Annotated in this window: 427 protein-coding genes, 4 tRNA genes and 4 pseudogenes (2 of these 435 only partly in view); 268 read left to right on the top strand and 167 right to left on the bottom strand. The window is 68.0% G+C overall.

Annotated features, from left to right (window positions below; all coding sequences use genetic code 11):
- Positions 1–1150, top strand: the 3' portion of a protein-coding gene (locus ASD42_RS06545) for a tetratricopeptide repeat protein (protein WP_056811485.1). It extends 368 nt beyond the left edge of the window; only the last 1150 of its 1518 coding nucleotides appear in the window; the start codon falls outside the window, past its left edge; the stop codon is at positions 1148–1150.
- Between the two features lies 1 nt (position 1151).
- On the opposite strand, the gene ASD42_RS06540 is transcribed toward ASD42_RS06545, so the two are convergent.
- Positions 1152–1490, bottom strand: coding sequence for an ArsR/SmtB family transcription factor (locus ASD42_RS06540; protein WP_056811481.1), 339 nt, complete (start codon positions 1488–1490; stop codon positions 1152–1154).
- Positions 1491–1570: 80 nt separating this feature from the next.
- Here ASD42_RS06540 and ASD42_RS06535 point away from each other — a divergent pair, with 80 nt between their 5' ends.
- Positions 1571–2791: an MFS transporter gene (locus ASD42_RS06535; RefSeq protein WP_235569327.1), complete on the top strand. Its 1221-nt coding sequence runs from the start codon at positions 1571–1573 to the stop codon at positions 2789–2791.
- Positions 2792–2833: 42 nt separating this feature from the next.
- Here the strand turns inward: ASD42_RS06535 and ASD42_RS06530 are convergent, their stop codons facing one another.
- On the bottom strand, positions 2834–3229 hold the full coding sequence (locus ASD42_RS06530) for a VOC family protein (protein WP_056815614.1): 396 nt from the start codon (positions 3227–3229) through the stop codon (positions 2834–2836).
- Between the two features lie 134 nt (positions 3230–3363).
- Between ASD42_RS06530 and ASD42_RS06525 the strand changes: the two genes are divergently transcribed.
- The 8 genes from ASD42_RS06525 (at position 3364) to ASD42_RS06490 (ending at position 10548) form a co-directional block, all read left to right on the top strand.
- Complete coding sequence (locus tag ASD42_RS06525) at positions 3364–4470, top strand: alcohol dehydrogenase catalytic domain-containing protein (protein WP_056811479.1); 1107 nt, start codon at positions 3364–3366, stop codon at positions 4468–4470.
- 98 nt (positions 4471–4568) lie between these two features.
- Complete coding sequence (dapB, locus tag ASD42_RS06520; RefSeq protein ID WP_056811475.1) at positions 4569–5315, top strand: 4-hydroxy-tetrahydrodipicolinate reductase; 747 nt, start codon at positions 4569–4571, stop codon at positions 5313–5315.
- Positions 5316–5368: 53 nt separating this feature from the next.
- Entirely contained in the window at positions 5369–5809 is a 441-nt protein-coding gene (locus ASD42_RS06515) for a hypothetical protein (protein ID WP_370585111.1), read from the top strand.
- A 7-nt stretch (positions 5810–5816) separates the two neighbouring features.
- A complete protein-coding gene (locus ASD42_RS06510; protein WP_056811471.1) occupies positions 5817–6269 on the top strand; it encodes a flavodoxin family protein in 453 nt (150 codons plus the stop codon).
- Positions 6270–6397: 128 nt separating this feature from the next.
- A complete protein-coding gene (locus ASD42_RS06505) occupies positions 6398–7072 on the top strand; it encodes a response regulator transcription factor (protein WP_062991071.1) in 675 nt (224 codons plus the stop codon).
- Positions 7069–8283, top strand: coding sequence for a sensor histidine kinase (locus ASD42_RS06500; protein ID WP_235569326.1), 1215 nt, complete (start codon positions 7069–7071; stop codon positions 8281–8283). Before ASD42_RS06505 ends, ASD42_RS06500 begins: the two co-directional genes overlap by 4 nt.
- Complete coding sequence (locus ASD42_RS06495) at positions 8283–9308, top strand: hypothetical protein (RefSeq protein ID WP_056815612.1); 1026 nt, start codon at positions 8283–8285, stop codon at positions 9306–9308. Before ASD42_RS06500 ends, ASD42_RS06495 begins: the two co-directional genes overlap by 1 nt.
- Positions 9309–9348: 40 nt before the next feature.
- Positions 9349–10548: a winged helix-turn-helix domain-containing protein gene (locus tag ASD42_RS06490; protein WP_056811461.1), complete on the top strand. Its 1200-nt coding sequence runs from the start codon at positions 9349–9351 to the stop codon at positions 10546–10548.
- Between the two features lie 12 nt (positions 10549–10560).
- Here ASD42_RS06490 and ASD42_RS06485 read toward each other — a convergent pair whose 3' ends face one another.
- On the bottom strand, positions 10561–11007 hold the full coding sequence (locus ASD42_RS06485; protein WP_056811459.1) for a hypothetical protein: 447 nt from the start codon (positions 11005–11007) through the stop codon (positions 10561–10563).
- Positions 11008–11121: 114 nt separating this feature from the next.
- Between ASD42_RS06485 and dapA the strand changes: the two genes are divergently transcribed.
- Entirely contained in the window at positions 11122–12030 is a 909-nt protein-coding gene (gene dapA / locus ASD42_RS06480; protein ID WP_056811455.1) for a 4-hydroxy-tetrahydrodipicolinate synthase, read from the top strand.
- Positions 12027–14093 carry an RNase J family beta-CASP ribonuclease gene (locus ASD42_RS06475; protein WP_056811452.1) on the top strand — a complete coding sequence of 689 codons (2067 nt, stop codon included), beginning with the start codon at positions 12027–12029 and terminating at the stop codon, positions 14091–14093. Before dapA ends, ASD42_RS06475 begins: the two co-directional genes overlap by 4 nt.
- A 108-nt stretch (positions 14094–14201) precedes the next feature.
- On the opposite strand, the gene ASD42_RS06470 is transcribed toward ASD42_RS06475, so the two are convergent.
- Both ASD42_RS06470 and ASD42_RS06465 read right to left on the bottom strand, forming a co-directional pair.
- Positions 14202–14756, bottom strand: coding sequence for a hypothetical protein (locus tag ASD42_RS06470; protein WP_056811450.1), 555 nt, complete (start codon positions 14754–14756; stop codon positions 14202–14204).
- Between the two features lie 36 nt (positions 14757–14792).
- Positions 14793–15176 (bottom strand): DUF4189 domain-containing protein, encoded by a 384-nt coding sequence (locus ASD42_RS06465; RefSeq protein ID WP_235569439.1) that lies wholly within the window; start codon positions 15174–15176, stop codon positions 14793–14795.
- A 296-nt stretch (positions 15177–15472) separates the two neighbouring features.
- Here ASD42_RS06465 and ASD42_RS06460 point away from each other — a divergent pair, with 296 nt between their 5' ends.
- Positions 15473–18019 (top strand): FtsK/SpoIIIE family DNA translocase, encoded by a 2547-nt coding sequence (locus tag ASD42_RS06460; protein ID WP_056811444.1) that lies wholly within the window; start codon positions 15473–15475, stop codon positions 18017–18019.
- 434 nt (positions 18020–18453) lie between these two features.
- Positions 18454–19431: a TerC family protein gene (locus ASD42_RS06455; protein ID WP_056811441.1), complete on the top strand. Its 978-nt coding sequence runs from the start codon at positions 18454–18456 to the stop codon at positions 19429–19431.
- Between the two features lie 65 nt (positions 19432–19496).
- Here the strand turns inward: ASD42_RS06455 and ASD42_RS06450 are convergent, their stop codons facing one another.
- Positions 19497–19781 (bottom strand): YciI family protein, encoded by a 285-nt coding sequence (locus tag ASD42_RS06450; protein WP_056811438.1) that lies wholly within the window; start codon positions 19779–19781, stop codon positions 19497–19499.
- Positions 19782–19809: 28 nt separating this feature from the next.
- Positions 19810–20376 (bottom strand): amino-acid N-acetyltransferase, encoded by a 567-nt coding sequence (locus tag ASD42_RS06445; RefSeq protein ID WP_131816631.1) that lies wholly within the window; start codon positions 20374–20376, stop codon positions 19810–19812.
- 232 nt (positions 20377–20608) lie between these two features.
- Between ASD42_RS06445 and pgsA (ASD42_RS06440) the strand changes: the two genes are divergently transcribed.
- The 5 genes from pgsA (ASD42_RS06440) to pspM all read left to right on the top strand — a co-directional run bounded on the left by pgsA (ASD42_RS06440) (position 20609) and on the right by pspM (position 24225).
- Complete coding sequence (gene pgsA, locus ASD42_RS06440) at positions 20609–21193, top strand: CDP-diacylglycerol--glycerol-3-phosphate 3-phosphatidyltransferase (protein ID WP_235569437.1); 585 nt, start codon at positions 20609–20611, stop codon at positions 21191–21193.
- Positions 21190–21681 (top strand): CinA family protein, encoded by a 492-nt coding sequence (locus tag ASD42_RS06435; protein ID WP_056815606.1) that lies wholly within the window; start codon positions 21190–21192, stop codon positions 21679–21681. Before pgsA (ASD42_RS06440) ends, ASD42_RS06435 begins: the two co-directional genes overlap by 4 nt.
- 91 nt (positions 21682–21772) lie before the next feature.
- Positions 21773–22225: a helix-turn-helix domain-containing protein gene (locus tag ASD42_RS06430; RefSeq protein ID WP_056815602.1), complete on the top strand. Its 453-nt coding sequence runs from the start codon at positions 21773–21775 to the stop codon at positions 22223–22225.
- Positions 22226–22420: 195 nt separating this feature from the next.
- On the top strand, positions 22421–23245 hold the full coding sequence (pspA, locus tag ASD42_RS06425) for a phage shock protein PspA (protein WP_056811431.1): 825 nt from the start codon (positions 22421–22423) through the stop codon (positions 23243–23245).
- A 104-nt stretch (positions 23246–23349) separates the two neighbouring features.
- The gene (gene pspM / locus ASD42_RS06420; protein ID WP_056811427.1) at positions 23350–24225 is read left to right on the top strand and encodes a phage shock envelope stress response protein PspM; all 876 of its coding nucleotides are present in this window, start codon (positions 23350–23352) and stop codon (positions 24223–24225) included.
- Between the two features lie 63 nt (positions 24226–24288).
- Here pspM and ASD42_RS06415 read toward each other — a convergent pair whose 3' ends face one another.
- Together ASD42_RS06415 and ASD42_RS06410 are read right to left on the bottom strand one after the other, a co-directional pair.
- Complete coding sequence (locus ASD42_RS06415) at positions 24289–25782, bottom strand: carboxylesterase/lipase family protein (protein ID WP_056811424.1); 1494 nt, start codon at positions 25780–25782, stop codon at positions 24289–24291.
- A gap of 67 nt (positions 25783–25849) precedes the next feature.
- Entirely contained in the window at positions 25850–26545 is a 696-nt protein-coding gene (locus ASD42_RS06410; RefSeq protein WP_056811421.1) for a maleylpyruvate isomerase family mycothiol-dependent enzyme, read from the bottom strand.
- Between the two features lie 165 nt (positions 26546–26710).
- Between ASD42_RS06410 and ASD42_RS34865 the strand changes: the two genes are divergently transcribed.
- Together ASD42_RS34865 and ASD42_RS06405 are read left to right on the top strand one after the other, a co-directional pair.
- The gene (locus ASD42_RS34865) at positions 26711–26878 is read left to right on the top strand and encodes a hypothetical protein (RefSeq protein ID WP_165610229.1); all 168 of its coding nucleotides are present in this window, start codon (positions 26711–26713) and stop codon (positions 26876–26878) included.
- Positions 26879–26901: 23 nt separating this feature from the next.
- Positions 26902–27612, top strand: a complete 711-nt coding sequence (locus ASD42_RS06405) for a PIG-L deacetylase family protein (protein ID WP_056811417.1) — start codon at positions 26902–26904, stop codon at positions 27610–27612.
- Here ASD42_RS06405 and ASD42_RS06400 read toward each other — a convergent pair whose 3' ends face one another.
- The gene (locus ASD42_RS06400) at positions 27613–28299 is read right to left on the bottom strand and encodes an HD domain-containing protein (protein WP_235569325.1); all 687 of its coding nucleotides are present in this window, start codon (positions 28297–28299) and stop codon (positions 27613–27615) included.
- A gap of 111 nt (positions 28300–28410) precedes the next feature.
- Here ASD42_RS06400 and ASD42_RS06395 point away from each other — a divergent pair, with 111 nt between their 5' ends.
- From ASD42_RS06395 to ASD42_RS06385, 3 genes are all read left to right on the top strand, one after another.
- On the top strand, positions 28411–29562 hold the full coding sequence (locus ASD42_RS06395; protein WP_056811415.1) for a glycosyltransferase: 1152 nt from the start codon (positions 28411–28413) through the stop codon (positions 29560–29562).
- A gap of 90 nt (positions 29563–29652) precedes the next feature.
- Positions 29653–29844: a DUF3046 domain-containing protein gene (locus tag ASD42_RS06390; protein WP_056815597.1), complete on the top strand. Its 192-nt coding sequence runs from the start codon at positions 29653–29655 to the stop codon at positions 29842–29844.
- A 7-nt stretch (positions 29845–29851) separates the two neighbouring features.
- Positions 29852–31084, top strand: coding sequence for a phosphotransferase (locus ASD42_RS06385; protein ID WP_056811412.1), 1233 nt, complete (start codon positions 29852–29854; stop codon positions 31082–31084).
- Between the two features lie 10 nt (positions 31085–31094).
- Here ASD42_RS06385 and ASD42_RS06380 read toward each other — a convergent pair whose 3' ends face one another.
- Positions 31095–31610, bottom strand: a complete 516-nt coding sequence (locus ASD42_RS06380; RefSeq protein WP_056811409.1) for a CGNR zinc finger domain-containing protein — start codon at positions 31608–31610, stop codon at positions 31095–31097.
- 129 nt (positions 31611–31739) lie between these two features.
- On the opposite strand from ASD42_RS06380, the gene ASD42_RS06375 reads away from it, so the two are divergent.
- From ASD42_RS06375 to ASD42_RS06330, 11 genes and pseudogenes are all read left to right on the top strand, one after another.
- Positions 31740–32201 (top strand): VOC family protein, encoded by a 462-nt coding sequence (locus ASD42_RS06375; RefSeq protein WP_056811406.1) that lies wholly within the window; start codon positions 31740–31742, stop codon positions 32199–32201.
- 5 nt (positions 32202–32206) lie between these two features.
- Positions 32207–33088: a pyridoxamine 5'-phosphate oxidase family protein gene (locus ASD42_RS06370; RefSeq protein WP_056811403.1), complete on the top strand. Its 882-nt coding sequence runs from the start codon at positions 32207–32209 to the stop codon at positions 33086–33088.
- Positions 33089–33111: 23 nt separating this feature from the next.
- Entirely contained in the window at positions 33112–33561 is a 450-nt protein-coding gene (locus tag ASD42_RS06365; protein WP_056811400.1) for a nuclear transport factor 2 family protein, read from the top strand.
- A gap of 172 nt (positions 33562–33733) precedes the next feature.
- Positions 33734–34771, top strand: coding sequence for a recombinase RecA (gene recA / locus ASD42_RS06360; RefSeq protein ID WP_056811397.1), 1038 nt, complete (start codon positions 33734–33736; stop codon positions 34769–34771).
- 505 nt (positions 34772–35276) lie between these two features.
- Positions 35277–35723, top strand: a pseudogene (locus ASD42_RS35150) (regulatory protein RecX); the annotation flags it as partial.
- A complete protein-coding gene (locus ASD42_RS35810; protein WP_268793521.1) occupies positions 35721–36065 on the top strand; it encodes a RecX family transcriptional regulator in 345 nt (114 codons plus the stop codon). The pseudogene ASD42_RS35150 and the gene ASD42_RS35810, both read left to right, overlap by 3 nt.
- 259 nt (positions 36066–36324) lie before the next feature.
- On the top strand, positions 36325–36975 hold the full coding sequence (locus ASD42_RS06350; protein WP_056815593.1) for an ABC transporter permease: 651 nt from the start codon (positions 36325–36327) through the stop codon (positions 36973–36975).
- Complete coding sequence (locus tag ASD42_RS06345; protein WP_056811393.1) at positions 36968–38137, top strand: ABC transporter ATP-binding protein; 1170 nt, start codon at positions 36968–36970, stop codon at positions 38135–38137. Before ASD42_RS06350 ends, ASD42_RS06345 begins: the two co-directional genes overlap by 8 nt.
- Before the next feature lie 145 nt (positions 38138–38282).
- Positions 38283–39056 carry an ABC transporter permease gene (locus ASD42_RS06340; protein WP_056815590.1) on the top strand — a complete coding sequence of 258 codons (774 nt, stop codon included), beginning with the start codon at positions 38283–38285 and terminating at the stop codon, positions 39054–39056.
- Positions 39053–40033, top strand: coding sequence for a glycine betaine ABC transporter substrate-binding protein (locus ASD42_RS06335; protein WP_082843865.1), 981 nt, complete (start codon positions 39053–39055; stop codon positions 40031–40033). Before ASD42_RS06340 ends, ASD42_RS06335 begins: the two co-directional genes overlap by 4 nt.
- Positions 40034–40208: 175 nt before the next feature.
- A complete protein-coding gene (locus ASD42_RS06330; protein ID WP_056811390.1) occupies positions 40209–41069 on the top strand; it encodes a 3-hydroxyacyl-CoA dehydrogenase in 861 nt (286 codons plus the stop codon).
- Between the two features lie 103 nt (positions 41070–41172).
- On the opposite strand, the gene ASD42_RS06325 is transcribed toward ASD42_RS06330, so the two are convergent.
- From ASD42_RS06325 to ASD42_RS06310, 4 genes and pseudogenes are all read right to left on the bottom strand, one after another.
- Entirely contained in the window at positions 41173–42063 is an 891-nt protein-coding gene (locus tag ASD42_RS06325) for an amino acid ABC transporter permease (RefSeq protein ID WP_056811388.1), read from the bottom strand.
- Complete coding sequence (locus tag ASD42_RS06320) at positions 42060–42731, bottom strand: amino acid ABC transporter permease (protein ID WP_056815584.1); 672 nt, start codon at positions 42729–42731, stop codon at positions 42060–42062. Before ASD42_RS06320 ends, ASD42_RS06325 begins: the two co-directional genes overlap by 4 nt.
- Before the next feature lie 92 nt (positions 42732–42823).
- Positions 42824–43584, bottom strand: a pseudogene (locus tag ASD42_RS06315) (glutamate ABC transporter substrate-binding protein).
- A 35-nt stretch (positions 43585–43619) separates the two neighbouring features.
- Positions 43620–44348: an amino acid ABC transporter ATP-binding protein gene (locus tag ASD42_RS06310; RefSeq protein WP_131816630.1), complete on the bottom strand. Its 729-nt coding sequence runs from the start codon at positions 44346–44348 to the stop codon at positions 43620–43622.
- Between the two features lie 241 nt (positions 44349–44589).
- Between ASD42_RS06310 and miaB the strand changes: the two genes are divergently transcribed.
- Complete coding sequence (gene miaB, locus ASD42_RS06305) at positions 44590–46128, top strand: tRNA (N6-isopentenyl adenosine(37)-C2)-methylthiotransferase MiaB (RefSeq protein WP_056811385.1); 1539 nt, start codon at positions 44590–44592, stop codon at positions 46126–46128.
- A gap of 110 nt (positions 46129–46238) precedes the next feature.
- Positions 46239–46817, top strand: a complete 579-nt coding sequence (locus ASD42_RS06300) for an Rv2732c family membrane protein (protein WP_056811382.1) — start codon at positions 46239–46241, stop codon at positions 46815–46817.
- Between the two features lie 57 nt (positions 46818–46874).
- Here the strand turns inward: ASD42_RS06300 and ASD42_RS06295 are convergent, their stop codons facing one another.
- Entirely contained in the window at positions 46875–48254 is a 1380-nt protein-coding gene (locus ASD42_RS06295) for a DUF349 domain-containing protein (protein ID WP_056811380.1), read from the bottom strand.
- A 263-nt stretch (positions 48255–48517) separates the two neighbouring features.
- Here ASD42_RS06295 and ASD42_RS06290 point away from each other — a divergent pair, with 263 nt between their 5' ends.
- The 7 genes from ASD42_RS06290 to ASD42_RS06260 all read left to right on the top strand — a co-directional run bounded on the left by ASD42_RS06290 (position 48518) and on the right by ASD42_RS06260 (position 55458).
- Positions 48518–49291: a hypothetical protein gene (locus ASD42_RS06290; protein ID WP_056811377.1), complete on the top strand. Its 774-nt coding sequence runs from the start codon at positions 48518–48520 to the stop codon at positions 49289–49291.
- Positions 49288–50187 carry a tRNA (adenosine(37)-N6)-dimethylallyltransferase MiaA gene (gene miaA, locus ASD42_RS06285; RefSeq protein WP_056811375.1) on the top strand — a complete coding sequence of 300 codons (900 nt, stop codon included), beginning with the start codon at positions 49288–49290 and terminating at the stop codon, positions 50185–50187. Before ASD42_RS06290 ends, miaA begins: the two co-directional genes overlap by 4 nt.
- Before the next feature lie 38 nt (positions 50188–50225).
- Positions 50226–51062: a TrmH family RNA methyltransferase gene (locus tag ASD42_RS06280; RefSeq protein WP_084465499.1), complete on the top strand. Its 837-nt coding sequence runs from the start codon at positions 50226–50228 to the stop codon at positions 51060–51062.
- Between the two features lie 44 nt (positions 51063–51106).
- Positions 51107–51988: a diaminopimelate epimerase gene (gene dapF / locus ASD42_RS06275; protein ID WP_056815576.1), complete on the top strand. Its 882-nt coding sequence runs from the start codon at positions 51107–51109 to the stop codon at positions 51986–51988.
- 172 nt (positions 51989–52160) lie between these two features.
- A complete protein-coding gene (hflX, locus tag ASD42_RS06270) occupies positions 52161–53594 on the top strand; it encodes a GTPase HflX (protein ID WP_056815573.1) in 1434 nt (477 codons plus the stop codon).
- Between the two features lie 118 nt (positions 53595–53712).
- Positions 53713–54585 (top strand): lysophospholipid acyltransferase family protein, encoded by an 873-nt coding sequence (locus ASD42_RS06265; protein WP_063893569.1) that lies wholly within the window; start codon positions 53713–53715, stop codon positions 54583–54585.
- 126 nt (positions 54586–54711) lie between these two features.
- Complete coding sequence (locus tag ASD42_RS06260; protein WP_056815571.1) at positions 54712–55458, top strand: pirin family protein; 747 nt, start codon at positions 54712–54714, stop codon at positions 55456–55458.
- On the opposite strand, the gene lexA is transcribed toward ASD42_RS06260, so the two are convergent.
- On the bottom strand, positions 55455–56093 hold the full coding sequence (gene lexA, locus ASD42_RS06255; protein ID WP_235569435.1) for a transcriptional repressor LexA: 639 nt from the start codon (positions 56091–56093) through the stop codon (positions 55455–55457). The genes ASD42_RS06260 and lexA overlap by 4 nt on opposite strands.
- Positions 56094–56400: 307 nt before the next feature.
- Here lexA and ASD42_RS06250 point away from each other — a divergent pair, with 307 nt between their 5' ends.
- The 3 genes from ASD42_RS06250 (at position 56401) to nrdR (ending at position 59019) form a co-directional block, all read left to right on the top strand.
- Positions 56401–57102: a hypothetical protein gene (locus tag ASD42_RS06250; RefSeq protein ID WP_131816629.1), complete on the top strand. Its 702-nt coding sequence runs from the start codon at positions 56401–56403 to the stop codon at positions 57100–57102.
- Between the two features lie 159 nt (positions 57103–57261).
- A complete protein-coding gene (locus ASD42_RS06245; RefSeq protein WP_084787021.1) occupies positions 57262–58488 on the top strand; it encodes a hypothetical protein in 1227 nt (408 codons plus the stop codon).
- 57 nt (positions 58489–58545) lie between these two features.
- Entirely contained in the window at positions 58546–59019 is a 474-nt protein-coding gene (gene nrdR, locus ASD42_RS06240) for a transcriptional regulator NrdR (protein ID WP_056811361.1), read from the top strand.
- A gap of 54 nt (positions 59020–59073) precedes the next feature.
- Here the strand turns inward: nrdR and hrpA are convergent, their stop codons facing one another.
- A complete protein-coding gene (hrpA, locus tag ASD42_RS06235; protein ID WP_056811359.1) occupies positions 59074–63201 on the bottom strand; it encodes an ATP-dependent RNA helicase HrpA in 4128 nt (1375 codons plus the stop codon).
- A gap of 245 nt (positions 63202–63446) precedes the next feature.
- Between hrpA and ASD42_RS06230 the strand changes: the two genes are divergently transcribed.
- Positions 63447–64088 carry a Pr6Pr family membrane protein gene (locus tag ASD42_RS06230; RefSeq protein ID WP_056811356.1) on the top strand — a complete coding sequence of 214 codons (642 nt, stop codon included), beginning with the start codon at positions 63447–63449 and terminating at the stop codon, positions 64086–64088.
- A 53-nt stretch (positions 64089–64141) separates the two neighbouring features.
- The gene (locus ASD42_RS06225; protein ID WP_056811353.1) at positions 64142–65365 is read left to right on the top strand and encodes an aminotransferase family protein; all 1224 of its coding nucleotides are present in this window, start codon (positions 64142–64144) and stop codon (positions 65363–65365) included.
- A gap of 33 nt (positions 65366–65398) precedes the next feature.
- Here ASD42_RS06225 and ASD42_RS06220 read toward each other — a convergent pair whose 3' ends face one another.
- The 3 genes from ASD42_RS06220 to ASD42_RS06210 all read right to left on the bottom strand — a co-directional run bounded on the left by ASD42_RS06220 (position 65399) and on the right by ASD42_RS06210 (position 67617).
- Positions 65399–66640 (bottom strand): RNA polymerase sigma factor, encoded by a 1242-nt coding sequence (locus ASD42_RS06220; protein ID WP_056811350.1) that lies wholly within the window; start codon positions 66638–66640, stop codon positions 65399–65401.
- Between the two features lie 8 nt (positions 66641–66648).
- Positions 66649–67023 (bottom strand): YciI family protein, encoded by a 375-nt coding sequence (locus ASD42_RS06215; RefSeq protein ID WP_056811347.1) that lies wholly within the window; start codon positions 67021–67023, stop codon positions 66649–66651.
- A 96-nt stretch (positions 67024–67119) separates the two neighbouring features.
- Entirely contained in the window at positions 67120–67617 is a 498-nt protein-coding gene (locus tag ASD42_RS06210; protein ID WP_056811344.1) for a GNAT family N-acetyltransferase, read from the bottom strand.
- Between the two features lie 150 nt (positions 67618–67767).
- Between ASD42_RS06210 and ASD42_RS06205 the strand changes: the two genes are divergently transcribed.
- Together ASD42_RS06205 and ASD42_RS06200 are read left to right on the top strand one after the other, a co-directional pair.
- Positions 67768–68379, top strand: a complete 612-nt coding sequence (locus ASD42_RS06205; RefSeq protein WP_162256194.1) for a DUF5134 domain-containing protein — start codon at positions 67768–67770, stop codon at positions 68377–68379.
- 58 nt (positions 68380–68437) lie between these two features.
- Complete coding sequence (locus ASD42_RS06200; RefSeq protein WP_056811338.1) at positions 68438–69814, top strand: RskA family anti-sigma factor; 1377 nt, start codon at positions 68438–68440, stop codon at positions 69812–69814.
- 28 nt (positions 69815–69842) lie between these two features.
- Here ASD42_RS06200 and ASD42_RS06195 read toward each other — a convergent pair whose 3' ends face one another.
- The 3 genes from ASD42_RS06195 to ASD42_RS06185 all read right to left on the bottom strand — a co-directional run bounded on the left by ASD42_RS06195 (position 69843) and on the right by ASD42_RS06185 (position 71853).
- Complete coding sequence (locus tag ASD42_RS06195; protein ID WP_056811336.1) at positions 69843–70544, bottom strand: PhzF family phenazine biosynthesis protein; 702 nt, start codon at positions 70542–70544, stop codon at positions 69843–69845.
- Between the two features lie 140 nt (positions 70545–70684).
- Positions 70685–71224, bottom strand: coding sequence for a carboxymuconolactone decarboxylase family protein (locus tag ASD42_RS06190; RefSeq protein ID WP_056811333.1), 540 nt, complete (start codon positions 71222–71224; stop codon positions 70685–70687).
- A 41-nt stretch (positions 71225–71265) separates the two neighbouring features.
- On the bottom strand, positions 71266–71853 hold the full coding sequence (locus ASD42_RS06185) for a peroxiredoxin (protein WP_056811330.1): 588 nt from the start codon (positions 71851–71853) through the stop codon (positions 71266–71268).
- Positions 71854–71934: 81 nt separating this feature from the next.
- Between ASD42_RS06185 and ASD42_RS06180 the strand changes: the two genes are divergently transcribed.
- From ASD42_RS06180 to ASD42_RS06145, 8 genes are all read left to right on the top strand, one after another.
- On the top strand, positions 71935–72843 hold the full coding sequence (locus tag ASD42_RS06180; RefSeq protein ID WP_056811327.1) for a hydrogen peroxide-inducible genes activator: 909 nt from the start codon (positions 71935–71937) through the stop codon (positions 72841–72843).
- Between the two features lie 734 nt (positions 72844–73577).
- Positions 73578–91919, top strand: a complete 18342-nt coding sequence (locus ASD42_RS06175; protein ID WP_235569323.1) for an amino acid adenylation domain-containing protein — start codon at positions 73578–73580, stop codon at positions 91917–91919.
- Positions 91920–92032: 113 nt separating this feature from the next.
- Positions 92033–92626: a biotin transporter BioY gene (locus tag ASD42_RS06170; RefSeq protein ID WP_235569322.1), complete on the top strand. Its 594-nt coding sequence runs from the start codon at positions 92033–92035 to the stop codon at positions 92624–92626.
- Positions 92627–92638: 12 nt separating this feature from the next.
- Positions 92639–93319: an energy-coupling factor ABC transporter ATP-binding protein gene (locus ASD42_RS06165; protein WP_056811322.1), complete on the top strand. Its 681-nt coding sequence runs from the start codon at positions 92639–92641 to the stop codon at positions 93317–93319.
- The gene (locus ASD42_RS06160) at positions 93316–93918 is read left to right on the top strand and encodes an energy-coupling factor transporter transmembrane component T family protein (protein WP_056811319.1); all 603 of its coding nucleotides are present in this window, start codon (positions 93316–93318) and stop codon (positions 93916–93918) included. Before ASD42_RS06165 ends, ASD42_RS06160 begins: the two co-directional genes overlap by 4 nt.
- A 60-nt stretch (positions 93919–93978) precedes the next feature.
- The gene (locus tag ASD42_RS06155) at positions 93979–94569 is read left to right on the top strand and encodes a TetR/AcrR family transcriptional regulator (protein ID WP_056811317.1); all 591 of its coding nucleotides are present in this window, start codon (positions 93979–93981) and stop codon (positions 94567–94569) included.
- 78 nt (positions 94570–94647) lie between these two features.
- Complete coding sequence (locus ASD42_RS06150; protein ID WP_056811314.1) at positions 94648–95388, top strand: SDR family NAD(P)-dependent oxidoreductase; 741 nt, start codon at positions 94648–94650, stop codon at positions 95386–95388.
- Positions 95389–95412: 24 nt separating this feature from the next.
- A complete protein-coding gene (locus ASD42_RS06145) occupies positions 95413–95625 on the top strand; it encodes a tautomerase family protein (protein WP_056811311.1) in 213 nt (70 codons plus the stop codon).
- A gap of 38 nt (positions 95626–95663) precedes the next feature.
- Here ASD42_RS06145 and ASD42_RS06140 read toward each other — a convergent pair whose 3' ends face one another.
- From ASD42_RS06140 to ASD42_RS06120, 5 genes are all read right to left on the bottom strand, one after another.
- Positions 95664–96221, bottom strand: a complete 558-nt coding sequence (locus ASD42_RS06140) for a hypothetical protein (RefSeq protein ID WP_056811308.1) — start codon at positions 96219–96221, stop codon at positions 95664–95666.
- 135 nt (positions 96222–96356) lie between these two features.
- A complete protein-coding gene (gene speD / locus ASD42_RS06135; protein ID WP_056811305.1) occupies positions 96357–97562 on the bottom strand; it encodes an adenosylmethionine decarboxylase in 1206 nt (401 codons plus the stop codon).
- A gap of 8 nt (positions 97563–97570) precedes the next feature.
- Complete coding sequence (locus ASD42_RS06130) at positions 97571–98674, bottom strand: type III PLP-dependent enzyme (RefSeq protein WP_056811302.1); 1104 nt, start codon at positions 98672–98674, stop codon at positions 97571–97573.
- Between the two features lie 103 nt (positions 98675–98777).
- Complete coding sequence (locus ASD42_RS06125; protein WP_056811299.1) at positions 98778–101276, bottom strand: DEAD/DEAH box helicase; 2499 nt, start codon at positions 101274–101276, stop codon at positions 98778–98780.
- Positions 101277–101368: 92 nt separating this feature from the next.
- Complete coding sequence (locus ASD42_RS06120) at positions 101369–102313, bottom strand: proteasome assembly chaperone family protein (protein ID WP_056811295.1); 945 nt, start codon at positions 102311–102313, stop codon at positions 101369–101371.
- Positions 102314–102568: 255 nt separating this feature from the next.
- On the opposite strand from ASD42_RS06120, the gene ASD42_RS06115 reads away from it, so the two are divergent.
- Positions 102569–103291 carry a sensor domain-containing protein gene (locus ASD42_RS06115; RefSeq protein ID WP_235569321.1) on the top strand — a complete coding sequence of 241 codons (723 nt, stop codon included), beginning with the start codon at positions 102569–102571 and terminating at the stop codon, positions 103289–103291.
- Positions 103292–103437: 146 nt separating this feature from the next.
- Entirely contained in the window at positions 103438–104604 is a 1167-nt protein-coding gene (locus ASD42_RS06110; RefSeq protein WP_056811291.1) for a DUF4192 domain-containing protein, read from the top strand.
- A gap of 10 nt (positions 104605–104614) precedes the next feature.
- Here the strand turns inward: ASD42_RS06110 and galE are convergent, their stop codons facing one another.
- Positions 104615–105595 carry a UDP-glucose 4-epimerase GalE gene (gene galE / locus ASD42_RS06105; RefSeq protein WP_056811289.1) on the bottom strand — a complete coding sequence of 327 codons (981 nt, stop codon included), beginning with the start codon at positions 105593–105595 and terminating at the stop codon, positions 104615–104617.
- A 3-nt stretch (positions 105596–105598) separates the two neighbouring features.
- Positions 105599–106285: a metal-dependent transcriptional regulator gene (locus ASD42_RS06100; RefSeq protein WP_056815561.1), complete on the bottom strand. Its 687-nt coding sequence runs from the start codon at positions 106283–106285 to the stop codon at positions 105599–105601.
- A 129-nt stretch (positions 106286–106414) separates the two neighbouring features.
- Here ASD42_RS06100 and ASD42_RS06095 point away from each other — a divergent pair, with 129 nt between their 5' ends.
- Together ASD42_RS06095 and ASD42_RS35140 are read left to right on the top strand one after the other, a co-directional pair.
- A complete protein-coding gene (locus tag ASD42_RS06095) occupies positions 106415–107656 on the top strand; it encodes an acetoin utilization protein AcuC (protein ID WP_056811286.1) in 1242 nt (413 codons plus the stop codon).
- Positions 107649–110726 (top strand): bifunctional acetate--CoA ligase family protein/GNAT family N-acetyltransferase, encoded by a 3078-nt coding sequence (locus tag ASD42_RS35140; RefSeq protein WP_235569320.1) that lies wholly within the window; start codon positions 107649–107651, stop codon positions 110724–110726. Before ASD42_RS06095 ends, ASD42_RS35140 begins: the two co-directional genes overlap by 8 nt.
- 156 nt (positions 110727–110882) lie before the next feature.
- On the opposite strand, the gene ASD42_RS06080 is transcribed toward ASD42_RS35140, so the two are convergent.
- From ASD42_RS06080 to ASD42_RS06070, 3 genes are all read right to left on the bottom strand, one after another.
- Positions 110883–111851, bottom strand: coding sequence for a sigma-70 family RNA polymerase sigma factor (locus tag ASD42_RS06080; RefSeq protein ID WP_056811283.1), 969 nt, complete (start codon positions 111849–111851; stop codon positions 110883–110885).
- A 169-nt stretch (positions 111852–112020) separates the two neighbouring features.
- Positions 112021–113520, bottom strand: coding sequence for a DUF7782 domain-containing protein (locus ASD42_RS06075; protein ID WP_056811280.1), 1500 nt, complete (start codon positions 113518–113520; stop codon positions 112021–112023).
- A 117-nt stretch (positions 113521–113637) separates the two neighbouring features.
- Positions 113638–114375: a VOC family protein gene (locus ASD42_RS06070; protein ID WP_056811277.1), complete on the bottom strand. Its 738-nt coding sequence runs from the start codon at positions 114373–114375 to the stop codon at positions 113638–113640.
- A 250-nt stretch (positions 114376–114625) separates the two neighbouring features.
- Between ASD42_RS06070 and ASD42_RS06065 the strand changes: the two genes are divergently transcribed.
- On the top strand, positions 114626–115957 hold the full coding sequence (locus tag ASD42_RS06065) for an MFS transporter (RefSeq protein WP_156677393.1): 1332 nt from the start codon (positions 114626–114628) through the stop codon (positions 115955–115957).
- An 18-nt stretch (positions 115958–115975) separates the two neighbouring features.
- Here the strand turns inward: ASD42_RS06065 and ASD42_RS06060 are convergent, their stop codons facing one another.
- Positions 115976–116332, bottom strand: coding sequence for a DUF3099 domain-containing protein (locus tag ASD42_RS06060; RefSeq protein ID WP_056815558.1), 357 nt, complete (start codon positions 116330–116332; stop codon positions 115976–115978).
- Between the two features lie 143 nt (positions 116333–116475).
- Here ASD42_RS06060 and ASD42_RS06055 point away from each other — a divergent pair, with 143 nt between their 5' ends.
- Positions 116476–116715: a DUF3039 domain-containing protein gene (locus tag ASD42_RS06055; RefSeq protein ID WP_056815556.1), complete on the top strand. Its 240-nt coding sequence runs from the start codon at positions 116476–116478 to the stop codon at positions 116713–116715.
- Here the strand turns inward: ASD42_RS06055 and ASD42_RS06050 are convergent.
- Positions 116685–117848, bottom strand: coding sequence for a YihY/virulence factor BrkB family protein (locus tag ASD42_RS06050; protein ID WP_235569319.1), 1164 nt, complete (start codon positions 117846–117848; stop codon positions 116685–116687). The two genes, ASD42_RS06055 and ASD42_RS06050, sit on opposite strands and share 31 nt — an antisense overlap.
- Before the next feature lie 188 nt (positions 117849–118036).
- Between ASD42_RS06050 and ASD42_RS06045 the strand changes: the two genes are divergently transcribed.
- Positions 118037–119761, top strand: a complete 1725-nt coding sequence (locus tag ASD42_RS06045) for a DEAD/DEAH box helicase (RefSeq protein ID WP_056811272.1) — start codon at positions 118037–118039, stop codon at positions 119759–119761.
- 62 nt (positions 119762–119823) lie between these two features.
- Here the strand turns inward: ASD42_RS06045 and ASD42_RS06040 are convergent, their stop codons facing one another.
- On the bottom strand, positions 119824–120426 hold the full coding sequence (locus ASD42_RS06040; RefSeq protein WP_056811268.1) for a TetR/AcrR family transcriptional regulator: 603 nt from the start codon (positions 120424–120426) through the stop codon (positions 119824–119826).
- Positions 120427–120587: 161 nt separating this feature from the next.
- On the opposite strand from ASD42_RS06040, the gene ASD42_RS06035 reads away from it, so the two are divergent.
- On the top strand, positions 120588–121325 hold the full coding sequence (locus ASD42_RS06035) for an SDR family NAD(P)-dependent oxidoreductase (protein WP_056811267.1): 738 nt from the start codon (positions 120588–120590) through the stop codon (positions 121323–121325).
- 9 nt (positions 121326–121334) lie between these two features.
- On the opposite strand, the gene ASD42_RS06030 is transcribed toward ASD42_RS06035, so the two are convergent.
- Both ASD42_RS06030 and ASD42_RS06025 read right to left on the bottom strand, forming a co-directional pair.
- Entirely contained in the window at positions 121335–121883 is a 549-nt protein-coding gene (locus ASD42_RS06030; RefSeq protein WP_056811264.1) for a hypothetical protein, read from the bottom strand.
- Entirely contained in the window at positions 121883–123613 is a 1731-nt protein-coding gene (locus ASD42_RS06025) for a DEAD/DEAH box helicase (protein WP_056815549.1), read from the bottom strand. Before ASD42_RS06025 ends, ASD42_RS06030 begins: the two co-directional genes overlap by 1 nt.
- 137 nt (positions 123614–123750) lie before the next feature.
- On the opposite strand from ASD42_RS06025, the gene ASD42_RS06020 reads away from it, so the two are divergent.
- Positions 123751–124506 (top strand): TetR/AcrR family transcriptional regulator, encoded by a 756-nt coding sequence (locus tag ASD42_RS06020; protein WP_056815546.1) that lies wholly within the window; start codon positions 123751–123753, stop codon positions 124504–124506.
- 87 nt (positions 124507–124593) lie between these two features.
- Here ASD42_RS06020 and ASD42_RS06015 read toward each other — a convergent pair whose 3' ends face one another.
- Positions 124594–124788 carry a DUF7455 domain-containing protein gene (locus ASD42_RS06015; protein WP_056811260.1) on the bottom strand — a complete coding sequence of 65 codons (195 nt, stop codon included), beginning with the start codon at positions 124786–124788 and terminating at the stop codon, positions 124594–124596.
- 402 nt (positions 124789–125190) lie between these two features.
- On the opposite strand from ASD42_RS06015, the gene ASD42_RS06010 reads away from it, so the two are divergent.
- The 3 genes from ASD42_RS06010 to ASD42_RS06000 are packed head-to-tail and all read left to right on the top strand — an operon-like array spanning position 125191 to position 127267.
- Positions 125191–125562, top strand: coding sequence for a DUF952 domain-containing protein (locus tag ASD42_RS06010; protein WP_200950384.1), 372 nt, complete (start codon positions 125191–125193; stop codon positions 125560–125562).
- Positions 125563–125599: 37 nt separating this feature from the next.
- Positions 125600–126082 carry a cation:proton antiporter regulatory subunit gene (locus ASD42_RS06005; RefSeq protein WP_056811253.1) on the top strand — a complete coding sequence of 161 codons (483 nt, stop codon included), beginning with the start codon at positions 125600–125602 and terminating at the stop codon, positions 126080–126082.
- A 6-nt stretch (positions 126083–126088) separates the two neighbouring features.
- Positions 126089–127267 carry a cation:proton antiporter gene (locus tag ASD42_RS06000; protein ID WP_056811250.1) on the top strand — a complete coding sequence of 393 codons (1179 nt, stop codon included), beginning with the start codon at positions 126089–126091 and terminating at the stop codon, positions 127265–127267.
- On the opposite strand, the gene ASD42_RS05995 is transcribed toward ASD42_RS06000, so the two are convergent.
- The 3 genes from ASD42_RS05995 to ppgK form a co-directional block, all read right to left on the bottom strand.
- Positions 127268–128374 (bottom strand): MHYT domain-containing protein, encoded by a 1107-nt coding sequence (locus ASD42_RS05995; RefSeq protein WP_235569318.1) that lies wholly within the window; start codon positions 128372–128374, stop codon positions 127268–127270.
- A 38-nt stretch (positions 128375–128412) separates the two neighbouring features.
- A complete protein-coding gene (locus ASD42_RS05990; RefSeq protein ID WP_056811247.1) occupies positions 128413–129786 on the bottom strand; it encodes an RNA polymerase sigma factor in 1374 nt (457 codons plus the stop codon).
- A 246-nt stretch (positions 129787–130032) separates the two neighbouring features.
- Complete coding sequence (ppgK, locus tag ASD42_RS05985) at positions 130033–130791, bottom strand: polyphosphate--glucose phosphotransferase (RefSeq protein WP_056811245.1); 759 nt, start codon at positions 130789–130791, stop codon at positions 130033–130035.
- Between the two features lie 108 nt (positions 130792–130899).
- On the opposite strand from ppgK, the gene ASD42_RS05980 reads away from it, so the two are divergent.
- Positions 130900–131799: an inositol monophosphatase family protein gene (locus tag ASD42_RS05980; RefSeq protein ID WP_056811243.1), complete on the top strand. Its 900-nt coding sequence runs from the start codon at positions 130900–130902 to the stop codon at positions 131797–131799.
- 30 nt (positions 131800–131829) lie between these two features.
- Here the strand turns inward: ASD42_RS05980 and cei are convergent, their stop codons facing one another.
- A complete protein-coding gene (cei, locus tag ASD42_RS05975; RefSeq protein ID WP_056811240.1) occupies positions 131830–132513 on the bottom strand; it encodes an envelope integrity protein Cei in 684 nt (227 codons plus the stop codon).
- Positions 132514–132888: 375 nt separating this feature from the next.
- On the opposite strand from cei, the gene ASD42_RS05970 reads away from it, so the two are divergent.
- On the top strand, positions 132889–133191 hold the full coding sequence (locus tag ASD42_RS05970) for a DUF4193 domain-containing protein (RefSeq protein ID WP_056811237.1): 303 nt from the start codon (positions 132889–132891) through the stop codon (positions 133189–133191).
- Between the two features lie 84 nt (positions 133192–133275).
- Here the strand turns inward: ASD42_RS05970 and ASD42_RS05965 are convergent, their stop codons facing one another.
- The gene (locus ASD42_RS05965) at positions 133276–133812 is read right to left on the bottom strand and encodes a DUF3093 domain-containing protein (protein WP_082843848.1); all 537 of its coding nucleotides are present in this window, start codon (positions 133810–133812) and stop codon (positions 133276–133278) included.
- Positions 133813–133884: 72 nt separating this feature from the next.
- Here ASD42_RS05965 and dut point away from each other — a divergent pair, with 72 nt between their 5' ends.
- Together dut and ASD42_RS05955 are read left to right on the top strand one after the other, a co-directional pair.
- On the top strand, positions 133885–134355 hold the full coding sequence (gene dut, locus ASD42_RS05960) for a dUTP diphosphatase (protein WP_056811235.1): 471 nt from the start codon (positions 133885–133887) through the stop codon (positions 134353–134355).
- A gap of 5 nt (positions 134356–134360) precedes the next feature.
- Entirely contained in the window at positions 134361–135260 is a 900-nt protein-coding gene (locus tag ASD42_RS05955) for a DUF3710 domain-containing protein (protein ID WP_056815540.1), read from the top strand.
- Positions 135261–135386: 126 nt separating this feature from the next.
- On the opposite strand, the gene ASD42_RS05950 is transcribed toward ASD42_RS05955, so the two are convergent.
- Positions 135387–136130, bottom strand: a complete 744-nt coding sequence (locus ASD42_RS05950) for an alpha/beta fold hydrolase (RefSeq protein WP_056811233.1) — start codon at positions 136128–136130, stop codon at positions 135387–135389.
- A gap of 74 nt (positions 136131–136204) precedes the next feature.
- Here ASD42_RS05950 and ASD42_RS05945 point away from each other — a divergent pair, with 74 nt between their 5' ends.
- From ASD42_RS05945 to ASD42_RS05935, 3 genes are all read left to right on the top strand, one after another.
- Positions 136205–136612 (top strand): OB-fold nucleic acid binding domain-containing protein, encoded by a 408-nt coding sequence (locus tag ASD42_RS05945; RefSeq protein ID WP_056811231.1) that lies wholly within the window; start codon positions 136205–136207, stop codon positions 136610–136612.
- 3 nt (positions 136613–136615) lie between these two features.
- Positions 136616–137362 carry a DUF3159 domain-containing protein gene (locus ASD42_RS05940; protein WP_056811227.1) on the top strand — a complete coding sequence of 249 codons (747 nt, stop codon included), beginning with the start codon at positions 136616–136618 and terminating at the stop codon, positions 137360–137362.
- A gap of 128 nt (positions 137363–137490) precedes the next feature.
- Positions 137491–138135, top strand: a complete 645-nt coding sequence (locus tag ASD42_RS05935) for a sigma-70 family RNA polymerase sigma factor (protein ID WP_255284662.1) — start codon at positions 137491–137493, stop codon at positions 138133–138135.
- 4 nt (positions 138136–138139) lie between these two features.
- On the opposite strand, the gene ASD42_RS05930 is transcribed toward ASD42_RS05935, so the two are convergent.
- Positions 138140–138811 carry a potassium channel family protein gene (locus ASD42_RS05930; RefSeq protein WP_056811225.1) on the bottom strand — a complete coding sequence of 224 codons (672 nt, stop codon included), beginning with the start codon at positions 138809–138811 and terminating at the stop codon, positions 138140–138142.
- A gap of 4 nt (positions 138812–138815) precedes the next feature.
- Positions 138816–139481 carry a potassium channel family protein gene (locus tag ASD42_RS05925; protein ID WP_056811222.1) on the bottom strand — a complete coding sequence of 222 codons (666 nt, stop codon included), beginning with the start codon at positions 139479–139481 and terminating at the stop codon, positions 138816–138818.
- A 171-nt stretch (positions 139482–139652) separates the two neighbouring features.
- Between ASD42_RS05925 and ASD42_RS05920 the strand changes: the two genes are divergently transcribed.
- Positions 139653–141650, top strand: a complete 1998-nt coding sequence (locus ASD42_RS05920) for an APC family permease (RefSeq protein WP_056815535.1) — start codon at positions 139653–139655, stop codon at positions 141648–141650.
- 36 nt (positions 141651–141686) lie between these two features.
- Positions 141687–143045, top strand: coding sequence for a class I SAM-dependent RNA methyltransferase (locus ASD42_RS05915; RefSeq protein WP_056815532.1), 1359 nt, complete (start codon positions 141687–141689; stop codon positions 143043–143045).
- Between the two features lie 39 nt (positions 143046–143084).
- Here the strand turns inward: ASD42_RS05915 and ASD42_RS05910 are convergent, their stop codons facing one another.
- Positions 143085–143756 carry an SIMPL domain-containing protein gene (locus ASD42_RS05910; RefSeq protein WP_056811218.1) on the bottom strand — a complete coding sequence of 224 codons (672 nt, stop codon included), beginning with the start codon at positions 143754–143756 and terminating at the stop codon, positions 143085–143087.
- A 182-nt stretch (positions 143757–143938) separates the two neighbouring features.
- On the bottom strand, positions 143939–145747 hold the full coding sequence (glsA, locus tag ASD42_RS05905; protein ID WP_056811215.1) for a glutaminase A: 1809 nt from the start codon (positions 145745–145747) through the stop codon (positions 143939–143941).
- Between the two features lie 316 nt (positions 145748–146063).
- On the opposite strand from glsA, the gene dxs reads away from it, so the two are divergent.
- A complete protein-coding gene (dxs, locus tag ASD42_RS05900; protein WP_056811212.1) occupies positions 146064–147962 on the top strand; it encodes a 1-deoxy-D-xylulose-5-phosphate synthase in 1899 nt (632 codons plus the stop codon).
- A 153-nt stretch (positions 147963–148115) separates the two neighbouring features.
- On the opposite strand, the gene ASD42_RS05895 is transcribed toward dxs, so the two are convergent.
- The 6 genes from ASD42_RS05895 to ASD42_RS05870 form a co-directional block, all read right to left on the bottom strand.
- A complete protein-coding gene (locus ASD42_RS05895) occupies positions 148116–148955 on the bottom strand; it encodes a class I SAM-dependent methyltransferase (protein ID WP_056815529.1) in 840 nt (279 codons plus the stop codon).
- A 152-nt stretch (positions 148956–149107) separates the two neighbouring features.
- Positions 149108–149872 (bottom strand): ESX secretion-associated protein EspG, encoded by a 765-nt coding sequence (locus tag ASD42_RS05890; protein WP_056811209.1) that lies wholly within the window; start codon positions 149870–149872, stop codon positions 149108–149110.
- Positions 149869–150912, bottom strand: coding sequence for a hypothetical protein (locus ASD42_RS05885; protein ID WP_156677392.1), 1044 nt, complete (start codon positions 150910–150912; stop codon positions 149869–149871). Before ASD42_RS05885 ends, ASD42_RS05890 begins: the two co-directional genes overlap by 4 nt.
- A 251-nt stretch (positions 150913–151163) precedes the next feature.
- Entirely contained in the window at positions 151164–151559 is a 396-nt protein-coding gene (locus ASD42_RS05880) for a hypothetical protein (RefSeq protein ID WP_056811203.1), read from the bottom strand.
- A gap of 24 nt (positions 151560–151583) precedes the next feature.
- On the bottom strand, positions 151584–152138 hold the full coding sequence (locus ASD42_RS05875) for a DUF3558 domain-containing protein (protein ID WP_084787016.1): 555 nt from the start codon (positions 152136–152138) through the stop codon (positions 151584–151586).
- Between the two features lie 429 nt (positions 152139–152567).
- A protein-coding gene (locus ASD42_RS05870; RefSeq protein ID WP_156677391.1) for an IS3 family transposase occupies positions 152568–153745 on the bottom strand; the annotation gives its coding sequence in 2 pieces (ribosomal slippage) (positions 152568–153458 and positions 153461–153745; 1176 coding nt in all).
- Between ASD42_RS05870 and ASD42_RS35685 the strand changes: the two genes are divergently transcribed.
- The 3 genes from ASD42_RS35685 to ASD42_RS34265 all read left to right on the top strand — a co-directional run bounded on the left by ASD42_RS35685 (position 153674) and on the right by ASD42_RS34265 (position 155940).
- On the top strand, positions 153674–154897 hold the full coding sequence (locus ASD42_RS35685; protein WP_327152860.1) for an RHS repeat-associated core domain-containing protein: 1224 nt from the start codon (positions 153674–153676) through the stop codon (positions 154895–154897). The genes ASD42_RS05870 and ASD42_RS35685 overlap by 72 nt on opposite strands.
- A 4-nt stretch (positions 154898–154901) precedes the next feature.
- Positions 154902–155384, top strand: a complete 483-nt coding sequence (locus tag ASD42_RS34270) for a hypothetical protein (RefSeq protein WP_156677390.1) — start codon at positions 154902–154904, stop codon at positions 155382–155384.
- Positions 155385–155709: 325 nt separating this feature from the next.
- On the top strand, positions 155710–155940 hold the full coding sequence (locus ASD42_RS34265; RefSeq protein ID WP_156677389.1) for a hypothetical protein: 231 nt from the start codon (positions 155710–155712) through the stop codon (positions 155938–155940).
- A gap of 48 nt (positions 155941–155988) precedes the next feature.
- Here the strand turns inward: ASD42_RS34265 and ASD42_RS05860 are convergent, their stop codons facing one another.
- Together ASD42_RS05860 and ASD42_RS05855 are read right to left on the bottom strand one after the other, a co-directional pair.
- Positions 155989–157239, bottom strand: coding sequence for an HRDC domain-containing protein (locus tag ASD42_RS05860; protein ID WP_056811194.1), 1251 nt, complete (start codon positions 157237–157239; stop codon positions 155989–155991).
- A gap of 22 nt (positions 157240–157261) precedes the next feature.
- Positions 157262–157813: a DUF3000 domain-containing protein gene (locus tag ASD42_RS05855; RefSeq protein ID WP_056811191.1), complete on the bottom strand. Its 552-nt coding sequence runs from the start codon at positions 157811–157813 to the stop codon at positions 157262–157264.
- Positions 157814–158131: 318 nt separating this feature from the next.
- Here ASD42_RS05855 and hemE point away from each other — a divergent pair, with 318 nt between their 5' ends.
- Together hemE and ASD42_RS05845 are read left to right on the top strand one after the other, a co-directional pair.
- Positions 158132–159187, top strand: coding sequence for a uroporphyrinogen decarboxylase (hemE, locus tag ASD42_RS05850; RefSeq protein ID WP_056811190.1), 1056 nt, complete (start codon positions 158132–158134; stop codon positions 159185–159187).
- 71 nt (positions 159188–159258) lie between these two features.
- Positions 159259–160620 (top strand): protoporphyrinogen oxidase, encoded by a 1362-nt coding sequence (locus ASD42_RS05845; protein ID WP_056815523.1) that lies wholly within the window; start codon positions 159259–159261, stop codon positions 160618–160620.
- Here ASD42_RS05845 and ASD42_RS33650 read toward each other — a convergent pair.
- Complete coding sequence (locus ASD42_RS33650) at positions 160617–160871, bottom strand: VOC family protein (RefSeq protein WP_442938629.1); 255 nt, start codon at positions 160869–160871, stop codon at positions 160617–160619. The two genes, ASD42_RS05845 and ASD42_RS33650, sit on opposite strands and share 4 nt — an antisense overlap.
- Before the next feature lie 138 nt (positions 160872–161009).
- Here ASD42_RS33650 and ASD42_RS05835 point away from each other — a divergent pair, with 138 nt between their 5' ends.
- The 7 genes from ASD42_RS05835 (at position 161010) to ASD42_RS05810 (ending at position 166923) form a co-directional block, all read left to right on the top strand.
- Positions 161010–161225 carry an HAD-IA family hydrolase gene (locus ASD42_RS05835; RefSeq protein ID WP_056811184.1) on the top strand — a complete coding sequence of 72 codons (216 nt, stop codon included), beginning with the start codon at positions 161010–161012 and terminating at the stop codon, positions 161223–161225.
- Between the two features lie 83 nt (positions 161226–161308).
- A complete protein-coding gene (locus ASD42_RS34260; protein WP_156677388.1) occupies positions 161309–161467 on the top strand; it encodes a hypothetical protein in 159 nt (52 codons plus the stop codon).
- 43 nt (positions 161468–161510) lie between these two features.
- The gene (gene hemQ, locus ASD42_RS05830) at positions 161511–162206 is read left to right on the top strand and encodes a hydrogen peroxide-dependent heme synthase (protein WP_056811181.1); all 696 of its coding nucleotides are present in this window, start codon (positions 161511–161513) and stop codon (positions 162204–162206) included.
- Between the two features lie 125 nt (positions 162207–162331).
- Positions 162332–164203: a hypothetical protein gene (locus ASD42_RS05825; protein WP_056811179.1), complete on the top strand. Its 1872-nt coding sequence runs from the start codon at positions 162332–162334 to the stop codon at positions 164201–164203.
- 62 nt (positions 164204–164265) lie between these two features.
- The gene (locus tag ASD42_RS05820; RefSeq protein ID WP_056811177.1) at positions 164266–164844 is read left to right on the top strand and encodes a TetR/AcrR family transcriptional regulator; all 579 of its coding nucleotides are present in this window, start codon (positions 164266–164268) and stop codon (positions 164842–164844) included.
- The gene (locus tag ASD42_RS05815; RefSeq protein ID WP_056811172.1) at positions 164841–166037 is read left to right on the top strand and encodes an NADH:flavin oxidoreductase; all 1197 of its coding nucleotides are present in this window, start codon (positions 164841–164843) and stop codon (positions 166035–166037) included. Before ASD42_RS05820 ends, ASD42_RS05815 begins: the two co-directional genes overlap by 4 nt.
- A 61-nt stretch (positions 166038–166098) precedes the next feature.
- Positions 166099–166923, top strand: a complete 825-nt coding sequence (locus ASD42_RS05810; protein ID WP_056811169.1) for an SDR family NAD(P)-dependent oxidoreductase — start codon at positions 166099–166101, stop codon at positions 166921–166923.
- 19 nt (positions 166924–166942) lie between these two features.
- Here the strand turns inward: ASD42_RS05810 and msrB are convergent, their stop codons facing one another.
- The 4 genes from msrB to ASD42_RS05790 all read right to left on the bottom strand — a co-directional run bounded on the left by msrB (position 166943) and on the right by ASD42_RS05790 (position 171204).
- The gene (gene msrB, locus ASD42_RS05805; protein WP_056811167.1) at positions 166943–167380 is read right to left on the bottom strand and encodes a peptide-methionine (R)-S-oxide reductase MsrB; all 438 of its coding nucleotides are present in this window, start codon (positions 167378–167380) and stop codon (positions 166943–166945) included.
- 60 nt (positions 167381–167440) lie between these two features.
- Positions 167441–168772, bottom strand: coding sequence for a glycosyltransferase family 87 protein (locus ASD42_RS05800; RefSeq protein ID WP_200950383.1), 1332 nt, complete (start codon positions 168770–168772; stop codon positions 167441–167443).
- A gap of 84 nt (positions 168773–168856) precedes the next feature.
- Positions 168857–170410 carry an alpha/beta hydrolase gene (locus ASD42_RS05795; protein ID WP_056811161.1) on the bottom strand — a complete coding sequence of 518 codons (1554 nt, stop codon included), beginning with the start codon at positions 170408–170410 and terminating at the stop codon, positions 168857–168859.
- A 32-nt stretch (positions 170411–170442) separates the two neighbouring features.
- The gene (locus ASD42_RS05790) at positions 170443–171204 is read right to left on the bottom strand and encodes a pyrimidine reductase family protein (protein ID WP_056811158.1); all 762 of its coding nucleotides are present in this window, start codon (positions 171202–171204) and stop codon (positions 170443–170445) included.
- 35 nt (positions 171205–171239) lie between these two features.
- Here ASD42_RS05790 and zapE point away from each other — a divergent pair, with 35 nt between their 5' ends.
- The gene (gene zapE / locus ASD42_RS05785; protein WP_056811156.1) at positions 171240–172259 is read left to right on the top strand and encodes a cell division protein ZapE; all 1020 of its coding nucleotides are present in this window, start codon (positions 171240–171242) and stop codon (positions 172257–172259) included.
- Between the two features lie 60 nt (positions 172260–172319).
- Here zapE and ASD42_RS05780 read toward each other — a convergent pair whose 3' ends face one another.
- On the bottom strand, positions 172320–172859 hold the full coding sequence (locus ASD42_RS05780; RefSeq protein WP_056811153.1) for a GNAT family N-acetyltransferase: 540 nt from the start codon (positions 172857–172859) through the stop codon (positions 172320–172322).
- Positions 172860–172956: 97 nt separating this feature from the next.
- Between ASD42_RS05780 and ASD42_RS05775 the strand changes: the two genes are divergently transcribed.
- Entirely contained in the window at positions 172957–174465 is a 1509-nt protein-coding gene (locus ASD42_RS05775) for a flavin-containing monooxygenase (RefSeq protein WP_063893568.1), read from the top strand.
- Between the two features lie 63 nt (positions 174466–174528).
- Positions 174529–175473: a LysR family transcriptional regulator gene (locus ASD42_RS05770; RefSeq protein ID WP_056811150.1), complete on the top strand. Its 945-nt coding sequence runs from the start codon at positions 174529–174531 to the stop codon at positions 175471–175473.
- 87 nt (positions 175474–175560) lie between these two features.
- Here the strand turns inward: ASD42_RS05770 and ASD42_RS05765 are convergent, their stop codons facing one another.
- Entirely contained in the window at positions 175561–177522 is a 1962-nt protein-coding gene (locus ASD42_RS05765; RefSeq protein ID WP_056811146.1) for a hypothetical protein, read from the bottom strand.
- 373 nt (positions 177523–177895) lie between these two features.
- Here ASD42_RS05765 and ASD42_RS05760 point away from each other — a divergent pair, with 373 nt between their 5' ends.
- Positions 177896–178849 (top strand): hypothetical protein, encoded by a 954-nt coding sequence (locus ASD42_RS05760; protein ID WP_235569316.1) that lies wholly within the window; start codon positions 177896–177898, stop codon positions 178847–178849.
- Here ASD42_RS05760 and ASD42_RS05755 read toward each other — a convergent pair.
- The 6 genes from ASD42_RS05755 to ASD42_RS05730 all read right to left on the bottom strand — a co-directional run bounded on the left by ASD42_RS05755 (position 178815) and on the right by ASD42_RS05730 (position 185592).
- Positions 178815–180008, bottom strand: a complete 1194-nt coding sequence (locus ASD42_RS05755; protein WP_235569315.1) for a hypothetical protein — start codon at positions 180006–180008, stop codon at positions 178815–178817. The two genes, ASD42_RS05760 and ASD42_RS05755, sit on opposite strands and share 35 nt — an antisense overlap.
- A gap of 52 nt (positions 180009–180060) precedes the next feature.
- A complete protein-coding gene (mraY, locus tag ASD42_RS05750; protein ID WP_056811143.1) occupies positions 180061–181134 on the bottom strand; it encodes a phospho-N-acetylmuramoyl-pentapeptide-transferase in 1074 nt (357 codons plus the stop codon).
- Between the two features lie 105 nt (positions 181135–181239).
- Entirely contained in the window at positions 181240–182262 is a 1023-nt protein-coding gene (locus ASD42_RS05745; RefSeq protein ID WP_056811140.1) for a zinc-binding dehydrogenase, read from the bottom strand.
- Complete coding sequence (phnE, locus tag ASD42_RS05740; RefSeq protein ID WP_056811137.1) at positions 182238–183806, bottom strand: phosphonate ABC transporter, permease protein PhnE; 1569 nt, start codon at positions 183804–183806, stop codon at positions 182238–182240. Before phnE ends, ASD42_RS05745 begins: the two co-directional genes overlap by 25 nt.
- Positions 183803–184615, bottom strand: a complete 813-nt coding sequence (gene phnC / locus ASD42_RS05735) for a phosphonate ABC transporter ATP-binding protein (protein ID WP_056811134.1) — start codon at positions 184613–184615, stop codon at positions 183803–183805. The genes phnE and phnC overlap by 4 nt, the downstream gene beginning before the upstream one ends.
- Positions 184616–184620: 5 nt before the next feature.
- Positions 184621–185592, bottom strand: coding sequence for a phosphate/phosphite/phosphonate ABC transporter substrate-binding protein (locus ASD42_RS05730; protein ID WP_056811131.1), 972 nt, complete (start codon positions 185590–185592; stop codon positions 184621–184623).
- Between the two features lie 108 nt (positions 185593–185700).
- On the opposite strand from ASD42_RS05730, the gene ASD42_RS05725 reads away from it, so the two are divergent.
- Positions 185701–186432 (top strand): GntR family transcriptional regulator, encoded by a 732-nt coding sequence (locus ASD42_RS05725; protein ID WP_056811127.1) that lies wholly within the window; start codon positions 185701–185703, stop codon positions 186430–186432.
- Positions 186433–186484: 52 nt separating this feature from the next.
- On the opposite strand, the gene ASD42_RS05720 is transcribed toward ASD42_RS05725, so the two are convergent.
- From ASD42_RS05720 to ASD42_RS05710, 3 genes are all read right to left on the bottom strand, one after another.
- Positions 186485–186559 (bottom strand) — tRNA-Val (locus ASD42_RS05720).
- A 1-nt stretch (position 186560) separates the two neighbouring features.
- Positions 186561–186631: transfer RNA gene (locus tag ASD42_RS05715), tRNA-Cys, on the bottom strand.
- Between the two features lie 40 nt (positions 186632–186671).
- Positions 186672–186743: transfer RNA gene (locus ASD42_RS05710), tRNA-Gly, on the bottom strand.
- A gap of 418 nt (positions 186744–187161) precedes the next feature.
- Between ASD42_RS05710 and ASD42_RS05705 the strand changes: the two genes are divergently transcribed.
- A tRNA-Val gene (locus ASD42_RS05705) sits at positions 187162–187233 on the top strand.
- A gap of 585 nt (positions 187234–187818) precedes the next feature.
- Here the strand turns inward: ASD42_RS05705 and ASD42_RS05700 are convergent.
- Positions 187819–188901 carry an acyl-CoA dehydrogenase family protein gene (locus ASD42_RS05700; RefSeq protein WP_056811124.1) on the bottom strand — a complete coding sequence of 361 codons (1083 nt, stop codon included), beginning with the start codon at positions 188899–188901 and terminating at the stop codon, positions 187819–187821.
- A gap of 23 nt (positions 188902–188924) precedes the next feature.
- Positions 188925–190106 (bottom strand): acyl-CoA dehydrogenase family protein, encoded by a 1182-nt coding sequence (locus tag ASD42_RS05695; RefSeq protein WP_056811120.1) that lies wholly within the window; start codon positions 190104–190106, stop codon positions 188925–188927.
- A gap of 410 nt (positions 190107–190516) precedes the next feature.
- Here ASD42_RS05695 and ASD42_RS05690 point away from each other — a divergent pair, with 410 nt between their 5' ends.
- Positions 190517–191371, top strand: coding sequence for a response regulator transcription factor (locus ASD42_RS05690; protein ID WP_131816619.1), 855 nt, complete (start codon positions 190517–190519; stop codon positions 191369–191371).
- A 168-nt stretch (positions 191372–191539) separates the two neighbouring features.
- Here the strand turns inward: ASD42_RS05690 and ASD42_RS05685 are convergent, their stop codons facing one another.
- From ASD42_RS05685 to ASD42_RS05650, 9 genes and pseudogenes are all read right to left on the bottom strand, one after another.
- On the bottom strand, positions 191540–192088 hold the full coding sequence (locus tag ASD42_RS05685) for an acyltransferase domain-containing protein (protein ID WP_056811114.1): 549 nt from the start codon (positions 192086–192088) through the stop codon (positions 191540–191542).
- Positions 192089–192379: 291 nt separating this feature from the next.
- Positions 192380–193534: an acyl-CoA dehydrogenase family protein gene (locus ASD42_RS35680; protein WP_327152885.1), complete on the bottom strand. Its 1155-nt coding sequence runs from the start codon at positions 193532–193534 to the stop codon at positions 192380–192382.
- An 87-nt stretch (positions 193535–193621) separates the two neighbouring features.
- Positions 193622–194716: pseudogene (locus tag ASD42_RS35675) on the bottom strand (acyl-CoA dehydrogenase family protein); the annotation flags it as partial.
- A gap of 593 nt (positions 194717–195309) precedes the next feature.
- A complete protein-coding gene (locus tag ASD42_RS05675) occupies positions 195310–195777 on the bottom strand; it encodes a hypothetical protein (protein WP_063893609.1) in 468 nt (155 codons plus the stop codon).
- A 426-nt stretch (positions 195778–196203) separates the two neighbouring features.
- Positions 196204–196752: a TerD family protein gene (locus tag ASD42_RS05670; protein ID WP_056811104.1), complete on the bottom strand. Its 549-nt coding sequence runs from the start codon at positions 196750–196752 to the stop codon at positions 196204–196206.
- 49 nt (positions 196753–196801) lie between these two features.
- Positions 196802–198103 (bottom strand): Na+/H+ antiporter NhaA, encoded by a 1302-nt coding sequence (gene nhaA / locus ASD42_RS05665; protein ID WP_056811100.1) that lies wholly within the window; start codon positions 198101–198103, stop codon positions 196802–196804.
- Positions 198104–198335: 232 nt separating this feature from the next.
- On the bottom strand, positions 198336–198563 hold the full coding sequence (locus ASD42_RS05660; RefSeq protein WP_056811097.1) for a hypothetical protein: 228 nt from the start codon (positions 198561–198563) through the stop codon (positions 198336–198338).
- Positions 198564–198857: 294 nt separating this feature from the next.
- Positions 198858–199694 carry an ABC transporter permease subunit gene (locus ASD42_RS05655; protein ID WP_084787014.1) on the bottom strand — a complete coding sequence of 279 codons (837 nt, stop codon included), beginning with the start codon at positions 199692–199694 and terminating at the stop codon, positions 198858–198860.
- Between the two features lie 44 nt (positions 199695–199738).
- Positions 199739–200656, bottom strand: coding sequence for an ABC transporter ATP-binding protein (locus ASD42_RS05650; RefSeq protein ID WP_056811094.1), 918 nt, complete (start codon positions 200654–200656; stop codon positions 199739–199741).
- 73 nt (positions 200657–200729) lie between these two features.
- Between ASD42_RS05650 and ASD42_RS05645 the strand changes: the two genes are divergently transcribed.
- The 3 genes from ASD42_RS05645 (at position 200730) to ASD42_RS05635 (ending at position 202135) form a co-directional block, all read left to right on the top strand.
- A complete protein-coding gene (locus tag ASD42_RS05645) occupies positions 200730–201191 on the top strand; it encodes a GbsR/MarR family transcriptional regulator (protein ID WP_056811091.1) in 462 nt (153 codons plus the stop codon).
- Positions 201192–201255: 64 nt separating this feature from the next.
- Positions 201256–201687, top strand: coding sequence for a nitroreductase family deazaflavin-dependent oxidoreductase (locus tag ASD42_RS05640; protein WP_056815511.1), 432 nt, complete (start codon positions 201256–201258; stop codon positions 201685–201687).
- Between the two features lie 19 nt (positions 201688–201706).
- Positions 201707–202135: a DUF6653 family protein gene (locus ASD42_RS05635; protein ID WP_056815506.1), complete on the top strand. Its 429-nt coding sequence runs from the start codon at positions 201707–201709 to the stop codon at positions 202133–202135.
- 44 nt (positions 202136–202179) lie between these two features.
- On the opposite strand, the gene ASD42_RS05630 is transcribed toward ASD42_RS05635, so the two are convergent.
- Entirely contained in the window at positions 202180–205068 is a 2889-nt protein-coding gene (locus ASD42_RS05630; protein ID WP_056811088.1) for a UPF0182 family protein, read from the bottom strand.
- A 207-nt stretch (positions 205069–205275) separates the two neighbouring features.
- Complete coding sequence (locus ASD42_RS05625) at positions 205276–206259, bottom strand: alpha/beta hydrolase (protein WP_056811084.1); 984 nt, start codon at positions 206257–206259, stop codon at positions 205276–205278.
- A gap of 213 nt (positions 206260–206472) precedes the next feature.
- On the opposite strand from ASD42_RS05625, the gene ASD42_RS05620 reads away from it, so the two are divergent.
- Together ASD42_RS05620 and ASD42_RS05615 are read left to right on the top strand one after the other, a co-directional pair.
- A complete protein-coding gene (locus tag ASD42_RS05620) occupies positions 206473–207291 on the top strand; it encodes an HpcH/HpaI aldolase/citrate lyase family protein (RefSeq protein ID WP_056811082.1) in 819 nt (272 codons plus the stop codon).
- Positions 207292–207323: 32 nt separating this feature from the next.
- On the top strand, positions 207324–208016 hold the full coding sequence (locus ASD42_RS05615; protein ID WP_056811079.1) for a hypothetical protein: 693 nt from the start codon (positions 207324–207326) through the stop codon (positions 208014–208016).
- Here the strand turns inward: ASD42_RS05615 and ASD42_RS05610 are convergent.
- The 9 genes from ASD42_RS05610 to ASD42_RS05570 are packed head-to-tail and all read right to left on the bottom strand — an operon-like array spanning position 207970 to position 216306.
- The gene (locus ASD42_RS05610) at positions 207970–208713 is read right to left on the bottom strand and encodes a maleate cis-trans isomerase family protein (RefSeq protein WP_056811076.1); all 744 of its coding nucleotides are present in this window, start codon (positions 208711–208713) and stop codon (positions 207970–207972) included. The genes ASD42_RS05615 and ASD42_RS05610 overlap by 47 nt on opposite strands.
- A gap of 3 nt (positions 208714–208716) precedes the next feature.
- Positions 208717–209358, bottom strand: a complete 642-nt coding sequence (locus ASD42_RS05605; RefSeq protein WP_056811072.1) for a hypothetical protein — start codon at positions 209356–209358, stop codon at positions 208717–208719.
- A complete protein-coding gene (locus tag ASD42_RS05600) occupies positions 209355–210143 on the bottom strand; it encodes an SDR family oxidoreductase (RefSeq protein WP_056811068.1) in 789 nt (262 codons plus the stop codon). Before ASD42_RS05600 ends, ASD42_RS05605 begins: the two co-directional genes overlap by 4 nt.
- Entirely contained in the window at positions 210140–211057 is a 918-nt protein-coding gene (locus ASD42_RS05595) for a hypothetical protein (protein ID WP_056811066.1), read from the bottom strand. The genes ASD42_RS05600 and ASD42_RS05595 overlap by 4 nt, the downstream gene beginning before the upstream one ends.
- The gene (locus ASD42_RS05590; protein WP_056811063.1) at positions 211054–211743 is read right to left on the bottom strand and encodes a hypothetical protein; all 690 of its coding nucleotides are present in this window, start codon (positions 211741–211743) and stop codon (positions 211054–211056) included. The genes ASD42_RS05595 and ASD42_RS05590 overlap by 4 nt, the downstream gene beginning before the upstream one ends.
- Positions 211740–212861 carry an aromatic ring-hydroxylating dioxygenase subunit alpha gene (locus ASD42_RS05585; protein WP_056811060.1) on the bottom strand — a complete coding sequence of 374 codons (1122 nt, stop codon included), beginning with the start codon at positions 212859–212861 and terminating at the stop codon, positions 211740–211742. Before ASD42_RS05585 ends, ASD42_RS05590 begins: the two co-directional genes overlap by 4 nt.
- Positions 212855–213820, bottom strand: coding sequence for an alpha/beta hydrolase family protein (locus ASD42_RS05580; protein ID WP_056811057.1), 966 nt, complete (start codon positions 213818–213820; stop codon positions 212855–212857). Before ASD42_RS05580 ends, ASD42_RS05585 begins: the two co-directional genes overlap by 7 nt.
- Before the next feature lie 43 nt (positions 213821–213863).
- Positions 213864–214673: an oxidoreductase gene (locus tag ASD42_RS05575; protein WP_056811054.1), complete on the bottom strand. Its 810-nt coding sequence runs from the start codon at positions 214671–214673 to the stop codon at positions 213864–213866.
- 19 nt (positions 214674–214692) lie between these two features.
- Positions 214693–216306 carry a carbon-nitrogen hydrolase family protein gene (locus ASD42_RS05570; protein ID WP_056811052.1) on the bottom strand — a complete coding sequence of 538 codons (1614 nt, stop codon included), beginning with the start codon at positions 216304–216306 and terminating at the stop codon, positions 214693–214695.
- A 237-nt stretch (positions 216307–216543) separates the two neighbouring features.
- On the opposite strand from ASD42_RS05570, the gene ASD42_RS05565 reads away from it, so the two are divergent.
- The 4 genes from ASD42_RS05565 to ASD42_RS05550 all read left to right on the top strand — a co-directional run bounded on the left by ASD42_RS05565 (position 216544) and on the right by ASD42_RS05550 (position 219208).
- The gene (locus ASD42_RS05565) at positions 216544–217662 is read left to right on the top strand and encodes a hypothetical protein (protein ID WP_156677387.1); all 1119 of its coding nucleotides are present in this window, start codon (positions 216544–216546) and stop codon (positions 217660–217662) included.
- On the top strand, positions 217659–218249 hold the full coding sequence (locus tag ASD42_RS05560) for a neocarzinostatin apoprotein domain-containing protein (RefSeq protein ID WP_056811047.1): 591 nt from the start codon (positions 217659–217661) through the stop codon (positions 218247–218249). The genes ASD42_RS05565 and ASD42_RS05560 overlap by 4 nt, the downstream gene beginning before the upstream one ends.
- Before the next feature lie 19 nt (positions 218250–218268).
- Positions 218269–218841 (top strand): neocarzinostatin apoprotein domain-containing protein, encoded by a 573-nt coding sequence (locus tag ASD42_RS05555; protein WP_156677386.1) that lies wholly within the window; start codon positions 218269–218271, stop codon positions 218839–218841.
- A 67-nt stretch (positions 218842–218908) separates the two neighbouring features.
- The gene (locus ASD42_RS05550; RefSeq protein WP_056811042.1) at positions 218909–219208 is read left to right on the top strand and encodes a Dabb family protein; all 300 of its coding nucleotides are present in this window, start codon (positions 218909–218911) and stop codon (positions 219206–219208) included.
- A gap of 43 nt (positions 219209–219251) precedes the next feature.
- Here ASD42_RS05550 and ASD42_RS05545 read toward each other — a convergent pair whose 3' ends face one another.
- From ASD42_RS05545 to ASD42_RS05525, 5 genes are read right to left on the bottom strand one after another with little or no spacing between them, the layout of a single operon-like run.
- On the bottom strand, positions 219252–220673 hold the full coding sequence (locus tag ASD42_RS05545) for an aldehyde dehydrogenase family protein (RefSeq protein ID WP_056811039.1): 1422 nt from the start codon (positions 220671–220673) through the stop codon (positions 219252–219254).
- Complete coding sequence (locus tag ASD42_RS05540; RefSeq protein WP_056811033.1) at positions 220670–221818, bottom strand: FAD-dependent oxidoreductase; 1149 nt, start codon at positions 221816–221818, stop codon at positions 220670–220672. Before ASD42_RS05540 ends, ASD42_RS05545 begins: the two co-directional genes overlap by 4 nt.
- Positions 221815–223203 (bottom strand): aldehyde dehydrogenase family protein, encoded by a 1389-nt coding sequence (locus tag ASD42_RS05535; protein ID WP_056811030.1) that lies wholly within the window; start codon positions 223201–223203, stop codon positions 221815–221817. Before ASD42_RS05535 ends, ASD42_RS05540 begins: the two co-directional genes overlap by 4 nt.
- On the bottom strand, positions 223200–224474 hold the full coding sequence (locus ASD42_RS05530) for an acyl-CoA dehydrogenase family protein (RefSeq protein ID WP_235569314.1): 1275 nt from the start codon (positions 224472–224474) through the stop codon (positions 223200–223202). Before ASD42_RS05530 ends, ASD42_RS05535 begins: the two co-directional genes overlap by 4 nt.
- A complete protein-coding gene (locus ASD42_RS05525) occupies positions 224471–224959 on the bottom strand; it encodes a flavin reductase family protein (RefSeq protein WP_056811027.1) in 489 nt (162 codons plus the stop codon). Before ASD42_RS05525 ends, ASD42_RS05530 begins: the two co-directional genes overlap by 4 nt.
- 128 nt (positions 224960–225087) lie before the next feature.
- Between ASD42_RS05525 and ASD42_RS05520 the strand changes: the two genes are divergently transcribed.
- Positions 225088–225873, top strand: coding sequence for an IclR family transcriptional regulator (locus ASD42_RS05520; RefSeq protein WP_056811024.1), 786 nt, complete (start codon positions 225088–225090; stop codon positions 225871–225873).
- A 7-nt stretch (positions 225874–225880) separates the two neighbouring features.
- Here the strand turns inward: ASD42_RS05520 and ASD42_RS05515 are convergent, their stop codons facing one another.
- A complete protein-coding gene (locus tag ASD42_RS05515; protein ID WP_056811021.1) occupies positions 225881–226588 on the bottom strand; it encodes a hypothetical protein in 708 nt (235 codons plus the stop codon).
- 102 nt (positions 226589–226690) lie between these two features.
- Between ASD42_RS05515 and ASD42_RS05510 the strand changes: the two genes are divergently transcribed.
- Positions 226691–227587, top strand: a complete 897-nt coding sequence (locus ASD42_RS05510; RefSeq protein ID WP_056811018.1) for a poly(ethylene terephthalate) hydrolase family protein — start codon at positions 226691–226693, stop codon at positions 227585–227587.
- A 73-nt stretch (positions 227588–227660) separates the two neighbouring features.
- On the opposite strand, the gene ASD42_RS05505 is transcribed toward ASD42_RS05510, so the two are convergent.
- Together ASD42_RS05505 and ASD42_RS05500 are read right to left on the bottom strand one after the other, a co-directional pair.
- A complete protein-coding gene (locus ASD42_RS05505; protein ID WP_056811015.1) occupies positions 227661–228278 on the bottom strand; it encodes an isochorismatase family protein in 618 nt (205 codons plus the stop codon).
- Between the two features lie 13 nt (positions 228279–228291).
- Complete coding sequence (locus tag ASD42_RS05500) at positions 228292–229506, bottom strand: CaiB/BaiF CoA transferase family protein (RefSeq protein WP_056811013.1); 1215 nt, start codon at positions 229504–229506, stop codon at positions 228292–228294.
- 158 nt (positions 229507–229664) lie between these two features.
- On the opposite strand from ASD42_RS05500, the gene ASD42_RS05495 reads away from it, so the two are divergent.
- Positions 229665–230582, top strand: a complete 918-nt coding sequence (locus ASD42_RS05495) for a hydroxymethylglutaryl-CoA lyase (RefSeq protein ID WP_056811010.1) — start codon at positions 229665–229667, stop codon at positions 230580–230582.
- A gap of 22 nt (positions 230583–230604) precedes the next feature.
- On the opposite strand, the gene ASD42_RS05490 is transcribed toward ASD42_RS05495, so the two are convergent.
- From ASD42_RS05490 to ASD42_RS05480, 3 genes are read right to left on the bottom strand one after another with little or no spacing between them, the layout of a single operon-like run.
- Positions 230605–232017, bottom strand: coding sequence for an MmgE/PrpD family protein (locus ASD42_RS05490; protein ID WP_056811007.1), 1413 nt, complete (start codon positions 232015–232017; stop codon positions 230605–230607).
- Positions 232014–232874, bottom strand: a complete 861-nt coding sequence (locus ASD42_RS05485; protein ID WP_056811004.1) for a cyclase family protein — start codon at positions 232872–232874, stop codon at positions 232014–232016. The genes ASD42_RS05490 and ASD42_RS05485 overlap by 4 nt, the downstream gene beginning before the upstream one ends.
- Positions 232871–234058 (bottom strand): CaiB/BaiF CoA transferase family protein, encoded by a 1188-nt coding sequence (locus ASD42_RS05480; RefSeq protein ID WP_056811001.1) that lies wholly within the window; start codon positions 234056–234058, stop codon positions 232871–232873. Before ASD42_RS05480 ends, ASD42_RS05485 begins: the two co-directional genes overlap by 4 nt.
- 138 nt (positions 234059–234196) lie before the next feature.
- On the opposite strand from ASD42_RS05480, the gene ASD42_RS05475 reads away from it, so the two are divergent.
- A complete protein-coding gene (locus ASD42_RS05475) occupies positions 234197–235666 on the top strand; it encodes a dihydroorotase (protein WP_056810998.1) in 1470 nt (489 codons plus the stop codon).
- Positions 235667–235710: 44 nt separating this feature from the next.
- On the opposite strand, the gene ASD42_RS05470 is transcribed toward ASD42_RS05475, so the two are convergent.
- Entirely contained in the window at positions 235711–236604 is an 894-nt protein-coding gene (locus ASD42_RS05470) for a DUF4437 domain-containing protein (protein ID WP_056810996.1), read from the bottom strand.
- 83 nt (positions 236605–236687) lie between these two features.
- On the opposite strand from ASD42_RS05470, the gene ASD42_RS05465 reads away from it, so the two are divergent.
- The 4 genes from ASD42_RS05465 to ASD42_RS05450 all read left to right on the top strand — a co-directional run bounded on the left by ASD42_RS05465 (position 236688) and on the right by ASD42_RS05450 (position 239696).
- Positions 236688–237284, top strand: a complete 597-nt coding sequence (locus ASD42_RS05465; protein WP_056810993.1) for a TetR/AcrR family transcriptional regulator — start codon at positions 236688–236690, stop codon at positions 237282–237284.
- On the top strand, positions 237281–238024 hold the full coding sequence (locus ASD42_RS05460) for a maleate cis-trans isomerase family protein (protein ID WP_056810990.1): 744 nt from the start codon (positions 237281–237283) through the stop codon (positions 238022–238024). The genes ASD42_RS05465 and ASD42_RS05460 overlap by 4 nt, the downstream gene beginning before the upstream one ends.
- 89 nt (positions 238025–238113) lie before the next feature.
- Positions 238114–238803: a hypothetical protein gene (locus tag ASD42_RS05455; RefSeq protein ID WP_131817094.1), complete on the top strand. Its 690-nt coding sequence runs from the start codon at positions 238114–238116 to the stop codon at positions 238801–238803.
- Positions 238804–238874: 71 nt separating this feature from the next.
- The gene (locus ASD42_RS05450) at positions 238875–239696 is read left to right on the top strand and encodes a class II glutamine amidotransferase (protein WP_056810984.1); all 822 of its coding nucleotides are present in this window, start codon (positions 238875–238877) and stop codon (positions 239694–239696) included.
- Positions 239697–239730: 34 nt separating this feature from the next.
- Here ASD42_RS05450 and ASD42_RS05445 read toward each other — a convergent pair whose 3' ends face one another.
- The 5 genes from ASD42_RS05445 to ASD42_RS05425 form a co-directional block, all read right to left on the bottom strand.
- On the bottom strand, positions 239731–241437 hold the full coding sequence (locus tag ASD42_RS05445; RefSeq protein WP_056810981.1) for a SulP family inorganic anion transporter: 1707 nt from the start codon (positions 241435–241437) through the stop codon (positions 239731–239733).
- A gap of 132 nt (positions 241438–241569) precedes the next feature.
- The gene (locus ASD42_RS05440) at positions 241570–241797 is read right to left on the bottom strand and encodes a three-helix bundle dimerization domain-containing protein (protein ID WP_307591946.1); all 228 of its coding nucleotides are present in this window, start codon (positions 241795–241797) and stop codon (positions 241570–241572) included.
- 58 nt (positions 241798–241855) lie between these two features.
- Positions 241856–242983: a glutamate--cysteine ligase gene (locus ASD42_RS05435; RefSeq protein WP_056810979.1), complete on the bottom strand. Its 1128-nt coding sequence runs from the start codon at positions 242981–242983 to the stop codon at positions 241856–241858.
- A gap of 65 nt (positions 242984–243048) precedes the next feature.
- Positions 243049–243480 carry a DUF7144 family membrane protein gene (locus tag ASD42_RS05430; RefSeq protein ID WP_056810977.1) on the bottom strand — a complete coding sequence of 144 codons (432 nt, stop codon included), beginning with the start codon at positions 243478–243480 and terminating at the stop codon, positions 243049–243051.
- Between the two features lie 542 nt (positions 243481–244022).
- The gene (locus ASD42_RS05425; RefSeq protein WP_056810973.1) at positions 244023–244538 is read right to left on the bottom strand and encodes a MarR family winged helix-turn-helix transcriptional regulator; all 516 of its coding nucleotides are present in this window, start codon (positions 244536–244538) and stop codon (positions 244023–244025) included.
- Between the two features lie 92 nt (positions 244539–244630).
- Here ASD42_RS05425 and ASD42_RS05420 point away from each other — a divergent pair, with 92 nt between their 5' ends.
- From ASD42_RS05420 to ASD42_RS05390, 7 genes are all read left to right on the top strand, one after another.
- Positions 244631–246736: an MMPL family transporter gene (locus ASD42_RS05420; RefSeq protein WP_056810970.1), complete on the top strand. Its 2106-nt coding sequence runs from the start codon at positions 244631–244633 to the stop codon at positions 246734–246736.
- A gap of 90 nt (positions 246737–246826) precedes the next feature.
- Positions 246827–247270, top strand: a complete 444-nt coding sequence (locus ASD42_RS05415) for a DUF5990 family protein (protein ID WP_056815501.1) — start codon at positions 246827–246829, stop codon at positions 247268–247270.
- 74 nt (positions 247271–247344) lie between these two features.
- Entirely contained in the window at positions 247345–247938 is a 594-nt protein-coding gene (locus ASD42_RS05410; protein WP_056815497.1) for a hypothetical protein, read from the top strand.
- 378 nt (positions 247939–248316) lie between these two features.
- On the top strand, positions 248317–249735 hold the full coding sequence (locus ASD42_RS05405; RefSeq protein WP_371852068.1) for a glyceraldehyde-3-phosphate dehydrogenase: 1419 nt from the start codon (positions 248317–248319) through the stop codon (positions 249733–249735).
- A gap of 285 nt (positions 249736–250020) precedes the next feature.
- Positions 250021–251382 carry a hypothetical protein gene (locus ASD42_RS05400; RefSeq protein ID WP_084787109.1) on the top strand — a complete coding sequence of 454 codons (1362 nt, stop codon included), beginning with the start codon at positions 250021–250023 and terminating at the stop codon, positions 251380–251382.
- A 131-nt stretch (positions 251383–251513) separates the two neighbouring features.
- The gene (locus tag ASD42_RS05395) at positions 251514–252761 is read left to right on the top strand and encodes an AAA family ATPase (protein ID WP_056810967.1); all 1248 of its coding nucleotides are present in this window, start codon (positions 251514–251516) and stop codon (positions 252759–252761) included.
- The gene (locus ASD42_RS05390; RefSeq protein WP_056810965.1) at positions 252758–253981 is read left to right on the top strand and encodes a vWA domain-containing protein; all 1224 of its coding nucleotides are present in this window, start codon (positions 252758–252760) and stop codon (positions 253979–253981) included. The genes ASD42_RS05395 and ASD42_RS05390 overlap by 4 nt, the downstream gene beginning before the upstream one ends.
- 12 nt (positions 253982–253993) lie before the next feature.
- Here ASD42_RS05390 and ASD42_RS34860 read toward each other — a convergent pair whose 3' ends face one another.
- On the bottom strand, positions 253994–254404 hold the full coding sequence (locus tag ASD42_RS34860; protein ID WP_200950381.1) for a hypothetical protein: 411 nt from the start codon (positions 254402–254404) through the stop codon (positions 253994–253996).
- Between the two features lie 180 nt (positions 254405–254584).
- Here ASD42_RS34860 and ASD42_RS05380 point away from each other — a divergent pair, with 180 nt between their 5' ends.
- From ASD42_RS05380 to ASD42_RS05370, 3 genes are read left to right on the top strand one after another with little or no spacing between them, the layout of a single operon-like run.
- A complete protein-coding gene (locus tag ASD42_RS05380; RefSeq protein WP_056810962.1) occupies positions 254585–255517 on the top strand; it encodes a PDR/VanB family oxidoreductase in 933 nt (310 codons plus the stop codon).
- Between the two features lie 13 nt (positions 255518–255530).
- The gene (locus ASD42_RS05375; protein WP_056810957.1) at positions 255531–256733 is read left to right on the top strand and encodes an NAD(P)/FAD-dependent oxidoreductase; all 1203 of its coding nucleotides are present in this window, start codon (positions 255531–255533) and stop codon (positions 256731–256733) included.
- Positions 256730–258241: a class I adenylate-forming enzyme family protein gene (locus tag ASD42_RS05370; RefSeq protein ID WP_056810954.1), complete on the top strand. Its 1512-nt coding sequence runs from the start codon at positions 256730–256732 to the stop codon at positions 258239–258241. The genes ASD42_RS05375 and ASD42_RS05370 overlap by 4 nt, the downstream gene beginning before the upstream one ends.
- Here the strand turns inward: ASD42_RS05370 and surE are convergent.
- From surE to ASD42_RS05335, 7 genes are read right to left on the bottom strand one after another with little or no spacing between them, the layout of a single operon-like run.
- The gene (gene surE, locus ASD42_RS05365) at positions 258219–258929 is read right to left on the bottom strand and encodes a 5'/3'-nucleotidase SurE (RefSeq protein ID WP_084465494.1); all 711 of its coding nucleotides are present in this window, start codon (positions 258927–258929) and stop codon (positions 258219–258221) included. The two genes, ASD42_RS05370 and surE, sit on opposite strands and share 23 nt — an antisense overlap.
- On the bottom strand, positions 258904–260085 hold the full coding sequence (locus ASD42_RS05360) for an ABC transporter ATP-binding protein (RefSeq protein ID WP_056810949.1): 1182 nt from the start codon (positions 260083–260085) through the stop codon (positions 258904–258906). The genes surE and ASD42_RS05360 overlap by 26 nt, the downstream gene beginning before the upstream one ends.
- Positions 260086–260089: 4 nt before the next feature.
- Positions 260090–260905, bottom strand: coding sequence for a carbohydrate ABC transporter permease (locus ASD42_RS05355; RefSeq protein ID WP_056810946.1), 816 nt, complete (start codon positions 260903–260905; stop codon positions 260090–260092).
- Positions 260892–261833 (bottom strand): carbohydrate ABC transporter permease, encoded by a 942-nt coding sequence (locus tag ASD42_RS05350; RefSeq protein ID WP_056810943.1) that lies wholly within the window; start codon positions 261831–261833, stop codon positions 260892–260894. The genes ASD42_RS05355 and ASD42_RS05350 overlap by 14 nt, the downstream gene beginning before the upstream one ends.
- Positions 261830–262816, bottom strand: a complete 987-nt coding sequence (locus ASD42_RS05345; protein ID WP_056810940.1) for a sugar phosphate isomerase/epimerase family protein — start codon at positions 262814–262816, stop codon at positions 261830–261832. The genes ASD42_RS05350 and ASD42_RS05345 overlap by 4 nt, the downstream gene beginning before the upstream one ends.
- A gap of 47 nt (positions 262817–262863) precedes the next feature.
- Positions 262864–264156 carry an ABC transporter substrate-binding protein gene (locus tag ASD42_RS05340; protein ID WP_131816616.1) on the bottom strand — a complete coding sequence of 431 codons (1293 nt, stop codon included), beginning with the start codon at positions 264154–264156 and terminating at the stop codon, positions 262864–262866.
- A gap of 37 nt (positions 264157–264193) precedes the next feature.
- A complete protein-coding gene (locus ASD42_RS05335; RefSeq protein ID WP_056810938.1) occupies positions 264194–265417 on the bottom strand; it encodes a cytochrome P450 in 1224 nt (407 codons plus the stop codon).
- 371 nt (positions 265418–265788) lie between these two features.
- Here ASD42_RS05335 and ASD42_RS05325 point away from each other — a divergent pair, with 371 nt between their 5' ends.
- The 5 genes from ASD42_RS05325 to ASD42_RS05305 all read left to right on the top strand — a co-directional run bounded on the left by ASD42_RS05325 (position 265789) and on the right by ASD42_RS05305 (position 271688).
- Positions 265789–266727, top strand: a complete 939-nt coding sequence (locus ASD42_RS05325; protein ID WP_056810931.1) for a LysR family transcriptional regulator — start codon at positions 265789–265791, stop codon at positions 266725–266727.
- Positions 266728–266796: 69 nt separating this feature from the next.
- Positions 266797–267318 carry a DUF4442 domain-containing protein gene (locus ASD42_RS05320; protein WP_063893567.1) on the top strand — a complete coding sequence of 174 codons (522 nt, stop codon included), beginning with the start codon at positions 266797–266799 and terminating at the stop codon, positions 267316–267318.
- On the top strand, positions 267318–268196 hold the full coding sequence (locus ASD42_RS05315; protein WP_056810928.1) for an alpha/beta hydrolase family protein: 879 nt from the start codon (positions 267318–267320) through the stop codon (positions 268194–268196). The genes ASD42_RS05320 and ASD42_RS05315 overlap by 1 nt, the downstream gene beginning before the upstream one ends.
- Before the next feature lie 130 nt (positions 268197–268326).
- Entirely contained in the window at positions 268327–269907 is a 1581-nt protein-coding gene (locus tag ASD42_RS05310; protein ID WP_056810924.1) for a PfaD family polyunsaturated fatty acid/polyketide biosynthesis protein, read from the top strand.
- Entirely contained in the window at positions 269904–271688 is a 1785-nt protein-coding gene (locus ASD42_RS05305) for an AMP-dependent synthetase/ligase (protein ID WP_084787011.1), read from the top strand. The genes ASD42_RS05310 and ASD42_RS05305 overlap by 4 nt, the downstream gene beginning before the upstream one ends.
- Here the strand turns inward: ASD42_RS05305 and ASD42_RS05300 are convergent.
- The gene (locus ASD42_RS05300) at positions 271685–272215 is read right to left on the bottom strand and encodes a PaaI family thioesterase (RefSeq protein WP_084787010.1); all 531 of its coding nucleotides are present in this window, start codon (positions 272213–272215) and stop codon (positions 271685–271687) included. The genes ASD42_RS05305 and ASD42_RS05300 overlap by 4 nt on opposite strands.
- Positions 272216–272429: 214 nt before the next feature.
- Between ASD42_RS05300 and ASD42_RS05295 the strand changes: the two genes are divergently transcribed.
- The 12 genes from ASD42_RS05295 to ASD42_RS05240 are packed head-to-tail and all read left to right on the top strand — an operon-like array spanning position 272430 to position 291699.
- Positions 272430–273632 (top strand): NAD(P)/FAD-dependent oxidoreductase, encoded by a 1203-nt coding sequence (locus tag ASD42_RS05295; protein ID WP_056810918.1) that lies wholly within the window; start codon positions 272430–272432, stop codon positions 273630–273632.
- Entirely contained in the window at positions 273619–274230 is a 612-nt protein-coding gene (locus tag ASD42_RS05290) for a GDSL-type esterase/lipase family protein (protein WP_200950380.1), read from the top strand. The genes ASD42_RS05295 and ASD42_RS05290 overlap by 14 nt, the downstream gene beginning before the upstream one ends.
- 23 nt (positions 274231–274253) lie before the next feature.
- Positions 274254–281204 carry a type I polyketide synthase gene (locus ASD42_RS05285; RefSeq protein WP_063893566.1) on the top strand — a complete coding sequence of 2317 codons (6951 nt, stop codon included), beginning with the start codon at positions 274254–274256 and terminating at the stop codon, positions 281202–281204.
- 29 nt (positions 281205–281233) lie between these two features.
- Complete coding sequence (locus ASD42_RS05280; RefSeq protein WP_056815474.1) at positions 281234–283462, top strand: hypothetical protein; 2229 nt, start codon at positions 281234–281236, stop codon at positions 283460–283462.
- Positions 283440–284693, top strand: a complete 1254-nt coding sequence (locus ASD42_RS05275) for an MFS transporter (protein ID WP_056810912.1) — start codon at positions 283440–283442, stop codon at positions 284691–284693. The genes ASD42_RS05280 and ASD42_RS05275 overlap by 23 nt, the downstream gene beginning before the upstream one ends.
- A gap of 60 nt (positions 284694–284753) precedes the next feature.
- A complete protein-coding gene (locus tag ASD42_RS05270) occupies positions 284754–285671 on the top strand; it encodes an acyl-CoA desaturase (RefSeq protein WP_056810909.1) in 918 nt (305 codons plus the stop codon).
- A 12-nt stretch (positions 285672–285683) separates the two neighbouring features.
- Positions 285684–285941, top strand: coding sequence for an acyl carrier protein (locus ASD42_RS05265; RefSeq protein WP_056810906.1), 258 nt, complete (start codon positions 285684–285686; stop codon positions 285939–285941).
- A gap of 2 nt (positions 285942–285943) precedes the next feature.
- The gene (locus ASD42_RS05260) at positions 285944–286837 is read left to right on the top strand and encodes an SAM-dependent methyltransferase (RefSeq protein WP_056810902.1); all 894 of its coding nucleotides are present in this window, start codon (positions 285944–285946) and stop codon (positions 286835–286837) included.
- Entirely contained in the window at positions 286834–288093 is a 1260-nt protein-coding gene (locus ASD42_RS05255; protein WP_056810900.1) for a cytochrome P450, read from the top strand. Before ASD42_RS05260 ends, ASD42_RS05255 begins: the two co-directional genes overlap by 4 nt.
- Complete coding sequence (locus ASD42_RS05250) at positions 288090–288827, top strand: thioesterase II family protein (RefSeq protein WP_200950379.1); 738 nt, start codon at positions 288090–288092, stop codon at positions 288825–288827. The genes ASD42_RS05255 and ASD42_RS05250 overlap by 4 nt, the downstream gene beginning before the upstream one ends.
- An 8-nt stretch (positions 288828–288835) precedes the next feature.
- Positions 288836–290494 carry a fatty acyl-AMP ligase gene (locus ASD42_RS05245; RefSeq protein ID WP_235569312.1) on the top strand — a complete coding sequence of 553 codons (1659 nt, stop codon included), beginning with the start codon at positions 288836–288838 and terminating at the stop codon, positions 290492–290494.
- Entirely contained in the window at positions 290491–291699 is a 1209-nt protein-coding gene (locus tag ASD42_RS05240; RefSeq protein WP_056810894.1) for a cytochrome P450, read from the top strand. Before ASD42_RS05245 ends, ASD42_RS05240 begins: the two co-directional genes overlap by 4 nt.
- 3 nt (positions 291700–291702) lie before the next feature.
- Here ASD42_RS05240 and ASD42_RS05235 read toward each other — a convergent pair whose 3' ends face one another.
- Positions 291703–292497, bottom strand: a complete 795-nt coding sequence (locus tag ASD42_RS05235; RefSeq protein ID WP_056810891.1) for an MBL fold metallo-hydrolase — start codon at positions 292495–292497, stop codon at positions 291703–291705.
- Between the two features lie 234 nt (positions 292498–292731).
- Here ASD42_RS05235 and ASD42_RS05230 point away from each other — a divergent pair, with 234 nt between their 5' ends.
- The 14 genes from ASD42_RS05230 (at position 292732) to pdxS (ending at position 310071) form a co-directional block, all read left to right on the top strand.
- Positions 292732–293517 carry a tyrosine-protein phosphatase gene (locus ASD42_RS05230; protein ID WP_082843839.1) on the top strand — a complete coding sequence of 262 codons (786 nt, stop codon included), beginning with the start codon at positions 292732–292734 and terminating at the stop codon, positions 293515–293517.
- Positions 293518–293725: 208 nt separating this feature from the next.
- A complete protein-coding gene (locus ASD42_RS05225; protein WP_056810885.1) occupies positions 293726–295951 on the top strand; it encodes a SulP family inorganic anion transporter in 2226 nt (741 codons plus the stop codon).
- 219 nt (positions 295952–296170) lie between these two features.
- A complete protein-coding gene (locus ASD42_RS05220) occupies positions 296171–298381 on the top strand; it encodes a SulP family inorganic anion transporter (RefSeq protein ID WP_056810882.1) in 2211 nt (736 codons plus the stop codon).
- Between the two features lie 48 nt (positions 298382–298429).
- The gene (locus tag ASD42_RS05215; RefSeq protein WP_056810880.1) at positions 298430–298921 is read left to right on the top strand and encodes a TIGR02611 family protein; all 492 of its coding nucleotides are present in this window, start codon (positions 298430–298432) and stop codon (positions 298919–298921) included.
- A complete protein-coding gene (locus ASD42_RS05210) occupies positions 298918–299589 on the top strand; it encodes a (2Fe-2S)-binding protein (protein WP_056810877.1) in 672 nt (223 codons plus the stop codon). Before ASD42_RS05215 ends, ASD42_RS05210 begins: the two co-directional genes overlap by 4 nt.
- Before the next feature lie 118 nt (positions 299590–299707).
- Positions 299708–301771, top strand: a complete 2064-nt coding sequence (gene thrS / locus ASD42_RS05205) for a threonine--tRNA ligase (RefSeq protein WP_056810874.1) — start codon at positions 299708–299710, stop codon at positions 301769–301771.
- Positions 301768–302322 carry an HIT family protein gene (locus tag ASD42_RS05200; protein ID WP_056810869.1) on the top strand — a complete coding sequence of 185 codons (555 nt, stop codon included), beginning with the start codon at positions 301768–301770 and terminating at the stop codon, positions 302320–302322. Before thrS ends, ASD42_RS05200 begins: the two co-directional genes overlap by 4 nt.
- A 5-nt stretch (positions 302323–302327) precedes the next feature.
- Positions 302328–303005 (top strand): phosphatidylinositol phosphate synthase, encoded by a 678-nt coding sequence (gene pgsA, locus ASD42_RS05195; protein WP_056810866.1) that lies wholly within the window; start codon positions 302328–302330, stop codon positions 303003–303005.
- Positions 303002–303925, top strand: coding sequence for a phosphatidylinositol mannoside acyltransferase (locus ASD42_RS05190; protein WP_056810863.1), 924 nt, complete (start codon positions 303002–303004; stop codon positions 303923–303925). The genes pgsA (ASD42_RS05195) and ASD42_RS05190 overlap by 4 nt, the downstream gene beginning before the upstream one ends.
- Entirely contained in the window at positions 303922–305046 is a 1125-nt protein-coding gene (locus ASD42_RS05185) for a glycosyltransferase family 4 protein (RefSeq protein WP_056810861.1), read from the top strand. Before ASD42_RS05190 ends, ASD42_RS05185 begins: the two co-directional genes overlap by 4 nt.
- Positions 305046–306092 carry an NUDIX hydrolase gene (locus ASD42_RS05180; RefSeq protein ID WP_056815468.1) on the top strand — a complete coding sequence of 349 codons (1047 nt, stop codon included), beginning with the start codon at positions 305046–305048 and terminating at the stop codon, positions 306090–306092. Before ASD42_RS05185 ends, ASD42_RS05180 begins: the two co-directional genes overlap by 1 nt.
- A gap of 202 nt (positions 306093–306294) precedes the next feature.
- Entirely contained in the window at positions 306295–307509 is a 1215-nt protein-coding gene (locus ASD42_RS05175; RefSeq protein ID WP_056810858.1) for a winged helix DNA-binding domain-containing protein, read from the top strand.
- A 304-nt stretch (positions 307510–307813) separates the two neighbouring features.
- Complete coding sequence (locus tag ASD42_RS05170; RefSeq protein ID WP_056810855.1) at positions 307814–308998, top strand: Cmx/CmrA family chloramphenicol efflux MFS transporter; 1185 nt, start codon at positions 307814–307816, stop codon at positions 308996–308998.
- A gap of 152 nt (positions 308999–309150) precedes the next feature.
- Positions 309151–310071 (top strand): pyridoxal 5'-phosphate synthase lyase subunit PdxS, encoded by a 921-nt coding sequence (pdxS, locus tag ASD42_RS05165; RefSeq protein ID WP_056810852.1) that lies wholly within the window; start codon positions 309151–309153, stop codon positions 310069–310071.
- A 93-nt stretch (positions 310072–310164) separates the two neighbouring features.
- Here pdxS and ASD42_RS05160 read toward each other — a convergent pair whose 3' ends face one another.
- Positions 310165–310992, bottom strand: coding sequence for an SDR family NAD(P)-dependent oxidoreductase (locus tag ASD42_RS05160; RefSeq protein ID WP_056810848.1), 828 nt, complete (start codon positions 310990–310992; stop codon positions 310165–310167).
- Between the two features lie 107 nt (positions 310993–311099).
- Between ASD42_RS05160 and ASD42_RS05155 the strand changes: the two genes are divergently transcribed.
- On the top strand, positions 311100–311672 hold the full coding sequence (locus ASD42_RS05155; protein WP_056810846.1) for a TetR/AcrR family transcriptional regulator: 573 nt from the start codon (positions 311100–311102) through the stop codon (positions 311670–311672).
- Between the two features lie 4 nt (positions 311673–311676).
- On the opposite strand, the gene ASD42_RS05150 is transcribed toward ASD42_RS05155, so the two are convergent.
- Positions 311677–312333, bottom strand: a complete 657-nt coding sequence (locus tag ASD42_RS05150; RefSeq protein WP_056810840.1) for a response regulator — start codon at positions 312331–312333, stop codon at positions 311677–311679.
- Entirely contained in the window at positions 312330–313493 is a 1164-nt protein-coding gene (locus tag ASD42_RS05145; RefSeq protein ID WP_063893604.1) for a sensor histidine kinase, read from the bottom strand. The genes ASD42_RS05150 and ASD42_RS05145 overlap by 4 nt, the downstream gene beginning before the upstream one ends.
- A gap of 139 nt (positions 313494–313632) precedes the next feature.
- On the opposite strand from ASD42_RS05145, the gene ASD42_RS05140 reads away from it, so the two are divergent.
- The gene (locus ASD42_RS05140) at positions 313633–314247 is read left to right on the top strand and encodes a hypothetical protein (RefSeq protein WP_056810835.1); all 615 of its coding nucleotides are present in this window, start codon (positions 313633–313635) and stop codon (positions 314245–314247) included.
- An 18-nt stretch (positions 314248–314265) separates the two neighbouring features.
- Here ASD42_RS05140 and ASD42_RS05135 read toward each other — a convergent pair whose 3' ends face one another.
- The gene (locus ASD42_RS05135; protein ID WP_056810833.1) at positions 314266–315060 is read right to left on the bottom strand and encodes a hypothetical protein; all 795 of its coding nucleotides are present in this window, start codon (positions 315058–315060) and stop codon (positions 314266–314268) included.
- 175 nt (positions 315061–315235) lie between these two features.
- Between ASD42_RS05135 and ASD42_RS05130 the strand changes: the two genes are divergently transcribed.
- From ASD42_RS05130 to ASD42_RS05120, 3 genes are all read left to right on the top strand, one after another.
- Positions 315236–315970 carry a sulfite exporter TauE/SafE family protein gene (locus ASD42_RS05130; protein ID WP_056810830.1) on the top strand — a complete coding sequence of 245 codons (735 nt, stop codon included), beginning with the start codon at positions 315236–315238 and terminating at the stop codon, positions 315968–315970.
- 96 nt (positions 315971–316066) lie between these two features.
- Positions 316067–316855, top strand: a complete 789-nt coding sequence (locus ASD42_RS05125) for an inositol monophosphatase family protein (protein ID WP_156677384.1) — start codon at positions 316067–316069, stop codon at positions 316853–316855.
- 176 nt (positions 316856–317031) lie between these two features.
- A complete protein-coding gene (locus ASD42_RS05120; RefSeq protein ID WP_056810826.1) occupies positions 317032–317529 on the top strand; it encodes a hypothetical protein in 498 nt (165 codons plus the stop codon).
- Between the two features lie 81 nt (positions 317530–317610).
- Here ASD42_RS05120 and ASD42_RS05115 read toward each other — a convergent pair whose 3' ends face one another.
- Positions 317611–318219 (bottom strand): hypothetical protein, encoded by a 609-nt coding sequence (locus tag ASD42_RS05115; RefSeq protein ID WP_056810823.1) that lies wholly within the window; start codon positions 318217–318219, stop codon positions 317611–317613.
- 79 nt (positions 318220–318298) lie between these two features.
- Here ASD42_RS05115 and ASD42_RS05110 point away from each other — a divergent pair, with 79 nt between their 5' ends.
- The gene (locus tag ASD42_RS05110) at positions 318299–319120 is read left to right on the top strand and encodes an acyl-CoA thioesterase (protein WP_056810821.1); all 822 of its coding nucleotides are present in this window, start codon (positions 318299–318301) and stop codon (positions 319118–319120) included.
- A 45-nt stretch (positions 319121–319165) separates the two neighbouring features.
- Here the strand turns inward: ASD42_RS05110 and ASD42_RS05105 are convergent, their stop codons facing one another.
- On the bottom strand, positions 319166–320962 hold the full coding sequence (locus ASD42_RS05105; RefSeq protein ID WP_056810815.1) for an APC family permease: 1797 nt from the start codon (positions 320960–320962) through the stop codon (positions 319166–319168).
- Between the two features lie 107 nt (positions 320963–321069).
- On the opposite strand from ASD42_RS05105, the gene pdxT reads away from it, so the two are divergent.
- Positions 321070–321690 carry a pyridoxal 5'-phosphate synthase glutaminase subunit PdxT gene (pdxT, locus tag ASD42_RS05100; RefSeq protein ID WP_056810812.1) on the top strand — a complete coding sequence of 207 codons (621 nt, stop codon included), beginning with the start codon at positions 321070–321072 and terminating at the stop codon, positions 321688–321690.
- Between the two features lie 92 nt (positions 321691–321782).
- Complete coding sequence (locus tag ASD42_RS05095; protein ID WP_056810810.1) at positions 321783–322538, top strand: YebC/PmpR family DNA-binding transcriptional regulator; 756 nt, start codon at positions 321783–321785, stop codon at positions 322536–322538.
- Positions 322539–322598: 60 nt separating this feature from the next.
- Here ASD42_RS05095 and ASD42_RS05090 read toward each other — a convergent pair whose 3' ends face one another.
- On the bottom strand, positions 322599–323099 hold the full coding sequence (locus ASD42_RS05090; protein WP_056810807.1) for an SRPBCC domain-containing protein: 501 nt from the start codon (positions 323097–323099) through the stop codon (positions 322599–322601).
- Positions 323100–323191: 92 nt separating this feature from the next.
- Here ASD42_RS05090 and ASD42_RS05085 point away from each other — a divergent pair, with 92 nt between their 5' ends.
- Positions 323192–323701 (top strand): O-acetyl-ADP-ribose deacetylase, encoded by a 510-nt coding sequence (locus ASD42_RS05085; protein WP_056815463.1) that lies wholly within the window; start codon positions 323192–323194, stop codon positions 323699–323701.
- A 21-nt stretch (positions 323702–323722) separates the two neighbouring features.
- Here the strand turns inward: ASD42_RS05085 and ASD42_RS05080 are convergent, their stop codons facing one another.
- Positions 323723–324415: a FadR/GntR family transcriptional regulator gene (locus ASD42_RS05080; protein WP_056810804.1), complete on the bottom strand. Its 693-nt coding sequence runs from the start codon at positions 324413–324415 to the stop codon at positions 323723–323725.
- 199 nt (positions 324416–324614) lie between these two features.
- Here ASD42_RS05080 and ASD42_RS05075 point away from each other — a divergent pair, with 199 nt between their 5' ends.
- From ASD42_RS05075 to ASD42_RS05055, 5 genes are read left to right on the top strand one after another with little or no spacing between them, the layout of a single operon-like run.
- A complete protein-coding gene (locus ASD42_RS05075) occupies positions 324615–325757 on the top strand; it encodes an acetamidase/formamidase family protein (protein ID WP_200950378.1) in 1143 nt (380 codons plus the stop codon).
- Positions 325754–327100, top strand: a complete 1347-nt coding sequence (locus ASD42_RS05070; protein ID WP_056810801.1) for an amidase family protein — start codon at positions 325754–325756, stop codon at positions 327098–327100. Before ASD42_RS05075 ends, ASD42_RS05070 begins: the two co-directional genes overlap by 4 nt.
- Before the next feature lie 14 nt (positions 327101–327114).
- Positions 327115–328128: an ABC transporter substrate-binding protein gene (locus tag ASD42_RS05065; RefSeq protein ID WP_200950377.1), complete on the top strand. Its 1014-nt coding sequence runs from the start codon at positions 327115–327117 to the stop codon at positions 328126–328128.
- On the top strand, positions 328125–328994 hold the full coding sequence (locus ASD42_RS05060; protein ID WP_082843834.1) for an ABC transporter permease: 870 nt from the start codon (positions 328125–328127) through the stop codon (positions 328992–328994). Before ASD42_RS05065 ends, ASD42_RS05060 begins: the two co-directional genes overlap by 4 nt.
- 19 nt (positions 328995–329013) lie before the next feature.
- Positions 329014–329820 (top strand): ABC transporter ATP-binding protein, encoded by an 807-nt coding sequence (locus ASD42_RS05055; RefSeq protein WP_056810798.1) that lies wholly within the window; start codon positions 329014–329016, stop codon positions 329818–329820.
- Between the two features lie 64 nt (positions 329821–329884).
- Here the strand turns inward: ASD42_RS05055 and ASD42_RS05050 are convergent, their stop codons facing one another.
- Entirely contained in the window at positions 329885–331150 is a 1266-nt protein-coding gene (locus ASD42_RS05050) for an amidohydrolase family protein (RefSeq protein WP_056810795.1), read from the bottom strand.
- Between the two features lie 89 nt (positions 331151–331239).
- Positions 331240–331899 carry a GntR family transcriptional regulator gene (locus ASD42_RS05045; RefSeq protein WP_056810792.1) on the bottom strand — a complete coding sequence of 220 codons (660 nt, stop codon included), beginning with the start codon at positions 331897–331899 and terminating at the stop codon, positions 331240–331242.
- A 164-nt stretch (positions 331900–332063) separates the two neighbouring features.
- Here ASD42_RS05045 and ASD42_RS05040 point away from each other — a divergent pair, with 164 nt between their 5' ends.
- The 10 genes from ASD42_RS05040 (at position 332064) to ASD42_RS04995 (ending at position 340383) form a co-directional block, all read left to right on the top strand.
- The gene (locus tag ASD42_RS05040; RefSeq protein WP_056810790.1) at positions 332064–332810 is read left to right on the top strand and encodes a sulfite exporter TauE/SafE family protein; all 747 of its coding nucleotides are present in this window, start codon (positions 332064–332066) and stop codon (positions 332808–332810) included.
- 46 nt (positions 332811–332856) lie between these two features.
- Positions 332857–334053 (top strand): amidohydrolase, encoded by a 1197-nt coding sequence (locus ASD42_RS05035; protein WP_056810787.1) that lies wholly within the window; start codon positions 332857–332859, stop codon positions 334051–334053.
- Positions 334054–334126: 73 nt separating this feature from the next.
- The gene (locus ASD42_RS05030) at positions 334127–334939 is read left to right on the top strand and encodes an ABC transporter ATP-binding protein (protein ID WP_084787007.1); all 813 of its coding nucleotides are present in this window, start codon (positions 334127–334129) and stop codon (positions 334937–334939) included.
- A complete protein-coding gene (locus tag ASD42_RS05025) occupies positions 334936–335790 on the top strand; it encodes an ABC transporter permease (RefSeq protein ID WP_082843832.1) in 855 nt (284 codons plus the stop codon). Before ASD42_RS05030 ends, ASD42_RS05025 begins: the two co-directional genes overlap by 4 nt.
- Positions 335791–335841: 51 nt before the next feature.
- A complete protein-coding gene (locus tag ASD42_RS05020; protein WP_056810784.1) occupies positions 335842–336975 on the top strand; it encodes a hypothetical protein in 1134 nt (377 codons plus the stop codon).
- Positions 336976–337002: 27 nt separating this feature from the next.
- A complete protein-coding gene (locus tag ASD42_RS05015; RefSeq protein WP_235569311.1) occupies positions 337003–337479 on the top strand; it encodes an acyl-CoA thioesterase in 477 nt (158 codons plus the stop codon).
- A gap of 79 nt (positions 337480–337558) precedes the next feature.
- On the top strand, positions 337559–338128 hold the full coding sequence (gene ruvC / locus ASD42_RS05010; protein WP_056810781.1) for a crossover junction endodeoxyribonuclease RuvC: 570 nt from the start codon (positions 337559–337561) through the stop codon (positions 338126–338128).
- Positions 338125–338724: a Holliday junction branch migration protein RuvA gene (gene ruvA, locus ASD42_RS05005; RefSeq protein ID WP_056810779.1), complete on the top strand. Its 600-nt coding sequence runs from the start codon at positions 338125–338127 to the stop codon at positions 338722–338724. Before ruvC ends, ruvA begins: the two co-directional genes overlap by 4 nt.
- A 3-nt stretch (positions 338725–338727) precedes the next feature.
- On the top strand, positions 338728–339816 hold the full coding sequence (ruvB, locus tag ASD42_RS05000) for a Holliday junction branch migration DNA helicase RuvB (protein WP_056810776.1): 1089 nt from the start codon (positions 338728–338730) through the stop codon (positions 339814–339816).
- Between the two features lie 54 nt (positions 339817–339870).
- Entirely contained in the window at positions 339871–340383 is a 513-nt protein-coding gene (locus ASD42_RS04995; RefSeq protein WP_235569310.1) for a GtrA family protein, read from the top strand.
- A gap of 93 nt (positions 340384–340476) precedes the next feature.
- On the opposite strand, the gene ASD42_RS35670 is transcribed toward ASD42_RS04995, so the two are convergent.
- Positions 340477–341055 (bottom strand): DivIVA domain-containing protein, encoded by a 579-nt coding sequence (locus ASD42_RS35670; protein ID WP_056810771.1) that lies wholly within the window; start codon positions 341053–341055, stop codon positions 340477–340479.
- A gap of 36 nt (positions 341056–341091) precedes the next feature.
- A complete protein-coding gene (locus ASD42_RS04985; protein ID WP_235569309.1) occupies positions 341092–341721 on the bottom strand; it encodes a TetR/AcrR family transcriptional regulator in 630 nt (209 codons plus the stop codon).
- A 70-nt stretch (positions 341722–341791) separates the two neighbouring features.
- Between ASD42_RS04985 and ASD42_RS04980 the strand changes: the two genes are divergently transcribed.
- The 6 genes from ASD42_RS04980 to ASD42_RS04955 all read left to right on the top strand — a co-directional run bounded on the left by ASD42_RS04980 (position 341792) and on the right by ASD42_RS04955 (position 349044).
- Positions 341792–343282, top strand: a complete 1491-nt coding sequence (locus ASD42_RS04980; protein WP_056810766.1) for a flavin-containing monooxygenase — start codon at positions 341792–341794, stop codon at positions 343280–343282.
- 106 nt (positions 343283–343388) lie between these two features.
- A complete protein-coding gene (gene yajC, locus ASD42_RS04975) occupies positions 343389–343730 on the top strand; it encodes a preprotein translocase subunit YajC (protein WP_056810762.1) in 342 nt (113 codons plus the stop codon).
- A gap of 98 nt (positions 343731–343828) precedes the next feature.
- Positions 343829–345526, top strand: a complete 1698-nt coding sequence (gene secD, locus ASD42_RS04970) for a protein translocase subunit SecD (RefSeq protein WP_056810760.1) — start codon at positions 343829–343831, stop codon at positions 345524–345526.
- Complete coding sequence (gene secF / locus ASD42_RS04965) at positions 345523–346707, top strand: protein translocase subunit SecF (RefSeq protein WP_056810757.1); 1185 nt, start codon at positions 345523–345525, stop codon at positions 346705–346707. Before secD ends, secF begins: the two co-directional genes overlap by 4 nt.
- Positions 346708–346732: 25 nt before the next feature.
- The gene (locus ASD42_RS04960) at positions 346733–348448 is read left to right on the top strand and encodes an ABC transporter substrate-binding protein (protein WP_056810755.1); all 1716 of its coding nucleotides are present in this window, start codon (positions 346733–346735) and stop codon (positions 348446–348448) included.
- A gap of 23 nt (positions 348449–348471) precedes the next feature.
- Positions 348472–349044: an adenine phosphoribosyltransferase gene (locus ASD42_RS04955; protein WP_056810752.1), complete on the top strand. Its 573-nt coding sequence runs from the start codon at positions 348472–348474 to the stop codon at positions 349042–349044.
- 7 nt (positions 349045–349051) lie between these two features.
- Here the strand turns inward: ASD42_RS04955 and ASD42_RS04950 are convergent, their stop codons facing one another.
- The gene (locus ASD42_RS04950; RefSeq protein WP_056810749.1) at positions 349052–349660 is read right to left on the bottom strand and encodes a GNAT family N-acetyltransferase; all 609 of its coding nucleotides are present in this window, start codon (positions 349658–349660) and stop codon (positions 349052–349054) included.
- Positions 349661–349884: 224 nt separating this feature from the next.
- Between ASD42_RS04950 and ASD42_RS04945 the strand changes: the two genes are divergently transcribed.
- On the top strand, positions 349885–351555 hold the full coding sequence (locus ASD42_RS04945) for an ABC-F family ATP-binding cassette domain-containing protein (RefSeq protein ID WP_084787006.1): 1671 nt from the start codon (positions 349885–349887) through the stop codon (positions 351553–351555).
- On the opposite strand, the gene ASD42_RS04940 is transcribed toward ASD42_RS04945, so the two are convergent.
- Positions 351473–351916, bottom strand: coding sequence for a nuclear transport factor 2 family protein (locus tag ASD42_RS04940; protein WP_056810746.1), 444 nt, complete (start codon positions 351914–351916; stop codon positions 351473–351475). The two genes, ASD42_RS04945 and ASD42_RS04940, sit on opposite strands and share 83 nt — an antisense overlap.
- 92 nt (positions 351917–352008) lie before the next feature.
- On the opposite strand from ASD42_RS04940, the gene ASD42_RS04935 reads away from it, so the two are divergent.
- From ASD42_RS04935 to ASD42_RS04830, 22 genes are all read left to right on the top strand, one after another.
- Positions 352009–352524: a winged helix-turn-helix transcriptional regulator gene (locus ASD42_RS04935; RefSeq protein ID WP_056810743.1), complete on the top strand. Its 516-nt coding sequence runs from the start codon at positions 352009–352011 to the stop codon at positions 352522–352524.
- A 96-nt stretch (positions 352525–352620) separates the two neighbouring features.
- The gene (locus ASD42_RS04930) at positions 352621–353568 is read left to right on the top strand and encodes a hypothetical protein (protein WP_056810740.1); all 948 of its coding nucleotides are present in this window, start codon (positions 352621–352623) and stop codon (positions 353566–353568) included.
- The gene (locus ASD42_RS04925) at positions 353565–354971 is read left to right on the top strand and encodes an adenylosuccinate synthetase (RefSeq protein WP_084787005.1); all 1407 of its coding nucleotides are present in this window, start codon (positions 353565–353567) and stop codon (positions 354969–354971) included. Before ASD42_RS04930 ends, ASD42_RS04925 begins: the two co-directional genes overlap by 4 nt.
- The gene (locus ASD42_RS04920; protein WP_056810737.1) at positions 354938–355567 is read left to right on the top strand and encodes an NUDIX hydrolase; all 630 of its coding nucleotides are present in this window, start codon (positions 354938–354940) and stop codon (positions 355565–355567) included. Before ASD42_RS04925 ends, ASD42_RS04920 begins: the two co-directional genes overlap by 34 nt.
- 222 nt (positions 355568–355789) lie before the next feature.
- Entirely contained in the window at positions 355790–356806 is a 1017-nt protein-coding gene (locus ASD42_RS04915; protein WP_056810734.1) for an alkaline phosphatase family protein, read from the top strand.
- 277 nt (positions 356807–357083) lie between these two features.
- On the top strand, positions 357084–359456 hold the full coding sequence (locus ASD42_RS04910; RefSeq protein WP_056810731.1) for a RelA/SpoT family protein: 2373 nt from the start codon (positions 357084–357086) through the stop codon (positions 359454–359456).
- Positions 359457–359656: 200 nt separating this feature from the next.
- Positions 359657–361306, top strand: a complete 1650-nt coding sequence (locus ASD42_RS04905) for a cutinase family protein (protein WP_235569308.1) — start codon at positions 359657–359659, stop codon at positions 361304–361306.
- A gap of 55 nt (positions 361307–361361) precedes the next feature.
- Complete coding sequence (locus tag ASD42_RS04900) at positions 361362–362654, top strand: hypothetical protein (RefSeq protein ID WP_156677383.1); 1293 nt, start codon at positions 361362–361364, stop codon at positions 362652–362654.
- 9 nt (positions 362655–362663) lie between these two features.
- Positions 362664–363518 (top strand): MinD/ParA family ATP-binding protein, encoded by an 855-nt coding sequence (locus ASD42_RS04895; protein ID WP_056810726.1) that lies wholly within the window; start codon positions 362664–362666, stop codon positions 363516–363518.
- Positions 363515–364156, top strand: coding sequence for a hypothetical protein (locus tag ASD42_RS04890; RefSeq protein ID WP_056810723.1), 642 nt, complete (start codon positions 363515–363517; stop codon positions 364154–364156). Before ASD42_RS04895 ends, ASD42_RS04890 begins: the two co-directional genes overlap by 4 nt.
- A gap of 94 nt (positions 364157–364250) precedes the next feature.
- Positions 364251–364544 (top strand): hypothetical protein, encoded by a 294-nt coding sequence (locus tag ASD42_RS04885; RefSeq protein WP_056815437.1) that lies wholly within the window; start codon positions 364251–364253, stop codon positions 364542–364544.
- Positions 364544–364798 carry a hypothetical protein gene (locus tag ASD42_RS04880; protein WP_056810720.1) on the top strand — a complete coding sequence of 85 codons (255 nt, stop codon included), beginning with the start codon at positions 364544–364546 and terminating at the stop codon, positions 364796–364798. The genes ASD42_RS04885 and ASD42_RS04880 overlap by 1 nt, the downstream gene beginning before the upstream one ends.
- Before the next feature lie 8 nt (positions 364799–364806).
- Positions 364807–365403: a hypothetical protein gene (locus ASD42_RS04875; protein ID WP_082843851.1), complete on the top strand. Its 597-nt coding sequence runs from the start codon at positions 364807–364809 to the stop codon at positions 365401–365403.
- Positions 365400–366215, top strand: coding sequence for a hypothetical protein (locus tag ASD42_RS04870; RefSeq protein WP_056810714.1), 816 nt, complete (start codon positions 365400–365402; stop codon positions 366213–366215). The genes ASD42_RS04875 and ASD42_RS04870 overlap by 4 nt, the downstream gene beginning before the upstream one ends.
- A 56-nt stretch (positions 366216–366271) precedes the next feature.
- Positions 366272–367723 carry a hypothetical protein gene (locus tag ASD42_RS04865; RefSeq protein WP_056810711.1) on the top strand — a complete coding sequence of 484 codons (1452 nt, stop codon included), beginning with the start codon at positions 366272–366274 and terminating at the stop codon, positions 367721–367723.
- Complete coding sequence (locus ASD42_RS04860) at positions 367720–369216, top strand: SCO6880 family protein (RefSeq protein WP_056810708.1); 1497 nt, start codon at positions 367720–367722, stop codon at positions 369214–369216. The genes ASD42_RS04865 and ASD42_RS04860 overlap by 4 nt, the downstream gene beginning before the upstream one ends.
- A 7-nt stretch (positions 369217–369223) precedes the next feature.
- Positions 369224–371581: a hypothetical protein gene (locus tag ASD42_RS04855; RefSeq protein ID WP_084466190.1), complete on the top strand. Its 2358-nt coding sequence runs from the start codon at positions 369224–369226 to the stop codon at positions 371579–371581.
- Positions 371578–371886: a transposase gene (locus ASD42_RS04850; RefSeq protein ID WP_056810706.1), complete on the top strand. Its 309-nt coding sequence runs from the start codon at positions 371578–371580 to the stop codon at positions 371884–371886. The genes ASD42_RS04855 and ASD42_RS04850 overlap by 4 nt, the downstream gene beginning before the upstream one ends.
- Positions 371887–371947: 61 nt before the next feature.
- On the top strand, positions 371948–373603 hold the full coding sequence (locus ASD42_RS04845; RefSeq protein WP_056810703.1) for a peptidoglycan DD-metalloendopeptidase family protein: 1656 nt from the start codon (positions 371948–371950) through the stop codon (positions 373601–373603).
- Positions 373604–373662: 59 nt separating this feature from the next.
- Complete coding sequence (locus tag ASD42_RS04840) at positions 373663–374166, top strand: hypothetical protein (RefSeq protein ID WP_084466192.1); 504 nt, start codon at positions 373663–373665, stop codon at positions 374164–374166.
- 31 nt (positions 374167–374197) lie between these two features.
- On the top strand, positions 374198–376024 hold the full coding sequence (locus ASD42_RS04835; protein WP_056810701.1) for a type IV secretory system conjugative DNA transfer family protein: 1827 nt from the start codon (positions 374198–374200) through the stop codon (positions 376022–376024).
- The gene (locus ASD42_RS04830; protein WP_056810698.1) at positions 376021–376437 is read left to right on the top strand and encodes a DUF4913 domain-containing protein; all 417 of its coding nucleotides are present in this window, start codon (positions 376021–376023) and stop codon (positions 376435–376437) included. Before ASD42_RS04835 ends, ASD42_RS04830 begins: the two co-directional genes overlap by 4 nt.
- 44 nt (positions 376438–376481) lie before the next feature.
- Here ASD42_RS04830 and ASD42_RS04825 read toward each other — a convergent pair whose 3' ends face one another.
- Together ASD42_RS04825 and ASD42_RS04820 are read right to left on the bottom strand one after the other, a co-directional pair.
- On the bottom strand, positions 376482–377054 hold the full coding sequence (locus tag ASD42_RS04825; protein WP_056810695.1) for a hypothetical protein: 573 nt from the start codon (positions 377052–377054) through the stop codon (positions 376482–376484).
- A gap of 240 nt (positions 377055–377294) precedes the next feature.
- Positions 377295–378191: a peptidylprolyl isomerase gene (locus ASD42_RS04820; RefSeq protein WP_056810692.1), complete on the bottom strand. Its 897-nt coding sequence runs from the start codon at positions 378189–378191 to the stop codon at positions 377295–377297.
- A gap of 85 nt (positions 378192–378276) precedes the next feature.
- On the opposite strand from ASD42_RS04820, the gene hisS reads away from it, so the two are divergent.
- Both hisS and ASD42_RS04810 read left to right on the top strand, forming a co-directional pair.
- On the top strand, positions 378277–379548 hold the full coding sequence (gene hisS / locus ASD42_RS04815; protein ID WP_056815429.1) for a histidine--tRNA ligase: 1272 nt from the start codon (positions 378277–378279) through the stop codon (positions 379546–379548).
- A gap of 79 nt (positions 379549–379627) precedes the next feature.
- A complete protein-coding gene (locus ASD42_RS04810; protein WP_056810689.1) occupies positions 379628–380275 on the top strand; it encodes a hypothetical protein in 648 nt (215 codons plus the stop codon).
- A gap of 41 nt (positions 380276–380316) precedes the next feature.
- Here ASD42_RS04810 and ASD42_RS04805 read toward each other — a convergent pair whose 3' ends face one another.
- The gene (locus tag ASD42_RS04805) at positions 380317–381330 is read right to left on the bottom strand and encodes an Rv2578c family radical SAM protein (RefSeq protein WP_056810686.1); all 1014 of its coding nucleotides are present in this window, start codon (positions 381328–381330) and stop codon (positions 380317–380319) included.
- Positions 381331–381361: 31 nt separating this feature from the next.
- Positions 381362–382336, bottom strand: coding sequence for an NAD-dependent epimerase/dehydratase family protein (locus ASD42_RS04800; RefSeq protein ID WP_056815427.1), 975 nt, complete (start codon positions 382334–382336; stop codon positions 381362–381364).
- Positions 382337–382528: 192 nt separating this feature from the next.
- Between ASD42_RS04800 and ASD42_RS04795 the strand changes: the two genes are divergently transcribed.
- Both ASD42_RS04795 and ASD42_RS04790 read left to right on the top strand, forming a co-directional pair.
- Positions 382529–382858 (top strand): type VII secretion target, encoded by a 330-nt coding sequence (locus ASD42_RS04795; protein WP_056810684.1) that lies wholly within the window; start codon positions 382529–382531, stop codon positions 382856–382858.
- Positions 382855–384489, top strand: coding sequence for a hypothetical protein (locus tag ASD42_RS04790; RefSeq protein WP_056810681.1), 1635 nt, complete (start codon positions 382855–382857; stop codon positions 384487–384489). Before ASD42_RS04795 ends, ASD42_RS04790 begins: the two co-directional genes overlap by 4 nt.
- 57 nt (positions 384490–384546) lie before the next feature.
- Here the strand turns inward: ASD42_RS04790 and ASD42_RS04785 are convergent, their stop codons facing one another.
- Entirely contained in the window at positions 384547–385041 is a 495-nt protein-coding gene (locus tag ASD42_RS04785; protein WP_056810676.1) for a hypothetical protein, read from the bottom strand.
- A 48-nt stretch (positions 385042–385089) separates the two neighbouring features.
- Positions 385090–386016, bottom strand: a complete 927-nt coding sequence (gene ypfJ, locus ASD42_RS04780; protein WP_056815424.1) for a KPN_02809 family neutral zinc metallopeptidase — start codon at positions 386014–386016, stop codon at positions 385090–385092.
- Between the two features lie 209 nt (positions 386017–386225).
- Between ypfJ and aspS the strand changes: the two genes are divergently transcribed.
- Both aspS and ASD42_RS04770 read left to right on the top strand, forming a co-directional pair.
- Positions 386226–388034 (top strand): aspartate--tRNA ligase, encoded by a 1809-nt coding sequence (gene aspS / locus ASD42_RS04775; RefSeq protein ID WP_056810674.1) that lies wholly within the window; start codon positions 386226–386228, stop codon positions 388032–388034.
- Between the two features lie 75 nt (positions 388035–388109).
- Positions 388110–389078, top strand: a complete 969-nt coding sequence (locus ASD42_RS04770; protein WP_056810671.1) for a DUF389 domain-containing protein — start codon at positions 388110–388112, stop codon at positions 389076–389078.
- Between the two features lie 2 nt (positions 389079–389080).
- Here ASD42_RS04770 and ASD42_RS04765 read toward each other — a convergent pair whose 3' ends face one another.
- The gene (locus ASD42_RS04765) at positions 389081–390100 is read right to left on the bottom strand and encodes a hypothetical protein (RefSeq protein ID WP_056810668.1); all 1020 of its coding nucleotides are present in this window, start codon (positions 390098–390100) and stop codon (positions 389081–389083) included.
- 193 nt (positions 390101–390293) lie between these two features.
- Between ASD42_RS04765 and ASD42_RS04760 the strand changes: the two genes are divergently transcribed.
- A complete protein-coding gene (locus tag ASD42_RS04760) occupies positions 390294–391463 on the top strand; it encodes a hypothetical protein (protein WP_056810664.1) in 1170 nt (389 codons plus the stop codon).
- A gap of 76 nt (positions 391464–391539) precedes the next feature.
- Positions 391540–392361, top strand: a complete 822-nt coding sequence (locus tag ASD42_RS04755; protein ID WP_056810660.1) for a siderophore-interacting protein — start codon at positions 391540–391542, stop codon at positions 392359–392361.
- Positions 392362–392375: 14 nt separating this feature from the next.
- Here the strand turns inward: ASD42_RS04755 and ASD42_RS04750 are convergent, their stop codons facing one another.
- From ASD42_RS04750 to ASD42_RS04740, 3 genes are all read right to left on the bottom strand, one after another.
- The gene (locus tag ASD42_RS04750; RefSeq protein ID WP_056810656.1) at positions 392376–393623 is read right to left on the bottom strand and encodes an RNA polymerase sigma factor; all 1248 of its coding nucleotides are present in this window, start codon (positions 393621–393623) and stop codon (positions 392376–392378) included.
- Positions 393620–393973: a YciI family protein gene (locus ASD42_RS04745; RefSeq protein ID WP_056810653.1), complete on the bottom strand. Its 354-nt coding sequence runs from the start codon at positions 393971–393973 to the stop codon at positions 393620–393622. The genes ASD42_RS04750 and ASD42_RS04745 overlap by 4 nt, the downstream gene beginning before the upstream one ends.
- 133 nt (positions 393974–394106) lie before the next feature.
- Positions 394107–395771: an alkaline phosphatase D family protein gene (locus ASD42_RS04740; protein WP_056810650.1), complete on the bottom strand. Its 1665-nt coding sequence runs from the start codon at positions 395769–395771 to the stop codon at positions 394107–394109.
- Between the two features lie 164 nt (positions 395772–395935).
- Here ASD42_RS04740 and ASD42_RS04735 point away from each other — a divergent pair, with 164 nt between their 5' ends.
- From ASD42_RS04735 to ASD42_RS04710, 6 genes are all read left to right on the top strand, one after another.
- Positions 395936–397282: a replication-associated recombination protein A gene (locus tag ASD42_RS04735; RefSeq protein ID WP_056815422.1), complete on the top strand. Its 1347-nt coding sequence runs from the start codon at positions 395936–395938 to the stop codon at positions 397280–397282.
- Between the two features lie 72 nt (positions 397283–397354).
- Positions 397355–400018, top strand: a complete 2664-nt coding sequence (gene alaS / locus ASD42_RS04730) for an alanine--tRNA ligase (protein ID WP_056810646.1) — start codon at positions 397355–397357, stop codon at positions 400016–400018.
- Positions 400018–400569: a Holliday junction resolvase RuvX gene (gene ruvX, locus ASD42_RS04725; RefSeq protein WP_056810643.1), complete on the top strand. Its 552-nt coding sequence runs from the start codon at positions 400018–400020 to the stop codon at positions 400567–400569. Before alaS ends, ruvX begins: the two co-directional genes overlap by 1 nt.
- On the top strand, positions 400566–402071 hold the full coding sequence (mltG, locus tag ASD42_RS04720) for an endolytic transglycosylase MltG (protein ID WP_056810641.1): 1506 nt from the start codon (positions 400566–400568) through the stop codon (positions 402069–402071). Before ruvX ends, mltG begins: the two co-directional genes overlap by 4 nt.
- A complete protein-coding gene (locus ASD42_RS04715) occupies positions 402064–402870 on the top strand; it encodes a shikimate dehydrogenase (protein WP_056810638.1) in 807 nt (268 codons plus the stop codon). The genes mltG and ASD42_RS04715 overlap by 8 nt, the downstream gene beginning before the upstream one ends.
- A gap of 80 nt (positions 402871–402950) precedes the next feature.
- On the top strand, positions 402951–403394 hold the full coding sequence (locus tag ASD42_RS04710) for a B-4DMT family transporter (RefSeq protein WP_063893564.1): 444 nt from the start codon (positions 402951–402953) through the stop codon (positions 403392–403394).
- A gap of 79 nt (positions 403395–403473) precedes the next feature.
- Here ASD42_RS04710 and aroB read toward each other — a convergent pair whose 3' ends face one another.
- From aroB to ASD42_RS04690, 4 genes and pseudogenes are all read right to left on the bottom strand, one after another.
- Positions 403474–404592 carry a 3-dehydroquinate synthase gene (gene aroB, locus ASD42_RS04705; protein WP_056810633.1) on the bottom strand — a complete coding sequence of 373 codons (1119 nt, stop codon included), beginning with the start codon at positions 404590–404592 and terminating at the stop codon, positions 403474–403476.
- A gap of 842 nt (positions 404593–405434) precedes the next feature.
- Positions 405435–405944, bottom strand: a pseudogene (locus ASD42_RS35115) (shikimate kinase); the annotation flags it as partial.
- A gap of 98 nt (positions 405945–406042) precedes the next feature.
- Positions 406043–407251 carry a chorismate synthase gene (aroC, locus tag ASD42_RS04695; RefSeq protein ID WP_056815419.1) on the bottom strand — a complete coding sequence of 403 codons (1209 nt, stop codon included), beginning with the start codon at positions 407249–407251 and terminating at the stop codon, positions 406043–406045.
- A gap of 182 nt (positions 407252–407433) precedes the next feature.
- The gene (locus ASD42_RS04690; protein ID WP_056810627.1) at positions 407434–407907 is read right to left on the bottom strand and encodes a prepilin peptidase; all 474 of its coding nucleotides are present in this window, start codon (positions 407905–407907) and stop codon (positions 407434–407436) included.
- A 159-nt stretch (positions 407908–408066) separates the two neighbouring features.
- On the opposite strand from ASD42_RS04690, the gene ASD42_RS04685 reads away from it, so the two are divergent.
- The 4 genes from ASD42_RS04685 (at position 408067) to ASD42_RS04670 (ending at position 410606) form a co-directional block, all read left to right on the top strand.
- Complete coding sequence (locus ASD42_RS04685) at positions 408067–409188, top strand: M24 family metallopeptidase (protein ID WP_056810624.1); 1122 nt, start codon at positions 408067–408069, stop codon at positions 409186–409188.
- A 64-nt stretch (positions 409189–409252) separates the two neighbouring features.
- Positions 409253–409816, top strand: coding sequence for an elongation factor P (efp, locus tag ASD42_RS04680; RefSeq protein ID WP_056810621.1), 564 nt, complete (start codon positions 409253–409255; stop codon positions 409814–409816).
- Positions 409817–409818: 2 nt separating this feature from the next.
- Positions 409819–410337, top strand: coding sequence for a transcription antitermination factor NusB (gene nusB / locus ASD42_RS04675; RefSeq protein WP_056810618.1), 519 nt, complete (start codon positions 409819–409821; stop codon positions 410335–410337).
- A 2-nt stretch (positions 410338–410339) separates the two neighbouring features.
- Positions 410340–410606: a YciI family protein gene (locus tag ASD42_RS04670; RefSeq protein WP_056810614.1), complete on the top strand. Its 267-nt coding sequence runs from the start codon at positions 410340–410342 to the stop codon at positions 410604–410606.
- A gap of 79 nt (positions 410607–410685) precedes the next feature.
- Here the strand turns inward: ASD42_RS04670 and ASD42_RS04665 are convergent, their stop codons facing one another.
- Both ASD42_RS04665 and ASD42_RS04660 read right to left on the bottom strand, forming a co-directional pair.
- Complete coding sequence (locus ASD42_RS04665) at positions 410686–411345, bottom strand: hypothetical protein (RefSeq protein WP_056810611.1); 660 nt, start codon at positions 411343–411345, stop codon at positions 410686–410688.
- 180 nt (positions 411346–411525) lie between these two features.
- Positions 411526–413784: a nuclease-related domain-containing protein gene (locus ASD42_RS04660; RefSeq protein ID WP_084787004.1), complete on the bottom strand. Its 2259-nt coding sequence runs from the start codon at positions 413782–413784 to the stop codon at positions 411526–411528.
- A gap of 651 nt (positions 413785–414435) precedes the next feature.
- Here ASD42_RS04660 and ASD42_RS04655 point away from each other — a divergent pair.
- On the top strand, positions 414436–415668 hold the full coding sequence (locus tag ASD42_RS04655) for an alpha/beta fold hydrolase (protein WP_056810606.1): 1233 nt from the start codon (positions 414436–414438) through the stop codon (positions 415666–415668).
- Positions 415669–415689: 21 nt separating this feature from the next.
- Here the strand turns inward: ASD42_RS04655 and ASD42_RS04650 are convergent, their stop codons facing one another.
- On the bottom strand, positions 415690–416313 hold the full coding sequence (locus ASD42_RS04650) for an alpha-ketoglutarate-dependent dioxygenase AlkB (RefSeq protein ID WP_056810603.1): 624 nt from the start codon (positions 416311–416313) through the stop codon (positions 415690–415692).
- 51 nt (positions 416314–416364) lie between these two features.
- Positions 416365–416745 carry a winged helix-turn-helix transcriptional regulator gene (locus tag ASD42_RS04645; RefSeq protein WP_235569307.1) on the bottom strand — a complete coding sequence of 127 codons (381 nt, stop codon included), beginning with the start codon at positions 416743–416745 and terminating at the stop codon, positions 416365–416367.
- A gap of 39 nt (positions 416746–416784) precedes the next feature.
- Between ASD42_RS04645 and ASD42_RS04640 the strand changes: the two genes are divergently transcribed.
- Entirely contained in the window at positions 416785–417192 is a 408-nt protein-coding gene (locus tag ASD42_RS04640; protein WP_056810597.1) for a YybH family protein, read from the top strand.
- Positions 417193–417237: 45 nt separating this feature from the next.
- Here the strand turns inward: ASD42_RS04640 and ASD42_RS04635 are convergent, their stop codons facing one another.
- Complete coding sequence (locus tag ASD42_RS04635; protein ID WP_056810594.1) at positions 417238–417438, bottom strand: hypothetical protein; 201 nt, start codon at positions 417436–417438, stop codon at positions 417238–417240.
- A gap of 48 nt (positions 417439–417486) precedes the next feature.
- Positions 417487–418452, bottom strand: a complete 966-nt coding sequence (locus ASD42_RS04630) for a quinone oxidoreductase family protein (protein ID WP_056810592.1) — start codon at positions 418450–418452, stop codon at positions 417487–417489.
- A gap of 98 nt (positions 418453–418550) precedes the next feature.
- Here ASD42_RS04630 and ASD42_RS04625 point away from each other — a divergent pair, with 98 nt between their 5' ends.
- From ASD42_RS04625 to ASD42_RS04605, 5 genes are all read left to right on the top strand, one after another.
- Positions 418551–419126, top strand: coding sequence for a TetR/AcrR family transcriptional regulator (locus tag ASD42_RS04625; protein WP_056810589.1), 576 nt, complete (start codon positions 418551–418553; stop codon positions 419124–419126).
- Positions 419127–419199: 73 nt separating this feature from the next.
- The gene (locus ASD42_RS04620) at positions 419200–419835 is read left to right on the top strand and encodes a LysE family translocator (protein WP_056810586.1); all 636 of its coding nucleotides are present in this window, start codon (positions 419200–419202) and stop codon (positions 419833–419835) included.
- Between the two features lie 151 nt (positions 419836–419986).
- Positions 419987–421507, top strand: coding sequence for an FAD-dependent monooxygenase (locus ASD42_RS04615; RefSeq protein ID WP_056815417.1), 1521 nt, complete (start codon positions 419987–419989; stop codon positions 421505–421507).
- A 168-nt stretch (positions 421508–421675) separates the two neighbouring features.
- Positions 421676–422587 (top strand): EamA family transporter, encoded by a 912-nt coding sequence (locus tag ASD42_RS04610; RefSeq protein ID WP_056810581.1) that lies wholly within the window; start codon positions 421676–421678, stop codon positions 422585–422587.
- Between the two features lie 169 nt (positions 422588–422756).
- A complete protein-coding gene (locus ASD42_RS04605) occupies positions 422757–423206 on the top strand; it encodes an HIT family protein (protein WP_200950376.1) in 450 nt (149 codons plus the stop codon).
- A 16-nt stretch (positions 423207–423222) separates the two neighbouring features.
- On the opposite strand, the gene ASD42_RS04600 is transcribed toward ASD42_RS04605, so the two are convergent.
- Together ASD42_RS04600 and ASD42_RS04595 are read right to left on the bottom strand one after the other, a co-directional pair.
- Entirely contained in the window at positions 423223–423513 is a 291-nt protein-coding gene (locus tag ASD42_RS04600) for a hypothetical protein (RefSeq protein ID WP_056815412.1), read from the bottom strand.
- Positions 423514–423670: 157 nt separating this feature from the next.
- On the bottom strand, positions 423671–424306 hold the full coding sequence (locus ASD42_RS04595) for a GNAT family N-acetyltransferase (protein WP_084466200.1): 636 nt from the start codon (positions 424304–424306) through the stop codon (positions 423671–423673).
- Positions 424307–424363: 57 nt separating this feature from the next.
- On the opposite strand from ASD42_RS04595, the gene ASD42_RS04590 reads away from it, so the two are divergent.
- The 8 genes from ASD42_RS04590 to pyrF all read left to right on the top strand — a co-directional run bounded on the left by ASD42_RS04590 (position 424364) and on the right by pyrF (position 433721).
- Positions 424364–424645: a hypothetical protein gene (locus ASD42_RS04590; RefSeq protein WP_056810579.1), complete on the top strand. Its 282-nt coding sequence runs from the start codon at positions 424364–424366 to the stop codon at positions 424643–424645.
- 418 nt (positions 424646–425063) lie between these two features.
- Entirely contained in the window at positions 425064–425663 is a 600-nt protein-coding gene (gene pyrR, locus ASD42_RS04585; protein WP_056810577.1) for a bifunctional pyr operon transcriptional regulator/uracil phosphoribosyltransferase PyrR, read from the top strand.
- The gene (locus ASD42_RS04580; protein ID WP_056810576.1) at positions 425660–426613 is read left to right on the top strand and encodes an aspartate carbamoyltransferase catalytic subunit; all 954 of its coding nucleotides are present in this window, start codon (positions 425660–425662) and stop codon (positions 426611–426613) included. Before pyrR ends, ASD42_RS04580 begins: the two co-directional genes overlap by 4 nt.
- A complete protein-coding gene (locus ASD42_RS04575) occupies positions 426610–427908 on the top strand; it encodes a dihydroorotase (RefSeq protein WP_056810574.1) in 1299 nt (432 codons plus the stop codon). Before ASD42_RS04580 ends, ASD42_RS04575 begins: the two co-directional genes overlap by 4 nt.
- Positions 427909–427920: 12 nt before the next feature.
- The gene (locus tag ASD42_RS04570; RefSeq protein ID WP_056810572.1) at positions 427921–428424 is read left to right on the top strand and encodes a PH-like domain-containing protein; all 504 of its coding nucleotides are present in this window, start codon (positions 427921–427923) and stop codon (positions 428422–428424) included.
- Positions 428421–429536 (top strand): glutamine-hydrolyzing carbamoyl-phosphate synthase small subunit, encoded by a 1116-nt coding sequence (carA, locus tag ASD42_RS04565; RefSeq protein ID WP_056810570.1) that lies wholly within the window; start codon positions 428421–428423, stop codon positions 429534–429536. The genes ASD42_RS04570 and carA overlap by 4 nt, the downstream gene beginning before the upstream one ends.
- Complete coding sequence (gene carB / locus ASD42_RS04560) at positions 429536–432898, top strand: carbamoyl-phosphate synthase large subunit (RefSeq protein WP_056810569.1); 3363 nt, start codon at positions 429536–429538, stop codon at positions 432896–432898. Before carA ends, carB begins: the two co-directional genes overlap by 1 nt.
- Position 432899: 1 nt before the next feature.
- Complete coding sequence (pyrF, locus tag ASD42_RS04555; protein ID WP_056810566.1) at positions 432900–433721, top strand: orotidine-5'-phosphate decarboxylase; 822 nt, start codon at positions 432900–432902, stop codon at positions 433719–433721.
- Between the two features lie 73 nt (positions 433722–433794).
- Here pyrF and ASD42_RS04550 read toward each other — a convergent pair whose 3' ends face one another.
- The gene (locus tag ASD42_RS04550) at positions 433795–434898 is read right to left on the bottom strand and encodes a serine hydrolase domain-containing protein (RefSeq protein WP_056810565.1); all 1104 of its coding nucleotides are present in this window, start codon (positions 434896–434898) and stop codon (positions 433795–433797) included.
- Between the two features lie 155 nt (positions 434899–435053).
- On the opposite strand from ASD42_RS04550, the gene ASD42_RS04545 reads away from it, so the two are divergent.
- From ASD42_RS04545 to ASD42_RS04535, 3 genes are read left to right on the top strand one after another with little or no spacing between them, the layout of a single operon-like run.
- Complete coding sequence (locus ASD42_RS04545; protein ID WP_056810563.1) at positions 435054–435704, top strand: DedA family protein; 651 nt, start codon at positions 435054–435056, stop codon at positions 435702–435704.
- A complete protein-coding gene (locus ASD42_RS04540; RefSeq protein WP_056810561.1) occupies positions 435701–436825 on the top strand; it encodes a sensor histidine kinase in 1125 nt (374 codons plus the stop codon). Before ASD42_RS04545 ends, ASD42_RS04540 begins: the two co-directional genes overlap by 4 nt.
- The gene (locus tag ASD42_RS04535; protein WP_056810557.1) at positions 436816–437472 is read left to right on the top strand and encodes a response regulator transcription factor; all 657 of its coding nucleotides are present in this window, start codon (positions 436816–436818) and stop codon (positions 437470–437472) included. Before ASD42_RS04540 ends, ASD42_RS04535 begins: the two co-directional genes overlap by 10 nt.
- A gap of 4 nt (positions 437473–437476) precedes the next feature.
- Here ASD42_RS04535 and ASD42_RS04530 read toward each other — a convergent pair whose 3' ends face one another.
- Complete coding sequence (locus tag ASD42_RS04530) at positions 437477–437821, bottom strand: DUF6463 family protein (RefSeq protein WP_084787002.1); 345 nt, start codon at positions 437819–437821, stop codon at positions 437477–437479.
- 30 nt (positions 437822–437851) lie between these two features.
- Between ASD42_RS04530 and ASD42_RS04525 the strand changes: the two genes are divergently transcribed.
- From ASD42_RS04525 to ASD42_RS04495, 7 genes are all read left to right on the top strand, one after another.
- Positions 437852–438442 (top strand): TetR family transcriptional regulator, encoded by a 591-nt coding sequence (locus tag ASD42_RS04525; protein WP_056810549.1) that lies wholly within the window; start codon positions 437852–437854, stop codon positions 438440–438442.
- 348 nt (positions 438443–438790) lie between these two features.
- Positions 438791–439111, top strand: coding sequence for an integration host factor, actinobacterial type (mihF, locus tag ASD42_RS04520; protein WP_056815410.1), 321 nt, complete (start codon positions 438791–438793; stop codon positions 439109–439111).
- Positions 439112–439117: 6 nt separating this feature from the next.
- On the top strand, positions 439118–439702 hold the full coding sequence (gene gmk, locus ASD42_RS04515; protein ID WP_056810544.1) for a guanylate kinase: 585 nt from the start codon (positions 439118–439120) through the stop codon (positions 439700–439702).
- A gap of 27 nt (positions 439703–439729) precedes the next feature.
- Positions 439730–440008: a DNA-directed RNA polymerase subunit omega gene (rpoZ, locus tag ASD42_RS04510; RefSeq protein WP_056810542.1), complete on the top strand. Its 279-nt coding sequence runs from the start codon at positions 439730–439732 to the stop codon at positions 440006–440008.
- A 29-nt stretch (positions 440009–440037) separates the two neighbouring features.
- The gene (gene coaBC, locus ASD42_RS04505; RefSeq protein ID WP_056810539.1) at positions 440038–441255 is read left to right on the top strand and encodes a bifunctional phosphopantothenoylcysteine decarboxylase/phosphopantothenate--cysteine ligase CoaBC; all 1218 of its coding nucleotides are present in this window, start codon (positions 440038–440040) and stop codon (positions 441253–441255) included.
- A 215-nt stretch (positions 441256–441470) separates the two neighbouring features.
- Positions 441471–442682, top strand: a complete 1212-nt coding sequence (gene metK, locus ASD42_RS04500) for a methionine adenosyltransferase (RefSeq protein ID WP_082844160.1) — start codon at positions 441471–441473, stop codon at positions 442680–442682.
- A 14-nt stretch (positions 442683–442696) separates the two neighbouring features.
- Positions 442697–444880: a primosomal protein N' gene (locus ASD42_RS04495; protein ID WP_056810533.1), complete on the top strand. Its 2184-nt coding sequence runs from the start codon at positions 442697–442699 to the stop codon at positions 444878–444880.
- 21 nt (positions 444881–444901) lie between these two features.
- On the opposite strand, the gene ASD42_RS04490 is transcribed toward ASD42_RS04495, so the two are convergent.
- Positions 444902–445747 (bottom strand): NAD(P)H-binding protein, encoded by an 846-nt coding sequence (locus tag ASD42_RS04490; protein ID WP_056810530.1) that lies wholly within the window; start codon positions 445745–445747, stop codon positions 444902–444904.
- Positions 445748–445827: 80 nt separating this feature from the next.
- Between ASD42_RS04490 and ASD42_RS04485 the strand changes: the two genes are divergently transcribed.
- Positions 445828–446415: a TetR/AcrR family transcriptional regulator gene (locus ASD42_RS04485; RefSeq protein ID WP_056810527.1), complete on the top strand. Its 588-nt coding sequence runs from the start codon at positions 445828–445830 to the stop codon at positions 446413–446415.
- 24 nt (positions 446416–446439) lie between these two features.
- Here ASD42_RS04485 and ASD42_RS35595 read toward each other — a convergent pair whose 3' ends face one another.
- The gene (locus ASD42_RS35595) at positions 446440–446571 is read right to left on the bottom strand and encodes a hypothetical protein (RefSeq protein ID WP_268793499.1); all 132 of its coding nucleotides are present in this window, start codon (positions 446569–446571) and stop codon (positions 446440–446442) included.
- A gap of 178 nt (positions 446572–446749) precedes the next feature.
- Here ASD42_RS35595 and ASD42_RS34255 point away from each other — a divergent pair, with 178 nt between their 5' ends.
- From ASD42_RS34255 to ASD42_RS04450, 7 genes are all read left to right on the top strand, one after another.
- Complete coding sequence (locus tag ASD42_RS34255; protein WP_156677382.1) at positions 446750–447028, top strand: hypothetical protein; 279 nt, start codon at positions 446750–446752, stop codon at positions 447026–447028.
- 84 nt (positions 447029–447112) lie between these two features.
- Complete coding sequence (locus ASD42_RS04475; protein ID WP_056810522.1) at positions 447113–447790, top strand: PadR family transcriptional regulator; 678 nt, start codon at positions 447113–447115, stop codon at positions 447788–447790.
- A 62-nt stretch (positions 447791–447852) separates the two neighbouring features.
- Positions 447853–448872 (top strand): alpha/beta fold hydrolase, encoded by a 1020-nt coding sequence (locus ASD42_RS04470; RefSeq protein WP_084787001.1) that lies wholly within the window; start codon positions 447853–447855, stop codon positions 448870–448872.
- A gap of 75 nt (positions 448873–448947) precedes the next feature.
- Complete coding sequence (def, locus tag ASD42_RS04465) at positions 448948–449487, top strand: peptide deformylase (protein WP_056810519.1); 540 nt, start codon at positions 448948–448950, stop codon at positions 449485–449487.
- Positions 449487–450410 (top strand): methionyl-tRNA formyltransferase, encoded by a 924-nt coding sequence (gene fmt, locus ASD42_RS04460; protein ID WP_056810516.1) that lies wholly within the window; start codon positions 449487–449489, stop codon positions 450408–450410. Before def ends, fmt begins: the two co-directional genes overlap by 1 nt.
- 749 nt (positions 450411–451159) lie before the next feature.
- Positions 451160–452485 carry an RsmB/NOP family class I SAM-dependent RNA methyltransferase gene (locus ASD42_RS04455; protein WP_056815405.1) on the top strand — a complete coding sequence of 442 codons (1326 nt, stop codon included), beginning with the start codon at positions 451160–451162 and terminating at the stop codon, positions 452483–452485.
- Between the two features lie 92 nt (positions 452486–452577).
- On the top strand, positions 452578–452922 hold the full coding sequence (locus tag ASD42_RS04450; RefSeq protein WP_056815402.1) for an MmcQ/YjbR family DNA-binding protein: 345 nt from the start codon (positions 452578–452580) through the stop codon (positions 452920–452922).
- Positions 452923–452946: 24 nt separating this feature from the next.
- On the opposite strand, the gene ASD42_RS04445 is transcribed toward ASD42_RS04450, so the two are convergent.
- Positions 452947–453732 (bottom strand): RNA polymerase sigma factor SigF, encoded by a 786-nt coding sequence (locus ASD42_RS04445; protein WP_056815400.1) that lies wholly within the window; start codon positions 453730–453732, stop codon positions 452947–452949.
- Between the two features lie 119 nt (positions 453733–453851).
- Positions 453852–454274, bottom strand: coding sequence for an ATP-binding protein (locus ASD42_RS04440; RefSeq protein WP_056810513.1), 423 nt, complete (start codon positions 454272–454274; stop codon positions 453852–453854).
- 99 nt (positions 454275–454373) lie between these two features.
- Between ASD42_RS04440 and rpe the strand changes: the two genes are divergently transcribed.
- Entirely contained in the window at positions 454374–455030 is a 657-nt protein-coding gene (rpe, locus tag ASD42_RS04435; RefSeq protein WP_056810509.1) for a ribulose-phosphate 3-epimerase, read from the top strand.
- Here rpe and ASD42_RS04430 read toward each other — a convergent pair whose 3' ends face one another.
- On the bottom strand, positions 455031–455501 hold the full coding sequence (locus ASD42_RS04430) for a hypothetical protein (protein ID WP_056810506.1): 471 nt from the start codon (positions 455499–455501) through the stop codon (positions 455031–455033).
- A gap of 552 nt (positions 455502–456053) precedes the next feature.
- Here ASD42_RS04430 and ASD42_RS04425 point away from each other — a divergent pair.
- The 4 genes from ASD42_RS04425 (at position 456054) to ASD42_RS04410 (ending at position 459119) form a co-directional block, all read left to right on the top strand.
- Positions 456054–456677 carry a riboflavin synthase gene (locus ASD42_RS04425; RefSeq protein WP_056810504.1) on the top strand — a complete coding sequence of 208 codons (624 nt, stop codon included), beginning with the start codon at positions 456054–456056 and terminating at the stop codon, positions 456675–456677.
- Between the two features lie 207 nt (positions 456678–456884).
- The gene (locus ASD42_RS04420) at positions 456885–458129 is read left to right on the top strand and encodes a bifunctional 3,4-dihydroxy-2-butanone-4-phosphate synthase/GTP cyclohydrolase II (RefSeq protein WP_056810501.1); all 1245 of its coding nucleotides are present in this window, start codon (positions 456885–456887) and stop codon (positions 458127–458129) included.
- 25 nt (positions 458130–458154) lie between these two features.
- On the top strand, positions 458155–458631 hold the full coding sequence (gene ribH / locus ASD42_RS04415) for a 6,7-dimethyl-8-ribityllumazine synthase (RefSeq protein ID WP_056810498.1): 477 nt from the start codon (positions 458155–458157) through the stop codon (positions 458629–458631).
- 2 nt (positions 458632–458633) lie between these two features.
- Positions 458634–459119 (top strand): PH domain-containing protein, encoded by a 486-nt coding sequence (locus ASD42_RS04410; protein ID WP_371852118.1) that lies wholly within the window; start codon positions 458634–458636, stop codon positions 459117–459119.
- 76 nt (positions 459120–459195) lie between these two features.
- Here the strand turns inward: ASD42_RS04410 and ggt are convergent, their stop codons facing one another.
- The gene (gene ggt, locus ASD42_RS04405) at positions 459196–461148 is read right to left on the bottom strand and encodes a gamma-glutamyltransferase (RefSeq protein WP_056810495.1); all 1953 of its coding nucleotides are present in this window, start codon (positions 461146–461148) and stop codon (positions 459196–459198) included.
- 168 nt (positions 461149–461316) lie between these two features.
- On the opposite strand from ggt, the gene ASD42_RS04400 reads away from it, so the two are divergent.
- A protein-coding gene (locus ASD42_RS04400) for an HAD family hydrolase (RefSeq protein WP_056810492.1) crosses the window boundary here: on the top strand, positions 461317–461373 show its start. The gene runs 636 nt beyond the window's last position; the window shows 57 of its 693 coding nt (coding positions 1–57); the start codon lies at positions 461317–461319; its stop codon lies beyond the right edge, outside the window.

Raw genomic sequence — 461373 nt, 5'->3', positions numbered from 1 at the left:
GGACCGGGCGCGCGCGGCGGTGGTCGACGCGGTCGCGCTGGCCCCCGACGACGCCTTCGTCCACTGTTCGGCGGCCGAGACCTACCAGCGGCTCGTCGACCTCGACGGGGTTCGGCGCCACATCACGGCCGGGCTGGCGATCGACCCGCTGCACGTCGACCTGCTGCGGATGCAGGCGCGAGCCGAATTCGAGATCGGTGGTTTCGACGGTGGTCGCGAGGCCGCCATCGCGACCCTGCGCGGGCTCCTGGCCGACGCGCCGACCGATACCGCGGCGCGGCGGCTCCTCGCCGAAATGCACTGGCGGGCACTGCTCCGACTGGCGGCATGGGTCTGGGCTTTCGCGGGTTGCTGTGCGGCCGTGGCGATGTGGGCGCCGCCGATCGTGTTGCGAGTGGTCTCCCCGGTGATGTTCGCGGCTCTGCCGCTCGCCTGGTACGGGGTGTTTCGCAAGGTGCGCAAGCAACTACCACCGGGTTATCTGCGGGCCAGGGTGGCGCGACGACCACGGGTGCTGCTGGCGCTCGCCGCGGTGGCGGTATCGGGCTTGATCGTGGATCTGGGTGCGATCGCGACGCGGTCGGAATTCGCCGGGCTGGTCCGGGTGGGGTGCGTACTGCTGGTGCTCGGCGCCTTCGGTGCCGCTTTCGGGCATCTGCTGCTGTTCACGGCATGGATGCGGCGTGGTCTCGATGATCCCGATCCCGACGACGGTCTGGACTTCACCCTGACCCAGATCGTCGTACTCGGCATGTTCGTGGTCCCGTTGGTTGTCGTCGCGGCGTTCGTGCGGGGGTGGGCGCGGCAGCCCGCGGTGGTCGGTGCGCTGGTCGCGGTGCTCGGCGTCGTGCTGGTCACCCTGCTGATCGAGGCCGGGATCACGGTCTGGCTCGACCGGCGCGCGTTCCGCCACACCTGGGGGATCGGGGTGCTCGCGCTGTGCGTCCTGGTGCTGATGGCCGGGGCCGGCCTGGCGGTGCGGTGGGGTGGCGGCGAGATCGTCGACGGAGAGGTGCGCGGGCGGGAATTGGTGGTGCCGCCGACGCCGACGCCGACGCCGACGACTACGCGTCGCCCGCTCCCCACGATCCCGAGCCGATTGCTGCAGACGCCGATCAGGCCGCTACCGAGTAGCGGGGAGCCGCGCTAGCTCACGCCGAGTGTGTGTCGGCGCGGTTCGCGGCGTCGACGATCGAGCCGAGCAGGCCGGGGACGGCGTGCTCGACAGCCTCGGTGCGCAGGTTCTGGTAGGTCTGGCCGTCGATGGTCAGGCGCTCGATCAGGCCCGCCTCGCGCAGGATCTTGAAGTGGTGGGTCGCGGTGGATTTGTTGATCGCGTCGTAGAGGGCCGCGCAGCGAATCGGGGCGGCCGCATTGCTCAGACGACGGACCATTTCCAGGCGGACGGGGTCGTGCAGGGCGCCGAGGACGGTGGGGAGCGCGGCGACGGGTATGGTCGGCGCCGGGGAAAGATCATTAGCCTGTGTCATGATTTACCTCACTCGGGGGTTTGATACTCATCATACTCGGCGTAGCGTGAGGCTCGTTCGATGATGATCAAACTCTGCTGATGGGGACTGCTGTGGCAGCGACAACGATGGCGCCGGTCGAGGCCGGGCAGCGCTGGGCGTACGGGCTCGTCCTGGCCGCGAGCGCGGTAGCGCTCGGGGTTTCCGGGGCGCCCGCTCCGCTCTACGGGATCTATGAGACCGAGTGGCATCTGTCGCCGCTGACCACGACTCTGGTCTTCGCCGTGTACGCCTTCGCGGCGCTGGGCGCGGTGCTGGTCTCCGGCCGGATCTCCGACGTGGTCGGTCGCAAGCCGGTGATGATCGGCGCCTTCGCCACCATGATTCTCGGGCTGGTCGCGTTCCTGCTCGCCGATTCGGTGCCGATGCTGTTGCTGGCCAGGGCATTACACGGGGCGGCCGTCGGGGCCACCGTCGTCGCGGGCGCCGCGGCCCTGCTGGATCTGCGGCCCGAGCGTGGAGCGCGTTCCGGGCAACTCAGTGGCGTCGCGTTCAATGTCGGCATCGCGGTCGCGGTCCTGGGCACCGCGGTCCTCGCGCAGTACGCGCCGTCGCCGCTGCGCACCCCGTATGTGGTGATCGCGGTGGTGTGTCTGGCCGCGGGAGCGGGCATCCTCGCCCTGCGTGAACCGCACACCACCCGCGTGAAGGCGCGCATCACCATCGCGAAACCCTCGGTGCCGCACGAGATCAAGGCCGACTTCTGGTTCTCCGCGATCGGCGTGATGGCCGCCTGGTCGGTGCTCGGCGTGCTGCTGTCGCTGTATCCGTCGCTGGCCGCGGCCGAGACCGGCATGCACAACCTGGTCTTCGGCGGCGTCGTCGTCGCGGGCACCGCGCTGGTCGCCGCAGTGGTCCAGCTGTTCGCCACCCGTGTTCCGGCCCGCCGCGCCGCGGTGATCGGCGACCTCGGCATGGCGGCGGCGCTGCTCGCCACCATCCCGGCGCTGGCCACGAAACAGCCCGCGGTGGTGGTGCTCGCGGGACTGGTGCTCGGCGCCACCTTCGGGCTCGGGTTCGGTGGATCGCTGCGCCATCTGTCCGAAGTCGTTCCGCCGCATCGCCGTGGCGAGACGATGTCGGCCTTCTACCTGCTGGCCTACTCGGCGATGGCGTTGCCGACGTTGGCGGCGGGCTGGGCGGCGACGACCTGGGGGATCGCGACGGTGTTCCCGTGGTTCATCGTGATCGTTTCGGTGGCCTGTGTCGGTGCCGCGCTGTTGGGTCTGCGCGGGATCCGGGCCGGCGCGAAATCGGCGTAGAACACAGGCCGGTCCCGAGGGAATCGGGACCGGCCTGTGTGGTCACTCGGGCCAGCCGCCGTACGGAACGGTGATCAGTTCCAGGAAGTGGCCGTTGGGGTCGAGGAAGTAGACGCCACGACCCCCGTCGTTGTGATTGATCTCGTTGACCCCGTGTTGCTGGGGGTCGGCCCAATGGTCCAGTTTGTAGCGCTGGATCTTGGCGTAGGCCGCATCGAACTCGGCCTCCGAGACCAGGAACGCGTAGTGCTGTGGCTGGATTTCGGTAATGAAAGGCGGAACCTTCGCGAAATCGAAGGCCGCTCCGTGATCGAGGGCGATCGGAATGAACGGCCCCCACTCTTTTCCTATGTCCAACCCGAGGATGTCCGCCCAGAACTCGGCGGTTTCCCGATTATCGCGACATCCGACAATGGTGTGATTGAACTGCACTGACAGGGGATTTCTCCTTGTTCGTGATGGCGCCGACCCTGGGCACGGTACGAGGCGGCCGACAGGAGCACCATCACCGAGATCGAGGTTAGCGACAGATCCCGGAACCTGTAAAGAGCTCTCGCGGTAGCGTCGCGAGCATGAAGATTCGTGGAGCCGTTCTGGAACGGATCGCCGACCCGGCGCCGTTCGCCGATTCACAACCGATCACCGTGTGCGACCTGGAATTGGCCGAACCGGGACCGGGTGAATTGCTGGTGCGGATCGAAGCGGCCGGACTGTGCCACTCGGATCTGTCGGTGGTGGACGGCAATCGGGTGCGCCCGGTGCCGATGCTGCTCGGCCACGAAGCCGCGGGCATCGTCGAATCGGTGGGCGCCGGTGTCGTCGATGTGACGCCCGGGCAGCGGGTCGTGATGACGTTCCTGCCGCGCTGTGGTGACTGCGCGGGCTGCGCGAGCAACGGGCGCACGCCGTGTGGGCCGGGCAGTGTGGCCAACAACGCGGGCGAACTGCTCGGCGGCGGGCGACGGCTCACCCGCGACGGCGAGCAGGTGCAGCACCACCTCGGCGTCTCCGGCTTCGCCACGCACGCGGTGGTGGACCGGCGTTCGGTGGTGCCCGTCGACGACGACGTGCCGCCCGAGGTGGCCGCGGTGCTGGGCTGCGCGGTGCTCACCGGCGGCGGCGCGCTGCTCAATGCGGCGAAACCCGGTGCGGGAGATCGGATCATGGTGGTCGGGCTCGGTGGCGTGGGGATGGCGGCCGTGCTCGTCGCGGTCTCGCTCGGTCTCGGTGAGGTGATCGCCGTCGATACCGTTCCCGAAAAGCTGGCGCTGGCACGCGAATTCGGTGCGACGGTGGCCTGCACGCCGGGCGAAGTCGCCGAGCAGGGGGTGCTGGCCGAGGTTGTGGTCGAAGCGGCGGGCAACGTTCGCGCGTTCGAAACCGCCGTCGCCGCAACGGCACCCGGTGGCGTCACCGTGACGGTCGGCCTGCCCGCCCCGACGGCCACCGCCACGATCTCGCCGCTGGCGCTGGTCGCGCAGGGCCGCACCATCATCGGCAGCTACCTCGGCTCCGCGGTTCCCGACCGCGACATTCCCGAATATGTGCGGATGTGGCGCGCGGGCAAGCTGCCGCTGGAGCGGCTCGTCTCGGCCCGCATCGGACTCGACCAGGTGAACAAGGCGATGGACGATCTCGCGGCGGGCGCGGCGCTGCGGCAGGTCATCGTCTTCGACTGACGCTTCGCCCGGCTCGACGGCGTGAGGTCGGCGCCGCGGCCCCGTCGGCTGCTCGATAGGCTTGCCCGAGCAAGCTGAGTCGAGGACGAGGAGATGCGGTGACCATTCGGGTCGGAGTGCTCGGAGCACGCGGCAAGGTCGGGCAGGCGATCTGCGCGGCGGTGGAGGCGGCGCCCGATCTGGAGCTGGTGGCGCAGGTCGACAAGGGCGACGCGCTCGAGGCGTTCACCGAGAGCGGCACCCAGGTGGTCGTCGATTTCACCCACCCCGATGTGGTGATGGGCAACCTGAGGTTCCTGATCGCGAACGGCATCCACTCGGTCGTCGGTACCACCGGCTTCGACGAGGCCCGCCTCGCCGAGGTGCGCGGGCAGCTGGCACAGCGGCCCGAGGTGGGCGTGCTGATCGCGCCGAACTTCGCCATCGGCGCGGTGCTGTCGATGCGCTTCGCCGAGCAGGCGGCACGGTTCTTCGACTCGGTCGAGGTCATCGAGCTACACCACCCGAACAAGGCCGATGCCCCCTCCGGCACCGCCTACCGCACCGCCGCGGTGATCGCCGCGGCCCGCGCCGCGGCCGGGGTCGGGATCAGCCCCGACGCCACCACCACCGAACTCGAGGGTGCTCGCGGCGCCGACGTGGACGGTGTGCGGGTGCATTCGGTGCGGCTGGCCGGGCTCGTCGCCCATCAGGAGGTGCTGTTCGGCACCCAGGGCGAGACCCTGACCATCCGCCACGACTCCATCGACCGGTCCTCGTTCGCGCCGGGCGTGCTGCTCGGGGTGCGCGAGATCGCCGGGCGACCGGGACTGACCGTCGGGCTCGACCCGTTCCTGGATCTGTGAGCGACTCCGCCGACCAGCGACCTGATCGGCAGGTCCTGAAAACCGTTGCGGTCGTGGCATTTCTGGTCGTCGCGCTGCTGTTCTACTTCGTCCGGCTCGGCGGTCTCGCCATCGCCTACATCGCCGACGGCGGGTTCGCGGGTATCGCGATCGGCATCGGCATGCTGCTGCTGCCTGTTGTCGGTATCTGGATCCTGTGGGCGACCTTGAGCGCGGCCTTCGCGCATCAACGACTGGCCCGGCGTATCCACGAGGAGGGTCTCGAGGTCGACACCTCGGAACTGCCGCGCCGACCCTCCGGCCGGATCGAACGCGACGCGGCCGACGCCCTGTTCGCGCAGATCAAGACCGAATGGGAAGCCGACCCGGACAACTGGCGCTCCTCCTACCGACTGGCCCGCGCCTACGACTACGCCGGCGACCGCGGCCGCGCCCGCGACACCATGCGTCGCGCGGTGGCGCTGGAAAAACTGGAACGCGACCCAGGAGAGTAGCGAGCCTATGGCCCGGTTGCTGATCATCCACCACACCCCGTCCCCGCACACCCAGGCGATGTTCGAAGCGGTCCTCGCCGGAGCGAGCGACCCGGAGATCGAGGGGGTCGAGGTGGTGCGCCGGGCCGCGCTTGCGGTGACCGCCGTCGACGTGCTCGAAGCCGACGGCTACCTGCTCGGCACTCCGGCCAACCTCGGGTACATGAGCGGTGCGCTCAAACACGCCTTCGACACGATCTACTACCCCTGCCTGGACTCCACCCGCGGGCGGCCCTACGGGCTCTACCTGCACGGCAACGAGGGCACCGAAGGGGCAGAGAGCAGCGTGGAGCGGATCACCACGGGTCTGGGCTGGCAGCGCGCCGCCGACGCGGTGGTCGTCTCGGGACCGCCGAGCAAGGCCGATCTGGAGAAATGCTGGGAACTCGGCGCGACCATCGCCGCCGGTCTGATGGAGTAACTGGTCCGCCGGAGCGGGCCCGCCCCGAATATTGGTGGGCTGACACGCGGGGTAGGGATGCGGTAGAACTCGAGACCGACGTGTTGCGGGTTGGCCGCGGTGGGTGTTCTTCAGATGGGGAGTGGTCGGTGAGCGAGTTGGAGCAGACGCGCACGGTGCGACGGGTCGGGCTGGTGGAGGACCACGAGTCCGTGGCGATCGGATTGGCGGCCATGCTCGGCCCCGAACCCGATCTGGAACTGGTGGCGGTGGCCGAATCCGTCGCCGGGCTGCTCGCCGAGACCGCCGATCTCGATCTCGTCGTCCTCGACCTGCGCCTGCCCGACGGGTCGACGCCCGAGGACAATGTCACCGCGCTGCGTGAACGCGGTATCGAGGTGCTGGTGTTCACCGGCGCCGACAACGCCTTTCTGGTCCGCTCCGCAGCCAAGGCCGGTGTGCTCGGCGTGCTGCGCAAGTCGGAGAGTGTGGCGACGGTGGTCGAGGCGGTGCGCCGGGCCGCCTCGGGCGAGCAGGTGGTGACCACCGACTGGGCCGCCGCCATCGACGGCGATCCCCAGCTCTCCGACGTCGGGCTCAGCCCGCGTCAGGAGGAAGTACTGATGCTGTACGCCTCGGGGGAGAAGGCCTCGCGGGTGGCGCGGCTGACCGGCCTGTCGGAACAGACCGTCAACGACTACCTCGGCCGCATCCGGCAGAAATACGCCGACGCGGGCCGGCCCGCCCCGACCAAGACCGATCTGTACAAACGGGCCGTCGAAGACGGGTGGTTGCCCGTGCCGGAAAGGCAGCAGCGCACGTGAGTGACCTCGCGGTCGCGACGGCGCCCGCACCGGTCGGCGATGTCGAATTCTCGCGGGCGGCGACCGAACAGATCCTGCGCAGACTCGGGTTGGTGATCGGAACCGGCGCCACGATCGTGATGGTGCTGGAACTGCCCGCGGTGCTGGTTCAGCCGATCAACCAGTCGATCTGGCCGGAACTGCATCTGGTGGCCGCGTATGTGATGTTCGCGGTGCTGGCGCTGGTGTCCACGCGCGGCCCCGCCGAGGCGATCCGGCGCACCGCCGCCGTGGCCGCGGTGTGTTATCTCGCGGCGACCTTGGCGACGCCGCTGGTGTATTCGGTCGTGCACATCGGCTCGTTCGCGTCATGGCCCTACCGCGGGTTGGCGGTGGGCGTGATGGCCGCGGGGCTGGCGTGGCCCCGGCGCGGTGCGGCCGGATTCGGCGCCCTGCTCGTGGTGGCGACCAGTGTGTCCAATGCCCTTGTCGTGCCCGGTAGTTCGATGTGGGCGCTGTTCGGCGACATCACCAGGGGACTCGGCGTGGCGGCGCTGTTCCTGTGGTGCGTGGTGTACGCGCGCGCCGCCGCCGAACGGGTCGACCGGGAAGCGGTCCGTCAGCGCAGCCGAGCGGCGGCGGTCGCGGCGACGTCGGCCAGGGAACGCGAGGGCGCGCGCTTCGCGGCGCTCATCCACGACGCGGTGCTCTCGACGCTGCTGGAAGCCTCGCGGGCGCAGGAGTCCTCGTCGGTGCTGCGCAATCAGGCCGCGCGCACCCTCGAACAGCTCGAGCTGTCGCGGACCGCGCCCGAGATCGACCACCTCGACGCCGCCGCGACGATCGAATTCCTGCGCGAGGCGGTGCGCGAGGCGGAGTCCGAGATTCCGGTGCAGGTGTCCTCGCGCCGCGCGGCGGATCTGTGCCTGCCGATCGAGGCCGCCCAGGTGCTCGGGGCCGCGCTCTCGGAGGCGGTGCGCAACAGCGTGCGCCATGCCGACGTCGCCGGTCGGACGGTGCGGCGCGGGGTGTCGGTGACCATCGCGACCGGGGGCATCCGGGTGGTGCTCTCCGATGACGGCGCCGGGTTCGACCCGGCGCGGGTGTCGGCCGACCGGATGGGGATCGCGGGCAGCATTCTGGGCCGGATGCGCGCGCTCGCCGGCGGCGCGGCCTTCGTGGAATCGGCGCCCGGCGCGGGAACCGTGGTGACTCTGGTGTGGGGGAGTTGATGGTCGAGCGTGATCTGCCGTTCGCGATGCGCGACCTGTTCGGCCTCAGCGACGGCACGGCATGGCTGTTCGTGGTGATCTTCGAAGCCACCATCGTGATGTATCTGCGGGTGAATTTCGATATCGCGCCGCCCGCGGCCGCGTTCGCCGCGCTGGCGCTGATGACCGTGGCGGCGCTGGTGGTGCTGGTGTTCCCGGTGGATCCGCTGCCGTGGCCCGTCACGATCTTCGTGGCGTCCGCGGGGCCCGCGGCGATGGCGCTGACCGTGCCATGGCTCGAGAGCTCCTCGGGGTTCGCCCACCAGATGTGGACCGCCTATCCGACGTCGTATCTGCTGGCGATGCTGGTGCTGCGCGGGCGGATCCTGTCGGCCTGGGTGGGGGTGGCGGCCGCCGCGACGGTGCTGGTGACGATGGGCGTGTTCACCAGTTGGCATCCCGAAACCGTAGTGCGCGCGCTCACGCCGGTGGCCACGGTCGGCGCGGTGACGGTGTTCATGTCGATCGTGCGGCCCACCCAGCGTTCGCTGCGGGAACTGCGCAGCGAGGCCAATCGCCGGGCCGCGACCGAGGCGGCGCTGGCCGCGGCCAACGCCGAGCGTGATCGTCAGCTGGGGGCGCTCGACCGGGTGGCCGGGCCGCTGCTGGCCCGCATCGCGGCGGGGATCGAGCTGACCGAGACCGAACGCGAACAGTGCAGGCTGCTCGAAGCCGAACTGCGCGACGGTCTTCGGGCGCCGCAACTGGTCACCGACCGGCTCAGCGCCGCGGCGCGTGCGGCCCGATCGCGGGGCGTCGAGGTCACCCTGCTCGACGACGGCGGCTTCCTCGGCGTACCGGAGTGGGTGCGCCACAACGTGATCGAGGCCGCGGTCGACGAACTCGACATGGCGGGAGCGGGCTCGGTGACCGTGCGAGTCCTCCCGGTCGGTCGACGCTGGGTGGCGACCGTGCTGGCTGCCGCGCCGGGCGGGGATCGACGGACCGAGATCGACACCGCGGGCGAGGTTCGGGTCTCCACCTGAGCGTCGAAAACCTGTCGGACCCCTGTGCCAGGCTGAGGGGATGCAGCGGATGAATGCGGCGCAGGCCCGTCGAACGGCGCTGGCCGCGCAGGGCTTCGGCAAGCGAAAGCCGACCAACCCGAAGCGGCGGGCGATTCTCGATGTGGTCGCCAGAACCCGTCTGCTGCAAATAGATTCGGTATCGGCGGTGGTGCGCGCGCATTACGCGCCGGTGTTCAGCCGGATCGGCCCCTACGATCGCAGCCTGCTCGACGGCGCCGCCTGGAGCGACAGCGCGAAGGCTCGGCGGGGGCTGGTGGAGTACTGGGCGCACGAGGCCGCGCTGATCCCGGTCGCCGACTGGCCGTTGATGCGCTGGCGGATGGCGGAGTACCGGCACGGACGCTGGTCGGGGATGCGCAAGGTGGTCGAACGCAATCCGACACTGGGCAAGGACATTCTCGATGTCGTGACCGAGGTGGGCGCGGCGAGCGCGGGGGAGATCGAACGTCATCTGGAACTGGACAAGCCGCGCCCGAAGGGGACGTGGTGGAACCTGAGCGACACCAAGATGATCTGCGAGCAACTCTTCGCCGCGGGGGAGCTGTCCACCGCGCGTCGCGTCGGCTTCACCCGGCACTACGACCTCACCGAACGAGTCGTCCCGGCCGACGTGCTCGGCCGCGAGATCGGCGAGGAAGACGCTGTGCGCGAGCTGATCCGCCGCTCCAGCCGCGCCCTCGGTATCGGCACCGAGGCCGACCTGCGCGACTACTACCGACTGGCCCGTCGACAGAGCGCCCCGGCGATCGCCGACCTGGTCGACGCGGGCGAACTGCTGCCGGTCGACGTCGACGGCTGGGACGCGCCCGCCTACCTGCACCCGGAGGCCGCCACCCCACGCCGGATCACCGGCACCGCGCTGCTGTGCCCGTTCGATCCGCTGATCTTCTTCCGCCCGCGCACCCAGCGGGTCTTCGACTTCCACTACCGGATCGAGATCTACACCCCCGAACCCAAACGGGTGCACGGCTATTACGTCTTCCCGCTGCTCGTCGACGGCAAGCTCGTCGGCCGGGTGGATCTGCGCGCCGAACGCGCCACCGGCCGACTGCTCGCCCCCGCCGCGTTCGCCGAGCCCGGCTACGCCACCGCCGAGACCGCTCAGGCGTTACGCGGGGCGCTGCGGGAAATGGCCGACTGGCTCGAACTCGACGAAGTCGTTATCGGCGACCGCGGCGATCTCGCCCCGCTACTGTGATCGCGACCGCGTCTACCAGCCCTTGCCGCCGTAGCCGCGCATCTGATCCTTCAGCGCGCCGCTGACGGCGCCGGAGAGCCAGGAGTTCAGCGACTGGCCGTTCTGCTGTGCCGCCTCCTCCGCGCGCGACTTGAGCTGTTCGACCAATCGCAGGGTCACCCGGCTGATGTCGCCGGTCATCTCCTCGAAAGTCTGGGGTTCCTCCGCCCCGGGCGGGGTGTTCTTGCGCACGTCGGCCTTCGCCTCGGTGCCCTCCAGCCGGACGTGCACGGTGCGGTCACCGAGCTCGGTGCTGATCTCGGCGGCCAGTTCCGACAGCGCCGAGAGCAGAACCAGCCGACTCGAGCTCTCCACCGCGGCGGCGAGGGCGGCGGCGGTGGCCTGCGTTTTCTCGTCGCCGAGCGCGGCGGCGGCGATCAGTTCCTCGCGCAACCGCGCGGTATGAGCATTCAGATCCATGACATCAGTGTGACGTCATCTATGACATCACGCAAGGTGGAAAGCGCCCACCGGCCGCCGCTTCGGCCGCTAGGGTGTCGAGACACATCCGGCGACCGGGTAGCCTTTCTGACCATGACGAACGGTGAATCGACGCCAACGGAGCTGCGCGCGTCCGGCACGGTAGGTGTCGCGATGGTGACCCCCTTCAGCGCTGCGGGCAAGCTCGACGTCGATGCCGGTGTCGCACTGGCGGCACACCTGGTCGACCGTGGGGTCGACCTGCTGATCATCTCGGGTACCACCGGCGAGTCGCCGACCACCACCGAAACCGAGAAGGCGGACCTGCTGCGGGCCGTCGTCGACGGCGTCGGCGACCGGGCCACCGTGGTCGCCGGGGCGGGTACCTACGACACCGCGCATTCGATCGAACTGGCGCGTGCCGCCGAGAACGCGGGCGCGCACGGTCTGCTCGTCGTGACGCCGTATTACTCGCGGCCCACGCAGGAGGGCCTGATCGCGCATTTCACCGCGGTCGCCGACTCCACCGCGCTGCCGATCACCCTCTACGACATTCCACCGAGGTCGGTGGTGCCTATCGCCATCGACACGATCCGGCGCCTTGCCGAGCATCCCAACATCGTCGCGGTGAAGGATGCCAAGGGCGATCTCGTCTCCGGAGCCGATCTCATCGCGACCACCGATCTGGATTTCTACTCCGGTGACGACGGCCTGAATCTGCCCTGGCTCTCGGTCGGTGCGATCGGATTCATCAGCGTCATCGGCCATCTCGTGCCGGAACGACTGCGCGAGATCCACCAGGCCTACACCACCGGTGACGTGGCCAGGGCGCGAGAGATCAACGCGACACTACTGCCGCTGTACGCGGCCATGACCCGCCTGGGAGGTGTGGCGATGTGTAAGGGAGGACTCCGATTGCTCGGCATCGATGTAGGTGAGCCCCGTTTGCCCCAGCTGATGCCGACGCAGGCACAACTGGAGGAACTGATGCTCGATCTGCAGGCAGCGGGGGTATCGGCATGACCGAACCCGTAGCCCGTAAGGCCCGTCGCCGTTCGGCATCGCGCGCCGCCGGTGCGCCCGAGCCGACACCCGTGGAGAGTGTGCAGGCCGCGGTGAAAGCTCCGGCTATCGCCGAACCGATCGCCGAGGTCGCCGCCGAGGCGAACCTGGCGGGTTCCGCCGAAGCGGGCACCGAACTGCGCGGTGTCGCCGAGGAAGGCGTCACCGCGAAGAAGACCGCCCCGCGCCGTGCCAGGACGAAGCCGGCCACCGAAGCCAAGGGCAAGCAGGCCGAAGCCAAGAGCAAGCCCGCCGCCGAGCAGTCCCGTGGCGGCGGTCGTGGCAGGCAGGGCGGGGGTCGTGGTCGCGGTGCGGCACCGGTAGCCGAGCCGCGCGAGAAGGCCGCCCACGACAAGCTGGGCCCGCCGCCGAAGCTGGCGAAGAACGGACTTCGCCTGTTCGCACTGGGCGGTATCGGCGAAATCGGCCGCAACATGACCGTGTTCGAATACGGCGGCAAGCTGCTGATCGTCGACTGCGGTGTGCTGTTCCCCGAGGACCAGCAGCCCGGCGTGGACCTGATCCTGCCGGACTTCGGGCCCATCGAGGACCGGATGGCCGACGTCGAGGCAATCGTGCTCACGCACGGCCACGAGGACCACATCGGCGCCGTGCCGTTCCTGCTGCGTCTGCGCCAGGACATCCCGGTGATCGGCGCCAGGTTCACCCTCGCCCTGGTGGCGGCGAAGGCTCGCGAGCACCGCTTGCAGCCCAAGCTGCGCGAGGTCGCCGAGGGCGAGACCACCGTGCACGGCCCGTTCGAGATCGAGTACTTCGCGGTCAACCACTCGATCCCCGACGCACTGGCGGTCGCGATCCGCACCGGCGCGGGCGTGGTGCTGCACACCGGTGACATCAAGCTCGACCAGCTGCCGCTCGACGGCCGCCTCACCGACCTGGCCGGCTTCTCGCGCCTGGGCGACGAGGGCGTCGACCTGTTCCTGGTCGACTCCACCAACGCCGAGGTCCCCGGCTTCGTGACTCCCGAGCGCGAGATCGGCGGCGTGCTCGACAATGTCATCGGCAAGGCCACCAATCGCGTCATCGTGGCCTCGTTCGCCAGCCACGTGCACCGCATCCAGCAGGTCGTCGACGTCGCGCAGAAGTACAACCGCAAGGTCTGCTTCGTCGGCCGTTCGATGGTGCGCAACATGGAGATCGCGCAGGACCTGGGCTACCTGACGGTGCCCGACAATGTCGTGGTCACCCTCGACCAGGCCGCGAACCTGCCCGGCAACCGCCTGGTGCTGATCTCCACCGGTTCGCAGGGCGAGCCGCTGTCGGCGCTGTCGCGGATGGCGCGCGGCGAGCACCGCCAGATCAACATCCGTGCCGACGACCTGGTGGTACTGGCGTCCTCGCTGATCCCCGGTAACGAGAACTCGGTGTTCGCTGTGGTCAACGGCCTGGCCCGGCTCGGCGCGACCGTGATCACCCAGCAGAACGCGAAGGTGCACGTCTCCGGGCACGCCTCCGCCGGTGAGCTGCTGTACCTGTACAACGCGGTGCGCCCCACCAACGCCATGCCCGTGCACGGCGAATGGCGCCACCTGCGCGCCAACGCCGCACTGGCCGTGGCGACCGGTGTGCCCGAGGAGCGGGTCATGTTGGCCGAGGACGGCGTGGTGGTCGACCTGGTCGACGGCATCGCCTCCATCGTCGGTCGTGTGCCGGTCGGGCACGTCTACGTCGACGGCCTCTCGGTCGGTGACGTCGGCGAGTCCACCCTGTCGGACCGCCTGGTCCTCGGCGAAGGTGGTTTCATCTCGATCACCATCGTCATCGACTCGACCACCGGCAAGGCCGTCAGTACGCCCGAGCTCAACGGGCGCGGCTTCTCCGATGACCGGACCGCGCTCGACGGCGCGAACGAACTGGTCGAGGCGGAACTGCTGCGCCTGGCCGGTGAAGGCATCACCGACACCCATCGCATCGCCCAGGGCGTGCGCCGGGTGGTGGGCCGCTGGGTCGCCGACGTCTACCGTCGTCGTCCGATGATCGTGCCGACGGTCGTCGCCGTCTGATCGATTGATCGAGAGATCAACAGATCAACTGAAAACCGCTGGGCGACTATGTCGCCCAGCGGTTTTCTTGATATTCGGACCGATATTCGGACGGATTCGGACCGGTTCTCAGGCCTGGCAGGCCGCGGAGTCGAGCTTGGCCGACTTCACGATATTGCACGCGAACACGTGCGAGACCTTCCAGGAATCGTCCTCGGCGACGAAGTCGACGAAGGCATCCTTCACCGGGGTCCCGTCGATGGTGACATCGGCGTTCGCCTCGAGCTTCCCATCGACGGGGTCGCCGACGGTGGTGATGGCGACCTTGACGTTGTTCTGCTTCGCCGCCTCGACGAACTTGTCGACCAGCATCGGATCCTGGTCGGCGTCCTCGATGTAGGTCTTCTTCTCCTCGCCGGTCAGCTGGCCCGCGAGCGCCTTGGTCAACCGGCTGTTCAGCTCGGCGGCGGTCGGCTTGGGCAGATTGGGCACCGTGGTGGCCGCGGGCTCGCCGCCCTCTTCCTTGCCCGATGTGGCGTCGCCCGTTTCGAAGGCGCCGCCCTTGCTCGTCGTGGTTCCCGCGCTCGTGCTGGTCGAGCCCGCGTCGGAACCGCACGCGCCGAGGCCGAGCGCCGCGACGATCGCGACGAGGACAGCGGCGGTTTTCACTGGACGGATATTCACTACAACTCCCATGATCATGGTCGGAACGGGTCGGGGCTAGAGCTGGTAGCCGCTGGTGCAGTTCCAGTGCTTGATAGAGGCGTTGCCCGGATTGTTGTTCAGCGCTTCGCGTTTGGCGCCGCCGATCGTCGACGCGGAGCCGTAGCTCCACCAACCGCGCGAGATCGCGATGGCGCCGCAGCCGTTGCGGTAGGACACCTTCACGTCGCACCCGCCGCCACCCCCGCCCCGTAGGCAGGCCGCCATGGCGCCCGCCTCGGCATCGGCGTAGCTGCTGTAATCAGTGGCGTACCCGTAGACCCCCGGTCTGACCGACACCGCGATGGCGCCGTAATTGCCCGACTGCGCCTGGGCCGGTGCGATGTGTCCCGCGAACATTGCTGCCACGGTGGCACCGAGCACGGCCGCGCTGGTGAGCATTCTCTTCACTTGTAGCGTCCCCTTCATCTGCACGGGTCGACGACCCGATAGAGCGCCGTCAACGTATCGAGGGTTACGGCGCCCGCGCTAGACCCGCGAGCCCGCGCTCGCCCGAATCCATGGCGATCGACAAGGATTCTGCAAGTTCGGGCCCGCGAAACGCGGTTCGCGGCGAGATTTCCCCGCGCTGACCGGGGCGCTGCGACCTGCGCATCCACCCTGGATCACCCCGGCGAGCGGGGTGGGACCAGTGTTGCGGATGGTCTCGGAGGTGCTCGAGCGGCTAGCCTGAGGTCATGGCAGGTAAGTCCCGCAGCACCACGACCTCTCGTGCGCGGGCGGGATCGACCAGGGGGCGGACGCCGGCGGCGCGGTCTCGTTCGGCGACCCCGCGAGCGACGGCGGCTCCACGTGGGCGCACCACACCCGTGCGCAGGCCGGTCAAACGTGCCTCCGACACCGCTCCGCTGGCTGTGATCAGCCGCGGCATCGGCAGTGGCTGGACCATGCTGGCGCGCGGGGTCGGCGCCACCACGCGCACGCTGAGCCGGGCAGGCGAACTCGACCACGGGCACCGTCGCGACGGTATCGGCCTGGCGCTCATCGCGTTGAGCGCGATCATCGCCGCCGCGATGTGGCTCTCGGCGGGCGGACCGGTCGGCCGTTTCCTCGAAGACGTCGTGCGGGCGATCGCCGGTTCGGCGGCCGTGCTCGCGCCGATTCTGCTGGTCGCGCTCGCGGTGGTGCTGATGCGCACCGAACCGCACCCGGAGATCCGGCCGCGGCTCGTCCTCGGTGGGCTGCTCGTGGTGCTGCCCGCGCTGGGTGTGTGGCACCTGGCGGCCGGGTCTCCGACCGACGCGGACGGTCGCTCCACGGCGGCGGGCGCGGTGGGATACGCGATCGGTGGACCGCTCGGCCAGGGCCTCACGCCCTGGCTCGCGCTGCCGATCCTGTTGCTGGCCATGATGTTCGGCGTGTTGCTGCTCACCGGAACCACGGTGCGCGAGGTGCCGACCAGGCTGCGCGAATACTTCGGTCTCGGCGAATACGCCGACGACAGCGACCCCTACGATCCGGCCAACTACGACGCCGACGGATTCCCGGTGCACCGCAACCGAACCCGTCGCCGTGGCGCCGACCCCGACGACAACTACCCGCCCGACGAGTTCGGCGGCTCCGACGCGGTCACCGAGTCGCTGGGCGAACCGCCGCTGCGCGATGCCAAGCCGATCGAGGAACCGCCCGCGCCCGCGCCGAAACCGGCGCGCAAGCGTCCGGTGGCCAAGCCGGTCGACCAGACCCCGCCGCCGCCACCGGCACCGGAGTTCGTCACCGATCGCGTCGTCGACGGCGACTACACGCTGCCCCCGCTGACCCTGCTGCTCGACGGCGATCCGCCCAAGAAGCGCTCGGCAGCCAACGAATCGATGATCGAGGCGATCACCGAGGTGCTGGTGCAGTTCAAGATCGACGCCGCGGTCACCGGCTTCGTGCGCGGCCCGACGGTCACCCGCTACGAGGTGGAACTCGGACCCGGCGTCAAGGTCGAGAAGATCACCGCGCTGGCTCGCAACCTGGCCTACGCCGTCGCCACCGAGAACGTGCGCCTGCTCGCGCCCATCCCCGGCAAATCGGCCGTCGGCATCGAGGTGCCCAACGCCGACCGCGAATTGGTGCGCCTGGCCGACGTACTGAAGTCGCCGCACACCCGCAACGACCACCATCCGCTGGTGATCGGCCTCGGCAAGAACATCGAGGGCGAGTTCGTCTCGGCGAACCTGGCCAAGATGCCGCACCTGTTGGTGGCCGGTTCCACCGGCTCGGGTAAGTCGAGCTTCGTGAACTCGATGCTGGTCTCGCTGCTGCACCGGGCCACCCCCGAAGAGGTCAGGATGATCCTGATCGACCCGAAGATGGTGGAACTCACGCCCTACGAGGGCATTCCGCACCTGATCACGCCCATCATCACGCAGCCGAAGAAGGCCGCCGCCGCGCTGGCCTGGCTGGTCGAGGAGATGGAACAGCGCTACCAGGACATGCAGGCCAACAAGGTCCGCCACATCGACGACTTCAACAAGAACGTGCGATCGGGCAAGATCACGGCCCCGCTGGGCAGTGAACGCGTCTACCGGCCCTACCCGTACATCCTGGCCATCGTCGACGAGCTCGCCGACCTGATGATGACCGCCCCGCGCGATGTCGAGGACGCGATCGTGCGGATCACCCAGAAGGCGCGCGCCGCCGGTATCCACCTGGTGCTGGCCACCCAGCGCCCCTCGGTGGACGTGGTGACCGGTCTGATCAAGACCAATGTGCCCTCGCGGCTGGCGTTCGCCACCTCCTCGCTCACCGACTCGCGCGTCATCCTGGACCAGCCGGGTGCCGAGAAACTCATCGGCATGGGCGACGGGCTGTTCCTGCCGATGGGTCAGGGCAAGCCGACCCGTCTACAGGGCGCGTTCATCTCCGACGAGGAGATCCAGGCCGTTGTCGAGTTCAGCAAGACCCAGGCCGAACCCGAATACCAGGAGGGCGTCACCGCGGCCAAGGCCGGCGAGGTCAAGGACGTCGACCCCGATATCGGCGACGACATGGACGTGTTGCTGCAGGCCGTGGAGCTGGTGGTCACCTCGCAGTTCGGGTCCACCTCGATGCTGCAACGCAAGCTGCGGGTCGGCTTCGCCAAGGCGGGCCGGTTGATGGACCTGATGGAGACCCGCGGTGTGGTCGGTCCCAGCGAGGGCTCCAAGGCGCGCGACGTGTTGATCAAGCCCGACGAGCTGGACGGTTTGCTGTGGTCGATTCGTGGCGGCGATCCGGGCGCGTCCGACGACGAGTGACGCCGTTCCCGGTTTGCTCTGACCGTGCCGGAAGCAGGCGGCGACGAACGAGGAGGGACCTGGCACGGCTCGTGGTCATCGAAATGCCCGGAGGTGGATCGGGCGGCGATCGCCTTGTCAGGCGGTGAAGCGGGCGCGCGCGAGGCGGGTACCCGACATCAGGACACCGGGGCAGAGCCGGTGCATCGCGGTTCGGCGCTTGATCTGCGCGGTGGATTCGGTCACGGCTCGCTCCTCTCGGGTCTGTGTTGTCGGGGTGATGCGGTGACGGTAGCAGCGAGCGCGGACGGGGCGATAGGGCTTTTCTCGTGTGCGCGGCATGTGCGCGGCCGCCGATGTGTGTGAAATCATGGCGGGCAATCGTTCTGCAAGCCAACTGAAACGGACAATTCGGGCATGATGGACGGCATGAACTTCATCGATCGGACCACCACATGCAGGTGACCACGCTCGAGTGGGTGATCACCGGGCTGGTGATCCTCGGCCTGTTCGTCTTCGACTTCTACGCCCACGTGCGCACCCCGCACGAGCCCACCTTCAAGGAATCGGGCATCTGGTCAGCCGTCTACATCACTTTGGCGCTGCTGTTCGGCCTCTTCGTCGCCTGGAAGTGGGGCGGCACATTCTCGGGGGAGTACTACGCGGGCTTCGTCACCGAGAAAGCGCTCTCGGTCGACAACCTGTTCATCTTCCTCATCATCATGAGCACCTTCGCCGTGCCGCGGATCTACCAGCAGAAGGTGCTGCTGATCGGCATCGTGCTGGCGCTGGCGATGCGCGGTGTGTTCATCGCGGTCGGCGCGGCCGCGATCAGCGCCTACAGCTGGGTGTTCTACCTGTTCGGCGCGTTCTTGATCTACACCGCGATCAACCTGCTGCGCGAGAGCGGGCACGAGGCCGAGCACGAGCAGAAACGCGACAGCTACATCGTCTCGCTGGCCAAACGGGTCCTGCCCACCACCGACGAGTACGACGGCGACAAGCTCATCACCCGGATCGACGGCAAACGTGTAGTGACCCCGCTGTTGCTCGCGCTGCTGGCGATCGGTTTCGCCGACCTGCTGTTCGCGCTGGACTCGATTCCGGCGATCTACGGTCTCACCGAAGAGCCGTACCTGGTGTTCACCGCCAACGCCTTCGCGTTGATGGGTCTGCGTCAGCTGTACTTCCTCATCGGTGGGCTGCTCGACCGCCTGGTGTACCTGTCCTACGGCCTGGCCGCGATCCTGGCGTTCATCGGCGTGAAGCTGGTGCTGCACGCGCTGCACGAGAACACGCTGTCGTTCATCAACGGCGGCGAGCACGTGAGCGTCCCGGAGATCTCCACGGCGGTCTCGCTGAGCGTGATCATCGGCATTCTGGTCATCGCGACGGTGGCGAGCTTGCTGCGCACCCGTCACACCAACGCCTGACACGACTCACAACGACACTGCCCGGAACCGCTGGGGTTCCGGGCAGTGTTGTGTGCGCGCATCGACTATTCGGCGAAGGCGCCCATCACCGGCAGCCACTCGACCACGCGGACGGCATCGATCAGGCCGAGCTTCGCGAACGGGTCGTTGCTCAGCAGATCGGTCAGCGAGGGCTCGTCCTCGGCGCGGAACAGCAGCAGCGCGCCCGTACCGTCGGGGTAGGGGCCGCTACTGAGCACTGTGCCCGCGTCGACCAGAGCGTTCAACCAGCCCCGGTGCTCGGGTCGGTTGGTCGCGCGGTCGGCCGCGGTGGACTCGGAGTAGGTGTAGTGGACAGCGAAGATCGGCACAGTCGATCACTTTCTCGCGATGGATTCTCTAGAGGGTGAGCAGCATGCGGGTGTTGCCGAGGGTGTTGGGCTTGACGAAGCTGAGGTCGAGGAATTCGGCGACACCGGTGTCGTAGGAGCGGCACATCTCGGCGTACACCTCGGCGGTGACGGGCGTGCCATCGATCTCGACGAACCCGTGCCTGCCGAAGAAGTCCACCTCGAAAGTGAGCACGAACACACGCTGCAACTGCAGTTCGCGGGCGACGGTCACCAAGTGCTCGACCACCGCGCCGCCGACGCCGCGGCCCTTGACGACGGGATCCACTGCGACAGTGCGAACTTCGCCCAGATCGGCCCACAGCACGTGCAACGCGCCACAGCCGACGACCTGTCCGTCGAGCTCGGCGACCCAGAATTCCTGCACCGATTCGTACAGCGTGACCAGGTTCTTCTCCAGCAGGATGCGGCCTGCGTACTCGTCGACCAGGCGCTTGATCTCGGGGACATCGGAGGTTCGCGCTCGTCGCACGACCACGCCGGAAACAGGCGCCACAGTGGGCGCGACAGCATGCGCTTCGCTGGTCGGACTGCTCGAGGGTCCCCGTGAGGTCATGGGTGCAGAGTAGTCGGACCGGTTACCGATAGTCTGAACATGTGCCGCACATCCTGTCGTTCCGCTCCTCGCATCGCGCCGGGCTCGACGACCGGATCGCGTGGCGCCGATCGTGCGAGCAAACAGCTCGCGAAACCGTTGGATTTCGGCGCAGTGCCGGTGAATGCCGAGAGGGCGGGGCATGAGCGTGCGACCCGAAGAGATCGATCGTGGGTCGAGTGCGGCGACACCGATGCACTCGGTGCCGGAGACCCAGGTTCCGCTGCTCAATATCGCCAACGTGTTGACCATCGCGCGCATCGTGCTGGTGCCGCTGTTCGTGCTGGCGCTGTTCGCCGAGGGCGGGCACGACACCCGCTGGCGAGTCATCGCCGCGGCGGTTTTCGGCCTGGCCGCGATCACCGACCGCTTCGACGGGCAACTGGCGCGCAAATACGGGCTGGTCACCGATTTCGGCAAGCTCGCCGACCCCATCGCGGACAAGGCGCTGATCGGATCGGCGCTGATCGGGCTCTCGGTACTCGGCGATCTACCGTGGTGGATCACCGTGGTCGTCGTCGGCCGCGAAATCGGCATCACGCTGCTGCGACTGGTGGTGGTGCGGCGCGGGGTGATCCCGGCCGGGCGTGGCGGCAAGCTGAAGACGCTGGTGCAGTCCGTGGCGATCGCGCTGCTGGTGCTGCCGCTGTCGGGTGTGTTCGCCACCGCGGGCATGTGGCTGATGTACCTGGCCGTGGCGCTCACGGTGATCACCGGCCTGGATTACGTGGGGCAGGCGACCAGAGTGTGGCTGGCGGGTGGACGGTCGCGCTCGTGAGTGATCCGCTCGTCGACGGTGCGCCGGTCGCCGAACTGGTCAGGGCCCTGAACGCGGCGGGTCAGACCGTCGCCACGGCCGAATCGCTCACCGCGGGTCTGCTGGCTGCCACGGTGGCGGGAGTTCCCGGTGCGAGCTCCGTGCTGCGGGGCGGGTTGATCGTCTACGCCACCGACCTCAAGAGTCGCCTGGCCCGCGTCGACGACGACCTCCTTCGGACCGATGGTCCGGTCGCCGCCTCGACCGCCGAACAGCTGGCCGTGGGGGCGCGGGAGCAGTGCGGCGCGGACTGGGGTGTCGGATTGACCGGGGTCGCCGGACCCGATTCCCAGGACGGGCATCCCGTCGGCACGGTATACCTCGGGTTGGCCGGTCCACGTCACAGCGAAGTGGTCCGGTTGAAACTGCACGGTGACCGGTGGACGATCAGACTCGGTGCGGTGCACAGTGCGGTGCGTGAGTTGCTTCGCTGTGTCAGTGTGAAGTAGGTCGGTTCGGGAACCACCGGTCCATGCTCGACGTTGTGCCAGAAAGAGGTGAGCACCGCTACGGCGGTGACACGAGGTGGAGGAGAACGAGATGACGCTGCTGCGGGAGGCAATCGGGGACAGTCTGCGGCGTGCGCGTCTCGCCCAGCATCGAACGCTGCGCGAGGTGTCGACCTCGGCGCGCGTGAGCCTCGGCTATCTGTCGGAAGTGGAGCGCGGCCGCAAGGAAGCCTCCAGTGAACTGCTCGCCAGCATCTGCGAGGCACTCGACGTGCCGCTCTCGCGCGTGCTGTGGGACGTGAGCACCCTGATGGCGGGCGCCGACGGCTCCGCGCCGCGCGAACCCGCGCTGACCGGCCCCGCCGCCGAGCGCGAGCCGACCGAAGCCGAGCCCGCCACCCTGCCCGAACCCGCCGCGGGCGAGGCATCCGCCTCCGCGAACGCGGCGGCCGAGCAGGGCGCGCGCATCGGCATCGCCGAAGACACCCGCATCGTCATCCCGGCCCCCAGGGCCGAGATGCTGGTACTGGTGAAGGGAATGTGACGCGGCGAACCCTGCGCCCGGCGCGCGAGACGCTGCACACCGCTGATGAGAACGGATAGATTCTCATCAGGCGTCGATCGGTCCGGTCATTCCGGTTCGGGTGCCGCATGGTGAAGGATAAGCACGTATCTGGTGCGTGACGGTCGCGTACCACCAGTCGCACGAGCGACGCACAGATGGAGGCGGGATCAATCGATGGCTAATCCGTTCGTGAAGGCCTGGAAGTACATGATGGCCCTCTTCGACTCCAAGATCGAAGAGCATGCGGATCCGAAGGTCCAGATTCAGCAGGCTATCGAGGAGGCGCAGCGTCAGCATCAGGCGCTGTCGCAGCAGGCGGCATCGGTGATCGGTAACCAGCGTCAGCTGGAGATGAAGCTGAACCGTCAGCTCGACGAGGTCGAGAAGCTCAACGCCAACGCCCGTCAGGCCGTCACCCTGGCCGATCAGGCGCAGGCGGCGGGCGACACCGAGAAGGCGATCCAGTACACCAACGCCGCCGAGGCGTTCGCCGCCCAGCTGGTCACCGCCGAGCAGTCGGTGGAAGACCTCAAGGTGTTGCACGATCAGTCCCTGCAGGCCGCCGCACAGGCCAAGAAGGCGGTCGAGCAGAACGCGATGATGTTGCAGCAGAAGGTCGCCGAGCGCACCAAGCTGCTCAGCCAGCTCGAGCAGGCCAAGATGCAGGAGCAGGTCTCGGCCTCGCTGCAGCAGATGGACTCCACCCTGTCCGCGCCGGGCTCCACGCCCAGCCTGGACGCCGTGCGCGACAAGATCGAGCGTCGCTACGCCAACGCGCTCGGTTCGGCCGAGCTGGCGCAGAACACGGTGCAGGGTCGCATGATGGAGGTGCAGCAGGCCAGCGTCCAGATGGCCGGGCACAGCAAGCTCGAGCAGATCCGCGCCTCCATGCGTGGTGACGCGTTGCCCACCGGCAACAACAACGCGGCGATCGACCCGGCGCAGCCCCAGGCCGCACCGGCGCCGAACATCAACAAGGGCCAAGCGGCTCAGCAGTAAGCAGTACGTGGAGTCCGGCGAGGGCGCGGAAACCCGGCGGTGACGCCCGGTGGCCGCGCCATCAACGGTTTCCGCGACGACCGGCACCCGGGGGAAGGACACCGATGAGCGGGAAACTACGGCGCCAACGTGCCGAGATCGTGGAGCCGGCGGCGATCACGCAGGCCGCCATGGCGGGCTCGGTGCCCGCGACCCTGCGTGGGGTCGGTGAGCAGGCCCTGGTCGCGGTGCGGCGCTGGGCCGACCCGCGTGAACGTGAGTTACGCCGTCGGCGCCGGGTGCGCAGGCGCAGTTTCCAGCTGGGAACTGTTTCCGGCATCACCACGGTCGGCGCGGTCGGACTGGCCGTGATCTCGGCGCCTGCCTGGGCGGTCGTGGTGATCGGCGGTGGCGCCGTCGCCTTCGTCACCGGAACCGCGCTCACCGCGCGCCGGTATCTGGAATTGCGCGGCAAACCCCTGCCGCAGGCGGCGTTCGTCGCCCGCAAGTCGCCCGGCCTGCGCTCGGCCGCGCGCGCTCCCATCCAGCGCCTGATCCGCGCCGAACGGGCGCTCTACGACCTCGGCGCCCAGATCGCGCGCACCCGCCGACTCCCCGAGGACGAACTGCGCGACCTGCTCGAGACAGCCCGCTCCGGCGCGGGCGCCCTGCACGCGCTCGCCGCCGACGTGGTCGCGATGGAACAGGCCGCCGACACCGTCGGCCGCGCGAACCCCGACACCGTCGCGGCACTGAAATCCACCGTCGTCGGCGTGCTCACCCGCCTGGAAACCGGCGTGGTCGAATACGAACAACTGGTCGCCGCCGCGGCCCGCATTCTCGCGGTCCCCGAAGACTCGGTTCTCGCCTATCAGTTCAACGGCATCGTCGCCGACCTTCGCGAAGCCGCCGACCGCCTCGACGGGTGGGCCCAGGCTCTCACCGAAATGGCGGACCAGGGCACCGACTTGTTCACCGGCGGACAGGATTCCTCCCGCTAGGACCCCACGGACACCCCTATCGATCGGCACGCCGGTCGATGACCCGGCGTGCCGATCGATAGGTCAGGCTGGGGCGACGGCCTGACGCAAGGCTGCGAGCTCCGCGGCGCGGGGGTCGGTGACAGTAGCGGATTCGGGGATATCGAAGATGCGGACGTTCTTCTCGTCGGCGGTGAACGGGGCCCAGTCGGCGGTGCCGTCGGTGGCGAAAGCGACCCACGCGGCGTGCATTTCGTCGGCCAGGGACTGTGGCGGGGTGGGGCCGGTGAGGGAGTGGGCGCCGTCGATGGTGTCGAAGACGAACGGGATCTCCAGCACGTGGCAGGCGCCGAGGCCGGGCAGGCTTGTGGGCCAGGCGAATTCGTAGACGTGGGTGGGGACGGTGGCCGCGCCGGCTTCGGCGAAGTCGTAGGTGCCCGCGCGGAAGCTCATGTCGGTGAGGATGGCGTTGAAGATCTCGGCGGGGGTGGCATCGGGACGCTCGGTCGAATACGTCTGGGCGACCGCGGGATCGATGCCGTAGCGGGTGAGGACGAAGGGCAGGGTGTCGGCGGTGATGGCGGCGGCGAGTCCTGCGGGGACGGTGAAGAAGCGGAACTCGTCGGCGGTGGTGCCCGCGATGAGGGGGACCGCGCGATCCGGGTGTGCGAGAATAACCTCGGTCGGTGGGCCTTCCACGATGTCGTTGTCGATCACCGGGAACAGGCTCATGATGCCGCCGCCCAGTTGGATCACCGATCGGCCCCAACGCTGCGGATCGGGATCGGTCATCAGGGCCAGCCCGACGGCGTTCTGGGCGGTACGCAGCTCATCGGGGCCGAGTGCGCCGAAGTCCTGTGCGGTCGGCGAGATTCCCAGTTCGGCGGCCAGCGCGGCGGACACCTTGCGCGCGTCCTCGGCGTCGGCGGCGACCGCACCGTTGCCGCTCTGCATGATCGCGCGGCGGAACAGTCCGGTCGTCTGCCGTGCGGCGATCAACGCCGCCACACTCATCGCGCCCGCGGACTCACCGAAGATCGTCACATTGTCGGGATCGCCACCGAACGCGGCGATGTTCTCGCGCACCCAGCGCAAGGCGAAGATCTGGTCGTGCAGTCCACGATTCGACGGCGCGCCCTCGATCTCGGCGAATCCCGACACCCCGAGGCGATAGTTGATCCCCACCATCACCACACCGTCGCGGGCGAACGCGGTCCCGTCGTAGATCACGCGCGCGTTGGATCCACGGACGAACGCGCCGCCGTGAATCCACACCAGTACCGGAAGACCCGAAGCGGCGGGGTCGGGCGTCCAGACATTCGCGTTGAGGTACTCGTCGCCGGGGATGTAGTCGCTGCCGAGCAGGGCGTGGATCGGTGCGGGGTACGGCGTCTGCGCGCAGGTGGCGCCCATCTCGGTCGCCTCTCGCACGCCTTCCCAGGCCGGTGCGGCCTCGGGCAGCTGGAATCGTTTCGGCCCGACCGGCGCCGCCGCGAACGGCACGCCGAGAAAGCGGGTGACGCCTGCCTCGGTGTGGCCGCGTATCGCGCCGCTCGTGATCGTGACGATGGGTTCCATGAAAGTCCTCCTACGCGCAGTGATCCCCGATTATGGACGCTTGTCCGGGTCGTCGTCAGTCGTTTGCTTACGGAACGAGTGGCCCGGCCAGCACCCGCTCGCCCGCCGCACGGTCGCCGTCCCAGATGAACTCGGGGTGGTCGGCGGACTTGCGGGCCCACAGGGCCAGGAGCAGGTCCGATGCGGTGCCCGCGAGTTCGGCGACCGGCTCGCCGGGGCCGTAGGTCCAGCTCCTGGCGGTGTCGGTGGCCCGGACCCGCAGCGCCACCTCCGGTTCGACCGCGAGGCCGCGGTGGATCATCCGGGGCGCGAACAGCTCGAAGACCTCGGCGATGCCGTCGACAGCGAGATCGGGGTCGAACGGGTCGGCCTCGCCGAGGGCATCCTGACCGTCCCACAGGTGCATGAGCGTCTCGTGGGCACGGCGCCGACGCCAGAAACCGACGGTGCGCGGCATGGACCGGGTGAAGGTCCAGGCCTCCTGGTCCTCGTCCGCGGACAGTGAGGTGACCAGGGCGTCGGCGGTCGACTCGTACCACTCCCGCAGGGCCGCGGGATCCTTCGGTGCAGGCTCGCCCTCGAAATCGCCGCGCAGCTCGGCCACCGCGGTGACCACCCACAGATTGCCGCGCCCGACGTGATCGACGAGGTCGTAGACCGTCCAGTCGCCGCAGGACGGCACCGGCGTGGCGAGATCGGTCTCGACAGTGATGAGCTCGCCGAAGGCGGTGAGCTTCGCACAGAGCAACGCCAAGTAATCCATGCCGAACACGGTAGCCGGGGAACCGCTGCGGCGCCGGTCTCGGGGTGAACCCTGATCTACACCCGGATATCGGTGCTGACCTGGTGATCTATCGGCCACGGAGTGGCAGCATCGAAGATATCGGATCGCGCGAGTGCGGTCTCGGAGCTGGCGAGGAGTCACATCATGGTTCTGAAAGTCATCGGCATCGTCGCGGTCGCGGTGATCGCGTTCTGGATTCTGGGTGCGCTGATCGAGGCGCTGATGCCCATCCTGGTGATCGGAGCGATCGGTACCGGTGTGTACCTGCTGTACAAGGCGGTGTCGGGAAGCGACAAGACCCCGATCAGCTAGTCGCCTGTGGATAGCATGGCGGGGTGGAACAGGTACCCGAGGACTGGCAGCGCGGACTGGTGATCGTCGCGCATCCCGACGACATCGAATACGGCGCCGCCGCGGCGGTCGCGCGATGGACCGGGCAGGGCAAGGACATTCGCTATCTGCTCGTCACGCGGGGCGAAGCGGGGATCGCCGGGATGCCGCCCGCGCAGGCCGCGCCGTTGCGGGAGATCGAGGAGATCTCCGGAGCGCGCGAAGTCGGCGTGCACACCGTCGAATTCCTCGACCATCCCGACGGCCGCGTCGAGGAAGGTCTCACCCTGCGCCGGGAACTGGCCGCCGCGCTGCGCAGGCATCGCCCGGAGATGGTGGTGCTGTTCAACTTCGGCGACACCTGGGCGCCGGGCGTGGTCAACAGTGCCGATCACCGTGCTGTCGGCCGATCGGCGATGGACGCGATCTCCGACGCGGGCAACGAATGGATCTTCCCCGAACTCGCCGATCTGCCACCGTGGTCGGCGCGCTGGGCCGCCGTGGTCGGCCCGGTCGCCACGCACGCGGTGGATGTGAGCGCTCATCTGGAGCAGGCGCGCGCGTCGTTGTCGGCGCATCGGCGGTATCTGCAGGTTCTGAGCCAGGTGCCGGTGGAGGAGCAGGTGCGCGAAATCGTCACCTTCGCAACGGGTCCCAAGCAGGGATTCCCCGCCGAGCACGCCGTCGGCTTCGAACTGTTCACCTTCGGCGGCTGATCAGCGGGCGGCGACGCGATCGACGACCGGGCGCCAATCCCGCAGGGGCGCAACGCGTAACCCGACTACTTTGCCCGCGTCGTCAGCCCTGCGCAGTGCCAGCGCGGCGGTGAAATCGGGGTCGGTGCGGAAGGCTTCGACCTCGGCGGGCGTCATCGGGCCGCCCTGCGCGATGAGTGTGCGCCGACTCGACGCCGACAATGCGCGGGCGTGGGTCGAATCCGTCGCCGCCAGAAAGCGTTTCGCGACCACGTGGAGTTCCACCAGTCGTGCCACGCGTGCACCGAGCAGACCGCGGACCGCTTCGGCTCCGTGCCTGCCGTGGCCGGCGTCGTCGCCGGGGACCAGGACGTGGCCGATGTCGTGGAGCAGGCCCGCGACCTGGAGTTCTTCGTCGGCGGGGTGATCGCGGCGCAACAATTCCGCGCACTGCCGATCGTGATCGAGGATGTCGACCGGATCGCCGGTGCGGTCCGCGGTGTCCCAGGCGTCGGCGCACCGCTCGAGGAGTTCGAACAGGGCGTCGACGGTGTCGATCGGGGCGACGGGGGAGCCACCGGCTTCCTTGATCCCGCTGGGCTCGACCGGAAAGGAACCGGACCGCACACGATCCCCGCTGCCGGATTCGCTGAGGTAGTGCCGGTGCGACCGGTCGGGCGCGGTGGAGTCGGGACTGTCGGGTAGCACGTGATCGCTCCTGCCGGTTTCGACGCTGTGGTGCGGCGGTCAAGGTAGCGCAGAAACCGGAGTTCGGTTGTCCGAGGTGGGCGCGGCCTGGGGATATGGCAGGGTGGGCGGATGCGAATAGCTGTGGTGGCCGGGCCCGATCCAGGGCATGCGTTTCCCGCGATCGCGTTGTGTCTGCGATTGCTGGCCGCGGGGGACGAGCCCGTGTTGTTCACCGGGCCGAGATGGCTCGATCAGGCCCGCTCCGCGGGGATCAGCGTGCGCAAGCTCAAGGGCCTCGCGCCGCGCCCGACGGACGACGACACCGACGCGGGTGCCCGGATCCACGATCGTGCCGCCCATATCGCCACCGAGAACCTGCCCGAACTCAGCGCGATGCTGCCGGACCTGGTCGTCTCCGATGTCCTCACCGCGGGTGGTGGGATGGCGGCCGAGCGACTGGGACTGCCGTGGGTCGAATTGTCACCGCATCCGCTCTACCTACCGTCGAAAGCCTTGCCGCCGATCGGCAGTGGCCTGGCGCCGGGGGAGGGCGTGCGTGGTCGCGTGCGCGACGGTGTCCTGCGCACGATGACCGCGCGTGCGGTCCGCACCGGCCACCGTCAGCGCTCCGCGGCTCGCGAAACCATCGGCCTGCCCGCCGAGGATCCCGGTCCCGCCGCGCGCCTGGTCGCCACCCTGCCCGCCCTGGAGATGGACCGCCCCGACTGGCCCGCCGACACCCACGTCGTCGGACCGCTGCTGTGGGAACCCACCGACGCCGTACTTCCACTGCCCCCGGGTGACGCCCCGCTGGTGATGGTGGCGCCCTCGACCGCGCACACCGGCGTCGCCGACATGGCCGACATCGTCCTGACCGGCCTGGCCGGACTCGGCGTGCGCGCGGCCATCTCGACCCTCGACACCCCACCCGCCGAACTCCCCGACTGGGCTACCGCGGGTCTCGGCCGCCAAGACGAATTGCTCACCCACGCCGCGGTCGTCGTCGGCGGCGGCGGACACGGCCTGCTCGCCAAATCCCTGGCCGCAGGGGTGCCGGTGGTGACCGTACCCGGCGGCGGTGACCAGTGGGAGCTCGCCAATCGTGCGGTACGACAGGGCAGTTCGGTGCTCGTGCGACCGCTCACGCCCGAGGCGGTCGGCGCCGCGGTGCGGCAGGTGCTCGACGACCCGGCCTACGCCGCAGCGGCTCGGCACGCCGCCGCCGGTCTGGCTGAGGTCGAGGACCCGGTTCAGGTCTGTCACGACGCGGCGAAGCGGTAGTCGGTCGCCGACAGTCACCGGTCGTCGCAAACATCGCTGGGCTGAGCGGGGACCTGTCGGCGCTCGCCCAGCGCGAGTATCTTGGGCAACGTGCGATTGACCGAATTCCAGGAGCTGATGCACACCGAGTTCGGCGTGGCGCGCGCCGACGCCATGCTGACCGATCACGTGATACCCCAACTGGGGCACACGGGGGCGGTAGCGATCGACAACGGTGTCGACCCGCGCGACGTGTGGCGAGCGTTGTGTGCCGACTTCGACGTCCCCCCGAACCGGTGGTGATCAGGCAATGGCCGTGACAACGCAGAACTCGGACACGCGACCGTATCGGTTCGACGAGCGGTTGCGGATGATCCCGGTCGACGCCGAGAACCTCGCGGCCCGGGTGGCCCTCGCCGACCCCCATGACTTCCCCGGCCTGCGCAGGCTCGGCATCGCGTTGATGCTGCTCGGTCGCTACGACGAGGCCCTCGACCGGCTCGATCAGGCCCTCGAACTGGCCGATACCGAGCAGCGCCGGATCACCGTCTGGATCAATCTGGCCGATGTCTACCGGTACCAGGGTGAACCGTCGCACGCCGAGATCCTGTACCGCCGTGCGCTGCACGCCAGTCGCGCGCTCGATCCCGATCTCGTCTCCTTCGCCGCCCACCACCTGGGCAAATCGCTGGCCGAACAGCACCGGCCGCGGGAGGCGCGTGAGCTGCTCAAGGAGGCCATGCGGCTGCGGGTGGTCGACGGTGATTCCGAGCTCATCGAATCCACCCGCGCGGCCCTCGACCACCTCGACGAGCTGGCACTGCCGCTCCCGCCGGTCATCGAGACCCTGCTCGGGCCCGTACCCGCGTGGTCGCCGGAGCACGAGGGGCGTGGCGGCAATCTGGTCCGGTCCGGCGAGTACTGGATCAAGCGTGGTCCGCGGGCGGTGGCCGAGTACGAGCGGCTGACCTGGTTGCGCGACAACGGGATCGCCGTGCCGGAGGTATCCGCGTTCGCCGAGGACGTCCTCGTGCTCGCCGATGCCGAGGTCGGATCGCTTGCCGCAGAATCTGATTCGGTCGAAGCCGCCGCGATCGGCACGCAGATGGGTCAGGCCCTGCGTGCGTTGCACGACCTTCCGGTGGCACAGTGCCCCTTCGACGGTGGTCTCGACGTCAGCCTGGCGCGGGCCCACCGCAATGTGGTCGAAGGCTTTGTCGACGCAGCGGATTTCGACGACGATCACCGTCATCTCTCGCCCGCGTTCATCCTCGCGCGACTGCGGGAACAACGCCCGGCCACCGATGATCTCGTCGTGACACACGGCGACTTCACGCCGGGCAATGTGCTCACCGGCGGCCTGCTGATCGATGTCGGTGCACTCGGTCGCGGCGATCGCTATCGCGACCTGGCCCTGGCCGAGCGCGACCTGGCCGAGGATTTCGGCGCGGAGGCGGTCACGGCGTTCTACACCGCCTATGGCCTGACCGAACCCGATCGCACCAAGCTCGACTACTACCGGCTGCTCGACGAACTGTTCTGAGAACCGCTGCTCAACTGCTCTTGGCGTAGTGGCGCGCGGCCTTGGTGCGATTGCCGCAGGTCGCCATAGAATGCCAGCGTCGGGTGCCGTTCTTGGACGTGTCGTAGAAGAACAGCACGCAATCGGGGTGCGCGCACTGGCGGATCCGCTGCGGCGCCTCGGTGATCAGGTGCAGCAGATTGTCGGCGGCGAGCCAGCCGGGTAACCACACCGGGTCGTCGACCTCGGGGATGTCGCGGGGGCCCTCGTCGGTGAGTTCGCGGCGGATCCGCCCGTGGTCGAGAACCCGGTTCAGCGCGGTGTGATCGGCGCGGGTCACGGCGTCGTGCACGGCTGCGCGCGCGGTGTGCAGCGCGGTGAGGGCATGGTCGTCGACGGGTACGCGATCGGCGAGCCCGATGAGCTCCAGCCACGTGCGCAGCCCGTCGAGATCGGCGAGCAGATCGCCCGGCTCGGCGCCCGCCCACCGAGTGTTGAGTAGGTCGAGAGCAGGGGGTTCGCCGGTGTGCGGACGGGGATCGCGCATGCCCGAGGTTATCAACACGACCCTCCTAACTGTCTAAAAGTATTTCAAGGGTTGACGGAGTAGGTGAGCTCGTCCTATGTTCTAACTGTTCAACAATCAATAGACGGTTAAACATTCCGGGAGGAAACCATGACCACCGTTGCCGCGCCTGTACTCACCACCGGCCATATCGGACTCAACGTCGCCGACCTCGACCGTTCCGTCGACTTCTACCGCCGCGGACTCGGCTTCGAAGAGCTCGGCAGCGGCGCCGACGGCGAGCGGCGCTGGGCCTTCCTCGGCCGGGACGGCGCGCTGGTGCTTACGCTGTGGCAGCAGAGCAGCGGCGAATTCTCTACCAGCACACCGGGTCTGCATCACCTGTCGTTCCAGGTCGACGATGTCGATACGGTGCGCGTCGTCGAGTCGGCGCTGCGTGCGCTCGATGCCGAGTTCTTCCACGACGGTGTGGTCGCCCACGGTGAGGGGGCGTCCTCCGGCGGCATCTTCTTCGCTGATCCCGATGGCATTCGGCTCGAGGTCTTCGCCCCGCTGGGCACCGACGCCGCACCCGCACCGGCCGGTCCTGCCCCGACCTGCGGATTCTTCTGACGAGGATGTTTCACCCCGGAGAGCTGGCAGTGCAGCACCGCATGGGGCAGGCCGAGGCGGCTGCCAGGGTCGGCCGCTCGATTCGTGCCGGGATCCCGGCGGTTGCGGCGTCCTTCCTGGCCGAACAGTCGATGGTGGTGCTGGGCGCCGCGGATCCGGCGGGGCGGCTGTGGGCGAGTCCACTCACCGGTCCCGCCGGGTTCGTGCACGCGGTCGGCGACTCGACCATCGACATCGACACGCTGCCCGAGGGCGCTGATCCGCTGGCGGTGGCACTGTCGAGTGAGGTCGAGGTCGGGTTGATCGCGCTGCAACCGCAGCGTCGGCGGCGGATGCGTGTCAACGGCACGTCGGCGGTGCGCGCGGGTGGGATACGGATCACCACCGAGCAGGTCTACGCGAACTGCCCGAAGTACATCTCGCGCAGACAGATTCGGGAGGCCTCCGCAGTCGGAACGGCAGGCCCGGTGCGGCGCGGTGCGACGCTGACCACCGCCGCGGTCGAGATGATCGGTGTCGCCGATACCTTCTTCGTCGCCACCGCCGACGGTGCCGGGCATGCCGACGCCTCGCACCGCGGCGGCAATCCCGGTTTCCTGCAGGTTCTTTCGCCGACTCGGCTGCGCTGGCCGGACTACCGCGGCAACTCGATGTTCATGACCTTGGGCAACCTCGCGGTGCAACCGCGGTGCGGGCTGCTCGTCGCCGACTGGTCGACCGGTGCGCTGCTCCAGCTCACCGGCCGGGCCGAATTAGTCTGGGACGCGGTGGCATTCACCGCCGGTGCGCAGTGCGCCGTCGATTTCACCGTCGACGAGGTGATCGAACGCCCCGGTGCGCTCGCTGTGCGCTGGGGACCACCCGAACTCTCCCCGAACAACCCTTGATCACACCGAAAAGGACTCTCCCCATGCGACCACCCCTGCCGCCCTTCGACCTCGATTCCGCCCGCGCGAAGGTGCTCGCCGCCGAAAACGCCTGGAATACCCGAGATCCCGAACGGGTCGCCGCCGCGTACACCGAGGATTCGGTATGGCGCAACCGCGACGAATTCTTCACCGGCCATGCCGCGATCGTGGAGTTCCTGACCCGCAAATGGTCGGCCGAGAACGGCTACGCGCTGCGCAAGGATCTGTGGGCTTTCCACGACAACCGCATCGCCGTGCGCTTCCAGTACGAATGGCACGACGAGTCGGGGCAGTGGTGGCGCAGCTACGGCAACGAGCAGTGGGAGTTCGCGGCGGACGGGCGGATGGCTCGGCGCGAGGCCAGTATCGACGACGTGCGCATCGACCAGTCGCAGCGGCGGATCTTCGGGCCACGCGCCGAGGGCGACGACTCGGTGCTGCCACAGCGCTGACGGCTGGTTTCGCTCCCGGATTGCTGGTCGGAGCGGCTGCTTCGCGTGTTGGTGGGCGCGCCGCTTGACTCGAATGGGTGTTCGACTAACCTGGGCGCCAGAACTTGTCGGTGCCGGCCTCTACTGTGGGCGCCAACCAGAGAGACACTCACCTCGAGAAGGGGCACACATCATGGCACCGCAGGCCTACGATCGCGACAAAGCGCTGGAACTGGCACTGGCGCAGGTGGAGAAGAGCTTCGGCAAGGGCGCGGTCATGCGTCTCGGTGAGGAGACGCGTCAGCCGATCGCTGTCATCCCCACCGGCTCCATCGCGCTCGATGTCGCGCTCGGTATCGGCGGGTTGCCGCGCGGACGCGTCGTGGAGATCTACGGCCCGGAATCCTCGGGTAAGACCACCGTCGCGCTGCACGCCGTCGCCAACGCCCAGGCCGCGGGCGGTGTCGCCGCCTTCATCGACGCCGAGCACGCTCTCGACCCCGATTACGCCCGCAAGCTGGGCGTCGACACCGACGCGCTGCTGGTCTCCCAGCCCGATACCGGTGAGCAGGCCCTGGAGATCGCCGACATGCTGGTGCGCTCCGGCGCCATCGACATCCTCGTCATCGACTCCGTCGCCGCCCTGGTGCCGCGCGCGGAAATCGAAGGCGAGATGGGCGACAGCCACGTCGGCCTGCAGGCCCGCCTCATGAGCCAGGCGCTGCGCAAGATGACCGGTGCGCTCAGCAACTCCGGCACCACCGCCATCTTCATCAACCAGTTGCGCGAGAAGATCGGTGTCATGTTCGGCTCGCCCGAGACCACCACCGGTGGTAAGGCGCTGAAGTTCTACGCCTCCGTGCGCCTGGACGTGCGCCGCATCGAGACCCTCAAGGACGGCACCGACGCGGTCGGTAACCGCACCCGCGTGAAGGTCGTCAAGAACAAGGTCGCGCCGCCGTTCAAGCAGGCCGAGTTCGACATCCTCTACGGCCACGGCATCTCCAAGGAGGGCTCGCTCATCGACATGGGCGTCGAGCACGGCTTCGTCCGCAAGTCCGGCTCCTGGTACACCTACGAGGGCGACCAGCTGGGCCAGGGCAAGGAGAACGCCCGCAAGTTCCTGCTGGAGAACAAGGACGTGTGCAACGAGATCGAGAAGAAGATCAAGGAGAAGCTGGGCATCGGCGCCGTCCTGACCGCCGAGGCCGACGCGCCCGCCGACTTCTGAGCCGATGACCACGCCGAGCCCCGGCGGCCACCGCGATTCGGTCGACCCGGTCGAACAGATGCGCAGGCAGCTGGCTCGCCTCGGAATCGAGGTCGAGCCGGAGCCGGTGATGCCCGTGGCGGGCCGCGGCGGGGGTGCGGCCGATGAACTCGTCCGGTCGGCTCGCGACAAGCGAGCCGATTCGGATGCGAAGAGGATTCGGTCGGGTGCGGGCGATCCGCAGCGCGCGCACCCGACCGGATTCATCGATGGTGACAAACCACCGCATTTCGCTGCGCGGGTTGGTGATGATCATGAAGAGTGGGGGAGTGAGGGTCGGCGACGGCCCCGCGGCGCCCGACGCGAACGTAGGTCCGCGCGGCGCGACGAAGTCTCCCTGTCGACCGTCGTCGGTGGTGACGACGGACGGCAGGCGGATCCGGTGGCGGCCGGATCCCAGCCGGGAGAGCCCGACAGGCGGGCCGGCGCACGCCGGCTCGCCCCGGGCGACCGTCCCGACGCAACTCTGGAACAGGCCAAAGACGTGTGCCTGCGATTGCTCTCGGTGCGTGCTCGCAGCCGCGCCGAGCTGGAGAAACGCCTCGGCGAGAAGGGGTTCCGCCCCGAGGTGACAGCGGCCGCCCTCGAACGGTTCGCCGAAGTGGGTCTGATCAACGACGCCTCCTTCGCCGAACAGTGGGTGCACGAACGCCACACCTACTCCGGCCGGGGTAGAAAGGCCCTCCAGCGTGAGCTGCGCGAGAAGGGCGTCGCCCCCGGCGATGCCGAACAGGCGCTGTCGATGGTCACCGATGACGCCGAACACGCCCGCGCCGCCGACCTGGTCCGTCGCAAGCTCCGCACCCTGCCCGCGGATCTGGACCGCGACAAGGCGGTGCGCCGCCTCGTCGGCATGCTCGCTCGCCGCGGCTACGACCAGTCCACCGCCTTCGCCGTCGTCACCGCCGAACTGGACGAAGCAGGCTTCGATCGCACGTCCGCCGAGGTCAGGGCGGCCCGCGCGAAGACTTCGGAGCGCGATGCCGGGAACACGGACCGAGCGGAGATCGTCGGCGAAACCTCCAGCGACACAACGGAGCCGGACTCGGCTGCCGGCTACACCTCACGCCGACCGACGCCCGGCGACGAACAAGCCGCTATCGACCTGGTCCGTCGCAAACTCCGCGCCATGCCCGCCGATCTCGACCGCACCAAGGCCACCCGGCGCCTGGTCGACATGCTCGCCCGCCGCGGCTACAGCGCGGCAACGGCGTTCGCGGTGGTGAAAGCCGAACTGGCGGCGGCAGACAGCTGAACACTCGGGCCGCACACGCCGATTGATGCCGAGGAGTCGGCACGGCGGCAGCTGCTCGAGCAGGCGGGAGTTCGAAATTCCCGCAGGGGTCGTTGGTGACGCGTAGGATGATCGCGCTGGTGAAAGATGTTTTCGCGCAGGCTGATTCGTCGTATCGTGACGCGGTGGCGTGCGGGAACGTCGATGTTTCACCCTGATTCGGGTGGGAAATCCGGGGAGCAGGGCCGTAGGCGGCCGCCGAACGACGGGGAGGTGGACCCTGGACGCGTTGTGGTCGTTCGTGGTGAACCGGCGGGAGCAGTTGCTGGTCGATTCTTACCTTCATGTGTCGGCCGTGGTGCAGTCGCTGGTGCTGGCGACCGCGATCGCGGTGGCGCTCGGGATACTCGTGTATCGAAGTCCGCTCGGGTCCGCTGCCGCGACCGCGATGGCGGGGGCGATTCTCACGGTGCCCTCGTTCGCGTTGCTCGGGTTGCTGATTCCGTTCCTCGGGCTCGGTGTGGGGCCGACGATCGTGGCCCTGGTGCTCTACGCGCTGTTGCCGATCCTGCGTAATACGGTGCTCGGGTTGTCGTCGGTGGATCCGGCGGTGACCGATGCGGCGCGAGGTGTCGGAATGAACCGGTTGCGCCTGCTGACCAAGATCGAACTGCCCCTTGCCTGGCCCTCCATTCTCACCGGCATGCGGGTCAGTACTCAGATGATCATGGGCATCCTGGCCCTGGCGGCCTATGCCAAAGGCCCCGGCCTCGGCAACGTGATCTTCTCGGGACTCTCCCGCCTGGGCAGCCCGAACGCGGTGCCGCAGGCGCTCACCGGCACCGTCCTCATCGTCGTGCTCGCACTCGCACTCGACGGCGTCCTGGTTCTGCTCGGACGGCTCACTATTCCGAGGGGAATTCGTGACTGATATCGAAACCACCGAGGCGGCCGCGGATTCCGGGGTCTCCGGGGTCGAGATCGTGCTCGACCGGGTCACCAAACGCTATCCCGAACAGCCCGAACCAGCGGTCGACGAGGTCTCCATGACCATCCCGGCCGGGGAGATCGTGGTGTTGGTCGGCCCGTCGGGTTGCGGCAAGACCACCACCATGCGGATGATCAACCGCCTGATCGAACCCACCTCGGGCACCGTCACCATCGGTGGCCGCGACGCGGGCGCGATCGACGCCGACGAATTGCGCCGCGGCATCGGCTATTCCATCCAGCAGGCCGGACTGTTTCCGCACATGACCGTCGCGAAGAACATCGCCACGGTGCCGGGCCTGCTCGGCTGGGACCGCCGCCGCGTCGCCGAACGCACCGACGAGATGCTCACCCTCGTCGGCCTCGACCCCGACACCTACCGCAACCGCTACCCCCGCCAGCTCTCCGGCGGACAGCAGCAGCGCGTCGGCGTCGCGAGGGCTCTGGCCGCCGACCCGCCGGTCCTGCTGATGGACGAGCCCTTCGGCGCGGTCGACCCGATCACCCGCGCGCTGTTGCAGGACGAATTGCTCCGTCTGCAAAGCGAACTCGGCAAAACTATCGTCTTCGTCACTCACGACTTCGGTGAGGCGGTGAAGCTGGGCGACCGTATCGCTGTTCTCGGCGACCGCTCCCGCATCCTGCAGTACGACACCCCCGCCGCGATCCTGGCGGCCCCCGCCGACGAGACGGTCGCCGGTTTCGTCGGCGCCACCGCCACCATCGACCGACTCGGTCTCACCGTGCTCGCCGAGATGGACCTCGACCAGGGCGTCACCGCCACCGAGGACACCAGCGTCGCGGCACTCACCACCGCACTGCGCGACGCGGGCCGCACCTGGGGCCTTGTTCTCGACCAGCAGCGTCGCCCACTCCGGCGGCTGACGACAGCCGAACTCGCCCACGCGGATTCGCTGCGCGACGTCGGGACCCCGGTCGGCGCCACCCTGCCCGCGGACGCGACCCTCCAAGACGCGCTCGCCGGGCTGCTCACCGAACGCACCGCCTCCGCCGTCGTCGTAGACAACACCGGCGCCTATGTCGGAACAGTCACCGTCGACACCCTCATCGACCACCTCGCCGCGACCGATTCGGCACCGGCATGATGACCGAGCCGCCTCGCGGCGCGACCACGCTCGAACCCGCGGTGTCGCGGGGCGAAGCCGCTCGAGATCCTGAATCGATACCGGGCCATCACCAGGCGCGGAGGGCCCCACAGTGACGAATACTGTGTCGGTTCCCTCACGTTCGATCGTCGACGTTCCCGCCGCGACCGCTGCTCCCGCCACCCACCGGCGCGCCGAATACCTCCGCCTGCTCGCTCAGCCGGTGATCGTGCTGATCCTCACCGTCGGGGTGCTCGTCTGGGCGTTCCGGCGCGATCTCACCGTCACCCAGCAGGCCAGTATCAGCGTGAGCAATGTCGCCCAGGTGACCTGGCAGCACGTGCTGATCACGGCGGCGGTGGTGCTCATCGTGGTAGCGGTGGCCGTGCCGCTGGGGACAGTGCTCACCAGGCACCGATTCCGCCGTCTCGCCCCGTTTTTCGTCGGCATCGCCAATATCGGAGCCTCCGCGCCGGCGATCGGGCTGATCGTGCTGTGCTACCTGGTCACCCGCACCACCGGGTTCTGGGTGGGTGTCGCGCCGATCGCGTTCTGTTCGCTGCTGCCGGTCCTGCGCAATACGATCCTGGGCTACCAGCAGGTCGATCCCGCACTGATCGACGCGGGCAGGGGACAGGGCATGTCGGCCGCACTGGTGTTGCGCCGCATCGAATTCCCGCTCGCGGTGCCCTACATCCTCGCGGGCCTGAGAACGTCGTTGGTGCTGGCCGTCGGTACCGCCACCCTGTCGTTCATGGTGAGCGCCGGCGGGCTCGGCATCCTCATCGACACCGGCTACAAACTGCGCGACACCGTGACATTGACGCTCGGCGCCGTACTCGCTGTCGCGCTGGCGCTGTTCGTCGACTGGCTCGGTGCGTTGGCCGAACAGTTCCTCGGGCCGAGGGGGTTGCGGTGAGGATCGCCGGATGGTTGCGCGTGCTCGCCCCGGTCCTCGGCGTGCTGGTGCTCGCGAGTTGCGGACTGCAGTCGGGTGGCTCGGTGCCCCTGTCTGTGGGACCGGCCGGCATCACGCCGGTACCCGAACTCGACGGTGTCGCCGTCACGGTGGGCTCCAAGGACTTCACCGAGGCCAACATCCTGGGTTACATGATCGAATTCGCGCTGACGGCCGCGGGCGCGAACGTGCGCGACCTGACCAATATCCAAGGCTCCAACAGCCTGCGCGACGCGCAACTGAACGGTCAGATCGACATCGCCTACGACTACACCGGCACCGGCTGGATCAACTATCTCGGCAAGGAGAAGCCGATCCCGACCGAGGCGGCCCAGTTCGAGGCGGTCCGCGACGCCGATCTCGCCGAACACGACATGGTCTGGGCGGCGATGGCGCCGATGAACAACACCTACGCCCTCGTCACCAGCAAGGGCTACGCCGAGGAGACCGGGGTTCGCACGCTGTCGGACTACGCGAACCTCGTCGCGAAAGATCCCGGCGCCGCGACCACCTGCGTCGGCACCGAGTTCAATGTCCGCCCGGACGGCTATCCCGGTCTGGCAGGCGCCTACGGGATCGATCTCGGCAAGGCCCAACGCCAGATCGTCCAGGACGCGCTGGTCTACCAGGCCACCGCCGACGCGAAACAGTGCCGATTCGGCTCGGTCGCCGCCACCGACGGCCGCATTCCCGCCCTGGAACTGGTGCTGCTCGAAGACGACAAGGCCTTCTTCCCGAAGTACAACGCCTCGCTGGTCATGCACCGCGACTTCGCCGACGCGCACCCCCAGGTGGTCACGGTCATGGCCCCGATCTCCGCGCGACTCACCAACGAGGTGATCACCGAACTCAACCGTCAGGTCGACATCGACGGCCGCGAGCCCGCCGACGTCGCCCGTGACTGGATGGTTGCCGAGGGTCTCGTCACCGCGGGCTGATCCACCGCGTCGGTTAGCCGAACTGTTACCGGAGTCCGCCCGAGATGTCCGGAACGTGTGCGTCGCTCACACCGCTGGCTCAGCTTCGCGGGCCATGATGGACGGCGATAGAGACAACCGGATACCGAGACGCGCAGCGGTGGGGGTGCTCGCGTCCAGACTGGGAGGCTGACGTATGACCATCGAATTCCGCAAGGTGACCGTCCTCGGGACAGGGGTGCTCGGATCCCAGATCGCCTTCCAGACCGCCTTCCACGGGTTCGACGTCACCGCCTACGACATCGACGACGCGGCGCTCACCGCCGCACGCACCCGATTCGACGGTCTCGCCGCTGTGTATCAGCAGGACGTGGCAGGCGCCGATGCGAGCAACACCACAGCGACCGCCGCAGCCATCACCCTCACCACCGACTTGGCCGCCGCGGCGGCCGAGGCGGACCTGATCATCGAGGCGGTGCCCGAGGTACTCGAGATCAAGCGCGAGCTCTACGGCAAGCTCGGCGCGCTCGCGCCCGAACGCGCCGTGTTCGCGACGAACTCCTCGACGCTGCTGCCCAGCGACATCGTCGCCTACACCGGGCGCCCCGATCGTTTCCTGGCGTTGCACTTCGCCAACCATGTCTGGAAGTTCAACACCGCCGAGGTGATGGGCACCGAGCAGACCGACCCCGCTGTGTTCGCCGCGGTGGCCGAGTTCGCGAAGGCGATCGGCATGGTGCCGATCGAATTGCACAAAGAGAAGGCGGGTTACGTCCTCAACTCGCTGCTGGTGCCGTTCCTGAACTCCGGAATCGAGCTCGCCGCGGGCGGATACGCCGAACCCGCCGCGGTCGACGAGACCTGGCGCATCGCCACCGGCGCCCCCATGGGCCCGTTCCAGATCCTCGACATCGTCGGCCTGACCACCCCGTACAACATCCTGATCAACGGCGACGACGACCACAAGAAGCTCGCGGCTTGGCTGAAGGAGAACTACATCGACAAGGGCAAGCTCGGCGCCGCCACGGGGGAGGGGTTCTACCGCTACAGCGCATAGTCCCACTCGACCGTTCCGGATCCGACAGAGGCGTCGGATGTACCAGGAAACAACAAGCGGGGCCCGATCCGGACGGATCGGGCCCCGCTTGTCGTGTGTGCGACTACTTCTTGGTGATATCCACGCCGGGCGCGGCGTCGGCGAGGATCGAGTCGGCGGCCAGCACCGTACCCCCGCTCTTCTTCCGCGACCGCAACCGCTTCTCCAGCGTGGTGGCCAGGAAGCTGAGCGCCATGTTGAGCGAGATCATGATCAGCGCGACGACGATCAGCGCGGGGATCGTGTTCTGCATCGACGCGCCTTCTTGCTGACCGGACCGCACCAGCTCGACGTAGGTGATCTGGTAGCCCAGTGCGGTGTCCTTGAGGACGACGACCATCTGTGACACCAACGCGGGCAGCATCACGGTGATGGCCTGGGGTAGCAGGATCAGCCGCATGAGTTGGTTCTTGCGCAGACCCAGCGCTACGGCGGCTTCGGTTTGTCCCTTGGGCAGGGACTTGATGCCGGCGCGCACGATCTCGGCGATGACCGCGGAGTTGTAGATGGTCAGCGCGATGACGACCGCGGCCAAGGCGAGTTGCTCGGACGGGAACAGGTTGTAGTCGCCGAACACCGCGAACAGGAAGATCATCAGGATCAGTACGGGGATGGCTCGGGCGAGCTCGACGATCGTGCCCGCGACCCAGCGCACCCATGCATGGTCGGACAGGCGCAGGATCCCGAAGATCATGCCGAAGAACACCGAGCCGACGATCGAGATCGCCGCGGCGGTGAGGGTGCCTTCCAGGCCGGGAAGGAGGTAGGTCTCCCAGATCTCGGACTCGAGGAACGGTTTCCACTTGGCCGCGGTGAACTGGCCCTTGTCGGCGAAGGCGTCGTAGAGCCACCAGCCCGCGCCGACCAGCACGACGACGACCAGGACCGAGTACAGGTTGTGACGCAGCCGCGCGCGGGGCCCGGGAGCGTCGAACAGAACCGAAGCGCCGCTCATCGTGCCACCTCGTATCGCTTGGCCAGCCAGCCGAAGAACAGCCCGGTCGGCAGGGTGAGGACGACGAAGCCGAGGGCGAAGATCATGCCGATAGTGAGAATGGCGGCTTCGTTCTCGATCATTTCGCCCATCAGGTACGCGGCTTCGGCGACGCCGATGACGGAGGCGACCGTCGAGTTCTTGGTCAGCGCGATCAGCACGCTGCCCAGGGGTGCGATGACGGCCCGGAAGGCTTGGGGCAGCACGATCAAACGGAGGTTCTGGGCGAATCCGAAGCCCAGCGACCGGCCCGCTTCGGACTGGCCGAGCGCGACGGTGTTGATGCCGGAGCGCAGCGATTCGCAGACGAAGGCGGCGGTGTAGACGCTCAGCCCGATGATCGCCCAGCGATAGTTGATGATCTTGATCTCGTCACTGCCGAGTGTCCACCCGAGGGTGCTGTACAGGCCGAGCGAGGTGAATACCAGGATCAGGGTGAGCGGGGTGTTGCGGAAGACCGCTACATACGCCGCGCCGATCCCGCGCGCGACCGGAATCGGGGACACGCGCATGCCGGCGACGACGGTACCGATGACGAGCGCACCGATCGCGGAGAAGAAGGTGAGTTTGATGGTTACCCAGAACGCATCGAGGATTTGGTTGTCATACCTCGAGATCAGGTCGAACACGGACGCGCGTCCTCCGATCGGTGTGAAGGCCTGCAGGACAACACCGCATCGGTGACCCGGGAGATCCCGGGTCACCGATGATCAGTGGTTGATCAGTAGCGGTCGACGGTCGGCGGTGCGGGCACCGCGATACCGGTACCCGCGAAGTTCTTCTCCTGCGCGGCCTTCCACGTACCGTCATCGATCATCGCCTGGATGGCGTCGTTGACCTTGCCGCGCAGCTCGGTGTCGCCCTTCTTCAGGCCGATGCCGTACTTCTCGGTGGTGAAGGGCTTGTTCACCAGCTTGAAGGTGCCCGGCGACTGCGCGGCGTAACCGGCGAGGATCACGTTGTCGGTGGTGACCGCGTCGATCGCACCGCTACGCATCGCCTCGATGCACAGCGAGTAGGTGTCGTAGGTCTGCAACTGCGCCTGCGGGTAGTTCTTCTCGATGTTCTGGGCCGGGGTGGAACCCTTCACCGAGCAGACCTTCTTGCCCGCGAGGGAGTCGGGGCCGGTGATGTCGGTGTTGGCGGCGGGCACCAGCAGGTCCTGGCCCGCGATGTAGTACGGGCCACCGAAATCGACCTTCTCCTTGCGCTTGTCGTTGATCGAGTAGGTGGCCACGACGAAGTCGACCTGGCCGTTCTCGATCAGGGTCTCGCGCTGGGCCGAAAGCCGCTGTAGGTGCCGTCGGTATTGCGCAGGCCCAGACCCGGCTGGTCGAACTTGATGCCGATGGTCAGCTTGCCGTCCTTGGCGTTGTCCAGGGCGGACTTGTCGTCACCGCCACCACAGGCCGCGGTGACGGTGGCTGCCAATGCCAGTGCCGCTGCGCCGATTCCGACGCGCGTCGCACGATTGATCCTCATGGGTTTCCTTCTCCTTGTGACAATGGTGCTGCGAGTCAGTGACTGAGAATTTTGCCGAGGAAGTCCCTGGCGCGTTCGGATTTCGGTGCGGTGAAGAACGCTTCGGGCGCGGTGTCTTCGACGATCTCACCGTCGGCCATGAACAACACGCGGTCGCCCGCCCTGCGCGCGAACCCCATCTCGTGGGTGACCACGAGCATGGTCATGCCTTCCTTGGCGAGGGAGACCATCACGTCGAGCACCTCGTTGACCATCTCCGGGTCCAGTGCCGAGGTCGGTTCGTCGAAGAGCATGACCTTGGGGTCCATCGCGAGCGAGCGGGCGATGGCGACGCGTTGCTGCTGACCGCCGGAGAGCTGGGCCGGGTACTTGTCGGCCTGGTTGGCGATGCCGACCCGCTCTAGCAGGGCCATCGCGTGCTTGCGGGCTTCGTCTTTCTTCTTTCCGCGGACCTTCGTCGGCGCCAGCATGACGTTCTCGACGATGGTCTTGTGCGCGAACAGGTTGAACGACTGGAACACCATGCCCACCTCGGCACGCAGCGCGGCGAGGGCTTTGCCCTCGTCGGGCAGTGCGACGCCGTCGATGGCGATGTCGCCGGAGTCGATCGGTTCGAGGCGATTGATGGTGCGGCACAGGGTCGATTTCCCCGAACCCGACGGGCCCAGGACGATCACGACCTGCCCACGGGGCACGTCGAGGTGGATATCGCGCAGGACGTGGAGCTCACCGAAGTGTTTGTCCACGTTGCGCATCGAGATCATCGGCGGAGCAGCGGTGGTGGCTGCGGCGTCGGCGTTCCCGGTCGCGGGTGCGGCGTCGTCGGTCATGGTCAGAAACCTTATGTCCATTCTGGAGAATTGCCCGGCTTTCGAAGACATGCCGTGACGGCACGCCGAGACGACACCTGCTGGTAACCCGCTGGCTGCCCGTTACCTTTGCGTATGATCCCGCGATTGCCGACGTGATGTGCGTCACAGTACGGTCTGCCCGTACCCTGGGCAGGTGGATTCGACGGTTCAGAACGCGACTGAGAGCGCGCCTACACGCAGCTATGAGGTTCGTACATTCGGCTGCCAGATGAACGTGCACGATTCCGAACGCTTGTCCGGGCTGCTCGAGGACGCGGGCTACACGAAAGCCGCCAGCGGGGAGACGCCCGATCTGATGGTGTTCAACACCTGCGCGGTACGCGAGAACGCCGACAACAAGCTCTACGGCACGCTCGGTCAGCTGGTTCCCGTCAAGCAGGGGCGCCCCGGCATGCAGATCGCCGTGGGCGGCTGCCTGGCGCAGAAGGACCGCGAGACCGTGGTGCGCAAGGCGCCGTGGGTCGACGTGGTGTTCGGCACCCACAACATCGGCTCGCTGCCGGTGCTGCTCGAGCGGGCCCGCCACAACGAGCAGGCCCAGGTGGAGATCCTCGAATCGCTCGAGGCGTTCCCGTCGACGCTGCCCGCCAAGCGGGAGTCGGCCTACGCGGGCTGGGTGTCGATCTCGGTGGGCTGCAACAACACCTGCACGTTCTGCATCGTGCCTGCCCTGCGCGGTAAGGAAGTGGACCGGCGTCCCGGTGACGTGCTCGCCGAGGTCCAGGCGCTGGTCGACCAGGGCGTGCTCGAAGTGACGCTGCTCGGTCAGAACGTGAACTCCTACGGCGTGAACTTCGTCGATCCCGATCAGCCGCGCGACCGGGGCGCGTTCGCGCAGCTGCTGCGCGCGACCGGACAGATCGAGGGCCTGGAACGCGTGCGGTTCACCTCCCCGCACCCCGCGGAGTTCACCGACGACGTCATCGAGGCGATGGCGGCCACCCCCAACGTCTGCCCGCAGCTGCACATGCCGCTGCAATCGGGCTCTGACCGGGTGCTCAAGGCGATGCGCCGTTCCTATCGCAAGGAACGCTTCCTCGGCATCATCGACAAGGTGCGCGCCGCGATGCCGCACGCGTCGATCACCACCGACATCATCGTCGGCTTCCCCGGCGAGACCGAGGAGGACTTCCTCGAGACCCTCGACGTGGTCCGTCGCGCCCGCTTCACCAGCGCTTACACCTTCCAGTACTCCAAGCGTCCCGGCACCCCGGCCGCCGAACTGCCCGATCAGCTGCCCAAGCAGGTCGTGCAGGAGCGGTTCGAACGGCTGATCGCGTTGCAGGACCAGATCTCCTGGGAGAACAACCAGGCACTGATCGGCACCGAGGTGGAACTGCTCGTCGCCGACGGCGCGGGCAAGAAGAACGCGGTGACCGCGCGGATGAGCGGACGCGCGCGCGACGGCAGGCTGGTGCACTTCCGTCCCGGTGACGTGACGGGGATCCGACCGGGCGACATCGTCACCGTCGACATCACCGAGGCCGCCCCGCACCACCTCATCGCCGACAGCGCGGTGAAGTCGCATCGGCGGACCACCGCCGGTGACGCGCACGAACGCGGCATCACCCCGAAGACCGCCCCGATCGGCGTCGGGCTCGGGTTGCCCCGCATCGGCGCACCGGTGGTGGAGACGGTCGAGAGCGGCTGTTCGACGGGCTGCTCGTCGTGAGCGACGAGGAATCTACTACCGGCGGTAGTGGGTCGGATGCGAACGGTGCGTCCAGTGATGGCACAGTGGGACCCGCCAACGATCAGCCTCTGGACAGGAGCGGACACGCGGTGAACCCGGCGCGCAACGACGAGGACTTCGAACAATTCCGTGGTGAGCTCGACGCGGTCGAGCGCCGCGTCGCCGGTGAGATCGACCCCGGTGCGCGGGCGCTGGTGGTGGCGGGTGCGGTCTTCGCGCTGCTGATCTCTCTGCTGTTGCCGACAGCGGGCACCGCGCGCGGCTTCGACGTGCTGCTGAACACCGACGCCGCGGGCGTCGAGCACATCGGCCTGCCGTCACGAATCTTCGTCTGGCTGGTCATCGTCTTCGGTGTGGGCTTCTCGCTGCTGGCGTTGACCACCCGCCGCTGGGTGCTGGCCTGGATAGCCTGCGCGGGCTCGGCGGTGGGCAGCGTGTTCGGTGTGCTCTCGATCTGGCACCGCCAGACCCCTGGCCTCGGCAACTACGAGGGAGCGGGCCCCGGTATCGGCCTGATCCTCGGCACCATCGCGATCATGGTGCTCACCTTCCACTGGATCCGCGTGGTCTGGAGTCGCACGGCCGTGCAACTCGCCGCGGAAGAGCAGCGGCGCAACGCGGCTCGCGAAGCCGAGGATCGCGACCGCAAGCGCCTCACCGGCGAATAGTCCTGTGAGACAAGAAAACCCCCGACCGAATCGGTCGGGGGTTTCTTTCTGTCTCACTCACAGATTGCTGACGGCGCCTTCTGCGGCTTCGGCCCATTCGCGCCACTGCTTGGCCTGCTCGAGTGCCTTCTCCGCGTCGCGCTTCTTGCCCGCCGCGGTGGCCTTGGCGGCCTGCTCCTCGAACTGCGCGACCCGCTCCCGGAACTGCGCGGCACGCGCGACAGCCTCGGGGTCGGAGCGGCGCCACTGCTGATCGGCGGCGTCGCGGACCCGCTTCTCGATGGCGCGCAGCTTGGCTTCCAGCTCCTGCATGCGCTCGCGGGGAACCTTGCCGATGGCGTCCCACTTGTCCTGCAGTTCGCGCAGCGAATTGCGGGCGGCGTCCACGCCGTTGGCCGGGTCGATGTGCTCGTAGGCGGCCAGCAGTTCCAGCTTGGCGGTGGCGTTGTGGTCGAATTCGGCGTCGCGCTCGGAGACCGCCGCGTTGCGGGCGGCGAAGAACACATCCTGGGCGCTCTTGAACCGCCGCCACAGCGACTCGTCGGCTTCGCGCGGCGCCCGGCCCGCGGCCTTCCATTCGGAGAGCAGGTCGCGGAACACCGCGGCGGTGCCGGTCCAGTCGGTGGAGTCGGCCAGTTCCTCGGCGCGCACGCACAGCTCTTCCTTGCGCGTCTTGGCGGTGGCGCGTTCGCGATCGAGATCGGCGAAGTGAGCGCCGCGTCGGCGGTTGAACGCCTCGCGGGCCTTGGAGTAGCGCTTCCACAGTGCGTCGTCGACCTTGCGGTCGACACCGCGGATCGACTTCCACTCGTCGAGGATCTCGCGCAGCCGGTCGCCGGCGGCCTTCCACTGGGTGGACTCGGCGGCGATCTGCTCGGCCTCGGCGGCGAGGGCTTCCTTGCGCTCGGTGTGCTCGTGGCGGGCGCGGTCCTTCTCCTCCTTGGCGTGCGCGGCGGCTTCCTCGGAGTGTTCGGTGATGACCTGCAGTCGGCCCGCGAGGCCGTCGATGTCGCCGATGACGGCCGCGGTCGGCAGCGTCTCGGCCAGCGCCAGCGCGGCTGCTTTGGTCTTGCGAGCGTCCGCGCCCGCGGCCAGCCTGGCCTCGAGCAGCGCGACCTCGGTGGCGAGATCGTCGAAGCGGCGGCCGAAGTGGGCGAGGCCCTCGGTGACATCGCCCGCCTGCCAGGAGCCGACGATCCGTTCGCCCTCGGCGGTCTGCACCCAGGCGGTGCCGTCTTCGTCGACGCGACCCCACTTGCTCGGGTCGGTGGCGCTCGGCACGATCACGGCGTGCGGGTGCGGTTGATCGGGGCCCGGCGCCGGTTTCACGGCATGCGGTTTCGGCGGACGCGGAGCAGTCCCGCCGGGCTTGGGGGTACCGGACGGTCGCGGGGCCGGACCTGGGGTGGGCTTCGCGGTTCCGTTGCTGTCGGTCATTGCTCTCCGTCCCTGCCGCGCGTCACGGCTGCCTGGTTACGCCCTAGCACATCCCATTGAACCCGGTTCGAGCCGCGGAAACCATCGATCCGGAGGATCGGATAGCGGATTTCCTGGGATTTCGTCCCGGACGACGTGGGTAGTCGCACCTGAAAACACTAGCAATCTCGGCGGGCATCCCTACGCCGGACACTCGCAGACCGTCGCGCGTCCGCACCGCGCCGGATGCGGGCCCCCGTGCGCGCTGCGGCTACGGTTACCGCGTGTTCTCGATAGCGGCCCTGGTCCCGTCGCCGCCGATGCTGGTGCCCGAACTGTGTGGGCGAGTCCCGGTGTCCGGCAGCGATCCCGACGATCCGATCGTGGTGCTGCGCGCGGCCGCGCTGGACGCCGCGGCCGCCCTCGCCGCGGCCGCCGACCGGTGGGTCGTGATCGGGGTCGACAGCCATGATCGGATCTACGGTTCGTCGACCCGGGGAACGTTTCGTGGGTTCGGCGCCGATGTCGTCGTCGGACTCGGTCCGGCGAGCGAGGAGCCCGGTCCAGCAGACTCCCAGCTTCCCCTTCCGGTACTGGTCGCCGGATGGTTGCGGGAGCGGGCCGCGCCGCGGATTTCGGTGCGAGCCCGGCTCTTCGCCGCCGACGCCTCGCCCGCGCGGTGTGCCGAGGCGGGCGCCGCGATTCGCGCCGAGCTCGACAGCGAGCCGGACCCGTACGCGGTGCTCGTGGTCGCCGACGGCGCCGCGACGTTGACGGTCGAGTCACCCGGCTATCTCGACGAGCGAGCCCACGCGGTGCAGCACGACCTCGACACCGCCTTGCGCACGGGTTCGCGCGCCGGGTTGGCCGCGCTCGAGCCGGAACTGTGCGCGGCGCTGCTCGTCGACGGACGCGCCGCCTACCAGGTACTCGGCGGTCTTTTCGCCGTCGATTCGGCCGATCCGCGGGTGCGTACGCTCTATCAGGGCGCGCCCTATGGCGTCGGCTACGACGTGAGCGTGTGGCAACCGAGTGGGCAGAAAGGGACCGACGAGTGACGAGCAGACCGATCGCGGTCGTCGGCCCCACCGCTACCGGGAAATCCGACCTCGCCCTCGATCTCGCCACCGAACTCGGCGGCGAGATCGTCAACATCGACGCCATGCAGCTCTATCGCGGAATGGACGTCGGCACCGCGAAACTGCCGCTCGACCAGCGACGCGGGATCCCGCACCATCTGCTCGACGTTCTCGACGTCACCGAGACCGCGACCGTCGCCGCCTACCAGAGCGCGGCCCGCGCCGTCGTCGAGGACATCATGGCGCGCGGAAGGACCCCGGTCATCGTGGGCGGGTCGATGATGTACGTGCAAGCCCTGCTCGACGAGTGGGATTTCCCGGCCACCGATCCCGAGGTCCGCGCCCGCTGGGAAGCGCTCCTGGACGAGAGCGGGGTACAGGCCCTGCACGCGGCGCTGCTGCAGGCCGACCCGGTCGCCGCGGCCACCATCCTGCCCACCGACGGCCGACGCATGGTGCGCGCGCTCGAGGTCGTGGAACTGACCGGTCGCCCGTTCGCCGCCTCGGCCCCGACCATCGGCACCCCGCGCTGGAACACCGCGATTCTCGGCGTCGACCGGGAGACCGCCGCCCTCGACGCCCGCATCGAGACCCGCACCGCGCTGATGTTCGATTCGGGTCTGGTCGACGAGGTCCGCGGACTGGTCGACGCGGGCCTGCGCGAGGGTCAGACCGCCCGCCGTGCCATCGGCTACGCCCAGGTGCTGGCCTACCTCGACGGCGAATACGATCTCGACCACGCTCGCGAGCGCACGCTGATCGGCACCCGTCGATACGTGCGCAGGCAGCGGTCGTGGTTCCGGCGCGACCCCAGGGTCTCCTGGGTGGACGGCGCGGATCCCGAGCTCGCCGCGAGCGCGCTGGCCCTGCTCTGACGACATTCGAACACCGACCCGATAGGACGGACAGCGCAGTGACGCGACGAGTGAGTACCCGCAACGCCTCGGTGCAGGTGTGGCAGGCATACCTCAACAACCGGACCAAACGTCATCGTGACGGCCGGTTCCTCGTGCAAGGCGTGCGCCCGATCACCCAGGCACTCGACAACGACTGGCCGCTGGAAACGTTGCTCTACCGGCTCGGCGGCCCCGAGCTGTCGAGTTGGGCGCGCGAGATCCTCGACACCGCCGACGTGCCGCAGGTGGGCCTGGTCCCCGAACTCATGGCCGAGCTGGGGGAGAAGGCGGCGAGCGCGCCCGAGATCGTCGCGGTCGCGGTGTCGCGGCATCCGGACCTGGCCGACTACGCACCCGGTGAACCGGGGGAGGACGCCCCGGTCGTGGTCGTGTTCGATCGCCCGAACTCGCCCGGTAACCTCGGCACGCTGATCCGCTCGGCGGACGCCTTCGGCGCGTCCGGGGTGATCGTCACCGGCCACGGCGCCGACCAGTTCGACCCGCAAGCCGTGCGCGCCTCGACCGGTTCGCTGTTCGCGATGCCGGTGCTGCGCGCGGCGGGCCCCGGCCAGGTGCTCGAATTCCGTGACCGCCAACAGGCTCGCGGCATCCCCACCCGCGTCGTCGGCACCGATGAGGCCGCGCCGAGCACGATCTACGACTACGACTTCACCGGGGCGACGATCCTGGTCGTCGGCAACGAGACCACCGGTATGAGCTCGGCGTGGGCCGACGCCTGCGACGACCTGGTCACCATTCCGATGGGCGGCACCGCCAGCTCGCTCGGCGCGCCGTCGGCGGGGGCGATCAGCCTCTACGAGATCGCCCGGCAGCGACGCACGTTCGCCCGGTAATAGACCCCACCGCGGCACAGAGGAGAATGAGGGACGTGTCCGACATCGAATTCAGCAAGGGCCACGGCACCCAGAACGACTTCGTGGTGCTGCCCGACCTCGAGGTGCGCCTCGACCTGACCGCCGACCGCGTCGCCGCACTGTGCGACCGGCAGCGCGGCCTCGGCGCCGACGGTGTGCTGCGCGTGGCCGAGGCCGGTGCGCTGCTCGCCGCCGGTGTCCTGGAAGCCCTGCCGGAGGGCGTCGGCGCGGACGACTGGTTCATGGACTACCGCAACGGCGACGGTTCGATCGCCGAGATGTGCGGCAACGGGGTGCGGGTCTTCGCGCACTACCTCAACGCCACCGGGCTGGAGCAGCGCACCGAGTACGTCGTCGGCAGTCGTGCGGGCGCTCGCCCGGTCGTCGTGCACGAGGCAGGCCCGACCGACGGTGAGGTCACCGTGGACATGGGCGTTGTCCGTGAGCTCGGCCCCTCCACCGCCACGCTGGCCGGCTGGGCGCTGGCCGGAATCGGCATCGATGTCGGCAATCCGCACCTGGCCTGCGTCGACGACAGTATGACCGTCGACGCGCTGGCCAAACTCGACCTGAGCGTGTCGCCGGGCTTCGACCCCGACCTGTTCCCGCACGGTGTGAACGTCGAAATCCTCACCGCGCTCGACGCCGACAACGCCGTGGACATGCGCGTCTACGAACGCGGAGTCGGCGAAACCCGTTCCTGTGGAACCGGGACAGTGGCCGCGGCCGCCGCCGCGTTGACCGCCGCCGGGGTGTCGATCGGCACCGAATCCGGCGAGGTCACGGTGCGGGTTCCCGGCGGACAGGTACGCGTCGGCATCGCCGAAGCACGCGCCTGGCTGCGCGGTCCCTCGGTCCTGCTGGCCTCGGGAACGCTGTCGCAGTCCTGGTGGGACGCGCAGTAGCACCGATAACCGCGTGCACGCTGTCACCCGGACGTGGCAGCATGGAGAACGTATGACGAAACCAGTAGAACCCACAGAATCCACATCGGCCGAGCACACCACCGCGGCCGATCCCGACGTCGCCGCCGACCGCGGAGACGTCGATGATGCGTTGGCCCGCCACGCGGCCCGCATGAAACAGCCCGGTTGGGCGAGCGATCCGACGGTCGGCGAGATGCAGCTCGACGAGCGCAGCTCGTTGCGCCGCGTCGCGGGGCTGTCCACCGAACTCACCGATATCACCGAGGTCGAATACCGCCAGCTGCGCCTCGAGCGCGTCGTGCTGGTCGGTGTCTGGACCACCGGCAGCGTCGCCCAGGCCGACGCGAGCATGGTCGAGTTGGCCGCGCTCGCCGAGACAGCGGGCTCGGAGGTCCTCGAGGCCCTGATCCAGCGTCGCGACAAGCCCGATCCGGCCACCTACATCGGCTCCGGTAAGGCCGAGGAGTTGCGCACCGTCGTCCTCGACACCGGCGCCGACACGGTGATCTGCGACGGTGAACTCACGCCCGCCCAGCTCACCGCGCTGGAGAAGGTCGTCAAGGTGAAGGTCATCGACCGCACCGCGCTGATCCTCGACATCTTCGCCCAGCACGCCACCTCTCGCGAGGGCAAGGCCCAGGTCGCGTTGGCGCAGATGGAGTACATGCTGCCCCGCCTGCGCGGCTGGGGTGAGTCGATGTCGCGTCAGGCCGGTGGCCGGGCGGGCGGCGCCAGCGGTGGCGTCGGTACCCGTGGTCCCGGTGAGACCAAGATCGAAACCGATCGTCGTCGGATCCGGGAGCGGATGGCCAAACTCCGCCGCGAGATCCGGGAGATGAAGACCGCACGCGACACCATGCGCGCGCGCCGCAGCGAGAGCGGCGTTCCTTCGATCGCGATCGTCGGCTACACCAACGCGGGCAAGTCCAGCCTGATGAACTCGCTCACCGGCGCGGGCCTGCTCGTGCAGGACGCGCTGTTCGCCACCCTGGACCCGACCACTCGCCGGGCGGCGCTCGACGACGGTCGCGAGATGGTGTTCACCGATACCGTCGGCTTCGTTCGCCACCTGCCGACCCAGCTGGTCGAGGCTTTCCGCTCGACGCTGGAAGAGGTCACCGGCGCCGATCTGCTGCTGCACGTCGTCGACGGCGCCGACCCGCTGCCGCTCGAGCAGATCAGGGCGGTGCGTGAGGTGATCACCGATGTGATCAGGGAGCAGGGCACACCGGCACCGCCGGAACTGCTGGTGGTCAACAAGATCGACGCCGCCGACCCGAACGAACTCACCCGGTTGCGCGGCATGTTGCCGCAGGCGGCCTTCGTCTCGGCGCAGACCGGCGCGGGTGTGGAGGAGTTGCGGGAGCGGCTCTCCGAGGTGCTCGGCGGACTCGATGTCGACATCAGTGTGCTGCTGCCCTACAGCCGAGGGGACCTGCTCGCCCGCATCCACGCCGACGGTAGAATCGTCACCGCCGACCACGAAGAGGGCGGTACTCGGGTACGCGCGCGTGTGCCGCACGCCTTGGCCGCGGCCCTGTCCGAGTACGCCCATGCGGGTCCTGCCGAGCCGGCTCTCAGCTGATCTTTTTCGCTGATTTGCCTGCTGGTTGCGGACAAATGCCGATGCGACACAGGCATTTTCGGACGCTATGGTCGAATATCGACAGCAGGAGGGTGTTATGTCGAACGACCATCAAAGTATGGGAAATGTGACGCAGGACAGGGTCGCGGTGGGCGACCCTGTCCTCTCGGACGGGGCGCCGCTCGCCCCGACACCGAGTGAATGGGATATCCGGGCCTTCGAAGCGGTGCTCGCGCCGCTGCGGGCGTGGACCAGCCCCAAGTTCTACGGTCTGGAGAACATTCCGGCCGAAGGGCCGGTGCTGATCGTGGCCAACCACAACCTGCTCGGCTTGATCGACGCGCCGCTGATCCTGCCGGAGATCCTGCGGGAGCGCGGCAGGCTGGTGCGTGGCCTGGCCGAACACGTGTTGATGGTGCCCGGGGTGCGGGATTTCCTGCACCATTTCGGCACCGTCCGAGGGACCCGCTCGAACTGCCTGGCGCTGCTCGAGCGCGGGGAAGCGGTGGTGGTGTTCCCCGGTGGCGGCCGCGAGGCGATCCGCCGCAAGGGCGAGAAGTACGCGCTCAAGTGGGAGGGCCGCACCGGATTCGCGCGGATGGCGATTCAGGCGGGGGTGCCGATCGTGCCGCTGGCGATGATCGGCGCCGACGACGCCTACGACATCGTCTTCGACGGTCAGCATGCGGCGATGGCTCCGCTGCGCTGGACCTGCCGACTACTCGGCATCAATACCGAACTGAATCCGCCCCTGGTCAAGGGTGTCGGCCCGACGCCGCTGCCCCGACCGGAGCGGTTCTACTTCTCCGCGGGCGCCCCCATCGACCCGGCGCCGTGGTTGGAAGCCGACGACCTCGACGGTGCGGCCGCCGATCTGCGCGATGTGGTGCGCAAGGGACTCGAAGAAGAGTTGCAGTTCCTGTTCAACGAGCGCGAACGCGATACCGGCCGGACCCTGGTCGGTCGCCTGCGCAACGCGTTGCCCTGGTGACCGGAACCGCCTGATTCACCGGATCGGCGCCGCGAGGCAGACGCACGCGGACGGCGTGGAATGCCCGCGGCGCCGATCTCGTTACCCAGTTATACGGACCAGGGTCCGGATGTCGAAAGGGTGACGATGATCGTGACGGAGCAGGTCGAGGTCGTGCTCGGCGCGGACCGCAGGCGCTGGCGCAACGAATGGCTCGACTCACGGCAGTCGTTCCCGGTCACCGGCAATTTCGTCCTCGAGGACTACGCCCACGGTCTACTTCTCGTGCACAACGAGGACATCGTCGACCCGGGCGAGGGGTTCGATACCCATCAGCACCGCGATACCGAGATCCTCACCTGGGTCCTGGAAGGCACCGTGGTGCACCAGGATTCCACCGGGCATTCGGGCATGATCCGTCCCGGGCTCGCGCAGCGGATGAGCGCGGGTGCGGGCATCCTGCATTCGGAGCGCAACGGGGCGGGCTACCGCGAGAAGCAGCGCCTGCACGTCGTGCAGATGTGGATTCCGCCGGAGGAGACCGGCGTCGCGCCGAGCTACCAGGAACTCGACATCGAGGGCGAGCTCGCCCGCAACACGCTGGTGCCGGTGGCGTCCGGGATGCCGCGCCATCGCGGCGAGGCGGCGATCGGCATCGGCAACCGTCATGCCGCATTCCACGTCGCGCGTCTCGACCCCGGTCAGGCGATCACGGTCCCCGACGCGCCCTACGGGCACGTCTTCCTCGCCCGTGGCGCCGTCGACTACGAGGGCTACGGCGCGCTGCACCAGGGCGACGCCGTACGCCTGACAGCGACAGGCGGCCACCGCGTGACCGCGGTGACCGCCGCCGAGCTGCTGATCTGGGAGATGACCGCGACCGCGCGCCGCTAGACCTTGCGGATGACGGTGACGACCTTGCCCAGAATTTGCGCGTCGTTGCCGGGGATCGGTTCGAAGTGCGGGTTGTGTGGCATCAGCCACACGTCCTTGCCGCTGCGCTTGAAGGTCTTCACGGTAGCCTCGCCGTCGATCATCGCGGCGACGATGTCGCCACCCTCGGCGACATTCTGCTGACGCACCACGACGAAGTCGCCGTCGCAGATCGCCGCGTCGATCATCGACTGGCCGACCACCTTGAGTAGGAACAGCGAACCCTCGCCGACGAGTTCGCGCGGCAAGGGAAAAACGTCTTCCACTGCCTGCTCGGCCAGGATCGGGCCACCGGCGGCGATCCGGCCGAGGACGGGGACGAACGTCGGAGTCGGGCGACTCGGATCGACCTCGTCGGTCTGCTGGGGCAGCGTGGTGACCGAGCGGACCGCCTCGTCGAGTCCACGAACGTTCACCGCGCGCGGCCGATTCGGGTCTCGGCGTAGGTAGCCCTTGCGTTCGAGGGCGCGCAGCTGATGGGCCACCGAAGAGGTGGAGGTGAGGCCGACCGCGTCACCGATCTCGCGGATGCTGGGCGGATAGCCCCGTTCGGTCACCGAGGAGCGGATGACATCGAGGACCGTGCGTTGACGCACGGTGAGATCCGTTCCGGATCCCGATGTGACGGTGCCGGTGCCGCTTTCGTCACCCGTGTCGTCTGTGTGGGTCACCGTGTCCCGCCCTTCTGAGTTGTCGAATTGGCCATCTCGAGGCTAGTCGGGCCACGCCGAACAATCAAACATCTGTTCGAGCATGTCGGGCGTTTCGTGCTGACAGGGACGCGGGGATCTGGTAGAAATCGAACATCAGTTCGTCGCACAGGTGTTCGAACAGCGGGAGGCATTGCCGCCTCACCAGTACTTTCTCGCAGCAGCGGAGCACACCACCCCGGAGGTTCTTCCGATGAGCACAGCAACCAGCGCCCTGCGTTCCTCAGACCCCACCGCCGCCCCGGAGCCGATGCTCCGCCGACGCCGGACCGCCCGCACCCCACGACCTTTCGCCTTGGTCCGGCCGACGATGCCGCAGCCGGTCGGCGCCGAACCGCACGTGGTCGAAGCGTCGTCGACCACGGTGCTCGCCGACTCTGTCTCGACTCGTCGAGCCGCCGCCGCGCCCACGAATGTCGCGCGCAGTATCGTCCGATCCGGCGTGTTGAGCATGCCCGCGAACAACCTGCCTGCCGCCGAACCGGCCGATATCGTCCGTCCCGCTCGGCGCATCGCACTCACCGACGCCGAACTCGACCTCGCCTTCGCCACCGTGCCTCGCACTGCACCGCAACGTCGTGCGGTTGTTCGCCCGTCGGTCGAGCGCGGCCCACAGCTCCGCGCGCCGCGCAGTGAACTGTCGCTCTACTCCCGCGGTCCCGTGCGGACCGGCCGTGCCCGAGGTATGCATCCACTGCATCGGGTCGAGCAGGCCAAGGTGGGCTTCGCCGCACTGGCTGTCACGGCGTTGGTGACCGCGCTGATCGTCGTGGGTTTCCTCGGGCTGGCACACGTGCGGGCCGGCAGTTTCGTCGACCACGTCGACTCGACGATTCCCGGAACCTCGGAGCAGGCGGGCTTCGGGTCCGGCGCACGGTTCGAGCCGGGCCGATGAGTGGAAACAGCTGCGCGGAAACGTTTTCGGGGAGGTTTCGGCAGCCCGCGAGATCATCGGTATCGACGAATCGCATCCTGAAACTAGAACACGTTGCTACGGTGACGGGCATCCTGCATCGAGGCCGGGGCCTCGATCGAACCCGGATGCGAGGTCTCGGTGCGCCGCTGCTCGGTCGCTCTACTGCTCACTGTGGTGCTCGGCGCGCTGCTGGCACCCGCCGCGCACGCGGTTCCCGCCTACGCCGCCTACCTCGATCTGCCTGCTCTCAACGGTGACGGCGAATACGGTGGCGGCCTGCACCCCGAGCTCCCGCTGTCGCAGCCACCGCTGCGGGAAGCACTGACCCAGGCGCGGGCCGACGGCATCGACCCGGCGCGGTATGCGACGTTGCTGCACCAGTTTTGGCTCGTCGTAGCCACCGACAACGCCGCGATCGACCTCGAAGCCTGGGCGCCCGAGCACGGTGTCGCGGCCAATTCCGCCACCTTCAGCCAGGTGTACGTGAACTACTTCCGCCTCGCCGCCGCCCGCTCCGATCTCTACTGGGCGGGCATGGCCGGCATCGCGGGCGCGTCCTTCGCCGCGGGCTTCTTCGACGTCGGCGTCGTCGCCGGCGTCGTCTCCGTCGGCGGGATCCACGACCTCGGTAACACGGTGGCAGGCCTGCTCCGTGCCACTCCGCCGGAACTGCTCACCGGGGTACCGGCCGACATCACCGCCCTGGCCGTCCTCGGTCCGCGGCTGACCTTCGCCGACCTCGCCTGGTATCAGACCCGACTGACGATCATGCAGAAGCACATCTTCATCGACCTGGTCCCGATGCACGAGGCCTACCTGGCCGACGGAATGGCGGGTATCGACGAGATGTTCGCGGCCGGCCTGCTCGACGACGGCATGCGGGTGGCCTGGACTGGGATCGACGGCGGCACCGAAGCGGGTCGCGCCGACGCGCTGGTCGCCATGGCCGACCGGGAACAGAACCAGATCGTCGCCGACCAGTGGGATGTGACCGCGCGTGGCCGCGACGGCATGGGGCGGGTACTCACCTATGTCACCACCGTCGCGGGTAAGCCCGCCGTTCCCGGCACCCGTGCTCCCGGCGTGTACGCCCCGGTCACGGTGTGGTCGCCGATCGCCGCGGGGCAGCCGCTGGGTCTGCGGACGCCGCTGCCCGCGTTCAACTGGGCCGACCGCGAGACCCGCTGGGACTACATCGCCGCCGACCTGCTGCCACGTCATCTCGCCCTCGCGACCGACGCGGCAGCCGCGGCGACGGTGTATCGCGAACCGTTCGCGGTCAAGCTCGACCGGGGCCGGATGCTGGCTCGGTTACCCGACATCATCGCGGACCTGACCACGCAGTGGCAGGTTGTGCCATCCTGACCGGTATCCTGTCAAGAGCCATGGAATAGAAATGCGCATCGACGAAGGAACCCTCGGATGCATTGCCCGTATTGCCGACACCCCGACTCGCGCGTCGTCGACTCGCGGGAAGCCGAGGAAGGTACTGCGATCCGTCGCCGTCGATCCTGCCCGAGCTGTGGGCGCCGATTCACCACGGTCGAGACTGCGATCCTGTCGGTGGTCAAGCGCAGTGGCGTCACCGAGCCGTTCAGCCGCGAGAAGGTGATCGTCGGTGTGCGCCGCGCGTGCCAGGGTCGCGAAGTCGATGACGACGCCCTGAACCTGCTGGCCCAGCAGGTCGAAGACGCGGTGCGCGCCAAGGGTTCTCCCGAGGTGCCGAGCCACGAGGTCGGTCTGGCCATCCTCGGCCCGCTGCGCGACCTCGACGAAGTGGCGTATCTGCGCTTCGCCTCGGTGTACCGATCCTTCACCAGCGCGGCCGATTTCGAACGCGAGATCACCGAGATGCGCGCGGCCCGCGAGGCTGCCGCTGTCGCCGCGACCGACTGATCCGCGCCGCGACCTCGGTGGCGCCGTGGCGAAACCGCAACGGCCGCACCGATTTCAGCGACGGATCGTGCTGATCGCCTTCTCGATGCGCTTGGCCGATACCGGGTACGGCGTACCCAACTTCTGAGCGAAGAGACTTACTCGCAGTTCCTCGATCATCCACCAGATCTCGGTGACCTCACGGGCATTCTTGCGCCCGGGCGCCAGCGCGCTGACGAGCTTGTCGTAGGCGACGAGCATCCGATCCACCTCGACCATCCCCTGACGGTCGCGCACCGCCGAGCCCGGCAGCGATTCCAGGCGCTGGGCCGCGGCCAGCAGGTAGCGCGGGAGTTCACGCAGCCGCACCCGCCCCCATTCGGCGACGAAACCGGGGAAGAGCAGGTCGTCGAGTTGCTGGCGCACATCATCGGCGATATCGGTTTCGAGGGTGTCGGCCAGCGCAGCTCGCGCCTGCTGGGCGGCCGCCAGGACCGGAACGACGGTGCGGATCAGGGCGACGACCGCCGTGGACAGTTGCGGGCGGACGGCCGCCACGAGCTTGTCGAACTCCGCGGGCGTGCGAACCGGGCCGCCCGCCTTGGCGATGAGTTCGTCGGCGGCGGCGATCCGGCAGTCCTCGACCAGTTTGTCCAGCGACCCGTCAGGGTTCTGACTCAGCGCCAGCCGATCGCGGGCGGGCAGTCCGGCGGTGACCGCGCGCGTCGAGGTCGGGATCGCGGCGAGCAGCAGGGTGCGCACACCCGCTCGCATCGCGGCCGCCTGCTCGCCGGGCGAGCTCAGGACTCGCACCGCGACGCCCTCACCCTCGGGGACGAGGGCCGGGTACCCCGTCACGGTCTGGCCCGCGACCTCGCGGCTCACGGTCGGCGCGACCGAACCGAGCGACTCCGATGTCCACACCGTGGCGGGCGCACGCTCGGCACCGGCGGTGGCACGGGCCACCGACGCCGAAACCTGATCGGCCAGTTGCGCTTTGAGCTGTGGAAGACTCTTGTTCTTGGCCAGCACCGTGCCGCTCTGATCGACCGCGGCGAAGGTCATCCTCAGGTGATCCGGCAGCGCGGTGGGGGAGAGATCGTCGGTGGTGATGGTGACCGAACCCAGCCGCGACAATTCCCGGGAGAGCCCGGTGCGCAGCGGTTCGGCGCGCGGGGTCAGCGCGCGCAAGGCCGCCGACGCGAAGTCGGGCGCGGGAACGACCGCGCGCCGCAACGTCTTCGGGAGGGTTTTGATGAACGCGGCGGCCAGCTCTTCGCGCATGCCGGGGACCAGCCAGTCGAAGCCGACCGCCCGCACGTGCGCGAGCTGTTCCACCGGGATCCGCGCGGTGACGCCGTCGTCGTCGCGCCCCGGCTCGAACTGGTAGGTCAGTGGGAAGCTGAGCTCACCCTGGCGCCAGGCGTCGGGGAAGTCGGTCGGGTCGAGCGTGGCGATACCGGCATTGACCACGGTGTCGGTCGAGAAGTCCAGCAGCGCGGGATCTTTACGCTCGGTTTTGCGCCACCAGCTGTCGAAATGGCGCACCGACACGATGTCGGCGGGGACGCGCTTGTCGTAGAACTCGAACAGCACCTCGTCGTCGACGAGGATGTCGCGTCGCCGGGCCCGATGTTCGAGGTCGGCGACATCATCGATCAGGGCCCGATTGCGGGCGAAGAACCCGTGCCGCGTCTGCCATTCGCCCTGTACCAGGGCATGGCGCAAGAACAGCTCGCGCGAGAGCTCCGGGTCGATGCGCCCGAAGTCCACCGGCCGCCCGGTCACCAACGGCACGCCGTACAGCGTCGCCCGCTCGTAGGCGCGCGCCGAACCACGCTTGGACGACCAATGTGGTTCGGAGTAGGTACGTTTCACCAGATCACCGGCGAGCCGTTCGGCCCACTCCGGCTCCACTTTCGCCGCGATCCGCCCCCACAGCCGCGAGGTCTCCACCAGCTCGGCCGCCATCACCCAGCGCGGCGCCTTCTTGGCCAGCGACGACCCGGGGAAGATCATGAACTTCGCATTGCGCGCCCCGAGGAACTCCCGCGACTCCGCCTCGCGCACACCGATATGCGAGAGCATGCCCGCCAGCAGCGACTGGTGGATCTGCGTACTCGGCCATGGCATCGCGTCGTCATCGGACGAATCCGCCGACCCGGCAACGGCTTTCACGGGCGCGGCGTGCTGCCCACGTGGGGCTCCGCCGCCGCGGCGTCGTGACCGCCCGCCCGCTTGGCGCGAGCCGTCGGCCTTGGTGCTCACACGGTCGGCGGTAGCGTTCGAACCGGCGTTCGTCTGTTCTCGGCCGGCGCCCGCGTCGTTCCAGCCCATCCCGCGGGCGATCGTGCGCAGCTGGCCGTGCAGGTCCTGCCACTCCCTGATGCGCAGGTAGTGCAGGAACTCCTCGCGGCACATCCGGCGGAACTGGTTGGACGACAGCGATTTCCGCTGCTCGGTGAGGTAATCCCACAGCCGCAGGTAGGCCAGGAAATCCGAGCCCTCGACAACGAAGCGCGCGTGCTGGGTGTCGGCCGCCTGCTGATGCTCGACAGGACGTTCGCGCACATCCTGAATCGACAGCGCCGCGACAATGATCAGTACCTCGTCGAGGCACCCGTTGCGCTGCGCTTCGACGAGCATGCGCGCCATCCGCGGGTCCACCGGCAGCTGGGCCATCTCCCGCCCGATCGGCGTGAGGGTGAGATGTCCGCCCGAATCAGCTTCGCCGTCAACAGATTTCGTGCTCCCGTGCGCCAACGCGCCCAGCTCTTCGAGCAGCGCGATGCCGTCGCGAATGGCGCGCCGATCGGGGGCCTCCACGAACGGGAAACTCTCGATGTCGCCGAGCCCCAGCGCCGTCATCTGCAGGATGACCGCCGCGAGGTTGGTGCGCAGGATCTCCGGCTCGGTGAACGCGGGCCGCGCCTCGAAATCGTCCTCGGAATACAGCCGGATACAGATACCGTCCGCCACGCGACCACAGCGACCCGATCGCTGCCGCGCCGAGGCCTGCGAGACCTCTTCGATCGGCAGCCGCTGCACCTTGGTGCGCATCGAATAGCGCGAAATGCGGGCTGTACCGGGGTCGATGACGTAGCGGATGCCCGGCACCGTCAGCGAGGTCTCGGCGACATTGGTGGCCAGCACCACCCGGCGCCCGGTATGTGGGGCGAAGACCTTGTGCTGTTCGGCGGCCGAGAGCCGCGCGTACAGCGGCACGATCTCGGTGCGGGGCAGTTTCAGGTCGCGCAGGGCGTCGGCGGTGTCACGGATCTCGCGTTCGCCCGACAGGAACACCAGCACGTCACCGTCGCCCTCGGCGAACAGTTCGACGACCCCGTCGGCGATGGCGTCGGTGGGGTCGCGGTCGACGACGCGGGTGTCCTCGTCCTCGTCGGTGCCGGGGAGTTCCAACGACAGTGGCCGGTACCGCAACTCCACCGGATACGACCGACCCGACACTTCGACGATCGGCGCGGGAACGCCTTGCGCATCGGCGAAATGGCGGGCGAACAGTTCGGGATCGATCGTCGCCGAGGTGATGATCACCTTGAGATCGGGCCGCTGCGGCAGTAACTGCTTCAGATATCCGAGCAGGAAGTCGATATTGAGGCTGCGCTCATGGGCCTCGTCGATGATGATCGTGTCGTAGCGGCGCAGCATCCGGTCGCGCTGGATCTCGGCGAGCAGGATGCCGTCGGTCATGAGTTTGACCAGCGTGCGATCCGACGCCTGATCGGTGAACCGGACCGTGTAGCCGACCACGTCACCCAGTTCGGTGCGCAGTTCCTCGGCGATGCGTTCGGCCACGGTGCGCGCGGCGAGCCTGCGCGGCTGGGTGTGCCCGATGGTGCCGCGGATTCCGCGACCGAGTTCGAGACAGATCTTCGGGATCTGGGTGGTCTTGCCGGAACCGGTCTCACCGGCCACGATCACGACCTGATGGGCGGCGATCGCCGCGGCGATGTCGTCGCGGCGCGCGGAAACGGGGAGTTGTTCGGGGTAGGTGATCTGCGGAAGCGCCGCGCGGCGATTGGCCACGCGGGTTTCGGCCGTGGCGACCTCGGCCTCGATGGCGGGTAGGTCGTCGAGGCGCGCACGGTCGAGCTTGCGCCGGAGCCGATGTTCATCGCGCAGCGAGACCTCCGCCAGGCGGGTGCGCAGCGCGCGGGTTCCGGTGCTAGCTGTCCTGGTCATTGCGCCTACCAGCCTAGCGAAGCCCGCCACCGGTTTTCCCCCGCGTTGCCCGCTCGCGCCCTCGCGGAGACCAACGACACACCGCGACGTCTGCCCGTCGCGGTCCGCGCGTCCCGCGATCACGCGCGACGCGACGGGCGCGCGAGCTCGAGCTCCCGGTCAGCGAGGCTGCGTCATGCGAAGATCCCGGCACGAGCGGTCGATGGGCGCAGCAGGACCGCCACAGCATTCGGAGAGGGCGCGGCATGAGTGCATCGGTGCGGACGGCGTGGTGGATCAGGGCCTACCGGATCGCCTTCGGGTTGCTCGGGATCCTCGCCCTGGTGTGGATTCCGCTGCGGAACATGGACTCGGCGAGCTTCTCACTCACGAACTACCTGAGCTACTTCACCATCGAGTCCAACATCTTGACCGTGATCGTGCTGCTCGTCGGGGGCACTCTCGCCCCGCAGAGCCCGCGCTGGCAGACGTTTCGCGGAGCTGTCACCCTGTACATGCTCATCACGATGGTCGTCTACGCGGTCCTGCTGGCCGACGTCGACGTGATGCTCACCGACAAGTGGATCAACGATGTCCTGCACCGCATCGTGCCGCTGGTCCTGCTGCTGGACTGGTTGTTCGTCGCGATGGCCGCGCGACTTCGCCCCAGCCCCGAACTGATCGGCCTGTGGCTGATCTTCCCGGTGGCCTACGGCGTCTACAGCCTGATCCGCGGCCCGATCGTCGACTGGTACCCCTACCCGTTCATCGACCCGCGCACCCAGGGATATGTGTCGCTGACGATCGGGCTCGCGGTATTGCTGGTGGTGTTCGTCGTGCTCGCGGTTGCCATGGCGTCGCTGGGAGACCTGCCCGCTCGGTGGCGTGAACGCAAGTCCGAAGTCTGACCCACGGCGGGCCCGGTGCGCGGGTTCGCGCCGGGTGGGGTAAATGTGGACCCATGAATGCGCTCTGGCATGGATTCGCCGATATGGGTGCCGTCAATCGTGACGGTGCGTTCGTTGTCGCTCGCGGCGAGGGCGCCTACGTCTTCGACACCGCGGGCAAGCGCTACCTCGATGCCACCGCCGGGCTGTGGTTCGCCAACGTGGGGCACGGTCGCGGGGAGATCGCCGACGCCGTCGCCGATCAGTTGCGCACCATCGCGCACTACTCCAACTTCGGCGACCTCACCGAAGCTCCCACCCAGGAACTCGCCGAGAAACTCGCGTCGATCGCGCCCGTTCCCGGCAGCAAGATCTTCTTCACCTCCGGCGGCTCCGATTCGGTGGAGACCGCGGCCAAGCTGGCCCGCCGCTACTGGCACGAACAGGGCCGCGCCGACAAGAAGATCCTGGTCGGTCGTCGGTTGGCCTACCACGGCATGCATTACGCGAGCACCGCGCTCGGCGGCCTGACGCCGAACAAGGAGGGCTACGGCGTGCTGGTCGCCGACACCCGCACGGTCGAATGGGACGACGCGAAGTCGCTGCTCGCCCTGATCGAAGAGGTCGGCGCCGAGCAGATCGCCGCGTTCTTCTGCGAACCGATCATCGGTGCAGGCGGGGTGTACCTGCCGCCCGAGGGCTACCTGGCCGAGGTCCGCCAGATCTGCCGCGACCACGACATCCTGTTCGTCGCCGATGAGGTCGTCACCGGGTTCGGCCGCATCGGTGGCTCCTGGTTCGCCTCCACCCGCTTCGACCTGCAGCCCGATCTGATGACCACCGCCAAGGGCCTCACCTCCGGCTACCTTCCGATGGGCGCGGTCTTCATCGCCCCCCACGTGGCCGAGCCCTTCTACGCCGGTGGCACCTGGTTCCGCCACGGCTACACCTACGGCGGCCACGCCGGTGCGGCCGCCGCGGCCCTGGCCAACCTCGCCATCGTCGAACGCGAAGGTCTGCTCGAAGAGGCCGCCCGCCTCGAATCCACCCTGCACACCGCGTTGGCTCCCTTGGCCGATCACCCTCGCGTCGCCGAAGTCCGTAGCGGTCTCGGCGCCGTGGCCGCGGTCCAACTCGCCGACCCCTCCGAAGGCCCCGCCCTGGTGAAAACGCTGCGCGAACACGGCATCTCGGGCCGCGCCGCCGGAGCGGGCGCGATGCAGATCTCGCCCTCGTTCGTCATGACCGACGCGCAGGTCGCCGATCTCGCTGCCGGATTCGCCCGCGCCCTCGGCTGATTCGTCCGCCGGTTCAGTGATACCCCGGGGAACTCAGTCGTCGTCGGTGAGATGGCGGAGGCGGGTGTTGAGATAGCGCTGCTCGGGAATGCTGGCGGTGAGTTGTGCCGCGCGGCGGTAGCTTTCGAGGGCCGCGGGCCGGTCGCCGATCAATTCGAGCAGGTGGGCGCGCACCGCGTGGGTGCGGTGATGGCGGACCATCAGTGGGTCGTCGAGTAGCGGATCCACCAGGGCCAGCCCGTCTCTCGGGTCGAAGGCCGTGCCGACGGCGACCGCGCGATTGAGCGTGACGATCGGGCCGGGCGCGATGCGGTCGAGCATGGCGTAGAGGATGCTGATCTGGCGCCAGTCGGTGCTCGCCCACGTTGGAGATTCGGCGTGGACCGCCGCGATCGCCGCTTGGAGCTGGAACCGGCCGACGTGACCGTGGGGCAGTACCCGCTCGAGGATCGCCACTCCCTCGGCGATCATCGGTTGATCCCAGCGCGTGCGGTCCTGCTCGGCCAGCGGCACCAGTTCGCCGTCCCGCGTGCGGGCAGCGGAGCGGGCGTGGGTGAGCAGCATCAGGGCCAGCGCACCGGTGATCTCGTCGTGGTCGGGGATCACCGCGTGGAGTTGGCGGGTCAGGCGAATGGCCTCGTCGGCCATGGTCCGGTCGACCAGCGTGCCACCGGCCGAGCGGGTGTGTCCTTCGGCGAACAGCAGGTGGCACACATCGAGCACGGCGGCGATGCGGGCGGGCAGGTCGGCCTGCGCGGGCAGCTCGAATACCGCACCGGCCGCACGCAGCGTCGCCCTGGCCCTGGTCAGCCGCTGGGTCATCGTCCGTTCCGGGACGAGGTAGGCGGCGGCGATCTGTGCGGTACTCAGCCCGGCCACGGCGTGCAGGGTGAGAGCGACCTGGGAGGGGCGGCTCAGGCTCGGGTGGCAGCACAGCAGCAGCAGTCGCAGGGTGTCGTCGGCGTCGTCGGCAGACGCGTCGGCGGGTGGTGCGAGGAAGGTATCGGCCGGTCGGGCGCGTGCGACGGCCTGCTCGCGTCCGCACCGTGCCTGGTCGGCTCGGACGCGGTCGATCAGTCGCCGCGAAGCCACCGTGACGAGCCAGCCGCGCGGGTTGGCCGGCAGTCCGTCCCGGGGCCACTGGGTCGCTGCCGCAGCGGCCGCTTCCTGGGCGGCGTCTTCGCACTCGCCCAGGTCGCTGTGTCGGCGCAGCAGGGCGGCCAGAACGTGCGGCGCCTCCTGCCGCCACACGTCCTCGACCGCGCTCGCGTTCATCGGTCGGTTCAGCCCATGATCGATCGCAGTTCGACGGTCTCGCCAGCGCCTGCGAACTGCGCGGCGATCTCCTCGGCCCGTGCCCGGTCCTCGACATCGATCAGGAAGAACCCGGCCAGATGTTCCTTGGCTTCGGAGTAGGGACCGTCGGTGGCCAGCGGCTTGCCGTCGTCCCAGCGATACAGCCGCGAGGACTCGGGCGCACCGAGCGCCGCGCCGCTCACCAGTTCGCCCCGCTCGCTCATCTCGCCGAGCAACGCCTCGAAATCCGCGGTGATCCGGTCGCGTTCCGCGGCGGGCAGCGCCTGGAATTCGGGCAGGTAGTCGCCGGTCGGGTGGCCCCACGGCTGGGGGTTGGAGTGGATCAAGATCACGTACTTCATCGTGGCTCCTTCGCGATCGCGGATGCGTCCCGATGACCCATCCTCACCTGGAACGTCGGAGTCGGCCACGCTGTGTCTACATCACCTCGCGCGGAATCAGGAAGGTTCGAGCGCCACGGTGAAGAATCGGCTCAGCGGGTCGGGGGAGTAGCTGCCGAACGGACCGCACTCGGTGAACCCGTGGCGCAGGTAGAGGCGGCGGGCCGGGGCGAAGAAGTCCTCGGCGCCGGTTTCCAGGCTCAGTCTGCGGTACCCGCGTTCTCGGGCTACCGCGACCAGGTGGGCGAGCACGGCGGCGGCCACACCTCGGCCGGTGTGTCCGTCAGCGGTGCGCATCGACTTGATCTCGGCGTGCCCGGCATCGAGTTCCTTCAGGGCGCCGCACCCGACGAGATCGTCGCCGGACCACGCGCTCCACACGGTGACCGCGGGATCGCGCAGGGCGGTGAGGTCGAGGGCGTGCATGCTGCACGCGGGGGTGGTGTCGGCCATTTCCCGGTGGTGAGCGGCCAGCAGGGCACGGACGTCGGCGCCGGAGAGATCGTCGGCCACCACCCGGAGTCGGTCGACCGCGGCAGTCGGGTTATCGGTCATCAGTCCAGTTTGCGGGTCGATGGAGCCGGCCGACCATCCGGGTCAGCTACCCAGTGTGTGCTCGGCGAACGTGGTGGCGTCCTGGGCCGTGCGTCCTGACCGTGGAAACAACCCCGGGACCGTGACCGGGGTGCGAGCATGGTGGAGCGGGTGTCGACTCGAAAGTGGTGGGGTGTGGCCGATTTCGTGGAGCAGTATGCGTTCGTGCGGTGGCCGGTGGTCGCCGCGTTCGTGCTGGCGTCGCTGATCGTGGCGACCCGATTGGCCAGGCGAACACCGCCGGCTCACCGTGTCGATACCGCATCCGACAGCGCGCACCTGCTCATGTGCTTGGTGATGCTGACCATGCTGGTGTTCCCCGCCGCCAGCGATCCGCACGCGATGCGCGGGCTGCTCACCGCCCTCACCGTCGCGTTCGCGATCCTGCTCGCCGAACGTGTCATGGGGTGGCGCACCGGATCGCCACCCGACGGCGTGCTGGCACTCGGGTATCACACGATCGCCGCCGCGGCGATGCTCTACGCGATGGCCGGGCACGGGGCTGTGCACGGCGGCACCGATGGGGCTGGCTGGCCCGCCGTGGTGCTGGCGGTGCTGTTCGGCCTCGACGCGCTGCTCGCCCTCGGTACCGTCGGTCACCGGTCACGCTGGCACCGCTTCGTCCATCCCGCCGGTTCCCACCCGTTGACCTCGGCCCTGGTGCCCCATGTGGTGATGGATATCGGGACCGCGTTCATGCTGATCGCCGCGATCGGCCGGTGAATACCGATCCACAACCGCTCGCGCTGCGAATTGCCTTAGTGTGGGCAGGAATTCGACGATGAGCGGGCAGCGCGGTCCCCAACCGCCGTCGGGGGTCCGCGGTGACGGTACGCGCGTCCCCGCGATCGTCCGCGGCGCCGACGATCGCGAGGAGATGCGCGCGCTCTACCGCGCCACCGGCCCCGCCGCGTTCGGATTGGCGCTTCGGGTGCTGCACCGTCGCGGTGCGGCCGAAGATGTCGTCCGTGAGGGATATCGGCGTGCGCGAGCGGCGCAATGGATCGTCGACGAGGACGACATCGACCGGGAACCTGTTTCCCGGTCCGCCGAATCCGCCGACGACACGATGGTCGGCCCGCCGTCGCGGCCGGGCCCGGACCTCGGCACGCCATGGGGCCGTTCGGCATTCGCCGCCACCGAACAGCGATCCGATCTGGGCCCCGACCTCTCGGGTTCGATGGACGTCGCCTTCGGTCGCGGCGTCGTCTACACCCATGACAGTTCCCGTCTGCCCGATGGAGGCGTCGACCACGTCGACTCCGGCGCTCGTTTCGAGGGGCCGGATCACCTCGGCGCCGACTATCCGGAGGCTCACCACGGCGGCGCCGATGACGGAGGCGGGCCCCGCCGTCCCGACGCGGACCACACCGGTGTTGCCTCTCCCGGCCCTGGGCGGTCCGGCCCCGGCAACACCGAGGGGGACCATCTCGACATGGCCCACTGGGATTTCGGTCACCTCGGCGCGTATTGGCCCGATGCCCGACAGTTCGGCATCGACACAGAACGTCCGGGCCCCGACGCGGCCACTGCCCACGACCGTCCGGCGTTCACCCCCGACCAGTCCTGGCTACTGGCCCAGATCCATCGCCTCGCGGTCCAGCGGCTGCGACTGGACCGTCGCGGCGGCGACGACATGCCGTGGCTCGCGGCCGCGGCCAGACTCGGCTTCGACGACCCACTCGACAGCCGCTGCGAAATCTTCGTTCTCGCCTACTACGGCGGCCGCACCTACCGTGCCATCGGCCGCGAACTCGGCCTGCGCGTGCCGATGGTCACGAGACTGCTGGCGGAGAGCATCGAACGGCTCGCCGAGCAGCGGATCGACCGGTGGACGGCCAAACAGTCGTGGTGTCCGCCGGGCTCGGTCCTGTCACTGGCCGACGCCTACGCGCTCGACGCGGTCGCCGAACTCGAGCACCACCACATCGAGAACAAGCTCACCGCCACCACCGCGAACAGTCTGTCGCAGTTCGCCACCCGCGTCCGTGGCGTGCACGAAGTGCTCGCGCTGCTGGCCGCCGACGACCAGCACACCCCGCCCCGGAATCTCGAAACCCGCATCCTCGCCGACCTGGGCACCGCACCGCAACGGCGCGGTCACTGGACGGCCAAACCGCCCTGGCTGCGTCGCTTCGGCGGTCAACCGGAGGGCTAGACGTACCCGCGCCTTCGCTGCGGCCGGTTCAGAGCACCACTACGTGATCTTCGGCGACGCGCCCACCCAGGCGCACCCAGCCGTCGGAGTCCCATTCGGTGTAGAGCTGTGAGCCCTGCCCCTGCGTGATGATCAGCCCGCGACGCAACTGCCCGGTGAGCGCGACCGCCGCCGCTCCGGTCGCCTCGTCCTCGGCGATGCCCATCGCCGGGGCGAACATCCTGGCCCGCAGCGCGCCACGCGACTCGTCGGTCCACGCCCAGAAGAAGTGCTGGCCTGCGGTGAAGTCGCCGGGCGACAATGCCGCCAGCTCCTCGCCCGAATCCAGTTGCCGGAAAACGAATTTCGGCGCCCACTCGGCGCGCGCGGTGATCCAGGTCAGGCCGTCTGTCCGGGTGACGGCCACCGGGCCCGCGGGCACCCGCAAGGTGTGCACCGGCGTGCGCTGGACATCGAGCCACCACGCGGTGCCGACGGTGGGATGCCCGGCGAAGGGCAACTCGACGGCGGGTGTGTAGATGCGGACGTCGGCGACGCCGTCGACAGGATCGGAGACCACCGTGGTCTCGCTGAACCCCAGCCTCGCCGCCAGCTCCTGCTTGTCGAGGGCGACGACATCGCCGGCGCGGGCGATGCCGAGCGCGTTGCCGAGATTTCCGGCCGGATCGGTGAACACTCGGACGACCTCGACCTGGATATCCGGGGCATCGGGCACATCATGTGCGTTCATGATCGCGAGCCTACCGGCCCGCTCAGCGGCGCCGATCGACCCGCGAGCGCCCCGCCGTGTCCGCTCCACACGGCAGCGGCCCCGACCCGGAAACCGGATCGGGGCCGCTCGACACCTGCGGGAACAGGCGCGAAACCGACTCAGACGGCGGCCGAGGCCAGCGCCTCGGTGGACGCCACGGCCTGACCGACGCCGGCGACGATCGCCGCCGCACGCAGCGACTCGAAGATCACCTCGCGCGACACACCAGCCTCGCGCAGCGTCTTCTCGTGCGCTTCGAGGCAGTGCGCGCAGCCGTTGATCGAGGAGACCGCGAACGACCACAGCTCGAAATCGGCCTTGTCGACGCCGGGGTTGCCGATGATGTTCATCCGCAGACCCGCGCGCAGGTCGTCGTAACGACCGTCCAGGAATGCCTTACCCCGGTAGAACACGTTGTTCATGCCCATGATCGACGCGGCGCCGAGCGCGGCCTCGTAGGCCTCGGCCGAGAGCACGTCGGCGGCCTCCTCGGCGACCTCACGCAGGGTGGTGGCCGAGCGTGTGGCGGCGGCCGAAGCCAGCAGGGTGCCCCACAGCTGCTGCTCGTTGAGCACCGTGGTGCGGGCCAGCGAGGACAGATTGAGCTTGAGGTCCTTGGCGTACTCGGGAAGAGAGTTCTTCAGGTTCTCGATGCTCATGACAGTGGGGCTCCTTCAAGGTGGTTCGGTGGGGAAGTGGTTCAGACGCTGGCGGTGAGCAACTCGCCCGCGTTGATGGTCGGGTCGCCCTTCTTCCAGTTGCAGGCGCACAGCTCGTCGGACTGCAGTGCGTCGAGCACGCGCAGCACCTCGTCGACATTGCGACCGACCGAACCGGCGGTCACCGAGACGAACTGCACCTCGTTGTTCGGGTCGACGATGAAGGTGGCGCGGTCGGCGACACCGTCGGCGTTGAGAACACCGGCGGCGGTGGCCAGTTCACGCTTGAGGTCGGACAGGATCGGGAAGGGCAGGGTCTTGAGATCCTCGTGCTGGGCGCGCCACTGGAAGTGCACGAACTCGTTGTCGACCGAGGCGCCGAGGACCTGCGCGTCACGATCGGCGAACTCCTCGTTCAGCTTGCCGAACGCGGCGATCTCGGTCGGGCACACGAAGGTGAAGTCCTTGGGCCAGAAGAACACGATGCGCCACTTGCCCGCGTGGTCGTCGCTGGTGATCTGGGTGAAGTAATCGTCGGGCTGCTGTGCGTCGACCTTGGAGAGATCGCCTCCGATGACGGCCTTGAGGTTGTATGCCGGGAATTGGTCGCCGATGGTCAGCAGAGCCATGCTTCGTCTCCTCAGTGGTGGTGTGGTTGATGGTCAGCCTACTGAAAGGTAAAGCCGATTGCTGGTCGTACACTGATAGGTGTGAGTGATCAGACTTATCAGCCAACCCTGTCGCAGCTGCGTGCGTTCGTGGCCGTCGCCGAATACCGGCATTTCGGCACCGCCGCAGCGCGTTTGACTGTGAGTCAACCCACGTTATCGCAGGCACTGGCATCACTGGAAAACGGACTCGGGCTCCAATTGATCGAGCGCAGCACCCGCCGCGTGCTGGTCACCGCCGCGGGGATGCGGCTGCTGCCGCAGGCCATGGCCACCCTGGAAGCCGCCGACCGATTCGTGGCCTCGGCGACCGGCGACACCCTCGGCGGCACGCTGCGCGTGGGCATCATTCCGACCGTCGCCCCCTACGTGCTGCCCGAACTGTTGCCCGAGTTACGCCGCAAACTGCCCGGGGTGCTGCCCCAGGTGGTCGAGGACCAGACCGCGCGGCTACTGGAGGGCCTGCGCACCGGTGTGCTCGACGTGGCGGTGCTCGCGTTGCCGAGCGAAGCGAACGGCTTGGTCGAGATTCCGCTCTACAGTGAGGAATTCGTGCTGGTCACGCCGCGCGGCCACGAGCTCGCCGGCCGTACCGACCTGGCCGCGCCCGCCCTCGCCGACCTACCGCTGTTGCTGCTCGACGAGGGCCATTGCCTGCGTGATCAGACCCTTGACCTGTGTCGCTCGGCCGACGTGCAACCCGGGACGGTCGGCGATACCCGCGCCGCCTCGCTGACCACGGTCGTGCAGTGCGTGGCCGGCGGGCTCGGCGTGACGCTCATCCCGGAGATGGCCGTGGCCGCCGAGACCGCGCGCGCGAGCCTGGACATCGCGCGGTTCGCGACTCCCGCTCCTGGCCGCACGATCGGGCTCGCCTATCGGGGGTCCTCCGCGCGGGCCTCGGATTACGAATACCTCGCCGCGATCATTCGAGCCAAGCGCCCTTTCTGATCTCCTCTGTTCGGAGCTGTCGGGCAGGCTCGAATTCGGGATCGCGGTGCACCGCGACACCGCGCCGCTGAGGGATCGGCGGTGGCCACGCTCGCCACCGGAGCCGATGCGCATGTGCGCGGTGACCCCACCCGGCGATGGTGTGGCCGCCACGCTCGATGAGAGCGCCGGGGTCGAAAGTCGTTGTGCCGCTGAGGGCGCGCCTTTCGGTGCGCATGGTCGCGCGCACGATCCGCGGCAGGGTGAGTGTTCACAGGCGGGAACTGTGCGACGCATTCGAATTCGAGGAACGCTGTAACGCTTGCTGGAGCTTCGAAGAAATTTTTAGCGGATCTCTATACGCTGATAATAGTGGTATGCAGCGAGTCGGCTGATCAACGTCGTTGCAGATGAATTTTCGCAGGGTGTACGTCCCCCATGCGCCGGCACGCGCGAGAATTTCGCGGCGTAAATTATTGTCCCATAATAACTCGGCAATACAGCGATATATCGACTGCTGCTTACCGGCGTAATATTTGCTTCAGCTAACTATCGGCATTCTTTAGTTCGAGGAATGTGTATCCCAATCTCGAACGCCCACGACACCTTATAGCTATCTCTGTGGCGAGGCAAGAGGATGTGACATATTTGCGAATAGAGTCCGAATCGTGCCGAATTCGGTACCTGGGCCCCTCCAGGTGGTGATCCGGCGATGAACGAATGACGGGGACGATCCACCGGCGAGAACGTTGAGTATGCGTCGGCGAGGTCGAGGGGCGATCGGCCCGGCTGCGCCTCCATTATTGTCCGATGCTGTTTTCGTGACCATGTTGCAAGCTTTCTTCCAGGGAATGGGGCAACTTCCCGGCTATATAATCGACCTCTTGAAGATAGCGGTATCAACGGAGGTCGGAATGGGCCGAAAGAGTCGCGTAGATGGCAGTCCGGACCGGTCTGATAGGCCGGAAATCAGCTCATTCCGTTCTTCCCGAAGCGTGGATTCGGGTAACGGTTCCGGCACTGGCTCCGATACTAACGGAGGCCCCTCATTCGATATCTTTCCCCTGACGGCGGCGCAGCGGGGGATCTGGTTTGCCCAGCATCTCGCGGAGTCGTCACCGATTTCCGTGGCCCAATATGTCGAGATCGTGGGCGAGTTGGACACCGAACTGCTTGCCGAGGCCTGCCGAACCGCCAGCCGCGAGTTCGAATCCGGGCATATGCGACTGATAGAGGTCGACGGAGAGCCGTGTCAGTTCGTCGACGCTGAGCATGGAGCTCTGGCGTCGATCCTGGACCTGCGCCACCACGCCGATCCGGTCGCGACTGCGCACAGCATGATGGTGCAGGACTATTCCGCTCCGCTGGACGTGCTGAACGACCACCTCGTGACAGCCATTGTGTTCCAGGTCGGCGACGACCATTTCCTGTGGTACCAGCGAGCGCACCATATCGCGCTCGACGGATTCGCCGCGGTAACGATGTTGCACCGGATGACCGAGTTGTACAACGCTTGGGTGAAGGGCGAGGAACCGCCATCGTGCGCGGCGCAGGACCTGGGGGTCATCGTCGAGCAGGATCTGGCGTACCGGGGTTCGACGCGTTTCGACAACGACCGCAGATATTGGCTGGAGCATCTGGAAGGCGCGCCGCCCGCCGTCAGTCTGGCCGGTCGCGTCGGCAAGCCCACCATTCATCCGGCGCTGGTCAGCACAGAGTTGCCCGACGCCACCGCGAGTCTGATGGAAAGCGTCGCGCTCGAACATGGTCAGAGCGTGGCTCCGACCATCGTCGCGGCGTTCGCCGCGTACCTCGCGCGGATGACCGGAAGCGATGAAGTGATGCTGAGCCTGCCGGTGTCGGGTCGGCACTCTGCCGTGCTGCGCCGTTCCGGGGGGATGGTGGCGAACGTGGTCCCGCTGCGGGTGCGGGTCGCGGGCCGCAGCGTCGGCGAACTGATCGCCGCTGTGCAAAGCGAGTTGACGAGCGCACTTCGGCGCCAGCGCTACCGCCAGGAAGACATATTCCACGATATGGGGATCGCGCGCGACGAGGCAGTATCCTTCGGGCCGGCCGTGAACCTCATGATGATCGAGAACGAGGTTGTGCTCGGTAACACGACAGGCCGCCTGAACGTCCTCACCTCAGGCCCGACCGCCGACCTCTTCGTCAATATCTACCCGGGTGCGGGCAAAGACAGTACACATATCGACTTCCAGGGAAATCCGAGTGTCTACAGCCAGGACGAGCTCGCTGGTCACCACCGGCGCTTCCGTATGTTCCTGCACGAATTCCTCGCCGGGGGAGCGGGATGTCCGGTCAGCAGATTGTCGCTGCTCGACGCACAGGAGCGGTCCGCGCTGCCGCGGGTGCGGGGGCCGAGTGGGGTCGAAACCCGGCTGCTTCCGGAGATTCTGACCGAGAGCGCGCGCCGCGATCCTGGTGCGTGCGCGATCATCTCGGCCGGGCAGACAATGACGTACGGCGAGCTGGATACCAGATCCTCGCAGCTGGCCCGCCATCTGAGAGCTCTGGGGTGTGGGCCGGACACGGCGGTCGCGATCATGCTGCGACGCTCGGTCGAATCCGTCGTGGCGACGTGGGCGGTCGCGAAATGTGGGGCCGCGTTCGTCATGGTGGACCCCGAGTACCCGCGCAAGCGGGTGGAACATATGGTCGCCGACAGCGGTGCGGCCGTGGCGATCACGGTCGACGCTTTGCGCGGGCGGCTCCCGTCGGCGATGCGTTCTGTGGTTCTCGATGACCCCGCGACCCTGGGGGAAGGCAGCGCCGCGAGCGCACCGATGTCCGACGGCGACATGATCCGCCCACTACGGCCGTCCAATATCGCTTATGTCACCTATACCTCGGGATCCACCGGAGCGCCGAAAGGCGTCCAGGTCACGCACACCGGCCTCGCGAATCTGGTCGCCGATCGCGCCGCCACGTACGGAATCGACACGACCTCTCGGGTGTCCTATGCCCTCTCGCCCAGCTTCGACGCCGCCATGGAACAGTTTCTGACCTGCTTCGCGAGCGGATCCACGCTGGTGATCGTGCCGCCCGAGGTCACCGGCGGCGAGCCGCTCACGCGACTGCTGGCAGACGAGCACGTGACCCACTTGACGCTGACGCCCACGATGCTGGCAACAGTGGACCCGCACGAGGCGACCGACTTGCGAGTGGTCGTGGTCGGCGGCGACGTCTGTCCACCGCACGTCATCGAGCGGTGGGCGCCGTCGGTGTCCATGTACAACGAATACGGTCCCACCGAGGCCACCGTGACCGCCGTCGGCGCCATGCTGACACCCGACCACGCACACCTGGTCGGTGGCCCCATTCGTGGTGTCTCGGCGATGGTGCTGGACAGAACGCTGCAACCGGTGCCGAAGGGCACCGCGGGCGAACTGTATCTCGCCGGGCCGGGACTGGCCCGCGGATACAGTCATCTGTTCGCCGCCACCGCCGCCCGGTTCGTCGCGGATCCGTACGGCGGCCCCGGCGAGCGGATGTACCGCACCGGCGACATCGCGCGCTGGACCGGCGACAACGCCGAAATGACGCTGGAATTGGCGGGGCGCAGCGACTTCCAGGTCAAGATCCGTGGCTACCGGATCGAACCGGGTGAAATCGACGCCGTGCTCACCACACACGAGGACGTGGACCTTTCCGTGACGGTGCCGGTGCACAACAACGCGGGCACGACGGTGCTGGCGTCGTATGTGGTCCCGGTCAGCGGCCGTCGGATCGAACCTCTCGAACTCGAGCGCTTCGCCCGGGATTCGCTGGCGCCGCATATGGTCCCGGCGGTGATCCTCCCGTTGGACAGCCTCCCGGTGAACGCCTTCGGCAAGCTCGATCGCGGCGCTCTGCCGAAGCCGGAATTCGGGACCGCGCCTGTCGGCCGTACGCCGGCCACCGCCAGGGAGAAGGCGGTCGCGAAGCTGTTCGCCGAGGTGCTCGGCGTGCCGCTCATCGGGGCGGACGACAGCTTCTTCGCCCTGGGCGGCGACAGCATTCTGTCGATCCGGCTGGTGGCGCGGGCAAAGGGCGACGGCCTGAGTTTCTCCACCCAGGATGTGTTCGTGCACAAGACCGTCGCGGCCTTGGCGGCCGCTGCCACGGCCACGCAAGCACGCGATACCCCCGAGTTGGACGAGTTGCCCGGAGGCGCCGTCGGACCGATGCCGTTGTCGCCGATCATGTGCGCGATGCTCGATCGGGGTCATTACGACCGATTCGCGCAGGCCGCGCTCGTGCAGCTGCCCGAAGGGGTCGATCGGGCGGGCCTCGTGCGCGCACTGGGAGCCCTGCTGGACCGCCACGACCTGCTGCGCGCGGTATTGCGCGGCGATTCGGGTGATCGGTACGTAGAGGTACTCGAGCGCGAAGCGATCGACCCGGACGCCGTGCTCATCGATGTTCGGCTCGATCGGCGAGACGCCGCCGAGGTCGACCGGCACCTACAGCAGGCCGCGGATCGATTGGACCCGGCCGAGGGTGTGCTCGTTCGAGCCGTCTGGATGCAGGATCGCAACGGCTCGGGACCCGACCTGATGTGGCTGGTGGTTCACCATCTCGCCGTCGACGTGGTGTCGTGGCGCATCATCCTCGCCGACCTCGCGCAGGCCTGGTCGCAGGTATCCGACGGCGGCGAACCGGATTTCGGCCCGATCACCACCTCGTTCCGGCGATGGGCGCACGGCCTGGTCGAGCGGGCGCCGAGCAGACGGTCGGCGGAGCTCGACGGGTGGAAAGACGTACTCGCGCGAGGTGATCAGCTACTCGGATCGCGCCGTCTCGTTCCGGATCGTGACGTCGGGGCCACGGCGGGCCGGGTACATCAGCGCATTCCGGCCGCGGTCACCGAGGCGGTCCTCACCACGATTCCGGACCGCTTCCACTGCAGCGCCAACGATCCGCTGCTCGCGGCCCTGGTACTGGCACTCGGAGAGTGGCGGCGCAGGCGCGGTACGGCGGCGACCGCCGGAGAGTTGATCTCGCTGGAGGGACACGGCCGCGAGGAGCAAGCCGTACCCGGCGCCGATCTCAGCGGCACCGTGGGCTGGTTCACCACACGCTTCCCGGTTCGGATCGAGTGCGACGATGTCGACCTCGATGACGCGCTGGCCGGCGGCACGGGCGCTGGAACGGCGATAAAACAGGTGAAGGAGCAGTTGCGCGCGGTGCCGGGCAACGGCATCGGCTACCAGATGCTGCGTCATCTCGATTCCCAGGGCAGGGCCGAGCTCGCGGACCTGCCCGAACCGCAGATCAGTTTCAACTACCTCGGGCGGGTGGGTGTCGGCGAACGCTCGGTGCCCTGGGCGCCCACCACCGAGTTCACCGCACTGACCGCGACGAGCGATCCGGAGATGGCGCTGCCGGCCCTGCTCGATATCAATGCGATCGCCGAGGAAGGTCGCGACGGGCTCGAACTCGACGTGACCTGGGAGTTCGCCTCGCAGGTACTGGACCGCGAGGACGTCGACGAGCTCGCCGGGCTGTGGGCTCGCGCCCTGGGGGCGCTTGCCGAGCACGTCCGATCCGACACCGGATACGGCTTCACCCCCTCCGACTTCCCGCTCACCGCGGTAGCGCAGGACGATGTCGACCGCTGGCTGGGCGAATACCCGTCGATGATCGATGTGTGGCCGCTCACCGCCTTGCAGTCCGGGCTGCTGTTCCACACGGTCTACGACCGCGACGGCGACGACGGCTACATCGTGCAGGTGGCGCTGACGTTCGCCGGGCAGGTGGACGGGCCCCGGATGCGGCGGGCCGCGCAGGTGCTCATCGACCGGCACGACAGCCTGCGGACCGCCTTCGTCGAGAGTGCCGATGGGCCACGCCAGATCGTTCTGCGCGACACCGAGGTCGATTGGGGCGAGTCGAGTATCGCCGACATCATCGATGCCGACCGGCAGGCGCGGGCACTTCGGCGACTCGCGACGGCGGCCGCGGCTCCGTTCGATCCGGCCCACCCACCGCTGGTGCGGTTCCACCTCGTGCGCACCGGCGTGGATACCTTCCAGTTGCTGGTCACCAACCACCATCTCGTGCTGGACGGCTGGTCGATGCCGCTGCTGATCCACGAGTTGCTCTCGTTGTATATCTCGGACGGCGATACCGTCGCGCTCGCGCCCCCTCGTTCGTACCGGGAGTATCTGCAGTGGCTGCAGGCTCAGGATCGCGACGCCGCCATCGCCGCGTGGCGGGAGACGCTCGCCGGAATCGACAGTCCGACGCGGGTCACGGACAGGCCGGATCGGTCCGTCACCGCGCAGGTCGGTGAGGTCGACCTGGAACTGGACGCCGCGACCACCGCCGCGCTTCTCGATCTGGGCCGCTCACACGGCGTCACGGCCAACACGGCCTTGCAGGTGGCGTGGGCATTGCTGGTGGCCGCGCTGACCGGACGGTCGGACGTGGTGTTCGGCAATACGATCGCGCACCGCCCGCCGCAGATTCCGGATGTCGAGCGCATGGTCGGGCTTCTGGTCAACACGCTGCCCGTCCGAGTCCGCCTCGAACCCGGCGAAACCGTCGGCGAGCTGCTCGTCCGCGTGCAATCCGAGCAGGCGGCCATGCTGGATCACCAGTACGTCGGCTTGGCGGAGCTGCAACGGGCCACCGGCATCACCGATATGTTCGACACCGCGACGGTGCTCGAGTCCTATCCGCTCGACCGGGAACTGTTGGCGCGCAATCTCTCCGACGCCGGCTTGCGGTTCGTCGACATCGACGCCCACGATGCCACGCCGTATCCGCTGAGTTTGCAAGTGTCCCCGCCTCGGTCGAGTGGCGACCGACGATCGAGCGCGGCCGACCAGCCCGGCACCTATACGGTAGCACTGAAATTCGCCGCCGACCGATTCGATGCGGACGAGGTCCGCACGCTGCTCGAACGCTTCGAGCTCCTGCTCACGCAGATCGTCGGGTATCCCACCCGGAAGGTCGCCGCGATCTCGTCCTGCTGGGATTCCGAACGGGCGGAACTACTTTCGGTCGGCAGCGAGGAGCCCGCCGCGGAGCTCGTGCTGCGCGACATCCTGTGGGGGACCGCACGGAAGTATCCGGATGCCGTTGCTGTCCGCAGCGGTGATGCCACGTGGACCTATCAGGAGCTGGAGCGTCGCGCCGACGGGTTCGCTCGCCTGCTGGCCGACCACGGTGCTCGCGCGGAGTCGATCGTCGCGTTGGCCGTTCCCCGGTCGACCGAACTGGTGGTGGCGATCTGGGCGGTGGCGAAAACAGGTGCCGCCTTCCTGCCGTTGGATCCCGGCAATCCCGCCGCGCGGATCGAGGAGTTGTTATCGGACTCCCGGACCCGTCTGGGCGTGACGACCAGCGCTGTCGCGCCACAGCTTCCGAATAGTGTCGACTGGTTGACTCTGGACGCTTCGGCTTCGGACGCGCAGGAGGGGCGACGTCCGTCCGGTTCCCCGGCCGGGGCCGACCGGCTGTCGGCCGACAACGCGGCATACGTGATCTATACGTCCGGATCGACCGGCAAACCAAAGGCAGTCCAGCTCAGCCATCGAGGACTGGCCGATCTCGTCGCGGCGCAAGTCGACGCCTTCGGCGTCGGTACGGATTCGGTGGTGTTGCAGGTCGCGTCGCCCGGATTCGACGCCTGCTTGTCGGAGTTGCTGTTGGCGCACGGCAGTGGCGCCGCTCTCGTGGTGGCGCCGCCGGAGGTCTACGCCGGGACCGACCTCGAGGATTTGATTCGCGCACAGCGGGTTTCGCACGCGATCATCACCCCGTCGGTGCTGAAGACCATGGATCCGTCCCGGACGCCGTCGTTGACATCGCTCGCGGTCGTCGGCGAAGCGACCGAGCCGGACACCGTGAACCGGTGGGGCCATGGGCGACGCCTGATGAATCATTACGGACCTACCGAGTGCACGATCTGGGCGACGGGGTCGGACGTCGTCCCCGGCGAGCCGGTGACGATCGGCGGCCCGATCCCAGGCGCGTCCGCGATGGTTCTCGACACGTGGCTGCGGCCGGTGCCGGTCGGTGTCGTGGGCGAGCTCTATATCGGGGGGCCCGGACTCGCCCGCGGGTACGTCGATCGACGGGGCATCACCGCGTCACGCTTCGTCGCGGATCCGCGATCCACCCGCGGCGAGCGGATCTACCGCACCGGTGATTCCGTGCGCTGGGTCCGCGGACGCGCCGGATTGGCACTGGAATATCTGGGCCGGGGCGATCAGCAGGTCAAGATTCACGGCCTGCGGATCGAGCCGGGGGAAATCGATGCCCACCTGGCTCAGCACCCGGAGGTGGCGAGCGTGGCCACCGTCGTGGTGAAGGGGCCTGCCGACGAACCGATCCTGGTGTCCTATTTCGTCTCCGCCTCGGATGCCACGGTAGATGTGGCGGCACTCGGCGACGATCTCTCGGGCACGCTACCGCGCTATATGAATCCCGCGGCGATTGTGCAGCTCGAGGAGATGCCGCGCACGCCTACCGGGAAACTCGATCGGAAAGCATTGCGGCAGCGGGCCTTCGAGTCCGACGCCGCAGGCGGCAGAGCGCCGTCGACGCACACCGAGCAGGTCGTGGCGAAACTCTTCGCCGAGGTGCTCCATCTCGACACCGTGTCCGCCGACAGCAACTTCTTCGCGCTCGGCGGGGACAGTATCGTCTCGATGCGGCTGGTGGCGCTGGCGAGATCGGCCGGGCTCACGTTCACGCCGCGAGATGTGTTCGAAGGCAAGACCGTTGCCGCCCTTGCCGCGATGGCCGGCGGCGATCCGGTGCCGGTGACAGATCGCGCTTCGGACTCTCCACTCGTCGCGCTCACAGAACCCGACCTCGCTCGGCTCGAGCAGCAATACCACGGCCTGTCCGACGTATGGCCGTTGTCGCCCATGCAATCCGGCGTGCACTTCCACTCGACGTTCGACCCGGATGCCGGGGACAACTACACCGTCCAGACGATGATCGGATTCTCCGGCGCGGTCGACGGTGAGCGCCTGCGCCGTGCCGCTCAGGCCGTGGTCGACCGGCACGACATCCTGCGGGCCGCCTTCGTGGAGACCTCGGCCGGACCGTGCCAGATCGTGCTCGACCATGCCGAGATCGGTTTCCGAGAGATCGATCTCGGCGATGCGGAATCCCCGGCCGACCCGGAATCGATCGCCGCCGCGGACGCGGCGGCGGGCTTCGATCTGTCGGCTGCTCCGCTCCTGCGCTTGACGCTGATCCGCCTCGACGAGGGGTCCTTCCGGCTGCTCGTCACCAATCACCATGTGATCCTGGACGGCTGGTCGATGCCGCTGCTGATGCGAGAACTGCTCGACTACTACGGGTCTCCCGACCATATCGACTCCGCCGGACCTGCTCCCTCCTACCGCGACTATCTGTCCTGGCTGGGACGGCAGGACAGTTCCGCATCCAAAGCGGCATGGAAGCAAGCCTTTTCGGATGTCGACGCACCCACCCGGGTGTCCCGCGACGTGGGCGCGGCGGGTTCGGTATCCACCGCTGAGGTCGGGGCCGAGCTGACGGCAGATCTTTTCGGAGACCTCCGTCGAGTGGCGGCGGAAGCGGCCGTCACCCTCAATACGGCGGTCACCGCGGCCTGGGCTCTGAATCTGCGCGTGCTGACCGGGGAGACCGATGTGATCTTCGGCTCCGCGGTGTCGGGACGGCCCCCGGAGTTGCCGCTGGTCGATCAGACGCTCGGCATGTTCCTGACTACGATTCCCGTGCGAGTCCCGCTCGAACCCACCATGACGGTGCGCGCGTTGCTGACCAGCATTCAGGCGCGGCACGCCGGCATGCTGGATCATCACCACATCGGGCTACCCGAGATCCACCGCAGCGTCGGCCTGCCCGAACTCTTCGATACCGCCATCACTTTCCAGTCGTTCCCCGTCGACCGGACGGCACTGCAGCGACTCATCGATTCGGCGGGCCTGCGGGTGGACGAACTCAGCGGTGTCGACGCGACGCCGTACCCGCTGAGCCTGGTCGTGGAACCGAAACAATCCGAGCACGGCGAAGCACAGGGACTGCGGATCACCCTCCGATTCCACGACCGCGCATTCGACACCGCGGCCGCCCGCCGGATCCTCGACCGCTTCGTCGAGTTGCTCGGCCGGATCGCGGTCAACCCCGACGTCCGGCTGGGCGAGCTGCCGCTCGGCGAGGAACCGGGGCCGTCGTGGCCGGATTCGGTTGCGGAACAGGCGATCCCGGACACGCTGGACCGGATACTCGCCGCTCGCGCTGCCGCCGAACCCGACGCGATCGCCGTGCGATGCGGTGACACCGCCATGACCTACCGGCAACTCGACGAGCGATCCGCACAGCTGGCGCGGGTCCTGCTGCGGCACGGTGTCCGGCGGGGACAGGTCGTCGCCGCTGTGCTTCCGCGATCCCTGGCGGCGACCCTCGCCCTGTGGGCCGTGGCGAAGACCGGTGCCGCGTTCCTGCCGATAGATCCGACTCTGCCATCGGAGCGGATCGAATATCTGCTGTCGGACTCGGGAACCGCGCTCGGGCTGACCGACACGTTTGCCAGGGAACATCTTCCTGACAGCGTCGAGTATCTGATCCTCGACCAGGAACAGATACTCGGCGCCGAGGACTCGGTTCCCGCTGGGCCGATCACCGACGCCGAACGCGACGGACCGATTCGACGGGAGCAGACCGCGTACGTGAGCTATACCTCCGGGTCGACCGGTATGCCCAAGGGCGTACTCGTCAGCCATCGCGGTCTGGCCGATATCGTCGCGGCGCAGCGGCGGATACTCGGCGTCGACCCGATGTCGGTGGTCCTGCAGGTGGCCTCGCCCAGCTTCGATGCCTCGGTGTTCGAGTTGTTGATGGCGCACGGCTCGGGCGGTCGACTGGTCGTCTCGCCTGCCGATGTCTACGCCGGCCCAGAGCTGGCGGATCTCATCGGGCGCGAACATATTTCGCACGCGGTGATCACTCCCTCGGCGCTGGCGACCATCTCGTGCGACGGTCTCGACGGGCTACGTGTACTGGCAACCGCCGGTGAGCCGGTCGGGCCGGAGCTGGTCGATCGGTGGGCGCCGCATCGCACCATGGTCAATCTCTATGGGCCGAGCGAAAGCACTATCTGGGCTACCGCCAGCGACGCACTGACGCCCGGTGCCCCGATCACGATCGGCAAGCCGGTCGGCCCCGTGGCGGTCGTCGTCCTCGATACCTGGTTGCGGCCCGTGCCACACGGTGTCGAGGGCGAGCTGTACCTGTTCGGCGCCGGCTTGGCCGACGGGTACGCCGCCAGAAGGGGGTTGACCGCGGCGCGATTCGTCGCATGCCCGTTCGCGGAGCCGGGGCAGCGCATGTACCGCACCGGTGACGTGGTGCGCCGCGGCGCCGATGGCGATCTGGAGTTCTTGGGGCGCAACGATTTTCAGGTGAAGGTGCACGGCACCAGGGTCGAGCTGGGCGAGATCGACGCGGTGCTCGACGCACGTGCCGATGTGGCGTACGCGGTCACGGTGCCGCGCCGCGACGGCGGCCGCCCGGTGGTGCTGGTGTCCTATGTCGTGCCCGCGCCGGGGGCGGAGGTCTCGGGCGAGGAGTTGCGTGCGGCACTGGCTGAGGTGTTACCCCGGTACACGGTGCCGTCCGCGGTGATGGTGCTGGACGAGGTGCCGCTGACCGTCAACGGGAAGCTGGATCGCGAGCGGTTGCCCGAGCCGGTTGCCGTCACGCGAGAATTCCGGGCGCCGTCGCCAGGATTGGAAGAGTTGGTCGCGCGGACCTTCGAGCAGGTGCTCGACGTGGACCAGGTGGGCGTCGACGACGACTTCTTCGCACTGGGCGGCGATTCGCTGAGCGCCTCGATGGTGGTGGCGCGCATCGGCGCGGCCCTGGACGCGCGAGTGCCGGTGCGATCGGTTTTCGAGGCGCCGACCGTCGGCGGACTGGCCGGGCTGGCCGCGGCGGTCAGCGGTGGGGGCCGGTTGCCCCTGCTGCCGGGCGTGCACCCCGACTCCGTGCCGCTGTCGCTGGCACAGCAGCGGATGTGGTTCCTGAACCGGTTCGAGCCGGACTCCGCGGTGCACAACATTCCGGTGATGCTGCGGCTGTCCGGACGGCTGGACACCGAAGCGCTGGGTGCCGCGCTCGCCGATGTGGTCGCGCGCCACGAAGTATTGCGGACGATCTATCCGGAAGCCGCCGGTGAGCCGCGGCAGGTCGTTCTCGACGAGCCCGCGGTGCCGGTGCGGCCGGTGCGAGTGCACGCGGATTCGGTCCCGGAGGTGGTGGGCGAATTCGTGCGGGGTGGATTCGATGTGACTGCCCGAGTGCCGATGCGAGTGGGATTGTTCGAGCTGGGCGCCGAGCACGACAGTGACACCGGCGAATTCCTGCTGGTGCTCGTGGTCCATCACATCGCAGGCGACGGTCAGTCGATGGGGCCACTGGCCCGTGACGTGATGGTGGCCTACGTCGCGCGACTGGCCGGGCAGGCGCCGGAGTGGGAACCGCTCGCTGTGCAGTACGCGGATTACGCGTGGTGGCAACGGCAGATGCTGGGGGCCGCGGACGATCCGGCGTCGTTGATGTCGCAGCAGGTGGAGTTCTGGCGCTCGACCCTCGCGGGTGCACCGGACCGGCTGGAACTACCGGCGGACCGCCCACGCCCGGCCGTCGCGTCGCTGTCGGGAGACCGGGTACCGGTGGAGATCGGTGCGAGGCTGCACGAGCGGCTGGTCGCGCTGGCCCGATCGCGGGGGTCGTCGCTGTTCATGGTGATGCACGCCGCGCTGGCAACGGTATTGGGGCGGCTCAGCGGCAGCGACGACGTCGTGATCGGCACCCCGGTCGCGGGGCGGGGCGAGCCCGGTCTGGACGATCTGGTGGGGATGTTCGTGAACACGCTGGCATTGCGGACCCGGGTGGATACGGGCGAGCCGTTCACCGAGTTGCTGATGCACACGCGGGAGACGGACCTGCTGGCGTTCGAGCACGCGGACGTGCCGTTCGAGCGGGTCGTGGAGGAGTTGAACCCGGAGCGATCGGCGGCCCGACATCCGTTGTTCCAGGTGGCCTTGGCATTTCAGAACGTGTCGACGGTCGATGTGGTGCTGCCCGACGTCCGGGTGACGCGGGCGAATGTGGATACCGGGGCGATCCAGTTCGACCTGCAACTGGTGCTGGCCGATTCCTCCGGCAATGCCGGTGCGGCGCAGGGTATGTCGGGAATGCTGACCTATGCGCGGGATCTGTTCGACGAGGCGACCGCGGCGGCGATCGTCCGGCGGCTGGTGCGGGTATTGGAAGCCGTCGCCGACGATCCGGCCGTCGTAGTCGGGGATATCGACTGGCTGGAAGCCGACGAGCGCTCGGCGCTCACATCCCGGGTCGGGGCGCGCACCGTGGAGGCGCTGGAGCCGCCCGCATTGCTGCCGGAGGTGTTGACCTCGGCCGTCCGGGACAACGGCGACGGTATCGCCGTCGTCGCGGGGGATGCCACGCTGTCGTACAAGCAGCTGGACGAACGATCGAACCGACTGGCGAGGTTGCTGATCCGCCGTGGCGTCGGACCGGAGAATCCGGTGCTGGTGGCGGCGGCGCGGTCGACGGAGTCCGTCGTCGCGTGGTGGGCGGTGGTCCGGTCGGGTGCGGCGTACGTGCCGGTGGACCCACGCTATCCCGAAGGCCGGATCGAGCAGATGGTGTCGGATTCTCGTGCGACGCTGGGGATTACGGTGTCGTCGGTACGTGCCCAACTGCCCGATTCGGTGGACTGGATCGTGCTCGACGACCCGGCCGTCGCCGCGCGGATCGATGCGGCGGCGAGCGGCCCGATCGGCGACGACGAGCGGACGCGGCCGCTGCGGGTCTCGGATGTCGCCTACGTGGTCTTCACCTCCGGATCCACCGGAGTGCCGAAAGGCGTGGCCGTCACCCATTCCGGCATCGCCGACTTCGTCTCGGGGCGGCGTGCCGATCGCGGGCTCCAGCACGCGTCCAGGGTGTTGCATTTCGCGTCGCCGTCGTTCGACGCCGCACTGATGGAGATCCTGATGGCGGTCAGCCGGGCCGGTGCGTTGATCGTGGTGCCGACGGGGATCTACGGCGGCGGTGAGCTGGCCGAGTTCTTGCGCGTGCGGCGGATCACCCACGCTTTCATGACCCCGGCCGCGCTCGCGTCGGTCGATCCGGCCGGGCTCGACGACTTGCGGCTCGTGATGTCCGGTGGCGAGGAGGTCCCGACGGATCTGGTGAGCCGATGGGCGGGTACCGACGTCGCGGGCGCCCGGGAGTTCCAGGTGCTGTACGGGCCGACCGAGGCCACGATGCTCGCCACGGCGACGCGCGCGCTGCAACCCGATGATCGGCCGACGATCGGTGCCCCGCTGCCGGGGATGCAAGCGCTGGTCCTGGATGTCCGCCTGCAGCCGGTGCCGGTGGGGGTGGCGGGAGAGTTGTATCTGGCGGGTCCGGCGCTGGCGCGCGGGTACCTGAACAAGCCGGCTACCGATGCGGCGCGGTTCGTGGCGCATCCGTTCGGGGAACCGGGACGCCGCATGTACCGAACCGGTGATGTGGTGCGCTGGAATACCGACGGTGATCTGGAGTTCCTGGGGCGCAACGATTTCCAGGTGAAGATCCGTGGCTACCGGGTGGAGCTGGGCGAGATCGACGCGGTGCTGAGCGCGCGGGCGGAGGTGGCGTACGCGGTCACGGTGCCGTGGCGTGCGGGCACCGGTCCGGCGCAGTTGGTGTCCTACGCGGTGCCCGAAACCGGGGCGAGCCTTTCGGGCGAACAGTTGCGCGCGGTATTGGTCGAGGCGCTGCCGTCGTACCTGGTGCCCGCCGCGGTGATGATCCTCGACGCGATTCCCCTGTTGCCGAACGGAAAGCTCGACCGCACGGCCCTGCCCGCACCCGTTGTCCAGGCCAAGCGATTCCGGGCCCTGGTGTCACCGGCGGAGGAGATAGTGGCGGGCGTCTTCGCCGACGTCCTCGGTATCGACAGTCCCGTCGGCGCCGACGACGACTTCTTCGACCTCGGCGGCAACAGCCTGGTGGCCACCCGGGTAGCCGCCCGGATCGGTGCCGCGCTCGACGTGACCATCCCGGTGTCGGTGATCTTCGAAGCGCCGACGGTCGAGAGGTTGGCCGCGCGCGCCGAATCGCAGGCCGCCACCGGTCGGGTAGCGCTGACCGCGCAACCGCGGCCGGAGCGGATTCCCCTGTCGTCGGCCCAGCAGCGGATGTGGTTCCTGAACCGGCTGGAGCCCGGTTCGGCCGCCTACAGCATTCCGATCGTGCTACGGCTGTCCGGACGGCTGGATCTCGACGCGCTACGCGCGGCGATCGAGGATGTGGTGAACCGGCACGAAGTACTGCGGACCGTATACCCGTATGCCGAGGGCGCGCCGTCGCAGGTTGTCCTTCCCACCGCGCAGGCGTGTGCGCCGATCACCGTGACCTCGGTCGCGGAACCGGAACTGGAAGAGTCGTTGTCGGCGTTCGTCTCGACGGTGTTCGATGTGACGGTCGAGGCCCCGTTGCGGGTGCGGGTGTTCGAGCTCGGGCCGAACGAGTGGGTCCTGGCCGTGGTGGTGCACCACATCGCCTGCGACGGGTCGTCGCTCGGCCCACTGGCACGGGACATGATGACCGCGTACACGGCTCACCTGCTCGGGGAGACGCCGAGTTGGCTGCCGCTGCCGGTGCAGTACGCCGACTACGCGATCTGGCAGCGGACGGTACTGGGTGCCGAAGACGATCCGGAGTCGCTGCTCCGTGCCCAGATCGACTACTGGACACTCGAATTGGCGGAGCTCCCGGTGGTGCTGGGACTGCCGACCGACCGACCGCGTCCGCCCGTACAGACCCATGCGGGCGCGAGCGTACCGTTGACCGTCGGCGCCGATCTGCATGCGGGACTCCAGCAGGTCGCACGAGCACACAACACGACGCTGTTCATGGTCTTCCACGCTGCGCTGGCGGCCACGCTGGCCCGGCTGGCCGATACGGACGACATCGCGATCGGCACTCCGTTCGCGGGCCGCGGCGAGCCCGAACTCGACGATCTGGTCGGGATGTTCGTCAACACCCTGGTGCTGCGGACCCGGTTGACGCCGGGGATGACGTTCACCCAGCTACTCGAACACCAGCGGGGGACCGATCTGGCCGCGTTCGGGCACGCCGATGTTCCGTTCGAGCGGCTGGTGCAGGAGTTGAACCCGGTGCGGTCGCACGCCCACCATCCGCTGTTCCAGGTGATGCTGGCATTCCAGAACGTCGCCGGAGCCCAGTTCGAACTTCCGGGGCTCTCGGCGTCCGCGATGACGGCCGACGCCGACATCGCATTGTTCGATCTGCTGATCACGATGTCGGATTCCTCTGACTCCGCCGGTGACCCGGCCGGCCTCAGCGGCGCGGTGATCTACGCCAGCGACCTCTTCGACGCGACGACAGCGACAGCGATCGTCGATCGCCTGCTGCGCGTGCTCGACGCGCTGGTGACCGATTCGGCACAGCCGGTGCGCGAGGTGGATCTGCTCGGCCCCGACGAACGCGAAACCATTCTGACGCAGTGGAATTCGACCGATCACAATCTGGATCCGGGCGAGACGCTCGCCTCCGTCTTCGCCTACGCCGCGCGGGCGCACGCGGACCGGCCCGCGGTGACAGCCGGCGAACAGACGTTGACCTATGCGGAATTCGCGTCCCGCGTCCATCGGTTGGCGCGGTGGTTGATCTCCAGCGGAGTGGGTCCGGAGTCGTTGGTGGCGCTGCGGATGCGACGTTCACTGGACCAGGTCGTCGCCATCTACGCGGTGCACGCCGCAGGCGGCGGGTACGTGCCGGTCGATCCGGACCTGCCGGCGGATCGCATCGCCTACATGCTGTCCATCGCCGCACCGGTGCTGGAGCTGTCGTCCCTCGAGGGGCTCGAGCTGTCCGGATTCGATGACGGGCCGGTCACCGACGCCGATCGGCTCGCACCGCTGCGATCCCACAATGTCGCCTACGTGATCTTCACCTCCGGGTCGACCGGTCGACCGAAAGGCGTGGCGGTATCGCACTGTTCGGTGGTCAACCAGATGCGGTGGGTCGATGAGACCTACGGGCTGACGCCGAATGACGTCGTGCTGCAGAAGTCCCCGGCCACGTTCGACATGTCGGTGTGGGAGCTGTTCGCGGCACCGGTGGTGGGCGCGCGGCTGGTGATCGCGCGAGCCTACGGGCATACCGACCCGGCTTATCTCGCCGAAACCATTGCCGCCCAGCGGGTCACGTTCGCCGCCCTGGTGCCGTCGATGCTGGCGGTACTCGCGGACACGGCGCCCGCGGAGTCACTCGAGTCGTTGCGGACGCTGCTGGTGGGCGGTGAGGCATTCGGCCCCGAGACGGTGGCCGCGGCACGGCGAATAGTGCCCGGGGTCCAGTTGCACAATCTGTACGGGCCGACCGAGTGCACCGTGTGCTCGACCGCGCATCGGGTGACCGAAACCGAGAGCGGGAACATGCCGATCGGCTCACCGGTGTGGAACACGCGGGCATACGTACTCGACGACCGGTTACATCCGGTACCGGCCGGCGTCGCCGGGGAGCTGTACTTGGCGGGCACCCAGCTCGCCCGCGGCTACCAGTCACGTCCTGGCCTCACCGCGGAACGGTTCGTGCCCGACCCGTACGGTGACGGCTTGCGCCTGTACCGCACCGGCGACCTGGTGCGCTGGCGCCGGACAGGCGAATTGGAGTACCTGGGCCGCACCGATTTCCAGGTGAAGCTGCGCGGCCTGCGTATCGAACTCGGCGAAATCGAGGCAGTACTCGCCGAGCACCCCAGCATCGCGCGGGCGATCGCGGTGGTGCGCCCCATCGGTGTGATGGAGCACCTCGTCGCCTACGTCGTGCCCGCCGCGGGCGCCACGGTCGATACCGTGGCGGTCTCGGCGCACGCGGCGACCAAACTGCCCGACTACATGGTGCCCGCCACGCTGATGGTGCTCGACACGGTGCCCCTGCACACGTCGGGCAAGCTGGACCCGTTGCGGCTACCGGAGCCGGTGCTCGCGGTAGCGGAGTTCAGGGAGCCCTCGTCCTGGCTGGAAGGCGAGGTCGCACGGGCCTTCGGAACGGTGCTCGGCGTGGATCGGGTAGGCGCGGACGACGACTTCTACGCATTGGGTGGCAACTCGCTGAAGTCGGTGCAGGTGGTGAGCGAGTTGCGCAAGGAACTCGACTACGAGGTTCCGATCAGCTGGATGCTGTCCGATCCCTGCCCCGCCGACCTGGCGAAGCGGATCGAATCCAGAATCGACGCCGATCCCGCCGCCGACGGGACCGATGTCGGCTTCGACACGCTGCTGCCGATCCGGACCAGCGGTGAGCGAGCCCCACTGTTCTGTATCCACCCGGCCTTGGGCCTGTCGTGGTGTTACCGCACACTCGACCGCTACCTCTCCGACGATCGACCGATCTACGGCATCCAGGCGCCACAGATCAGCGGCGAGACCCCCGGTCCGACAACGATCGAAGAAATGGCCGCACGCTACTTCGCCGAGATTCGCGCAGTTGCGCCACACGGCCCCTATCACCTCCTCGGCTGGTCACTGGGTGGTGCGATCGCCCACGCCATCGCTGTCGAGATGCGTGCCGCCGGTGAAGAGGTCGCGCTGCTGGCACTGCTGGACGCCGAGGTGGGCGGGGTCGACGAGTCGACGCTGCGCGCCGTCACGGCCGGCGAACTGATCAGCAATCTCGGCCCGGTCATGGGCGTCGATTTCGTCAGCCCCGACGCGAGTGCCGAGGAGGCCGCCGACCTGATCGAACGGCACTTGGGGAGCAGCCTCGGTATCGACGCCGCACGGATCCAGCGTCTGACCGATGCCTACAACCTGGCGGTCAGGGCGGCCGGCGCGTGGCATCCCGCGGTCTTGGACAGCGACGCGCTCTATTTCACCGCGACGCGCGAACGGCGATCCGACGCCACGGGTCATGAGGGATGGGCGCGGGTGATCCGCGGGCAGCTGTCGAATTTCGACATCGATGTGGCCCACCTCGATATGACCCAACCGGGTGCGATCGCCGAGATCGCCCGGATTCTCAACGCGCGATTGGACAGCTGACCGCGTTTCCGCTCGACCAGGTGGCCTATCTGACGGTCCGGTTCGGTGCCTGCGCGTGCGACACCGACCTGGTCGCCTGCTATTTTGAACGTCGTTCAATGATGTAGCGAAGGATGTCTGCCGTGCCCGAAGTCGAGAAATCCCCGAAGCGGGCAACCGGATTCACCGCACGGGACATGGCCCAGATCGCGGTGTTCGCGGCCCTGATCGCCGCCCTCGGCCTGCCCGGGGCGATCACCGTCGGGTTCAGCGGGGTGCCGATCACGCTGCAGACGCTCGGAGTGATCCTCACCGGTGCGATCCTCGGCGCCCGCAAGGGCACGGCCGCGGTGGCGGTGTTCATCGCGCTGACCATGATCGGGCTGCCCCTGCTCTCCGGTGGCCGCACCGGCCTCACCGCGCTGGCTTCGCCGACGGCCGGCTATCTGATCGGCTGGATTCCGGCGACGCTGGTCATCGGCCTGCTCACCGCGATGATCCTGCCGAAGTATCCGATCGTGCTCGGCCTGCTGATCAACGCCCTCGGCGGCATCGTGATCATCTACCTGTTCGGCACCGCCGGCCTGCTGGTGCGCACCGATCTCAGCCCGTGGGCGGCGGTGTCGACCAACTTCGCCTTCGTGCCCGGCGATCTGGCCAAGGTCGTGATCGCCACGGTCGTCGCGAAGGGCGTGCACCGCGCCTATCCCGGGCTGATCCGTGCCTGATCGCCGGGCGTCGTGAGCGAGATCGTCGTCGACGCGGTGGGTCACCGTTTCGGTGATCGGACCGTGCTGCGCGATATCGATCTGCGGATCACCGAACGCCGGGTCGGATTCATCGGCGCCAACGGGTCGGGCAAATCGACGCTGGCCCGCATGCTCAACGGACTGCTGAAGCCGGCCACCGGCACGGTGACCGTCGACGGGCTCGACGTCGCCCGCAAGGGCGCGCAGGTGCGACGCAAGGTCGGCTTCGTGTTCACCGATCCTGATACCCAGATCGTGATGCCGACGGTCGCCGAAGACCTCGCGTTCTCGCTGCGCCGCAGCGGTCTGAGCAAGGCCGAGATCGCGGCCCGCGTGCAGCGCATGCTCGACCGCTTCGGCCTCGCCGCGCACACCGACCACCCGGCGCACCTGCTCTCCGGCGGGCAGAAACAGCTGCTGGCCATCGGTTCCGCGCTGATCCGCGAGCCCGAGGTGATCGTGGCCGACGAACCCACCACGTTGCTCGATCTGCGCAACGCGCGGCGGGTATCGCAGGCGCTGAACTCCCTCGACCAGCAGGTGATCGTGGTCACCCACCAGCTCGGATTGCTCGACGGATTCGATCGAGTCGTGGTGCTGGACAACGGTTCCGTGGTTTTCGACGGCCCCCCGGTGGCGGCGATCGACGCGTATCGGCAACTGATCGAATGATCGGCCTGTATTGCCCCGGCGACTCGCTGCTGCACCGGATGCCCGCCGGGGTGAAGCTGGCGCTGTTGCTGGTATCGATCCTGGCGATGACGGTGTTCGTCCGTGGCCCGCTCGGCGTGCTGGTCGCCTTGGCGGTGGTGGCCTGCCTGTTCGCGCTCGCCCGCGTCTCCTGGCGGGTGGCCTTCGCCCAGGTGCGCCCGGTGCTGTGGATGACCGCGATCATCGGGGTGTTCCAGTTACTCACCACCTCGCCGCAGCGAGCCGTGGTGGTGTGTGGGGTATTGCTCGTGTCGGTGGCTCTCGCGGCACTGGTCACGGTGACCACGCGGGTCACCGCGATGCTCGACGCGCTGACTCGCGCGCTGGGCCCGCTGCGTCGCGTCGGAGTGAATCCGGAGCGGGTGAGTCTGCTTCTCGCGCTGGCGATTCGGTGCGTTCCTTTGCTGGCGCAGATCGTCCACGAGGTCGGCGAGGCGCGGCGCGCGCGGGGAGTGTCGTGGTCGGCGACCGCGCTGGTCACACCGGTGCTGGTGCGGGCATTGCGGACCGCCGACGCGATGGGTGAGGCGCTGGCCGCACGCGGTGTCGACGACGACTGAGCTCGTGTGGGGCGGACGTGCACTTGCCATTCCTAGACGACCGGTCGTATAGTTCCTCGCATGGCACGACCACGGCGCAGCGACGACACGAGAGCGCTTCTCATCGAGGAGGGCGCGGCCGACCTGCTGTCCAACGGCTATCACGGCACCGGCATCAAGCAGGTGCTCGACAAGGTCGGGGTGCCGAAAGGCTCGTTCTACAACTACTTCGACAGCAAAGAGACGTTCGCCCGAGCGGTGATCGAGCATCATTCACTATGCATCCAGCGCAATCTCGCCGACGCCTTCGGCTCTACCGCTGATCCCCTCGGTGGCGTGCGCGTCTTCTTCGCACGGCAGACCGCCGAGTTCGTGCGCACCGACTTCACCGGCGGCTGCCTGCTCGCGAACCTCGCGGCCGAGCTCGAGGGCAGTGACGTGCTGCGGGAAGAACTGTCGAGTGCCTGGGTGGCCTGGCGTGACAGTGTCGCGGCCGCGTTGCGTGCCGCGCAGGCCGACGGCTCGGTGCGCGGCGATATCGACGCGGTCGACCTCGCCGACCTACTCCTCGAATCGTGGGAGGGCGCCGTGATCCGGATGAAGCTGCAGCGCACGGTCGAGCCGCTGCACAAGTGCCTGAAACGTCTGCTGGACGACTACTTCCGGCCCTGATCAGGGTCGGGCGGACCGACTGGTTGCCGCTTGTCTATTCCAAGACGACCGGTCGTATCGAATGAAAGGGAAGACACCATGTCCACCATCAAGACGGCCATCGTGACCGGATCCTCCAGCGGAATCGGGCGCGACGTCGCCCGAGCCTTCGTCCAGCGCGGTGACAATGTCGTACTCAACGGGCGTGATGCCGCGAAGCTCGCGGCGGTGGCCGAGGAGTTGGGCGCGCCCGAGCGCACGGCGGTCGTCGTCGGCGACATCGGCTCGCCCGCAACGGGTTCGGCGCTGGTCGCGGCCGCGGTCGAGCGATTCGGTGGGGTGGATGTGCTGGTCAACAACGCGGGCACCTTCGCGGCGAAGCCGTTCACCGAGGTCACCGCCGACGAGCTGACCGGCTACCTCGACGGCAACTTGAAAGGCACCTACTTCACCACGCAGGCGGTGGTCCGACGGCTCCGTGAGCAGGGTGCGGGCGGCAACATCGTCAATATCGGCACGGTGCTCGTCACGCACGCGATCGCCGATGTCCCTGCCTCCGCGCCCTTGGCCAGCAAGGGCGCGATCCACGCGTTGACCACTAGTTTGGCGGCCGAACTGGCTGCCGACCGCATTCGTGTCAACGCCGTCGCCCCCGGCTTCGTGCGCACGCCGCTGCTGGCGAGTGCCAACGAGACTGTGTTCGGCGGGTACGCCCTTCTGGACCGTCTCGGCGACGTCACCGAAACCACCGCGGCCGTGCTCTACCTCGCCGACGCCGAGTTCGTCACCGGCCACATCCTGCCCGTCGACGGCGGCTTCATTTCCGGCCGAGCAGCCTGAAAACACCATCGAAAGGACACGATCATGCCGTACGTGAACATCAAGGTCACCGATGAAGGGGTGACCACCGAGCAGAAGGCGCAGCTCATCAAGGGCGTCACCGATCTGCTCTTCGATGTGCTCGGGAAGGATCCCGACCAGACCTTCGTGGTGATCGACGAAGTGCCGCTGACGGATTGGGGCGTGGGCGGGCTGAACGTCGCCGAGTACCGGGCGATGCGCGCGGCCCAGGGCTGAGGTGATCGGTGAGCCGGGATCGCACCCGGCTCACCGACTCAGGCGGGTCCGTCGAGGGGCACCGAGGCGTCGAGTGCGAACCAGCCCATGGAGATTCGCCTGCTGCGCGTCGAGAAGTAGCTCGGGCCGAGCCACAGATCCGGTTCGATCTCGCGCAGTTCGTCGTAGATCCGCCGCGCCGGTCGCCGGGAGCCGACGCGGGGATCGTCATAGTCGAAAAGCACCGCCGCGCGCCCGTCGATCACGGAATCGCCCACCGTGGCGACGAAATTCAACGCCCGCATGCCGCCCAGAAGGCGAAAGACATTGTGGCCGACGGCCACCTCGTCCACGTGACGAAACGACTTGGCCACCCAGAAGTACGACGGTCGAGCCATCGCCGGCCCCAGCAATCGCTCGCCCGATCCGGGGAACGAGCGCATCGTCACGTCACCGTCGAGCCGCGCGAAGTCGGCCACCGTCACATCGGGTGCCGCGGCGAACAACCGGCGGAATTCGGTGAGTCCCGCCGCGGACAGCGCGTCGAGGCGGGGTCGGTGATCGGACGGGTAGCGGACCGGCATCAGACCGTTCGCGGACAACGGTGTCGGCTTCATGGGCGGACTCGATTCTGTCGAAACTCGGTCCTCGCATGGTGCCAAGTGGCGGCGCGCGCCGGTGCCGGTTTCGCCGGACCGATGACAGCGGGCCGGGACGCAGCATGCGTCCCGGCCCGCTGGCGGTGCGGATTCCTACCGGTCGCGCAACGCGTACGGCTCGATCGCGCCGCGCTCCAGTGCCCGCGCGTCGATGGTCTCGGCGCGGTAGGGGAGCAGGGCGAGGCGGTCGCGCATGCCGCGGACCGGGTCGTCGATCTTCTCGTTCAGGCCGAACAGGAAGGTCCACTCGTGCTCGTCGCTACCGTAGGGGACCACGGTGGCGAACTGCTCGTGGAAACGACCCCACGAACGCTTCAGCGTCTCGTTGCGCCACATCGTCGCGCAACCGGCCTGGGCCGACAGCACGCCGCCGGGGGCGAGCAATGCCTTACATCGGGACAGGAACTCCGACTCGTAGAGGCGGTTGTGCTGGGCGTCCTCGACGCGCTCGTCGGGCAGATCGATGACGATCACGTCGTAGCGGGTACCCGCCGCCTGCGCGTTCGCCAGGAAATCCCAGCCGTCGGCGTAGTGCACGTGGACAGGGCCCTCGTGCTTCACCGCGGCGGTGAGCTCGGCGGTGGTGTAGCCGTAGGGCAGGTGCTCGGCGCACAGCTCCACTTCGCGCTGATCGATATCGACGTGGTCGACCAGGGTCGCCCCGGCCGCCACCGACATCTGCGAGGCCACACCCTCGCCGGAACCGATGATCAGCACCCGATCGAGCTTCTCCGCCAGCACGAACGCCGGGACCATCATGGCCTCGTGGTAGGTGACCTGGGAGAACTCGGTGGACTGACGATCGTCGTCGGAGAACAGGGAGATCCCCTGATCGGTGCGCGCGATCACCATGTGCTGGAACGGGGTGTTCGTATCCACGATCACCTCGTGCAGATCCCAGATCCGGGTCAGGCCGTCGCCCACCGGTTCGTAGATCTTCTCGGCGCCGTGGCCACGCTGGACCGTCTGCATCCGAACTGTGGTGGGGGACAACTTGTCTCGGAGCAGTTCGACGGCTTTCGTCGCGCCCGCACCGATGCTGCCGCAGGTGAAGACGTCGACGAAGATGTCGCCGGACTCCGGATAAGTGTGAATCGAGGCGTGAGACTCCGACAACAGCGCGAGGACGGTCACCCCCTGCGGATCGAACTTTTTATGAACGACTTCGCAGATGGTGACGCCCGCCGCGATCAAAGACTCACGCAACGCCGATTCGAGTCGTTCGAGATCGTCACACAGGGCTGTGTCGACGCCACCGAACTCGGCCAGCACGTGCCAACCGGTGAATTCCGCCGTCATGGGCAAACTCACTCTCGCTCAGCGCCCGAGACATGAACGGTCAAGGGCGGAAAACCATTGAAGGACACCGACGAATAACTCGCGGTATAGGCGCCGGTGTGCAGGATTCGAATCCGGTCACCGGCTCGCAACGTGGTCGGCAGAAGGACCTTCGTGCGTTGATACAGTACATCGTCGCCGTCGCAGGTCGGACCCGCGACCACCGCCTCGTCGACCGGATCGCCGTCGCGATCGGTGACGAAGCGGTAAGCGATGTACTCGTTCTCGGTCTCGGCCATACCGTTGTATCGGCCGATGTCGAGATACACCCAGCGCCGGCCGTCCGGCGCGAAACGCACGCCGACGACCTCGGCGTGCACGGTGCCCGCGTTACCCACCAGCGCACGGCCGGGTTCCACGATCAGGCCGGTGGCCGCGGGCAGGAACTCGGCGGCGGCACCGGTGATGGCGGCCGCGATCGCGTCGAGGTCGGGGGCCTCGTCGGCGTAGGAGATCGGCAGACCGCCACCCACATTGACCGCCGAGACATGAATGTCCTTGTCCGCCAAGGCTGTGACGATCTCACCGGCCTGCTCGACACCGATCCGCCATGCGGCGGGGTCGAGCTGCTGGGAGCCGACGTGGAAATAGGGACCGCCGACCGTCAGGCCCAGATCGCGGGCGCGCACCAGCAGCCGCAGGGCTTCGGCGGGCGCACACCCGAACTTGGTGCCGAACGGGGTCCGTGATTCCGGCGCCGAGGACAGGAATCGGCACTCGACCTCCGAACCCGGCGCGTGCTCGGCGATGCGGTCGAGGTCGTCTTCGGTGTCGAAGGCGTAGCGGCGCACCCCGAGGGCGAAGGCGCGCGCGATGTGGGCGCTCTTCTTGATCGGGTTGCCGTAGCAGAGCCGCTCGGGCGCGACGCCGAGATCGAGGCACTGGTCGATCTCGCCGATGCTGGCGACATCGAATTCGGCGCCCTCGTCGTCGAGCAGCGTGATCAGTTCGGCCACCGGGGCCGCTTTGACCGCGTACCGGATCCGGGTACCTGCGCGGACGGCGGCATCGAGGGTTCGGTAGTTGGCACGTACCCGCTCGGGGTCGATGACAAGGTACGGGGATTCGGGCACAGTGAACTTTCTCCTCGGCGGCCGGGAGAGACTATCAGCGGCGCCTACCCAACAACGAATCCGTCAAACATTCGTCATATTCGTCATAGTCGGTCGGTATTACTCAGCCTGCCGCGACTGTGACCTCGTCGAACACGACCTCGCCCGCGGCGTCGGACTCCTCGAGATCCACGATCGCCGTCAGCGCCCAGCCGTGATCGCCGGCCGGGTCGTCGAGCACCTGGCGAACGTGCCAGAAACCGGGCCGCTGCTCCACCTGGAACAGCTGGGGGCCGCGTGCGTCGGGACCGGTGCCGATCGTGGCGTACTCGTCGAAATAGGGGGCGAAGTCCTCGGCCCAGTCGGGTCCGGTGCCGAGCTGGTCGAGTTCGTACCAGCGGCGTCGCGAGGCCAGTTCCACGCGGCGGAACATCGCGTTGCGGACCATGATCCGGAAGGCGCGTTCGTTGGCGGTGATCGGGCGCACCGTTTCGGCGCCGAACGCGACCTGCTGGGCGTCGTTCTCCGCGCCCGGGTTGGTGAGCTGTTCCCACTCGTCGAGCAGGCTCGAATCGACCTGACGGATCAGTTCGCCGAGCCATTCGGTGAGATCGTCGAGATCCTCGGTGCGCGCGGCGTCGGGCACGGTGCGACGCAGGGCACGGTAGGCGTCGGCGAGGTAGCGCAGCACCACGCCCTCGGAGCGGGTCAGTTCGTAGTGCGAGATCAGTTCGGCGAAGGTCATCGCGCGCTCGATCATGTCGCGCACCACCGACTTCGGGGACGGCGCGAACTCCGAGACCCAGGGGTGCCCGGCCCGGTAGGTCTCGAACATCGGATCGATCAGCTCGGCCAGGGGCTTGGGCCAGGTGACTTCCTCCAGGAGCTCCATCCGCTCCTCGTATTCGATACCGTCGGCCTTCATCTCGTTGACGGCCACACCACGGGCCTTGTGCTGCTGGGCCATCAGCAGCTGGCGCGGGTCCTCGAGGGTGGCCTCGATCAGGGAGACGACATCGAGTGTGTAGGTGGGACTTTCGCGATCGAGCAGGTCGAACGCGGCCAGCGCGAACGGCGACAGTGGTTGGTCGAGCGCGAAATCTCGTTGCAGGTCGACGGTGAGCCGCGCCATCCGGCCCTTCGCATCGGGTTCGGAGAGTTGTTGCACCACACCGGCATCGCGCAGCGAACGGTAGAGCCGCAGGGCTCGCAGGATGTGCTTGCGCTGTGCGGGACGCGGCTCGTGGTTGTCCTCGAGCAGGTGGCGCATCGCGTAGAAGCAGTTGCCCGGGCGGGCGATCACATTGAGCAGCATCGAGTTGGTCACCGCGAAGCGCGACACCATCGGCTCGGGCGGGGCGGCGATGAGACGGTCGAAGGTCTCCTCGCTCCACGAGACGAAACCCTCGGGCGGTTTGCGGCGCACCACTTTTCGCTGCTTCTTCGGGTCATCGCCCGCCTTGGCGATCAGGCGGGTGTTCTCCACCTCGTGCTCGGGGGCCTGCACCACCACGGTGCCCATGGTGTCGTAGCCCGCGCGGCCGGCGCGTCCGGCGATCTGGTGGAACTCACGGGCTTTGAGCCTGCGGGTGCGCACACCGTCGTATTTGGTGAGGCCGGTGAGTAGTACCGTGCGGATCGGGACGTTGATGCCGACGCCGAGGGTGTCGGTGCCGCACACCACTTTCAGCAGGCCGTCCTGGGCGAGCTTCTCCACCAAGCGGCGGTATTTGGGCAGCATGCCCGCGTGGTGCACGCCGATACCGTGGCGGATCAGCCGCGACAGCGTCTTGCCGAAGCCCGAGGCGAACCGGAACTCGCCGATGGCGGCGGCGATCGCGTCCTTCTCGGCGCGGGAGGCGAAGTTCACGCTCGTCAGGGCCTGCGCGCGCTCGAGGGCGGCCGCCTGGGTGAAGTGCACGACGTAGACCGGCGCCTGGTGGGTGGTCACCAGCTCTTCGAGGGTCTCGGTGATGGGGGTGCGCACGTACGAGAACGTCAGGGGGACAGGACGTTCGGTGCCCGCGACCACCGTGGTCGAGCGGCCGGTGCGCGCTTCGAGATCGGTGGCGAAGAAGTCCACCTCGCCCAACGTCGCCGACATCAGCAGGAATTGGGCGCGGGGGAGTTCGATGAGCGGCACCTGCCACGCCCAGCCGCGGTCGGGGTCGGCGTAGAAGTGGAACTCGTCCATCACGATCTGGCCGACCTCGGCCGCCGCGCCCTCGCGTAGCGCCAGGTTCGCCAGGATCTCCGCGGTGGCGCAGATGATCGGGGCGTCGGCGTTGACCGCCGCGTCGCCGGTCACCATGCCGACGTTCTCCGCGCCGAACACCTCGCACAGCGCGAAGAACTTCTCGCTGACCAGTGCCTTGATCGGCGCGGTGTAGTAGCTGCGCTGCCCGTTGGCCATGGCGAACAGGTGCGCGCCGACCGCTACCAGGGACTTTCCGGAGCCGGTCGGCGTCGCCAGGATGACATTGGACCCCGAAGCCAACTCCATCAGCGCCTCGTCCTGCGCTGGATACAGGGGTGTGCCCTGCTCGGCGGCCCACGCCGAGAACGACTCGTAGAGCGCGTCGGCGTCGGTCCCGGGAATTTCGAGTAGGTCGGTCAGATCCACTCCGACAACCCTAGTCTGCGCAGCGGGCCAAGCCCTCGTCGGCCGCGCATGGCCGGAGCGAAGGCGCAGGTACGCCTAGTGGGTCCGGTGGGTCAGGCCTTACCCTCGTCGGAGGTGTCGTCGTAACCACCCTGCTCGGCCAGGAAGCGCTCGAACTCCGCCCCGAGCTCCTCACCGCTGGGCAGTTCACCGTCGGCGGCCAGCAGGCTGGACTGGCGTTCCTGGGCGGTGACGAAGCTGTCGTATTGGCGTTCCAGCGCTGTGACGACCGTCTCCACCTCCTCGTTGCCCGCGATGTGCTCGGCGACCTGCTCGCGCACCCGCGCGGCCGCCTCACCCAGCGCCGAGAGCGGAAGGTCGAGGCCCGCGTTGTCGGCGAAGTTCTCCAGCAGCGTCTGCGCCGCTTCGGGGTAGTCGGTCTGAGCCAGGTAGTGCGGCACGTGCACCGAGAACCCGAGCGATTCGTGGCCGTGCTGAGCCATCCGGTACTCGAGCAGCGACGACGCGCTGCCCGGCACCTGCAACTCGCCCGGCCAGCGCTGGTGCTCGCCGATCAGCGAACGGTCCGAGGAATGCGCGGTGACACCGAGCGGACGCGTGTGCGGGATCGCCATCGGAATCGCCGAGAGGCCGATCGTGCGGCGCACCCCGAGCTGTTCGGCCAGCAGCCGCACCGCGGTGGTGAACTTCTCCCAGCGCAGATCCGGTTCCAGGCCCGAGAGCAGCAGGAACGGGGTGCCCGCGGTGTCGCGCAGCGCCCACAGGTTCAGTTCCGGCTCGGCGTACTCGGAGAAATGATCGGTCTTGAACGTCATCAGTGGGCGGCGCGAACGGTAATCGAGCAGCTCGTCGACGTCGAAGGACGCGACCAGTTCCGATTCGAGGCTCTCGCGCAGATGGGTCGTCGCCAGACGCACGGCGTGGCCGGCGTCGGTGAAACCTTCCAGGCCGTGCACCAGCACGGGGCCCGCGCCGTCGTCCGACGACAACTGTGGCGCCGGGAACTCCAGTTCGTACATATGCGACTGGTCATCCATCGCGTTTCTCCTTCCTGCGCGGTCCACCATCGCTCGCGGGGTGGGGAAGCGGATCTCCATTGTCCCCCACGCGAGCAGTGCTGTCGCACACGGCCGGGGACGGCTCGTCCTGGTAGGCAACAGCATGGACGCGCCGCGCATTCCCGCACCGACACGGCCGGGGGGTCACGGGCGGTGGTCGCGGGGGTGTGCTGTGCGTCCCCACACGGCGTGGCGGGACCGGGCCGATCGCCGCGGTGGGGCACAGTGAACGGTGTGAACGTGGCGCAGGCGACACCGATCCGCGCGGGTGCTCCTGGCCTGCGTCGCTGGTGGCTGGGGTTGGCGGCAGTGGCGCTCGCGCTCACCGGGTGCGCGCAGAGCGTGAGCGGGACGCCGGTCGCCGAGAGCGCGGTGTCGGTGCGACAGGTCGACGGTGCGTTGGCCGAGCTGTTGCCGTCACCGTCGCGGTTTCCGGCTCGGTACCCGGCGGTGGTGCTGCCCGCGCAGGCGGCGGCGGCCGCCGCGGGTGATCTCGACGGAGTCGGCGCGGGTGCGTCGGTCAGCCCGGCGCACTGCATGCCGACCGAGCCCGAGCCCGGTGGGGAACCCGCGGCGGTGGCGGTCGGATCCGATGACGCGAGCCGGGCCACGCTCACCGTCGAATTGTCGCGGAGCGCCGAACCGGTGGCGCGGCTGCGTGATCGGCTCCGCGAGTGCGGACAGATCCAGGTACGGCGGGCCGGTGCGGGTTCCACCGTCACCACGGTGCTCGACCAGGCCGTGCCTGCCGGTACCGACGATGCGATAGCGTTGCGGCGCACCGTGGTTCCCGAAGTCGGTGGTGCGGGGCTCACCCAGACGATGCAGACCTCGATCGGGCAGATCGGCGATGTGCGCATCACGGTGACATCGATGACTTTCGGTGCGGGACAACCGGATACGGCCGCGGTGGACGAGATGTTCGCGACAACCGTCGCCTCCGTGCGCGGCAACTGAAGCGCCTACCACGGGGCGGTGACAGATCCGTCGTCGTCGCGGTGCCGGGACCGGGGTTGCTCCACAGTTCCGGCGCTACTCACAGGGCGGATAAAAGCCCAGGTCGATACAGCCGGTGCGCGATAGGAGGCGGGCACGGTGGAGCCATGACGCCATCGACGAACCCCACCCGCCGGGCCACGCGCACCGGACCGTTTCCCCGCGCACTCGGCTGCGCCGAATCCACTCCCCGCTATCCGGGCGGACTTCCGCGCCCACCGCTGCGGGTCGACGAACCCGGTGAACTGATCGCCGCCCTGCCCGCGATGCTCGGCTTCGTGCCCGAACGATCCCTCGTCGTCGCGGTGCTGCACGAGGTGGCGGCCGGGGCGGCGGAGGCGATCGAGGCGGTGGTGCGCTTCGACCTCGACGTGGCCACCGACATGCGGCTGCTCGACCAGTTCACCGCCTGCCTGGCATCGATCTGCCTGCGCGAAGAGGCGACCGGGGTGCTCGCCGTCTTCGTCGAGGACCGCGCCGAGTTCGAGGGGGAGGAAGTCCTGCGGGCCGCCGAGTTGATCGACGTGCTGGCCGAGGACGGAATCGAGGTACGCGGCGCCTGGTCGGTGCGGGCGATCGCGGCGGGCGAGCGCTACTCCAGTGTCTTCGGCACGGTCGGGACCGGCCTGGTCGCCGATCCGTCGTCCTCGATCGTCGCGGTGTCACATGTGCTGGAAGGCAAACAGATTCGCGGTTCCCGCCGTGAGATGACCGCGCTGATGATTCCCGACGACCTGCTGAGCGCGCGAGTGCGCGCCCAGCTCGGGGCGGCCCACGCGCGCTATCGAGGTGGGCTGGCGGCGGCGACGCGCGCCGGGAACATGGTCGCCTACCAGCGGCGGGCATTGGAATGGGTGCTGTGGCAGATCGCCGACACCGAGTCCGGCGCACCACGGGCCGAGCGCGAACTCGCGCGACTGGCCGTGACCCTGCGTGACCGGCCGATCCGCGACGCCATGTACGGGCTGGCGCTGGGCGACCACGCCGAAGCCGCCGAGCTGCTGTGGGCGCAGCTGGCGCGGGCGACGCCCGGTGCCGACCGCGCCGAAGCAGCGGCCCTGCTCGGTTTCAGCGCCTACCTGCGCGGCGACGGACCCTTCGCCGGTGTCGCTATCGCCGCCGCCGTGGAGGCCGACGCCGAGCACACGATGGCAGCGTTGCTGGAGACTTCGCTGCAGACCGGGTTGCGGCCCGAACGACTGCGCAGACTCGCGCATTGTGGTCACCAGATCGCCGCCGATCTCGGGGTCGACCTCGGCCCGATCGCCCCGTGAGGCAGGCGTTTCAGCGAGCGCTGTGGGCGTTCTGGCCGAGGGAACGCAGGAAATCCCAAGCGTCGGAGACGATCTCGTCGAGGTCGTTGTGCTCGGGTCGCCAGCCCAGTTCGGCGACCGCGCGGTCGCTGGAGGCGATCAGGACGGCCGGATCGCCCGCGCGCCGCGGCGCGTCGATCGTCTCGATCGGCAGGCCGGTGACCCGCTCGCACGCCGAGATCACTTCGCGCACCGAGAAACCCGTGCCCGAACCCAGGTTGCAGATCCGGTGCGTGCCCGGCTGCGACGACGACAGCGCGAGCAGGTGCGCCTGCGCCAGATCGCGGATGTGGATGTAGTCGCGCACACATGTACCGTCCGGCGTCGGCCAGTCGGTGCCGTACACCGAAATGGCCTTGCGGTGACCCAGTGCCACCTGCAACACGAGGGGGATCAGATGTGTTTCCACGACCCGGTTCTCACCGAGCCCGGCATAGGCGCCTGCCACGTTGAAGTAGCGCAGGCTGGTCGCGGCCAGATCGTGCGCCGCCGCGTAGGAGGTGATGGCGTGATCGATGGCCAGTTTGCTCGCACCGTAGGGATTGGTGGGGCGAGTGGGCGAGTCCTCGGTGATCGGGACCTGCTCGGGCTCGCCGTACACCGCGGCCGTGGAGGAGAACACCAGGCGCGGTGTGCCGGACTCGCGGATCGCCTCCAGCAGCGTCAGCGTTTTCACGACATTGCCGTGCCAGTACTTCTCCGGCTGTTCCACCGACTCGCCGACCAGCGACTGCGCCGCGAAATGCAGGACGCCGTCGAAGGATTCGGCACGCAGCAGTTCGGGGGCGGCGACGGCGATATCGCCGTCGACGAATCGGGCACCGGCCGGAACACCGTCGGCGTTACCGGTCGAGAGGTCGTCGACGACGACGACCTCGTGGCCCTCTTCGAGCAGCACAGCGGCACAGCCGCCACCCACATAGCCGGCGCCGCCGGTGACAAGAAGTTTCACGAATCAGACCAGCCTCACCTGGACGGCATGCGCCATCTCTTCGGACAGTTCGAAACCGTTGTGGCCCGGCACTGTGATCAGTACCGCACCCGGCTTGGTCTCCACGGTAACGCGAGCATCGGGCACTACGCCCGCCTCACGCAACCGCCCGATGACCTCCGGGTCGGTCTGGATGTGCTCGGCCAGCCTGCGCACGACTACCGCGTGCAGGGCGCCGTTGGGCAGATCGGAGAGCCGGATCAGCTTCTCCTCGGCGGCGGGAGCGTCGGCGAGCCCGAGTTCGTCCAGGCCGGGAATCGGGTTGCCGTAGGGCGAGGTGGTCGGGTGGTTGAGCACCTCGATCAGGCGCCGCTCCACCTCCTCGCTCATCACGTGCTCCCAGCGACACGCCTCGGCGTGCACGTTCTCCCAATCCAATCCGATGATGTCGACCAGCAACCGCTCGGCGAGCCGGTGCTTGCGCATCACCGACACCGCCATGGACCTACCTTTGTCGGTGAGCTCGAGATGGCGATCGCCGGCCACGAGCAACAGGCCGTCGCGCTCCATCCGCGCGACCGTCTGGCTCACCGTCGGACCACTCTGCTCGAGGCGTTCGGCGATACGCGCCCGCAGGGGCACCACGCCCTCTTCCTCGAGGTCGTAGATGGTACGGAGATACATCTCCGTGGTGTCGACCAGATCCTTCACCTGATACCCCTTCGTCAGCACGAATTCTACCCACGCGCGAACGCCGGTCCGCCCGTCGGACCAGCGGCCCTATTTCTACTGCATGTCAACGCCGCACGGGGTCCGCTGCTTCCGGCTAGCGTGGCGAGCATGGTCACGTTGCCGAGCAGCGAACACGCAGGGACTGTCATATGGACCGAGCGATTCCTCGGTTACACCTGGAGTCCGGAGCATCCGATGAAGCCGGCGCGCCTGCGATACACCATGTCGCTCGCCCAAAGCTTAGGTCTTCTCGATGGTGTCGAGCCGCTGGCACCCGACGCGGCCACCGAGTCGGATCTGATGCGGGTCCACAGCAGCGCCTACATCGAGGCGGTGCGCCGGGCGGGGCAAGGGCCGCCGACGCCAGAGGACGCCGTCTACGGCCTCGGGACCGCCGACAATCCGGTGTTCCCGCACATGCACGAGGCGGCCTCGGTGATCGTCGGCGGCACCCTCGCCGCCGCGCGGGAGATCGCGGCGGGCCGTACGCGGCGCGCGGTGAGCATCGGCGGCGGAATGCACCACGCCATGCCGGATTCGGCGGCGGGGTTCTGCGTCTACAACGATGCGGCGATCGCCATCTCGTGGCTGCTCGAGAACGGCTTCGATCGCATCGCCTACCTCGATGTCGATGTCCATCACGGCGACGGGGTGCAGCGGGCGTTCTACGCCGATCCGCGCGTGCTCACGGTCTCGCTGCACCAGCATCCGGCGACGTTGTGGCCCAACACCGGTTGGCCGGAGGAGACCGGGGTCGGGACCGCCGAAGGCACCTCGATCAACCTGCCGCTGTTGCCCGGAACACGAGATGCGCAGTGGTTGAGGGGATTTCACGCGGTAGTACCCGGGGCGGTGGCCGCGTTCCGGCCCCAGATCATCGTCAGCCAGTGCGGTGTCGACACCCACCGCGAAGATCCGCTGGCCGATCTGGAGCTCACCGTCGACGGTCAGCGCGCGGCGTTCCTGGCGATGCGGGACCTGGCCGACGAATACGCCGAGGGGCGGTGGCTGGCGATCGGCGGCGGCGGATACGGCGTGGTGCGCGTGGTGCCGCGAGCCTGGACCCACCTGCTCGCCGCGGCACTCGACCGCCCGCTGGCCCCCGACACGCCGGTGCCCGCCGACTGGATCGAACAGGTGCGAGCGTCCGCGCCGCGGGTGCAGCCGCCGACGTCCATGGGCGACGGAGGCGACACCGCCTACCGCCCATGGGATGGACCGGGTGGCACGCCCGAGATCGGCGATGCGGGCCAGATCCGCGCGCAGCGAGCGGTCGACACCGCCATCACGGCCACCCGACGGGCGAGTTTCGGCCTGCTCGGTCTCGACCCGGAGGACCCACGTGACTGAGCCACTGCTGCCCGACACTTCCGACACGCCCGCGAATCCGCCTGCGCCACCCCAGCACTGGTACGGCGATGTGCTCGCCGCCGACGGCGGCGTGGTCCAGGTGCGTCCGATCGTGCCCGCCGACGCCGACGCGCTCGCCGCCTTTCACACCGGTCTGTCCGACCGCACCCGGTATCTGCGCTATTTCGGTCCGTACCCGCAGATCTCGCCGAAGGACATGTACCGCACCACCCACGTCGACTATCGCGATCGGGTCGGCCTCGTCGCGGTACTCGGCACGGCCATCATCGCCGTGGCCCGCTACGAGCTGCTCGCCAGGCAGGGCCCACGCGCGGCCGAGGTGGCCTTCGTGGTCGCCGACGAGCACCAGGGGCGTGGGCTCGGTTCGGTGCTGCTCGAGCATCTGGCCGGTGCCGCCGCCGAGAACGAGGTGGTCGCGTTCGTCGCCGAGGTGCTGGCCGAGAACGAGGCCATGATCACAGTCTTCCGCGAGGCGGGCTACCAACTGCAGCGCAGTCGCGACGGTTCCGAAGTACACCTCGAATTCGCCATCGACCCCACCGAAGCGCTGCGCACCGTGCGGGATTCGCGGGAGGCCGCCTCGGAGGCGCGTAGCGTCGGAAACCTGCTCGCACCCGGTTCGGTCGCGGTGATCGGCGCGTCACCGGAACAGACCCGCGTCGGCGGTGCCGTGCTCGCGAATCTGCTCGCGGGCGGTTTCAGCGGGCCGGTGTTCCCGGTGAATCTGCACCGGCGTTCGGTGCGCGGCGTGCGGGCCTACGCCACGGTGCGCGAGATCCCCGACGAGGTGGACCTGGCGGTGGTGGCGGTGCCACCCGCCGCGATCGGGGCGGTCCTGGACGACTGCATGGCCAAGGGAGTCAAGGGCCTGGTCGTGCTGACCGCGGGTTTCGGTGAGACCGGGGCGGCCGGGCTGGCCGCCGAACACGACCTGGTCGCCGCGGCACGCGGGCACGGCATGCGGGTGGTCGGGCCGAGCGCACTCGGCATCGCCAACACCGACCCCGCGGTCGGTCTGAACGCCACGCTGGCCCCGGTCCTGCCCGAGCGGGGACGGATCGGGTTCTTCTGCCAGTCCGGCCCGCTCGGTGCGGCGATCCTCGGCGAGGCCGCGGCCCGTAATCTCGGCTTGTCGACGTTCGTCTCGGCCGGTAACCGTGCCGATGTCTCGGGCAACGATCTGCTCCAGTACTGGGATACCGCCGCCGACACCGAGGTGATCCTGCTGTACCTGGAGAGCTTTGGCAATCCGCGTAAGTTCTCTCGTCTGGCCCGCCGGGTGGCCCGCGGCAAACCGATCGTGGCGGTGAGCAGCGGTCGCCTCGCCGCGGGCGCCGACATGGACCGCACGGTGGTCCGTGACCTGTTCGGCCAAGCCGGAATCATCCAGGTCGACTCCATCTCCGAACTGTTCGACTGCGCCGCCCTGCTGGCCTGTCAGCCGCTACCGAAAGGCCCTCGGGTCGCCGTGGTCGGAAACAGCGCCGCACTGAACTGGCTGGCGATCGACGCCGCCCGCAGCGAAGGGTTGCGGGTGTACCGGCCTGTCACCGCAGTCGACCGAGGTCCCGGTGCCCGACCGACCGAGCGCGGCCTGCAGGGCACTCTGCCGATCGAGCGGGATTCGTCGGGGGTGGCGCCGGCTGAGCGAGGTCCGAACAGTTCGCTGCGAATCGACCGCGATTCGGCGGAAGTGCCCGACACGGACCGCGCCGGACGAATCGGTCGAGAGGCCGATCGTGGCAGGGACGGGCGGGGAGGAGATCGTGGGCGGCGGACCGGACGGGATTCCGGCCGTGCGGAGCAGGGTTCGGATCGTGTCGGCCGGACCGGTTGGGGCGCGCGGAGCGCTCGACGGGCCGGTCGTGGTGCGGACAGCATCGAGGCTCCTGCGCGGGAGACGGACACCGCCGAGCCCATCGAGCGGGAAGCAGTCGGTGTGGGCGTCGACGGGCCGGTGGACCTCGGTCCGGAGGCCACGCCCGCCGACTTCAGGGAAGCGGTCCTCGCCGCGCTGCGCAGCGACGAGGTCGACGCGGTGATCGTCGTGGTCGCGCCGCCGGTTCCGGTGCCGATGGAGGGCTTCGGGGATGCGTTGCGGGCGGCCGCCGCGGCAGCGCCGGGAAAGCCGGTGCTCACCACATTCGTCGCGGAATCGGGCATCCCGCGACAGTTGGCGGTGCGGACCACCGCGGGTGCCCCGGCGCGCGGATCGATTCCGTCCTACCCGGACCCGGAACGGGCCGCGCGTGCGCTGGCCAGGGTCGACCGGTACGCGCGCTGGCGTGACCGGCCGATCTCGCCGGTCATGCGCCCGCCCGGGATAGATACCGCGGCCGCGGCGGCACTCGTGGAGGGCTGGTTGGCGGAATCGGGCGGCCGCTGGCTCACCGATGAGGAGGCGGTGCTGCTGCTCGACTGCTACGGGATCGACGTGGTCGAGTTCCGGGCGGTGCGCGATGCCGAACAGGCCGTCGCCGCGGCCGAGGAACTGGGCTATCCGGTGGCGGCCAAGGCCACCGGGGAGCTGTGGCGGCGTCGGCCCGACCTGATCGGCGTGCGCTTGGACCTGTGGGGGCCGGACACGGTCCGTCAGGCCTACACCGACCTGGTGGAGATCTGCGGAGATCCGCTCCTGCATGTGCAGAAGATGGCGACCAAGGGGGTCGGCTGCGTGCTGAGCGTCACCGACGACCCCTCGTTCGGGTCGGTCATCCAGTTCGGCCTGTCCGGCATGATCATCGACCTGCTCGGCGACCGCGCCTACCGCGCACTACCGCTGACCCAGGACGAGGCGACCGCGCTCATCGACGCACCACGAGCAGCGCCACTGCTGTCGGAGGGCCCGGGCCGAACAGGGGTCGACAAGGCGGCCCTCGCCGAACTGGCCCAACGTATTTCGGCCCTGTTCGACGACATCCCCCAGATGCGCGAACTCTCGTGCGATCCCGTGCTCGCGGCCTCGGCCTCGGCGGAGATCATCTACGCCCGAGCCCGCATCGGCCCCGAACCCAGCCGCTTCGACACCGGCCCCCGCCGATTGGCTTGACGTGCGACGGCCCTGACCTGCCGCTACCTGAGGTGGGATTCGATGCAGGGCCGGGTGAACGAACAACGCCGACCGGCTCGCGACCCGGAGGGGAGAGTTCGCGGTCGCCGGTCGGCGTTTCGGCAGACGACCCCGTGGGGCCGTCGAGTTCTCGGATCAGCTGGCGTAGGCGCGCAAACGGTCGGCGCGGTCGCCCTTGCGCAGCTTGGACATGACTTCGCGCTCGATCTGGCGCACCCGCTCACGGGACAGGCCGAACAGCTTGCCGATCTGGTCCAGGGTGCGCGGCTGGCCGTCGTCGAGACCGAACCGCAGGCGGATGACCTGCTGCTCGCGCTCGTCGAGGGTGGCTAGGACGCTGCGCACGTCGTGGTGCAGCAGGCCGGCGATGACGGCGCTCTCGGCGGAGGTGGCCTCGGAGTCCTCGATGAAGTCGCCGAGCGGGGCCTCCTCGTCGTTGCCGACGGGCATGTCCAGGCTCACCGGGTCGCGGCTGTGATCGAGCAGGTCGGCGATCTTCTCCACCGGGATGCCCGACTCGTTGGCGAGTTCGGCGTCGGTGGCCTCGCGGCCCAGCTGCTGGTGCAGTTCACGCTTGATCCTGGCGAGCTTGTTCACCTGTTCGACCAGGTGCACGGGCAGCCGGATGGTGCGGCTCTGATCGGCCATGCCGCGGGTGATGGCCTGGCGGATCCACCAGGTGGCGTAGGTGGAGAACTTGAAGCCCTTGGCGTAGTCGAACTTCTCCATCGCGCGGATCAGTCCGAGGTTGCCCTCCTGGATCAGGTCCAGCAGCGGCATGCCCCGGCCGGTGTAGCGCTTGGCCAGGGATACGACCAGGCGCAGGTTGGCCTCGAGCAGGTGCGAGCGGGCGGCGGAGCCCTCGCGGACCAGGATCGCCAGATCACGCTTGCGAGCCGCCGTCAACCGCTTACCGGTCGATAGCAGGTTCTGGGCATACAGGCCCGCCTCGATGCGCTTGGCCAACTCGACCTCGTCGGCCGCCGTGAGCAGTGCCGTGCGTCCGATTCCGTTGAGGTACACGCGTACCAGATCGGCTGCCGGGCTCTGGGCGTCGATATCGGCCTCGCTGGGGCGCAAACGAGTGGTGGCGGGGCTTGTCATGACTTGCCTCCTGTCGGTGGTGTCTCATTCCGTTCAACGGACCCGACGTAGAGAAAGTTCCCGTTCCCGCGGTCGATAAACCGCTCTGAGCTGCTGGTTCCCACCCCAACGGCTGAGAAGTTCCTGAGAAGAGCGCCGTGGCCGGAACTCGCTGCCACCGCGGGGCCATTCAGACGGGCCGCACCAATCCGTGGCGGACGAGTCCGGCGACCACACCGAGTGCCTGGGCGGCGAATTCCGGCGTGACCTGCTCGGCTCCGTCGGCGAGGGCGAGTAGTTCGATCAATTCGTACAACGGCAGCCCGTCGGGCCGCATTCCCGCCACCAGGGCGACTGTCGACTCGTCGACCTCGTGCTGCCAGCGCGGTCCGTCGCCGCGATGGAGCCGGGTCACCTGCTCGGTCCAGCCGAACTCGCCGGGCAGGAACACCCGTTCCAACGCGGTCGCCGGGCTCGGCGCGAAACGGGAGGTCCACGCGAGTCTGTCGTCGCCGGCCACAGCGCGCAGCCATGCCGACCGGGCGAAGTACCCGGCCACCTCGGTGCCGAGCGGGTCGTCGAAACCGTGGGTGAGGTCCTCGGCGAGGAGTTCGGTGGGGCCGTCGATCGCGCGGAGATAGACGAAGCCGAACCCGACGCCTTCGACGTCGGCGGCATCGAAGGCGTCGAGCCACCGCGTGGCCTGTTCCTGGGCGGCCGGGTCACGGGGGTCGAGGCCCGCGTCGCGCAGCCAGGTGCCGACGTAGAGGGCCGGGTCGGCGACGTCGCGCTGCACGACCCACGCGTCGACGCCGTGCGAGGGCAACCAGCTCGACACCCGTTGCCGCCAGTCCTCGCCGTCCACGTGCACCCAGGCCGCGAGCATGGCCGCCGTGCCGCCGGGCGCCAGCAGCTCGGGCGCCTGCCCGATCACCAGTTCGCTGGCGCCGTCCAGGGCGAGCCCGGAGTCGCGATAGGTGTGCTCGATGCGGGCCGGACCGACCACGAACGGCGGATTGGCCACCACCTGATCGAAGCGCCGCCCGGCCACCGGCTCGAACCAGGACCCTTCGAGCAGTTCGATGTCGAGTTCGTTGAGCGCCGCTGTGGCCTGTGCCAGCCACAAGGCCCGCGCGTTGACGTCGGTGGCGGTGACCCGACCCGCGTAACCGGCCGCGTGCACGGCCTGCACGCCGCAGCCGGTGCCCAGATCCAACACGGTGCCGACCGGTTCGGTCGGTGTCGCTCGCAGCAACGACAGCGACGCGTGCCCGACGCCGAGAACGTGATCCTCGGTGAGGGTGCGCCTGCGCATCGAATCGTCGAGATCGGACAGGATCCATCGCGTACCCGCGCCGGCATCGAGCGGCCGCAGATCCAGCGCGGCCATGACCTCGTCACCCTCGCGCGTGAGCAGACCCGCCGCCACCGCCGCGTCGATGCGCACCGGCGCCAGCGCGGCGGCGACCTCGCGCTCGGGCAATACGTCTCCCAGCAGCAACAACCGCACCAGCGTGCCCAGGTCGCCCGCCGCCCGCGCGGCCCGGCGCACCGGCACCGGCTCCGAACGGCTCAGCGCCGCATGCACATCGGGTCCGAGCGCCTCCACCAGTGTGTCGGCGTCGTAGCCGACCCGGATCAGCGCGGTGCGCAGGTCCGGGCACAGCGCGGTGAGTAGGGAGTCGGTCATCGTCGGGTTCGTAGGCACTCGCCCACTCTGCCAGGACCGCGAGGGCTGAGAACGACCAGCTGCCGCTGCGTGTCGCCCGGTGCTCAGAGCCCGGGTCGCCTACCCGGTGAGGGTGCCTCAGCCGGTGTAGGGGTCTCTGGATGTCACGCAGTACAAGGCGTTTCCGGGGTCTCGCAGGACTATCCAGTGTTCGCCGTCGGTGATTCGGGTGGCGCCGAGGGATTCGTGCCAGGCGGCGGTGGCGGCGATATTCGACGAGGCCAGGTCGACGTGTGCGCCCGCGGGTCCGGGGTCGTCGAGGCGTTGGAGCAGAAAGTGCAGTGGCTGGTCGGGGCCGCGGAGGCGGGAGAACTCCGGGCGGCGGCCGGGCTTGTGCGTCCAGTCGGTGAGTGCCCGCCAGAAGGCGGTATCGCCGTCGATGTCGTGGGGAGACAGGTCGAGACAGATCTGGTCGAGGCGCGTCACTGTGCCGTCGGGTGCGGTCGACACTGTCACCGGTGCGGGCCCGAGATCCGACGAGTCGGCGGCCGGAGTGAGGCAGAACGTCTGTCCGGCAGGCGATCGCAGCACGGTGTAGTCGGGCAGCTCGGCAACGACGCGGGCTCCGAGTCCGGTCGCGGTCGCCACCGCCGCGGGGATGTCGTCGACGTCGAGGTCGAGATGGATGCCACCGTCGCCGTCGACCGCTTGCACCTTGATCCACGCGGGTCCGGTGGCGGGCAGCAGCGTGACGAATTCGTCGTGCTCGCCACGCGGCGCCGACACAGTGGAATCGGTGACCTTCGCCCAGAATCGCGCACAGTCGGCGAAGGTATCGACGGGCCGATCGAGAAACGCCCAGGTCCAGCGAATCATGCTGTCTCCCTTTCGATATAAGAACACTCGCAACGCCGTCGGCCGAATTCGGTTGCCCCTGTCAGGGCGCGCAGAAGGTCCTGTCCGAACGGTAGGCGGCCCTGGCTCCGCTGTCGACAGCCTCGAGGTGCGCCCGCTGTCACGGCGCTTCGTGCGGGGCGCGTCTGCCCAACACACGGTGGCAGGATATCGACGAAACATGTCACACCGGCCACTCGCTCGCTCGGCGCTGATCCGGCACGCTGACCGAGTGACCGATTTACGTGCGCCTGTGCCGCCCACCGGCGACAGCCCGGCCGATAACCTCACCCTCGCACCGGCATCGGTCACCGACGATCGTCACCGACTCCACCCCGCGTGGATCGTGGCGGGCGTCGGATTCGTCGCTCTGCTCGGCGCGGCCGCTTTCCGCTCGGTGCCCAGCGTCCTCATCGAACCGCTGCACACCGAATTCGGCTGGTCACACGCCACGATCTCCACCGCCATCTCGCTGAATATGCTGCTCTACGGCCTGATCTCGCCGTTCGCCGCCGCGCTGATGGACCGATTCGGCATCCGCAAGGTGGTGTGTTCGGCACTGGTGCTGATCGCCGCGGGCAGCGGGCTGACGGTGTTCATGACCCAGGCGTGGCAGCTGGTGGCGACGTGGGGACTGCTGGTGGGTGTCGGCGTCGGGTCGATGTCCATGCCGTTCGTCGCGACGATCACCGGACGCTGGTTCGTCCGGAGTCGTGGGCTGGTCACCGGGGTGCTCACCGCCGCGGGCGCCACCGGTCAGCTGGTGTTCCTGCCCCTGGTGTCGATGCTCGCCACCGAGCGCGGCTGGCGACTGCCGTCACTGCTCGTGGCGGCGGTGGCGCTGTCGGTGGTGCCACTGGTGTGGTTGTTCGTGCGCGACTATCCCAGCGATGTGGGTGTGCGTGCCTATGGGGCGCCCGCCGGTTCGGACGCGGGGGTGCGGGCGCCGATCGCCGGCGGCGCGAATCGGGCGCTGAAGGTGTTGGCCTCGGCCGCGCGCAGGCCCGGATTCTGGCTGCTGGCGGGCGGATTCGCGATCTGTGGCGCCTCCACGAACGGCCTGGTCGGCACCCATTTCGTCACCGCCGCCCACGACCACGGCATGCCACCGACCACCGCGGCCGGACTGCTGGCACTGGTCGGCATCTTCGATGTGGCAGGCACCATCGCCTCGGGCTGGCTCTCCGACCGCATCGACCCGCGCTACCTGTTGCTCGGCTATTACTCGCTGCGCGGTCTGTCGCTGCTGATCCTGCCGTCACTGCTCGGCCCGCACACCCAGCCGAGTATGTGGGTGTTCATCGTGTTCTACGGCTTGGACTGGATCGCCACGGTTCCGCCGACGGTGCTGCTGTGCCGTGAACTCTTCGGCGCCGACGGCCCGATCGCGTTCGGCTGGGTCTTCGCCGCCCACCAGGTCGGTGCCGCGATCGCCGCCACCGGTGCCGGTCTCATCCGCGACCTGCAGGGCTCCTACGACCTCGCGTGGTATCTCGCGGGCGCTCTCTGTGGCATCGCGGCCGTCATGTCGATGTTGGTCCGCCGACCGAAGACGGCCGGGTAGCCGGAAATCCCGCGGCGCCTATTCCAGCGTCTTGTGGTGTCGGGATTCGAGGGCGATCTGATTGTTGCGACCGTCCCAGCGGCTGGGTTCGTCCTTGGTGCGCGGCGGCCGATCGTTGGCGATCAGCACCGCGATCCACGGCAGCGGCACCGACGCGGCGATGATCAGGATCGACAGCAGCGGATTCTCGAACGCGCTGTAGGCGATCGCGGCGAGGATCAGGCATGGGATCCGGAAGGCCATGATGAAGGTGTAGCGGCGCACCCTGGCGCGATGCTGCTCGTCGAGCGAGGGCGCGGCCTCGGTGATCAGCACGGCATGTTCGGCGGGGGCGGGACGGAAGAACCCACGCGAGGACTTGGGCTCGGTGGGCATGGTCACTTCCGGGTCCGGCTTCGATTCGTCGGCGCCTGGGGCATCGCCGTAGGACTGCATACCCCGAGTCTTCCACTCGGCGTCGTCGAGCGCACACGCGGCTGGTCAGCGGTGCGGGCGCCGGATGCGGCATCATGGAAGGCGTGAGTACAGACACTCTGGTACGCCCGGAAACCACGACCGACGAGACGACCAGCGACGACACCCCCAAATTCTTCCACTATGTGAAGAAGGACCGGATCGCCGAAAGTGCCGTGATGGGCACGATGGTCGTCGCGCTGTGCGGCGAGGTTTTCCCGGTGACGCGTTCGGCCAAGCCCGGCTCGCCCGTGTGCCCGGACTGCAAGAAGGTCTACGAGGGCTTGCGCAAGGACGGCGACTGAGCGGAGTGCTCGGTCGGTGACGCCGGTGCCTCAGGTGAGGCGTCGGCGCCTTCGTCGTGCTCGTCGCCCTCTTCGTCATCGCCGCGTACCTGGCTGGTGATCCACTCCTTGACCTGCTCCATCCTGGTGGCCCGGGCAGGCCAGAACTCCTGAACGGCGGCGTTGAACTCCGCGCCCAGGATCACCGCGAAGCCGAGGAAGTACGTGAACAGCAGAAACGCGATCGGGGTGGCCAGCGCGCCGTAACTCACCCCGGTGGCGGTGATCCACGACAGGTACCGGCGCAACAGGTCGCTGGCCGCCAGGAAGAAGACGCCGGCCACCAGCGCACCGCCGAAGAGCCGGTGCCACGGCAGCGATTTGTGCAGGGCCAACTTGTAGAGCGTGGTCAGCCCGACTATCAGCAGCACACCGACGATCGGGTAGTAGAACGTGTCGATCAGACGCAACCCTGGTTCACGCCACGCCTCGGGCAGCACCCGCCCGATCCGGGTGGGACCCAGTGCGATCACCGGCAAGATCAGCACCGCGGCCACCAGGAACTGCACGTACAGCAGCAGCGCGAAGATCCGCTGCCAGACCGGATGACGCGCGTCCTGCTGCCCGTGCGCCTCCACGATGGCGTCGACGAAGGTAGCCATCGCCGAGGATCCGGCCCACAGCGACAGCACGAAACCCACCGATACCAACGCGCCGCGTCCCTTGCCGAGCACGTCGTCGACGGTGGGTTCGATCAGATCCGAGACCACCGACGGACTGAAGAAATCGCGGCTGAACGCGATGATCTTGCTCTCCACGATCAACACGGTGTCGGGCCCGAACAACCCGCCCACATAGCCGAGGCTGCCGAGTAGGCCGAGCAGCAGCGGTGCCAGCGACAGCGTTTGCCAGAACGCCGCGGCCGCGGACTTGGCGAAAATCGAGTTGTCCCAGGACTTGACCGCGACCCGGACCACCAGCCGCCACGCCGTGGCCAGCCAGCGCACCCAGCGCGCGCGATCGCTGTGACGTTGCGGGGCTGCCTGCGCGCCGGCTGCGGGGCGCGCGGGCGCGTCGCGGGGCGGGAGCGCCTGCGGCGGGTGCCCCGCGTCGGCAGCCGAAACCTGGTCGTTGCTCATCTCAGTGACAAGCATCCCGCACGATAGGGGTATGTGTGGTGCGGGCGAGGCATCGTGTCGGCGGGTAACAGGTAAATGGCCGGTGACCACGGGCGCGGTTGTGATGCCTGTCGCCCACCCCGCGTCGGTTTGGCGACACGCCGCATCGGGCGGCTAGGGTCGTCTGCGTGACTGGGTCGGGTGGTGCCGCTACGGCGAAGCAAGTGGGGACACCGGGCGATACTGCCGCGGGAGGTGCCCCGTCCGGCTCGCTGCGTGCCTGGCAGCGGCGCGCTTTGACGAAATACCTGGCCACCAAGCCGCGTGACTTCCTCGCGGTCGCGACACCCGGCGCCGGTAAGACCACCTTCGCGCTGCGGGTTGCCGCGGAGTTGCTGGCCGATCGCACGGTGGACCAGATCACCGTCGTCGCCCCGACCGAACACCTCAAGCACCAGTGGTCGGCCGCGGCCGCGCGGACCGGAATCCAGCTGGATTCGCGGTTCTCCAACTCCACCGGCGCGACCTCGGGCGACTATCACGGCGTGGTGGTGACCTATGCCCAGGTCGCCGCGCACCCCACGCGGCACCGGGTGCGCACCGAGAACCGGCGCACCCTGGTGATTCTCGACGAGATCCACCACGCGGGCGACGCCAAGACCTGGGGTGAGGCGACCGAAGAGGCGTTCGGCGACGCGACGCGCCGTCTCGCGCTGACCGGAACCCCTTTCCGCAGTGACGATTCGAAGATCCCGTTCGTCACCTACGAGCCCGACGAAGGTGGCTTCCCGCGCTCGCGCGCCGACCATTCCTACGGCTACGCCGACGCGCTCGCCGACGGCGTCGTGCGTCCGGTGGTGTTCCTGGCCTACTCCGGCGACGCGCACTGGCGCGACAGTGCGGGCGAGGAACACACCGCCCGACTCGGCGAACCGCTCAGCGCCGAGCACACCGCGCGGGCCTGGCGCACCGCGCTCGACCCGGCGGGCGACTGGATCTCGTCGGTGCTGCGTGCGGCCGACATGCGCCTGCGTCAGTTGCGCGCCTCCGGCATGCCCGACGCGGGCGGTCTGGTGATCGCCACCGATCAGGAACGGGCCCGCGACTACGCCGAACTGCTCGAACACATCTGCGGCGAGCGGCCGACGGTGGTGCTCTCCGACGACCCGCAGTCCTCGCAGCGCATCGGCGAGTTCGGCAAGGGCACCCAGCCGTGGATGGTGGCGGTGCGCATGGTGTCCGAAGGCGTCGACGTGCCCCGGTTGGCCGTCGGCGTGTATGCCACCAGTGCGTCGACGCCGTTGTACTTCGCGCAGGCCATCGGGCGTTTCGTGCGTGCCCGCAAGCCGGGGGAGACGGCGAGCGTGTTCCTGCCGTCGGTGCCGGTGCTGCTGGATCTGGCCGCGCAGCTCGAGCTGCAGCGCGATCACGTCATCGGCAAGCCGCATCGCGAGAAGGACGGCCTCGACGACGAGCTGCTGATGGACGCGAACAAGGCCGAGGACGAGCCCGGCGAGGACGAGAAGTCCTTCGTCGCGCTCGCCGCGGACGCCGAACTCGACCAGGTGATCTACGACGGATCCTCGTTCGGAACCGCCACCATCGCGGGCAGCGACGAAGAGGCCGACTACCTCGGTATCCCCGGTCTGCTCGACGCCGACCAGATGCGCGCACTGCTACGCGACCGGCAGACCCGCCAACTCGCCGACCGGAGCGCCGCGGAATCCGCGCCGCAACCCGCGGCCGTCGCCGAACGCGTCGCCACCTCCGACAAATTGGGCGAACTGCGCCGCGAACTCAACAGCCTGGTCGCCATGCACCACCACCGCACCGGCAAACCCCACGGCGTGATCCATGGCGAACTGCGCCGCGAATGTGGTGGTCCGCCAACGGCATTGGCCAGTGTCGATCAATTGGGCGAGCGTATCGCGGCCCTGCGTCGACTCTGAGAGATCCCATCTGCGGGTCACCCTCGTCGTAGTTCCCCGTCCGGCCGATCGTGCGGCCTCGCCTAGCGTGTCACGGCCGCCAGTGTCTGCATGGCGCTGTCCACGGCGATGCTCAGTTCGTCGGGCCCGACGCCGTCTCTGGCCTGGATCGACAGGCCGTAGAGCACGGTGCTGAAAAGCATGGCGAGCGAAGCGGTGTCGGTGTCGGGGGCGAGGTCGCCTTCGGTGACGCCACGGTCGAGCCTGGCGCGGATGTCGGCCGTGGTGCGGCGGCGGGCTTCGACGAGGAATTCGCGGACCGCGGCATTACGGGTGGTGTAGGTCGCGCCGGCGAGGACCACCATGCAGCCGTGCGGAAGGCCGGGGTCGGTGTAGAGGGGGATGTTGTCGCGCAGCATCGCCTCGATCGCGGCGTAGGCGGTGGGTTGCTCGCGCAGCGCCCTGGCCGTGTGGGAACCCTCGCTGCGGCCGTAGAGCTCGACGGCGGCGCGGAACAGGGCTTCCTTGTCGCCGAAGGCGGCGTAGAGGCTGGGGGAGTTGATGCCCATGGCGGTGGTGAGGTCGCTCATCGAGGCGCCGTCGTAGCCGCGTTCCCAGAACACCTCCATGGCACGGCGCAGCGCGACCTCACGGTCGAAGCCTCGGGGGCGCCCGCGTTCTGCCATGCGAAACCTTTCTGTGCCGATCGGTAAATATACCGCCCGCGGCGAGGGCCTCGCTGCCCGCCCATGATTTCTGTGTCGATCGATAAGAAACTCTTGACGGCTGGGGTGCGCGTGCGCTTGTCTATTTGTGTATCGATCACTACAAAATTGGAGCGAGCCTGATGACGAGCAGCAACACCGTGGCCCTGGTGACCGGCGCGAGCCGTGGGATCGGCGCGGCCATCGCCCGCGCCCTGGCCGCCGCAGGCACCGATGTGGCGTTCACCTACCAGCGCGACGAGGTCGCCGCGAAGGCGGTGGCCGCCGAAATCGAGGCGCTGGGCGGGCGGGCGCTGCCGATCAGGGCCGACAGCGCCGACGCCGCGCAGGTCGTCGCCGCCGTCGAGCAGACCGCGCGCGACCTGGGCGGCCTCGACGTGCTCGTGAACAACGCGGGCATCTTCCCGGCCAAACCCTACGAGGAGTTCACCCTCGACGAGATCGACCGCGCGCTGAACATCCACGCCCGCGCCGCCTTCGTCGCGGGCCAGGCCGCCCTACCGCACCTCGGCGACGGCGGCCGGATCATCTCCATCGGCTCCAACCTGTCCGAACGGGCGCTCTTCGGCGGGTTGTCGCTGTACAACCTGAGCAAGTCGGCGCTCAACGGCTTCACCAAAGCTCTTGCGCGTGAACTGGGTCCGCGCGGCATCACCGTCAACCTCGTGCAGCCGGGTCCCACCGATACCGATATGAACCCGGCGAACAGCGATCACGCCCCGACCCAACGAGAGTTCAATGCCCTCGGCCGCTTCGGCGCCGCCGCCGACGTCGCCGATCTGGTCACCTTCCTCGCCGGTCCGTCCGGCCGGTCGATCACCGGCGCGATCCTCACCGTGGACGGCGGCACCAACGCCTGAGTCGGCCGCTCAGGAGGCGGGTACGAAGAACCGGGTCGGGTCGAGACTGTTGATGCTGGTCCAGCGCGGCTCCTGGGTGGGGATATCGGACTCGGTGGTGGCGTCGAAGTAGCCCTGCAATTCCAGTGCGAGGCGCGGATTCTCGTCGACCTTGCGCGCGATCGTGTACAGCATCGCGAACACGTGCACGCAGCGCGCGGTCCGCGCCGAGCAGGAACAGTCGGTGCTCACCAGGCTCGGCGCGGGGGAATGGCCCGCGTCGAGCAGGGCCCGGTGCATCTCGTCGGTGAGGATGGTCGGGTCGGTGATCGTGTGACCGATCGCGGTTACCGCCGCTCGGGTCAGCGGCGCCACCTCGACGTGCGCGATCGAGGCCTGACCGCCGCGATGCAGATGCGCGCGCACGGTGCGCCCCTCGATCTCGATGCCCACCCCGTCGTTGCGGGCGATGCTGCGGGCCCGGGGCAGCAGTGGCTCCGGGCGGGTCTGGCGCAGCGGTTCGGCCAGCCGCACCCAGTCCCGTCCCCAGAGGGTGTAACCGAATTCGTTGTCGGCCATCAGTTCTCTCGCTTCCGGCGCAGGATGTCGACGAGGGCGTCGTCGTCGAGGCGGGCCAGTTCGGCGATGCCCGCGGTATCGGACAGATCCGTCAGCGCGGACTTGCGGGTATGCATCGCCGCGATGTGTTCCTCCACCGTCGTGGCGCTGGTGAGGGTGGTGACGGTGACGGTGCGGGTCTGCCCGATCCGGTGTGCCCGGTCCGACGCCTGCGCCTCCACCGCCGGATTCCACCAGCGATCGAAATGGATCACATCGGCCGCGCGGGTGAGCGTGAGGCCGGTGCCGGCGGCGCGCAGGCTCAGGATCAGCACCGGCGGTCCGTCCGGCGCCTGGAAGCGGGTGACCAGCTCGCCGCGCTGGGTGGCGTCGAGCCCGCCGTGGAAGAACGGCGCCTCGACCCCGAACTGTTGGGCCAGGTGACGCACCAGCAGTTCGCCGGTCTTGCGGTACTGGGTGAAGATCAGGGTGGGGTCATCGGTGTCGAGGTTGGTGGCCACGATGTCGGTGCACAGGTCGAGTTTGCCGGAGCGGCCCGCGAGTTCGTCCAGGTCACCGGAGACCAGTCCAGGGTGGTTGCACACCTGCTTGAGGTGGGTCAGCGCGGCCAGAACTCGTCCCTGTCGTTGCAAGCCGGAGCCGAAACCCTCGTCCAGGGCTTCGGCGAGGACCGCGTCGTACACCCGTTCCTGCTCGGCGGTGAGATCGCACAGCAGATGGCTGTGGATCTTCGCCGGCAGCGACGCCGCCACCTGAAGCTTCTTGCGTCCCAGGACAACCGGCTCGACCGCGTCGCGCAGCCGAGCCGCCGCCGTGGCCGAACCCTCCTCGATCGGCTTGACGAACCTGCGCCGGAACTGCGTTCGATGCGCGAACAGTCGCGGCACGGTGAGATTGAGCAGGGCGAACAGTTCGTCCAGGTGGTTCTCCACCGGCGTGCCGGTCAGCGCGACCTTCGCGTCGGCGGTCAACCCTCGCGCCGCCCGTGACACCTGTGTGCGCGGGTTCTTCAGTGCCTGCGCCTCGTCGAACACCACGGTCGCCCACTGCTCGCCGGTCAGCGCCGCCCCGTGCAGCCGCAAGGTCGGATACCCGGTCACGACAACCGTTCCCGCCCCGGCGGGCACCGCACCGCCACGCCACGGCACCGGCTTCAACCCCGGCGCGAATCGTTCGATCTCGTGCGTCCAGTTGCCCACCAGCGAGGTCGGACACACAACCAGCTGCGGCCCGTCGGCGCGCCCCTGGAGGAACCCGATCGTCTGCACCGTTTTTCCGAGGCCCATCTCGTCGGCCAGTACGGCCCCGCCGTACGCCGATACGGTCTCGCGCAACCACCCGACCCCGCGCACCTGATAGGGCCGCAGCGTGGCATCGAGGACCCCGGCGAGCTCCTCGTCGAGCGCCTGCGTCTCGCACAGCACTCGCGCCGCGCGCTCGGCGGAGACGATCGCGGTGCCGACCGCATCGGGTACCGCGTGCGCGGCGGCTGGTAGTTCGGCCGGCCGTTCGTCGGTCAGCAAGGCCCGCCAGGCCAATGCGGAGGGGGCGAGGTCGTCGAGGACGACATCGGCCAGTTCGGTGGGCGTCACCACGGCGGTCGCCACCTCGACGGGTTCGATCGCGCCGCGCTCCCCGACGGGCAGCGCGAGGGTGAGCTTTTCCGGATCACCGATTCCCGTCGGCGCGGCACCGGCGTCGTGCCCGGTCCACGTCCACAACGCGAACAGGTGACGGTCGGGGAGGTAGGTGGCCTGAGTGGCGGGCAGAACAATCTCCTCTGATCGGGCAGCACGAACAACCGAACAACGTACACTGTACTGAGTTTGTTCCCGAACGCCCGAACTAGTTCCCGAGAGGAGGGCTGGTGCCCGCCGACGAGGATGCGAAATCCATCGCACAGGCCACCCAGATCCTCGAACTGCTGTGGCGCCACGCCCTGCCGTCCAAGCCGGGCGCGCGCGGCCCGAAACCGGGCCTCACCGTCGACGACGTGGTCTCGGCGGGCATCGCCCTGGCCGACCGCGACGGTCTCGACAAGCTGACGATCCGGGCGGTCGCCGCCGAACTCGGCCTACGCGCGATGAGCCTCTACACCTACGTCCCCAGCAAGGACGCCCTGATCGTGCTCATGGTCGACGCCGTCGCCGCCGCCGACACCCCGATCTCGGCCGACCTGCCGGTCAGAGACCGCATGATCGCCATCGCCACCCAGATCAGGGCCGATCTGATCGAGCACCCCTGGCTCCTGGAAGTGTCCCCGTGGCGCCAGGTACTCGGCCCGGGGAGGATGCGTCGCTACGAACGCCAACTGGCGGCGATCGACGGCATCGGCCTGGGTGATCTGGCCATGGACCGCGCGATCGCGGTCCTCACCGACTTCGCCACCGGCAATGCCCGCCTCGCCGTCGCGGCCGCGGGAGCCGCCGCGCAACTGAGCGACGCGCAGTGGTGGGAGGTCAACGGCCCCTTGCTGGCTCGGGTGATGCCCGCCGACGAATTCCCGCTCGCCGGGCGGGTCGGCACCGCCGTCGGCGAGCACTATCAGGCCCCCGCCGACCCGGACGGCGCGTTCGACTACGGGGTGGCCACCCTCGTCGACGGTCTGCTCGCCGACGCTTGATACAGCAACAGCGGGCGCCCTGTTCGGGTCGCCCGCTGTCGGGAGTTTTCTGTTGTCAGATGTGGTTGTTTCGGACGCGAGGAGTGGTCAGATCGCGGGAGCTTCGTCCGTGTTGATCACGGCTTCGAGTTCGCGCAAGCGGTCCATGTGTTCGTTCGCGTGGTGCTGGCAGAAGAGCAACTCGCCACCCGCGGGAAGCACGGCACGCACTCGGGCAGCCGCCCCGCAACGATCGCAACGATCGAGTGCGGTCAGTGGGGTGCTGGTCAGGGTTCCTGGCATGACTCCTCCGTCCCGGCTCCCGGCTCTGCGTGGCCGTTCGCCTAGGTGTGGGCCTCGTGGTCACTCCACGCGGCTCGCATCCGCTACTTCCCAGCAGTGGTACGACTACTCTGTCAGACGTTCGGGGTTCAGGCTTTGTTCCCGGAAGTGAATCTTTGTGTTTTCGATAACAGACCTGCGGTTTCGCTGAAAGCGAACATCCACCGATCGTCGGTTTCGAGCACCCACCGATCACCCGCGAAGCGCTGATGCCACCTCCCCCTCGATCCTGTTACGCACCGATATGTCGCTCGCTGCGGTGTTGCTCGTTACGCGGGGCGCAACCACCGAACCGGGACGAACACCATCGTGTTGTGACAGGGTCTTGACCGTCCGAACCTGTTGTCTACCCGGAGATTACCCGTGATATCCGACACTCACACCCTTGTTCACCTGTGTTCTTCCCAAGAATGGGCACAAGCTCGTAACGCGGGCGAGCGCAGGCCGCCGTCGCTGGCCGACGCCGGCTTCGTGCACCTGTCCACCCCGGAACAGGTCCACCTGCCCGCCAACCGACTCTTCGCCGGGCGCGCCGACATGCTCGTGCTGTGGCTGGACCCCACGGCGTTCACCGGTGAGGTGAAGTGGGAGCCGGGCGTCCCGAGCGACCCGTCGTCGATGCTGTTCCCGCATCTCTATGCCCCGCTGCCGGTCGCCGCGGTGCTCGCCGCGCAGCCGTATCTGCCCGACTCCGACGGCGTGTTCACCACACCGCGCCGGGAGGGAGTGGCGTAGACCACAATCGAGGCCGGGCGCGTCTACTGTTGACGATGTGAACGTCGACGTCACAGCGCTACCGGGCATCGGAGTGCGTAAGGATTTCGAAGTCAGGTCGGGGCGCCGCGTCGGGGTGGTCGCCCACCGCGACGGCGACATCGACCTGATCGTGTCCAAACCCGACGACCCGGACGCCATCGCCGCCCAGGTGCCGCTGTCGACCGACGAGGCGTCGGTGCTGGCGAACCTGCTCGGCGCGCCGCAACTGGTCGCCAGACTCAACGACGACCACCGCGATCTGCCGGGCATCACCACCCGGCAACTCGCCATCGCCGACGAATCACCCTATGCGGGGAGAACCCTCGGCGAGACCGGCATGCGCACCCGCACCAAGACCTCGATCGTCGCGGTCATGCGCGCCGGTCAGCTCCACCCGTCACCCGGCCCGGATTTCACCTTCACCGAGGGTGATCTGCTCGTGGTCGTCGGAACCCCGGACGGCCTGGAAGCGGCCGCGAAGATTCTCGTGCACGGCTGAGCGCCCGTGACCTCGCAGGCCTTGGCTCTGCTCGAGCTCGGCGTGATCTTGTTCGCGCTGGGGGTCTGCGGGAGAGTGGCGGGCCGGTTCGGGATGTCACCGATCCCGCTGTACCTGCTCGGCGGGCTGGCGTTCGGTCGCGGCGGGTTCATCGACCTCGGCGCCGCCACCGAGTTCGGGCACATGGCGAGCGAGATCGGCGTCGTGCTGCTGCTGTTGCTGCTCGGGCTCGAGTACACGGCACCCGAGCTGATGACCGGTCTGCGGCGCTCCTGGGGGGCCGGAGTGCTCGACCTGGTGGCCAACGCGCTCCCCGGCGTGGCGGTGGCGCTGATCCTGGGCTGGGGCGTGCTCGGCGCCGTCGTGCTCGGCGGGGTCACCTACATCTCGTCGTCGGGGATCGTGGCCAAGGTGCTCGACGATTTGGGCCGCCTCGGTAACCGCGAGACCCCGGTGGTGCTGTCGATCCTGGTGCTCGAAGACCTCGCGATGGCGGTGTATCTGCCGATCCTGACCATGATGCTGGCGGGATTGAGCCTGCTGAGCGGACTGATCTCCCTCGCGATCGCGCTGGCGACCATCACGGTGGTGCTCGTGGTCGCGCTGCGTTTCGGGCGGGTGGTCTCGGCGGTGGTCGACAGCGCCGATCGCGAAGTGTTCCTGCTGCAACTGCTCGGTGCGGCACTGCTCGTGGCCGGTGTGGCCTCGGCGCTCAATGTCTCGGCCGCGGTCGGCGCGTTCCTGCTCGGCATCGCCATCTCGGGCTCCACCGCGCACGAAGCGGTGAAACTGCTGGAGCCGCTGCGTGATCTGTTCGCCGCCATCTTCTTCGTGGCGTTCGGCCTGTCGATCGACCCGGCCGCGATTCCGCCGGTGTTCGCCTGGGCGGTCGCGTTGGCGGTGGTGACCACCGGCACCAAGATCGCGGTCGGCTGGTGGGCCGCGGGTAAACAGGGAATCCGGCAGATGGGCCGTGCACGGGCAGGCGCGGCGCTGGTGGCGCGCGGCGAATTCTCCATCGTCATCGCCGGATTGGCGGTCGCTTACGGCAAGGCCGACGCGAAACTGGCCGCGTTGGCCTCTGCCTATGTCCTGCTGATGGCGATTCTCGGGCCGATCGCGGCGCGGGTCGTCGAGCCGGTGGTCGAATTCGTCCGGCGCCGTACGGGTGTCGCGACGAATTGATCAGTCGATGACGCGGCGTGGCCATGCGCCGGCGCCGTCATAACTGAGTTCCTCGGTGAGGTACTCATGCTGGACAGGCGGCGCGAACTGCGCGACCGGTGCCGCGGGTCTGGCCGGCTTGGCCGGTCGCGGTCCCGGGCGGTGCCGCGAGGTGAGCCACATGCGCGGCAGCGCTTCCTCGTTCTCGATCTCGGTGAGGCTCACACTGATCAACACGAGCATGGTGACAATGCTGCTCACCCCGATCAGTGGAGCCAGCAGTTGCATCGCCTGGGCGCCGTTGCCGGGTGCGGCCTGATGATCGGTGTGCGCGTGCATCGACGCCATCCCGGTGTAGTGCATGCCGCACACGGCCACACCCATGATCAGCGCCGCACCCACGGTGGCGAGAAAACCCTTGACGCGCAACGTGAACCACAGCGCCACGACCGATGCCACCACCGCGATCAGCATCGACAGCGCCACGATCGCCGGGTCGTATCGCACGGTCGCGCTGGATTTCATCGCGAACATGCCGGTGTAGTGCATGGTCCCGACGCCGAGGCCGGTGATGGTGCCACCGGCGAGCAACGAGCGCAGTGTCGGCTGCGGCTTGTTGACCATGAACAGCCCGATCCCGACCACCACCATCGCGGTGAGCGCGCTGAACAGTGTCAGCGGGACGTCGTAGCGAATGTCGGCACCGCGGATGGTGAAGCCGAGCATGGCGATGAAATGCATGACCCAGATGCCGGTTCCGCCGATCGCGATCGCGGCCCCGATGAGCCAGCCGGCCCGCCCCTCGGGGGCGTTGCGACCGCGAGCCGCGCACTGCAGCCCGAGCAGGCAACCCGTGACGGACATGAAGTAGGCGAGAACAGGGGTGATCCAGCCGTAGCTGAAGTGATAAATGTCGAGCACGCGCGAAAAACCCTCAATGCCGATACCGCAGACTTGAGGCGGTAGAACGAAAAGCTGAGTGTGACCATACGGTGAAGATCGCCAATTCGTGTCCTCCGCAGTGCAATCCATCAGTGTGGGGTTGATCACGAAACGATTAACCGGTCGGTCTTCTGGATAAAACAGACCGCTGGGAATGTAGTTACCGAAACGAAGAAAGGCCCGCACCACCGAATCGGTGGTGCGGGCCTTTCTTCGTAGAACTGCTAGTCGAGGTAGTCGCGCAGAACCTGCGAACGGCTCGGGTGGCGCAGCTTGCTCATCGTCTTCGATTCGATCTGGCGGATGCGCTCACGCGTGACGCCGTAGACCTGACCGATCTCGTCGAGGGTGCGCGGCTGGCCGTCGGTGAGGCCGAAGCGCAACCGAACCACGCCCGCCTCACGCTCGGACAGCGTCTCCAGCACCGACTGCAGCTGATCCTGCAGCAGGGTGAAGCTCACCGCGTCGACCGCGACGACCGCCTCGGAGTCCTCGATGAAGTCACCGAGCTGGCTGTCGCCCTCGTCGCCGATGGTCTGGTCGAGCGAGATGGGTTCACGCGCGTACTGCTGGATCTCCAGCACCTTCTCCGGCGTGATGTCCATTTCCTTGGCGAGCTCCTCCGGCGTGGGCTCACGGCCCAGATCCTGGAGCAGCTCGCGCTGGATACGGCCGAGTTTGTTGATCACTTCGACCATGTGCACCGGAATACGGATGGTGCGGGCCTGATCGGCCATGGCGCGGGTGATGGCCTGACGGATCCACCACGTCGCGTAGGTCGAGAACTTGTAACCCTTGGTGTAGTCGAACTTCTCGACCGCGCGGATCAGACCCAGGTTGCCTTCCTGGATGAGATCCAGGAACGCCATGCCGCGGCCGGTGTAGCGCTTGGCCAGCGAGACGACCAGTCGCAGGTTGGCCTCGAGCAGATGGTTCTTCGCTCGGTTGCCGTCGCGCACGATCCAGTTGAAGTCGCGGCGCGTCGTCACCGAGAGCTTCTCGCCCGCCTCGGCGAATTCGCGCATCTTCTCCGCGGCGAACAGACCGGCCTCGATCCGCTTGGCGAGTTCGACCTCCTCTTCCGCGTTGAGCAGCGCGACCTTGCCGATCTGCTTGAGGTAGGCGCGGACCGAGTCGGCGGAGGCGGTGAGTTCGGCGTCCTTGCGTGCTTGACGCAGCGCTTCGGACTCCTCCTCGTCCCAGACGAAATCGCCGGAAGCCTTGTCCTTCTCGGACGGCTCCGCGGTCTCGGCGACTTCGGCGGTGTCCTCGGCGACGTCTTCGACGACGACCTCCTCGCCGACGAGTTCGTCCTCGGCGACTTCGAGATCACCGAGATCGTCGACCTCGACCGACTCGTCGTCGAGCTGCTCTTCACCGCCCTCGCCCGAGGTCGCCTTCTTCGCGGCGGTTTTCTTGGCCGGAGCCTTCTTGGCGGCAGCCTTCTTCGCCGGCGCCTTCTTGGCTACGGCCTTCTTGGCCGGCGCCTTTTTGGCGGCGGCCTTTTTGGCCGGCGCTTTCTTGGCCGGGGTTACGGCGTCGTCGGCATCGGCGTCGGAGGCCGAGTCGGCGGTCTGACGGGTATTCGTGGCTACCACGTACGCCCTTTCGTGACGGTCTCGTGCGGCGTCACGCCAGAGTGGTTTTCCGGCGGAGCGGTCGGTCGGGTTGCACCGGCGATGCGTCGGCCGGGTGAAGTCGGCGCTCGTTCACCGACCTTCTCGCGACCGGCCGCGGCCGGAAGGTTTCACCGGCTCACCGCCGGACGTGTTCCATTGTAACGATCCAACCAGGGTACTCATGGCACGATGCCATCCAGGCGTTGCGTCGCAGGCCGCGCCGGGCTACGGCGCGATGCCTGCATCGATGGCCATCGCCGCGCCGACGATACCCGCGGTGTTCTTCAATACGGCCGGAATCACGGGAGTTCGGTTGGTGAGCAAGGGGATCCACTGCTCGTGATCACGGCTGATGCCGCCGCCCGCCACGATCACCTTCGGCCAGAACAGATCCTCGATGTGGCGCAACACGCGACTCACCCGCTGCGCCCACTCGGGGTAGGTGAGGTTCTCGTTGTCCTTGACCGAGGCCGCGGCCAGATCCTCGGCGTCGACGCCCTCGATCTTGAGATGGCCGAGTTCGGAGTTGGGGACGAGCACGCCGTTGTAGAGCAGCGCGGAGCCGATACCGGTGCCGAAGGTGAGCAGCAGGGTCAGGCCGTCGAGGTCGCGCGCGGTGCCGTAGGAGTCCTCGGCCAGGCCGGCGGCGTCGGCGTCGTTGAGCACGGTGACGGTTCGCCCACCGAGTGCCTCGGCGAACAGCGCGTGGGCGTCGGTGCCGATCCAGGCCTGGTCGATGTTGGCCGCGGTTCTGGCGTGGCCGTCGAGCACCACGCACGGCATGGTGATGCCGACCGGACCCTCCCACCCTGCCTGGGCCACCAGTTCGGCGACCGCCGCGGCGACGGCCGCGGGCGTTGACGGCTGCGGTGTCGCGATCTTGATGCGGTCATGGGCGAGCAGACCGGTGGCCAGATCGACCTCGGCGCCCTTCACCCCGCTACCGCCGATATCGATCCCGAATGCGTGCCCCCGAGTGGACATGGTTCAACCCCTTGCTGACGCGGTCGATGTGCCTGACAGACACCAGCAAGCAGAGTAGCGGTAGTCACCCCTCGCGCGAGACGCCACGACATGTGATGCGATGGAGAGGTGCCCGAATACACCGAGCCCGAGACCCCAACCGCCCCCATCACATCCACCGAGTACGAGCCGTTGCGCCGCCTCGCCGTCGAGCTGGCCGAAGCGGCCGCCGCGCATGTGCGTGCCCGCAGGCCCGAGGTGTTCGCCGATGGCGGACCCGTGGCCGGAGCGGTGGCAACCAAGGGTCACGTCACCGATCCGGTCACCATCGTCGACACCGAATCCGAACAGCTGATCCGTGGGCTGCTCGCCGAGCGCAGGCCCGACGACGCGATTCTGGGGGAGGAGGGCGGCGGCGATGTCGGCGCCACCGCGCCGGGCACTGTCACCTGGGTCGTCGACCCGATCGACGGCACTGTGAACTTCCTCTACGGGCTGCCCGGCTACGCCGTGTCGGTGGGTGCGGTGGTCGATGGCAAGCCCGTGGCGGGCGCCGTGGTCGACGTGGCCGCCGCGACCACCTACAGCGCCGCACTGGGCGCTGGATCGCACGCTGTGCGCCCGGATGGCACCCGGGTGCCACTGCGCTGCAGTAGCGAGGATTCGCTCTCGGTGGCCCTTGTAGCCACCGGCTTCGCCTACGGCAGCGCGCGCCGCGCCCGTCAGGCGCAGCTGCTCACCGAGATCCTGCCGCAGATTCGCGACATCCGCCGCCTCGGCGCCGCCGCCATGGACCTGTGTCATGTCGCCGCGGGTCGGCTCGAGGCCTACTACGAGCACGGCCTCAATGCCTGGGACTGGGCCGCGGGCGCCCTCATCGCCGCCGAAGCGGGCGCGGTCGTCCACGTCCCCCCGGTCACCGTCGGCGGTGCCGCGGGCGAACTGACGGTCGTGGCCGCCCCCGGCATCGCGAAGGACCTCGACGACCTGCTCGACCGCGTCGGCGCCCCGACCGCCCTGCCGGACTGACATCGGCGGCGGGGCTGCCGAGAACTCAGCTCAGCACTTGACGTCGCGCGCCGCGTCGAGGAGATCGGGGTCGATCGAGGACGAGCTCGCGCCGGGGGCGAGGTTCTTCAGCGACCGGAGCACGGCCTCGGCGTCGGCGCCGGGGCGCAGCGATTCGCCGAACGCCTGGCCGAGGACCAGATCGACGGTGTCGTCGGTGCGCGGGTCCTCGATCAGCTCGGCGCACGGAGCGACGAGCTGCACCGAGGCGGCCGCCGGTCGGCCGTTCACGCCGAACCGGATCTGCCCGGTGCAGGTGAGGTCGCCGCTGACATAGACCGGATCGTTACCGACCTGTGTCCCCGGCGCGCCGGCGAACCCGAGGTCGCCCAGAGCGGAGGCGATGTTACCTGCCTGTCCGCTCTTGCCGTTGGCGTTGAACACCCGCACCCTCGACTCCGACAGGGCCGCCGGATCGACCGCCTCCAGTCGTGTCGGGCCCACGCGTGAGCCCAGTGCCGCGGGCTGCGGGGCGTTGGTGGCGGTCGGCGTGCTCGGCGCGTTGCACGCCATCGGTTCGTTGCTGTCGTCACGGGTACGGAACGCCGTAATCCAGACGAACAGGCTCACCAGAGCCAGCACGAGGACGAGCGCGAGCCAGAGCTCGGGCCGCCGCCGCGGAAAGGGTTTGCCGTCGCGATCAGTCGCGCTGCCTTCGGTGATCAGTGAAACCACGCGCTCACTCTACGAGTCCCACGGCGGTGCGCGAGTCGGGGAGGTCTCGGCGAGTTTCCCAGCAGGTGACGATTCGTCGTCGGTTTCGGCTCGGCGGGGGTTTGATTGCGACTTTCGTCCATTGGTCCGCTATTGTCTGGCCGCCCAGATCGAATATTTACCGGTGAAACGGTGGTCGGTCGCGGGAACAACAAGGGCATGTCCTGCGTTTACCGAACGCTGTCGGAGTAGATCGCTAGCTGGTCGAACCTGATAGACGACCGGTGCACGTGTGAGGTGTACCACCGGCGGGGCGGTACGAACGCCGGACCCCTGCGGGGTTACGGCAATCGACTGATCCGGGATATACGGAGTAAGGACTGAGGGGAAGACGACATGGCAACCGACTATGACGCACCGCGGCGCACCGAATCCGACGAGGTGTCGGAGGATTCGCTCGAGGAGCTGAAGGCCCGCCGCAACGAGGCGCAGTCCGCCGTCGTGGACATCGACGAATCCGATACAGCGGAATCGTTCGAGCTTCCCGGCGCGGACTTGTCCGACGAGGTACTCAGCGTTCGGGTGGTCCCGAAGCAGGCGGACGAGTTCACCTGCTCGAGCTGTTTTCTCGTGCATCACCGCAGCCGACTGGCCACGGAGAAGGGTGGACAGCTCATCTGCATGGACTGCGCGCTCTAGAAGCAGGCGGTGCGCATCACCGTGTGGACAGTTGATCCGCACGGACTGCGTACTACTGATCCAGACGGGATCAGCGAGGAAGGGTCAGCCCGCGCTCGGGAGTCCGAGCGCGGTCAAGACCCGGTCCGGCCTACGCGTACTGACCAACCAGTACGGCGTCGGGTCGTCCGGGTCGTTCAGAACCAGCAATGCCATCGGGCCGATCCAGGCCCGGTGCTGCACATAGGCGGCGGGGTCGAGTTGTCGGCCCAGCGCCGCACTCTTGGCCGTCGACGCGACGGCCGCGCCACGCGCGACGAAGCTCACCGGTAGGTGGGCCCGGTCGACGCGCAATTCCGCCGTACCATCGTCGGCCACGCTGACATCAAGGCGATGCCTGCTCATCCACAACAGAATCCAGACCGGGACCGGCGCCAGCAGCACATACGGCAGCCAGGCCCGCAGCCCCGGCGCGCCCATATGGATCTCGGCCGCGAGCAGGCCCGCGATCGCGAAGCCGACCGGCCACCACCACAGCGGCACCCACAGGCGCTCGGAGTAGGGCGACGGACCCTGCGCGCTCGGCGCGCGGTGGTCGGTGTCTGTGGTCGCGGTCGTCGGGGAATGGGGCTGGTCGGGCACCCCTCAACACTAGGTCACCGCACCAGGGCTGCGACGAGAAGGTCCGGCCTCGACCGCGTAGTCTCGACCGATGTGAACGCACTTGCACCGATTCCGCTGCGGCGGCTCGATCCCGGCATCCCTGTGCCGACGCGTGCCCATCCGGGTGACGCGGGCGTCGACCTCTGTACCACCGAGGATGTGATCATCGAACCGGGCGAGCGAGTGCTGGTCGGCACCGGGATCGCGATCGCGTTGCCGGTGGGCACCGTCGGCTTGATCCACCCTCGTTCGGGCTTGGCCGCGAAGGCCGGTCTGTCGGTGGTCAACACGCCCGGCACGGTCGACGCGGGCTACCGCGGTGAGATCAAGGTGTGCCTGATCAATCACGACCCGCGCACCGCCATCGAGCTGCGTCGCGGTGACCGCATCGCGCAGTTGCTGGTGCAGCGGGTCGAGTTGGTCGATTTCGCCGAGGTCGACGATCTCGACGACACCGCCCGTGGCACCGGCGGATACGGGTCGAGCGGCGGGCATGCCAGCCTGGCCGACAAGGAGGCGTGATGGGTCTGTTCGGAAAGAAGAAGCGCGCGCGCGACGACGAGGCCGACTACGTCGAATACGACGAAGTCGAGTACGACGAGGCCGACTACGACCTGGACGCTGACTCCGACGAGTACGACACCGACGAGTTCCAGCGCCCCGACTTCGCGCGCCTGGACTTCGACGACGCGCCGACCGACGAGCGCATCTACGGCAATTTCGACCACGCCCCCGATGCCGCCGCGGGCCCCTATGACATCAGCGAGGTCTCCGACGAAGCGATCTCGCGGCGCCTCGACCTCGGCTCGGTGCTCATTCCGGTGCCTCAGGGCGGGCAGTTGCAGGTGGAGATGAGCCCCGACGGCACCCCGCAGGCGGTGCACCTGGCCACCGAGCACGGCAGGCTCACGGTCGCCGCCTACGCCGCGCCGAAGTCGGCGGGCCAGTGGCGCACGGTCGCCGCGGATCTGGCCGAGTCGTTGCGCGGTGACGGCGCGAGCGTGGCCGTCGAGAAGGGTCCGTGGGGCCGCGAGGTCAAGGCGATCACCGAGGGCGCCGACCTGCGCTTCATCGGCGTCGACGGCCCGCGCTGGATGATCCGCCTCGTCGCCGCCGGCCCCAAGGGCGCCGTCGACGACCGCAGTCCACTGATCACCGCCGCCCGCGCGGTCCTGGCCGACGCCGTGGTGCGCCGCGGCACCGAACCGCTCCCCGTGCGCGACCCGCTCCCGGTGGTCCTGCCCCAGGAGCTGGCCGAACAGCTGGCCGCCGCCCACCAGCAGCAGATCCAGGCCCAGCAGGACGCCCTGGAGGCCCAGGCTGCCGCGGCCACCGCCCCGCCCCCGTCGGCCCTCCCGCCGAAACTGCCCGACGAGCCACGTCGTGGCGCCGATGGTTCGGCCATGCAGCAACTGGGCCTGAACTAGGTGCTCGTCCGCCTCCCCGCGACTTTTGCCGGTCGTGGGGAGGCGGTTCAGTCAGCTGCCGGGCCGGCGGTCGGTGGCGGGTCTTGTGTCGGGGGTGCCCGGCGAGTTACCCATGTACTCGCGAAATCAGTTGTCCTGCAAAGCTTTTCGTTGCCCGTGCGTCGCTGGGAGCAACGTGCTCAACTGCGCGAATCCGGCATGTCCGAGTATTGCCGGGTCGGCGCCCAGTTCGGTGAGCGTCACTCTGTGCAGTCGGGACGACGGCAAGGCGGCCGCCCATTCTTCCGCGACCGCGATCGGGTGGACCGGGTCGTCGGTCGCGCCGACCACCGCGACCGGCACATCAATGGCGGCCAACTGCTCCAGTGACGGCCACGCGTACCCCGCGGCCTCGTCCAGCGCGGCGGGCAGATGGGGCCACTGCCCGCGCCACGACTGGGTCAACGCGTCGGCCAACCATCGCGGACTCGACGCCCGCATCCGCTCGATCACCGCCTCCAGGCCGTCGGCTCGCAGTTGCTCGGCGGTAACCGAAGCGCTCGAAGCGGCGGGGCACGTGGCGGTTTCGGCACCCGTCCAGGCGGGTAATGCTGTGATGACACCGACTACCGCGTTCGGGTGCTCGGCTGCCCAGTCGAGCGCGATCGCGGCGCCGAGGGAGATGCCCGCGGCCAGGACCGGACCGCGCGCCGCGGCAGCGTCCAAAGCCGCGGTACAGCTCCCGATCACGGCCTGCGGGTCCGGTTCGACGGCGTGGAAGGCGAGTCCGCGCGCATGGGCGGCAGGCCCGAACGCGCGGGCCGCGAAATCGGCGTCGGAGCCGGTCCCCGGCAGGGCGACCACGGTGACCTGGGGTGGGGTGCGCAACACCGACCGAGCGTAGCGGCCGGGCGTTTGCCCATCTACAGTGGCGGTGTACGGCCAACTAGCGGGAGAAGCGTGACATGTCGTCATCCACGGGCGGACACAAGTCGGGATCGGGTCCGGACTCGGGATACTTTCGTCGACTCGGTCGTCGTCTCACCGCAGATATCGACCAGCTCGACGCCGAGGAATTGGCCGAGACGGTCGAAGCCTCCGGTGCCCGGCGGGCCAAGGACTGTTGTCGTGGTGAAGAGGCGACGATTCTGGGCAGACTCCGCAGCGTCGAGGCGTGTCCGAAGGCCGCGGGTGCCACCGTGCAGGCCGAGTTCTTCGACGGCACCGACGCCATCACCCTGGTGTGGATCGGGCGCAGGCGCATTCCGGGGATCGAACCGGGCAGGCGCATTCTGGTCCGTGGCCGCGTCGGCGACCGCGACGGCCGCAAAGTGATCTTCAACCCCTACTACGAATTGCGCGGGAACAGCTGACGTATGCCCTCCAGCGACGAGTACCGCACTGCCGCGGACCCCGAAGCCACCGTGGCGTTGCCCGTGGTCACCGATGACACGGTGGACCCGGAGATCGACACCGAGGTCGACAAGGCCGAGCAAACCTTGCTCGAGCAGCTCGGCGGTTTCAGTGGCCTGATCTATTCCACCCTTCCCGTTCTGGTCTTCGTCCCGGTGAACACCTTCGCGGGCCTCACCGTGGCCATTTGGGCCGCCCTCGGCGTCGCCGCCGCCATCCTCATCTGGCGGCTGGTCCAGCGCAGTCCCATCCAGCCGGCCGTCTCCGGCTTCCTCGGCGTCGGCCTGTGCGCGCTCATCGCCCAGCGGGTGGGCGAGGCCAAGGGATTCTTCCTGTTCGGCATCTACACCAGCCTCGTGTACGCGGGCGTGTTCGCGGTGTCGATCCTGCTGCGCCGACCGCTGGTCGGGGTGATCTGGGGCGCGCTCAACGGCCACGGTTCCCACTGGCGTACCGACAAGCGCATCCGCAAGCTCTACGACCTGGCCACCGTTGTCTGGGTGGTCGTATTCGGCGCCCGCTACCTGGTGCAGTCACAGCTCTACGACACCGACCACACCACCTGGCTGGCCGTGGCGCGGATCGGCATGGGCTGGCCGCTCACCGCGGTGGCCCTGGTCATCACCGTCTGGGCGGTGCGCCGCGCCGGGCACCTGCCCGCCGAGAAAACCGACAAGTCCGGGGCCGGAACGGAATCCGTGCGCGCATAGGGTGGGTAGCGGGACGCCGGAGGTGGGGAAGTACCCACCCTGGGGTATCTGGTTGCGACCGGCCGTTCGTCGCACGATCAATGCGTACCGAAAAATACGCGATGATCGTGAGAGGACCGGCGACCATGATGGCAACCGAGCACCGAAATGAGCGACCGGCCACCACCGCCCGCCGCGACGCCACCAAGACCCCGGCGCCGGTCCTGTCGGAGAGCAAGCGCATCGGCGCCGAACTCGACGCGCTGATCGGCCCGGCCGCCCGCGGTGACCGCGAGGCCGTCGCGGAGATCCTGCGCCTGGTGCACCCGCTGGTCCGCCGGTACTGCTCGGCACGTATGGGCTCCACCGGCCATCTCACTGTCACCGCCGACGATGTCACCCAGGAAGTTCTCATCGCCACCGTCACGGCCATTCCGCGCTACCGTGATCAGGGCAAGTCGTTTCTGGCCTTCGTCTACGGCATCGCCGCCAACAAAGTCTCCGACGCCTTCCGTCGCGGCAAGCACACCGCCTACCCGACGGCCGAGCTCCCCGACACCGCGAGTGCCTCCGCGGGTCCGGAGGACTGGGTCCTGGCGTTCGAGCGCCGCGCCGCCACCCATGAACTGATGAAGGTGCTCGCGCCGAATCACCGCGAGGTGCTGCACATGCGCATCGTGCTCGGCTGGAGCGCGGCTCAGACCGCCGAGGCCATCGGCACCAGCCCCGGGGTCGTCCGGGTGATGCAGCACCGCGCGCTCAACAAGCTGCGCGCGGAACTGAAAGTGGCGTAAGGACTCAGGGCTTCACGCCGTGGGTCGCCAGGGTCAGCCGCAGGTCCTCTTCGGCCTCCACCGAGGTGACGAACAGCAGTTCGTCGTCGCCCTCGAACGGATCGTCGGGCTGCGGCACGATCACCCGGCCACCGCGCAGGATCGTCACCAGCGCGGTATCGCGCGGCATCTTCAATGTTCGCACCGGCTTGCCTGCCAGTTGGGTGTCGGAGGGCAGGGTGATCTCCACCAGGTTGGCCTGTCCCTGCCGCAACGTCATCAGCCGCACCAGATCACCCACCGACACGGCCTCCTCGACGAGTGAGGCGAGCAGCCGCGGCGTCGACACCGCCACGTCGACGCCCCACGACTCGTTGAACAGCCATTCGTTGCGCGGATCGTTGACCCGCGCCACCACCCGGCGCACCCCGAACTCGGTCTTGGCGAGCAGGGCGTGCACGAGGTTCGCCTTGTCGTCGCCGGTGGCCGCGATCACCACCTCGTAGGTCTCGAGATCAGCGTTCTCCAGCAGCGACAGCTCACAGGCGTCGGCGTGCACCCAGACGGCGTCGGGGATGGCGGCGGGGTCGATGTGGTCGAGCTGGCGTTCGAGCAGCATCACGCGGTGTCCGCCGCGTAGGAGTTCCCTGGCGATCGAGCGCCCGACCGCGCCCGCTCCGGCGATGGCGACCTTCATGTGTTCAGTCCTCGCTCAGTGGGGCCTTGGCGGCCAGGGCTATCGCCTCGCCGACTGTGCCGGACGTGGCCGCGACGTAGACGACGTCGTCGGCCTGGACGATCGTCTTGGATTCGGGCAGCAGGCCCTGGCCGAAGCGCAGGATGAACGCCACGCGCACCTGCAGGTCGCGTTCCAGATCGCGCACGGTGCGACCGGACCAGTCCTCGTGCAGGGTCAGCTGGGTCACCGCGACCGCGCCGGTGGGGTCGCGCCAGGTGGTGGTCGAGTTGTCGCCGATGAGGGTGCGCAGGAACCGATCGGTGGTCCACGGCACGGTCGCGATGGTCGGGATCCCGAGTCGTTCGTACACCTCGGCGCGCTTGGCGTCGTAGATGCGAGCGACGACACGTTCGACGCCGAACATCTCTCTGGCCACTCGCGCCGAGATGATGTTGGAGTTGTCACCGGAGCTCACCGCGGCGAAGGCGTCGGCGCGCTCGATCCCCGCGCGGGTCAGCACCTCACGGTCGAAACCGACGCCGATCACCTCCTGCCCGGTGAAGCCCTCGCCGAGGCGGCGGAAGGCGGTGGGATCGCGGTCGATGACCGTGACCTCGTGACCCACCCGGGTCAGCGCACGCGCCAGTGACGAGCCGACACGCCCGCACCCCATGATCACTACGTACACCGTGCACCCTCGTTCCTTGCCTACCCGTGGCGTCCGGCAAGGACCGTACCCGCCGGATGCTCCCATCGCCCATTTTCCCCGCGCCGACGCGGGGCAAACAATCCAGACATCGCCATGACGCCGATGAACGTGCGCGCGAAGGTGCTGGTGAACTCCTCTATGCTCAGCCCGGTGTCCAAGTTGACGACGGCAGCCAAGCGTGTGCTGCTGGGCAGGCCGTTCCGTAGCGATTCGCTCGGCCACACGTTATTGCCCAAGCGTATCGCTCTTCCGGTCTTCGCCTCCGATGCGATGTCGTCGGTCGCCTATGCCCCGGAGGAAATCTTCCTGGTGCTGTCGGCGGCGGGCATCTCGGCTTACGTGTACGCGCCGTGGGTCGGTCTTGCCGTAGCCCTGGTGATGGCGGTGGTCGTCGCCAGCTACCGGCAGAACGTGCATGCCTACCCGTCGGGCGGTGGTGACTACGAGGTCGCGACCAAGAACATCGGACCCAACGCCGGTCTGACGGTCGGCAGCGCGCTGCTGGTCGACTACGTGCTCACCGTCGCGGTGTCGATCTCCTCGGCGGCGTCGAACATCGGTTCCGCCATTCCGTTCGTGGCCACACACAAGGTGTTGTTCGCGGTGGTGGCGATCGCGATCCTCACCGCGATCAACCTGCGAGGCGTGCGCGAATCCGGTACGGCGTTCGCGATTCCGACCTACGCGTTCATCGTCGGCATGGTCGTGATGCTGGCCTGGGGCCTGTTCCGTACCTACGTGCTCGGCGACGACATCCAGGCCGAGTCCGCCGGTTTCGGGCTCAACGCCGAAGACGAGCACCTCTACGGCCTGGCCTTCGCCTTCCTGATCGCGCGTGCCTTTTCCTCCGGCTGTGCGGCGCTGACCGGCGTCGAGGCCATCAGCAACGGTGTGCCCGCGTTCCGTAAACCCAAGTCGCGCAATGCCGCGACCACCCTGCTGCTGCTGGGTTCGATCGCGATCGTGCTGCTGATGGGCATCATCATCCTGGCCCAGAAGATCCGTGTCGTGTATGCCCACGACTCCGCGAACCTGATCGGCGCGCCCGCCGATTATCACCAGAAGACCCTGATCGCGCAGATCGCCGAAGCGGTGTTCCACGGCTTCCCGATCGGTTTCTTCTTCATCACCATCGTCACCGCGCTGATCCTGGTGCTGGCCGCCAACACCGCGTTCAACGGTTTCCCCGTACTCGGTTCGATCCTGGCCCAGGACCGCTACCTGCCCCGTCAGCTGCATACCCGCGGCGACCGGCTCGCGTTCTCCAACGGCATCCTCTTCCTCTCGGGTGCGGCGATCGCGTTCGTGGTGGTCTTCGGCGCCGAGGTGACCAAGCTGATCCAGCTCTACATCGTGGGTGTGTTCGTCTCGTTCGTGCTGAGCCAGACCGGCATGCTGCGGCACTGGACGCGCCTGCTGCGCACCGAGACCGACCCGGCGCAGCGCAGGCAGATGAAGCGTTCCCGAGTGATCAACGCGATCGGTCTGACCGCGACGGGCGCCGTGCTGATGATCGTGCTGGTCACCAAGTTCTTCGCCGGCGCCTGGATCGCGATCATCGTGATGGTGGCGATCTTCGTCGTGATGAAGCTGATCCGTAAGCACTACGACTCCGTCTCGCGCGAACTCGACGAATCCGACTGGGACGGCGTGCTGCCCAGCCGCACCCACTCACTGGTCCTGGTCTCCAAGCTGCACCTGCCCACGCGCCGTGCGCTGGCCTTCGCGCGCGCCACCCGCCCGGACACACTGGAGGCGGTGACGGTCAACGTCGACGACGCCGACACCCGCAAGCTGGTGCGCCAATGGGAGAACAGCGAGATCAACGTGCCGCTGAAGGTGATCGAATCGCCCTACCGCGAGATCACCAAGCCGGTGCTCGAATACGTCAAGCGGGTGCGCAAGAACGCACCGCGCGACGTGGTCACCGTGTTCATCCCCGAATATGTGGTCGGACACTGGTGGGAGCAGGTGCTGCACAACCAGTCCGCGCTGCGGTTGAAGGGCAGATTGCTGTTCGAGCCGGGTGTGATGGTGACGAGCGTGCCGTGGCAGCTCAGTTCCTCCACCAGAGCCAAGCAGGCAGGCGAAGTGAACGCACCGGGTTCGGTGCGTCGAGGTTTCGAACGACCAGGACGTCGCGAATGAGCGGCGCGCCGGTCGAGGGTGAGAGTGGGTGTGGCCGTGAGTGATTGGAGCGGACAAGAATTCGAGGTACGTCTCGGGGCACCGGGGCACGGCGGATTCATCGTCGCTCGCCACGAGGGCCGGGTCGTGTTCGTGCGACACGGGCTGCCCGGTGAGCTGGTGCGCGCTCGGGTGACCGAGGATCGCGGCGGATCGTTCTGCCGCGCCGATGCCGTCGAGATCATCGAGGCGTCCGCGGACCGGGTGCCCGCCACCTGTCCCGTCTCGGGACCCGGTGGTGCGGGGTGCTGTGATTTCTCCTTCGCCACGCCCACGGCGCAGCGTGCGCTCAAAGCCACGGTGGTGGAAGAGCAGCTGCGGCGGTTGGCCAAGATCGAGCATGCGGTGACGGTCGAACCGATCGCCGGTGATTCCGGTGCCGACACCGGCGGTTGGCGCACGCGGGTGCGGTTGGTCGTCGACGGTGCGGGGCACGCTGGTGTGCATCGCTACCGCAGCACCGAGGTGATCGCGGATCTGCGCTGCCCGCAGCCTGTCGCCGGTGCGCTCGACGGTGTCGCGGATCGGTTGTGGACCCCGGGTGCCGATCTGGTCGTCGCGATCGACGGTGACGGTGTGCGTCATATCGTGGAGCTGGCCGAGACTCCGGCCTCGGGCCCGGCCGGTCGTCCCGAGACCCCGCGTGGCGGCAGTCGCGGTCGTGGTCAGCGGCCGGGGCGCCGTCGTGAGTCGGTGCCGCCCGCGGGTGATGAGCGTGGTGTGATCCGGGACCGGGCGGCGTCGCGTAAGTCGGCCATGAACGCGCCTCGCGAGGAGTGCGTGGTCGAAGGTTCGGGTCGTGTTGTGGAGTATGTGGCGGGGCGCCGGTGGGAACTGTCGGCGACCGGGTTCTGGCAGGCGCATCATGGTGCGGCGCAGTGTTATTCGGATCTGATCGCTGAATGGTCGGGGCTTGCTCCCGGTGGGTCCGGTTGGGATCTCTACAGCGGTGTCGGTGTCTTCGCTGCCCGGCTTGCCGAGCAGACGGGGCAGACCGGCGCGGTGGCCGGTGTCGAATCGGCTCGTTCGGCGGTGGTCGACGGGGTGGCGGCGTTGGGCGATCTGCCGTGGCTGGAATTGCACAGCGATCGGGTCGAGCGGTGGGCTCGGAGTGCTTCCGGTCGGCCGGATGTCGTGGTGCTCGATCCGCCGCGGGCCGGTGCCGGTAAGGATGTCGTCGCCGCCGTCACCGACGCAGATCCGCGTCGGATCGTTCATATCGGTTGTGACCCCGCGGCTTTCGCTCGTGACCTCGGGTTGTACCTCGACGCCGGGTATCACCTCGCGGAGTTGCGGGCGTTCGATGCGTTCCCGGCTACCCACCATGTGGAGTGTGTGGCGTTGCTCGATCGCTGACGGGTGCTGGTGCCCGGCTGGTTTCGGGTAACAGCGGAGTCAGTCGAGGGCCCAGGTCACTCGGACGCTCGCGCCGACTTCGGTTTCGCCGGGGACAACGGGGACGGGGGAGCCGGCGCGTGCCATCAGCATGGGGGACGAGTCCATCTCCGCGCTGATGTCGTAGGCCCGGCTGGAGGGTGGAGCGGTGTCCTCGGTGATCTGGAGGACAGCGCCGAGGGATACCCCGGCGCGGGCCGCGTACTGCTCGGCCTTGGCCTTCGCGTCGTCGAATGCCGCGTCGCGGGCTTGTTCGAGCAGTGGCGCGGGGTCGGCGATGCCTCGGGTCAGACCGCCGAGGCGCACGTCGTCGCCGCCCGCGTTCACCGCGGCGGCGACTGTTTCGGCGGGCTCGGTGCCGGTTCCTTCGCGAAGCGACACGCTGAGGCCGGTGGATGCCAGATATCCGGCGATCTCGGTGCGGCCGTTGTCGGTGTAGACGGTTTCGGTGCGCACGCTCAAGCCGCTGGTCGCCATGTCTGCGTCACTCACTCCGGCAGCCCGCAGTGCCGCGACGACCGCGCTCACCTGGTCACCGGCGCGCCCGTAGGCCCCGGCGACGGTGTCGGCGCGCGATTCCACCGACAACGTCAACCGGATGAGGTCGGGGACCGCGCGCACCACGCCGCGCCCGAAGGTGGTCGTGCTCGCCTGCCAGGATTTCTTGCTCACCGCGGTACTCCTGTCGGTCGAAGGCTGCTGTGCTGCTCAACGTCTCGCGTCCGGACCGAGTTCCGCTGCCCGGGTCAGTAGTTCTCGGAGTTCGCCGACACTGTGCGTACAGCTGCGTTCTGAGGTGGTCAGTAGTTTTCGGAGTTCGCCGATACTGTGCGTACAGCTGCGTTCTGAGGTGGTCAGTAGTTTTCGGAGTTCGCCGATACTGTGCGTACAGCTGCGTCCATTTGCGCGTATGCCCCGGCCGCGAGTCGTTGAAGCAGAGCGAGTTTCAGTTGCGGGTGCTGCTCGGCGAGCTCGTCGAACACGGCGGGACTCATCACCGCCACGCGGACCCCGGTCTCGGCGACGATGTCGTTGACGAATCTCTCACCGATCAACATCGGGATCTCGCCGAACGACATCCCCGCCGAAAACGTCACCAACCGGTGCACCCGCCCGTCGGTGCCGGGAAACGTCCCCCGCACCCGCCCGTCGAGAATCAGATACAGCCCGGACCGTGGTTCACCGCGTTCGGCGATCACCTCACCTCGGGCGAACGTGCGGACGACGAACTCCGCGCACAGCCGGTCCCGGTCGGCGGCGTCCAGCCCCACCAGCAACGGATGCTCAGCGAGGTCGATCGACGTGCGGGCGCTCGTCCCGGCCGGTCGACGCCGGTCGAGCACGATGTCCTCGCACCATTCGGTGGCGGTATCCCGGTCGATGAACACCCGCCCGCGTGGATCGTCGGGATCCAGACTCGACGCCTCGTGCCCGAGCTTGGCATCGGGATCGACCAGCGCCACTCGGCTGCCCCGGCGTACCAGCTCGGTCTGCAACTGCTCGACCATGCCGCGAGCCACCTGACTCACCTCACCGACCCGCCGCAGGTCGATCACCAGCGCGTCGAGCTCGTCGGCGTTGGCCTCGATCGCCCGAACCGCCCGCTCGGCGCCGGCGAACAACAGGTCGCCGTGCAGCTCGTAGACCCGTGCCCGGTCACCGTGGGCGGCCAGCACCTCGGCGTCCTCGGGCGTGCGGCGCAATCGCGACGGCAGCTGCGCCACCGAGTAGTCGGCGCGGATCGCGGTGCGCGCGGACCGGGTCACGTGACAGAAGTGCAGTTCGAGCCGCCGCGACAGCTCCCGGCACGCCGCGGCCCCGCGCACACTGTTGCCGTGCCCGTCCAGCCTCGGCGAATACACCGAGATGCCGAGCTGACCTGGCAGCACCGCGATGATCCCGCCGCCGACCCCGCTCTTGGCCGGCAGCCCGACCGTGGTCACCCAGTCACCGGCGGCGTTGTACATGCCACAGGTGGTCATCACGCTGAGCACCCGTTCGGTGAGCGAGGTCGACAGCGCCCGTTCATGCGTCTTCGGATTGACCCCGTTGTCGGCCAGCGTCGCCGCCATCATGGCCAGATCGGCGCAGGTGATCTCGATCGAGCACTGCCGGAAGTAACGGTCGACCGCGTCGTCGGGGTCGTCGTCGATGATGCCGACCGAGCGCAACATGTACCCGATCGCCCGATTGCGGAACCCGGTGCGGGCCTCGGATTCGTAGACCGCCTGGTCCATCGTCAACTCGCGCCCGGCGAAGCGGGAGTAGCAGCGACGAACCCGCTCGAACTTGTCGGCGGCGTCGCGGCCGTTGATCAGCGAGGCCGCGGTGATGGCCCCGGAGTTGATCATCGGATTGCTCGGCCGCTGGGTCTCCGGTTCGAGGCTGATCTCGTTGAACGGCTCGCCGGACGGCTCCACGTCGATGTGCTCGGCCACCCCGTCGAGCCCGCGATCGGCCAGCGCCAGCGCGTAGGTGAACGGCTTGGAGATCGACTGGATGGTGAACCCGATATCGGTGTCGCCGACTTCGTAGACCAGCCCGTCGGCGGTGGCCAGGCACAAGCCGAACGAATCCGGTGCGACCCCGGCGAGCTCGGGGATGTAGTCGGCGGGCGCGCCGGAGGTATCCTCGCGGCAGGCCGCGTACACCTCGTCGAGCATGCCTGCCACCACACCCGGGTCGATCGTGCGCGTCGCGCCGTGGCTTCGGGTCACAGCGTCACTGTAGGTCGCGCCGTCGCCGGGTGCGGGCGGGGACGCGCGGGAGATTGTCCTCACAGCCGAGAACGCAGTGAGGTAAGCCTTTGTAGAACCCGATTTCCGCTTGCGCGTCCTGTTCAGCGGCCATGGGGCGGTATCGTCGTCGCGACCGTAGACCTCGCTGTGCCCGTGCTGGGTAGGGCCCGCGAGCCTGTGCCCGTCACGCGGGCAAATACACTGGGCTGATCACAATGTAGTCCGGAGGGAGCGAGTTCAGGTGGGAGTGCTGTCGCGGGTGGATTCACCCGAAGATCTGCGCCGGCTGAGCGTGCCGCAACTGCGGGATCTGGCGGACGAGATCCGCGAGTTCCTGGTGCAGAAGGTCGCCGCCACCGGAGGCCATCTCGGCCCCAATCTAGGGGTGGTCGAGCTGACCATCGCCCTGCACCGGATTTTCGATTCGCCGGCCGACCCGTTGATCTTCGACACCGGCCATCAGGCCTACGTGCACAAGATCCTCACCGGCCGCAAGGACCGCTTCGACTCGCTGCGCAGCCGCGACGGCCTGTCGGGCTACCCGAGCCGCGCCGAGAGCGAACACGACTGGGTCGAGTCCTCGCACGCGTCGGCCGCGTTGTCCTACGCCGACGGTCTGGCCAAGGCGTTCGCGCTCACCGACCAGGACCGCACCGTGGTGGCGGTCGTCGGTGACGGCGCGCTCACCGGCGGCATGTGCTGGGAGGCGCTCAACAACATCGCGGGCGCCCCCGATCGTCCGGTGGTGGTGGTCGTCAACGACAACGGTCGTTCCTATGCCCCCACGATCGGTGGCCTCGCCGACCGCTTGACCGCCCTACGCACCCAGCCCGCCTACGAGCACGCACTGGTCGCCGGGAAACGTATTCTGAAAAGCATTCCCGCCGTAGGGGATTCGGCGTATTCGATGGTCCACGCGCTCAAGGCCGGGATCAAAGACGCGGTGAGCCCGCAGGAACTGTTCTCCGATCTGGGCATGAAGTACGTGGGCCCGGTCGACGGCCACGATCTCGTCGCGCTCGAGGCAGCCATGCGGCGCGCCAAGGACTTCGGTGGTCCGGTCGTGGTGCACGTGGTCACCCGCAAGGGCAACGGTTACGAGCACGCCGAGAACCACGTCGCCGACCAGATGCACGCCTGCGACCCGATCGACCCGCTCACCGGCCGCCCCCTCGCCGGCAAGAAGGCCAAGGGCTGGACCGCGGTGTTCTCCGAGGAGCTCATCGAACACGGCGCGCGTCGCGACGACATCGTCGCCATCACCGCCGCCATGCCGGGCCCCACCGGTCTGGCCGCGTTCGGTGAACGCTTCCCCGAGCGCATGTTCGACGTCGGCATCGCTGAACAGCACGGCATGGCCTCAGCCGCCGGTCTGGCGCTGGGCGGCATGCACCCGGTGGTCGCCATCTACGCCACCTTCCTCAACCGTGCGTTCGACCAGCTCCTGATGGACGTGGCGCTGCTCAAGCAGCCTGTCACGGTCGTGCTGGACCGCGCGGGCGTCACCGGCCCCGACGGTGCCAGCCACAACGGCATGTGGGATCTCTCGCTGCTCGGCATCGTCCCCGGCATCCGCGTCGCGGCCCCCCGCGACGGCGCCACCCTGCGTGAGGAACTGGCCGAAGCGCTCGCCGTCTCCGACGGTCCGACCGTGTTGCGTTTCCCGAAAGGCAGTGTCGCCGAAGACATCACGGCCGTAGAACGTCTCGACGGTCTGGACGTGCTGCGACTGGCCGTCCCCAGCGCGGGGTCCGCGCAGTCCCAGCACGGTGACGTCCTGATCGTCGCCGTCGGCCCCTTCGCCGACACCGCCATGAAGGTCGCCGAACTGCTGGAACCGCAAGGGATCTCGGTCACCGTCGTCGACCCGCGCTGGGTCATCCCGGTCTCCGACACCCTGGTCAAGCTCGCCGAGAACTACCGCCTCGTCGTCACCGTCGAAGACGGCGGCCTGCACGGCGGGATCGGTTCCACCGTCTCCGCGCGCTTGCGCGACGCGGGCCTCGATGTCCCCACCCGCGATCTCGGTGTGCCGCAACAGTTCCTGGACCACGCCTCCCGCAACGAGATACTCGAAGAGCTCGGCCTCACCCCCGACGCCATCGCCCAGCGGATCGGCGGCTGGCTGCAATCACGCTGATCGGGGCGGTACAGCACCCGCCTCGTGTCGGGTGCTGTACCGCTCAGGGCAGCCCGGCGGCGGGGCAGGGCGTGACGGCCCGCGACGACAGGACCCGTACGATCCTGCACGCCCTCGGCGAGGATTCCTGAGACGTTCTCGGCCCGAGTTCGCTCAGTGGTGAGGCCGCCGAGCGACTACCGCGAAGTTCAACGGGATGCGTGGTGCGCCGTCGGGCAGCGTCCACCCTTGCTCGCAGGGTACGAGATCGGAAAACGCGGGCCAATCCATGTAGGGCAGCTCCGTCAACGCTTCGATGACGAGCCCGGCACCCAGCAGCGCTCCGACGATCTCGCCCAGATCGTGACGCCACTCGTGATTGGTGGTGTGGGCGATCTGTCCGTCCGACTCCTCGGTGTAGGTACCCGAGTCCGAGTAGCTCCGAGCGCCGCCGCCACCGAGGTAATCGTCGTCGATCTCCCACGGTTCGAACTGCATCGCACCCAGAATCGGATGATCGTCGCGGATCACGAACACCCCACCCGGTTCGAGCAGGTCATGGATCGACCGCCCCCACGCGGTGAGCTCCGGCAGCCAGACGATGGTGCCCGCACTGGTCACGATGGTATCGAAGCGCCGATCGAGCACTGCCGAGGCGAACCGCGCGTCCCCCTCCACCCAGGTGATGTCGCGTCCGTCGGCCTCGGCGATCCGCGCCGCGTGCCGCAGCGAGTTCGGCGACAGATCCAGCCCGTGTACCTCCACCGCGCCCAGCCGAGCCCAAGACACGGTGTCGGTACCGATGTGACACTGCAGATGCAGCAGCGACCGCCCCTGGATCCCGGATTCCGGGAGATGCGGCGCCAGCACCGCGAGATCGTTGCGCACCACCGAGGAAATATCGTCCGGATCGGCCAGGAAGGCGTCGACGTCGTACATCCGCGACCGCGCGTGCACGTCGGCCCGGTCGTCCCAATTCGCCCGATTGGCGGCGATCGCTTCGGCTTCGAGCACGGCATGACCTTTCGACGGCGGCGTGATGGCGAGAATCAACGCTAGCGTCGAGCACTTGTCGGGTCGACTGATTTAGTGCCGCTGGATACTGAGCATTCGCCCGGAAACCGCGCATCGACCCTGCCGCAGAATGTGGCAGGGTCGATGCGTGTCTACCGATAGACGGGCTCGTTGTCCTCGCGATAGATCGCGAGCGCCGATTTCATCAACCGCACCAACGACCCTCTGATATCACCGGTATCACCCGGTCGCGCCTCGATCACAGAGCCTCGTTCGGTGACCAGGTAGCGCCCATCCGGGAAATCCATCACGTGGAAGCCCTGTCCGGATTGCGGTCGGTTGTCCGTCGCGGCGCCCGGATAGCCCGCCACGTACACCAGCGTCGACCGTGCGCGCCCGAAGAAATCATCCGCCTTCTGCTGCGGAGTCCGCCGGTCGGCCGCCCACGGATCGTAGGGCGCTTCCTCGTCGAGGTCGTTGCTGTTCATCGAGAACACGTCCCCGCCTGCCGCCCCCGTCTTCGGCAGCCGGGCAAGGAGCTTGTCGGGCAACTGCTCGATCTCGAGCATGCTCATCCGGATGTCACCACCCTCGCGATCGAGCGGCACCCGCTGCTGTTCCACCAGCACCGCCTGCTGCCCACGCACCGCCGCGAACGACCGCAACTTCTCCCCGTCGCCGTACCCGGCCAGTTCGAACCGCGCTTCCGGCTCGAGCAGAATCCGCAACGCGGCTTCCATCGAATGGTCGAACGTCGGCAGAATCCGCTGCGCCTCGTCCTGCCACATGCGGTCGTAGTCGTCCACGGTCACCGCGTCGGTATAGGTCTGCAGGGGATACGGCAGCACATCGCGATCCGCCGCGCGCCACAGCACCGTGAACCCGAGCGCGCTGAACTGCCACTGTCCCTGGCTCATTCGCCGATCACCGGCGGCACCGTCTTTGCTCGCTGATCCTCGCTGAGCCCGGTGAGTTCTTCACCGTTTTCCTGATTGATCAGATAGTCCTTCGTCCCGGATTCCTTCTCGTCGTCGCCCTTTCCGCCCTTGCCGCCACCAGCGCCCATACCGCCCATGCCCGACATTCCGCGGCCCGCGCCCCCGGAACCCGAACCTCCTGCGCCCGCACCAGTTTTCCCGGCGGTAGCGCCTCCCGGTGTGCCCGGAACTGCGGCTCCCGGAACGCCGGAACCGGGTGTCCCCGCACCCGGCGAGCCCCCGCCCGGAGAGCCACCGGTCCCCATCGGCGTCGTCGACGCGGGGGTCGTGCCTGTCGGCGTGGTCGGCATGGTCGACTGCGGTGTTGTCGTAGCCGCCGGCTCCGTGCTCGACGGAGTGGTGTCGTCACCGGTGTCGTCGTCGGATGGATCCTCCGTCGTCGGTGTCTCGGTGGTCGGCTGTTCGGTGGTCGGCTGTTCGGTGGTGGGCTGCTGCGTCGTGGGTTGCTGCGTGGTCGGCTTCGTGCCAGTGGTGTCGCCCTGGCTACCTTTGTCGTCGACCGTCTTCGACCCCGTGTCGAGGGGGTTGTACGGCTGCGGCACCAGTGGGACGTTCGTATCGGCTTGCCCGATCGCCGTGTAGTAGACGCCCCTGACCACCTCCGCCCCTTCGGATTTCGCGGTATCGGCGTTGTGGCTGTCCATCTTCCAGGTGGGTCCGGGAATGTAACTCGCGATCCCGCTGATCGTGGAACCTTCGTGCGGCTTGACCCGATCCTTGGTGATTTGCATGGCCGACTCGACCAGCTTCACCTTCTCGGCCATCATCTGCGCCGAACCCAACAGGTTGCCGGATTTCTCGACGTACTCCTGGATTCCCTTCCCAGCGCTCGACGCCGCGTTACCGGTCCACTTCTCCGAGATAGCCTTCGCGATCTCCGCGTCGTAGGTCTTGAACCCCTCTTCCAGCTTGTTGCGCAACGTTTCCCAGCGGGTGTGCAGCGTGTTCACATCAGCCATAGACATCGCCGAGACCCGCTCGTACAGGTCCGACATGCCGCTGGGGTCTTCGTACGATCCGCTCTGAACTTGCGGCTTCTGGTAGGTGCCGTCGAACGAGCTTTCCAACTGCGTCAGCCGATTCCGCGCGACCGATGCGTCCGGGCTCTCATCCGTAGACCTGGTCGGCTTACTGCCTTCCGCATAATTCTTGAGCTGGACGTATTCGCGACCGATCGGGAAAACGCTGAGAGCGCTGTCCAGAATTGACATTATTGATCACCGCCAGTGATGTTGGCGCCCTGTGAAGTCAGTGCTTGTGCTTGGGCTATTTGCTGGTCTTCATACTTCTTCACCGAGATCTCGATGGTGTCGCGGATAAGCGTTAGTACGTCGATGTGTTCTTGGAAGGCTGTATCGAAATCACGTTCTCCGCCAACAGCTTTCATGCCGAGCATCTTTGCTAGTTCATCAGCGGCGTTGAACCGGCCGAGGCCGGTAACGTTCGCGATGCTCTTGAGATCACCCTTCAGCTGTGAGAAGAGTGCTATCTGCTTGTTGCTCGCATCCCGGCAGCTCTGCGCTACTGACGGATCCAAGTACAGACGGCCTGCCTTGGCTTCCTCGCTCAGATACTGCCAGCGTGACTTCTCATCTGTTGGAGCCACGACACCCCCTATTTATGTGGAAAGTTACTTCGGAAAGAGTGGAACGATCGCTTCCGCGATGGGCTTCAATCGCTCGCAAGGAGGCACCGACTTCGCCTTGACGCCCGTGTTTAGCACGTCCAGCTGCGCAAAACCGCTTGCCGTGGAAAACATGAATGAACAGTCCTCGTTAGCGTTGTACTGGCGCTGTCGAAACTGCACACCACTACGCCCTGCGATCACGACATCCTGGAATTCGATGTTGTCGGGCTTGGCTCGCATCTCGTCAACTGTATGCACGGTCGAATAAGCCCCGACGCTGTAGTTCGGTGGGAACTCTTGATCTTCCCAGCGGCAGATCTTCCACCCAGGCTCTTCGGCGCCGAGGATTCCGGAACGCTCTGACGCCACATCCAAGCCCACGCTGGTCAACGTCGAATCCGGGATCTGACTGCACGGGTCCCACAATGCCGCAGTAGCCGCCGCTTGATCAGTAGTACTTGGCTGTGCATTCCCAGTCTCAGTCGTGGAACACCCCGCCGCCGCAAGCACTCCACACAACACCGTGGCCACCACCGCAGACCGTCGCCGCACGAGCATCCTCCGTCTTCCCCGATCACCGAGCCACACCCGTCCGGCTGAGCCCGCACCAACCCCACGGCCGCCCGAGTGCTCCCCGCACCCGGCCACCCCGTCGTTCCGCACAGCCTACGACACAACCCCACCCGATTCGCCTCACCGCCCCCGACCCATGAAACATATTCAACCCCAGCGAGTTCCGCTGCGCCAGAGTGCTGCCAAACCCTCGGCAACAACCCACGGGGAACGCCCGACGGTCGCGAGTCCTGCGGTCGCAGCATTGATCTTCACGGTCCGCGCATCACAGATCCGACCACTGAGATGGCACTCCTTCACGTCCTTAGACGCACCGAAGCCCCTTCCGGTTCCATCGATTTCACCGCAAATACCAACCCTCTCGTATCCGCTACGCTCGGCGATTGGGACTGCTGCACGATCGGGTGACAGCGGTTAGGCAGCTCGAAGAGCTGGTGTGGTCATGATGGCTTCGTATTCGACCGGGGTCAATTTGCCGAGCCTGGCCTGGCGCCGACGCCGGTGGTAGGTCCGTTCGATCCAGGTCACTATCGCGATCCGAAGCTCCTCGCGGGTCGCCCAAGACTGCCGGTCGAGGACGTTCTTCTGCAGCAACGCGAAAAACGATTCCATCGCCGCATTGTCACCGCAGGCGCCGACTCGTCCCATAGATCCGACCATCGCGTGGAAACCCAAGGAGCGAACAAACTTTCGAGATCGAAACTGCGACCCTCGGTCGCTGTGAACTATGCAGCCGGCGACCTGATCACCGACCGCGGTGCGCCTGGCCGCGGCGGACGCGAGGGCATCGACGGCGAGGCGGGCCTTCATCCGCGAGTCGATCGAATAGCCCACGATCCGGTTCGAGAACACGTCCTTGACCGCGCAAAGATAAAGCTTGCCTTCGCCGGTGTGATGTTCAGTGATATCGGTGAGCCACAACATATTTGGCGCATCAGCAGCGAAGTTCCGCTCGACGAGATCGTCATGAACCGGTGGGCCTGATCGGCTGTTCTTGGTGCCACGTTTCTTGCCGAAACTGCTCCACCACTTGTTGGTCGAGCAGATCCGCCACGCGGTCCGCGCTGCCATCGCCTGGCCCGCGTCGGCGGCCTCGTCGGCGAGGAACCGGTACCCGAATTCAGGGTCGTCGCGGTGCGCATCGAACAACGCGTTTGACCGATACGCCTGCTCGAGGTCGGCAGCGGTGACCGGATCGGCGAGCCACCGGTAATACGGTTGGCGCGCGATATTGAGGAACCGGCACGTCACCGCGACGGGAATCCCGTCGGCGGCCAGCTCACGAACGAGCGGGTAGATCATTTTCCCGGCAGGTTCGCCTGCGACAAATAGGCCGCGGCCCGGCGCAGTACTTCGTTCTCCTGCTCGAGGAGCTTGATCCGTTTGCGGGCCTGGACGAGTTCGGCGTTCTCGGTCGTGGTGGTTCCGGGTTTGGTTCCGTCTTCGACGTCGGCGGCCTTGAGCCAACCGGCCAGACATGACTCGCTGATCCCGAAGTCGGCCGCGACCTGTTTCAGCTGTTGGCCGGGTTCTCGGTTGCGGGCTACGCGGACGACGTCGTCGCGGAACTCTTTGGGGTAGGGCTTGGGCACGGCATACATCCTTCCAGCAGTGCCTGCCGGCACCACAGATCAGATGTCACCTATCCGTGCAGCAGTCCCGCCCTGTCGAACCTCACCACAGCCGAGATTCCACCGGCCCCCGTTGCCTCCATTCCAACGGAACCCACTACCGATCCACGGTTCGAGTACCGCACCAACCTGCTTATCCGGGCCGGTCGTACCCGCTACCACTACGACACCGCCGGCCGCCTCATCCGCAAAGAAAAGACCCGGATCTCCCGCAAACCCGCCATCTGGCACTACCGCTACAACGCCTTCGACCAACTCACCGAGGTCACTACACCGGATGGCAACACCTGGACCTACACCTACGATGCCTTCGGCCGCCGGACCAGCAAACAAAACCACGCCGACAACATTCGCACCGAGTTTGCCTGGGACGGCGTCCACCTCACCGAACAAGCCACCACCACCCGCACAGGCACCCATACCCACACCTGGACCAACCACCCCACCACCTACGTCCCCCTCGCCCAATCGGTCGACGACCAATTCTGGGCCATCGTCACCAACCTCCAAGGCGCCCCCACTCATCTCACCAACCCCGAGACAGGCGAAATCGCCTCAACCGCCACCGCGGACCTCTGGGGCCGAACCACCTGGACCGGCCCCGAAACCCCCCACCGCTTCCAAGGCCAACAACACGACCCAGAATCCGGCCTCCACTACAACTACCACCGCTACTACGACCCGGAAACCGCCCGCTACCTCACCCAAGACCCACTCGGTCTGAGTCCCTCCCCCAATTCGACTACGTACCCTCATAATCCGCTGGTCTGGTCCGATCCACTTGGTCTGACACCGTGCGGTTTGTCACGCGAAGCGCCGCGCCTTGAAGACGGAAACAGTAGGACTGGATGGAGGCACATTGAACAACGTCACATTCCTGGCGGTTCGAATAACCAAGGATCACTGTTTGCTGCGGGTATCACGCGCGATCAAATTGAAACAGCGGCGCGAGAAATTGTGGAGCGGGGAACCCGCCAGTCCGATCCTAGTAAGGAGTATCAAGTATTCGAGCGTAGGATGACGATAAATGGATTGCGTACAAATTATAGACTTGTGGTAGATTCTACGGATGGTAACAACATTGTGACGATGTTTCCAATACTTGGGAAGTGAAACAATGGTCGAGTTCATTTTCACGGTCCGCGATGACCCTCCAGAGGATGGATATTCGCTAGGCGACCTGGAAGTACTGGGTAACTCAGGATCGGTCACCACTCGCGGTCTCGAGCATCCTGATCAACGTATGATGGTGTATCCCTCCGCTGCTGCTCTCCTCTCCGAGGCTCGCTTACTGGCCAGTCGCGGAAAAGGGAATGGGAGGTTCGAAGGCTATGGTTCTATGTTCGTGGTCGAGTTTTCACTACAGAAGGATCGTGTAGCTACCCGACACGGGAAGATGGTGATTGATTCCACCCCGTTGTCAGAGTTCCTTTGCGCTGTCTACGATAGTGCAAAATCTCTGCATGACCATGGTGTCAGCGCCATTGAAGAGAATCGCAAGGTACTGAATGTGTTGGAGAAGGAGTTGGATTCATTCGAAGTGTGGCGAACATCTCTTGACGTCAAACATGCAAAATCAAATGATAGACGGAGCCGTTGAGTTATCGATTGGGGCGGTTGATGGATCTCGAGCGTACTGTCGCGATTCTACCGCCTCCAGTGGCGAGGTGTTGCTCATGGTGATCCGCCCGTGGACGATCGCAGTTCTATGTCGAACGCGTTCCTCTATCTAAACGGGAGCCGATATGACAACCCCTTTACCTGATCGCGAAGATACGCGAATTGATGGTAGTCTTCCGATCCATTTCGGATTCAAGTTCAGACCGTGGCGCTACAACTTGTCTCTGTCGGAACTGGAACTACGCAGCTTCGATAGATCTCCGGATCCAACGTTTGTATCCATCAGATTCTTCAGCGTATTCGCAATGCAGATGAAGACGGTTTTCAATTCGATGACGATTGATTTGGCCGACGACGATCAATCCCTGGCGTTGCTCCATATTTCGGATATCGATGAAGCCAAATGGGATCGGGTCAAGTGTCTAGCGTTGAAATCTACTGGAGTAGATAGTTCGGTCGCTTGCGCAAGTTTTTCAATTCGAGTTTATCCACATGGGTTCCCGACGGTTGCAGCGAAATCTGGCAACGCTATCTGACATCGCCTGTCAACCGACCTCTGCGCAGCTGGCCCCGTTGTGGCTCGACTAATTGGCCGGGGGCGTCAGCGCGGTGGTCAACGCAGGGACTGCGAGGGTGCGCTGCCATTGGCGGGCGCCGCCTGCGAGGAGAAATGCCTCGATCCTCGCGGACAACTCTGCGGGTGTGCCGACGTTCTTGTAATCCGGAAGTCCGTCCCAGCACAGGCGGCGGACCAGGTCGGGGGAGAGCAGGTTCTCGACCGGGATGGAGTGTTCGGTGGAGAGTTCGCCCATGGCGCCGCGGGCGGTGGTGAGGCGGGCGGCGGCGACGGGGTCGCGGCGTTCCCAGCGGTTGACCGGCGGTGGGCCGTCGAAGGGGAGGGTCAGTGGGGGGAGTTGTTTGTCGGGGAGGGTGCGGCCTCGTTCGACGGCGGCCAGCCAGTCGCGGGAGTAGCGGCGTTGGCGGGGGCCGCCGAAGACGGGGAGGGTGCGCAGTTGGGCGATCGAGCGGGGTTCGCCGGTGGCGGCGGCGACGATGGCCGAGTCGGGCAGGATACGGGCGGGGGCGACGTCGCGGGCGCGGGCGAGTTCGTCGCGGGTGGTCCACAGTTCGCGCACGATTGCCAGTTGGCGGGTGCGGCGCAAGGTGTGGATGCCGGAGGTTCGGCGCCAGCGGTCGGCCTTGGGGGAGGGTGGGTCCATGGTGCGGACGTGTTCGAATTCCTCTGCGGCCCAGTCTAGTTTGCCCTGGGCGGTGAGGTCGGCGGCGACGGTGTCGCGCAGTTCGAGGAGCAGTTCCACGTCGAGGGCGGCGTAGTTGAGCCATTCGTCGGGCAGCGGGCGGCTCGACCAGTCGGCGGCGCCGTGACCCTTGCGCAGGGAGCGGCCGAGGAGGTTTTCGACCATCGCGGCCAGGCCGACGCGTTCGTAGCCGGCGATGCGTCCGCCGAGTTCGGTGTCGAAGAGGCGGGCGGGACGCAAACCCAGTTCGGCGAGGCCGGGCAGGTCTTGGTCGGCGGAGTGCAGGACCCATTCGAGGTCGTTGATCGCCTCGGCCAAGGGGGTCAACGCGTCGGTGACGGGAATCGGGTCGATAAGGAACGAGCCAGCGCCTTCGCGGCGGAGCTGGATCAGGTACGCCCGTGCCGAATAGCGGAAGCCGGACGCGCGTTCGGCGTCGACGGCCAGGGGGCCGGTGCCCGCGGCGAGGGTTTTGGCGGCCGCGGCGACCTCGTCGGCGGTCGCCAGCACAGGTGGAACGCCCTCGGCAGGGACGAGCAGGGGCTCTGCTGCGGTGGGTTCCTCGGCGACCGACATAAACGTGAACTCTACGTGGCGATCAAGGGCGATCGGTGCGGGTATAGGACTCCGGTCGTAAATGGGTGATCCCGGCGGGCGGCAGCCCGGCGGCAAAGGCCAGCACTTCGCAGAACGCCTCGACGTGTCGGCGCATCTCGGTGGTCGTCGCCGTCCACGACGCGCGCAGTTCGAGCTGGTGGGCGCGCGGTGGGCCCGCGATATCGCCGTAGCGGACCGAGCTGGTCGCGGTGACGGTGCCGCCGAGAGCGGTGAACGGTTCGCCGCGCGATTCCAGGGAGTCGACCAGCCAGCTCCACGCGACCTCGGGTAAGAGCGGGTCGGCGGCCAGCGCGGCGTCGATATCGGCCTGAATGTAGGCGACGAGCCGGAACACGCCGTTCCAGGCCTCGTCGCCGTCGGGGTCGTGCAGCAGGATCAGCCTGCCGAACGCGTCGCCCTCGGAGTCGATGGGCACCACCGGGCCCTCGGGGTGGATGACCTCCGCTCCGAGCGCATAGGAGAACGGCGCCAACCGTTGCGGAGGCCGGATAGGCGCCAGCTCGATTTGTGGGTGCACTGTTGCGGTGCCCATCGCATCGACCGCCGCCCGAAAAGAAGCAGGCTCACGGGGCGTTCCCCCGGTCGGTGCGGCGCCGTCGCGGATGTCGAGCGGTGTCACGAGGAGGAACGGTAGACGGTGGGTGCCCGGTGCCGTCGGAGGCGCGCCGCCTTGCGCGTTGCGTGCGGGCCGTGTTGCGGAGGGTGCATTCTCAGCGGCGATGTGATGCGCGATGTGCGACGCGAACGGGTCCGGTGGGTGTCGGGTATCCGGCGGACCGAACGTGTGGTTGGTCCCACACCTCGACTGGGCGTGCGGTTGGTCGGGGCTCGATGCTTAGGATGAACGGCGATGAGCACTTACACCCGCCGCCGGTTGACCGATGCCCCTTTCCTGGCCGCCGCCACCGGCGCGACGCCCAGCAGGCGCCCGGTGTGGTTCATGCGTCAAGCCGGTCGATCGCTGCCGGAGTACCGCGAACTACGCAAGGGCGTCGGCATGCTCGAGTCGTGCTTCGACCCGGAGCTGGTGTGTGAGATCACCATGCAGCCGATCCGCCGCCACGGCGTCGACGCGGCAATCCTGTTCTCCGACATCGTCGTTCCGCTCAAGGCCGCGGGCATCGACCTCGACATCGTGCCCGGCGTCGGTCCGGTCATCGCCTCGCCGGTGCGCACCGAAGCCGACGTGCGCGCGCTGCCGCGACTGCGCCCCGAAGAGGTCGGCGCGGTCACCGAAGGCGTGCGACTGCTCACCGCCGCGCTCGGCGACACCCCGCTCATCGGTTTCGCGGGCGCACCGTTCACCCTCGCCTCCTACCTGGTGGAAGGTGGGCCGAGCAAGCAGCACGAGCGCACCAAGGCGATGATGCACGCCGACCCGAAGACCTGGCACGCCCTGCTCGGCGCCCTCACCGACATCACCATCGCCTTCCTGCAGGCCCAGTTGTCGGCCGGGGTCGACGCGGTGCAGCTGTTCGATTCCTGGGCGGGCGCGCTGTCGCTGGCCGATTACCGTGAGTTCGTGCTGCCGCATTCGGAGCGGGTGTTCGCGGAGGTCGCCGCCGCCGGAGTGCCGCGTATCCACTTCGGTGTCGGCACGGGCGAGCTGCTCGGCGCTATGGGTGAGGCGGGCGCCGACGTGGTCGGCGTGGACTGGCGAGTGCCGCTCACCGACGCGGTGCGTCGGGTCGGCGCCGGAAAAGGCTTGCAGGGCAACCTGGATCCCGCGATCCTGTTCGCCGGATTCGACGCGGTCGAGGCCGAGACGCGGCGGATCGTGCGCGAAGCCGACGAGGCGATCACGCTCGGCGCGACCGGGCACATCTTCAATCTCGGCCACGGCGTACTGCCCGATACCGATCCCGGCGTGTTGACGGCGCTGGTCGAGCTGGTGCACTCGCTGTAGAGGTCGATGCCCGGCCGACGTCGGTCAGGGTGCGCGTCGTCGGCGGGGCACGTCGCGGCTACGGTCGTGTCATGAGGATCGCGGTCGTCGGTGGCGGAATCAGCGGGCTCGTCGCGGCCTATCGGTTGCGGCAGCGGCTGGGAGACAGCGTCGATATCGTCGTGCTCGAGCAGAGCGGGCGGATCGGCGGGGTGCTGCACACCCGCGAATTGGCCGGGGAGCCAGTCGATCTCGGTGCCGAGGCGTTCGTTGGGCGCAGGCCCGAGGTGATCGAGTTGATGGACGAACTCGGCCTGGCCGACCAGTTGGTGCGACCTGCCGGAAAGCGGCCGCTGATCTGGGCGCAGGGGTCGGCGCATCCGCTGCCGGGGCGCACCCTGATGGGGATTCCGTCTGATGCCGAGTCGCTGCGCGGGCTGGTCGACGCTGCGACGCTGGATCGGGTCGCCGTCGAGGCACAGCGTCCGCTGCACTGGGAGCCAGGATCGGACGTCGACGTGCAGACCCTGGTGGGTGACCGTTTCGGCAGGCAGGTCGTCGAGCGGAGCGTCGATCCCCTGCTGGGTGGGGTCTATGCGGGGATCAGTGCTTCCATCGGCGTCCGCGCCGCGCTGCCCACCCTTGCCGAGGCGCTCGACGACGGTGCTTCGAGTCTCACCGAGGCCGTCCGCGCGGCGATGCCCGCCCCCAGCTCGGCCCCGGTGTTCGGTGGTCTGCGCGATGGCTACGGAGCCCTGCTCGCCGCGCTGGCCGATGCTTCGGGAGCCCGTTTCGTCACGACCACGGCCGCGACGCGCGTAGCCCGCGCACCGCGCGGCTGGGTGGTGGACCCACTCGGAGCCGTCGACGCGGTGGTCATCGCGACGCCGGCTCCGGTCGCCGCCCGCCTCCTGCACTATGTAGCGCCCGAAGCAGCCCAGGCCGCCGCCGGTATCGAGCTGTCCTCCTCGGCGCTCGTCGCCATGGCCCTCCCGCGCGACACGCCACTGCCGGACAACTCCGGCATCCTCGTCGCCACCGGAGAACCCTTGCGCGCCAAGGCGTTCACCCTGTCCAGCCGCAAATGGCCCCATCTGGCCGAGCGCGACGTCGCCCTGGTCCGCGCCTCCTTCGGCCGCCTCGGCGACGACAAGTCGCTGTCGTGGACCGACGACGACCTCGTCGCAGCGGCGGTCGCCGACCTGTCCACCGTCACCGGCATTCCGATTACCCCGCTCGAAGCGGTCGTCCAACGCTGGCCCGGCGGCCTTCCGCAGTACGCCCCCGGCCACACCGAACGGATCGCGACACTCGAATCCGCCATCGCTCCCCTCGACGGCATCGCGGTCGCGGGCGCCTACCTCCATGGCGTCGGTGTCCCCGCCTGCGTCGCCTCGGGCACCGCCGCCGCGGAACGCGTGGCTACCGCGTACATCGAGAGCACACAGCGCTAATCCCGATGCTGGGCGATATTGAAGACATTGCCATCAGGTGCGCGGACGAAGAATCGGGTGATGCCCCACGGCTCGGTGGTCAGCGGGTAGACGATCTCGTATCCCCGCTGCTGCGCCGCGGCCAGCGCCGCCTCGACATCGTCGACCTTGACCGAAACAACAGGATTCTCCGGGGCCGGTCGCGTCCTGGGTGACGAGTTGGATGTTCGCCCCGGTCTCCGGTGACGAGTAGCGTGCCACCCAACCCACATTGAACTCCTCATCCCCGAGCCCGAGATAGTCCGCAGAGAAACTCCGGGCGATTCCGATATCGGCAACCGGAATGTCGGCGATAACGCTGATGACACGCATACGATCCTCCTCCGCGGCGAGCGACTACTGGATGTGCGTTGCCCCAATCTATTCCGGTCCGCCCTTCCGTCGGCGTCGCGAAACCCGACCTGCGCATCTACGAGATCGCCGCCGAAGCGGCCGGTGTCGCGCCGGACCGGTGTGTGTTCATCGACGACCGGCCGGAGAACGTGGCCGCAGCACGGTCGCTCGGCATGACCGGCATTCATTTCCGCGGGATCGACGATCTAGCGGTACTCGGCGCGGAGGCCTGAAACTCGTCGTCAGGTCGATGGCCCGGCTGACCAGCGGCGTGTCATCGGACATCGGTGATAGCGATGCTGCATGATCGCCCGCTGTGACCATTGCCGGTGAGCAGCGCAGCGCGCGGAGCCTGATCCTCGATCCCGACCTCGGGCCTGTCGAACTTCACGACGGTGAAGTGACGACGGTGACCTCGGTGTTCGGCAGTGATGAGTCCTCGCCGTGGCGGGCGAGTAGGCCGGTGGCGGACTGAGCCCCAGCGGCGGGCGAAAACGCCGCAGTGGCACCATAGATCCATGGCGCGACTCGACTTCCAGGCTCTCAACTCCTCCATTCGATACCTGATGTTCTCGGTGTTCCAGATTCAGCCGGGCGTGCTCGGTGAGGACCGAGCCGGGGCAATCAAGGAGGCGCAGGCGTTCTTCGACGGACTCGCCGACAAGGGTGTGGTGCTGCGCGGGATCTACGACGTGGCGGGGCTGCGGGCCGACGCCGATTTCATGCTGTGGACCCATGCCGAGCGGGTCGAGGATCTGCAGGCCGCGTACTCCGACTTCCGGCGGACCACCGAGCTGGGCAGGGCGAGTGCGCCGGTCTGGAGCAACGTGGCGGTGCACCGGCCCGCGGAGTTCAACAAGAGCCACATTCCGGCGTTCCTGGCAGGGGAGGACGCGGGGAACTACATCTGCGTGTACCCGTTCGTGCGGTCCTACGAGTGGTACCTGCTCCCCGACGAGGAGCGGCGCAAGATGCTCGCCGACCACGGCAAGGCCGCACGTGGGTACCCGGATGTGCGGGCCAACACCGTGAGCTCGATGGCGCTGGGCGACTACGAGTGGATTCTCGCGTTCGAGGCCCCCGAGCTGCACCGGATCGTCGATCTGATGCGCGATCTGCGGGCCACCGAGGCGCGGCTGCACGTGCGCGAAGAGGTGCCGTTCTTCACCGGACCGCGCGTCGAGGTCGAACAGCTGATCACCGCACTGCCGTAGCAACGCGGACACCGAAGGCCCGATTATCAAGCGGGCCTTTCTCATCGGCCTGATGTGGCAGCGGTCTCGCGCTCACGTATCGTGAGCGGGCCGATTGTGGCTATGAGGGTGAGAGAGATTCGCGCGTGGTACCAGGGTGGGGAACGGACCGGACCGAAGAGGACCGATCCGCTATAGCGGCTATCGATCGAAACGCACCGGAAACGGCTGAGTCGCGCCGCACTCCGGCGCAGTGGCTGCGCTCGGCGCGCACCGACCTGGTCGTCGCCGGTTGCTACCTGTCGCTCGCGGTTTTCGTACTCGCCGGGCTGTGGTCGAACCCGCGTAGTGGGTACCTGAGCAAGAGCGATCAGGACCAGACGCTTTTCGAGTGGTTCAATGCCATCACGGCGCGAAATATCACCCAGCTGGGGAGTCCGCTCAGCACGCAGCTGCAGAATTATCCCGACGGCGTGAACATGATGGCCAATACCCTCATGTACGGCTGGGGGGTACCGTTCACGCCTGTCACCCTGCTTTTCGGGCCGACCGTCACGTTCGCGTCGGCCCTCACGTTCGGCTTGTCCGGCACGGCGTTCGCCTGGTACTGGGTATTTTCGCGCGAGCTGGTGACCTCGAAATTCGCCGCGGCCGTTGGTGGCGTGTTCTGCGGCTTCGCGCCCGCGATGATCGCGCACACCAATGGGCACGCGAATTTCGTTGTCCTGGTGTTGCTTCCTACCATCGCAATGCAGGTCATCAAAATGGCGCGGCACGCGGAGAACGCCGTCGGGGCACGACCGGTGTGGCAACCGCGCGCCGCCGTCGTGCTCGGACTGCTGGTCGCTCTGCAGCTCACGTTGGGTGAGGAGCCGCTGCTGATCTTCGCGCTCGGCTTCGCGGTCTTCGCCCTGGCTTACCTGCGCACCCGGCCCGCCATCGTGCTCGCGCTGCGCGCAACGGCCCCGTCGGTACTGCTCGCGGCGCTGATCACGCTGACGCTTACCGGTTTCGGGCTGTGGTGGCAGTTCGCCGGACCGCAGTCGTACCGATTCATCGGGATCGGCCGGGTCGGCAACGATGTTCTGTCGCTGTTTCAGTTCTCGCCGGAATCGGCGGGCAGCATGTTCTCGTTCGGCCCCGATGTGAGCATCAATCCGACCGAGGACAACGCCTACTTCGGTTGGCCACTACTTCTGCTCGTCGCGGTGGCCGTGTTCTTCCTGCGGCGCGAGCGCATCGTGCGGGCCGCAGGGATCGTCATCGTGGTGTTCACGACGCTGTCGCTCGGCATCGTGCTGTCGTTCGACGGTGTGGTGCGCTTCGGCGACGGTGACTTCGCCATGGTGCCGATGCCGTGGCTGGCTTTCGGGTGGATCCCGCCACTGAACGGGATCATCGAATCACGGTTCGCCATGGCGGCCATTCCGGTCATCGCGATAATCCTGGCCATCGGCACCCAGCGGGCGATCGAATCGTGGCGTGCCTCTGCCTCGATGCGGCGGCCCGTTGCCTGGTTCGGCGCCCTGGCCTTCGCGTTGCTGCCCATCGCGCCGACCATGCTGCCCGTCGAGGAACGCCCCGCGACGCCCGCGTTCTTCGCCGACGGCACTGTGCGGCAGTACGTCTCGGACGGCTCGGTGGTGATCGTGCCGCCGCCCACCTCGGCGGACGCCACCGCGCTGCGGTGGCAGGTCGACGCCGACTTCGCCTTCCCGCTCGTCGGCGGCTACTTCGTCGGCCCGAGCGGCGCGGACCGCGGGGCCGGTTACGGCGCCGACCCCCGGCCCACCGCGGTTCTGCTCATGCTGGTCCGGATGTTCGATACGGCTCCGGTCATCGACCGAGCTCTGCGCGAGCAGGCCCTCTCGGATCTGCGTTACTGGCGCGCCGATGTGGTGGTGCTGCCGCCGTCACAGAGCACTGACGCCCTGCGTCGCACCGTGGATGACCTGCTCGGCATCCCGTCCGAGCAGGTGGACGGCGTGTGGGTGTGGGACGTGCGCGGTCTCGTCTGACCACATCTAGCTTTTTCAATCAATGATTGAAATACCGATTGAAACGTGTTTCACTTCTGGGTATGGTCGATGAGGTCAAGACGGGGACGCGGCAGCGACTGCTGATCGCCGCCGAAACACTGCTGCTGACCGAGCCGTACGACGAGGTCTCCGTGCGCGGCATCTGTGTTGCCGCCGGTGCGAACGCCGCCGCGGTGCACTACCACTTCGGATCGAAGGAAGCCCTGGTCGGTGCGCTGATCGAAGACCGGCTGGGACCACTGTGGGCCGATGGTCTTGCCCGCGCGAGCGCGGGACGTGACTCGCTACCCGCCGTCGTCGACACGATCCTGGCCCCCTTCGTCCAGCTCGCCGGCGACCCCATGGGTCGCTTGCACCTTCGACTGCTGTCCAGGTTCGTGCTCGGACGCCATCTCACGACGTGGCGGGGCCCGTGGTTCCGGATGGGCACGTGGGTCACGCTCCTTCCGGAGGTGAGTGACCGGGAGAGCCGCCGTCGGTGGATGCTCGCCTTCGATCTGATCATCATGCGTTTCGGCAGTCCCGAAATCGAGGAACACGGCATGGCGCAGCCGGACCTGGAGACACTGCGAGATTTCGTGGTGGCCGGTTTGACCGCGCCGACGGGAGAACAGCTATGAACGACATCTTCGCACCGGCCCAGCTGGGTCCGATCACCTTGCGCAACAGGGTGATCAAGGCCGCGACCTTCGAAGGCCGCACGCCGGACGCCCTGGTCACCGAGGAACTGATCGACTTCCATCGGGAGGTCGCCGCCGGCGGTGTCGGCATGACCACCGTCGCGTACTGCGCGGTCGCGCCCGGCGGTCGCACCGATCGGCATCAGATCTGGATGCGCCCGGAAGCCGTTGCGGGACTGCGGAAGCTGACCGATGCCGTGCACGCGGAGGGCGCCGCGGCCAGCGCGCAGATCGGTCATGCCGGACCGGTGGCCAACGCGGCCTCCAATCGAGTGCCCGCGCTCGCGCCGAGCCGGATGTTCAACCCGCTCGGCATGAGATTCACCAAGACTCCCACCATCGCCGAGATCGCCGAAACCGTGGCCGCGCACGCCGATGCCGCACGCCTGGCCGAGCAGGCCGGATTCGACGCGGTGGAGATTCATTTCGGCCACAACTATCTGGCCAGCGCGTTCCTGAGCCCGCTGCTGAACCGGCGCAAGGACGCCTACGGCGGATCCCTGCTCAATCGGGCTCGAATGGCGCGTGAAATCGCCTGTGCGGTCAAGGATGCCGTGGGTGATCGGATCGCGGTCACGGCCAAGATCAATATGGAGGACGGCCAGGCCGGGGGCCTCACCGTGCCCCAATCGCTCCAGGTGGCCGCCTGGCTCGAGGCCGACGGCGCGCTCGACGCCCTCGAATTGACCGCGGGCAGTTCGCTCCTGAACCCGATGATGTTGTTCCACGGCACACCCCCGCGCCGCTCCTTCGCGAAAACCCTGCCCAACCCGGCCCGCCTGGGGTTCCGCCTGGTCGGGAAGTCCTTCCTGAAGGAGTACCCGTACCAGGAGGCGTACCTGCTCGAGCGGGCCCGTCACTTCCGGCGCGCACTGTCGATGCCGCTGATCCTGTTGGGCGGCATCACCAATCTCGACACCATGCGCCTGGCCAGGACCGAGGGCTTCGAATTCGTCGCCATGGGCCGGGCACTGCTGCGTGAGCCGAATCTGTTGCGCCGCATTCAATCCGATGAATCCACGCGCTCGGCATGCGTGCACTGCAACGAATGCATGCCCACCATCTACTCGGGCACGCGCTGCGTGTACCGCCCCACCCTGTCGCGCGAGCCGATCCAGCTGACACTCGGCTGAACACACCCGACGGAGGAGGCGCACCGTGCCCGCCATACAGCGAACAATTGGGAGATCGTGCATGCAGATCGAGGGCAGCGTCTTCGTCGTCACCGGAGCCGGGAACGGCATCGGACGATGCGTCGCATCGGAGCTGGTCGCCCGCGGCGCGATCGTGGTCGGCGCTGATCGTGATGAGCGGGCGTTGGCCGCCACCGCCGCACTGGTCGCGGACCGCGAGCGCTTCACCGTCTACCCCCTCGATATTTGCGACCGCGCCGCCGTGGCCGCGTTCCCCGGCAGGGTGATCGCCGCCCACGGGCGAGTCGACGGCCTGTTCAACATCGCGGGAATCGCCCAGGAACTCCAGACCGTGGCAGACCTCAGCGACGCCCGGATCGAGACGCTGATGCAGGTGAACTTCTTCGGCGCGGTGTGGATGTCGCGGGCCTTCCTCCCGCACCTGCTGCAACGCCCCCGCGGCGTCATCATGAACACCTCGAGTCTGTCGGCGATCGTTCCGGTGCCCGGCTCAGCGGTGTACGGCGCGTCGAAGGCCGCGCTCGCCCTGTTCAGCTACGGGTTGGCGCAGGATTTGCGTGGCCGCTCGAATGTCACGGTGACCACGGTGCTTCCGGGTTCGGTCTGGACCGACCTGGTGCGCAAGGTAGCCCAGCAGATGGGTGCGCCCGAGTGGCTCGCCAAGGGATTCTCCGCCCAGCCCGAGCAGGTGGCGCGCCGCATCGTGGATACGACCGCGAAGGGTAAGGGCCGTGTCGTGATCGGCAAGGACGCCCACGTCTACGACGCTGTCCGGAGGCTCAGCACCCGACTGGCCGATCGGCTGTCCTACTTGCAGGTCGGCCACGGTGTCTACCCCGAGCGCACCGCGCCGACCCGCAGCTGAGGCGATTGATCTCCAGGTTTCAGCTGGTCGACTCCTCCGCGGGGCGCAAGCGCAGCGAGATCGAGTTGATGCAGTAGCGCTGGTCGGTGGGGGTGGGGTAGCCCTCGCCCTCGAACACGTGCCCGAGGTGGCTGTGGCAGTTCGCGCACACCACCTCGACCCGACGCATACCCAGGGTGTCGTCGGGCTTGAGGATCACCGCGTCGGAATCGGCGGGATCGAAGAACGACGGCCACCCGCAGTGGGATTCGAACTTCTCTGTGCTGCGGAACAATTCGGCGTCGCAGGCGCGACAGGTGTAGACGCCCTCGGTCTTGGTGTCGGTGTATTCGCCGATGAACGGGCGCTCGGTGGCGGCCTCGCGCAGAACGGCGTATTCCTCGGGGTCCAGTTTCGCCCGCCATTGCTGCGGCGTCAGCTGGATGCGCGGCGTGGGCAACGAAGTATCGGAACTCATGGCTCCACGCTAATGGTTTCGGCCGGTGCGCGCCGTGAGCGGTGCGTCACCGGCCGATAACTACTTGAGTGCGGGCTCGCGGTCCTCGACCGGCGCCACCGGATCATCGCGGTGCGGCGGGTCCTGTGCGATCGGTGCGACGGGCGCCGGTTCGTCGGTGCCGTCGCGTGAATCGGGCGCGTTCGCGATCCAGGTCGGGTCGATCCCGAACTGCAGCCTGCCCTCGCGACGTGCAGCCAGATACCGGTCGCCGAGCACACAGAACACGACGATGAGCAGCAGCCCCCAGCCGAAGGTCACCCGCAGGTATTCGAGGTTGCGGCCGACGCCCTGCCAGCGATCGGAGAGCCACTTGTCGTAGGTCATGAACCCGAAGATCGCCAGCCATGCGGGCCAGTTGCGCAGCACGGAATTGCGCAGCACCACCGTCATCAGGAACGGGAAAACCATCATCGAGTAGTACATCTGGCCCAGCGAGGGCAGCAGGAACCAGGCAGTGAGCAGCACGCCGGAGAACGTGGTGACGAAGAACAGCTCGTCGTGGCGGTAGTAACGCCACAGCAGCCACAGCGACACCGCCACCACACCGGCCATCAGCACCTTGACCAGCAGGATCAGCCAGTCCGGCAAGCCGTAGTAGAGCCCGTTGCCGCCGACCGAACTGTTGAAGTAGTCGCGCGTCTCCGCCAGATACGGCAGAACTCGGGTGAAGAACTTCTCGGGGTCCGCCGACAGCGGCCAGGCGATCGCGGTGAGCGTCAACGGCACACCGAGCGCGGTGATGAACACCTTCCACTGGCCGCGAACGGCCGCCACCAGCAGCAACGGCGCCAATGTCGGCTTCACCGCGATGCTCAAACCGAGCGCCACACCGGCCCAGAGATCCCGACGCGCCAGGAGCAGCGTGATGAACACCAGCTCGGCCAGCAGCAGGCAGCCGTTGACGTTGGTGAAGACCAACGTATTGGTCACCGTCTCGGAGGCGAACATCGCCAGCAGCAACGCGGGCGCGGCGATGGAGCCGAGGCCGAACTTGAACAGGCGAAGCAGCAGGTACCAGGCGAGCAGGATCGCGGCAGCGTTGAGCCCGATGAACAGCCAGCGCGACAGCTCGTAGTCGATGATCGCCACCGGCGCGATCAGCAGCGTTCCGCTCGGATAGTAGAGATAGTGCGGATCGACCGACGAGAAGTCGGCGGTGTACAGCGGCCTGCCGTTCAGGAACTCGAACGAGGCGTTGTACACAGGCCGGTAGTCATCGGTGACGAAGCCGTTGATCGCCTTGATGAAGACGCGGTTCAGCACCATCATGACCGCGAAGGGCCAGAGCGCGAACTTGATCACCTCGGCGGAGGTGCGAGCGGTACGGGGCTCGAGCTGTCGGAACAACACTGGGGCACGGTACACCGGATCGGGTTGCGATGGTGTCGCCGGACCCGGATGACGCGCCGGAACCCGGCGGTTGCCCCGACCGGATCAGGCCGGGCAGGCGCCGCCGTCGGCAGGCAGTTTCGCCTCCGCGAGGTAGTCGGTGACGGCCTTCTGCGCGCACCCGGAGTGGGTGACGACCGGATGCCCCCAGCCCTGCCAGGTCATCGTGGCGTGCCGCGCCCCCGCCGAGCCGAGCGCGCCGGTCACCGAGGCGGCGGCCCCGCCGACGATCGGATCGGCGGCACCGGCGAACACCAGCACCGGCAAGTCGAGTTTCGTCGGCAGCGGCGCCGCGGTGGAGACCGGCCAGGCCGAGCAGACCATCAGCCCGATGGCGGCATTGCGCCCGAATACCGGATATTTGCTCGCCCATGTCTGGGAGAGTTCACGGGCCTTGTCCGCGGTCGGGGGCTGCTGGCTGTCGGTGCACCGGTTGACGAACTCGCCGTCGGAGGTGATCGCGGCGGCCTCGCGCACGATCATGGCCGACAGCGGTCCGCGATCGCCACGGTCGGCGGCGGCCAGGACGTCGGCCAGTGCGGTGACCCGATTCGCCTGGTCGCCACGGGGACTGGACAGGAAACCGGTGAGCGCGGTCGACAGGTCCGCGGCCGAGATCTCGCCGAGCCCGCCGCTGGTCGCCTTGTTCATCAACGCCACGACCGCGGCACGGGGGTCGGCCCCGAGTGCGCAGTTGGCGGCCTTGCAGCGCTGCGCGAACGCGGTGAGCGCCGCTTCGGCGCCGGTGACGCGCGCCTCGGCCATGGTCGTGGCGTCGGCGCCGACCGGTTCGGGAGCGTCGAGCACGAGCCGGGCCAGGTGGTCGCCGTAGCGGCGGCCGTAGCTCAGGGCCACCTTGGCGCCGTTGCCCGCGCCGAGCAGATTGATCTTGTCGACCTGCCACTGCTTGCGCAGCTGTTCGATGTCGTCGGCGGCGTGCGGTGCGTCGAATGTGCCCTCGTAGGGCTGCAGGAAATCCCGGCAGGCGATGGTGGCGTCCTGGCTGAAGCCCGCGACGGCGCCGACCTGATCGGCGTTGCCCACCCCGGTCTGGCCGAGGTCGGTCATCACCGCGCGCAGCTGCGCCGGAATGCAGTCGATGGGCTGGGAGGCGCCGATGCCACGCCGATCCACCGCGACGATCGGTTGCGCGGCCAGCAACGCGCTGTTGGGCCCGATCGCCAGACCGGCCAGCGTCGACGCCGACGAACGGTCCGAACCGGAGGTGAGCACCAGCGGGGCCGCGTCGGCGGGGGTCTGCGGCAGACGGGCCCGCAGGGCGCCCGCGCGGAAGGTGCCGAGCACGGTGCCCGCGGTGTCGATCGGCGTCGAGAACTCGGCGCAGTCGAGGATCAGCCCCGCGGGGGCGGCGCCGAAGTCGAGCGAGCTCAGGGTGGCCGCGGTGCAGTCACGCCAGGCCAGATCGGTCTTGGGCACCTCCGCCTTGGCCAGGTCCTGCGGCGCGGGCGCTTCGGTCTGGGCGCCACCGGCCCCCGGGCGCTCGACGGCGACGACAGGCCGATCAGACGGTCCGGCCCCACAACCTGCGAGCATGATCGACAGTGTCGCGGCCGTTGCCGCGGCCCGAGTCCAACGCATGCGCTACACACTGCCAGGTTCGGCGCCAGGTTTCATCGACGGGCCCAGCGGGCCAGGACGGTGCCGTCCTCGGCGAGCACCAACTGCTTGCGGGCCATCGGCAGGTCGAATGAGCTCGCCGACAGCGAGATTCGCCCGCCCGCGCCCCCGACCAGCATCGGGGCGGTGGTCAGGCACAGTTCGTCGACCAGACCTGCCTCGGCCAGCTGCCCGAACAGATGTGGTCCGCCCTCACACAGCACCCGGTGCAGACCACGTTCGGCGAACACCCGGATCAGCGCGGCGGGCATGATCGCGGCCTCACCGGCGACCACCACCTGTGCGCCCGCGTCCTCGAGGGCGCTGACCTGCGCCGGGTCCGCATGCCTCGTGGTGATGATCAGCGGTGGCACCTCGGCGTCGGTGAAGAATTTCGAGCCGGGATCGAGCTTGGCGGAGGCGGTGACCACCGCGATCGGCGGCGGGGTGCCCTCGGGGTGACCGCCGATGCCGTGCCGGTGGTGCGCCATGCGGCGTTGCGGGTCCGTGTGCGCGCCGCCGTAGTTCTCCGCGCGCAGTGTGCCCGCGCCGATGACGACCACATCGGCCAGCTCGCGCAGGACCGTGAACACTGTCTTGTCCGCTTCGGTGCCCAGCCCTTCGGAAACACCGTCGACGGTGAACGCGCCGTCGATGCTGCTCACGAAGTTCGCCCGCACCCAGGGACCGTCCAGATGCCGCGGATAGGCATAGCACCTGGCCAGTGCGTCGGGGTCGAGGTCTGCGAGCTGGGTCACATTGTGGATACGCTGCATAGGGATCGATGCAACCACGTCCGTACCATTTGTCCATGCAAGAACGCCTTGTCGATCGCCATCCGGAGGTCCCGGCCGACCAACTCGTCGCGCAGATGGTGCCCCCGCCCATGTTCGACGAGGTCAGCTTCGCCTCCTACATCCCCGACCCCCAGGAACCGAGCCAGGCGGCCGCGGTAGCCAAGGCGGAGGAATTCGCAGGTCAGGTGGAGAAAATCCACAAGGCCGCCTCGAAGAAGAGTCTCTTCGGCAAGAAGAAGGCCGTGTCGGGCGCGGGCCTGTATCTCGACGGCGGCTTCGGTGTGGGCAAGACCCACCTGCTCGCCTCGATCTTCCACAGCTCCCCGGCACCGAAGTCGTTCGGCACCTTCGGTGAGGTCACCAACCTGGTCGGCGCGCTGGGCTTCAACAACGCCGTCGAACGGCTCTCCGCCAACAGCGTGCTGTGCATCGACGAGTTCGAGCTCGACGATCCGGGCGACACGATGCTTGTCTCGCGGCTGCTCACCGAGTTGTCGGCCCGTGGCGTCTCCATCGTGGCGACATCCAACACGCTGCCCGGCCAGCTGGGCGAGGGTCGTTTCGCGGCCTCGGACTTCCTGCGCGAGATCAAGAAGCTCGGCTCGATCTTCGATCCGGTCCGCGTCGACGGGCCCGACTACCGCCACCGCGACCTGCCGCCCGCCCCGGAACCCACCTCGAACGAGTCGCTCGTCGAGCGTGCCGCGACCACCCCGGGGTCCACGCTCGACGAATTCGACGTGCTGCTCAAGCATCTGAGCACCCTGCACCCGTCCAAGTTCGGTGCGCTGATCCAGGGCGTGGCCTCGGTGTTCATCTCCGATGTGCACACCGTGACCGATCAGGCCGTCGCACTGCGCGTGGTCGTGCTGGCCGACCGTCTCTACGACGCGAGCATCCCGGTGACGGTCTCGGGCGTCAAACTCGACGAGATCTTCTCGACGGAGATGCTCGACGGCGGCTACCGCAAGAAGTACCTGCGCGCGATCTCGCGTCTGCTCGCGCTCTCGCGTTTCGAGGCCGCTACCGCGTAAGCGCGTCCGCGACGGGTCGAACTGTTCGGCTCGTCGCGGACCACGCCGCTCAGGCGCCTGTCACAGCGTCCGCTCGAAGACGAAGTCGGCGTGCACCTGGTTGCCGACCGTGTTGGTTTTCGTGCCCACCTGCCGAAAGCCGTGCTTGGCGTAGAACTTCTGCGCGCGTTCGTTGGCCTGGTTGACTCCGAGCCACACCGCGTCCGCGCCAGCCAGCCGCGCGGTATCGACCGCGGCCTCCATCATCGCCCCGGCGACGCCGCTGCCGTGGTGTCCGGGCAGCACGTACATCTTGCTCAGCTCGACCACCGACCCGGCGCTCACCCGCGCGGCGACCTCGGGGTCACTCGGCCTGCCCGCGACGAGCATGGCGTAGCCGACGATCTCGTCACCCTCCACGGCCTTGAGCACTGTCCGGTCCGGGTCGGACAGGTATTCGCCGAAGCGTTCGCCGGAGAGCATCTGCTCGAGGAAGATCTCGATGTCAGCCGCGGTGGCCTCGGGCGGGCAGGCCAGCGGAAAGGTCGCGGCGGCGACATCGCTGAGCGCCTCGGCGTCCCAGAGCCCGGCCCGGTCGACGACGACGGAACTGTTGGTCATCCTTCCAGTACAGCATGGCTCGCCTCAGCTGCGACGGGACTGTGGGCCGATACAGTGCGGTGGCACCGGGCCTACTTTGCCGAGTACTGTCCTGCGCATGACGAGCGGTAGCCGCATCGGGATCGTCGGTGCGGGAGTGGCGGGTTTGGCCTGCGCGAAGGTATTGAGTCAGGCGGGTTTCCCGGTCGAAGTCTTCGACCGGGCCCCCGACGTCGGCGGTGTGTGGAGTGCCACCCGCCGGTATCCAGGACTTCGCGCGCAGAACAGCAAGGCCACGTACGCGTTCAGCGATCACCCGATGCCCGAAGATTTCCCCCGCTGGCCCGACGGTCAGCAGATGCAGGCCTACCTGGCCGGATACGTGCAGGAGTTCGGCCTCGGCCCGCACCTGCGACTCGGCACCGAGGTGGTGGCGGCCGACCCGGTCGACAGCGGCTGGTTGCTCGAGATCCGCGACGAGATGGGCGGGCACCGCACCACCTGCGATCACCTGATCGTCGCCAACGGCGTCTACAGCGACCCGGTGCTGCCCGACCTGCCGGGCGCCGCGGCTTTCCGTGCCGCGGGCGGGCGACTGTGCCACGTCTCGGAGTTCCACGATGTCGAGCAGGCGCGCGACCGCTCGGTGGTCGTGCTCGGCTACGGCAAGTCCGCCTGTGACGTGGCCGAGGCCGTCAGCCATATCGCCGACGAAACCACCGTGGTGGCGCGCAGACTCACCTGGAAGATGCCGCGCAAACTCGGCTTCGGCGCCGACTACGAGCGCCTGCTGCTGACCCGCGCGGGTGAGGCGCACTTCCCCTCCCGCTTCCCGCACCGCGCCGAACGACTACTCGACCGGCTCGCACTGCGCCAGGCGAACATGGACCTGCTGCAAGAGCGGGTGACGCGCAAGCTGCGGCTGCGTGAGCTCGATCTGGTGCCGACGGGCCCGATCTCCGAGATCGGCACCAGCAGCGCGAGCTTGGCCACCGAAGGCTTCACCGAGCAGGTCGAGGCGGGCCGGATCGGCGTGCACCGCGACACCGAGATCACCGAACTGATCGGTGGGCGGCACGGTCCCGCGGTGCGCCTGGCCGACGGCAGCCTGAAATTGGCCGAGATCGTCGTCTGCGCCACCGGATACCGGCAGGAGGTGCCGTTCCTCACCCCGTTCGTGCGGCGCGCCCTCACCGACGAGACGAGCGATTTCCGGCTCTACCGCCACATTCTGCCGGTGGAGATCCCCAACCTGAGTTTCGCCGGCTACAACAGTTCCCACGTGAGCGCGCTCAGCGCCGAGGTGGGCGCGCACTGGATCGCCGGCCTGCTCACGGGCAGGTTCGTGCCGCCGATGGCCGAGCTGATGAACAACGACATCGACGCGCGCCTGGAGTGGTCGCGCGAGCGCAGCGACGGAAACCACGCGCACGGTGCCTCGGTGGTCCCGTTCTCGCTGGCCAATATCGACGAGATGCTCGACGATCTCGGCACGCCGCTGCCGTTGATGTCGAGGCTGGCGCAGTGGGTGCGACCCGTGCGGCCGTCGTCCTACCGCGGGGTGCTGCGCACTCGCGCGGTGGCCGCTCCCGCGGCGCCGACGCCGGCGCCCGTAGCCGAGCGGTAGCCGACACGCCGGATCGCCGTCGGCAACGCCGACGGCGATCGGTGCGTTGGTGATAATCCTCGCGTGGACGCGCTGGATCTGAACCTACTGCTCGCTCTCGACGCGCTGCTCGACACCAACAGCGTGACCGAGGCGGCCCGGCGACTGCACACCTCGACCTCGGCGATGAGTCGCACCCTCACCCGACTGCGCGAGGTGCTCGGCGATCCGCTGCTCGTTCGCTCCGGCAGACAGATGGTGCCGACCCCGCGAGCGCTGGAACTGCGCCACGATGTGGCGAGCCTGGTCGATCAGGGACGGATGTTGCTCACCGCCCGCGACGGACACGGACCAGACAGGCACCGCGACTTCGTTGTCCGCGTCGGTGATTCGGTGGGCGCCCACCTGTCCGGTCCATTGCTGGCAGCGGTCCACGCCCAGCTGCCAGGGGTGACGGTGCGGCTGCTCGCGGCCGACGCCGCCGACGGCGCGGTGGCGCTGCGCGACGGTCGGGTCGACGTCGAAGTCGGCATGATCGGGCAGACCGATCCGGAAACGGTGGTCAAGCGTCTGTTCACCGATCGATGGATCGGCGTCGCCGCTCCCGACCACCCGTTCGCCACCGACCGCCCCACCGTCGCCGCCTACGCCTCGGCGCGCCATCTGGAGGTTTCCCCCACCGGTCGCACGCACGGCCCGATCGACGACCGCCTCGCCCTGCACGGGCGCACCCGCCGAGTGGTCGCCACCGTCGCCGACCTGCCCACCGCGCTGCTCACCCTCGCCTCGACCGAATTGGTCTGCCCCGCACCGGAACTACTGTCCCGCGCCGCACGCACCGCGCTCGGCCTGGCGATGTTCGAGATCCCGCTGCCGCTACCGGCACCCGTCGTCGCCATGGCCTGGCATCCGCGCAATACCGCCGACGCGGGCCATCGCGCCCTGCGCGACCTCATCGGCGCCGTCGCGCACGAAGCCCCGAAGCCGGACGTGGACCCGGGCCTCGTCCCGCTGGCGAAGCCCGCCTGACGCACGCGGCGCGCTCGTCAGCCGTTCGTGCGGGGCTGAGCTGGAAGTTCCCGCTGTCGCGGAGCTCTCGTGTGGCCGGAGGTCGGCTCAGCCGAGGTCCGGGGTCGGCGGTCCGAAGACGTCGCGGCGGCCCGGCGGGAGACCGGCCGAGCGTTTCAGCTCGTCGAGCATGGCCTGCAGCTTGTCGACGTGGGCGCGTTCGATGTCGAAGGCGCGGTAGGTGCCGGTGACGGTGATCCCGGCCGAGTCGGTGGCGGTCGGCGGAATCGGGTCGGCCACAGGGCGTTCGAGGGGATCGGACGGGCTCGTCGACAGGCCGCGGCCGGTCGGCAGGCCGAGGGTCGGTGGATCGGCGACGGCCGGGTCGTCGGCGGGGTGATCGTGATTCGTGGGCGCCGCGTGACTCGTGAGCGGTGCGTGGTCCGGCCGACCGTTGTGGCCGGGCAGCCCGCCGGTGTTCGCCGGTCGACTCGGGGAGGCCGGGCTGTCGCTGATATCCGGTGTGCCGCTGCCGTGTGAGGAGCTACCGACGCGCGGCGGATCCACCGAGACGTGGTTCGGCTGGGTGGTGAGTTCAGTCGGTGGAGTGAGACGTGGGGGCGGGCCCGACACGATCTGCGGCTCGGGGGTCTCGCCGGTGGTCAGGCGGTCGTGCGGGGTGAAATCGTCGAACAGGGATTCGGCCCGGCGTGTGGAGCCGGTGGTGAAGCCGTTGCGGGCGTGGTCGTTTCGGTCCGGGATCGTCGGCGTGGGTTCCTCGGTGAAGGACCAGTGGATGCCATTGGCGGTGTTGCCCCCGGACCCGGCCTGCGCTGAGGTGACACCATTCCCGTTGCTGGACAGTCTGTCCGGCGACGGGACGCCTAGTCGGTCGCCTCGGGCGGCTTCATCCTCGGTCGGCTTCTTAGCCGGGCGGGCCCGCTCGATACCGGCATCGGAGCTGATTTCCCCCGTCAGCGGGTCTCCAGACTCGGTCCGCGCCGACTGTGCTTCGACCGGTGAGCCCGAAACGTCCTTCATCGCGCCGGAACCGAGGCCGAACCCGTTGGCGCCGCCGATCGTCACGTCACCCTCGCGTACGACGGTGCTCACATCCGCGCTTCCCGGCAGGGTCGCGATCGCCGCGGTGTCACTTCCCGACGCTGTGTCGTGGTTCGCGTCATCGGGGCCTGATGTGGGCGTGCGATCCTCGACGAGCGCCGCTGTGGTGGCCCTCGTCGAGGCCGGTGCGCTCGGTCCGGGTGTGCGCTCGACAGCCGGTGCCGTCAAGACCGTTCCGATCACCGCGGGCACCGGGGTGCCGTTGCGTGGCGACGCGATGTCACCGGCCACGCCGTAGGCGGCGCCGTTGGTCCCGTTGGTCGACGTCCTGTTGCCGACCGAGGCGGCCCCTACCCTCTCGCCGGACGCGCTGCCGGTCGACGCTGCCCCGCTGAGCCGCGTGGGCGCAGGCCGTCGACTCGGCGGTTCGCCACCCCCGCCGTTGCCGCCGGCCGCGACGACCGGATCACTGTCGAACGAGGCCGGTTGGCCGAAGGATGCCGCCGTCTCGGTGCGCGGGACCGGCGTCGCGGCCAAGGCGGTGGGATCGCCGAGGTGGTCGGTGGTCGGCCGGGCGGGGGAGTTGCGGCGCTCGAGCGGGGGCCGCGAGCCGTCGTCATCGCGGTTCCGGTGCGGCGATAAGGGATCGGAAGGCCGCTGCTGGTCATCCAGTCCATCGGTGGCGCGTTCGGCGGCCTCCGCGGCTTCGCGGACCTCGCGGCGGCTGCGCGTGACCCGGGCCGGACGGCCCGCATCGGGCTCGCCGTCGTTGTCCAGGGCATCGAGGCGAGAACTCAGGCGTGAAATGTCCTGTGACGCACGGAATGCCCAGGACTCCAGGCGCCTGATCCGGATGTGGTCGGGCAGATCCTCGTCGACCGGGAAGGTGGGTACATCGAGCTGGACCCGCGCGGCGACGATATCGAGCTTGTCGCTGACCTCGCGCAGCGCCGTGGCGATGCTCGCCAGCATCGACCCGATGGATTCGTCGTGCTCAGCGTGGTTCATGCACACCCTACTTCCCGTGGTCGCCCGAGCGTGCCCGCCTCGGCCGCAGCGATCATATCCATCGGGGCGACAGCACGCGTTGTCGTCACTGCCTACGCGACGCGCCGAACTGATTCGCAATCAGGATGAAACGGACAGGCAACAGGCAGGTCTTTGTATCGAAATGATCAAGATCTAGGCGTCTTTGTGCGACGTTGGCACAATGAAATGGCTTGATATACAAGCAGAGTCGCGTTTGTGATATCTATCACCGGGCGGTGACGCACCCGAACGCGGGTCAAGGGGGCTGGCGCCTTTTCGGTGGCTGCGGGAACCTGATGTCCAGGACGTGCGCGTGAGCCTACGACGGGTCCCTTGGTGAGGGAGTGATGGTGTGAGGACGAAGCGGCTGAGCGAGACCCAGGTGGCGTGTGGACGACAGGCGCTGCTCGACGAACTGGGGATTTCCGAGGGCAGCCGCCGCGCCGTCACCGAGCGGACCGGGTATGGCTGTGGTTGCCCCGAATGTGCCGCGATGCAATGGAATACGCAGCGTCTCGAACACTGGATCTGTGGCAGGCTCACCGCGGCGGGCGCCGACGAGGCCGAGGTCGACGCGCGGATCGACGACATCCCGGTCGACATCTACTGGCGCCGAGGTGACCGGCGCTGCGTGGTCGAGGTGCGCAGCGGTCCACTCGACATCACCGCGGCCCGCGCCCACCGGAAACGCTTGCAGGCGGCCGGAATCGACGATGTGCTGTGGGTATGCCCGCAGGGTTTCTGGGTGCCGCTGGTCCCCGCGGTCGGCATCGCCGACTTCGCGCCCGCGGCCGCCGACTACCGCGTCGACCAGGGCATGCTCGCCGCGGGTCAGACCGGTTTCGCCGCGCCGACTCGTGGCAGCACGGAGTTGCGTGATGTTCTCGAAGGCTGGGTGTCGGGCGAAATCCACTGGGGGCACGCAGATCTCAAGACAGGAGGGTGGGCCGACGTGGGCACCTGGGAACGGCACACCGCGGCACAGGCCGCGATGATCGAGCACCAGCGCACGGAGTTGCGTGACCAGCGGGTGGAGCTGGCGGTCTCGCGCCAGGCCGTGCGAGACAAGCAGCGGCTGGTCGGCCGTCTGCACAACCGGATCGATCGGGCCGGGGTGAACGCCGACGCCGAAGCCATCACGATGGCCGGACTGCGCAGTGAACTCGTCGCCCAGCAGCGCGCCGCGGCGAGCCTGCGCGCGAGCATCGGCCGGATGGATCGCATGCTGAATCAGTGGCAGTGGCTCACCTGCTGCGCGATGCTGTTGGTCCTCACCGTGATGGTCGGCGCGATGGTGACGCGCTGAGCCGCATCGGCAACCGGTCCCACTGCCAGTCGTTGCGTAGCACGAGACCGGCCAAATCGAGGAGATCGAGACCGGTTTCCGCGCTGGCCGTAGCCAGCGCCTGGCGATCGTAGGGGCCCTGTTCCAGGTCGGCGGCCAGGCGTTGCTCGACCGAGGAGTCGATCGTGCGGGCCTGGAGCTGGCGTGTGCCGAGCGCGCTGCCGGTCCAGGCGAGCCAGCCCCAGCCGTGCTCGTGCGCGTAGGCGCGGCCGAGTTCGCTCTGGATCCGATTGCGGTGGAAGGCTATACGGCCCAACGGGACCACGTCGACCAGGACGGTGCGGCCGTCGGTGAGCTGTGCGGCGACCGCCGGATAGTGGACCTGGTCCTCGCCGCCGAAGTGGTAGGTCAGCGCGGTCGGTTCTTCCTGGAACGCCGCCACCGACGGGTCGGCGTCGAGGGTTCGGAGCAGTCGGGCCGCCATCGCGGAGTCGTAGGCGACGTCGCGGCCTGCCTTCGCCAAGTAGAACCGTCCCCGGTCGGCGTCGTCACCGTCGGCCACCCGCGCCGACTCGGTCGGCAGCGGCGCGGCGGGCCCGGTCGACCACTCGACGTCGGCCAGCAGTGCCCGCAGATCGTCGGCGCCTTCCTCTGGCACCTGTAGCTTGGCCAGGATGCTGGCAGTCTTCTTCTGCCAGCCCAGGATTCGCTGCATCACGTATCCGGCGACCCGCTTGGCGTCGCCCTGTTCGTGTCCGGCGAGCCGGAGCTTGAGATAGGACCATTCCATGGCCACCAGGTCGGTATCGGTCGCGTAGGTCTCGGCCAGCAGCATGCGCACCAAGCGCAGATCACCCGCCTCGACCGGATAGCGGTGTGCGAACACCTTCGCCGACCGGTGTCCCGAGCGGGCGGCTTCGCGCACGATCCGCCCGATGGCTTTGGCGTAGAGCTGACGGACCCGGTCGCGGGCCAGGTCGTAGCGTGCGCCGATCCGGGTGAGGGTTTCCGGGCGCTGTCCACCGATCCCGAGGCGCAACGCGACGATGCGCGCGTCGCGGGCCGCGCGTTCGGCGTGCTCGGCGAGGAGTTCGCCGACCAGCTCATCGAGCTCCTCCAGCTCGAACGAGACGTCGGCGGCGATATCGTGACCCGGTGGCACGACGATCTCGGCACTCACAGCGGCGACCTCCCTCGCTCGGTCGAGTCAGCGTAGCCGCAGGCCCCGACAACTAGAGCGAGGTCAGGTACTCGCTGTAGAACAGGCACAGTCCGGTCGCCGACGCGATCCCGGCCAGCACCCAGAACCGGATGATCACCGCGGTCTCGGGCCAATTGTTGAGTTCGAAGTGGTGATGGAACGGCGCCATCCGGAACAGTCGGGTGTGGGTCGTGCGGAACACCACGATCTGCAGCACCACCGACATGACCTCGGCGACGAACAGCGCCCCGATCACCACGGCGAGCAGCTCGGTGCGGCTGGTGATCGACAGCCCCGCGAGCAGGCCGCCCAGGCCGAGTGAACCGGTGTCGCCCATGAAGATCTTGGCCGGCGCCGCGTTCCACCAGAGGAATCCGATGCACGCGGCAGCGCCCGCGGCACTGACCATCGCCAGGTCGAGCGGATCGCGCACGTTGTAGCAGCCGCGTCCGGGGCTGATCTCGCACGAGTTGTCGTACTGCCACAGCGTGATCACCACGTACGCGCCGAGCGTGAGGCTCATCGAACCCGCCGCCAGCCCGTCGAGCCCGTCGGTGATGTTCACCGCGTTCGACCACGCGACCACCAGCAACACGATGAACGCGACGAAGAACAGCGACGCGAAGGTGATGGTGCTGATATCGCGGACATAGGACAGGTTGCGACCGGCGGGCGTCAGTCCCGTGGCGCCGGGAAAGCGCAGCACCAGCACGGCGAACACCACCGCGGCCCCGATCTGCCCGACGTACTTGCCTGCCGCGGTCAGCCCGAGATTGCGGTGCTTTCGCAGCTTGATCGAGTCATCGAGGAAACCGACCACGCCCAGCGCCGACGCCAGCAGCAGCACCAGCACCCCCGACGCACTCGGTCCCGGCGCATCCCACAGCAACCCGATCAGGTGCGATCCCAGATACCCGGCCCAGACCCCGGCCCCGATCGCCAACCCGCCCATCGTGGGCGTTCCGCGTTTGGCCTGATGACTGGCAGGCCCGTCGACGCGGATCTCCTGTCCGAACCCCCGTCGCGCGAAGACCCGGATCAACCCGGGCGTGAGCGTGATGGTGACGACCAGAGCGATCCCCGCCGACAACAGGATCTGCCTCACTCGATTGCCCCTTCGTGCCGCCGGTCCCGCACCGGACCCGCCCGGCGATTCCGTGTGCCGATACTAGGGGAGCTCACTCTGAAACCGTGCCGAGAGTGATCTGGGTTACATCTGAGGGGCCACGGCGGTACGCAGGATGCCGGTCGGCGGCCGTTCCAGCGCGGCGGCGACCCGGGAGAGGGGGACAGGCTCGGCAACGAGCTCGTGCCACGGGAACCGGTGCACGGTGCGGTGCAGGAAGTCGACGGCTCGATGGAGGTGTCGCGGCTCGTAGTTGTGCACGCCGGTGATGGTGAGCCAGCGTCGGACCAGGATTTCCGGGTCCACCGCCAGTGGCGGCCCCGGCGCGACCGAGCCCGCCAGCACGAGTACGCCGCCGACGTCGAGGCGAGCCAGTGCCGCGTCGATGGCCTTCGGTGACCCGGTGTAGTCGATGGCGATATGCACGGGGTCGGTGTCTGCCGCCATGGCGCCGAACCGAGAGGTCATGGCCAGCCGTTGCGGATCGATGTCGACCGCCTGGACCTCGGCACCGGCCTCCGCGCACGCGGCCACGGCGGTGAGCCCGAGCATGCCCGCCCCGGCGACGAGGACGCGGCGTCCTCGCAGCTCGCCTGCGGCCTCGAGGGTGGCCATGACGGTCGCGGTGGCGCACGCGGCGGGCGCGGCTACCGCATCCGGAAGGTCCCGCGGAACAACGGCTGTCGTCGTGCCGCGCGGCAGCACGATGTGCTCGGCGTACGCGCCCGACAGCGGCCAGTCGCCGTGGAAGGGCTCATGGCCGACCTTGCGGACCGAGCTGCACTTGGCGGTGCGCCCCGACCGGCACCGTGCGCAGTCCCCGCACGCGACGGTGACCGACCAGATCACACGCTGCCCGACGGCCGCGGGCGCGCCCGCGCCGACCGCGACCACCTCACCCACGGCTTCATGGCCGAGGATCGACGGGCACGCGCCCGCCCGACGACCGGTGACGGTGTGCAGGTCACTGCCGCACACCGTCGCCAGCTGCACTCGCACGAGCGTCTCACCGTCGGCGAGATCGGGGATCTCGACCGGGCACAGGTCGATGTCCGCGCCGCCGACCCAGATCGCGGCGGTGGTCAGACGAGACGAGACCGGATCCATCCGGACAACCTTTCGATGGCGTAGACGATCACGAAGATGACGATCACAATGGCGCCCGCGACGTCGAAGTTCAGCGTGCGGATGGATTCGAACAGCAGGAATCCGATGCCGCCTGCCCCGACGATGCCGAGGATCGTCGAGGTGCGCACGTTGACATCGAGCAGGTACAGGCCGGACCCGATGATCGCGGGCATCGACTGCGGAAGCACGGCGGCGAACAGAACCTTCCACCAGCCACCCCCGATCGAACGCACCGCGTCCATGGGCCCCGGCTCGATTTCCTCGATCGCGTCGGCGACCAGCTTGGCGAGGAATCCGATCGAGCCGATGGCCAGCGCACAGGTACCAGCCACCGGCCCCAACCCGAGCGCGGCGACGAACACCACGGCCAGGATGAGCTCGGGCACCGCACGAACCAGCAGGATCCAGGCGCGCGCGACCCAGTACACCGCGGCATTCGGGGTCACAGTGCGCGCGGCGAGAACACCGAAGGGCAGCGAGAACACCACGCCGATCGCGGTGGCGACGACGCCGATCGCCACCGTCTGGGCGGCGGCGTCGAACAGGTCGGCCCCCAGCGCACCGAAATCGGGCGGAATCATCCGTCCGAAGATCTCTATCGAGGGGCCGATCCAGGTGAACAGCGACACCGGGTTCAGATCGAGGACCACGAACGCGGCCACGGTGGTGCCGATCAGCAGCCCGCTGAAGCCGAAGCGGACTACCCGCTCGCGGCGCGGACCGGTGTGCGCCGGGTCGAGCAGCATGCGCCGGATCGCGATCGACAGCAGTTCCATCGCGGTGATGACGACCAGAATGACTCCGACGATGCCGAGCGCGCGCGGATAGATCAGCCCACGCAGCGCATCCTGCAGGGCGAATCCGATGCCACCGGCACCGACGAACCCCAGCACCACCGACATCCGCAGATTGATGTCGATCCGATAGACGAAGGTGCCGATCCACGACGGAACCACCTGCGGAACAACGGCATTGAGCATCTCCCGGAAATACCCGACACCGGTGCTCCGCACGGCTTCGCGTGGCCCGAGATCGGACCCCTCGATCGCGTCGGCGAACAGCTTGCCCAGCATGCCGATCGAGTGCAGCGCGAGCGCGAGAATGCCGGGCAGCACGCCGATGCCGAGGGCGCGCACGAACAACACGGCGAACAGCAGGTCGGGCATGGCCCGGCAGAACGTGATGACCGCGCGGGCCACCGCGTAGACGGCAGGGTGCGGGCTGGTGTTGCGCGCGGCCAGAAAGGCCAGCGGCACTGACGCGATCGCGGCGAGCACCGTGCCGAGGACGGCCATCAGCAGGGTCTGCACCGCCAGGTCGGCGATCCGCCCGGGATTGTCCAGCCGTGGCGGGAGCATCCTTTCCAGCAGCGCCACCACGTCGTCGGCGCCGTCGAGCAGGGCGGCGGGCGCGAAGTCGATGAACCAGGCGCAGACGAGTGTCGCGGCGAGAAAGGCAAGGGCGACCAGGTGCAGTAGTCCGAGCCGTGGCCGCGTCGGCGGCTTGTCGAGCGTGGTGGTCATGACGGTTCCGGTCGGGACATGACCGCCGGGTCCACGCGCTGATAGATGCTCATCGCGTCGTCACGGGTCATCCCGACCGCGGGCCGGTCGAGCACCTTCTGTCCGTTGCGCAGGCCGACGATGCGGTGTGCCCAGCCGAGCGCGAGGTCGACCTGGTGCAGCGTGCACACCACCGTCAGCTTCTCCTCGATGCACACCCGGAACAGCAGATCCATCACGACGGCAGCGTTTTCAGGGTCAAGCGACGCGACCGGTTCGTCGGCGAGCACCAGTGCGGGTTGCTGCATCAGCGTGCGAGCGATGGCGACGCGCTGTTGCTGCCCGCCCGAGAGCGTGTCGGCACGCCGCTCGGCGAGGTCGGCCAGCCCGACTCGGTCCAGATGGGTGCGTGCGCGAGCCCGCATCTTCGCCGGATACGTCAGCGCGCCGTAGCGCGGCAGCCGCAATTGAGCCAGGCCGCCGATGAGTACGTTTTCCAAGCAGCTCAGTCGGCCGACGAGATTGAAGTCCTGGAACACGAAGCCGACATTGCGGCGCAACGCTCGGAGTTCCGACCCGGAGGCCTGGTCCACGCGCGTGCCCCCGACCTCCAGGGTGCCCGAACTCACCGGCTGCAGGCCGTTGAGGCAGCGCAGCAGGGTGGATTTGCCGGACCCGGACAGGCCGAGCAGGACGAGCAATTCGCTGCGGTGCACGTCGAGCGAGACATCGTCGAGAGCCAGGGTGCTCCCGAATCGTTTGGTCACATGGCCCGCGCTGATGACGAGATCGTCGCCTGCGACGACCCGCCCGGGTTCGGCAGTGGTCACGAGGCTCAGCCCTTGCACTTCTCGGAGCCGGTGACCGTGCAGACCTTGCGGACGCCGGCGAAATCGGCGTCGGTGACGGGGACGAAACCCCAGGCCCGCTCGTCGGTGATGCGGCACGCGTCGCCGGTGCAGTACCCCGCGGCCTGCAGGCTCGGCACGTTCACCTTCTCGATGAACAGCGCCTTCAGCTTGTCGACGGCCGCAGTGCCCAGGGCATTGTTGGCGGCGAAGACCGAGCCGGCGATCATCTCCGACTTCCACACCGTCTTGAGCTCGCCTGCCTTCAGGTCGCCCTTGTCGATCATGGTCTTGTCGACCATGGTGTCGAAGGCGAACCCGGCGTCGCAGTCACCGTGGGCGACGGCCAACGCCGAGGAATCGTGTCCGCCCGCGTAGATCGGCGACATCCCGGCCGAGATGTCAGCCTCCGTACCGGATTTGATGACCCCGGCCTCGATCAGCCCCGCCGTCGGATACAGGAAGCCCGAGGTCGAGCTGGGGTCGACGAAGCACACCTTCTTGCCCGCGAAATCCTTCAGCCCCGTGATGGAGCTCGCGTCCGAGCGCGCCAGCCCGTAGGACTGATAGCCGGGCGCGGCGCCCTCCTTCTTGATGACCGCCCCCACCGGGGTGATGTCGGCGCCGTTGACACCGGCCACGACATAGGCGAACGGTCCGAAGAACGCGAGGTCGACATTGCCCGCGATCATGCCCTCGACAACACCCGCGTAGTCGGAGGCCTGGACGAATTCGACCTTCGAGCCGGTCTCCTTCTCCAGCACCTTGATCAACGGCTCGTAGCTGGCTTCGAGATCGGTGGAGTTCTCCGCGGGGATCGCCGCGAGGGTCAGGGTCTCCGGGAATCCTTGCGCGTTTACCGCGTCGGAATCGGAGCCCGAACACCCGGAAAGGGCGAGTGAGAGTGTGGCGGTAACCGTCGCGGCGATCAGGGCGGGACGGCGCATGCGAATCTTCATGGCAGTGACGGTGAGCCTTGGTCTATACCAAGACGTGGATGCCGGGGAAGCAGCAGGTAAACAGAAATCGACGTCTTGGTCTAGACCACGATTTGATACGCTCGAGCAATGACCGCACCCGCTGAACCTCGAGTGCTCAAACATCAAGTCGTCCGGGCGAAGCTGGACCGGATGCTCGACAACATGCAGGTGGGTGACCCTTTTCCCGCCGAGCGTGAGATCGCCGAGAAGTACGACGTCGCGCGCGAAACCGTGCGTCAGGCGCTACGAGAGCTATTACTGGCAGGCCGGGTCGAACGCCGTGGTCGCACCACGATTGTCGCGCGGCCCAAGATCCTGCAGCCGCTCGCGATGGGTTCGTACACCGAGGCCGTCAAGTCGCAGGGGATGAGTGCCGGGCGCATCCTGGTCGGTTGGACCGACCTGATCGCCGACGAATCGTTGGCCGCCATCCTGGATGTCGAGATCGGCGCGCCGATCATCCAGCTCGAGCGCGTGCTGACCACCGATGGCGTGCGAGTGGGCCTCGAGACGACCAGGCTTCCCGCCGACCGATACCCCGGCCTGTCCGAGAGCTTCGACTACCGGGACTCGCTGTACGCCGAAATCCGCAGCCGCGGAATCAGCTTCGAGCGCACCGTCGACTCGATCGAGACCGCGCTGCCCGACGCCCGCGAGTCGGCCTTGCTGACTGTCGACACCCGGACCCCGATGTTCCTGCTGAACCGCGTCTCCTATGACCAGAACAACATCCCCATCGAACAACGTCGATCCCTGTATCGCGGCGACCGGATGACCTTCACGGCGATCATGCACGCCGACCAGCATCCGCCGATCTAGCCACAACGCAAACAAGTCAGGCCCCCTCGAAAGGGGGCCTGACTCGGTACGGTGGTGCGCGATACTGGGATTGAACCAGTGACCTCTTCCGTGTCAGGGAAGCGCTCTCCCGCTGAGCTAATCGCGCGAGGTGGAGACGGGAATCGAACCCGTGTGCACGGCTTTGCAGGCCGTTGCCTCACCACTCGGCCACTCCACCGTACAAAGGAGGATGGGGCTAGTGCCTTACCTACCTCTCGAGCGGATGACGAGATTCGAACTCGCGACCCTCACCTTGGCAAGGTGATGCGCTACCACTGCGCCACATCCGCATTTACTTCACACTTAGGGGAGCGGCTCGGCCTGGCGGCTTTGCTGCTCTCTGCGGTGCGATGAGAACATTAGCCGACGTTCGCCGAAGACTACAAATCGCCTGGTAAACCGGCCTAAATGTGAATTACACGCATGTCATCCACGCCCACCCGAGTCGATCTCCACCCCATCGGCCCCGCAGCAGTCGCATCGTGAAACATAGATATTCGCATCTATTGATGCTACCGGCGCAAAGGGCGCCGGCACGGCCGATCGATCGCCCGCTCGCGCATGCACGCGCGCGAGCGCGAAGCTCCGACTCCCACGGCTCTGCCTCACCGAAACCCCGCTTCACAAGGCGATTTGGTGTCATCCCAGCCCTCCGTGCTAATGTTCCATCTCGTTCGAGCGGCTCGAAACCCGCCCGACACAGTGTTCGGTCCCATAGCTCAGCGGGAGAGCGTCCGCCTCACACGCGGAAGGTCGCTGGTTCGAAACCAGCTGGGACCACCGAATCCCCTCGACATAAAGCCTGGTCGGGGGGATTTTTTTATGTCATACCCCAGGGGTGCATGACACCGTGATTGACCACTGTTGGCCGCCGCGATCCGGGCTAGGGGCACGCGTGGGGCACAGGCTCCCTAAGGCTCACGGTTATGAGTAGTGATCGCAGTCGGTGTGCAGCGGCGGGGTGTAGGTCGTTGTGGCGCAGACTCGGCACGTGTGCGTTCGGTGGTGACCACCGCTCCGGAAACAAGGCACCGCACCGACGAGCGCCTGGCCAGGACTGAGCCGGTGACCGCTCGGGCAGTATCTGGGAGCCGGTTCCGTCCAGCGCCCGTTGCGCAGGTAGAGCCGGATCGATTCGCACATACGTTCGATTATCCATTCGACTCCTAGCGGATGCGATCCGGCCTTGGTCATGCCCCCAGGTCCCTACGAAACTCGATGGAACCGTTTTCTGCTCGGCAAGGTCTAACCAGGCATGACAGAGACACCACATCGTGCGGCCCCGGATCGCGCCGTTCGATGACAGACCTGGTGAGTGGTCGGTTGCCGAGTCGGCGGCGTAGGCGCTGACGATTCCCATACTGTTCAGGGTTTCGTCGCGCTGGACAGCGCACCGGCGAGTTTGCGCAGCTGCGAGGTGGCTCCGCCGCGGGCGAACTCGGTGCGCTTGGCGGCCACGAAGTACCGATGTACCGGGTACTCCAGAAAGATCCCGATACTGGCGTGGATATGGATCGTGGTGTGGGCGACGCGATGACCGGCTTCCGAGGCCCAGAACTTGGCGGTGGCGATTTCCGCGTCCGCGGGGAGATCCTCGGATTCACGCCACGCGGCCTGCCACAGCGTCAGGCGAACCGCTTCGACGTCGACATACGCGTCGGCCAGGCGCTGACGCACGGCCTGGAACGATCCGATGGGCTTGTCGAATTGCTTTCGTGCCCTGGCGTATTCGCTCGTCAGCTCCAGCGAGCGTTCGACCACGCCGAGCTGGTAGGCGCAAGCGGCCACGGTGGCGCGGCGGTGCGCCCAGGCCGCACTGCGGTCGCCCGGGGTGCCCAGCACGCCCGCGTTGTCGATCTCGATGCCGTCCAGTTCGAGCAGCGCGGCGTCCGTGCCATCGACGACATGTTGGGTACTGACGTGGACGCCCTCGGTCGCACGGTCGATGATCAGCAGTATCGAGCCGTCCGCGGTGATCGCCTCGACCAGGAACGCGTCCGCGAAAGCGCCGGCGGGAACCGCGCTTTGGGATCCGTTGACCCGCCAGCCGTTCGCGGTTCGCTCGGCCGTGAACGCGTCGTCCTCGGTTGCCAGTGCCGGTGCGAGGGTGGCGGCGCCGCTGGCGACCGGTTCGACCCAGCGTCGCACCTGGGCCTCGTCGCCGAAGCGAGCGATGGTGCTGGCCGCGACCGCGATGCTGGTCAGGTAGGGGACCGGGGCAACCGTTCGGCCGATCTCGATGAGCACGCTGCACTGTTCGAGCAGACCGAAACCGCCTCCGACGGGTTCGGGCAGTGCCGCATCGAGCAGGCCGACCTGGGCCGTCGCCTGCCACAGCGCCGAGTCGAAACCGGTGCCGTCGGGGGTGTTCTTATCGGTCCAATCGGTGAACACGTCGCGGGCCAGACCCGAAAGATCGTGCTGCGCTTCGGAGAAGGTGAAGTCCATGGGTATCGAGTTCCTCGGGTAGATCAGCGGGTTACGGGCAGATCCAGTGCGGTCTTGGCGATGATGTCGCGTTGGACCTCGTTCGTACCGCCGCCGAAGGTCAGAATCAGCGACGAACGATGCAAACGTTCGATCCGGCCCTGGAGTAACGCCCGCGGGGAGTTTCTCCGCACGACCGCTGCGGAGCCCAGCACCTCCATGAGCAATCGGTATGCCTCGGTCGCCAATTCGGTGCCGAACACCTTGGTGGCCGAGGCATCTGCGGGCTTGAGATCGCCGGAATCGGCCGCCCAGGCGATACGCCAGTTACGCAGCTTGAGGTACTCGACGTGGGCGTGTACCCGCGCGAGATGGATCTGCACCCACTCGGCGTCGATCACCCGCGTACCGTCCGCGCGCGTGGTGCGCTCCGCCCATTCCCAGACCTGTCGCAATGACTCCTGAAGTGGCGCGGCCGAAGTCAGCGCCACCCGTTCTTGATTGAGCTGATTGGTGATCAACGGCCAGCCGCCGTTCAATTCGCCGAAGACGTTGGCCGCGGGAACCCGCACGTTGTCGTAGAAGGTCGCGCTCGTGCCGGGCCCCGCCATGGTGTGGATCTTGCTCCACGAGAACCCCTCCGCCGCGGTCGGCACGATCAGGATGGACACCCCGCGATGCCTGCTCGCCTCCGGGTCGGTGCGTGCGGCCAGCCAGATGTAGTCGGCGTATTCGATCAGGCTGGTCCAAGCCTTCTCGCCATTGATGACGTAATCGTCACCGTCGCCCACCGCCCGCGTCCGCAGCGATGCCAGATCGGTCCCGGCTTCCGGCTCGGAATAGCCGATGGAGAAGTGCAACTCGCCCTTGGCGATTTTCGGCAGGAAGAACGCCTTCTGCTCATCGATACCGAAACGCATGATCGTCGGGCCGACCGTGTTCACCGTCAGGAACGGTACCGGAACGCCTGCGAAGGCAGCCTCGTCAGTGAAGATCAGCTGATCGATCATCGGCCGGTTCTGGCCGCCGAACTCCTCCGGCCAGCCCAGGACCAGCCACCCGTCGTGGCCCAGCCTCCGGACGACCTCCTTGAACACGCTCGCGTCGCCGTACTCGCCGCCAGGCCCGGCCAGGGCTTCTCGCACCTCGGGAGTCATGAGCTCGGCGAAATACGCACGCAGCTGCTTGCGCAAGCATTCCTGATCATCGGTGAAACTGATGTGCATAGGTCTCTCGATCTCCTCCGTCGACGTGCCCCGCGGTCCGCCACCATCGAGCGCAGCGGAGATGCCACTACAGTGAAACTAGAACGCGTTTCACTCGAGGTGAAGGGTTCGCGCGCGCAGGAAGGTGTCACGGATTTGGCATCGACATGCCAACGGCAGCTGGAAGTGAGCGGCGCGGATCCTGCCGCATCTCGGGTGGCGCATTTGAATTGTCTTGTGCGCGTATATAATTACGCCACGATGCTTCTAAGCTTCGACGCGTTGACTGTGAATCCCGATCACCAGTTGGTGCGCCCGGAACGGCGGCGTGGCCGTAAGCCACTCGATTCACAGAATCCGGCTCCGCACTGGCATGGGACCGAAGGATTCGGCAATCTGTACTCGGGCAAGACTGATCCCAGGGGTGGGCGATGATCGAACACGACATACTCGAGCCGGTATGGGCGGCGCGTGAACAGGCAGCGGAGAGCGGCAACGACGTGGGCGGGCTCCTAGCCGAGTCGCGCAGACTGCTCGACCGTGCGATAGCCGAGCATCGCGGCGGAGATCGCGGTCGAACAGGCGATATCGTTCGGTTTCGCCCAGATGGCGATTGGGAGCACAATCTTTCGCAGATGCTGCAGCGGGTGCGCAAGGAAGCGGTGCTCGCGGTGTCCAGCCCGCTGCGCATGCAACCGCGGTATCTGACTGGTACCCAGCTGATCTCGGACCACCTGGCGAAGGGCAAACAGTTCAGGCTGCTGTACTCGCCCCACTTCGCCGAAACGCGACGTGACGACAAGTTGCTCGGGCCGCAGGTCGCGCTGCAAGCGCAGATCAAGGTGACCAACGCTGACTTTCACAATATGGTCATCATCGATAGACGGGCCGGGGCAATCTGGGGCGGCGCGGGTGGACAGCGACCGTACGGGTTCATGATCGCCGACCCTGGCCTGCTTCGAGTCATTCACCAACTCGCCACCAGCACGTGGGACTCGGCGCCTGCGTTCTCGACTTATTTGAGCCTCTGCCGCAGGGAATTCGACGAAACGACCTTGACGGTGCTGCGAGCACTCGACCTCGGCCTCAAGGATGAAGTCGCATCCCGCAGATTAGGCGTATCCCTGCGTACCTATCGGCGATACGTCGCCGACATCATGACCAGGCTCGGTGTCACAACGAGATTCCAAATTGGAGCTCGTGCAACCGAACTGGGCCTGATATCGCCCCACCGCGGACTGTCGCCCGATCCACTTCTAGCCGTGCGGGCTAGCGGCGAAGTATGAGTTCCCTTGGTGTGAAGCCGTTGTTGAGATCTGATTTATGACGGATTGAATGGATTCAACCGGAGAGCGACCACGGATCACGGTGGGTAGTGTGGTCGCTCCTGGCAACACCTTGCCGACGATACCCGAAAGTGCGCTCCGGGCAACACATTCGACGAACACCTCCACTCAGGTGCCGTGCAGGTGTCGCAATGCGGCGCGGAATCGCACCGGGAGTACGAGGTCGCTGGCTAGAAGCTCGGCCACCTCGTCATCGTCGTTATAGAGCCGTCCGAGAATCGGTGAGTACACCGCGCGCCGCAGCGGGCGTTGAGAAAGGTTGGTGTTGGTCTCCAGTCGCTGACGGAAGTCTTCGGCGACGGATGCGAGCAGGGGGCTGTGGAACGGGTATGGAGAGGAGATTCGGCTACCGGACAGACCGGCCTCGCGGACAATCGTCTCCACTCGGGACAGTGTCTCCAGCGGACCTGACAGGACAGTCTGGTGTGAACCACTCTCGACCGCGACCACGAGGCTGTCGCACTCCATGAGGTCGCCCAGAGCTCTCGCCCGTTGCGCTTCGCAGCGTGCGGCGAACATCTCACCCGTGTCGGCCGCCATCCGCAGCGACTGCGATCGGGCATACACGATTTCGGCACCTTCGCCGACTGTGAACGCACCGCCGGCGACCAGAGCCGCGATCTCGCCGAGACTATGCCCCACCAGTACATCGGGCACGATCCGTACGGACTCGAGGATACGTGGCCATCGCCGATCCGAACAATGCGACTTGCAAAGTGTCGGGGTCGTTGGTGACGAGGTGGTTCAACCGCGGCGGAGATCCATTGAACAGCACGGGGACTCCCTGCGGAGCCCTGAACACCGCCAGGGCCAGATCTATCTCTTCGAAGGTCTGCCGCACCTGTGGCCAACTGTTCGCCAGCTCCAGGAAGACCTCCTCCAGATACGCACCTTGTCCGGGAAACAAGTAGCAGCAACGACGCTCTCCGGAGTGGGGGGTGACCTCGCTCATCGCGGCACCCGCGGCAGGCCGAGTCCGTTCACAGCGATCAATTCGCGCTGGATCTCGTTCACACCACCGCCGAAGGTCAAAACCAGATTGCGCTTCGCCTGAATATTGAGCCAGGCTGCCAGTTCCGCGGTGGCGGGCTCGGCGAGGTCGCCGTGGCGGCCCACGACCTCTTCCAGTCGTTCGTACAGCCGCTGAATCCGTTCCGATCCGAATACCTTTGTGGCCGAAGCGTCGGCGACGTCGACCGGGGCGCTGGATTCGGCGGCCGCGACCTGCCAGTTGAGCAGTTCGTTGATGCCCTCGGTCGCACGAGTCTCGATCAATGCGGATCGCACGTCTGTGGCATCGAGCAGGTCGTGTGCGGCGGCCCAGGTGTACACGTGGTCGTACAGTCCGCCGATCCGACCGGAGGGGCCGAGCATCACGCGTTCGTGGTTGAGCTGGGCGGTGATCAGTCGCCAACCTTGATTCTCTACTCCGACCAGCATATTCGCCGGAACGCGGACATCTGAGTAGTAGGTGGCATCGACATGGTGTGCACCGTCGCAGGTGATGATCGGCGTCCAACTGAATCCCGGATCGCGGGTGTCGACGATGAGGATCGAAATGCCCTTGTGCTTGGGTGCATCTGGATCGGTGCGCACAGCGAGCCAGATGTAGTCGGCGGCGTGCCCGCCAGTGGTGAAGGTCTTCTGGCCATTCACGATGAAGTAGTCGCCGTCGCGGACCGCGATGGTGCGCAGGGATGCGAGATCGGTGCCGTTGTCTGGTTCGGAGTAGCCGATGGCGAAATGGAGTTCCCCGCAAAGGATCTTGGGTAGGAAGAACGACTTCTGCTCGTCTGTCCCGAAGGTTTGCAGGGTCGGTCCGACTGTCTGCAACGTGACCGAGGGTAATTGCACGTCGGCGCGTGCGGCCTCGTTGACGAAGATGTGCTGTTCGATCGGTCCGAAACCGTGCCCGCCGAATTCCTTCGGCCAGCCGACGCCGAGCCAGCCGTCGTGACCCATCCGGCGGACGATTTCACGGTAGACGGTGCCGTGTCGATCGTTGGTGGTCGTTGCCCGTTCGTCAGCGGTCATCAGTTGGGCAAAGTACGTTCGCAACTCATCCTGCAACGCTTGCTGCGAAGCGTTGAGCGCGATGAACATTCCTTCGCTCGTTGAGGACTCCGCGGGGATCCGACTCGGGGGCGGATCGATACCGAGGTGTTGGAGGGCATGCTCGGATCCGCCGAGAAATCGCACCGCATCTTTGAGTGTGGAGTAGTGCAGGTGGAGCGGATAGGTGATGTCGGCGCCGATACCACCGTGCAGGTGGTGGCAGATTCGTACGGCCGTCAGCGCTTCTGCTGTTAGCCAGTATCCTGCGAGGGCGAGATGCTGTTCCGAATCCAAGCCGGCGGACAATCGCCAATTCCCCGACAGAGCGGCCAAATGTGTTGTTCGGGAAGCGATATAGACGTCCGCGATCTGCTGTGAAACCGCTTGAAAGGTCGCCAACGGCTTACCGAATTGCTGTCGATGCCTGACGTGTTCGGTGGTCAAACGGAGCGCTCCGGCCAGTGCTCCGTCGCCGATCGTGACCGCCCCGGCCAGCGCGTAGGTGCGGAGAGCTGCCACGGCCGCGCCGCTGAAATCATTGCCCAGCACCGCCGAATCATCGACTCGTACGCCGGAAAGGCGCATTGTGTACTCCGGCAGCCCGGTTGCGGTATGGGTGAGGACCAACTCCACCCCGTCGGCGGCCGGGTCGATCAGGAACACCGCCAATCCTTCGGATGTGTTGGCGGGCACCAACACCCGGACTGACTGTGCTGCGAAAGGTACCCCGACTTTGTGGCCGTGTAGTTTCCAGGAGTGTTCGGTGCGGACGGCCGTCGTTCGTGGTGTGAGCGTGAGCGGTTCTCCGAGTTCGCTGGGAGCACCGGTCACCAGGCTGTCGCCGGCGGCGAGGGACGGCAGCAGTTCTGCCTGCTGTTCGACGGTGCCATGACCGGTGATCGGCAGTATGCCCAGCGCGAGTGCGGCGAGGGCGGGGACTCGCGCGCCACGAGAGGCGATTTCGTACAGCACGGCTGAAATCTCGCCAACCCCGAGGCCGTCACCGCCGAGTTCTTCCGGTAGCGCGATCGCCAGCAGTCCGACCTTGGCCAGGGCGGCCCAAGCCCGTGAGTCGTATCCGAGTGACGGATCCAGATCGTCCTGGCCGGGATCGCATTCCTTCCGTAGTACATCCGCGGCCAGCTCGATAACTTCTCGCTGAACCTCATTAGGACTGAAATCCACGCTTGACTCCTCGTTCGACACTTCAACTGAACCCGGTCTCAGCATTTACGCGAGAAGGACAGCCGCGGGTCGTCCTGGCAGCAACATGTCGTCGAAGTTCGGAATCTGTCGCTCGATGTGACCACCCGATGTCATCGGACGACGATTCGCGGCGGGTCACCTATATTCGGTGCGACCGCGATGGCGGTCGAACGCGGTGCGCTGCGTAGGCCGCAGAGCACTCCGGGAAGACCCCACGGTTACCCCGCGCTTTCGGCGTCGATGGTGCGGAACCCCAGCACTATCACGATGGTCATCTGGTGGCACCCGTCACGATCTCGGTGGCGGGTTCATGACCCTTGTGGCAGGCGGCCATGCGGTCGACGACACCCCGAGCGCCATTGGTGGCAATCGGTGCGCGCAGCACGACCGGCCAGGTTGTCTGTGTGGCCAGCTATCGATAGATGTAATCAGTTCGCTTCTACGGCAATCGATCTCGGCGGCCCTGGCGGGTTGTTCGCGGCGATCGTGGCGAAGTTCCGCTAGCGAGCTTGCCGAGCGGAGCATCGGATGATCGCCGGGCTGCTCGCTGCGGCGGCGACCGAACGTTGCCAGCAGGTTCGTGCCAATCAGGCAGTCGCGTATGCGCCGGCGCGTGCTCAGGCCGGAATAACGTCCGCGCCTTCGTATATCGACAGGCGGATGGCGGCCAGTACGAGCGAGCGCTGGGGCAGGCGCAGTCGCCCTGGTGTGGGTTCATAGGCCCAATGCCAGCCGAACTGATCGTCGGAACGGGGCAGCATGACACGGGTTCCAGGCTGCGGAACAGTGACACCCTGAAATCCCAATTCGTGCTGAATCGGCTGGGGCACAGTGTGATACGGATTCGTCGGTGCAGTCAGGAAGGTGCAGTATCGGTTGCGGGGGTCGACGATGGCGGGTGTGGCTTGTGGGAGGTGGGCGAGCCGGGCACGGACCTGTTCGCTCAGACCGCTGGGTACGACGATCGCTTCCATGTCGTGTCCGGTGGTCAGATACAGCCGATCGGCGAACAGTTCTACGGGTAGCCCGTACCGCGCCCGGAGCAGATGGGCGGATTCATGAGGGGAACAACATGATTCGAACACAGGGACCTCCGAGCTGCGGGTGGGGTGCACTCGGCGACGAAGGCGTTCGGCGTCCCGTGGTCGATGCACGCACTGGAGACGGGCTCGGATCGGATACGCGACGCCGAGTGATGGGGTGTGGATGTCTCTTCGGTGCCGGGTGCGGAAATCATTGTGCGCCTTGATCTTCGATGTTGTGGTGACGCGCTGATGGCATTCCGATGTCCGACTGTAAACCTGTCATGTCCGACACGGAGACACCTGTTGTGAGACGGCTCTCCGTCGAGATGGGCGGCCTTTGTTCGCCGTGTGACTTCCAGTCACCGCGACCGTTGACATTTTGCCGAAGGTCGGGAGAAGGGTGCCACCGGGCGGGTAGAGAGTCAGCGGCCGCATGATCAATGCGACGATCTGGACAGGTGCGAGGCGTCGGCGGATCATCGCGGCTCAGCTGAGGTAGCCGGCGAGTTGGGGGATCGCGTGGACGATGTGTTGAGCCCAGATAGGTTCACCGATCGGGGCGAAGCCCCAATCCTGGTGGGGGCGGCGCAGTTTGCCGAGCACGATGCCGGTGTGAGATCGGGCGCTGGCCAGATCGATGCGGACCATTTCGGTGCCGGTGACATTGTCGGTGACGCGGCAGAAACCGTTCTCGATCTGGTCGAAGAGCTGCCCGGTGTAACAGGTCACGATGAACATGACGGTGGTGACGTCGGGGTGCAGCCGGGTCAGGTCCACCGCGATGACCTCGTTGTCACCATCGCCGTCCCCGGTGACGCTGTCACCGAGGTGGCGGATCGCTCCGTCGCGGGAGGTCAGTTGCTCGTGGTAGGCGACGTCGACGAAGCGGGTTCCGGCGAACGACAGGGCGGCGGCGTTGAGGTCGACGTCCTTGCCTGGTCGTCCGAACATGCCGGGACGGACGGGATCCCAGCCCAGGCCCATGGTGACGTGGGTGAGGGAGCTGTGGCCGTGGTGGGGGACTGCTCGGGTCATCGGGTGCTCCTCGTCGAGCGGTCGTGGGTCGGGTACGGACGCGGTCGCATCAGCTCGGAGTCTGCGGAGTTCGATAGACGTCGGGGATACCGTCACCGTCGTCATCGCGGGATTCGGCCTCGGCCAGCGCGCGGTAGACCCGGTTGCGGACGCGCAGCACGATGGTCGCCAGGATCGCCGCGGTGACAGTGCCGAAGAGGACCCCGATTCGAACGTGGTCGGCACGTGTGTGGTCACCGGCGAAGGCGAGTTCCCCGACGAGTAGCGACACGGTGAATCCGATGCCGCCCAGTAGCGCCACACCGGCGACGTCGATCCAGGACAGTTCCGAATCGAGTTCGGCGCGGGTGAGTTTGGCGGTGAGATAGGTGGTGGCGGTGATGCCGATCAGCTTGCCCGCGACCAGGCCCGCGATGATGCCGAGCGTCACCCGATCACCGAGGGAATCGGTGAGCCCGCTGAGCCCGCCCACGGTGACGCCCGCGGCGAAGAACGCGAACACCGGCACCGCGAATCCGGTCGAGAGCGGGCGTATGCGGTGCTCGAATCGTTCGGCGAGGCCGTGTTCGTCGGTGGTGCCGCGTGCCAGTACCGGCACGGTGAATCCGAGCAGCACTCCCGCGACCGTGGCGTGGACGCCCGACAGATGGACCAACCACCATGCGGCGAGTGCGAGCGGTACCAGCAGCCATGGGGAACTGATGCGGCGCTGTACCGCGAGTGCGAACAGGGCGATAGGCACGATGGCGGCCGCCAGGTAGGGCAGGTCCAGTTCGCTGGTGTAGAAGATCGCGATCACTGTGACCGCCAAGAGGTCGTCGACCACGGCGAGGGTGAGCAGGAACGTGCGCAGCGCGGTAGGCAGGTGGGTGTTGATCACCGCCAGCACGGCCAGCGCGAACGCGATGTCGGTCGCGGTGGGAATGGCCCAGCCGTCGAGTGTGCCGGGCGGTCCGGTGCGGTTGACCAGCACATAGATCAGAGCTGGGACGGCCATCCCGCCGACGGCCGCGACGACGGGCAGCGCGGCCCGGCGTGGATCACGCAGGTCGCCCGCGACGAATTCGCGTTTGAGCTCGAGACCGACGACGAAGAAGAAGATCGCGAGTAATCCGTCGGCCGCCCACTCGCTCAGCGACAGGTTCAGGTGGAGTGCGGGCGGCCCGATGTGGAAGTCACGTAGCGCCGTGTAGGACTCGGCCCACGGTGTGTTAGCCCAGATCAGCGCAATTACTGCCGCGACGATCAGCAGCACGCCGCCGACGGTTTCGCGTCGGAGTACCGCGGCGATTCGCCGTGATTCCGGCCAGCTGCCGCGAGTGAGGACCCTGCGCCGGGTCGGCGGCGTCATCGAACCGCCGACTGGAAAAGCCAGACAGCGAAGCCTGAGACGCGTGGAAGCAGCAAGAGCGAGTACCCGTCACCGATCGAACCCCACCCGACGGAGCTCGAGCGAGGTTGCCGACCAGACTTCCCGGCGCACCTACCTGTAAAGATGCCGTAAAGACCGCCCCGACCGCAAACCGAACGTGCAGTCGGCCGGATACCGGATGGTCAGGCCATTGCGCGGTGGGTTCGGGTTCTCAGGTCATGACGGTGTCGATGCTGGTGGCGAGGGAGGTTGCGATGGCGTTGGCGTCAGCTGATAAGTCGGCGGGCAGCTGCGCGGGGTCGCTGGTGTCGTGGACGTTGATGCCGCCGGCATCGACGCGGACGATGAGATTGCTGGTTCGGAAATGTATTTCTACCGAGGCGGCGATTGTCCCGTCGGAACCCAGGCGTCGAAGCTGGTGAAGATGCCGGCGCACCACACACCCATCGAACGCTCGTCGAGATCGGGGTCGGTGCTGATCCGATCTCCTTCTGGTCGCAGGTCGTCCGAGAAAATTTCGATGTCTGTGCGCGCGGGGGTGAGCGCAGCCGCGCAACTGGCCGGAACGTGGTCGAATCGCGGTTGCGCCACAGAGGTTCCCTGATTCGCGCAGGAGAATGCCGAGATCACGAGATGGGTTTGTGCAGGAACGGGTTCGTCCATCGGATCGGTTGATGGTGCTCAGCCTCTCGTGGGGATCGGTGCGTGAAGAGCGGTGAGGATGCCGCAGTTCTCAGCCGAGGTCTCGGTGGTTGAACCGGTAGATGCCCACGGTGACCATGACCAGCGAGGTGGCCGCGAGCACGGCGATACTGCTGACGCTGATGCCGTTTCGGAGCGGTTCGCTGTCGATGTAGTAGTGGAACGGTGACAGGTAGGCGGCCCAGCCGATGCCGATCTGGTCGGCGAAAGTGTGTGCGGCCCAGGCGGCGACGCCGAGGACCGCGGTGAGCGCGAACACGGTGCCGCGGTGACCGGTGAAGGCTCCGATGGCGGTGGCTACTGCCCCGAAACACACGATGAGCAGGACCAGGTGAACGCATTGCGCCGCGAGCTGGCCGACGCTGATCGTGGTGAGGTCGGCGCTGCCGCGGATGGCGAGCATTCCCAGCCACACGAGCGCGCTGATTCCGGTCGCGGCGGCGACGAGTGCGGCGAAGCGTTGTGCGAGGAGGGAAGTGCGGGTGATGGGGTGTGCCAGCAGCAGGTCGAGGGTGCCGGATTCTTCGTCGGCGGCGGAGACTCTGGCACCGACGGCGGCGCCGAAGAACATGGCCAGTAGCGGAACGATCATTCCGAACACGGTGGAACCGAGATAACCAGCGGCGGAGGCGATGTCGTCCATGTTCAACGCCTCGCGCAGGCCTTCGGGCAGGTTTTCGGTTCGGGCGGCGCCGTTGGCTGCCATCTGTGGGTAGAAACTGGCGTAGGCGACCGCGGCGACGGTGATGCCCGCGGTCCAGCCGAGCAGGCTGCGGCGCGAATCGCGCAGGGTTTTGGTGAAGATGACGGTGCGGACGGTGGCGGCTGCGGGCTCGATCATCGGGCCGATCGCGGCAGTGACGGTCATATCTGTATCCCTCTGTGGGCGAAGAGTTGTTCGGGGGCGAACTGTCAGGCGGCGGGTTGGGGCGCGGCCTCGGCGGCGGCGTAGTGGCGGTGGAAGATCTCGTCGAGGTGCGGCTCGGTAGTGGTCAGCGTGCGCACCGTGTGCCGGGCGGCGGCTTTGACAACGGCATCGGGTGACCCCGACAGCCCGGCGCGCAACACGGTGCCGCCCGCGTCGAGTCGCGGGTCGATCAGGCCCGGCAACACACGGAACTCCTCGATCGTCACCGGATCGGCGAAGCCGATCTCGATGCGACGGATCGCTGCTGCCTGTAGGTCGGCCACGGTGTCGAGTGCGACCAGTGCGACGTCGCGCAGGATGGCGACCCGGTCGGCGACGGCCTCGACTTCGTCCATGATGTGGCTGGACATGAAGACCGTCTGACCGTTGTCGGCGGCCTCGGTGACCAGCTCGAGGAAGGTCTGCTGCACCAGTGGGTCGAGCCCGGACGTCGGTTCGTCGAGGATCAGCAGTTCAGGGGCGTGCATGAAGGCCTGCACCAGTCCGACCTTCTGCCGGTTGCCCTTGGACAGGCTCTTGATCGTGGCGGTCGGGTCCAGCCCGAGCCGCTCGGACAGCTCATCGATCCGCGGCTGCGGCACGCCACCGCGCAGATCCGCGAGAAACCGTAGGCACTCGCGCACTCGCTGACCGCCGTCGACGATGAAATCGCCCGCCAGATAACCGATCCGGCGACGTATGTCGACACCATCTGCGCGTGGATCCAGTCCGAGCACCGAAGCAGTTCCCGTCGTGGGGCGGATCAGGTCGAGCAGGAGTCGGATGGTGGTCGATTTCCCCGCACCGTTGGGTCCGAGGTAGCCGAATACCTCACCGGCACGGACGTCGAGGGTCAGCCCGGTGAGTCCTCGACGGGTGCCGTAGCTCTTGGTGAGATCGCGGATCTCGATGGCGTTGTTCATGTCTCAAACAATATCAAGAATTTAGAGATCTGTGAAGATTCAGAATATTGGGAGGCGTGGGTACGATTGACGCATGGATTCCGATCAGCGACTGCGCGACGCCGCCGAGCGCCTTGCCTTGACCCTGTCCCAGGGCGGCATGCAGAAGATGACGGCGCGGGTGATGACCGCACTGCTCTATACCGAGCAGGAGACGATGACCGCCGCGGATCTGTGCGAGCGGCTGTCGATCAGCACCGGGGCGGTCTCGACCGCGATCAAACAGCTGACCCAGACCGGCATGGTGGAGCGCGTGCCCGCCCCCGGCAGTCGCCGCGAGCACTACCGTTTCCCCAAAGGTGTGTGGGCTCAGCTGTTCTCGCAACAGAACGTGATGTTGAAGATCATGAAGGACGCGGCCCAGGAAGGTCTCGACGCGATCGCGGACGGTACCCCCACCGCCGTGCGGCTCCACGAAATGCAGGACTTCTATGGGTACATGGAACACGAGATGCCCGCCCTGATCGAACGTTGGCGCGAGCAAGTCGACAGCTGACCCAGGAAAGGCCACCGATGCAATAGTGAAGCGCCCTGCACCGCCCACCGGTGTTCGCCGCCTGATGTTCCGGGCCCCCATTCACCTCTACCGACTACGGCTGGGCTGGTTGTTCGGGGGCAGGCTGCTCCTGCTCGATCACACGGGGCGGGTGTCGGGGAAGCCGCGCCAGGCGGTCATCGAAGTCGTCGAACACGACAGGGCCGACGGCAGCTACGTCGTCTGCTCCGGGTTCGGCCCCACCGCCGCGTGGTATCAGAACATCCTCGCGACACCGGACACCAGTATTCGAGTCGGCCTGCGCACAATCGGGGTGACCGCAGTGCCGCTCGATGCCAACGAAGGCGGGGAGTTCATGGCCCGCTACGCGCCCCGTCACCCTCGAGCGGCGCGAAAACTGGTGCGGTTCATGGGCTTCGCCGTCGACGGTACGTCAGAGGACTACCGCGAGGTCGGACGTCAACTGCCCTTCGTGCGTTTGTGCCCCCGGACGTGAGCGGCGGCGAGGAATGGTCATGAATCGCTCGCGGTATCTGCGTCATCGGGTGTTCGCCCGGCACTCCCACCCGGTCAGTGCCTGGACCCGGCTGCTCACCACACCGCTGGTTGTCGCACCGTTCTGGACCAGGCGGGCGGACGTGACCGCTGGAGTTCTGGTCTGGTTCGCGATCAACCCGATCATCACCCCAGAGCCCGCTGATCAGCGATCGTTTGCCACCCGGGCCATTCTCGGTGAGGAGCGCTGGCTGGCATGCCCTGAGCTGGACCCGACGATGAGCGCACTCAATGCGGTAGGCGCCGGCGTCCTGGCCGGGTCGATGCTCGCGGCTCGGCACCGCCGCAAGGTCCCCACCGTGCTCGGCGTCGCTGCCACCATGGCGCTCACTCTGTATGGCTGGCGGCGCTACGCCGCGCTCTATGACGGTGATCGGAATGCTGCCTGATATCAACTGACCCGAGACTTTCACCGTCAGGACAGTGACCGGTTCTATTCATCTGGGCGAAGTATGTCGTCGAGTTGCTGTTCGAGCCGGTCGAGCGCCGCGCGGGCTGCTTCGAGTTCGGCCTCGAGTCGCTCCACTGCGGCCTCATCCAGCTCTGATCGGCCGGTCGACAGTGGTGGCTGGCCCGGAGGCGCCGTTGGTCTGCCCGGCGGCGGAGGCGTGGCAGCGCTGCCGCCGGGCGCGGTCGCGAGGTTGCCGGTAGCCGGACCGAACACCTGATCGAGCGCTTCGGCGAGGGTCGGTGCATAGCCGACTCTGACACCGCCGGTGCCCGGCTCTCGATAACTGACCAATACCCGTGCCAGCTGCGGGAAAGTGGAACCGTTCGCGGCCGTCGAGATCCGTTCGGTGAACAGCGGCTCGACGTAGAGCACACCGCCGTCCGCGATCGGCAAGGTGAGCAGGTTGCCGTACTGGATCCGGTTGGAACGTTCGAGCAGGGTCCGCTCAGAGGCCACTCGGGTATCGGAGATCATCGAATTCTGAATCTGTTGCGGTCCTTGAGTGAGCGTGTCGGTGGGCAACTGCAGAATGGCGAACTTGCCGTAGTCCTCGGGGTCGGAGCGCACAGAGATGTAGGCGGACAAGAACTCTCGCTTGAACCCCACCATGGCGCTGGCCAGCCGAAACGACGGTGCGGCATCAGCAGGGTCGCCGAGTAGAACATAGAAGGGTGGCTGCTGGGGATTGGTCTCCACGGTCGGGTCACTTGGCACCGACCAGAAAGCGTTGTTGGTGAAGAACTCTCGTGGCTCGTCCACGTGGTACCTGGCGAGCATGTCGCGCTGGATGGCGAACAGATCCTCCGGATACCGCAGATGGGAGCGCAAGTCGTCACTGATCGACGCCGCGGGTTCGACCGTGCCGGGGAACACCCGCATCCAGGCGGCCAGCACCGGGTCCTGGTCGTCGACCTGATACAGCGTCACGGTGCCGTCGTAGGCGTCGACGGTCGCCTTGACCGAATTCCGCGCGTAGGAGATCTCGTGCTGAGTACCGTCGCCGTCGCCGGAATCCAGCGAACTCCGAGCGGCGTAGGGGTAGCCGTCGACGGTGGTGTACGCGTCGATGATCCAGACGATCCGGCCGTCGACAACCGCCGGGTAGGGGTTGTCGTCGACGGTCAGCCAGGGTGCCACCAACTCGACACGCTCACTCGGATCCCGATGGAAGATTATCTTCGAGTCGGAGCCGATCGCCTTGGAGAACAGGATATTTCGCTCGGTATAGGTCGACGCGAACGCCAGCCGGTTGAGCCAGTTCCCGATCGGAACCCCACCCGCACCCGCATACGTGTACTTGGTCGAGTCGGTGTCGTACTCGCGGGGCTCGGCGCCGCCACCGACGATGGCGTAATCGGGATCAGCCCGCGCGATCACCTCACCGAAATAGATGCGCGGCTGTTCGACTGGGATCACCTGATGCCCGCTGTGCTGGGAGGCGATATCGCTGACCGCGTAGATCGGGTACCCGCTGTTGCTGGCCGAACTGTCGCCCGACGTTTCCCGGACGGCCGCGTTGACTCGGTTCGCCGGGGCCGCGACGAACCCGTCACCGTGGGTGTAGACGGTGTGCCGGTTGACCCAATGCGATTGATTCCCGCTGAGTGCGGTCGGAGTCAGCTCTCTGGCCGCGACGACGTAGTCGCGCAGCCGGCCGTCGATGCGGTAGCGGTCCAGGTCCAGATTCTCCGGAAAGCTGTAGAAGTTCTTCAACTGCTGCTGCTGGGTGAAGGTCCGGGACAGAACATGCGGGTCGAGCAGCCGGAGGTTGGCGATCGTGGTCGCGTCGGCGGCGACCTCGGGCGGCTGCTTCGTCCCGACCCCCGGATACGACTGGTAGTCGACCCGGTCGCTGCCGATCCCGTACGCCTGCCTCGTCGCCGCGATATTGCGCTCGATATAGGGGCTCTCCAAGTCGGCGGCGTTGGGGCGCACCGAGAACTGTTCCACCGCCAGCGGCCATACCCCGCCGACCACGATCGAAGACAGCAACAGCAGGGCAGCGGCCATCGCCGGGACCCGGAGATCGCGGATCACGACCGCTGAGAAGACCGCTGCGGCACCGATCAGAGCGATCGCCAAGAGAACGAACCGTGCCGGCAGCACGGCGTTGATGTCGGTGTATCCGGCCCCGGCGAAGGTCGGTTCCCGCCGTCGGCTCGACAACAACGCATACCGGTCGAGCCAATACGCTCCGGCCTTCAAGACGAAGAACAGCCCGAGCAGCACCGCGAGCTGAACGCGGGCCCCATGACTGAGTCCGACCGACTTGCCGGCCGGGCGGAGCCCGCCGAACAGGTAATGCGTTGCCAGTGATGCCAGAAACGCGAAGAACACGGCGACGAACAACCAGCTCAGGACGAGGCGATAGAACGGCAGGTCGAAGACGAAGAAGCCGATATCGAGCCCGAATTCGGGATCACGCGCGCCGAACGACCCTCCGTGTAGGAACAACTGCACCGTCTCCCACCTCGACTTGCCGATCAGGCCACAGATCAGCCCGAATCCGACGGCAAGACCCAATCCAATGCGCAGGGGCCACCGGCCGACCACGCCTCGGATCTCGCCGAGCGCGTCGTCGGCACGTGCGGCGGGCAAGAAAACGGGACGTGAGCGGTACGACAACCACATGGCCGCGAACAGGGACCCACCCAGGCACACGGCGATCACCACGAACAGTGACAGCTCGGTGAGAAGCACGGTCGACCAGACACCGCGGTAGCCGACCTCGCCGAACCACAACCAGTTGATATATGTGCCGATCACGCCAGGCACCACCAGCAGCAACAGCAGCAACACCGCACCGGCTGCCAGCAGCAGCCGTAGACGCCGAGGGACCTGTTCCGAAACGGAGACCTCACGTGGGCTCATCTGCCGCTCCTGTGACAACGTCGGGCTGTGCGACCGTCGTCGGCGATCTGTGCCCGATTCTACTCGGCCAGAGTGCGCGGCTCTCTCGACGATCTGCCCGATCGCGTACCTTGCGGATGCGCCGGCGAATTCACCGTGCCTGGTACCGCGGCCGGGATTTGTACGTCAAGGGCGCGCACTCGACCACAGATGAGTGGCGGTTCCCGATCACTTTCCTCGCAGGATCGTCGCGGTCGGCGCTGCTGGGACGGTGGGGGTGACCGCCGCTTCGGTGGTGGTGGGGTAATAGGCGGCGGTCTCGGTGCCTGCGAGGAAGTCGCCGGTCCAGCCGAGTGTGAGTGTGCGGAGCATCGTCGTGTTCGCGACGCTCGGGGTGCCGCACAGCAGCGTTCCCAGTGAATCCGAACTGGTGCCCTCGGCGTCGGTGTGCATGCCGTCGCTCACGCTGATGCCGAGGAACGGTCGATGAAGCTGTTGCTGGACTGCCGTTGTGCCGCTGCCGAGGTTGTTGCACAGCGACGGTGCCGCGGCGATCGTCAGGATGGGGAGGTCGGTGGGGTCGAGGTCGGCGAGTGCGCGGTCGCTGTTGTCGCCGAGAAAGGATTTCACCGGATCCAGCAATACCAGGCCACGCAGGTGCGCGAACACCTCCGGGTGCGCGACATGGAGGCGATGTGCGACGAACGCGACTGCCTCGGCACCGGCGGAGTGTCCGACGAATACAAAGTTGCTGGGCAGTTGTGGGGCGACCGTGCCCGCGCGTGCGGCTGCGGCCGTGAGGCTGCGCGCGAGTGCGCCGTCGGGGTCGGTGGCGGTACCGAACAGGGTCGCGACGTTGTCGAGGAATCCGGTGTTGTCGCCGAGATTCTGCAGCGTGCATCCGGCGAGATCCATGAACGGCAGTGCGGGGGCGAAGACCAGATAGCCGCTGTCGGCGAAGGCGGTCGCCAGCTGTGCGACGTTGCTGTTGGTGCGGGCGAAGCCGTGCTGGATCCAGACCATGCCCCTGGGGGTTCCGGTCGGCAGGTACCAGTCCGCGCTCTGCTGCAGCGTGGTCGTGGCGCAGGGGATATCGATCGTGCCGGGGAGTCGCGACGCCTCCGCTCCGGCGGTCGGTGCGGAGATGGCAAGGGTGCAGGCGGCGATGATGGCGGCGCTTGCGGCGGCCAGGGCCGAACCTCGAGAACTCATGATGACTCCAACAACGACGCCGGAACGCCTGTTTCGCTGTGCGAAATGGCGTTTCTTAAATGCGATAGTTTATTAGCTCCCATGGGGGTGTGGATGTCAAGTGGTGGCCTGGCGACGTGTGGTTGCGAATCGGGGCTGGACGACGCCGGTGTGAGCGCGATACGTTTCGATGGGTGAAACGCTGTTACGGAAATCGAGAGGTGCGGTGAGCGGGTGAGATCGGCGCTGTATGTCCCCGGCAATCGACCGGAACTGTTCGACAAGGCGCTGGCCGGTCCCGCCGACATCGTGCTGCTCGATCTGGAAGATGCCGTCCCGCTGCGACAGAAGGAGACGGCGCGAGCCGAGGTCTCCGCGTGGCTGCGCACGGTCGTCGATGCCGGACAACGGATCTGGGTGCGGGTGAACTCCGGTTCGCTGTGCCGCGACGACTTGCGGGCGGTGGCAGTGCCTGCGGTGTCTGCGGTATGCCTGGCGAAAACTGAATCAGCGGAACAGGTTCGGGCGGCGGACGAGGTGCTGCGGGAGTACGAACCGCGCGCCGGTGCGATTCGGGTGTGCCCGCTGTTGGAGAGCGCTGCCGCCGTACTCGACGCCGTGACGATCGCCGCCGCCCCTCGGGTATGGCGGCTGCAACTCGGGGAGGCGGATCTGCGCGCCGATCTGGGGATCGAAACCAGTTCCGACGAACGCGAACTGCTGGCCATCCGCACTCACGTGGTCCTCGCCAGCGCGGCGGCGGGGATCGCGCCGCCGCTGGGGCCCGTCGACACCGATTTCCGCGACCTGGACCGGTTGCGTGAGCGGACGAAAGCGTTGGCGCGGATGGGATTCCGCGGGCGCGCCTGCATCCATCCCGCGCAGCTACCCGTGGTCAACGAGGTGTTCACCCCCACCGTGGCCGACCTGGAGCGGGCCCGCGCACTCGTGGGCCGATTCGAATCCGCCGCCGGTGGCGTCCTGCTCGATGAGGGCGGCAAAATGGTCGACGCGGCCGTGATCCGGCAAGCGCGACGCCTACTGGAGGATTGACACGGCATGCCGAATAATCGGGGAGTTCTCGCGTGATCGTTTCGGCCCTGTTCGGCCTGCTCGCCCTCGGCCACCTCGCCCTCGCGTGGCTCGGTCTGTCCGCGATTCGTGCCGGCGGCGGTCGGATGCTGGTGCTCCCGACGGTGTTGTGCGTGGCGCTGGCCTACGACAACTCCGTCATCGCCATGGGGAGCACAGTGGGGGTCGGGCGACTGCTCGAAACGTTGAGCTGGCCGCGCTTCGCCTTGCACGCGGTGCTCACACCGCTGCTTGTGCTGTGGGCCCGTGCCGTGGTCGACCACGCGGGCGTGCCCGCGGCGCGACGGACTGCTGTCCGGGTCGGCGCGGTGGTGCTGACCGCGGCGCTGATCGCGATCGGGATCTGGCACGGCGTCCTCGGGCTCGTGCTGGAGCCGAAGTGGTGGGCCGGGACGCTGCGCTACGGGTACACCGACGGCTCGGCCCTCGGCGCGTTGCCCGCGATCATCGCAGTGCTGGTCGTGCTCGCGGCCGGGCTCGTCCTATGGCGTCGGCGTCGCTACTCGGTGCTGGCGGTCGCGGCCGCGACGATGACCCTGGTCGCGGGCGCGACGCCGGTGGTGCCGGTGCTCGGCAATGCGGGCGAGCTGGTACTCGCCGCCGGATTGGTGAGCACCGGCCTGTGGCTACGGCGAGAATTCAGTGGTCCCGCAGCAGCGAACCCGCACCCTCGATCCGGTCGTTGATGCCGTTGTCGCGCAGTGCCATCCACCAGGTCGCGGCATTGATGGCGATCACCGGTTTACCCAGCCAGCGTTCGGCCTCATCGGCCAGCCTCACCATGGACAGGTTCGTGCCGCACTGGACGAGCGCGTCGATGTCGTCGCCGTCCACCTCCCGCAGGGCGTCGCGCAGCGTGTCCTCGGTGACATGGGCGATCGATACCGCGGTGGGGCAGCGCAGCCCGGTGATCGCGGCGACGTCGAAGCCGAGTTCGCCGAAGAACCGGACCACGTTGTCGTCGCCGATCGGCTGATAGGGCGTGACGACGCCGATTCGCTTCGCGCCGTTGAGCGTCAGCGCCCGGCGGCATGCCTCGGCGCCGGTGGCGACCTCCAGGCCGGTCGCCTCGTGGATCTGCTGGATGAATTTGCGGTTGCCTTCGACGCCGCCCCAGAAGGTTTCGGCCGACATCCCCATCACCATGTAGTCCGGTTCGCAGGTCATGATCCGCGCACAGGTCTCGTCCATTTCGGCGCGGATCTGGTCGAGCAGATGGGACATGCCCGCGTCGTCGCTCATGTTCTGGTCGCGGATGTGGATGCGGCCGAAATGCGCGGTGACCCCTGGCACGCTCATGCGCCCGAAATCTGGTTCGACCACGGTATTCGTCGAGGGGGCGAGTACGCCGAACTTGCGTCGCCAGCCCAGTACGTCAGGCATTGCTTATCTCCCGGTTGCTACGGCTTTCTCGGAGGCCGCCAGCCGCCAGGCGGCGGCCAGGAACGCGGCTTGGGCCGCGGTGTTGCACAACTGCTCGATCCACTGCAACGTCACCGTCTGGTCCGGGCGGGAGGCGAGCGGACCGAGGACGTAGAAGCTCAGCAGCTGCACGCCGAACAGGCCAGCGGCCACGGTGTCGCCGCGATCGCGGGCGATGCCGATCAAGTAGATCCCGGTGATGGTCGCGAACACCGTGGTGCTGACCAGCATCGGGATCGAATCGCGGGCCAGCAGGGCACCGAGACCACAGGCCGCGATGAGCCCGACGGTCAAGTACCGGAGCCAGCGCGGCGAAGTTCCCGTTTTGGTGCGGGCCGCGGCCGTGCACAGCAGGCCGAATCCCAGCGTCAGCAACGGAAACAGCATCTCGCTCAGCCACGGCAGGTCGGGCCCGTCGGCCGCGGCGATCAGTTTCGCACCGGCCTTGGCGAGTCCGCCCGCGCCGATGAACACCGCGGCCGCTACCGGTGCCGGTCCGCCGCCGAGCACTCGGCGCAGCAGCAGTACGCCCGCCGTGGTGAACAGCACCGGCGCGAAATCCTCGATCGCCAGCGAGATCGGGTAGTCGATGGCAGCCGTGCTCATTCGGCGAACAGATCGCGTCGTCGGAAGCCGGCGGTGGCGAAGCGGCCGATCACCTTCGGTGTGGTGAGCCAGCGGACGTGGGCGCCGTTGCGTCGGTGGGTGAGGGCGCGCTCGGCCAGCCAGGGCGTCACGGTCTCCACGCGGTCGGCGAGGATGTTGAAGATCTTGCGCGCCTTGGCCAGTTCCTCGGGATCGGCATAGCCGTGGGTCAGCAGGTCGGTGACTACCATGCCCGGGCTGAGCAGGCCGACGGAGACCCCGGCGGGGACCTCCTTCGCCAAGGCCTTGGTCAGGTAGGTCACTGCCCGTTTGCTGGCGCCGTAGACCGACAGTCCGGGCACCGTGCGACCGTCGCTGCCGAGGCCCTCCATATTCCAGACGTGTCCGCCGCCCGCAGTCGCCATCCCCGCGATCGCGACGGCGGAGCCGTTGATCGCGCCGAGCAGGTTGGTCGAGACGACCTTCGCGGCATCGGCGGCGGGCAACTCCCACACGGGTGTGCGGGTGTGCGAGATGCCGGCATTGTTGATCCAGACGTCGACGCCCCCGAAGCGGGCCACCGTCGCGTCCCAGAGCGCCTGCAGCTGCTCACGGTCGGTGACATCGGCAGACACCACCAGCAGTTCGGTGTCGGGCAGTTCCGCGCGCAGTGCGTCGATCCGCTCGGTATCGGTGCCGCACACCGCGACTCGATGGCCTCGTCGCAGCAGCGCGCGGGCGATGCCGAGCCCGATGCCGCGGGTGCCGCCGGTCACCACGACGGTGCTGGTCGTCGGCCCGCTCATGCGCGCACCAGTACCCCGTGCAGGACAGCGCTGAGGCTGTTGTGCTCGAACAGTTCGTAGACCACGGCGAGCTCGGCCCCCGCGCCCATGCCGGGTTCCGCGTCCATCATGAACTCCCGTCCGTTGAGTTTGGCGCCGTCGGGGAAGTGCAACACCGGGTAGTTGGCCCGGCCGTACGACGTCGCGTTGCCCCAGGCGCCGGGCCCCTCGTGGAACGAGCGGACACCGTCACGGCGCACCGTCGCCTGGTATTCGCGGTCGATCGCGCCGCTCCAGGTGACGTGGTGCTCGGCGGTCAACAGGCTCGACGGCGTCACCTCGACGGTGATGCGTACGGTGCCGTGGCGTTGCTGGTCGGCACCCCATAGTTCGCAGTCACCGGCATAGCGGCAAGCGTCTTTGGTCGGCAGCACGAAAGGGGTAGCTCCACAGCGTGTTTCGTGCTCTACGAGTTCGTCGGCGAGCGCCGGATCGCGGGTGTAGACGCCGTTGAACACCCCGACCATGGCCGGTCCCTGGTACAGCACCGAGGAGTACACCTGGGTGTCACCGAGTGTCAGGTTCCAGGTGTTCAAACTTACCTGCCAACCCGGCCCGTAGTAGTGCGCGTCGACGAAGCTGCCATACGGTCGACCGGCACCGTAGAAGTCGGGGCCGGTGTAGAGGCGATCGCTGTCGGAGTCGACGACGCCGAAGGCGAACGGCGCACCGAGTGCGAACCGGCCTGCGAGTTCGCCGCCGCCGGTGAGACCGCCGTCCATGAAGTAGGTCGTCGTTCCGTCGGCGAAGACCGATGAGCGGCGGATGTCTTCGAAACCGCGCCAGACACCGTCGGCGGCGAACAGCGACGGCCTGCCGACCCATTCACCCGCGATGCGCTGCTGCCACTGGCTCGGCGCTTCGGCGGCGGTCATGCGAGCAGCTCCGCACGCACGCACGCGGTCTGATCGTCACCGAGCAGTCGGGCCACCTGCGTCCAGACCGGATCCACTTCCGGGCTGAACAGATTCGCCCGGTTCACGCGGTCGCGGACTGCCGTATCGGCGTCCACTGGCGGAACTCCCTTGTCCACCAAGGAGAGCCAATGCCGCAGATAGTCGTCGACGGTGGTGTCGAGCGCGCGGAAGGCGGTTTCGGTGGCTCGACAGACGACCATCCACGGCGACATCATCGCCCGCTGCCGCGGACCGACCGCCGCCGCCGACACACCGTCGAGCTGCCAGGCCGCCTCCAGTAGCGGGGTCAGCGGCAGGAACGCGGCATCGAGATAGGTGAGGTTCACCGCCAGATCGGCACGCGGAACGAGATCGAGGTGCATGGCGTAGTACTCGCCGCCGTGCACCGAGTCCAGCGTGAAATGCGGGACCGCCGAGTCGGGAGGGGTGAAGACGAAGAGCATATGGCTGTCGAGGTGGATCGCGGGGACCACCAGATCGACGGCGACGAGCTTGTCGATCCGGTCGCCGTGCAATACCCGCAGTCTGCCGACCGGTTCCGGCGACATCGCGCTGACCAGCGGAATATCCTCGGCGACAGTGAGTTCGAGTGCGGTGCTCAGTGTCTGCAAGGTGCGTTCGCTGAGTGCGGCGGGCAGGCTCATCGCGGTGTTCCTCCGTTGCGGGCTTTGTGCACCCAGGCTTGGGCGAGTTCTGGGTTGTCGCGGCGGGCCGGTGAGGCGATCACGGTGGCGGTTCGACGCGGTCCGTCGCCGGTGATGGTGTCGTCCTCGCCCAGCCACCAGCCGTCCTTGATCAGTTGAGTGCGCCTGCGCCGGTAGGCGATTTGCAACGCGTCGCTGCGGACATGCAATTCGTCGGCGAGGTCGAACGGCAGTAACTCCGGGCGCTGCCCCTCGACAATCGGTTTGTCCTGCAGCAGGATCGCTTTGATTCTTCTGCGGGTGTCGGCGTCGGCCCATTTACCGGTGAAGAAGTTCCGGTAGCCGAGGATCTTGATCAGGGTGCGGTCCTGCGACAGCGGGATATTGAAGTCGTAGAGCAGCAGATCGCCGATGGGCAGCCTGATGTGCAGTTTCACCACGTTGGGCAGGTACCAGCCGTTGGTGACCGTCACGAACTCGGGCCGTGGCTTGTTGCGGAACAGCAGCCCCCACAGCCCGCCGGGCGGCGGCGGGCTGAGCTGGATATCGGCCTCCGCGGACCAATCATCTTGGCGAATGGAAAAACTCGGAATCTCGGGCTTGTCCGGATTGCCGAACCTGGTGCCGTGCACGAAGGGCGTGTGCGAGGCGTCGACGACGTTCTCGAAGGTCCGCTCGTAGTTCGCCTCGACCTCCATCTCGAACTGCACGACCCGGAAACTCGGATCATCGTGCACCGGGATCTCCGGAATAGGCGGGCGTTGATCCTCGGGCAGATCGCCGAGAAAGGCCCACACCATGCCGTAGCGCTCCTGGGTGGGGTAGGCGTCGACGCGGGCCTTCTTCGGGATGATCCGATCCTCGGCATTGGCCGGGATCCGCACGCAGGCGCCGTCGGCGTTGTACTGCCAGCCGTGGTACGGACAGGCGATGCAGTCGTCGGTGACGGTCCCCATCGACAGGGCGCCACCGCGGTGCACACACAGGTCCGACAGGCACACCACCGACCCGGCTGTGGTGCGGTACAGCACGAAGTCCTGGCCGAGACAGGTCACCTTCTTCGGCGTGCGGCCGACCTTGTCGGCGAATTCCAGTGCGTACCAGAAGTTCTTCAGCATTGTTCTCGCTCCGGTAGGTGGGGCCGCAGAACATCCGCGGCGACGAACTCGGCGAGCTCGGTTCGTGCTGTGCCCGAGTCGCACAGGTGGGCGCGCAAGAACGCGGAGGTCAGGCGCGCGAACGGGGTCAGCGCATCCGCGTCGTCGCCGCCGTCGAGGAAGGCGCGGGCGGCGGTCGGATCGGTGTCGGCGATGCCGAAATGATTGGCCCCTTCGATGACAGCCAGCAGGTGCTCGCCTGGTGGCAGCGCCTCGTGGAAGGTGCGGGCCACCGGATCGGGGCGGGTCTCGCCGTCCTCGCCGTAGCGGTCGGCACTGCCTGCGATGACGCCGTCATTGGTGCCGACGCCGAGCAGGACCGGGCACTCGACCTGCGCGGGCAGCACGGTGCCCGCGGGCCAGCCGAGCATGGTCGCCACCATGGTGTGCGCGCCCCAGGCGAACACCGCCGCGACGGAATCGAAGAAGCGTGCCGACTGCAGGACCACGGTGCCGCCCGCCGAGTGTCCGCCCAGCGCGATCCGGTTCAGGTCGAGTGCCCCGCGCAGCGGGCCCTGCGCGTTCAACTCGGCGAGGGCGTCGATGACCGCGCCGATGGTCGGGCAGGTCGGGCGGGTGCCGTAGGTATCAGGGCGGGCGGCGGCCAGGTCGACGCCGCACGTCAGACCGCGCTGACCGCCGAACAATTCGGCCACCCGGTCGAAGGTCACGACGACGAAACCGCTGTCGGCGATCGCGGTGGCGAATCGGCGGTAGGAGTCCTGGCCGACATTGACACCGGACAGGAACACGACCACCGGATACGGCACCGCCGCGGGATCGGGTGCGAAGACGCCGGTCAGACGCTCGGCGTCGTCGCCTGTGGCGATCGCGGGGTAGTAGATCTTCAGATGGGCGGTATCGAACGGTGCGGTTCCCGCGGTGCGAGCCGACCACCAGAGCGAGCGAACAAGTCTCACGCGGGCACCTCATCGACGTGGTGTGGACTGATCGGGCGCGGACTCATCCGACGGGCCTGGGCAGAACTCGGTCGCCGCCCCACAGACCACGCACCAGACGCTGGGTCAGATCCGCGCCGAACATCCGCTCGCCCATGGCATTCGCGGGATCGCGTTCGGCGATATTGCGACGGATTGCCAGGTCTCGCTCCGCCAACCGGGCCCGCTCGCCGACGGGTACCGGACTCGCCGCGTCCACCCACCCGAGCCACTGCTCGACTCGCGCCGTGAGAATCTCGGCGACCGTTTCGCGATTGGCCTGATTCGGTGGGAAGGAGTAGCAATACGCGGTGGGGGACAGGCTGGACCGGATGAAGCCGGTGCGGCTGGTGAACCAGGTGAAATCGGGATGTTCTTCCTTGAAGGCCAACCACGGCACGTCGTTGTCGGCGTAGTAGCTGTCGAAATAATCGCCGTCGCCGACCAGGTCGCCGCGTGGTACCGCGTCGACATAGAACCAACCCTGCGGCCACAGCAGCAGCGCGACGCCCAGATGTGGGACCTGGATCTGTGGTCCGAGCCACGCGGTGAGATGCAGATTGACGAAACCGGTGCGGGGGTCGCCGATCCAGGAATGCACCAGCCAGTCGATCTCCGGGCCGGTATAGGCGGCCAGACTCCCCGAGGGTCCGGTCGCCGCGTCGCCGTAGTTCTCCAGGGCCTCGGTCGAGGGATCTCTGGTCAGCTCGAAGCGCTCGGCGATCCGGGATTTCAGCCCGCTCAACAGCTCTCGCCATTCCTGGAACGTCTCGGTGACGTCGACTCTGGCGGTGGCGTCGACCATCTGCTCGACGTGTTGCACGGTTTCACTCATCGTTGCTCCGGTTCTGTCGTCACTGCGCGTGCCTGGTCATGGCGTCCAGCGGCCACCGAGGGCGTCCGTCCACCAGGTCGGTGCCTTTGGATACGGTGCGGTTCACGGCTTGCGCCGGCCGCACGGTCGCCCGGACCTCGGCTGCGTCGGGCGGTGCGCCGGTCACGATCGGGTGGCTGATCACACCGGTGAACGGGCCGCTCCACACGGTCCACAGCGTGAAGTCGGGGCTGAGCGCGTACACCGCGCCGAGCAGTCCGCCGTGTTCGTCGCTCCCGGCGGCCACCACATTGAGCCGGTTCTCCGCCGCGCGTTCGGACAGACCGAGTGCCAATTCCCACGGTTCGGTCGGCGAGCAGGGCACTGCCACGACGTCGGCGTCCTGGAGCGCGGCCAGCCGGAAGGTCTCGGGGAAGAGCGCGTCGTCGCCGACCACGATGGCCAGTCGGCCCCATGGCACGTCGAAGACGGTCAATTCGGTGCCCGGCTCCGTCAGCCACGGAAGACGGTTGGTCGGATGCAGTTGAGCTTGACGGCCGAGCACTCCGTCGGCGGTGACCAGCACACCGTGGTGCGCACCGCCGACGCGCGCACTCAGGACCACGTGTGCCGCTGTGCCGTTCAGCGCGTCGACGACTTCCGGTATCGATATCGTCGCGAGCTCGGGGAGCACGATCAACTCGACTCCGTCGGCGGCGATTCGGGCCAGTAGTCCCGGGTCGGCGACCGCGAGCGCGGTGCTCAGCGAATCGGCCCCGGCCGCCGCGCGTCGCCCGCGCGGTGTGGCGGCGAGTGGGGCGTAGAGCTCGGGCCTGCGCGCGGCGAGGATATCGGTGCCGTCCGGTCGCCGTTTGTCATCGGCCAGTGACACGTCGATATCGGCGACGACGATCGCCTCACCGGTGGCAGGCGCTACCGCGACCGGGATGCCGTCGGGGCCGACGATCTGGCTTTCGCCCGCGCCGTGCAGGCGATCCTGCGGCACCCCGAGGCGGTCCGCGATCGAGGGCAACTGGTCGGCGGGGAGCAGGGGGCCGACCTTGTTGGCGGCCACCACCCAGACCTTGTTCTCCGCGGCTCGTACCGGAATGTGCAGGCTCGCTTCATCGACGGCGAAGGAGTTGAGGCTGTTGAGCAACAGCTGGGCCCCGCGCAGTGCCAGCGACCGGGTGACCTCGTTGATGACGCCCTCCATGCAGGCGTACATACCGATCCGGCCCAGGGGAGTCGCGAGCACCGGCGATTCGGTCAGGCCCGGATCGAGATAGTCGTTCTCGGCGCCCATCAGGATCTGCTTGTCGGATTCGCCGAGCAGTTCGCCGTCGGGGCCGAACAGCAGGCTGGTGCCGGTGGTGCGGCCGTCGGCGCGGGCCAGGGTGACGCCGATCTTCACGAACAGCCGATGTCGGCGCGCCCGCTGCGCGATCGAACCACAGAATGTGTCGCCGGGCGTGCAGGCCATTCGGCGCGCGTGCGCACGGTCCTCGTACCAAGATAGGTGGTTACAGAATTCGGGAAGAACCACCAGTTCGGCGCCCGCGGCGGCCGCGGCGTCGATCATGCGGAGGCAGGCGTCGAGGTTGACCGCGACGTCGGTTCCCGCGGCGAGTTGTGCGGCCGCGACTCGGGTCATGAACTCGGACCCTCTCACTCGTCCAGCGTTTCGTACAACGAAACGCTGTTTCCAACAGTGCCCTGATTCTGTACCCCTGTGAAGGATCTGTCCAGGGGTGGTTCGACATTTCACGCGCCCGTAATTCGTTGAAATCTCGCTTCTTCTGGTCTGTCTTGACAGTGGTCGGCACCGCGGGTTCAATGTGGCAATCGTGAAACTGTGTTTCGCTCAGCGGAACATGAGTGGAGGTTGAGGATGACGAGACATCGCGCATCCGTGTCGGCCGCCCTCTGCGCAGTCGCTGCCGGACCGGTCGCCGGAGGGCAGCTGGTGCTGCTCGCCAAACCCCTGGGCGGTGTGGTCGGAGTGCCCGGCGCAGTGGTCGGCTACATCGTGCTCACCGGCGCGGCGCTGGGTCTGTTCGCCGCGTTGCTGTGTCTGTGGCGTATGCGCTCTTCGGTCGAAATGGCAAGTGCGTGTGGTGTTCTCGCGGGCATCGCCGTTCTGGTGGCGGGCGCCGCGGATACCGTTCCGGTGTTCGCCGTCGCGGTGCTGGTGGCCGGTACCTTCACCGGGCCGCTGCTGGTCGCCGGCCGCACTCTCGCAGCCGATCTCGGACGCCAGAGTTTTGTCGTCATGCACGCAGCGGCGGCAGCGGGGCTGGTCCTCGCCGCGTGGCTGGCCGGCCGGTACTACGAGAATCCCGGAGCCGGTGTGATCGCCGCAGGGGCGCTGACCGCCGTCCTCGGTGCGAGCACTGGACTCCTGGGGGCACGCCTCGCCGAAGCACCGATTTCGCGCCGCCCTGCCACAATCGGCGCGGTGCCACGTCCCGCGCTGTCGGGATATGTCGCCGTGGGACTCGTGGTCGGGGGCACCGTGCTGCCCGCGCTGCATCTGCTGTTGTTCCGCTGGAACGAATTCGGAGCCGAGCAGCTCACCTGGCTGGTGTTCGCTGCCGCACCCGCGGTATTCGTGGTCGCGCTGCCGGGGCGTCGACCGGCCGCCGTGCCCCTGCTGTTGATCCTGGCGGCAGGCGGACCGGTGCTCGTGGCGACCGCATCGGGGCCGGTGTTGCTGACGGTCGGGCTGGCCGTGACCCTGACGGCGGCGGCCCGTGCGATGACGGCCCTCGACGAGGAGATGTCCCTGCACGCCGATCGGGCCGCCGCTACCGCCGTTGTCACGGCGATCGCGGGTTTTGCCGGGCTGGGACTCGTCGATCTGCTCGGTCGGGTCATCGGTACCGGATCGGCGCTGACCGTGCTGGCCGCCTGCGTACTCGTCGCGGCCTGGCTCTGCGGTAGGCGCGACCACGCCGCATCACCTCCGCAGGGCGTGCTCAGCTCACACAACGAAGGAGGCGCGCCGTGAAAGGTTTCGCCACGATGACCCGAATGGCCGCGGCCGCAGTGCTCGGCGGATGTCTGATCGGCTTTCCGGCAGCGGCATTCGCGCAGGAGCCCGCCGCGATACAGGTCAGCGCGAGCGCCGACCTGACCGAAGGACAGCGAATCACTGTCAGCGGCAGCGGCTTTCGAGCCGGTCTGGCGGCCGTCGCGGTGGGCATGTGTAAACAGGGCTTCACCAACGGGCTGAAGGACTGCGATCTCGACGGCGGTGCGACCTTCGTCAATATCGGCGGGGACGGCACCTTCGGCCCGCTGACGTTGACCGCGCACCCCACGTTCCACGCCATCGACTGCACCCAGCAGCAGTGCGTGATCGCGGCCGCACCGCTGCCGGGCACCGAACCACCCGCGGTCATCGCCGCCAATTCGGCAGCGGTATCGGTGGCTTTCGCGGGTTCCGGCCCGCCGACGTCACCGGCTCCTGCCCCGGCTGCCGCGGTGCGGTCCGACTCCGATACCGAAGGCCCGTCCACCGTGCTGTGGGCGGTGACCGCGGGCTTGCTGGTGATCGTCGCCGGTAGTGCCCTCGCCGATCGGCGGCGATTGTGAAATCCATCAGGAGGAAGATATGAAACGCATCGGTACCCCGCTCGGGATTCTCGGGGCCGTCGCGGTCGCCGCGATCTGGAGTGCGACCCCGGCGACCGCCGCACCTACTTTGCAGGTGAGTCAGTCCACCGGACTGGCGGCCGGGCAGACCGTCACCGTGACGCTGGACGGACTGCCCGCGAATATGCCCGCGGTGGCGGTCGGGCAGTGCAAACCGCAGATCACCGGTCCCGCGGACTGTCATCTCGCCGGCTCGATGCTCGGCGCCGCCGACGGACAGGGGCGGTGGCAACCCAACCCCGGCAAAGAGGCGATCACCCTGGTAGCCACCGTCGGTACCACCGACTGCGCTTCAGCGCCCGGCGCCTGCACGATCAGCGTCACCAGCCTGACGAACGCGACCGAGATCCTCGCCTCGGTGCCGTTGACCTTCGGCCCCGCCGCCCAAACGCCGGTGACCGCGACCGAAACGGCCGAGGCCGAGGACACCGACAGCAACACCGCGATGACGGTCGGCATCGCCGCCGGCGTGGTGGTGATCGCCGCGGTCGCCGTAGCCCTCGTGGTACGCAGGCGCGGCCGAAACAACTGAATCCTCGGACGGCACGGAGGCTTGTCGCCGCCGTGCCGTCCGGCCGATCCGCGAACGGAGGATCCCGATGGCGACCAGCGACCAGGTACTGACCCATATCGTGCTGATGAAGTTCCAGCATCGAGCCGATGCGCACCAGGCAAGCGCTCTGCTGTCGGCCCTCGACGGCACTGTCCCACATATCCGTTCGCTCACCGTCGTCCTCGACGAACTCGATACGCCGGTCTCCTATGACCTGTGCCTGACCACCACGCACACCTCCGAGGCGGAATTGGCTGCTTACCAACAGCATCCGGCGCACCGGGAGGTCGCCCGATGGCTCGTGCCCCGGCTGGCCGGTCGAGCCGTTGTGGACTATCGGAGGTAACCCGCGCTCCGGCGGCCCGGCGGCCGTCCTCCGGGATGTTTCGCTACGGGCGCGCCGTGGTGGGATAGGCCCCTGCGGGCAGTCCGGTGCCGCCGGCGCGGAAGGCGCCCGGAGCGTGCGTGACGGTCGTTTGGACGTACTCGCGCAGGCCCTCTTCGGCGTACTCGCGGCCGAAGCCGCTGTTCTTGATACCGCCGAACGGGGCCCGCAGGGACATGCCGGTGCGGTTGTGGGTGTTGATGAAGGTGAAGCCTGCCTCGATGCGAGCGGCGAACGCGCAGGCGCGGTCTTCGTCGGCCGACCATACCGAGGCGGCCAGGCCGAGGTCGGAATCGTTTGCCCTGGCCAAGACTTCGGCCTCGTCGCGGTAGGTGAGCAGCGGGACGGCCGGGCCGAACTGCTCCAGGCGAACGAGGTCGGCGTCGTCGGGGACCCCGAGCGCGAGGATCGGGTCGAGGAAATAGCCCTCCGAGACCGGCGCGGTGGCGAGCGTGACGATGTCGGCGCCCCGATTCCTGGCGTCGGTGACGAGTCCGCGTACGCGCTCGGCGGCCGCCGTGGTGGCTACCGGACCCATGGTGACATCGTCGTCCAGCGGATCACCGACGGTCAGGATGCGCTGTGCGGCAGCGATATAGGACTCGACGAACTCGGCCAGCCGAGTCTGCGGCACATACAGCCGTTTGGCGGCCATGCATACCTGGCCTGCCGTGGCGAAGGACGCGAGGACCAGGCGTTCGAAATCCGCTGGGGACAGGGCGAAGTCGTCCAGGAACACTGCCGGGTCGTTACCGCCGAGCTCCAGGGTCACCGGCTTGATCGCGCGTCCGGCGGCGGCGGCGATCGCGCGCCCGGCGTCCTCGCCGCCGGTGAAGGCGACCTTGCGCACCAGCGGGTGCGCGATCAGCGCGTGCACGGTGTCCTGGCCGCCATGGATCACTGTCGTGGCGGGCAGTAGTTCGGCCGCGGCGGTGACGGTGAGCGGTGCCAGTGGCGACGGTTTGAGCACGACCGCATTGCCCGCGGCGAGTGCGGGACCCAGCTTGAGCATCGAGAGAATGATCGGGGCGTTCCAGGGGGTGATGGCGGCGACCACTCCGAAAGGTCTCGCGGACACGGTGATTCGGCCGTGACCGTCGTCTGTTGTGCGCGTCCGCACGACCTCGGCCGCATGGTCGCGCACCCAGCGCAGATAGTGTGCGGCGAAGCCGATTTCGCCCCGGCAATCGGTGACGGGTTTACCGGTCTCGCGCGCCAGCAGGATCGCCAGGTCGGCACCGCGGTCATCGAGTGCGTCCGCGGCGGTGCCGAGTGCGGCGAAGCGGGCCTCGGGCGGACATCGCGACCATTCGCGAAACGTGGCATGTGCCGCGCGTACCACGGCCTCGACCGCGTCCGGTGCGGTCGAGGTCACGGTGCCGACGATCTCGCGCGGGTGGGCCGGATTCTCGCGATCGATTCTCACGGCCGGATCTCCAGCGAGTCGAGCAGGCAGGCCCGCCGTAGATAGGCGCGCGCGGCGACCGGATCGGCGGCCAGTTCGCGCAGGTGGTCGAGGTAGTCGGCGTCGCGGTCGCGCATCCGGTTCCAGTTGTTGTGGCTCATGCGCTGAACATGGTCGACGGCAACGTTTCGACGGTGCGCCGCCACCTCGTCGAGCTGGGTATCCGGCGCGCCCTCGAGGACATCGGACAGCGCGGACGCCATCTGGACCGCATCGTGGATTCCGCTGTTCATGCCCATCCCGCCGAGGGGGTTGTTGACATGAGCCGCGTCGCCCATCAGCAGGACCTTGCCGTATCGGAATCGGTCGGTGACCCGCTGATGCACCCGGTAGAGCGAGGCGTGGGCCAGCCGCCACGGTCTGCCGAGGTCGACGACCGCCGCCAGTCGCTCCGGCAGCCGCCGCAATTCGTCCTCGTCATCGGTGTCGACCGGAGTCGGCAACAGCACCCGCCAGTGTCGCGGGGTGCGCAGCAGCACCAGCCACTCGTCCGGGTCGAAGACATAGTTGATCGGCGCGATACCCGGTAGTGCGGCGGCCAGGTCCTCATCGACCGAGGCGACCAGGAACCGTTCCGGGTAGGTGCTGCCACCGAATTCGACGCCGAGGCCGCGCCGGACAGCGGAATGCGCACCGTCGGCGCCGATCACCCAATCCGCGCGGACCGGCCCCTTCGCGGTACGCAGCACCACCGAATCGGCGGTGCTGAGCAACCCGTTCACCGGGTGGCCGAACCGGACATCGGCTACGGCGCCGAGGGCATCGAGCAGGATCGGCGTGAGTGTGCTCTGTTCGCACTGCACACGGAACGGAAAGGAGGTGTCCTCGGCCAGCACGTCGAGATCCAGGGTGGCGATCTCGCCGCCGCCGCGCTCCCGGTACTGGAAGGTCGACGCGCGGATGCCCTTGCGTAACAACGCATCGAGGACACCGAGGTCTCGCAGCATCTCGAGGGTCGGTGGATGGAAGGTGGATGCGCGCGACTCGGTGGCCAGTTCGTCGCCCTGTTCGAGCACGGTGACCGGGAAACCCCGGCGGGCGAGCGTGAGTGCGGCGGTGAGCCCGACCGGCCCGGCGCCGACGACGACAACGGTGGGCTTGCTCATGAGGTGTGCAGGGCGAAGCGACCTTCGACGCCGACGACGCGAGCACCGGTGAAGAAGCGCAGCGTCTCCGCCGTGCCCTCCTCGCCGAGTCCGGACAGCCCCCACGCGGGACGCGGCGTCATCAGGTGCAGGCTCATGATGGACGAGCCGTTCACCTTCACCTCACCGGCGCGGATCTGTCGAGCGATCCCGAGCGCGTGTTGTTCATCCGCACCGCAGACGTAGCCCTCCAGGCCGTAGGGCACGGCATTGGCCAGCGCTACTGCCTCCTCGACCCGGTGATAGGTGAGGACGCCGGCCACCGGACCGAAGACCTCATCCGGCAGATCACCGTCGAGTAGTGCGGGGGCGAGGAAGTTTCCGGCTTCCGGCACCGCGCCGAAGGTGCGGACTTCGCGGTCGAGGAACGATCGACGCACGGTCTGAACATGTTTCGAATGCAGGAGCGGCCCGAACTCGGTCAACGGATCCAGGGGGTCACCGACCCGGAGTCCGGCGAGGTGTCGACCGATCGCGTCGACCAATTCCTCGGCCCGGTCGGCGGGCAGGATCAATCTGCCCAGCGCCCGGCACCATTGGCCGTTCAGGGTGGTCAGCAGTTCGGCGGCCATCCGCGCTGCGGTAGGTAGATCGGCGTCGGGCAGCACCACGAGCGGATTGTTGCCGCCGAGCTCGAGCTGGCACGGGCGAAACATCCCGGCGGACGCGGCGGCGACCGAACGTCCGCCGCCGAGACCGCCGGTGAACGAGACCGCCTTGATCTCGGGCGCGGCGACGAGTTGTGCGCCCACCTCCGCACCACCCTGCACCAGCTGGAACATGCCGGCGGGCACGTGTTCGGCGATCGCCTCTGCCAGCGCCATCGAGCTGTAGGGAGCGAGTTCGCTGACCTTGAGGATCACCGGGCAACCGGCGGCGAGCGCGTTGGCGACTTTATGGGCGGCCATGGGCGCGGGCGCGTTCCACGGCACCAGGCACAGGGCAGGGCCGAGTGGCAGCCGATGCACCTCGACCCCGTCCCGGTCCTGGCGCAGTGCTCCGGTGCGCAGTTGCTCGGCCGCGAGCCGAAACGATCCGGAAACGATCGCACCGAGCAGCGAGGTCTGGGCGATCGGGACGCCGGTCGCGCGCGTATCCAGTTCCGCGATCGAGGGCAGCCGCTTGTCCAGACCGGTGGCGATCGCGTCGAGCATGTCGGGGGTGATCCGTCCCGCCGCCGCGTCGGCCACCGCGATGGCCCGTTCGACGCGCTCGGTCGCCGTCGCGACCGCCCTGCTGATGGGTTTCCCGGTGGCCGGATCTTCCAGCGCGACACCGAGATCCACTGTCGGGGTGCCCCATTCCCCATCGATCAGGTCGGCGATGTCGGGTAGTTGGGCTGTCATCGGTCCGCCTTCGTCGGTGCGGTGGCGAACAATTCGTTCGCCTTGGCGTCGGTCACGATGCGGGCGACCTCGAGCATGCCGCGCTCGGCTGGGAAGGTCATCACCAATCCCATGGCCAGATCGCGCAGTGCGCGCCCGGCCACCCCGCTCATCCCCGCCGCCGAGGTGCCGCCCGCCTTGAACGCGCCGAGCGCGACCTGGAAGCAGGCTTCGGTCACCGCGCCCTTGCCGAGACGCCACTGGGTGAACACCTCCGACTTCGGCTTGAACGGCGGCTCCGCGGTTTCCACGGTCAGCTGATAGCGCAACCAGAGGTAGGCGGTCTGCAGGTGCCGTGTCATCTCACCGATGAGGACCTGGTGCACCGGGGAGGAGGCGATCGGTTCGCCGGTATCGGCGAAGGTCTTCGTGGTCGTCGCCGCGAGCATCTCGTCGTAGACATTCTGCGCGCAGCCGGTGTAGGCCGCCGCGATGGCGAGCTGGTTGCCGACGAAACTGCCTCTGCTCATAGTGAGCATCTTCGCGAACGCGCCGGGCACCGCCAAGGCTTCGTCCTCGGGGACGAAGACCTCGTCGAGTCGAATGCCGTTGTTGGCGGTGGCCCGCATACCGAGCCCGTCCCAGGGCGCCCGCACACTCACCCCCGGCGCGTCGCGGGGCACGAAGAAGGTCGCCAGGCCCTCCGCGGTGTCGTATCCCTCGAGCTTGGCCGAGGTCAGGTAGTAGTCGGCCACTCCGGTCGCACAACCGAACGACTTCTCGCCCTGCAGGATCCAGCCGCCCTCGACCTTGCGGGCGGTGGTGGCGATGGTGATGTTCGCGGCGGCGGTCTTGATCGCCTCGGAGGCGAAGTTCGCGAGCCACGTGCCTTCGGCCATGCGGGTGAGGACCTTCTCGGCGAAGGCCCGCACGACGGGGATCTCCTCGTCGGCGAACAGTCCGGCGTCGATGGCCTCCAGTGGGAGCAGGCCGCGGGAGGCGCTCGTGTTGTGGAAGAAGAACGCCAGCGCCGTGGAAGGGCAGGCGGTGCCCATCGCGAAGGTGGCGGCGGCCAGATCGCGCAGGGTGCCGCCGAGTCCGCCGTACTTCTCCGGTACCACCAGCCCGAGCAGCCCGGCCTCGCGTAACAGTTCGACGTGGCCGGGTGGGAAAGTGCCGAGCCGATCGGCTTCCTCGGCGGCCGCGCGCAGGGCGGGCAGCACGTCGTCGACCCGTTGTGCGCGTGCGCGTTCGGCGTCGGTCATGTCCTCGACGAGTCGTGCACCGATCATCGGATGATCCCCTCGTGGTAGTTGCGGTCGTGGTAGATGAGTGGCGCGGCGGGCCGGGGCGTCGCGGCATCCTGCACGGACCCGACGACGATGGTGTGGTCGCCCGCGGTGTGGCAGTCGGTGAGGGCGCAATCGAGCCACGCGACGGCGTCGGTCAATACCGCCGCGCCGGTGCGCGCGGTGTCCCAATGCCCGGTGGTGAAGCGATCCGCTGGTGCGGACCCGGCGACGGACGCGAAGCGTCTGCCGATGGCCTCGTGATCGTGCCCGAGGACGTTGACCGCGAAAATGCCGCTCGCGCGGATCATTCGGCAGGTCGTGCTCGTGGACGCGAGGCAGATCGAGATGAGCGGCGGGTCGAGGGACACGCTGGTGAACGAACTGGCCGTCATGCCGTGTCGGCCGCCGTCGGCCCTGGCGGTGGTGACGACCACGACGCCGCTGGCCCATTGGGCCAGGACCGCGCGGAGAATGTTCGGCTCCACCTGGACATCCGTTTCGATAGTGGAAACATTGTTCCACTCACGGTAACGCTCGATGCCGACTCGGCGCAAGCGTGAGCACGATGGGGATGGTGTTTCCCATCGGGAAATCGACCACTTAGACTGTCGTTGTGCCCGAAATCGAATCCGACAACCAGAGCCGGTCGATCGCCGCGGTCGAGCGTGCCATGGACGTGCTGCTGCTGTTCGGCCGTAGCGGCCGGCCCGACCTCGGCGTCACCGAGATCGCCACCGAACTCGGTATCACCAAGGCCGCGGTGCACCGGATTCTCACCGCGCTGCGCAATCGCGACCTCATCACTCTCGAACCCGCCACGCGGCGTTACGCACTCGGGCATGCCGCCATCGCGCTCGGCCGGGCGTATCTGGCGCGCACCGATCTTCGGGTGATGGCCGCGCCGGAGCTGCGCAGGCTGGCGTCGGTGACCGGTGAGACAGCCACCCTGTCGATTCGCCGCGGCGACACCAGGTTGTACGTGGATCAGGTGGTGCCGGATCAGGAATTGCGGATGGAGGTCGTGCTCGGTGTGCCGTACCCGCTGTACGCGGGCAGCTCCTCCAAGGTGATCCTGGCGTTCCTGCGCAAGGAGGAGATCGACGAATATCTGAGCAGGCACGAGTTGACCGCGTTCACCGACGCGACGATCACCACGGCCCGCAAGTTGCGCACGGAACTGAACGCCACGAAGAAGCGTGGTCATGCGATCTCGATGGGAGAGCGTCAGATCGGGGCGGCCTCCATCGCCGCGCCGATCCTCGACCACGACGGCGGGGTCGTGGCCGCGATCAGTGTGTGCGGTCCGCTCTCGCGCTTCCAGCCGCGCATGGCCGACTGTGTTCCGATGCTGCTGAAGGCGGCCGGGGCGATCTCGGCCCAACTGGGCTACACGGTGTAGCCGCGTCTCACAGCTGGGCACCGGGCTTGACGACGCCGAGTGCCGCCGCCGCGAGCACGCTGCCCCAGATCAGCCACACATAGGGGAGGCAACCGTCGACGCTGCGCCGCAAGGTGCGCTCGACGGCCTCGCTCGACCCCTCGGTCATCAGGGTGCCGAAGGCCGCGCCGAAGGGGCGCAGGGTCATTCGGATGCCGAGCCCCGCGGCGATCGCCAGGGTGTACAGCAGAATTTTCGCGCCGAGCCAGCGCGGGTTGGTCGTGACGCCGAACGGCTCGCTCGCCAGCAGGGCGTAGCCGCCTGCTCCGGCCATGGTCGCGATCACCGCGATCCGGATGGTGAGGTCGGCGCGACGGATCGAGGAGACTTTCCCGTGCGTGCGGTGTGCCTGCACCGCCAGCGCCAACCAGCCCGCGGCGAAGATCCACACCAGCACGACCGACCACCAGGGAAACAGGGCGATGCCGAACAGGCTCGCACCGTGTGGCTCCAGTGCCATCAGCGTGATTCCGCTGGGTAGGAACAGGACCAGACAGATCTTCGGCGCCAGATCCAAGCCGCTCATGATCGTCAGCGCTGTGGCGCGGGCGGGCGGGGTGAGCGCCGGATCGATCACCGACCGGCTGGAATAGAACACGCCGAGATCGCCGCCGAGCCAGAACACGAACAGCGTCAGGTGCAGCACGATCCACCAACCGTGCGGATGTTGGCCCATGGGAATCCTCGTCCTCGACTTTCGGGAAACAGTGTTTCCAAGTACCGTTCCGCCATAGTTTCATACCGAAACGCTGTTTCTGCAACCGAAACGGGGGGCTCCATGCGTGCCTTCTTCCTGACTGTCTTCTGTCTGCTCTCGGTGACTGTGACGACACCAGCACCCGCATTCGCCGAGACCGGCGTCGCACAGTTCGAGACCCACATCGCCGGTGACGCGACCACGGTCTGGTATCCGCTGGGCGCCGATCGCGCACTACCGGTGGCGGCGGTGCTGCCCGGCGCTGATGTCAAGCGCGAGTACTACGGTCGGTTCGCCACCGAACTCGCCGGATACGGCTTCGTGGTGGTGATTCCCGAGCACTACCCGCTGCCGTTCGTCGACCGCAGCCTGGCCAGTGAATACTCGCTCACCGATATCGCGGCGTGGGCGCACGCTCAACCGGGGGACCCGTCCTCGCCGGTGCGAACCGTCGTCGACCCGGAAACCCTGGTGGCCGCGGGGCATTCCTTCGGTGGCGCGACGGCCCTCTACGCCGCCGCGAACCGATGCCAGCTGCCGTTCTGCTTCGGTGTGTCGTATCGGCACCCGCCCGAACTGCGCGCGATCGTCGGCCACGGCACCAACACCACGATCGGCGCAAGCGTGGATCCGGTGCGGGTGAACGACATTCCGACGATGCTGATCAACGGCACACTCGACGGCGTCTCCGAACCCGTCGAGGCCTACGACACCTTCACCCGATTGACCGGCGCGCCGACCGCGGCCTTCGTCAGACTTGTCGGGGCGAACCATTTCGGCCTCGTCGATCAGAACAACCCGCCCGGCGCCGCACCCGACCTGCACGAGTCGACCATTCCTCGTGATCAGTCGGTGTACGCCGCCGCACGGTGGACCGCACTGTGGTTCCGCGCCCAGCTCGGTGATGCCGAGGCGCGCGAGTGCATCGATCGCGCCGCCGCGGGATCCGACCCCACGGTGACCATCGAATTGCGCTGAAACACAGTGCGGTGCTGATGGTTCCGTCGCCGAGTTAGGCGGCGGAACCATCAGTCGATCCGAGGGCTCCGGTTCAGCGCAGTACCGCGAGGGCTTCCTCGAGGCCGAGGACATCGGCGTACTTGATGTCGAGGTCGGTGAGGTTGGCCTCGTGCAGGGCGGCGTCACGATCGCCGCAGGCGTCGGCGACGACCAGTGGTCGGAAACCGTGCTGCATCGCATCGGTCGCCGAGGCGCGCACGCAACCGCTGGTGGTGAGACCGACGATGACGAGGGTGTCTACGCGCTGGGCGGCCAGCGTCGCTGCCAGCGGAGTTGCGTGGAAAGCGCTCGGGTACTGCTTGGTGATGATCACGTCACCGGGGGCCGGTGCCGGGTCGTCGAGAAAGTCGCCGAGCGGATTGCCCTGCTCGAAGACCCGAAGCACGGGCACCTTGCGACGGAACAGCCCGCCGTCGGGACCATTCGGCTCGAAACGGACCCGGGTGAAGATCACCGGCAGCCCGGATTCTCGTGCCTGCGCGACCACGGCGGCGGCGGCGCGCACCGCGTCCTCCACCGGTGCGCGCAGCGGTGAGCCGTCGGTGACGTAGGCGGCGCAGATGTCGACCACCAGCACGGCGGGGGAGTTGCCCGCGCCGAGGCGCGCGCTGTAGCCGGAGCGACGGTATTCGCCCGCACGATCGGTCATGGCGGCCTCCTTCTCAGATGACGCCGTCGGCGGCGAGCCGGCCGATGGCCTTCTCGTCGAGACCGAGCAGGCCGCCGTAGACATCCTGGTTGTGTTCGCCGAGCTCCGGGCCGGGATGGCGCACCGATCCCGGGGTCTCGCTCAGTTTCGGGAAGACGTTCTGCATCGGCAGTTCGCCGAATTCCGGATGCGCGAGTCGCACGATGGCCTCGCGCGCGGCGAAGTGCGGGTCGGTGAACATATCTCGCGCGGTGAAGATCCGGCCCGCTGGTACGCCCGCCGCGTGCAACTGCGCGAGCAACTCCTCGGTCTCGAAGGTCGCGGTCCACGCGGCGATCAGGTCGTCCAATTCGGTCATCCGGGCGCCGCGGGCGTTGTGTGTCGAATACCGTTCGTCGGTCGCGAGTTCGGGGCGACCCATGGCCTTGACGAGGCGGGCGAAGACGGTGTCCTGGTTCGCGGCGACCAGGATCATCTCGCCACCGAGGGTGGGGTAGATATTGCTGGGTGCGACATTCGGCAGCACCGATCCGGTGCGCTCGCGCTGATACCCGGTGACCGCGAATTCGGGGAGAAGTGACTCCATCATCGCGAGCACCGCCTCGTAGATGGCCGAGTCCACCATCTGGCCGCGCCCGGTATTCGCGCGGTGGTGCACCGCCGCGAGGGTTCCGATGGTGGCGAAGACCGCGGCGAGCGAGTCGCCGAGCGAGATGCCCGCTCGGGCCGGGGCATGGTCGGGATCGCCTGTCACATAGCGAATTCCGCCCATGGCCTCCCCGATGGAGCCGTATCCGGCGCGCGGCGAGTACGGCCCGGACTGGCCGTATCCGGTGACACGCACCATGATCAGCCCCGGATTGCGCTCGCGGAGCCGATCGAACCCGAGGCCCCAGCGTTCCATGGTGCCGGGCCGGAAGTTCTCGATCACGATATCGGCGCGCTCGATCAGCTGCCGTGCCAGCTGCTGCCCGCCGGGATCGCGAAGGTTGCAGGTCACCGACTTCTTGTTCCTGGCCACCACCGGCCACCACAGCGACTTGCCCGCCGACTGCTCCCGGCCCCACTGCCGCATCGGATCGCCGGTGCCGGGGGATTCCAGCTTGATCACCTCGGCGCCGAGATCGCCGAGCAGCTGGCCGGCGAACGGTCCGGCGAGCAGCTGACCCATCTCCACTACCCGCAGGTCGGCAAGCGGACCCGTCGGTGTTGTCGCCTCGACTGCCATGTGGTCGTCTCCATTCCGTGGTGCCTGCGTCGATATCGCGGTGGACATATCGCGAACCGCCAGATTGGATACAATGTATCCCGTAGCGGAACAGACCGGCAAGATGGCGCGGCTGCCCCGCGCCGGGAGCGTTGTGTCGACAGCAAGCTGGAGGATCTGTGAACATCACGTTGGTCGAGGTCGCGCCGAGGGACGGCCTGCAGAACGAGCCGGTCATCATCACGGTCGAGGACAAGATTCGGCTGATCCGACGCAGCGTCGACGCGGGACTGCGCCGGATCGAGGCGGTCAGCTTCGTCCACCCGAAGCGGGTGCCGCAGATGGCGGACGCGGAGGCCGTCATGGCGGGAGTGCCGCGGATCGACGGCGTGTCCTACGCCGGGCTGATATTCAATGACCGCGGCTTGGATCGCGCGCTGGCGGCGGGTGTCGACGAGATCAATGTGGTGGTCGTCGCCACGGATTCGTTCAGCCTGCGCAACCAGGGCTGCTCGACCGAGCAGGGGATCGAGCGCTGGATGACGTTGGCGGCCAGGGCGAAAGATGCGGGGGTGCGCCGCACGGTGACGATCGCCGCGGCGTTCGGCTGTCCCTTCGAGGGAAACGTCGCCGAATCGGCGGTGCTGGAACTCGTGCGCCGAGTCGCCGAGGCGCAACCCGAGGAGATCGCCCTCGCCGACACGATCGGCGTCGGCATCCCGGATCAAGTCAGCGCGCTCGCCACCGGCGCGGCGAGGATCGCCCAGGATGCGGACCTGCGGTTTCATTTCCACAACACCCGAAACACCGGCTACGCCAATGCCGTTGCGGCGCTGAACGCCGGCGTCCGCATCCTGGATACCAGCACAGGTGGCATCGGCGGCTGTCCCTTCGCGCCCGCCGCGACGGGCAATATCGCCACCGAGGATCTGCTGTACACACTGGACCGGATGGGCATCGAGACCGGCGTCCAGCTCGAGCGGGTCATCGAAACCGGTTCGTGGCTGGGCGAATTGCTCGGGCAGCCGGTGCCCGCTCTCCTCGGCCGGGCCGGTCTGTTCCCGGAACCGGCCCGAAACGCACCGGTCGACGCGTAGCCGTTGTCGCCGCACCGCGTCGCTACCGCGCCTCCCGCAGCAGTGCCATCACAGCGTCCAGACCGGGCTGACTCGCCAGATCGGCGACCGCCTTGCTGATTTCGTCGGCCTGCTCGCCGGAGAAGGTGCGTTCGGTGTTGAGCCGGAACTTGGTGGCGAGTTCGGCTGCGGACAGCGGATTACCGGGGCCACCCCGGTTCACGTCGACGCGCTCGGTACGGACGCGACCGTCGCGCAACCAGGCCGTGAGAACAGCGGGGAACTGCTGAGGAAAGATCGCGTCGCAGCGCGGATCCGCGACACAGGTGACCCGAGCCGCGAGGGCGAGCCGGTCGGGGTCCGCGGCCGCCGCATCGGTGAAGTCTTGGTGGAACACTCCGAGGCCGCCACCACCGAGTAGTGCGGCCGCCACCGTGTACGGGCCGGAGAAGGCGGCGTGGTAGCCCGATTTCGGGCGGATCTTGTCGGCGTAAGGTTCGCCGATGGTGCGCGATACCGCGGTCGGCACACCGAGTTCGAGGCGCTCGATATCGTCGGCGGTGATGCCGTCGGCGCGCAGCCGCAGGGCCGCGTCGATGCCCGCGTGGGTGAAATGGTTGCAGGGGTAGGGCTTGAAGAACACGCCGGGCAGCTCCCAGCGGGTACCGAGACCGTCGAGGATCGCGTCCGGGTCGCTCTGCTCGCCGCAGAACGCTTGCAGCAGCCCGAATCGTCCCTCGAAGACCGTCGGCGGCCCGGTCAACCCGGCGCGCGCGAGGGCGGCGGCGGTGACCGCGGAGTGTGCGGCCCACCCGCAGTGCACCCGCTTCACCGTGCCGCCGGTGCGGTTGGCTTCCAGCAGACCCGAGCCCATACTCGCCGCGATGCCGATCGCGTGGGCGATGCCGTCGGCATCGGCGCCGGACAGCATCGCAGCGGCCGCGGCGCCACCGAGGGTGCCGCAGATGGCTGTCGCGTGCAGCCCACGTTCGAAGAAGACCGAATTGCCCAGCGCTTCGTTGTAGCCCGCCATGCCGACGCGGACCGCGATTTCCACCCCGACGGCGATGGCATCCAGCAGCGCGGCACCATCGGCATGGCGGGATTCGGCGACCGCGAGGGCGGCAGGCACTACCGTCGCCGAGGGATGCAAGACCGAGGGCAGATGAGTGTCGTCGAAATCCATGGCATGCGCGAGTGTTCCGCCGAGTAGCGCGGCACTCGCATCGGGCCAGCGTCCCGGCAGGCCGAGTGCCGTGGCCCGAGGTGCGCCGCCCCACTCCGTGATCACCGTGCGCACGGCGTGTGCCGGTGACGTCCCGAGCGCGGCGATGCTGTTGCCCAGCACATCGAGCACTCGCTGCGCGGCGTTGGTGCGCAGCTCGTCCCCGACGCCACGCTCGCGCGCCGATGCGGCGAAGGCGGCCACTCGCGCCACGATGGTGGCGTCGTTCATCGGCTGACCGCCGCGAGCGGGCGAATAGGGGAGCCGGTGCCGCCCACAATGCGCAAAGGGGCTAGCAGGAAAGCGAATTCGCTGATCCCGGCATCGGCGAGATCCTCCAGCGCGAGGTGCTCCATGATGTAGATGCCGGATTCGACGAGGAGCACCCGGTGCACCGGCAAGATGCTGTGGCCCGCTCCCGGCGCTATGCACTCGTAGGCGGTGGTGTCGGAACCGGTCGCCGACACCTCGTGATCGGCGAGCCAGTGGGCCGCGTCGACGCCGATCCCCGGGACTCCGGTTGCCTGGCCCAGGTAGGCGCCGGGTTCGTCGAACAGCCGCGACCATCCTGTGCGGATCAGCGCGACGTCGCCCGCCGTCACCTGGACTCGAGCCTGCCGGGCCGCCGCTTCCAGATCGTCCACCGTGATCTCGTAGCCACCTGGGAGGGTGTCGATCTCGTGCACCCGAGCGATGTCGAGCAGAACGCCGCGGCGCAGCATGCCGGGCAGATGTTCGGCGCCGTGCGCGCTGAACATGCCGCCACGCTGCGCCTCCTGCGCGTCGACCCCACCGTGCAATGCGCCGTTGTGGCTGACGTGGCTGAGCGCGTCGATGTGGGTGCCGACATGTCCGCCGGTCACGATGATCTCGTTGGCGGCCGAGCCGCCGTCGGCACGCACCATGTCACCATGTCGGCGGGCCAACGTCATGCGGAAGCCGGGATGATTCGGCGAGCACGGCATGCCGGTGAAGAAGGGCTGCCCCAACTCGATCAACCGGATATCGCCTCGCACGGCCACGATCAACGGATCGATGGCGGCTTCTTCGGGCACGGCGGACTCCTGGGATCGTGGTGTCGCTGTCATCGGATCACCCCGGCAGCGCGAAGCTCGGCGATGTCGCTCGCGTCGACGCCGTAGCGACCGAGTACCTCGTCGGTGTGCGCGCCCAAAGTCGGCCCGGTCCACCGTATTTCGCCCGGCGTCTCCGACAGCCGGAACAGGATGTTCTGCATACGCACCTGGCCCAGCTCGTCGTCGGGCAGCGAGATGATCGATCCGAGAGCCCGGAACTGCGGGTCGGCCAACACGTCGGCGGCGGTATAGATCGGCGCCACCGCGGCCTCGGCATTGTCGAAGGCGTGTATCACCTCCTGGGTGCTGTGCTGTGCGATCCAGCCCCCGACCGCCGCATCCAGTTCATCGGCGTGCCCGGCCCTTTCGCTGCCGGAGGCGAACCACGGGCGGTCGATGAAATCGGGTCGTCCGACCAACCGCACCACCCGTTCGGCGACCGATTGCGCGCTGGTGGAGACCGCGACCCAGCCCCCGTCGGCGGTGCGATAGGTGTTGCGCGGCGCGTTGTTCGATGACCGATTGCCCATCCGGGGTTGTAGCTCGCCGAGTTGGTCGTAGGCGATGATCTGTGGGCCGAGCAGGGTCAGGATCGGTTCGATGATGGCGAGGTCGACCTGCTGGCCGTGACCGTCGTGCTCGCGGGCACGAAGCGCCGTCATGATCGCGAACGCTGTTGTCAGAGCGGCGATTCCGTCGGCGAGCCCGAAGGGCGGCAGGGTGGGCGGGCCATCCGGTTCACCGGTCACGGCCGCGAAACCGCTCATCGCCTCGGCGAGCGTACCGAAGCCGGGCCGTCGCGCGTACGGCCCGAACTGGCCGAATGCGGTGACCCGTGCCAGCACCAGGCGCGGGTTGATGGCACGCAGTTCGGGGTAGCCGAGTCCCCATCGTTCGAGGGTGCCGGGCCGGAAGTTCTCGATCACCACATCCGCGTCGGCGACCATGCGCCGGAAGATCTCCTGGCCCTGCGGCGAGCCGAGATACAGCGTCACCGACTTCTTGCCCCGGCCGAGCATCTTCCACCACAGCCCGACCCCGTCGCGCTGGGCGCCGTGGCTGCGCACCGGATCACCGTTCGGATGCTCGATCTTGACGACGTCGGCGCCGAAATCGGCGAGCAGGGTGGCCGCCAGTGGGCCGGCGAACAGCGTCGCCACATCGAGCACCCGGATTCCGGCTAGCGACTGCACCATTGCTCACTCCTTCACGCCGCGAGCGTTTCCCGTACCGAAACGGTGAGGGAGCTCGCGACATTGACTACCAGCGCATGCTACTGCGATGATCGCCAAAGTGGAAATACTGTTTCGCACAGAGAAACTTGGAGGGTTGCTGTGCCCGCGACCGAACTGCTGATCCGCAATGCCCGCGTAGTACGTCCGCACGGCCCATTTTCGGAGAGTCCCGAACCCCTCGACATCGCGATCTCCGGGGGCTCGATCGATGCGATCGGCCCGAACCTGCCCGTCGATGACCGGACGCGGGTGATCGATGCCGACGGCCTGCTCGCTTTCCCCGGCGTCGTCGACGCCCACCAGCACTGGGGGATCTACCGCGATCTCGCCGCCGACACCGAGAGCGAGAGCCGGGCCTGCGCCCAGGGCGGCGTCACCACCTCGTTGACCTACATGCGTACCGGGCGCTACTACCTCAACCGCGGTGGTTCCTATCGCGATTTCGTCCCCGAGGTCCTCGACCGGATGGCCGGGCGATCCCAGGTGGACTACGGCCTGCACCTGGCGCCGATGACCGCTGAGCACATCGACGAAATCCCCTATCTCGTCGAAGAATTCGGCATCGCCTCGTTCAAGATCTTCATGTTCTACGGCGGCCACGGCCTGCACGGCCGATCATCGGACCAGGCCGAGTTCCTGATGATCCCGCCGACCGAACGCTACGACCTGGCCCACTTCGAATTCGTGATGCGGGGAATCCAGCGCGCCCGCGAGAAGTACGGCGACCACCTCTCGCTGTCGCTGCACTGCGAGACCGCCGAGATCATGGCCGCCTACACCGCGCTGGTCGAACAGGACAGCACGCAGACCGGGCTGCGCGCCTACAGTGCCTCGCGCCCAGCGCATTCCGAAGGCCTCGCGATCACGATGGCTTCCTATCTCGCGCACGAGACGGGCCTGGCGAACATCAATCTGCTGCATCTGTCGTCGGAGAAGGCAGTGGCGGCCGCGCTGACGATGGCCGAGGCGTTCCCGAATGTGAACTTCCGTCGCGAGGTCACCATCGGCCACCTGCTCGCCGATGTCGACACCGCCCACAGTATCGGCGGCAAAGTGAATCCGCCGCTGCGCGAGCGCGCCGATGTGGAGGCGCTGTGGCGGCACCTGCTGGCGGGTGAGATCGACTGGGTGGTCAGCGATCACGCGTGCTGCCGGGCCGAACAGAAGTTCGGCGCCGATCGTGAGGATGTGTTCCTCGCCAAATCCGGCTTCGGTGGCGCCGAATATCTGCTTCCCGGCTTGGTCGGTGAGGGACGCAAACGTGGCCTGTCACTGCAACGCATCGCCGAACTCACCGCGGCCAACCCCGCCCGCCGTTACGGGCTGAGCCGCAAGGGGTACCTGGCCGCGGGATACGACGCGGATGTCGTGCTCGTCGACCCGGTCACCCGATGGACGGTGCGGGCGGCGGACTCCGAATCCGCGCAGGAATACACACCTTTCGAAGGCTTCGAGATGACCGCGAGCGTCACCGATGTGTTCCTGCGCGGAAACCACATCGTGCGGAAGGGGCAACTGGTGGGGCCTGCGCACGGTCGCTACCTGCGGCGTGGCCCGGACGGCAGCTGATCACCGCCGCCGACCGCGCCGCGGGGAGCGACGGCGGTGTCGTATTACTGGTAGGTGGGGTCGGTCCACTGTCCGATGGAACGGGAGCGGACCGGCTCGACCAGTCGCGGTGCGAGGCTGTGCGCGAAGTCCGGTCCCCAGTTCGTCGGGTCGCCGGATATTTCGATCTTGGCGTTGTCGGTGTACCAGTCGACGAGATCGGCATCGGAGCGCACGATCCAGGTGCACCCGTGTTCCGCGTCGGCGGTGAAGTCGCCGTGGCGAATCAGGGCAGGCCGCCAGAAATAGGTTCCGGGCCACATCTTTCCGAAGTTGTAGTCGAAACCACCGTCGAGGCAGTAGGCCTCCTCGCTGCACGGGTGATGGGCGAGGGGTTCCTCGCGCCATCCGGGCTTGGCCTTGATGAGACGGGTGTAGAAGCCGGTCGTCACGTCGCGCTGCAGGAGCTTGATGTAGAGGCCGGGGACGGGGGTGCCGCCCAGGTCGAAGCGCATCGGGCTGCCGTCTTTGACGTCGATCCACGGCATCGCCGCGGTGTCGAGGACAACCAGTTTCTGGTCTTCGCGAACGAAATCGCGGTCCGCGTCGGCGATATCGAAATGCCAGTCGCCGCCTTCGCGGAAGAGCAGGATCTCGGTGCCCTCGGCCACGGAGACGGCCGGTGTCCACACCCCGGTCGGCGCCATCCAGAAGCCGTGGGGACCGAGTTCGGTATCGCCGATGGTGACCTGGCCGGACAGCACGTACCACTCGGTCGCGGCGTGGTGTACGCCGGCGGGCCGCGACCAGTCGCTGGTGAACCGGACCTTGAGCGAGGCGGAGCCGTCTTCCTCGTCGTAGCTGAGATTGCGTTGTTCGGCACTGCCGGTGGCGTGCTGGAACTCGGCGGGGTGCTGGATCAGATCGCGTTCGTCGATGATTTCGACATGTGGACGCATGGGGTCCTCCTGAAGCGAAAGGTAATTCCACTACAGAATGTACTGGTTATTAATAACCAAGACAAGATGTATCGTTTATTCCTGTGAGCAAGCCAGGACGCCCAGCCGGTCCCGCCGCCGAGACCGCACAGCTCGTGCTCTCCGCGGCCTTGGATCTCTTGCTCACCGAGGGCGGCGCCGCGTTGACGCCGCAACGCCTGCACGCGGTGACGGGCGTGGCCAGGACCACGATCTACCGGCACTGGCCGATGCCGCGTGACTTCCTCGCGGCCCTGATCGCCGTCGCCCCGCACCCAGGTCCGCAACCGTCCGGCGACCCGGCCGCCGATCTGCACGCCGAAGTCGATCTGCTGTGTGATCGCCTGCGCGACAAACCCGTTGCCGCCTTCCTACGCGCGCTCGTCACCGCCTCGGCCACCGATCCGGACTGCGTGCCGCTGCGTCAGCGTTACGTCATGGACTTGCTCGCGCCGATCCATCGTTCGGTCCGCGCGCTCGCTGTCGACGCCGAGTGCGACGTCGAGGAGGCCGCCATGGCGATTGTCTCGCCGTTGCTCGTCGACGCGCTGCTGCTCGACCGGGCGGCCGATCGGAGCCGGGCGCATCGCGCCGTCGACGACCTACTGGCGCGGGCTACCGACCCGGCGCGCCACCCGACCTCCCGAGGAATGAGCAGATGACCAACGCTGTCGGCACCCGAGCCGTCTTCGGTGTGATCGTGCCGAGCACGAACACTGTTGTCGAACACGACTATTGGCGGGCCGCGCTGCCCGGCATCACCTACCGTTCGGGATCGATGTACATCCCGAACCCGGTGATGGGCAACGACGAGGACTTCCAAGCCCTCCTCGGTCAGATTCGCACCTCCATCGATACCGCGGTGCGCGATGTGCTGACCGCCGAACCCGATCGCCTGGTGATGGGCATGTCCGCCGAGACCTTCTGGGGTGGGGTAGCGGGCAACGCGGCCTTCGAACTGCGCCTGCGCGAGCGCTCCGGATTACCCGTGACGACCGGTGCGAGTGCCTGCCGGGCCGCTCTCGAGGAACTCGGTTGCCGTCGGATCGCGGTGTTCTCGCCGTATCAGCCGATCGCGGACAGAGAGGTCGGCCGGTTCTTCACCGAGGCGGGATTCGACGTCGCCGCGATCACCGGACTGCGCTGTGCGACCGCGACGGACATCGCCCGCGTCGAGGCCGACCGGTTACGCGAGGTCGTCGCCGACATCGACGGACCGGATGTGCAAGCGATCGTCCAGGTGGGCACCAACCTGTCCTTCGTCGCGCTCGCCGACCAGTTGGAGCGTGAACTCGGCAAGCCCGTTGTCGCCATCAATGCCGCCACGCTGTGGCATGCGCTGCGCGAGCACGGCCTGGACGACCGTGCGCAGGGTGCGGGCAGGCTGCTGCGCGAGCACTGATCCTGTGGCGCGACCTCGCGAGCGCTCTTGTTTCTCTCATCGGAACGGTGTTTCCTATACGAAACCTTGTTCCAGGAATGGAGAATCGCGTGTTCGTATCAACTCGGCGTGTTTCCACACTCGCTCTCGCCCTGGCCGCCGTGGCGCTGAGCCCGCTCTCGGCCGCGCCCGCGGGGGCGGACCCGACCGACTACGGCAACCTGTGCATTCGCGCGCAGACGCAGACCGCGGATCTGCACCCGCGCAAGTTCGAACACGAGGGTGGAACCCTCGACAATGTGGATTATCCGGACGCGGCCGGTTTCGCCGCGTCCAAGCCGCAGCTTCGCCCGCTCACCACCACGCGGTACACAACCTATGAGGACGCCGGGAAGACCCAGCCGAAACAGGTGCGGTGCAAGGGGAAATCGGCCGATCACATCGCCGCCGAATACGGTGCGCACGTCACGGGCGAGGAAGGCACCTGCGCGGAGGTCAACGAGCGGACGGTGCGCGAGGTCACCAAGGATCTCACCCACGACGAACGAAAAGCGTTGGTGCACAAGTCTCGCGACATCGTCATCGACCCGGACACCGTCGCGGCGACCGGTCAGGAGTGGGTCGCCGAATTCCCCACCACGACCATCGATGCCGGCGGAGTCCTGCATATCCCGTCCAAGGCGTTGTACGTCCCCTTCGACACCCCCGGTATCCCGGAGGCGTTCAAAGGGCAGCATTACTGCACGCTGGTCGCGCACGCCTATCTGAAGCGTGTGATGCTCGGGCAGATCACGTCGTAAAAGCGTGCCCGATATCCAGGCTTCTTAACATCGGCGGTTCGGTCTGTTTGAATAGATGTATGTGCAGATGGATGGCTTACTCAGGGGAGCCGATTCTCGCTGAAGAACTGTTGTTCAAACCGCGGCACTCATTGATAGACCAGAGTTTGCATTCCCGACTCGGGGTAACAACGACCAACGGTGACGGTTTCGGGATCGGCTGGTATGGGGAGGGCGACGAGCCCACGGTGTTCAAGAGCATCGAACCGGCGTGGAACGATCGGAATTTGCGTGAGATCGCCGGTCAGATCCGGGCGTCGATGTTCCTCGCCCATATCCGCGCGTCGACCGGGACACCGGTGCAGCGGAGTAACTGCCATCCGTTCCGGCACGGGCGATGGCTGTGGATGCACAACGGAGCCCTGCGCGGGTTCCGCGAGGTCCGCCGCGACCTGATCACCGCGATCGATCCAGATTTGTTCTGCGACCTCGAAGGATCGACGGATTCGGAGACGCTGTTCTACCTGGCGTTGACCTTCGGCCTCACCGACGATCCCCTCGGTGCCGTCGCTCGCGCGGTCGGATTCGTCGAAGATGTCGGGCGTATGCGCCGGGTGGAGAATCCGGTCCAGATGACCGTCGCGACGACCGATGGAAAATCCCTGTGGATCTTTCGTTACTCGAGTGAACGACAGTCCAGGTCGCTGTTCTTCTCGACAAAGATCGCTGACCTGCGGGCTCTGCATCCGGAGTTGGATGTCTTGCACCGCCTCGGCGACCAGACCCGCTTCGTGGTGTCGGAACCACTGCGCGACCTTCCCGGCGCATGGAACGAGGTGCCCGAATCCTGTGCCGGAACAGTGCGGGCGGGGGCGGACGAACTGGTGGATTTCCAGCCCGTTTCGCCGGGCTGAGTTCGCGGGATCGATCAGTCGCAGTGGCGGCGGATCAACTGTCCGCGGCACGGTCGGTTCGATGGTGGAAAGCATCGACCGCGGCTTCGACGGTGGGATAGAAGTGCGTCCGGTTGAATCGATCACCGACGCCGAACCGGATCAGCTTGTCTTTGATCGGTCCCTTCATCTCGGCGAATTTCAATTGAATTTCCTTGCCCGCGAGGTAATTATCGAGATCGACGAGTTCGTCTACGGCCGTCGTGTCCAGATCGGTGATGGGTTCGGCGGCGATGATGACCCATTCGATCGGGGGCGGAGCATCGGCGACGACCGAGCGAACGTAGTCGTCGAAGATCTGTCCGTTGGCGAAGAACAGGGGTGCGTCGAACCGCACCAGCACCAGGCCCGCGATGCGCTGTCCGTCGGGGTGGCGTTCGACGTCGTGGTAGCCGGGACGGTCCGACGTCCGGACGAGTTCGGTGCGGTAGGGCTGCCAGGCCCGCGCGACCACCGCGACGAAGGACAGTCCGATCGCGACGATAATGCCCTGCAGCACGCCGACCAACGCGACTCCGACGAACGCGGCTGTCGCGAGGGCGAATTCCACCGAACTCATGTGCCACATCCGGACCATGCCGCGGATATCGATCAACGCGGTGGCCGCGACGATCACGACCGCCCCGAGTGCGGCGTCGGGCAGGTACGCGGTGAGCCCGGGGGCGAGCAGCACGAAGAGCAGAACGGCGAGTGCGCCGACGACGCCCGCCAATTGCGTGCGGGCGCCGCTCTGTTCGGCGACCGGAGTTCGCGACCCGCTCGCGGAGACGGGAAATCCACCGAACAGACCGCCCGCCACATTGGCGACCCCGATCGCCTTCATCTCGGTGCTGCCGTTGACATCTTCCCCGTGCCGGGAAGCGAAGGTCCGCGACAGCACGCCGCTGTCGGCGAACGCGATCAGCGCGATCCCTGCCGCGGGTCCGATCAGATGCCCGATGTCGTCCCAGCCGATGCCGCCGATGGAAGGCAGCGGCAGGCCTTCGGGCAGGGCGCCGACCATGCCGATGTCGTCGGTGAGTCCGGCGGCGGCCGAGATCGCGATAGCGCCCGCTACCGCGACCAACACACCTGGTATCGCAGGCAGCCACCAGCGGAAGGCCACGATGACAGCGAGCGTGCCGAGGCCGATCGCGGCCGCGACGGGATCGATATCGCTGTGGACCACGGCCTGCCAGATCTCGGCGATCTCGGCGAGCACGCCGGTGGCATCGACGGAGAAGCCGAGCAGTTTGGGCAGCTGCCCGACCACGACGATGAGCGCGATCGCGTTCAGGTAGCCGAGTCGGATGGGCTTGGACAGCAGTTCGGTGACGAACCCGAGCCGAAGGAATCCGCCGACGAGCAGAATGAGCCCGACGAGAACGGCGAGGACTCCGGCCAAGGCCAGCGCACGGTCGGGATCGTCGACGGCGGCCAGTGGTAGCACCGCGGCCGCGATCAGCGGGGCGAGTGAGGAATCCGGGCCGAGCACCAGGATTCTGGACGGTCCGACCACGGCGTAGGCCAGCAGCGGCACGATGGTCGCGTAGAGCCCGGCGTACGCGGGAAGTCCCGCTGCTTCGGCATAGCCCATCCCGGCGGGGATCAACAACGCGGTCAGGACGAGGCCCGCGGTGATATCGGCTCGCAGCCACGCACGACGATATCCGCGGGCTGTCGCGACCCCGGGTAACGCGGTGACGCGGTCCTTCCACGACATGGTCGGGTGCCTCAGCGCACTCGTGCGCGGGTGGAGGCGGTCGCCACCGGGCCCGCGTGCACCGTGTGCGTGGCGGCCATAGCTCGCCGTCCTTCTCTCAATGGGGGCCCTTCATCAGGGTGAGTGAATCAACTAGATCGTAGCCATGGACGGGACACTGTGCGGGTCCTCGCCGGTGACCTCGATCGGGTAGACGCCGACAGCTTGCCGAGCGGCCTTCTCGACGAGCAGTGGAACGAAATCGCGGACACGGGCATCGGCGAACCGCTCATGGATACGGCGCACCAGGAGCTCGATCTCCGCCGGTGACTCCGCGGGGAAACGGGCGATCAGGCGTTCGATCACCTGATCGATCTGCACAGATTCATTGTCGTCGCGCATCATCCACCGCCTGCTCGCTCAGGACTCACCGGTCTGGTCATATCGCCCACTGGGAATCGTCGGCTTCGCACCCTTCGACGGTCAGGCGCGAGAGCACATCCACGACGTCGGCCGGGCCGCCGGCCACCAGGGCACCGCGTTGCCGGACGGCGCCGTTGCCGCCGGTGAGTACTGCCGCCGACGCGTCGCGGGTGAATTCGTAGTCACCGGATTCCTCCAGGGCGCAACGGACGTGGCAGAGCAGTTGGGTGAGGGCTGTGGGGAATCGCGTGCCGGAGAGGCCGTCGCGGGCGGCGTAGCTGCACGCTGAGCGCAGGCGCGCGCCGGCGATCGGAACGGCGAGGTGCCCACGGTCGACGGCGGCGACCGAGGTGATGACAAGGGCCCGCACGAAACTCGCCAACAGGGCGGTTTCCACGACGGTGGCGGGCACGTCGCTGATCCGGATTTCGATGGTGGGCAGGTGGGCGGACAATCGAATATCCCAATAGACCATCGCGGGATCGAGGATCTGTCCGTCTCGCGCGAGTCGGGCGACGACGTCGTCGTAGTGCGCTGCTGACCGGAAATACGGTGGTGGTCCCGCGCTCGGCCACTGCGCCCACACCATGTGGCGCCAACTGGCGTGCCCGGTATCGATGCCCTCGGTGATCGGCGAATTCGCTGTCAACGCCAGCAGGGTGGGCAGCCATTGCCGTAGGTGATTGCTGACCTGCACCGCGAGGTCGCGCTCGGGGACGCAGACATGGACATGGCAACCGCAGGTCACCTGCTCGGCCGGCGCCCCGAAGTGTTCGGCCATGCGCCGGTATCTCGGCGTGTCGGTGATGGAACCGGTAGGCGGGCCCCAGATCGGCACCCCCACCGCCAGCGGAAGCGAACCGGACCGAGCCGCGGCGGCGATGATCGCGACCCTGGCCCGTCGAACCTCGCGATGTACCTCCTCGATACTCGCGCAGACGGGGGTGCAGGTCTCGATCTGGCATTGCGAGAGTTCCAGCTGCACATCGACGCCGGTCTCGGCTGCCGCCACGGTGGTGTTGGTCAGGGACGGGCATCCGGTGGCCGGGTCGATCAGCACGAACTCTTCCTCGACGCCGACGGTGTACGCGCCGACATCGTTGTGGTGCAACCGATCGCGTTGGTCGATCGACAGGGACGCCATCGTTCCTCCTGGTCGGCGCCTCGCTCACCCGTGGACAAGCTATCGGGGAGACATCCGACGAGGACTCAGCGTTCGGGTCGCCAGGTGGAGACAGCCCAGATGATCACGACACTCAGCGCGATGATCACGATGGACCAGGCCGGGTAGTAGGGCAGCGACATGAAGTTCGCGACAATGACCAACGCGGCGATTCCCAGCGCGCCGTATCGACCCCACGTCGATCCGATCGCAAGGCCGATGCCGCAGATCAGCGCGAGGGCGCCGAGCACGACATGAACCCAGCCCCACGTCGTGGTGTCGAACTCGTAGACGTATTCGATGCCGGCCACATACAGCTGGTCGTCCGCGATCGCGGAGATCCCTTGCAGAATGGAGACCGCCGCCACAATGACGAGCATGAACGCGGCCGAGATGGATATCCCCTCGGCGATGGCCTGCCGCTGGAAGGGCTCTGCCTCGGGCGTGACGTCGTGCACCGCAGATGTGTTGCTGGTCATGTCGACTCCTCGGTGATGCTGAGGACCGCCCACTCGACACCAAGCGATCCGCCGTTTGAATGGATGCAGGTCCTGTCGGAAACTTCTACATGTTCGAATCCATTGTCAGTGGACCACCTGTGGTGGTTGTAGTGACGACGAGGGTGATGCTCCCTCTTTTTTCGCGCGCGAGTGTTAGCTCGGTGTCGTGGTGCATCATCGAGAATCGCATGCCCACGAAATGGTCTGCAGGGGTGCAGTATCCACATTCGTGGGTTGCCCAGAGTTTACCGAATTGGATTCCTTTTAACAAGAAGCGGCGCAATCGCGAAAGATGAATGCGATCGGGCGACCGGCTGTTGGCCGGTAAAGATCGGTGCTCACGAGGTGTCACGATCCGCCACCCGAAGTGGGGGACGCCCCGGTTCGACCGAGACCACCTATCGATCGAATCGATTGCCGGACAATTGCCGATCGAATGCTGACGTGTGCACCCGGTCTGCGCGTTACGGGCGAGAGTTAGCGTTCGGCTGAATCGGCGGCGTCAGCTCGGGCCGTGGCGCTTATTCGGCAGGATTCCCCGACGCCGGTAGCTCGGCGTAGAACTCGCGGAGCGCTGAGGTGACGCCGACGAGTACGCGGTGGGCGGCGGTCAGGTCGGCATCGGGCAGTGCGGCCAGCGCGGCGCGGGTGCGGGCGCTGAGCGGTCCGAAGAATCCGGACGCGACCGACATGCCGTGGTCGGTATAGCTCAGGTTGACTCGCCGTCGGTCCGTCGGGTCGGACATGCGTTCGAGGTGCCCGGATTCGATCATGCGCTCGACCAGGTAGGTGACGGCCGGTGCGGAGACACCCATCAACCTGCTCAACTGGCCCGCGCTCACCGGCGAGCCCTCCGCGTCGGCGGTCGCGACATGCATCAGGGCGCGGAAATCGTTCGGGCGCAGGTCGTGAGATCGCGCGAAGGCATGACCGATCTGTTCGGAGATCGCGGTCAGGGCACGCAGATCCCTGGCTATCTCGGTCTCCAACTCCGGCCGACCGACGGCTGGTTCTGTGTCGGCGGTGTCGTCATCCACGCGCGATCTCCTGTCTCTGCTCGACAGAGAGCTTAGCTGCCGCAACCATGGGCTTTGCCGATTGCTTAAGTTTCTGAAATAGTTTTCTTGTGATGCGAGCGAGCAGAGGAAACGGATGGGACCGCTTCGCCGGGCTGGTCACCGGCAGACGATCGTGGGCTGTGTTGCTGGTTGTCGTCGCGGCCGCCATGGCCGTGATGGGGCTGGCGGGCAGCAACGACAGCGCGGGCCAGGCGCCGGTATCCTTGCCCAAGTCGGCGGAATCGGCCTCGGCCGCCGAAGCCGCCGCCAAGTTTCCCGATGCCGGAACGGCTGCGGCGATCCTGGTGGCGACGCGCACCGATGACGGCACGCTGACGCCCGGCGACCTCGCTGCGGTGAACGCGGCGCTTACCAGGGTCGGCGTCTCGCCGACTGACGGCGCCCGGGTGATTCCGGCTCCCGACGGACGTGCCGTGCTCGCCCAGATTCCGGTGTCCGCGCAGCTCAACGGGTTCGCGCTCACCGACCGGATCGGCGAACTGCGCACCCAGGTCACCACCGATCTACCCGATACCCTGCGCGTGCAGATCACCGGCGGCCCGGCGTTCGGCGCCGACATCGCAGACTCCTTCTCCGGTGCGAACTCGCTGTTGCTGATCGTCACCGCGATCGTGGTGATGGTCTTGCTCATCGTCACCTATCGCTCGCCGGTGTTGTGGCTGGTGCCGTTGACGGTGGTCGCCTTCGCCGACCGCGTCGCCACCAGCGTCGGCACGCTGTTGGCCGACGTGACCGGACTCTCTTTCGACGGCTCGACTTCCGGCATCACCAGCGTTCTGGTCTTCGGGGCGGGAACCAATTACGCGTTGCTGTTGGTGTCGCGATACCGCGACGAACTGCATCGGCACACCGACCATCGCGCGGCGTTGCGCGCCGCGGTGCGTCGTGCCGCGCCCGCCATCGTCGCCAGCAATGTCACCGTTGTCCTCGCTCTGCTCACCCTGCTGTTGGCGCTGCTGCCCAACACCCGCAGCCTCGGCGCCTTCGCCGCGGCGGGTCTCGTGGTCGCGTTGATCTTCGTGCTCGCCGCGTTGCCGCCCCTGCTGGCACTGTGCGGGCGGCGGGTGTTCTGGCCGTTCGTGCCGCTGGCGGACGGTCGCGATACGGCCGAGCAGGGCATCTGGGCGAGTGTCGCGACGCAGGTCGTGCGACGCCCGGCCATCGTCGCCGGGGCGGCCTCGGCGGTGCTGATCGTCTTCGCGACCGGACTCGCGACCACCGACATCGGCCTCTCGCGGACCGAGCAGTTCCGGGTCGAGGCCGAGTCGGTCGACGGACTGGAGACGATGGCCGAACACTTCCCGTCGGGCTCCTCGGATCCGGCTGTGGTGATCGCGCGCAGCGCGACCACCGCGCAGACGCAGGCGGCACTGGACGGTGTGCAGGGCGTTTCGCGCGCCACCGCCACCGGCACGTCCGCGAGCGGTTCGACGCGGTGGTCGGTCGTTCTGAACGCCGCACCGGGTTCGGCGGAAGCGTTCACCACCATCTCGGCGATCAGGACAGCGGTCGGCGGGGTTCCCGGAGCCGAGGCCCTCGTCGGCGGTTCCGACGCCGAGGCACTCGACATCCGCGACGCCGCCCGCCGAGACCAGGCGCTGGTCATTCCGCTGATCCTCGCCGTCGTGCTGCTGGTGTTGCTGGCGCTCCTACGCGCGGTGCCCGCCGCCGTGCTGCTCGTCGGCGTCACGGTACTCAGCGCAGTCGCCGCGCTCGGGGCGGGCAGCTGGATCAGTGGCACGGTCTTCGGCTTCCCCGCGCTGGACACCAACGTGCCGCTGTTCGGCTTCCTGTTCCTGGTCGCGCTGGGTGTGGACTACACGATCTTCCTGGTGACCAGGGCGCGCGAGGAGGCAGGTACCCACGGCACCACTCAGGGGATGGTGCGCGCCGTCGCCTCCACTGGGGCCGTCATCACGAGCGCCGGTGTCGTCCTCGCCGCGGTGTTCTGTGTTCTCGGTGTGCTGCCATTGATCACCCTGACCCAGCTGGGCATCGTGGTCGGAATCGGCATCCTGCTCGATACGTTCGTGGTGCGGACGTTGGTCGTCCCCGCGCTGTTCGCGCTGCTCGGCGACAAGGTGTGGTGGCCGGGAGCGCCGACGAAGGCTGTGGCGGCGTCGCCCGCTTCGAGGAAAACAGCCGACGTGAGCTGATCGTCACACCGCCCGGTCGAGGTCGGCACCCTACGTGCCGACCTCGACCAGCGGTGTCCTTCGGTCGGTCAGATGCACGAGGATGGTCGGATGCTCATCCGAATCGTGGGGACGCAACTGCCAGGGTTGTCCTGCCGACCGCCGGGTATCGAGACGGCGTACTCGAACATCCACGTGGGCGTGCAGCGGAAGAATCGTCCGCAGGAGTTGCTCGACCTGCAGCGTGGCGACGCGGATTCCGTCACGTGGACTGTGGAGTGCACCGTCGACGGCGCCGACGTCCGCGGACCCTATATCCAGGGCAGACCAGGGGAGCGCTTCCTCTACCTCAGCTGGGGCACCGTCGACGACGCCGGAACCGTCACCATGTTCCGGCGGGCCAAACTGATGCTCGCCGACGTGCCTGCCGAGGTTCTGGCTGCCGCGACGGAATCGGGAGTGCTCGAGGCTCGACTCGGTCTCACCGATACGACCGGAAACCCGTTGTGCGCGAGGGTTAAACCAGCCCAGATCCGCTGGACTGCCGGGACCTGACCGCGGTGCCCGCCTCGATCGTCGGGCGCCGACACACCCGGGACAAGGTCGGTCCCCGGTGGCAGGATGCGGAGGTGGGTGATTTCTTCGAACGGATCGTCGATCTCGAGGTGGCGGACGCGAACGCGGGTGCGTTGGCGGAGCGGATGGTCGACTGGATGGTGTCGCGGCGATGGCTGCTTCGAGAGACCTCGCGTGACGCGATGTACAGCCTCCAGGTCGACGAAGGGTATGTGGCGGGCCCGGACTGGGCTGAGATCGCCCAGAACTGGGGCGAGGACTGGATCCCCGCGCCGGTCGCCGTGATCGTCGGCAGAAACGCCCACTACGCGGGCCAGGGTGGCATCGAACCGGCCGCCGCGATCTGTCCCCACTGCGCGGCGACCACGGTGATCATCGACTACCCGCAGGCCTGGGAAGCCGATCCCGCAGTGTGGCAACCATTTTCGGACGCGATCGACGCCTGGATCGAATCCGGTGACGGTTCGGCAACCTGCGCCTCCTGCACGACAGCGAGCCCGATCACCACCTGGCGATGGGCTGACGATTTCGCCCTCGGCACCCTCGCCTTCGACTTCTGGGGCTGGCCGCCCCTGACCGACGAGTTCATCACCGAGTTCACCGCCGAGCTGGGCCACCGGACCGAACACCACACAGGCAAGTTCTGATTCGAGGCGACGGCTGGTGCCGCGCCGCCGACCTGCTGATCGCGCGCGGCGATGTCACCGGCGGGGTGCTGGCCGTCGCACTCCTCGATCGGGGCAGACGCACACCGGAACGTCAGGAAGCGCTCGATCGGTTGCGGTGCTCGCCGCATCCGGATCTGTCCCGGCCGGCGTGGGATATCGGGCGCTGAGCGAACCGGCGTGACGTCGGCGCTCGTGCCGGCTGGGTGCGACGCCGATCTCACCGGTGGGGAGTGGTCTACGGTGAAAATTTCGCCCTCACTAGCATCGATGCAGCGGAAATATCGATGAACCAGAGGACGTGTGTTGACTACCGAACAACTTGATCGCTGGAACGCTCAGGAAGCTGCTGCTGAGGCGATGATTCCGATCATCGGGACGCTGTACCGCAGCAAGGGTGTGACGATTCTGCTGCACAGTCGGTCGCTGGTGAACAAGTCGGTGATCAGCATTCTGCGGACGCATCGCTTCGCGCGCCAGATCGGCGGCGAAGAGCTGTCGGTGGACGAGACGCTGCCGTTCCTTCAGGTGATCAGCCGGTTGGATCTGGGACCGTGCAAGATCGACCTGGGCCAGCTCGTGATGGCCTATCACGCCGATGGACGTGGGCTCTCGGTCGAGGAGTACACCACCTCGGTGCTGGCCGAGGTGAGCGACAGCAACAAGGCCGTCTCGCAGGGACCGCGCGATGTGGTGCTCTACGGGTTCGGGCGGATCGGGCGGCTGGTCACCCGGCTGCTCATCGAGAAGGCCGGGTCGGGCAACGGGCTGAGCCTGCGCGCGGTGGTGGTCCGCCGGGGTGGTGACGACGACCTGGCCAAGCGGGCGTCGCTGCTGCGCCGGGATTCGGTGCACGGGCACTTCAACGGCACCATCAAGGTCGACGCGGACAACGACACGATCACCGCGAACGGCAACGTCATCAAGTTCATCTACAGCGATGACCCGACGACGATCGACTACACCGCCTACGGCATCGACAACGCGATCCTGATCGACAACACCGGACGCTGGCGTGACCGCGACGGTCTGGAGCAGCACCTGCGCCCCGGCATCGCGAAGGTGGTGCTCACCGCGCCGGGCAAGGGTGACGTGCCCAACATCGTGCACGGTGTGAACCACCGCGACCTCGACCTGTCGCAGCAGATCTTCTCCTGCGCCTCCTGCACGACCAACGCGATCGTGCCGCCGCTCAAGGCCATGGACGACGAATTCGGCATCGTTCGCGGACACGTCGAGACGGTGCACTCGTTCACCAACGACCAGAACCTGCTCGACAACTACCACAAGGCCGACCGTCGCGGCCGCTCCGCGCCGTTCAACCTGGTGCTCACCGAGACCGGCGCCGCCTCCGCGGTGGCCAAGGCGATGCCGGACTTCAAGGCCAAGATCACCGGCAACTCGATCCGCGTTCCCACCCCCGATGTCTCGGTCGCGATCTTGAACCTGCAGCTGAAGCAGGACACGACCAAGGAAGACGTCCTCGCCTACCTGCGTCAGGTGTCCCTGGCGGGCCCGTTGAGCCGCAACCTCGACTACACCGCCGCCACCGACGCGGTCTCGAGCGACTTCATCGGCTCGCGCGCGGCCTCGATCATCGACGCCAACGCCACCATCGTCGAAGGCGACACCGCGATCCTCTACGTCTGGTACGACAACGAATTCGGCTACTCGTGCCAGGTCGTGCGGACCGTGCAGTACATCTCAGGCATCGAATACCCGACCTACCCGCAGCTGGGTGCGCAGTCCGACACGCGCGAGCTGACCGACGCACGGTAGCGACGCTCCGGCAGGGCGGGCATCTGGTCGCTGACCAGGGCCCGCCCGCCTCGTCGACTCGGTGGCAGACCCCGCGACCCGAACCTCACCGCTTGTCGGGTCGCGCGTTGTTGTGCATACTGGCGACATGACATCGAGTCGAAAGGGCGTTCTGCGCCCGGGCCGTTGAGCCCCACGCCGGTCATCGCACCGGCTTCTCTCCCGCGTGAACGCGGGGAATTCACCGAAAATCCGCAGTACTCCCGTGCGTCCTATGACGATTCGCGCCTAGACCTGTGGGTGCGTGTGCGTGAACTCGCTGTGCCGCCCGGCATGATCGAAGTCGCCACCGCACGGCGGCTCGTCGGCGACTGGTCGGGGGCCTGCGCCGCGGCACACGTCGATCTCGATGTGGATCTGCGAAGGTTGGCGCGGACCCACGGGCGAGGACTCTCCGCCCGAATACGGGCCGATCTGCGGTATCTGGCACCGGATCTGTTGCGCTGGCATCTGCCCAGGATCGCACCGGACGGCTTGTTGCGACCCGGGCTGACGATGGTGCTGGCTCGCTACGGCGCTGAGGACATCACGAACGTCGCGGGCGGAACACAGTGTCTCCGTGAGGGTTCCGTGCATCTGGTGGTGCGGACGCCACCGGCATGGGCGGCTGCCGGTCAGCGGATAAGCCTCGCACTGTGGGACGGGACGAGTCCCGGAACCGGGGCGCGCATGCACCCACATCCCCGACCCAACAGTCGCTACCGGCTCGACCTGCACCGTCACCTGTGGGATTCGCGCTGGGTGGGGGAGTTGCGAACCCGTGCTGGGGCAGGACAACGCGCGGCCATGACGCCCGGTGACGATCCCGGTCTCACGCTGTCCGGATCGGTGCTGCCGGGTTGTGCCGTCGACCGGTGGGCAGATGAGGCGGGAATTCTGCTGCGCGCCGAGGGGCAGCGGTCCGGGCTGGTGCTGGTGCGGTGCGGTGCACGGAAACGGGTGGTGCTGGACGTTCGCGCCGACGGGGAAACTTCTCCCGCAGTGCGGATTTCGAAGGCGCACCCGCGCGGCGGAATCTCGGCCCTTCCGGTCCTGCCCGACGCCGCTACCTGGGTGCTCCCCGACCTGGAGTTGCTGCGCGCGGGCGCGATCGCCGCCGACCGACTGCATCCACTGGTCGCTTCGGTGCTGGGCCACGACGGCATGCCGAGCGAGAACTCCGAGATCGACACCGCTCATCGAATCGTGGAGTGCCGGGGTGAACGTCATCGCATCGGGTTGGTGAACGGGGTGCTCGCCGCGCTGGATCACGACCCCACCGAGATCCGGCGCGAGGAACTCCTGGCGGCCCTGACCGGAACCCCGATGCCCTGCCTACAGGCCATCGACCGGTCACTGCGCCAACCGGATTGGCTCGTCGGCGTCTGCGATCGCCTGGACCACGGCGATATCGACGGCGCCCTCACCATCGTCGAAGGCAAGCTCGGCGCCGACGCGGTGCTGCGCGACGGACCACTTCGCGACGCACTCGAAGCAGCTGTACGACAACGGATTACCTATGGCCTGTTCCGGGCCGGTCTACCCGCGCCCGGTCGCGGCCACACCCCTCCCGACCGGTACGACCGCAAGGGTCGTCGCGCAGGTCCGAAACGCCTGATCTTGCGCTGAGTTGTCTTCGGGCCATCGGGTCACGCTGTGTCGCGCTGCCGACCTTCGTACTTCGTCGACCGACTCGGAGACCGAGCTCGCTCCACCGCGCTCATCCATCGAATTCTTCTGAACCCAAAGGTGATTCACACATGACAGTTCATACTCTCCACCCGCCGCTCCCGAATAGCGCCGCCGACTCCCAGCTCGACATCGCGAGCCAACTCCTCGCCATGCTGGGCGAAGTACACACAGAGCCGCGTCGCAATACCCAGCTGGAAGCTCTCACCTTGGCCGTGGCCGCCGACCTGCCGGTACTGCTGTGGGGTGAGCCGGGCATCGGCAAGACCGCTGCGTTGACCCAACTCGCCGAGTCGCTCGACCTGCCGCTGACCACGGTAATCGCGAGTGTGCACGAGCCATCGGACTTCTCGGGCCTGCCGATCATCGGCGACGACCCCGCGACCCAGGGTGTGCCGATGGCGCCGCCGGACTGGGCGGTTCGCCTCGTGCGGGCCGGGCGCGGCCTGCTGTTCCTCGACGAACTGTCCACCGCACCGCCCGCCGTGCAGGCGGCGCTGCTGCGCGTCGTTCTCGAAAGACGGGTCGGCGCACTGGAACTGCCGCCGGGTGTGCGCATCGTCGCGGCCGCCAACCCGCGCTCGTCGGCCGCCGACGGCTGGGAGCTGAGCCCGCCGCTGGCGAACCGCTTCGTGCACCTGCAGTGGACACATGAGCACGACGTCGTCGTCCGTGGTCTCGGCGGAACATGGCCGCGCGCGACCCTACCTCAGCTCGCGCCCGAAAGTCTCTCGGAGGCAGTAACATTCGCCCGTCGTGCGGTCTGCACCTTGCTCGCGGCGCGGCCCAAGCTCGTGCATCAGATGCCCACCACCGAAACCCGGCGGGGTGGTGCCTGGGCGTCTCCGCGGAGTTGGGAGATGACCGTGCGGCTGATCGCCTTCGCCACCGCGGCCGATGCGAGTCGTGATGTGCTGTCGCAGTTGATCCGCGGCACGGTCGGCGACGGCCCGGGTTTCGAACTGCTGACCAGCATCGATCGGATGGATCTGCCCGATCCGGAAGTATTGCTGGCCGATCCGGTCGCCGCTGAACTGCCGACCAGGGGCGACCTGCGCCAGGCCGTTCTCGACGGGGTGGTGGCCGCGGTGCGCAAACGACCGGAGCGGGCGCGGTGGGATGCGGCGTGGTCGCTGCTGGTGAAGGCCGTGGAAACCGGACCACCCGACCTGGTGGTCGTTCCCGCGACAACTCTGGCCACGCTGCGCCGCGACAATTGGGAGGTGCCCGCGGCGATCGAACAACTCGCCGGGGTGGTGTCGGTGTCGCGGAGTGCCGATCGCGCCGCGGCCCGCGTCGCCGTCCAGGCGGGCCGATGACAGCGGACACGACCGGGCTGGATTTCGCCAAGCTCTATGCCGCACGGCTGCAAGCGGTTTCGGCCCGTCCCTATCTGGCGACTGCCCTGTACGCCCTGAACATCGTCGAGTCGGCAGGGGTGTCGACGATGGGCGTGGACAAACACTGGCGGTGCTACGTCTCGCCACGGTTCGTCGACTACACGCCGGTGGAAGAACTGGCGTCGATACTGGTGCACGAGGTTTCGCACCTGCTGCGCGACCATCACGCGCGCAGTGATCGCTACGCCCACACCCACGAGCTGACCGGCCCCGGCGAGCGGCTGCGAATGAATATCGCCGCGGATGCCGAGATCAACGACGACGCGTTCGGCGACGGGTTGGTCTGGCCCGAAGGCGCGGTTCTGCCGAGCACCTTGGGGCTGGACCCAGGGCAACTCATGGAGGACTACCTGGGTCAGTTCAGCCTCGGGCATCTGACGGAAAGCATGGCGTGGCTCGACTGCGGTAGCGGCGCGGACGGATCGGACCGGGAGTGGGAACTGGGTCCCGACGGCGCGGACGGGCTCAGCGAACAGCAGCGCGACGGCGTGCGGTTCCTCGTGGCGCAAGGCATCGTCGGCCGTCCAGGGAACGCGCCCCAGGGGTGGCGACGCTGGGCGAAGGAGGCGTTGCATCCTTCCCAGCCATGGCGGGACCTGCTCGGCGCGGCCCTGCGCGCGGCCGCGTCGGCCCCCGGTGCCGGCGCGGACTACACCTACCGGCGCCCCGCCCGCCGCTCGACCGCACTCCCCGGCATCGTGCTGCCGAGCCTGCGCCGCACTCCACCCAAGGTCAGCGTGGTCATCGACACCTCGGGATCGGTCAGCGACGACGAATTGGGCAGCGCGCTGCTCGAAGTCGCCGCCATCATCCGCGCCGTCGGCGGCCGCCGCGACCTGGTCACCGTGTTCTCCTGCGACGCCGCGGCACGCATCGCTCACCCGCTGTGCCAGGCCGAGGGGATGTCGCTCATCGGCGGTGGCGGCACCGACCTGCGCACCGGTTTCACCAAGGCCCTGCGCACCCGCCCCGATGTGCTCGTGGCCCTGACGGACGGTCAAACACCCTGGCCGTCACAACAACCGGCCTGCAGAACCGTGGTCGGCCTCTTCCGCAGGGACCATGCATGGCAGGAGAACAATCCCGATTATGTTCCGGACCGACCACCCGCGTGGGCACGGGTGGTCGAGATCGGCTGAAGCCGCGGTCGGCTATCCGCCGGAAGCAGCGCGCCGCGCCCGCAGTAGTGGCGACACCAGCATGACCGACCCCGACAGCAAGAGCCCGGCGAGTGGAATCAACGGCAGATACGACACCCACACCACCGGCTCTTGCTGCGCCAATGCGATGACAGTGGCGACAACGGCGACTAGGAACACGATGGCCGACCAACGATGTACCTGACGAACGCGCCCGCCGACCGCCGGACCCGTTCGTGAGCCGCGGTAGACCAGCACATATATCACCGAACCGGTCAGGAACAGTCCGGCCAGCGGAATCAGCGGCAGGTAGACGACCCATTCCGGTCCGCTCAGCGACAACCCGATCACCGTGATGAGTACTGCCGCGACAAAGCCGATGGCGAGCCATCGATGAGCTCGCCGAACTCCGATGATGTTCATCGAAAACCCTTTCGTCGATCCGTGGAAAACAATGCTGCCACGGCGCCGACCTCGGAACTTCTCGATTCCTGACCGTTTCTCCCCGCTGCCGACCGATCGCTGATCGCCCCGTTTTCAATCCGGCAATTCGTTGAAAGTATCAATCCCCTCGGGCCGCCGAAGCCCTGCCAGACTCGTCGTGTGATCAGCGCGATTGTGCGAATTCGGTCCATCACCTACGAATCAGAGGGCGTGCTGTCCTTTGTGCTCACCGACCCCGGCGGCGCCCCACTGCCGCCGTGGGCACCGGGTGCGCACGTGGATGTCGTCCTGCCCGACGGCGTCGTTCGTCAGTACTCGCTGTGTGGCGATCCAGCGAATCGGGACAGTTATCGCATCGCGGTGCTGCTCGAGGAGCAGGGTCGGGGCGGGTCGGCGTGGATGCACGAGAAAGTACGGCCGGGCACGCTGCTGGAGATCCGGGAGCCCCGCAACAATTTCCCGCTCGCCCCGGCAGCGAGCTACCTGTTGATCGCCGGCGGCATCGGGATCACCCCGCTGCTGCCGATGATCCGTGAACTCGAACAGCGCGGCGCCGCATGGCAACTGCACTACGGCGGCCGCACCGATGCGCGGATGGCCTTCGCCGAGGAGCTGTCGGGCTACGGTGCGCGGGTTCGTCGCTACGCGCAGGACGAAGTCGGGCTGATGCCACTGGCCGAGATTCTCGCGCCGGTGGGCTCGGACACGCTCGTGTACTGCTGTGGCCCCGAGCCGCTGCTCACCGCGGTCGAACAGCACTGTGTGTCGGAGGCTCTGCGCGTCGAGCGTTTCCATCCGAAGGAGATCGCGTCGACCGGACCCGACCGGCCGACGACGGTCGTTCTCAATCGCTCCGGCCGGACCATCGACGTTCCGGCCGACTCGTCGGTCCTCGACGCGCTCGAGCGCGCCGGTGCCGACGTGCTGTGGTCGTGCCGCGAAGGAACGTGCGCGACCTGCGAAACCACCGTGCTCGAAGGTGAAGTCGAGCATCGCGATTCGGTTCTCACACCGGCTGAACAAGAGTCGGGCAAAACCATGATGATCTGCGTCTCCCGAGCGCGCACGGACCGTCTCGTGCTCGATGCCTGAAAGGTCGAAGACTGTGCACGATGTCATTGTTGTCGGCGCGCGCTGCGCTGGTGCCACGGTCGCGATGCTGCTCGCGCGCCGCGGCTACCGGGTGCTCTGCGTCGACCAGGCTCTGTTTCCCAAGGACGCCGTTTCGACCCACATGCTGCGGCAGAGTGGTCTCGCGCGGCTACGGGATTGGGGCCTGCTGGAACAGCTGAAGGCCACGGGCTGTACGCCCATTCACTCGATCACGATGTCCTACGCCGATGCGCAGTTCTCCGGCTTCTCCGACCCCATCGACGGCATCGCCGAGACCTACGCGCCGCGGCGCATCGTGCTCGACACACTGTTGCAGGACGCCGCTCGGTCGGCCGGTGTCGATCTGCGCGAGGGCGTCACCGTGCTCGATCTGGTGCGCGAGGGTGAGCAGGTCACCGGCATCGTCGGGCGTGACCGCGACGGCGAACCGGTCGTCGAACACGCCCGGCTCGTCATCGGCGCCGACGGTTACGCCTCCACCGTGGCCCAGCTCACCGGCGCCGAGAAGTACGACGTGATCCCGGGGGAGACCTTCACCAGCTACTCGTACTGGTCCGGTCTGACTATGCAGAGCCAGTTGCGCATCGGCGACAAGCAGGCGGTCGGCGGCTGGCCGACCAACGACGGCAAGACGCTGATGTGGTGTGTGCAATACGTCGACCGGTTCGCACCGTTTCGCACCGATATCGAGGGCAATTTCTCGTTGGCGTTCAAGGAAACCGCGCCCGACCTCGCCGAACTACTCGAGACCGGCGAACGCGAGGAGCGGTTCTACATCGCGCGCTACCCGGAGAACTTCTATCGGCAATCGCACGGCCCCGGTTGGGCATTGGTGGGCGATGCCGGATATCACAAGGACCCCTTCACCGGTCTCGGGATCAGCGACGCGTTCACCTACGCCGATCTGCTCGCCGAGCGCGCACACGAAGGACTGTCGGCGGCGCGGCCACTCGACGAAGCACTCGCCGAGTATCAGGCGCAGCGCGATCGGTCGAGTAAGCCGATGTACCGGTTCACCTGTGAGTCCTCGCGACTGGTGTTGCCGGACAAGCATGTCGAGGTGATGCGGGCGCTGCCGAGCAGCCCGAAACACACGCAGCAGTGGTTCCGGATGATGGCGGGTGGGCTCAGTGGTCGGGAGTTCTTCACCGAGGACAATCTCGCCCCGCTGCTGAACCCGCAGGGCGCGCGATGACCGTGCAACCGTTCGACACCGCCGGAATCTCTCGCGACGAACACGGTGTCGCGCACTACGCGGGCCTGCCGGATTCGCTGGTGGATATGCTGCGCCACACGGTGCGGACCTGGCCCGACCAGGAAGCCGTCGTCGAGATCGGCGGCGAGCGACTCTCGTACCGGCAACTGTGGGATCGGGCCGCCCTGGTGGCCGGCGGGCTGCGGGACCAGGGAATTCAACCGGGGGACCGCGTCGCCAGTCTGTTGGACGCCGGAACCGATTGGGTGGTCGGCTTCCTCGGCATCGTGCTCGCGGGCGCGGTGGCCGTGCCGGTCAACACTCGGTTCGCCGCCCCCGAGATCGAGTACGTCCTGACCGATTCCGCCGCCTCGTTTACTTTCGGCCCGAAAGAGACGCTGCCGCAGGGCGATCCCTATGTCTACGAGGGTGCGGCACCGAAGGATCCGGCCGCGATCTTCTACACCAGCGGCACGACCGGACGGCCGAAAGGCGCGATCACCACCCACCGCAACCTGCTGTCCACGGTGGAGAATGTGCGCCGACTCGCCGACATCGCCGCCGACGAGGGCCCGACCCTGCGCAACCTGGTCTCGGTGCCGCTGTTCCATGTCACCGCGTGCAACAGCCAGCTGATTCCGCAGCTCGCCATCGGCGGCAGCACGATCATCCTGCCGCAGTTCAAGATTCAGGACTTCCTGCGGGCGATCGTCGACGAGCGGGTCACCTCGCTCACCAACACTCCCGCCATCTACTACCTCGCGTTCCGGCAACCGAACTTCGCCGATTTCGACCTGAGCGGGGTGAACCGGGTCGCCTACGGCGGTGCGCCGGTCGCGCCCGCGCTGGTCGCCGAGATCGCCGAGCATTTCCCGAACGCTCGCCTGGCCAACGGTTTCGGTCTCACCGAGACCTCGTCCATCTCGACTTACCTGCCCCATGAATGGGCCACCGAGCACGCGGAATCGGTGGGGTTCGCCGCGCCGATCGTCGACCTGGCCATCGACGCGCCCGACCCGGTCAGCGGTGTCGGGGAACTGCTCATCCGCGGCGCCAATGTCGTCGCCGGCTACTGGAACAACCCCGTCGCCACCGCCGCGACCTTCGTCGACGGCTGGCTGCGCACCGGTGACCTCGCCCGCATCGACGAGCGGGGACTGGTGTCGATCGCCGACCGGGCCAAGGACATGATCAATCGCGGCGGCGAGAACGTGTACTGCGTCGAGGTGGAGAACGCGCTCGCCGGCGCCCCGGGCATCGGCGAATCCGCGGTCGTCGGGGTACGCGACGACATGATGGGCGAGAAGGTCGGCGCGGTGGTGGTGCCGGTGGCAGGCACCGAGTTCGATGAAGCCGCCGTGCTCGATTATCTGCGCACACTTCTCGCGGATTTCAAAGTGCCCCAGTACTTCTCGGTGCGCACGGCGCCGTTGCCGCGCAACCCCGGCGGGAAGATCGTGAAGACCGCGTTGCGGTCCGAACCGTTCAAGCCCGCCGGACGAGGGTGATGCTGGTCCGCCGCTGCTCGGCGAAGGCGTGGATGTCGTCATCGGGCGCCAGATCCTCGGCACGGTAACCGATCGTGCTGAGGATGGCGCCGGTGGCGACGTCGAAGACGTCGGTGTAGTACAGCGCGCGGCTGACCCGGGTGTAGGCCGGATCGGCGCCCCGGTCGGTGCCGGAGAGATTGACGTTCGCGGTGAACCAGTTCGCCCGCGCTGCCAGCAGCGTGGTGAGTATCCGGGCGGTCGCCTCGGGTACCCAGCTCCAGTCCCAGGCGTGCGGCTCGGCCCACGGCCCACCGAACTCGCGCGAGAGCGCGATGCCGGGCACACCGCGCGCTCCCGCTTCCTGCACCGCACCGTAGGTGCCGCTGACATTCAGGGTGGCGCCGATGTTCTCGCCCGCGTTCACCCCGCTCAGGCACAGATCTACCGGAGCGACGACCCCGGAGGTGAGCGCGAAGACCACGCAGGCCGCCGGTGTCGATCCCACGTGGATCGTGGGAATTCCGGCGGTCGGGGCCGCCCACTCCCACTCAGTCGCGACGCCACTGCGTCGCGACTGGCTCGCGCCCGACATCGGCCCGCTCGGTGCTACCACCGTCGCGTCGATGCCGAGCGCGCGCACGGCTTCCGCCAACGCCAGGAGACCCGGCGCGCGGAATCCGTCATCGTTGGTGATCAGCAGGTGCATCGAAAGCCGTTACTCTGGCACCGGTCTCCGGATCGAACAGGTGCAGCCGGTCCGCCGGGACGAAGACCTGGATTCGCGCGCCGATGGCCGGTGCCGGATCGTTCGCGGGCAGCGTCACGGCCCAGCGACCCGATTCGCCGGTGCACTGCGCGATCTTGGAGTCGCCGGTGAATTCGACCAGCTCCACCACACCGTGCACGAGCAGTCCCGGGCCGTCGTGGCGTCGGAGCGCGCCGTCGCCGGGCCGCCAGCCCAGCGTCAGTTCGGCGGGCACGCCGGGGACAGGTTGCGGGAGAAGCGCTTCCAGCCCGGGACCGGTCATCTCGTCGCCTACCTGGTTCATGGTCACCGTCGCCAGGTTCATCGGCGGGCTACCGAGGAACGTCGCGACGAACAGATCGACCGGCCGTCGATACACCTGCGCCGGACTACCGACCTGCAACACCCGCGAATCGTTCATCACCACCAGATGGGTCGCCATCGACAGCGCCTCGAGCTGGTCGTGGGTGACCAGCACGACGGTATTGCCGAGCTCACGATGCAGCCGCACCAGCTCCACTCGCGCCTGCTGGCGCAACTGCGCGTCGAGCGCGGACAGCGGCTCGTCGAGCAGCAGCACCTTCGGCTGCCGAACGATCGCTCTGGCCAACCCGACTCGCTGACGCTGGCCACCCGACAACTGCGCGGGCCTGCGGTGGCGCAGCTCGCTCAACCCGAGGCTGTCGCACGCACCGGCTACCCGCCGCTCGATCTCGGTGCGGTCCAGCCCCGACTTGCGGTTGTGCTTGCCCTCCAGCCGCAGACCGAAGGAGATATTGCGCTCCACCGTCATGTGCGGGTACAGCGCGAAGTCCTGGAACACCATCGAGACGCCGCGCCGTCCCGGCGACACCTCGGTGACGTCGGCGCCGTCGATGAGCACCCGACCCGCGGTGGGGGTGATCAGGCCCGACACCACGCCGAGCGCGGTCGATTTACCGCAGCCGGACGGGCCGACCAGCACGGTCAGCGATTGTCCCGGTACGTGCAGTAGGTCCAGGTCGAGAGCCGGGCGGTCCTCGCCGTATTGCTTGGTGATGCCGTCGAGCACCACGCCGGCCGAGAGATCGAGCTCGGTGGTCAGCACCGGAGGCTCGCTCACACTGAGACTGGTCATGTCGTTACCGAACCCCTGAATGAAGGAAGGCGTCCGCGATCCGTCGCGACGCCAGGACATAGATGATGACGACCGGCAGTGAGGCCAGCATCGCCGCGGCGAGCATCGGCCCGTACTGCGCGCTCTCGGGGCCGATGAACAACGCCAGACCCGGCTGGATGGTGGTGTCCTCCGGGTCGGGCATCACCAGCAGCGGCCACAGAAATTCGTTCCAGGTACTGATGAACAGCAGGATCGCCACCGCGCCGAGCGCCGGGCGAAGCACGCCGAGTACCACGTGGCGCAATATCTCCCACGAGGTGGCGCCTTCGAGCACCGCCGCCCCGATCAGCGATTGCGGCACCGAACGAATGTGGTCGCGCAGCAGCAGCACCGCCAGCGCGCTGACACCCAGCTGCGGAATGATCACCCCGATCGTGTGACCCTGCCAACCGAACTTCGTCGTCATCAGGAACTGCGGGATGATCAGTGCCTGCGGCGGGATCAGCAGCGAAATACCCACGGCGGCTAGGACGAAGCCTCGCCCCCGAGCCTTGTCGAATCGCACCAGCGCGTAGGCGGCGGGCACGGCGACGAGCATTGTCGCGACAGTGACGCCCGCGGCCATCACGAAGGTGTTCCACAGCAGCCTGCCGATCGGGAAATTGCCCACGGCCAGTTCGTAGTTCTCCATGCTCGCCGGAAACGGGAGCGGATTCAGATCGAAGATCGTCGACACCGGCTTGAACGAGGTAGCCAAGGCCAACGCCACCGGGAACAGCATCAGCACAATGGCTGTGATCAGTAGCAGGTGTCTGCCGATCGCGTCACCGCGTCGCACGGAATCTCCTCGAGAGCAGGGTGTGGAAGGTCAGGAGCAGCCCGAACGCGAGCGCGATCACGATGGCCGCCGCCGATGCGGTGCCCGCGTCGAAAAAGGTGAAACCGTAGGTGTAGAGCCGGTAGTAGACGTTGTCGGTGGCATTGCTCGGTCCACCTCGGGTGAGCACACCGATATTGGTGAACAGCCACGGCCACACCACCACCATCGACAGCAGTCCGAGCAGCACGATCGGGCGTCGCAGCTGGGGCAGGATGATCGACCTGGTGATCTCACCCTCGGTGGCGTCGTCCAGGCGCGCGGCGTCGATGGTGCGGCGATCGAGGTTCGCCAGTGCCGCACCGAACAGCAAGGTGTTGAGTGCCACCACTTTCGGCGCCGTCACCACGACGACGGTCGGCAGCGCGGTGGCCGGGTCGCCGAGCCAGTTGATCGGTTCCACCCCGGCGAACCCGAGTACCTGATTCAGGGTCCCGTACAGCGGATCCAGAATGAACTGCCACGACAGCGCGTTGGCCACCGGCGCGAGCACGACCGGCAGGAACAGCAGCATCCGGTAGAACTCGCTGGCCCGGCCGGGGCGCTTCCACAGTGCGATGGCCAGCGCGCACGGGACCACCGTCGCGAAGGGCAGCACGAACAGCGCGTACTTCAGCGTGTTCCAGGCCGCGTTGCCGAATTCCGGTTCGGTGATGAGGGTTTCGTAGTTCTCGAAGCCGTTGAACTCGATGTCGGGGGAGACCAGGTTCCAGTCGAGGAAGCTGAGCACCGCGGTGAACACGAGCGGCCCGTAGACCCACACGGCGATCGCGAGCATGGTCGGCGAGAAGTACAGCCAGGCAAGTCCGGTCGCGGCGGGACGCTCGACCGCGCGCACCTTCGGCTTCGCGTCACGTACCCCCGCCTCGGGGGCCTCGGTGAGCGTCATGATCGGGCTCGCACGTCGACCAAGCGCAGGGTGGTCTCCAGTGCCTCGGCGTAATGGCGCGCGTGGCGCATTTCGATGATGATCGCCGGATCGCGGGGGAAGGTCGTGGCCATGACCTCGGCCAGCGGGATCGAGCCCCACCCGGGCGGCAGGTGCAGATCGCCTTCCCCGAGGAGCTCGAGTTCGTACGGGCTGGCGTCGGGCTGACGGGCCATCCGGCCGAAGTTGTCGTGCAGGTGTACGTGGCCGACGACCGGGGCGACCTCGCGAATCGCGGCCAGGTAGTCGTAATTCAGGTAGCCGGCCGACAGGTACGCGTGGCCGACGTCGAGGCACATCGTCACCGCGGGGTGGTCGATCTGCTGCACCTGTTCGGCGACCATATCCAGACGCATCCCGTAGGAGCGCCGGGTGAGCACCGCGGGTCCGGGTGCCCGATTCTCGACCGCGATCATGACCCCGCGCGCGCCGGACTCGTCGGCGAGCTCGCGCAGCATCGTGCGTTCGGTTTCCATGCCTGCGGTCAGCGCCGCACCGTCGCTGTAGAGGTTCGGCAGCACCCCGGCGTGGTAGACCAGCACCTCGGCGCCGATCGCGGCGGCGACCTCCAGGTCCGCCAGCAGCCCGAGCTGCTGCGTGGACGCGGTGCCGGTGTCGAGCAGGTTGCCGGTACGCCCGGACGAATACCACGAACTGTGCAGGGTCAGCCGGAGTCGGCAATCGGCCAGCGCGTCGCGCAGCGCCGCCAGTCGGGAGCGCTGTACCTGCCCGCCGATCACCACCCCGAGGCCGCAGCCGCCGAGTTCGGCATAGCCGAATCCGGCGGTCGCGGCCTCATCGAGGAATTCGCGCATCTCCTCGAAATCGGAGCGCAGGAGCTGCTTTCCCGACCACGGATTGACCGTCAGGCCGATCTTGTTCGGGATCGCGCCGCCGTGGGGCGAACCGTTCGGAGGCGTGTGTGCGAATACCTGGTGTGACAACGGTGTCTCTCCTCGAGGGGTGGTGATTCAGCGGATGGTGCGCGAACTCAGCTGAGTCCGCGGATCTTCGTGGCCGCGGCGCGCAGGGTCGCCGCCGGGTCGGCACCGCGCAGGACGATCGGTTCGACAGCCTCGTCCTGGAGGATGACGACGCCCTGGTTGGACTGCTTGCCGGGGAAGGCGGTGTAGGGCGCCAGGTCGGCCATCTGCTTGACGGCCGAGCCGAGGCGCGGGTCGGCCGAGGACTCCGCCGCGGTCCGCAGCGGCAGGTACCCCATCTGCGACGCGATGAGCTTGAAGCTCTCGTCATTGGTCATGAACTGCACGAACTTCCACGCCGCCTTCGCCTTGGCGGCGTCCTTGGCCACGATCGTCAGGCCGGAGCCGGAGAAAGTGGGGCGGGCAGGCAGGTTGTCGAAGGCGGGCAGCGGTGCCACCTGCAGGGCGAACTTGCCCTTGGCAGCCGCGTCGAGTGTCAGCAGACCGCCGCCGGTGGTGACCAGCATGCCGAGCTTGCCCGAGTTGAAAGCGCTTTGCGCGGAGGCGAAGTCGACGGCGGGCTGGACACCGGACTTGGTGAGATCCTGGATCGTCGACAGCGCGGTGATCACCGGGGCCGAGTCGACGGTGATCTCACCGCTGCCCGACACCAGCGCGCCACCGGCACTGTTGACCAACGACTGGGTCAGGTAGTCGGACTTGCCCGGGTCGGCCGCGGAGACGTACACGCCCTGCGCCTCGGTCTTGTCCTTGATCGCCTGCGCGGCCTGCTTGAGCTGGGCCATCGTCTTGGGCGGCTGGGCCGGGTCGAGCCCGGCGGCGGTGAACAGGTCGGCGTTGTAGAAGACCACCGGGGTGGCCATCATGAACGGCATCGCGACCGGCTTCTTGGCGCCGGCTACCGGGGTCGCCTTCAGCACCGACGGCACGAAGCCCGCCATGTGCTTGTTCCACTCGTCGGTCCCGGCGACCTCTTCGAGCGACCGCAGCGGCAAGGTCTGCGAGGCTTGCGCGACCTTGCTCCAACCGATCTGCGCGACGTCGGGCGGGTTGCCCGCCACCACTTCGCTCTGGAGTTTGGTGAGCGCGTCGGCCGTCGGGACCGACTGCGGTTTCACCGTGATCTTCGGGTTGGCCGTCTGGAAGTCGTTGATCAACTTCTCGATGCCCTTGCCCAGCGGGTTCGCCTGTCCGTAGGTGTAGGACAGGAAGGTGATGGTCACCGGGTCGTCGGCCGAGGCCGGAGCCGAGCTGTTCTGGCCGCAGGCTGCGAGCAGCGTGGTGACCGCGACGAGCACGATCCCCCATCCGGCCTTACGGCCGTGGTGGTGCGAGTTCATAACAGGCTTTCTGTGGAGGGGGTGGTCGAATCGGAGGTCAACGGAGTCGGACTCCGCCATGCGTGACGGTCATGGCCTGGATGCCACGCAAGTTCACATTGGGTCGGTACTGCAGCGAACCCGGAACGAGCACCGGGTCGATCACGCGCGAGGCGAAGGCGGACAGCGCCGCGGCGCCCTCGGCCCGGCCCAGCGCCGCGGCGAGGCAGAAGTGCGCTCCGGCGGAGAAGGCGAGGTGGTCGGCCGCGCCGCGGGCGACGTCGAAACGGTCGGCGTCGGGGTAGTGCGCGGGATCGCGATTGGCCGAGGCCAGCAGCACCAGCATCGCGGTGCCGGGGCTGATCGCCGTGCCGCTCACCTCCATGTCGCGGGTGGCGACGCGCATCACGAACTGGATCGGCGCGTCGTAGCGCAGCACCTCGTCGGCGGCACTGATCCCCAGTCCGGGATCGGCGCCGAGGATCTCACGCTGCGCCGGGTGCTGCAGGAGCGCGAGCACACCGTTCGCGATGAGGTTGGCGGTGGTCTCGTGACCCGCGACCATCAGCAGCACACAGGTGGCGAGCAGTTCGCCCTCGCTGAGAACTTCGCCTTCCTCTTCGACCTCGATGAGCCGCGAGAGCAGGTCGTCGCCGAGGTTGCCGCGCCGCCGGGAGATCAGGTTGACCAGGTAGTTCATCAGCTCGTTGCGCGCGCCTTCGGCGTCATCGAGATCGTCGTTGTGGACGACCAGATTGAAGTCGAGGACGCGGCCGAGTCGTCGGGCTGCGGGCTCGAAGTCGCCGAACTCCTCGACGGGGATGCCGAGCAGGGCGCACATGATCCGCACCGGCAGGGGCAGCGCGAATTCCGAGATCACGTCGAATTCGGTCTTACTCGCGATCTGTTCGACGAGTTCGTCCACGATGGAGTGGATCTGTGGCTGCGAGGCCCGAATAACCCTGGGAGTGAAGGCTTTCGAGACGAGTCGGCGAATGCGGGTATGCGCCGGCGGATCGAGGAACAGCAGGGACTCCGGACGCTCCGGGTGATCCTTGCCGAGTCGGGACAGTTTGGGGTCGTTGCGCACCGACGGGTCGCGCAGCACCTGCTGGCAATCGGCGTAGTTGGCGATGATCACGAGGTCGCCGCCTTTGGTGACCAACGGGGACTTCGTGCGCAGCGCGCTGTGGACGAGATAGGGATCGGGTCGGGTATCGGGAGCGAACAGTTCGGCCAGTGTCGACTCAGCGTCGTGCTGGTTGGCAACCGTGGTCGTCATTTTCTGGGCTCCTTCGAAATCGGCGTCGAAATTATTTCGCCTGCACCGGGTAAAAGTGTTCCACCCCGATGTCGCGGGCGACAACGCGGAACGCATTATTGATCAATTGCGGTACGAAATAGATCGCCGTGTCAAGACGAGGATCATCGGGCTTTTCGGGGTCAGCGATTCGATTGCCGAATCGACCGTGTTCGCGGTGCCGTTCGCGATGCGGGTCACCGCGAGGCGGGGAAGACACGCCGTGGAGTCGGCAGGAATTCGGTCGCTGCTCACCTGGGCTTCACGGGCGCGTTCCCCGATGACGTGCGGTGCCGCTATACAAGGTGCATATCTCGGACAAGTCACGTCACTGATTACGCGAGGCGCGCACTATGGAGACACGGCATATCGAGGCATTTTTAGCCATCGCCGACGAACTGCACTTCGGGCGGGCGGCCGCCAGGCTCCACCTCACGCAGCCGTCACTGAGTCAGCAGCTCAAGCGCCTGGAACGCCATCTCGGCGTCGAACTGGTGTCGCGGACGTCGCGGGTGGTGCAGTTGACCCCCGCGGGTGAAGCGTTCCGTGCCGACGCGCGGCGGATTCTCGGAGAGGTGCACTCGGCGACCAACACCGTCCGCGACATCGCGGCCGGACGCATGGGCAAGATCAACATCGGGTTCAACGGCCGGGCCGGGCAGCTCATCATGCCCAGGTCACTGGCACAATTGCACGCCAACTATCCCAACATCACCACCAAACTCACCTCCGGCCGCTCCGGACCGCAGCTCACCGCTCTCACGCGCGGCGAACTCGATGTCGGGTTGCTCTACGGGGGCGCGTCCAACGGCGGGTCGGTGTTGTCGCGGTGTCTGCTGCAGATGCGCATCGGCGCGCTGGTCGGGCAGGGGCACCGATGGGCGGACCGGTCGTCGATCTCGATCCGCGAACTGGCCGAGACGCCGTGCGTGCTGTTCAACCGCGAGGTGAGCCCGGCGATGTACGACGCCATCATGACCGCGGGCGAGCGGGCAGGCGCCTTCCCGAAGGTCGCCGAGTACATGAACGACTCGGTGGCCACCGGGATCACCGTGGCGGCCCGCCGGTACGTGGGGTTCGCGTCGTTCGTCAGCATGGACGAGCCACGCCCGATGGGATTGAAGGTGGTGCCACTCGTCGATCCGGAACCGGTGGTGGAATTACAGGTCGCCTGGCGCGTCGACAGTCCCAACGAAGTGGTGCAGGTATTCCTGGACAGCCTCGATTCGACGAAGAATTTCCTGCAGTCCACGATCAGCGGCAAGGTGTACGGAGAACCGTTGGCGAGTTGATTACCATTCGGTCGATTGAGATCGGCAATGGAAATCCGAATCGACGGCCGCGGATGGTGCAATTAAATCATGGCACCTGAACTGAAAACCTCAGCCACCCTCGGTTCGGTATTCGAGGCGATCGATCCGGATAACCCCGACTTCTTGCACCTGCAGCGAATTGTGAGCAAGTTGGTTCCTTTCGGTACCCACGCGGGCGCCGAAATCACCGAAATCGGTCCGCACCGCGCGATCGTGGAGATTCCCGACGAGCCCTACATCCTCAACCATCTGCGTACCGTGCACGCGGGTGCGCAATTCCTGGCCGCCGATATCGCCGGCGCGTGCGCTTTCGTGGGTGCGCTGGCGTCACGGTTGTCCGCCATCGACACGTTGGTGCTGCGCGACGCGCGGCTGTCGTTCCGCAAGCCCGCTATCGGCCGGATCCGGGCGATCGGGGTCATCGACCCGAGCGACGTCGCGACGGTGCTGGCGGCCAAGGGCGGCCGGCGACTGGACGTGGACGCGCGGGCCCTGATGTACGACACGGCGGGCGTGCTGGTCGGCAAGGTCGCGCTCGACTACGTCTGCACCCTGGCCCCGGAGGCGTGATGAGCGAGCAACGCACCGAGATCGCCGGGCTGGAAGCGACCACCGTCGCCACCCCCGACGGCGCCGCCCTGTCGGTTCGCCTACTGCCGCAAGCGGATCCGGCCGCACCCGTCGTGCTGGTCCTGCCCGCCATGGCCATCAAGGCCAAGTACTACCTGCCGCTGGTCACGGCCTTGCACGCGGCCGGACTCACGGCCGCGGTCCTCGATCTCCGCGCGCAGGGCGAGAGCAAGCCCGCACTGGGGGAGGGCCCCGGGTTCGGCTATCGCGAGCTGATCGAGGTCGATCTGCCCGCCGTGGCGGCCGCGCTGCGGGAGCGTTTTCCGCAGGCGCCGCTGCACCTGTTCGGCCACAGCCTCGGCGGACAGCTCGCACTGCTGTTCGCGGCGGCCGAACCGGAGCGGGTCGCGAGCATCACGACGATCGGCACCGGTTCGGTGTACTGGTGGTCGTTCGAACTGCGCAGGCGCCTCGAGGTGCTCGCGAGCGGACTCTCGGTCGGTGCGATCACCCGGCTGCGCGGCCGGTGGACCGGCGGTCGCGGCATCGGGCCGATGACCGCGGGCGTCATGCTCGACTGGGCACGTCACCTGCGGACCGGTCACTACCGGCCCAGTGGCAGCACCCGTGACTACGACCGGTTGCTGCGCGAACTCACGCTGCCGGTGCTGCTGATCTCGCTCGACGGCGACCCGCTCGGCCCCGAGTCCACGGTGCGGTTCCTGAGCAAGCGGATGGGCGCGGCGCGGCAGCACCGCTGGCACATCGACCGGACTTCGGGCTTCACGCACATCGGCCACGCGTCCTGGGTGAAGGACAGCGGTCTGGTCGCGCCCGCGGTCGCGGACTGGGTCACCGAAGGCCGACCGCCCCGGTAGCGAGGTCCCACACCACTCCCGATCACTCCCGACCGCTCCTCGGCGACGACGGCGTCGTTCGCGGCGCCGATCGTCTACGGCACCTCTCGCTAGCGACCTCTGCCCTCGGGCTCTCAGAAGGATTGGCACAGTGACGACTTCCCTTGCACCCTCGGCGCTCGCCAGGGACGACAACTCCATCTACCGTGCGCTGTCGGAATTGGACAAGCCGGTGTTCGTGGTCCGTGACGATGCCGGTGTCGCGGTGACCACCGACGCCGGTACCGCTCGCGGCAAGCAAGTGCTGGCAGCCGCTCCGGCGTTGCGACCGGAAACGCTGGGCAACAACGAGTTCCGGCAGACCCACGGCGTGGGCTACGCCTACCACGCCGGCGCGATGGCCAACGGGATCGCCTCGGCCGCGATGGTGGTGGCGATGGCGCGAGCGGGCTTGCTCGCCTCGTTCGGCGCCGCCGGTGTGCTGCCCGCCCGGATCGACGAGGCCCTGGCCACGATCGGCCGCGAAGCGCCGGGAAAGCCCTTCGCCTGCAACCTGATCCACAGCCCCAGTGAGAACGCGCTGGAGCGAGCGATCGTGGACGCGTGCCTGCGGCACGAGGTGCGCTGTGTCGAGGCGTCGGCGTTCCTCGACCTGACCCCGCAGGTGGTGCGCTACCGGCTGGCCGGACTGCACCGCGACCCGAACGGCCAGGTGGTCGCCCGAAATCGGGTGATCGCCAAGGTATCTCGCGCCGAGGTCGCCGAACTGTTCCTGCGTCCGGCGCCGCAGCACCTGGTGCGCGGACTGCTCGACGCGGGGGAGATCACCGCCGAGCAGGCGGAGTTGGCGGCGTCGATCCCGATGGCCGACGACATCACCGGCGAGGCGGATTCCGGTGGCCACACCGACCGTCGTCCGCTGGTGGTGCTGCTGCCCTCGCTGCTGGCGGTGCGCGAACGGATACAGCGCGAATACGGCTACGCCCAGCGTGTTCGGGTCGGCGCTGCCGGTGGCATCGGTACTCCGGCCGCCGCCGCGGCGGCGTTCGCGATGGGTGCCTCCTACGTGGTCACCGGGTCGGTCAACCAGGCCACCGTCGAAGCGGCGCAATCCGAGACGGCGAAGCGGCTACTGGCCGCGGCGGGTGTCGCCGACACCACCATGGCGCCCTCCTCGGACATGTTCGAGCTCGGCGTCGACGTGCAGGTGCTGCAACGCGGCACGATGTTCGCGAGCCGGGCCCGGCGCCTGTACGACACCTATCGTCGCTACGACGGCATCGACGCGATCCCCACCGCCGAACGCGCCGAAATCGAACAGAAGATCCTGGCCCGCTCGCTCGACGAGGTGTGGAACGACTGCCTCGGCTACTTCCGTGAGCGCGATCCCGAGCAGATCGAGCGCGCCGAGGGGAACCCGAAACGCCGGATGGCACTGATCTTCCGATGGTATCTGGGCCGGTCGTCGGGCTGGAGCACGGCCGCGACGCCCGATCGCACCCTCGACTATCAGATCTGGTGCGGACCCGCGATGGGCGCGTTCAACGACTGGGTCGCCGGAACCTACCTGGCCGCCCCGGCGCACCGCCACGTCGCCGAGGTCGGGCTGCAGATCATGCACGGTGCGGCGTTCGCCACCCGGGTGAGTCAGTTGCGTGCGGCGGGGGTGCGGCTGCCGGGTCGCTGCTCGACCTACGTTCCGGCTCCGCTGACCAGCATCGAGTCACGATGAGCAGCGCCGTGCAGGGCCATAGAGTCGTGCAGGAATACACGGTCGAGCCACTGGTCACGATGGCCGACGACGACAACTTGGCCAACGTGGTGTTCCGCAAGGCCGAGGCCGACCCCTCGGCCGTGGTGTTCAGCCGCAAGACGGCCGAAGGCTGGCTCGACGTCGGCTACGACGAGTTCGCCCGCCTCGTCCTCGGACTGGCGAAAGGCCTGGTGGCCAACGGAATCAGCGCGGGCGATCGGGTACTGATCCTCGGCGGAACCAGTTTCGAGTGGTCGGCGGCGGACTTCGCCGTGCTGAGCGTGGGCGCGGTCGCCGTGCCCGTCTATCCGACGTCGTCGGCCGAACAGATCCACCACATCGTGGCCGATGCCCGACCCAGCGCGTGTTTCGTGGAGACGGACGACCAGCGCGAGCTGATCGTCACGGCCGCGGGGCAGGCGCTGCGTGGGCGGGGCTGGCTGCTCGGCTCGTCGCTGCCCGCGTTGATCGAACAGGGCGCGGCGATCACCGATGCGGAGGTCACCGACCGTCGGCAGGGGGTGCGCGCCGATGATGTCGCGACGATCGTCTACACCAGCGGCACGACGGGCGTCCCCAAGGGCTGCCTGCTGACGCACCGCAACATCTTCGCCGCCGCGGCCAACGTGGTCGAACTCCTCGACACCGTATTCCGGCGCACCCCATCAGATCCCGCGTCGACACTGCTGTTCCTCCCGCTCGCGCACGTATACGGGCGGGTCGTGCAGTTCGGCTGTGTGCTGGCCGGGGTTCGTACCGGTCTGGTCGCCACCCCGGCGCAACTGCCCGCCGAACTGCCGATCTTTCGGCCGACGTTCCTGATCGGCGTCCCGTACGTCCTGGAGAAGATCCGCAAGGCGGCACGCCAGGCGCTGGGCGGCGATCGATACGACACCGCCGAGGCGGCGGCGATCGCGGTCGGCCACGCGCGCCGACGCGGTGAGCAGCCCCCGGCGAGCGCGGTGATCGACGCGGAGATCGGCAAGCAGTGGCGCGGCATGCTCGGCGGACGGCTCGAGCACATGGTCGCGGGCGGCGCCTCCCTGGAACCGTCGACGGCGGACTTCTTCACCGGGATCGGTGTGGAGATCATCGGCGCGTACGGCCTGACCGAAGCCTCGTCGACGGTCAGTATGAGCGCGCCGCAAGCCAATCGGGCCGGCGCGGTCGGTCGGCCGGTGCCGGGCACGACGGTCGCGATCGCCGACGACGGCGAGATCCTGGTCCGTGGCCCGCAGGTCTTTCCCGGGTACTGGCCCGACGGCGGGCACCCGGCCGAGAACTGGCTGGCCACCGGCGATCTCGGCCGACTCGACGAGGACGGATTCCTGTTCATCACCGGGCGGCGCAAGGAGATCATCGTCACCAGCGGTGGCAAGAACGTGGCGCCCGCGCCGCTCGAAGATCGGGTTCGCCTGCACGCCTTGGTGAGCAACTGCATGCTCGTCGGTGAAGGTCGGCCGTATGTGACCGCTCTGATCACCGTCGATCCTGTTGTGCTGGCTCGCTGGGCCGCGGAGCAGGGCGTCGATCTGTCCGGCGGTGTCCCGACCGACGACGCCAGGTTGCTCGCGGAGCTCTCCGTCGGGGTCGAGGCGGCGAACCGGCTCGTCTCCCGTGCGGAGTCGATTCGCCGGTTCGCCGTTCTCGCGGAGGACTTCTCGATGGAGAAGGGGCAGCTGACGGCGTCGCTGCGGCTGCGTCGCGCGGCGATCGAAGCCGACTTCGACGCCGTCATCGCCTCGCTGTATCCGGACTAGGCCCCGCCCAACCAGCAGAAGTACTCGAGATCCACCTTCGCGAGCAAGGCGCCACTGTCGTCGTGCAGCAGGGCCTTTCCGGTGATATCGAACTGCTCCTCGGTCCTGCGCCCGACCACGTCGGCCAGGATCGGGGAGCTCACCGTGCCGCTGGCGCGGATCCGGCCGCGGGCGGGCCGGAAGAAGGTGGCCTTGGTGCCGCGAAGCACGAACGTCCGCACATGCAGGATGCGCGGCGCGATGATGCCGGAAAACGCACCGGCACACGCGACTTCGGCGGCCAGGAACAACGCCCCGGCATGCACGGTACCCAGGTGATTGCTCATCGTCGGCGCCTCGGGGATCTCGGCCACCGCCGAGCCGGGTCCCAGTTCGGTCATGCGCACTCCCACCAGATTCACGAACGGCACGAGAGTGTCGACGGTCTTACGGATCTGTTCGTAGTCCGGCGTCGTGGCGCCGGTCATATTCGTCAGCCGAGCCTGCGCTGCGGCGATTCCGGGGGCCGGTTCATTTCCAGTTGGCATGCCCCAATTAGCCCATATCGAACCGTTTTTCGTGATGAACGGAAGTTGAATTAAACTATTCATCCGTGCAGCCGGATCGCTAATACTCGAAACCATTGTTCTGGAACAACTATTCATATAATCCGATTGGAAATCGGTACGCGGATGGAGTGGTTCGACTCCGTAAAATCGGAACCGGGGCCATAAGCGTTTCATTTACTGAGGAGTCACCCTGATGTATGACGCGATTGTTGTCGGCGCGCGATGCGCGGGTTCACCGGTCGGCATGTTGCTGGCGAGGCAGGGACATCGAGTTCTGGTGGTGGACCGTGCCACCTTCCCCAGCGACACCGTCTCGACGCACTACATTCAGCAGCGCGGGCTGGCCCGGCTGGCCCAGTGGGGCCTGCTCGACAAGCTGATCGCCACCGGTGTGCCGGCGATCAAGCGCATGACGGTGTCCTACCTCGACATCGTCATCGCGGGCTTCGCCGATCCCATCCAGGGCATCGATGCCACCTACGCGCCGCGGCGCACCGAACTCGACGCGATCCTGGTCGAGGGCGCGAAGGAAGCGGGCGCCGAGGTTCGCACCGGCTACACCGTCAGCGAACTGATCATCGAGGACGGCGTGGTCGTCGGTATTCGCGGTTCGGTAGCCGGTGGTGAGATCGCCGAGGAGCGGGCCCGCATCGTGATCGGCGCGGACGGCACCAACTCGTTCGTCGCCAACGCTGTCGGCGCCGAGACCTATACGAAGGTCGCGGCCGAGTGCTTCATCTACTACAGCTACTTCAGCGGTCTGTCGCAGACCGAGTTCCACAGCCGTATCGGCGACAAGCAGCAGATCGGCATCTGGCCGACCCACAACGACCAGACCCTCGTCGCGGTCATGCGCAAGATCGACACCTACGCCGATTTCCGCGCCGATGTCGAGGCCAACTTCGTGAAGGTCGCGCGCGAGATCCTGCCCGAGTTCGCCGAGGAACTGGTCACCAAGGGCAAGCGTGAGGACCGTTTCTACCCGATGCGGTATCCGGACAACTACCGCCGCCAGTCGCACGGCGAGGGCTGGGCACTGGTCGGCGACGCGGGCTACCACAAGGACCCGTTCACCGGACTCGGGATCTCCGACGCGTTCGATTACGCGGCACTGCTCGCCGAGCGGGTGCACGAGGGTCTCACCGAGCAGCGGCCGATGGCCGAGGCGCTCGCCGATTACCAGCGCGAGCGTGACGAGAAATCGCAGTCGGGTTTCGAATTCACCTGCACGATTTCCACGCTCGAGCTGACCCCGCAATTGCTGGCTGTCTTCCGTGCGCTGGAAAACAACGAAGAATATGCCAAGGACTTCTTCGCGATGGTCGGCGGCGGCATGACCGGCGAGGAATTCTTCGCGCCGGAACGTATCGCGAAATTGCTCGGTGCCAACGTATGAGCTGATGGTGCTCGGCGACAGTTTCGCGGAGGGGCGCGGCGGTTCGGTCAACGCCGACGGCTCCTTCGCGGGATTTGTCGCGCACGTCGAGCACCTGCTCGGAATCTCCGGCGCGACGCTGAACCTCGGTTCCTACGGGGCCACCACGCAGGATGTCATCGACCGGCAGCTGCCGGTCGCCCTCGCCGCCGATGCTCCGCTGGTCGGCGTGATCGTCGGCGGAAACGACCTGGTCACCGACTACGACCCGGATCGATTCCGCCGCAACCTCCGTCAGATCTATGCCGGGCTGGCGGGCCCCGGTCGGCTGGTGTTCACCACGAACTGGCCGAGTATTCCGGACCGCCTGCCCGGCCTGCCCGAATCCGTCCGCACGGTGTTGCGGTCGCGATTCGCGCAAGCCAACGACTATCTCGACGACCTCGTCCACGAGTTCGATCTCGTGCGACTCGATTTGGTGAACGCACCCATCACCGCGGACCCGGTCATGTGGTCCCCGGACGGCATGCATCCGAGTCCGGCGGGCCATCAGCTCATCGGCACGGCGATGGCCGACCTCATCGACGAGGTCCGGACTGTGCGAGTTTCGCAACTCTGAGCAGAAGACAAGGGATAGCAACCATGAACGACCAGCTTCGGCACTCCGAAGACCCGGCCATGACGAGGCGACTAGCCGACAATCCGATCGCGATCGTCGGACTGAGCGGACTGTTCCCGATGGCCGCCAACTTCCGTGACTTCTGGCAGAACGTCGTCGACGCCGCGGACTGCATGTCCGACGTGCCTGCCACGCACTGGAACCTCGACGACTACTACGACGCCGATCCGACGGCGCCCGACAAGACCTATTGCCGCCGTGGCGGTTTCGTGCCCGAGATGCCGTTCAGCGTCACCGAGTTCGGGCTGCCGCCCAATCAGCTCGAGGTCACCACGGTCGTGCAGCTGCTGAGCCTGCTCGTCGCCCGTGACGTGCTCGCCGACGCGGGCGCCGTCGGGTCGGACTGGTACCGGCCCGAGCGCACCGGTGTGGTGCTGGGCGTGGCCGGGCCGACGACCTTGTCGCACCCGCTGGCCGCCCGCTTGTCGACGCCGGTGCTCAAGGAGGTCATCCGCAGTTGCGGGCTGACGCAGGCCGACGCCGAGCAGATAGCGCAGAAGTACGCGGACGCCTTCCCGTCGTGGGAGGAGAACTCGTTCCCCGGTCTGCTGGGCAATGTGATCGCGGGCCGGGTCGCCAACCGGCTCGACCTCGGCGGTATGAACTGCACCGTCGACGCGGCGTGCGCGAGTTCGCTGTCGGCGGTGCACGTCGCGATCAGCGAACTGGTGTCCGGTCGTGCCGACATGATGATCACCGGTGGTTGTGACACCGAGAACTCGATCTTCGGCTACCTGTGCTTCAGCAAGGTCGGGGCGCTGTCGCGCTCGGGTGTGATCAAGCCGCTCGACGACAGTGCCGACGGCACTCTGGTGGGCGAGGGCATCGGCATGATCGCCCTCAAGCGCCTCGCCGACGCCGAGCGCGACGGTGACCGGGTGTACGCGGTGATCAAGGGCATCGGATCGTCGAGCGACGGTCGTTTCAAGAGCATCTACGCCCCGCGCGCCGAGGGGCAGCAGGCGGCGCTGCACCGCGCCTACGAGGACGCGGACTGCTCGCCCGCCACGATCGGGCTGTTCGAGGCGCACGCCACCGGCACCCGCGTGGGCGATCAGACCGAGCTCGCCGCGTTGAACGCGGTGCTGCGCGAGGCCACCGACGAGACCGGCTACGCCGCGATCGGCAGCGTGAAATCCCAGATCGGCCATACCAAGGGCGCCGCCGGGGCGGCCAGCCTGATCAAGCTGGCGCTGGCGCTGCATCACAAGGTGCTGCCGCCGACGATCAATGTCACCGCGCCGAACAAGGCACTCGACGACTCGTCGCCGCTCTACATCAACACCAGGACCCGGCCGTGGATCCGCGATCCGCACCGGCCGCAGCGTCGCGCGGCCGCGTCGGCGATGGGCTTCGGCGGCACCAACTTTCACGCGGTACTCGAGGAAGCGACCGGCGATCGCGGAAGTACCCGCACGATGCACCGCACCGCACGAGTGTGGCTGTGGCACGCCGCGTCCGCCGCCGAGCTGGCGAGCCTGCTGAGCTCGGGCGCCGATCCCAACGGCGACGCCGGGATTCCGGACGAGCACGCTCGCGTGGGTTTCGTGGCGCGCGACGAGCAGGAAGCTTCGGCGCTGCGCGCACTGGCGGTGACCGAACTCGCCGGTGACGCCGAGGAGTGGAACCATCCGCGCGGCATCGTCTTCCGTCGACGAGCCATGCCCGATCTGAAGATCGGCGCGCTGTTCGCCGGTCAGGGCAGCCAGTACGTAGACATGGGTCTGGCGGCGGTCCTGAACAACCCCACCGTCGCCACCGCCTTCGACGAGGCCAACGCGGTGTTCGCCGACGCGGCCCGGCCACCTGCCGCGGTGGTGTTCCCGCCGCCGGTCTTCGACCCCGAGCTGCGCAACGCCCAGGAGGCGACGCTGCGGCGGACCGAATTCGCCCAGCCCGCGATCGCGGCGTTGTCGGTGGGGCAGTACCGGTTCCTGTCCGAGCGCGGCCTGACCTGCGCCGGCTTCATGGGCCACAGTTTCGGTGAACTGACCGCGCTGTGGGCGGTGGATTCGCTCGACACCGCCGACTACTTCACCCTCGCCAGGGCGCGCGGCGCGGCGATGGCGATCGACACCGACACCGACGCGGGCACGATGGCCGCGGTGCAGGCCGACCGTGAACAGGTCAGCGCGATCCTCGCCGATCATCCCGATGTGAGCGTGTGCAATCACAACGCACCCGATCAGGTGGTGGTCGGTGGCGGTACCGCTGCCGTCGCGGAGTTCGTCGCGGCGGGCCGGGCGCGCGGGCTGACCGTGCGTGAGTTGCCGGTGGCCGGCGCGTTCCACACCCGCTACGTCGCCCACGCCGTCGAGCCGTTCAAGGCCGCGGTGAAGAGCGTCGGCATTCGCGCCCCGAAGGCCAAGATCTACGCCAATTCCCGGGACGCCGAATACGGTTCGCGGGTCGCGACCAACCGGCGGGTGCTCACCGAGCAGCTGCTCGAGACCGTCGAGTTCGTGGCAGGTCTGCGGGCCATGCAGGCCGACGGCTGCACTGTGTTCGTCGAGTTCGGACCGAAGGCCACGCTCACCTCGCTGGTGCGCCGGACCCTCGGCGCCGAGGTGATCGCCCTCTCGACCGACCAGGGCCCGACCGGCGACAGCGACGTGGCGCTCAAGAAGGCCGCGCTGCAGCTGGCGGTGCTCGGTGCGCCGATCGTCGATATCCACCGCCACGACGCCGCACCGTTCGCGGTGCCGGAGGCGCCCGGCATGGTGGTCCGGCTCAACGGCCGCGATTTCGTACCGGAATCCCGTAAGGAGCTCTACCGCAAGGGAATCGAGGAGCACGTCGTGTTGGAAGCTGTCACGCAGGCGCGGCTGGACGCCGAAGCCGATGCCGCGGCACAGGCGCAGGTGGTCGCGCAAGCGCACGCCGCCGCGCAGGAGCGAGTCGCGGCCGAGTCCTACGCCGCCGCGCAGGCGGCCGCGGAAACGCACACCGCCACCAGGGAACTGGTGACTGTCGAAGCTCCGGCCGCCACGCAGGTCCGGGCGGGATCGGCGGCAGGGTCGACGGTCGGAGATCGGCCCGCGACGGGACTCGACGCGGCCGCTCAGCAGCACCTCGACATCCACAGCCGGTACGCGGAGGGCCAACTCGAGGTCGCCGAAGGACTGGTCTCGGTATTGCGCGACGCGCAGCGGACCGGCGGTGCCGATGACCGCCTCCACTCGACCGTGCACGCCATCAAGGAACAGAGCCTGGCGATCGGCCGAACCCACGTCCGGGTCAACGAAATCCTCGCGTCGTTGTCCGGCCTCGAATACGGGTCCCCGGCGCCGACCGTCGAGGTTCCGAGCCGGAACGGGACGAACGGCTTCCACGCCGAACTGCCCACCGGCAATGGAAACGGCAGCCACACCCACGCGGCAGCGGTGCTCGACCACCAGACCGCCACGCGCCCCACGGTGCCCGACAGTGTCGCGCAATCGGCTGCCCCACAACCGAATCCGGCTCCGCCGTCGGTTTCTGATGTCGTTGCCGAGTCGGCTTCGGCGGGTCAGACGGTCGAATCCGCGCTGCCTGTCGTAGCGACCGAGGCTCCGGCACTCGACGCCGACGCGGTGTGGTCGGTGTTGTCGCAGGTGGTTTCGGAGAAGACCGGTTATCCGCCGGAGATGCTGGCGTTGTCGCTGGATCTGGAAGCGGATCTGGGTGTGGACTCGATCAAGCGGGTGCAGATCATGGGTGCGGTCGGTGAGCGCATCGACGGTGTGCCCGCCGTGGGCCCGGAGCAGGTCGCAGAACTGCGATCCCTGAGCGACATCGTGGACTTCGTCGCCGCATCCGTGGTGTCGGGGCCGAGTGTCGCGCCTTCGACAACCGGTCCGGCGCTCGATGCCGACGCGGTGTGGTCGGTGTTGTCGCAGGTCGTCTCGGAGAAGACCGGCTACCCGCCGGAGATGCTGGCACTGTCGCTGGATCTGGAAGCCGACCTCGGCGTGGACTCGATCAAGCGCGTGCAGATCATGGGTGCGGTCGGTGAGCGCATCGACGGAGTGCCCGCTGTCGGTCCTGAGCAGGTCGCGGAGTTGCGTACGCTGAGTGACATCGTCGATTTCGTCGCCGCCTCGGCGGCTTCCACACCGAGTGGTGAACCGGCGACGGCGCCGGTGGTCGACGCCGACGCGGTGTGGTCGGTCTTGGTGCAGGTGGTTTCGGAGAAGACCGGCTATCCGCCGGAGATGCTGGCGTTGTCGCTGGATCTGGAAGCGGATCTGGGTGTGGACTCGATCAAGCGGGTCCAGATCATGGGTGCGGTCGGTGAGCGGGTCGATGGTGTGCCCGCTGTCGGTCCCGAGCAGGTCGCGGAGTTGCGCACGCTGAGTGACATCGTCGATTTCGTGGCCGGCTCCGCTGCCCCCGCGGCGACCCCATCCGCCCCGGTGGCCCCCGTGACGGGGAGTAGCTCGGCCCCAGTGTCGGACAGTGATCGTGGACTTCAGCCGGGATCCGACCGTGGTGGGATCGAGGACGATCCGGTGCTGCTGCGGATCGTGCCGGTCGAACTTCCCGATATCGACCGCGTCGCCGAGCCCTACGCCGCGCAGCGGACAGCCTTGATCGTCGACCATGGTGACGACACCGCGGCGACTCTCGCGAGTGGCCTCGAGCAGCAGGGATGGACCGTGCACACGGCCTCCGTCGCGGCCGCCGACAACGCCGGCGTAGCCGCCTGGGACGGTGCCACCGTGCAGGGAGCGATCGAGTCCGCACTGAAAGACGTTGTGCGGCTGGATCTGTGCCTGACCGTGCTGCCCGCGGACAGCCAGTGGCTGGTGGGTGGTCATCGGCTCGCCGATACGATCCACACCGCCACGCTGGTGCACGACCGCCTGGTGGCGACCGCCGAAGCCGGCACGCGGGCGGCGTTCGTCACGCTCACCCGCATCGACGGCGTGCTCGGCCACCGAGGTGATCGAGCGGCTGCCGCCGCCGTTGTCGGCGGGGTCAGCGGTCTGGTCAAGACCCTCGCGCAGGAGGCCCCCGGACTGTTCTGCCGGGCACTCGATCTCTCGCCGCACCTGACCGACGAAGCGCTGGTCGAAACCTTCCTCGCCGAACTCGACGACGCCGCGACCGACGCTCGCGAAGTCGGGGTCGACGCCGAACGAACCCGCCGGACACTGCGCCCGCAGGCGGTTGAAAGTAACGCCGCAGCAGCAGAACTCACCCTCACCGCCGACGATGTTCTCGTCGTCACCGGTGGCGCACGGGGAGTGACGGCACGGTGCGTTCGCGAACTGGCCGCTCGCCGGGCGTGCGAGTTCATCCTGCTCGGACGCACCGAACTCGACGACGAACCGGAATGGGCGGCAGGTGTCGCCGACGATGCCCTCAAGGCCGCCGCCATCGCCGCCGTGCGCGCCGCGGGTGAGCAGCCGACACCGAAGCAGGTCGACCGGCTCACCCGAAACCTGCTGGCCCAGCGTGAGATCCGCGCGACCGTCGACGCGGTGGCCGAGACCGGCGCACGGGTGCGCTACCTCGCGGTCGACATCACCGATATCGAAGCCACCGAGCGGGCACTCGCCGAGGACGCGGGCCGGGTCACCGGCATCGTGCACGGTGCGGGCGCACTGGCCGACTCGCTGCTCCCCGCCAAAACGGCCGATGACATCCGCCTCGTCCTCGCGACCAAACTCGACGGGCTGTACAACGTGGTCAGCGCCCTGCGCGACGCCACGCTCGGCCATCTCATCCTGTTCGGATCGGTAGCCGGGGTCTACGGCAATCCGGGTCAGGCCGATTACGCGGTCGCCAACGAAGCCCTCAACCGGGCGGCGGTGAGCTGGCGGCGACAGGGTCTGGCCGGACATGTCACCACCGTCAACTGGGGCGCCTGGGACGGTGGCATGGTGACCCCGCAACTGCGCGAGGTCTTCCTCGCCCGCGGTGTCGCCCTGCTCGGGATGGACGCCGGCGCGCGGATGTTCGCCGAGCAGTTCGGCTCCGGTCGCGCCGACGACGTGTCGGTGCTGGTCGGTCCCGCGGCTCCGCTGGCCACGGCCGTAACCCTTACCCCGACAAAGCCTTTCACCACCCATCGTGATCTGGCGGCACTGGCCGCCGACCCGGTGATCGGCGACCATCGAGTCGGCAAGTTCCCGGTGTTCCCGGCCGCCGCCGGGCTCGGCTGGGCGATCAATGTGCTCGAGCGCGCCAACCCGGGCCTGCGGGTGGTGGAATGCACCGGTTTCGAGGTGCTGCGGGGAATCGTGTACGACGGAAAGGACGAGCGGTCCTACCGGCTCGAGGTACAGGCGGGCACGGTCGTCGACGACCGCCTGAGCGTCACGGTCTGGATTCGCAGCGACGAACCCGGCAAGACGCTGGCGCCGTCGCACTTCACCGCGACGTTCGCCCTCGCCGCCGAAACGTGGCCCGCCCCGGTACTTTCCGGCTGGCCGGGATACGCGATCGGTGAAGGGGTGGAGAACGGCCTCGACGTCTACCGTGCCGCGGATCTGTTCCACGGGCCCCTGCTGCAGGGCGTTCGCCGCATTCTGGAGCGGACGGAGCGTCGCCTCGTCGTCGAGGGCAAGCTCGCCGACACCCGGATCGGTACCGGCAACTACGCGGGGGCACTGCACAGTCCGGTGCTGGCCGATGTCGCGATCCAGTCCGGTGCGCTGCTCGGGGTGTGGTTCATGAACTCGGCCTGCCTGCCGCTGTCGGTCGGGCGGATCGAGTACTTCGCCCCGCTGCCCGACGACAGTCCGTTCGTGATCGTCGTCGACGACCTGCGCGCCAACGCGGGCGGCACGGAGGTCACCGTGACAGTCACCGCGTGTGATCCGAATGGCACTGTCCTGCAGCGCTACAGCGACCTCGCGGTGATCGCCACGCCGGAGATGACCGAGAAATTCGCCGAGGCCGTGCGCCTACGTGAGCAGCGCGCGTGAGCATCGTCGACGTCAGGAACGGAGATCCGATGACCATCACACCACTGGACACCCTCGACTTCGACGGTGAGCCCTTCGATGTCCTCGCCTGGACGCTGGCACTGGAGCCGGCTACCAGCCCCGCCTCTCCACCGTCCACCGCACCGGCGGGCCCGACGCACACCGCGTCGGTGCCCGCGGTGCAACCGCCCATCGTCCCGGTGCCCGCCGTTCAACGACCCACCGCACCGGTGGCGGTGACCGGCCCCGTCGACGCCGTTGCCGCGCTCCTGCAGGAGGTTCGGTCCGAGCTCGTCACCGCACACCTGTCGGCGATGGACGTACAGACCGCGTTGCAGCGGCGCGCGCTCGACACCCTCGGCAGCAACGAGCGGGGTGCCCGGTCCGACCGGGAACCCGCACCCGCGCCGACCACCTGGGCGGAACAGACCTTCGCGGTCATGATCGACTACGCGCCGGCCACCGGATTGACGGTCTCCGCCGCGCCGGGACACCCGGTGGTCTTCGAGCTGCCACCGCCGGCGACCACCATGAATGCCTTCAAGTTCCTCGCCCGCACACCGATCACCGCACTGGACGGCGGCGCTCTCGCCGCACTGGGCAGGGGCGAGGTGGCTGCCGTCTTCGGCCCGGCTTACGACCAGGAAGGCGTGAACCCCGACATCCGGCTGACCGACGGGGCCCACGGCAACCTCACCGAGGTGCTCGAGATCGCCGGACGCGAAGGTCCATGGGCCAGAGGGCGTGTGCGGGCGAGCTGCCGCATCGATGGTCCCGATCCGGTCACCGCGGCGACCGAACTCGCCTGGCAGGCCGCCCAGGTCTTCGCGGTGCGCGCGGGCCTGCAGCTGTGCCTGGCCGGTGCCCGATTCCAGGCGAGCGAGCCCCTCGAAGTGACGGTGTCCGCCCCGATGGCCGGACCCGCCGAGCTGATCGCCGACGTGGTCCAGATCGACCTGCTGCCGCGTCCATGGCTTCGGATCAATGCCGAAATCCGTTGCGCGGGCGCAGTGGTGGCAACGGTGCACGGCCTCGCCCTGGAGATCAGGGAGGAGCAGGGTCTGGCGATCGGTCCCGATGCCGGTGGCGAGATTCCCCGATTCCTCGGCCGCCGCAACGTCTTCGGTCAGCGGGCTCTGCTCGGTGAGTTCCACATGACCCACAGCGCGCGCGGCGATCTCGGCATCGCGCTCGGCCCGGAGTTCTCGGCGTACGCGGGTCGCAGGGCCACGCGCATGCCCAACCACGGACTTCAGCTCTGCGATCGGGTCATGGCCGTCGACGGGCGACGGGGGCAGCTCGACGCGGGCAGCGCGCACACCGAATACGATTCGCCCGCCGACTCCTGGTACTACGTCGAGTCGGCCAACGCCTCCATGCCCAACGTCGTCTACATGGAGACCTCGCTGCAGTCGGCGTTGCTGCTCGGCTACTTCCTCGGCGCCACCCTCACCTCGCCCGAGGAGGACTTCAGCCTGCGCAATCTTGACGGCTCCGCGACGGTGCTGCGCGAGGTGGACCTGCGGGACAAGACGATTCAGCAGACCAGCAGGCTGATCGACACCACGGTCCTGGTCGGCGTCGTGCTGCAGACGTTCTCGTACGAACTCGCCGTGGACGGTGAACCGTTCTACGCGGGGGAGTCGCTGTTCGGGTTCTTCAACGCTCCGGCGCTGGCGAACCAGAACGGACTCGACAACGGCGAATTCGTGCCCACGTGGCTCGACCGGCAGGAGCGACGCCCCGCTGTTCGCGTGATCGACGTGGCCGCGCGTCGAGCTTCGGGTACCGGCATGCCGTGCGCGGTCGGGCACCTGGCGATGCTCGACCGCATCGAAACCGTCGACGGCGCGGGAGAATTCGGGCTCGGCTACCTGCGTGCCACCCGTGCGGTCCGCGCCGATGATTGGTTCTTCGGCTACCACTTCTACCTCGACCCGGTGATGCCCGGATCCCTCGGTGTCGAGGCGGTGATCCAGGCGATGCAGGAGTGGACGGTCGACGCCGGTCTCGCCGCCGAACTGGTCGCGCCGGAGTTCGTCGTTCCGGTCGGCGTGGCGTTGTCGTGGCGCTATCGCGGACAGATCCTGGCAAGCGACGAGCTGATGACCCTCGAGGTGCACATCAAGAGCGTCGAACGCCGCCTCGGCCGGATCCGGGTGATCGCCGACGCGAGCGTCTGGAAGCCGAACATGCGGATCTACGAACTCACCGGGGTCGCCGTGGAGTTGCGCGATGGCGACGCCCAACCCTGGTGAGGCGCACGGGCATCCGGTGATCGTCGCCGATGCCGCGCCCTCGTCGATTCGGTGGTTGCCGGTCCTGGTGCTCGCCCTCGGCGCGTTCTGTGCCGGGACCGACAACTACCTCGTCGCCGGGGTACTGGCGCCGATGGCGGCCGACCTACGGGTCTCCGTCGCCGGCGCGGGGCTGTTCGTCACGGGTTACTCCCTGGCCTACGCCCTCGCCGCGCCCGTCGTGGTCACCATGCTGCGGGTGCGCTCGCCACGGCGACTGCTGCTCATCGCGATCGCGCTGTTCGTCGTCGTGAATCTGCTCGCCGCGGTGGCGTGGTCACCGTGGGTGATGGCTGTGGCGCGCATCGCGGCCGGGTGCGTCGCGGGGATCTACGTGCCGCTCGCCGGCGCGGCGGCGGCCGCCATGGCTACCGCGGACCGTCGCGGTCGGGCACTGGCGGTGATCCTGGGCGGCATCTCGATCGCCACCGTGGCGGGTGTGCCGCTCGGGGTGTGGGTCGCCGGGCTGTCGTCGTGGCGGATGGCGTTCGTCGCCGTCGCGGCGGTGGCACTGATCACGACAGTCGGTGTCGCGCTCACGGTTCCGGCGGGCGAGGGCACACCCGTGGTGTCGCTGCGGCAGCGACTCGCACCCCTGCGGCACCCACCGGTGTGGCTGGGACTCGCGGTGACGATCTCGGGCATGACCGCGGGATTGATGGTGTTCACCTATGTGGGCCCGATCTATACCGAGGTCTCCGCCGTGGGAGCCGATCACGTCGGCGCGCTGATCATGGCGCACGGCGTCGGGGCGATGTTCGGCCTGTGGGGCGGGAGCGTGCTGGTCGACCGATTCGGCGCGCGGCCGGTACTGCTCGGCGCGTTGACGATCTTCACCGTGAACCTGGCCTGGCAGCCGATCGCCGCCAACACCTTGGCGACCACCCTCGCCTTCGTCACGGTGTGGGGTGTGGTCGGCTGGGCCTTCCTGCCCGCGCAGCAGCACAGCATGATCGCCGACGCGACCCCGGAGCAGGCACCGATGTTGTTGTCGCTCAACGGGTCGGCGATGTATCTCGGGGCCGCGTTCGGCTCGGCGATCGGCGGAGCCGTCATCGCGGTCCTCGGTACCGATCACATCTGGATGTTCGCCACCGGCTTCGGCGCGATCAGTGTCGCGCTGTCGCTGGTCCGTCATAAACAATTCCGATCCGACGATCGGCAATTGTCACACGCCGTCGCCGACCGCTGAATGGCTGGCTACGGTAAATAATGTTCAGCCCGGTTCCATACCGCTGAGGTGAATTGCACAATGAATCCCGATCCGCGCAGAAAAACGATCAGTAGTCCCTATATCCACCGACTGCAACGACGACACTTCCTGCTGTTCGATATTCTCCCGATCATCGGCACGGTCGTCGCCTTCGCCTTCCTTCTGGTCCGGCCCTTCGGTGTGCTGGAATTCGCCCTGCTCTTCGTGATGTGGCTGCTCACCGGACTCGGCGTGACGGTCGGCTATCACCGGCTGTTCACCCATCGCACGTTCAAAGCGGCGCCTTGGGTGACGTGGGTCCTGGCGATCCTCGGCTCGATGGCGGGCCAGGGCCCGGTCATCTCCTGGGTCGCCCTGCACCGGCGCCACCACGAATACAGCGATCGCGAAGGCGACCCGCACTCGCCCAATCTCGCCGGTGACGGCCTGCGCGGTGCGCTGCGCGGCCTTGCTCACTCCCATTTCCTGTGGATGCGCCGCCACGAGTACCCGAACGTGGTGCACTACGCGCCCGACTTGATCAAGGACCGGGGTCTGGTCCGCATCGCCCGCCTCTACTACTACTGGGTGGGGCTCGGGCTGTTGATCCCGACCGTGATCGGTGGCCTGGTCTCGATGAGCTGGACCGGCGCGGTCGCCGGCCTGCTCTGGGGTGGGCTGGTGCGCATCTTCGTTCTCGAGCACATCGTCTGGGCGATCAATTCGTTCCTGCACATGTTCGGAACCCGAAACTACGAATCCCGCGAGAACAGCCACAACGGTGGCGTATTCGCCCTGGCGACGCTGGGGGAGTCGTGGCACAACAATCACCATGCCTTTCCCGAGTCGCCTTCCTTCGGATTGGACTGGTACCGCCTCGATCCCGGTTTCTGGCTCATCCGAACACTGGCAATCTGTGGTCTCGCCTGGGACCTGAAAATGCCGTCCGCCGAACGCATGGCAGCCAAGCGAATCTAAGGAATTCTCACCGTGGATACAAGTAAAGAAGCCATTGTCACCTGGTGCCAGGAATACCTCGCGAGTCTGCTCGAGGTACCGGCCGCCACCATCGACCCGGCCACCGATTTCGATCGCCTCGGCATCGACTCGGCCCTGGCCGTCGCGCTGCTGATCGAGGTCGAGGACCGCTACGGTGTCGATCTGGCGCCCGAGGACCTGTTCGACAACCCCAACCTCGACGCCGTCGCCGCCTACCTGCACGAGCAGAGCCGGCGGAGTGTGGGGTAGCGATGTCGGTCCATACCGAGCGGTCCACCGCGGCCGCCGCAGCGATCCGCCACCACTACGACGCGGGTAACGACTTCTATCGCCTCTGGCTCGACGAGTCGTTGTCCTACTCCTGCGCCCTGCGCGAAAACCCCGACGACACACTGGAACTCGCCCAGGATCGCAAACTGCGATTCCACCTGGACGCGATCGACGCGCAGCACGCCGCCACCGTCCTCGATATCGGCTGCGGGTGGGGCGCGATCCTCGAGCGGCTGGCGCACGCCGGGGTCGCCAGGTCCGTCGGGCTGACGCTCAGTCCCGAGCAAGCCGAGTTCGTCCGATCGCGCCAATGTCCCGGCGTCGAAGTGCGGACCGAGAACTGGCTGCACTACGAGCCGGACACCCGATTCGACGGCATCATCTCGATCGGCGCCTTCGAACACTTCGCGACTCCCGATGACACACCGGACCAGAAGATCGGGGTGTACCGGGACTTCTTCACGCGGTGCCGCGACTGGCTCGATCCCGACGGCACGCTGTCGCTGCAGACCATCGCCTACGCGAACATGTCTCGCGAACAAGCCAGTGCCTTCATGCAGCAGGAGATCTTCCCCGACGCCGACCTGCCGACGCTGGCCGAGATCACTGCCGCGGCCGAGGGTTTGTTCGAGGTGCGCTCGATCAGCAACGGACGCCTCGACTACGCCTGGACGTGCGAGCAGTGGGCGCGCAGGCTGCGGGCCCACCGCGCCGAGGCCACCGAGATCGTCGGCAGCGACGTGGTGGCCCGCTACGAGCGCTACCTGAAGCTGTCGGCGCTCGGTTTCCGGATGGGCAAGATCGGCCTGCTGCGGCTCGTGCTGGTGCCCTACCGCACCGGATTCTTCGCCGACCGCCGGGTGCGGTCGGCATGACCACGCATTCGCCCGAACCCGTCGCACCGAGCAGGGCGCGGGTGCGGTTCAACCCGTTCAGCGCCGAATTCCGGCAGGACCCGTACCCGCTCTACCAGCAGTTGCGCGAAGCCGAACCGGTGCACCGGACACTCGGCATGTGGGTGCTCACCCGGCATGCCGAGGTGCGTGGGGTGCTGCACGATCGCTCGTTCAGCGCCGGTCTGATTCCCAGTCTGGTGAGCAGACAGGCCGAGCGGCTCGGGCACTGCAGCGTCGCGCAGATCGAACGCCTCGGGCGTAAGTCGTTGGTGTTCACCGACAATCCCGATCACGCGCGGTTGCGCGGACTGGTGAACCGGGTGTTCACCGCCCGGTCGGTGGAGTCGCTGCGCCCGCTGGTGGCCCGGGTCGCCGCCGACCTCATGGAGCGGGCCTGGCGTGACGGCGGCCTGGATGTCATCGCCGACCTGGCCGCGCCGCTGCCGGTGGCGGTGCTGTGTGAGTGGATGGATCTGCCCGAGGAGTTGCGCCCGCGGGTCGGGCCGTGGACCCACGACATCCGATTCCTGCTCGAGCCCGGCATGATGAAAGCCGGGGATTTCGAACGGGTCCGGGTGGTGGTCGAGGAGTTCGCCGCGGCCATCGATGCCGTGCTGCCCGAGCGACGTGCCCGGCCCGGCAGTGATCTGATCAGCCAATTGCTCGCGGCGCGGACCGCAGGCGGCGATGTGCTGACCGACGAGGAAGTGGTCTTCGTCTGCATCATGTGTTTCGTCGCGGGCAACGAGACCACCAAATCGCTGATCGGCAACGGGACGCTGGCGCTGCTGCGCCACCCCGCCCAGGCCGCGCTGCTGCGCCGCGGACCGGAATCGGTCGAGGCGGCGGTGACCGAGGCCCTGCGCTACGACCCTCCGCTGCAGTTGACCAAGCGCCTCGCCACCCGCGACATCCAGCTCGACGGTGCCAGGATCTCGGCGGGCGAACAGATTCTGGTGTGTCTCGGCGCGGCCAACCGCGACCCCGACGTCTTCGCCCGGCCCGACGAGTTCGACCTCACCCGCACCGGCGGTGGACATCTCGGATTCGGCCACGGCATGCACGGGTGCCTCGGCGGACTGCTCGCCGAACTACAGGCGCAGGTCGCCTTCGAGTACCTGTTCGTCCGTTCGGAGCACCTGGAACCACGGCAGATGGACCTCGAATGGCAGGACCACAGTTTCATCGTGCGTGGTCTGAAGAGCCTTCCCGTCGACGTGCGGCGGGCACGATGACGGGCACCGGACTGGTCACCTCCTGGTTGCGCGGCGACACCGCGCCCGCTGGGGTGCGGCTGGTGTGTATCCCACACGCGGGTGCCGGAGCGTCGTCGTTCAATCGCTGGCCCGACCTGTTCGGACCGGGGATCGGGGTCGTGCGGGTGCAGCTCCCCGGCCGCGAGGATGTCGCGCAACGTCCGCCGCTGCACCGGGTCGGCGAGGCGGTCGACGAATTGTCCGGACAGATCATGCAATCGGGCGACGCACCGGTAGCCCTCTACGGCCACAGCATGGGCGCGCTGGTGGCCTATGAACTGGCTCGCGCGCTGACCGTCGCGGGCAGGCCGCCGGTCCACCTGTTCGTATCCGGTCGCCGGTCACCACACCTGGCGGCGAGCCGCGCGGTCCTGCATCGCCTGCCCGACAACGACTTCGCCGCCGCGCTGGACGCGATGGGCGCCTGGGGCGCGGCGGGCCGCAGCGCGAGTTTCCTGCGGTACGCGCTGCCGCTGACTCGCGCGGACCTGGAGTTGTCGGAGGAATACACCCACCGGCCCCGCCCCCGGCTCGCCTGCCCGATCACGACGTTCTACGGCGACGAGGACCCGATCGCCGACCCGGACGAGGTGTGGGCGTGGGGGTCGTTGACCGACGGCCCGTTCGCCACCCACGAGTTCACCGGTGATCACCTGTTCCACCATCGACATCGCGCGGCAATCGCGGCGATCATGACCGCCGCCCTGACCTGAGGACCGACGTGCAGCTACTTCCCGAGATCCTCGCGCGTCGCGCCGTCGACGAGCCGGACCGCATCGCCTACATCTTCCTCGACGACAACGGTGCCGAGCACACCACCACGACCTATCGCGAACTCCACGAACAAGCGACGGCGGTGGCGGGACTGCTGCGCGCGCGGTGCGAACCGGGCGAGCGCGCGCTGTTGGTGTTCCCGCAGTGCGTCGAATTCATCACCGCCTACTTCGGCTGCCTCTACGCGAATATCGTTGCCGTGCCGGTCAATCCGCCGCGCCGCGGCAAGGTTCAGGACGCGACGCGTTCCATCGTCGGCGACTGCGCGCCCACAGCCGTGTTGACGATCGCAGGGCTGCTCGAGACGCTGCGACCGGCACTCGAGCCGCTCTGCACCGCACGGCAGTGGCTGGCCGTCGACGAGTTGCCCACGACGGAAACGTCTTTCACCGCGACAGCCGCTGATCCCGATTCCGTGGCGTTCCTGCAGTACACCTCCGGGTCCACCTCCGCGCCCAAGGGCGTGATGGTGACGCATCGAAACCTGGTGGCCAACGAGGAGATGATCCGGCACAGTTTCGGCCACGACCGGGAATCGACCGTGGTCGGCTGGGCGCCCTTCTTCCACGACCAGGGCCTGATCGGCAATGTGCTGCAACCGGTGTACGTCGGCGCGACGACCGTCATGATGTCGCCCACCACGTTCATCCGGCGACCGCTGCGGTGGCTCGAAGCCATCTCGCACTATCGCGCGCACACCAGCGGCGGCCCGAACTTCGCCTTCGACGCCTGTGTCGCGCGCGCCGCCGCCGGTGAACTGCCCGACCTGGACCTGAGCAGCTGGAAGGTCGCCTTCAACGGCGCCGAGCCGATCCGGGCCGAGACCCTGGACCGCTTCGCGAAGACGTTCGCGCCGCTGGGATTCGGCGCCCAGGCGGTCTTCCCGTGCTACGGACTCGCGGAGGCCACCCTGCTGGTGTCGGCGAGCGGGAAGGGACGCGGTCCCCGGTTGCTCGACGCCGATATCGACGCACTCGCCGATCGACGGTATGTCGCGGCCGCGGTGGATCGGGGCCGCACGCTCGTCGGCTCCGGGGTGGCGCTGCCCGGTGAGGACCTGCGCATCGTCGACCCGGAGACGGGCAACCCCTGTCCGGAAGGTCTGGCCGGCGAGATCTGGGTGGCGGGCGACCATGTCGCCCAGGGCTATTGGGGCCTGCCCGAGGCGACCGCCGAGACCTTCCACGCCCGCATCGCCGGCGATCCCGAGCGCACCTACCTGCGCACGGGCGACCTCGGTGTGGTCGTCGACGAGGAACTGTATGTGGTGGGCCGCCTCAAGGACATCATCATCCTCCGGGGCCGCAACTACTACCCGCACGATATCGAGCACACCGTGCAGCGCGCGCACCCGGCACTGCGACCCGGTAGCGGCGCGGCGTTCGCGGTGCCGGGGCGCGACGGCGAGAAGCTCGTCGTCGTCCAGGAGCTGAAGCGCGACGCCGACGCCGACGCCGACGACATCGCGGGCGCTATCCGTGCGGCGGTGATGCAGGAACACGAACTCGCCGTCGCGGACGTGGTCCTGGCCGCGCCGGACACCGTGCAGAAGACGAGCAGCGGAAAAATCATGCGATCAGCGGCAAGGAAGCGATACCTGCAATGAGCACCGAGACCTTCGTCTTCGACCCCACCGCACCGGGATTCGCCGACGACCCGTATCCGCACTACGCCCAGCTGCGCGCGGCGGGACCCGCACAGGAGCACCCGATGGGGTTCTGGATCATCTCCCGGCACGCCGACGTGGCAGCCCTCCAGCGTTCCCCGCACTCCGTCGACGAGCAGCACCTGCGGCATCTGCCCGCGTGGAAGAGCGGCAGCACCGAGGTCCGCAAGGAGAGCCGCGTGATGGGCGGGCTGTCGATGCTGGATCAGGACCCGCCCGACCACACCCGCCTGCGGCGACTGGTGTCGAAGGCCTTCACGCCCCGCTCCATCGACTCGCTGCAGCCGCGCGTCGAGGAACTGGTCGAGGAGGCGCTGGCCCGCATCGCCGCGGCGGGCACCGCGGATGTCATTGCCGAACTGGCCTTTCCGCTGCCCTTCACCATCATCTCGGAGATGCTCGGCATCCCGGTGGGCGAGCACACCCGGCTGCGCGAGCTCACCGAGATCGTCGTATTGGTGTTCGAGCCGTTCGCGAGCCCCGCGACCCAGGACCGGATCCGGGCAACCAACCAGGAACTGTTCGGGATGGTCCGTGAACTGATCCGCTGGAAACGCGCGAACCCCGGTGACGATCTGCTCACGGCGCTGATCGGCGCCGAGGACAACGGCGACATGCTCAGCGAGGACGAGCTGATCTCGCAGGTGATGTTCCTCTACATCGCGGGCCACGAGACCACGGTGACCCACCTCGGCAGCGGAATCCTGTCGCTGCTGCGGCATCCGGACCAGGCGCGGCGGCTGCGGGACGAGCCCGAACTGGCGGCCGGCGCCGTCGACGAGCTGATGCGTTTCGACACCCCCGTGCACCTGATGCGCCGGATCACCCTCGCGCCGTTGCGCGTCGGTGACCACGAGATCCCCGCGGGCTCCTGGGTGATCGGCGCCTTGGCCGCCGCCAACCGGGACCCGGAATTCTGGGGCGCCGACGCCGACCAGCTGCGTCTGGACCGGCCGAACGCGCACCAGAACGTCTCGCTCGGTGCCGGCATCCACCACTGCCTCGGCGCCGCGTTGGTCCGGATGGAGGCCCGGATCGTGTTCCCGCGCTTCGTGACCCGCTTTCCCGAGGCCGCGGTGGTCGATCAGACGTGGAACGGTCGGATCAACCTGCGCGGCCTCGCGACCCTGACGGTGGCGGTGTAGCGCTCAGCGCGGCTGTTCGGCGGGCACCGAGAACCGCATGCCGGGTCGGCTCAGGTGCACGGGTCCGTCGAATTCGGCGGACACGTCGTCGCGCCGAGCCTGCTGCCATTGGTCCTGTGCCGAACCGAAATGGGTCAGCACCACCGAGCGCGCACCCGCGGCGGCGGCCGCCCTCCCGACCTCGGTGGCCGAAAGATGGCCGTGCGGGGTGCGATCGGGCTCGGCGAGGGTGGACTCGGCGAGAAAGATGTCGACGTCGGCGGCGAGCGCGACCAGGTTGTCGTTCCAGCCGGTGTCGCCGGTGAACGCGAGACTGCCGGTGGGGCTTTCGATCCGGACGCCGCAGGCGGGTTCGGTGTGCACCATGGGCACCAACTCGATGCTGCAGTCGGTGAGCGCGTAGGTGGCGCCACGCTCGTATTCGATGACCTCGTAGGCCAGGTCGAACGCCCGGTTCAGATCGGGGAAGGTCTTCACCGGGAACAGCGCGGCGAGCTGATCCAGTTTCGAGCGAGCCCCTCTCGGCACGAACAGCTTGATCCGGCGGTCCGGGGCGTCGGCGGCCTTGCGCATCGCCTGTTTGCCGATGGGCAGCACGTCGTAGCAGTGATCCAGGTGCAGATGGCTGATGACCACCGCGTCGAGCAGGCTCGCGTGCACGTAATTGCCGAGCATCACCGCGATTCCGGGGCCACAGTCCAGCAGAACTCGCGACTGGCCGGTCTCGACCAGATAGCCCGAGCTGGCGCCGCCGTCCGCGGGCATGCCTGCTCGATTTCCGACGATTGTCAGGTGCATTCGACGTACCTTTCGACACGGAAGTTTCGAGCCCGACGGTATCGAGGGAAACCGGCGCCGCCGACTCGTATCGAACATTCCGATCCGTCCATCGCATTTCCTGATCGAATCGACGACGTCAGTGCTCTGACCTGTGGAAACGTCCGGAAGATCATTCGGGGAGAGCGAATTTCGGAATTTGCGGTATCCGACACCGAATACCGTTGACCAACGGTGCGAATAGGTGCTGCGAAAATGAGAACGGGGATTGTGATGACCAACGGTGTGAGTTCTTCGATGGGCCGGGAATTGCCGCTGCGCGGTGCGGTGAACGCGCGGGACCTGGGTGGGTTGCGAACGACGGACGGGCGGCAGGTGCGCCGCTTGCGGGTGCTGCGGTCGGACCTGCTGACCTCGCTGGACGCCGCGGATGTGTCGTTCCTGCTCACCGAATGCGGGCTTCGCACGATCGTCGACCTGCGTGCGCCGAGCGAGATCGTCACGGACGGAACAGGTGCCGTGGTCGACGCCGTCGCGGACTACCGCAACCTGCACGTCTACGGCGCGGACCGGGTGCGCCTCGACCTCACCGAGGTCTCGCCCGACGGGAGCATGTTCGACCGGTACTGCGAATACCTCGAGCACAGCAGCGAGAACATCGCCGCCGTGCTGCGCCTGCTCGCCGGGCCGGGTCAGTTGCCCGCGCTGGTCCACTGCGCCGCGGGCAAGGATCGCACCGGGGTGGTGATCGCCCTGCTGCTCGCCGTCGCCGGGGTGCGCGCGGACGACATCATCGCCGACTATGCCGCCACCGCACCGAATATCGCGGCGCTACGGGCTCGCGGGGGGCGCGCCGCTCGACCGGAGGGCGACGCGGCAGACCGCCTGCCCGCCTGGGTTTTCGCCGCCGACGCGGACACCATGCGCCAGTTCCTGGCCCACCTGGACGCCGAGTACGGCGGTCCCACCGTGTGGGCGACCGACGCCGGTCTCGACCAGGCGACGCAACGACAGTTGGCCGACAACCTGCTCTGTGACTGAGGTCACAGATCGACGGCGATTTCGTCCCATTCTTCCTGGAACGTTTTCTAATGCTTGGGAACTTCTTTACTATTGTCAGGACTCTGTGTCTGGAGTCCGAGCTCTTCCGAGCAGTGCTGCAGATCCGCCGTTCGCTCGCAGCTCAGCATCAATTGCCAGTGCATGTTCGACCGATGAACCGGGACCTCATCCGCCCCGGCGAAGGAGAATGATGACCGACAATGATCCGGGCACCACTACTACGGCGACCGCGCGCACGCTGTCGCATGCTTCACTGAAATCGGTTCTCCAACAAGATCTTCCAGCGTCACTCGTAGTGTTCCTCGTTGCGCTACCGCTGTCGCTCGGGGTCGCGCTGGCCTCCGGCGCGCCTGTCGTCGCCGGGCTCATCGCCGCCGCCGTCGGCGGCGTGGTCGCGGGATTGCTCGGCGGCTCGAAGGTTCAGGTCAGTGGGCCGACCGCGAGTCTGGCCGTCGTGGTGGCGGGAGCGGTCCAGCAATTCGGTTGGGCCGCCATGTGTTTCATCACCGTCGGGGCGGGTGTACTGCAGATCCTGTTCGGGCTCAGTCGCGTTGCGCGCGCCGCGCTGGGAATCGCGCCGGTGGTGGTGCACGCGATGCTCGCCGGCATCGGGGTGGTCATCGCCCTGCAGCAGGTGCACGTGCTGCTCGGTGGAACGACGGTCAGCTCGCCTCTGGCCAGCATCGTCGCGCTTCCGCGTCAGGTGATGTCGGCGCAGAAGGGTGACTTGTTCGTCGGACTGCTGGTGATCTCCGTGCTGATCGGATGGCAGTATCTGCCGCGCAGGGTGCGGGTGGTGCCCGGCCCACTGGTCGCGGTGGTGGCGGCGACGGTGGTCTCGCTGGTGCTGCCGATGACGGTGGAACGGGTGCGCCTGGACGGCTCGCTGCTCGACGGCATCGGGTTGCCCGCGTTGCCGCACGGCGGGTGGCTGCCGCTCGTGCTCACCATGCTCACTATCGCTCTCATCGCCAGTGTGGAGACGCTGCTCTCGGCCGTCGCGGTCGACAAACTGCGCCCCGACCAGCGCACCGACTTCGACCGGGAACTGCTCGGTCAGGGCGCGGCGAACATGGTCTCGGGCGTGCTGGGCGGTCTGCCGATCGCGGCGGTCATCGTGCGCAGCATCACCAACGCCAACGCGGGCGCTCGCAGTAGGGCGGCCACCGTGCTGCACGGTGGCTGGATCCTGGTGTTCTCGGTCGCGTTGGTCGGGCTGGTCCGCCAGATCCCGACGGCGGCGCTGGCCGGATTGCTGGTGCTGATCGGGGTGCAGTTGGTGAAGCTGGCCCATATCAAGCGCGCCCGCCGCACCGGCGACATCTACGTCTACCTGGTCACCGTGATCGCGGTCGTCGCGCTGAACCTGTTGCAGGGCATGGTGATCGGACTGCTCGCCTCGTTCGCGCTGCTGCTGTGGCGGGTCGTGAAGTTCACGATCACCGCGGCGCCGCGCACCGATGGAACCTGGCTGGTGCGGATCGCGGGCACCTGCACCTTCCTGGCCGCGCCCCGGCTCACGACCGAACTGGCGAAGGTGCCCGCGGGGGTGGACGTGACGGTCGAACTGAGCGTGGACTTTCTCGACCACGCCGCGTGCGAGTTGCTCTCGGAATGGGCCGATGTCCGTGAATCCACCTGCGGCAGAGTCGATTTCGTAGAGCTCGGCGCCGCGCGGATGGCCCGCACCCACGACGGGCCGCCCGACCACGGGCACGCGCGCAAGGCGGTCGTCGACCCGATTCGGCCGTGGCGGCGCAGCGGCGGCGTCGACCCGATCGCCGCGGGCATCGCGGCCTACCATCGCGAGCACGCGCATCTGATGCGGCCGCACCTGGCCGGACTGCAACACCGGCCCGATGCCGACACCTTCTTCCTGGCGTGCGCCGACGCCCGCATCGTGCCCAACGTCATCACCAACAGCGGCCCCGGCGACCTGTTCACGGTGCGCAATGTCGGCAATCTGGTGCCGGTCGGCGGCTCCGACGTCTCGGTGGAGGCGGCGCTGATCTACGCGCTGGACAAGCTCGATGTGCGCTCGGTGGTGGTGTGCGGGCACAGCGGCTGCGGGGCGATGGAAGCGCTGTACCGGCAGGTGCAGGCCGGGCCCGGCCTCGACGACTGGCTGGCCCATGCTCAGCCGACACTGACGGCGTTCCACAGCGGCCACCCTGTCGCCGAGGCCGCCAGGCTGGCGGGCTTCGGCCCGATCGACCAACTCGGCATGGTGAACGTGGCCAGGCAGGTGCAGACCCTGATCGATTATCCGGCGGTGCGAAGCGGCATCCAGGAGCGCGGGGTGGCGGTGTCGGGACTGTTCTTCGACCTGGCGACCGCGCGCGTCATCGAGATCACCGCCGACGGGATCGCCGACTTCGACGACGCCCGTCGGGCCGCCGCCGAGCCCGTGTAAAGGGGGGTAGTTGTGGGTCACACCACAGACTGCCTGCCGTTATGGCGACTCCCACTGTTTGTGCGGCACACTGGCTTTGCCAATTCTTTACCAATAGGTTGGATCCACCCGGACCCGGTTCGCCGTCGCACCGGCGTCTTCAAAGCTCTTGCCCCTTTGCTTCACCGTCCTCGTGATGATCGGCCTCGGCCCAGCGCCGGGAGCCGGCGAAGGAGAGTCATGTCTATCGAGAACGACCTTGCTCCGCCCCGTGCGGACGCGTCATCCCGCCCCGCGTGGCAGCAGACGCTGCTACGACATGATCTACCCGCTTCCATCGTAGTTTTCCTGGTCGCGCTGCCCCTGTCGCTCGGCATCGCGGTGGCCTCCGGCGCGCCGATCGCCGCCGGTCTCGTCGCCGCCGTGATCGGTGGTGTGGTGGCCGGTCTGCTCGGTGGGGCGGTCCTGCAGGTCAGCGGACCCGCCGCGGGTCTGACCGTGGTCGTCGCGGAGTCGATCGCCCAATTCGGTTGGCGCGTCACCTGTTTCATCGTGGTCGCCGCGGGCGTGCTGCAGATCCTGTTCGGGCTCAGCCGGATCGCGCGCGCCGCCCTCGCCGTGGCTCCCGTGGTGGTCCACGCCATGTTGGCCGGTATCGGCATCACCATCGCCCTACAGCAGGTCCATGTCCTGCTCGGCGGCTCCTCGCACAGCACCGCGCTGCGCAACTTGACCGAACTGCCCGGGCAGCTGCTGTCGCTGCACGGTGGTGACGCGCTCGTCGGCGCCGTGGTGATCGCGGTGATGCTCGGCTGGAAGTACGTCCCGCCGAAGCTGCGCGCGGTACCGGGCCCGCTGATCGCGGTGCTCGTCGGCACCGTGCTCTCCCTCGGCCTGCCCGATATCGAGCGCATCGCGCTGAGCGGGTCGGTCTTCGACGCGCTCGGGCTGCCGGAACTGCCGTCGGGCAACTGGTCGGCCGTGGCCATGATGGTGCTGACCATCGCCTTGATCGCCAGTGTGGAGAGCCTGCTCTCGGCCGTCGCGGTCGACAAGATGCACACCGGTCCGCGCACCGGATTCGATCGGGAACTGATCGGCCAGGGCACGGCGAATGTCGTCTCGGGCCTGGCCGGCGGACTGCCGATCACCGGCGTGATCGTGCGCAGCGCCACCAACGTGCAGGCGGGAGCGCGGACGCGGGCCTCGGCCGTCATGCACGGACTCTGGATTCTGCTGTTCTCGGTGGCGCTGGTCGGTCTGGTGGAACAGATTCCCAAGGCCGCGCTGGCGGGCCTGCTGATCGTCATCGGCATGCAACTGGTGAAACTGGCCCACATCCGGTTGGCTCGGCGCACCGGCGACCTGCTGGTCTATGTGGTGACCGTGCTCGGCGTGGTGTTCACGAATCTGCTCGAAGGCGTGGTCATCGGGTTGGGACTGGCCTTCGGGCTGCTGCTGTGGCGGGTCGTGCGCGTGCAGGTGACGGCGGAGCCGCTGCCCGACGGGCGCTGGCAGGTCCATATCGACGGATCGTGCACCTTCCTGGCCTTGCCGAAACTGTCGGGCGAACTGGCGAAGGTGCCTGCCGGCGTCGACGTGACGGTCGAGATGACCGTCGACTTCCTCGACCACGCCGCGTTCGAGGCGATCGAGGACTGGCAGCGTCAGCACGAAAGCAGCGGTGGCCGTATCGATTTCGTCGAGATCGGGCACGCCCGGATGGCCGACACCCCGGGCGCGCCGCCGACGCGCGGATTCGGTCGCGCCGCGATCGACGACATGCTCCGTCCGTGGCGGCACCAGAAGTCCGGCGGCGACGCGATGACGGCGGGTATCGCGGCCTTCCATCGCGGCTCCGCGCATGTGGTGCGCCCGCACCTGGACGGCATGCACCAGGACCCGGATTCGTTCTTCCTCACCTGCTCGGATTCGCGGATCGTGCCCAATGTGATCACCAACAGCGGCCCGGGTGACCTGTTCACGGTGCGCAATGTCGGCAACCTGGTCCCGGTCAGCGGCGACGATTCGGTCGAAGCGGCGCTGACTTTCGCCTTGGACTCGCTCGCGGTCCGCTCGGTGGTGGTGTGCGGGCATTCCTCGTGCGGCGCGATGAAGGCAGTGCACTCCGCCGCCGACACCGGCGGTGGGCTCGGCTCCTGGTTGCGCCACGCCGAACCGGCGCTGCAGCGGTTCCGCGCCGGTCATCCCGTGGCCGTGGCCGCCGCGGCGGCCGGGTACAGCGAGGTGGATCAGCTGAGCATGGTCAATGTCGCCGTGCAGCTCGAGACGCTGGGACGCAATCCCGCCGTGCGACGCGCGGTGGCCGAGCGCGGGTTGGCGCTGTCGGGGCTGTTCTTCGACATCGCGGGCGCCCGGGTGCTCGAGGTGACCGTCGACGGGGTCGGCGCGATCGACGATCACGCCGCACTCGCTGTCACCGGGGTCTGAACAGCCACGCCGCGACTCGGCGGCGATCGGACTCGTAGTCTGGACTTCATGACCAGCGATCCGACCGCCGCCGAGCGCGTCACCGACGGCTCCGATTCCGCGGACAACGAGGCTGCCGCCGAGTCGGGGCGGTGGGACGGGTTCAAGGACCGCTGGCGCGCCTTCCGGGAACACATCGCCCAGCGCCCTACCCTCAACCTCGGCTACCGCATCGTCGTCGGCGTGGTCGGTGGGTTGGTGCTGATCGTCGGGATCGTCACGATCCCGTACCCCGGACCCGGCTGGGCGCTGGTGTTCGCGGGATTCGGCATCCTGGCCACCGAATTCGTCTGGGCCCATCACACCTTGAACTGGGTGCGCGGAAAATACCGGATCGTCATGGACTGGTACACCTCGCGCGGTTGGTTCATCAAGGTACTCGGCGCGGTGGGCACCTTCGCCCTCGTCCTGGTGACGTTGTGGCTGCTCGGTACATTTTCGATGGTCGCAGGGTGGATCGGAGTCGATTGGCCATGGTTGCACAGTCCCCTGATGTCGTGAGCACGGTTCCCGGCCAGCTCCTCACCGACCCGACCTGGGTCGCGGCCCGGATCGACGCGATGAGCCATACCTGGGGCACCGATGTGCCCCGGGTCGCGGGCACCCTGTGGTGGTGCATGGTCGCCTCGACCCTGGTCGAGCAGATCGCGTTCGCCTACGCGGCGGGCACGCCCGCTCCGGTCGCCGCGCTCGGCGAATTCGACTGTGTGGTCCGTCCGGACGGCGGCGTCGAGCACGCGCGGTTCCACCGGATGCCGGTCGACGCCGCCGGGCGCTCCGTGCGTTCGGACGTGGGTGGCGAGACCGGCGCGGCAGCGGCCGAGGAGGTCGCGACCGCCTTGCGCGACACCTTGACCGCCGTGATCTCCCAGGTTGCGACGGTTTCCGGGGCCGGGATTCCCGCGCTGTGGGCGGTCGTCGCCGATGCCATCGGCAACCGGGCCCTCGACGCGGGCGCCCCGGAGGCCGCGACCCGGCTGGCCGCGGACGTGGGCCCGCGCCTGCCCGCACCACGGTTCGTCACGGTGGCGGGCCGTACTTTCGTCCGCCGCGCCTCGTGTTGCCTGGTCTACGAGGCGCCCGGTCGACAGATGTGCACGAGCTGCCCGAAGCGCGCGCCCGCCGATCGAGCCGAACAGCTGGCCGCCGCCGCGCGCGCTCGCTCCTAGGTCCATCGACACGCCCCGTCGGCGGTCCCGATAGCATGGGCGGCGCAGGATCCCCTGCGTGACCGACGCTGTGCGACCTGCCGGATGACCCGGCACCGACGTCAAGGAGAACATTCCCGTGACCACCTCTGCACCCATCAGTCCCGTCGCTCTCGTTCGGGTGCCGGCCGGGACTACCGCGGGCGCAGCGGTACGGGAAGCGGGCTTGCCCACGAAGGGCCCGGACACGGTCGTCGTCGTGCGTGATGTCGACGGCGCCCTCAAGGATCTGTCCTGGATCCCGGAGGAGGACGCCGACGTCGAGCCGGTTCCCGCGAACAGCGAGGACGGGCGCAGCGTGATCCGGCACTCGGCCGCGCACGTGCTCGCCCAGGCGGTGCAGCAGGAGTTCCCGGACGCGAAACTCGGGATCGGCCCGCCGATCAAGGACGGCTTCTACTACGACTTCCAGGTCGACAAGCCCTTCACCCCCGAGGATCTGGCCAAGCTGGAATCGCGGATGAAGAAGATCATCAAAGGCGCGCAACGCTTTTCGCGTCGCGTCGTGGAGATCGACGACGCTCGCGTCGAACTGGCCAACGAGCCGTTCAAGCTCGAGCTGATCAGCGACAAGTCCGGTATCGATGATCCCGAGATCATGGAGGTCGGCGGCAACGAGCTGACCATCTACGACAACCTCGACCCGCGCACCGGCGAGAAGCTGTGGGGCGACCTGTGTCGCGGCCCGCACATTCCCACCACCAAGTTCATCCCCGCCTTCAAGCTGACCCGCTCCTCGGCCGCCTACTGGCGTGGCGACCAGGACCGCGAGGACCTGCAGCGGGTGTACGGCACCGCGTGGGAATCCACCGAGGCGATGGACACCTACCTGGAGCTGCTGGCCGAGGCCGAGCGCCGCGATCACCGCAAGCTGGGCCTCGAGCTCGACCTGTTCTCCTTCCCCGACGCGCTCGGTTCGGGTCTGCCGGTGTTCCACCCCAAGGGCGGCATCATCCGCAAGGAGATGGAGGAGTACTCGCGGCAGCGCCACGTCGACGCGGGCTACGAGTTCGTCAATACCCCGCACCTCACCAAGGGGCATCTGTACGAGATCTCGGGCCATCTCGACTGGTACAAGGACGGCATGTTCCCGGCCATGCACCTCGACGCCGAACTCAACGAGGACGGCTCCGTCCGCAAGCCCGGCCAGGACTACTACGTCAAGCCGATGAACTGCCCGATGCACAACCTGATCTTCGGCGCGCGCGGCCGTTCCTACCGTGAGCTGCCGCTGCGGATGTTCGAGTTCGGCTCGGTGTACCGCTACGAGAAGTCCGGCGTGATCCACGGCCTGACCCGCGTGCGTGGCATGACCCAGGACGACGCGCACATCTACTGCACCAAAGAGCAGATGCACGGCGAGCTCACCAGCACCCTGCAGTTCGTCCTCGGCCTGTTGAAGGACTACGGCCTCGACGACTTCTACCTCGAGCTGTCGACCAAGGACCCCAAGAAGTACGTGGGTTCGGACGAGCTCTGGGCCGAGGCCACCGAGACCCTCGAGAAGGTCGCCGAGGCTTCCGGCCTGGATCTGGTGCCCGACCCCGGCGGCGCCGCGTTCTACGGCCCGAAGATCTCCGTGCAGGTCAAGGACGCACTGGGCCGTACCTGGCAGATGTCGACCGTGCAGCTCGACTTCAACCTGCCCGATCGCTTCGACCTCGAGTACACCGCCTCCGACGGCACCAAGCAGCGCCCGGTGATGATCCACCGCGCGCTGTTCGGCTCGATCGAACGCTTCTTCGGCGTGCTCACCGAGCACTACGCCGGTGCGTTCCCCGCCTGGCTCTCGCCGGTGCAGGTGATCGGCATCCCGGTGGCGGAAAACTTTGTCCCGCACCTGGATTCGGTGATCGAGCGGTTGCGTGACGCGGGCGTGCGGGCCCAGGTGGACCGCAGCGACGACCGGATGCAGAAGAAGATCTTCAACCAGACCGCGCAGAAGGTGCCCTTCATGCTGCTGGCGGGCGCACGCGACGTGGAAGCGGGCGCGGTGAGCTTCCGGTTCCGCGACGGTACCCAGGTCAACGGAGTGCCCGTCGCCGACGCGGTCGCCACCATCACCACCTGGATCGCCCACCGCGAGAACGCCTCACCCACCGCCGAGGGGTTCGAGGTCGTCTCGGCGGCGGTCGGGTCATGAGCGAGAACCTCGCCCCCGACGCCGGCTCGATCGTCGACGCCGGGGCGGGCCAGCCCGACCGCCTCCAGCGGTTGTGGACGCCGTACCGGATGTCCTACATCACCGGTGAGGTCAAGCCCAAGGACGCGACCGGGCATCCGTTCACCGATATCCCGAAGATGTCGGACGAAGACGGCCTGATCATCGCGCGCGGCGAGAATGTCTACGCCGTGCTGAACTTGTACCCGTACAACCCAGGGCACATGATGGTGGTGCCGTACCGCCGGGTAGCCGACCTGGAGGACCTCACGACCGCCGAGAGCGCGGAACTGATGGCCTTCACGCAGCGGGCCATTCGCGTGATGAAGCAGGTCTCGCGGCCTGCCGGATTCAACGTGGGTCTCAATCTCGGCGGCGTGGCAGGTGGCTCGCTCGCCGACCACCTGCACCAGCACATCGTTCCGCGCTGGGGCGGGGACGCGAACTTCATCACCGTGGTCGGCGGGGTGAAGGTGATGCCTCAGTTGTTGCGCGAGACGCGGCAGCTGCTGGCGGAGGCATGGGAGGAATAAGGACCGTGCTCAGCTTCTTCGGCCGCCAGACGTTTGCGAAAGCGACTGCGCCGCTGGGCAAAGCGCTCGTCGGGACGGGGCTCACCCCGGACGCGATGACACTGATCGGTACCACGGCGACCATCGCCGCCGCGGTGACCCTGTTCCCCTCCGGACACCTGTTCTGGGGAACGATGGTCATCTGGCTGTTCGTCATGTTCGACATGCTCGACGGGGCGATGGCGCGCGCCCGCGGCGGCGGCACGAAGTACGGCGCGGTCCTCGACGCCACCTGTGACCGGGTGGCCGACGGCGCGATCTTCGCCGGACTCGCCTGGTGGGCGGTCTATCACGAGCACAGCAAGCACCTGTTCGCGCTGACCTTGATCGTGCTGGTCACCTCGCAGGTGATCTCCTATGCCAAGGCGCGTGCCGAGGCCAGTGGCCTGTCCGCCGACGGTGGACTCATCGAACGCCCGGACCGCCTGGTCCTCGTCCTGGTCGGCGCCGGACTCACCGGCATCGGCGGGCACTGGGGGATCGACTGGCTGACCTGGGCCGTCTACGTGGCGATGTGGGTGCTGGCCGTGCTGAGCATCGTCACGGTGTTCCAGCGGGTGCTCGCGGTGCGCAATTCGCCGGGCGCCAGGGTGGTCATTCCACCGGCGCCGCAGCCGGACGCGGCAGAGGGATCGGCGTCGTGAGCCTCAAAGATCGGATGAGTGACTGGGGCTACGCCGCGGGCTGGGGTCTCGTGCGTTCGGCACCGGAAGGGTTGGTGCGCAAGATCTTCGACCTCGGCGCCGATCGTGCGGTGAAGGGCGGCGGACCGCAGCAGTTGCGCCGCAACCTCGCCCGTGTCCTCGGTGTGCCCGCCGACCAGGTGCCCGACGACCTGATGCGGGCGAGCATGCGCTCCTATGCCCGTTACTGGCGTGAGGCGTTCCGGCTGCCGTCGATGGACCACACCGCGATCGACTACTACGTCGGTGGCCTGGAGAATGTCGACGCCGCTCTGGAACAGGGCCGCGGTCTCATTCTGGTGCTCCCGCACTCGGGCAACTGGGACATGGCCGGTGTCTGGCTGGTGCAGCACTACGACAACTTCACCACCGTGGCCGAGCGACTGAAGCCGGAATCGCTGTTCGAACGGTTCGTCGCCTACCGCGAGAGCCTCGGATTCGAGGTGTTCCCGCTGACCGGTGGCGAGCAGCCGCCGTTCGCCGCACTCGCCGAACGACTGCGCCAGAACCGGATCGTGTGCCTGATGGGCGAGCGCGACCTCACCGGCAAGGGCGTGCCGGTCGACTTCCTCGGTGAGCGCACCTGGATGCCCGGCGGCGCCGCGAAGCTGGCCATCGAGACCGGCGCCGCGCTGGTCCCGGTGCACGGCTGGTTCACCGTCGACGAGGACGGCACCGAAGGCTGGGGCCTGAAAGCCGAACCGGCACTGGATGTTTCCGGTGGCGTGGCGGCCGCGACGCAGGCGCTCGCCGACCGGTTCGCCGCCAATATCGCCGAGCATCCGGCCGATTGGCACATGCTGCAACCGCTCTGGGAGGGCGACCTGTCGCCCGAACGACTGTCGCGGATCACCGCGCAGGACACAGGGGGCCAGCGGTGAAGATCGGGATGATCTGCCCGTATTCGTTCGATGTCCCGGGCGGCGTGCAGGCGCATGTGGTCGAGCTCGCCCGGGTGTTCATCGAACGCGGGCACAAGGTGAGCGTGCTCGCCCCGGCCTCCGACGACACACCGCTGCCCGATTTCGTCGTCTCTGCCGGTCGTGCGGTCGCGATTCCCTACAACGGGTCGGTGGCGCGGTTGTCGTTCGGCCCGATGGCCTACACCAGGATCCGCCGCTGGATCGACAGCAACGACTTCGACGTGCTGCACATCCACGAACCCAACGCCCCGAGCCTGTCGATGCTGGCGCTCAAGATCGCCGAGGGCCCCATCGTGGCGACGTTCCACACCTCGACCACGAAGTCGTTGGTGCTCAGCACTTTTCAGGGTGTGCTCCGCCCGTATCACGAGAAGATCAGCGGGCGGATCGCCGTCTCCGAGCTGGCAAGGCGCTGGCAGGTCGAGGCGCTCGGATCCGACGCGGTGGAGATCCCCAACGGTGTCGATGTGTCCGCGTTCGCGCTCGGCGAGCCGCTCGACGGATATCCGCGCGCGGGCCGCACGGTGCTGTTCCTCGGTCGCTACGACGAACCGCGCAAGGGCATGGATGTGCTGCTCGGCGCCCTGCCCGCGCTCATCGAACACCATCCCGACGTGGAGATCCTCATCGTCGGGCGCGGCGACGAGGACCGGCTGCGCCGCGAGGCGGGCGAGCACGCGGGGCACCTGCGGTTCCTCGGACAGGTCTCCGATGCGGAGAAGGCCGCCGCGCTGCGCAGCGCCGATGTGTACGTCGCGCCGAATCTGGGTGGGGAGAGCTTCGGCATCATCCTGATCGAGGCGATGGCCGCGGGCACCCCGGTGGTCGCCAGCGAACTCGATGCCTTCCGACGGGTGCTGCGCGACGGCACCGCGGGCCTGCTCACCCCGATCGGTGACTCCGCCGCGCTCGCTACCGCCATCGACACCCTGCTCACCGACGACGAGACGCGCGAACGCCTGGTCAGCACCGCCACCCAGGTGGTCGCGGGCTACGACTGGCCGGTCGTGGCCGAACAGATCCTGCGGGTGTACGAGACCGTCACCGTCGGCGACACCCGGGTGCGGGCCGCCGGATGATCACCTTCTCCGCGACCACCGTTCTCGTTCTCGGGCTGATCGCCCTGCTCGTGCTCGCCCTCGGTGTGTGGGCCTACTCCACGGCGAACCGGCTCGACCGGCTGCACGTGCGTTCCGATCAGTCCTGGCAGGCCCTCGATGCCGCGCTCGCCCGCCGGGCCGTGGTGGCGCGCGCGGTGGCGATGTCGGAGGCCGGGCCGGTGAGTACCGATCCCCGCCGAGCCGAACGGGCCTCCCGGCTCGCCACCCTCGCCGATCGGGCCGAACGCGCCGATCGCGGTGACCGGGAAACGATCGAGAACCAGCTCTCCGCCGCGCTCTCACTCGTCGACATCGACCACCTGCGACCGCAATTGGTGGCCGAGCTCGCCGACGCCGAGGCCCGCGTGCTGATCGCGCGCCGGTTCCACAACGACGCCGTGCGCGACACCTTGGCCCTGCGTACCCGCAGGCCCGTGCGCATCCTGCACCTCGGCGGCACCGCGCCGCTGCCGCACTATTTCGAGATCACCGAACGCGCGACGCCGGCCGCCGCGACCGGTCTCGTCGTGCACACCACCCGCACCACCGCGCGGGTGGTCCTGCTCGACGAGCAGAACCGCGTGCTGCTGCTGCGCGGCCATGACCCGATGATCCCCGAGGTGGCCTTCTGGTTCACCGTCGGCGGCGGGCTCGAACCGGGGGAGAGCCTGCGCGATGCCGCGGTCCGCGAGGTCTACGAGGAAACCGGGCAGCGGGTGGATCCCGCCGCGCTGCGTGGTCCGCTGTGGCGCCGGGTGGCGGTGTTCCCGTTCAACGGTGAGCTGATCCGCTCCGAAGAACTGTTCTTCACCCTGCGCTCGCCGGGCTTCGAATGGCGCCCGGCCGACCTGACCGCCCTCGAGCGCCGCACGATCACCGACCACCGCTGGTGCACCGCCGACGACATCCGCGCACTCGATGCCGCAGGCGAAGCCGTCTACCCCTACCACCTCGACGAACTGCTCGCCGAAGCCGCTTCCGTGGCCGAAGACGACACCCAGCACGTGGTCCGCTCGATCCGCTGAGGGGCGGCGCGGGATGACGCCCAGCACGTGGTTCGGGCGATCGGTTGAAGCGCAGCGGAGGACGACACCCGGCGCATGGTCTCTGCCGGTTTGTCGACGCACGGCCGAGGACGATGCCGGTACAGGCTTCGCTCGATAAGTTGAGGGGATGCGCGCGGCAACCGCGGCAACTCTGTGCGCGTCGATGATCGGGAGGTGGTCCATGGCCGCTCGGGAGAGTTCGGTCAGCGTGGGGACCGCTGAGGTCATCGGGTTTCGATTGCACGCGAACAATCTGCTCTCGCGGCGACCGGTCGGCGACCTGCTCCCGGTGGCCGGCGTCTGCGCGGTACAGAACAGTCCGCCGGGTTCGGCGCTGCTCGCGCTGGCGGCCCGCGTCGACGGCGTGACCGGTGAGCACGTCGATCACCTTGTTGCACAGGACAAGTCGTTGTTGCAGACCTGGTGTATGCGCGGCGCGCCGTTCTTCTTCCCGACCGCCGATGGGCCGGTGTTCACCTCCGGCGTCCTGCCGACCACCGAGGCGGCGCGATTGCGGCTGATCGGCGGCGTCGGTTCGGCGCTCGACACACTGGGGATGGAGCTGGACGAGGTGGTGGAGCGCACCGTCGCGCAGATCGGGCCGGTGCTGTCGCAGCGCGCGCTGGCGATCGGCGAACTCGGCACGGAACTGGCCACCCGTATCGCGGACACGCTGACCGCTGCCCAGCGCACAGCGTGGGAGGCGCCAGGTCCGTACGGCGCGAACCAGCCGCTGGGGGAGGCGGTCGTGCACTTCTGCCTGCGGATCCTGACGCTACGCGGCATCGTGTGCCTCGCGCCGCGTACCGGCAACACGGCACCGTTCGTCCTGCTCGAGGAATGGCTCGCAGGCCCGTTGCCGGTGACCGACCCGGCGGCGGATCGCGCCACGCTGCTGCGTCGCTATCTGCGGTGCTGCGGACCGTCGTCGCGCGGTGAATTCGCGGCATGGCTCGGCGTGCGAGCCGGCGACGTGGGTCCGTGGTGGGACCCGGTGGCCGGCGAACTCACTCCGGTCGAATACGACGGGCGGCGCCGGTGGATCCGCAGCGAGGACCTGGCAGAGCTTCGGACGGCGCACGAGGCACACGGTGTCCGGCTGCTGCCGCCCGGCGATCCCTACACGCAGACCCGCGACCGCGACACCATCGTCGATCCGAAATATCAACGCGCGGTGTGGAAGACGGCAGGCGCACCGGGCGTGGTGCTCGCCGACGGCGCCGTCGCCGGAAGCTGGCGGTCACGCAAGAGCGGGCGCACCCTGACACTGACCGTCGCGCCGTTCCAGTCGATGAGTTCGCGGCTTCGCGCACTGCTACACGAGGAAGCGGCACTCGTGGCGGCGTTGCGCGGCGCCGCCGATGTCGACGTGCGATTCGACGATCCCGCACGCTGATCGACAGTCTTTCCCGCCTCGACGATCCCGTCGGCTGTCGAGAAACAGGTTGACTGCGCCGCGGTCGCCTCGCATAAGGTGGGCGGGTGAATTCTCCGGAGGCGTCCAGAAGGTAGCCGTCCGGCCTGCGGGCCGGGCGGCGTTGTGGGTCCAGCATCCCTCGGTCCGCGGACCGGTGCGATGTGTCGTTCGCAACGCCGGATGATCGTCGATTCCTCGCGGCCGGGCCAGATCGGCTCGATGCCGCCTCATCTCGGACACCGCGCGTCGCGCGGTGTCCCGGTATCCGGAGAGTTGATCGAATATGCCCATCGGGGTTTTCGTGCTGGCTGCCGCGGTTTTCGCGCAGGGCACATCGGAATTCATGATGTCGGGGTTGCTGGCGTGGACCGCCGCGGACTTCGGCGTCTCGCTCGGCACAGTGGGGTTGCTGACCTCGGTGTACGCGGTCGGCATGGTGCTCGGCGCGCCGACGATGGCGGCCACCATGGGTCGGTGGCCGCTACGGCGTTCGGCGACAACATTTCTCACGCTCTTCTGCGTCGCCCATATCGTCGGCGCGCTGACCACCGATTTCGCGGTGCTGGTGGCTACCCGCGCTGTCGCCGCGGTCGCGAACGCCGGATTCCTGGCGCTCGTGCTGGCGGCTCTGCCGCGGCTGGTCGGGCCAGCGCTGGTCGGTCGGGCCACTTCGATCGTCGTATCCGGGGTGACGGTGGCCTGCGTCGCGGGCGTGCCGGCGGGGACGCTACTCGGACAGCTGTGGGGTTGGCGATCGGCTTTCTGGGCCGTCGCGGTGGTGAGCGCGGTGGTCCTCGTCCCGGTGGCGTCGATGGTGCGGCGCGACGGTGCGGGAGTCGGCGCCTCGGATCGGTCGATGCGGTCCGAGTGGGCCGTGCTCGGGGTGCGCACGGTGCGGTCGGCCGTGATCGTCGCGGTTCTGGTCAATGCCGCAACGTTCGCCGCGTTCACCTACCTCGGCACCATCGCCGCCGGAATCGCGGGCGCGACCAGCGTCTGGGTCCCGCTGGTGCTGGCGTTGTTCGGCCTCGGCTCCTTCGTCGGGGTGACACTCACCGGTCGGCACAGCGACCGCCACGGCCGTTCCATCATCACCGTGGGCACGGCCGGACTGGTCGGCGTGTGGGCACTGGCCGCGATCACCGCGCACACGATGGCGGGGTTCGCGGCCATGACGTTGCTCACGGGCGCGGCCGCGTTCGGCGTCGGATCCGCGTTGATCGCGACCATCGTGCGGACCGCCGCACCCGCCGCGCCACGGCTTGCCGGGGCGCTGGCCACCACCGCGCTCAACATCGGCGCGGTGCTCGGTCCGGTCGGTGCGGGCATGGCCGTCGATCGCGCGGAAACCCCGGTCGCGGCGCTGTGGTGCGCTGCCGGTGCGGCGGCCCTCGCGGCGGCGATCGTGCTGCTCGACCGAGTACGGCGCGGCCCTGTGGCGGACGCGGCCGCAGCCGTGGCACGGTGAAGGCCAGGCCATCGGACAAGGCCAGCGGCGACCAGCGGCCACATCGCCGCTGGTCGTGACAAGGCCAGTGGTGCTCAACTGGCTATGAAGGCCGAATTCGGGCAGATCTAGAATCGACGGTGACCCGAACCCGAGCGACTTGATTGGCGCCCATGACACAGGAGACATTCGTGACTACGCCTGAGACCACCAACACCGTCGGCACCGCCCGCGTGAAGCGCGGCATGGCCGAGATGCTCAAGGGTGGCGTGATCATGGATGTGGTCAACGCCGAGCAGGCCAAGATCGCCGAAGACGCCGGCGCCGTGGCCGTGATGGCGCTCGAGCGGGTGCCGGCCGACATCCGCGCCCAGGGTGGCGTGTCCCGGATGAGCGACCCGGACATGATCGACGGCATCATCGCCGCCGTCTCCATCCCGGTCATGGCCAAGGCCCGCATCGGTCACTTCGTCGAGGCGCAGATCCTGCAGAGCCTCGGCGTGGACTACATCGACGAGTCCGAGGTCCTCACCCCCGCCGATTACGCCAACCACATCGACAAGTGGAACTACACCGTCCCCTTCGTCTGTGGCGCCACCAACCTGGGTGAGGCGCTACGCCGCATCACCGAGGGCGCGGCCATGATCCGCTCGAAGGGCGAGGCGGGCACCGGCGACGTGTCCAACGCCACCACCCACATGCGCACCATCCGTGGCGAGATCCGTCGCCTGACCTCGCTGTCCGAGGACGAGCTCTTCGTGGCCGCCAAGGAGTTGCAGGCCCCGTACGAGCTGGTCCGTGAGGTCGCCCAGACCGGCAAGCTCCCGGTCGTGATGTTCACCGCAGGCGGCATCGCCACCCCGGCCGACGCCGCCATGATGATGCAGCTCGGCGCCGAAGGCGTGTTCGTCGGCTCGGGCATCTTCAAGTCCGGCAACCCCGAACAGCGCGCGGCCGCCATCGTCAAGGCCACCACCTTCTACGACGACCCGGACGTGCTGGCCAAGGTCTCGCGTGGCCTGGGCGAGGCCATGGTCGGCATCAACGTCGAAGAGATCCCGCAGCCGCACCGTCTGGCCGAGCGCGGCTGGTGATCACGGGCCCGATATCGTTCGGGCACTGAAGAATTCGCCTCGGCGGGCGTCGTGATGATCGCGACGCCCGCCGAGGCATTTTCGGGCGAGGGCTCAGCGCCGCAGGAGTTCGGTGGTGAGGGTGTCGAGGCGGATCGCGTTGTCCGGGTCGAAGTCCTTGCGCGTCAAGGGGAGTCGGGTACGGAGCCGGAAGGCGCTCACCGGATCCGCGGGTGGTTCGTCGAGCAGCCGGGCGATCGGCGGCACCGACTGGTCCACCGAGCGGCCGAAGACGAATCCGGCGGCCTTGGTCAGGATTCGCTGGGGTGCGGGCAGGGGATCGGCCATCGCGGTGCGCACCATCATCGGGTTGTAGAGCACATAGCGGGTGCGGGCGTCCGGGTAGCGCTGGGGAAAGGCGATGCCGAGCAGGTCGTTGGCCCGTGAGGCCTGCATGGCGGCGCGGGTGCCGGTGTAGCCCCGGCTCAGGGTCAGGTCGTCCCAGTGGATTCGGCCGGGGAGGCCGCCGGGGCCGCAGATGTTCATGATCACCGGGGCGCTCGTGCGTTCCAGCGCGGCGACCAAGCCGTGTCCGAGGATGTATCGGCTCAGGTAGTGCAGCGCGAAGGTGAACTCGATGCCGTCTTCGGTCTCGGTACGTCGCGGCTGGAACCGTTGCGCACCGAAGATCAGGCCGTCGACCACCTCGGTTCGCGCGGTGATCTCGTCGAGTGCTGTCCGCATTCCGGCCAGGGTGCTCAGGTCGGCGCGCAAGAACACCGCGCGCTCGCCCGCGCCGATCGCGTCGGCCTGCCGGACGAACGCCTCGCCTTTGGCGGCTCCGCTGGCCAGGGCGATCACCCGGTCGCCGCGTCGCTGAAAATGTAGGCCGAGCCCCTTGCCCATGCCGTCGGTGCCGCCGGTGATGACATATGTGCGCATCGAGTCCCGTTCTCCTCGAATCACTCTGGACTGTGTCATCGGCCGATATCTCGAGGCTAGAAACGGGGACACCACCAAGTCAACATCTGATGACTTAGCATGACTTCATGGAACCGAAGCTCGAACCACGTCGCCGCGATCGCGCGGCCACCCGCGCCGCGCTGCTCGACGCCGCGCGCATCCGTTTCGCCGCACAGGGTTTCGACGGCACCGGCCTACGCGAGATCGCCGCCGAGGTCGGCGTCGACCCCGCCTTGGTATCGCGCTACTTCGGTTCCAAGAAGCGGCTCTACGCCGAGGCCATGCACATGGAGATCCCGACCGGAGCGGCCGCGGATCCGCACCGGCCGGTCGTCAGCATCGCCGACGCCCTGCTCCATGACGTCGTGTACCAGGACTGGTCGCAGTACGGCGGCGAACACCCGCTGCTGGGCATGCTCCGATCGGCAGGCCACGACGACGTGCGCGATCAGCTCCGTGCCCAACTCTGCGACGGCTACCTGCGCGAATTCGCCGACCGACTCGACGGTCCCGACCCGCAACTGCGCGCGGAGCTGATCGGAGCCCTGCTGATCGGCCTCGGGGTTTTGCGCTCGGTGATCGGCACGCCCGCCGTGAGCGCGGCTCCGTTCGACCGAACCCGGGTGCTCGCGGCCCGCATGGTGAACGCCCTGACCTGATGGCTCAGAGGATTCCCTGTTCGTGGGCGTAGATCGCGGCCTGGGTGCGGTCGCGGACGCCGAGGCGTTGGAGGATGCTCGAGACGTGGTTCTTCACGGTGCCCTCGCTGAGGTAGAGGGACCGGGCGATCTCGCGATTGGCGGCGCCGGCGGCGAGCAGGCGGAGGACCTCGGTTTCGCGGCCGGTGAGGTCGATGGTGGGGCGTGGGATACGGGAGCGCACCATGGCGGCCAGGCGCGCGGTGACGGCGGCCGAGTACTGGTCGACGCCCGCGTGCGCGAGGCGGATCGCCTGGGCGAGTTCGGCGGCGGGGAGATCTTTGAGCAGGTAGCCGGACGCGCCCGCGTGCAGGGCCGCGACGATGTAGCCGTCGTCGTCGAAGGTGGTGAGCATCAATACTGTGACCCGCCCGCGCAGCCTGGTGGCCGCCTCCACGCCGTCCATTTCCGGCATGCGGACATCCATCAGCACCACATCCGGCTCCAGTGCGGTCGCGAGTTCGACGGCCTCGGAACCGCTTTCGGCCGCACCGAGCACTTCGATGCCGGGCTGCAGGGCGAGCAACGCGGCGATCCCTTCACGAACCAGGCGCTCGTCGTCGGCGATCAGCACGCGGACCTTCGGGACAGTGCCCGATACCTCGGGATCGCGTCCGCTCATCGCCCCACCACGGGGATCGTGGCCAGCAGACGAGTTCCGTCGGGACCGGAGGTGATGCGCACCTCGCCACCGACCAGGTCCAGGCGTTCACGCATTCCGGACAGCCCCTGACCTTCCGTCGCGCCGGGCGCGAAACCTGTTCCGTTGTCGGCGATATCGAGGACGCCGGTGCTCGCGGTGAGGTCGACGCGGACCGCGACGGCGGTGGCGCCGGAGTGGCGGCGTGCGTTGGTGAGTGCTTCCTGTGCGGCGAGGTACAGGGCGAGACGGACGGGTTCGCCGACGGTGTCCTCGGTGCCGGTGAGGTCGAGGGTCACGGCGAAGCCGGTGTCGTCGAGCCGGGTCGCGAGCGCTCGCAACGCGGTGGCGAGGGTGAACTGCGTGTCGTCGGCGCGCAGGGTGCCGACCGCGCGCCGCACCTCGTCGAGAGCCAGGCGCGTGGAATGACGCCCTTCGGCGAGTGCCCGGTCGGCGATATCGGTGTCCAACGGCCGGTAGGCGGCCGATTTCTCCAGTTGGATCGCGGTCACCACGAGATGGTGGCCGACGCTGTCATGGATATCGCGGGCCACCCGGGTTCGTTCGGCGACGGTGGCGAGGGAGACCGCCTGGTCGGCGTACTCCCGGAGCCGGGCGTGCGCGTCGGACAGTTCGGTGAGCAGTGATTCGGCGCGGCGCCGCCCGGTTTCCTCGCGTTCGGCGATCACCGCGATCGCGAGGGCGAAAACGACGCCGATCGTGAACATCAGCAGATCCGAGAGCGCTTCGGGATTCGCCCGCAGCGCCGGTCGCCCGAGGACGATGATCGCGGCGAGGAGTAGACCGCCACCGGCGAGTGCGTAGGCGACACGATGCCCGACGGTGAAATAGGCAGTGAGCGGAAGCAAGACGAACAGGACCTTCGCATTGCCGCTGCTGTCGAGCAGGGTGATCACCGTGTACAGGCCGGCGCGGACGACCAGCCCGGCGATCGCGAGGGTCCTCGACCGGGTGAACCGCCCCGCAGCGATCTCCAGCCCTCCCGCGAGCACGAGGACCCCGGCGAAAGCACTGGACCGGGCAGGGTCGACAGGTCCGGTCGAGGCGACGGCGAGCCCGGCGACCAGCACGGAGACATAGAGGAAGCACGCGACCCAGGTCAGTGCGCGCGGTCGATGCATTCGCTGAGCGTATGGGCAGATCCGACGCACGGCCACGGTCGCGCGGCGATTGTGGCCGAAGGTCATGGGTCGCCCGGCACTTACCGCCGTGACCACCGGATTCCTACCGTCGAGCTCGACATCGAGAAGGGATTTCGACATGGACACACGAGCACTACTGAGACTGGGCGGCATCTCCGGCTTCCTCTGCGGCGGAGCCATCGCTGCGGCGGGCGTGATCGAACTGATCGCCGCGGGCAAGATACCGATCACCCAGGTTCTCAACGGGGCGGCCGTCCCCTTCGGGATCGGTCTGCTGGTGGCGTTGTACGCGCTGCTGCACCAGCGTCTCGGCCGCTTCGGAGCACTCGCCTTCGTCGTGCAGTTCCTCGGCTTCGGCTATTTCGCGGGTATCGCCTTCGCCATGAATTTCGTGCTGGTCTATTTGGACAAGCCGGTGGTCGACGAATTGCTCACCAGCCCGGCCAAGTTCGCCTTCCTCGCCACCGCGGTTCTCGCGCTGAGCGGAACGCTGCTGTTCGGCACAGCGCTGCTGCGTAGCGCGGCGGTCCCGCGCGGCGCGGCGATCCTCTACACCGTGGGCCTGTCGGTACTCTGCCTGACCTTCCTGCTCCCGGCGCCGCTGGTCCGCGTCGGGCATATCGCGGCCGGATTCGGCATGGTGTGGCTGGCCTGGGCCGTGTGGTCGAGCGTGACAGTGAACGCGGCGGCTACCGCTCGCGCGTGGCAGCCGACACCCGATCCGGCGCGCTAGCGCTACCAGGGCCGCGGCCTACGGCTGACCCGCCGCGCCTTCGGTATCGGTGGTGAGGGCGTCGGCGAAGTTCTCGGCGTAGCCGAGGATGAGCTGGCGCTGGGTGGGTAGCAGAACGGCCAGCTCGTGCCAGGCGATGGCGGTGGGGGAGCCGTAGAGGTGGGTCAGGTCGGTGACCAGGGCCGCGGCCTGTTCGGGGGTGGGGGCGGTGGGGCGGGCGAAGGCGAGCAGGGACGCGCCGATGGCGATGTGGCGGTAGCCGTGGAGGGCCATGCGGCGGATGACGGTGTGGTTGTCGTAGGTGCTCCAGTCGTCGGCGAAGTACCCGTTCGGGATGCCGGCGATGGCGAGGTCGTCGCGGTCCACCGGGACGCGCTGGATCAGCACGACGTCGTCGACCACGCGGTCGGGGGAGCGGTTGGCGGCGACGAGCGCGGCGAGTTCGTCCTCGGACGCGTTGCGGGTGTCGCGCAAGGATTCCCACGGGACGCGTGCGGACGGATTGTCCAGCAGTGCGGCGATCCGGGAGACCGTGGCGTTCTCGGCGTGGTGGGTGGCGGCGGGATCGTCCGGGTCGTCGTGGCCCGCGCCGTCGCCTTCCACGAGTCCGAGGGTGGCGTGCATGCTCGTGTACGCGCACTGGCCGAGATCGTCGAGCGTGCACAGGATCCGCGCGTCGGGATGGTCCATGCGGACGAGCTCTAACGCGTCGAGCAGCTGGGCGAAGGTGGTGACGTCGTCGAGACGGGCAACGGTGTTGGAGTCCAGCCGGTTACGTCGAACGGGTGGTTCGCCCGGCTCGAAAGTCGTCATCTGCACCCCGCCATCCTGGCACGGCCTTCGGCGCGTCGGAGTGATCCCGGCGCCGGTGGGCGATGTGGGCCGCGTCTGCGCCGTGCGCTGTGCCCTCGCAGGCGCGTCGTTCCGCGATGTCGGCGTCGGTTGGCCCAGGATTTGCTGCCAACTGGGCGTACCGTACAGTCGGTCCGTGACCGCGCTCGACGTCTGCTTGCTGGTCGTCGCGGGATTCTTTACCGGCTTGATCGGTTTCGTCACCGGGATGGCCTCGATCGTCTCCTATCCGGCGCTGCTGGCCGCCGGTCTGCCGCCCGTCGCGGCCAATGTCACCAATACTGTCGCCATGGTCGCCGTCGGCGTCGGGGCGACCGCCAATTCCGGACGCGAACTCGTCGGACGCGGGTCCACGCTGGTGCGCTGGGCGGTGTTGTCGGCGTTGGGCGGGCTTCTCGGTGCGCTCGCACTGCTGGTCGCCCCGGACGGCGCGTTCGAGGTGGTCGTGCCGTTCCTGGTGGCCATGGCGTCGATCGCGCTGCTGGTGCAACCACTGGTGCGCCGCCACATCGGTGAGCTCAGCGCGCCCTGGATCGTGCCGGTCGGCATCCTGCTCACGTCCGTGTACGGCGGGTATTTCGGCGCGGGCGCGGGGGTGATCTACCTGTCGATGATGCTGCTGTGCACCTCCGAATCCCTTTGGAGCGCCTCGATTCTCAAGAGCTTCCTGCTCGGCATCGCGAATCTGGTCGCCGCGATCGGGTTCGCGGCCTTCGGGCCGGTGCACTGGGGTGCGGCACTGGCTCTCGGTGCGGGTGCGCTGGCCGGTGGCTGGTGCGGTCCGCCGGTGGTGAAAGTGATCCCACCGAGCGTCTTGCGGGTGACGGTCGGGATCTGCGGCCTCGGTCTCGCCGTGTACCTGGCTCGATAGGCGGCCGCGCGGCAGCCGAGGACCGTTGCGCGACTGTGCCCCGCGGGGCCGTTGTTTCGCCTGCCGGGGTGTGGTGCGGTCCGTAGCCTGGAAGCGGTGCACCACTCAGATAGTGAAATCGCCATCCACGCAACAGAGGTCGCTTCGGCAGTGATTCGGTCGGCGTTCCACGCTCCGCTCACGCGCTACGCCAAACAGGGCGACGACTTCGCCACGCAGGCCGATATCGCGGCCGAGAAAGCCATCCTCGATGTTCTCGCGACCGCGTGCCCGGACGACCGGTTCGTCGCCGAGGAATCGGGAGTCACCGGTCCGGCCCGCAGCGACCGCACGTGGTTTGTCGATCCGCTCTGTGGCACCAGGAATTTCGCTGTCGACACCGCGTTCGTGGCGGTCAATGTCGCCCTGCGCGACGGCGACACCGTGACGGCGGCGGCGACCGCCGACCCGTTCGCCGAGGAAGTGTTCTGGACAGCGGGGGAGGGTGCGTTCCTGCGCGCCGAGGGTCGCGACGAGCCGTTATGGCCGCACTCGGGAAGTCACCTCGTCGATGTCGACCTCGACCACCCGTTCCCGTGGTCGACCCCGGCGCGACTATTCGACGCCGAAGGCTTCGCGGGCGAATTCCATCCGCGGGTGTTGTCGACCTCCCTGGCCCTCGTCTGGGTCGCGGCGGGACGGCGCGCCGCCTACATCACCGGCGGCGATCTCCGTGACAGTGTGCATTTCACCAGCGCGATCGCGGTGTGCCAGGCGGCGGGCTGCGTGGTCACCGGCCTCGCCGGGCAACCGCTGCACACCCCACCACACGGACTGATCGCGGCCGCGGACACGCCGACCCACGCCCGACTGGTCGACGCGGTGGCAGGTCTGCGCGCCGGGTAGCACTGGGGTGCATCACAATCGAATCCTTCTCACAGACCCACGTTGTGTGTATCTCAGAGTTTCCTCAACATCGCTGGGTAGCGTCCGGGCCGTGGCATCGAGGCCTGCGCTGTGTGGCGCCGGTGCGACGCCGTCGCCCAGAGGGCGAGATTCCGACCCGACGTAAGGACGAGTGGATGAAGTTTCGTAGGACCGGACGAGTCGCGATCGCAGGACTGGCTGTGGTCGCCGCCCTCGGACTGAGTGCGTGCAGTGACGACAAGGGTGACAAGCCCGCCGCCAAAACCACCACCAGCGCCAAGGCTCAGGGTTCGGCAGCCGCGAACCTGCCCGCCGTGCCGACGGTCGAGCAGCTCAACGCACAGCTCGGCACCTCGCTGGATCCGGCGGTCCCCAACGACCAGAAGCTGGACTTCGTCCAGGGCATCGAGGCCGATCCCGAGCTGCCGAACCGCCTGGCACAGGCCGTGCAGGACAGCAACGTCCAGGTGCAGGTCACCGAGGTGACCTCCTTCGGTGACAGCGTCAACGCCAAGGCCAACTTCACTGTCAACGGCCAGACCAATGTCGTCGACGTGCCGTTCGTGGCCGAAGAGGGCAAGTGGAAGGTCCAGAAGTCGTGGGCCTGCACCATGCTGACCAACCTGGGTCAGACCTCGGTCGCCTGCGCCTGATCGTTCTCGCCGAAGCCCCGTTCGCTCGTCGCGGACGGGGCTTTCGCATCGGTGCCTGCCGTGACGCCTCGGTTTCGCGGCTCAGCTGCGCAGCGCCGCCCGATCGGGGTGATCCCAGCGAACGGTCCACGTCGCTTCCTCGGGATTGTCGGCTGCGTGATCGCGCACAGCGGGCAACGTCCAGTGCTGCTCGGCGGGCGTGCGTCGCAGCGCCGCTCGCTCACTGAGCTCCAAGCGGACGGCGAGATCGAAATCCAGACCTCGACCCAGCAGCATCGGCCCGGCGAGCACCAGCACCAGATCGGCCTGCGCCGTGCGAATCGCCGCCCGAGCGGACCTGTCTCGCTGCTCGTCCCACAGCGCGGGCAGCCAACGCCCCTCGCTTCGCATCGCGTCCACGATCTCGCGCCGGATCGCCTCGTAGTCGAACCATGCTGTGCGATAAGACCATTCGTCATCGCGCCCGTATTCCATGCGCAGCGACGCGGGGCGCACGTAGTCGTGCACCGACACCACCGCCGCCGATCGGCCCCGATCCGCGAGCGTCTGCGCGATCCGGCGGCCGAGTTCGACCGGCATCGCGGCGTCGTCGCCGTCCACCGCGAGCAGCCGTCGCCCCGGCAGCTCGACGAGCCGGTCGGCGACGAGCCTGGCGAGGGCGGCGGGCGTGGTGGGAGTGAACGTCGGCACCGGACCATCTCAGCAAATTCCGGGCCGCTGCGCAGAGCCGGACATACCGCCCGGTCGGCAAGGCGATAATCTCGAGCGCATGGCGACAATCGACGAGGCGCTCGCGATCGAGCGACTGGAGCGCGACATCTTCCGCGGTGCTTCCACGGAGTCTCAGCTACCGCGCACCTTCGGCGGTCAGGTGGCCGGGCAGGCGCTGGTCTCGGCGGTCCGCACCGTCGACCGCAGCTTCCAGGTGCATTCCCTGCACGGCTACTTCCTGCGACCGGGCAATCCGGAGGAACCCACCGTCTACCTGGTGGAACGCATCCGTGACGGCCGGTCGTTCTGCACGAGGCGGGTCACCGGCGTGCAGGACGGGCAGGCGATATTCACGATGTCGGCGTCGTTCCATCACGGTGACGAAGGGCCAGAACACCAGGACGTGATGCCCACGGTCGACGGTCCCGACGACCTGCCCGACGCCAGCGTCACCATGACCCCCGAGCGGCTGTGGGCCATGCGTGAATGGGAGCACTGGGACATCCGCACGGTCCCGCAGGAGCAGGTCGTCGCGCGCGACGGCGCCGTCTCCCCCCAGCAGGTGTGGTTCCGGTACCGGCACCCGCTGCCCGACGACCCGATGTTCCACGTCTGCACGCTGGCCTACATGAGCGATATGACGCTGCTCGGCTCGTCGAAGGTGATCCACCCCGACGAACCGACCCAGAACGCGTCGCTCGACCACGCGATGTGGTTCCTGCGCCCGTTCCGTGCCGACGAATGGCTGCTCTACGACCAGTCCTCACCCTCGGCCGGTTTCGGTCGCGCGCTGACCGGCGGCAAGATCTGGGACCGCGAGGGCAACCTGGTCGCCGCTGTCGTCCAGGAAGGTCTGATCCGCACGCCGCGCGACAAATAGGACGCAGGACCGGCGCGGTCTGGTGCCGCACCGGTCACCAGCGGTCTACCGGACCTGCACCCGCAGGTGGCACACCACGGTGTCGCTCATGCGACGCAGCACGCGCTCGAGTTCGTCGCTGCGGTGGCTGGGCAGGACCCGGTCCCATCCGGTGGGCGGGTCGATCTCTGCGATCACGACCACCTTGCGCCGGTCGCCGAAATGGTCACGGACGTAGGCGGCGACCGGCCCACCGACGGTGGCATCACTGTCCTCGAGCAGCACCAGCCGAACTTCGGGATGCCAGGCCGCCCAGGCTTTGGTGAAGGCCGTCGTAGACTCACCCGGCAGGCAGACGTGCACCGCGGTGACGTCGTCGCCGATCGACATGGCCGCGGACAGCGCTTCACGACTCAGCTCGCAGACCTCCGCGATCGGCACGATGATCGCGGTCCCGGTCGGGCGTGGTTGCGCGGGCACCACACCGCTCCCGCGGGAGCCACCAATTCTGGTGTAGGCGTGGCGAATCCGTTCCATCGCGATCATCAGCACCGGCAACACGAGCACGATCAGCCAGGCACCCTCGGTGAACTTCATCGCGGTGGTGACGATCGCCGCGACAAAGGTCAGCAGCGCGCCGAACCCGTTCAGCACGATTCGCCAGTGCCAGCCCTGTGTGCGAGTGCGCCACCAGTGCGCCACCATGCCGGTCTGTGCGATGGTGAAACCGACGAACACCCCGATCGCGAACAGCGGCACCAGCGCGTTCATGTTGCCCGCGGCGGCCACCACCAGCACCGCGGCGCTCGCGCCCAGGGTCAGTACCCCGTAGCGGTACACCTGACGGGGGGTGGCGACGGCGAAGCGGTGCGGTAGGCAGTTGTCCTCGGCGAGCAGCCGGGTCAGGGTCGGCAGCCCGCCGTAGGAGGTGTTCGCCGCGAGTGCGAGCAGGACGACGGTGGCGAACTGCACCACGTAATAACCGACGCCCTGGCCGAGCGCGGCTTCGGTCAGCTGCGAGAGCACCGTGGTGCCTTCGATCGGCTGCAGCGAGAACTTCTCGATCAGCACGGCCAACCCGATCAGCATGGTGCCGAGCAGCAGCCCCAGCACGACCTCGGCGCGCTGTGCCCGTCGCCCGCGCGGTTCCTGGAAACTGGGCACCGCGTTCGCGATCGCCTCCACGCCGGTCAGCGCGGCGCAGCCGCTCGAGAACGCCTTGAGCAGCAGCAGGACCCCGACGGTGTGGATATCGCTGACCGCCGCGGTGCCCGCCGTCACGGCCGCCGGTTCCGTACGAAGCAGGCCGCCGATGATCACCACGAAAATGCCGCCCACGAACACCACGGTGGGCAGCATGAACACCTTGGCGCTCTGGGTGATGCCGAGCAGATTGAGGGCGGTGATCCCGACCAGCACGGCCAGACAGATCCACACCGTGTACCCGTGCAGCGCCGGAAACGCCGATGTCAACGCCGCGACACCGGCCGCGATCGAGACGGCGACGTTGAGCACGTAGTCGATGATGAGCGAGGCGGCCGCGAGCAGGCTGGTGCGGTCACCGAGGTGCTTCTTGGCGACCGCGTAGGCGCCGCCGCCGTTGGGGAAGGCCGCGATCACCTGCCGGTAGGAGGCGATGAGTACGGCGAGCAAGGCCGCGATGGCCAGGGTGACCGGCAGGGTCATGCCGAGTCCGAGACCGCCCGCCGTGGCCAGGACCAAGACGATGGCCTCCGGTCCGTAGGACACCGAGGCCATCGCGTCGAGGGACAGGCCGGCCAGGCCGGTGGGAACGGTCAGTCCGCGGCGCTTCGCGACGATCTGTGCGGGTCCGGGGGACTTGCGTGGCAGCAATGCAATCACACATCGCAGTGTCGACCTGTTTCGCGCGAATGCACCCGCCGTTGACGGAACCTTGATGACGCAGCGTGAGCGGGCACACATCGCGCAGGCTCGTAAGCTCAACGGCTGTGAACGCAACCTCGACCCCCACCCGGCCGACCATCGGCGTCCTCGCGCTGCAGGGCGACGTGCGTGAACACGTTGCCGCGCTGGAGCACTGCGGGGCCGATCCGGTGCTGGTGCGGCGCGAGTCGGAGCTGGCCGCCGTCGACGGGCTCGTGCTGCCCGGAGGCGAGTCGACCGCGATCTCCAAGCTGTTGCAGGCGTTCGACCTGCTCGAACCGTTGCGGGCACGGCTGCGCGACGGGCTGCCCGCGTTCGGGTCCTGCGCGGGCATGATCCTGCTCGCCTCGGAGGTCCTCGACACCAGGGCCGACGCCCAGCACCTGTCCGGCATCGATATGACGGTGCGGCGCAACGCGTTCGGTCGGCAGGTCGATTCCTTCGAGACCGATCTCGACTTCGCCGGCCTCGACACGCCCGTGCGCGCGGTGTTCATTCGCGCGCCGTGGGTGGAGCGGGTGGGTGACGGTGTCGAGGTGCTGGCGCGGGTGCCGCACGGACCCGCCGAGGGCCGCATCGTGGCTGCCAGGCAGGGCAACGTGGTGGCGACCTCGTTCCACCCCGAGGTGACCGGTGATCTTCGGGTGCACGAACTGTTCGTCGACCTGGTTCGCGCGGCGCGCTAAAGCCCGCGTCGGCGGGCGTGGCGGACGGTGAGTAGGCTGGATCGAGCTTGTCCGCCCGGGCAGACGCGCAACCGACTTGAAGGAAGTAGGGCATGAGCGGCCACTCCAAATGGGCCACCACCAAGCACAAGAAGGCGGGGATCGACGCCAAGCGCGGCAAACTCTTCGCCAAGCTGATCAAGAACATCGAGGTGGCGGCCCGCACTGGTGGTAGTGACCCTGCGGGCAATCCGACGCTGTTCGACGCCATCCAGAAGGCGAAGAAGACATCGGTCCCCAACGACAACATCGAGCGCGCCCGCAAGCGCGGCGGTGGTGAAGAGGCCGGCGGCGCCGACTGGCAGACGATCATGTACGAGGGCTACGGGCCCAACGGTGTCGCCGTGCTGATCGAGTGCCTCACCGACAACCGCAACCGCGCCGCGGGCGAGGTCCGACTGGCGATGACCCGCAACGGCGGCAACATGGCCGATCCGGGTTCGGTGTCGTACCTGTTCGCCCGCAAGGGTGTGGTGACCCTCGAGAAGAACGGCCTGTCCGAGGACGACGTCCTCGAGACGGTCCTCGACGCGGGCGCCGAAGACGTCAACGACCACGGCGATCTCTTCGAGATCATCACCGAGCCCGGCGATCTGATCGCGGTGCGTTCGGCCCTGCAGGCCGCCGACATCGACTACGACTCCGCCGAGTCCGGTTTCCAGGCGTCGGTCTCGGTCGCGGTGGACGCCGAGGGCGCTCGCAAGGTGTTCAAGCTGGTCGACGCGCTCGAAGACAGCGACGATGTGCAGAACGTGTACACCAATGTCGACATCTCCGACGAGGTCGCCGCGGAACTCGACGACGAGTAGGGTTCCCGGTCCGTCGAACCGCCCCGGCCGTGAATTCGGCCGGGGCGGTTCACGTTCGGGCTACGACGCGCGCTGCTGGTAGTAGCTCGACATCGACGGGTAGTAGTCGGCGAAATCGGGGCGTTCGGTGTGCGTGCTCGCGGCGACGAACATGTCCGCGTAGTACTCCCAGCCCGGACCGATCTGCGGGATCTCCGCCAGCTGGTATTCCGAGGTCAGGTGGTGGACCAGGCGCAGTTCGGTGGCCGCGCCGGTGTCGAGCAGGGTCACCTCGAGTCGCCACACGCCGATCTGGTCGGTCGAGGAGAGGCCGAGGTGGATCGGCGCGGTGCAGTCGTCGATGCGCATCGACGACCACGGCTCACCCTCCTCGAACCGCATCTGCACCCGGATGGTGTTGCCGGTGCCCGCGTCGCCCTCCCAGGTGCCGTACCAGCTCGCGGTCAGATGCGGGTCGGTCAATCGCGCCCACACCTCCTCGATCGGCAACCCCAACGACCGGGTGATCACCAGATCCCGCCCGTCGGGCGTCGGCTCGATGTCACCGGTGGGTATGGCCATGTGGGGTTCTCCTCGTCTCGGACGGACCGACCATGCCTGACTTCCTCGACGGTACCCGTGGTCGACGGCCGACCCCCGGCAGAATGGGGATCATGACGCGAATCGATGCGGTCCGGGGCGACCTCACCGAACAGCAGGTGGACGCGGTGGTCAATGCCGCGAACTCCTCGCTGCTCGGCGGCGGCGGCGTCGACGGGGCGATCCATCGTAAAGGCGGCCCGCAGATCCTGTCCGAATGCCGTGATCTGCGCGCCTCGCACTACGGCAAGGGTCTGCGAACCGGGCAGGCGGTGGCAACGACCGCGGGGCTGCTCCCCGCCCGCTGGGTGATCCACACCGTGGGCCCCGTGTGGTCGGCCACCGAGAACCGCTCCGAACTGCTCGCCTCGTGTTACCGCGAATCCCTGCGCGTGGCCGACGAATTGGGGGCGTCGACGGTCGCTTTCCCGGCGATCTCCACCGGTATCTTCGGCTGGCCGATGGACGACGGCGCGCGGATCGCGGTCGAGACCGTACGCGCGGCCGAGACGGCGGTGACACAGGTGCGGTTCGTGCTGTTCGACGATCGTGCGCTCGAGGTCTTCGCCGCCGCTGTGGGGTAGGGGCCCTGTCCTGTGGTGTCGCTAGCGGGTGCTGATCTCGCGAACTTCACGCAGGTGTTGTTCCATGGCGGCAGCGGCGGCGGGGCCGTCTCGGTCGTCGACCGCGAGCAGGATCTGGGTGTGGCCGTGGACGGAGACGCGGCGGCCGAGCGGAGTGCGGTGCGAGAGTGCTCGGGTGTGGCGGGTCCACTCCGTGGTCATCGTGCAGAGCGTGACCAGCAGTGGGTTCTGGGCAGAATGTGCCAGGAGCGTGTGGAATTCGATGTCGAGTGCCATCGAGTCCGCCGGGCTGAGGGCTTCGTCGGAGCGGTCGATGATCTCGTGCAGTGACAGCAAATTCGATTCGACCGCGCGGAGGGCGGCGAGCTGGGCGATGCGCGGTTCGACCAGCTCGCGGAGTTCGGTCGCGTAGGCGAGTTCGGTGTCGAGGTCGGCGAGGTTGCCGTGCAGTTCGGCGGCGCCGCGGGGGAGCTCGGTCACGGTGCTGCCGCGGCCCTGTCTGCGGTCGACCAGTTTCTTGGATTCCAGCTCGAACATGGCTTCGCGCAGCGAGGACCGTGACACGTTCAACTGCGCGGCGAGTTCGCGTTCGGGCGGCAGGCGATCGCCCGCGCGCAGGGCGCCGTCGATGATCAGCCGCTCCAGATGCGCGGCGACTTCGGCGCTGACGCTGCCGGTGCGGCGGCGTAGCGGGGGGATCGGCGCGACGGTCACCTGGCTCCTCTCGACATCTGCTGATTGGTCCGGCCAAGTGTAATCGAGGCAGGGGACGCAGGCCGATATTGCCGGGGTGTAAAGCCTCGGTTACGCACGTTTCGCCCGGTAGCAACGCTGTTCATAGTGGAATACCGTTACCGCATCAGATGGTCGGACCAATGTTCGGCCGAGTGTCGCGAAGACCGGAGGAACCACTGTGACCTCGTTGGCTGAGGACCAGATCGCCACAGCATTCCCGGTGTTGCAGCAGGGGATCGGCATCACACCGGGGATCACCTATGTGCCCGCCGATCCCGATCAGGTGCTGTGGGGCAGGCTGCCGCGTCGCGGCGATACGCCGGTCACCACCGTCGCGCCGGGCACGAGCGTGGTGATCGACACGATCAGTCACGAGGGCATCCTCGACGATCAGGGGTCGGACCCGGTCGCCTACTTTCGCGGGCACGGCGTGGCCCGCGATCAGATCCTCGACGACACCGTCGAGGTGGTAGCCCGGCGCGTTCGCGAGGCAGGAGCCGGGCCGCACATCGTGACCGGTCCGATCGCCGTCGACGGGGCCGAGCCCGGCGATCTGCTCGCCGTCCGGATCGAGCACCTCGCCCTGCGCGCGCCCTACGGTGTCATCTCGACCCGGCACGGTCGCGGCATGCTGGCCGGAACACCACACGACGGTTCCTACGGTCAGTTCTGCACGGTGACCGGGCAGGACGACGAATGGTTCGGCAGTATGCCGATCGGGCCGGGCAGCCCGCACCGGGCGCGCTTCCCGCTCGCCCCGTTCCTCGGCATCATGGGCGTGGCCACCGACACCGAGAATCGTGCGCACTCCGTGCCACCGGGCGCGCACGGCGGCAATATCGACGTCAAACTGCTCACCCCCGGCGCCACCCTGTTCCTGCCGGTGCAGGTGCCCGACGCGCTGTTCTACGTAGGCGATCCACATTTCGCGCAGGGCGACGGAGAGGTGGCGCTCACGGCGCTGGAGGCACCGCTGCGGGCGACCGTGACCCTTGACCTCGTGCCGGCGGAACAGCTCACCGACATCGGTTCGGGCACAGGGCCGTTCGCCGCCGGGCACGGCCTCGTCATCCCGACCGGGCTCGATCCCGATCTGGACACGGCGCTGTCGCTGTGTGTGGGCAACGCTGTCGATCTGCTCGGCGCGCTGTTCGACACCGATCCGCGCAGTGCCTACCTCTACCTCAGTGCCGCCGCCGATTTCACCATCTCACAGGCCGTCGATCTGACCCGCGGGGTGCACGGCAAGATCCGCGTCGCCGACTTCGCGCATACCACCGGCACCGATCTGGCCCGCTACATCCTGGAGCGGGCGCGGTGACCGCGACGGCGCGTGCGGCGCGGTTCGGCACCGGGAAGTCCCGTGGGGTGGACGCCACGGTGTGGCGCGTGGTCGGTTCGCCACTGGTGGGGGCGACCTCGGCAGGCCCACTCGCCGGGCACACGGTGGCCGTGAAAGACCTGTTCGCCGTCGCCGGACATCCCATCGGCGCGGGTGTCGAGGACTTTGTCGCCGAGCGCGCCCCCGAACCCCGCCACGCCACGGTCGTCGCCGCCCTGCTCGCGGCGGGCGCTGCCATCACCGGCATCGCCCGGACCGACGAGTTCGCCTACAGCATCACCGGCGGCAACGGACGCACCGGCATGCCGGTCAATCCGGCTGCACCGGAACGAGTTCCGGGTGGTTCATCGAGCGGGCCGGCCGTAGCGGTCGCCCGCGGCGAGGCGAGTATCGGCCTCGGCACCGACACGGCGGGTTCCATCCGCGTACCCGCTTCCTATCAGGGGCTGTGGGGCATCAGGACAACCCATCAGAGCCTCGACACCACTGGCCTACTGCCGCTGGCGCCCTCGTTCGACACCATCGGCTGGCTCGCCCGTGACGCCGTTACCCTGCTCGCGGTGGCTGATGCGCTGTGCGCGAATTCCGTTGTGCTCCAACAGGATCTGGCCACCGACTCGGCGCAGCCTGATGTCCGCGAGTCCGCCCAGCGCCCATCAGCGGCGAAGTCCTGCTGGACGTCGCCATCCGGGTCGGCATCGAGATCCGGTGCGCGGAGCGCCGCCGAATCTTCGATGGAGGGGACGGAACTCGTCGTCGACCCGGTCCTTTCGGCCGCAGCGGATCCCGAGATCGCCGAACAGTGTCTGCGGGCCGCCGCGGAACTCGGTGCTCGACCGATCGCCCTACGTGGCGAACTCGACCGCTGGTTCGCGGCGTTTCGGACAGTGCAGGCGTACGAGGCTTGGGCTGGGCACGGTGCCTGGCTCAGAGCGCATCCCGGCGCGCTCGAACCCGAGGTCGGCGACCGTTTCGCCTGGGCCGCAACGGTGACCGCCGACGGTGCCGCCGCCGCGCGGAAGGTCGTGGCCGAGGCCGCCGCGCGGATTCGCGGGATCGTCGGCCACCGTGTGCTGGTACTGCCGACGACGGCGGGACCGCCGCCGTTGCGCGAAGCCGATCAGCGCACGCGCGATGCCGTGCGGAGCGCGACCTTGCGACTGACCTGCCTGGCGTCGATCGCCGGCCTGCCCGCAGTCACTCTGCCGCTGCCGAACCGTCACGGTCTCCCCGCCGGGCTGTGCCTGGTCGGCGCCGCGAACACCGACCGTGCCCTCATCCACCTCGCGTCACGCTGCGCCGCCCGACTGGCGAACCTATGAGAAATGGACACGCAATGCCTGCCTCCGACACGCCGTGGACCGCCACCACTCCCGCGATGAATCGCACACTCGGCCGAGTTCTCTCGGCCCTGTTCGCGGCATTGCTCATCGCGACCGGCCTGACCGCCTGCGTGTCGACACCGGGCGGCGACAGCGACCCGGCGTCGGTGCGGATCGGCACGCTGCGTGGGCAGCCGCATCTCTACGCGCCCTACTTCATGCAGCGTTTCGCGCCCGCGGGCACCACGTACGAGATCGTGCTGTTCGAGAATTCACCCGATATCAAGAACGCGATCGCCTCGGGCGCCATCGATTTCGGGGTGCTCGGCGCACCGTCGATGCTGGCGGGCAGCGCCGCGGGGCAGGATGTGAAGATCGTCGCCTCCGCCGCCGACGGTGGGTCGGCGCTCGTCGGCAAGCCGGAGATCACCACGGTGAACGGCTTGCGCGGCAAGAAGATCGGATTCCCGCAGGGCTCGTCGCAGGAGATCCTGCTGCGGCTCACCTTGACCGCGCACGGCCTCGACCCGGCCACAGACGTGCAGTTGGTCAACCTCTCCTACTCGGATATGGCCAACGCCTACAAGTCCGGCCGGATCGACGCGTTCCTGAGCGCCGAGACCGCGCCGTCGATCGTCATGCAGGTCGGAGCGCACCCGATCGCTTCGCCGTACGACACCGCGATCGGCGCAGTGAACATCGTCTTCGGTACCAGGGGCGCGCTGATCGACCGGGATCGCGACCGGGTGCAGCAGGCGGTGCGCAGCTTCGTCCAGGCGATCGAGTACATGAAGGGCGATCACACCGCCTGGGTCGACGGGCTCGTCACCACCTTCGGCCTCGACCGCGCGATCGTCGACACCGCGACGAAGAACGTCTGGTTGCGGTGGGAACTCGACGACGAGTATCGCGGCCGGGTGGTCGCCCTGGCCGAGCAGATGCGGGCCTTCGACCAGCTGTCCAAGGCGCCCGACATGGCGAAGGTGTTCGACACCGGGTTCCTGACCTCCGCGGGTATCGGGCGATGACGGCGCTCGACGCACCACCGGCCGTGCGCACCACCGAGGCGCTGCCCGACAGCCGGTGGCGGATTCCTGATCGGGCGCTGACGGTGCTGTGGGCGCTCCCGGTCCCGCTGCTGCTCGGGCTGCTGTGGGATCGCGGTGTCGAAGGCGCGTGGACGCTGCCGTTCGGCATCCAGATGCAGTTCCTGCCCACACCGTACGACGTGGCGCGGCGCTCGGCCGACCTCGCGTTCGGTGGCGTCATCGGGGACACCTACAGCGGCACCCTGTGGTTGCACCTCTACGCCAGCACGCTGCGGGTGCTGCAGGGGTTCTTGTTCGCGGCCGCCGTCGCGATCCCGCTCGGGATCGTGATGGGTCGCTCCCGGCTGGTCTACCGGATGCTCGAACCGACCATCAACCTGGTGCGGCCGATCCCGGTGACCGCGTGGGCCCCGCTGTCACTGCTGATCATCGGCTTCGGCGACCGCTCGACGATCTTCCTGGTGTTCCTCGCCGCGGTGTTCTCGATCCTGCTGAACACGATCGCCGGGGTGCGCGCGGTGCCGAAGCGGCTGCTCGAGGCCGCCGCGATGCTGGGCACCCCACCCGCGCACACCCTGTACAAGGTGGTGCTGCCCGCCGCCGTGCCGAGCATCGTCTCGGGGCTGCGGATCGCGCTCGGCCTGTCGTGGGTGATCCTGGTCGTCGGGGAGACGGTCGGCATCCGAATCGGGTTGGGAGCGTTGATCACCCAGGCCAGAGAACAGTCACGCACCGACCTGATCATCGCGGTGATGATCGTGATCGGGCTGGCCGGATTCGTCGCGGACCGGTTGCTGATGCTGCTGGTCAAGCTTGTCGCGGGCCGTAGGCCGCTCCTTCCGTGATCGCGCAGACAGGACCCTCATGAAGATCTACTCCACTCGCCGCCGCACACAGCGTCCCGCGCGCATCGTCGTCGACGGCGTCGGTAAGCGCTATTCCCGTGCACCGGGATTCGCCGTCGACCATGTCGAACTCGACATCGCCGCAGGCGAATTCATCTGTGTCGTCGGCGCCAGCGGTTGTGGCAAGTCCACGCTGCTGCGGATTCTCGCCGGGTTGGAGGCAGCCACCACCGGCACGGTCACCGTCGCCGACGAACCGGTCAGCGGGCCGGGCCCCGAGCGCGGCGTCGTATTCCAGGACTACGGGCTGTTCCCGTGGCTCACGGTCGCCGAGAACATCGCCTACGGGCCGAAGCAGGCCAGGATGACCCGGCCCGACATCCGCGAGATCACCGACCGCTGGCTCGAGACCGTCGGCCTGACCCGAGTACGGAAGTCGTTCCCGCACCAGCTCTCCGGCGGAATGCAGCAGCGCGTGGCGATCGCCAGGGTGCTGGCGAACAGTCCCGCCGTCCTGCTGATGGACGAACCGTTCGGCGCACTCGACGCCCTCACCCGAACGGACATGCAGGTCGAGCTGAAACGCATCCACCACGAGACCGCCGTGACCGTCGTATTCGTCACCCACAGCATCGACGAGGCGGTCTACCTGGCCGACCGCGTCGTGGTGATGGCCGGTGGCGCGGCCCACGGCAACGCGGGCCACGTGCGCGAGATCGTCGAGATCGACTTGCCCGGCGAACGCGACTCCACCACAACGGAATTCAACGCCTATAAGCGGCGCATCGACGCCCTCGTCCACCGCGGCAACCACAGCGCGGCCTGATCCGTCGTCGCGCGATCCGGTCGAAGTCGGTGAGCCGTGTGCGTCATCATGCGCAAGCGCCGCATCAGTGTGCGGGGACCGCGGGGGCGAGGATTTCGGTGACTCGGGTGGTGCGCGCGATGATTCGGCCCGCCTTGATGACATAGCAGCGGCCGGGGCGGTCGAGTAGGGCGTCGGCGAGGCGGTGTGTGCCGAGGACGACGAGGTCGGCTCGGGCACCGACGCGCAGGCCGTGGCGGTCGGCGATGCCGAGCACCCTGGCCGCGTCGGTGGTGGCCATCTCGAGGACCCGGCGCATGTCGGCATCGCCGGACAGATGACCGGTCTGGGCGAGGAACAGACCGATGTCGAGGAGGTCGGTGTTGCCGTATGGGGTGAAGGCGTTGCGAATGTTGTTGGAGGAGTACGCGGTTGTCACACCGGCTGCCCACAGCTCACGGACCGGCGCGACGCCTCGACGTACCGCGGCCTGATCGCCGCGCCCGCCGAGGTGCATGTCGGTGGCAGGCAGCGGAACCACGGCGACGCCGGCCTGGGCGAGGCGGGCCATGGTCGCCTGTCGCTCGCGCGGGGGACGGCCTGCCAGGGAGGTGACATGGCCGATCGCGACCCGGCCGCCGAGTCCGGCGCGCTGGGTGGCATCGGCGATGTAGTCGGCCATCGCGAACCGGGGGTCGGTGGCATCGTCGGCGAAATCGGCGTGGATGTCGACGGGGACGCCGAATTCGGCGGCCAGCTCGAAGACCAGGTCCACGTGGCGGCGGCAGTCGGTGACGTCGGTTTCGTTGTAGGAGCACCCGCCGATCACGTCGGCACCGAGGTGGAGCGCCGCGCGCAACAGGTCGAGGGTGCCGGGCGCTCGCAGGATTCCTTCCTGCGGAAAGGCCACGATCTGGAGGTCGATCAGGTCGCGGTACTCGTCGCGCAGACCCAGCAGCACCTCGACACCGAGCAGCCCGACGATCGGATCGACATCCGGGTGCGCGCGCAGTGCGGTGGTGCCGTGGGTGATCGCCTGATCGAGGACCCGGCGCGCCCGGTCGCGCACGCCGTCGGCGGTGAACCCCCGTTTGAGTTCGCCGGTCACCTCGATCGCGCCCGCGAGGGTGCCGTCGGGCGCGCTCCGCTGACGATCGAGCAGCGCCTTGTCCAAGTGCACATGAGATTCGATCAGTCCAGGAATGACAACCCTTGTCGCGCAATCGATCTCGGTTGTCCCGATGCCCGGTAGCGCGGGCCCGATCGCGGTGATGACGCCGTCGGTGACGGCGATATCGACAAGGTCGGCGTCATCGGCGATACACGCGCGACGCAGCAGCAGATCGACCATGACAACCTCCAGTCGCAGAACGGGACCCCGTTTGTATACGACTCTGAGGTTTCGGGCGATGGCGGCGATTGCTGCGCCCGTGTTACGTCCTAGGGCGTCGGTACGGACGCGGGGGCGGGCTCGGCTTCGGCCCGTGATCGCAGGCGATAGGCCGAGGTGGCGTGGGCGATGTGTTCGGCGACCACCGTGCTCGCTCGGTCGGGATCCCGCGCCTCCAGTGCCGCGCAGATCTCCTCGTGCTCGTGCCAGGAATCCTCGGCGCGGCGAGGGAGTTCGACCGAGTACACCCAGGCGATCTTCCAGCTCAGCTGGGTGATCAGCTGGCTGAGCAGCGCGCTGCCCGACGCCTCGGCCAGCACCTCGTGGAAGCGGCTGTTGAGCCGGGCGAGCTCACCGAGTCTGCCGTCGCGCACCGCTTCCTGGCCGAGGGAGGTGAGTTCCTTGAGTCGTCCCAGCTGTTCGGGGGTGCGGCGCACGGCGGCCCTACCGGCGCACATCGGTTCCAGCAATGCCCTGATCTCGAGCAGATCAGCCGCCTCCGCCTCGGTGAGCTCGGCGACGAAGGTTCCCGCATAGGGGCGTGACCAGGCGAACCCCTCGGCTTCGAGGGTGCGCAGCGCCTCACGGACCGGGACGCGGGAGACGCCGTACCGCTCGGCCAAGGTGTCCTCGGTGAGGCGCTGGCCGGACCGGAACTCGCCCCGAATGATGTCGTCGCGGATCGCGCGGCACACCTGCTGCGGTGTCATGCGCCCAACGGTGTTGCTCACGTCGCCCCCAACGGTCGAATGGCTTTCGGAGAAATTGCTCCAAATCTACGGCATCCGGGCGGGGGTTCTGCCCCGGCAGCGCTCGGCGCGAACGCGTGACAACTATCGTATACGATCGCACGACGCTCTGTCGGAAGGATTTCATGGACCCCGTGCATCTAGCGCTGCTGCTGGCCGCAGGACTCGGCGCAGGCTTCTGCAACGCCATCGCGGGCGGCGGCAGCCTGCTCTCGTTCCCCGCGCTACTCGCACTCGGCTTGCCCCCGGTGACCGCCACTGTCACCAATTCGGTCGCGGTCTGGCCGGGCTACCTGGGTGGTGCGGCGGCACTGCGCAAGCGCGCCGAGGACTACCGCGCACTGCTGCCGCGGCTCGTCGTGATCAGCGTCGCCGGCGCCGGGCTCGGGGTGCTCGCGCTGCTCGCCGCGCCGGCCGAGGTGTTCGCCACGCTGGTGCCGTTCCTCGTCCTCGGGGCGACCGCGGTGTTCGCCGCGCAACCATGGCTCTCGCGCACTCTCGGCGCCCGCCACCCGGATTCGCGCACCACCCTCTACCTCGGGGTCTTCGCGGGCAGCGTCTACGGCGCCTACTTCAACGGCGGCATGGGCATCGTGCTGCTGACCGCTCTCGCCCTCGGCCTCGATGCCTCCGCGCAACTGCTCAACGGGCTGAAAAGCCTGCTCACGCTGACCGTGTCGACCACCGCCATGGTGGCCGTCGCACTGTTCGGGCCGGTGGACTGGCTCGTCGTCGCGATCCTTGCACCGGCCTGTCTGCTCGGCGGTGTCCTCGGCGCGAAGTTCGCCGACCGGCTGCGACCCGCCGTCTTCCGGACCGTGGTGATCGTCTTCGGCGTCGGCGCCGGGTCCGCCATGTTGATCACCGGCTGACCACATCCGCACGACCGCCACACCCCGCGACCGAAAGGGACCTCTGATGACCGACCTACTCCTGCGCGGTGGCCGACCGTGGACACCAGGCGCCACACCGGAACTCGCTGACCTCCACCTCGCCGACGGCCGGATCGCCGCGATCGGCACGGACCTCACCGCGCCCGGCGCCGAGATCATCGACCTGGACGGCGCGTTGGTGCTGCCAGGCCTGGTGGAAACCCACTGTCACCTGGACAAGACCTTGTACAGCGCGCCATGGGTGGCCAACTCGGGTGGGCGAACGCTGGCCGGGCGCATCGCCAACGGGGAACGCCGCCGCGCCGAACTCGGCATTCCGAACGCCGAATACGCCGCGAACCTGTTGGGCGCCATGGTCGGATACGGCACGTCCCACGTGCGCAGCCACGTCGACATCGATCCCGACATCGGGTTGCGGGGCGTCGAGCAGGTGCGGGCCGCCGCCGAACGCCACGCGGGGCGGGTCGAGGTGGAACTGGTCGCCTTCCCGCAGGGCGGGCTGATCACGCGCCCCGGCACCGCCGAATTGATGGCGGCGGCGCTGGCCGACGGTGTCGAGGTCGTCGGCGGCCTGGACCCGGCGGGCTACGACAACGATCCGGTCGGCCAGCTCGATGTGATCTTCGATCTCGCCGACAAGTTCGGCGCCAAGGTCGATATCCACCTGCACGACGGCGGCGCCATGGGCGCCTGGGAGTTCGGTCTGATCATCGACCGCGCCAAGGCGACAGGGCTTTCGGGCCGGGTCACCATCAGCCACGCCTACGCGATGGGCCAGCAATCCGACGACGAACAGCGCCGCATCGCCGACGCGCTCGCCGAGGCCGGTGTCGCCATGGTGACCTGTGCGGTCGGTGAGGCGGCGGTCGTTCCCGTCCGTGTGATGCACGAGGCGGGCGCCACCCTCGCGCTGGGCAACGACGGCATCCGCGACCTGTGGACGCCCTACGGCGACGGCGACATGCTGCGCCGCGTCAACACCGTCGCCTACCGTGACCGTCTCGTCGCCGACGCGGAGATCGAACTCGCGCTCGTCGCGGGAACCTATGGCGGCGCGCGGGTTCTCGGCCTCGACGACTACGGCCTCACGGTCGGCGCGCCCGCCGATCTGTTCGTGGTGGAGGCCGAGACGCCCGCCGCCGCGGTGGTGCGACTGCCCGCCCGGCAGCTCGTGGTGAAGCGCGGCCGGGTCGTGTCGCGGTCGGGCGTTCCGCAGAGCTGAAGTGATCGTATACGAAACAGGGACGTAATCACGTAGACCGCTGGCGGCAATGGTATGCCACTAGAAATAGTGTATGAGCGCCACGGTTTCCACCGCCCCCGCACGATCGGGCCGGGACTCGTATACGACTGCTGAACGCGACGAGCCCGGTCCCGCCCTGTCCTTCGATCACGTGACGTTGACCTTCGGCAACGGCACCACCGCCGTCGCCGACATCGACATCGCCGTTCGCAGTGGCGAATTCGTCTCGCTGGTCGGGCCTTCCGGCTGCGGCAAATCGACCCTGCTCCGCCTGGCCGCCGGATTCGAGAAACCCACGGCGGGCACGGTCGGGATCGGTACCCGCCGTCTCGGCTACGTCTTCCAGGAATCCACCCTGCTGCCATGGCGATCGGTGCGGCAGAACGTGGAACTCCCCGGCGAGCTGGAAGGTGTCGACAAGACCACCCGTCGCGCCGCCGCCGCGGACGCCATCGAACGGGTCGGGCTGGCGGGGTTCGAGAAGCACAAACCCGCCCAGCTGTCCGGCGGCATGCGGATGCGCGCCTCCATCGCGCGCGCCCTCACGTCGCGGCCGGAACTGTTCCTGTTCGACGAGCCGTTCGGCGCGCTGGACGAGATCACCCGGCAGCGGCTGAACGAGGAGGTGAGCACCCTGTTCCGCCGTGACGGGTTCGCCGGAGTGTTCGTCACCCACTCGGTGGGGGAGGCGGTGTTCCTGTCCACGCGAGTGGTGGTGCTGACCGGTCAGCCGGGTCGGGTAACTGCCGACATTCCGGTTCCGTTCGACTTCCCGCGCACCCCGGAGTTGCGCTACACCCCCGAATTCGCCCGACTCTGCGCCGAGGTGTCGGCGGCGCTGCGTGGACAGGAGACCGCCGCATGACCACCGTCGCCATCCCCGGGGGAGTCGTCGCGGAATCGGCGGCGAAACCGAAGTACCGCTGGCCTTTTCGGATCGCCCCGGTCCGTGTCATCGCCCCGATCCTGGTGTTCGTCGCCGTCCTCGGACTCTGGTCGCTGGTCAGCCACCAACTGCTGGCCGAGGAGTCCCGGTTCCTGCTGCCCGCGCCGGAACAGGTGATCGGCAAGGGGCTGCTCGATCCGCTGGCGCGGTCGACGATCCTGACCGCGCTGTGGTCGACGGTGCAGGTCGCGCTCGTCGGGCTGGTGATCGCGATCGCGCTCGGCGTCGGCTTCGCGGTGGTCATGAGCCAGGCGCGCTGGGCCGAATACTCGCTGTATCCGTACGCGGTGGTGCTGCAGACGATTCCGATCCTCGCGGTGGTGCCGCTGTTCGGGTTCTGGTTCGGCTACGAGTTCTCCAGCCGGGTGATCGTCTGCGTGATGGTGGCGCTGTTCCCGGTGATCACCAATACGCTGTTCGGCCTCAAATCGGTGGCGCCCGCCGAGCACGACCTGTTCACTCTGCACGGCGCCTCGCGGTGGCAGCGATTGGTGAAACTGCAACTGCCCGCCGCTCTTCCGGCGATGATCTCCGGCTTCAAGATCTCCGGCGGCCTGGCCATCATCGGCTCCATCGTGGCGGACTTCTTCTTCCGTCAGGGCGAACCCGGCATCGGCCGGATGATCGATGTCTACCGTCAGCAACTCGCGACCGAGGAACTACTCACCGCGCTGCTGATGTCCTCACTGGTCGGCCTGATCCTGTTCTGGTTCTTCGACTTCCTGGCCGGGCGCGTGGACCGCGCGCACGGACTACGTCGCGGCAAGTAACTCATTTCCCCTGTCCCACTCGTACATTCGCTCGACCCCGAAGGATTTCCGGTGCGCAAATCTCTCCTCGCCACGGCCGTATTCGCCGGCGCCACAGTGCTGACCGCCTGCAACAGCGCGACCTCGGTGCCCGGCCCCACCGGTCAGGGTGTCCTCGCGGGTGTCTGCCCGTCGACCGTGGTCATCCAGACGGACTGGTTCGCCACGCCGGAGCGGGCCGCGGCCTATCAGCTGGTCGGACCGAACGGCACGGTCGACGTGAAGAAGGGCGCCTACTCCGGTCCCCTCGGTGACACCGGCGTGAATGTCGAAGTGCGCCTGGGTGGCCCGTTCCTCGGTGGCCAGCCGGTGCCCGCGCAGATGTATCAGGACCAGAGCATCACCCTCGGTTTCGTGCCGACCGACGACGCCGTGCGGGCACAGTCGAAGTTCCCGGTGACCGGGGTGTTCGCCTCGCTCGACGTCAATCCGCAGATCCTCCTGTTCGACCCGGCGACCTACCCGCGGATCACGTCGTGGAAGGACGTTCCCGCATCGGGCGCACCCGTTGTCTACAGCGAGGGCAAGCTGTTCATGGACTATCTGATCGCCCACGGCGACGTGAAACCCGACCAGGCCGATGCCTCCTTCGACGGCACCCCCAGCCGGTTCGTCGCCGAACGCGGCCGGGTGATGCAGCAGGGGTACGTCTCCAACGAGCCCTACCGGTGGGAACACGACGTGAAGGGGTGGCTCAAGCCGGTGAAATCGTTGCTGGTCCATGAGGCCGGTTATGAGATCTACCCGCACGCCTGGTCGGTGCGCACCGGTGACATGGAAAAACTCAGTCCCTGCCTGAGCAAGCTGGTGCCGATGCTGCAGCAGGCTCAGATCGACTACATCAGTGATCCGGAGCCGGTCAACGCGGCGCTGCTGCGCATCGCCCAGACGATTCCCGACGGTCCGCCGATGACCGCGGGCGGCAACACCGACTCGGTGAAAGTCCAGCTCGCCCAGAAGATCGTCGGCAACGGCCCCGACAACAGCCTCGGTGATTTCGATACCGCCCGGGTCGACAGGGTGATCAGCGCCGTCACTCCGATCCTGCGCAAGCGTGGCGTCGAGGTTCCCGACGGCCTCGCCGCCGATGCGATCGTCACCAACAAGTTCATCGACCCGGCGATCGGGCTGAAGAGCACGCCGTAGCGCTGCCGTCGGCGACGGTCCGCGAATGTGTCGGACCCCGGTGGCATGCTCGCGGGCATGGCGGAAACCAGTGTGCCGTTTCGGGTTCGGATCCCGATTCGGGTGTCCGATCTCGACCCGCAACTGCATGTCACCGGCGCGGCGTATCAGCAGTTCGCCGACCACGCGCGGTTCGCCTGCGTGACCGAGGCGGGGGTCTCGGTGCCGGATTTCCTCGCGGCGGGGGTGGGGCCGGTCAATCTCGAGTTGAACGTTCGCTATCTGCGGGAGTTGCGCGCGAACGACACCGTCGAGGTCGACTGTCGGTGGGAGTGGGGGCAGGGCAAGACCTATCGGGTGGAGCACACCCTCACCAGGGACGACGGTGAGGTTGCCGCGACGGTGTCCTATGTGAGCGGCCTGCTCGACCTGCGCACGCGCAAATTGGTCGCGGATCCGGCGCGGGTCTGGACCGAGCACGCCCGCGATCCCGCGCTGCTCGGGCTGTCGCCGCGACCGGCGTGAGATCGTGTCGTTGGTGGGTCCGAACCCGGGGATGCTCTAGACTTTCGAACAACTGTTCGTGTCTTCGAAGGGGTGGCCGGTGCGGGTGATGGGCGTCGATCCGGGGCTTACCCGGTGCGGGCTCAGCATGGTGGACAGCGGACCGGGCCGGAAGGTGGTCGCCCTCGATGTGGGGGTGGTGCGGACGCCGCCGGACGCCGAACTGGCCTTGCGATTGATGGCTGTCGCCGATGCCGCCGAGGAATGGATGGATACCCATCGGCCCGAAGCCGTCGCGATCGAGCGGGTATTCGCTCAGCACAATGTGCGCACCGCGATGGGGACGGCGCAGGCCGGTGGGGTGATCGCGCTGGCTGCGGCGCGGCGCGGGATCCGGGTGGCCTTCCATACGCCCAGCGAGGTGAAAGCCGCTGTCACCGGGAACGGTACGGCGGACAAAGCGCAGGTGACCGCCATGGTGACGCGGATTCTCGGGTTGCAGGTGGCGCCCAAACCGGCGGATGCCGCCGACGCGCTCGCGCTCGCGATCTGTCATTGTTGGCGGGCGCCGCTGATGGACCGGATGGCGGCCGCGCAGGCGCAGGCGGAGCAGGTCCGCCGCCGCTACGAACAACGGCTCGCCGAACAACGGAAGGTGGTGCGCGGGTGATCGCGTCGGTACGCGGCGAGGTACTCGAGATCGCGCTCGATCACGTGGTGATCGAGGCCGCGGGCGTCGGGTACCGCCTCAATGCCACCCCGGCCACCCTCGCCGGGCTCACCCGTGGCGAACAGACCCGCCTCTACACGGCGATGATCGTGCGCGAGGACTCGATGACCCTGTTCGGGTTCGCCGACACCGAGGCGCGCGAACTGTTCGGGCTGCTGCAGACCGTCTCCGGCGTCGGCCCTCGTCTGGCGATGGCGGTGCTCGCCGTGCTCGAACCCGAGGCGCTGCGAAAAGCACTGGCCGAGAGCAACGTCTCCGCCCTCACCCGGGTCCCCGGCATCGGCAAACGTGGCGCCGAGCGGATGGTCGTCGAGCTGCGCGACAAGGTGAACCAGGTGGCCGTTCCCACCGGTCCGCCCGGCGCGGAAGCGCCGAGTACCCCTGTGCGCGAACAGGTTTCCGAAGCGCTCGTCGGCCTCGGGTTCCCCGCGAAACAGGCCGAACAGGCCGTCGACACCGTCCTCGCCGACCAGCCGACCGCCACCACCTCGGTGGCATTGCGCGCGGCTCTCGGCCTGCTCGGCAAGAACAGGTAGACCGTGTTCGACGACGACATCGACGAGACCGACGAATCCGACCTCACCGCCCGGTATCTCAGCACCGACGGCGAAGCCGAAACCGGCCTGCGTCCGACCTCGCTCGACGAGTTCATCGGCCAGCCCCGCGTGCGCGAACAGCTCGCACTCGTGCTGCGCGGCGCCCGCCAGCGCGGCGCCACCCCCGACCACGTCCTGCTGTCAGGACCACCCGGCCTCGGTAAGACCAGCATGGCGATGATCATCGCGGGCGAACTGGGCACCGCCCTTCGCATCACCTCGGGACCGGCCCTGGAGCGCGCGGGCGACCTCGCCGCCATGCTGTCCAACCTGGTCGAGGGCGATGTCCTGTTCATCGACGAGATCCACCGAATGGCGCGCCCGGCCGAGGAAATGCTGTACCTGGCGATGGAGGACTTCCGCGTCGACGTGGTGGTCGGCAAGGGCCCCGGCGCGACCTCGATCCCCCTCGACATCGCCCCGTTCACACTGGTCGGCGCCACCACCCGCTCGGGCGCGCTCACCGGCCCGCTGCGCGACCGCTTCGGCTTCACCGGCCACATGGACTTCTACGACCCCGCCGAACTACTGCAGATCCTCACCCGTTCGGCCCGCATCCTCGGCGTGCAGATCGACCAGGACGCCGCCGCCGAAGTCGCCGGACGCTCCCGCGGTACCCCACGAATCGCCAACCGGCTGCTGCGCCGGGTCCGCGACTACGCCGAGGTCAGAGCCGACGGGTTCATCACCCACCCCATCGCGATGGCGGCGCTCGAGGTCTACGACGTCGACGCGCTCGGCCTCGACCGGCTCGACCGCGCTGTCCTCGGCGCGCTCGTGCGTGGCTTCGGTGGGGGACCGGTGGGGGTGTCGACCCTGGCCGTGGCGGTCGGCGAGGAGGCGGCCACCGTGGAAGAGGTCTGTGAACCGTTCCTCGTTCGCGCCGGGCTCGTCGCCCGCACGCCCCGAGGCCGGGTCGCGACCGCGGGGGCCTGGGAGCATCTGGGCCTGGTGCCGCCGCCCGATCTGGTCATCGGCGCCATCGAAGTGCGTGGGCGTGAACCGCAACCGAGTGTCGAGAGCTTGGACTGAAATACCCCGCCTCCGGACGGGCATCGCGCCGCAACGTCGTCTACTGTCGATTCGGTGGCAGTCCTAGAAGTGGTGCAACGACTCCCCGAGCCGTTGCGTTCCCTGCTCATGAAGCATCGGGAACTTCTGAAATTCGCCGTGGTCGGCGCGATCACCTGGTTCATCGACACCGGGGTCGTGTACGCGGTGAAACTGACCGTGCTCGGGGACAAGCCGCTCACCGCGCGCCTGCTCGGCGCGCTGATCGCGACCATCGCCTCCTACATCCTCAATCGCGAGTGGTCCTTCCGCGCCCGCGGCGGCAGGCAGCGTAGCCATGAAGCGGCCCTGTTCTTCGCCGTCAGCGCGCTGGGCATCGTGGTCACCATGATCCCGCAGGCTATCTCGCTCTATGCGCTGAACCTGCGTGTGCCGCACGTGGATCCGACGGTACAGATGGTCGCCAACTTCATCTCGGGACAGATCCTGGGCGTCCTGCTGGCCATGGCGTTCCGCTTCTGGGCCTTCCGCCGCTACGTCTTCCCCGACGACCTGCGCGAAGCCGAACTCCACAGCATCCAAGGGTAGGAGCGGGCGTAGTCGCCGATGGGGGGTTTCGGCCGCGTAGGGAGGGAAGATCAAGGTTCCCAGGCCGAAAACCAGCGGCGCCAGCCGCCAGAATTATTGACGGCGTTCGGGGTGCTCCAGTGCGGTGATCACCAGGTCGATGAAGGCGTCTACTTCTTCGCGGGCGTAGCCGCGGGTGCCGAGGCGGGTGTCGTTGAAGCGGACGCCGCGCACATCGGAGGTGGTGAGGCTGCCTGGGCCGTTGTGGGCCAGGGTCGCCGCGACCAGGTCGAGGAAGGCGTCGACCTCTTCCTCGTGGTAGCCGCGCCTGCCGACGGCGGACTGGGTGAAACGCATGCGGTGCACGTCGTCGGGGGTGAGCATCTCGGCGACATCGTCGCCGGCACGCGCCGCCGGAACGGGCGGGCCACCCTTCTGCCGGTGTTCGAGCTCGGTCCGCACGCGGTCGAGGAAGTCGTCGACCTGGTCGGCCTGATAGCCGCGACCGCCGAAACGCGGTGCGCCGAAGTGCACGTGGCGGATGTCGTCGGCGGTGAGCCCGCCCTGCCCGTCGAGGGTGGCCGACACCTGTTCCAGGAAGGCGTCGACCTCGTCTGCGTGGTAGCCGCGATGGCCCAGAGTCGGCATGGCGAAGTGGGTGCGGCTCACATCGTCGGGCGTCACAGCGGTCATTGTCTCAGGATTGCCCTTCTATCCCACGGCTTTTCGCTATCGGGCAGCGGCGCGCACGCCATCGATGAACAGCCGCCGCACGGCGTGACTGTACACCGACATCGATGCCGGATCAGGGGTACGCATGCCCGATACGAGCCCGGCGACGATCATGCCCAGTGCCGCCTTGGCGGTATTGGCGGTGTCGATATCGGCGCGTAGGTAACCGACGCGCACACCGTGCTCGAGGTAGCGCGTCATGAGGATCTCGGTGGCGTCGACCAAGCCGTACACCCGCGCGGTGAGTTCGTCGTCGATACCGGTGGCGTGGAACAGCAGCAGGTGCGCCGTGCGTGGATCGTCGAGCAGGACGCGGGTGAGCGAGTCGCCGATCCGGTCGATCAGCGCGGCGTATTCGTCGATGGTGGCGGCGCTCTCGGGCTCCATGTCCTTGTCGAGCGCGCCGAAGATGCGCCCGCTCACCTCGTCGATGACATGGTCGATGATGTCGCGCTTGTTCGCGAAATAGCGGTAGAAGGTGCCGTGCCCGATGCCCAGACGCGTGGCGATATCGGCGATTCCGGTTGCGTGATAGCCCTTCTCGGCGAAGCAGTCGAACGCGGTATCGATGATCTCCCTGCGCAATTCGGCTTTGCGTTGGTCGATTCGCGAGGGTGGCTTCGTCACATTGACGATGTTACAGTCGGCGTAATCAGAATGACATGTCATTCTCGTGATCTCAGTGTGGAGGTTCGACGTGGTTCCTCAGTTCGACGCGGTTGTGGTCGGAGCGGGTTTCGGTGGCATCGGCGCAGGTATCGAACTCGACCGGCTCGGGCTGCGCGATTTCGTCATCCTGGAACGCGAGGACGACCTGGGTGGCACCTGGCATGTGAACAGGTATCCGGGTCTGGCGGTCGACATCGCCTCGGTGACCTACTCCTACTCCTTCGAGCCGAACCCGCGCTGGACCCGGCTGTTCGCGCCCGGCGCCGAGCTGAAGAAATACGCCGAGCACGTGGCCGACAAATACGATCTGCGCAGGCGGATGCGGTTCGGGACCGTCGTCGACGGTGCGCGCTGGGACGCGGAGAACCAGCAGTGGGTGGTCACGATCGCCGGTGGTGAGACGCTGACCGCGCGCTATCTGCTCGCGGCGACAGGGTTCCTGTCCCAGCCCTACACTCCGCCGTTCCCCGGCATCGAGACCTTCGCGGGCAAGATCATCCACACCACCGACTGGGACGCCGACTACGACCTGACCGGCCGCAAGGCCGCCATCATCGGCACCGGTGCCACCGCGGTGCAGTTGGTGCCCGAGGTCGCGAAGAAGGTCGACGCGCTGACCGTGTTCCAGCGGACCCCGATCTGGGTGGTGCCCAAGGTCGACGCGCCGATTCCGGGGGTGGTGCGGGAACTGTTCGATAAGGTTCCGCTCACACAGAAGGCGGCGCGGCTGGTCAACACCGGGATGCTCGAGGCGCTGATGGTCGTCGGCGTGCTGCACTACAAGCAGGCCAAACCGTTGAACCGGGCAGCCGCCGCGTTGGCCAAGGCGCACCTGTTCGCGCAGGTGCGTGACCCCGAGACCAGGGATAAGCTCACTCCGCACTACGACTTCGGCTGCAAGCGCCCGACGTTCTCCAACACCTATTTCAAGACGTTCAACCAGCCGCACGTGCGGCTGGAGACGAACTCGATCGACCATGTGGAGCCCGACGGCATCGTCACCGCCGACGGCCACAAGACCGAGATCGACACGCTGCTGCTCGCCACCGGCTTCAATCTCTGGGACGTGAACTTCCCGGCCATCGAGATCGTCGGGCGCGACGGCGTGAATCTCGGGAAGTTCTGGCGCGACAATCGTTTTCAGGCCTACGAGGGCATCACCGTGCCCAAGTTCCCCAACTTCTTGAGCCTCAACAGCCCCTACTCCTACAGCGGGCTGTCGTACTTCACCACCATCGAGGCCCAGATGAAGCACATGGGCAGGTTGTTCACCGAGCTGTTCCGCCGCGGCGAGCAGACCTTCGAGGTCACCGAGGACGCCAATGCGGAATTCCTCGACCGGATGACCGACAAGCTGGGTTCCTCGGTGTTCTACGGCGGCGACTGCGCCTCCGCGCGCAGCTACTACTTCAACCAGCACGGTGAAGCGGCACTGCTGCGCCCGACCAGCACCGCCGCGGCGCACCGCGAGGCAGTCACCTTCCCGCTCGACGACTACACCTACGGCAGCATCGCGTGAGCTGTTTCACGCGCGCGTCGGTGTCCGGTGTGTCGACGCGACGGGGAACTGGCAGACTGTCAGGCGTACTTGCACGTCCACCACTGACTAGGGACTGACTTCGACGATGGACTTCCTGTTTCCGCTGCTGATCCTGGCCCTGCTCGTGCCGATGTTCTTCGGTATCCGCAAACAGAAGCGGGAGGCCGAGAAGGTCTCGACGATGCAGGAGGCCTTGAAGGTCGGTGACGCTGTCGTCACCACCTCGGGTCTGTACGGCACCATCGTCGACCTCGACGAGAACACCATCGACCTGGAGATCGCCGAGGACGTGGTCACCACGTGGCTGCGCCAGGCGATCCGCGAGGTGCGCGTCGACGAGCAGACGGTCGAGGAGACCCCCGAGGTCACCGACGCCCCCGCCGAGGAAGCCGTGGAACAGACCGAGACCCGGCTGACCAAGGACTGACCAGTCCCTTTTCCCGCCCGGGCGCGTACTGCGTTCCGGGCCGGGCACCGTTGTGCCTACCGATTCAGCCTCGACTTCCGCCTAGGAGATGACCTGCTGTGCCACCTTCCCAAGGATCGGCGCATCCGTTCCGGTTGCTCGGCGTCTACGCCGCGCTTCTGGCCGTGATCTACGCGCTGGTGTTCTTCACCGGTGACCATTCCCCGTCGGCCAAGCTCGGCATCGACCTGCAGGGCGGTACCCGCGTCACGTTGACCGCGCGTACCCCCGACGGCAACAGGCCGAGCCAGGACAGCCTGAAGAAGGCGCAGGAGATCATCGAGAGCCGTGTCAACGGTCTCGGCGTCTCCGGCTCCGAGGTGGTCATCGACGGTGACAACCTGGTCATCACGGTGCCCGGCGAGGACAGCCAGCAGGCACGCGCGCTGGCCACCACCGCCAAGCTCTACATCCGCCCGGTGCTGTTCGCGACCGAGCCGCAGGCAGGCGGCGCGGCTCCGCCCGCGACCGGCACCGCGCCATCGGGTGGCACCGCGCCCCCCGCGGCCACGGAGACTCCGGCGCCGGTGCCCGGTGAATCGACCCCGCCCGCCGAGGGTGCGACGACCCCGGCTCCGCAGTCGCGGGTGTTCCCCGCGCAGGCACCGCCGACGCCGACTCCGCCGCCCGGTGGGCTCACCACCCAGCAGCAGCAGGCCAAGGAGATCGCCGACGCCAAGGCGCTGCGCCAGAGCACTGATCAGCAGGTTCAGCAGGTCGCCGTGGCGGCCATGGACTGCACCAAGCCCGATCCGCTGACCGGTAACGACGACCCGGCCCTTCCGCTGGTCACCTGCTCGCAGGACGGCACCGAGGTGTTCCTGCTCGGCCCGAGCCGCATCGACGGCCAGGAGATCGCCGACGCGACCTCCGGCCTGAACTCCCAGCAGGCCCGGCACGAGGTGAACCTCGAGTTCAAGTCCTCCGGTGCCGACGCCTGGTCGAAGCTGACCGGTGAGTACGTCAACAAGCGAGTCGCGTTCGTGCTCGACTCGAAGGTCGTCAGCGCCCCGCAGGTGCAGCAGGGCCCGCAGCTGGGTGGTCGTACCTCGATCTCGGGCAGCTTCACCGCCGACAGCGCGGAAGAGCTGGCCAACACGCTGAAGTACGGTTCGCTGCCGCTGTCGTTCCAGACCTCCGAAGCGGAGACGGTCTCGGCGACGCTGGGTCTGTCCTCGCTGAAGGCGGGTCTGCTGGCCGGCGCCATCGGCCTGATCGCGGTGCTGCTGTACTGCCTGCTCGTGTACCGGATGCTCGGCCTGCTGGCCGGGTTCTCGCTGATCGCGGCCGGTGTCGCGGTCTTTGGCATCATCGTGCTGCTCGGGCGGTGGATCGGGTTCACCCTCGACCTCGCGGGTATCGCCGGTCTGATCATCGGTATCGGTTTGACGGCCGACTCGTTCGTGGTGTTCTTCGAACGCATCAAGGACGAGATGCGCGAAGGCCGCAGCTTCCGCTCGGCGGTGCCGCGCGGTTGGCAGCGAGCTCAGCGCACCAACCTGTCCGGTAAGACGGTCAGCTTGATCGCCTCGGTCGTGCTGTACCTGCTCGCCGCCGGTCAGGTGAAGGGCTTCGCCTTCACCCTCGGTGTCACCACAGTCCTCGACGTGATCGTGCTGTACCTGGTCACCGCACCGTTGCTGATGCTCGCCGCGCGCTCGCCGTTCTGGGCCAAGCCGTCGGTGAACGGACTCGGCTCGGTTCAGCAGATCGCCAGGGAACGCGGCCAGGCCAGGTCGAAGGAGATGTCACGATGAGCAACGACAACCCCACCGAGGAATCGGTGAACCTGGACAAGTACGAGCCCACACAGGGCCCGAAGCACGGCTTCTTCGAGCGTCTCTACACCGGCACCGGCGGCTTCCCCATCGTCAGCAGGCGCAAGTTGTTCTACACGCTGTCGGCGGTGCTGCTGCTGATCTCGCTGCTCAGCATCGGCGTGCGCGGTTTCACCCTCGGTATCGACTTCGAGGGCGGCTCGCGTATCCAGATCCCCGCGGCCGAGGGCATTACCACCCAGGAGGTGGAAGACGTCTACTCGCAGGCGCTCGGCCACGGACCGGTGTCGGTGCAGAAGGTCGGTTCCGGGGACGCGGCCACCATCCAGGTGCGTTCGGAGACCCTCGACCTGGAACAGATCGACCAGCTCCAGACCGCGCTCTACGACGAATTCCAGCCCAAGGACTCGTCCGGGCAGGTGAGCCGCAACGCCATCAGCATCGCCGAGATCAGCGAGACCTGGGGCGGGCAGATCACCCAGAAGGCGTTGATCGCGCTGGCGGTGTTCGTGTTGTTGACGATGGTGTACATCGCCATCCGCTTCGAACGGGACATGTCCGTCGCGGCGATCGTGTCGCTGTTCTTCAACCTGTTCGTGACGGCGGGTATCTATTCGCTGGTCGGGTTCGAGGTGACACCGGCCGCGGTGATCGGCTTGCTCACGATTCTGGGTTACGTGCTCTACGACAACGTGGTGGTCTTCGACAAGGTCGAGGAGAACACGCGCGGCGTGCTGCACCTAAACAAGCGCACCTACGCCGAACAGGCCAACCTGGCCGCCAACCAGACCCTGATGCGCTCGATCAGCACCACGATCATCGGCATCCTGCCGATCATCGGCATGCTGGTGATCGCGGTGTGGCTGCTCGGTGTCGGCACGCTCAAGGACCTCGCGCTGGTGCAGTTGGTCGGCATGATCGTCGGCGCCTATTCCTCGATCTTCCTCGCCGTGCCGGTGTTGGTCTCGATCAAGGAACGCTGGGGTCCGGTGGCCGCGCACACCAAGAAGGTCCTGGACAAGCGCGCCGGTGTCGGCGCGGGCGCCCGGGTTCCGGTGGGCGCGGGCGCCTCGGCGGCCCGTGGCCCCCGACCGACCGACAGTGGTGCGCCGCGGCCGGGTTCGCGTCCGAGCGGAAAGCGTCAGAAGAGAAGGCACTGACGACCGACAAGCAGGGGGTCTCATCATGCGACGCAGCACGATTCGGCTGATCACCGCCCTCGCCACGGCGGCCGTGACCACCTCCGTGGTGGCCGGGTGCTCGGCGAAGAACCAGGTGCCCTCCATCGGGTACGCCGTGGACGCCTCGATCGCCAGCTACAACGGCGCGAGCACGCTCGGTGCCAGTAGTGGCGCCGCCGCGGTGTTCGGCCGCGTGCTGACCGGGTTCTTCTACACCGGACCCGACGGTCAGCAGGTGGCCGACACCGACGTCGGCACGGCCAAGGAAGTGCCGGGCGAGACCCAGACGGTGCAGTACCGGCTCAACCCGGACGGGGTGTACTCCGACGGGGTGAAGACCTCCTGCGACGACCTGGTGCTGGCGTGGTCGGCGCGCTCGGGCAAGTTCACCCGCCCGGGCGATCGCGGGCCCGTCTCGCTGTTCGACGCGGCGAGCACCGTGGGCTACGACGAGATCGAACGGATCGACTGCCAACCGGGATCCAAGGACGCCACCGTGGTGTTCCGGCCGGGCAAGCACTACCTGCCGTGGCGGACGCTGTTCACCGCGACCGAGGTGATGCCGGCGCATGTGGTGGCGCAGGCGGTCGGCGTGCCGAATGTGGTGAACGCCCTGCAGACCGGCGACGGTCCGGTGATCGGCCGGATCGCCGATTTCTGGAACAGCGGCTGGACTGTCAAGGCCGGGGCGCTCGACCTGACCAAGTTCCCGTCGTCGGGTCCGTATCGGATCGAATCCTTCAGCGCGAAGGACGGTCTGGTGCTGGTCGCCAACGAGAAGTGGTGGGGTGACGCGCCCGAGACGAAGCGGATCGTGGTATGGCCCAAGGGCACCGACTTCGCCGCCAAGGCGAAGGAGAACGCGCTCGGGGTGGTCGATCTCGGGGCCGGGTCGGTCGCGGATCTGAAGCTCGACGGTTTCGACGAGCAGACGGTCGCCAGTCGCAGTGCCGAACAGCTCGTGCTCGCCACCGGCGGGGTGTTCTCGCGGGTGGAGGTGCGCCGGGCGTTCGCGCAGTGCGTGCCCCGGCAGGCGCTGTTCGACACCCTCGGCAAGGCGGGGAAGGAGCCGCCGAAGTACGGTCTCGGCGCGGGCGTTCTGAATGCCCATGTAGTACAGCAGGATTCGCTGTACTACCCGGCGGTGATCGGGGGCGCCGATCGGTATCGTGGCGCCGATATCCCCGCGGCCACCGCGACCTTGGCCTCCGCGGGCACGGCGCAGCCGACGGTGCGGATCGGTTACCAGGGGCCCGACGCCCGCCGTGCGCGGACCGTGGCGATGATCGCCGAGTCGTGCCGTGGGGCGGGAATCACCGTGGTCGACGCGGGTGCGCCCGACTTCACTCCGGTCAGGCTGCCCGAGGGTGCCGTCGACGCGATACTCGGCGGCACCGGTGCGGTGCCGGGGCCCGCGGGATCGAGCGAGGGTGTTGTCGCGTTCGCCGCGTTGCGGGCAGGTAGCGGCCTCGATTTCGGTGGCTTTGCTAACGGTCGCTACGATGCGATCACCGATCAGCTTGCGGGCGAGTCCAATTCGACCGCGACGCTGAATTTGCTGACCGAGGCCGAGAACCTATTGTGGGCGCAGCTCCCGAGCATTCCGTTGTTCGCGACGCCGCGCGTCATCGCTTTCGGCAACGGGATGCAGAACGGGATCGCCGGGCCGACACAGGCCGGTACCGGGTGGAACATGGATCGCTGGGTGTTGCAGCGATGAGTGGACGTGATGAAAGAGGGTTGATGAGCAAGCACGCGGTGGTCGAGTCCGAGGATCAGGCCAGTGAGCGGACCGCCGAGGCGGCCGAGGCGGTCACTCGGCTGACTCGTTGGCACGACGACTTCCCCACGCCGGGTGTGCGTTTCGCCGATCTGACGCCGGTCTTCGCCGACGCGGCCGGTTTCCGCGCGGTCATCGACTGCTTCGCCGCCATCGCCCCCGATGCCGACCTCGTGGCCGGTGTCGACGCGCGTGGCTTCCTGCTCGGCGCCGGTGTCGCGGCGACCCTCGGCACCGGGGTGCTCGCCATCCGCAAGGGTGGCAAGCTCCCGCCGCCGGTCGTCTCGCGCGAGTACGAACTCGAATACGGTTCCGCCGCACTGGAGATCCCCGCCGACGGCGTCGACCTCGCGGGCAAGCGAATCCTGCTGCTCGACGACGTCCTCGCCACCGGCGGCACCCTCGCCGCCGCGGCCGCCTTGTTCAAGGAGGTCGGCGCCGAGGTGGTAGCCGCCGCGGTGGTGATGGAGCTCGAGTTCCTGCAGGGCCGCGAGCACCAGGGTGACTACCCGGTGACCTCGATCGTCAAGCTCTGACCCGTTCTCAGCGCGGTGTTCGCAGCATCGGCCAGAGCGGCGGGCCGTCCGGGAGATGGAGTTCGCCCGTCACCGCGAAGCCGAAGCGTTCGTAGTACGGAACGTTGACCGGGTTGCTGGATTCGAGATAGGCGAGGGCGCCCTCGACGTCGACGGTCTCGAGGGCGGTGCGCAGCAGGGCGTGGCCGAAGCCGCCGCCTCTGGCATCGGGGGCGGTGCCGATCATTCCCAGGTACCAGTGTGGTTCGGTGGGGTGGTTCTTCTTCAGCAGGTCGCCGACCTGTTTGGCGGCCGGGACGCGGCGGCCGAAGGCGCGCCAGAGGCCGGGCAGCGTGCGAAGTTCGCTCATCGACGACTGCGCCGTGTGCGGCGGGGTCCACAGGGCCGCGCCGCCCACCGTGCCGTCCGGGCGGAGGGCCACCTCGGACGCACCGCTGGGGACGAAGATGTGGCGCGCCATAGTGGCGAAGAATCGGGGCAGACCGAGCGCGCGCCGGTGTGGGTCCGGCAGGATCCAGCTCATCACCGGGTCGTGCTGGAAGGCTTCGGCCAGTGTCCGCGCCGCCGCGTCGACGTCGCCCTGACCGGCCGTTCGCACCACAATCGTCTCCGACATCGCACTCCTCGACTAGGGGGCTGAGCTTTTCGAATTCAGACTAGCCGCGACATGAGCGGGCTCACAGGTCCGGAAAAAGGGGTGGCGCGCTGGGGCGTCGGGGTGTTATCAATGAAGGGTCTTGTTCCCGGCGATCGGAGTCACGCGTTGATTTCTTGAGGTAGCGCTCTCGGACGGTCCGCATTCTGCGCACCGTGTATCCGTCGCACCTCCAGGGGATCCGCATGACCTCTCTTTCTTTTTCCGATCTCACTTTTCACTGGCCGGACGGCACCGCTGTCTTCGACGGGCTCGATGCTGTCGTCGGACCCGGGCAGATCGGTCTGGTCGGCAGCAACGGCGCCGGAAAATCCACGCTGTTGCGGCTGGTGGCCGGCGAGCTGAAGCCGGTGCGCGGGTCGATCTCCGTGCCGGGCAGCCTCGGGTACCTGCGTCAGGACCTGGGCATGCGAACCGGTCAGCGGGTCGACGCCGTGCTCGGCATCGCCGAGGTGCGCGACGCACTGCACCGCATCGAAAGCGGTACCGGTGAGCCCGCGGACTTCGACACCGTCGGCACGGCCTGGCAGGTCGAGGACGAGGCCCTCGCGCTGCTCGGCAAGCTCGGGCTCGACTACGTCGCCGAGTCGGTCGAGGACCTGGACCGGACCCTCGACACCCTCTCCGGCGGCGAAACCGTATTGCTCGGCGTGGTCGCCGAGCTGTTGCGCGAGCCCGACGTGCTGTTGCTCGACGAGCCGACCAACAACCTCGACGCGGTCGCCCGGGGACGCCTCTACGAGGTGATCCGGCAGTTCGCGGGCACCGTGATCGTGGTCAGCCACGATCGGGATCTGCTCGACCGGATGGACGGCATCGCCGAACTGCGCGCGGGTGAGATCCGTTCCTTTGGTGGTGGTTTCAGCGATTACGAGCGGATCATCGAGGCCGAGCAGGAGTCGGCGCGCGCGGCCGTTCGCGACGCGCGCTCCGATGTGCGCAAGCAGGCGCGCGAACTCGTCGACGCGCGAACGAAACTGGACCGGCGGGCGCGCTTCGCTCAGAAGATGCAGGACAACAAGCGGGTCCCGAAAATTGTCGCGGGACTGCGCAAGAACGCCGCGGAGGTGTCGGCGGGCAAGCTGCGCAACTCCCACATCGACAAACTCGACTCCGCTCGTGAAACCCTCGGCCAGGCCGAGGAATTGGTGCGCGCGGACCGGGAGATCCGGGTCGAGCTCCCGGGCACCCGGCTGTATCCGGGCCAGGATGTGCTCGACCTCCAGCAGGTCGAGTTGGCCAACGGGCCGGTGGTCGATCTGCGCGTGAGCGGACCGGAGCGGATCGCGTTGACCGGCCGGAACGGGGCGGGCAAGACCACTCTGCTGCGCCGGATCGTCGCCGAGGACCCGAAGGTGGCGTGGCGGTTGCTGCCGCAGCGCCTCGACGTGTTCGACGAAACGCGGACGGTGTTCGACAACGTCGCCGCCGCCGCGCCGCACGCGACACCGGAACAGATCCGCGGTCAGCTCGCGCGCTTCCTGTTCCGCGGCGCCGACGCCGACATCGCCGCGGCCGCGCTCTCGGGCGGAGAACGGCTGCGCGCCGCCCTGACGACCCTGTTGCTCGCCGAACCCGCCCCGAAGCTGCTGATGCTCGACGAACCCACCAACAACCTCGACCTCCCCAGCCTCGCTCACCTCACCCAGGCGCTGGCGAGTTTCGAGGGCGCGTTGATCGTGGTGAGTCACGACGAGCGCTTCCTCGACGACATCGGGGTGACCCGCAGGCTCGAGCTCACCCCGGACGGCCTGGTCGAAGACGGCCGGGTGCCTATCGAGCAGGGCGCGCGGCCCGGCGAATCGCTCCTGGATACCGGAGCAGATTCGGGCCCAACCACACCGCTACCGCGGTGAGCGCGAGCCAGGGCCGCAGATGTGGGCGCATCCGCTGGATGCGGCCGTCGGTATCGAGGTCGAGCACCATGGCCTCGGTCATCCGAAAGGGGCCGAACCTGGCTTCGCCCAACAGGACTCGGGTGTCACCGGTGCCGAGGGTATCGGTCCACCGCAGATCGCTGACCGCTCGATAGACGAGGGTGAGCAACGGGGCCAGATCCTTTCGACCACGGAACACGAGCCGTCCCGACACCGGTGAGACGAGTTCGGCATCCTCGGTCAAGGTGTCGAGCAGGGCGGTGATGTCGTTGGTGGTGGTCGCGTGCCGGAATCGGGCCACCGAATCGATGGACACCGGATCGGCGAGGGCATCGGACATGGGCATTACACCTTCCTTTATGGCGAATCGTTCAGGTGCCTTCTGACCGTAACCAGCTGACTTGCAAAAAGCAATGGACTACCCTCGGTGCTATGGCAAAAGCGGACCTCGCCGATATCGCGTGCTCGATCGCGCGCACCGTAGGCATCGTGGGGGAGCGGTGGACCCCCCTGATCCTGCGCGACCTGTTCCTCGGCATCACCCGCTTCGAGGACCTGCGTCGCGATCTCGGCATCGCGTCGAACGTGCTGACCGACCGTCTTCGCACTCTGCGCGACCACGAGATCGTGGAAACCCGGGTGTATCAGGAGAACCCGACCCGTACCGAGTACGTCCTCACCGAGCGTGGTCGCGATCTCTACCCGGTCCTGACCATGCTGCTGGCCTGGGGTGATCGCTGGCTGGCCGGTGACGACGGGCCACCGCTGTCGGTGGTCCACCGCGACTGCGGTCGGGTGACCGAGGGTGTCGTCGTCTGTCGGGAATGTGGCGCTCCCCTCGCCTCGGACAACGTCACGTGGCATCCCGGGCCCGGTGGCAAGCCCGGTCCGGGTGTTGCCCTCGTCGGCTCGCGCTTGACGCCGTTGCCGGACGGCCGTTTCCCCTAGTGGAGGAGTCGGGGCGAATCTGCCGGGGTGCCTTGACGATCATAGTTTTGGTGGAATAGACTAAAACAACGATCAAGGCGAGAGGGAGTGGTTCGAATGGGGTACGGGAATTGGGACGACACCGCCTACCGGGCGGGGAAGACGTTTCGGGCGCGGCAGGGGGTGGATGACTTCGGCTATACGGCCGAGATGCGGGCGAAGCCGTATGACACGTGGTGCGCGCACCCGTTGCTGGATCCGTTCGGAGTCGGCAAGCGCGAGTGCCGGGACTCGGCCGAGCACGGGAACTCACTGCCGGTGGCCGTGCTGTTCGATGTGACCGGGTCGATGGGGCGGGTGCCGCGCATCATGCAGGACAAGCTCGGGAAACTGCACGGGCTGCTGAAGAACAAGGGGTACGCGCAGGACCCGCAGGTTCTGTTCGGCGCGATCGGCGACGCCGATACCGATCGGGTGCCGTTGCAGGTTGGGCAGTTCGAATCCGACAATCGGATGGACGAACAACTGCGGGCGATCCTGCTCGAAGGCGGCGGTGGCGGACAGAAATCCGAAAGCTATGAGCTGGCCGCCTATTTCATGGCCGAGCACGTCGCGACGGACGCCTGGGACAAGCGCGGCAAGAAGGGGTATCTGTTCCTGATCGGCGACGAGTTGAACAAGCCTCGCCTGGCCGCCCGGCACATCCGCGCGGTGGTCGGCGACCATGTGCGCCGCGATGTGTCTGTGGAGTCGATCTATCGCGAGCTCGAGCAGCGCTGGCACGTGTACTACATTCTGCCGAATCAGTCGTCGTACTACCGGGATCCGGAGATCGCCGAACACTGGCGGGCGTTGCTCGGGCAGAATTTCCTGAAACTCGACGACCCCGGCGCGGTCTGCGAATTGATCGCGCTGACCATCGGATTGGGCGAGGACCGGGTCGATCTCGATACCGGGCTGGCCGATCTGCGCGATGTCGGGTCGGGTGACGAGGCCGACGCGGTCGGCCGGGCGCTCGGCTCGAAGCCCGCTCCGACGATGCGCGCGCTGCCGCCGGGGCGATGAGTTCGATGTTCGGTGAACGTCACCTCGTCGTCGTCGATCTCGGCTTCGGTGATGCCGGTAAGGGCGCGACGGTCGACTGGTTGTGCTCACCGGAGGCGGATCTGGGAGTGGCGGCCGTCGTGCGGTTCAACGGCGGTGCGCAGGCCGCGCACAATGTCGTGGCAGACGGTCGCCACCACACCTTCGCGCAGTTCGGGTCGGGGTCCTTCTCCGGGGTGCCGACCGTGTTGTCGCGGCACATGCTGGTCGAGCCGATCGCGCTCGCCGCCGAATCCGAGCAGTTGGCCGCGCTCGGTGTCCGCGACCCGCTCGGACTGCTCGCCGTCGACGGTCGCGCCCTGCTGACCACGCCGATCCACATCGCCGCGAACCGTGCGCGCGAAGACGCGAGGGGTGCCTCGCGGCACGGTTCCTGTGGTCGTGGCATCGGCGAAACAGCCTGGTACGCACTGGAGCACGACGCACCGACGGTGGCCGACTGCCGAGCGCCTGCCGTGCTGCGCGCCAAGCTGGATCGGCTCGCCGCGCACTACGACAGCCTCGTCGGGCCCAGCGCGCACGGATACGAATCGATCGACGCCCTGGTGGCGATGTATCGCGATTTCGCGCGCGCCGTCCGCATCACCGATGCGGGTGAACTCGCTCGGTCCGCGCGCGAGGGGCGATTGGTGTTCGAGGGTGCGCAGGGTGTGCTGCTCGACGAGTGGCGGGGCCTGCACCCGCACACCACCTGGTCGACGGTCGAGCCGCGCAACGCGCGCGCCATGATCCGCGAAATCGGGGGAACCGCCGCGGTGCTCGGCGTCACCCGCACCTATATGACCCGGCACGGCGCGGGCCCGCTGCCGACCGAGGCGCCGCTCGGATTTGCCGAACCGCACAACGGCACCGGGCACTACCAGGGCGCGTTCCGGCAGGGGCACCTCGATCCGATCCTGTTGCGCTACGCCGTCGAGGTGTGTGGCGGGATCGACGGGTTGATCGTCAACCACCTCGACGTGCCCGGAACTGTCTGTGCCGCACAGGCATACGACACGCCTGCGGGCAGAGTGACCGAACTCGTCCCCGGACGGTGGCGTGATCTCGATCACCAGCAGCGGCTCACCGACCAACTCGTGGACGCGACACCGATTCTCGCGCCGATCGACGACGACCCGGCAGCGTGGCTGGCCGAGCGGTTGCGGGTGCCGGTGGTGCTGACCGGTCACGGTCCGGATCGGCGCGACCGTGCTGTCGCGGCTGTCCCCGCCGACTGGAGGGGCAGCCCGATGATGTCGGCAGGCAGGGAAGAATCGGGGCATGCGTACCGTGAACCGCGGTATCGGCGCACTGTGCCCGGAGCAGGGCAGCTCGGACAGGATGGGGTGACGTGGAGCAATCCGTTGTGTCGATCGATGTGGTGACCTTGCGGTGCTGGGACGCCGACAGCGGCGTTCGTCTCGGCATCGCCCCCCGCGAGTTCGAGCCGTTCACCGGCCGACTCGCGCTACCCGGCGTGCTGCTCGGCCGCGGCGAACGTCTCGTCGACGCCGCCCGACGCGCTGTCCACACCAAACTCGGGGTGCCGACCGAGGCGATCGGCGCGGTCGGCCAGCTCGTCACGTTCGACGAACCCCATCGAGACCCGCGCGGCCCGACGCTGGCCATCGCGATGTGGGCGGTGGTCGCCGAACACGAGGGCCCAGCCGAGTGGGTGGGCTTCGACGACGTCCCGCCGCTGGCGTTCGACCACAACCGCATCGTCGAGACCAGCCGCGGCTTGCTGGCCGGACTCCTCTGGAAGGACGCGACGCTCACCCGAGCACTGGCGGGCACCGAGTTTCCCGCTACCCGTGCGGTCGATCTCAGTACCTCCCTGCACGGCGCTCGTCCCGACCCCGCCAACCTCAACCGCACGCTCGCCGCGATTCCCGGACTCGGTCGCACCGGTGAACGTCGCCGGGTGAAGGCCACCGGCAGACCCGCCGTGGTGTGGGCGTTCGACGTCGACGAGAACTGAGCGGCTCACCGCACAGCGGTGGTTCCCAGGTCGTAGAGGGCGTAGACGCGGCGCAGGACCGAGGGCCACACACCGCTGCTGATGTCAACGGAATTCGCGGCTCGACGCTGTGGTTCGCCGGTTGTTCAGCGAAGCGTCCGAGGGGTGCGAAGGCGATGAAACGTCGATGAACACCGTCGCGTCGGTCTCGCCGCGGCGGCACGGATCCCTCATCGTGATGGCATGCGCGAGATGTCGGCTCCGGCGAAAGTGCTTGTCGCGCTGGTGACCGCGTTGGTGACGATTCCGCTGGTCGGGTCGGCGGCGGGGTCGGTGGCGGCGTTCGACGATGTGGGGGCGACGGTCGACGCGGCCGCCGAGTTCGGGGCTCCTCGACGCGGGGTCGGGGAGGTGGTGAACAAGGTCGTCGTCATCGGGATCGATGGCCTGATGTTCGACAAGGCCGATTCGGCGCAGGCGCCGCGGTTGCGCCGCCTTGCCGCGCAGGGGCTGCTCTCGCAGGGCGACATCGCGGGGCACATCACGATTTCCGGGCCGTCGTGGGCGAGCGCGCTGACCGGGGTGTGGGACACCGAGCACGGGATCACCGACAACGAATTCGACGCGAGTCCGTTCCTGGCACACCCGAGTGTGTTCACCCGGATCGAACGGGCCGACCCCGCCCGGTACACCGTGTCCATCGGCACCTGGCACCAGATCGCGACGATCGCCGCCACCGGTGACCGGCGCGCCGACGTCGCCCTCACCACCGTGCCGGTCGCCGACGACCCCGACGAATCGGCTACCGATGCCGCGACCGCGACCGACGTGGTGTCGGCGATCGAGCGTTGCGGCCCTGATCTGGTCTTCACCCACCTCGACCAGATCGACCTGGCAGGCCACCAGCACGGCGGTGCGTCCCGCGCCTACCTGGCCGCGATTCGCCGGGTGGACGCGCTGGTCGGCCAGATCGTCGCGGCGGTCGACCGGCGCGCGCAAGCCTTTCCCCGCGAACAGTGGACCGTCCTGGTCACCACCGACCACGGCCACCTCCCGACCGGCGGCCACGGGGGCCGGACCCCCGCCGAAACCGCCAACTTCGTCATCGCCCGCGGCCCCGACTTCACCCCCGGCACCGTGACCAGCGCCCACACGCTGATCGATCTCACCCCCACCGTCCTCGACCTCCTCGCCGCCCCACCGGGCCGCCTGGACGGCCACAGCCTCCGCACCCGCCCGACCCACGCCGACGAGCGCTGACAGATCCCACGAGTCGGGTCAGAACAAACCGCTGATCACGCTAGGACGTGGGTAACTCATCGGGGACGACCAAAACCTGTCGAACACCTATCGGCAGGCCCGGAAACTCACTACGCTGCCCGGGAACGACCGGCAGAAACCGCGGAGTGGCGGATTAGCCGCAGGCCTGTGACCCCGGTGACTCGAACACCAGGTCGGTGCGGGGACTAAAGTTGAGGACCCGGGCGGTTTGCAGCACTCGGCCGACAGGTCCGAATGCAGCGTGAGAGGTGGTGGCATGACTCGACAACTCGGCGAGGCGAAGGTCGGGCAGGAATCCACCGGCGCCACGCCAAGCGAAGGTGCCCCGGCGAAGACCCCCGAAACCGCCAAGCAGTCCCCGACAGCCTCGGTGCCCAGTTCGGCCTCCCGGCGCGTCCGCGCGCGGCTGGCTCGACGGATGACGGGTCAACGTGGGATCGCGGCGGTCAAGCCGGTGCTGGAACCGCTGGCCACCGTCCACCGCGAGCTGTACCCCAAGGCCAACCTCGGCCTGCTCCAGCGCGCCTTCGACGTCGCCGACGAGCGCCACGCCAAACAGTTCCGCAAGTCCGGCGACCCCTACATCACGCACCCGCTCGCGGTCGCCAACATCCTCGCCGAACTCGGCATGGACACGACCACCCTGGTCGCGGCCCTGCTGCACGACACCGTCGAGGACACCGGCTACTCCCTCGAGCAGCTCAAGGAAGAGTTCGGCCAGGAAGTCGCCCACCTCGTCGACGGCGTCACCAAACTCGACAAGGTCAACCTGGGCGCGGCGGCCGAAGCCGAGACCATCCGCAAGATGATCATCGCCATGGCGCGTGACCCGCGCGTGCTGGTGATCAAGGTCGCCGACCGGTTGCACAACATGCGCACCATGCGCTTCCTGCCGCCGGAGAAGCAGGCCAAGAAGGCCAAGGAGACCCTGGAGGTGATCGCGCCGCTGGCGCATCGCCTCGGCATGGCGACCGTCAAATGGGAGCTCGAGGACCTCGCCTTCGCGATCCTGCACCCCAAGAAGTACGACGAGATCGTGCGCCTGGTCGCCGACCGCGCGCCCTCGCGCGACACCTATCTGGCGAAGGTGCGCGCCGAGATCACCAACACCCTGGCCGCGTCGCGGATCAACGCGATCGTCGAGGGCAGGCCCAAGCACTACTGGTCGATCTATCAGAAGATGATCGTCAAGGGCAAAGACTTCGATGACATCCATGACCTGGTCGGCATGCGCATCCTGTGCGAGGAAGTGCGTGACTGCTACGCCGCGGTCGGGGTCGTGCACTCGCTGTGGCAGCCCATGGCGGGCCGGTTCAAGGACTACATCGCGCAGCCGCGCTACGGGGTCTACCAGTCGCTGCATACCACCGTGGTCGGCCCCGACGGCAAGCCGCTGGAAGTGCAGATCCGCACCCAGGACATGCACCGGACCGCCGAATTCGGCATCGCCGCGCACTGGCGGTACAAGGAGACCAAGGGCAAGCACTCCGGTGACGCCGCCGAGGTCGACGACATGGCGTGGATGCGTCAGCTGCTCGACTGGCAGCGTGAGGCGGCCGACCCCGCGGAGTTCCTGGAATCGCTGCGCTTCGACCTGAAGTCGCCGGAGATCTTCGTGTTCACGCCCAAGGGCGACGTGATCACGCTGCCGCAGAAGTCGACCCCGGTCGACTTCGCCTACGCCGTGCACACCGAGGTCGGGCACAAGTGCATCGGCGCGCGGGTGAACGGGCGCCTCGTGGCACTGGAACGGCAGTTGGAGAACGGCGAAGTCGTCGAGGTGTTCACCTCCAAGGCGCAGAACGCCGGACCCAGCCGTGACTGGCAGAAGTTCGTGGTCTCCCCGCGGGCGAAAGCCAAGATTCGCCAATGGTTTGCCAAGGAGCGGCGTGAGGAAGCGCTCGAGAGCGGCAAGGAGCAGATCTCCAAGGAGGTCCGCCGCGTCGGGCTGCCGCTGCAGCGGTTGATGAGCGTCGAGGCGATGACCGCGGTCGCGCACGAGCTGCACTACAGCGACATCTCCACGCTCTACACCGCTGTCGGCGAGCACCAGGTGTCGGCTCACCATGTGGTGCAGCGGCTCATGGCCCAGCTCGGCGGCATCGGCGATGTCGAGAACGAGCTGGCCGAGCGGTCGACGCCGTCGACCACGCCCAGCAGGCAGCGGGTCACCGGTGATGCCGGTGTGCTCATCCCCGGTGCGCCGGGAACGGTCGCCAAGCTGGCCAAGTGCTGCACGCCGGTGCCGGGCGACGAGATCATGGGCTTCGTCACCCGTGGTGGCTCGGTGAGTGTGCACCGCACCGACTGCACCAACGCCGATTCGCTGCAGGAGCAGTCGGAGCGGATCATCGACGTCGAATGGGCACCCTCGCCCTCGTCGGTGTTCCTGGTCGCCATCCAGATCGAGGCGCTCGACCGCACCCGATTGCTCTCGGACGTGACCAAGGTGCTGGCCGACGAGAAGGTCAACATCTTGTCCGCCTCGGTAGCCACGCACGGTGACCGCGTCGCGATCAGCAAGTTCACCTTCGAGATGGGCGACCCCAAGCACCTGGGCCATCTGCTCAATGTGGTGCGCAACGTCGAAGGTGTCTACGACGTGTACCGGGTGACCTCCGCCGCCTGACCTCGACCACGGCCCGGGCACTCTCGCCTCGCGAGGGTGCCCGGGCCGCTGTCTGTCCAGGTGATCGCCGAAAAGTTGCCGGCCGCAGCGGGTTTGCCGGGGGCAGTGAAAGGGCCGATTAGGGCAGCGGTTGGGTTACCCGGAATCTGTTACGGTTTAGTGCGTTTCAACGCTCCACTGGTCAGCCGAAACGGACTGTGATGCGGATCGATATGGCTCGGTGCACGACACGACTCACGGGGACGCTGATAGCGTTCACCGTCGCTTCGCTGTCGGTTACGGCGGGGGTGGCCGGTGCGGAAGACCGTACACCCACCACGCCGTCTACGCAGGTATCTATCGCGGCGTGTCCGGCGCTGTACGCCTTGGGAATTCAGGGCACGGGCGAGTCGTCGCCCGACGCGGCGCCCAGCACCGATACCGGAATGCTGTCGACGGTGTTCCGCCCGATGATGGCCGGCGCGGCCGACGCGGGACTCGTCGATCGTGCCTATGTGCCCTACGAGGCGGGTTTCGGTGGCGCGGTCCAGGGCGGGGCGGTGCCGTACACGGAATCGGTCGCGGGCGGGTTGGAGCGACTCCGCTCGATGGCGACCCAGGTGATCCGACGCTGCCCGGACTCCCGGATCGCGGTCGTCGGGTACTCCCAAGGCGCCCATGTCGCCTCGCTGTTCGCCCAGGAGGTCGGCGCGGGCACCGGTGCGGTGTCCGCGGACAAGGTCGCCGCGGTCGCGTTGTTCGCCGACCCGACCCGCGGCGAGAACGCGCCGCTGTTCCCCGGCGCACCCGACCGGTCCTCGCCGCTGGCCGCGCCCGGCACCTCCGGCGAGGCGCTGACCGCCATCGGTGAGGTGCGCCAAGGTATCGCGTCCGGCGGCGGACTCGCTCCGCGGAGTGAGCAGACCGACGACTTCGGCAAACTCACCGGTCGCGTCGCAAGCTTTTGCGCCACAGGCGATCTCGCGTGCGACGCTCCCCAGGGCGCGCCGATCGTGCGGGCCGTCACCAACCTCATGAGCCAGACGAAACTCTCCGGCGGCGACCCGATCGGCTCGTTGACCTCGATCGCGCAGGCGCTGGCGTTCACCTCCATCGAAACCGCCACCGCGGTGGTCGAGGAGGACATCTCCGGCAGCACCCTGGGCGATGTGTCGATCTCGCCGAAGAAGTCGATCTCGCAGCGACTGTCCGACGCCTCGGACCCGAACAGCAAGCTCGATATGAACGCCGCGTACCGGGCGCTGCTGAAGGTGGGCATGATCGGTCTCAACGCCGTCGCCACCGTGGTGAAGTCGGTGATCAGCCCCGCGAGCATCAGCGAATTGGCCACGGCCACACTGTCGAATCCGCTGGCCGGGCTGACGCTGCTCGGGACGAAACTGGTAGGCGCGGTCCCGCAACTCGTCCCGCCGACCACCGGGGTACGGCTGGTCAACGAGGCGTTCACCGCGGTCCAGCAGAACGTCACCGACAACGCCGAGCTCCTCGACGTCACCACCTGGGTGCGCTACTGGAACACACTGCAACGCCATGACGCGTACTCGCGCATGGGCGTCGGTGCGAACGGCGCGACACCGACGCAGTACGTGGGCGAGTGGTTCGCCGCGCTGGCCCGCGACGCGGCAGGCGCTTCCGGGAAGGGCGCGGTACCGGTCGGCGGGTCCGACTCGCGTGGTATGGGAATATTCCAGAGCCCGAACGGCGCGTCTCCGACACCCAAACCCTCCGGTGGGGGACAATTTCCGTTCGGGACAGGAGCCGATGGCGCCTCATCCGGCGGCGCGACGACTCCGCCTGCCGCGACACCCGTAACCACCGCACCCACCACCCGTCCGTTCTCTGTGAACTGATCACCGAGAGGTCTTCGATGCGAACTGTGCCCGGCGCCGTGGAAAGGGGGGAATGTTGAAGTCGTACAACGAATTGTCGCGCTGGTACTCGGCGCTGGAGCCCGAGTCCGATACCGATACCGGTGCCCCCACGCGCCCGGGCACCACCGAACCGGTGGCGGGCGACGACGACAGCATCGACCGATATTCGACGAGTCCCGACTCCACCCCGACGCCGGAACCCGCGCCGGCAGGGGAGCGTCAGCCGGAACCGTTCAGCCTCGACCTCGACGATCAGTCGAACGCCACCGGCGACTCGCACAGCCGGGCCGCGGGGCCTCAGTCGAAAGTTGTCGGCGACCCGCACGACTCGAACACCGAGTCCGAGCCGAAAATCGGCGATCCGGTCGGCTGGAACGCCGAGCCGCGGTCGAACGCCGTCGACGAACGGGACGGCTGGAGCGTCGAGCCGAAGCCGAATGTCGACGACGACCGCCGACCCGTTCAGCACCTGTCGAACGCGAAGGGCGACCCGTTCGATCGAGCCACCGAGTTCGATGACGCGACAACTGAATCCGCCGACTTCGCCCCGGCCGCGTACGGAAAGCGACCCCACCCGGTCGAACCCGACCCGGTACCACCGCCCCCCGCGCAACTGGCCGGACGTCGCAGCGACTTCACCGGCGGCTGGTCGGACTGGGTCGCCGAGCCGGCACCCGGCCCCGACGACGACTACGACGCCGAACTCGTCCAGTTCCCCTGGCCCGAGGCCGCCGCCGACGAATACGACGACGCCCGCGTGCTCGAACCCTCCGGCGCGCTGCGCGCGAGCCGGAAACGGCAGCGCGCCTGGGTGGTTCTCGTGGTCTCGGTGCTGGTGCTCGTCCTCGCCGCGACCGGTGTGTTCCTCCTGCTCTTCGGACGCGGCGACGGCGACGCGGCCCGGCACGCCGCCCCGCCGCTGCATTTCACCGCGGGCAACCTGACCGCCGACACCGCGGGCTCGTGCCCGACCGAGCGCACCGACATCGTGGTGCGCAGCGCGGAGGCGGGCGGTACCGGCTCGGGCCCCGACGCCGTGCTCGCCTTCCAATACGCCTACTACGTGACCCGATCGGGGGAGCTGGCCAGAGCGGTGGCCACCCCCGACGCCGACGTCTCGCCGGCCGCCGTGATCCAGCGCGGTATCGACACCATCCCGGTGGGGACCACCCACTGCGTGCGGATCACCACTGTCGCGGCCGACCGGTACACGGTGGAGGTCACCGAGTTCCGGCCCGCGGGCGCACCGGCCACCTACACCAAGCAATCGGTGCGAACAGCGCTGGTCGGCGATCGCACGCTCATCACGGGCATCGCGGCAGGGTAAGGAGAGGCGATGACAGACGACTGGAGCCGATGGCTCGACGAGGCCCCCGAGGGGGACCCGTCCGATGACCTGGCGCGTGATCCGGCTCCGGTGGTGCGGTTGCGGCGTCGCAACGGTGAGCGCCGCGACGGTACCCGCAGGCCGATCCTGGTGGTCGGTGGCTGCGGCGGTGCGGGCACGACAACGACGGTGCTCGGCCTGGCCGCGGAACTGGTCACCGCGGGTGCCACGACGGTAGCGGTCGACGCGACCGCCGCGGGCAGCGATATCGCCCTGCGCGGCGCCGACAAACACCTGCACCCGGTGAATCTGCAGTCCTGGGTATACGGCCGCGGCGACGACGAACCGGCACCGCTCGAGGAGTGCCTTTCCCGTTCCACCTCCGGTTTCGGGCTGCTGTGGCGCGACGCGACCCCGCTGCGTCGGCGCGCGACATTTCTCACTGTCGCGCGGGCGCTGGACACCGGTGGGTACACAGCGGTGTACGACGGCGGCAACCCGATTGCCGGACGGCAACTGCGCCCCCTGCTCGACGATGCCGATATCGCACTCGTCCTTGCCATTCCGGCCCGCGTCGACGCCGCCAACCGGCTGCGTGTGACCCTGGAATGGCTCGACGACCACTACGGTGACGACGGCGCCGGTGTGGTGGCCGACACCACCATCGTTGTCTCGCACCAGTACTCGCACGACGACTCGCGCGTAGCGGAGCATTTGCGCGAGCATCTGTCCGGCTGGGTGCGCGAGGTCGTCGAGATCCCCTACGACCCGCATCTCGCGCGCGGGGAACTCGTCCGCCACGCCGAGCTCGCCGAGGCGACGCGTTCGGCGTATGCGAGCTTGCTCGCGGGGGTGGCATCATGACGGCAGCCATGAATCTTCGTCGTCGTCGTGAACCGGACGCCCCCGCCGGTGTAGTCGCGCCGCCAGAATCGCTGCGCGCCAAGATCTGGGAGCGACCGGTGCCCGGGGTCGGCCGGGCGCCGCTGGTGTGGATGCTCGGGGTGCACGGAGGCGCCGGCGCGACCACCCTGGCGCACGTGCTCGCTCCCGCCGCCGACGCGCGCGGGCGCTGGCCCGGCGTGTTCGACCGGGAGTCCCCCTATGTCGTGCTGGTCGCCAGGGAAACCATCTCCGGACTCACCCGCGCGCACGATCTGCTGCGCCAGCACCACGCCGGGCTCGCGGGCCCCGCACTGGTTCTCGGCCTGATCACCGTCGCCGCGCGCCCTGGTCGGATGGCGCCGGAGATCCGGCGCTACCGGGAGGTGGTCGGCTCGCTGGCCGGGCACGTCTGGCAGGTGCCATGGTTCGAGGAATGGACTCTGGTGGAGTCCGACGCGCTTCCGGTGTGGTCGCCGGGCGACGAGGTGGCGGTCAAGAAACGCCGCCCCGACCCGCTCGACGACGTGCCGGTAGAAATCGGTGACCTCGGTACCGATGTGGTCGCCGCGATCCGCACCAGTCTCGGCCCGCCCACGTCGGGCGGGGGTCGATCATGAACGCCGGGCGGTTCACCGGTCGGTGGTGTACAAACGTGTGTCGTCGTCGAAGTGTTTGTGGCACAACACCTTTACAGTGGGAGAAAGGCACCCGATGAGCATGCTCCTCCTCGCCGTGCAGGACACGTACGGCACCGTGCTGGCCCAGGTCGGTAATCCGACTCCGGAAGCTCCGCCCGGCTCGGAGAAGATTCTGCAGCTGGTGCGTTACCTCACCTGGTTCGTACTGCTGTCGGGCATCTGCGGCATCACCTACGCGGGCGGCAAGTTCGCGTGGGAGCGCTGGACCGGTGGTGGTCTCGAGTCGCCGAAGATGGTGGCGGGCGCCATGATCGGCGGCGTCGTCGCGACCAGCGCCGGCACGATCATGAGTGCGGTCATCGGTTAGTGATCACCGTGCTCGCCTACAAACAGATCCCGGCCGACGTGTTGGCGCCGATGATGCAGTTGCTCAACTGGCTGCTCTGGTTCGTCCTGCTGTCGTGCCTGGCCTGGATGATCCTGTCGGCGGGTCGACTGTGGATCGCGTTCCGCAGCGACCTCGCCGTGAACGACGCCTCACACGGCGTCCTGATGAGTCTGATCGGTGCTTCGGTGGCCAGTACCGCGTCCGCGATCGCGCTGGCCTTCCTGCCGGCATGAATTCCACAGTGACACGACCGGTTGCGGTCGGTATCGCATTGCTCGCGGCAGCCGTCGGCTGTGGTGGCGGTGGTGATACCGGCCCCGACCTGACAGCCGCACCGACCGGGATCGGCTGGCAGGACTACCAGGGCATCTCCCTGCCACACACCGACCAGGGCCCGAAAACGGTGGACCAGGGAGCCGCGACCGGTTTCGAGCATTCCCCGCGCGGGGCCGGGCTGGCGGCGCTGACCCACACCATCCGGTTGTCGGTGGCGCCGGACAGTCAGTGGGCCCAGGTGGTGAACGCCGAACTCGTCCCCGGACCGGCACGTGACGAGTGGGCGATCAACCGAGTACAGCTGTCGATCACCGGACCCGCTACGGCGGAGTACGCGCCGAAATTGTTGGGTTACAAAATTACCGAATATCGTGACGAGCGAACGACAGTCGACGTCTATACCGAATACTCCGACCGGTCACGGGCGGTGAACCACACCACGGTCAGCTGGTACGGCGGAGACTGGCGACTGCAGTTACCCGATCCGCGCTCGGTCGACCGACCGGTCGACCCGATCGACGAATTACCGCAAGACATCGTGACATTGGAGGCACCGCAGTGAGCGAGAAGGAGCCGGGCACGCGCGACCGCGCGTCCTTCGGCATGATCGCCTCCGGTGCCCTGCTCGCCTTGATCATGGTCGTCGGCGCCGTCGTGTACTTCAGTCGCGACGGCGACAGCGCCGTGGACAACGCGCCGCCGCCCGCCCAGGCCGAGGGCGGAACGGGTTTCGCCGAACCCGATGTCGACCTGCTCGGCAGGCGGGTGGACATCCCGAACAACCCGGCGGGCCAGCCGCTGGCCCAGGAACCGGGTACGCAACGTACCGCCACGGACCCGGATTGGCTGACCGGCGCGCCGAAGGGCACCACGAAACCGCATGGCTGGCAGCGTGTCTACGGCGCGTCGGTGCCGTTCTCCACCTCCGACGGGCCGTCGCGGATCGAAGACGGACTCGCCGTCGGCTACGCGCGCACCCCGCAGGGCGCCGCGCTGGCCGCCGCGCAGATCACCTACCGGCTCAACGCCCGCCCGGGCGACCGCGACCTGTACGTGACGCAATTGCGGGTCAGCACAGCACAATTGGCCGCCTACGACTCCGCGCTGTCGGGTGACAAGCTGCCCGCGCAGCAGCCGAAGAAGGTGACCCAGTACTTCGTGGCTTCCGACGCGTTCAAGATCGACGACTTCGCCGACGATCTGGCGATCGTGCGGCTCGCCTCGCGCGGCCCGGTGATCGACGGCAAGCAGTTATACGCCGCGATGCGGATGATCGTGGTGTGGGACGCCGGTGACTGGCGGCTCAAACCATCGACGACAGCAAATACCCAGACCGAATACGTGGAATCGCTGGCGGGGTGGACGACATGGTGATCGAGGTACAGCACAGCCCGGATCGATTCCGCGCGGACCATCGAGGGGTGCCAACTATGCTGAGACGGATCGTCACCATCTTCGCGGTGATCTTCACCGTGATGATCGCGACGCCGACGGTGGCCTACGGCCAGACCTACGGCTTCGACGAGGCGTGCAACGAACTGCACGACACCCTCGACAGCGTCGCGATCCCCGGAGTCTCGCTCGGCGACGCGGCATCGGCGGTGTGTAAGGCGGGCAATGCCGCCTCCCATCCCGGCGACGCGGCCACCGCGGTCAAGGACAAGGCGTGGGATTCGACCTTCGGCAAGGTGGTCGACTCGCTGATGAAGGGCCTTGGCGAGGCGCTGATCCTGGCGCTGACCTTCTGGATGAAGGTGCCCAACGAGGCGGTGAGCGACTCGGGGGCACTGTTCACCAAGATCAACGACTACACCTATCAGATCCAGATATTGCTGTTGATCGCCTCGGTGATCATCACCGGCGGCAGATTGGCCGAAGCCAGACGCGGGGCGGCCGTGAGCGAGGCCGCCGAATCGTTCCGCCTGTTCGCCAGAGTGGTGTTCAGTTCGTGGATGCTGGGCGCGGTGATCGTCGCGGGTACGCGCGCCTCGGACAAGTTCTCCGAGTGGATCATCGAAGACGCCACCGGCGGCAATGCCAAGAACATGGCCGAGTTGATGGTGAAAACCAGTAAGTTGCAGGCTTTTTCGCCGGGTCTGGTGCTGATCATCGCCATCGTCGGATTGCTCGGCGCGCTCGCCCAGATCGTGCTCGCCATCGTTCGGCAGGGTCTGCTCGTGGTCGCCGCGGGTGTGCTGCCGTTGGCGGCCGCCGCGTCGGCGACCGGAACGGGCAAGCAGTCGTATCAGAAACTGGTCGGCTGGATCATCGCGTTCATGCTGTTCAAACCGGTGGCCGCGATCGTGTACATGATCGCGTTCACCACTGCGGGCCATGTCGACGAGACCACGGAGTCCGGCGGATTGCCCAGCGGCGAGGACGCGCAGCGGATGCTGGTGGCGCTGGTGCTGCTGTGCAGCGTGGCGTTCGTGCTGCCCGCGCTGATGCGCCTGGTCGCACCCGCGGTGGCCACGGTCGGCACCGGTGGTTCGGGTCTGATGGTGGCCGGTGGTGCGGCGGTCGGCGCGATGGCGCTGGGTGCGATCGGCACCAAGGCCGTCGCCTCCCGGCCCGCGGCGGCACCCGGTTCGGCGGGTTACTTCGGTAGTGGCGGTGCGGGTCCGCGGCCCGGTGGGCCCGGCGGCGGCGCGGGTGGCGGCGGTGGCGGCGCGCCGCGGCCGACGCCACCACCGCGCGGAGGTGCTCCCGCACCCGCGACGACCAGTTCGGGCTCGGTGCCCGCGGGCGCGGCCCGCAATGTGGCGGCCGCGCGGACCGCGGCCAACACCACCGGGCGCGCGGACCAATCGATGGGCGACGTCGCCGGTGACCGCTGGGCGAATCGTTCACCCGACCTCGGCAGGAGCACGATTCCGCGATGACGACATCGGCGACCGACACCTACGAGCGCCGCTCGTACGGGCTGTGGCAGAAACCGCGCAGCGCGGGCCTTTTCGGCCTGCGCTGGGAAGAGACCGTGATCGGTTTCGTCGTGGTGATCACGGCACTGATCTGCGCGATGGTCGGTGGATTCAAATGGGGCTTCGTCGTCGGCGGGCTCGGTGCGCTGGTCATGGTGCCCCTGGTGTGGCGGACGGGGGGCCGCTCGGGCTATGAGACGGGACTGATGATGTTCAACTGGAGGCGCTCGCGCAACAACGGCGAGCACGTGTATCGCGGCGGCCGGTTCTCCCGGATCCCCGGCGGTGTCACGAAATTGCCAGGGCTGCTCGCTCCGTCGAAGCTCTATGAAGGCATCGACGCCGGCGGCTATCACTTCGGGATGATCCACCTGCCCGCGTTCGCGCAGTACACGGTGGTGTTGCGCGCCTGGCCGCAGGGGCACGAGGCAGTGGACCAGCCGGTGATCGATCGCTGGGTCGCGGCCTGGGGCACCTTCCTCGCCTCGGTCGGCCAGACCAGCGACATCGTCGCGGTGGTGCCGGTGATCGACACGGTGCCCGAGACCGGAAACCGTTTGCTCAACGAGGTTTCCACGATCACCCGCCCCGAAGCTCCCGATCTGGCCCAGCAGGTGATGTACGAGCTGGCCACCGAATTGCCGCAGGAGCGGGTGCAATTGCTGCCACGGGTGGCGATCACGTTCAAGGCGACCACCGCCGAGCGGCGCAAGAACCCGGCCGAGGAAGCGGTGGAGATCGGGCGCAGGCTGCCCGGTATCTGCGCGGCGCTGGCCGAGGCGGGTGTGCGGGCGCAGCCGATGTCGGCCGAGGAGGTCATCTCCTTCATCCGCCGCAGCTACGACCCGGCCGCGCAGGCCGATCTCGAGGTGGCCGCGGCCGATCCCGGTGGGCACGGCCTCGGCTGGGACGACGCGGGCCCGGTGTCCTACGACGAGAAGTGGGATCACCTGATCCACGACGGTGGCCGCTCGGTGACCTGGGAGATGGACGCGGCGCCCGAGGGCGCGGTGGACGAGCGGGTACTGCAGCGGCTGCTCGCGCCCAATCCCGAAGTGCCACGCAAACGCATCGCGATCGTCTACCGGCCGCACTCGGCCGCCGACGCCGCCGAGATCGTCGACGACGACTTCAAGAACGCGCTCGTCGCGCAGCAGAGCGAACGCGGTGTGGTCTCGGCGGCGGCGACGCTGCGGGTCGGCGCCACCCAGCAGGCGCGCGAGGAACAGGCACGCGGACACGGTGTCACCCGTTTCGGCGCGCTGGTCACCATCACCGAACCGCTGCGCGGTGACCTGCCGCGCATCGAGGCCATCACCCGTGACCTCTCCACGCAGGCGCGGCTCAAGATCCGGCGCTGCTACCGGTACCAGTCCGCGGCGTTCGCGGCATCTCTCGGTTGCGGCGTGATCCTGCCCGAACACGCAACCATTCCGAAGGCATTGGCGGGGTGAGGCGATTATGGGACGCGACTACGAACCCCCGGTGCGCGATCGCGACGATGTCGCGTTGCGCCCGGTCCACCGGCCGCCGCGCATCCGCGGCGAACGCGAGCCACGGCCCGCGGGGAGCGCGCCGCGCGTGAGCGACGACGTGCTCGGCCTCGACGAGCGCACCGAACGCGACGAGCGCGAGAGCTCGACGCGGGGATCACGCGTGCCCGAAGAACGTTCGTCGGGTGAGCGCAGGTCGCGTGAGGAACCGCGGGCCGACCGAGTCCGCCCGGCCCGACCGCGTGGCGAGGAACCACGCAGGCCGAGGGAGGACGAGGACGGTCGTCTTCGCCCCCGTGGTGACGAGACGCGTGGTCGCGGTGACGGACCGCGCGCACCCGGCCGCGAAGGTGCGGGGGAGCGCCGCACTCGTCGCCCGCATCCCGATGCCGATCGGGCCGCGCGGGCGCGGGCCGAACGTGGGCTGCGCGACGAGGACCACGGCCCACGTCTGGAACACCAACGCCCCCAGGGCGATCCGCGTCGACGGCCGAAGCAGGCCGAACCCAAGCTGACGAAGAAGAAGCCAAGGCCCGCGAAGGCTGTGCGCGCGATCCGGCCCGACGAGGCCGCCGACCGCGCGATGGGTTCGGGTCGATCCGCGAAATCGACCAAGCCGGACCGGCGTTCGCAGTCGGGCCCGAGGCTGCTCGACGACGCCACCCGCGCCCGCTACGAGATGATCGCCCGGGAGCAGTCGGGTCTGCGGGCGGCGTGGGCGACCTTCCGGATCCACACCGACGACCTGCGTCGCAACAACGCGCACGCCCGCAGCGAGGCCGTCGTCAAGGACGGATTCGACCGCACCACCGCCGAATTGACCGACCGCGGCTACTCGGGCGCCGGCGGCGGCAAGATGAACGTCGTCGGACGCCCGGTGGAGTATCGGGCCACCACCGCCCAGGTCGCGGGTCTGTGGCCGTGGTCGGTCGGTGCCGGCGCGCCGCTGATCGGCACCCCGCTCGGCTCGCATCTGCACACCGGCGCCCCGGTCTGCTTCGATCCGATGAACTGGTTCATGCGCGGCAGCTTCATCACCGCGCCCAGCCTGTTCGTGCTCGGCCTCAACGGTTTCGGCAAGTCCTCGCTCGTGCGCCGGATCGTGCTCGGCGGCATCGCCCAGGGCATCACCCCGCTGATCCTGGCCGACGTGAAACCCGACTACCGCAAGATGGTCGAACTCGTCGGCGGTCAGGTGATCGACCTCGGCTACGGGCACGGCAAGCTGAACCCACTGGCGGCGGGCGTACTCGGCTCGGTCGTGCCGCGCCTGGAAGACAAACCCGCGCTGCAACGTCAGGTGCTGCAGGATCTGCGGGCCAGACAGGTGACATTGATCGCGGGCCTGGTGGAACTGGTCCGCGGCGCCCGCGTGGCCGACTTCGAGGAAACGCTGATCGCCACCGCGCTGCGCATCCTCTACCAGCCAGGGGGCTTCACCCCCGACAAGCCGCCGATCATGGAGAACCTGCTCGAGGTGATCGTCGGCGGCGGCCCCGAGATGATGCTCGACGCGGGCGCCGACAACAGCGACGAATACCAGAACGCGATCAAGGGGCTTCGCCGTTCGCTGCGCGCGCTCACCCAGGGCCCGTTCGGCGCGATCTTCAACGGCCAGACCAGCGTTCCCATCGACACCGGCGCCGTCGCGGTGTGCATCGACGTCTCGCACATCCCCAGCGGCGACAAGAAGCTCAAGGCCGCGGTCATGTTGGCCTGCTGGGCAGACGGTTTCGCCTCCGTCGAGGCCGCGCACGTGCTGGCCGACGCCGACCTCGGCCCGCAGCGCTACTTCCAGGTGGTGATGGACGAACTGTGGCAGGTGCTCGGCCTCGGCGACTTCATGGTCGACCGCGTCGACGAGCTGACCCGTCTGCAGCGCGGCCTGGCCACCGCCCTGATCATGATCAGCCACACCATCAAGGACCTGCAGGCGCTCGGCTCGGACGCCGCGATCGCCAAGGCGATCGGCTTCCTGGAACGCGCGCGCGCCAAGATCTTCGGCGCGTTGCCCGCCGAGGAGATCAGCAGGCTCGACTCCACGGTGCCGTTCACCTCGGCCGAGCAGGAGATGGTGACCAGTTGGTCGGCGCCGCAGGCCCTCACCGGTGAGGCGCTCAAGCCCGGCCAGCAGCGGCCATCGCCGCCCGGTACCGGAAAGTTCTTGCTGAAGGTCGGTGAGGATCGTCGACCCGGTATCCCTTTCCACATGGAGTTCACGGTGTCGGAACGAGAAAGCGGAATCCACGACACGAATCAGCGCTTCAGCGAGTTCGGCGACAACCCACGTGGCACGCCGGACTACTCGAACGGGAGTGAGCAATGATGCCGCACCGGTCCTATCGCCGGGTCTCGCCGGAGGTCCGCAATGCCGCCGTCGCCCAGGTGGTCGCGCTGACCGACAAGCTGCGCAGCGAATCCGAGGCGTGCCGGATGGTCGCCGAACAGATCGGCGTGCACGCCAATTCGGTGCGCAACTGGGTCCGCGCGACCCAGGACCCGAGCCTGGACCGGATGGACGCCACCGCGCTACGCCGCAAAGTGGCGCTGTTGCAACAACAGCTGGCCGCCGCCGCGGAGATGAACCGCACGCTCGCCGACACGCTCAACGAGTCCCGGCGACGCACATGAACTCCGCCGCGGCGGACGTTGCCGAAGTCGGCGCCCGCCGCGGAACGCGGGGAGGCGGCCGGTGAACGTCCGCACGATCATGATGACCGCGCTCGGTTCGGTCGTCGGGTTGGTGGCGCTGGTGCTGGTGATCGTGCTGCCGTCCTCGGACGAGACCTGCGAGACCGGCGATGTGCTGGTCGGATCGTCGGTGCCGACGTTGCCCCAACTCGGCGGCGACAATCGCGCGGGCGCGACCAGTGCTGCCGCACCGACATCGAATCCGGCGGTCACCGGCACGCCGGTGTTGGCCGCGGGTGTCGGTCCGCTGCGCCGCACATTGCCGCTCGAGATCGGCACTTTCACCGTCTCCGACGTGTTCGGTTCGCGCGGGGGCGATCACAAGGGCATCGATATGGCCGCCACCGACGGGACCACGATCTACTCGGTGTCCGACGGCAGGGTCGTCGCCGCTGGTCCCGCTTCGGGTTTCGGCAACTGGATCGTCGTCGATTCCGTCGACACCAATGGGCGCGCCTACTCCGCGGTCTACGGCCACATGTGGGACGCGGGCGTCAAGGTGCGCACCGGTCAGACGGTGACCGCGGGTCAGCCGATCGGGATGGTCGGTTCGGCCGGCGAATCCAGTGGCCCGCACCTGCATTTCGAGATCGTGCCCGGCGGCCGGTTCACCGGTGGCCGTCAGATCGACCCGATGCCGTGGCTCGACGGCGCGCCCACCCCGGATGTCGGCGGCGCGCGGGCGTTTTCGAGCGATCCGAACTGTGTGCGCGGATTCGGCAGCGCCGGTGGGGCGCTGGCCGACGGGAAGGTGCCCGCCGAGCTCGAGATCTGGTATCGCCGCGCGGGAACCGTGTGCCCGGAGATCTCGTCGTCGCTGCTGGCCGCGCAGGCCAAGCAGGAGTCGGGATTCCGGCGCGGTCTCACCTCGCCCGCGGGTGCCCAGGGCCTGGCCCAGTTCCTGCCCGGCACGGCCGCGAGCATCAATCCCGAGGACGGTCAGCCCTACATCATCGATGCCGACGGCAACGGTTCGGCCAGCGTGTGGGACGACGGCGACGCGATCATCGGCCAAGCCCGCTACATGTGCTCGATCGCCCACAAGATCGCCGGGTGGATGGCCGCCGGTCGCGTCTCGGGCGACCTGGCCGCGCTCACCCTGGCCGGCTACAACGCCGGTGAGGGCGCGGTGCTTGCCTCCGGGGGCATGCCCAATCAGTATGCGGCGCACTATTCCGAGACCAGGCCCTACGTCACCAACATCTTGTCGATGGAGCCGCAGTACCGGGCGCCCGGCGCGCAAGGCCGATTCACCCCGGGGCAGGGGAGCGACGGCGAACAGATCGTCGAGGCCGCCCACGACTGGCTCGGCACCCCGTACGTGTGGGGTGGCGGCGGCGCGCAAGGGCCGAGCGGCGGCGGATTCGACGGGCCGGGACTGACCGCCGCGGCGGTGTTCGCCGCGTCCTCGGGCAAGGTCACGTTGCCGCGCACCGCGGAACAGCAGTGGGAGGCGGGCCGGGAGGTGCCGATCGCGAAGGCGGCGGTCGGTGATCTGGTGTTCAGCGGGTTCGGACGGCAGGGACCGACCCAGGTCGGGATCTACGCGGGCAACGGCAGGCTGATCCAGGCGGTGCCACCGACGAGCAACCGCGGTGGCGGGGGTGTCGCCGAGGTGGCGGTGCCCGGCGACGCACGGGCGAGGAGGGTGTTGTGAGGGCGCGACCAGCGATAACCTGGTGGGAGAGAACACGAATCCACACAAGTGGGGCGGTGATGCTCGTGGTTGTCCTGCTCTCGGTCCCTGCCTGCGGTGGCGACGCCGAGCCGTCGCGCCCTGAGGCCACCTCCACCACCCGCCTGCTCGAAGCCGCGGTCGACCCGACCACTCCCGACGGGGTCGCGGTCGTCGCGCTGCGCGAGGTCTACACCTGGAACCCCCTCACCGAGCAACCGGGATCCTCGCTACAGCGCGCGCGAGAATGGCTGGGGCCCAGCATGATACGTATGTTGGACAGCTCGATCGGCGCCACCGAGACCCCGAAACCGTCGCTGCAGTGGGCGGACTGGGCGAGGGCGAAGGCGCATGTGGAGGCGTTCACCTTCGCCTCGGGGGAGCCGGCGCCCGCGAGCGCCGATCCCACGGTGGCGCAGTACAAGATCGGCATCGAACAAACGGTCGTCTACCCCAACGGACGTACCGAAGCCCTACCGCCGAGCACGGTCATCGCGACCGTGGTGCAGACGCCGCAAGGCTGGCGTCTCGACGCGTTCCGCTGACCACCCACCACGTCCACACAAGGAGGCACCCGTGGCGAAGAAGAAGGTGACGGATCCGGCCGCGGTCGGACCCGACACGACGCTGATCATGATCGTGTTCGGGTTCGCGGTGCTGATCACCCTCGCGGTCGCCCTGCATCTGGGCAACGCGCTGGCGGTTGTACCGCAGTCCATTCCGATCAACCCGATCGCGGTGGTCGCCGATCTGGCGCGGGGCAAGCTGCACTGGCCACGTGCGTCGACGGTGATCGTGCTGTTGGTGATCGCGTCGGCCATCGCGTATGTGGTGATCCGCAAGCGGTTGCAGAAGCGTGCGGTCGTGGGGCGGTTGGCAATCGACGACAAAGCCGACTACATGGGCGTCGGCAGCGCGATCGGCTCGATCACCGAGGCCGGAGTCAGGGAGAAGGCGAAGGATCTCGGCGTGCGGCTCGGGACCGGCGACGCGCCCGGGGTGCCGATCGGAATCGCGGTTGCCGACGGCACCCCGCTCTACGGCTCCTACGAAGACCTCCACCTCGATATCTGGGGGCCTCGACAGGGCAAGTCGACATCGCGGGTGATTCCGGCGATCCTGTCCGCGATCGGGCCGGTGCTGGCGACATCGAACAAACGCGACGTCGTCGACGCGACTCGTGACGTGCGCGAAGACAAGGGCAGCCGCACGTTCGTCTTCGACCCGCAGGGCGTCGCCGGTGAACGACCGACCTGGTTCTGGGATCCGCTGGCCTGGGTCAACTTCCGCACCGAAGGCTGCGAGATGCGGGCGGCGCGATTGGCCGGTCACTTCGCCGACGCGGAGACCGGCGGCAGTGCCGACGACGGCGACAACTTCTTCGATCCCGAGGCAGAGGACCTGCTCGCCGCGTTCTTCCTCGCCGCCGCGATCGCGGGCAAACCGATCACCCAGGTGTGGGAATGGGTGACCAACCCGCAGAACACCGAGGCGATCGAACACCTTCGCAGCGCCGAACACCACTTCACCGCGTCCGGTCTGGCCATGCAGTACAACGCCGACCAGCGCACCAGGAGTGGCATTTTCGGTACCGCCAAGAAAATGATCCGCTGCTTGCAGTTGTCGAATGTGCATCCGTGGATCACGCCGGCCGACGGTGTTCGCCCCCAGTTCGACGAGCTGGAGTTCATCGAACGCAACGGCACGCTGTACTGCCTGTCGCTCGAGGGGCGCGGTTCGGCCGCACCGCTGGTGAGCGCGCTGACCGAGGCCGTCATCGATGTGGCCATGCGCAAGGCCTCGCGGTCGTCGGGCGGTCGGTTGCCGATCCCGCTGCTCGCGGTGCTCGACGAGGCCGCCAACGTGGTCCGCTGGAAGGATCTGCCCAAGCAGTACAGCCACTTCGGGTCGCGCGGCATCGTGGTGATGACCGTGTTGCAGTCGTGGGCGCAGGGCGCGCGTTGCTGGGGCGAGGCCGGAATGAGCGCGCTGTGGTCCGCGGCCAATATCAAAGTGCTCGGCAGCGGGGTCGACGACATGGCCTTCCTGCGCGACCGATCCGAGGCGATCGGCGAGTACGACTCGATCTCGTCGTCGATGTCGCAGTCGGGCAACAGCAAGAGCTACTCGCGCTCGCTGAGCTCCTCGGTGACCTTCACCCCACAGGGCCTGGCGACGCTACCGCGCGGTCGTGCCGTCGTGTTCACCTCCGGTCAGCCTGCCGTGCTGGTGCGAACGGTGCCGTGGTGGGAATCGGAATACTCCGAGGCGGTCAAGAAGTCGATCGAGCAGAACGATCCGACTCGCAAAACCCGGATAGACGACCTGTTCGGGTCACCATCGCTAGCGAAATCCAGTCCGCCGGAAGAGATCGGTGAAGTCGAGGAGGTCAAGCCGCTGTGAGCAACGATTTTTCGGATACGGACCGGCAGGAGCGGGTCTATGCCGGGGTGAGCGAGTTCGTCCGCGAATACCTGAGCCAGCTCTATCGTCGTCAGGTCACCGATATCAGCGATACGGTGTGGTGCCCGGAGTGGTGGCGCCACCCCGAGGCCGCGGTGCGCCTGGACGCGCTGTGGCAGGCGTGGGAGCACTACCGGATGAAAGGCGGCCCCGGTATCAGCGTGTGGTTCCTCGAACACGCCGATCCCCACATGATCAAGCTGTTCGACCCGCGTGGGCCGTTCAAATACTGCAGCGTGCGCAACGGGCACAAAGAGATGCTCACGTCGTTGCCGGTGGAGAAGCCGGACCTGGATCAGTGGACCGAGCCCGATAATGGGCTGTGGGACAAGGGCGCTGTTCCCGGCGCCTGAGCCGAGCACGATCTCGGCGGGGCAGCTCCCCGGCGCCGCCGAGATCAGCGTCCGCGTTCGATCCCTCGTTCGATGCCGCGCTCGAGGCCACGTGCCCGCGCGGGCATGTTCCGCGTGCCCGCGTCGCGCAGCCGGATCGCTTCCTCAGGGGAAATTCCGTGGCCCATCTCGACCAGCATTCGGACCTGGCTCAGTTCGGGGGCGACACCGGCTCGCTGCAGATGCGCCGCGATCGCCGCGCGCCGCTCGGTGGAGTCGTAGCCGACTGCCTGTCCCGCGCTGCTCGAGTGCCCGGCGGCGCTCGCGGCGAAGGGGGAGCCCGACTCCTTGTTGAGGCTGACGCCGCGTGATTCGACTCCGCGCGATTCCACCGTGCGCGAGCCCACCGACATCATCTGCACGAGTTCGATATTGCGCGGATCCTTGGCCTTGAGATCGCGCGCCTCGCGGATCTGCAACTCCCGCGCTTCCTTCATCTTGGCCTCGATCGCCTTCGCGCGTGACTCGGCGTCTTTCTGACCGTGTTCACGCGACTTGAGGGCGACCAGGGTGGCCATCTGCAGCATGATGCGCATCATGGACGCCGTTTCGCTGCCGATGTCGTCGAGTTCCGCCATGACTGCTCCCCGATGCTGCTGTGGAAGTGGACATCTGAGCCTACCGCGCGAAGGACACGATGCGATGTCCGGCGGGGCCGACCGGTGGCCGAAAAAGTGCGGGTGACCGGGTCGTGGGCCGAATGAATCGTAGGGTTGCCTAGCCTCTGATGATCTTCTTCGCACGTCGGGGCCCGAAAAGCGGAAACGGACCGGACACGCGAGTGTGTCCGGTCCGTTGTGTCGCCGAGAAAGGCGGCGTCAGCCCACCTTGACAGTGTTGAACGAGATCGGGATGGCAGGCCCACCGTCCTCGGCGCCGCCCTTGACGCCGCCGCTCGCGACCTTGTCCAGAGTGGCCAGACCCGCTTCGTCGATCGTGCCGAAGATGGTGTAGTTCGGCGGCAGCTGCGTGTCACCGAAGACCAGGAAGAACTGGCTTCCGTTGGTGCCCTTGCCCTCCGGCGAGGTACCGGCGTTGGCCATGGCGACCAGGCCGCGCTTGTAGTTCACCGGCTGCTGGAGCGCCGGGTCACCGGCGGCGAACAGATCGGTCGGGTATTCGTTGTCGAAGCTGTAGCCGGGGCCACCCATGCCGGTGGCCGCGGGGTCACCGCACTGCAGGATGCCGAAGCCCGGCGTCGCCACGATGCGGTGGCAGCTGGTCTTGTCGAAGTAGCCCTGCTGGGCCAGGCTCACCAGCGAGTTCACCGTGCAGGGTGCCTGTGCGCTGTTGAGCGACAACCCGATCGGGCCCTGCGTGGAATCGATCGCGACCTTGACCTCGGGGCCGTCGGTGGCGACCGATGTCGTGGTCGGCGCGGTGACGGGCTTCGCGGGGGGCTCTTGGTCCACCGGGTAGCTGCAGTCGACGGTCGCGGGCTTGGCCGCGGCCGGCGGCGGACCGGGGATGTCGAGGGGGGTGTTGACGAACTGGGTCGTCGGCACCGCCGAGGACGACTCGGCGTTCGCCGACTCGCTGTCGTCGCCTCTGGTGAGGAAATACACGCCGGTCGCGGCGGCCGCGACGACTATCACACCCAGTACCGAGCCCGCGATCGTCAAGCGCTTGCGCTTCTTCTCCTGCTCGGCCCGTCGTGCCAGCTGGCGCTCCAGCTTGCGCTTGGCCGCCGCCCGTCGCTGTTCGTTACTCGGCACTACCGCGTTCCTCCCGTGTCGTCAGGTTCGTCTAGAGGGTAACCGGTTGGACGCGGAGGGCGCCCGTGGGGAAAACTGGACCATCGTGACCAAGACCAGCAGCTTCACCGCCCCGAAGGGGGTCCCCGACTACCTGCCGCCCGGTTCGGCCGAGTTCGTCGCCGTGCGCGACGGCTTGATCCACGCCGCCCGACTGGCAGGGTACGGGCATGTCGAGCTGCCGGTATTCGAACAGACCGCCCTGTTCGCGCGGGGTGTCGGCGAGTCGACCGATGTGGTCAGCAAGGAGATGTGGACCTTCGCCGACCGCAACGGCGAGAGCTTCACCCTTCGTCCCGAAGGCACCGCGGGCGTGATGCGCGCGGTGATCCAGCACGGTCTGGACAAGAGCGGTCAGCTGCCGGTGAAACTCTGCTACGCCGGTCCGTTCTTCCGGTACGAGCGCCCGCAGGCCGGTCGGTACCGGCAGTTGCAGCAGGTCGGCATCGAGGCGATCGGCATCGACGATCCCGCCCTCGACGCGGAAGTCATCGCGATCGCCGACGCCGGGTTCCGCTCGCTCGGCCTGGACGGGTTCCGTCTCGAGATCACCTCGCTCGGCGACGAGACGTGCCGTCCGCAGTACCGCGAACTACTGCAGGAGTTCCTCCGTGGGCTGCCACTGGACGAGGAGACCCAGCGCCGCGCCGAGATCAACCCGCTGCGCGTGCTCGACGACAAGCGTCCGGAAGTGCGTGAGCTGACCGCGAACGCGCCGTTGATGATCGACCACCTCTCGGAGTCGGCGAAGGCCCATTTCGAGCAGGTTCTCGGGCACCTGGACGCGCTCGGCGTGCCGTATGTGGTGAACCCGCGCATGGTGCGTGGCCTGGACTACTACACCAAGACCACGTTCGAATTCGTGCACGATCAGCTCGGCGCGCAGTCGGGCATCGGCGGCGGTGGGCGCTACGACGGGCTGATGGCCGAACTCGGCGGACAGCCGCTGTCGGGCATCGGGTTCGGCATCGGTGTCGACCGGACCGTGCTGGCGCTCGCGGCCGAGGGGAAGTCGGCGGCCGATCCGGCGCGCTGCCAGGTCTACGGCGTCGCGCTCGGTGACGCCGCCAAGGCGAAGCTGGTCGCGCTGGCCGGTGAGCTGCGCGCGGCCGACATCAGCGTCGACCTGGCCTATGGCGGACGCGGGATGAAGGGCGCGATGAAGGGCGCCGACCGTTCGGGGGCGAAGTACACCCTCGTGCTCGGTGACCGCGATCTCGCCGAGAACACCATCGGCGTCAAGGAGATGGCGACCGGCGAGCAGCGGTCCGTCCCGCTCGACGGAGTCGTCTCGGTGCTGCGCGAGGAGCTCGGGTAGCGGGCTGCCGAGGTCGGTGGGGCGCGGTAATCTGACCGCGCCACACCGGGCGGGCCGGTGGCGGGTGGAGAGGGTCAGCGTGGACGGGCAATCCGGGCAGTCGTCGGCGACGGAACCGGTGGGTATCGACCTGGTGGCGCCCGAGGTGTTCGCGCCGATGTTGCGCAGGCTCGCGCTGGCCGCGCTCGGAGTCGGCGTCGGGGCGACGCTGCTGTCGGCGGTCTGGCTGAGCTGGCCGTACGCGATCCTGATCGGACTGGCCGTCGCGGTCCCGACCATCGGCTACGTGTTCGCGTTCCAGCGTCGCCGAATGTGGTTGAGCGGCACCGTGATCCGCGCACATCGCTTGTTCGGCGAACACACTGTCGACCTCGCCGACGCCACCGGCGTACACCTGCTGGTGTACCCCGCACGGCTCAGTCGCATCGCCTTGCGGGTCACCGCGGGCGGCGACACCCAACTGGTGCCCCTGGCGATGTACACCGATGTGGGCAGCGGACGCGAACTGCACCTACTCGGCCTGCGCAAACTCGCCGACGCGCTCGCCGCCAGCGAACTCGTCGCCGCGATCGCGATCTCGGAAGTGCTGGTGCAGCAGCTGCGCGCCGAGGCGCGCGATGCGGGTCTCGAGGAACGCCCGCTGTATCGCGCGGTGCGGTCGGTGCGCAGCAAGGACAGTGTTTCGCCGGTAGTCCTCAGCGATTCCGAGGTCGCCGCACTCGGCTGAGACTCTCGTTGTCGGATCCGATGCCGGAGGTCTGGCGGCGGTCAGCCGAAGAGGGCGAGTTGCGCGCTCTGTGGCGTGGCAGGGGGAGTGGCTGGTGTTGTGCGGCCTTGGGTCTGACGGAGGCTGTGGTGCGTCAGCAGGGGGTTCACCCGGTCGCGTAGCCAGTCGCGGTAGAGCGGGGTGACATTGCTGCCGCGGGCGTAGAGCTGGCGGTAACGGCGGATGAGCGCGGGGTGTTCGGTGGCGAGCCAGGTGAGGAACCAGTCCCGGGTGGGGCCGCGCAGGTGCATCGGGAAGGCCATGGCGCTGGACGCGCCCGCGTCGGCGATCGCGGCGAACAGGGCCTCGAGATGGGCTCGGCTGTCGGTGAGGCACGGGATGATCGGCGCGGCCATGACATGGACGGTGAAGCCCGCGTCGGCCAGTGCGCGGACCAGGTCGAGGCGGGCGCGCGGTTCGGGGGTGCCCGGTTCGAGGCTGTGGTGCAGATCGGGATCGAGGATGGCGATCGACACCGCGACACTCACCTCGACGCGCCGAGCCGCCTCGGTGAGTAGTGGGAGGTCGCGGCGCAGCAGCGGGCCCTTGGTGAGGATGGAGAACGGGGTGCCCGAATCGGAGAGCGCGGTGATGATGCCGGGCATCAAGCGGTATCGGCCCTCGGCGCGTTGATAGGGGTCGGTGTTGGTGCCGAGCGCCACCGCCTCGCGCTGCCAGGAACGGCGCATGAGCTCACGGCGTAGCACCGCGGCGATATTGGTCTTCACCACGATCTCGGAATCGAAATCCTCGCCCGCGTCGAGGCCGAGATATTCGTGGCTGCCGCGCGCGAAGCAATAGCGGCAAGCGTGCGAGCAGCCGCGCATCGGGTTGATCGTCCAGCGGAAGGGCAGCGCGGAGCTCTCCGGCATCTTGTTCAGCGCGCTCTTGCACAACACCTCGTGGAAGGTGATGCCGTCGAACTCGGGGGTGCGGACGGAGCGAACCAGCCCGGCCCTGGTCAGGCCGGGCAGCGCGCCGTCATCGGCGTCCAGGGTCTGAGCTTGCCACCGCACCCCACGAGTCGAACATTTGTTCGAACAGGTGTCAAGCCTGACGCGACGCCCGCAGGAAGTCGACGAGGTCGTTGACGGTCTCCAGGGTCGGACGCGGGCGGTAGCCGAGTTCGCGTTCGGCCTTGCCGTGATCGACGGTCGGCGCCGAGATCAGCGCGCCCATGGCGGCTTTGGACATGATGTCGGAGCCGAGGCGCCTGCTGATCGGCTCGAGCACCGGCATCATCGCGCCGACCGCCTTCGCCGGGATGACGAAGCGTGGACCCTTGGCGCCGGTGCGGGCCGCCGCCATCCGGCACAGGTCGACCATCGTGGTCATCTCGCCGCCGAGCAGGTAGTTCTCGCCGGTGCGGCCCTTCTCGCCCGCCAGAATCAGGCCGTGGGCGACATCGCGCACGTCGACCAGATCGAAGCCGCCGCCGATCATCACCGGAACTCGGCCACGCATCGCCTGGCCGGCGGCGGAGTTGATGCGCGAGAGCCGGTCCAGGTGGTCGACCGGACCGTAGACGCCGGTCGGATTCACGATCACCGCGTCGAGTCCGCGTTCGATCACCGGCCGCAACGCCAGTTCGCCGGACCACTTCGACCGGTCGTACACCGGCAGGCTGGGATCGTCGGAGCGGCCGGAGGTCTCGTCGATGTGCCCGCCCGCGCGGTACTGATCGAAGGCGTGGATGGAACTGGTGTGGACGAACCGGCGCACTCCCGATTCCAGCGCCGCCTCGGCGGTGACGCGCACGCCTTCGGTGTTCACCCGCCACGCCAGATCGTTGCGTTCGGCGAGGGTGATCAACGCGACGAGGTGGTAGACCACCTCGGCGCCCGCCAGTACGGTCCGCATCGACGCGGGGTCGAGCACATCGCCTTCGACCCAGGTCACGGCCGGATCGGCGGTGGTCGGGGCTACGCGGTCGATCGCGACGACTTCGTGGCCGCGCTCGACGAGCAGAGGGATCAAGTTGGTACCGAGGTAGCCGGCTGCGCCGGTCACTGCGACCTTCATGAGCCCGAGGATATAGAACATGTTCTAGTTTTGATAGTCGATCGCCCAGATCGAAGGTGGCACGACTCGAAAACTGTCGGCGAATTCGGCTATATTTGGCGCCAATCGCAGTTGGGCGGTCGCGTCGGGAGTTTCGCGTCCGCCGTTGCCTTCTGTAGTGCAGACTTTTCACGACGAGTTGGGGGGATTCGCATGACCGATCTCTCGGTGCAAACCGGAGAGGTCGCCGCGTTCGCGGCGACCAATGGCGGGGTGGCGGCACAGGTCGCCGCGGCGGGCAATATCGACTTGGTCGCCAGCGTGTCGGCGGCGACGCCGGTGTTCGGCCTCATCGGCGCCGACTACCTGGCGATGTTCGCGGCGGCACAAGCGTTGCAGGCCAAGGACATCAACGACCTGTCGGCCAAGTTCAGCTCGCTCTCGGACGCGGCTTTCAAGTCGTCGGTGACCTTCGAGACGACCGATATCGACAACGCCGCCGAACTCGCGCGTCAGGCTGCTGGGCTCGGGGGCCCTGCGTGAAGCCGCTGAGTTCGGACACCGGAGTCATCGCTCCCGACGCCGCCATGGCGGCTGCCGATGCCGCGACCGCGTCGGTGCTGGGTGCGGTACCGCTCGACGCGCAGGCGATTCTGGATGTGTCGCTGATGCAGGTGCCCGAGGATGTGGCGGCCGACGAGGAAGCGGTCTTCACGCTCGCGCAGAAGATCACCGACGAAGCCCAGAACGGCAGCATGTCGCCCGCCGGGTTGGGCGGGCTCGGCGGGCTCGGCACCGGCGTACAACCCCAGGACATCCTGTCCGGCGTCGCCGAGGACGCCTCGTCGGCGCTCAGCGGCCTGCAGGGCACGGTGGCTCAGGTCGCGGCGCCCGCGTCGGCCGCCGCGCTGACCGCGTTCGACCAGGCCAAGTCCGCGCTCACCGGAACATCCGGCGCCGGCGCCGCGAACACCTCCGGCGCGAGCACGTCCGCCGCCGCGACGACACTGACCGAAGATCCGGTCGCCGCGCTGATGAGCGGACTGTCGCTGCCCGCGCTGCCCGGCATCGACACCCTGTTCCAGCCGTTCCTCGACCTGCTCAGCAGCTTCGGTACCGGTGTTTTCAGCGCGCTGGACCCGACCACGATCCTGAGCAACTCCTCCGCGGTCATCGAGCAGGCGATGAGCCTGGCCCAAGGCGGGGTGAAGACCGTTCAGCAGGTGTGGGAAGGCCAGGCCGCCGACGCGGCGACCACCGCCAGCCAGCAGGCGCAGACCCAGGGGCAGGACACCAGTCAGCGCGGCCTCGACATCTCCGCGCTCACCCAGCAGGCGGCCGCTGTCGTGCAGACCGGCAACGCGCAGCTCACCACCATCGCCACCACCTTCGCGGCCCAGGCCACCGCGCTCGCGCCGACGATCATGCTGCCGCCGACCCAGGCCACCTTGATCGGCTTGGCCACCACGCATCTCGGTGAGGCGGTGTCGGTCGTCAATGTCACCCGTGGGCAGTTGATGGGCTACACCGGTGAACTCAGCGGCGTCGTCGGGCAGCTCGCCAGTCAGAGCGGCCTGCCCTCGCCCGAGGAAGTCCTCTCCGCCGCCTCGGAGAACATCGGCGAACCGCTGCTCACCCAGGCAGAGGAAGCCCTCACCGGCGGCGGCGGCGACTCCTCCACCACCGCGGCGAGCACCACCGCGGGCACCACCTCTCCCGGCTCGACGACAGCGTCGAGCCTCGGCTCCGGTGGTTCCGGTGGCAGCGGCGGCGGTTCCGGCGCCTCGCTCGGCGCGCTCGGGACCGCGCGGGGTGGTGCGGGCGGCAGTTCCGCGGGCACCCCGAGCGCGGGCACCCCGAAGACCACCGCGGCCGTGCCGGGTGCGGCGGTCCCCGCCGGTCGAGTGATGCCCACCGTCAACGCGATGGGCTCCGGCACCACCACGGCCGCGAGCACCGGCGGTACCTCCGGCATGATGGGCGGCGGCGCGGGAGCCGGCGGCGGCGCGGGCCGTGGCAACAACGAGGAAGAACACGGTCGCACCGTGCAGCCCTACCAGAGCCGCACCGGCAACGACGATCTCACCGGTCCGCTGGGCGAATCCACACCCGACGTCATCGGTGCCGTCCACGAGGACGAACGCGACGAGGACGCGACCGCAGACCGCTTCTGACCCGAAGGGGCTCGCCGGTGGAAACCGGCGAGCCCCTGTCGGTTCAGCGTCGAACGATCAGCTCTTGAAGGCGTCGACCAGCTTCTTGTAGAGGTCGGTGAAGCGCTTGCGGGCGTCCTTCTGCGCCGGATCGAGGCCATCGGACGCCTCGGGGGAGTAGACGACCAGGTGGACTTCGTCGGCCGGATCGTCGGGCATCAGATCGATGATCTGGGTGCCCCTGTTATCGCCGGCCGGAATGCCGAAATCGATCTCCTTGAGCGCGTTGATCTCCTCGCGCGCGGCCGAAATCACGTCGGAGGCAACCTTTCCGGTCACCTTCTTGGGGGCGGTCTCGGGTTTGCGGTCCTTGCTCACGGCATCGGGCTGGTGCACGGCCTCGCCGTCGGCGAAGACCTGCAGGACCGGGCGCAGGTCGGTGCGCTGCGACCAGCCGTCGGGGATCGTGGTCAGGCTCACCAACGGTAGTGGCGCCGGATCGGCATGGGCGAGTGCGCCCGCGCCCGGCAGGGCGAGAGCGCAGACGAGCAGTCCGGTCATGGTCAGGCGCATGGGTTCCCCTCGATCGAAAGACAGTGCGTGGGTATCGCGTTCGAGGAGTCAGCGTAGCCCGGGCGGGTTGTCCAGGTCACGCGCGGAATAGGTGTCACAGGCCTGCACCGACCCGGTCCGGTAGCCGACGAGGAACCACTTCTGCCGCTGATCGGAGGACCCGTGGGTCCACGACTCGGGATTGACGCCGCGACCCGCCGAGCGCTGGATGCGGTCGTCGCCCACGGCATTGGCGGCCGACAGCGCGTCGCGAATGTCCTTGTCGGACAAGGTCTTCAGGAAGGGCTGCCCGCCTCCGGGCGAGGGCTGCTTGTCGGCGAAGTTGGCCCAGATACCGGCGTAGCAGTCGGCCTGCAGCTCGGTGCGCACCGCGCCGGAGGTCGCGCCCTGCGGATCGCGCTGGGCCTTGCCGATATCGCCGAGCTGGTTCTGGATGTGGTGGCCGACCTCGTGCGCGACCACGTACTCCTGCGCCAGCGGTCCCGCGCTCGCGCCGAACCGGTCGGTCAGCTCCTGGAAGAAGGCGGTGTCGAAGTAGGCGGTCTGGTCGGCCGGGCAGTAGAACGGTCCGACGTCGCTGGTGGCATTGCCGCACCCGGTATTCACGGCACCGGTGAACAGCACCAGCTCGGGCTCGACATAGTTCTTGCCGGTCTGTTGCGGCAGCTGCACCGACCACACCGCGTCGAGGCTCTGCGCGGTGGCCACCACCCGGCAGTCGACGTACTTGTTCGCGTCGGCGCCGGTCTTGCAGTGCGTCGGCGTTCCCGCGGTCCCCGGCTGCGCCTGCTGCCCGCTCTGCGCGCCGGTGAAGTTGCCGAGCACCGTCCCGGGATCGCCACCGAGGAGCAGCGTGATGACCAACAGGATCAGACCGCCAGCGCCGCCGCCGAGAGCGAGCTTGCCGCCCATGCCGGGTCCGCCGCCCGAGGAAGCCCGGCCGGGATCGATCTGCATACCTTCGTTGAAGGTCATCGCGGTACTCGCCTTCGCTCGGTTGTCCAGCTGCCTCACAGCATGATTCACCGTCGGCGGGAGCGGCGACGGCGGACAGGTGTCACAAGCTTGACACGGTGGGGAAGATATCGGTTTTCACTCGGGCACCGTGTCTCACTACGATGGCAGTGCACCCGGTCATCTGCGCCGGTGCGACAAGTCCGTGAAAGTCTGTCGAAAGGAATACCGTGCTGCGCACCCACTTGGCTGGTTCGCTGCGAGGCGAGCACGCCGGTCAGACCGTCACCCTCACCGGCTGGGTGGCGAGGCGTCGTGACCACGGTGGTGTGACCTTCATCGATCTGCGCGACGCCTCGGGCGTCTCGCAGGTGGTTTTCCGCGAGGGCGAGGCGGCCGAACAGGCCCACAAGCTGCGCGCGGAATACTGTGTGCAGGTCACCGGTGTGGTGGAACGGCGTCCCGACGGCAACGAGAACCCGGAGCTGCCGACCGGGCAGATCGAGGTCGACGCCAAGGAACTGGTCGTGCTCAACGAGAGCGCGCCGCTGCCGTTCCAGCTCGACGAGACCCCCGGCGACGAGGCCCGCCTCAAGTACCGCTACCTCGACCTGCGCCGCGAAGGCCCCGGCCACGCCATCCGCCTGCGCTCCAAGGTCAACGCCGCCGCCCGCGAGGTGCTGGCAAGCCACGACTTCGTCGAGGTCGAGACCCCCACGCTCACCCGCTCCACCCCGGAGGGCGCTCGCGACTTCCTGGTTCCCGCGCGCCTGCAGCCGGGCAGCTTCTACGCGCTGCCGCAGAGCCCGCAGCTGTTCAAGCAGCTGCTGATGGTCGGTGGCATCGAGCGCTACTACCAGATCGCGCGTTGCTACCGCGACGAGGACTTCCGCGCCGATCGTCAGCCCGAGTTCACCCAGCTCGACATCGAGATGAGCTTCGTGCGCCAGGACGACGTGATCCTGCTGGCCGAGGATATTTTGACCGCGCTGTGGAAGCTGGTCGGCCACGACATCGTCACCCCGATTCCGCACATGACCTACGCGGAGTCGATGCGGCGCTACGGCTCGGACAAGCCCGACCTGCGTTTCGGCGTCGAGATCACCGAGCTCAGCGACTACTTCAAGGACACGACCTTCCGGGTGTTCCAGTCGGAGTACGTGGGCGCGGTCGTGATGCCCGGTGGCGCGAGCCAGCCGCGACGCCAGCTCGATGCCTGGCAGGAGTGGGCTAAGCAGCGTGGCGCCAAGGGCCTGGCTTACATCCTGATCAACGAAGACGGCACCCTGGGCGGCCCGGTCGCCAAGAACCTGACCGACGCGGAACGGGACGGCCTGGCCAAGCAGGTCGGCGCCGAGCCGGGCGACTGCGTGTTCTTCGCCGCCGGTGCGGTGAAGTCGAGCCGCGCCCTGCTGGGTGCCGCGCGCGGCGAGATCGCCCGCAAGTGCGACCTCATCGACCCGAACGCCTGGGCTTTCGTCTGGATCGTCGACGCCCCGATGTTCGAGCCCGCCGCCGAGGCGACCGCCAGCGGTGACGTGGCGCTGGGCTACTCGGCCTGGACCGCGGTGCACCACGCGTTCACCTCGCCCAAGCCGGAGTCGCTCGACACCTTCGACACCGACCCCGATTCCGCGCTGGCCTACGCCTACGACATCGTCTGCAACGGCAACGAGATCGGTGGCGGTTCCATCCGTATCCACCGTCGCGATGTGCAGGAACGCGTGTTCTCGGTGATGGGCATCGACAACGCCGAAGCCCAGGACAAGTTCGGCTTCCTGCTCGACGCGTTCGCCTACGGCGCCCCGCCGCACGGCGGCATCGCCTTCGGCTGGGACCGCATCACCGCGCTGCTGGCCGGTGAGGACTCGATCCGCGAGGTGATCGCGTTCCCGAAGACCGGCGGCGGTGTCGACCCGCTCACCGACGCGCCCGCGCAGATCACCGCGCAGCAGCGCAAGGAAGCGGGCATCGACGCCAAGCCCGAGGTCAAGGGCAAGGCCACCGACGCGGCGAAAGTTGTTGCGGCCGAGAAATAGCGGTCATCGGAGGTAGCCCGGTACCTTCTGGTCAGTTCCCGTATCGCCACGGCGATACCGATCAGGAGGACACCGGTGCTACATCTTCGAGTGATCAGCCCGCCCGACCAGACCGATGCATTGGTGCGGATCCTCGAAGCCGACGCCGGTGTCACCCACCTCACGGTGATGCGCGGGGTCGCGCTCGACCCCGTGGGCGATCTCGTCCAGGCGGACGTGGCGCGAGAGGCGGGCAACACGGTGCTCGCCGATGTGAAGTCGCTCGGTATCGTCGAGCACGGCGGGATCACCCTCGGCCCGGTCGACGCGGTGCTCTCCGACGCCGCGGACCGCGCGGTCCGGGCGGCGCCCGGTGATCCGAGTGACGCGGTGATCTGGGAGCAACTGCTCAAGGAGACCCGCGAGGAATCCTCGCTCAACGCCACCTTCGTCGCGTTCCTGACCATCGCCTGCCTGCTGGCCGCGATCGGAGTGGCCACCGACTCGCCGGTCACCGTCGTCGGCGCGATGGTGGTGGGCCCGGAGTTCGGTCCCCTGGCGGCTTTGTCGGTGGCGCTGGTGCGCCGCAACTGGCGGCTGGCGCGGCGCTCGATGATCGCCTTGGCGGTGGCATTCCCGATCGCGATGGTGGTCACGCTGGGCGCGACGATCGTGTGGGAGCACCTCGGTTGGATCACCACCGAGGGCATCATCGACGCGCACAACGTCGACTTCATCTACGAGGTCGGTCCGTTCTCGTTGGTCGTGGCGTTGCTCGCTGGATCGGCAGGCATGTTGTCGCTGGTCACCGCGAAATCAGCGGCCCTGATCGGTGTCTTCATCTCGGTGACGACCGTGCCCGCCGCCGGGTACGCGGTGGTGGCGGCGACGCTCGGACAGTGGCACCGGGCGTTCGAGTCGGCCGGTCAGCTGGCGGTGAACCTGGTTGGCATCGTGATCGCCGGAGTGGTGGTGCTCGAGCTGCGGCCCAAGGCGGGTGACGAGAGGGGCCCGATCGGCCGGTTCAAGCGGGCCATCGGCATGCGGACCACCCTCGAACGCTGACCTCAGACGCGGGCGACCGGTCCCGCCGTCAGCATCCGGTAGGAGTACGTCACCGCGATGACGCACACCGGCCCCGCGACGAACAGGCCCAGCCCGCACAGCGCCGCGCCGACGAGGGTGACCAGCATGACGGTGAGCGCCAGCAGCAGCGACGCCCACAGATTCGCCAGCACCAGCTGCGCGCTCGCCTTGATCGCTTCCACCGGGCCGTAGTCCTGATCGATCACGAAGTGCAGCGAGAACATGCACAGGAACCCGGCGATCAGCCCCGGCGCCAGGCACAGCGACGACAGCAGCAGGGTGACGGTGAACGCGAGCAGCGAGGTCAGCAGGACATTGCCCGCGTTCACGAATCGGAAGAACGATCCGAATGCCGGTGGATACCCGTCGGTTTCGTAGAGCGCGCCGCGCACCATCGCCGCCTGGAGCAGCCACAGCGCGACGATCACCATCAAGAACAGGAACAGCACGCTGAACGGTGATGTCGGATCGACGATCTGGACGACGGCGAGGAAGCCGAGATAGATCAATACCCCCACCGCGGTGACCCCCAGCCACGGACCGGGATTGGCCCGGAATCGCTCCCAGCCGTAGCTCAGCGAACGGCCGATATCGAGGGCCTGTGCTCCCGAATGGTAGTAACCGGGTGTCTGCCCGCCACCACCCGTGGACACGCCGGATGCGGGGGCTGCGGGGTAGGTCGGATTCTCCGGTTTCGACTGGGGCACCGCGTAACCGGGACCCGTGCCGGCGGGCCCGTACTGCGGCGTCTGTCCGCCGTGGCCGGCAATCGGTGGCGGCGGCTCGACCGGCTCGTGCCCGTACTGGGCGGCGCCGGGGCCCTCGAACTGCGGATAGCCTGCGCCACCGGCCATTCCGTGCCTGCTCGGTCCGGTACCGGGAGCCGGTGGTTGCCCGGTTCCCTCGTGTCTGCCCCCGGGTCCGGCGAATTGTCCGCCACCGCCCGGAACAGGCGACCCGCCCGGTGAATCGCTCGATGCGGCGTACGGCGTGTCGGTCACTGTGGTAGACCTTTCGACTCAACCGGTTTGCGGTGTGGCGCACAGCAGTTCACGATGAGAAAACCCGACGACCGGCTGATGTGTCAAGCCAACAGGAACACACGCGCAACCTCGGTGCCAACACGCCGAACGACGCGGAAAGGTTGTCCAACCGCTCGCTAGAAGTGACCGGGTACGAGTAGCTTGAGAGGCGATGACCGCACTATTGGCCGAACGCGCCGCCGACGTCGTGTCCGCAGCACAACAGTTGCTCACAAAGCGAATGGGTGCTCCGGTAAAGCTGAGTGATCCGATCGAGCTCAGCGGCAGTGGTAGGACGACAGTCCTACGCGTGCGTGTTGCGGAAAACGCATTTTCGTTGCCGCGCACGCTGATCGTCAAGCAGGTGCGCGGTTCCACTCCCGACCGCCGCGCCGGTGGCTTGGCGCCCGGCGTCGCCAGTATCGACGCGGCATTCCTCCGCGAGGCGGTGTCCTACCAGTTCACCACCGCGCTGAGTCGCGAGCAGCGTCCCGGTGCCTTCCTGATCGCGCACAGCGTCCCCGACCGGCTCCTCGTGCTCTCCGACCTCGGTGACAACGCGTTACTCACCTCGGTGCTGCAGGCCCGCGTGGAGCCGGGTACCCGCAACTCGCTGATGGCGTTCGCGCAGGCGCTCGGCCGGATGCACGCCGCGACCGTCGGCCGCGAGCCCGACTTCGTCGCCCTGATGCGTCGGGTCGACTCGGTGCACCGCGTCGACGGGATCGCCCAGCAGGCCCAGGCCGCCATCGCCGAGGTCCCCGGTCTGCTCGCGGCCGAGTTCGGCATCGAGGTGCCCGGCGAGATCGCCGAACGCATCGTGCACGGCAACCGTCTGTTCACCGGTGGCCGCTACCGCGCGTTCAGCCCGTCGGACCTGTGCCCCGACAACGTGATCATGAACGAGGAAGGTGCGCGGTTCCTCGACTACGAGTGGGGCGGTTTCCGCGACGCCACCCTCGACATCACTTACGCGCTCGTCTCCTACCCCGGCTGCCTGTGCGATTTCGAACTCTCGCGCAGCCGCGCCAAGGAAATGGTCGAGGCCTGGCGTTCTGCCGTGGTCGGCGTCTGGCCGTCGCTGGCCGACGACACCGTTCTCGCCGAACGGATCCTCGAAGCCCGGCTCATCTGGGTCTGGTTGTCCACGTACTGGTTCCTGCCCGCCGACCACGCCCGCATCGCCACCGCCCGCGAGCACGGGCTGTCGGTCCCGCGCTCGGAAGCATTGATCAACCGGTGGTCCGCACTCGCCGAAGACGCCAGGATGACCGGCGACGACGCGGTCGGCGACTTCGCCGAACAGGTCTCGGCGATGCTCGAGGAACGCTGGTCGGAGTAGCGGCGCCGAGCTGGCTCCCCACTTCTCGCCGCGCCGCGGGTACCGTCGGCAGGGATCTGAGGAGTTGGGAGCAGCCGTGCCGATACCGGTCACCGTCACAGTCGTCCGCAAGCAGTGGTTGACCCCGCACCTGGTGCGCGTGGTCGGCACCGTGTCGGACGGATTCACCCCTAACGCGTTCACCGACGCCTATGTGAAGTTGATCTTCCCGGCGCCCGGCGTCGAATATCCCGAGCCGTTCGATCTCGACACGGTGCGCGCGACGCTCGGCCCGGAGAGCCAGCCCGTGCTGCGCACCTACACGGTGCGATCCTTCGATCCCGAGCTGCGCGAGATCAGCATCGACTTCGTGGTGCACGGTGACGAGGGGGTCGCGGGGCCGTGGGCGCGCTCGGTGGAGCCGGGCGCGCGGTTCTGGTTGAACGGACCGGGCGGCGCGTTCGCACCCGACCCGGCGGCCGACTGGTACCTGCTCGCCGGCGACGAATCGGCGCTGCCCGCTGTCGCGGCGGCCCTCGAAGCACTGCCGGTCGGCGCGCCCGCGCTCGTGTTCGTCGAGGTGGGCGGCACCGAGGACGAGATCCCCCTCGTTTCTCCCGCTGATCTGCGCCTGCACTGGGTGCATCGCGGTGTGTCCTCGGACCGGATCACCGACGACCTGGCCGGGGCGCATTCGCCGCTGGTGGCGGCGGTGCGTGCGGCTGAGTGGTTGCCGGGTCAGGTGCAGGCGTTCGTGCACGGCGAGGCCGAGTCCGTGATGCGTCAGCTGCGCCCTTACCTGCGCAAGGAACGCGACATCGCGCCGAAATGGCTCTCGATCTCGGGATACTGGCGGCGCGGCCGCACCGAGGAGGGCTTCCGTGAATGGAAGCGCGAGCTGGCAGCCGAGGGCGCCTGATCACGCAGTAGTACTCAGCGGGTCAGCGCGGCCAGTTTGCCGCGCAGATGGGCACGTTCGACCGCATTGTCGGTGAGCAGTAGCGCCGACTCGTAGGCGGCGATCGCTTCGCCGGTGCGTCCGAGATCGGTGAGGAAGGCGGCGCGGGCGGCGTCGAGATAGCCGTAGGTCGCCAGCGCCGGTTCCGCGCCGAGCGGATGCAGTAGCGCCAGCGCCTGGGCCGGATCGCCGGCCAGGCCGACCGCGATGGCGTGATTGAGCAGGGTGACCGGCGACGGCGCATCGCGCAGCAACAACCGGTACAGGCCGATGATCTCTCGCCAGTCGGTATCGGCCCAGGTCGGCGCTTCGTCGTGCACGGCGGCGATCGCGGCCTGCAGGGTATACCGGTCGGTATGTGGCAGCGCGTGTTTCACCAGCGCGATGCCCTCGGCGATGGCCGCTCTGTCCCAGCGGTCGCGGTCCTGGTGTTCGAGCGTGCACAGCGTGCCCTCGTCGTCGACGCGCGCTGCCCGGCGCGCGTCGGTGAGCAGGATCAGCGCGAGCAGCCCGGTCACCGACGGGTCGTCGGGGACGAGCGCGTGCATCATCCTGGCCAACTGCAGCGACCGGTCGACGAGATCGGTACGGACCAGCACCTCGCCCGCGGGCGAGGTGTGGCCGGTGGTGAACAGCAGGTGGATCACCGCGCAGATGGAATCGAGCCGCTGCGGCAGCTCGCGCACCGAGGGCACTCGATACGGGATCGCCGCTACCGCGATCTTCTTCTTGGCGCGGGTGATCCGCGCGGCCATGGTCGCCTCGCTCACCAGGAACGCGCGAGCCACCTCGGCGGTGGTGACGCCGCAGACCAGCCGCAGTGTCAGGGCGACCTGCGCCTGCGGCGCGAGCGCGGGGTGGCAGCAGGTGCTGATCAGCCGCAGCCGGTCGTCGGGGATCGCCGGGTCGTCCAGATCGGCCAGCGCGAGGTCGGCGGTATCGTCCACCGATTCGTCGACGACGAGCCGGGGCAGCGCGCGCCGGAAGGTGCTGTCGCGGCGCAGCAGGTCGAGGCCGCGACGCCGCGCGACCGTCGTCAGCCAGGCGCCGGGTCGGGCCGGGACACCGTCGCTCGCCCAGGCAGTCAGGGCCGTCGCGTAGGCGTCCTGCACGCATTCCTCGGCGAGGTCGAAATCGCGGACCGACCGCACCGTCGCGGCGAGCACGAAAGCCCACTCGCGACGGTGCGCCTGTTCGACGGCCGCGGCCGCCGCTGTGATCACGACTGCGGGTAGACCTGGATCGGGCGCACCTCGACGCCACCGGTGGGGGCAGGCACCTGTGCGGCGATGGCGATCGCGGCGTCCAGGTCCGGCGCCTCGAGCAGGTAGTAGCCGCCGAGTGCTTCCTTCGCCTCGGCGAACGGGCCGTCGGTGATGACGACCTCGCCGCCCGCATCGTGGCGGATCGTGGTGGCGGTCGCGGTGGGCTGCAATGCCTGCCCGCCGAGGTTGGCATCACCGGCGATCTGCTGGAAGGTGCGATGGGCGGCGAGCATGTCGTCGAACTCGGCGGGGGAGTACGCGGCGTAGGTGGCTTCGTCGCCGTAGATCAGGACCAGGTACTGGCTCATGATGTGCTCCTTCGGGTGGGGGCTGCCCGCTCGTCGGGTGGCCGTACTCACTCGACGAGCGAGCACGGGCACAATCGACAACCCTGTCCGAAGAATTCTGCGCCGATTTCCGCAGCGTCGCGACGAACCCCGCTCAGTGCACCGGAGTCGACCGCGGTTCGACCCGTCCGCCCGTCGCGACGGCGAACGACGCGCCGTGCCGCACGCCGGTGGCGGGATCGGTGACGTCGACGACATAGAACCAGTCCATCTGCGTCTGCGTCGCGGTGACCTCGAGCACGCCGAAGCCGTGTGAGTCGAGTTCGGTGTAGCGCAGGTGGTGGTTGGCCGCTTTGATGGCCTCTTCCGCCGGTACCGACGCGGTGCGGGCGGGCATCTTCAGCAGATCGCCGACGCTGGAGGAGGTGACCGACGGGATCACGAACTCCGCGCCGACCGTCGGCCCGCCCGGGTAGTTCGCGGCGTTCAAGGGCAGGTCGGCGGCCCAGGAGGTGTGGATGTCACCGGTCAGGAACACGACGTCGCTCACCTCGTTGTCGACGATCGTTCGGAACAGAGTGTCGCGGTCGGCGGTGTAGCCGTCCCACTGGTCGCCGTTGACGGTGATGCCGCCCTGCGGGAGGCCGAGCGCCTCGGTGATCGCCTGGGTCGTGGCCGCCTCCAGCGGCGGGAACAGCAGCGGCGCGACCATCACCGAGTTGCCGATGAGCTTCCAGTGGGTGGGCGAGGAGGCGAGTCCGGCGGTGAGCCACTCCATTTGGGCGCGGCCGGTGATCGTGCGGGAGGGGTCGTCGGCGTGGCGCCACCCCGCGCCCGGCCCGGCCTCCTCGTCGCGGTAGCTGCGCAGATCCAGCATCGACAACTCCGCCAGCGTGCCGAAACGCAAGCGGCGGTAGATCTGCACCTGGCCGTCGGCGCGAGTCGCGCGCACCGGCATCCATTCCAGGTAGGCACGGGCAGAGGCGGCCTTACGATCACCCCAGGGGCCTTCGGTGGCCGGGTCGTGGTTCTCCGCACCGTCGCGCCAGGAGTTGTCGGCCGACTCGTGGTCATCCCAGGTGCAGATGAACGGCACCGTGGCATGCAGGGCCATCAGATCGGGATCGGTCTTGTACTGGCCGTGGCGGGTGCGGTAGTCGGTGAGGGTGACGATCTCGTTCGCCGGGTCGTGCGCGCGGACCGCGCCGTTGCGGCCGGTGTACTTCCCGCGGCCGTACTCGTAGATGTAGTCGCCGAGGTGCACGATCGCGTCGAGATCGGTGCGCGCGGCCAGGTGCCGGTAGGAGCCGAACCAGCCCGCTTCCCAGTTGGCGCACGAGACCAAGCCGAGGCGCAGACGGTCGACCTCGCTGTCCGGTGCGGGCGCTGTCCTGGTGCGACCGACCGGGGAGGTCTCGCCGCCGGAGGTGAAGCGGTAGAAGTAGTCCTGACCGGGAGTGAGGCCCGTCGCGTCGACCTTGACGGTGTGGTCGGTATCGGCGGAGGTGGTGACGATGCCGGACGCGGCGAGCGTGCCGAAATCGGCGTCGATGGAGATTTCCCAGCGCACCGGCGTCGCGTCGCCGATGCCGGAACCGGGGGTGGCGTCCTCGGCGACGGTGACCCTGGTCCACAGGATGACCGCGCCCGGCAGCGGATCACCGGATGCCACACCGTGCCGGAAGACGCCGCCCGCGGCCTGCGCGGGCGCGACGGTGCCCAATACCGCGACCGCCGCCACCGCCGTGGAACCGGCGAACAAGGTGCGGCGGGCGAACCCGACCGGCTGGGAGGCTACGGCGCTGTTGTTTTCGACCACGATCAGCGATCACAGCCCACGGATCGGTTCCGCGCAAGTCCGCGCGAGCATTGTTGGTCAACTGTCCATCTTTGCGGCGGATTCTGGACGGATTCCGGGGCAGGGGCGAGTGCGGTGGGTGAGCTTCGCAGAACATGTCCGAGGGCCTCGGTACCCTGCACACCGTGAGCGACAGCCTTTTCGACGTGCCCGGCGAACACGCGTCCGCCGAACCCGGCGCCGATGCGGTGTTCCGTCGCGACTCGGGCGCTCCGCTCGCCGTCCGCATGCGCCCCGCGAACCTGGACGAGGTGATCGGTCAGGCGCATCTGCTGGGCCCCGGCTCCCCGCTGCGCAGGCTCGTCGAAGGGTCGGGTGCGGCGTCGGTGCTGCTCTACGGCCCGCCCGGTACCGGCAAGACCACCTTGGCCTCGCTGCTCTCGCAGGCCACCGGTCGACGGTTCGAAGCGCTGTCGGCGCTCTCGGCCGGCGTCAAGGAGGTACGGGCGGTGATCGACCTCGCCCGGCGCCGACTCGCCGCGGGCGAGCAGACCGTGCTGTTCATCGACGAGATCCACCGCTTCTCCAAGACCCAGCAGGACGCGTTGCTGGCCGCCGTCGAGAACCGGGTCGTGCTGCTGGTCGGCGCGACCACCGAGAACCCCTCGTTCTCCGTCGTCTCTCCGCTGCTCTCGCGCTCGCTCGTCCTGCAACTGCAACCGCTCACCCCCGACGACATCCGCGCGGTCCTGGCCCGTGCGATCACCGACCCGCGCGGTCTCGCCGACGCCTACACCGTCAGCGACGAGGCGATCGAACACATCGTCCGGATCGCGGGTGGCGATGCCCGCCGCGCGCTCACCGCCCTGGAGGCGTCGGCGGAGTCCGCGACCGACGGCGCCGTCGAGTTGGAGACCGTCGAGGCCACCGTCGACAAGGCCGCCGTCCGCTACGACCGGGCGGGCGACCAGCACTACGACGTGATCAGCGCCTTCATCAAGTCCATTCGCGGTTCCGATGTCGACGCGGCCGTGCACTACCTGGCGCGCATGCTCGCCGCGGGCGAAGATCCTCGATTCATCGCGCGCCGGCTGATGATCCACGCCAGCGAAGACATCGGCATGGCCGACCCGATGGCCCTGCAGACCGCCACCGCCGCCGCGCAGGTCGTCCAACAGGTCGGCCTGCCCGAATGCAAACTCGCCCTGGCGCAGGCCACCATCCACCTCGCCACCGCCCCCAAATCCGGCGCGGTGACCACGGCCATCGGTACGGCGATGGCCGATGTCTCCCGCGGCAAGGCCGGTGCGGTTCCGCCCTACCTGCGCGACGGCCACTACGCGGGCGCCGCCCTGCTCGGCAACGCTCAGGGCTACAAGTTCCCGCACAAGTACCGCGAGGGCGTCGTCACCCAGCAGTATCCGCCCGACGAACTGGTCGGCACCGACTACTACCTGCCCACCGACCACGGCAACGAACGCACGATCGCCCCGCGCCTGGAGAAGCTGCGCCGCATCATCCGCGGAAAATAGCCCTACCTGCGTGGCGTGGACCACCCCGGTCGATGAAAAACCACGCGCACCGCACCGGTAGTCTGGGTATTTGTGCAGACCCACGAGATTCGACGACGGTTCCTGGACCATTTCGTCCGTGCCGGACACACCGAGGTCCCCAGTGCTTCGCTGATCCTGGCCGACCCCAACCTGTTGTTCGTCAACGCAGGCATGGTCCAGTTCGTTCCGTATTTCCTGGGTCAGCAGACCCCGCCGTGGGCTACCGCGACCAGCGTGCAGAAGTGCGTGCGTACCCTCGACATCGAGAACGTCGGCATCACCACTCGCCACAACACGTTCTTCCAGATGGCGGGCAATTTCAGCTTCGGCGACTACTTCAAGAGCCAGGCCATCACCCTCGCCTGGACGCTGCTCACCGACACCGTCGAGAACGGCGGCTACGGCTTCGATCCCGAGCGTCTCTGGGTCACCGTCTACCTCGACGACGACGAGGCCGAGCGGATGTGGCTCGAGATGGGCGTGCCCGCCGACCGCATCCAGCGCCGCGGCATGGCCGACAACTACTGGTCGATGGGCATCCCGGGCCCGTGTGGCCCGTGTTCGGAGATCTACTACGACCGCGGCCCCGAATACGGCGTCGAGGGCGGCCCCGAGGCCGACGAGGACCGCTACATCGAGATCTGGAATCTCGTGTTCATGCAGAACGAGCGCGGTGCGGGCATCTCCAAGGACAACTTCGAGATCCTCGGCCCGCTGCCCAAGCAGAACATCGACACCGGCATGGGCGTCGAGCGCGTCGCGTTCCTGCTCCAGGGCGTGGACAACGTCTACGAGACCGACCTGATGCGCCCGATCATCGACAAGGCCGAGGAACTCACCGGCCGCTCCTACGGCGTCGACCACACCGACGACGTGCGCTTCCGCGTGATCGCCGACCACGCCCGCACCGCCGCGATGCTCATCGCCGACGGCGTGAACCCCGGCAACGACGGTCGCGGCTACGTGCTGCGCCGGCTGCTGCGCCGCATCGTGCGTTCGGCGCGCCTGCTCGGCGCCGAGAAGCCGGTGATGGCCGAGCTGATCAAGGTCGTCACCGACCTGATGTCGCCGTCCTATCCCGAACTGGGCACCGACTTCTCGCGGATCGAGACCGTGTCGGTCGGCGAGGAGCTGGCGTTCCTCAAGACCCTCAACACCGGCGAGACCCTGTTCGACAACGCCGCCACCGCGGTGAAGTCCAAGGGCGGCAAGCAGATCACCGGTTCCGACGCGTTCGCCCTGCACGACACCTACGGCTTCCCGATCGACCTCACCCTCGAAATGGCCGCTGAGGCAGGCCTTTCCGTCGACGAGGACGGTTTCCGCTCGCTCATGGCCGAGCAGCGCAAGCGCGCCAAGGACGACGCGCAGGCCCGCAAGCATGCCCACGCCGACCTCACCGTCTACAAGGAACTGGTCGACCGCGGCGCCACCGAGTTCACCGGTTTCGACGAGCTGACCTCCGAGGCCAACGTGCTGGCCCTGATCGCCGACGGTGTGCGGGTCCCCGTAGCTACGGTCGGCCAGGACATCGAGGTCATCCTCGATCGCAGTCCGATGTACGCCGAGTCCGGCGGTCAGATCGCCGACCGTGGCACCATCACCGCCTCGGGCCTGAAGCTACAGGTCAACGATGTGCAGAAGATCGCCAAGAAGGTCTGGGTCCACAAGGCCACCGTCGAGGCGGGTCAGATCACCGAGGGCGATGTCGTTCTCGCCCAAGCGGATCCGGCCTGGCGTCGCGGCGCCACCCAGGGTCACTCCGGCACGCACATGGTGCACGCCGCCCTGCGTCAGATCCTCGGCCCCAACGCCGTGCAGGCGGGTTCGCTGAACAAGCCCGGCTACCTGCGTTTCGACTTCAACTGGCAGGGCGCGCTGTCGGAGCAGCAGAAGGCCGATATCGAGGCCGTCTCCAACGACGCTGTCGGCTCGGACTTCCCGGTGAACACCTTCGTCACCGATCTGCCCAAGGCCAAGGAAATGGGCGCGATGGCGCTGTTCGGCGAGAACTACGGCGACGAGGTGCGCGTCGTGGAGATCGGCGGTCCGTTCTCCATGGAGCTGTGCGGTGGCACCCACGTGGAGCACTCCTCGCAGATCGGCCCGATCACCCTGCTGGGTGAGTCCTCGGTCGGCTCCGGTGTACGCCGAGTGGAGGCCTTCGTCGGCCTGGACTCCTACAAGTACCTGGCCAAGGAGCGTGCGCTGCTGGCCGGTGTCGCCTCCTCGCTGAAGGTGCCCTCCGACGAGGTGCCCGGTCGCGTGGAGCAACTCGTGGAGCGGCTCAAGGTGGCCGAGAAGGAACTGGAACGCACCAAGATCGCCGCGGTGCTGTCCTCGGCGGGCACGTTCGCCGAACAGGCCGAGCGGGTCGGTGCGGTGCGTCTGGTGGCCGCCGCGGCGCCCGAGGGCGTGTCGGCCGGTGACCTGCGCACCCTGGCCACCGATATCCGTGGCCGGCTCGGCAGCGAGGCCGCCGTCGTGGTGCTGCTCGGCAATGTCGAGGGCAAGGCGCCGTTCGTGGTGACCGTGAACAAGGCGGCCCAGGATCTCGGCTTCAAGTCGGGCGATCTGGTCGCGGCCTTCGGACCGAGCATCGCCGGGCGTGGCGGTGGCAAGCCGGAGATGGCACAGGGCGCGGGCTCGGATCCGTCGGGTATCCCGACCGGTTTGACCGCGGTCCGTGCCCGGGTGGCCGAACTCGCCGGCTGATGACGACCCCTGGTTCGTCCAGCGAGGAATCCGCCGACCGCCCTGACCCGGGCACCGACCCGGGTCGGGGCCGTCGGATCGCGATCGACGTCGGTAGCGTGCGCATCGGTGTCGCCTCGAGCGACCCCGATGGCATCCTCGCCACCCCCGTCGAGACCGTCGCCCGCGCCAAGTCCGGTGGGCGCACCGGCGGTCCACCCGCCGACATCGCGAGAATTGCCGACATTGTGCGGGAATACGAAGCGGTGGAGGTGGTCATCGGCCTGCCACGCACCCTGCGCGGCGAAAACGGCACCGCGGCTGCCATCGCGCGTAAGTTTGCCAAGCAGTTGCGCCGGGTGATCGACCCGATTCCGATACGCCTTTCCGACGAACGTTTGACTACGGTGTCTGCTGCACGTGCGCTGCGCGACAGTGGAGTTCGCGCACGTGGCCAGCGGCAGATGATCGATCAGGCGGCAGCCGTGTCGATTCTGCAAGGATGGTTGGACGAGCGGAGTTCGGTGTTGAAGGACGCAGCAGATACGGCGAGGGTCGGAGACGATGCATGACCGACCGATGGACCAGGGCCGAGGAACGCTACCGAGCACGGGAAGCTGACCGACGCTATCCCCGACGCGACGATTGGGGTCTGGACGCCCGTGCGGCGCGCGACGACGAGCCGCAGCAGGCCGGACCTGCCGGGTGGGACGACGAAGCGGGCACCGATGTCATCCCGCGCTACGAGGACGAGATCTACGACGAGCCCGAACCCGAGCCCGAGCCCGAACCGGCGCCCCCGCCGCGCCGAGTCGGGCAGCGCGCGGCGCAGTCCGGTCGCGCGGCAGCGCCCGAACGCGGCCGCGCTCGCCCGTCGGGACGCGGCAAGCGGTCGCGGATCGCCTCACGCAAGGCGGCTGAGCGTAAGCGACGCCGTCGCAATTTATGGGCCGTGGCCGCGGTATTCGTCGTTCTGGTCGTCTCGGCGGCGGGTTTCGCCGGATACAAACTGATGGGCAGCCTCAGCCCGGCCGAGGATTTCGCCGGTCCGCCCGGTGCGCCCGTGGTGGTCCAGGTGCACTCCGGTGACACCGCGACGCAGATCGCCGACGAGATGCACGGCAAGGGCGTGGTCGCCAGCTCCGAAGCCTTCTACGAAGCGGCCGTACGGAATTCGGCCATGAACAGCGTCCAGCCCGGTTTCTACGCGATCGGCGCGAAGAGCCCGGCCGCCGACGCTGTCACCGCGTTGGTCGGCGGGAAATCCCGGGTGGGCAATGTGACGATCTCCGAGGGGCGGCTGCTGCACGACAAGCACGACGCGACCACCGGTGGTCGATACGACGGCATCTACCGCAAGATCGCGGAGGCCAGCTGCGTCGGCCCCGAGCGCAAGTGCGTCACCTACGAACAGCTCGACGCCGCGGGCGCGAGTATGGACCCGAACGCACTCGGCGTGCCCGCATGGGCCATGCAAGCGGTCAGGGATACCCCCGATAGAACCAGGCAGCTGGAAGGCCTCATCGCCGCCGGGACCTGGGATTTCGATCCGAGCGGGACACCGGAACAGATCCTGCGGCAGATGGTGACCGCGAGTGTGAAGAGCTACGAGGCCACCGGACTGCTCCAGTCGGGTGCCGACACGAAGCTGTCGCCGTACGAAACACTCGTCGCCGCCTCACTGGTCGAACGGGAGGCGAAACCCCAGGACATGGGCAAGGTGGCACGGGTGATCGTGAACCGGCTGCGGGTCGGTCAGATGCTGCAGTTCGACTCCACCGTGAACTACGCGCTCGACACCACCGAGGTGGCCACCACCGACGCCGACCGGGCCGCGGAGACGCCCTGGAACACCTACGCGATGGAGGGTCTGCCGAAGACGCCGATCGCCGCGCCGTCGGTGGGCGCGTTGCGTGCCATGGAGAACCCGGAGCCGGGTGCGTGGTTGTACTTCGTCACCGTCGACAAACAGGGCACGACCAAGTTCACCGACTCCTACTCGGAGCATCTGCGTCTGGTCACGCAGGCGCAGCGCAGCGGCATCCTCGACAGCTCACGGCCCTACGGTGGCTGAGGCGCGCAAGGCGGCGGTGCTCGGCAAGCCGATCGAGCATTCACGTTCGCCACAACTGCATCTGGCGGCCTATCGCGCGCTCGGATTGCCCTGGAGCTATGAACGCATCGAGTGCTCGGCCGAGCAGTTGCCCGGGCTCGTCGACGGGCTCGGGCCGGAATGGGTCGGGCTGTCGGTGACCATGCCCGGCAAGGAGGCGGCGCTGGCGGTGGCCGTCGAGCGCACCGAACGCGCGGTGCTGGTCGGCTCGGCCAACACTCTCGTGCGCACCGAGGGCGGATGGCGGGCGGACTGTACCGATGTCGACGGCGTCCTCGGCGCGCTGCGCGGCGGCGGTGTCTCCTCGCTCGACGAGGCCGTCGTGCTGGGTGCCGGTGGAACAGCCAGGCCCGCATTGCTGGCGCTGTCCGAACTCGGGGCGAAGACGGTCACGGTGATCGCCCGCGATGCCGGACGGGCGCGTAGCGCGCTGGAATTGGCCGATCGGCTCGGAATGCGCGCCACGGTCGTGCCGCTCGACGCGGAGCAGGTGCGTGCGGCGTGCGCGTCGGCCGGTGCGGTGGTCAGTACGGTGCCCGCCGAGGCCGCCGCGGTAATCGCCTCGGCCGTCGCCGCGGCGCCGGTGGTGCTCGACGCCATCTACAACCCGTGGCCGACCCCGCTGGCAACGGCGGTCGAGGCCGCCGGGCACACGGTGGTCAGCGGGCTACAGATGTTGCTGAATCAGGCTTACGGCCAGGTCGAGCTGTTCACCGGACAGCCCGCGCCGCGCGCCGCGATGGCCGCTGCCGTCGAATAGGCCCGCGCTGTCGGAACAGATTGTCGCCCGATCCGCGAAATTGATACCGGTTCTAGTTTTATCTCGCTAAGGTGTTGTCCATGACCGCTTGGGTGTTACGAGCCACCGTCCTCGGCGCGCTGGTCGTCGCCTTGCGCGTCCTCCTCGGCCTCGCCATGGCCTCCTGGCCCACCTACGGCATCTTCTGGCGCGCGCTCTGCCTGGTGGCGATCATCGCGGTGGTCGTCGTCTGGGGCTTGCGCGACGCCCATGCGGGCGCCGACAGCCTCACCGTTCGCTGGTTGGCCGCTGGTTTCGGCGCGGGACTGGCCAGCTCGGCAGTGTGCTGGGTCCTCGATCAGGTGCCCGGAATCGAACTCGGCGACGCCGGCCTGCTCTACGAGCTGACCTCCGCGGCATCGTTCATCCTGCTGCTGATCTTCCTGCCCGCGATGGTGGGTGTCGCCTTCGGTCACATCCGGTCGCGACGTTCGAGCGAATCCGCTACTCCCGCAACAGAACCAGCGTTCGCTACCACGAGCTGAATCGCCTTCTCCGGCAACGGACCCCGCGCCGAACCTGTACGCGCTCCTACTGGGTGCGTACAGGTCGGCGATTCGGATCTCAGAGCATGATCGGGGACGTGCCCGGGGTGGTGTCGCGCGCGATGGCCGAGTAAGCGGCGGCCAGTAGAGACGGGTCGGGGCCTTCGAGGCGGCCGGGCTTGGCCAGACCGTCCAGGACCACGAAACGCAGGACCCCGGAACGGGTCTTCTTGTCGGTTTGCATGGCGTCCATCAGATGGGGGAGCGCGTCGCCGTCGTAGGTGACAGGCAGGCCGACGCTTTCCAGGATGGTGCGGTGCCGGTCGGCGGTGGCGTCGTCGAGACGCCCGGCCAGGCGGCCGAGTTCGGCGGCGAACACCAGGCCGACGGAGACCGCGGCGCCGTGACGCCAGCGGTAGCGCTCGCGGCGTTCCACGGCATGGCCGAGAGTGTGGCCGTAGTTCAGGATCTCGCGCAGGCTCGATTCCTTGAGATCGGCGGCGACCACATCGGCCTTGACCTGGATGGCGCGGCGGATCAGTTCGGGCAGCACGTCGCCGGTGGGGTCGAGGGCGGCCTCGGGGTCGGCTTCGATGAGGTCGAGGATCACCGGGTCGGCGATGAAACCGGCCTTGATGATCTCGGCCATGCCCGCCACGATCTCGTTGCGCGGCACCGTTTCCAGCGTCACGAGGTCGACCAGCACGGCGCTGGGTTCGTGGAAGCTGCCGACGAGGTTCTTGCCCGCCTCGGTGTTGATGCCGGTCTTGCCGCCGACCGCCGCGTCGACCATTGCCAGCAGCGTGGTCGGCACGTGCACGATGCGCACCCCGCGCATCCAGGTGGCGGCGACGAAGCCGGCCAGGTCAGTCGCGGCGCCGCCACCGAGACTCACGATGGCGTCGTTGCGGGTCAGCCCGATCCGGCCGAGCACCTCCCAGCAGAACCCGGCCACGGCCAGTTCCTTGCCGTCCTCGGCGTCGGGGATCTCGATGCGATGCGCGTCGATCCCGGTGTCGGCCAGTGCTTTACGCACCGCCTCGGCGGTCTCGGCCAGCGGCGGCTGATGGAAGATCGCCACGGTCCGCACGGCATTGCCCGCGTTGACCGCTGCGACGAGATCGCCGAGCAGCCCCCGGCCGATGATCACCGGGTACGGGTCGGCGGTGCGAACCTCAATGATGGACGGCTCTGTCACGTGCGCTGCTCCGATTCTTTCTGGTCATTGTTATTACGTCGCCCGCTACGCCGCCGCGGTTGCCCGCGTCGCCTGCGTTCGTTCGTACCGGTGCCGCGATCCGCTTCACCGGGTTGCCCGGCCCGCTGAACCTGCTGCGACGCCCCGGTCCGGGGTTCCTTCGTCGGGTCCGACGTCGCCGAGCCCGAGGGTTGCGCGGGCTCGCCACCACGGTGACCTACCCGCCCCGGGGCGCCGGCGTCGCGGCTGGCTGTGCGTCTGCCTCGGCCGACGCCGCGACTGCTCGTCTTCGCGCCTGCGACCGCAGTGCGTCCGCTCGCCCGACTGCCTGGGGCATTGCGGTTGCCCGCACGACCCCCGGCGGCCTCCCGGTTGCCCGGCTGGTTCTCGGCGTTGCTCGTACGGCTTTCCGGGTTCTCGGACACCGCAGCTGACGAGTTGTCCGTCTCGCGGGCGGCAGCGCTGGTCGCCGGCCGGATACGGGTGCCTCCTCGGCGCGACCTGGTACGCCGGGACCGTCGACTGCCCGCCGTGCGCGACTCGTTCTGCGCCGCACCAGCGGTGCGAGCCGCACCACTGGTCTCGTCGACCGCCGCGCCATCGACCGCCGATGGTGTCGGCGCCGAACGGTTCCGGTCGTCGGCGACGCCACGACGCTCGGTGGCCGTCACGCCCGACTGCTCGGCGCCGCCTCGGCGCGCGGCGGCCGCGCGTGCCCTGGCACGTCGCCGGTTCTTGGACCGGTTGCTCCCGGCGCCGGGTCTGCTGGTGACCGAACCCGAAGCCGCGGTGACATTTCCGGTGGTCGAGCGCGCGGCGTCGAGATCGGCGCGCACCGATTCCAGGCCGAGCTTGGCCAGGATCATCCGCACCACCCGACCCGGGCTTCGCCCGTCGGTGCGCACGCGCACGGTGGCGATCTGGCGGTAGAGCGGACGACGCTCGCGCATCAGATCCCGGTACTTGGCGGCCGGGTCGACCCCGTTGAGCAGCGGGCGGGTGTTGCTGGCGCCGGTGCGCCGAACCCCTTCGGACACACTGATTTCCAGGTAGACCACCGTCGCATCACGCAAAAGGTCCCTGGTCCGCTCGGACAGCACCGAACCGCCACCGAGAGAGACCACGCCGTCGTGGGAGAGCACGGCGCGGCGCACCACCTCTTCCTCGATCCGGCGGAACTCCACCTCACCGTCGGTGGCGAAGATATCGGGAATGGTGCGCCCGGTATCGTCCTCGATCCCCGCGTCGGTGTCGTAGAGCGCCACCCCGAGTTCCCTGGCCAGCTTGCGCCCGATCGTCGACTTCCCCGAGCCGGGCAGCCCGACCAGCACCACCCGCGCCGACGGTGCGATCCGGTCGTCGGCGTCGGTGTCAGGAGCACCGGGCTCGACGCTCGCCGGTGAGGGGCCCGCGGCGCTCTTCGGCGCGGTCCCCTCCTGACCCTGCTCGGTCACGGGATACGGCTGTCCGCGGGCACGTGTGGGCGGCTGCCGATCCGCTTGACGTAACTGTTGATGTTGTCGACGGTCTCGGTCAGCGAGTCGCCGCCGAACTTCTCCAGCGCCGCCTGCGCGAGCACCAGTGCCACCATCGATTCCGCGACGACGGCCGCCGCGGGCACCGCGCACACATCGGAGCGCTGATGGATGGCGACGGCTTCTTCACCGCTGGACATGTCGACCGTCGACAGCGCCCGCGGCACGGTCGAGATCGGCTTCATCGCGGCACGTACCCGCAGTGCTTCGCCGTTGGTCATGCCGCCTTCGAGCCCACCCGCACGGTTGGTCGAGCGCAGCACACCGTCGGGGCCGGGACGCATCTCGTCGTGGGCCAGGCTGCCGCGTCGGCGCGCGGTCTCGAACCCGTCGCCCACCTCGACACCCTTGATCGCCTGGATGCCCATGAGGGCGGCGGCCAGGCGCGAATCGAGGCGCTGCTCGCCGCTGACGAACGAGCCGAGCCCGATGGGCAGCCCGTCCACGATCACCTCGACGACACCACCGAGGGTGTCACCGTCTTTCTTGGCCGCTTCGATCTCGGCGATCATGGCGGCCTCGGCCTCGGCGTCGAACGCGCGCACGGGGCTGGCATCGATCGCGTCGAGATCGGTCGGACCCGGCGTGACACCGGTGGTGTTGGCCGCGGCGCCGATCGACACCACATGCGAGATGACCTCGACACCGAAGGCCTGACGCAGGAAGTTGCGCGCGAGGGTTCCGGCGGCGACACGGGCCGCGGTCTCCCGGGCGCTGGCCCGCTCGAGCACCGGGCGGGCGTCGTCGAAGCCGTACTTGAGCATTCCGGAGTAATCGGCGTGGCCGGGGCGAGGGCGAGTCAGCGGCGCGTTGCGCGCCATTCCCGCGAGCTCGGTCTCGTCGATCGGATCGGCCGACATCACTTCGGTCCACTTGGGCCACTCGGAGTTGGCGATCTCGATCGCGATCGGACCACCCATGGTGCGGCCGTGGCGCACGCCACCGACCAGGGTGACCTTGTCGGCCTCGAACTTCATCCGGGCGCCGCGCCCGTAACCGAGCCGGCGGCGGGCGAGCTGTGCGGAGACATCGTCCGATGTCACCTCGACTCCGGCGACCATCCCTTCCAGGAGGGCGACGAGAGCGGGACCATGGGATTCTCCGGCAGTTATCCAGCGCAACACGCCCACCATCTTCCCATGTCGACACGTGTGGGAGGGAATGCGGGCCGACGTGACGAGCGGCACGTCGGCGCCGCGGCGGGCCGCGCGGTGGCGGCCGCCGCCCTGATCCGGCCGAACCGGCCTGCTCCGGGCCGCCGACACAACGCCGTCAGCGAGATCGTCCCGGCGCGTCGCACCACCGGTCATGCCAACACCATCGCGGTCACCGTGGCCAGGCACATGGCCGGTCCGTGCGGAACCAATCGTCGAGAGGGCGCAGCACGCACCTCGCGTGAATCACGTGCCAGTACCACTCGCAGCCGATCGCCGCCGAGCATTACCACCGCGGCCGCGGCGGTGAGCAGCGGTGCGGTCACGGCGGCCCACGCCCAGGCGGGTGGCCCGGCGATCGCCGCGGCGGCCCCGAGCGCCACCGCGAGCTTCACATCACCGGCCCCGAGAGCGGCAGGGGAGAGCAGGTGGGTAACCAGGTACGGCATCGTCAACAGCGCGGCACCGATCACCGCGGTCCCCAATTCCCCGGTCGACGCGGCGAACAGGAACACCGCGGCCGCGCCGACGCCGGTCAGCGCGTTGGGAAGACGACGGGCATGAACATCGATGACGCCCAGCAGCAGACACCAGGCGATGAGGCAACAGAACGCGGCAGTGGTCATGGATCGATCGTGCTGCGCCGCGACCGCCGAAAGCGGGTCCTCCCTGAGAATGTGGACAACTTCGGCGCATGTGAACAAAGCCGTATCCAGTCGCCCGTCGACACGGAATACGGAGCATCACGTGCCGACAGGTCGCCCGTCGGGCGGTAGCGTTGACCCATGTGTGCTGACTACACGGCTCCCGATTACGCGGCCCGGCGCGGTGCCCTGCGGAGCCTGCTCGTGGAAAACGGTGTGGACGCGTTGCTGGTGACCGATCTGGTCAACATCCGCTACCTGACCGGCTTCACCGGATCCAATGCCGTTGTCCTGGTGCACTCGTGGGATATGCGCGGTGCCGAGGACCGCACCGTCATCGGCACCGACGGCCGCTACTCCGCCCAGGTCGCCGAACAGGTTCCCGACCTACAGGCCGAGATCTGCCGGGCCACCGCGCGCCGCATCCTCGAACTGTCGGGGGAATGGCAGTTGGGCCGGGTCGGCTTCGAAAGTCATGTGGTGACCGTCGATCAGCATTCCGCGTTCCAGGAACTGCGCACCGGATTGCAGCTCGTTCCCACCGCGGGCCTGGTCGAACAGTTGCGCATGGTCAAGGACCCCTACGAGGTGGATCAACTGAGCGCGGCGTGCGCGGCCGCCGACGCGGGCCTGGCCACCCTGCTCGAGCGCGGCCTGCTGCGTGCGGGCCGTACCGAACGCCAGGTTGCCCGCGACCTCGAATGGGCGATGTTCGAGCACGGGGCCGAGGCGATCTCCTTCGAGACGATCGTCGCCGCCGGCGCCAATTCGGCGATCCCGCATCATCGTCCGACCGGCGCGGTCCTTGCCGTGGGCGACTTCGTGAAGTTCGATTTCGGCGCGGTGGTCAACGGCTACCACTCCGACATGACCCGCACCCTGATCCTCGGCACCCCCGCCGACTGGCAGCGTGACATCTACGAACTGGTCGCCCGCTCGCAACGCGCGGGAACCGAGGCGCTCACCCCCGGCGCGCAGACCAGCGAGGTCGACGCCGCGGCCCGCACGATCATCGAAGAAGCGGGGTACGGCCCGCAGTTCGTGCACGGTCTCGGTCACGGGGTAGGGCTGCAGATCCATGAAGCACCCGGAGTGGCGAAAACGAGTACCGGTACACTTCTGGCTGGTGTGGCGGTGACCGTCGAACCTGGTGTATACCTTCCCGGCCGCGGCGGGGTCCGGATCGAGGACACGCTCGTGGTGCGCGAAGCGGGCCCGGAACTGCTCACCCGCACCAGCAAGGACTTGATCGTCGTCGAGTGACATCGGCGCGCAGAACGCAGTAACCCCCAGTACGCAGTATTACGAACGAGGAGATCCGAGGACAGTGGCGGACACCAGCGACTTCAAGAACGGCCTTGTGCTGAAGATCGACGGTCAGCTCCAGCAGATCATCGAATTCCAGCACGTGAAGCCGGGCAAAGGCCCCGCGTTCGTGCGGACCAAGCTGAAGAACGTCGTGTCCGGCAAGGTTGTCGACAAGACCTTCAACGCGGGTGTCAAGGTCGAGACCGCGACCGTCGACCGTCGCGACATGACCTACCTGTACCACGACGGCACCGACTACATCTTCATGGACGGTGACACCTACGACCAGATCTCCATCCCGGAGGCCACCATCGGTGACGGTGCCCGCTTCCTGCTGGAGAACATGGGCGTGCAGGTCGCCGTGCACGAGGAGGCGCCGCTGTTCGTGGAGCTCCCCGTCACCATCGAGCTGGTCGTGCAGCACACCGATATCGGTCTGCAGGGCGACCGCTCCACCGGCGGCACCAAGCCCGCCACCCTGGAAACCGGCGCCGAGGTGGCCGTCCCGTTGTTCATCAACACCGGTGACAAGCTGAAAATCGACTCGCGCGACGGCAGCTACCTCGGCCGCGTCAACGGCTGATCGTGACCGACTCCCCGGCAGACAAGAAGGGCTCGTTCAAGAAGCTCGGCGCGCGCCACAAGGCACGCCGCCGGGCCGTGGACCTGCTGTTCGAGGCGGAGGCGCGCGATGTCGACGTCTCCGTGCTGCTCTCGGATCGCGCTGACCTCGCGACCCGCGACCAGAGCGTGGCCCCCGTGCACGCCTACACCACCACCCTCGTCGAGGGCGTCGCCGACGACCTGGACCGGGTCGACGGCACCATCGAGGGCTACCTCCAGGACTGGACCCTGCAGCGGCTGCCCGCCGTCGACCGGGCCATCCTGCGGATCGCGGTGTGGGAACTGTTCCACGCCACCGACGTCCCCCCGGTCGTCGCGGTCGACGAGGCTGTCGAGCTGGCCAAGGAACTGTCCACCGACGACTCCCCGTCGTTCGTGAACGGCGTGCTCGGCCAGGTCGTGCAGGTGGCGCCCCAGGTTCGCGCCGCCGCCGCGGCCACGGCCGCCACGAAGGCCGCCCGCGGCGAGGCGGAGTCCTGACCGTGGCGCGCAAGTACCTCGTGATGGCCGAGCGCACCCCGAAGTTCGACGCCTCGGTGATCGAACCGCACCGCACCTTCCTGCAGGAGCTGCTCGCCGCGGGTCGACTCCAGGAAAGCGGCGGCTTCACCGACGGCACCGGCGGTGCCTACGTTGTCTTGGCCGAAAACCATGCTGCCGCAACAGCACTGGTGCACTCCGATCCGCTGCACACCACCGGCGCCTCGGACCTGACGATCCACGAATGGGAAATCACCATTTCGGCGTGAACCGTTCCAGACAGCCGCACGTCCGACTCGGACGTGCGGCTGTTCTGCTGTTCGGGGGCGGCACCGCCGATCCGCCGGGTCAGATCTTGTGCAGGCAGAACGAGACCGCGGGCGCGGTATGCGTCACCGGCTTCGTCTCGCGAAACCGCTTCCGCGAGGCGTCGCAGACCTTGGCATCATCGGCATCGACGCGGGTGTCGACCTCGAATGCCCCTGCGCCACAGGGAATTTTGCGTAGCCGAACCAGGTAGAAATTGACGTTGCCCGGATCGTTGACACACTCACCGACTTTCGCATTGAGATGAGTGCACAGGTACTTCCTGGGGCTGCTGGTGTTCTTTCGGCGATCCCGGGAGAAGTCCAGGTCTCCCGTCGCGCATTTCTGCGTACTCCATGTGCTGGTGATGATCAACACCGCGTCGGGGTCGGTACATGCCCGTCGATGGAAGTCCCAGCCACGTCGCCCCGGATCGGTGTAGTACCCGCAATCGCCGGTTCGCTCCGTATCCGATCGCGGCGAGAGCAGACCCCAGGCCATCAAGCCGACCGCACTGATCGGCACGAGGGCGGCCAGTGCGAGCAGCAACCATTTTCGTCTGCCACCGAGCAAGCGCGCAGTGCGCGCCTGCTGCTCCCGATAGCCCGGTCGCTTGCGACGACCGCGGGGCGGTCGCCACTGATCGCCCGGCCCCGGCGCCGGCCAGGGCTGTTGTCCTTGCGCGATATTCGGCTGTTCCACCCCGCCAGCTTGCCACTGCCGCAATCGAACTCACGCATCACCGAGGACCCCGACGGCCTCCGCCGGTGGGTGTACGAGGGAACCGGCGGAGGCGCGACCGACGCTGGGTAGGCGCGGTGTCGGGTGTGCGCTGGGCACGAAGTGATCTTGCTACCTCGAGTGCGCTCGAGGTCAAGGGGTTCAGCGGTCGGCGTGGACCAACGGGGCGAGGAAGCCGGTGAGCTGGGCCGCCGAGGGTTGGCCGAGGCGGCGGCCGAGATAGTCGGGGGCGTCGGCGGCGGCTCGGCAGCGGTCCGGGTCGGTGTTGGACGGGTTGGCGGAATAGCGTTCGCCGAGCATGGTCGCCTTGGCCACCTCGCGTCCGGTGTGGAGTTCGTAGACGGCGATCTCGTAGGTGGCGCGGAAGAGGTTGACGGTGCGCCCTATCGGTGCACCGGGGGAGGGATCGTACTGGCAGGTCTGGACGAGGTCGCGCAGTTCCAGCTGCTTCATGCAGGCGATGAGCTGCACGGTCGACGGGTCGTCCGGGTTCCACGCGGTCGGATCGTCCGGGTGGACCATGGCCGTGAGTTCACCGGACAGGTAGATCGGTCGTGCGCCGTCGCGCTGATAGGGCGCGGCGTTCGGGAACGGTTTCTTGTCCTGGCCGCACATCCGGTCGTAGTCCGACATCTCGAATCGGCTCGCCTGTACCGCCGTGATCGCGAAGAACCCGGCCCCGAACAGGGCGATGAACAGCAGCAACGCGACACCGGGCCCGACCCGCAGTCCTCGCCTCGGCCGACTCCGCTCCCGAACGGGGCGATTGTGCCACCGGTCGATCAGCGACGAACCGTTCCCCCGACGCCATGACCGCCACCTGTCCGACAGCGTCGGTCGCCGCGTCGCCCGGTCGTGTTCGACCCAATCCGACCAGTGCTCCGAATTCTCCCGGGGTGCTTCCGGTTCCGGGGAACGGTACGCGGGCGCGACGGCGTGGGTGTCGCGCGACGGCGAGGGAGTGCTCCAGGAACCGGTCCTGCTGGTCGAGCCGGCCGAACCGACCGCGGCGGCGGCGCCAAGGGCGGCAGCCGTACCGACCGCCGCACCCGCGCCGACCGTCGGACCGGGGGTGCTCGTAGCGGCATCCTCCCTGTCGTCCGATGTGGGTTCGTGGCGGTACGCCGAACTTTCGCTCGCAGCACGTTCGCCGTCACCAGCCAACGGATCATCGATCGCGGATGACTCGGTTCCAGCGGTCGACTTGGTCAGCGAGACAACGTTTTCGGACGCTCTGTCCGATGTCTCGGCCACTTCGTCAGGGGCAGGCGAGTCCGTGTCTGTCGTGTCGTCGTCGAAAGATGCGGTGGGTGCGACGCTTTCGCTGTGCGAAGCCGTGTCCGTTTCGGCCGACTCGCGTTCAGGAGCGTCGTCCGGAGACGGGGCATTCTCGGACGAGGAGGCTTCGTTCGTCACCTGATCAGTGGCTTCGGGCCCGGATGGCGGCCGTCCGATCGCGGTGGCCGATACCGCCCCGCTGTCCGAATCATCAACGTGTGCAACGCTTTCCTCGCTCGAAGAAGGTGATTCCGCCACTTCCTCGGACTGTAGCGGTGTCGCGGACTCCTCGGGGCGAGATGACGTAGGGGCTCGATGGGCGAGCCTGTCGATCGCAGCGAGGAAGGCGGGTGTTGCCGCCTGGGTGACCCGTGCCGAACTGGCCGACGCCGCAGCCGGATTCGATGTGGTGTCGGAATCTGCTGTCCCTGAAGAGGAGCCGAGCTCCACGGCAGTCGGGCCGGCGGGTCGGGACGTGGTCGCCGGGTCGAGAACGGCCGGAAAACCCTGTGCCATCAGCTCATCGGGCGACGGCAACAGGTGGCCCAGGTTCAATGCGGCGAACACCCGGGTGACGTCATCGACGCTGAGCCGGACGGTGCGCCCGCTCTCCGCCTGGAAATGGTCGTGCAGCGCGCCGACGTCATCACGATCGATCAGCACCGCACGGTACCCGTCGGCGATTCTGGTTTCCTCGATGGTGATCTCGGTGCCGGGCTGGGACACCAGCGCGATCACCGCGTTCACCCAGCCGAAGATTCCCGCCTGCTGCAGCAAGCTCTTGGCGGCGAACACCTGTCGGCGCACCTGGACGAACGGATTCGGTACCCGGACGGCGTGATAGAGCGCGGCGGGCTCGCCGTCGATGGTCCACGGCCCGTTCGGTGGGGTGGCGAGAGTGCCTTCCTGACGGGCGGTGAAACCCTTCACCTCCACGATGGTCACGCTCTGCGGCGTGCACACCAAGGCGTCGACCTCGACCGACCCGCCCCGGCTCTCCGGCACATGGCAGCGGAACACGGCGACGCCGCCCGCCCGAAACGCCTGGTCACGGAGGGCCGCGCCGACGATCTGTTCCGCGCCTTCGAGTTCGCTCTCGTCCGCGACAACGACGATCACCACGACCCCCTGTGCACCTGACTGCGGACTTCTACCAGGATACGGCCTCCACTAGCCGTATCGAAACCGAATCCTGTTGCTGAGCAACGCCTTCGGCAATGTCGATTACCGATCTCGCCACGGCACCCCCGTGTTTCGACCTGCCGCCGATGCCTCGCCGACCGGCCGAACCCGTTCTCGTGGCGGCTCGGGGACCTGACCTGCCGCCAGGACCGGCCCCGCCGATGCATTCGACGCCCGCGCGTGCGGCAGAAGTGAACTCCCCATGCCCGGAATCCTACGACCAGCCACCGACAATCCGCCATGTCAACGTATCTCTCAGTCACGCACAACCCGCCAACCGGGCATAGTCCCTGGCCCCGTCACGGCGACGAACCGCTGTCACATGATCGAACCCCGCGGGCGTCGCTGCTCGACGCCGGTGCGTGGCGTCGCGGTGCCGGTAGCGGCGGAGTGAACGCCGATTCGGCTGTACCCGACGAACTCATGGCGGGTTCGGTCGATCCGATGCTTGCGATGAGGAGGCTGAGACCGGTGGTTGGTCATGAGACACCGCGGATTGACCCGTTCGTCGGGTGTCGCCGATGATGGTTGCGGGCGAATGCGGGGACGTCCGATTCAGCGCTCAGCACCGGAATTCAATGAGGAGCGTCGATGGACACCGATGTCAGCGTCGCCCTGAGCGATGTCACGGTGCGGGCCACTGTCACCGGCGCGGGACCGACGGTGCTGTTGCTCCACGCGGGTGGTGAGGATCGCCGTGTGTGGGCGCCGATCTCGGCACGGCTTGCCGCAGGTGGGTTACGGACGGTGGCCTACGACCTGCGCGGTCACGGCGAGAGCACCGGGCAGGCGACAACTCTTCGGGCGTTGCGCGACGACGTGATCGCGATGGTGCTGCGTGAGCCGACGCCGATCGTCGTGGTGGGAGCCTCGATCGGCGGGCTGGCCGCCATCGCCGCCCTCGCCGAACCGACTGTCGCGCAACGTGTCGTCGGCCTGGTTCTCGTGGATGTCGTGGCCTGGCCCGATCCGGATCGGGTCCGCGCATGGCTCGGTGATCTCGGGCTGGGCGATAGCCGGGCCGATCTCGTGGAAGACACTCTGACGTGGGGGCCGCGACTGCAGGCGACGGCCGCGGCGTCGGACCTGCCCATCCTGCTCGTGCATGCCGAACGTTCACCGCTCAGCGCCACCGATGTGGACCGGTTCCGCGCGGCGAACCCTCGGGTCACCGTCACCGAAGTGTCAGATGTCGGCCACCTCGTGGCGCGGGAAGCCCCAGAGGAACTGGCCCGCATTCTGTCGGCCTGCGTCCCCAGCTGGCTGGCCGCCGACCCGGTCGTGCGCGGCGCGTTCGAATTCCAGCGCACTCTCGGGACCGAACAGATCGAACATCCCGGCGGGACGTTGCACGCGCATCTGCATCGGGTGCACGCCCTCACGGTCGAATGGAACGCCGCGCCACGCGCCCAGCTGGCTGCGATCTGTCACGCGTCATATGGCACCGACGGTTTCGCGCATGCCCTGCTTCCCGCCGAGGATCGCGGGCGTCTGCACACCGTCATCGGGGCTGATGCGGAGGCGCTGGTGTATCTCTACGGCGCCTGCGATCGTGAGCGGACATACCGAGACCTCGGGCAGCGACCGTTGACCGTGATCGACCGGTTCACCGGTGAGTCGAGGGCGATCGAGGGGACGGACCTACGCGATTTCGCGGAGTTGACGATTGTCAACGAGCTCGATGTGGCACGCCATGCGAGCCTGTCGGCATCCACTCGCGAAGGCATCCGGGACCTCGTCCGCGCGTTGGCGAGCTACGCCCCCACCGTGGCGGCGCGAGCACTCGCCGACCCCCGAGACGGCGGCCTGCCGACCATCGCGTAGCGACTGTCGCGGGTTCGGGGTTCACCGGACGCCGCGCGGGCGGAACTGGATGCTGATGCGGGGTCCGACGGGGCGCGCGGTCTTGGGAACCGCGTGCTCCCAGGCGCGCTGACACGCACCACCCATCACCAACAGGTCCCCATGTCCCGCCGTGAACCGCACGCTCGCACCACCACCGCGCGGCCGCAGCAGCAGGGAGCGCGGTGCCCCGACCGACACGATCGCGACCATCGTGTCGTGGGTGGCGCCGCGGCCGATCGTGTCCCCGTGCCAGGCGACGCTGTCGCGGCCGTCGCGATAGAAGCACAGCCCGGCCGTCAGGAACGGTTCACCGAGCTCGGCCGCGTAGTGCGTGGAGAGCGCCGCCCGCGCATCGACCAGAATGTGATCGGGCAGCGGGTCGTTCTCCCCGAAGAACGACACCAGCCGCGGCACGTCGACCACCCGGTCGTACATCGGCCTGCGTTCGGCATGCCATGGCACCCGCTCGGCCAGCCGATCGAACAGCTGACTCGCGCCGCTGAGCCAGCCGGGTATCACATCGACCCAGCTCGTGCCATCGAGCTGGGTGCGCCGGATCGCCTCGATCGAACCCAGGGCAATCGCATCACCGTCGAACAGTGAACCTTGCAGGGGCAGCGACATGAGCGACAGTCTACAACGTGTTCGAATGTATGTTCGATAGATGGTGTTCGATCAGGAGTCTCGCGTACGCAAGGCGGCCAAGGTGTCGCCGGTCCGATAGAGCTCGAGGAGAAGTGGCCGCAGCGCCCGGCCGCGATCGGTGAGGGCGTAACTCGTGCGCACGGGGAAGCCGCGGTGCGTCCGTCGCTCGACCAGTGCGCGTGCTTCGAGATCGCGGAGACGGTCGGTCAGTACTTTGGCGCTGAGCGACGGCAGCCGGTCCCGCAACTCGCCGAACGAGAGCGGCCCACTCATGAGTTCGCGCAAAACCAGGGTTGTCCAGCGGCCGGAGATGGCGGCCAGGGTGACCTCGACCGGGCAGTCCGGTTCCGGCGCGCGGGTTCGCCCGCGGTCGTCGGGCACGAGCTCGTCGTCCCAGCCCGTGTCGGTCACCGTTTGGTTGCCTACGCGCGGGCCGAGTTGGCTGTCGCTATGACCCATACCAGTTCTCGTCACAACCCCACTGTCGCCCTCACTGTCGACCCGAGGCAACACCCCGCGGTGTTCGCGGCCCGCTTCAACACCTTCGACTCGGACTCGCTCGCCGAGGTGTACACCGACGACGCCGTATTCGTGCCGGAACCGGGCAGCGAGGTCACCGGGCCCGCGTTGCGAGCGGCCAATGCCGAGTTCCTCGCTCTGGGCCTGCCTATCCGAGTCAGCCCGCGCCACACGTACGTCGCGGGAGATATCGCATTGCTCATCGTCGACTGGGAGATCGACGGCACCGGCCCGGACGGCGAGCCGGTCCACGTATCGGGAACCGCCACGGATGTCGCCCGTCGCGACGCCGACGGCTTCTGGCGCTACGTCATCGACAATCCGTTCGGTGTCGCCTGAAGCCGGCGACCCATGATCGGCAACCGTTCCGCACGGACTACCGGCTCAGTCCTGGCCGGTGACCGCGATCCAGATGGCGGCGGGTCGTCGTCGGTACACCGGTGAGTCGCTGAGGTCGGTCGTGTGCGCGGCGACGGCGTCCCGGACGATGTCGCCGCGCTCATCGCGGGCACCTTGCGCTTCGAGGAATTCGGCCGCGAAATCCGCACCGTCGATCTCGAATCGTTGTGTGCCGTTGCAAGACACTCGAGGAATCCGGTCACGTGAAGGTGGTGATCCGAGCCGCCGGGATCGTCATGGCCGCAACAGAACGGTGCCGAATGCGACCCGGTCCTCGAGCATTCGGTGCGCGTCCGCGGCACCGGCGAGGGGGAGGACCGAATGCACCGCGGGTGTCAGTAGTCCCTGTGCCGTAGCCGTGAGCGCCGCCGACCGCTGCCGGGCGACTTCGCCGAGCCATGCGCTGCCCGCGCACCCGGTGAGCGTCAGACCACGCAGGATCAGATCGGTGACGCCCAGCTGTGCGGGCGCGCCGTCTAGCCAGCCGTAGCTGAGAATCCGGCCGCGCAGTGGCGTGATCCGGTCGAGCAGTGGGGTGAGTGAATCGCCCCCGATGGAATCGAATACGACGTCGACCGTGCCGCCCGCGAGCAGGTCGGCCAGTTGGTCCGCCCAGTCGGGCGCGGTGTGGTCGAGCACTTCGTGCGCACCGTTGTCGCGGGCGAGGCGGGCTTTCTGTTCCCCGCCCGCGGTGCCGATGACGCGCACGCCCGCGGCGGCGCACAGCTGGGCAAGACAGCCGCCGACGCCGGTTGCCGCTGCTTCGATCAGCACGGTCTCGCCTGCGGCGACCGCCGCGGTCTGCATCAGAGCCAGCGCCACCGACCCTGACATCAGGATCGCGGCGGCGTGCTCGGTGGTCAGACCGTCCGGGATCACCGTCACCGAATCGGCTTCGGCGACAACGAGTTCGGCATAGGAGCCGAACCCGCTGGTCGACGCGACCACCCGCGTGCCGAGCAATCCTCGATCAACGCCCGCGCCCAGATCGACCACAGTGCCCGCCGCCTGGAATCCGAAGACCTCGGGCAGTGGTGCGGGAAAGGGGAACGCGCCGGCCCGGACCTTGGTCTCCGGGTACAGCACCGGCACCACCTCCGTCCGGACGACGACCTGCCCGTTGCCCGGGCGGGGTTCGCCGACCTCACGCGCGACCAGGACCTCGGGTGCGCCGGTCTCTGTCATTACGATTGCCTGCATCAGAACTCCATAAGTTGACTGCCGGTCCAGATATCTCGAACGATATGGACCGGCGGTCAACTTGTCAACGATCGGCGGGTGCCGAGAAAGCGGGTGCGATGACCGACCGACGTCCCACCGAACGCGCCGACGCGGCGCGCAACCGTCGAGCGATCCTCGATGCCACCGCCACGCTGCTGGCCGAGCACGGCGCGGCTGGGGTGACGATGGACCGCGTGGCGGCGGCGGCGGGCGTCGGGAAGGGCACCATCTTCCACCGGTTCGGCAGCCGCGCGGGCCTGCTCTACGAGCTCGTCGCCGAGGGCGCTGTCGCGCTGATGGCGGCGGTCTCGAGCGGCCCGCCACCCCTGGGGCCCGGCGCGGCGGCGACCGATCGGCTACTGGCCTTCTTCGACGCCATGACGAGTCTGGTCACCGATGACGTGGAGTTGATCGCGGCCTATCAGGCGATGCCGCCGCATCCGCGCAGCGCCGAATTCCATACGTTCTGGGCTCAGCACATCGGCACGCTCCTACGTGAGGTCCGGCCCGATATCGACGCCGACACGGTGGGCGCACTGTTGTTGTCGACTGTCGGCGGGGACCTCGCTCAGCACATGGCCAGAGCAGGGGAGGTCGACCGATTGCGCTCGGCGATCGAGGAACTGGTTCGTTCGGTTCTGCGCATTCCCTGAGCGCGTCGTTCGCGGTTACCGCGGAAGCTGCACTGTCACACGAAGTCCGCCGGTCGCCGCTACGCTGCGACAGATGGTTCCGCTGTCACATGCCGCGGCCTTCGCCGTCGCCTCCCTGATCATCATCGTGATTCCCGGCCCGAACGTGCTGTTCGCGATCGGCCGGGCATTGACGCTGGGCCGCCGGTCCGCTGTGCTGTCGGTCGCGGGCGCCGTCGCCGGATCGTTCGTGCCGTTGGTCGCGGTGTCGGTGGGCCTCGGTGCGGTCTTGATGGCCTCGGCGACGTTGTTCCTGATCGTGAAGATTGTCGGAGCCGGATACCTGATCTATTTGGGCGTCGCGACGATCCGGCGGCGCAAGGAGCTGGCGGCGGCCTTGCACTCGAATCTCCCGAGCGTCGGTGGAAGTCGGGTGCTCGGCCAGGGATTCATTGTCGGTGCCACCAACCCCAAGACGATCGTCTTCTTCGGCGCGGTCCTTCCGCAGTTCGCGGTACCGGCCCAGGGTGCACTGCCCGCGCAACTGCTGATCCTGGGCGCGATCTTCCTGACGATCCAGGCGCTGTCGGATGGTTGTTGGGCACTGCTCGCGGCGACGGCGCGGTCGTGGTTCGCGCGTTCTCCGCGTCGCCTCGAAACTGTCGGCAGCACAGGCGGACTGATGATCATCGGAGTCGGGGCGGGTATGGCGCTGACCGGTACCCACTGACCGATATCGAGCCATTTCCGAGGTGTGCTCACTCGTTGCCCCTTCTAACTTATAGCTCACCCGGGGGCTTGCGGCAAGGCCCCGGTGGTGCTGCAGAATCGCTGGGCAACGCAGAGACCAGCCACATTCGGGAGTGACGAAGATGCAAGAGATGACCACCGACGTGATCGTTGTCGGCGCTGGACCTGCCGGAATGATGCTGGCGGGGGAGCTGGGTCGGGCGGGGGTGCGGCCGTTGGTGCTCGAGCGTCGGAAACAGCCGGGCACCGCGCAGAAGGCCAGTGGTCTCGGTGGGCGGATTCTGGATGTGCTGCGGTATCGGGGACTGCTCGATCGGATGATCGCGGTCAGCGGTGACCCGAGTCCGACGCCGATCTTCCCCTTCGGCGGGGTGTACCTGGACTTCACCGGGCTCGACGAAACGCCGATGCACGCCATGGCGATTCCGCAGGCACGGGTCGAGGAACTGCTGGCTGAGGACGCCGTCGACCTCGGCGCCGAGATTCGGCGTGGACACGAGGTGATCGCGGTGACCCAGATCGACGACGCGGTGATCGCGGAGGTGAACGGCCCGGACGGGCGCTACCGGGTGCGGGCCCGCTACCTGGTCGGCTGCGACGGTGGCCGCAGCCGGATCCGTGAATTGGCGGGAATCGGGTTCCCCGGCAGCACCTATCCGGAGGTCAACCGGTTGGCGGTGGTCGCGGTGCACGAGTCGGTGACCGTGCTCGACGACGGCGGGATCGAGGTGCCCGGATTCGGCCGGATCGATCCGGGATTCACCCACACCGACAACGGCGTGTTCGCGCTCGGCCGGGTCAGTGCCGAGGACCGGGTGATGTTCTTCCAGACCACCGAGAACGACGATGCCGAATACGACAACGACGAACCGCTGTCCATGGCCGAACTCGGCGACAGCGTGCGACGTGTGCTGGGCGCGGAGGTTCCGCTGGGCGCGCCGACTCGCTTGTCGCGCTACCAATTCCAGGACCGGCAGGCCGAAAACTACCGGGTGGGCAGGGTTTTCCTGGCCGGTGACGCGGCCCATCTGCTCCCCGCCACCGGTGCCGCGATGAACCTCGGGATGACCGATTCGGTGAACCTGGCCTGGAAGTTGGCCGCCGATCTCCAAGGTTGGGCACCGGCAGACCTGCTCGACACCTACCACGCCGAACGCCACTTCGCCGGTGGCCGCGCACTGCTGCAGACCCGCGCCCAGGCCGCCCTTCGCCAGGGCCAGGACCCCGCCGCCGTGGCGCTGCGGGCGGTATTCCAGGAACTCCTGTCCGACGAACCCGCGTTGCGCCGCATGGGAGCCCTCGTCGCGGGTACCGATCTGCGCTACGAGATCAGCGGAACCCATTCGCTCACGGGCACTTTCGCACCCGATCTGATCCTGCACACCGATCAGGGCACTACCGGCGTTGCCGAACTCATGCACGCCGCGCGACCGATCTTCCTCGACTTGGCCGACCGTGCCGACCTGCGCGAGGTCGTCGGGGAGTGGGCGCCGCGCGTCGAGATCCACTCGGGTAAGACCCTCGATCGCCCGGCCGACGCTCTGCTGATCCGCCCCGACGGTCATATCGCCTGGGCAGGGACGATCGACGAACCATCGGACACCGCAGCAGCTGATCTGCGTGCGGCGCTGACCATGTGGTTCGGCGTCTAGGAATCGCGCGAACACCGGGAAGGCTTCGGCTTCCGGCGCTGAGTTTCCGACAGCGAACCTGACCGCCACGTGACGCAATGTCACCGTGAATCACGGACCGGCCCAGGATCATTCGATCCTGGGCCGGTTCGCGTTGAAATCCGTGCCCGTCTGTGGATTACTCCTGGGATGAATTCGATCTCGACCACCGAGAGGTCGGCGACGCGCGCGTTGCCAGGCTGGTCGGTGCCGATGGTGTTCATCGTGGCGGCGACCTCGCAATATGTGGGCGCGGCACTCGGCGTATTCCTCTTCGACACCACCGAACCGGCCACGGTCGCCTGGTTGCGCGCCGCTGCGGCGGGAGTGGCGTTGCTGGCATGGCGCCGTCCGTGGCGGACCCGCTGGACGCGGCGGGGCGTCGCGACGGCGGCGGGCTTCGGAATCGTCACGGTGTCGATGAACATCGTGTTCTACGAGGCCATTGCGCGCATCCCGCTCGGTACCGCCGTTGCCATCGAATTCCTCGGTCCGGTCGCCGTCGCCACACTGGGTTCGCGACGGGCGCGCGACCTGCTCGCCGTGGCGCTGGTGGCGATCGGGGTGGTGCTACTGGCCGGCGTGCAACTCGATGTCGAGCCGGTCGGTGTGGGTTTCGCGCTCGCCTCGGCGGTCCTGTGGGCGGCCTACATCTTGGTCGGCAAGCGCGTCGCCGACACCGGTGACGGCCAGGATTCCCTCGCTGTCGGCATGGCGGCCGCCGCCGTGCTGCTGGCGCCGTTCGTGCTGATCCCGCAGCTGGCGATCGATGCCGCGGTGTTCGCCGACCCGCGGACCTGGCTGCTCGGTCTCGGTGTCGGCGTCCTGTCGAGCGCGGTGCCGTACGCGCTGGACCAGGTGGTGCTGACCGCAGTGGGCCGTGCGCGTTTCGCCTTGCTGCTCGCGTTGCTCCCGGCGACCGCGACCGTTGTCGGCGCGATCGCCCTCGCGCAACGGCCGACGATGCTCGAACTCGCGGGCATCGCCCTGGTCATGCTGGCCCTGACGATCAGCGCGCTGCCCACCCGTCAGACCGCGCCGGAACCGCCCGCGCCACTGTGACCGGTCACCCCGATCAGGTTCGAAGTATCCCGCGAGAGTGACCCGGCGTGCCCTGATGCTCAGGTCACCACGGCGACCGCCGGGACCCGCCGCGCGCAAACGCACGATCCGGCACATCGTCTCGCGCCGAACGCTCGACATTTCGGCGCCGGAGCGAGTGAATGGAGTCGTGCCCACCGATCCCGAATGCCTGATCTGCGCCAAGCATCGAGGTCGCGGTTCGCTGGTGGGTCCGGTCGTGTACGCCGACGAGGTCGTAGTCGTCACCCACCGTGTCCTCGGTGCGGGCACGGGGGTTGTGCCGGGCTACTTGTTCGTCGAGCCCCGCCGCCATGTCGGCAATCTCGCGCACCTGACTTGGGAGGAGGCGCAGGCGTTGGCACGCGCGGTGTGGTGTGGTGCGCGAGCTCTCGACGCGGAATTCGCACCGCGACATGTGTTCTCGATGATCGCCGGTCGGTCCGTCGCGCACCTTCATCAGCACCTGTTCGTGCGTCCTCGGTCGATGCCCGAAGAATTCGCTTGGCACGATGTGGACTCGTGGACCGGTGGCGAACGGTTGGACGCCGAGGGGCTGGTGTTGTTGTGTTCGAAGTTGTCGAGGTGGTTCGGCGAGTGATCGGCGGTGTCGTGAGTCAGTTGCCCTGGGCGAGGTAGTTGTAGATTTCGTGGACTTCGATGGTGGGCTGATTGGGCATGCCCACTTCCATGCCGACGGGGCCGAGGGTGGATTCGGCGAAGCTCTGGAATTGCTCGGCGGATTCCCAGACGTCGGTGACGTGGAATCCGGTGTCGGTCTTCCTGGCCAGATGGAACAGGAGTCCTGGACCGCCGGAGCCGCCGTGCTCGAAGCCCATCTTCGCGAGGGCCTGGTCGTACTGTTCGAGAGTCGAGCCGGTGAATTCGAGTTCGACGGCAACCGTCATGGCGGTCATCTCCTTGCACGGTCGAGCGAGGTTGGAGTGACTTCGGTCCCGGCCCGAAGGGCGGCGGGTCGCGGTCGAACACCGTGACCCGGCGCTCCGATCGAATCACGATTGCTCTGGGCGGCGGCACCGAACAGCCGTCGCGATGTGGTGCGCGTCACAGTCTAGTCGGTGGGTCATCGGGCGACAAGCGACCTTCTCGGCCCCCATCCGCCGCGACTCCGGCCCGCGCCGTTGTCGCCCAGACCATTCCGATGCCGGAGTCGGCGGGCGCCGTCCGCGGGCGCGGGGCAGTGCTGACCAGGTCGTATCCGAGTCGCTGTGGAACAGCCGCGCTGCGGACATTGGCCGCGTCGCAATGGATTTCGACCCGAATGATGTGGGGGAGGGCGAGCGCGGCGGCGGTCAGGGCGTGGACGGCGCGGGTGACGATGCCCCGGCCGGTGTGGGCGACATGGCACCAGTAACCGATCTCCAAGGCGGCGGGGTCGACCCGGTCGTGGAGTCCGATGCCGCCCGCCACCTCGCCCCGCGCGGTGAAGATTCCGTACAGGTAGCCGCCGTCGGGCGTAGGCCAGTGCGCGGCCGAGGTCTGTAGGGATCGGCGTTGCCCGGCGAGCGTGGGTGGTTGCTCGGCCCACGACATCCACGGGCGCAGGTGGGTGTGTGAGGCGCTCAACGCGGCGAACTGGCGAGTCAGGTCACTGCGGCGCCAACGGCGCACCAGGAGATCGCCCAGATCGATCCGCTCCGGGGGCGTCGACCCGGGATGGGCGCTGCTGCCGATGGTCATGACCGATGATGGCGGACCCCGCGACGCCATGGCAACACCGAGGACCACCTCCGCGCTGTGGCAACGCTGACGGCCCTGTCCGCGTCCGGGAGCCGATTCGGGCTCAGCCGCTTCGCCGTCGATCCCGACGCCCCGCCCTACGTCGAACTGCGTCGACTCGTCGCAGGCGACAGCGATGCGCAGATACCTCCGGATGCCGGGCGTCCGGGGGAACAGTGGCTGGTCGAACACGGCTGGCGCACCCGGTTCCGCGCCTGGGACGACATGATCGTTCCCCTCGGTCGGGACGTGGCGGTGAACGACCCGGAGGTCGGCGTCGTGCTCGCCGAGCGAGTGTGACCGAACCTGAACCATGTCGTGCGGGGGCGGCCGCAGTTATCGAGGTTGTTCCGACGACGTGAATGCGATCACGGACCGGTGCGCGCCGGGTGGTCGTCGCCTGGCTCCGTGGCGGTGAAATATGTGCGCTCGCTGCAGTTTCGGCGCGCCTGTGACCACCGCCACGGTAGCCGTCGCCAGTCGGCGGTTCGTGGTCGCGCTCACAGGTGGGCCTACCTGGTCAAAGGCATCTCGCGGCGCTGATAGGCTGACGGGCGAGTTAGGCATCCTTTAACGGACCGTCCGGTGAGGCGGGGAAGGAGGTCGGCATGGCTGTGCCCGAACAGGCGGCCGGAACCGGCGTGAGCGAGCGTGCGAGCGAACCAACAACGCAGCGCGCATCGCGCATCTGTCCCCCGAGCGCCAGCGAGGTGGACAGATGAGCGAAACATCGCAGCGGCACACGCCGGAGTGGGTGGCAGCCGGTCGCGAGTTGTTGTCGCCATCGGACGTGACCAGGACCGTAGCGCGCATCGCGCACCAGATCATCGAGAAGACCGCCCTGGATTCCGGCGACGCCGACGCACCGCGGGTGGTTCTCATGGGAATCCCCACCCGCGGCACCACTCTGGCGAACCGGCTCGCGGACAAGATCGAGGAATTCTCCGGTGTGCGCCCCGCACTCGGCTCCCTCGACATCACGCTGTACCGCGACGATCTGCGCTCTCGCCCGCATCGCCCGCTCGAACGCACCTCGGTACCCGATGGCGGCATCGAGAACTCACTGGTCGTTCTTGTCGACGACGTGCTGTTCTCGGGCCGGACGGTTCGCTCCGCCCTCGACGGGCTGCGCGACCTGGGCCGCCCCCGCGCCGTGCAGTTGGCGGTCCTCATCGACCGCGGCCACCGCGAGCTGCCGATCCGTGCCGACTACGTGGGCAAGAACGTGCCGACCTCCCGCGCCGAGGACATCTCGGTGCTGATGGTCGAGCACGACGGCCGTGACGGCGTGTATCTGCATCAGGAAGGTCAAGAGTGAAGCATTTGCTGACGGTCGCCGACCTGGATCGCGGCACCGCCACCGAACTCCTCGACGAAGCCGAACGCTTCGAACAGGCCCTGCTCGGCCGCGAGGTGAAGAAGCTGCCGACCCTGCGTGGCCGCACCGTGATGACGGTGTTCTACGAGAACTCCACGCGCACCCGGGTGTCCTTCGAGGTCGCGGGCAAGTGGATGAGCGCCGACGTGATCAATGTCAGCGCGTCGAGTTCTTCTGTCTCCAAAGGCGAATCGCTGCGCGACACCGCGCTCACCTTGCACGCGGCGGGCGCCGACGCGCTGATCGTGCGCCACCCGGCCTCGGGCGCCGCGCACCAGATCGCGCGCTGGATGGAGCAGTGGGCGCGCGAGGAGAACCGCGTCGCGCCGTCGATCATCAACGCCGGCGACGGCACCCACCAGCACCCCACCCAGGCCCTGCTCGACGCACTCACCCTGCGTCAGCGCCTCGGTGACATCGAGGGCAAGCGGATCGTGCTGGTCGGCGACATCCTGCACAGTCGGGTCGCCCGCTCCAATGTCTCCCTGCTCAACACGCTCGGCGCCGAAGTGGTGCTGGTCGCGCCGCGCACCCTGCTGCCCGTCGGCGTGGATGCCTGGCCCTGCCGGGTATCGAGCTCGCTCGACGCCGAATTACCCGGTGCCGACGCGGTGATGATGTTGCGCGTGCAGGCGGAGCGGATGAACGGCGGGTTCTTCCCGTCGGCCCGCGAATATTCGATCAACTACGGACTGTCCGAGCGCAGGCTCGCGCTGCTCGGCGACGACGCCGTCGTCCTGCACCCTGGCCCGATGCTGCGCGGTATGGAAATCGCCTCTGCGGTCGCGGATTCGCCGAAATCGGCTGTGCTGCAGCAGGTCTCGAACGGTGTGCATATGCGGATGGCCGTGTTGTTCCGGCTGCTCGTCGGCCAGGAGGAAACGGTATGAGTGAGCTGCTGATCAAGAACGTCAAGCCCTACGGCGAAGGCGACCCCGTCGACGTCCTGGTGCGCGACACCATCATCGCCGACATCGGCACCGGCCTCACGGCGTCCGACGACGCCGAGGTTATCGAGGGCAACGGCCAGATCCTGCTGCCCGGCTTCGTCGACCTGCACACGCACCTGCGCGAACCCGGCCGCGAAGACACCGAAACCATCGAAACCGGTTCCGCCGCCGCCGCACTGGGCGGCTACACCGCGGTGTTCGCGATGGCCAACACCAGCCCGGTCGCCGACTCGGTGGTCATCACCGACCACGTGTGGCGTCGCGGCCAGGAAGTCGGCCTCGTCGACGTGTTCCCGGTCGGCGCCGTGACGGTCGGCCTGCAGGGTAAGCAGCTCGCCGAGATGGGCACCATGGCCGCCGGTATCGGCCAGGTCAGGATGTTCTCCGACGACGGCCACTGCGTCGACGACCCGCTGATCATGCGCCGCGCCCTCGAATACGCGAACTCCCTGGGCGTGCTCATCGCCCAGCACGCCGAGGAACCGCGCCTGACCGAGAACGCCATCGCGCACGAAGGCCCCAACGCCGCGCGCCTCGGACTGCACGGCTGGCCGCGCGCCGCCGAGGAGTCGATCGTCGCGCGTGACGCACTGCTGGCCCGCGACGCGAACGCCCGGGTGCACATCTGCCACGCCTCGACCGCGGGCACCGTCGAACTGGTGAAATGGGCCAAGTCCCAGGGCATCTCGATCACCGCCGAGGTCACCCCGCACCATCTGCTGCTCGACGACTCGCGCCTGGAAACCTACGACGCGGTCAACAAGGTGAACCCGCCCCTGCGCGAGTCCACCGACGTGGCAGCCCTGCGTCAGGCACTGGCCGACGGCATCATCGACTGTGTCGCCACCGACCACGCTCCGCACGCCGAGCAGGACAAGTGCTGCGAATTCGCGGCCGCCCGCCCCGGCATGCTCGGCCTCGAGACGGCGCTGTCGATCATCGTGCAGACGATGGTCGAGCCCGGCCTGCTCGACTGGCGCGGCGTCGCGAAGGTGATGAGCGAGAAGCCCGCCGCGATCGTCGGCCTCGACGACCACGGTCGCCCGATCGCGGTCGGCGAGCCCGCGAACATCACGCTGATCGACCCCGACGCCGAGTGGACGGTGCGCGGCGCCGAGCTGGCGAGTATCTCGAACAACACACCGTTCGAGGACATGACGTTCCCGGCCGAGGTCACAGCCACCGTGCTGCGCGGCCGGGTAACTGCCCGCGAGGGCAAGGCGGTCGGGATCTAGGGAGGCCAGGACGTGGAAAGAACGCTGTGGGTAGTCGGACTGCTGGCATTTTTCGTGGTGTGCCTGTGGCTGATGTACCGGGCATGGCAGAAGAAGGCCACGCGGCAGCAGGCACGCATCGGCGAACTGCCGACGGTGCCGGCCGAACTGGGCGCACAACTACTGGAACCGACCACCGGGATGTACCTGGGCAGCACCATCGCGCCCAGCTGGCAGGACCGGATCGCGGTCGGTGACCTGGGATTCCGGGCGACCGCCGAACTGACGCGGTTCGAACGCGGAATTCTGCTCGAACGCGACGGCGCCACGGTGATCTGGATTCCGCAGGAATCGGTGACAGCCGTGCGTACCGAGCGCGGACACGCGGGCAAGGTGATGACCGAAAATGGTGTGCTGGTAATTCGCTGGACACTGCCGACCGGAACCGAGATAGATACCGGATTCCGGGGCGACGACAAGACGGTGTACCCGGCATGGACTGCGGATACCAGGGTGACGACGGGAGACGATGAATGAGCACAGTGAAGGCAGCCTTGGTGCTCGAGGACGGCCGCGTATTCCGCGGTACCGCCTTCGGCGCACAGGGCCAGACACTCGGTGAGGCCGTGTTCTGCACGGCGATGACCGGGTACCAGGAAACCCTGACCGACCCCAGCTACGCCCGCCAGATCGTGGTGGCCACGGCCCCGCAGATCGGCAACACCGGCTGGAACGACGAGGACGACGAGTCCGCCAAGATCTGGGTCGCCGGCTACGCCGTGCGCGACCCCTCGCGGGTCTCCTCCAACTGGCGCGCCACCGGCACGCTGACCGACGAGCTCGACCGCCAGGACGTGGTCGGCATCGCGGGCATCGACACCCGCGCGGTGGTCCGCCACCTGCGCAGCCGCGGTTCGATGAAGGCCGGCATCTTCTCCGGCGCCGCGCTGGCCACCGACGAGGAACTCCTCGCGCGGGTCAACGGCCAGGCCTCGATGCTGGGCGCCGACCTCGCCGAAGAGGTCAGCACCGACGCGATGTACACGATCGAACCGATTGACGATCACAAGTTCACCGTCGTCGCGGTCGACCTGGGCATCAAGACCAACACTCCGCGCATGTTCGCCGAGCGCGGCGTGCGCACCCACGTGGTGCCGTCGAACACCTCCCTCGACGACATCCTCGCGCTCGACCCCAACGGCGTGTTCCTGTCGAACGGCCCCGGCGACCCGGCCACCCAGACCGGCGCCATCGCGCTCACCCAGGGCGTGCTCGAGCGCGGAATCCCGCTGTTCGGCATCTGCTTCGGCAACCAGATCCTGGGCCGGGCACTGGGTCGCAGCACCTACAAGATGAAGTTCGGCCACCGCGGCATCAACATCCCGGTGATCGAAGAGGGCACGGGCCGCGTGTCCATCACCGCCCAGAACCACGGCTTCGCCCTCGAAGGCGAGCGCGGCGAGGTGTTCGACACCCCGTTCGGCAAAGCCGAGGTCTCCCACATCTGCGCCAACGACGGCACCGTCGAAGGGGTCCGGCTGATCGACGGCCGCGCCTTCTCGGTGCAGTACCACCCCGAGGCCGCCGCAGGCCCGCACGACGCCGCATACCTGTTCGACCGTTTCGCCGGTCTCATGGAAGGAGCCTGATGCCTCGCCGCGAGGATCTGAAGCACATCCTGGTGATCGGCTCTGGCCCGATCGTGATCGGCCAGGCGTGCGAATTCGACTACTCCGGTACCCAGGCGTGCCGGGTGCTGCGGTCCGAGGGACTGCGCGTTTCGCTGGTGAACTCCAACCCGGCGACCATCATGACCGACCCGGAGTTCGCCGACGCCACCTACGTCGAGCCGATCACCCCGGAGTTCGTCGAGAAGGTCATCGAGAAGGAACGTCCCGACGCCATCCTGGCCACCCTCGGTGGGCAGACCGCGCTCAACACCGCCGTCGCGCTGCACGAGAACGGTGTGCTGCAGAAGTACAACGTGGAGCTGATCGGCGCCGACTTCGACGCCATCCAGCGCGGTGAGGACCGGCAGAAGTTCAAGGACATCGTCGCCAAGGTCGGCGGCGAGAGTGCCCGCAGCGCCGTCTGTTACACCATGGACGAAGTCCGCGAGACCGTCGCCGACCTCGGTTACCCCGTGGTCGTGCGTCCCTCGTTCACCATGGGCGGGCTCGGCTCGGGCATGGCCTACAACGAGGAAGACCTCGACCGCATCGCCGGTGGCGGCCTGTCCGCCTCGCCGACCGCGAACGTCCTGATCGAGGAGTCCATCCTCGGCTGGAAGGAGTTCGAACTCGAGCTCATGCGCGACCGCAACGACAATGTGGTCATCGTCTGCTCGATCGAGAACGTCGACCCGATGGGCGTGCACACCGGTGACTCGGTCACCGTCGCCCCCGCGATGACCCTCACCGACCGCGAGTACCAGAAGATGCGCGATCTCGGCATCGCGATCCTGCGCGAGGTCGGCGTCGACACCGGCGGCTGCAACATCCAGTTCGCGGTGGATCCCGCCGACGGTCGCCTGATCGTCATCGAGATGAACCCCCGCGTCTCGCGCTCCTCGGCGCTGGCGTCGAAGGCCACCGGCTTCCCGATCGCCAAGATCGCCGCCAAGCTGGCCATCGGCTACACCCTCGACGAGATCGTCAACGACATCACCGGCGAGACCCCGGCATCGTTCGAGCCGACGCTGGACTACGTCGTGGTGAAGGCGCCGCGGTTCGCGTTCGAGAAGTTCCCCGGCGCCGACGCCACGCTGACCACCACCATGAAGTCGGTGGGCGAGGCCATGTCGATGGGCCGCAACTTCTCCGAGGCCCTCGGCAAGGTGCTGCGCTCGCTCGAGACCAAGGCCGCCAGCTTCTGGACCACCGACGACGGCCAGTGGGCCCCGGCGGATCCGAGCGATCCGGCGTCGGTGCGCGAGGCGATCGAAGCCATCCTCGCCGACCTGCGCGTGCCGACCGAAGGCCGCATCTACCAGGTCGAGCGGGCGCTGCGCTACGGCGCGAGCATCGAAGAGGTCGCGCTGGCCTCCGGTGTCGACCCGTGGTTCGTCGCCGAGGTGCTCGGCCTGGTCGAGCTGCGGACCGAAGTTCTCGACGCGCCCGTCCTCGACGAGGATCTGCTGCGTCGCGCCAAGCACTACGGCCTGTCGGACCGTCAGCTGGCGGCACTGCGCCCCGAGCTGGCGGGCGAGGCGGGCGTGCGCTCGCTGCGTCACCGTCTCCAGGTGCGCCCGGTCTACAAGACCGTCGACACCTGCGCCGCGGAGTTCGAGGCCAAGACCCCGTACCACTACAGCACCTACGAGCTGGATCCCGGTGCGGAGTCCGAGGTCGCGCCGCAGCGTGAGCGCGAGAAGGTCATCATCCTGGGTTCGGGCCCGAACCGCATCGGTCAGGGCATCGAGTTCGACTACTCGTGTGTGCACGCGGCACAGACCCTCTCGGCCGCCGGGTACGAGACCGTGATGGTCAACTGCAACCCCGAGACCGTCTCCACCGACTACGACACCGCCGATCGCCTCTACTTCGAGCCGCTCACCTTCGAGGACGTCCTCGAGGTGTACAACGCCGAAGCCGAGTCGGGCACCGTCGCCGGTGTGATCGTGCAGCTCGGTGGCCAGACCCCGCTGGGTCTGGCACAGCGGCTCACCGACGCGGGCGTGCCGGTGGTCGGAACCTCCGCGGCCGCGATCGACCTGGCCGAGGACCGTGGCGAATTCGGTGACGTGCTGATCGCCGCCGGCCTGCCCGCGCCCAAGTACGGCACCGCCACCACGGTGGCGCAGGCCAAGAAGATCGCCAACGAGATCGGCTACCCGGTCTTGGTCCGCCCGTCCTATGTGCTGGGCGGGCGCGGCATGGAGATCGTCTACGACGAGACCTCGCTCGAGGGCTACATCTCCCGTGCCACCGAACTGAACCCCGATCACCCGGTGCTGGTCGACCGCTTCCTCGAAGACGCCATCGAGATCGACGTCGACGCGCTGTGCGACGGCGACGAGGTCTACCTCGGCGGCGTGATGGAACACATCGAGGAAGCCGGTATCCACTCCGGTGACTCCGCCTGCGCGCTGCCCCCGATCACCTTGGGCCGCAGCGACATCGAGGCCGTGCGCCGCTCCACCATCGCGCTGGCCAAGGGCATCGGCGTCAAGGGCCTGCTCAATGTGCAGTACGCCCTCAAGGACGACGTGCTCTACGTCCTGGAAGCCAATCCCCGGGCGAGCCGGACGGTTCCGTTCGTCTCCAAGGCCACCGCCGTGCCGCTGGCCAAGGCCTGCGCGCGCGTGATGCTCGGCGCCACCATCGCCGACCTGCGCAAGGAGGGCATGCTGCCGCCCGAGGGCGACGGCGGTCACGTGCCGCTGGACGCGCCGGTCGCGGTGAAGGAAGCCGTGCTGCCCTTCCACCGGTTCCGTCGCGCCGACGGCTCCGGCATCGACTCGCTGCTCTCGCCGGAGATGAAGTCCACCGGTGAGGTCATGGGTATCGACGCCGACTTCGGCACCGCCTTCGCCAAGAGCCAGGCCGCCGCCTACGGCTCGCTGCCGACCGAGGGCACCGTGTTCGTCTCGATCGCCAACCGCGACAAGCGCGCCATGGTGTTCCCGATCAAGCGCCTGCACGACCTGGGCTTCCGCATCCTCGCCACCGAGGGCACCGCGGAAACCCTGCGCCGCAACGGCATTCCCTGCGAACAGGCGCGCAAGCACTCCGATCCGGAATCCACCGATCCGGCCACCGGCATGCCGGAGGCCTCGATCGTGGAGCAGATCCGCGACGGCGAGATCGACATCGTGTTCAACACCCCCTACGGCAACTCGGGCCCTCGCGTGGACGGCTACGAGATCCGCACCGCCGCGGTGGGCGCGAACATCCCGTGCATCACCACCGTGCAGGGCGCGGCCGCGGCGGTGCAGGGCATCGAGGCGGGCATCAACGGTGGCATCGGGGTGCGCTCGCTGCAGGAACTGCACTCGAAGCTGCGTGGCTGACATGACGTTCGGTCACCGGTTGCAGCAGGCCATGCGGCAGTTCGGACCCGTGTGCGTCGGCATCGACCCCCATCCCGCCCTGCTGCGGGCATGGGGGCTCACCGAAGACGTCGACGGGCTGGAGGCTTTCGCCGAGATCTGTGTCGAGGCCTTCGACGGTCGCGTCGCCCTGGTGAAGCCGCAGGTCGCGTTCTTCGAGACCTACGGTTCCGGCGGCATCGCGGTGCTCGAGCGCACCATCTCGGTGCTGCGCGCCTCCGGCACCTTGGTGCTGGCCGATGCCAAGCGTGGCGACATCGGCTCCACCATGGATGCCTACGCCCATGCCTGGCTCGGCGACGGACCGCTGGGTTCGGACGCTGTGACGGTGTCGCCGTACCTCGGGTTCGGCTCCCTCGACCCGGCTCTGAGCCTGGCGAAGGACAATCACCGTGGGGTGTTCGTGCTCTCGGCGACCTCGAATCCCGAAGGGGCGCAACTACAACGGATCACCGCCGCAGACGGGCGCACCATCGCGCAGACGATGGTCGACGAGGCCGCGGCGCGCAATGCCGGGTCCGGTTTCGGCTCCGTCGGCGTGGTCGTCGGCGCGACGCTCACCGAGGCGCCCGACCTGTCGGCCCTCAACGGCCCGATCCTGATGCCCGGCGTCGGCGCGCAGGGCGGGGGAGCGGACTCCATCCGCGCCCTGGTCACCGAGGCGAACTTCGCCGCCGCCGTACCCGCGGTGTCGCGCGAGGTTCTCAACGCGGGCCCGTCGGTGACGGCGCTGTGCGACAAGACGGCTCAGTTGCAGGAGGAGTTCGCCTTCCTGCAGCGTTGATGAACGCCACGACGGGCCGGGGCAGCGACATGCTGCCCCGGCCTCGTTTGTTGTCGGCGACCACAGCCGGAGATCACGCGAGGCAGTAGGCGGCGGTGACCGTGGCGAACAGCGAGAGCGCGTCCGACGAAGCCGCCGAGCCGAGAACCATCGTCAGCGACCGGCCGTCGGTCGAACGGAACGCGTAGGAGACGTAACCGAGCAGTTCACCGCCGTGCCCCCACAGGTCGGCGCCACACGGTGGTTCGAACCGCTGGAGGCCGAGGCCGTAGTGGAAACCCATGCCCATCGGAACCGTCTCCCGCATCCGGTCCAGCGCGGCGGGGCTCATCAGACGCCCACCGAGCAGTGCCGTGAAGAAGGCGTCGAGATCGGCTGTGGTGGAGATCATCTCGCCCGCGGCCCAGTCCAGTGAGGGGTTCATCTCGGTCACGTCCACCCGTCCCGCACCGTCGATGTCACGGTGCGCGGTGAGGGCGGGCGCGGGGACGCGGGGGTCGTCACCGGGCACGGTGGTGGCGGTCAAGCGCAGTGGCGTGAGGATGCGATCGCGGATCTCGTCGCCGTAGCGGTGCCCGGTCACGTGCTCGATCAGCAGGCCGAGTGCGATGTAGTTGGTGTTCGAGTATCGGAAGCGGGCGCCCGGTGCGAAATAGGGGTCGTGGCGCACCGCGGTGGCGAGCAGATCGCGGGGCGCGTGCGCACGGAAGCGGTCGTCGCCGCGCCACCGGTTCGTCGACATGCCCGGCTCTTTCATGTAGTCGTAGAGCCCGCTGGTGTGATTCATCAACTGCCGCACTGTGATCCGGTCGCCGTTGGGAATGATCTCGGGCAGCTGCGCGGCGATCGCACCGTCCAGCGTGACCCTGCCCTCGTCGACGAGTTGCAGCACGACGGTGGCGACGAAGGTCTTGGTGATGCTGCCGATCCGGAACCTGCTGTGCGGTCCCGGCGCGCTCGCCTGTCCGGCGGCGCTGCCTGCGTGGTGCCATTCGCGCCGCTGCTCGCCGTCGGAGACGCGCAACACCACATCGGTGTCGCTCCAGCGCGCCGCGGCCTCCACCGTATCCCCGACGACTCGCCATCGTGCCGTCACGAGGACCACAGCGGCCACCAGCGTGGCTGTCAGCACGGTGCCCACAATGACCACGGCGGCCCGAAACAGTTTCTGTCGCATACCTTTCGACGCTAAGCACGCGTACGGCCCGCGGCGATGGTGTGCGCCCCGCAACCGGGGTGCGGAAAACCCCACCCCCGACCTGTGGTCGCACCGCACCGACCGGGTGGTCGACGCTACTGATCGCGAACGCCCGTCTCCTTAGCGTCGAAAGCATGGAAACGACAGGGAATTCGACCGAACTGACCGGCATCGCGGGCTGGGCGGTACAGCTGATGGAACAGCTCGGAGGCTTCGGCGCCGGCCTCGCGATCGCACTCGAGAATCTCTTCCCTCCGCTGCCCAGCGAGGTGATCCTGCCACTGGCCGGCTTCACCGCCGGTCGCGGTCGATTCGGCCTGGCCGAGGTCCTGCTGTGGACCACCCTCGGCTCGGTGGTCGGCGCGCTCGCCCTCTACGGCCTCGGCGCCGCACTCGGCCGCGACCGCCTGCGCCGCATCGTCGACCGGCTACCCCTGGTCCGACTGTCCGACCTGGACCGCACCGAGGACTGGTTCGCCCGCCACGGCGACAAAGCGGTCTTCTTCGGCCGGATGATCCCGATCTTCCGGAGCCTGATCTCGATCCCCGCGGGCGTCGAACGCATGCCCCTCACCCGCTTCACGCTGCTGACCACGGCGGGAAGCCTGGTGTGGAACGCGGTCTTCGTGTTCGCGGGCTTCTTCCTCGGCGAGAACTGGCACGTCGTCGAGACCTACGCGGGCATCCTGCAGAAGGCCGTGATCGCCTCCGTGCTCGTAGCCGCGACCGTGTTCGTCGTCCGGCGCGTGCGGCAGCGGCAGGCACACGCGAGAATTGGGCGATGAGCACCTCCCCGGCGCGATCCTCACGCGTCGCCGCCGCAGTCACGGGATACCTGCTCGGCGTGCTCACTGTGCCGTTGGACCTGCTCGGTGTGCTCGCCGTGCCGATCGCGGCGGGCCTCACCGACCGAATCGCCCAGGGCGAGCACCGGCGCCTCACCCGGTTGCTCGGCGTGCGGTCGAACGGTGCGCCGAAGGGGGCGCGGGCCGCGGGATACCTGGCGGTTCGCGCGCTCGTCGGGGTGCTCGGTGCGCTGGTGCTGGCGCTGTCGGGGCTGGGGGTCGTCGTCGCGGTGGCCGTGGTCTACGGCGCGTCGACCGGCGACGCGGTGCCGATCATCGACGCGACCGAACCAGGGCAGGTCAGCTGGGCGACGGTCACCGTGCTGGCCCTACCCGGCGCGGTGCTCTGCTTCCTCGCCGTGCAAGGTTTGCTCGGGGTGGTGCGTGCCGAAGCCTGGTGTCTGCGACGGAGCACGCGGCCGGGGCAGGACGAACTGGCTCAGCGCGTCGCCCAGCTCACCACCACCCGCGCCGAGGTGGTCGAGGTGATCGACGACGAGCGGCGCCGCATCGAGCGCGATCTGCACGACGGTGTGCAGCAGCGGGTGGTCGCGTTGTCGATCCTGCTCGGCCGGATGGACCGGGCGGCCGACGAGGAAGTGCGCGGTGACCTGCAGCGCCGCGCGATCACCGAGACCGGGCACATCCTCGACGAACTGCGCGAGGTCTCCTGGCGGATCTACCCGGCCATGCTCGCCCGCGACGGCCTGCGCGCCGCCCTCGAAGCCCTCGTCGACCGCACCCCGGTACCGACACGACTGACCGTCGACCTCGACGAGCGCGCACCCCGCCCGGTCGAATCGGCGTGCTATTTCACCGCGAGCGAGGCGATCACCAACGCCATCAAACATTCCGGGGCCACGGCCATCGAAGTGGCGGTGGAGCGCGACGACCGGACAGTGCGCCTCCGCGTGCACGACGACGGACAAGGCGGCGCCGACCCCACCGGCCACGGCCTGACCGGCATCGCCACCCGCGTCACCGCGCTGGACGGCACCATGACTGTGGACAGCCCGTCGGGCGGCCCGACGACAATCACCGTGGAGGTTCCGTGCGGATAACCCTGGCCGAGGACTCCGCGCTGCTGCGCGAGAGCTTGGCCCAGCTGCTCACCGCGGAGGGCCACGAGATCGTGGACTCCGTCGGCACCGCGATCGAACTGCTGGCCGCCGTGCGGGTTCGCCCACCCGACCTGGTCATCGCCGATGTGCGGATGCCGCCCGACCACGTCGACGAGGGGATCCGAGCGGCACTCGAGATCCGCCGCGACCAGCCGGGGATCGCCGTGCTGGTGCTGTCGCAGTACGTCGAGCGCAGGCACGCCGCGGAATTCCTCACCGGCACCGGCGGCATCGGCTATCTGCTCAAGGACCGGGTCGCCGCGATCGGGTCGTTCCTCGATGCCGTCGACCGGGTCGGCACCGGCGGCACCGCCTTCGACCCAGAGGTGGTCCGCCAGTTGCTGCTGCACAATCGCGCCGACTCGCCACTGCACCGGCTCACCGAGCGCGAACGCGAAGTGCTCGAACTCATGGCGCAGGGCCTGAGCAACGCGGCGATCTGCGCACAGCTCTTCGTCACCCGCAGTGCCGTCGAAAAACACATCAACGCGATCTTCACCAAGCTGGACCTGCCGGCCGGCGAGGCACACAACCGGCGCGTGCTCGCCATCCTGCAGCACCTGCGGGCCGGTGCGGCGCAGGGGTGAGCACTCAGGCCGCGACCCGCTCGTTCCTGGTTCGCCACCAGCCGTAGGAGCCGACCCCGAGGGGCAGCAGCACCATCACGAACCCCGATACCGGCATGAAGGCCAGACCGAACACCGTGACCGCGCCGAGCACTAGCAGCACCGCTCCGGGCACGTAGCCCAAGGCACGCTCGAGCGCGATCATGGCGATGCCGAAACCGATGCTGAGCACGCCGAACTCGGTGAACCAGAACGTGAGCTCGACGTCTTGATCGGCGGCGACGAACAATGCGACGCCGAGGGCGGTATGCACGGTGCCGATGAAGGCGAGCAGCGCGCCGGCGAGCGGGAATCTTGTTCTTGAATCCATATTCATAAACTGTGCCACTAGGCTGATCCGGTGGCAAGACCCCGCCTTTTCACCGACGATCAGGTGCTCGACGCGGCCCGAGACCTGCTCACCGATCCCGCCGTAACCCGTCCCGCCATCACGGCGATCGGCGCCGCCGCCGGCGTGCACTCCGGGTCGATCTATGTGCGTTTCGCCTCACGTGACGAACTGCTTGCCCGCCTGTGGCTGCGGTCGATCAACCGGTTCCACGAGGGCTTCGTCGCGGCACTGACGGGCCCCGCGCCGCTGCTGTCGGCCGCCACGTTTCTGCCGCGCTATTGCCGCGCGCACCCGACCGAGGCGCGGGCGATGAAGATGTTCCATCGCGACGAACTGCTCGAGGTCGGACCCGAGGATCTGCGGTCCGCGATCGCGGGCGTCAACGACGAGATGAACGCCGCGCTGCTGACTGCCGCGGTGGCCGAATTCGGGGCCGCCGACGACCGATCGCTGGCCATCGCGGGCGCCGCGGTGAAGGCGATTCCGTACGGACTGGTGCGCGATTACATCGCCCGTGCCACCCCGATTCCGGACTGGATCGACGATGTCGTGGCGACCGCGTCGGGCGCGGTTCTCGACCAGTTTCGGGCCCGATCTTGACGACACGCTGTACGAAATCGAGCGACACGCGGGCTTTTTCAGGAAACCCGCTGGTCGCGCGCCACCGGGTTTGCCAGGGCGGCACCCGGCCCTCACGCTACCTGGTGGCTATCATCGCCCATATCGGTATAACCGCAGGTGAGGATACATTTCAAGAATTCGACTGTACGATCGTGACCAAGGAATCGGCGGTCACCGCATCGGGTCCGCGCGCGCCATACGGCATGCGTAATCCTGCCCTGACCTGGGGGTCGGGTTCGCAATCGGCGCGCACCGTGGGTACGGTCGCACAGACCGTCCGGGTAACCGGCGGTAGATCTGGCAATGAACGATGAGACGGAGGAACCCGTGGCCCTTCCCCAGCTGACTGATGAGCAGCGCGCCGCTGCTCTGGAGAAGGCGGCTGCCGCTCGCCGCGCTCGGGCAGAGCTCAAGGAGCGCCTGAAGCGCGGTGGAACGAACCTGAAGCAGGTCCTCACCGATGCCGAGTCCGATGAGATTCTCGGCAAGATGAAGGTTTCTGCGCTGCTCGAGGCTCTGCCGAAGGTGGGCAAGGTCAAGGCGGCGGAGATCATGACCGAGCTGGAGATCGCGCCTACGCGTCGTCTCCGTGGTCTCGGTGCCCGGCAGCGCGCCGCGCTGCTCACCCGCTTCGACTTCGACGCCTAAAGTCTGGTGGACAAAAACACGCGGAAGGGCCGGCTGGTAGTACTGGTCGGCCCCTCGGCCGTGGGTAAATCCACGGTCGTGCGGTGCGTGCGGGAACGCCTGCCCGAACTGGTTTTCAGTGTGTCGGCCACGACTCGGGACCCCCGTCCCGGCGAGGTCGACGGTCTCGACTACCGCTTCGTTTCCCGAGTCGAGTTCGACGCCATGATCGCGGCGGACGAACTGCTCGAATGGGCAGACATCCATGGGGGGTTGCAGCGATCGGGCACCCCCGCCGCCCCGGTGCGAGAAGCGCTGGCGAGCGGACTTTCAGTACTGATCGAAGTCGACCTGGCCGGTGCACGGTCGGTCCGGCAGGCGATGCCGGAGGCACTTCTGGTGTTTCTCGCGCCGCCGAGCTGGGAAGAACTGGTCTCGCGGTTGCGTTCGCGCGGCACCGAGACGCCCGAGGTGATCGAGCGAAGGCTCGAGACGGCCCGGGTCGAATTGGCGGCCTGTGACGAGTTCGACACGGTCATCGTGAACAGCGAGGTAACGACCGCTTGTGAGCAGTTGGTATCGTTGTTCGTTAGCACAAATTCGAGTTCTTGACCCACTAACCCGCAGGAGCCACCCCTAGTGAGTACGGACATCACTGCAGTACCCGCGTACGACACCCCGATCGGCCTCACCAACCCCCCGATCGACGAGCTGCTCGAGCGCACGTCCTCCAAGTACGCCCTGGTGATCTACGCGGCCAAGCGCGCCCGCCAGATCAACGATTACTACAACCAGCTCGGTGACGGCATCCTCGAGTACGTCGGCCCGCTCGTCGAGCCGGGTCTGCAGGAGAAGCCGCTGTCGGTCGCTATGCGCGAAATTCACTCCGACCTGCTCGAACACACCGAGGGCGAGTGACAATCTCTAGTCCGGAGGCGTAGAAGACCATGCGGATCGTCGTCGGGGTCGGCGGGGGCATCGCCGCCTACAAGGCGTGTGCCCTCGTTCGCCGTTTCACCGAGACCGGACACCAGGTGCGGGTCGTTCCCACCGAGTCGGCTCTACAGTTCGTCGGTAAAGCGACCTTCGAGGCGCTGTCCGGTCAGCCGGTGCACACCACGGTGTTCGCCGACGTGCCCGAGGTGCCGCATGTCCGGATCGGCCAGGAGGCCGATCTCGTCGTCATCGCCCCCGCCACCGCGGATCTGATGGCGCGCGCCGCACAGGGGCGCGCCGACGATCTGCTCACCGCCACCTTGCTGACGGCTCGATGTCCGGTGCTGTTCGCGCCCGCGATGCACACCGAGATGTGGGAGCATCCGGCGACGGTGGCCAATGTCGCGACGCTGCGTGCGCACGGCGCCAACGTGATGGAACCCGCCTCGGGCCGGCTCACCGGCACCGATACGGGTCCGGGACGGCTGCCGGAGCCGGAGGAGATCTTCGGTCTGGCATCGCTGCTGCTCGAACGTGACGACGCGCTGCCGCGCGACCTGACCGGTCGCCGGGTGGTGATCACCGCCGGTGGTACGAGGGAACCCCTCGACCCGGTGCGTTTCCTCGGCAACCGCAGCTCCGGCAAGCAGGGCTATGCCCTGGCCAGGGTCGCCGCCCAGCGTGGCGCCCAGGTGACGCTGATCGCGGGCAACACGATCGAGCTCGCGCCGCCCGCCGCGGTGGAGCTGGTCCACATCACCACCGCCGACCAGCTCAAGACCGCGGTCGACAAGCACGCGCTCGGCGCCGACGCGGTGATCATGGCGGCCGCGGTCGCCGATTTCCGTCCGACCCATGTGGCCGCTGCGAAGATCAAGAAGGGCGCCGACGAACCCGACGTGATCCCGCTGACCAAGAACGAGGACATCCTCGCCGGCTTGGTCGACGCCCGCACCGAGGGACGGCTCGCCGGTACCGCGATCGTCGGTTTCGCCGCCGAGACCGGTGACGACAACGGCGACGTGCTCACCCACGCGCGCTCGAAACTGGCACGCAAGGGCTGCGATCTGCTCGTGGTCAACGCGGTCGGCGAGGGCAAGGCGTTCGAGGTCGACACCAACGACGGCTGGTTGCTCGGCGCCGACGGCACCGAGCAGGCCCTCGATCACGGCTCGAAGGCGCTGCTGGCCAGCCGGGTGCTCGACGCACTGGTTCCGCTCCTGCGCTGACCGGGGAGTTCGCGTCGGTTTCGCGCGAAAACAGTTGCGCGGCAACGAGGGTCGTGCAGTCTACCGTCCGGGCAGGTGTTCGCGGCGTGGCTTGGTGCGTACTCGCCACCATGTCGGTGGTTTGGAATAGTCTTGATGAGAAGGGTTGCGCGGTAACACCGAGAAGTTACCGTCACAAGCCGAACGAGTAACCCGTTGAGGGAGAGGGAAGAACTGTGCGTACGACAGGTAGTCGGCTATTCACCAGTGAGTCCGTGACCGAGGGGCATCCGGACAAGATCTGTGACGCGATCAGCGATTCCATCCTCGACGCATTGCTCGCGGAGGACCCGGGCAGCCGCGTCGCGGTGGAAACCATGGTCACCACGGGGCAGGTCCATGTCGCGGGCGAGGTCACCACCTCCGCCTACGCCGACATTCCGCGGATCGTGCGCGAAAAGGTCCTCGAAATCGGATACGACTCCTCCGCAAAGGGATTCGACGGCAACTCCTGCGGTGTCAACATCGCGATCGGTGCCCAGTCGCCCGATATCGCCCAGGGTGTCGACACCTCGCACGAGGCGCGCGTCGGCGGTTCCGACGACGCGATCGAGCGTCAGGGCGCCGGCGACCAGGGCCTGATGTTCGGTTACGCGACCACCGACACGCCCGAGCTGATGCCGCTGCCGATCGCGCTCGCGCACCGGCTCTCGCGCAAGCTCACCGAGGTCCGCAAGTCGGGTGTGCTGCCCTACCTGCGCCCCGACGGCAAGACCCAGGTCACCATCGAATACGACGGTGACCGCCCGGTCCGTCTCGACACGGTCGTCATCTCCACCCAGCACGCCGCCGATATCGACCTCGACAACCTGCTCGCCCCCGATATCCGCGAGAAGGTCGTCGACGCCGTCATCGGCGATCTGAACCTGCCCAGCCTCGACACCTCCGATATCCGACTGCTGGTCAACCCCACCGGCAAGTTCGTCCTCGGTGGTCCGATGGGTGATGCGGGCCTGACCGGCCGCAAGATCATCGTCGACACCTACGGCGGCATGGCCCGCCACGGTGGCGGCGCGTTCTCCGGCAAGGACCCGTCGAAGGTCGACCGCTCGGCCGCCTACGCCATGCGCTGGGTCGCCAAGAACGTCGTGGCCGCCGGCCTGGCGGATCGCGTCGAGGTGCAGGTCGCGTACGCGATCGGCAAGTCGGCCCCGGTCGGCCTGTTCGTCGAGACCTTCGGTACCGAGAAGGTCGACCCGACGCGCATCTCCACCGCCATCTCCGAGGTCTTCGACCTGCGTCCGGGCGCGATCATCCGCGATCTCGACCTGCTGCGCCCGATCTACGCGCCGACCGCGGCCTACGGCCACTTCGGCCGCACCGATGTCGACCTGCCCTGGGAGCACACGGACCGCGCCGACAAGCTGCGCGCGGCCGTCGGCCTGTAATACCCACGGACCGCGTGGCAGCGGACGAAACATCGAAGGCAGCGGGACACCCCATCGCGAGGGTGCTCCCGCTGCTTTCGCCTGCCCACCTCGACCGCGACTTCGACTACCTCGTCTCCGCCGAACTGGACGAGATCGCCCGACCCGGCGTGCGCGTGCGCGTGCGTTTCGCCGGTCGCCTGGTCGACGGATACCTGCTGGAACGTCTCCCGCGCAGCGATCACAACGGCAAGATGATGCCGCTCGAACGGGTCGTCTCGCCGGAACGCGTGCTCGCCCCGGAAATTCTGCGCCTGGCCACCGCCGTCGCCACCCGCTACGCGGGGACGCGCGCCGACGTCCTGCGTCTGGCCATTCCACCGCGCCACGCGCGGACCGAAACCGGCGGCACCAAGAAGACCGGTACCGCGGCGAAAGCGGCACCTGTCACGGAAGCCGTTGATAACGAAGAAGATTCGCCGTCTGATGTAGTTGCCGAGGCCGGTGGGAACGACTCTGGCGAATCGGCGGGCGGGGCTACATCGGACCAGCCGGACGCGACGACCGCGGAGGTTCGGCCCGAGTCGTCACCCGAAGTGTCCGTAGCCCAACCGCGCGTCGAGGTCGATGCTTCGGCATGGGGCCGATATGTGCACGGCCTGGCCTTCGTCGACGCGCTGGCGCACGGCAAGGGGGCGCGGGCGGCGTGGCAGGCACTGCCGGGGGAGAACTGGGCGGCGCGGCTGGCGGAGTTGGCGGCGACGGTCGTGGCCAGTGGGCGCAGCGCCGTGTTGATGGTGCCGGATCAGCGCGATCTCGATCGGTTGCTCGCCGAATGTGTTGCGCTGGTCGGTGATTCGGCGGTAGGGCTGTCGGCGGGGTTGGGTCCCGCAGCGCGGTATCGGCGGTGGCTGGCGGTATTACGTGGGCAGGCGCGGATCGTGGTGGGGACGCGGGCGGCGGTGTTCGCTCCGGCGCAGGACCTCGGACTGATCGCGATCTGGGACGACGGCGACGACACCTATGCCGAACCGAGGTCCCCGTATCCGCACGCTCGTGAAGTGGCGATGCTGCGGGCGCACGAGACGGGCGCCGCGTTCGTCGCCGCCGGTTTCGCGCGGACCGCCGAGATCCAAGCGGTGGTCGAATCCGGTTGGGCACGTGACCTTCTCGCCGAACGCCAGGTATTGCGCGAGGTGACGCCACGGATCAGCGCGCCCGGTGACAGCGATTTCGCGTTGGAGCGCGACGCGTTGGCGCGGTCGGTGCGGATGCCCGGTGTCGCGTTCGCGGCCGCGCGCTCCGCGATCAAGGAGAACGTGGCGGTGCTGGTGCAGGTGCCGCGGCGTGGGTACGTTCCGTCGCTGGCCTGCGCGAAATGTCGCACGCCTGCCCGCTGTCGGCACTGCAACGGCCCGTTGGCACTGCCACAGTCGGCCAATGGTGAAGCGGCGAGCCCGAATTGCAAGTGGTGCGGGATCACCGAAGCGGCGTTCCGCTGCCAGGCGTGCGGTGCGCGAGCTCTGCGGGCGACGGTGATCGGCGCGGCCCGGACCGCCGAAGAACTCGGTCGCGCCTTCGCCGGGGTACCGATCCGCACCTCGGGGGGCGGGGAAGTGCTCGATACCGTCGAACCGGGTGCTCAGGTGGTCGTCGCCACCGTCGGAGCCGAACCGCTCGTGCAGGGCGGTTACGGCGTGGCCCTGCTGCTCGACGGATGGGCGCTGCTCGGCCGCGCCGACCTGCGCGCGAGCGAGGACACCTTGCGCCGCTGGATGGGCGCGGCGGCGCTGGTGCGGCCTCGCGGGCAGGTCATCGTGATGGCCGAACCCTCCCTGCCCACCGTCCAGGCGCTGGTCCGGTGGGACCCCGTCAACCACGCCGCCGCCGAACTCGAAGCCCGCGCCGAGGTCGGCTTCCCGCCTGCGGTCCGCCTCGCCGCCGTCGACGGCACCACCGCCTCGATCGCCGAATTACTCGATGCCACAACCCTTCCCGACGGCACCGAGGTCCTCGGCCCCGTCCCCCTGCCGCCGACGGCCCGTAAACCCTTCTCCGGCGCCGACTCTCCCGCCGAGGTCGAGCGCATGCTCCTGCGCGTACCCCGCTCGGGTGGCGCGCCCCTCGCTCGCGCCCTCACCGCCGCCCAAGCGGTTCGCAGCTCCCACCGCTCCGATGCCCCCCTTCGCGTCCAGATCGACCCTGTCGACATCGGCTGACCCGGGCGTCCGGCACGCCGGTCAGGCGTACATCGGTCGATGGCGCCGCGCCCACTGCGCGTAGCTCGTGGCCGGTCGACCGAGAACCTTCTCGATATCGTCGCTGACCTGCAGCTCTTCCGGTGTGGGTGTGCCGAGGATGGTTAGGGTGTGGTCGGCGACCGGCTCGGGCATGAAGCGGAGCAGGTTCTGTTTGGCTTGGTCGGAGGTGAGTTCGACGAAGGCGATCGGGATGTCGATCGCTTCGGCGAGTGCCGCGGCTTGGTCGCGAGGGGTGACCACGGCGGGACCGGTCAGGGTGTAGGCGCGGGCGTGGTGGCCGTCTTCGCGGAGGGCGGCCGCGGCCACGGCGGCGATATCGGCGGGGTCTACCGAGGGAAGGCCGACATCGCCGAAGGGCGCCGGGACGATGCGCTGGGTGCGGATCGGTTCGATCCACGCGAAGGTGTTGGAGAAGAACGCGCCGGGTCGCAGCGCCGTCCACTCCAGGCCGGACTCGGCGAGTGCCTGTTCGAAGGCGATCGTTCGGGCGTAGCCGTCGGAGTGGGGGCGGGTCACCGCGCCTTGCGAGGACACGAAGACGACTCGGCGCACGCCGGCGTCCGCGGCGGTTTTCAGCAGCAGCGCCGGCTCGGGGCCGATCACCAATTGCTCTCCGGTGATCAGCAGGAACAGCGCGTCGGCGCCGTGTAGCGCGGGGGAGAGGCTGTCGAGATCGCCCAGGTCGGCGACCGCGTGCTCGACGCCCGCGGGGAGGTCGACGGGACGAGTACCTCGGGAGACGGCCCTGACCTGCTCACCCGCGTCGGCGAGTAGTCCGACCAGGGTGCTGCCGATGTTGCCGGTCGCTCCGGTGACGACGATCATGTGGATCCTTAGTTAGTTAGCTGACTTACTTGGTGAACAGAACGTATCCCATCGGGCATCGGCTGTCTATAGTTAGTTGTATGACTAAATCGGACGCGCAGGTCAGCCCCAAGATCGGGAAGCAGGAACGGCTGGTCCAAGCGGCGATGCGGGTGTTCTACCAGCAGGGCATCGAGAAGACGACGATCGCCGAGATCGCGCGCGAGGCCGACGTGCCGGTCGGCAATGTCTACTACTACTTCAAGACCAAAGACCAGTTCGTCGCCGCGGTCATCGAGCTGCATGCGCAGGTGCTGACCGGGGCCGTCACCGAGATCGCCGAGCTGCCGGGGCCCGCCGACCGATTGAAGGCGATGGTGCGCAGCTGGGTCGACCAGCGGGAGATGGCGGCGCGATACGGGTGCCCGTTCGGTTCGTTGGCCGCCGAGCTCGACAAGCGGGAGGACGCCTTCCGCGGCGAGCCTGCGCGCGTGATGGGCCTGCTCGTGGACTGGGCACGCACGCAGTTCGCCGAGCTGGGGCGCACCGATGGCGCCGAGCTCGCGATCGCGTTCGTGGCTGCCTATCAGGGAATCTCCTTGCTCACCAACACTTTCCGCGACCCGGAACTGATGGTCACCGAGGGCGCGCGGCTGGAGCGGTGGATCGACGAGCTGGGTGCGCGGTAGACCCGACTCGGGTACGCGGCGGATTCAGGCGCGATCGCCGGGCTGCCAGCCCGAGCACAACAGGTCGATGCCGGTGATCTCGCCGTGGTCGGTGGTGAGGAAGACGCGCTGCTCGGCGACGCGGGTGGCGCCGTTGGCGGGTCGGATGCGGACCAACCAGTGCGTCGCGAGCTTGTCGCCGACGCGTTCGCGGCCGGAATCGACGACGGCGAAATCGTCGGGACCGCCGAACCGGCCGCGGAAGCGCTCGATCGCCGGATCGGGGCCGACCGCGGTGAACGGGCAGGCCGTACTCGCGCGCCGCGATGGCGGCCAGGTCTGCGACAGCGCGCGAATGACCGAGGAACCAGGTCGCTTTCGCGTCGGAGTAGTCGGCGAAGACGGTGAGGACGTCGGTGAGTTCGTCGTCCGTGATCGGTCTGTCGAGTGCCGCGCAGCCGTCGATCACCTGCTGCCAGGCATCGACGCGGTCGAGTCCGTCGAGCAGTGCCCCGTTCTCGCGGGTGCACAGTTGAACCAGGGTGGGATCGAACTCGGTTCCACTGCGCGACCGCAACATTCGCAGCGCGCGTCGACACCGCCGACCCGGGCATGGACTTCGGCGTCGTGGTGAATTCAGGTTACTCCTTGCGCTCGATGCATTGCCGATATATCGTCGATAGTGTCAAGATAAACGGGAGAGCCACAGGAGGCTGTCATGCAGAACCAAGAACAACGAGAATTCGGACACTTCCGGCGCGGTCGCGGACCGGGCCCCCGGGAATTCGGTCCCGACCGGCAGCAGTTCCGCCACGGCGGGCGACACGGGCACGGCCCCGAGTTCGGACCGGGTTTCGGCCCAGGTTTCGGGCCCGGTTTCGGCCCTGGCTTCGGTCGTGGACGCGGCCGTGGCGGCCGTGGCAGGCGCGGTGACGTGCGGGCCGCGGTGCTGCTGCTGCTCGTCGAGCGCCCCATGCACGGCTACGAACTGATCCAGCAGATCCGCGATCGCAGCGACGATGTCTGGCGCCCCAGCCCGGGGTCCATCTACCCGGCATTGGCCCAGCTAGAGGACGAGGGCCTGGTGCTCATCGAGAAGATCGCCGGTCGCAAAACCGCGCAGCTCACCGACGAGGGCAAGGCCTATGTCGAGACTCATCGCGACGATCTCGGTGACCCGTGGGCCGACGTCAAGCAGGATGTCGGCGCTCAGGCGCTGGACCTGCGCGGTCTGGTCGGACAGGTGATGGGCGCGGTCGGTCAGGTGGCCCAGGTCGGCACGGCGCAGCAGGCGGCGAAGGCGGCCGAGGTGCTCGCCGAAACCCGTCGGGCGCTGTACCGGATCCTCGCCGAAGACGATGTCGTTTCCGAGGGCGACGCAACCCCCGAGAAGTGAGGGCGTCGTGAACGTCCTTCCCGGCGTGCGGTTGTCGATCCCATGGAGTAAATGTTTGGGGCATGGAACAACTGGGAACGTTGTGGGGTTGGGGAACATCACGATTGCGCGGAGCGGTGTCGGTCACGGCACTCGCCTGCACGGCGGTGATCGGTGTGTCCGTCGCGCCGATCGCCGCCGCTGAACCCGCGAATTTTCGGCCGGCTGTCATTCCGATGGAGGCGGGTCCCTCGCAGGCCGATCATCTGGACGCAGCCCATTACATCAAGGCTCATCCGAACTCGGTTCCGGTGGGGCTCAACAACTTCGGGTGTACACCCACGGCTGAGCATCCGCGGCCGATCGTGTTGGTGCACGGCACCGACTCGAGTGCGTACTCCGACTGGGCGGGAATCGGACCGCAACTGGTGTCGGCAGGCTACTGCGTCTTCGCGCTGAACTACGGCGGGGTGCCGGGCGCCGACACCTATGGCACCGAGGACATGCGGATCAGTTTCGCCCAGCTGGCCGGGTTCGTCGACGATGTCCTGGTCGCGACCGAGGCGACCAAGGTCGACCTGGTCGGATTCTCGCAGGGTGCCACCGTCAGCCGGTTCTACGTCAACAAGCTCGGGGGCGCGCCGAAGGTCGGGACCTGGGTCGGCCTGGCCTCACCCAGCTACGGCGGGGTCATGTACGGACTGGTTCCGGTGGGGCAGGCCGTTCCCGGCATGATGGATGTCTTCGCGAAGGTCACCTCGACGGCCGCGGTCCAGCAGGCCCAGGGCGAACCACTCATGGTGGAGCTCAACGCGGGCGGCGACACGGTGCCCGGTGTCCGTTACGTCACCGTCGGCAGCCGGGTCGACGAGATGATCCAGCCGTTCTCGAACATCGCCCTGCGCGGCGCGGGTGCGGAGAACCTCGTCCTGCAGGACCTGTGCGCCGACAACCTGACCGGCCACTTCCACCTGGTCTACGACCCCTTCGTGCAGCAACTGCTCCAGCGCGTCCTCGACCCCGTCCGGGCACCCGCTCCGGTCTGCGTGCCGGTCCCGCTCGGCACCGGCATCCCCGAGGTGATCATCGCGGGCAACTCCTGACGGCCGGGCTGGACGGAAGCGCCTGGCGGGGTCACTAGACTGGGACGACCGCATTCGTCCTCCCCGGGAGCCACCGTGACCATTCAGCCCGTCCGCCTGTTCGGCGACCCGATCCTGCGCTCGCGTGCCGACGCGGTCACCGAGTTCGGTCCCGACCTCGCCACCTTGGTCGCCGACCTCACCGAGACCATGCACGACGACGGCGGGGTCGGGATGGCCGCGCCGCAGATCGGGGTCGGGCTGCGGGTATTCGTCTACGACACCGGCGACGCCGCGGGGCACGTGGTGAACCCGGAATGGTCGGCTGTCGGGGCCGACGAACAGGTCGGCCCCGAGGGCTGCCTGTCGATTCCCGGCGTGCGCTACGACGTGCGCCGGGCATCGCGCGTTCGGGTCACCGGCGTGGACATCACCGGTGCGCCGGTGGAATTCGAGGCCGAGGGTCTGCTCGCGCGCTGCGTACAGCACGAACACGATCACCTCGACGGCGTGCTGTTCATCAACCGGCTCGAACCCGCCGACCGTAAGGACGCGATGCGCACCATCCGCGAATCCGACTGGTTCCGCGGCGGAATCACTGTGCGCGAATCCAGCGGCGTCGGCGGTGGTCGCTGATGCGCCTCGTTTTCGCGGGCACGCCCGAACCCGCGGTGCCCTCACTGCGCAGGCTGATCGAGAGCGCGGGCCACGAGGTCGTCGCGGTGGTCACCCGGCCCGACGCCGTCGCGGGCCGTGGCCGCAAGATCATGCGCTCGCCCGTGGGACAGCTCGCCGACGAACACGGTATTCCGGTGTTCACGCCGCGTAAGCCGTCCGAGCCCGAATTCGTCGCCGCGCTCACCGAGCTCGCGCCGGACTGTTGCCCGGTCGTCGCCTACGGTGCGCTGCTGCCGCAACAGGTGCTCGATATCCCCGCGCACGGCTGGATCAATCTGCACTTCTCGCTGCTGCCCTCCTGGCGCGGGGCGGCGCCCGTGCAGGCGGCCATCGACGCGGGTGACGACATGACCGGCGCGTCGACCTTTTTGATCGAGGCGGGCCTCGATACCGGCCCGGTGTACGGAGTGATGACCGAGAAGATCGGGCTCACCGACACCGCTGGCGAGCTGCTCGCCCGGCTCGCCGACGCGGGCGCCGTGCTGCTCGAGAAGACCCTGGACGGAGTGGAAGACGGTTCGCTGCAAGCGATTCCGCAATCCCACGACGGCGTGTCCTACGCACCGAAGGTGACGGTGGAGGCGGGGCGGATCGGATTCGACGAACCCGCCCTGGCCATCCACCGCCACATCCGCGCCGTTACCCCGGCGCCCGGTGCGTGGACCGAGGTGAACGGGCTGCGCCTCAAACTCGGCCCCGTGGAAATGGTGGAGGAAACCTTGCCCGAACGCGAGATCGAGGTGCGCAAGTCCGGCGTCTTCGTCGGAACATCGACCACAGCGGTCCGCCTCGGGCAGGTCCAACCGCCCGGCAAGAAGATGATGAACGCCCTCGACTGGGCCCGCGGCGCCCGCCTGACTCCCGGCACGGTGATCGGATGAGCGCCTCCGACCGCCGCCGACGTCGCGACGCCGACGCGGCGAAGGGCATCACGTCCCGCGACGACCGCAAGCCCACCGGAAAAACGGGTGAGCAGCGGGGCAGCAGCCCCCGCGACGACCGCAAGATCACCGGCAAGAACGTCGACGGCGGCTGGGCCGCCCGCGCCGCGAAGGGCACCACCACCCCGCGCGCGGACGGCGACCGCTGGACGGGCCGCGACGACCGCGGCGGCGCCGATCGACCCCGTCGCGACGACGGCGGCTATCGCTCCGGCGCACCCCGCCGCGCGGACGACCGCCCCGGTTTCACCCGCGGCGCGCAGGGCCGTGACGCAGGCAACCAACGCGGCGACGCCCCGCGCTCCGGCGCGCCCCGCCGCGAAGACGACCGTCCCGGTTTCGGCCGTGGCGCGAACGACCGTGCGCAAGGCCGTGACGCGGGCAGCCGGCGTGCGGACGCTCCGCGCTCCGGTGCCCCTCGCCGCGAGGACGACCGTCCTGGTTTCGGCGGCGCGAACGAGGCACAGGGCCGTGACACGGCTGACCAGCGCGGTGACCGTGCCGGACGTTCCGGCGCGGGACGTGCCGACCGCGGCACCTCCCGTCCCGACCGCGGTGCGCGCCAAGGAGATTCGCGGAGCAGCAGCCGCGATGCTGGTGCGGGACCGGCGGCCAAGGCCGCCACGCAACGTCGCCCCGAGCGGCCCGATCCCAGCGTGCCCAGTCCGCGCAAGCGGCGCGGCGAGCCCGTGGATCCGGCGCGCGAGGTCGCCCTCGACGTGCTGCGGGCGGTGCGTGAGCGCGACGCCTACGCCAACCTCGCGCTGCCGAAGCTGTTGCGCGAGCGCAAGATCAGTGGACGTGACGCCGCGTTCGCGACCGAGCTCACCTACGGCGCGAGCCGTTCGCAGGGGCAGCTCGACGCGGTGATCTCGGCCTGCGCGGGCCGCCCGGTCGACGAGATCGACGGCCCCATCCTCGATATCCTGCGCCTGGGCGTCTACCAGCTGCTACGAACCCGCACCAGTGCGCACGCCGCCGTCGACACCTCCGTCGACCTGGCCAGTGCCGAATTCGGCCAGGGCCGTGCCGGTTTCGTCAATGCCGTCCTGCGTCGGGCGGGGGAGAAGACCGCCGAGCAGTGGATCACCGAGTTGGCCCCGGCCGACCCGGTCGGCAAGCTCGCCTTCGAACACGCGCACCCCAAGTGGATTGCCCAGTCCTTCGCCGACGCGCTGGGCGCGCAGGCGGGCGAGCTGGACGAACTCCTGGCAGCCGACGACGAGCGCCCGGTCGTGCACCTGGTCGCCCGCCCCGGCGAGATCACCGCCGAAGAACTGGCGCTGGTCACCGGCGGCGAAGAAGGCCGCTGGTCGCCGTACGCCGTGTATCTCGACGGTGGTGATCCCGGCCTGCTGGAACCGGTCCGCGACGGCATCGCCTCGGTCCAGGACGAGGGCAGCCAGTTGGTCGCGCTCGCTCTCACCCGGGCGCCGCTGGAAGGCGAGGACAAGGGTCGCTGGCTCGACCTCTGCGCCGGTCCCGGTGGCAAGGCGGCCCTGCTCGGCGCACTCGCCGCGATCGACCTGTTCACCGTCGACGCCGTGGAACCCGCCGAGCACCGCGCCGAGCTGGTCCGCAAATCCACCAGGAACCTGCCCGTCACCGTGCACGTCGCCGACGGCCGCGACAGCGGGCTGACCCCCGGCTACGACCGCGTTCTGGTCGACGCGCCGTGCACCGGCCTCGGCGCACTGCGCCGGCGCCCGGAGGCGCGCTGGCGTCGCACCCCGGCCGACGTGGCCGAACTGGTCACCTTGCAGCGCGAACTTCTCACCGCCGCGTGGGATCTGGTGCGACCGGGTGGTGTCGTCGTGTATTCGACCTGCTCACCGCACCTCGCGGAAACAGTGTCGGTGGTCGCCGATTTCGTCCGTCGCACCGGCGCCGAAGAACTCGACAGTCGCGAGTTCCTGCCCGGCGTCACCGATCTCGGCGACGGCCCGTCCGCACAGCTCTGGCCGCACCGCCACGGTACCGACGCCATGTTCCTGGCGACCCTGCGCAAGAAGTAGCCCCGCGAACACACGGCGCCGTTCCCACACCGGGAGCGGCGCCGTTCCATTCGTCCAAGCGGGTGCCGATCGCCGCGGTGCAGAATCGACGTATGGCGATGACGTGGGAGCAGGTGGTCGCGGTGGCGACGGCGCTGCCGGGTGTGGAGGAAGGCACCTGGTGGCGCAGTCCCGGCCTGAAGGTGAGCGGAAAGGGCTTCGCACGGTTACGTGTCGAAGCGGAGGGCGGCCTGGCGTTGCTCTGCGAGCTCACGGAGAAGCAAGCGCTGCTCGCCTCCGGCGATCCGGCGTTCTACACGACCCCGCACTACGACGGGCACCCGTTCGTTCTCGTCGACCTCGCCGCGGTCGACCCGCGACAGCTCGCCGAGCTGATCGATAGCGCTTGGTGGCTGCGCGCACCCGCGAAGCTTCGGCGCGCCAGGGAGAGCGCGTAGGGGGACTCCGTTGTCCCGCTGGCGTCAGTCCCGTTCGGACAATTCACGCAGGCGTGCAAGGGTTTTCGCGAGAATCCGCGATACGTGCATCTGCGAGATCCCCAGCTGCGAGGCGATCTGCGTCTGCGTCATCGACTCGAAGAACCGCATGGTGAGGATGCGGCGCTCACGTTCGGGCAGGCCCGCCAGGAGCGGGCGCACCGCGATGTACTCCTCGACCCGGTCGAACTGCGATTCCTCCTCGCCGAGGGTGTCGAGCAGCGACGCATCGCTGTCGCGCCCGATCGAGGCGGCGTCGATCGACGTCGGCTGATAGGCGTTGCCCGCGATGACCGCCTGGGTGACCTCGTCGGGGTCGACATCGAGTTCGGCGGCGATCTCCTTGGCGGTGGGGGAGCGTCCCAGTCGCTGCGAGAGCTGATCCACCGCCGCGCCGATGCGCAGGTGGGTTTCCTTGACGCGCCGCGGAACCCGCATCGCCCAGGTGTTGTCCCGGAAATATCGCCGGACCTCGCCCATGATGGTCGGCACCGCGAAGGACAGGAAATTCGAGCCCCGGCTCAGATCGAACCGATCCACCGCGTGCACCAGACCGACCCGCGCCACCTGCGACAGGTCGTCGAACGGCTCACCGCGCCCGCTGAACTTGCGCGCGATGTGGTCGGCCAGCGGGATGCAGCGGTTGATCAGCGCGTCACGCGCCACCGCGTGCGCCACGCTGCCCGGCTCGGTCGCCGCGAGACGCTCGAACAGGGCGCTGACGTCGTCGTACCCGGATACCGGCTCCGGAGTTTCGGTCTCGTCCTCCAGCGATTCCTGCTCGAGGGCTTCCTTGTCCGGTTCAGCGGCCTTGTCCGATTCCGCGGCAGGGGAGTCGGTTTTGTCGGGTTCGCTGAGACTGTGCTGGTCGGATGTGTCCTCGCCGTGCACTACGCCTTCCCCCGGACCCGTCGAAATCGAACCGTCGTCGGGTACCCGGACACGCCTGCGTCGAAATCCTGCTGCTCGGCAGTCACCTCGTCGCACAGCGTGCGCAGCACATGCCACCCGAAGCTGCGCTGATCCGGCATGCCCTGCGATCCCGCGACACCGTCGACGCGGACCTGCAATTCGGTGTCACCGACGAGGAATTCGCAGGTGAGTAGCGTATCGGGGGCGGCGATCGCGATCAGAGTCGAGCACACCTCGTCCACCGCCAGGCGCACGTCGGCTACCTCGTCGAGGGTGAAATCACTGAGTAGTACCAGTGTTTCGGCCAGTCCGCGCACGATTGGCAGCTGCGTCAGCTGTGCTGCCACACGAATCTCCACCGGGGCGCCGAAGGGCCCATGTTCCGCCGAAAAATTGGTCACCCTCAGAAGGCTACCCATATCCCGGCAGGGCAATCACCATCGCCGTCGCTACACTGGCGCGCTGTGTCCACTCCGACGTTCTCTCGTCCGTCCAAGCCGATGATCGCCCCGTCAATCCTGTCCGCGGACTTCGCGAACCTGGCAGCCGAGGCCGCGGCTGTCGAAGGATGCGATTGGCTCCACGTCGACGTCATGGACGGTCACTTCGTGCCGAACCTCACACTGGGTCTGCCGATCGTGCAGAGCCTGCTGAAGGCCACCGATATCCCGTTCGACTGCCACCTGATGATCGACGATCCGGGCCGCTGGGCGCCGAGCTACGCCGAGGCGGGCGCCTACAACGTCACCATCCACGCCGAGGCCACCGATGATCCGATCGCGGTGGCGCGCGATATCCGCGCCGCGGGCGGCCGGGCCGGGCTGTCGGTGAAGCCGAACACCCCGATCGAGCCGTACCTGGAAATCCTGCGCGAGTTCGACACCCTGCTGGTGATGAGCGTGGAACCCGGATTCGGCGGGCAGTCGTTCATTCCCGGCGTGCTGGAGAAGGCGCGGATCGTGCGCAACCTGGTGGACTCGGGTGAGCTGCACCTGGTCGTCGAGATCGACGGCGGCATCAACGACGACACCATCGAGCAGGCCGCCGCGGCCGGTATCGATTGCTTCGTGGCCGGATCGGCGGTCTACAACACCGCCGATCCGGGTGCCGCTGTGCAGACGCTGCGCAACCTCGCAGCGGCGGTCTGGCTGCCCTAGCTACAGGGCGCGGAGTTTGCGGGTGCCCAGCGCTCGCGCCGCGTCGATGACGGCCTGCACCGGCGGCCGATGGTCGCCGGATTCGGGTTCCTGCACCCAGGTGCGATAGCCGGTGCGCTCGTCGTCGGGGGAGGGCAGCACGATCTGGCTGCCCGCGCAGGCGACGGTCGCGTACAGGCGGAACAGTTCGGCCGAGGCGGTCGCGGTGAGAGAGTCGGGTCGGCACGGGCCGGTGAGGAACGTCCAACGCCGGGCACGGGGGTGATCGACGACCGGACCCGCGATAGCGGCCTCGCGCAGCTTGGCCTGCACTCGCTCGCCCAGGTCGCCGGGCATGGTCACCGCGCCGTAGTGCGCGCCGATCTGGAGCAGAATGCGGCGGGAATCGAAATCTATCTTGGCCGGTAGATGCAACTCGCGCCGATAACGCACGCAGCGCATTTCCAGCGTCGAATCGATCAATGTGCTCATGCGGCACCCCCACATATCGCGAACCTGTTGTAACCCACAGTGTTGTCTTCCTGGAGTGGTGGACTATCCCTGGGGCGAACACTCGGTGGCAGCGGCGCTCCGAGCGATGATGTCGGGAAGAACCCGCAGTTCCAGGCCCCGACATCTGGTTGAACAGCAGGAATCAATGACGTAACAATATTGCGTCAATGGTGCGGGGGGCGCAAGCATTCCACTCACCGTGTTTCCAGTTCGTGATGGCTGGGTATTGCCAGATTAAGGCCGCCGGATGAATGCGGGGGACCGGTTCGCTGAAAATTGGATTGAACGACAACCGCCGGGATGATTAACGGCGGTGTCGCGTCATGTCGATACACCTTCGCCGCCGAAACGATGCCCTGTCGATCGGTTCCGATGGCCGAGTGCTGCCCGCGGTCGGGTTCGGCCCCCGACCCGGGCTCACCGGCCGCGCTACTAGGCTGTGCGACGAGCTGGGCGGTCGCGTGGGAATAGCGGCCACCCGCCTGCTGTTGGGCCCAACGGGTACGGATGACGCGACAAGGGAGTTCAGGCATGTTCACAGGGATCGTCGAGGAGCTCGGCGAGGTCGTGGCCACCGAAGCGCTGACCGACGCCGCCCGGTTGACGATCCGCGGCAAGCTGGTGACTTCCGATGCCGGACACGGCGATTCGATCGCCGTCAACGGCGTCTGCCTCACCGTGGTCGACGTGGTCGACGGCGACAGCTTCACCGTCGATGTCATGGACGAGACGTTGAAGCGTTCGAGCATCGGCGGCCTCGTCACGGGATCGCCGGTCAACCTCGAGCGCGCGGCCGCGCTGAACAGTCGCCTCGGTGGCCACCTCGTGCAGGGCCATGTCGACGGCACCGGCACGGTGCTGCGCCGCAGCCCGTCGGAGAACTGGGAGATCGTGCGGATCTCGCTGCCGGATTCCGTCGCGCGCTATGTGGTGGAGAAGGGCTCGATCACCGTCGACGGCGTCTCCCTCACCGTTTCGGGTCTCGGTATCGACGACGAACCCGGTGCCGACGGAAGCCGTGATTGGTTCGAGGTCTCCCTCATCCCGACCACCCTCGCTCTGACCGTCCTCGGCACCGCCCCCGTCGGCGCCACCGTCAACCTCGAGGTGGACGTGATCGCGAAGTACGTAGAACGCCTCGCCCAACGAGGCTGACACCGATCGGCGCCAGGCCTCACAGAACACGCCGGGACCACGCCGTAATGTAGGAAGTCATTGCCATCCCACGGAGTGTTTCTCGGCCGCCTCGATCTGGACTGACCAGAGGGTGCGACGAAGGAGTGCCCGCCGGGAGGGAAGATCGAGGCCCACCGGGCCGAGAAACCCGCGGCCCCGGCCGCCAAATATACGGAGCAAGCAGACGTGACCAGGTTGGACAGCATCGAGCGCGCGGTCGCCGATATCGCGGCCGGCAAGGCTGTTGTCGTCATCGACGACGAGGACCGGGAGAACGAAGGCGATCTCATCTTCGCGGCCGAGAAGGCCACCCCGGAGCTGGTCGCGTTCATGATCCGCTACACCTCCGGCTACATCTGCGTGCCGCTGACCGCCGACGACTGCGACCGCCTCGGCCTGCCGCCCGCGTACGCGATGAACCAGGACAAGCACGGCACCGCCTACACCGTCTCGGTGGACGCGCGCGAGGGCATCACCACCGGCATCTCCGGCGCCGACCGGGCCGTCACCATGCGCTTGCTGGCCAGCGCCGAGGCCAAGGCCGACGAATTCACCCGCCCGGGCCACGTGGTGCCGCTGCGCGCCAAGGACGGCGGCGTGCTGCGCAGGCCCGGCCACACCGAGGCCGCGGTCGATCTCTCCCGGATGGCCGGACTGCGTCCCGCGGGCGTGATCTGCGAGATCGTCAGCCAGAAGGACGACGGGCACATGGCCCGCACCGACGAGCTGCGCGTGTTCGCCGACGAGCACAACCTGGCGATGATCTCGATCGCCGACATGATCGCCTGGCGGCGCAAGCACGAGAAGCATGTCGTGCGGGTGGCCGAGGCCCGGATCCCCACCGCGCACGGCGACTTCAAGGCCGTGGGATACCAGAGCATCTTCGACGACGCCGAGCACGTCGCGCTGGTGCGCGGCGACATCGGCGACGGCGAGGACGTGCTGGTGCGCGTGCACTCGGAGTGCCTGACCGGCGACGTCTTCGGTTCGCTGCGCTGCGATTGCGGCCCGCAGCTGGACGCGGCGCTCGAGATGGTCGATCAGGAGGGGCGCGGCGTCGTGCTCTACATGCGCGGGCACGAGGGCCGTGGCATCGGTCTGATGCACAAGTTGCAGGCCTACCAGCTGCAGGACACCGGTCGCGACACCGTCGACGCCAACCTCGATCTCGGCCTGCCCGCCGACGCCCGCGATTACGGCACCGGCGCACAGATCCTGGTCGATCTCGGTATCCGCTCGATGCGGCTGCTCACCAACAATCCGGCCAAGCGAGTCGGCCTCGACGGCTACGGCCTCGCGATCACCGAGCGCGTTGCGATGCCGTTGCGCGCCAATGCCGAGAACCTGCACTACCTGCGCACCAAGCGCGATCGGATGGGCCACGACCTGGTCGGCCTCGACGATCTCGACCTGGGCGAAACCGCGCAGTGATCACCACTTCGGAAAGGCAGTAACGATGAGCGGCACGGGTGTTCCGTCCTTCGCCTTGGCGCAGGCCAAAGACGTCAAACTCGGCATCGTCGCCTCGCGTTGGCACACCGAGATCTGCGACACCCTGGTGGCGAATGCCGAACGGGTGGCCAAGGAGGCCGGCGTCGAACATGTGACCGTGGTGCGCTGCGCCGGCGCGATGGAGCTGCCGGTCGTCGCGCAGGAGCTGGCGCGCACCCATGACGCTGTGGTGGCGCTGGGCGTCGTGATCCGTGGTGGTACACCGCATTTCGAGTATGTCTGTGATGCGGTGACGGCCGGGCTGACCCGGGTGTCGCTGGATGCGGCCACCCCCGTCACCAACGGCGTGCTCACCACGAACGACGAGGAGCAAGCGCGCGATCGGGCCGGGCTGCCCGGTTCGTCGGAGGACAAGGGCGAGCAGGCGTGTGCCGCTGCCCTCGATGCCGCGCTCACGTTGCGCGCGCTGCGATCGGTGTGACCGTGCCGGTGGTGCGGACGTGGCGTCGCGGTGCTCCCGAGCCCGACTCGGGCTGGGAGTTCGAGGTGCGTCCGCGCCGGGCGATCCGCACCGCCGTGGTGGTCGCGATCATCATCCTCGTCGCGTTCACCGCGGGTGGGGTGCTGCTGCGCACCGGGTCGACCGGGGTGAACTTCCGGGTCGCCGATCAGGTCGCGATGATCCTGATCGGCGTGGTCGGTGCTGGTGCGGTACTGATGCTGACCCGGCCGCGAGTGCGCGTGGGTAGCCAGGGTGTCGGGGTACGCAACATCCTGGGCGAGCAGGTGTACCCGTGGGCCTACATCCGCGGTGCGGCCTTCCCGGACGGCAAGGCGTGGGCCCGCCTCGAACTGGCCGATGACGATTACGTCCCGATGTTGGCGATCCGTTCCAACGACAAGACCCACGCCGCCGACGCCATCGAACGCGTCCGCGAACTCGGCGCCCGCTACGCCCCGCAGGACTGAATTTCGCCGACCGTCGGCACTGAACTGAGTGCCGGCAGCCGCCTGTGCGCCACCTGGTGACGCACAGGCCGACGCGTCAGCGGGTGTCGCCGAGGACCGCACCCTCGCGGCGCGGATCCGCACCGCCGATCCAGCCGTCCTCGCCGTTGTGTTGCAGGGCGCTGAGTCCGCTGGACTGTGGCGCCACGGAGACCTGATGGCCCATCGCCCGTAGCTTCTCGACCAGCGGATCGTGGGCGCCGTTGTCGGTGGCATCGATGTCGGGGTGCTCGCCGCCCACGCCGGTGACCGGCGTATTGCCCGCGCCGAACGACACCCCGGAGACCGCCTGTTGCGGGTCGAGGCCCCAATCCAGAACGTTGACCAGCGTTTTCACGACGAACTGGATGATCACCGAACCGCCCGGTGACCCTGTGACGAGCTTCAGCTCGCCACGGTCGCCCTTGTCGTCACGATCGAACACCAGGGTCGGAGCCATCGAACTGCGCGGGCGCTTGTTGGGCTGGAGGCGGTTGGCCACCGGGGTGCCGTCGGGGTCGACGGGGTCGGCGGCGAAGTCGGTGAGCTGATTGTTGAGGACGAATCCGTCGACGAGATGGAACGACCCGAACGCCGATTCGACCGTCGTGGTCATCGCGGCGGCGTTGCCGTACTTGTCGATGACGGAGATGTGGCTGGTGCCGTGTTCGGGCGGCTGTGGGCCGTTGCCGAGGGGGACCGGGCCGAGGTTGCCCGGCTTGGCGGTCCCCATGCTGCGCTGCGGGTCGATCAGCGTCGACCGCTCCTTGAGGTACTGCGGGTGGACCAGGGAGAGGGCCGAATTACCCGGCAGCGGAACGAAATCCGGGTCGGCGACGTACTTGTTGCGGTCGGCGTAGGCCAGCCGCTCCGCCTCGGAGATCAGGTGCACGGCCTGCGCGTCGGGGCGGCCGCCGTTGGCGTCGAGCTCCTGGGGACGCAGCGCGGGGAGGTCGAAGTTGGCGAGGATACCCAGCGTCGCGGCGACGGTGCTGCCACCGGAGGACGGCGCGGGCATGCCGCACAGTTCGTACTTGCGGTACCCGGTGCACAGTGCCGTGCGCTTCTTGGCCTCGTAATTCGCCAGGTCGGTAGTGGTCAGCGCACTCGGGGTGCGCCCGCCCGCCGTACTGCCCGCCGCCTCGACGATGTCCTGGGCGATGGCGCCGCTGTAGAAGGCTTTCGTGCCGTCGGTCGCGATCGTCGACAGCGTTTTCGCCAGCGCCGGATTGGTGAGGACGGTGCCGGACTTCTTGGGCGAACCATCGGGTTCGAGGAAGTAACCGCGCGCGGCTTCGTCGGCGGCCAGGTCCTTCGCGGACTCGGCGATCTGCCCAGCCAGCCGCGGACTGATCTCGAAACCGCTGTCGGACAGACTGATCGCGGGATCGAACAGTTCCTTCCAGGCGCTCATCCCGTGCTCCTGGTGCGCGAGTTCGAGCATCCGCAGCACGCCGGGAACACCGATCGAGCGACCGCTGGCGCGGGTGTTCGGCGCGGGTTCGGTGCGGTCGGTATCGCTGACCCAGCGCAGATAGTTCTCGGTCGCCGCGGCGGGCGCGGTCTCGCGGCCGTCGTAGGTGTCGACCGTGCGCGACTTCGCGTCGTAGTGGACGAGGAACGCGCCGCCGCCGATTCCGGAAGCCTGCGGTTCGACCAGCCCGAGTACCGCCTGTGCGGTGACCAGCGCGTCGGCGGCGGTGCCACCCGCGCGCAGCACCCGGCACGCGGCCTCCGTGGCAATCGGATTGGCGGTCGACACCGCGTAGGTGCTGGTGCGTACCGCCGTCATGTCCGAGCGGTATCCCGATGAGATCTCCGGGTTGGTGCTGAGGTTCTGCGAGGTCGGCGCACCCCCTCCGGTCGCGGGCGCCGCGGACACCGGAGTGCCGTTGGGCGTGCTCGTACACTCGGCAGCCGTCTTCTCATCTGTCGAACATCCGGCCAGTACCCCCACCGCGAGCACTGCGGCCGTCGTGGCCCCGATCCACGTCCGTCGCCTTGGCGTCATAGAGGCAGCGTAACGCGCCGGTCCGACACCATCCGAGCTTTTTCCGCCGGGGCGCAGGTCGCCGACCTCCTCGGTGATCTCGACGCCCGGATGACGTGTTCGCGAATCCTGGACTCCCCGGCCGGTTTCCGCCGGAGCCGTACTCGCAGTCTGGCTACCCTGGCTGATATGGATATCGACGCGGTGCTCTTCGACTACTCGGGCACGGTCTTTCGTTTGGAAGAC

It is taken from the genome of Nocardia sp. Root136, from assembly GCF_001427185.1.
GTDB lineage: Bacteria > Actinomycetota > Actinomycetes > Mycobacteriales > Mycobacteriaceae > Nocardia > Nocardia salmonicida.
Note: the sequence above shows the minus strand (reverse complement) of the source record. Positions and strands in the feature narration are given on the sequence as shown.

Coding starts and splice junctions, on each gene's coding strand:
- ASD42_RS06540 (WP_056811481.1), bottom strand. CDS start 1,490: ATGACACAGGCTAATGATCTTTCCCCGGCGCCGACCATACCCGTCGCC.
- ASD42_RS06535 (WP_235569327.1), top strand. CDS start 1,571: ATGGGGACTGCTGTGGCAGCGACAACGATGGCGCCGGTCGAGGCCGGG.
- ASD42_RS06525 (WP_056811479.1), top strand. CDS start 3,364: ATGAAGATTCGTGGAGCCGTTCTGGAACGGATCGCCGACCCGGCGCCG.
- ASD42_RS06510 (WP_056811471.1), top strand. CDS start 5,817: ATGGCCCGGTTGCTGATCATCCACCACACCCCGTCCCCGCACACCCAG.
- ASD42_RS06495 (WP_056815612.1), top strand. CDS start 8,283: ATGGTCGAGCGTGATCTGCCGTTCGCGATGCGCGACCTGTTCGGCCTC.
- ASD42_RS06490 (WP_056811461.1), top strand. CDS start 9,349: ATGCAGCGGATGAATGCGGCGCAGGCCCGTCGAACGGCGCTGGCCGCG.
- ASD42_RS06485 (WP_056811459.1), bottom strand. CDS start 11,007: ATGGATCTGAATGCTCATACCGCGCGGTTGCGCGAGGAACTGATCGCC.
- dapA (WP_056811455.1), top strand. CDS start 11,122: ATGACGAACGGTGAATCGACGCCAACGGAGCTGCGCGCGTCCGGCACG.
- ASD42_RS06475 (WP_056811452.1), top strand. CDS start 12,027: ATGACCGAACCCGTAGCCCGTAAGGCCCGTCGCCGTTCGGCATCGCGC.
- ASD42_RS06465 (WP_235569439.1), bottom strand. CDS start 15,176: ATGCTCACCAGCGCGGCCGTGCTCGGTGCCACCGTGGCAGCAATGTTC.
- ASD42_RS06460 (WP_056811444.1), top strand. CDS start 15,473: ATGGCAGGTAAGTCCCGCAGCACCACGACCTCTCGTGCGCGGGCGGGA.
- ASD42_RS06455 (WP_056811441.1), top strand. CDS start 18,454: ATGCAGGTGACCACGCTCGAGTGGGTGATCACCGGGCTGGTGATCCTC.
- ASD42_RS06445 (WP_131816631.1), bottom strand. CDS start 20,376: ATGACCTCACGGGGACCCTCGAGCAGTCCGACCAGCGAAGCGCATGCT.
- pgsA (WP_235569437.1), top strand. CDS start 20,609: ATGCACTCGGTGCCGGAGACCCAGGTTCCGCTGCTCAATATCGCCAAC.
- ASD42_RS06430 (WP_056815602.1), top strand. CDS start 21,773: ATGACGCTGCTGCGGGAGGCAATCGGGGACAGTCTGCGGCGTGCGCGT.
- pspA (WP_056811431.1), top strand. CDS start 22,421: ATGGCTAATCCGTTCGTGAAGGCCTGGAAGTACATGATGGCCCTCTTC.
- pspM (WP_056811427.1), top strand. CDS start 23,350: ATGAGCGGGAAACTACGGCGCCAACGTGCCGAGATCGTGGAGCCGGCG.
- ASD42_RS06415 (WP_056811424.1), bottom strand. CDS start 25,782: ATGGAACCCATCGTCACGATCACGAGCGGCGCGATACGCGGCCACACC.
- ASD42_RS06410 (WP_056811421.1), bottom strand. CDS start 26,545: ATGGATTACTTGGCGTTGCTCTGTGCGAAGCTCACCGCCTTCGGCGAG.
- ASD42_RS34865 (WP_165610229.1), top strand. CDS start 26,711: ATGGTTCTGAAAGTCATCGGCATCGTCGCGGTCGCGGTGATCGCGTTC.
- ASD42_RS06395 (WP_056811415.1), top strand. CDS start 28,411: ATGCGAATAGCTGTGGTGGCCGGGCCCGATCCAGGGCATGCGTTTCCC.
- ASD42_RS06385 (WP_056811412.1), top strand. CDS start 29,852: ATGGCCGTGACAACGCAGAACTCGGACACGCGACCGTATCGGTTCGAC.
- ASD42_RS06380 (WP_056811409.1), bottom strand. CDS start 31,610: ATGCGCGATCCCCGTCCGCACACCGGCGAACCCCCTGCTCTCGACCTA.
- ASD42_RS06375 (WP_056811406.1), top strand. CDS start 31,740: ATGACCACCGTTGCCGCGCCTGTACTCACCACCGGCCATATCGGACTC.
- ASD42_RS06370 (WP_056811403.1), top strand. CDS start 32,207: ATGTTTCACCCCGGAGAGCTGGCAGTGCAGCACCGCATGGGGCAGGCC.
- ASD42_RS06365 (WP_056811400.1), top strand. CDS start 33,112: ATGCGACCACCCCTGCCGCCCTTCGACCTCGATTCCGCCCGCGCGAAG.
- recA (WP_056811397.1), top strand. CDS start 33,734: ATGGCACCGCAGGCCTACGATCGCGACAAAGCGCTGGAACTGGCACTG.
- ASD42_RS06330 (WP_056811390.1), top strand. CDS start 40,209: ATGACCATCGAATTCCGCAAGGTGACCGTCCTCGGGACAGGGGTGCTC.
- ASD42_RS06325 (WP_056811388.1), bottom strand. CDS start 42,063: ATGAGCGGCGCTTCGGTTCTGTTCGACGCTCCCGGGCCCCGCGCGCGG.
- ASD42_RS06310 (WP_131816630.1), bottom strand. CDS start 44,348: ATGATCTCGATGCGCAACGTGGACAAACACTTCGGTGAGCTCCACGTC.
- ASD42_RS06295 (WP_056811380.1), bottom strand. CDS start 48,254: ATGACCGACAGCAACGGAACCGCGAAGCCCACCCCAGGTCCGGCCCCG.
- hflX (WP_056815573.1), top strand. CDS start 52,161: ATGAAACAGCCCGGTTGGGCGAGCGATCCGACGGTCGGCGAGATGCAG.
- ASD42_RS06265 (WP_063893569.1), top strand. CDS start 53,713: ATGGGAAATGTGACGCAGGACAGGGTCGCGGTGGGCGACCCTGTCCTC.
- ASD42_RS06260 (WP_056815571.1), top strand. CDS start 54,712: ATGATCGTGACGGAGCAGGTCGAGGTCGTGCTCGGCGCGGACCGCAGG.
- ASD42_RS06250 (WP_131816629.1), top strand. CDS start 56,401: ATGAGCACAGCAACCAGCGCCCTGCGTTCCTCAGACCCCACCGCCGCC.
- nrdR (WP_056811361.1), top strand. CDS start 58,546: ATGCATTGCCCGTATTGCCGACACCCCGACTCGCGCGTCGTCGACTCG.
- hrpA (WP_056811359.1), bottom strand. CDS start 63,201: ATGACCAGGACAGCTAGCACCGGAACCCGCGCGCTGCGCACCCGCCTG.
- ASD42_RS06230 (WP_056811356.1), top strand. CDS start 63,447: ATGAGTGCATCGGTGCGGACGGCGTGGTGGATCAGGGCCTACCGGATC.
- ASD42_RS06225 (WP_056811353.1), top strand. CDS start 64,142: ATGAATGCGCTCTGGCATGGATTCGCCGATATGGGTGCCGTCAATCGT.
- ASD42_RS06220 (WP_056811350.1), bottom strand. CDS start 66,640: ATGAACGCGAGCGCGGTCGAGGACGTGTGGCGGCAGGAGGCGCCGCAC.
- ASD42_RS06215 (WP_056811347.1), bottom strand. CDS start 67,023: ATGAAGTACGTGATCTTGATCCACTCCAACCCCCAGCCGTGGGGCCAC.
- ASD42_RS06210 (WP_056811344.1), bottom strand. CDS start 67,617: ATGACCGATAACCCGACTGCCGCGGTCGACCGACTCCGGGTGGTGGCC.
- ASD42_RS06200 (WP_056811338.1), top strand. CDS start 68,438: ATGAGCGGGCAGCGCGGTCCCCAACCGCCGTCGGGGGTCCGCGGTGAC.
- ASD42_RS06195 (WP_056811336.1), bottom strand. CDS start 70,544: ATGAACGCACATGATGTGCCCGATGCCCCGGATATCCAGGTCGAGGTC.
- ASD42_RS06190 (WP_056811333.1), bottom strand. CDS start 71,224: ATGAGCATCGAGAACCTGAAGAACTCTCTTCCCGAGTACGCCAAGGAC.
- ASD42_RS06185 (WP_056811330.1), bottom strand. CDS start 71,853: ATGGCTCTGCTGACCATCGGCGACCAATTCCCGGCATACAACCTCAAG.
- ASD42_RS06175 (WP_235569323.1), top strand. CDS start 73,578: ATGCGTCGGCGAGGTCGAGGGGCGATCGGCCCGGCTGCGCCTCCATTA.
- ASD42_RS06170 (WP_235569322.1), top strand. CDS start 92,033: ATGTCTGCCGTGCCCGAAGTCGAGAAATCCCCGAAGCGGGCAACCGGA.
- ASD42_RS06160 (WP_056811319.1), top strand. CDS start 93,316: ATGATCGGCCTGTATTGCCCCGGCGACTCGCTGCTGCACCGGATGCCC.
- ASD42_RS06155 (WP_056811317.1), top strand. CDS start 93,979: ATGGCACGACCACGGCGCAGCGACGACACGAGAGCGCTTCTCATCGAG.
- ASD42_RS06150 (WP_056811314.1), top strand. CDS start 94,648: ATGTCCACCATCAAGACGGCCATCGTGACCGGATCCTCCAGCGGAATC.
- ASD42_RS06145 (WP_056811311.1), top strand. CDS start 95,413: ATGCCGTACGTGAACATCAAGGTCACCGATGAAGGGGTGACCACCGAG.
- ASD42_RS06140 (WP_056811308.1), bottom strand. CDS start 96,221: ATGAAGCCGACACCGTTGTCCGCGAACGGTCTGATGCCGGTCCGCTAC.
- speD (WP_056811305.1), bottom strand. CDS start 97,562: ATGACGGCGGAATTCACCGGTTGGCACGTGCTGGCCGAGTTCGGTGGC.
- ASD42_RS06120 (WP_056811295.1), bottom strand. CDS start 102,313: ATGGATGACCAGTCGCATATGTACGAACTGGAGTTCCCGGCGCCACAG.
- ASD42_RS06110 (WP_056811291.1), top strand. CDS start 103,438: ATGACGCCATCGACGAACCCCACCCGCCGGGCCACGCGCACCGGACCG.
- ASD42_RS06095 (WP_056811286.1), top strand. CDS start 106,415: ATGGTCACGTTGCCGAGCAGCGAACACGCAGGGACTGTCATATGGACC.
- ASD42_RS06080 (WP_056811283.1), bottom strand. CDS start 111,851: ATGACAAGCCCCGCCACCACTCGTTTGCGCCCCAGCGAGGCCGATATC.
- ASD42_RS06075 (WP_056811280.1), bottom strand. CDS start 113,520: ATGACCGACTCCCTACTCACCGCGCTGTGCCCGGACCTGCGCACCGCG.
- ASD42_RS06070 (WP_056811277.1), bottom strand. CDS start 114,375: ATGATTCGCTGGACCTGGGCGTTTCTCGATCGGCCCGTCGATACCTTC.
- ASD42_RS06060 (WP_056815558.1), bottom strand. CDS start 116,332: ATGCCCACCGAGCCCAAGTCCTCGCGTGGGTTCTTCCGTCCCGCCCCC.
- ASD42_RS06050 (WP_235569319.1), bottom strand. CDS start 117,848: ATGCTTGTCACTGAGATGAGCAACGACCAGGTTTCGGCTGCCGACGCG.
- ASD42_RS06040 (WP_056811268.1), bottom strand. CDS start 120,426: ATGGCAGAACGCGGGCGCCCCCGAGGCTTCGACCGTGAGGTCGCGCTG.
- ASD42_RS06035 (WP_056811267.1), top strand. CDS start 120,588: ATGACGAGCAGCAACACCGTGGCCCTGGTGACCGGCGCGAGCCGTGGG.
- ASD42_RS06030 (WP_056811264.1), bottom strand. CDS start 121,883: ATGGCCGACAACGAATTCGGTTACACCCTCTGGGGACGGGACTGGGTG.
- ASD42_RS06015 (WP_056811260.1), bottom strand. CDS start 124,788: ATGCCAGGAACCCTGACCAGCACCCCACTGACCGCACTCGATCGTTGC.
- ppgK (WP_056811245.1), bottom strand. CDS start 130,791: ATGTCCACTCGGGGGCACGCATTCGGGATCGATATCGGCGGTAGCGGG.
- ASD42_RS05970 (WP_056811237.1), top strand. CDS start 132,889: ATGGCAACCGACTATGACGCACCGCGGCGCACCGAATCCGACGAGGTG.
- ASD42_RS05945 (WP_056811231.1), top strand. CDS start 136,205: ATGTCGTCATCCACGGGCGGACACAAGTCGGGATCGGGTCCGGACTCG.
- ASD42_RS05940 (WP_056811227.1), top strand. CDS start 136,616: ATGCCCTCCAGCGACGAGTACCGCACTGCCGCGGACCCCGAAGCCACC.
- ASD42_RS05935 (WP_255284662.1), top strand. CDS start 137,491: ATGGCAACCGAGCACCGAAATGAGCGACCGGCCACCACCGCCCGCCGC.
- ASD42_RS05930 (WP_056811225.1), bottom strand. CDS start 138,811: ATGAAGGTCGCCATCGCCGGAGCGGGCGCGGTCGGGCGCTCGATCGCC.
- glsA (WP_056811215.1), bottom strand. CDS start 145,747: ATGCTCGACGAGGTGTACGCGGCCTGCCGCGAGGATACCTCCGGCGCG.
- ASD42_RS05890 (WP_056811209.1), bottom strand. CDS start 149,872: ATGAGCCAGGGACAGTGGCAGTTCAGCGCGCTCGGGTTCACGGTGCTG.
- ASD42_RS05885 (WP_156677392.1), bottom strand. CDS start 150,912: ATGGCTGATGTGAACACGCTGCACACCCGCTGGGAAACGTTGCGCAAC.
- ASD42_RS05875 (WP_084787016.1), bottom strand. CDS start 152,138: ATGCTCGTGCGGCGACGGTCTGCGGTGGTGGCCACGGTGTTGTGTGGA.
- ASD42_RS34270 (WP_156677390.1), top strand. CDS start 154,902: ATGGTCGAGTTCATTTTCACGGTCCGCGATGACCCTCCAGAGGATGGA.
- ASD42_RS34265 (WP_156677389.1), top strand. CDS start 155,710: ATGCAGATGAAGACGGTTTTCAATTCGATGACGATTGATTTGGCCGAC.
- ASD42_RS05860 (WP_056811194.1), bottom strand. CDS start 157,239: ATGTCGGTCGCCGAGGAACCCACCGCAGCAGAGCCCCTGCTCGTCCCT.
- ASD42_RS05855 (WP_056811191.1), bottom strand. CDS start 157,813: ATGGGCACCGCAACAGTGCACCCACAAATCGAGCTGGCGCCTATCCGG.
- hemE (WP_056811190.1), top strand. CDS start 158,132: ATGAGCACTTACACCCGCCGCCGGTTGACCGATGCCCCTTTCCTGGCC.
- ASD42_RS05845 (WP_056815523.1), top strand. CDS start 159,259: ATGAGGATCGCGGTCGTCGGTGGCGGAATCAGCGGGCTCGTCGCGGCC.
- ASD42_RS33650 (WP_442938629.1), bottom strand. CDS start 160,871: ATGTGGGTTGGGTGGCACGCTACTCGTCACCGGAGACCGGGGCGAACA.
- hemQ (WP_056811181.1), top strand. CDS start 161,511: ATGGCGCGACTCGACTTCCAGGCTCTCAACTCCTCCATTCGATACCTG.
- ASD42_RS05820 (WP_056811177.1), top strand. CDS start 164,266: ATGGTCGATGAGGTCAAGACGGGGACGCGGCAGCGACTGCTGATCGCC.
- ASD42_RS05815 (WP_056811172.1), top strand. CDS start 164,841: ATGAACGACATCTTCGCACCGGCCCAGCTGGGTCCGATCACCTTGCGC.
- ASD42_RS05810 (WP_056811169.1), top strand. CDS start 166,099: ATGCAGATCGAGGGCAGCGTCTTCGTCGTCACCGGAGCCGGGAACGGC.
- msrB (WP_056811167.1), bottom strand. CDS start 167,380: ATGAGTTCCGATACTTCGTTGCCCACGCCGCGCATCCAGCTGACGCCG.
- ASD42_RS05795 (WP_056811161.1), bottom strand. CDS start 170,410: ATGCGTTGGACTCGGGCCGCGGCAACGGCCGCGACACTGTCGATCATG.
- ASD42_RS05790 (WP_056811158.1), bottom strand. CDS start 171,204: ATGCAGCGTATCCACAATGTGACCCAGCTCGCAGACCTCGACCCCGAC.
- zapE (WP_056811156.1), top strand. CDS start 171,240: ATGCAAGAACGCCTTGTCGATCGCCATCCGGAGGTCCCGGCCGACCAA.
- ASD42_RS05780 (WP_056811153.1), bottom strand. CDS start 172,859: ATGACCAACAGTTCCGTCGTCGTCGACCGGGCCGGGCTCTGGGACGCC.
- ASD42_RS05775 (WP_063893568.1), top strand. CDS start 172,957: ATGACGAGCGGTAGCCGCATCGGGATCGTCGGTGCGGGAGTGGCGGGT.
- ASD42_RS05765 (WP_056811146.1), bottom strand. CDS start 177,522: ATGAACCACGCTGAGCACGACGAATCCATCGGGTCGATGCTGGCGAGC.
- ASD42_RS05745 (WP_056811140.1), bottom strand. CDS start 182,262: ATGGATCCGGTCTCGTCTCGTCTGACCACCGCCGCGATCTGGGTCGGC.
- phnE (WP_056811137.1), bottom strand. CDS start 183,806: ATGACCACCACGCTCGACAAGCCGCCGACGCGGCCACGGCTCGGACTA.
- ASD42_RS05730 (WP_056811131.1), bottom strand. CDS start 185,592: ATGAAGATTCGCATGCGCCGTCCCGCCCTGATCGCCGCGACGGTTACC.
- ASD42_RS05725 (WP_056811127.1), top strand. CDS start 185,701: ATGACCGCACCCGCTGAACCTCGAGTGCTCAAACATCAAGTCGTCCGG.
- ASD42_RS05700 (WP_056811124.1), bottom strand. CDS start 188,901: ATGGACTTCACCTTCTCCGAAGCGCAGCACGATCTTTCGGGTCTGGCC.
- ASD42_RS05695 (WP_056811120.1), bottom strand. CDS start 190,106: ATGCACATCAGTTTCACCGATGATCAGGAATGCTTGCGCAAGCAGCTG.
- ASD42_RS05690 (WP_131816619.1), top strand. CDS start 190,517: ATGATCGAACACGACATACTCGAGCCGGTATGGGCGGCGCGTGAACAG.
- ASD42_RS35680 (WP_327152885.1), bottom strand. CDS start 193,534: ATGTTCATCGCGCTCAACGCTTCGCAGCAAGCGTTGCAGGATGAGTTG.
- ASD42_RS05670 (WP_056811104.1), bottom strand. CDS start 196,752: ATGACCCGAGCAGTCCCCCACCACGGCCACAGCTCCCTCACCCACGTC.
- nhaA (WP_056811100.1), bottom strand. CDS start 198,103: ATGACGCCGCCGACCCGGCGCAGGGTCCTCACTCGCGGCAGCTGGCCG.
- ASD42_RS05655 (WP_084787014.1), bottom strand. CDS start 199,694: ATGACCGTCACTGCCGCGATCGGCCCGATGATCGAGCCCGCAGCCGCC.
- ASD42_RS05650 (WP_056811094.1), bottom strand. CDS start 200,656: ATGAACAACGCCATCGAGATCCGCGATCTCACCAAGAGCTACGGCACC.
- ASD42_RS05645 (WP_056811091.1), top strand. CDS start 200,730: ATGGATTCCGATCAGCGACTGCGCGACGCCGCCGAGCGCCTTGCCTTG.
- ASD42_RS05640 (WP_056815511.1), top strand. CDS start 201,256: ATGTTCCGGGCCCCCATTCACCTCTACCGACTACGGCTGGGCTGGTTG.
- ASD42_RS05635 (WP_056815506.1), top strand. CDS start 201,707: ATGAATCGCTCGCGGTATCTGCGTCATCGGGTGTTCGCCCGGCACTCC.
- ASD42_RS05630 (WP_056811088.1), bottom strand. CDS start 205,068: ATGAGCCCACGTGAGGTCTCCGTTTCGGAACAGGTCCCTCGGCGTCTA.
- ASD42_RS05625 (WP_056811084.1), bottom strand. CDS start 206,259: ATGAGTTCTCGAGGTTCGGCCCTGGCCGCCGCAAGCGCCGCCATCATC.
- ASD42_RS05610 (WP_056811076.1), bottom strand. CDS start 208,713: ATGCCTGACGTACTGGGCTGGCGACGCAAGTTCGGCGTACTCGCCCCC.
- ASD42_RS05605 (WP_056811072.1), bottom strand. CDS start 209,358: ATGAGCACGGCTGCCATCGACTACCCGATCTCGCTGGCGATCGAGGAT.
- ASD42_RS05600 (WP_056811068.1), bottom strand. CDS start 210,143: ATGAGCGGGCCGACGACCAGCACCGTCGTGGTGACCGGCGGCACCCGC.
- ASD42_RS05595 (WP_056811066.1), bottom strand. CDS start 211,057: ATGACCGCCGCCGAAGCGCCGAGCCAGTGGCAGCAGCGCATCGCGGGT.
- ASD42_RS05590 (WP_056811063.1), bottom strand. CDS start 211,743: ATGAGCCTGCCCGCCGCACTCAGCGAACGCACCTTGCAGACACTGAGC.
- ASD42_RS05585 (WP_056811060.1), bottom strand. CDS start 212,861: ATGCTGAAGAACTTCTGGTACGCACTGGAATTCGCCGACAAGGTCGGC.
- ASD42_RS05575 (WP_056811054.1), bottom strand. CDS start 214,673: ATGAGTGAAACCGTGCAACACGTCGAGCAGATGGTCGACGCCACCGCC.
- ASD42_RS05570 (WP_056811052.1), bottom strand. CDS start 216,306: ATGACCCGAGTCGCGGCCGCACAACTCGCCGCGGGAACCGACGTCGCG.
- ASD42_RS05565 (WP_156677387.1), top strand. CDS start 216,544: ATGACGAGACATCGCGCATCCGTGTCGGCCGCCCTCTGCGCAGTCGCT.
- ASD42_RS05555 (WP_156677386.1), top strand. CDS start 218,269: ATGAAACGCATCGGTACCCCGCTCGGGATTCTCGGGGCCGTCGCGGTC.
- ASD42_RS05550 (WP_056811042.1), top strand. CDS start 218,909: ATGGCGACCAGCGACCAGGTACTGACCCATATCGTGCTGATGAAGTTC.
- ASD42_RS05540 (WP_056811033.1), bottom strand. CDS start 221,818: ATGAGCAAGCCCACCGTTGTCGTCGTCGGCGCCGGGCCGGTCGGGCTC.
- ASD42_RS05535 (WP_056811030.1), bottom strand. CDS start 223,203: ATGACAGCCCAACTACCCGACATCGCCGACCTGATCGATGGGGAATGG.
- ASD42_RS05530 (WP_235569314.1), bottom strand. CDS start 224,474: ATGATCGGTGCACGACTCGTCGAGGACATGACCGACGCCGAACGCGCA.
- ASD42_RS05515 (WP_056811021.1), bottom strand. CDS start 226,588: ATGGGCCAACATCCGCACGGTTGGTGGATCGTGCTGCACCTGACGCTG.
- ASD42_RS05510 (WP_056811018.1), top strand. CDS start 226,691: ATGCGTGCCTTCTTCCTGACTGTCTTCTGTCTGCTCTCGGTGACTGTG.
- ASD42_RS05505 (WP_056811015.1), bottom strand. CDS start 228,278: ATGACCGATCGTGCGGGCGAATACCGTCGCTCCGGCTACAGCGCGCGC.
- ASD42_RS05500 (WP_056811013.1), bottom strand. CDS start 229,506: ATGGCAGTCGAGGCGACAACACCGACGGGTCCGCTTGCCGACCTGCGG.
- ASD42_RS05490 (WP_056811007.1), bottom strand. CDS start 232,017: ATGAACGACGCCACCATCGTGGCGCGAGTGGCCGCCTTCGCCGCATCG.
- ASD42_RS05485 (WP_056811004.1), bottom strand. CDS start 232,874: ATGACAGCGACACCACGATCCCAGGAGTCCGCCGTGCCCGAAGAAGCC.
- ASD42_RS05480 (WP_056811001.1), bottom strand. CDS start 234,058: ATGGTGCAGTCGCTAGCCGGAATCCGGGTGCTCGATGTGGCGACGCTG.
- ASD42_RS05470 (WP_056810996.1), bottom strand. CDS start 236,604: ATGCGTCCACATGTCGAAATCATCGACGAACGCGATCTGATCCAGCAC.
- ASD42_RS05460 (WP_056810990.1), top strand. CDS start 237,281: ATGACCAACGCTGTCGGCACCCGAGCCGTCTTCGGTGTGATCGTGCCG.
- ASD42_RS05450 (WP_056810984.1), top strand. CDS start 238,875: ATGGCTTACTCAGGGGAGCCGATTCTCGCTGAAGAACTGTTGTTCAAA.
- ASD42_RS05445 (WP_056810981.1), bottom strand. CDS start 241,437: ATGTCGTGGAAGGACCGCGTCACCGCGTTACCCGGGGTCGCGACAGCC.
- ASD42_RS05435 (WP_056810979.1), bottom strand. CDS start 242,983: ATGGCGTCCCTGTCGATCGACCAACGCGATCGGTTGCACCACAACGAT.
- ASD42_RS05430 (WP_056810977.1), bottom strand. CDS start 243,480: ATGACCAGCAACACATCTGCGGTGCACGACGTCACGCCCGAGGCAGAG.
- ASD42_RS05420 (WP_056810970.1), top strand. CDS start 244,631: ATGCGAGCGAGCAGAGGAAACGGATGGGACCGCTTCGCCGGGCTGGTC.
- ASD42_RS05415 (WP_056815501.1), top strand. CDS start 246,827: ATGCTCATCCGAATCGTGGGGACGCAACTGCCAGGGTTGTCCTGCCGA.
- ASD42_RS05405 (WP_371852068.1), top strand. CDS start 248,317: ATGATTCCGATCATCGGGACGCTGTACCGCAGCAAGGGTGTGACGATT.
- ASD42_RS05395 (WP_056810967.1), top strand. CDS start 251,514: ATGACAGTTCATACTCTCCACCCGCCGCTCCCGAATAGCGCCGCCGAC.
- ASD42_RS05390 (WP_056810965.1), top strand. CDS start 252,758: ATGACAGCGGACACGACCGGGCTGGATTTCGCCAAGCTCTATGCCGCA.
- ASD42_RS34860 (WP_200950381.1), bottom strand. CDS start 254,404: ATGAACATCATCGGAGTTCGGCGAGCTCATCGATGGCTCGCCATCGGC.
- ASD42_RS05370 (WP_056810954.1), top strand. CDS start 256,730: ATGACCGTGCAACCGTTCGACACCGCCGGAATCTCTCGCGACGAACAC.
- surE (WP_084465494.1), bottom strand. CDS start 258,929: ATGCACCTGCTGATCACCAACGATGACGGATTCCGCGCGCCGGGTCTC.
- ASD42_RS05360 (WP_056810949.1), bottom strand. CDS start 260,085: ATGACCAGTCTCAGTGTGAGCGAGCCTCCGGTGCTGACCACCGAGCTC.
- ASD42_RS05350 (WP_056810943.1), bottom strand. CDS start 261,833: ATGACGCTCACCGAGGCCCCCGAGGCGGGGGTACGTGACGCGAAGCCG.
- ASD42_RS05340 (WP_131816616.1), bottom strand. CDS start 264,156: ATGAACTCGCACCACCACGGCCGTAAGGCCGGATGGGGGATCGTGCTC.
- ASD42_RS05335 (WP_056810938.1), bottom strand. CDS start 265,417: ATGACGACCACGGTTGCCAACCAGCACGACGCTGAGTCGACACTGGCC.
- ASD42_RS05325 (WP_056810931.1), top strand. CDS start 265,789: ATGGAGACACGGCATATCGAGGCATTTTTAGCCATCGCCGACGAACTG.
- ASD42_RS05320 (WP_063893567.1), top strand. CDS start 266,797: ATGGCACCTGAACTGAAAACCTCAGCCACCCTCGGTTCGGTATTCGAG.
- ASD42_RS05315 (WP_056810928.1), top strand. CDS start 267,318: ATGAGCGAGCAACGCACCGAGATCGCCGGGCTGGAAGCGACCACCGTC.
- ASD42_RS05305 (WP_084787011.1), top strand. CDS start 269,904: ATGAGCAGCGCCGTGCAGGGCCATAGAGTCGTGCAGGAATACACGGTC.
- ASD42_RS05300 (WP_084787010.1), bottom strand. CDS start 272,215: ATGCCAACTGGAAATGAACCGGCCCCCGGAATCGCCGCAGCGCAGGCT.
- ASD42_RS05295 (WP_056810918.1), top strand. CDS start 272,430: ATGTATGACGCGATTGTTGTCGGCGCGCGATGCGCGGGTTCACCGGTC.
- ASD42_RS05285 (WP_063893566.1), top strand. CDS start 274,254: ATGAACGACCAGCTTCGGCACTCCGAAGACCCGGCCATGACGAGGCGA.
- ASD42_RS05280 (WP_056815474.1), top strand. CDS start 281,234: ATGACCATCACACCACTGGACACCCTCGACTTCGACGGTGAGCCCTTC.
- ASD42_RS05275 (WP_056810912.1), top strand. CDS start 283,440: ATGGCGACGCCCAACCCTGGTGAGGCGCACGGGCATCCGGTGATCGTC.
- ASD42_RS05270 (WP_056810909.1), top strand. CDS start 284,754: ATGAATCCCGATCCGCGCAGAAAAACGATCAGTAGTCCCTATATCCAC.
- ASD42_RS05260 (WP_056810902.1), top strand. CDS start 285,944: ATGTCGGTCCATACCGAGCGGTCCACCGCGGCCGCCGCAGCGATCCGC.
- ASD42_RS05255 (WP_056810900.1), top strand. CDS start 286,834: ATGACCACGCATTCGCCCGAACCCGTCGCACCGAGCAGGGCGCGGGTG.
- ASD42_RS05250 (WP_200950379.1), top strand. CDS start 288,090: ATGACGGGCACCGGACTGGTCACCTCCTGGTTGCGCGGCGACACCGCG.
- ASD42_RS05240 (WP_056810894.1), top strand. CDS start 290,491: ATGAGCACCGAGACCTTCGTCTTCGACCCCACCGCACCGGGATTCGCC.
- ASD42_RS05235 (WP_056810891.1), bottom strand. CDS start 292,497: ATGCACCTGACAATCGTCGGAAATCGAGCAGGCATGCCCGCGGACGGC.
- ASD42_RS05230 (WP_082843839.1), top strand. CDS start 292,732: ATGAGAACGGGGATTGTGATGACCAACGGTGTGAGTTCTTCGATGGGC.
- ASD42_RS05225 (WP_056810885.1), top strand. CDS start 293,726: ATGATGACCGACAATGATCCGGGCACCACTACTACGGCGACCGCGCGC.
- ASD42_RS05220 (WP_056810882.1), top strand. CDS start 296,171: ATGTCTATCGAGAACGACCTTGCTCCGCCCCGTGCGGACGCGTCATCC.
- ASD42_RS05215 (WP_056810880.1), top strand. CDS start 298,430: ATGACCAGCGATCCGACCGCCGCCGAGCGCGTCACCGACGGCTCCGAT.
- ASD42_RS05200 (WP_056810869.1), top strand. CDS start 301,768: ATGAGCGAGAACCTCGCCCCCGACGCCGGCTCGATCGTCGACGCCGGG.
- ASD42_RS05175 (WP_056810858.1), top strand. CDS start 306,295: ATGGCCGCTCGGGAGAGTTCGGTCAGCGTGGGGACCGCTGAGGTCATC.
- ASD42_RS05170 (WP_056810855.1), top strand. CDS start 307,814: ATGCCCATCGGGGTTTTCGTGCTGGCTGCCGCGGTTTTCGCGCAGGGC.
- pdxS (WP_056810852.1), top strand. CDS start 309,151: ATGACACAGGAGACATTCGTGACTACGCCTGAGACCACCAACACCGTC.
- ASD42_RS05160 (WP_056810848.1), bottom strand. CDS start 310,992: ATGCGCACATATGTCATCACCGGCGGCACCGACGGCATGGGCAAGGGG.
- ASD42_RS05155 (WP_056810846.1), top strand. CDS start 311,100: ATGGAACCGAAGCTCGAACCACGTCGCCGCGATCGCGCGGCCACCCGC.
- ASD42_RS05150 (WP_056810840.1), bottom strand. CDS start 312,333: ATGAGCGGACGCGATCCCGAGGTATCGGGCACTGTCCCGAAGGTCCGC.
- ASD42_RS05145 (WP_063893604.1), bottom strand. CDS start 313,493: ATGCATCGACCGCGCGCACTGACCTGGGTCGCGTGCTTCCTCTATGTC.
- ASD42_RS05140 (WP_056810835.1), top strand. CDS start 313,633: ATGGACACACGAGCACTACTGAGACTGGGCGGCATCTCCGGCTTCCTC.
- ASD42_RS05135 (WP_056810833.1), bottom strand. CDS start 315,060: ATGACGACTTTCGAGCCGGGCGAACCACCCGTTCGACGTAACCGGCTG.
- ASD42_RS05120 (WP_056810826.1), top strand. CDS start 317,032: ATGAAGTTTCGTAGGACCGGACGAGTCGCGATCGCAGGACTGGCTGTG.
- ASD42_RS05110 (WP_056810821.1), top strand. CDS start 318,299: ATGGCGACAATCGACGAGGCGCTCGCGATCGAGCGACTGGAGCGCGAC.
- ASD42_RS05095 (WP_056810810.1), top strand. CDS start 321,783: ATGAGCGGCCACTCCAAATGGGCCACCACCAAGCACAAGAAGGCGGGG.
- ASD42_RS05090 (WP_056810807.1), bottom strand. CDS start 323,099: ATGGCCATACCCACCGGTGACATCGAGCCGACGCCCGACGGGCGGGAT.
- ASD42_RS05085 (WP_056815463.1), top strand. CDS start 323,192: ATGACGCGAATCGATGCGGTCCGGGGCGACCTCACCGAACAGCAGGTG.
- ASD42_RS05065 (WP_200950377.1), top strand. CDS start 327,115: ATGCCTGCCTCCGACACGCCGTGGACCGCCACCACTCCCGCGATGAAT.
- ASD42_RS05060 (WP_082843834.1), top strand. CDS start 328,125: ATGACGGCGCTCGACGCACCACCGGCCGTGCGCACCACCGAGGCGCTG.
- ASD42_RS05055 (WP_056810798.1), top strand. CDS start 329,014: ATGAAGATCTACTCCACTCGCCGCCGCACACAGCGTCCCGCGCGCATC.
- ASD42_RS05050 (WP_056810795.1), bottom strand. CDS start 331,150: ATGGTCGATCTGCTGCTGCGTCGCGCGTGTATCGCCGATGACGCCGAC.
- ASD42_RS05045 (WP_056810792.1), bottom strand. CDS start 331,899: ATGACACCGCAGCAGGTGTGCCGCGCGATCCGCGACGACATCATTCGG.
- ASD42_RS05040 (WP_056810790.1), top strand. CDS start 332,064: ATGGACCCCGTGCATCTAGCGCTGCTGCTGGCCGCAGGACTCGGCGCA.
- ASD42_RS05035 (WP_056810787.1), top strand. CDS start 332,857: ATGACCGACCTACTCCTGCGCGGTGGCCGACCGTGGACACCAGGCGCC.
- ASD42_RS05030 (WP_084787007.1), top strand. CDS start 334,127: ATGAGCGCCACGGTTTCCACCGCCCCCGCACGATCGGGCCGGGACTCG.
- ASD42_RS05025 (WP_082843832.1), top strand. CDS start 334,936: ATGACCACCGTCGCCATCCCCGGGGGAGTCGTCGCGGAATCGGCGGCG.
- ASD42_RS35670 (WP_056810771.1), bottom strand. CDS start 341,055: ATGACCGCTGTGACGCCCGACGATGTGAGCCGCACCCACTTCGCCATG.
- yajC (WP_056810762.1), top strand. CDS start 343,389: ATGGACTTCCTGTTTCCGCTGCTGATCCTGGCCCTGCTCGTGCCGATG.
- secF (WP_056810757.1), top strand. CDS start 345,523: ATGAGCAACGACAACCCCACCGAGGAATCGGTGAACCTGGACAAGTAC.
- ASD42_RS04960 (WP_056810755.1), top strand. CDS start 346,733: ATGCGACGCAGCACGATTCGGCTGATCACCGCCCTCGCCACGGCGGCC.
- ASD42_RS04955 (WP_056810752.1), top strand. CDS start 348,472: ATGAGCAAGCACGCGGTGGTCGAGTCCGAGGATCAGGCCAGTGAGCGG.
- ASD42_RS04950 (WP_056810749.1), bottom strand. CDS start 349,660: ATGTCGGAGACGATTGTGGTGCGAACGGCCGGTCAGGGCGACGTCGAC.
- ASD42_RS04945 (WP_084787006.1), top strand. CDS start 349,885: ATGACCTCTCTTTCTTTTTCCGATCTCACTTTTCACTGGCCGGACGGC.
- ASD42_RS04940 (WP_056810746.1), bottom strand. CDS start 351,916: ATGTCCGATGCCCTCGCCGATCCGGTGTCCATCGATTCGGTGGCCCGA.
- ASD42_RS04935 (WP_056810743.1), top strand. CDS start 352,009: ATGGCAAAAGCGGACCTCGCCGATATCGCGTGCTCGATCGCGCGCACC.
- ASD42_RS04930 (WP_056810740.1), top strand. CDS start 352,621: ATGGGGTACGGGAATTGGGACGACACCGCCTACCGGGCGGGGAAGACG.
- ASD42_RS04925 (WP_084787005.1), top strand. CDS start 353,565: ATGAGTTCGATGTTCGGTGAACGTCACCTCGTCGTCGTCGATCTCGGC.
- ASD42_RS04915 (WP_056810734.1), top strand. CDS start 355,790: ATGCGCGAGATGTCGGCTCCGGCGAAAGTGCTTGTCGCGCTGGTGACC.
- ASD42_RS04910 (WP_056810731.1), top strand. CDS start 357,084: ATGACTCGACAACTCGGCGAGGCGAAGGTCGGGCAGGAATCCACCGGC.
- ASD42_RS04905 (WP_235569308.1), top strand. CDS start 359,657: ATGCGGATCGATATGGCTCGGTGCACGACACGACTCACGGGGACGCTG.
- ASD42_RS04895 (WP_056810726.1), top strand. CDS start 362,664: ATGACAGACGACTGGAGCCGATGGCTCGACGAGGCCCCCGAGGGGGAC.
- ASD42_RS04890 (WP_056810723.1), top strand. CDS start 363,515: ATGACGGCAGCCATGAATCTTCGTCGTCGTCGTGAACCGGACGCCCCC.
- ASD42_RS04885 (WP_056815437.1), top strand. CDS start 364,251: ATGAGCATGCTCCTCCTCGCCGTGCAGGACACGTACGGCACCGTGCTG.
- ASD42_RS04865 (WP_056810711.1), top strand. CDS start 366,272: ATGCTGAGACGGATCGTCACCATCTTCGCGGTGATCTTCACCGTGATG.
- ASD42_RS04860 (WP_056810708.1), top strand. CDS start 367,720: ATGACGACATCGGCGACCGACACCTACGAGCGCCGCTCGTACGGGCTG.
- ASD42_RS04855 (WP_084466190.1), top strand. CDS start 369,224: ATGGGACGCGACTACGAACCCCCGGTGCGCGATCGCGACGATGTCGCG.
- ASD42_RS04850 (WP_056810706.1), top strand. CDS start 371,578: ATGATGCCGCACCGGTCCTATCGCCGGGTCTCGCCGGAGGTCCGCAAT.
- ASD42_RS04840 (WP_084466192.1), top strand. CDS start 373,663: ATGCTCGTGGTTGTCCTGCTCTCGGTCCCTGCCTGCGGTGGCGACGCC.
- ASD42_RS04825 (WP_056810695.1), bottom strand. CDS start 377,054: ATGGCGGAACTCGACGACATCGGCAGCGAAACGGCGTCCATGATGCGC.
- ASD42_RS04800 (WP_056815427.1), bottom strand. CDS start 382,336: ATGAAGGTCGCAGTGACCGGCGCAGCCGGCTACCTCGGTACCAACTTG.
- ASD42_RS04795 (WP_056810684.1), top strand. CDS start 382,529: ATGACCGATCTCTCGGTGCAAACCGGAGAGGTCGCCGCGTTCGCGGCG.
- ASD42_RS04785 (WP_056810676.1), bottom strand. CDS start 385,041: ATGCGCCTGACCATGACCGGACTGCTCGTCTGCGCTCTCGCCCTGCCG.
- ypfJ (WP_056815424.1), bottom strand. CDS start 386,016: ATGACCTTCAACGAAGGTATGCAGATCGATCCCGGCCGGGCTTCCTCG.
- ASD42_RS04760 (WP_056810664.1), top strand. CDS start 390,294: ATGACCGCACTATTGGCCGAACGCGCCGCCGACGTCGTGTCCGCAGCA.
- ASD42_RS04745 (WP_056810653.1), bottom strand. CDS start 393,973: ATGAGCCAGTACCTGGTCCTGATCTACGGCGACGAAGCCACCTACGCC.
- ruvX (WP_056810643.1), top strand. CDS start 400,018: ATGACGACCCCTGGTTCGTCCAGCGAGGAATCCGCCGACCGCCCTGAC.
- mltG (WP_056810641.1), top strand. CDS start 400,566: ATGACCGACCGATGGACCAGGGCCGAGGAACGCTACCGAGCACGGGAA.
- ASD42_RS04710 (WP_063893564.1), top strand. CDS start 402,951: ATGACCGCTTGGGTGTTACGAGCCACCGTCCTCGGCGCGCTGGTCGTC.
- ASD42_RS04690 (WP_056810627.1), bottom strand. CDS start 407,907: ATGACCACTGCCGCGTTCTGTTGCCTCATCGCCTGGTGTCTGCTGCTG.
- ASD42_RS04685 (WP_056810624.1), top strand. CDS start 408,067: ATGTGTGCTGACTACACGGCTCCCGATTACGCGGCCCGGCGCGGTGCC.
- ASD42_RS04655 (WP_056810606.1), top strand. CDS start 414,436: ATGGACACCGATGTCAGCGTCGCCCTGAGCGATGTCACGGTGCGGGCC.
- ASD42_RS04650 (WP_056810603.1), bottom strand. CDS start 416,313: ATGTCGCTGCCCCTGCAAGGTTCACTGTTCGACGGTGATGCGATTGCC.
- ASD42_RS04640 (WP_056810597.1), top strand. CDS start 416,785: ATGACCCATACCAGTTCTCGTCACAACCCCACTGTCGCCCTCACTGTC.
- ASD42_RS04630 (WP_056810592.1), bottom strand. CDS start 418,452: ATGCAGGCAATCGTAATGACAGAGACCGGCGCACCCGAGGTCCTGGTC.
- ASD42_RS04625 (WP_056810589.1), top strand. CDS start 418,551: ATGACCGACCGACGTCCCACCGAACGCGCCGACGCGGCGCGCAACCGT.
- ASD42_RS04620 (WP_056810586.1), top strand. CDS start 419,200: ATGGTTCCGCTGTCACATGCCGCGGCCTTCGCCGTCGCCTCCCTGATC.
- ASD42_RS04615 (WP_056815417.1), top strand. CDS start 419,987: ATGACCACCGACGTGATCGTTGTCGGCGCTGGACCTGCCGGAATGATG.
- ASD42_RS04610 (WP_056810581.1), top strand. CDS start 421,676: ATGAATTCGATCTCGACCACCGAGAGGTCGGCGACGCGCGCGTTGCCA.
- ASD42_RS04600 (WP_056815412.1), bottom strand. CDS start 423,513: ATGACGGTTGCCGTCGAACTCGAATTCACCGGCTCGACTCTCGAACAG.
- ASD42_RS04595 (WP_084466200.1), bottom strand. CDS start 424,306: ATGACCATCGGCAGCAGCGCCCATCCCGGGTCGACGCCCCCGGAGCGG.
- pyrR (WP_056810577.1), top strand. CDS start 425,064: ATGAGCGAAACATCGCAGCGGCACACGCCGGAGTGGGTGGCAGCCGGT.
- ASD42_RS04575 (WP_056810574.1), top strand. CDS start 426,610: ATGAGTGAGCTGCTGATCAAGAACGTCAAGCCCTACGGCGAAGGCGAC.
- carA (WP_056810570.1), top strand. CDS start 428,421: ATGAGCACAGTGAAGGCAGCCTTGGTGCTCGAGGACGGCCGCGTATTC.
- carB (WP_056810569.1), top strand. CDS start 429,536: ATGCCTCGCCGCGAGGATCTGAAGCACATCCTGGTGATCGGCTCTGGC.
- pyrF (WP_056810566.1), top strand. CDS start 432,900: ATGACGTTCGGTCACCGGTTGCAGCAGGCCATGCGGCAGTTCGGACCC.
- ASD42_RS04550 (WP_056810565.1), bottom strand. CDS start 434,898: ATGCGACAGAAACTGTTTCGGGCCGCCGTGGTCATTGTGGGCACCGTG.
- ASD42_RS04545 (WP_056810563.1), top strand. CDS start 435,054: ATGGAAACGACAGGGAATTCGACCGAACTGACCGGCATCGCGGGCTGG.
- ASD42_RS04540 (WP_056810561.1), top strand. CDS start 435,701: ATGAGCACCTCCCCGGCGCGATCCTCACGCGTCGCCGCCGCAGTCACG.
- ASD42_RS04530 (WP_084787002.1), bottom strand. CDS start 437,821: ATGGATTCAAGAACAAGATTCCCGCTCGCCGGCGCGCTGCTCGCCTTC.
- coaBC (WP_056810539.1), top strand. CDS start 440,038: ATGCGGATCGTCGTCGGGGTCGGCGGGGGCATCGCCGCCTACAAGGCG.
- ASD42_RS04490 (WP_056810530.1), bottom strand. CDS start 445,747: ATGATCGTCGTCACCGGAGCGACCGGCAACATCGGCAGCACCCTGGTC.
- ASD42_RS04485 (WP_056810527.1), top strand. CDS start 445,828: ATGACTAAATCGGACGCGCAGGTCAGCCCCAAGATCGGGAAGCAGGAA.
- ASD42_RS34255 (WP_156677382.1), top strand. CDS start 446,750: ATGACCGAGGAACCAGGTCGCTTTCGCGTCGGAGTAGTCGGCGAAGAC.
- ASD42_RS04475 (WP_056810522.1), top strand. CDS start 447,113: ATGCAGAACCAAGAACAACGAGAATTCGGACACTTCCGGCGCGGTCGC.
- ASD42_RS04470 (WP_084787001.1), top strand. CDS start 447,853: ATGGAACAACTGGGAACGTTGTGGGGTTGGGGAACATCACGATTGCGC.
- fmt (WP_056810516.1), top strand. CDS start 449,487: ATGCGCCTCGTTTTCGCGGGCACGCCCGAACCCGCGGTGCCCTCACTG.
- ASD42_RS04450 (WP_056815402.1), top strand. CDS start 452,578: ATGGCGATGACGTGGGAGCAGGTGGTCGCGGTGGCGACGGCGCTGCCG.
- rpe (WP_056810509.1), top strand. CDS start 454,374: ATGATCGCCCCGTCAATCCTGTCCGCGGACTTCGCGAACCTGGCAGCC.
- ASD42_RS04430 (WP_056810506.1), bottom strand. CDS start 455,501: ATGAGCACATTGATCGATTCGACGCTGGAAATGCGCTGCGTGCGTTAT.
- ASD42_RS04425 (WP_056810504.1), top strand. CDS start 456,054: ATGTTCACAGGGATCGTCGAGGAGCTCGGCGAGGTCGTGGCCACCGAA.
- ribH (WP_056810498.1), top strand. CDS start 458,155: ATGAGCGGCACGGGTGTTCCGTCCTTCGCCTTGGCGCAGGCCAAAGAC.
- ggt (WP_056810495.1), bottom strand. CDS start 461,148: ATGACGCCAAGGCGACGGACGTGGATCGGGGCCACGACGGCCGCAGTG.